General features: G+C 71.9%; 256 protein-coding genes, 2 tRNA genes, 3 pseudogenes and 3 riboswitches. Of the genes and pseudogenes, 117 read left to right on the forward strand and 144 right to left on the reverse strand.

Features of this window, described 5'->3' with window-relative positions; genetic code table 11:
• Positions 1-77: 77 nt before the first annotated feature.
• From ABD978_RS05920 to gcvT, 3 genes are read right to left on the reverse strand one after another with little or no spacing between them, the layout of a single operon-like run.
• Complete coding sequence (locus ABD978_RS05920) at positions 78-1337, reverse strand: serine hydroxymethyltransferase (protein ID WP_345349599.1); 1260 nt, start codon at positions 1335-1337, stop codon at positions 78-80.
• A complete protein-coding gene (gene gcvH / locus ABD978_RS05925; protein WP_345349602.1) occupies positions 1337-1720 on the reverse strand; it encodes a glycine cleavage system protein GcvH in 384 nt (127 codons plus the stop codon). The genes ABD978_RS05920 and gcvH overlap by 1 nt, the downstream gene beginning before the upstream one ends.
• Complete coding sequence (gene gcvT / locus ABD978_RS05930; RefSeq protein WP_345349605.1) at positions 1717-2823, reverse strand: glycine cleavage system aminomethyltransferase GcvT; 1107 nt, start codon at positions 2821-2823, stop codon at positions 1717-1719. The genes gcvH and gcvT overlap by 4 nt, the downstream gene beginning before the upstream one ends.
• Before the next feature lie 73 nt (positions 2824-2896).
• Positions 2897-2989: riboswitch (glycine riboswitch) on the reverse strand.
• Position 2990: 1 nt separating this feature from the next.
• Positions 2991-3088, reverse strand: a riboswitch (glycine riboswitch).
• 204 nt (positions 3089-3292) lie between these two features.
• Between gcvT and ABD978_RS05935 the strand changes: the two genes are divergently transcribed.
• The 3 genes from ABD978_RS05935 (at position 3293) to ABD978_RS05945 (ending at position 6802) form a co-directional block, all read left to right on the forward strand.
• Positions 3293-4321 (forward strand): glycoside hydrolase family 6 protein, encoded by a 1029-nt coding sequence (locus ABD978_RS05935; protein ID WP_345349608.1) that lies wholly within the window; start codon positions 3293-3295, stop codon positions 4319-4321.
• 264 nt (positions 4322-4585) lie between these two features.
• Complete coding sequence (locus ABD978_RS05940) at positions 4586-5884, forward strand: M50 family metallopeptidase (RefSeq protein WP_345349611.1); 1299 nt, start codon at positions 4586-4588, stop codon at positions 5882-5884.
• Between the two features lie 81 nt (positions 5885-5965).
• Positions 5966-6802, forward strand: coding sequence for a hypothetical protein (locus ABD978_RS05945; RefSeq protein WP_345349614.1), 837 nt, complete (start codon positions 5966-5968; stop codon positions 6800-6802).
• A gap of 529 nt (positions 6803-7331) precedes the next feature.
• On the opposite strand, the gene ABD978_RS05950 is transcribed toward ABD978_RS05945, so the two are convergent.
• The gene (locus tag ABD978_RS05950) at positions 7332-8861 is read right to left on the reverse strand and encodes an ATP-dependent DNA ligase (protein WP_345349617.1); all 1530 of its coding nucleotides are present in this window, start codon (positions 8859-8861) and stop codon (positions 7332-7334) included.
• Between the two features lie 210 nt (positions 8862-9071).
• Between ABD978_RS05950 and ABD978_RS05955 the strand changes: the two genes are divergently transcribed.
• Entirely contained in the window at positions 9072-9833 is a 762-nt protein-coding gene (locus ABD978_RS05955) for a hypothetical protein (RefSeq protein ID WP_345349620.1), read from the forward strand.
• Between the two features lie 593 nt (positions 9834-10426).
• On the opposite strand, the gene ABD978_RS05960 is transcribed toward ABD978_RS05955, so the two are convergent.
• Entirely contained in the window at positions 10427-10837 is a 411-nt protein-coding gene (locus ABD978_RS05960; RefSeq protein ID WP_345349623.1) for a hypothetical protein, read from the reverse strand.
• 217 nt (positions 10838-11054) lie between these two features.
• On the opposite strand from ABD978_RS05960, the gene ABD978_RS05965 reads away from it, so the two are divergent.
• The 10 genes from ABD978_RS05965 (at position 11055) to ABD978_RS06010 (ending at position 19007) form a co-directional block, all read left to right on the forward strand.
• On the forward strand, positions 11055-11720 hold the full coding sequence (locus ABD978_RS05965) for a class F sortase (RefSeq protein WP_345349626.1): 666 nt from the start codon (positions 11055-11057) through the stop codon (positions 11718-11720).
• 68 nt (positions 11721-11788) lie between these two features.
• Positions 11789-12217: a CBS domain-containing protein gene (locus ABD978_RS05970; RefSeq protein WP_345349628.1), complete on the forward strand. Its 429-nt coding sequence runs from the start codon at positions 11789-11791 to the stop codon at positions 12215-12217.
• A 175-nt stretch (positions 12218-12392) separates the two neighbouring features.
• Positions 12393-13142 carry an alpha/beta hydrolase gene (locus tag ABD978_RS05975; RefSeq protein ID WP_345349631.1) on the forward strand — a complete coding sequence of 250 codons (750 nt, stop codon included), beginning with the start codon at positions 12393-12395 and terminating at the stop codon, positions 13140-13142.
• Positions 13143-13151: 9 nt separating this feature from the next.
• Positions 13152-14108 (forward strand): NAD-dependent epimerase/dehydratase family protein, encoded by a 957-nt coding sequence (locus tag ABD978_RS05980; protein ID WP_345349634.1) that lies wholly within the window; start codon positions 13152-13154, stop codon positions 14106-14108.
• The gene (locus tag ABD978_RS05985; protein WP_345349637.1) at positions 14105-15295 is read left to right on the forward strand and encodes a glycosyltransferase family 4 protein; all 1191 of its coding nucleotides are present in this window, start codon (positions 14105-14107) and stop codon (positions 15293-15295) included. Before ABD978_RS05980 ends, ABD978_RS05985 begins: the two co-directional genes overlap by 4 nt.
• Positions 15296-15366: 71 nt before the next feature.
• The gene (locus ABD978_RS05990) at positions 15367-16095 is read left to right on the forward strand and encodes a hypothetical protein (RefSeq protein ID WP_345349640.1); all 729 of its coding nucleotides are present in this window, start codon (positions 15367-15369) and stop codon (positions 16093-16095) included.
• The gene (locus tag ABD978_RS05995; RefSeq protein WP_345349643.1) at positions 16092-16448 is read left to right on the forward strand and encodes a hypothetical protein; all 357 of its coding nucleotides are present in this window, start codon (positions 16092-16094) and stop codon (positions 16446-16448) included. The genes ABD978_RS05990 and ABD978_RS05995 overlap by 4 nt, the downstream gene beginning before the upstream one ends.
• Positions 16448-17548 carry a glycosyltransferase family 4 protein gene (locus tag ABD978_RS06000; RefSeq protein WP_345349646.1) on the forward strand — a complete coding sequence of 367 codons (1101 nt, stop codon included), beginning with the start codon at positions 16448-16450 and terminating at the stop codon, positions 17546-17548. Before ABD978_RS05995 ends, ABD978_RS06000 begins: the two co-directional genes overlap by 1 nt.
• Positions 17545-18171 carry a hypothetical protein gene (locus ABD978_RS06005; protein WP_345349649.1) on the forward strand — a complete coding sequence of 209 codons (627 nt, stop codon included), beginning with the start codon at positions 17545-17547 and terminating at the stop codon, positions 18169-18171. The genes ABD978_RS06000 and ABD978_RS06005 overlap by 4 nt, the downstream gene beginning before the upstream one ends.
• Entirely contained in the window at positions 18168-19007 is an 840-nt protein-coding gene (locus ABD978_RS06010; protein WP_345349652.1) for a hypothetical protein, read from the forward strand. Before ABD978_RS06005 ends, ABD978_RS06010 begins: the two co-directional genes overlap by 4 nt.
• A 7-nt stretch (positions 19008-19014) precedes the next feature.
• On the opposite strand, the gene ABD978_RS06015 is transcribed toward ABD978_RS06010, so the two are convergent.
• Complete coding sequence (locus ABD978_RS06015) at positions 19015-19731, reverse strand: LmeA family phospholipid-binding protein (protein WP_345349655.1); 717 nt, start codon at positions 19729-19731, stop codon at positions 19015-19017.
• Between the two features lie 127 nt (positions 19732-19858).
• Between ABD978_RS06015 and ABD978_RS06020 the strand changes: the two genes are divergently transcribed.
• Complete coding sequence (locus ABD978_RS06020; RefSeq protein ID WP_345349658.1) at positions 19859-22171, forward strand: FHA domain-containing protein; 2313 nt, start codon at positions 19859-19861, stop codon at positions 22169-22171.
• A gap of 86 nt (positions 22172-22257) precedes the next feature.
• Positions 22258-23379, forward strand: coding sequence for a PP2C family protein-serine/threonine phosphatase (locus ABD978_RS06025; protein ID WP_345349661.1), 1122 nt, complete (start codon positions 22258-22260; stop codon positions 23377-23379).
• 1 nt (position 23380) lies between these two features.
• On the opposite strand, the gene ABD978_RS06030 is transcribed toward ABD978_RS06025, so the two are convergent.
• Positions 23381-24076 (reverse strand): nucleotidyltransferase domain-containing protein, encoded by a 696-nt coding sequence (locus ABD978_RS06030; protein WP_345349668.1) that lies wholly within the window; start codon positions 24074-24076, stop codon positions 23381-23383.
• A gap of 123 nt (positions 24077-24199) precedes the next feature.
• Between ABD978_RS06030 and ABD978_RS06035 the strand changes: the two genes are divergently transcribed.
• On the forward strand, positions 24200-24799 hold the full coding sequence (locus tag ABD978_RS06035) for a bifunctional 4-hydroxy-2-oxoglutarate aldolase/2-dehydro-3-deoxy-phosphogluconate aldolase (RefSeq protein ID WP_345349671.1): 600 nt from the start codon (positions 24200-24202) through the stop codon (positions 24797-24799).
• Complete coding sequence (locus ABD978_RS06040) at positions 24796-25728, forward strand: sugar kinase (RefSeq protein ID WP_345349674.1); 933 nt, start codon at positions 24796-24798, stop codon at positions 25726-25728. Before ABD978_RS06035 ends, ABD978_RS06040 begins: the two co-directional genes overlap by 4 nt.
• A 232-nt stretch (positions 25729-25960) precedes the next feature.
• Here the strand turns inward: ABD978_RS06040 and ABD978_RS06045 are convergent, their stop codons facing one another.
• Positions 25961-26743: an IclR family transcriptional regulator gene (locus tag ABD978_RS06045; RefSeq protein ID WP_345349677.1), complete on the reverse strand. Its 783-nt coding sequence runs from the start codon at positions 26741-26743 to the stop codon at positions 25961-25963.
• Between the two features lie 134 nt (positions 26744-26877).
• On the reverse strand, positions 26878-28788 hold the full coding sequence (locus ABD978_RS06050; protein WP_345349680.1) for an ABC transporter ATP-binding protein: 1911 nt from the start codon (positions 28786-28788) through the stop codon (positions 26878-26880).
• Between the two features lie 389 nt (positions 28789-29177).
• Between ABD978_RS06050 and ABD978_RS06055 the strand changes: the two genes are divergently transcribed.
• The gene (locus tag ABD978_RS06055) at positions 29178-29348 is read left to right on the forward strand and encodes an SflA family class IV lanthipeptide (RefSeq protein WP_345349683.1); all 171 of its coding nucleotides are present in this window, start codon (positions 29178-29180) and stop codon (positions 29346-29348) included.
• A 173-nt stretch (positions 29349-29521) separates the two neighbouring features.
• A complete protein-coding gene (gene lanL / locus ABD978_RS06060) occupies positions 29522-32239 on the forward strand; it encodes a class IV lanthionine synthetase LanL (protein WP_345349686.1) in 2718 nt (905 codons plus the stop codon).
• Between the two features lie 175 nt (positions 32240-32414).
• Here the strand turns inward: lanL and ABD978_RS06065 are convergent, their stop codons facing one another.
• Positions 32415-32825 (reverse strand): RidA family protein, encoded by a 411-nt coding sequence (locus ABD978_RS06065; RefSeq protein ID WP_345349689.1) that lies wholly within the window; start codon positions 32823-32825, stop codon positions 32415-32417.
• A 155-nt stretch (positions 32826-32980) separates the two neighbouring features.
• Between ABD978_RS06065 and ABD978_RS06070 the strand changes: the two genes are divergently transcribed.
• On the forward strand, positions 32981-33805 hold the full coding sequence (locus tag ABD978_RS06070; protein WP_345349692.1) for an IclR family transcriptional regulator: 825 nt from the start codon (positions 32981-32983) through the stop codon (positions 33803-33805).
• Between the two features lie 17 nt (positions 33806-33822).
• Here ABD978_RS06070 and ABD978_RS06075 read toward each other — a convergent pair whose 3' ends face one another.
• On the reverse strand, positions 33823-34689 hold the full coding sequence (locus ABD978_RS06075; RefSeq protein ID WP_345349695.1) for an NAD(+)/NADH kinase: 867 nt from the start codon (positions 34687-34689) through the stop codon (positions 33823-33825).
• 322 nt (positions 34690-35011) lie between these two features.
• On the opposite strand from ABD978_RS06075, the gene ABD978_RS06080 reads away from it, so the two are divergent.
• Complete coding sequence (locus ABD978_RS06080; protein WP_345349697.1) at positions 35012-36655, forward strand: APC family permease; 1644 nt, start codon at positions 35012-35014, stop codon at positions 36653-36655.
• A 57-nt stretch (positions 36656-36712) separates the two neighbouring features.
• Here the strand turns inward: ABD978_RS06080 and serA are convergent, their stop codons facing one another.
• Positions 36713-37930 carry a phosphoglycerate dehydrogenase gene (gene serA, locus ABD978_RS06085; protein ID WP_345349699.1) on the reverse strand — a complete coding sequence of 406 codons (1218 nt, stop codon included), beginning with the start codon at positions 37928-37930 and terminating at the stop codon, positions 36713-36715.
• A gap of 144 nt (positions 37931-38074) precedes the next feature.
• Positions 38075-38887 carry a DUF6597 domain-containing transcriptional factor gene (locus tag ABD978_RS06090; RefSeq protein WP_345349701.1) on the reverse strand — a complete coding sequence of 271 codons (813 nt, stop codon included), beginning with the start codon at positions 38885-38887 and terminating at the stop codon, positions 38075-38077.
• A gap of 89 nt (positions 38888-38976) precedes the next feature.
• Here ABD978_RS06090 and ABD978_RS06095 point away from each other — a divergent pair, with 89 nt between their 5' ends.
• Together ABD978_RS06095 and ABD978_RS06100 are read left to right on the forward strand one after the other, a co-directional pair.
• Complete coding sequence (locus ABD978_RS06095) at positions 38977-39558, forward strand: TIGR03086 family metal-binding protein (protein WP_345349703.1); 582 nt, start codon at positions 38977-38979, stop codon at positions 39556-39558.
• A 123-nt stretch (positions 39559-39681) separates the two neighbouring features.
• Positions 39682-40854 (forward strand): cytochrome P450, encoded by a 1173-nt coding sequence (locus ABD978_RS06100; protein ID WP_345349705.1) that lies wholly within the window; start codon positions 39682-39684, stop codon positions 40852-40854.
• Between the two features lie 45 nt (positions 40855-40899).
• On the opposite strand, the gene ABD978_RS06105 is transcribed toward ABD978_RS06100, so the two are convergent.
• Positions 40900-41667 (reverse strand): DUF72 domain-containing protein, encoded by a 768-nt coding sequence (locus ABD978_RS06105; protein ID WP_345349708.1) that lies wholly within the window; start codon positions 41665-41667, stop codon positions 40900-40902.
• Between the two features lie 148 nt (positions 41668-41815).
• Between ABD978_RS06105 and ABD978_RS06110 the strand changes: the two genes are divergently transcribed.
• Entirely contained in the window at positions 41816-42301 is a 486-nt protein-coding gene (locus ABD978_RS06110; RefSeq protein ID WP_345349711.1) for a hypothetical protein, read from the forward strand.
• A 28-nt stretch (positions 42302-42329) separates the two neighbouring features.
• Here ABD978_RS06110 and ABD978_RS06115 read toward each other — a convergent pair whose 3' ends face one another.
• Entirely contained in the window at positions 42330-42710 is a 381-nt protein-coding gene (locus ABD978_RS06115; RefSeq protein ID WP_345349714.1) for a hypothetical protein, read from the reverse strand.
• Positions 42711-42869: 159 nt separating this feature from the next.
• Here ABD978_RS06115 and ABD978_RS06120 point away from each other — a divergent pair.
• Positions 42870-42942: transfer RNA gene (locus ABD978_RS06120), tRNA-Leu, on the forward strand.
• A gap of 12 nt (positions 42943-42954) precedes the next feature.
• Positions 42955-43033 (forward strand) — tRNA-Met (locus tag ABD978_RS06125).
• 59 nt (positions 43034-43092) lie between these two features.
• On the opposite strand, the gene ABD978_RS06130 is transcribed toward ABD978_RS06125, so the two are convergent.
• Entirely contained in the window at positions 43093-44988 is a 1896-nt protein-coding gene (locus ABD978_RS06130) for a bifunctional metallophosphatase/5'-nucleotidase (protein ID WP_345349717.1), read from the reverse strand.
• Positions 44989-45142: 154 nt separating this feature from the next.
• Positions 45143-46105 carry a helix-turn-helix domain-containing protein gene (locus ABD978_RS06135; RefSeq protein WP_345349720.1) on the reverse strand — a complete coding sequence of 321 codons (963 nt, stop codon included), beginning with the start codon at positions 46103-46105 and terminating at the stop codon, positions 45143-45145.
• A 109-nt stretch (positions 46106-46214) separates the two neighbouring features.
• Here ABD978_RS06135 and ABD978_RS06140 point away from each other — a divergent pair, with 109 nt between their 5' ends.
• Complete coding sequence (locus tag ABD978_RS06140; protein WP_345349723.1) at positions 46215-47246, forward strand: saccharopine dehydrogenase family protein; 1032 nt, start codon at positions 46215-46217, stop codon at positions 47244-47246.
• 72 nt (positions 47247-47318) lie between these two features.
• Here the strand turns inward: ABD978_RS06140 and ABD978_RS06145 are convergent, their stop codons facing one another.
• From ABD978_RS06145 to ABD978_RS06155, 3 genes are read right to left on the reverse strand one after another with little or no spacing between them, the layout of a single operon-like run.
• A complete protein-coding gene (locus ABD978_RS06145; RefSeq protein WP_345349726.1) occupies positions 47319-47654 on the reverse strand; it encodes a DUF3140 domain-containing protein in 336 nt (111 codons plus the stop codon).
• Between the two features lie 4 nt (positions 47655-47658).
• Positions 47659-47883, reverse strand: a complete 225-nt coding sequence (locus ABD978_RS06150; RefSeq protein WP_345349729.1) for a hypervirulence associated TUDOR domain-containing protein — start codon at positions 47881-47883, stop codon at positions 47659-47661.
• Positions 47884-47937: 54 nt separating this feature from the next.
• Positions 47938-48834, reverse strand: coding sequence for a LysR family transcriptional regulator (locus ABD978_RS06155; RefSeq protein WP_345349732.1), 897 nt, complete (start codon positions 48832-48834; stop codon positions 47938-47940).
• 178 nt (positions 48835-49012) lie between these two features.
• Here ABD978_RS06155 and ABD978_RS06160 point away from each other — a divergent pair, with 178 nt between their 5' ends.
• On the forward strand, positions 49013-49756 hold the full coding sequence (locus tag ABD978_RS06160) for an SDR family oxidoreductase (RefSeq protein ID WP_345349735.1): 744 nt from the start codon (positions 49013-49015) through the stop codon (positions 49754-49756).
• 93 nt (positions 49757-49849) lie between these two features.
• On the opposite strand, the gene ABD978_RS06165 is transcribed toward ABD978_RS06160, so the two are convergent.
• Positions 49850-50503: a response regulator transcription factor gene (locus tag ABD978_RS06165; protein WP_345349738.1), complete on the reverse strand. Its 654-nt coding sequence runs from the start codon at positions 50501-50503 to the stop codon at positions 49850-49852.
• Entirely contained in the window at positions 50500-51633 is a 1134-nt protein-coding gene (locus tag ABD978_RS06170) for a sensor histidine kinase (protein WP_345349741.1), read from the reverse strand. The genes ABD978_RS06165 and ABD978_RS06170 overlap by 4 nt, the downstream gene beginning before the upstream one ends.
• 150 nt (positions 51634-51783) lie before the next feature.
• Here ABD978_RS06170 and ABD978_RS06175 point away from each other — a divergent pair, with 150 nt between their 5' ends.
• On the forward strand, positions 51784-52293 hold the full coding sequence (locus tag ABD978_RS06175; protein WP_345349744.1) for a hypothetical protein: 510 nt from the start codon (positions 51784-51786) through the stop codon (positions 52291-52293).
• Between the two features lie 311 nt (positions 52294-52604).
• Here the strand turns inward: ABD978_RS06175 and ABD978_RS06180 are convergent, their stop codons facing one another.
• From ABD978_RS06180 to ABD978_RS06210, 7 genes are all read right to left on the reverse strand, one after another.
• Complete coding sequence (locus ABD978_RS06180; protein WP_345349747.1) at positions 52605-53234, reverse strand: nucleoside/nucleotide kinase family protein; 630 nt, start codon at positions 53232-53234, stop codon at positions 52605-52607.
• 34 nt (positions 53235-53268) lie between these two features.
• Positions 53269-54150: a class I SAM-dependent methyltransferase gene (locus ABD978_RS06185; RefSeq protein WP_345349750.1), complete on the reverse strand. Its 882-nt coding sequence runs from the start codon at positions 54148-54150 to the stop codon at positions 53269-53271.
• A 293-nt stretch (positions 54151-54443) separates the two neighbouring features.
• On the reverse strand, positions 54444-55169 hold the full coding sequence (locus ABD978_RS06190; protein ID WP_345349753.1) for an alpha/beta hydrolase: 726 nt from the start codon (positions 55167-55169) through the stop codon (positions 54444-54446).
• A 166-nt stretch (positions 55170-55335) separates the two neighbouring features.
• Entirely contained in the window at positions 55336-55971 is a 636-nt protein-coding gene (locus ABD978_RS06195; protein ID WP_345349756.1) for a TetR/AcrR family transcriptional regulator, read from the reverse strand.
• 64 nt (positions 55972-56035) lie between these two features.
• Positions 56036-56485, reverse strand: a complete 450-nt coding sequence (locus ABD978_RS06200; protein WP_345349759.1) for a hypothetical protein — start codon at positions 56483-56485, stop codon at positions 56036-56038.
• 98 nt (positions 56486-56583) lie between these two features.
• The gene (locus tag ABD978_RS06205) at positions 56584-57804 is read right to left on the reverse strand and encodes an NRAMP family divalent metal transporter (RefSeq protein ID WP_345349762.1); all 1221 of its coding nucleotides are present in this window, start codon (positions 57802-57804) and stop codon (positions 56584-56586) included.
• Positions 57805-57914: 110 nt separating this feature from the next.
• Positions 57915-59237 (reverse strand): magnesium transporter MgtE N-terminal domain-containing protein, encoded by a 1323-nt coding sequence (locus tag ABD978_RS06210; RefSeq protein WP_345349765.1) that lies wholly within the window; start codon positions 59235-59237, stop codon positions 57915-57917.
• Positions 59238-59622: 385 nt separating this feature from the next.
• Positions 59623-59795: riboswitch (M-box (ykoK) riboswitch) on the reverse strand.
• Between the two features lie 110 nt (positions 59796-59905).
• Between ABD978_RS06210 and ABD978_RS06215 the strand changes: the two genes are divergently transcribed.
• Positions 59906-60058: a hypothetical protein gene (locus ABD978_RS06215; protein WP_345349768.1), complete on the forward strand. Its 153-nt coding sequence runs from the start codon at positions 59906-59908 to the stop codon at positions 60056-60058.
• 22 nt (positions 60059-60080) lie between these two features.
• On the opposite strand, the gene ABD978_RS06220 is transcribed toward ABD978_RS06215, so the two are convergent.
• Positions 60081-60842, reverse strand: coding sequence for an MgtC/SapB family protein (locus ABD978_RS06220; protein WP_345349771.1), 762 nt, complete (start codon positions 60840-60842; stop codon positions 60081-60083).
• A 166-nt stretch (positions 60843-61008) separates the two neighbouring features.
• Here ABD978_RS06220 and ABD978_RS06225 point away from each other — a divergent pair, with 166 nt between their 5' ends.
• The 7 genes from ABD978_RS06225 to ABD978_RS43780 all read left to right on the forward strand — a co-directional run bounded on the left by ABD978_RS06225 (position 61009) and on the right by ABD978_RS43780 (position 72264).
• Complete coding sequence (locus ABD978_RS06225) at positions 61009-61587, forward strand: hypothetical protein (RefSeq protein ID WP_345349774.1); 579 nt, start codon at positions 61009-61011, stop codon at positions 61585-61587.
• A gap of 24 nt (positions 61588-61611) precedes the next feature.
• Positions 61612-63687, forward strand: a complete 2076-nt coding sequence (locus ABD978_RS06230; RefSeq protein WP_345349777.1) for a flotillin family protein — start codon at positions 61612-61614, stop codon at positions 63685-63687.
• A gap of 31 nt (positions 63688-63718) precedes the next feature.
• A complete protein-coding gene (locus tag ABD978_RS06235) occupies positions 63719-68659 on the forward strand; it encodes a DNA repair ATPase (protein ID WP_345349779.1) in 4941 nt (1646 codons plus the stop codon).
• A 116-nt stretch (positions 68660-68775) separates the two neighbouring features.
• Complete coding sequence (locus tag ABD978_RS06240; RefSeq protein WP_345349781.1) at positions 68776-70470, forward strand: GmrSD restriction endonuclease domain-containing protein; 1695 nt, start codon at positions 68776-68778, stop codon at positions 70468-70470.
• A gap of 53 nt (positions 70471-70523) precedes the next feature.
• Positions 70524-71177 carry a JAB domain-containing protein gene (locus ABD978_RS06245; RefSeq protein WP_345349784.1) on the forward strand — a complete coding sequence of 218 codons (654 nt, stop codon included), beginning with the start codon at positions 70524-70526 and terminating at the stop codon, positions 71175-71177.
• 128 nt (positions 71178-71305) lie between these two features.
• On the forward strand, positions 71306-72154 hold the full coding sequence (locus tag ABD978_RS06250) for a helix-turn-helix domain-containing protein (protein WP_345349787.1): 849 nt from the start codon (positions 71306-71308) through the stop codon (positions 72152-72154).
• A gap of 5 nt (positions 72155-72159) precedes the next feature.
• On the forward strand, positions 72160-72264 hold the full coding sequence (locus ABD978_RS43780) for a DUF397 domain-containing protein (RefSeq protein WP_425550681.1): 105 nt from the start codon (positions 72160-72162) through the stop codon (positions 72262-72264).
• Between the two features lie 270 nt (positions 72265-72534).
• On the opposite strand, the gene ABD978_RS06255 is transcribed toward ABD978_RS43780, so the two are convergent.
• From ABD978_RS06255 to ABD978_RS06280, 6 genes are all read right to left on the reverse strand, one after another.
• The gene (locus tag ABD978_RS06255) at positions 72535-73539 is read right to left on the reverse strand and encodes a restriction endonuclease subunit S (protein ID WP_345349791.1); all 1005 of its coding nucleotides are present in this window, start codon (positions 73537-73539) and stop codon (positions 72535-72537) included.
• 131 nt (positions 73540-73670) lie between these two features.
• A complete protein-coding gene (locus ABD978_RS06260; RefSeq protein WP_345349795.1) occupies positions 73671-75158 on the reverse strand; it encodes an HsdM family class I SAM-dependent methyltransferase in 1488 nt (495 codons plus the stop codon).
• A gap of 4 nt (positions 75159-75162) precedes the next feature.
• Positions 75163-75402 (reverse strand): hypothetical protein, encoded by a 240-nt coding sequence (locus ABD978_RS06265; protein ID WP_345349798.1) that lies wholly within the window; start codon positions 75400-75402, stop codon positions 75163-75165.
• Positions 75399-76001: a type IV toxin-antitoxin system AbiEi family antitoxin domain-containing protein gene (locus tag ABD978_RS06270; RefSeq protein ID WP_345349801.1), complete on the reverse strand. Its 603-nt coding sequence runs from the start codon at positions 75999-76001 to the stop codon at positions 75399-75401. Before ABD978_RS06270 ends, ABD978_RS06265 begins: the two co-directional genes overlap by 4 nt.
• A gap of 86 nt (positions 76002-76087) precedes the next feature.
• Complete coding sequence (gene hsdR, locus ABD978_RS06275; protein ID WP_345349804.1) at positions 76088-78532, reverse strand: EcoAI/FtnUII family type I restriction enzme subunit R; 2445 nt, start codon at positions 78530-78532, stop codon at positions 76088-76090.
• Positions 78533-78769: 237 nt separating this feature from the next.
• Positions 78770-80215, reverse strand: a complete 1446-nt coding sequence (locus ABD978_RS06280; RefSeq protein WP_345349807.1) for an NsdA family TPR-like regulatory protein — start codon at positions 80213-80215, stop codon at positions 78770-78772.
• A 170-nt stretch (positions 80216-80385) separates the two neighbouring features.
• On the opposite strand from ABD978_RS06280, the gene ABD978_RS06285 reads away from it, so the two are divergent.
• The 5 genes from ABD978_RS06285 to ABD978_RS06305 all read left to right on the forward strand — a co-directional run bounded on the left by ABD978_RS06285 (position 80386) and on the right by ABD978_RS06305 (position 84563).
• On the forward strand, positions 80386-81012 hold the full coding sequence (locus ABD978_RS06285; RefSeq protein WP_345349810.1) for a hypothetical protein: 627 nt from the start codon (positions 80386-80388) through the stop codon (positions 81010-81012).
• Between the two features lie 10 nt (positions 81013-81022).
• On the forward strand, positions 81023-81628 hold the full coding sequence (locus ABD978_RS06290) for a 2OG-Fe(II) oxygenase (RefSeq protein WP_345349813.1): 606 nt from the start codon (positions 81023-81025) through the stop codon (positions 81626-81628).
• 42 nt (positions 81629-81670) lie between these two features.
• Positions 81671-81910, forward strand: a complete 240-nt coding sequence (locus tag ABD978_RS06295) for a hypothetical protein (RefSeq protein WP_345349816.1) — start codon at positions 81671-81673, stop codon at positions 81908-81910.
• Between the two features lie 131 nt (positions 81911-82041).
• A complete protein-coding gene (locus ABD978_RS06300; RefSeq protein WP_345349819.1) occupies positions 82042-83202 on the forward strand; it encodes a YcaO-like family protein in 1161 nt (386 codons plus the stop codon).
• Positions 83199-84563: a TfuA-like protein gene (locus ABD978_RS06305; RefSeq protein WP_345349822.1), complete on the forward strand. Its 1365-nt coding sequence runs from the start codon at positions 83199-83201 to the stop codon at positions 84561-84563. The genes ABD978_RS06300 and ABD978_RS06305 overlap by 4 nt, the downstream gene beginning before the upstream one ends.
• Here ABD978_RS06305 and ABD978_RS06310 read toward each other — a convergent pair.
• On the reverse strand, positions 84535-85869 hold the full coding sequence (locus ABD978_RS06310; RefSeq protein WP_345349825.1) for an MFS transporter: 1335 nt from the start codon (positions 85867-85869) through the stop codon (positions 84535-84537). The genes ABD978_RS06305 and ABD978_RS06310 overlap by 29 nt on opposite strands.
• Before the next feature lie 301 nt (positions 85870-86170).
• Between ABD978_RS06310 and ABD978_RS06315 the strand changes: the two genes are divergently transcribed.
• On the forward strand, positions 86171-86872 hold the full coding sequence (locus tag ABD978_RS06315) for a class I SAM-dependent DNA methyltransferase (protein WP_345349828.1): 702 nt from the start codon (positions 86171-86173) through the stop codon (positions 86870-86872).
• 21 nt (positions 86873-86893) lie between these two features.
• Here the strand turns inward: ABD978_RS06315 and ABD978_RS06320 are convergent, their stop codons facing one another.
• From ABD978_RS06320 to ABD978_RS06350, 7 genes are all read right to left on the reverse strand, one after another.
• Positions 86894-87256, reverse strand: a complete 363-nt coding sequence (locus tag ABD978_RS06320; protein ID WP_345349831.1) for a hypothetical protein — start codon at positions 87254-87256, stop codon at positions 86894-86896.
• 54 nt (positions 87257-87310) lie between these two features.
• Positions 87311-87799 carry an SPW repeat protein gene (locus ABD978_RS06325; protein ID WP_345349834.1) on the reverse strand — a complete coding sequence of 163 codons (489 nt, stop codon included), beginning with the start codon at positions 87797-87799 and terminating at the stop codon, positions 87311-87313.
• Between the two features lie 497 nt (positions 87800-88296).
• The gene (locus ABD978_RS06330; protein WP_345349837.1) at positions 88297-92523 is read right to left on the reverse strand and encodes a glycoside hydrolase family 38 N-terminal domain-containing protein; all 4227 of its coding nucleotides are present in this window, start codon (positions 92521-92523) and stop codon (positions 88297-88299) included.
• A 17-nt stretch (positions 92524-92540) separates the two neighbouring features.
• Positions 92541-93383: a carbohydrate ABC transporter permease gene (locus ABD978_RS06335; protein WP_345349840.1), complete on the reverse strand. Its 843-nt coding sequence runs from the start codon at positions 93381-93383 to the stop codon at positions 92541-92543.
• A 1-nt stretch (position 93384) separates the two neighbouring features.
• Positions 93385-94305 (reverse strand): carbohydrate ABC transporter permease, encoded by a 921-nt coding sequence (locus ABD978_RS06340; RefSeq protein WP_345349843.1) that lies wholly within the window; start codon positions 94303-94305, stop codon positions 93385-93387.
• A 40-nt stretch (positions 94306-94345) separates the two neighbouring features.
• Positions 94346-95692 (reverse strand): extracellular solute-binding protein, encoded by a 1347-nt coding sequence (locus tag ABD978_RS06345; RefSeq protein WP_345349846.1) that lies wholly within the window; start codon positions 95690-95692, stop codon positions 94346-94348.
• 188 nt (positions 95693-95880) lie between these two features.
• Entirely contained in the window at positions 95881-97320 is a 1440-nt protein-coding gene (locus ABD978_RS06350; protein ID WP_345349849.1) for an extracellular solute-binding protein, read from the reverse strand.
• Between the two features lie 142 nt (positions 97321-97462).
• Between ABD978_RS06350 and ABD978_RS06355 the strand changes: the two genes are divergently transcribed.
• The 7 genes from ABD978_RS06355 to ABD978_RS06385 all read left to right on the forward strand — a co-directional run bounded on the left by ABD978_RS06355 (position 97463) and on the right by ABD978_RS06385 (position 104328).
• Positions 97463-98659, forward strand: coding sequence for a trans-sulfuration enzyme family protein (locus ABD978_RS06355; RefSeq protein ID WP_345349852.1), 1197 nt, complete (start codon positions 97463-97465; stop codon positions 98657-98659).
• A 138-nt stretch (positions 98660-98797) separates the two neighbouring features.
• Positions 98798-100342 carry a phytoene desaturase family protein gene (crtI, locus tag ABD978_RS06360; protein ID WP_345349855.1) on the forward strand — a complete coding sequence of 515 codons (1545 nt, stop codon included), beginning with the start codon at positions 98798-98800 and terminating at the stop codon, positions 100340-100342.
• Positions 100339-101334 (forward strand): phytoene/squalene synthase family protein, encoded by a 996-nt coding sequence (locus ABD978_RS06365; protein ID WP_345349858.1) that lies wholly within the window; start codon positions 100339-100341, stop codon positions 101332-101334. The genes crtI and ABD978_RS06365 overlap by 4 nt, the downstream gene beginning before the upstream one ends.
• Before the next feature lies 1 nt (position 101335).
• Positions 101336-101677, forward strand: a complete 342-nt coding sequence (locus ABD978_RS06370) for a lycopene cyclase domain-containing protein (RefSeq protein ID WP_345349861.1) — start codon at positions 101336-101338, stop codon at positions 101675-101677.
• 64 nt (positions 101678-101741) lie between these two features.
• Positions 101742-102065 carry a lycopene cyclase domain-containing protein gene (locus tag ABD978_RS06375; RefSeq protein ID WP_345349864.1) on the forward strand — a complete coding sequence of 108 codons (324 nt, stop codon included), beginning with the start codon at positions 101742-101744 and terminating at the stop codon, positions 102063-102065.
• Positions 102062-102778: a class I SAM-dependent methyltransferase gene (locus ABD978_RS06380; RefSeq protein ID WP_345349867.1), complete on the forward strand. Its 717-nt coding sequence runs from the start codon at positions 102062-102064 to the stop codon at positions 102776-102778. The genes ABD978_RS06375 and ABD978_RS06380 overlap by 4 nt, the downstream gene beginning before the upstream one ends.
• Positions 102775-104328, forward strand: coding sequence for an FAD-dependent oxidoreductase (locus ABD978_RS06385; RefSeq protein ID WP_345349870.1), 1554 nt, complete (start codon positions 102775-102777; stop codon positions 104326-104328). The genes ABD978_RS06380 and ABD978_RS06385 overlap by 4 nt, the downstream gene beginning before the upstream one ends.
• Here the strand turns inward: ABD978_RS06385 and ABD978_RS06390 are convergent.
• The gene (locus ABD978_RS06390) at positions 104308-105315 is read right to left on the reverse strand and encodes a Rieske (2Fe-2S) protein (protein WP_345349873.1); all 1008 of its coding nucleotides are present in this window, start codon (positions 105313-105315) and stop codon (positions 104308-104310) included. The genes ABD978_RS06385 and ABD978_RS06390 overlap by 21 nt on opposite strands.
• A gap of 241 nt (positions 105316-105556) precedes the next feature.
• Here ABD978_RS06390 and ABD978_RS06395 point away from each other — a divergent pair, with 241 nt between their 5' ends.
• A complete protein-coding gene (locus tag ABD978_RS06395) occupies positions 105557-105805 on the forward strand; it encodes a WhiB family transcriptional regulator (protein ID WP_345349875.1) in 249 nt (82 codons plus the stop codon).
• A 63-nt stretch (positions 105806-105868) separates the two neighbouring features.
• On the opposite strand, the gene ABD978_RS06400 is transcribed toward ABD978_RS06395, so the two are convergent.
• Positions 105869-106306, reverse strand: a complete 438-nt coding sequence (locus ABD978_RS06400; RefSeq protein ID WP_345349877.1) for a DoxX family protein — start codon at positions 106304-106306, stop codon at positions 105869-105871.
• A gap of 221 nt (positions 106307-106527) precedes the next feature.
• On the opposite strand from ABD978_RS06400, the gene ABD978_RS06405 reads away from it, so the two are divergent.
• Both ABD978_RS06405 and ABD978_RS06410 read left to right on the forward strand, forming a co-directional pair.
• The gene (locus ABD978_RS06405) at positions 106528-106863 is read left to right on the forward strand and encodes a YciI family protein (RefSeq protein WP_345349880.1); all 336 of its coding nucleotides are present in this window, start codon (positions 106528-106530) and stop codon (positions 106861-106863) included.
• A gap of 136 nt (positions 106864-106999) precedes the next feature.
• The gene (locus ABD978_RS06410; RefSeq protein WP_345349883.1) at positions 107000-108280 is read left to right on the forward strand and encodes an RNA polymerase sigma factor; all 1281 of its coding nucleotides are present in this window, start codon (positions 107000-107002) and stop codon (positions 108278-108280) included.
• A 141-nt stretch (positions 108281-108421) separates the two neighbouring features.
• Here the strand turns inward: ABD978_RS06410 and ABD978_RS06415 are convergent, their stop codons facing one another.
• From ABD978_RS06415 to ABD978_RS06445, 7 genes are all read right to left on the reverse strand, one after another.
• Positions 108422-110962, reverse strand: a complete 2541-nt coding sequence (locus ABD978_RS06415; RefSeq protein WP_345349886.1) for an ATP-dependent Clp protease ATP-binding subunit — start codon at positions 110960-110962, stop codon at positions 108422-108424.
• 99 nt (positions 110963-111061) lie between these two features.
• Positions 111062-111325 (reverse strand): hypothetical protein, encoded by a 264-nt coding sequence (locus tag ABD978_RS06420; RefSeq protein ID WP_345349889.1) that lies wholly within the window; start codon positions 111323-111325, stop codon positions 111062-111064.
• A complete protein-coding gene (locus ABD978_RS06425) occupies positions 111312-113351 on the reverse strand; it encodes a xanthine dehydrogenase family protein molybdopterin-binding subunit (protein WP_345349891.1) in 2040 nt (679 codons plus the stop codon). The genes ABD978_RS06420 and ABD978_RS06425 overlap by 14 nt, the downstream gene beginning before the upstream one ends.
• Positions 113348-114319, reverse strand: a complete 972-nt coding sequence (locus ABD978_RS06430) for an FAD binding domain-containing protein (RefSeq protein WP_345349894.1) — start codon at positions 114317-114319, stop codon at positions 113348-113350. The genes ABD978_RS06425 and ABD978_RS06430 overlap by 4 nt, the downstream gene beginning before the upstream one ends.
• Positions 114316-114807, reverse strand: a complete 492-nt coding sequence (locus ABD978_RS06435) for a 2Fe-2S iron-sulfur cluster-binding protein (protein WP_345349897.1) — start codon at positions 114805-114807, stop codon at positions 114316-114318. The genes ABD978_RS06430 and ABD978_RS06435 overlap by 4 nt, the downstream gene beginning before the upstream one ends.
• 29 nt (positions 114808-114836) lie before the next feature.
• The gene (locus ABD978_RS06440; RefSeq protein WP_345349900.1) at positions 114837-116339 is read right to left on the reverse strand and encodes an MFS transporter; all 1503 of its coding nucleotides are present in this window, start codon (positions 116337-116339) and stop codon (positions 114837-114839) included.
• A gap of 96 nt (positions 116340-116435) precedes the next feature.
• Entirely contained in the window at positions 116436-117125 is a 690-nt protein-coding gene (locus tag ABD978_RS06445; RefSeq protein WP_345349903.1) for a glycoside hydrolase family 12 protein, read from the reverse strand.
• 511 nt (positions 117126-117636) lie between these two features.
• Between ABD978_RS06445 and ABD978_RS06450 the strand changes: the two genes are divergently transcribed.
• Positions 117637-118329, forward strand: a complete 693-nt coding sequence (locus tag ABD978_RS06450) for a TetR/AcrR family transcriptional regulator (RefSeq protein WP_345349906.1) — start codon at positions 117637-117639, stop codon at positions 118327-118329.
• Here ABD978_RS06450 and ABD978_RS06455 read toward each other — a convergent pair.
• Positions 118278-118988, reverse strand: a complete 711-nt coding sequence (locus ABD978_RS06455; RefSeq protein WP_345349909.1) for a TetR/AcrR family transcriptional regulator — start codon at positions 118986-118988, stop codon at positions 118278-118280. The genes ABD978_RS06450 and ABD978_RS06455 overlap by 52 nt on opposite strands.
• A gap of 232 nt (positions 118989-119220) precedes the next feature.
• On the opposite strand from ABD978_RS06455, the gene ABD978_RS06460 reads away from it, so the two are divergent.
• The 3 genes from ABD978_RS06460 (at position 119221) to ABD978_RS06470 (ending at position 123757) form a co-directional block, all read left to right on the forward strand.
• A complete protein-coding gene (locus ABD978_RS06460; protein ID WP_345349912.1) occupies positions 119221-120969 on the forward strand; it encodes a Vgb family protein in 1749 nt (582 codons plus the stop codon).
• Between the two features lie 133 nt (positions 120970-121102).
• Positions 121103-121696: a hypothetical protein gene (locus tag ABD978_RS06465; RefSeq protein ID WP_345349915.1), complete on the forward strand. Its 594-nt coding sequence runs from the start codon at positions 121103-121105 to the stop codon at positions 121694-121696.
• Positions 121697-121861: 165 nt separating this feature from the next.
• Positions 121862-123757, forward strand: coding sequence for a Vgb family protein (locus ABD978_RS06470; RefSeq protein WP_345349918.1), 1896 nt, complete (start codon positions 121862-121864; stop codon positions 123755-123757).
• 220 nt (positions 123758-123977) lie between these two features.
• Here ABD978_RS06470 and ABD978_RS06475 read toward each other — a convergent pair whose 3' ends face one another.
• Positions 123978-125015 (reverse strand): zinc-binding dehydrogenase, encoded by a 1038-nt coding sequence (locus tag ABD978_RS06475; RefSeq protein WP_345349921.1) that lies wholly within the window; start codon positions 125013-125015, stop codon positions 123978-123980.
• Between the two features lie 143 nt (positions 125016-125158).
• Positions 125159-128368 (reverse strand): bifunctional cytochrome P450/NADPH--P450 reductase, encoded by a 3210-nt coding sequence (locus ABD978_RS06480; protein WP_345349924.1) that lies wholly within the window; start codon positions 128366-128368, stop codon positions 125159-125161.
• Between the two features lie 236 nt (positions 128369-128604).
• On the opposite strand from ABD978_RS06480, the gene ABD978_RS06485 reads away from it, so the two are divergent.
• Positions 128605-129225, forward strand: a complete 621-nt coding sequence (locus tag ABD978_RS06485) for a TetR/AcrR family transcriptional regulator (protein WP_345349927.1) — start codon at positions 128605-128607, stop codon at positions 129223-129225.
• 67 nt (positions 129226-129292) lie between these two features.
• Entirely contained in the window at positions 129293-129769 is a 477-nt protein-coding gene (locus ABD978_RS06490) for a Pycsar system effector family protein (protein WP_345349930.1), read from the forward strand.
• Positions 129770-130051: 282 nt separating this feature from the next.
• Here ABD978_RS06490 and ABD978_RS06495 read toward each other — a convergent pair whose 3' ends face one another.
• From ABD978_RS06495 to ABD978_RS06505, 3 genes are all read right to left on the reverse strand, one after another.
• Positions 130052-130594, reverse strand: coding sequence for an OmpA family protein (locus ABD978_RS06495; protein ID WP_345350344.1), 543 nt, complete (start codon positions 130592-130594; stop codon positions 130052-130054).
• A gap of 5 nt (positions 130595-130599) precedes the next feature.
• Entirely contained in the window at positions 130600-131163 is a 564-nt protein-coding gene (locus ABD978_RS06500) for a hypothetical protein (RefSeq protein WP_345349933.1), read from the reverse strand.
• 131 nt (positions 131164-131294) lie between these two features.
• A complete protein-coding gene (locus ABD978_RS06505; protein WP_345349936.1) occupies positions 131295-131795 on the reverse strand; it encodes a MarR family winged helix-turn-helix transcriptional regulator in 501 nt (166 codons plus the stop codon).
• Positions 131796-131903: 108 nt separating this feature from the next.
• On the opposite strand from ABD978_RS06505, the gene ABD978_RS06510 reads away from it, so the two are divergent.
• Positions 131904-132914 (forward strand): EamA family transporter, encoded by a 1011-nt coding sequence (locus ABD978_RS06510; RefSeq protein WP_345349939.1) that lies wholly within the window; start codon positions 131904-131906, stop codon positions 132912-132914.
• Between the two features lie 2 nt (positions 132915-132916).
• Positions 132917-133552 (forward strand): NAD(P)-dependent oxidoreductase, encoded by a 636-nt coding sequence (locus tag ABD978_RS06515; RefSeq protein ID WP_345349942.1) that lies wholly within the window; start codon positions 132917-132919, stop codon positions 133550-133552.
• A 53-nt stretch (positions 133553-133605) separates the two neighbouring features.
• Here the strand turns inward: ABD978_RS06515 and ABD978_RS06520 are convergent, their stop codons facing one another.
• From ABD978_RS06520 to ABD978_RS06595, 17 genes and pseudogenes are all read right to left on the reverse strand, one after another.
• Complete coding sequence (locus tag ABD978_RS06520; RefSeq protein ID WP_345349945.1) at positions 133606-134451, reverse strand: thiopeptide-type bacteriocin biosynthesis protein; 846 nt, start codon at positions 134449-134451, stop codon at positions 133606-133608.
• A 15-nt stretch (positions 134452-134466) separates the two neighbouring features.
• On the reverse strand, positions 134467-135543 hold the full coding sequence (locus ABD978_RS06525) for a lanthionine synthetase C family protein (RefSeq protein ID WP_345349948.1): 1077 nt from the start codon (positions 135541-135543) through the stop codon (positions 134467-134469).
• A complete protein-coding gene (locus tag ABD978_RS06530; RefSeq protein ID WP_345349951.1) occupies positions 135540-138281 on the reverse strand; it encodes a lantibiotic dehydratase in 2742 nt (913 codons plus the stop codon). Before ABD978_RS06530 ends, ABD978_RS06525 begins: the two co-directional genes overlap by 4 nt.
• A 78-nt stretch (positions 138282-138359) precedes the next feature.
• A complete protein-coding gene (locus ABD978_RS06535) occupies positions 138360-138479 on the reverse strand; it encodes an FxLD family lanthipeptide (RefSeq protein ID WP_345349954.1) in 120 nt (39 codons plus the stop codon).
• Positions 138479-139723 (reverse strand): methyltransferase, FxLD system, encoded by a 1245-nt coding sequence (gene fxlM, locus ABD978_RS06540; RefSeq protein WP_345349957.1) that lies wholly within the window; start codon positions 139721-139723, stop codon positions 138479-138481. Before fxlM ends, ABD978_RS06535 begins: the two co-directional genes overlap by 1 nt.
• 416 nt (positions 139724-140139) lie before the next feature.
• On the reverse strand, positions 140140-140349 hold the full coding sequence (locus ABD978_RS06545) for a hypothetical protein (RefSeq protein WP_345349960.1): 210 nt from the start codon (positions 140347-140349) through the stop codon (positions 140140-140142).
• Between the two features lie 276 nt (positions 140350-140625).
• Positions 140626-141870: a tetratricopeptide repeat protein gene (locus tag ABD978_RS06550; protein WP_345349963.1), complete on the reverse strand. Its 1245-nt coding sequence runs from the start codon at positions 141868-141870 to the stop codon at positions 140626-140628.
• Between the two features lie 146 nt (positions 141871-142016).
• Positions 142017-142259: a hypothetical protein gene (locus tag ABD978_RS06555; protein ID WP_345349966.1), complete on the reverse strand. Its 243-nt coding sequence runs from the start codon at positions 142257-142259 to the stop codon at positions 142017-142019.
• A gap of 33 nt (positions 142260-142292) precedes the next feature.
• Positions 142293-142505: pseudogene (locus ABD978_RS43785) on the reverse strand (helix-turn-helix domain-containing protein); the annotation flags it as partial.
• Positions 142498-142740, reverse strand: coding sequence for a hypothetical protein (locus ABD978_RS06560; protein ID WP_345349969.1), 243 nt, complete (start codon positions 142738-142740; stop codon positions 142498-142500). The pseudogene ABD978_RS43785 and the gene ABD978_RS06560, both read right to left, overlap by 8 nt.
• Positions 142733-143053 (reverse strand): hypothetical protein, encoded by a 321-nt coding sequence (locus tag ABD978_RS06565; protein WP_345349972.1) that lies wholly within the window; start codon positions 143051-143053, stop codon positions 142733-142735. Before ABD978_RS06565 ends, ABD978_RS06560 begins: the two co-directional genes overlap by 8 nt.
• Positions 143046-143891 (reverse strand): SAM-dependent methyltransferase, encoded by an 846-nt coding sequence (locus tag ABD978_RS06570; RefSeq protein WP_425550679.1) that lies wholly within the window; start codon positions 143889-143891, stop codon positions 143046-143048. The genes ABD978_RS06565 and ABD978_RS06570 overlap by 8 nt, the downstream gene beginning before the upstream one ends.
• A gap of 88 nt (positions 143892-143979) precedes the next feature.
• Positions 143980-144714 (reverse strand): hypothetical protein, encoded by a 735-nt coding sequence (locus tag ABD978_RS06575; RefSeq protein ID WP_345350353.1) that lies wholly within the window; start codon positions 144712-144714, stop codon positions 143980-143982.
• Positions 144715-145002: 288 nt separating this feature from the next.
• Positions 145003-145212, reverse strand: a pseudogene (locus ABD978_RS06580) (helix-turn-helix domain-containing protein); the annotation flags it as partial.
• A gap of 198 nt (positions 145213-145410) precedes the next feature.
• Positions 145411-146589: a cellulose-binding domain-containing protein gene (locus ABD978_RS06585; protein ID WP_345349978.1), complete on the reverse strand. Its 1179-nt coding sequence runs from the start codon at positions 146587-146589 to the stop codon at positions 145411-145413.
• Positions 146590-146708: 119 nt separating this feature from the next.
• On the reverse strand, positions 146709-147149 hold the full coding sequence (locus ABD978_RS06590) for a type II toxin-antitoxin system PemK/MazF family toxin (RefSeq protein ID WP_345349981.1): 441 nt from the start codon (positions 147147-147149) through the stop codon (positions 146709-146711).
• Positions 147150-147233: 84 nt separating this feature from the next.
• Positions 147234-147857, reverse strand: a complete 624-nt coding sequence (locus ABD978_RS06595) for a TetR/AcrR family transcriptional regulator C-terminal domain-containing protein (RefSeq protein WP_345349984.1) — start codon at positions 147855-147857, stop codon at positions 147234-147236.
• Between the two features lie 272 nt (positions 147858-148129).
• Between ABD978_RS06595 and ABD978_RS06600 the strand changes: the two genes are divergently transcribed.
• The 3 genes from ABD978_RS06600 to ABD978_RS06610 all read left to right on the forward strand — a co-directional run bounded on the left by ABD978_RS06600 (position 148130) and on the right by ABD978_RS06610 (position 152006).
• Complete coding sequence (locus ABD978_RS06600; protein ID WP_345349987.1) at positions 148130-149764, forward strand: APC family permease; 1635 nt, start codon at positions 148130-148132, stop codon at positions 149762-149764.
• Positions 149765-149896: 132 nt separating this feature from the next.
• The gene (locus tag ABD978_RS06605; RefSeq protein ID WP_425550680.1) at positions 149897-150628 is read left to right on the forward strand and encodes a response regulator transcription factor; all 732 of its coding nucleotides are present in this window, start codon (positions 149897-149899) and stop codon (positions 150626-150628) included.
• 7 nt (positions 150629-150635) lie between these two features.
• The gene (locus ABD978_RS06610) at positions 150636-152006 is read left to right on the forward strand and encodes a sensor histidine kinase (RefSeq protein ID WP_345349993.1); all 1371 of its coding nucleotides are present in this window, start codon (positions 150636-150638) and stop codon (positions 152004-152006) included.
• 35 nt (positions 152007-152041) lie between these two features.
• On the opposite strand, the gene ABD978_RS06615 is transcribed toward ABD978_RS06610, so the two are convergent.
• Positions 152042-153031 (reverse strand): TAXI family TRAP transporter solute-binding subunit, encoded by a 990-nt coding sequence (locus ABD978_RS06615; RefSeq protein WP_345349996.1) that lies wholly within the window; start codon positions 153029-153031, stop codon positions 152042-152044.
• Between the two features lie 132 nt (positions 153032-153163).
• Between ABD978_RS06615 and ABD978_RS06620 the strand changes: the two genes are divergently transcribed.
• The 3 genes from ABD978_RS06620 (at position 153164) to ABD978_RS06630 (ending at position 158839) form a co-directional block, all read left to right on the forward strand.
• On the forward strand, positions 153164-155887 hold the full coding sequence (locus ABD978_RS06620) for a right-handed parallel beta-helix repeat-containing protein (RefSeq protein WP_345350347.1): 2724 nt from the start codon (positions 153164-153166) through the stop codon (positions 155885-155887).
• A gap of 53 nt (positions 155888-155940) precedes the next feature.
• Positions 155941-156780, forward strand: coding sequence for an SAM-dependent methyltransferase (locus ABD978_RS06625; protein ID WP_345349999.1), 840 nt, complete (start codon positions 155941-155943; stop codon positions 156778-156780).
• 229 nt (positions 156781-157009) lie between these two features.
• The gene (locus ABD978_RS06630) at positions 157010-158839 is read left to right on the forward strand and encodes a DEAD/DEAH box helicase (protein ID WP_345350002.1); all 1830 of its coding nucleotides are present in this window, start codon (positions 157010-157012) and stop codon (positions 158837-158839) included.
• 8 nt (positions 158840-158847) lie between these two features.
• Here ABD978_RS06630 and ABD978_RS06635 read toward each other — a convergent pair whose 3' ends face one another.
• The gene (locus ABD978_RS06635; protein WP_345350005.1) at positions 158848-160089 is read right to left on the reverse strand and encodes a serine hydrolase domain-containing protein; all 1242 of its coding nucleotides are present in this window, start codon (positions 160087-160089) and stop codon (positions 158848-158850) included.
• Between the two features lie 129 nt (positions 160090-160218).
• Positions 160219-161160: a LysR family transcriptional regulator gene (locus ABD978_RS06640; RefSeq protein ID WP_345350008.1), complete on the reverse strand. Its 942-nt coding sequence runs from the start codon at positions 161158-161160 to the stop codon at positions 160219-160221.
• A gap of 112 nt (positions 161161-161272) precedes the next feature.
• Between ABD978_RS06640 and ABD978_RS06645 the strand changes: the two genes are divergently transcribed.
• Positions 161273-161476: a hypothetical protein gene (locus tag ABD978_RS06645; RefSeq protein ID WP_345350011.1), complete on the forward strand. Its 204-nt coding sequence runs from the start codon at positions 161273-161275 to the stop codon at positions 161474-161476.
• A gap of 93 nt (positions 161477-161569) precedes the next feature.
• Here ABD978_RS06645 and ABD978_RS06650 read toward each other — a convergent pair whose 3' ends face one another.
• The 5 genes from ABD978_RS06650 to ABD978_RS06670 all read right to left on the reverse strand — a co-directional run bounded on the left by ABD978_RS06650 (position 161570) and on the right by ABD978_RS06670 (position 169147).
• Positions 161570-162523 carry a hypothetical protein gene (locus tag ABD978_RS06650; protein WP_345350014.1) on the reverse strand — a complete coding sequence of 318 codons (954 nt, stop codon included), beginning with the start codon at positions 162521-162523 and terminating at the stop codon, positions 161570-161572.
• A gap of 4 nt (positions 162524-162527) precedes the next feature.
• Positions 162528-163187, reverse strand: a complete 660-nt coding sequence (locus tag ABD978_RS06655) for a hypothetical protein (RefSeq protein ID WP_345350017.1) — start codon at positions 163185-163187, stop codon at positions 162528-162530.
• A gap of 91 nt (positions 163188-163278) precedes the next feature.
• Complete coding sequence (locus tag ABD978_RS06660; protein ID WP_345350020.1) at positions 163279-163761, reverse strand: hypothetical protein; 483 nt, start codon at positions 163759-163761, stop codon at positions 163279-163281.
• A 122-nt stretch (positions 163762-163883) separates the two neighbouring features.
• Positions 163884-166493: a LuxR C-terminal-related transcriptional regulator gene (locus ABD978_RS06665; RefSeq protein WP_345350023.1), complete on the reverse strand. Its 2610-nt coding sequence runs from the start codon at positions 166491-166493 to the stop codon at positions 163884-163886.
• A 32-nt stretch (positions 166494-166525) separates the two neighbouring features.
• Positions 166526-169147 (reverse strand): LuxR C-terminal-related transcriptional regulator, encoded by a 2622-nt coding sequence (locus tag ABD978_RS06670; RefSeq protein WP_345350026.1) that lies wholly within the window; start codon positions 169145-169147, stop codon positions 166526-166528.
• Positions 169148-169343: 196 nt separating this feature from the next.
• Between ABD978_RS06670 and ABD978_RS06675 the strand changes: the two genes are divergently transcribed.
• The 5 genes from ABD978_RS06675 (at position 169344) to ABD978_RS06695 (ending at position 174548) form a co-directional block, all read left to right on the forward strand.
• Complete coding sequence (locus ABD978_RS06675; protein ID WP_345350029.1) at positions 169344-170627, forward strand: FAD-dependent oxidoreductase; 1284 nt, start codon at positions 169344-169346, stop codon at positions 170625-170627.
• 55 nt (positions 170628-170682) lie between these two features.
• Complete coding sequence (locus ABD978_RS06680) at positions 170683-171780, forward strand: PP2C family protein-serine/threonine phosphatase (protein WP_345350032.1); 1098 nt, start codon at positions 170683-170685, stop codon at positions 171778-171780.
• A gap of 227 nt (positions 171781-172007) precedes the next feature.
• Entirely contained in the window at positions 172008-173060 is a 1053-nt protein-coding gene (locus ABD978_RS06685) for a PP2C family protein-serine/threonine phosphatase (RefSeq protein ID WP_345350035.1), read from the forward strand.
• 40 nt (positions 173061-173100) lie between these two features.
• Positions 173101-173532 (forward strand): ArsR/SmtB family transcription factor, encoded by a 432-nt coding sequence (locus ABD978_RS06690; RefSeq protein ID WP_345350037.1) that lies wholly within the window; start codon positions 173101-173103, stop codon positions 173530-173532.
• Entirely contained in the window at positions 173529-174548 is a 1020-nt protein-coding gene (locus ABD978_RS06695; protein ID WP_345350039.1) for a cation diffusion facilitator family transporter, read from the forward strand. Before ABD978_RS06690 ends, ABD978_RS06695 begins: the two co-directional genes overlap by 4 nt.
• A 19-nt stretch (positions 174549-174567) precedes the next feature.
• Here ABD978_RS06695 and paaE read toward each other — a convergent pair whose 3' ends face one another.
• From paaE to paaZ, 6 genes are read right to left on the reverse strand one after another with little or no spacing between them, the layout of a single operon-like run.
• Positions 174568-175656, reverse strand: coding sequence for a 1,2-phenylacetyl-CoA epoxidase subunit PaaE (gene paaE, locus ABD978_RS06700; protein ID WP_345350042.1), 1089 nt, complete (start codon positions 175654-175656; stop codon positions 174568-174570).
• Complete coding sequence (gene paaD / locus ABD978_RS06705) at positions 175657-176160, reverse strand: 1,2-phenylacetyl-CoA epoxidase subunit PaaD (RefSeq protein WP_345350045.1); 504 nt, start codon at positions 176158-176160, stop codon at positions 175657-175659. It abuts the gene before it with no gap.
• Positions 176154-177020 (reverse strand): 1,2-phenylacetyl-CoA epoxidase subunit PaaC, encoded by an 867-nt coding sequence (gene paaC / locus ABD978_RS06710; RefSeq protein WP_345350048.1) that lies wholly within the window; start codon positions 177018-177020, stop codon positions 176154-176156. The genes paaD and paaC overlap by 7 nt, the downstream gene beginning before the upstream one ends.
• Positions 177021-177030: 10 nt before the next feature.
• Positions 177031-177306 (reverse strand): 1,2-phenylacetyl-CoA epoxidase subunit PaaB, encoded by a 276-nt coding sequence (gene paaB / locus ABD978_RS06715; protein WP_345350051.1) that lies wholly within the window; start codon positions 177304-177306, stop codon positions 177031-177033.
• A complete protein-coding gene (gene paaA, locus ABD978_RS06720; protein ID WP_345350054.1) occupies positions 177303-178241 on the reverse strand; it encodes a 1,2-phenylacetyl-CoA epoxidase subunit PaaA in 939 nt (312 codons plus the stop codon). Before paaA ends, paaB begins: the two co-directional genes overlap by 4 nt.
• Positions 178238-180289 (reverse strand): phenylacetic acid degradation bifunctional protein PaaZ, encoded by a 2052-nt coding sequence (gene paaZ, locus ABD978_RS06725; protein ID WP_345350057.1) that lies wholly within the window; start codon positions 180287-180289, stop codon positions 178238-178240. The genes paaA and paaZ overlap by 4 nt, the downstream gene beginning before the upstream one ends.
• A gap of 62 nt (positions 180290-180351) precedes the next feature.
• Between paaZ and ABD978_RS06730 the strand changes: the two genes are divergently transcribed.
• The gene (locus ABD978_RS06730; protein ID WP_345350060.1) at positions 180352-180999 is read left to right on the forward strand and encodes a TetR/AcrR family transcriptional regulator; all 648 of its coding nucleotides are present in this window, start codon (positions 180352-180354) and stop codon (positions 180997-180999) included.
• A 134-nt stretch (positions 181000-181133) separates the two neighbouring features.
• Here the strand turns inward: ABD978_RS06730 and ABD978_RS06735 are convergent, their stop codons facing one another.
• Positions 181134-181565, reverse strand: coding sequence for a MerR family transcriptional regulator (locus ABD978_RS06735; RefSeq protein ID WP_345350063.1), 432 nt, complete (start codon positions 181563-181565; stop codon positions 181134-181136).
• 117 nt (positions 181566-181682) lie between these two features.
• On the opposite strand from ABD978_RS06735, the gene ABD978_RS06740 reads away from it, so the two are divergent.
• Together ABD978_RS06740 and ABD978_RS06745 are read left to right on the forward strand one after the other, a co-directional pair.
• Positions 181683-182756 (forward strand): alkene reductase, encoded by a 1074-nt coding sequence (locus ABD978_RS06740; protein ID WP_345350066.1) that lies wholly within the window; start codon positions 181683-181685, stop codon positions 182754-182756.
• Positions 182757-182835: 79 nt separating this feature from the next.
• A complete protein-coding gene (locus tag ABD978_RS06745) occupies positions 182836-184788 on the forward strand; it encodes a potassium transporter Kup (protein WP_345350069.1) in 1953 nt (650 codons plus the stop codon).
• A gap of 1 nt (position 184789) precedes the next feature.
• On the opposite strand, the gene ABD978_RS06750 is transcribed toward ABD978_RS06745, so the two are convergent.
• From ABD978_RS06750 to ABD978_RS06760, 3 genes are all read right to left on the reverse strand, one after another.
• Positions 184790-185956 carry an ARPP-2 domain-containing protein gene (locus tag ABD978_RS06750; RefSeq protein ID WP_345350072.1) on the reverse strand — a complete coding sequence of 389 codons (1167 nt, stop codon included), beginning with the start codon at positions 185954-185956 and terminating at the stop codon, positions 184790-184792.
• Positions 185944-187410: a hypothetical protein gene (locus ABD978_RS06755; RefSeq protein WP_345350075.1), complete on the reverse strand. Its 1467-nt coding sequence runs from the start codon at positions 187408-187410 to the stop codon at positions 185944-185946. The genes ABD978_RS06750 and ABD978_RS06755 overlap by 13 nt, the downstream gene beginning before the upstream one ends.
• Positions 187411-187654: 244 nt before the next feature.
• The gene (locus ABD978_RS06760) at positions 187655-188362 is read right to left on the reverse strand and encodes an RraA family protein (RefSeq protein WP_345350078.1); all 708 of its coding nucleotides are present in this window, start codon (positions 188360-188362) and stop codon (positions 187655-187657) included.
• A gap of 288 nt (positions 188363-188650) precedes the next feature.
• Between ABD978_RS06760 and ABD978_RS06765 the strand changes: the two are divergent.
• Positions 188651-189070: pseudogene (locus tag ABD978_RS06765) on the forward strand (transposase); the annotation flags it as partial.
• A gap of 48 nt (positions 189071-189118) precedes the next feature.
• Here ABD978_RS06765 and ABD978_RS06770 read toward each other — a convergent pair.
• Both ABD978_RS06770 and ABD978_RS06775 read right to left on the reverse strand, forming a co-directional pair.
• Positions 189119-189757 carry a maleylpyruvate isomerase N-terminal domain-containing protein gene (locus ABD978_RS06770; RefSeq protein WP_345350081.1) on the reverse strand — a complete coding sequence of 213 codons (639 nt, stop codon included), beginning with the start codon at positions 189755-189757 and terminating at the stop codon, positions 189119-189121.
• 79 nt (positions 189758-189836) lie between these two features.
• Positions 189837-190445 (reverse strand): anthrone oxygenase family protein, encoded by a 609-nt coding sequence (locus ABD978_RS06775; protein WP_345350084.1) that lies wholly within the window; start codon positions 190443-190445, stop codon positions 189837-189839.
• An 81-nt stretch (positions 190446-190526) separates the two neighbouring features.
• Here ABD978_RS06775 and ABD978_RS06780 point away from each other — a divergent pair, with 81 nt between their 5' ends.
• Positions 190527-191513, forward strand: coding sequence for an AraC family transcriptional regulator (locus tag ABD978_RS06780; protein ID WP_345350087.1), 987 nt, complete (start codon positions 190527-190529; stop codon positions 191511-191513).
• A 117-nt stretch (positions 191514-191630) separates the two neighbouring features.
• Here ABD978_RS06780 and ABD978_RS06785 read toward each other — a convergent pair whose 3' ends face one another.
• On the reverse strand, positions 191631-192893 hold the full coding sequence (locus ABD978_RS06785; RefSeq protein WP_345350090.1) for a PucR family transcriptional regulator: 1263 nt from the start codon (positions 192891-192893) through the stop codon (positions 191631-191633).
• A gap of 165 nt (positions 192894-193058) precedes the next feature.
• On the opposite strand from ABD978_RS06785, the gene ABD978_RS06790 reads away from it, so the two are divergent.
• On the forward strand, positions 193059-194387 hold the full coding sequence (locus ABD978_RS06790) for a serine hydroxymethyltransferase (protein ID WP_345350093.1): 1329 nt from the start codon (positions 193059-193061) through the stop codon (positions 194385-194387).
• A gap of 145 nt (positions 194388-194532) precedes the next feature.
• The gene (locus ABD978_RS06795) at positions 194533-195255 is read left to right on the forward strand and encodes a CHAP domain-containing protein (RefSeq protein ID WP_345350096.1); all 723 of its coding nucleotides are present in this window, start codon (positions 194533-194535) and stop codon (positions 195253-195255) included.
• A gap of 48 nt (positions 195256-195303) precedes the next feature.
• On the opposite strand, the gene ABD978_RS06800 is transcribed toward ABD978_RS06795, so the two are convergent.
• Both ABD978_RS06800 and ABD978_RS06805 read right to left on the reverse strand, forming a co-directional pair.
• A complete protein-coding gene (locus tag ABD978_RS06800; RefSeq protein ID WP_345350099.1) occupies positions 195304-195660 on the reverse strand; it encodes an arsenate reductase family protein in 357 nt (118 codons plus the stop codon).
• 90 nt (positions 195661-195750) lie between these two features.
• Positions 195751-195921 carry a hypothetical protein gene (locus ABD978_RS06805; protein WP_345350102.1) on the reverse strand — a complete coding sequence of 57 codons (171 nt, stop codon included), beginning with the start codon at positions 195919-195921 and terminating at the stop codon, positions 195751-195753.
• 253 nt (positions 195922-196174) lie between these two features.
• Between ABD978_RS06805 and ABD978_RS06810 the strand changes: the two genes are divergently transcribed.
• Positions 196175-197308, forward strand: coding sequence for an FAD-dependent oxidoreductase (locus ABD978_RS06810; RefSeq protein WP_345350105.1), 1134 nt, complete (start codon positions 196175-196177; stop codon positions 197306-197308).
• Positions 197309-197345: 37 nt separating this feature from the next.
• On the opposite strand, the gene ABD978_RS06815 is transcribed toward ABD978_RS06810, so the two are convergent.
• The 5 genes from ABD978_RS06815 to ABD978_RS06835 all read right to left on the reverse strand — a co-directional run bounded on the left by ABD978_RS06815 (position 197346) and on the right by ABD978_RS06835 (position 201861).
• On the reverse strand, positions 197346-198038 hold the full coding sequence (locus ABD978_RS06815; RefSeq protein ID WP_345350108.1) for a TetR/AcrR family transcriptional regulator: 693 nt from the start codon (positions 198036-198038) through the stop codon (positions 197346-197348).
• A 30-nt stretch (positions 198039-198068) separates the two neighbouring features.
• A complete protein-coding gene (locus ABD978_RS06820) occupies positions 198069-198527 on the reverse strand; it encodes a response regulator (protein ID WP_345350111.1) in 459 nt (152 codons plus the stop codon).
• 440 nt (positions 198528-198967) lie between these two features.
• The gene (locus ABD978_RS06825; RefSeq protein WP_345350114.1) at positions 198968-199546 is read right to left on the reverse strand and encodes a snapalysin family zinc-dependent metalloprotease; all 579 of its coding nucleotides are present in this window, start codon (positions 199544-199546) and stop codon (positions 198968-198970) included.
• A gap of 144 nt (positions 199547-199690) precedes the next feature.
• On the reverse strand, positions 199691-200890 hold the full coding sequence (locus ABD978_RS06830; protein WP_345350117.1) for a S8 family serine peptidase: 1200 nt from the start codon (positions 200888-200890) through the stop codon (positions 199691-199693).
• Entirely contained in the window at positions 200884-201861 is a 978-nt protein-coding gene (locus ABD978_RS06835; protein WP_345350120.1) for a hypothetical protein, read from the reverse strand. Before ABD978_RS06835 ends, ABD978_RS06830 begins: the two co-directional genes overlap by 7 nt.
• 202 nt (positions 201862-202063) lie before the next feature.
• Here ABD978_RS06835 and ABD978_RS06840 point away from each other — a divergent pair, with 202 nt between their 5' ends.
• Positions 202064-203305, forward strand: coding sequence for a glycosyltransferase family 4 protein (locus tag ABD978_RS06840; protein WP_345350123.1), 1242 nt, complete (start codon positions 202064-202066; stop codon positions 203303-203305).
• A gap of 188 nt (positions 203306-203493) precedes the next feature.
• Here the strand turns inward: ABD978_RS06840 and ABD978_RS06845 are convergent, their stop codons facing one another.
• The 11 genes from ABD978_RS06845 to speB form a co-directional block, all read right to left on the reverse strand.
• Positions 203494-203727, reverse strand: coding sequence for a hypothetical protein (locus ABD978_RS06845; protein WP_345350126.1), 234 nt, complete (start codon positions 203725-203727; stop codon positions 203494-203496).
• Between the two features lie 100 nt (positions 203728-203827).
• The gene (locus ABD978_RS06850; RefSeq protein ID WP_345350129.1) at positions 203828-204622 is read right to left on the reverse strand and encodes an SDR family NAD(P)-dependent oxidoreductase; all 795 of its coding nucleotides are present in this window, start codon (positions 204620-204622) and stop codon (positions 203828-203830) included.
• A gap of 109 nt (positions 204623-204731) precedes the next feature.
• Positions 204732-206207 (reverse strand): tetratricopeptide repeat protein, encoded by a 1476-nt coding sequence (locus ABD978_RS06855; RefSeq protein ID WP_345350132.1) that lies wholly within the window; start codon positions 206205-206207, stop codon positions 204732-204734.
• Positions 206208-206310: 103 nt separating this feature from the next.
• Entirely contained in the window at positions 206311-208437 is a 2127-nt protein-coding gene (locus tag ABD978_RS06860) for a SpoIIE family protein phosphatase (RefSeq protein WP_345350135.1), read from the reverse strand.
• A 156-nt stretch (positions 208438-208593) separates the two neighbouring features.
• The gene (locus ABD978_RS06865) at positions 208594-210858 is read right to left on the reverse strand and encodes an Orn/Lys/Arg family decarboxylase (protein ID WP_345350137.1); all 2265 of its coding nucleotides are present in this window, start codon (positions 210856-210858) and stop codon (positions 208594-208596) included.
• Between the two features lie 151 nt (positions 210859-211009).
• Positions 211010-211912, reverse strand: coding sequence for a hypothetical protein (locus ABD978_RS06870; RefSeq protein ID WP_345350140.1), 903 nt, complete (start codon positions 211910-211912; stop codon positions 211010-211012).
• A 319-nt stretch (positions 211913-212231) separates the two neighbouring features.
• The gene (locus ABD978_RS06875; protein WP_345350143.1) at positions 212232-212798 is read right to left on the reverse strand and encodes a hypothetical protein; all 567 of its coding nucleotides are present in this window, start codon (positions 212796-212798) and stop codon (positions 212232-212234) included.
• A 591-nt stretch (positions 212799-213389) separates the two neighbouring features.
• Positions 213390-214823, reverse strand: a complete 1434-nt coding sequence (locus ABD978_RS06880; protein ID WP_345350146.1) for an aldehyde dehydrogenase family protein — start codon at positions 214821-214823, stop codon at positions 213390-213392.
• A 21-nt stretch (positions 214824-214844) separates the two neighbouring features.
• Positions 214845-216191 (reverse strand): 4-aminobutyrate--2-oxoglutarate transaminase, encoded by a 1347-nt coding sequence (gene gabT, locus ABD978_RS06885; protein ID WP_345350149.1) that lies wholly within the window; start codon positions 216189-216191, stop codon positions 214845-214847.
• 34 nt (positions 216192-216225) lie between these two features.
• Positions 216226-217662: a gamma-aminobutyraldehyde dehydrogenase gene (locus ABD978_RS06890; RefSeq protein WP_345350152.1), complete on the reverse strand. Its 1437-nt coding sequence runs from the start codon at positions 217660-217662 to the stop codon at positions 216226-216228.
• A gap of 2 nt (positions 217663-217664) precedes the next feature.
• Positions 217665-218639, reverse strand: a complete 975-nt coding sequence (gene speB, locus ABD978_RS06895; protein ID WP_345350155.1) for an agmatinase — start codon at positions 218637-218639, stop codon at positions 217665-217667.
• 150 nt (positions 218640-218789) lie between these two features.
• On the opposite strand from speB, the gene ABD978_RS06900 reads away from it, so the two are divergent.
• The 3 genes from ABD978_RS06900 to ABD978_RS06910 all read left to right on the forward strand — a co-directional run bounded on the left by ABD978_RS06900 (position 218790) and on the right by ABD978_RS06910 (position 221532).
• Positions 218790-220367, forward strand: a complete 1578-nt coding sequence (locus ABD978_RS06900; protein WP_345350158.1) for a purine-cytosine permease family protein — start codon at positions 218790-218792, stop codon at positions 220365-220367.
• Positions 220368-220431: 64 nt separating this feature from the next.
• Positions 220432-220860: a YybH family protein gene (locus ABD978_RS06905; RefSeq protein ID WP_345350161.1), complete on the forward strand. Its 429-nt coding sequence runs from the start codon at positions 220432-220434 to the stop codon at positions 220858-220860.
• A gap of 90 nt (positions 220861-220950) precedes the next feature.
• A complete protein-coding gene (locus ABD978_RS06910) occupies positions 220951-221532 on the forward strand; it encodes a helix-turn-helix domain-containing protein (protein ID WP_345350164.1) in 582 nt (193 codons plus the stop codon).
• A 308-nt stretch (positions 221533-221840) separates the two neighbouring features.
• Here the strand turns inward: ABD978_RS06910 and ABD978_RS06915 are convergent, their stop codons facing one another.
• On the reverse strand, positions 221841-222455 hold the full coding sequence (locus tag ABD978_RS06915) for a TetR/AcrR family transcriptional regulator (RefSeq protein ID WP_345350167.1): 615 nt from the start codon (positions 222453-222455) through the stop codon (positions 221841-221843).
• A 97-nt stretch (positions 222456-222552) separates the two neighbouring features.
• Between ABD978_RS06915 and ABD978_RS06920 the strand changes: the two genes are divergently transcribed.
• The 3 genes from ABD978_RS06920 to ABD978_RS06930 all read left to right on the forward strand — a co-directional run bounded on the left by ABD978_RS06920 (position 222553) and on the right by ABD978_RS06930 (position 224491).
• Entirely contained in the window at positions 222553-222948 is a 396-nt protein-coding gene (locus ABD978_RS06920) for a hypothetical protein (RefSeq protein WP_345350170.1), read from the forward strand.
• A gap of 163 nt (positions 222949-223111) precedes the next feature.
• Positions 223112-223438, forward strand: coding sequence for a hypothetical protein (locus ABD978_RS06925; RefSeq protein ID WP_345350173.1), 327 nt, complete (start codon positions 223112-223114; stop codon positions 223436-223438).
• Positions 223439-223495: 57 nt separating this feature from the next.
• A complete protein-coding gene (locus tag ABD978_RS06930; RefSeq protein WP_345350176.1) occupies positions 223496-224491 on the forward strand; it encodes a phosphotransferase family protein in 996 nt (331 codons plus the stop codon).
• A gap of 10 nt (positions 224492-224501) precedes the next feature.
• Here the strand turns inward: ABD978_RS06930 and ABD978_RS06935 are convergent, their stop codons facing one another.
• The 3 genes from ABD978_RS06935 to ABD978_RS06945 form a co-directional block, all read right to left on the reverse strand.
• On the reverse strand, positions 224502-224762 hold the full coding sequence (locus ABD978_RS06935) for a hypothetical protein (RefSeq protein ID WP_345350179.1): 261 nt from the start codon (positions 224760-224762) through the stop codon (positions 224502-224504).
• A gap of 215 nt (positions 224763-224977) precedes the next feature.
• Positions 224978-225475, reverse strand: coding sequence for a hypothetical protein (locus ABD978_RS06940; RefSeq protein ID WP_345350182.1), 498 nt, complete (start codon positions 225473-225475; stop codon positions 224978-224980).
• 58 nt (positions 225476-225533) lie between these two features.
• Positions 225534-226439: an aminoglycoside phosphotransferase family protein gene (locus tag ABD978_RS06945; protein ID WP_345350185.1), complete on the reverse strand. Its 906-nt coding sequence runs from the start codon at positions 226437-226439 to the stop codon at positions 225534-225536.
• Positions 226440-226588: 149 nt separating this feature from the next.
• On the opposite strand from ABD978_RS06945, the gene ABD978_RS06950 reads away from it, so the two are divergent.
• Entirely contained in the window at positions 226589-226834 is a 246-nt protein-coding gene (locus ABD978_RS06950; RefSeq protein ID WP_345350188.1) for a hypothetical protein, read from the forward strand.
• A gap of 24 nt (positions 226835-226858) precedes the next feature.
• Here the strand turns inward: ABD978_RS06950 and ABD978_RS06955 are convergent, their stop codons facing one another.
• Positions 226859-230902 carry a WD40 repeat domain-containing protein gene (locus tag ABD978_RS06955; protein WP_345350191.1) on the reverse strand — a complete coding sequence of 1348 codons (4044 nt, stop codon included), beginning with the start codon at positions 230900-230902 and terminating at the stop codon, positions 226859-226861.
• A 114-nt stretch (positions 230903-231016) separates the two neighbouring features.
• On the opposite strand from ABD978_RS06955, the gene ABD978_RS06960 reads away from it, so the two are divergent.
• From ABD978_RS06960 to ABD978_RS06975, 4 genes are all read left to right on the forward strand, one after another.
• A complete protein-coding gene (locus tag ABD978_RS06960; protein WP_345350194.1) occupies positions 231017-233767 on the forward strand; it encodes a CHAT domain-containing protein in 2751 nt (916 codons plus the stop codon).
• Complete coding sequence (locus ABD978_RS06965) at positions 233760-233963, forward strand: hypothetical protein (protein ID WP_345350197.1); 204 nt, start codon at positions 233760-233762, stop codon at positions 233961-233963. Before ABD978_RS06960 ends, ABD978_RS06965 begins: the two co-directional genes overlap by 8 nt.
• Positions 233956-234660: a hypothetical protein gene (locus tag ABD978_RS06970; RefSeq protein ID WP_345350200.1), complete on the forward strand. Its 705-nt coding sequence runs from the start codon at positions 233956-233958 to the stop codon at positions 234658-234660. The genes ABD978_RS06965 and ABD978_RS06970 overlap by 8 nt, the downstream gene beginning before the upstream one ends.
• Positions 234661-235047: 387 nt before the next feature.
• Complete coding sequence (locus ABD978_RS06975; protein ID WP_345350203.1) at positions 235048-235674, forward strand: DedA family protein; 627 nt, start codon at positions 235048-235050, stop codon at positions 235672-235674.
• Between the two features lie 4 nt (positions 235675-235678).
• Here ABD978_RS06975 and ABD978_RS06980 read toward each other — a convergent pair whose 3' ends face one another.
• The 3 genes from ABD978_RS06980 to ABD978_RS06990 all read right to left on the reverse strand — a co-directional run bounded on the left by ABD978_RS06980 (position 235679) and on the right by ABD978_RS06990 (position 238540).
• On the reverse strand, positions 235679-236866 hold the full coding sequence (locus ABD978_RS06980; RefSeq protein WP_345350206.1) for an MFS transporter: 1188 nt from the start codon (positions 236864-236866) through the stop codon (positions 235679-235681).
• Positions 236867-237038: 172 nt separating this feature from the next.
• Positions 237039-238226, reverse strand: a complete 1188-nt coding sequence (locus tag ABD978_RS06985) for an RNA polymerase sigma factor (RefSeq protein WP_345350209.1) — start codon at positions 238224-238226, stop codon at positions 237039-237041.
• A complete protein-coding gene (locus ABD978_RS06990; RefSeq protein ID WP_345350212.1) occupies positions 238223-238540 on the reverse strand; it encodes a YciI family protein in 318 nt (105 codons plus the stop codon). The genes ABD978_RS06985 and ABD978_RS06990 overlap by 4 nt, the downstream gene beginning before the upstream one ends.
• 123 nt (positions 238541-238663) lie before the next feature.
• Here ABD978_RS06990 and ABD978_RS06995 point away from each other — a divergent pair, with 123 nt between their 5' ends.
• Positions 238664-239575, forward strand: coding sequence for an NAD(P)-dependent oxidoreductase (locus tag ABD978_RS06995; RefSeq protein WP_345350215.1), 912 nt, complete (start codon positions 238664-238666; stop codon positions 239573-239575).
• Positions 239576-239644: 69 nt separating this feature from the next.
• On the opposite strand, the gene ABD978_RS07000 is transcribed toward ABD978_RS06995, so the two are convergent.
• Positions 239645-243244: a discoidin domain-containing protein gene (locus ABD978_RS07000; RefSeq protein ID WP_345350218.1), complete on the reverse strand. Its 3600-nt coding sequence runs from the start codon at positions 243242-243244 to the stop codon at positions 239645-239647.
• A 472-nt stretch (positions 243245-243716) separates the two neighbouring features.
• Here ABD978_RS07000 and ABD978_RS07005 point away from each other — a divergent pair, with 472 nt between their 5' ends.
• Positions 243717-245354, forward strand: a complete 1638-nt coding sequence (locus ABD978_RS07005; protein WP_345350221.1) for a beta-N-acetylhexosaminidase — start codon at positions 243717-243719, stop codon at positions 245352-245354.
• Positions 245355-245462: 108 nt separating this feature from the next.
• Here the strand turns inward: ABD978_RS07005 and ABD978_RS07010 are convergent, their stop codons facing one another.
• Positions 245463-246878: a dihydrolipoyl dehydrogenase family protein gene (locus ABD978_RS07010; protein ID WP_345350224.1), complete on the reverse strand. Its 1416-nt coding sequence runs from the start codon at positions 246876-246878 to the stop codon at positions 245463-245465.
• A 151-nt stretch (positions 246879-247029) separates the two neighbouring features.
• Here ABD978_RS07010 and ABD978_RS07015 point away from each other — a divergent pair, with 151 nt between their 5' ends.
• Positions 247030-247275, forward strand: coding sequence for a hypothetical protein (locus tag ABD978_RS07015; RefSeq protein WP_345350227.1), 246 nt, complete (start codon positions 247030-247032; stop codon positions 247273-247275).
• A 63-nt stretch (positions 247276-247338) separates the two neighbouring features.
• On the opposite strand, the gene ABD978_RS07020 is transcribed toward ABD978_RS07015, so the two are convergent.
• The 10 genes from ABD978_RS07020 to ABD978_RS07065 all read right to left on the reverse strand — a co-directional run bounded on the left by ABD978_RS07020 (position 247339) and on the right by ABD978_RS07065 (position 256094).
• Positions 247339-249126 (reverse strand): adenylyl cyclase, encoded by a 1788-nt coding sequence (locus tag ABD978_RS07020; protein WP_345350230.1) that lies wholly within the window; start codon positions 249124-249126, stop codon positions 247339-247341.
• A 225-nt stretch (positions 249127-249351) separates the two neighbouring features.
• Entirely contained in the window at positions 249352-249642 is a 291-nt protein-coding gene (locus ABD978_RS07025) for a DUF202 domain-containing protein (RefSeq protein ID WP_345350233.1), read from the reverse strand.
• On the reverse strand, positions 249639-250046 hold the full coding sequence (locus ABD978_RS07030) for a YidH family protein (protein ID WP_345350236.1): 408 nt from the start codon (positions 250044-250046) through the stop codon (positions 249639-249641). The genes ABD978_RS07025 and ABD978_RS07030 overlap by 4 nt, the downstream gene beginning before the upstream one ends.
• Positions 250047-250228: 182 nt before the next feature.
• Complete coding sequence (locus tag ABD978_RS07035) at positions 250229-250690, reverse strand: universal stress protein (RefSeq protein WP_345350239.1); 462 nt, start codon at positions 250688-250690, stop codon at positions 250229-250231.
• Positions 250691-250747: 57 nt separating this feature from the next.
• Positions 250748-252532: a SulP family inorganic anion transporter gene (locus ABD978_RS07040; protein WP_345350242.1), complete on the reverse strand. Its 1785-nt coding sequence runs from the start codon at positions 252530-252532 to the stop codon at positions 250748-250750.
• A gap of 233 nt (positions 252533-252765) precedes the next feature.
• Positions 252766-254058, reverse strand: coding sequence for an acyltransferase family protein (locus ABD978_RS07045; protein WP_345350245.1), 1293 nt, complete (start codon positions 254056-254058; stop codon positions 252766-252768).
• 5 nt (positions 254059-254063) lie between these two features.
• Positions 254064-254387: a GNAT family N-acetyltransferase gene (locus ABD978_RS07050; RefSeq protein WP_345350248.1), complete on the reverse strand. Its 324-nt coding sequence runs from the start codon at positions 254385-254387 to the stop codon at positions 254064-254066.
• Between the two features lie 163 nt (positions 254388-254550).
• Positions 254551-255015 (reverse strand): DoxX family protein, encoded by a 465-nt coding sequence (locus ABD978_RS07055; RefSeq protein WP_345350251.1) that lies wholly within the window; start codon positions 255013-255015, stop codon positions 254551-254553.
• 39 nt (positions 255016-255054) lie between these two features.
• Positions 255055-255483, reverse strand: coding sequence for a hypothetical protein (locus ABD978_RS07060; protein ID WP_345350254.1), 429 nt, complete (start codon positions 255481-255483; stop codon positions 255055-255057).
• Positions 255484-255548: 65 nt separating this feature from the next.
• Positions 255549-256094, reverse strand: coding sequence for a DUF2231 domain-containing protein (locus ABD978_RS07065; protein ID WP_345350257.1), 546 nt, complete (start codon positions 256092-256094; stop codon positions 255549-255551).
• Between the two features lie 170 nt (positions 256095-256264).
• Between ABD978_RS07065 and ABD978_RS07070 the strand changes: the two genes are divergently transcribed.
• Positions 256265-256960: a helix-turn-helix transcriptional regulator gene (locus ABD978_RS07070; protein WP_345350350.1), complete on the forward strand. Its 696-nt coding sequence runs from the start codon at positions 256265-256267 to the stop codon at positions 256958-256960.
• A 115-nt stretch (positions 256961-257075) separates the two neighbouring features.
• Here ABD978_RS07070 and ABD978_RS07075 read toward each other — a convergent pair whose 3' ends face one another.
• A complete protein-coding gene (locus ABD978_RS07075) occupies positions 257076-257579 on the reverse strand; it encodes a hypothetical protein (RefSeq protein ID WP_345350260.1) in 504 nt (167 codons plus the stop codon).
• 101 nt (positions 257580-257680) lie between these two features.
• Between ABD978_RS07075 and ABD978_RS07080 the strand changes: the two genes are divergently transcribed.
• The 3 genes from ABD978_RS07080 to ABD978_RS07090 all read left to right on the forward strand — a co-directional run bounded on the left by ABD978_RS07080 (position 257681) and on the right by ABD978_RS07090 (position 260201).
• Positions 257681-258367 (forward strand): response regulator transcription factor, encoded by a 687-nt coding sequence (locus tag ABD978_RS07080; RefSeq protein ID WP_345350263.1) that lies wholly within the window; start codon positions 257681-257683, stop codon positions 258365-258367.
• Positions 258364-259644: a HAMP domain-containing sensor histidine kinase gene (locus ABD978_RS07085; RefSeq protein ID WP_345350266.1), complete on the forward strand. Its 1281-nt coding sequence runs from the start codon at positions 258364-258366 to the stop codon at positions 259642-259644. The genes ABD978_RS07080 and ABD978_RS07085 overlap by 4 nt, the downstream gene beginning before the upstream one ends.
• Positions 259645-259736: 92 nt before the next feature.
• Entirely contained in the window at positions 259737-260201 is a 465-nt protein-coding gene (locus ABD978_RS07090; RefSeq protein WP_345350269.1) for a PepSY domain-containing protein, read from the forward strand.
• A 130-nt stretch (positions 260202-260331) separates the two neighbouring features.
• Here ABD978_RS07090 and ABD978_RS07095 read toward each other — a convergent pair whose 3' ends face one another.
• A complete protein-coding gene (locus tag ABD978_RS07095; protein WP_345350272.1) occupies positions 260332-263130 on the reverse strand; it encodes an ATP-binding protein in 2799 nt (932 codons plus the stop codon).
• A 220-nt stretch (positions 263131-263350) separates the two neighbouring features.
• Positions 263351-264172 (reverse strand): alpha/beta fold hydrolase, encoded by an 822-nt coding sequence (locus ABD978_RS07100; protein WP_345350275.1) that lies wholly within the window; start codon positions 264170-264172, stop codon positions 263351-263353.
• Between the two features lie 393 nt (positions 264173-264565).
• On the opposite strand from ABD978_RS07100, the gene ABD978_RS07105 reads away from it, so the two are divergent.
• The 3 genes from ABD978_RS07105 (at position 264566) to ABD978_RS07115 (ending at position 269132) form a co-directional block, all read left to right on the forward strand.
• The gene (locus tag ABD978_RS07105) at positions 264566-266131 is read left to right on the forward strand and encodes a PP2C family protein-serine/threonine phosphatase (protein ID WP_345350278.1); all 1566 of its coding nucleotides are present in this window, start codon (positions 264566-264568) and stop codon (positions 266129-266131) included.
• Positions 266128-267186, forward strand: a complete 1059-nt coding sequence (locus ABD978_RS07110) for a cobalamin B12-binding domain-containing protein (RefSeq protein ID WP_345350281.1) — start codon at positions 266128-266130, stop codon at positions 267184-267186. The genes ABD978_RS07105 and ABD978_RS07110 overlap by 4 nt, the downstream gene beginning before the upstream one ends.
• A gap of 110 nt (positions 267187-267296) precedes the next feature.
• On the forward strand, positions 267297-269132 hold the full coding sequence (locus tag ABD978_RS07115) for a glycoside hydrolase family 76 protein (RefSeq protein WP_345350284.1): 1836 nt from the start codon (positions 267297-267299) through the stop codon (positions 269130-269132).
• 70 nt (positions 269133-269202) lie between these two features.
• Here the strand turns inward: ABD978_RS07115 and ABD978_RS07120 are convergent, their stop codons facing one another.
• The 3 genes from ABD978_RS07120 to ABD978_RS07130 all read right to left on the reverse strand — a co-directional run bounded on the left by ABD978_RS07120 (position 269203) and on the right by ABD978_RS07130 (position 272556).
• Positions 269203-270741, reverse strand: a complete 1539-nt coding sequence (locus ABD978_RS07120; RefSeq protein ID WP_345350287.1) for a cellulase family glycosylhydrolase — start codon at positions 270739-270741, stop codon at positions 269203-269205.
• Between the two features lie 359 nt (positions 270742-271100).
• Positions 271101-271646 carry a DUF1990 domain-containing protein gene (locus ABD978_RS07125; RefSeq protein ID WP_345350290.1) on the reverse strand — a complete coding sequence of 182 codons (546 nt, stop codon included), beginning with the start codon at positions 271644-271646 and terminating at the stop codon, positions 271101-271103.
• Positions 271633-272556, reverse strand: a complete 924-nt coding sequence (locus ABD978_RS07130) for a YndJ family protein (RefSeq protein WP_345350293.1) — start codon at positions 272554-272556, stop codon at positions 271633-271635. Before ABD978_RS07130 ends, ABD978_RS07125 begins: the two co-directional genes overlap by 14 nt.
• A gap of 168 nt (positions 272557-272724) precedes the next feature.
• On the opposite strand from ABD978_RS07130, the gene ABD978_RS07135 reads away from it, so the two are divergent.
• Positions 272725-274785 (forward strand): ATP-binding cassette domain-containing protein, encoded by a 2061-nt coding sequence (locus tag ABD978_RS07135; protein ID WP_345350296.1) that lies wholly within the window; start codon positions 272725-272727, stop codon positions 274783-274785.
• A gap of 39 nt (positions 274786-274824) precedes the next feature.
• On the opposite strand, the gene ABD978_RS07140 is transcribed toward ABD978_RS07135, so the two are convergent.
• A complete protein-coding gene (locus tag ABD978_RS07140) occupies positions 274825-276276 on the reverse strand; it encodes an aminotransferase class V-fold PLP-dependent enzyme (RefSeq protein ID WP_345350299.1) in 1452 nt (483 codons plus the stop codon).
• A gap of 238 nt (positions 276277-276514) precedes the next feature.
• Between ABD978_RS07140 and ABD978_RS07145 the strand changes: the two genes are divergently transcribed.
• The gene (locus ABD978_RS07145) at positions 276515-277078 is read left to right on the forward strand and encodes a hemerythrin domain-containing protein (protein ID WP_345350302.1); all 564 of its coding nucleotides are present in this window, start codon (positions 276515-276517) and stop codon (positions 277076-277078) included.
• Positions 277079-277082: 4 nt separating this feature from the next.
• Here the strand turns inward: ABD978_RS07145 and ABD978_RS07150 are convergent, their stop codons facing one another.
• On the reverse strand, positions 277083-280397 hold the full coding sequence (locus ABD978_RS07150; RefSeq protein WP_345350305.1) for a right-handed parallel beta-helix repeat-containing protein: 3315 nt from the start codon (positions 280395-280397) through the stop codon (positions 277083-277085).
• A 156-nt stretch (positions 280398-280553) separates the two neighbouring features.
• Between ABD978_RS07150 and ABD978_RS07155 the strand changes: the two genes are divergently transcribed.
• Complete coding sequence (locus tag ABD978_RS07155) at positions 280554-281810, forward strand: S8 family serine peptidase (protein WP_345350308.1); 1257 nt, start codon at positions 280554-280556, stop codon at positions 281808-281810.
• A 291-nt stretch (positions 281811-282101) separates the two neighbouring features.
• Positions 282102-282659 (forward strand): sigma-70 family RNA polymerase sigma factor, encoded by a 558-nt coding sequence (locus tag ABD978_RS07160; protein WP_345350311.1) that lies wholly within the window; start codon positions 282102-282104, stop codon positions 282657-282659.
• Positions 282660-282748: 89 nt separating this feature from the next.
• Here the strand turns inward: ABD978_RS07160 and eccCa are convergent, their stop codons facing one another.
• On the reverse strand, positions 282749-286696 hold the full coding sequence (gene eccCa / locus ABD978_RS07165) for a type VII secretion protein EccCa (protein ID WP_345350314.1): 3948 nt from the start codon (positions 286694-286696) through the stop codon (positions 282749-282751).
• Positions 286697-287033: 337 nt separating this feature from the next.
• Here eccCa and eccD point away from each other — a divergent pair, with 337 nt between their 5' ends.
• From eccD to ABD978_RS07210, 9 genes are all read left to right on the forward strand, one after another.
• Positions 287034-288431 carry a type VII secretion integral membrane protein EccD gene (gene eccD / locus ABD978_RS07170; protein WP_345350317.1) on the forward strand — a complete coding sequence of 466 codons (1398 nt, stop codon included), beginning with the start codon at positions 287034-287036 and terminating at the stop codon, positions 288429-288431.
• 33 nt (positions 288432-288464) lie between these two features.
• Entirely contained in the window at positions 288465-289976 is a 1512-nt protein-coding gene (eccB, locus tag ABD978_RS07175; protein ID WP_345350320.1) for a type VII secretion protein EccB, read from the forward strand.
• Positions 289977-290135: 159 nt separating this feature from the next.
• Positions 290136-290462 carry a WXG100 family type VII secretion target gene (locus ABD978_RS07180; RefSeq protein WP_345350323.1) on the forward strand — a complete coding sequence of 109 codons (327 nt, stop codon included), beginning with the start codon at positions 290136-290138 and terminating at the stop codon, positions 290460-290462.
• Between the two features lie 49 nt (positions 290463-290511).
• The gene (locus tag ABD978_RS07185) at positions 290512-290835 is read left to right on the forward strand and encodes a WXG100 family type VII secretion target (RefSeq protein ID WP_345350326.1); all 324 of its coding nucleotides are present in this window, start codon (positions 290512-290514) and stop codon (positions 290833-290835) included.
• Positions 290836-290961: 126 nt separating this feature from the next.
• The gene (locus ABD978_RS07190) at positions 290962-291426 is read left to right on the forward strand and encodes a type VII secretion system-associated protein (protein WP_345350329.1); all 465 of its coding nucleotides are present in this window, start codon (positions 290962-290964) and stop codon (positions 291424-291426) included.
• 58 nt (positions 291427-291484) lie between these two features.
• Positions 291485-294799 (forward strand): AAWKG family protein, encoded by a 3315-nt coding sequence (locus ABD978_RS07195; protein ID WP_345350332.1) that lies wholly within the window; start codon positions 291485-291487, stop codon positions 294797-294799.
• A gap of 62 nt (positions 294800-294861) precedes the next feature.
• Positions 294862-295347 (forward strand): YbaB/EbfC family nucleoid-associated protein, encoded by a 486-nt coding sequence (locus ABD978_RS07200; RefSeq protein WP_345350335.1) that lies wholly within the window; start codon positions 294862-294864, stop codon positions 295345-295347.
• A complete protein-coding gene (locus ABD978_RS07205) occupies positions 295340-295699 on the forward strand; it encodes a hypothetical protein (protein WP_345350338.1) in 360 nt (119 codons plus the stop codon). The genes ABD978_RS07200 and ABD978_RS07205 overlap by 8 nt, the downstream gene beginning before the upstream one ends.
• Before the next feature lie 9 nt (positions 295700-295708).
• A partial coding sequence (locus ABD978_RS07210) for a protein-glutamine glutaminase family protein (protein ID WP_345350341.1) occupies positions 295709-347387 on the forward strand: 51679 nt, incomplete at its 3' end.

Genomic DNA, 347387 nt, shown 5'->3' on the forward strand with positions numbered 1-347387 from the left:
CGCTCGATCGGGGTCGCGGAGTTCCGCACCTCGACACGCAACAACTTCCGGCCCTCAGGAGCGATCGTCATCGTGCGTCATCCCAGGCTGGGGTAGAGAGGGTGCTTGTCCGCCAGGTCGCGGACCCGGGCGGACAGCGCCGCGGAGTCGAACGACGGCTGCAGCGCCAGCGCGATGATGTCGGCGACCTCGGCGAAGTCGTCGGCTCGGAACCCGCGGGTGGCGAGGGCGGGCGTGCCGATCCGCAGACCGGAGGTCACCATCGGCGGGCGCGGGTCGTTCGGCACGGCGTTGCGGTTGACCGTGATGCCGATGTCGTGCAGGCGGTCCTCGGCGTCCCGTCCCGTGATCTCCGAGTCGACCAGGTCGACCAGGACCAGGTGGACGTCGGTGCCGCCGGTCAGCACCTTGACCCCCGCCTTGGCGGCGTCCTCGCGCAGGAGCCGGGCCGCGAGGATGCGGGCGCCCTCGAGCGTCCGGGCCTGCCGCTCGGCGAACTCGTCGGTCGCGGCGATCTTCAGGGCGACGGCCTTCGCGGCGATGACGTGTTCGAGCGGGCCGCCCTGCGTGCCGGGGAACACCGCCGAGTTGATCTTCTTGGCGTACTCCTCGCGGCAGAGGATGAGACCGCCGCGCGGGCCGCACAGCGTCTTGTGTGTCGTGGTCGTCACGACGTCGGCGTACGGCACCGGCGAGGGGTGCAGGCCCGCGGCGACCAGGCCGGCGAAGTGGGCCATGTCCACCATCAGCAGCGCCCCGGTCTCGTCGGCGACCCGCCGGAACGCGGCGAAGTCGAGCTGCCGCGGGTACGCTGACCAGCCGGCGATGATCATCTTCGGCCGGTATTCCTGGGCGAGCCGGGCGACCTCCTCCATGTCCACGAGGCCGTCGGGACCCACGTGGTAGGCGGCGACGTTGAACATCTTGCCGGAGTAGTTGATCCGCATGCCGTGGGTGAGGTGCCCGCCATGCGCGAGGTCCAGGCCGAGGATCGTGTCCCCGGGCTCCAGCAGCGCGAAGTACACCGCGATGTTCGCCTGCGCGCCCGAGTGGGGCTGCACGTTGGCGTGGTCCGCGCCGAACAGCTCCTTGGCGCGGTCGATCGCCAGTTGCTCGGTGACGTCGACGTACTCACAACCGCCGTAGTAGCGCCGCCCCGGGTAGCCCTCGGCGTACTTGTTCGTCATCACCGAGCCCTGCGCCTCGAGGACGCCGACGGGCGCGAAGTTCTCCGAGGCGATCATCTCCAGGGTCGACTGCTGCCGCCGCAACTCGTCCGCGATCGCGGCCGCGACGTCCGGGTCGACCTCGGACAGGGGCAGGTTCAAGAGGTTCATCACGCCTCCTCGATCAGCTTCGAGTAGGCCTGCGCGTCGAGCAGGTCTGCGGGGTCGTCATCGGTCCGCACCCGGAACAGCCATCCCTCGCCGTACGGGTCGGAGTTGATGGCCGCCGGGTCCTCCTCAACGGCGGTGTTCACCGCGACGACCTCACCGGTGACGGGCGAATAGACGTCGCTCACCGACTTGGTCGACTCGGCCTCGCCACACGGCTCACCGGCCTCAACGGACGCGCCCTCCTGGGGCAGCGACACGTACACGATGTCACCCAGCGCGTCGGCCGCGTGGGCCGTGATCCCGATGGTCACCACGCTCTCCGACGGCTCGGTGACCCACTCGTGCTCCTGGGTGTAGTACAGCGTCTCGGGAACGGTGCTCACGAAGTCCTCCTGTAGAACGGCAGTGCGACCTTGTCGACCGGCTCATGCTTACCGCGGATGTCCACCGCGAGGTCGGTGTCCTCGGCATGGCCCGCGTCGATGTAGGCCATGGCGATGGGCTTGCCCAGCGTCGGGGACGGCGCGCCACTGGTCACGACCCCGCAGGGCGTACCGTCCGGCGTCACCACGGCGTACCCGTGGCGCGGGACGCGACGCCCTCGCCCGACGAGCCCCACGAGGGTGCGGCCCGGCGGCGTGTCGGCGCGGGCGGCCAGCGCGGCGCGGCCGACGAAGTCACCGGGCTTGTCGAGCTTGACGCTGCGGCCGAGGCCGGCGTCGTACGGGGTGGTCTCGGTGGTCAGCTCGTTGCCGTACAGCGGCATGCCGGCCTCCAACCGCAGCGTGTCCCGCGCGGACAGCCCGGCGGGCCGCAGGTCGTCGCCGCCGGCCTCCGTGACGGCGTTCCAGACGGCGACGGCGTCACCGGCCGCCACGAACAGCTCGAAACCGTCCTCGCCGGTGTAACCGGTGCGCGCGATCAGCGCGTCGATCCCGGCGACCTTGCCCGGCAGGATCGCGTAGTACTTGAGGTCGGCGAGCGCGGCGTCGGTGAGCGTCGCCAGGATGGCGTGGGCCTTCGGGCCCTGCACGGCGATGAGCGCGTACGCGCCGGACCGGTCGTCGACGGTGGCCTTCTCGAACCCGTCCGCCCGCGCGGTCAGCTCGGCCCGTACGGTCGCGACGTTGGCCGCGTTCGCGACGACCATGTAGGTCTCCGGGGCGAGCCGGTACACGATCAGGTCGTCGAGCACGCCCCCGGCCGGGTCGACGATCATGGTGTAGCGCGCCCGGCCGACGGCGAGCACGGACAGGTGTCCGATGAGCGCGTGGTCGAGGGCCGCCCCGGCCTGCGGGCCGGTCACGAAGATCTCTCCCATGTGGGACAGGTCGAACAGGCCCGCGCCGGTGCGGACGGCCTGGTGCTCGGCGGTCTCGCTGCCGTAACGCAGCGGCATGAGGTACCCGGCGAACTCGGTGATCATGGCGCCGAGCTCGACGTGGACCTCGTGGAGTGGTGTTCTCTTGGCGTCCGGCGTGGACATCGGGGCAGGCTCCTATCACGCGGGCGGCCGGGAATCCCATCCTCCCATTGGCACGCGAAATGCGGTGGCGGTGCCCTCCCCCTCTGTCATCGGTGCCTGAGAGCTTCACCCCCTCGTCGGGGGCTTGCACCTTCGGCGGGAGCGTGGCTCCACTTTCCAGAGGTCGCCTGGTCCGCGCGGTTCGTGTGGCCTGAGAGGTTCCGGGGAGGGGTTGCTCCTTCGGCGTACCTCGCTGGCGGCGAGGTCACTCTCCCGCACGGGATCAACGGCATGGTCAGGCTAGCAGGACCTTCCTGGAGACGGAATCGACGACCGGTGGCCGGGACTTCCGGCTCAATTCCCCGCGAACGGCCGACGGCGGTCGAAGATCGCCGACTACTTTGATCATCCGGCCCGCCGGAGGCGGGTCCGTACGCGGGGGCTCGACCTCCACGACCGCGTCGACGCGCATCGAGCGTGAGGAGACTCCATGGCCCACCCGAGGACATCCCGGCGGATCATCGGATCGGCGGCGCTCGGCGTCGCGGCGGTCATCGGCCTCACCGGTGCCTGCTCGCCCGGCCGCGCGGCGGGGACCACAGCGGCGCACGAGACCGTGGCGGGCACGGCGCACGCGGCCGCGGCCGGCGGCCCGATCGACCTGACCAGCGGCTTCTACGTCGACCCGGACTCCAACCCCGCCACCTGGGTGAAGAACAATTCCGGCGACGGCCGCGCGGCCCGGATCACGTCGGCGATCGCCGGCAAGCCGATGGCGCGCTGGTTCGGCGACTGGAGCGGCGACATCGCCGCCGCGGTCTCGGCGTATGTCGGCGCCGCCGACGCGGCCGACAAGCTGCCCGTCCTCGTGGCGTACAACGTGCCGGGCCGGGACTGTTCGGGTCACTCCGCGGGCGGCGCGGGGAGCCCCGAGGCGTACCGGACGTGGATCTCGAACTTCGCCGCCGGGATCGGGGCGCGGCCCGCGGTCGTCGTCATCGGGCCCGACGCCGTCGCCCAGATCGACTGCCTGCCGAACGACTCCGAACGGCAGATCCGGCTTGACCTGCTGAAGTACGCCACCGAGCAGTTCGCGGCGAAGGCGCCGAACACCTGGGCCTACCTCGACGGCGGCAACGCCAAGTGGATCGCCCCGGCCACCATGGCCCAGCGGCTGGAGTCCGCCGGGGTGCACAACGTGCGGGGCTTCGCGGTGAACGTCTCGAACTACTACACGACCGACGAGTCCGTCTCCTACGGGGCGGCGGTGAACGCCGCGCTGTCGAGCAGGGTGCCGTTCGTCGTCGACACCAGCCGCAACGGCAACGGATCGAACGGGGAGTGGTGCAACCCGGCCGGCCGCAGGCTGGGCGTTCCGTCGCAGACCGGCGGTGGGGCGGAGATGCTGCTGTGGGTCAAGGTCCCCGGTGACTCCGACGGGTCCTGCGGGATCGGCCAGGGCGTCCCGGCCGGGCAGTTCAGCCCCGACCTCGCCATCCACCTGATCGACGGGTCCTGACGCCGCACCCGGCCGAGACCGGCGGAGGGGAGGCGCCCGCGTACCCCATCGTCCGGTCCGTCGCCGGGGTCCGCGCGGACGATGGGCCGGGCAAGAGGGCGTACAGGTGCCGGGACGGCCCTCGTGCGCGGGTTTTCGGCATACGCTTGACCGGTCGAGATCTCGGAGGCCTTCGGTGAGCGTGCGCGACACGGTGCGCGAGGCGGCCTGCCGCGGTGCCCGGTGGGCGCCTGCGGTGCGACGGGTGAGGAGCGTGTGCGGGCAATGAGCGTGCTTTTCGTGGTGGGCATCGTCGTCTTCTTCCTCGGGCTGCTCGCCTCGATCGCCCTGCACGAACTGGGCCACATGTCCTTCGCCAAGCTCTTCGGCGTCCGCGTGCCGCAGTTCATGGTCGGGTTCGGGCCCACGATGTGGTCACGGCGCAAGGGCGAGACCGAGTACGGCGTCAAGTGGATCCCGCTCGGCGGCTACATCCGGATGATCGGGATGCTGCCGCCCCGCCGGGGCGACGCGCCCGGGACGGTCCGCCAGGGATCCACCGGTCCGTTCCAGGGGCTGATCGAGTCGGCGCGCGGCGCCGCCCTGGAGGAGGTCGGCCCCGGCGACGAGGACCGCGTCTTCTACCGCAAGAAGTGGTGGCAGAAGGTCATCATCATGTTCGCCGGGCCGTTCATGAACATCCTGCTGGCGTTCGTGTTCATCAGCGTCGTCGTCATGGGGATCGGTATCTCGACCCTGCAGCCGGTGATCGACTCCGTGTCCAAGTGCACGATCCCGGCCGCGCAGGCGGGCCGTGACTGCCAGGCCGGCGACCCGGTGACCCCGGCGGTACGCGCGGGGCTGCGGCCCGGCGACCGGATCGTGTCCTACGAAGGCCACCGGATCCACACGTACGCGCAGCTGCAGGGCCTGATCCGGGGGTCCGGCGGCCGTACGGTCCCGGTCGTCGTCCACCGCGGCGGCCAGGACATTCCGTTGAGCGTGCCGGTGACCACCAACCAGATGCAGTCGCTCACCGACCCGGACAAGACCGAGACCGTCGGGTTCCTCGGGATCAGCCCGACGAGCGCCCGCGAGCGGCAGGGACCGGGCGTGGTCGTGAGCACGATGACCGACCTGACCAAGCACACCTTCGGGTCGCTGATCGACATGCCGAAGAAGATGGTCGGGGTCTGGAACGCGGCGTTCAGCGACAAGAAGCGCGACCCGAACGGGCCGATCGGCGTCGTCGGCGCCAGCCGGATCGGCGGGGAGATCGCCGCCTCGAAGGAGCCGGGCCTGGACAAGCTCGCGTTCTTCCTGATGATGCTGGGTACGGTCAACTTCGCGGTCGGCATGTTCAACCTCGTGCCGCTGCTGCCGCTGGACGGCGGACACATCGCGGGCGCGCTGTGGGAGGCGGTGAAGAAGGGCATCGCCCGGGTGACCCGCAGGCCCGACCCCGGCCACGTCGACGTGGCGAAGGCGCTCCCGCTCACGTACGCGATGGCCGCGGTGATCATCACGATGGGCGCCTTGCTGATCTACGCGGATCTGGTGAATCCGGTACGCCTGAACGGCTGACGGTCTCGGCGGCTTCCGAGTCGGCAGTGACCACCGACGTCAAGCGTTATCACAGACCGGAATGGGTCATGATGAGGACGTATGACGTCGGGGGCCAATATGGAGGGACTGTTCACCGAGCGCGTCGTCCAGACCGGACGGCTGCCGCTGTTCTGCTTCTTCGTGGCGTTCATCGTCACGTTCGTCATCGTGCGCATCAACGTGCGGCTGATCCGCGCCAAGGTCCGCTGGTGGTTCAAGAACGTCGAGGTCGGTGACCTGCACATCCACCACGTGGTGTTCGGCGTCGTGCTGATGCTCATCGGCGGGGTGGCCGGGTTCTGCATCCCGGACGTCTACACGGGCTGGTATGCCCTCGCCGCCTCCGTCTTCGGGGTGGGGGCCGCCCTCGTCCTCGACGAGTTCGCGCTCATCCTGCACCTGCGCGACGTCTACTGGATGGAGGAGGGTCGCGCCTCCGTCGACGCGGTGTTCATCGCGGTCGCGGTGACGGGCCTGATCCTGGTGGGCGTCCGCCCGATCTGGCTCAGCGACGTCCATGATCTGCGGCCGGACGCGACCGTCTCCGTCGGCGTCTTCCTGGTCGTCTTCGCCAACATCCTCGTCAACCTCGGTCTGGCCATCGTGACCCTCTTCAAGGGCAAGATCTGGACCGGGCTGCTGGGCCTGTTCCTGCCGGTGGTGCTCATCTTCAGCGCGTTCCGGCTGGCCCGGCCGGGATCGCCGTGGGCCCGCTGGAGGTACCGGCCGGGCACGCGGAAGTTCCGGCGGGCGCTCCGCCGTGAGCAGCGCATCCGCCGCCCGATGATCCGGGCGAAGATCTGGGTCCAGGAGTTCATCGCGGGCCGCCACGACCTGATCGCCCACGAGCGGACCGTGGGCCCCCGGCGCCGCCTCGACCGCGGCGGCCGGCCTTAGGACCGGCGCGGGCCGTGCACGTCGCGGGTGTGAGCGCGGGTGTCCTTGCGTACGGTCACGCGTTACGTTGGTCCTGTGCTTGGGTCGCCTGCGAGTGGTCGGTGGCCACGCCCTCGGAGTGGCTGTGCGACACGGCAGGCTGGCCGGCCGACTCCTGGTGGGTCGTCTCGGACTGGTCACTGCCGGAGGTCTGCGACGGGGGCGCGGCAGGCTGACCGGCCGGGGCGACGGTCAGGGCGACCGGCGAAGATTTCGACGGTCCGCAGTGGGCATCACCGCTGTAGCCGGCGGTGATCTGGTGGCGACCCGGCGGCAGGCCGGCAGGGTCAGCGTGGCGGTCGCGTCGCGGAGCGTCGCGGTTCCCAGCGACGCTCCGGGTGAGGCACCGTCGAAGAACTCGACGGTGCCGGTCGGTGCGGAGCCGGCGTACGACCTTGTCCAGAGCGGCGATGAGCTTGCCCGTGGCTTCGGGCGAGACGCCGAGGCGGTCGGCGAGTGCCCTGGGAGTCAGCGGGGGCGGCCTCGGCGGTCAGACGGGGAAGGTGGCGATGGCGCGCACGCTGGCGAAGGTGTCGGCCTCGGCGGCGGTCTTGTCCGGGCGATGGCGGAGCACCCGCGCGAACCGCAGTGCCAGCCCACCGGGATAGCGCGGGCTGCGCTGCACGCCGTCGAAGGCGATCTCGACGACGAGCTCGGGCCGTACGTAGACCGTGTAGTCGTCGCGGTGCGTCTCCAGCGCGAGCAGCCGCTCGGTCTGCCAGGCCAGCATCTCGTCGGTCAGGCCCTTGAACGTCTTGCCCAGCATCACGAACCCGCCGGTCTCCGGGTCGCGGGCGCCGAGGTGCAGGTTGGACAACTTGCCCCGGCGGCGTCCGTTGCCCCACTCGACGGCCAGGACGACCAGGTCGAGCGTGTGGCGGGGTTTCACCTTGATCCACCCGGCGCCGCGCCGGCCGGCGGTGTACGGGGTGTCGAGGGACTTGACCAGCACGCCTTCGTGACCGTGCGCGAGGGCGTCGTCGAAGAACGCGCGGGCCTCGTCGACGGAGGCGGTGACCACCCGCGGCATGCGCAGCGCCTCGGGGACGACCCGGACCAGCGCCTCGTTGCGCTCGGCGCCCGGCAGGTCGATCAGGTCCTCGCCGTCGAGGTGCAGCACGTCGAACAGGAACACCGACAGTGGAACGTCCTGCCCACCGCCCGGTCGTACGCCGTGGCTGGCGACACGGGCCGAGGTGACCTGGAACGGGTGGGGCCGGCCGTCGTCGCGCAGCGCGATGAGCTCACCGTCGAGGACGGCCGTGTCGGCGGGCAGCGCGCCGAGCGCGGTGACGATCTCCGGCAGCCGGCCGGTGATGTCGTCGAGCGTGCGGGTGAACAGGCGCACCTCGCCCTTGGACACGTGCGCCTGGACCCGGATGCCGTCGAGCTTCCACTCCACGGCGGCGGGGCTCACCTTCTCCAGCGCCGCCTCGACGGACGGCGCGCTGGCGGCGAGCATCGGCTTGACCGGGCGCCCGACCTCCAGGCCGAACGCGCGCAGCCCCTCCCGGCCCTCGGACAGCGCCGCGTCGGCCACCGCGCCGAGCGAGCCGCGGAACATCACGGCGCGGCGAACGTCGGCCGCCGGCACGTCGGCCGCGGCGGCGATGGCGTCGGCCATCACGCCGTCGAGAGCGCCCTGGCGCAGCTCGCCGGAGAGCAGGCGGAGGAGGAAACTCTGCTCGGCGGCGGTCGCTCGGGAGAACAATTCCCCCACCAACTGTCGCCGGGCGGTGACGGAACCCTTACCCGAGACCGCGCCGATCGCGGTGAACGCGGCGTCGACCTCGTCCACGGTGAGGGCCGCCTCGGTCGCGGCGGGCGGCAGGTCGCGAAGTGTCGCCCAGCCGACGCCGATCTGGCGTTGTGGCAGCTCACCGGAGAGATATGCCACCGCGATCGCCGTCTCCTCCGGCTCGGCGTCCCGCAGGCAGGCGGCGAGCAGCTCGATCTTGGCACGTCGGCCGGACGTCGCGGCGACGGCCCGTGAGGTCTCGGTGATCTCGCTCAACAGCACATTCCATTCTGACGCCGGGGACCGACAATCGGGTGAGCCCGTCCCGGAGGACCGGCGGCCGGGCACCGGCGGCCGGAGGAGGAGGCGAAGAACGGCATGGCGTCACACTTGCCGGACGCGTATGAGTCTGGTTTGGGAGTGGAATCGCCGGTTACGGTCGCATCGAGCCGACATCCCGGGCCGTCCGGGGAACACGAGTGGGGAGAAGGATTGGGACTGCCGCGGCTGCCGGAACCGTTCCACCGGGTCTACTCGCCCCCGGAGGCGCCGAAGGCGAAGAGCCGCCGGCCGCGTACGGCCGGTGTCGTGGTCGCCGCGTTCGTCGTGGTGGCGATGGGCCTCGCCGCCGCGGCCGTCTTCGTGTTCGGCCGTGGGGGAGCCCGCCCGGCGGCGGCACCGGCCCGGTCCCGGCCGGCCACGGCCGGTTCCCGAGCGGCCGACACGCCCGCGAGAGCCGCGCAGCCGCCCGTGTTCGCGAGCCTGCCGCAGGCGTGCTCGGTCCTGCCCGCCGACACGGTACGGCGGCTGGTGCCGACGGCCGCACCGAAGATCGACAAGATGGGCGCGGAGACGGCGGGCGTCTGCAAGTACTCGATGACCGACGGGGGCCGCTACCGCGCCGTACAGGTCGACGCGCGGGCGTTCCTGCCCAAGTACATGCACGACCAGGCCACCGGTATGACCGTCTGGTCGTTCGAGGGGCAGTGGCGGCAGGCGGAGAAGGACCGGACGGCCGACACGAGCTCGCTGCGCCGGATCGGCGGCCTCGGCGACGCGGCGTTCGAGCGGTTCTGGATCGACCGGGACGTCCGGATCGCGGTCGGAGAGGCCACCGTGCGGTACCGCAACATCATCCTGCGGGTCCAGTACACCGAGGAGCAGCCGGCCGACAAGGACCGGCCCGCCGCCGAGCAGCGGTGCCTGGCCGACGCCATCGCGGCCGCCCGCGCGGGCCTGACCTCGTTGCACTGATCCCGGAGCGGTACCGGTACCAGTACCCGAGAATGTCCCGAAAAATGAGTGAAACGGCATCTTGTTGGCGTCCGACACTTAATTCCGCATGAGGTGATCGTCTCTCGTCGGAGTCGTAGCTTCTGCGACCCTCATGGCCGCCTGTCGGCCGATTCGTCATGACCGGCCACTCATCCGCGCATAATGCCCGATGTGGGGCGGAGAAGGGCGCTTGGATGCGGCCGCGTTCACGGGTGTGGACTGTCTTGCGCACGGTGACGTAGCAGGTCAGCGCGCATGTCCACGGTGCGGGGCGGGCGGTGGCGGTTGTGCGGCAAATCCGCTTAATGGAGCTGAGGTCGCCTGATTCCCTACTCGTTGATAATGGCGGTATGGCTGATCCGACTAAGTGCCCATCTCGCACCGTAATCATTTGATCAAGAGCATAGAGACTTAGGTCGCGGTGTCGGTGATGGGGGAATGAGGGGAGCGGTGGCGATGCCGGCAGCCAGGGAGCAGTCCGGGCTGCCGCTGACATCAAGGGGGTACTTATGAGGGTCGAACTCCTGACCCTGACAACCGCTTCAGCGGCCGCTCTGACGATCGGGCTTGCTTCACCCGCTCTTGGCGCGGCGCTCCAAAGCGACACTCAGGCCGGGCTGCACCACCGGGCGCAGCACCTTGCCGTCCAGACGGGAGCACACAAGGCGCTGAATGCCGAAGGTGCGCACGGCGCGGCCCTCCGCCGGGGCGGCGACGATGACGACGGTGACGGTGACGGTGACGGCGGCGGTGACGGCGGCGGTGACGTCGGCATCGCGCATCACCAGTTCCGTCACCGGCACCACGGCATCCTCCGTGGTCCCTTCGCCTTCGGCGACGAGGGGGGAGGCGGCTGTGACGACGAGAGCTGTGGTGGAGACGGCGACCACGCGGCCGGTGACGAAGAGGGCGAAGGCTGCTGCGCCGGTGGCGGTGGTGGCGGCAAGGAGGTCGTGAAGAAGATCCGCGGACGGGTCGTGCACGCGGTGCCCGGCCAGGTCAGCGCGGTTCCGCGTGGCGCCGTGCCGACCGGTTTCGGTGGCAGCCAGGGAGCGAGCGTGCCGATCGGCGTCGCCGGGCTCACCTTGATCCTGGGCGGCGCGGGGCTCATTGCTCGCCGGCGGATCCGGACCGGTGCCCGTTCCTAGCCGATCATCGCGATCACGTGGCGGCCGTCTCCGCGGCGGGGCGGCCGCCGGGTTGATCGCTACCGGGGCGGCGGTCCTGTGGTTCGACGCGTGTCACCACACAGGGCCGCCGCGACCGGACCCGCATGCCGCCCGGTCGGGCGCGGCGATCAGCCCGCCGGCCGGGCCGGTCCTCAAGGCGGCGGCGCCGCTGCGTGTGGACGTCCCGCGCGTCGGGATCCACTCGCGGCTGATCCGGGTCGGCCTCCAGCACGACGGCTCGCTCGGCGTGCCGCCGCTGTCGCGTGCCCAGTTGGCCGGCTGGTACGAGAAGGGCCCGTCGCCGGGTGAGCGCGGACCCGCCGTGCTCGTCGGCCACGTCGACACGAAAAAGGGGCCGGCCGTCTTCTTCCGGCTCTCGAGCCTGCACCCGGGCGACCGGATCGAGGTCACCCGCGCGGACGGGAAGGTGGCGACGTTCACCGTCGACTCGGTCGAGCGCGTCCCCAAGAAACACTTCCCGACGCAACGGGTCTACGGCGACCTGAACTTCGCCGGGCTCCGCCTGATCACGTGCGGTGGCGACTTCGACGGCCACAGCTACGAGGACAACACGATCGTCTACGCCCACCTGGCCATGAACCGCCGGCCCGGCGGGCCCTCCGCCACCGCGACACCCGCCACGGGCGGCTCACCGGAGGCTCCCCGAACCACCGGCCGGGTTTCGCATAAGCCGTGACGTTTCCTCGAAGAGGGAGGATGCTTGGCGTAATGCTGCCTGGTCACGACCGGTCGGGAGGTCGACAGATGCGAATTTCGGAGATCCTCCGCGTCAAGGGCGCGGATGTCGCGACGATCGCGCCGGAGGCGAGCGTACGGCGACTCCTCGCGCTGCTGGCGGAGCGCAATATCGGCGCCGTCGTCGTGTCGGCGGACGGTTCCACGATCGAGGGCATCGTCTCGGAGCGTGACATCGTCCGGCGGCTGAACGAGCGGGGCACGGACCTGCTCGACGCCCCGGTGTCGTCGATCATGACGAGCCCGGTGCGCACATGCGATCCCGGCGACGCCGTGGACGGGCTGCGCGGCACGATGACCGAGCACCGCATCCGTCACCTGCCGGTCGTCCGCGACGGCCGCCTGGTCGGGATCGTCAGCATCGGCGACGTCGTCAAGAGCGCCATCGCCGAGCTCGAGACCGAACGCGAACAGCTCGTCGACTACATCAAGCGCTGACCCCCGTTCCGGCGCCCGGTACGCCACCGGCCGCCCGGCCCACTCGGCCCGTCCGGTCCGCCACCGAGCCGTTCGGTCCGCCACCGAGCCGTTCGGTCCGCCACCGAGCCGTTCGGTCCGCCACCGGGGGATCCGGTCGCCGTCGGTTCGGGCGGGGGCGGGCACGATGGACCACATGAGCGTTGAGCCCCTCACCCTGCATGCGATGGACGGCGTCCGGATCGACGCCGGCCACCTCCCCGGACCGGACGGCCTGTGCCTGGTCCTCGCGCACGGGTTCACCGGCGCGTGGCGACAGCCGACGACGCGGCGGATCGCCGCGGTGCTCGGCGAGGTGGGCGGCGTCATCGCGATCGACTTCCGCGGCCACGGGCGGTCCGGCGGCCGGTCCACGGTCGGTGACCGGGAGATCCTCGACGTCGACGCGGCCGTCCGGCACGCCCGCCACCTCGGGTACCGGCACATCGGGCTCGTCGGCTTCTCGATGGGCGGGGCCGTCGTTGTCCGGCACGCGGCGCTGCACGGCGGCGTCGACGCGGTCGCCGCGGTCAGCGCGCCGGCCCGCTGGTACTACCGCGACACCAAGCCGATGCGCCGCGTGCACTGGGCGATCGAGCGCCGGTCGGGCCGCCTGGCCGCCCGCCTCGTCAAGCGGACGCGGATCGCCGGCGGCACCTGGGCGACGGTGCCCGCGGCGCCGCACGAGGTCGCGGGACGCATCGCGCCGACACCGCTGCTCGTCGTGCACGGCGACCAGGACCCCTTCCTGCCGGTCGAGCACGCCGAGCAGCTGTACGCCGCGGCCCGTGATCCCCGCGAGCTGTGGATCGAACCCGGCTACGGGCACGCCGAAAGCGCCGCGACCCCGGCGTTGATCCGCCGGATCGGACAATGGGCCGCATCTCAGGCGACGGCCGTGCACTAGGGTGCGCACGTGCGGGTGGTGGTGACGGGGGCCGCCGGGTTCATCGGCGGCCATGTGGCGGAGGCGTTCGCCGGGGCGGGCCATGAGGTGCTCGCCGTCGACGCGCTGCACCGGTCCGCCGCGCCGGAGGCCGCGCGGCTTACCTGGGCGGCGCTCGCCGACCGGGCCGGCGTCACGCTCGTCGAGGCCGACCTGGCGGCCGACGACCTGACCAAGCTCGCCGACGCGGACGTGGTCGTCCACCTGGCCGGCCGGCCCGGAGTGCGCAGTTCGTGGGGCGCCGGGGAGGCGGCCACCGAGCGCGACAACGTCACCGCCACGCAGCGGCTGCTCGCCGCCTGCCTGGACCCGGCGGCCGGTCGCCGTCCGCGCGTGGTCGTCGCGTCGAGCTCCTCGGTGTACGGCTCCGCGGGCGACCGCCCGCACCGCGAGGACGATCCGCCGCGTCCCGCCAGCCCGTACGCGCGGAGCAAGGTCGCCGTCGAGCACCTCGTCGCGCGGGCGGTGCGGGAGGGCCTGCCGGCGGTGACCCTGCGATACTTCTCGGTGTACGGCCCGCGCCAGCGCCCCGACATGGCCTTCCACCGGTTCGTCGAGGCGGCGCGGCACGGCCGTCCGCTGCCGGTCTTCGGGGACGGCCGGCAGTCCCGCGCCTTCACGCACGTCGCCGACGTCACGGCCGCGACGCTGGCCGCGGCCACCGCCGACCTGCCGCCGGGGACCGTGCTCAACGTCGGCCATTCCGAGCCCGTCACCGTCCGGGACGCGATCGACCTCCTCGCCGGTCTCCTGGGCGTACGTCCGCGGGTGCGCGAGTACGCGCCGGCGGCCGGCGACGCTACCCGTACGTGGGCGGACACGGCCAGGGCCGAGCGCCTGCTCGGCTGGTCCGCCCGGATCGGGCCGGCCGAGGGCCTGGCCGACCAGGTCCGGTGGCACCGCGAGCGTACGGAGCGGGCGGGATGAGTTCCGAGACACCGGCGGCCGTCCGGGCCGCCTACTTCGCCTTCGACCGCTTCCCGTCGAGCAAGGGGTCGGCGGTGCACATCGGGCACATGGCGGCCGAGCTGTTCGCCCGGTTCGACGGCGGCCTGCTCGGCGTGCTCGGCGGTGGGCCCCTGCCGCGCTACCAGCGGGAGGCGGGCGGCATCGAGATCGCGCGCTTCGGCGAGCAGATCCCCAACTTCCTCGACCGCGCCGAGGCGTTCTCCCGATGGGTCGCCGCGCACGTGGAGCCGCACCGCGAGACCCTGCGGATCTGCCACGTCCGCGATCCGTGGAGCGCGCTGCCCGTGCTCGCCCTTCCCGGACGGGGGTACCGCGTCGTGTACGAGGTCAACGGGCTGCCGTCCGTCGAGCTCGTGCACACCCACCCGTCGGTCACCCCCGCCACCCTGGCGAAGATCGCCGACCTGGAGCGGCTCTGCCTCGAGGGCGCCGACGCGGTCGTGGTGCCCTCGCGGGTCATCGCGGGGGCGCTGTCCCGCAGGGGCGTCCCCGAGACGAAGGTCCACCTGGTGCCGAACGGCGCCGACGTGGCCGCCGCCGCGCCCCGTCCGGACGGTGCGCCGGAGCGGTACCTGGTCTACGTCGGGGCGCTGCAGCCGTGGCAGGGCGTCGACGTGCTGCTGCGGGCGTTCGCCCGGCTGGCGGACCTGACCGATCTCCGGCTGGTCATCTGCTCGTCGGTGCCGGAGCGCCGGGCCCGTCCGCTGCGCCGCCTCGCGGAGCGCCTCGGCGTCGCGGACCGCCTGCTCTGGCGGTTCACGCTCCCGCACGCGGAGGTGGCGGGCTGGCTGGCGGGCGCCGCGATCTCCGTCGCGCCGCTGACCGCCTGCGCGCGCAACCTCGACCAGGGCTGCGCGCCGCTGAAGATCCTGGAGTCGATGGCCGCGGGGGTCCCGGTGGTCGCCTCCGACCTCCCCGCCGTACGAGAGATCATGGCCGACCGGGAGCACGGCCGGCTGGTCGCTCCGGACCGCCCCGCCGAGCTGGCCCGCGTGCTCCGCGTCCTGCTGGAGTATCCGGACGCCGCCCGCGCGATGGGCGAACGCGGCCGGCAGCGGATCCTGGCCGACCTCACCTGGCCGGCGTCCCGCGCCCGGCTGTCCGCGGTGTACGACTCCCTGACGTCTCCTGTCGTGCGCCGCTGACCCGGACCGTGGAGGCCGAACATGCCATATGAGGCTTATCCCGGGCGATATCCGGTTGGTATTGTCCGCCCATGTTCTGGCGGAAGACACGGGCGGCGATCGAGCGATTCCACCCGGTGCACCAGGGGCTGATTCTGCAGCGCACCGCGTCCGCCACGCTCCCGCCGGCGGAGTGGGACGCCGTCGTGGCCAGCCTCGCCCGGCACGCCGAGACGGTGAAGCGGCGGAAGTGGCGTATACCGGACCGGGCGGTGCACGTGGTGGTGCCGCTGATCAGGGTGCTGTGCGAGGACGTCGCGCCGAACGGCGCCATCGGCATCACCGCCGACCTGCGCGGTCCCAAGGTGCCCGAGAAGACCGGGCCGAGCCAACGGTTTCCCGGGCGCGGGCGGGTGCGCAGCATCACCGAGTGGTTCGCGCAGGACCCCTGGCTCACGGCGCGGGCCGAGCTGCGGGACGGCAGCGTCCTGGAGCTGGCCGTCACCGACCGGGTCCGCTACCGGAAGATCCACAAGGTCAATCCGCGCGGCAAGCACAAGCACAAGACGAAGACCAAGACCGTCCAGCGGATCACCGCCCGGCGCACCCTGCAGCCCGACCAGAACGTACGGCGGCCGGACACCCCGCCGCCGCCCTCGCTCGCGGTCCGCGTCAAGTCCGCCAAGCGCACGGTGGTCAGCGCGACGACGAAGCTCGGCCCGGCGCCCGCTCTGGACGACCAGGTGCAGTGGATCCTGGCGGTGGCGACCGAGCCGTTCCGGTGGACGCCGCCGACGGCGCCGGTGAGGAGGACCGCGTGAACCCCTGCGCCGTGACGACCGGCTTCTTCGTGCTCGGCCGGTGCGGCCGGCCGTCGGTCACCGTGTGCCGCTGCGGCCGTCCCGTCTGCGGTCATCACGTCGACCCCCAGGGGCTGTGCCCCGAGTGCGCCGCCACGCAGGCCTATGAGGACCCCTTCCACCCCGGATGGGCGCGTGGGTACCGCCGGCACTACTACCAGCAGAGCTCCGGGCAGTACAACGACCCGATCTGGTATTCGCGGTTCGACTCCTACGACCGCGGCCAGTTCGACGCGGGCGACGGCTTCGACACGGGCGGCTACGAGGGTGACGGCTTCGACGGCGACGACGGGAACGACTGGGTCGACAGTTGATGCGCGTCCTGTGGATCACCGAGCACTACCCGCCGAGCCGCGGCGGCATGGCGGAGTCGTGTGACCGCATCGTCCGCGGCCTGCGGGCGGCGGGCGTGGAGATCGACGTGGCGCACCTGACCCGGCGGTCGCGGCCGTGGCGGGTGGAGCGCGAGTCCGGCGGGCGGCTGCTCGTGGTCCCGCTGGAGGACAACCCCGAGCACGCGCTGCGCCGGCTCTGGACCGAGCTGCGCGGCGAGGAGTACACCCACGTCGTCGCGTTCGGCGGCACGTACGCCCTGGTCGGCGCGCCCGTGCTGGCCGCCTGGCTCGGCGCGCCGCTGATCACGCTGCTGCGCGGCAACGACTTCGACACCGGCGTCTTCTCGCTGCGCCGCCGCGAGGCGCTGCTGACGGCGCTGCGCGCGTCCGCCCGCGTCTGCGTGGTCGCCCGGTCGCATGGCCCGCTGGTGTCCGCGCTCGTCCCGGACACCGCCGTGACGTGGGTGGCCAACAGCATCGACACCGCCGACTGGGAGGTCCTGCCCTCCGAGCGGGCCCGCGCCCGGGAGTGGCGGGCGGCCCACGTGGAGCCGGGGCGGCGCGTGCTCGGCCTCGTCGGTCAGCTCAAGAACAAGAAGGGCGTCGGCTTCCTGCTCGACGCGCTCGCCGCCTCCGGGCACGTGCCGGCGTTCCATCTGCTCCTCGTCGGCGAGCTTGAGGACGGGATGGAGGAGCGGCTGGCCGCCGTGCCGCACACGCGGATGCCGTTCCTGGACCGGTACGAACTGCCGGGCGTGTACGCGTCCTGCGATCTGGTCGCGCTGCCGTCGTTCTACGACGGGCTGCCGAACGTCTCGCTGGAGGCCGCCGCGCTCGGCGTACCGCTGCTCGCCTCCGACGCCGGGGGCCTGGCCGACCTGGCCGACGAGGAGATCGGCTTCACGTTCCGCGCGGGCGACCCGCACGGCTGCCGTGCGGCCGTCGACCGGGCCGTACGGGCGACGGACGAGGAGCTCGCCAAGCTGGGCGCGGCGGCGCGCGAACGCGTGCGCCGGGACTTCGCCCCGGCGGCCGAGACCGCCGGATACCTGGCGGTCCTCACGGAGACCGAAGCGTGAAGCGTGCGGCGAGCGGTCTGGTGGTGGCGGCGGTGCTGCTGCTCGCCGGCTGTTCCGGTGGCGGGGGCGGCGACCGTACGACGACCGCACCACCACCGTCGCCGAGCACCGCCTCCGCCGCGCCGGCGTACCTGCGCGTCACGACCGCCGCCGGCGGCCCGCTCCTGCTCATCGACACGACCGGTGGGACGACGCGGATCACCAGCAGGCTCGGCGGCGCGTCGGTCACCATCACCGGCGCGGACGGCCGGTACACCGAGGGCGGCCGGGTGGTGGCCGTGGTGAAGCCGTCCGCCGACGGCGTCAAGATGAAGGACACCGCCGGACGTACGCTGTGGCGCGCCAAGCTCGCGGGCGGCAAGGTGCGGATCCGGCGCGGCGAGTCCGACACGCGGTACGAGTTCCGGCACGAGGCGGACGGCCGGATCAAGGTGAAGCAGGGGCAGACCGAGGTCGGCGACGTCCGGCCCCTGGAGCAGGGCGCCAAGGTCGAGACCGCGGCCGGCGCCACGGTCGCCCGCTCCGGCACCGCGCCGAGCACCGGCCTGGCGGTCCTGCTCTGCCTCGAGGTGCCGCCGGACCTGCGGGCCGTACTCGCCGCCGCGCTGGCGTCCCGGCTTTGATCGTCTGCTACGCGCAGGGCGGGGGCCTCGGGCACCTCACCCGCATCCGGGCCTACCTGCACACCCGTGAGGTGGGCGACGAGCCGGTGACGATCCTGACCGGTTCGCCGTTCGCCGGTGACTCGCGGGTCGTGGCCGGCCGCCCGGTGCTGTCCGCGCCCGCCGGGCTGGACCGGGACGCGCTCACGCGCTGGATCGGCGGGACCCTGGCCGGGCTGCGGCCGCGTGAGCTCGTCGTCGACGCCTTTCCCGCAGGGCTGTCCGGCGAACTGAGCGCCGCCATCGTCCCGGCGGGCACCCGCGTCGTGCACCTCGCCCGGCTGCTGCGCTGGGACGCGTACCGGCCGCTGCTGGCCGCCGATCCCCTCGAGTTCGCCGAGACCCGGCTGGTCGAGCCGGTGGGCGACGCGCACCGCGCGTACCTCGAGGCGGTGTCGTCCGTGGTCGCGCCGCTGACGCTGGTCGACCCGCCGGAGCCGGAACCCGCCGTCCCCACCGAGCCCGGCGGCTGGCTGATCGTGCACTCCGGGCCGGTCGCCGAAGTGTCGGAACTCGTCGCGTACGCGCTGGACGTCGCGGCGCTCGACGGCGCGCGTCCGAGGTTCACGCTGGTGTCGCCGAGCCGTCCGGACGGCCTGCCGCCGGGGATCGCGCACCATGACGTCTATCCGGCCTGGCCGTTGTTCGCCGGGGCGGACCGGATCGTCACCGCGGCGGGCTGCAACGTGGTCCGCCAGCTGGCCCGATGGCCGGAGCGGCACCGGATGCTGCCGTTCCCGCGCCGCTTCGACGACCAGTACGCCCGCGCCGCCCGCGCCCGCCGCCCGATCTCCTAGGGCCGGTTCAGCCGCTGAAGGTGATGTGCGCGCCGGAGACGTGCAACTCCACGCCCTTCGCGGTGACCGACAGGCTGTCGAACGTGAGGCCGAGCGGCAGGCCGCCGACCGGCACGGTGAAGTCGAGGTCCTCGTCCAGGTCGGAGAGGGAGAATCCCTCGGCCGACAGCGGGTGGACGCGGATCTGGTCCCGGCCGACCTTGGTGACCTGCCAGACCACCGTGCCGGAGCCGATTCCGAAGTCGACGTCGCCCTTGACCTTGTCGGGACCGGCCGCCGTGAACCGTACGCCGGGCTCGTCGGAGGTCTTGGCCAGCTCGCCGAACCCGATCGTCGCGGTGCCGTCCACTCTGCTGAGGGAGCCCTTGCGGAACCCCGAGTCGACGCGCACGTCCCGGACGTCCCCATCGATGCGGCTGATGGTGATCGGCCCCTCCCGCACGTTGCGGGCGGTCAGGTGGGCGTGCGGGAAGTGACGGTTCAGGACCTGGGTGACAAAGGGGAAGCCGCTGATCGTCACGTCGGGCCGGGCACCGAACCCCTGCTTCTGGATCTCACTGGAGATACGGCTCTCGGCGTACGCGGCGGCGATCCGGTCGAGGGCGACCAGAAGGCCCAGCAGCACCAGAAGGACGACCAGCACGACGACCCACGGCCGCCGCCGGCGGCGGCGTTTCGCCGGAAGGCCGTCCGGGCGGGTCATATCGCTGTCGTAGGCGCTCATTTGACGGTGATGGAGGTCGCCATGATGTTCAGCAAATTTCACCGCGGGGAAGTCGTCAATGGTTTAACCGCAGAGTCATGACAAAGTTGATGGGCGTTTCATGACTTCGGATCTACACTGCGGAGATATGGCGGCCGAGGGCTTTGTCTCGTCGATGGCCCCACCGGCGCTCGTCGTGCGGACCAAGGAGGCCGTCCGCAGACTGCAGCCCGGGGGCTCCTACTCCATCGGCCGTGATCCGGCGGCCGACATCTCGATCGCCGACCCCCGCGTGTCGTGGCGGCACGCCGTGCTGCGCACCGACGACAAGGGTTGGCTCCTGGAGGATCTGGACAGCACGAACGGTACGTTCGCCGGCTCGCGGCGCGTCCGGCGCGCCGGTATCGAGGGTGAGATCGTCTTCCGGCTGGGCAACGCCGAGAGCGGTCCGCCGGTGGCCTGTTCGGTTCCGCCGGTGCTCGACTCGCGCATCGGCGTGGACCGCCGGCCGACCTCCGTCATCCACGTCCCGTCCCGCCCGCTGCGGATCGGTCGGGCTCCGGACAATGACGTCGTGCTGTCCGATCTGATCGTTTCCCGCTATCACGCCGAGCTCCGGAAAAGGGCCGACGGGCGGCACGAGATCGTTGATCTCGGTGGCCACAATGGGACTTTCGTCAACGGGAAAAGGATCAACTCCGAGCCGCTCACCGAAAGTGACATCGTCAGCATCGGGCGGGCCACTTTTCGGCTCGTCGGCGACGAACTCAGGGAGTTCATCGACACCGGCGACGTGTCGTTGGTCGCCCAGGACCTCACCGTGCGGACCGCGAAGGGAAAGGTGCTGCTCGACCACGTCAGCTTCCCGATCCCCGAGCGCTGCCTGGTCGGGGTGATCGGCCCCAGCGGTGCCGGCAAGTCGACCCTGCTCGGCGCGGTGACCGGAACCCGGCCGGCGACCGAAGGCGGTGTCCGATACGACAATCGGGACCTCTACCGCCACTACGCGGAGCTGCGGCACCGGATCGGCCTGGTCCCGCAGGAGGACATCCTGCACACCCAGTTGCCCACCCGCCGGGCGCTGCGGTACGCGGCGGAGCTGCGCTTCCCCGGCGACACGGTCGCGGCGGAGCGGAACCGGCGCGTCGATGAGGTGATCGAGGAGCTCGGGCTCACCCCGCACGCGGATACGCGGATCGACGCGCTGTCCGGCGGCCAGCGCAAGCGGGTGAGCGTGGCGCTGGAACTGCTGACCAAGCCGTCGCTGCTGTTCCTGGACGAGCCCACGTCCGGTCTGGACCCGGGGCTGGACAAGTCCGTCATGGAGATGATGCGCGACCTCGCCCACGACGGCCGGACGATCGTCGTGGTCACGCACAGCGTCGCCAACCTCGACACGTGCGACCGCCTGCTCGTCCTCGTCCCGGGCGGCCGGGTGGCCTACTACGGGCCGCCGGCGGAGGGCCTGGGCTTCTTCGGCAAGGAGAGCTGGGCGGAGGTGTTCCAGGCGTTCGACCGGGAGCCCGACCGCGACTGGGCCGCCGAGTTCCGGATGGCACCGCTGTACACCCGCTACGTCCTGTCCGGCCTGGACGGCGACGCCGAGGTGCACCGTCCGGAGCCGGTGGCGGCGGACCCGCCGCCTCGGCGGCAGGGCCGGCTCTCCCAGCTCGGCACGCTCTGCCGCCGGTACACCGCGGTGATCGGCTCCGACCGCAGCTACCTGGCCGTGCTGGCGGTGCTGCCCCTGGTCGTCGGGCTGCTGATCCGGGCGATGCCGGCGCCGCACGGGCTGACCGACCTCGGCGAGAACGACGACGCGGCGTCGGTGCTCCTGACGCTCGTCATCGGCGCGTGCTTCGTCGGGGCCGCCAACTCCGTGCGCGAGCTCGTCAAGGAACGCCCGATCTACCGCCGGGAGCGGGCGGCGGGGCTGTCCGCCGGGATCTACCTGCTGTCGAAGATCCTCATTCTCGGTCTGATCACCGGGGTGCAGGCGGTGCTGCTCGTCCTCATCGGCCTGGTGTTCCGCCCGATGCCGGCGCACGGCGCGTTCACCTCGCCGTACCCGGAGCTCATGCTGGCCATGGCAGGCCTGGCGGTCGTGTCGATGGCGATGGGCCTGCTGGTGTCGGCGGCGGTCAGCACGTCGGAGAAGACGATGCCGTTGCTGGTCCTGCTGTCCCTGGCCCAGGTGATCCTCTGCGGCGCCCTCATGCCGCTCCAGGGCAAGGCGGGCCTGGAGCAGGTCGCCTGGATCACGCCGTCGCGCTGGGGCCTGGGCGCGGCCGCCTCGACCGTCGACCTCGCGCACCTGCCGCACAAACCGATCGTCGACCGGCTCTGGCACACCGACGCGACCACGTGGGGTACGGACATGGGGGTGCTGGCCGGTATCGGGCTGCTGTTCGTCATCGTCGCCTGGTGGCGTCTCGAGCGCCTGCGCCCGGGCCGCCGCTGACCAGGGCCCGGAGGGCCGATCGACCGGACCCGCGCGGGCCCGGACGGCACGCCTGCTGCCCGTTTTGTCGGGGTACGGTGTGAAGGGTGCGGCTCGGCGAGCATGTGCGCCAAGTCTTCGCGTCATGGCGGCCCGGTCAGGCCATGGTGGCGATCCCGGTCGCGCTCATCGTGCTGATCAGCGTGGCGGACATCCTGTCTCCGACCCACATTCACCTGGGGCCGCTCCTGGTCGTGGCGCCCGCGCTCACGGCGTCGTTCGGCGGGCCTCTGATGACCGGGGCGATCGGTGCCCTGGCGGTGGTGGCGCAAGTGGTGATCGCCTTCCTGCACGGCGGGATCGAGACCATGAACCATCAGGTACAGATCCTCACGCTGCTGGTGGTCTCGGCGTTCGTGGTGGCGTTCCGCTACCTGCGCGACCGCCACGAGCGGCAGCTCAGTGAGGTCCGGTCGGTGTCGGATGTCGCGCAACGCGTCATCCTGCGTCCGCTGCCGCACCGGATCGGCCCGTTGCGGATCGCGTCGATGTACCTCGCCGCCGCGGCCGAGGCCCGGATCGGCGGTGACCTGTACGCCGCCGCGCGTACGGCGGGCGGTACCCGCCTGCTCATCGGCGACGTGCGGGGGAAGGGCCTGGCCTCGGTCAGCGACGCGGCGCTGCTCCTGTGCGCCTTCCGCGAGGCGTCGCACCGCCACGCGAACCTCCCCGATCTCGCGAGGCACCTGGAGGCCAGCGTCTGCCGGAACCTGGCCGAACTCTCCGAGACGAACATCGATGTCGATGAGTGCTTCGTCACCGCGGTGATCGTCGACATCCCCGACGCGGAGCCGGTCGTGCACGTGGTCGACTGCGGCCACCCACCGCCGCTGCTGCTGCGCGGAGACCGGGTCCTGACCCTGGGCTCGGAGCGGCCGGGTGCGCCGCTGGGCCTGGGCGAACTCACGGCCGATGACCACCCGGCCGGGACGTTCTCCTTCGAGCCGGGCGACATCCTGCTGCTCTACACCGACGGCATCGTCGAGGGCCGCGACCGGACGGGAACCTTCTACGCCCTCGCCGAGCGTCTCCGCAGGTGGGCGGGCGAGGATCCCGCCATCATCGTCGCGCGGCTCGAGAAGGACCTCCTCGACCACGTCGGCGGTCATCTGGAGGACGACGCGGCCGCCATCGCGATCGAACGCCTGCCGGCCGCACCCCCCCGCTGACTCACGAGGCCGGCCGGGCCGTGTAGTAGGCCGCGCGGACCGCCCGCAGCCACGCCTCGACGGGAGCCTCGTCGGGGCGCTCCGGGAGCGGGGTGCGGATCCGGGCGAAGTCGGCCTCGGCCTCGGCGAGCAGCTGGCGGGCGACCTCCAGGTCGCCCGCCGCGACCCGGTCGCCGAAGCGGTGGTACCAGCCCGGGTCGTCGAGGCGGATGCGCAGCCGCCCGGTGGCGTAGAGCTCCCGGCCCTGGTGGACGAGCCGCGCCAAGTGCCGGGCGTGCTTGGCCGTGCGCCTGCGGGTGTCGGCGGAGAACGCGCCGTCCCCCCGGTTCTCCAGCTTCCGGAACTGCTGCGAGGCGTAACCGAGGTAGGCGTCCCGGACCCGCTTCGCCGACAGGAAGGCGGCGCGGATGCCGATCAGCTCGTCGCCGAACGCCGTCCGCGTCTCGTACAGGTCGTCGGGCAGCCAGACCAGCTCCATGACGGTCGGGTTGCCGCCCAGGGCGAGGCCGCACCACTTACGGGCCTCGTGCAGGGTCCGGTCGGGGGCGGTCGTCACGATCGACTCGCGCGGAGTGCGCAGCCCGAGCAGGGTGTCGGTCGGCGCGGCGAAGACGCCGAGCCGGTCGACGTCGGAGTCGGCGGTGGCCAGGCCGTACGCGGTGGACCCGACGACGCCCGCCAGCAGAATCTCGGTCATCGGCGTTCCCGGGGGTAGATCATCGGCGACGGCTACGCACCTTAACCGCAGCGCCCCGGTCCCGTCGCGTGAATTATCATCCATGAGACAGAACGCTGTCCCGTATGACAGAACGGACGCACCATGGATCAGGCGGAGATCGAACGGGCGATCGGCGCGGGCCGGGTGCTGCCCGTGCTCAGGACGCCGGACGCCGACGGCGCCGTACGGGCGGCCGAGACGCTGCTGGCCGCTGGCCTCACCGTCATCGAGCTGACCGCGACCACTCCCGGCTGGGCCGGCGCACTGGCCGGGCTGCGCCGGGGGAACCCGGCGGCGGTCCTCGGCGCCGGTACGGTCACGACGGCCGAGGACGCCCGCCGCGCCCTCGACGCGGGCGCGGACTTCCTCGTCAGCCCCTATCCGGCCGAGGCCGTCCGCGCGGTCGCCGCCGAGACCGGGACCGTGTTCCTCGAAGGCGGGTTCACGCCCGGCGAGGTCGCGGCCGCCGCCGGGCGCGGGATCGCCAAGCTGTTCCCTGCGCACGTGGGCGGCCCCGCCTACCTGCGCTCGGTGCTGGCCGTGCTGCCGGGCGCGCGGGTCGTGCCGACCGGCGGGATCGCGCTGACCGACGTCCCGGCCTACCTGGAGGCGGGCGCGTACGCCGTGGGCGTCGGCTCGGACCTGGTCAAGGCGCCCGACCCGGCCAAGGCGGTCCGGGAGCTGCTCGAGGCGGCGAAGTGACCGGCGGCGCCCCCGACGTCGTCATCATCGGCGAGCCGCTGGTGGAGTTCTCGGCGGCCGACCCGCTGACCCGCGCGGAGACCTTCCGGCTCTCCTTTTCCGGCGACGCGCTCAACACGGCGGTCGCCGCGGCGGCCGCCGGCGCCCACGTCGCCCTGGTCACGCGCGTCGGCGAGGACGAGTTCGGCGACCGGCTCGTGGACTTCGCCGCCCGGCGCGGCGTCGACACCCGCTGGATGGAGCGCGGACCGGGGCACACCGGGGCGTACGTCGTCGGCGCCGATCCGCTGGGCACGCGCGCCTTCGCCTACCTGCGCGCGGCCAGCGCCGCGTCCCGGCTGAGCCCGGCCGACGTGGACCGCGCACCGGTCGCGGAGGCCGGGGCGGTCCTGCTGAGCGGTATCACCGCGGCGCTGTCGGACTCCTGCGCCGCCGCCGTCGTGCACGCGGCCGAGAAGGCCCGCGGCACGGTGGTGTACGACCCCAACTTCCGGGGTCGCCTGACGACGCCGGGCGACGCCCGAGCGGTCCTGGCGGAGGTCGCGCCCCGGGCCGCGCTGGTCCTGCCGTCCTGCCCCGCCGACACCTCCGCCCTGCTGGACACCACCGACCCCGAAGAGGCCGCCGAGGCCTGCCTCGAACTGGGGGCGGCCGCCGCCGCGGTCACCTGCGGAGCCGACGGCGTCCACCTCGCGAGCGGAGCGGACCGCCGATGGCTGCCCGCCGTACCGGCCCCGGAGATCGTCGACGCCACCGGCGCGGGAGACGCGTTCGGCGGCGCGCTCACGGCGCGGCTCGCGCGCGGCGCGTCCCTCGTGGCGGCCGTACGCGGCGGCGCGGCGGCCGCCTCGATCTGCCTCGGCGGCCAGGGCGGTACCGGCCGGGTCGCCACGGCCGACGAGATCGAGCGCCTCCTCGCGGCCGGCTGACCCCGGGCCGCACCTCGCGCGCCGATGCGCGCCGGTCGGGCCCGGGCCCGCAGGCGGGGGCGGTCGGTGTGCCGGTCGAGCCGAGGGGCGGGTGAGGTCGGGGGCCGATCCGCATGAGCCGGGTCGGACCGGTATCTGGGCGCTCGGGCCGGGGCGGACCGGTATCTGGGCGCGCGGGCCGGATCGGACCGGTGTCCGAGTGCGCGGGCCGGTGGGACCGCCGGTGCGCCGGTCAGGTGGACGCGGGCGCGGGCACGCGTTCGGGCGGGGCGCCCATGGCCAGCGAGACGTCCCGTGCCGCGGCCACCACCTCGGCGGTCAGGGTCGCGTCCCGCACGTCGATCTCGAACGCGAGCCCGGACACCGAGATGCCGCCCAGCACCGCGCCGGTGTGGTCGAACACCGGTGCCCCCACGCAGCGGATGCCCCGCTCGTTCTCCTCGTCGTCGACGGCGTGGCCGCGACGACGCACCTCGGCCAGGTGTGCGACCAGTGCGTCGACGTCCGTGATCGTGTGCTGGGCGCGCGGCTCCAGCCCGGTCCGCGACGTGATCGCGGCGACCTCCTGGTCGGACAGTTGCGCGAGGATCGCCTTGCCGATCGAGGTGGAGTGCAGGCGCAGGCTCATGCCGACCCGCGAGCCCATCTGGTACGGCCGCAGGCCCTCGAGCTTGCGGACGTACACCGCCTCGTCGCCGCTGCGGATCGCGAAGTGCACGGTGCAGCCCGTACGGTCGCGCAGCGCCTGCAGGGCCGCGTCGGCGTGCTGCGCCGGGTCGAACCGGCTCATCACCTTGCCCGCCAGGGTGAGGATGCGCGGACCCGGGAGGTAGCCGCCGTTGCCGTCGGCGCGGGCGAACCCCCAGCCGACGAGGGACTGGAGGATGCGGTGCACGGTCGACTTGGGCAGCCCGGTACCGGCCGCGATGTCGGTCACCCGGCTGTGCTCGGCCAGTGCCTCCAGCACCGTGAGCGCCTTGTCGATCGAACCGCCGCCGGTCTGCGTCGCCACCACACGGCGAGGATATCCGCAGCGCAGCGGCGTACGGCGGGAGCGGCGCGGGCGGCGGCCCCCGGCCGCAGGTCGGTCCCGCCGCAGGGTCGGCCCGGACACAGACCGGCCCGCACGCAGGTCGGCTCGGGCGCAGGTCAGCCCGGTTGGAGGTCGGGTGCGGCCCGGTAGGCGGCCGCCTGCAGTTCGTAGAGTTGGGCGTACAGCCCTTCCTCGCGTATGAGCTCGGCGTGCGTGCCGTGCTCGGTGACCCGGCCGGCGTCGAGGACATAGATGTGGTCGGCGTAGCGGACGCTCGCGAGGCGGTGCGTGATCAGGACGACCGTGCGGTCCTGCGCGTGGTCACGGATGCGCTCGAACAGGGCGTGCTCGGCGCGCGCGTCGAGCGCGGAGGTGGGCTCGTCGAAGATCATCAAAGGCGCGTCACGGTAGAAGCCACGGGCCGTCGCGATCCGCTGCCACTGCCCGCCGGACAGCTCGTGACCGCCCTCGAACCTGCGGTCGAGCAGAGTGTCGTACCCCTGGGGCAACCGGGCGACGACCTGGTCGGCGCCCGCGGCCCGGGTGGCGTCGGCCAGCCGGTCCTCCTCGGGCGCACGGCCCATGAGGATGTTGTCCCGCACGGTGAGCGGCCATCGCGTGTGGTCCTGGGCGATCACCGCGATGCGCTCACGGAGGGTGTCGCCGTCGATCGCGGAGATGTCGGTGTCGTCCCACCGGACCGTGCCGGAGTCGGGTGCGTACAGACCGGCGAGGAGCTTGGCGAGGGTGGTCTTGCCGGAGCCGTTCTCCCCGACCAGCGCGATCACCTGGCCCCGGCGGATCGTCAGGTCGACGTCGCACAGGGCGGGGGTGCCGGCGCCCGGGTACGTGAAGCTCAGCCGCTCCGCGGTGATGCGGCCGAAGGACTCCGGGGCCGTCGGCGCGCGCCGGGCGGGGACGCGTTCGCGGGCCATCGCGCAGAAGTCGAGGTAGTCGCCGAAGTACAGGCCGGCCTCGTACAGCTTGTTGAGCGCCTGCATCAGGGCGGCGAGGGAGGACTGGCCGGCCCGGATGGCGAGCACGGCCGTTCCCGTGACGGCGAGCGGGATGATCCCCGCGGCGAGCAGGCCGCCGAGTGCCGCGTAGACCAGGCCGGTGGTGGTGCCGGTCAGGAGGTCGCCGGCGACCCTGGTGGCGGTCTGCTGCCGGGCGACGTCGAGTTCGACCCGCTGTTCCGCGTCGGCGATCCGGTCGTACTCCCCGAGGAGGAAGGAGCGCAGGCCGAACGCGCGTACCTCGGCGGCCGGCGGCCGCTCGGCCATGAGGTCCGAGAGCATGTACTTGCGGCGCCGGGCCCGGGACATCCTGCGGAAGGCCAGGTAGCGCATGCGGGCGGCGCGCAGGGCCGCCCACCCGTCCGGCAGGGCCGTGATCAGCAGCAGCGGCATCAGCACCGGGTGCAGCACGCCGAGGGTCGCGGCGGCCGCGACGACGCCCACCGCGCCGGTGAGGACGTTCACCGTCATCTCGACGACGGTCACCGAGTCGGGCACGCCACTGTCCCGTGCCCGCTGCATCGCGTTGTGGAACTCGTCGTCGTCGAACGCGCTGAGCTCGACCCGTGTCGTCAGCCGGAACAGACGCGTCTCGGCCAGCCGTTCCACGCGCGGCTTGAGCCGCAGTTGTGCCCAGCCGGCGGCCGCGAGCAGCCCGGCGCGGACCGCGGTCGCGGCGGCGACGAGGATCAGTGCCGGGAGCGCGGCGCGCACGCGGGCGGCGCTGGGGCCGCCGGCGAACAGCGACTGCAGGACGCCGGTCGTCGCGAGGAGTCCGAACGCGGTGAACACCCCGGCGATGAGGTTCAGGCCGAGCGCGGCGAGCGTGTCCAGCCGGTCGGCCTGCCAGGCCAGGCGCAGGGCGGCGCCGGTCAGGGTGGGCAGCCTGCGTGCCATCGTGACCAGGCCCGCGGACCTGAACCGATCGTCGTGGATCTCCCAGTAGCGCAGCGCGAGACCCGACTGGTCGGCGGCGGGAGCCGTGGTCCGGTTCCTCCGCCGGAATCTCACCGGACGCGACCCGTAGTGATCATGACTACCCAAGCTAGGTGACCGCCGAGGGGATGTAAATAATCTTCACAATCCCGACTTGGTTGGTAGAAGATTCACGCCAAGCCATTATGCCTTCTCCTCAGGAGAAGGCAATGGCGTCAACGACCGGAATTTCGGGTCGTTGACCGGAGCCCATATGGGACGCAAATAAAACCGTCATCGCAACCTGGACAGCGTCCAAGATCGTACTGATAATGCTGGAGGTTGATCATGGCGAGGACGTCGTTTCCCGCGCTCCCGTCCTCGTCATCGATGGGCCCGGGGCACATTCTCCACACCAGGACGGTCGTGTCCCGCGAATCGGTTGCGGCCCGCCCACAAGGCGCCGGCCGAGAAAGGAGTCCGTTATGCCCGCACTCACGCTCGAACCCCGCGACGCAGGTGTGCTCGAGGCCGAGGACCTCGTCATCGACTTCGAAGGCGAGCTGATGGAGCTGCTGCACGGCCCGCAGGCCTGCGTCAACACCTGCAAGCGCACCGTCTGCAGCACCTTCCCCTGCTGCCCGTCCATCAAGTGACCGTCTGAGCGGGCGCCGGTCCGGGCTTTCTCCCGGTCCGGCGCCGACCACGGACGCCGGGACGGAGCGCTTCCGGAGGAGTGGTGAGAGAAAGGCCGTCGGCGTGCCCCGATGGCCTTTCTCGCTGACATATCGCGGTGAATGCGTATCGAGTACTCGCGTGGAGGAACTCTATGGACGCCGCTGTCTCAGATCGCACCGAGGACATGGCGGAGAGGGTCGCTGAAATAGCGGAGAGTGAGGGCCGCGAGGTCTATGTGGACGACACGTGGGTCAGCGTGCACCGGCCCGGCCTGGACCTGCCCGCGCAGGGCTGGAAACTCCACGTGTCCGCGCGTCCCGGCACCCTGGTGGCGACGCTCGACCGGATCCTCCCGCTGCTGTTCCACCTCGACTGCGACTTCAAGGTGGCGCGATCCACCTCGGTGCTGCGCGAGCTGAACTCCGGTGACGTCGATCCGGGGGCGGTCGGCAAGGCCGTGACGGTCTACCCGCCGCAGGACCGCGTGGTGAAGGTCGGGCGGGTGCTCGCGGCGGCGCTCGCCGGGTACGCCGCGCCTCGGGTGCCCAGCGATCGCCGGGTGCACCGGAGTGCGCCCGTCTACTACCGGTACGGGCCGTTCGTCCCGCAGTACCGCGTGGACGAGAACGGCGACTGGGAGCTCGTGCTGATCGGTCCCGACGGCGAGTTCCTGCCCGGCGCGGCCGGTCCGGAGTTCCGCTGCCCGCCCTGGGCGTCCGACCCGTTCCGGCAGGTGACGCCGGGCTCGGCCGCCGAACCCGGCGGCTCCCGACGGCCCGACGGGAAGACCGATGATCCGGGACGGGCCGATGGCTCGGGACGGCCGGGTGGGGAGACCGCCGTCTCGCCGGAGAGCGGCGACGGTGTGCCGGGGGATGGGAACGGTCCGTCCGAGGGCGTGCCGACGCTCGGCGGCCGTTACCGGCTCACGTCCGGCGTGGTCCGCGGCGCACGCGGCAACGTCTACCGGGCCGAGGACACCACCTCGGGCCACCGCGTGGTGGTCAAGGAGGCCCGCGCGTACGTCGGGGAGAACGCCGACGGCATGGACCTGCGGCTGCAGATCCGCAACGAACGCCGCATCCTGCAGGCACTCGCCGGAGTCGACGGCGTCCCCGGCCTGATCGACCACTTCCGGCACGGCGAGGACGAGTTCCTCGTGATCACCGAGGAGGGGAGCCGCGACCTCAACCGCTTCGTCAACGAGCACGGGCTCTTCGCCGACGACCCGCGCGGCGCCGGCCGTGACCTGGCCGTCCTCGCCACGCAGCTCGTCGGTCTCCTCGACGCCGTGCACGCCCGGGGCGTCGTCGTACGCGACCTGTCCCCGAAGAACGTCGTGCTGGACGACGACCTCCGCTGCACGCTCGTCGACTTCGGCAACAGCAGGTACGACGGTTTCCAGATCCCCGGCTGGACTCCGGGCTACAGCGTGCCGGACCAGCACACCGGCCGCCCGTCCGAACCGGCGGACGACTACTTCGCCCTCGGCGGCGTGCTCTTCTTCGCGGCCACCGGCATGCACCCGATCGGCGTCGACTCCGACCCGGCGCGCAACCTCGAGCGCACCCTGATGAGCCTGGCGGCGCTGTTCCCGGGCGTCACGACCGGTGTCCGGGGACTGATCCCCCGGCTGCTCAGCCTCGACCCCGCCGAGCGCACCGCCGCGGCGGCCGACATCCGGCACGGACGCCACCGTACGGGACGGGTGACCGCCGGGGCGGCGCGGGTCGTACCGCCACGGTTCACCCCCGACCTGCTCGACGCGGTCATCGCGCACACGAGGGACGAGTGCGTCCGGTTCGCCGAGAAGACGATGGCGGGCCCGGCGGACCCGCGGCGGTCCGCGCCTCCGGTGACGCACGTGTACGGAGGGTCGGCCGGCCTCGGGATGGAGCTGCTGCACCACCCGGACACCGAGGCCGTGGCGGGCGACCTGGCCCGCTGGACCGCCGAGGTGATCCCGCCGACGCGGCTGCCCTCGGCGCTGTTCTTCGGCCGGACCGGCACCGAGCTGTTCCTGAGCACGGCGCGGCGGATGCTGGGGGCGGATGTCCCCGCCGCCGATCCGATCGAACTCGGTGACGGGGAGCGCGGCGACCACGTGCACGGCCTGGCCGGTGTCGGCGCCGGTCACCTGCTCCTGGCGGAGCTGGATCCCTGTCCGGACCACCGCGCGGTCGCCGCCGAATGCGCGCGGCGGCTGCTGGCCGGGGAGGTACGCGACACGCAGGACGCGGTGGCGCCCGCCCAGCCCGGTACGGGCGTGGCCACCGAGTCCGGCTTCGCCCACGGCGCGGCGGGCATCGCCGCGTTCCTGCTCGCCTACCACCGGGCCACCGGCGACCCTGGAGCCGGCGCGGCGGCCCGGCGGCGGCTGGACGCGCTCGCCGGCGAGGCCGCAGCCCTCGCCCGGGTGCTGCGGGAGCCCGCGGCCCGGCCCATGGGCGCCTCCTGGTGCCAGGGACTCTCCGGCATCGTCACGGCGCTGGTGCACGCCGCGCGGGCGTACGACGAAGAGTGGTACCTCGAGACCGCCAGGGCGGGCGCCCGCGCCTGCCTGGGGATCGCGCCCCAGGCGTGGGTGGTGTCGCAGTGCTGCGGGCTGGCCGGCATCGGCGAGATGCTCCTCGACGTCGCGCTGGCGACCGGGGAGGAGGAGTTCTGGCGGGGCGCCGAGCGCATCGTCGAGCTCATGCTGACCCGGAGCGGCGGAGATCCGGAACACCCCGTCTTCCCCGACAACACCCTCGAAGGGGCCAGCGGCAGCTGGGGGATGGGCACTCCCGGCGTGCTGTCCTTCCTGCGGCGGCTGCGCGACCGCGACGGGGCACGCCTCTGGACCCCGGGCTGGGCCCCGCCGCGCTGACCCCGGCGGCGCCGCGCGGGCCGTTCAGACGAACGGTCCGCGCGGCGCTCGGACCGGCGCCCTGCAGGGTGTTCAGGCCGGGGCCTACGGGACGCTCAGACCGGGCTCTACGGGGTGCTCCGGCCGGGGGTCCTGCGGGGCGCTCGGGCCGGGGCTCGCGGGTGCCGCGTCGTTCTCAGCGCCGGGGCGGCGCGACGACGGCCTCGATCTCGACCGTCAGGTCCGGCCGGGCGAGCGCGGCGACGACCATGAGCGAGTGGGCGGGCCAGTCGCCGTCGGGATACCAGGCGCTCAGGACCTCCTCCCGCGCGAGCCGGCTTCCCTCGAGGTGCTCGGTCCCGGCCACGAACGTCAGCAGCTTCACCAGGTGCTCGGGACCGGCGCCGAGGGAGTCGAGCAGCCGTCCGATGTTCGCGAACGCCTGCCGGGTCTGCGACCGGGCATCCGGACCGGCGAGAGTGCCGTCTTCGGCCACTCCCACCTGGCCGGAGACGAACACCAGCTCGTGGTCGGCCGGCACGGCGGCCAGGTGGCTGTACTGCCCGATCGGCGGCGCGAGGCCGTCTGGGCTCCAGCGACGGATCATCGACGCTCCTGTCATGCGGTTCGGAGATGCCGAGGCTAAAGGTCGCTGATCGGCGGGCTCCCGTCTCGGCGCCCCGGATTTCACATAGTCGAAATTCGGCCGCATGCTGGTCGGACGACGATCGGACGTCGACGGCCGGAACACGGGGGAGGGCCATGCCGGAACGGGAACAGGGCACGGACGGTAAGCCGGTCGCGGAGCCCGGTCGTACGACGCTGCGCACCCTCGAGCGGGGCCTCGTCCTGCTCGAGGCGGTGGCGACCGCCGACGGCACCGCCACCGCCAAGGTGCTGAGCCGCATGCTCGGACTGAAGCTCGGGACCTGCTACCACCTGCTGCGCACGCTGCTCGAGAGCGGGCACCTCGTCAGGCTGCCCGGAGGGCGCTACGACGTCGGCCCGCGCGCCGCGTCACTGGGCCGGCACCTGCGGCGGCGCTCAGCCCCGTCCCCCGAGCTCTCCGTGATCCTCACCCGCCTGCACACCAAGACCCGGGAGACCTCGTACGTCTCCGGGTGGTACCACGGCAGCCTCATCCTCCAGCACTATCTCTCCGACCCGGACGCCGTCCGGCCCGCCGCCCTGGACGTGGGCTACAGCGAGCTCATGCACGCGCGGGCGGGTTCGAAGGCGGTGCTGGCCTTCCTGCCGCGCGACCACGTGACGGCCCTGTTCGACGGGGTGGACCTGACGCCGGTCACGCCCCGGACGATCGTCGACCACGACGCGTTCCTCGCCGAGCTGGCGAAGATTCGGCGGCAGCGGTACGCCCTCGACCTGGAGGAGTTCAGCCCGGGGGTCTGCTGCGTGGCCGCGCCGTTCTTCGACGAGACCGGCCATCCGGCGGGGGCCTTCACCGTCTCGGTCCCGGCCTCCCGGTTCGAACGGCGGCGAGAGTGGCTGACCGCCCAGGTGCGGGAGGCGTCCGTGATGGCGACCGGGCTCCTGCGCACCGGTCGGCTCACCGTACCGACCGTCTGAGGCCGGGACGGCGGGGCTCAGTCGCCGTCCGCCTCGGCCGAGCCCATCAGCCGCAGGCGGCGTTGCGCGCGCTGGTAGAAGGTCGTCTGCCCGAGTCGTACGACGCCGGCCGCGCCGGGCAGCGCCGTCAGGTCCAGGACGTCGCCGGGCGCGAGCCGGCCGATGAGCCGGCCGTCGGCCTCGACGGCGACGGCGCCGCTGGTCGGCAGGATCCGCAGCGCGAGCTTCTCCTGCGGGGACAGGAACAGCGCGCGGTTGAAAGCGGAGTGCGGCGCGACCGGCGTGACGAGCAGTCCCTCGGCACTGGGCGAGACGATCGGGCCGCCGGCGGAGAAGTTGTAGGCCGTGGAGCCGGTCGGCGTCGCGACGACGACGGCGTCGGCGGCGTACCGGACGAAGGGGTTGCCCTCGACGCACAGCTCGACCACGGGGATCCCGTCCCCGGGGACGCGGGCCAGGTCGATGTCGTTGAACGCCAGCGCGTCGATGCCGTTCGCGGTCGCCCGGAGCCCGGTCCGCGGCTCCACGGTGAAGCGGTGCTCGTCGATCGCGCAGAGCGCCGCGCTCAGGTCCGGAATGTCGATCTCGGCGAGGAAGCCGAGGCGGCCGAGGTTGACGCCGAGGACCGGGGTCCGCTGCGGGTAGCTCAGCCGCATGGCGCGCAGCATCGTGCCGTCACCGCCGAGGCTGACGATCAGCTCGGCGCGGCCGGCCAGGGCGTCCGGCTCCACCGGCTCGACGTCGCCGTCGATGCGGGCGACCTCGCCGGGCACACCCAGGACCTGGGCCTTCCGGTCGCGCGCCCAGCCGGTGATGGTGTCGATGACCCCCCTGCAGTTGCGTTCGGGATGCAGGACGAGACCGACAGTCGTGATCAGACCCATAAGTCATTGTCTCAGGACCGGCCCGGCCGTCGTCCATGCCGGTCCGGTCGGCCGCCCGGCTCACGGGGAGGGCGTGGCTCCCGGATCGAGGAGCCGCCGCTTCCGTAACATCACTCTCAGAATCTCCTCACGCCACGTGAATGTACTGTCGCTCATTGCGATCGAGGCCGTATCGAATTAGCCTTCCTCCGGCGATGACCTGCATTACGGCCCATCCTTAATGTCGATTAGCGCCGCAAAGTCAACGGTTCGTCCGGCATGTGGGGAGAGGGGCCCTTCGCCGCCGTCGGGTGGCCGTAGTACTGCTCTCGAGGGGGGCTCCATGGCGCAGAGCACGACCGGATCCGCCGATTCGGGACGACGCCTACGGCGCGACGTCGGTTTCTGGGGACTGATGTTCGTGTCGCTCGGATCGATCATCGGCTCCGGCTGGCTGCTCGGCGCGCTGACGGCCGCGACGATCGCCGGACCGGCCTCGCTGGTGTCCTGGCTCCTCGCCGCCGTGATGCTGGCGATCCTCGCCCTGGTGCACGCCGAGCTCGGCGCGGCCTATCCCATCGCCGGTGGCACGGCCCGGTTCCCGAGCTTCGCGTTCGGCCCGCTGGTCGGCTTCGCGGCGGGCTGGATGGCCTGGATACAGGCGGTCACGATCGCCCCGATCGAGGTCGAGGCGACGCTGTCCTACTCCGACCACATCGGGTGGGTGCGGCACCACATCACGATGCTGCACACCGACGGGACGCTGACCGGCGTCGGCCTGCTGGTGGCGACGGTGTTCATGCTGCTGTTCACGGTCATCAACATCGTCGGCGTCAAGCTCCTCGCCGACTCCAACGGGATCACCGTGATCTGGAAGACGGCGATTCCGCTGCTCACCGTGGTCGTCCTCCTGCTGCTGACCTTCCACGCGTCCAACTTCACGGCGGGCGGCGGGTTCATGCCCTTCGGGGCGCACGGCGTGTTCGCCGCGCTGCCGGCCGGCGTCGTCTTCGCCCTCCAGGGGTTCGAGCAGGCGATCCAGCTCGCCGGAGAGGCCAGGAAGCCGCAGCAGGACGTCTCGCGCGCGGTGATCACGGCCACCGCGATCGGCACGGTCGTCTACATCCTGCTCGAGGTCGCGTTCATCGGCGCCCTCAACCCCGCCCACATCGCGCACGGCTGGGCGAACCCGGTGGGCAAGGGCGACTTCGGCCCGTACGCCACGCTCGCCATCGGGGCCGGTGCCGCCTGGCTGGCGGCGCTGCTCTACGCGGACGCGGTGATCTCACCGGCGGGGACCGGTCTGGTGTACGTCGCCGCGTCGTCCCGGCTCTCGTACGCGCTGGGCCGGGAGAGGTCGGTGCCGCGCGTGGTGGCCAAGGTCAGCCCGAAGGGCGTGCCGATCGTCTCGGTCGTCATCGCCTTCGTCGTCGGGGAGATCGCGTTCCTGCCGTTCCCGAGCTGGCACTCCCTGGTCGGCCTCGTCACCTCGGCGACCGCGATCATGTACGCGTTCGGGCCGATCGCCCTGCGCGCCCTGCGGCTGCGCGATCCGGAGCGGAACCGCCCGTACCGCCTCCCCGCGCACCGCGTGCTGGCGCCCCTCGCCTTCGTCTCCTCGAACCTGATCATCTACTGGTCGAGTTTCCAGGCGGAGTGGAAACTCGGGATCGCCATCCTGTTCGGCCTGGTGATCTTCGCGGCGACCCGGGCGAGGACCCCGAGGGACGAGCGTGCCTCGTTGAAGTGGGCCGCGGCCATGTGGGTCTGGCCGTGGCTGGGCGGCATGATCCTCATCGGGTTCCTGGGCCGCTACGGCGGCGTCAAGGTGCTGCCCGAGTGGGTGGACATCCTGACGGTCGCGGTGTTCTCCCTCGCCGTCTACCACCTCGCCGTGCGGATCGCCGTGTCCAGCCGCGAGGTCGGCGCGGCGGTCGCGGCGGAGGAGGCCGAGATCGAGTCCGAGCCGGAGCTCAACGTCGCGTGAGCACGCGCCGCTCGTACGCCCGCCCGGCGGGGGAGCGTACGAGCGGCGGGCGGGTGGTCAGGACAGCAGGCGCAGCCGGACGGTGTTCGGCAGCGCGCGAAGCTGCTCCAGCACGTCGGTCGTGTACTGGGTGCCGATGTCGGTGATCACATAGCCGATCTCACCGCGCGTGCCGAGCAGCTGGCCCTCGATGTTCACGTCGTGGTCGGCGAGGATGCCGTTGATCGTGGCCAGCACGCCCGGGGTGTTGCGGTGCAGGTGCGTCAGGCGGTGGCCGGCGGCCGGGGCGGGCAGCGACACGGCCGGGAGGTTCACGCTGAGCGCGGTGTTGCCCGTGGCCACGAAGTCCTGCAGCTTCCCGGCGACGAACTGGCCGATGTCCTGCTGCGCCTCTTCGGTCGAGCCGCCGATGTGCGGCGTGATGATGACGTTGGGCAGCCCCCGCAGCTCCGAGACGAACTCGTCGCCGCGGCCCTTGGGCTCCTGCGGGAAGACGTCGATCGCCGCGCCGGCCAGGTGGCCCGACTCGATGTGCTCACGGAGCGCGCCGTGGTCGACGACGAACCCGCGGGAGAGGTTCAGGAACAGGCTGCCGGGACGCATCCGGGCGAACTCCGCCTCACCGAACAGGCCGCTGTTGCCGGGCCGGCCGTCGACGTGCAGGGTCACGACGTCGGAGACGGCCAGCAGCTCCTCCATGCTCGCGCACCGGCGGGCGTTGCCCAGCGCGAGCTTGTCGGCCGTGTCGTAGAAGAACACGCTCATGCCCAGGCTCTCGGCCAGCACCGACAACTGGCTGCCGATGTTGCCGTAGCCGACGATGCCGAGCCGCCGGCCCCGGACCTCGTGGGCGCCCTCGGCCGACTTGTCCCAGACGCCGGCGTGCATCGAGGAGTTCTTCTCCATTAGCCGGCGGGTCAGCGCGATGAGCTCGGCGACCACCAGCTCGACGACGCTGCGCGTGTTGGAGAACGGCGCGTTGAACACCGCGACGCCGCGCTGCGCGGCGGCGGACAGGTCGATCTGGTTGGTCCCGATGCAGAACGCGCCGACCGCGAGCAGGTCCGTCGCGGCGGCGAGCACCGCGTCGGTGATCGTCGTCTTCGATCGGATGCCGAGAATGTGCACGCCCGCGACACGAGCGATCAGCTCGTCCTCGTCGAGGGCGCGATCCAGCAACTCGACGGCGTAGCCGTTCTTCTCGAGGGAGGCGACAGCGTCGGAGTGAATGCTCTCCAACAGCAGCGCGCGCAGGGGTTCAGTAGCGGAGCTCACCTGGGAACAGTCCTTCTGCCGGGCGTCGTCGTCCCTCAAATGCTACGTGAAACGGTTACAAGCCGGTCACGGCGTCCACAGGCTAAGACGATCATGCCTGCGTACGGCCGCCGGTCGGGCGGTTCGGCGGGGTGTGGCCGGGCGTCACCGCGCGTCCTGCCGCGCGTACCTCGCCGGAGGCATGCCGATCGTGGCGGAGAAGTCCCGGATGAAATGCGCCTGGTCGGCGTAGCCCAGATCCGCGGCCAGGGCCGCCCAGTCGACGTCCGCGCCGCCGGCCGCCCGGTCCGCGGCGTCCTGCATCCGGCATCGGCGGATCACCCACTTGGGGCCCACCCCCACGTAGTCGGCGAACAGCCGCTGGAGGCGGCGCGTCCCGACCCCGACCGCGGCCGCCAGCCTGTCCACCCTGCTCAGCGCCGGGTCGGCGGCGATCCGGTCCACGATGGCGGACACCTCGAGGACCCGCGGGTCCGGTCTCCCCGGCGCGCCGGAACGGAGGAGGTCCTCCACCAGAAGGATCGCGTCCCCGGGGTCCGGCGTGGCGATGATCGCGTCGGCGACGGTGCGGGCTCGCCGGCCGAAGATCTCCTCGACCGGAACCCGCCGGTCGGTGATCGTGGACATCTGCGCGTCGAGGAAGGGCCGGAGGCCACCGGGCCGGAAGCGTACGCCGATCACCCGGCCGCGACCTTCGATGGTCTCGGCGAACACCCCGCGCACGACGCCGACCACCCGGGCCTGCCCGTCGCTGAGGAAGGTCATGTGCACGGATGGATGGGTGAGGACCCGCTGCCGGTGGGATCCCCCTTCGCCGAGATCCCAGTGCAGGATCCAGTGGTAGTCGGCGAGCCAGGCGAGATCCGCCGCCGGTTCCCGGTGGGCGACCTGGAAGCGCTCCCGCGCCGCCGCGCGGTTCAGGATGGCCCGCAGGCTGTCGGGAGCGGCGTCGGCCATACGGCTCAGTGTCGCATTTCTTCAAGACCGGCGGCCCCGCCCGGCCTACGGTCTATAGCCCTGCCACCAGACGACTCACGGAGACATCAATGGAACTGCGTCCGCTCATGACGCGCGCCGCGGAAGTGCCGATCGCGGTCGTCCAGGGGATCGGTCCCGATCTGTTCAGCCTGCCGACCCCGTGCACCGAGTACGACGTCCGCACCCTGCTGAACCATCTGATCTCCTGGACGGGGTCCCGCTTCGAGGCGGCCGCGCACAAGACGCCGCTCCCCGAGTCCCCGGCGGAGGACCACGACTTCACCGCCGAACCCGACTGGGCCGCCCGGTACGCCGTGAGCGTGCGGGCGGCCGCCGCGGCCTGGTCCGAGCAGGCCGCCTGGGAGGGCGAGACCGGGCTCTCCGTCTCGGGGGCGATGCCCGCTTCGGTGATCGGCGGGATGATGTTCGCGGAGCTCCTGCTGCACGCCTGGGACCTCGCCGCGGCGACCGGCCAGAAGGTCCCGGTCGACGACGAACTGGCACGCGCGCTGTTCGGCCAGGCGTCTGCGATGGCCGAGATGGCCCGGCGGTACGGTGCGATCGGTCCGGAGGTGGCGGTGTCCGAGACGGCTCCGCTGCTCGACCGGGCACTCGGCCTCGCCGGCCGCGACCCCGCGTGGACGTCTTGACCAGCGAGGGCATCGGCCGTAGCCGGCAAGGCCGACTTCTCCCACTTCGTGCGCATTGACGAGTGATATGACGGGTGAAAGCGTGGAGGTTGACTGAACTCTCGGGGAGAGGACGTTCGCCTCATGGCCGACCTGCCGCGACTGCCGTTCGAGCGCACCGACGTGCTGGGGATCTCCACGACGTACGCCACGTTGCGCGCCGAGGAGCCGATCGCCCGGATCCGCACCCGGACCGGCGACGAGGCCTGGCTCGTCACCGGGTACGAACAGGCCAGAGCGATCTTCGCCGACGAGCGCTTCGGCCGCTCCCACCCCGACCCCGACAACGCCGCCCGGCTCTCCAACTCCGCCCTCACCGGCGGCCCGACGGGGGAGTTCGCCACCGAGAAGGACGTGCACGACCGCATGCGCCGGCTGCTCGCGCCGGCGTTCTCCGCGCGCCGGATGCAGGCGCTGTCCGGGCACGTCCAGGAGCTGGTCGACGGCCTGCTCGACCGGATGGAGGAGCAGGGCCCACCGGTCGACCTGCACGCGTCGCTGTCGGTGCCGCTGCCCATCCAGGTGATCTGCGAGCTCCTCGGCGTACCCCTCGCCGACCGTGACCACTTCCGGGCGATCGCCGAGGAGATGACCGACCTCACCGACCTGGACCGGTCCGCCGCCGCCCGTACGGCCATGGAGGAGTACTCCCACGGGATCGTCATGGCCAAGCGGGACCACCCGGGGGAGGACGTCTACTCCGACCTGGCCGGGGCCGACCTGCCCGCCGACGAGATCGCGACCATGGCGGGCGGGCTGCTGTTCGCCGGGCACGAGACGACGGTCAACCGCATCGACCACGGAGTCCTTCTCCTGCTGGCCGACCCCGCGCAGGCCGCGGCGCTGCGAGATGATCCGGCACGGGTCTCCGCGACGGTCGAGGAGATCATGCGCGTCGCCGTGCCGAACGACCACGGCCTCGCCCGGTACGCCCGCGAGGACGTCGAGGTCGACGGTGTGCGGATCAGGGCGGGCGAGCTCTGCGTCATCATGACCGCGGCCGCCAACCGGGACGAGACCGTCTTCGCCGACGCCGAACGCTTCGACATCGGCCGCGACCCGCAGCCTCACCTCGGATTCGGGTACGCCATCCGGTACTGCCTGGGCGCGAACCTGGCCCGCGTCGAACTGCGGGCCGTCTTCGGCTCGCTGTTCCAGCGGTTCCCGGACCTGCGCCTGGCGGTGCCGCGCGACCGGCTGCCGTGGCGTATGGACCGCCTCACCGGCGGCGTGTCCGCGCTGCCCGTCACCTGGTGAGGCGCGCCGTCGCCGCCGGGTGGGCGTGGCGGTGAGACGGGCTCGTCAGTGCGCGGCCAGCGCGGGCGTGCGGGTCACGCTGCGACCGGCCGCGCGGGCGAACTCGGCGAACCGTCCGGCGTCCCGTACGGCCGCGCCGCCGGGATCGTTGTTGAAGTAGACGTACACGTCCTGCCCGTCGTCCCAGGTCTCGGCGAGCCGCCGCGCCCAGGAGCGCAGCGCCTGGTCGCCGTACTCCGGCCAGGGCGTCGCCGCGCCCTCGTGGAACCGCAGGTAGCCCCAGCCGGCGGTCCGCCACAGCGGCGTCAACGGCCGGCCGAGCCGGTCGGCCCAGCACAGCGCGGCCCCGTACCGGATCAGCAGTTCGCGCACCTCGTCGGTCCACCAGGACGGGTGCCGGGGCTCGACCGCGACCCGTACGCCCGCCGGGAAACGGCGCAGGGTCCGCGTCAGGCGTTCGACGTCGACCTGGAGGGTGGGCGGTAGCTGAACGAGGACCGGGCCGAGCTTGTCGCCCAGGCCGCCCGCGGCGTTCATCAGCCGGTCCACCGGTTCTTCCGGGTCCTTGAGGCGCTTGATGTGAGTGAGGTAGCGGCTGGCCTTGACCGCCATCACGAACCCCGGCGGCGTCCGCTCCCGCCACCCGGCGAAGACCTCCCGGCTGGGCAGCCGGTAGAAGGCGTTGTTGTTCTCCACCGTGTCGAAGCACTCGGTGTACCGCTCCAGCCAGACGCGCTGTGGCATCCCGGTCGGATAGAGGACGTCGCGCCAGTGCTTGTACTGCCACCCGGACGTGCCGATCAACAGCGGCATCCCGGCCTCCCCCACGCCCGCACGCCGTCCCGCATACTCCCGTCCGGATCGTTCGGCATGACTCGGGTCGTACCCCCCTCCCACCCCCCAAACGGGACAGGCCGTGTTGCTGCCGGGACGATAAAAATAATGATGGGCCCTGAGTCCGTTGGTGCTGGGGCCCGATTCGATCCCTGCGGTAACGGATGCCGACGAAGCCGATAACCTGCCCGAATTGGCCGTATTGTCGGCAGTGGTGCACGGTTCAAAAAGGTTCGATGTCCTCGATGCCCTTTACAAGGGTGTCCTGTACGACGTCGACGGCGAACGCTCCCGGCTGTACGCTGACGTCGTACTCGCGGCGCTACAGACCGAGCATGCACGCAGTTACCTGGAGGCCCTGTTGATCGCTGAAAAGTACGAGTACCAGAGCAGCTTCGCCAAGAAATACTTCGCCGAGGGCGAGGCCCGTGGTGAGGCCCGTGGTGAGGCCCGTGGCGAGATCAAGGCGCTTTTTGCCGTCTTGGACGTACGGGGGATCACGCTCACCGACGAGCAGCGTCTTCGGATCGAGGAGTGCGCCGACCTCGCGCAGTTGCAGGAGTGGGTCCGGCTGGCCGCTGTGGCCGGTTCGGCCGACAGGCTCTTCGACTGATCCGCCGGCGAAGCCGCGCCAGGAGGGCTCATCCGATGAGCAGGGCCCTGGTGCCGCTTGCGGGGTGGTGCCACGGCTCGACGCGGTAGCCGGTGTCGCGGAGGCGGGCGGTGATGCGGTCCGGGGCGTCGGGGCCCGCCGGGATCTCGATGCGGGCGGTGGCGGCCGGGGTGTGGCGCCGGCGGATCGTGACTCCGTCGTACAGGTAGAGCCCCCACGCGGACCACGGGACGTCGGGGGTGGGATCCTCGTGCTGCATCCAGGCCATCCAGGTGTCGCCGTGGACGTACCAGCAGTGGATCGCCCCCTTGCGCCAGGCGCCCTTGTGGCGGATCCAGACCCAAGCGTCGCGGGCCTCGATCCGGTGGGAGCCGGACGGGTAGTGGTCGAGTGGCCGGGCGTCATGCATGAGACCATCTTCGAACTGGTGTTCGAAAGATCGCAAGTCGACGCAGGTCAAGCCTGCTTCAGGTTTCTCGCACGCCCTCCAGGGCGGGCCGGCCCCCGAAAATGCGTTGTAGCGGCGGCCGGGACTTCTTCACACTGAAGACGACGGAAAGATTTCCGCGCCGCTCTGGCCCAACGGCAGAGGCGTCCGGTTCAGGACCGGAAGGTTCGGGGTTCGAATCCCTGGAGCGGCACGTCACGCACGGAGCGCAGTAGGGGAGTTCGGTCGTCCCCGCCGGTCTCATAAGCCGGAGGTCGTGGGTTCGAATCCCACCTGCGCGACCATTTCAATGGCGGGATGACGCGGCCGCCGGCCGTGTCATCCCGCCATTCGCATATTCGCCTCAGCAGGGGATGTGGAATGAACCGTAGTTGAGGTTGTTGCCGGTGCGCGGTTCGTCGGACGGGGCCGGGACCTCGATGGCGCGCGGGGCGAAGGCCGCGTTCTTGGCCGTGACCCGCTCGAGCGGGGCCGGGGTGAGTACCTTCTGGGCGCGGACGTACTTCACGAAGTTCTCGAAGTCCCGGGGGTGCCGGACCGGCCGGTCGAACGTCGCGAGCGCCGGGTACCCGTCGCCCTGGACGAAGGTGTAGGCCATCGTCGCGAGCCGGTACTTCCGGGCGACGTCGAGGGGCTTCCCGTCGATGAGCACGTCGGCCGGGTCGACCCGGTCGCCGACGGGCCCGCTCGCGTCGTAGGTGTACCGGACGTTGCGGGAGACCGCGAACGGCGCGAACACGATCTTGCCGTCCGTGCCCGTGGTCCACTGCTGTTCCAGGGTGTCGTGGATCTGCTGCCCCGCCACGGTCGCGGTGACGACCGGGTCGCCGTACCCGACGGCCTTGAACGCCTGGGCCAGCGTGACGGCGCCGTCGGACGCGGTCGAGACCAAGTCGCCTCCGACGACGCCCTGGCCGACGCGTGGCGCGATGGCGATGAGGGCCAGGTCGGCGGGCACGTTCGGGTACGCGTTGCCGTTGTTGGTCGGGTCGATCGGCTGCCGCCCCGACCAGTACGCCCAGTCGGCGGCCAGGTCGCCCATCGTGCTCTCTCCGGCGGTGTTCCGGGTCCGCGTGAACGGCGCGGTCACCCGGCCGATCGCGGTCTGGCCCCGCTTGGTGGCGAAGTCGAGCCAGTAGTCCGCGACCTCCTGCAGCTCCGGGTTCGGCGTGACGTCCTGGGTGTTCGCGTGGTTCGTGGACACGGTCAGCTCGCGGACGACCTTGCCCGTACGGCGGTCGAGCCGCAGGTTGATCTCGTTGATGAGCTGGCCGTTGTAGCCGGCCTCGACGAACGGGCGCGGCACGCCGTTCGGGTCGGGGACCATCATGTTGAACCGGCAGTGCCAGTGCCCGGTGACGATCGCGTCGACGTCCGGGGAGACCTGGTGGGCCAGGTCGTACGCCGGGCCGGAGGGGTCGCTACCGCTGTTGAAGTCGCTGCCCGCGACCGCCCCGTCGTGCATGCTGAGGATGATCGCGTTGACGCCCCGCCTCTTCAGCAGGGCGGCGTACCGGTTGACGGTCTCGACCTCGTCGAGGGTCCGCAGCGCCGGCTGGAACGACGCCGGCATCGTCTCGGCCCCGAACGCCGTCAGGTGGATGAACCCGATGGGCAGGCGGCGCCCGCCGCCGGCGTCCACCCACTCGATGTTGTACGGCGGGACGACCGTCCGGCCGGTCGCGGACCACACGACGTTGGCGCTGTAGTAGCGGAACCTCGCGCCCCGGAACCGGCGGCCGGTCGAGTCGACGAACTCGTCGTCCCACCCGACCTCGGGGAACGGGATGCCGCGCTCCATGTGGGCGGTGAGGAACGCCGGTGACTTGTCGAACTCGTGGTTGCCCGCCGAGCTGAACCGGAAGTCCATGCGGTTGAGCGCCTCGACCGTGGACTCGTCGGCGACGCTCTCGGCGTCGAACTCCCAGCCGGAGAACATGTCGCCGGGGCCGAAGAAGATCGAGTTCTGGTGGCCGTCGCGGAGCCGGTTCAGGTGGGCGGCGAGGTGACCGACGCCGCCCACGGTGTAGCGGGTGCCGGCCGCGCCGGTGATGACGCTGCTGCCGTGCAGGTAACCGTGCAGGTCGGTGATGTTGAGCAGTTGCACGTCCACGTACTCGTCGGCGGTGGCCGCGTCGCGGGCGTCCTCCGTCGCGTACGCGGGGGTGCCGATCGCGGCCATCGTCGCCATCGCGCCGGTCGCCGTCAGGAAGGTCCGCCGTCCCAGGTCCTGCGTCATCGCCCATCTCCCGATCGTGAGGAAGCGCAGGCGAGTAAAACGGTCCAAGATCAAGTCCGTGTCACGTACGGTCGGCCGCGGCGTGAACGTCAGATGATCGCGCAGGCCCGGCCGTCGCACCGTGACCGCGACCGGCCGTCGCCGGGAGCGCTCGTCACGGGCCCGGGGCGGTGACCGACGTCCGCGAGCGGAACGTACGGCGGTAGGTGTCCGGAGGAACGCCGACCGTGCGGTTGAAGTGCCGGCGCAGTGTCGTGGCGGTGCCCATGCCGGTCGCCGCCGCGATGGTGTCGACGCTGTCGTCGGTGGTCTCCAACAGCTCCTGGGCGTGGCGGATCCGCTGAGTCAGCAGCCACTGCAGCGGGGTCGTACCGGTCACCGCCCTGAAGTGGCGGCCCAGGTTGCGCGAGCTCATCCGCGCCTGGCGGGCCAGGTCCTCCACGGTCAGCGGCTGGTCCAGCCGTTCGATCACCCAGGGGAACAGTTCGGCGAGCGGGTGGCTGTCCGGGGCGGGCACCGGGGTGGTGACGAACTGGGCCTGACCCCCGTCCCGGTGCGGCGGCACGACCAGGCGGCGGGCGACCACGTTGGCGATCGAGGAGCCGTGGTCGAGGCGGACGAGGTGCAGGCACAGGTCCATGGCCGCCGCCTTGCCGGCGGAGGTGAGCACGCTGCCGTTGTCCACGTACAGGACGTCCGGGTCCACCTCCACCCGGGGGTGGCGGGCGGCCAGGACCTGGGTGTGCGCCCAGTGCGTGGTCGCGCGCCTGCCGTCCAGCAGGCCGGCGGCGGCCAGCACGAACGCGCCCGTGCAGAGGGAGGCCACGCGTGCGCCGGCCTCATGGGCCGCGCGTATCGCGTCGACCAGGTCGGCGGGCGGGTCCACGTCGACGTCGGTCCAGCCCGGGACGATCACGGTGTCGGCATGCGGGAGCCGGTCGAGGCCGTGGTCGGGCTCCAGCCGGAACCGGCCGACCTCAATGGCGCCCGACCCGCAGACCTTGACGTCGTACCAGGGGACCGCCACGCCGTCCGGGGCGGCGCCGAAGACCTCGTACGCCAGGGACAGCTCGAACTGCAGCATCCCGTCGGTGACGGCGATCGCAACGGTGTTCATGTCCGAAATTGTACGGGTGATGGCGTTCCGGACACTCGCGGCTGGATGCCCGCTCTCGCCAAGATCTCCGTACGGTTCGCACTAGGTCGTTCGAGTGGGAGGAGACCCCATGGGATCGGGGCAGACGGTGGCGGTGTTCGGCGCGTACGGGCACACCGGGCGCTTCGTGGTGGCGCAGTTGCGGGAGCGCGGGTTCGTCCCGGTCCTCTCCGGCCGCGACCCCGGGAAGCTGAAGGAACTGGCGGTGTCCGAATCCGGGCTGGAGGCCCGCCCGGCGTCGGTCGATGATCCGGCCTCGCTCGACCGCGCCCTGGCCGGTACGGCGGCCGTGATCAACTGTGCCGGGCCCTTCGCCACGACGGCCGCTCCCGTGATCGAGGCGGCGCTGCGCGCCGGGATCCCGTACGTGGACGTGGCGGCCGAGATCGAGGCCAACGCCGACACGTTCGCCTACTTCACGGACCGCGCCCGCGCCGCGGGCGCGGTGATCGTCCCCGCGATGGCCTTCTACGGCGGCCTCGGCGACCTGCTGGCCACGGCGGCGATGGGCGACTGGACGGCGGCCGACGAGGCGCACGTCGCGTACGGGCTGAGCAGTTGGCACCCCACCGCCGGGACGCGTGCCGCGGGCGCGGTCTCCGGGCAGCGGCGGGGCGGCCGACGCGTCCGTTACGCGAACGGCCGGCTGGAGTACCACCATGACGACCTGCCGACCCTGGAGTGGCCCTTCCCCGACCCGATGGGACCGCGGGCCGTCATCGGGGAGTTCACGATGGCCGACGTCGTCACCATCCCCAGCCACCTGCCCATCCCCGAAGTGCGCACCTACATGGCGGTCGAGGCGGCCCGGGACCTCTCGTCCCCCGACACCCCGCCGCCGGCCCCGGCCGACGAGCGGGGACGGTCCGCGCAGACCTTCCTCGTCGACGTCGTCGTACGCTCCGGCGGCCGGGAACGGCGCGCCGTGGCGAAGGGCCAGGACATCTACGCCGTCACCGCGCCGCTCGCGGTCGAAGCGGTCGACCGCGTACTCACGGGACGGACCAGGACGGTCGGCGTCGCCTCCGCCGGCGAGATCTTCGACGCGCCCGACTTCCTCCGCGCGCTGTCCCCGCACATCACCCTGGAGCTGCGTCCGTAGCGGCTGGATCAGGCATGCGGCCGCCGGCCCGCCATGAAAGGCGCCGACGGTCGCTCGGTGCGGGCCGTCCGCTCAGGTCTTGAGCGGGTCGTGGCCCCAGTTCATGAGGGAGTGCCGCCAGCGGGTGTCGCGGATGTCGCCGTCCGGGCGCTGCGCCAGGTGCCGGCGGATGTAGCCGACGACCTTGCGCATGTGCGCGTAGTCGTCGGCGGACAGGTCGCCCTTCTTCGCGCTTAGCAGCGCGACGATCCGGCGGCCCGACTCGTGGCCGGTGGACTCGCCGCCGCCCGAATGCTGCCCCGCCGCCTTCGACTCCTCGGTGCCGAGCCAGCGTTCCAGCTCGGCGGGGCCGAGGTTGACCAGGTCCTGGAACAGGCTCCGGATCTCCTCGTCGTCCTCGCCCGCCACGGGTTCAGTCCTCTTTCTTCTTCAGGGCCTCGGGCTTGTGCACGGCCAGGCCCCCGGACTTGTCGCTGCGGACCTGGTACTGCGGCTCGTCCGGCGACGCGGCGACCGTCCGGCCGGCCGCCTCGGTCCGCTCGGTGATCTCGCGCTCGACCTCGCCGTGGGCCTCGCCGCCGTGGCTGCGCCAGGAGACCTGGTCGCCCTTGTGCAGCTTCTTCTTCTCTTTCGCCATGGTTCTCTCCTCCTTCGCCCGCCCGCCTTCCCATACCCGCAGGTCAGGGCGTATTCATTGAGGGCCCCGGAGGTGGGCCTCGGCGATCTTCCGGAAGGCCGCCACGAGGCGGTTGCGGTCGTCGGCGCGGGTGGCCAGCACGACCTGGCTGGGCTCGACGCCCTCCAGGGGGATCGTGGTCAGGTCGGGGCGCAGGCGGCCGATGTGCTCTCCGTCCGGGATGATCGCGACGGCCTGTCCGGCGGCGACCAGTTCGGCCTTGTCCTCGACGTCGTCGATGAGGGGACCGCCGGGCGCCGGGCCTCCGCCGGGTCGGGGATCGATGCGCCAGAAGGCGTTCCAGTCCGGGTCGGACACCCGGGGCAGGGGCTCGTCGGCGATGTCGTCGAGGGTGACGGACTCCTTGCCGGCCAGGCGGTGGTCGAGAGGCACGACGAGGACTCGGGGCTCGTCGTGGAGGACCGTGACCCGCAGCCCGCCGGTCCGGAACGGCAGCCGTGTCACGACCGCGTCCGCGCGGTGGTCGAGCAGCGCGTCACGCGGTTCGTTCCAGCCCAGATGCACGGTCCGGACCTCGGCGTCCGGGTGCCGATGGCGCAGCTCGCGCACGGCGGACGTGACGATGAGGCTCGTGGTGTAGCCGATGGTGATCCGGGTCGGCCGGGCGGCGGCCCGGGTGCGCGCCATCGCCTGGGCGGCGGAGCGCAGCAGCGTCCTCGCGAGCGGGAGGAAGATCTCCCCGGCCTCGGTGAGTTCGGTGCCGCGCGGTGTGCGGTCGAGCAGCCGGACGCCGAGTTGCTGTTCGAGGCGGTGGATCTGCCGGCTCAGGGACGGCTGGGTGGTGTGGAGGGCCGCGGCGGCGCGACCGAAGTGCCGATGCTCGGCCAGGACGGTGAAGCACTGCACCAGCCGCAGATCGAGGTTGACCGGAGGCGGTGGCGAGTCGGGCATACCGGGATCGTAGCCCTCGTATGCCGTGACGTGGGGTGATACGCAGATCGTATTGCCGGATGCGAAACATTCATTGGACCCGGCGCGCTCCGCGGCCCGAAGGTGGAACCCGCGGCCGGGCACCGGCACGGTGCCGTATCGGGCCGCTCCCTGACCGTTGTCCCGAATGGAGTGCACCATGTCCGCGCCCACGGCCCTGATCACCGGCGGAACCAGCGGAATCGGCAAGGCCACCGCCGAACTTCTGCATCGGCGCGGATATCAGGTGGTGGTCACCGGGCAGAACCCCGACACCCTCGCCGCGGCCGAGAGGTCACTGCCCGACCAGATCGTCGTGCTGCGTGCCGACGCCCGGTCGCTCGCCGACACCGACCGGGTCGTCGACGAGGTCCGGGAGCGCTTCGGCACCCTCGATGTGCTGTTCCTCAACGCCGGGATCGTCCGGGGCGGGCCGGTCGAGGCCTTCGACGAGGCGACGTACGACGACCTGTTCGACGTCAACGTCAAGGGCCAGTTCTTCACCCTGCAGAAGGCCCTTCCCCTGCTCAACGACGGCGGATCCATCATCTTCACCATCGGGATCGGAGCCACGAGAGGCGTCGTCGGCGGCTCCGTCTCCGCCGCTTCCAAGGGCGCCCTCCTGTCCCTCGTGCCGTCCCTCGCCCTTGAGCTGGCGCCCCGGCGGATCCGGGTCAACGCCGTCAGCCCCGGCCCGATCGAGACGCCGATCTGGGCCAAGGGCGGGCTCCCGCCGGAGGCGCTGGAAGAGGTCGCCAAGGTCACGACCGCCCAGATCCCCCTCGGCAGGTTCGGGACCGGCGAGGAGGTCGCCGAAGTCGTGGCCTTCCTCGCCTCCGACGCGGCCGGCTTCGTGACCGGCGAGAACATCGTCGTCGGCGGCGGTTCCGGAATCAGGGCATAGGCCCGGCCGCGACCGGCTCCAGCGCCGGTGTCCACCGACGACACCGGCCGGCGACGGGGCGTCGCGTCGGACGGAGCCGGCGACCAGGCGGGATCAGCGGATCAGGCCGTGCCGGGCGGCGTAGTCGGCGACCTGGCTCCGGTTCGTGATCCCCGCCTTGGCGAACGCCCGGTTGATGTGCGACTTCACCGTCACCATCTCGATGTGCAGCCGCGCGGCGATCTCCCCGTTCGACAGTCCCGCACCGATCAGCGTGAGCACCTCCGCCTCCCGGACGGTGAGGCCGTCCGGGAGGCGCGCGCGGTCGGGTACCCGGCCGAGTCGCGCGGCGGCCACCAGCCGTGCCTGTACGGCCGGATCCACCGAGGCCAGGCCCGCGGCGGCGGCCGTGACGGCCTGCCGGATCTCCTGGCGTCCCGCGTTCTTCGTCAGGAACCCGCGGGCCCCGGCGGCGAGCGCGGCGAGAACCGACTCGTCGTCGGCGTACGAGGTGAGGATGACGACGGCGACCTCCGGATGGTCCGCGACGATCCGCTCCGTGGCGCCTTCGCCGCCGAGGCCGGGCATCCGCAGATCCATCAGTACGACGTCGGGCCGGTGCGCGGCGACCGCCGCGATCGCCGCGTGGCCGTCCTCGGCCTCGGCGACCACCTCGATGTCCGGCAGCAGGTCGAGCAGGGCGACCAGCCCCTCCCGGACGGCGGTCTGGTCGTCGGCGACGACGACGCGGATGACGGACTCGTTCACAGGCCGATCCGGGCGCGTACCCGCCATCCCGCTTCGGTCGACCCGCTGGTCACCGTGCCGCCCGCCAGCCGGACCCGCTCGCGCATCGCGGTGAGGCCGTAGCCGCCGCCCGGCGCGGTGGCGGCCGGAACCCGCCCCGGACCGTTGGTCACCTCGACGGCCAGTTCGTCGCTCGTGTAGTCGACGCGGACCTCGACGTCGGCCCCGGGGGCGTGCTTGCCGGCATTGGTGAGGGCCTCCTGCACGGCGCGGTAGACGGCGAGGGCGGACTCCGCCGGAAGCGGGCGCGCGGTCCCCGTCAGGTCGCACCGCACCGACGCGCCCGTGTCCTGACGGAACGCCGCGACGAGACCGCTGATCATCTCCTGGAGCTCGACCTCGCCCTCCCGCAGCGTACGGACGGCGGCGACCGCCTCCTCCTGGCCGGACCGGGCCAGCGCCCGGGCGCGACCGACGTGCCGCCGGGCCTCCTCACGGTCGCCGGTGAGTTCCAGAACCGCGTCGGCGGCCTCCAGCCGGAGCGCCAGGGCGCTGAGCGAGTGGCCGAGGACGTCGTGCAGCTCCCGCGCGATGCGGCCGCGTTCGGCGAGGACGGCGGCCCGTGCCCGTTCCTCTCCGGCCTGCCGGGTCTGCTCGGCCAGGAGCCGGGCGTGCTCGGCCCGGTCGACGTGGAGCCGGCGGTTGCGGCCCACCAGGTAGGCGACGAAGGTGACGGCGGCGAACGTCGCCAGCGCGTCGCCGCGCCCCACGGCGTACCCGGTCACGAGCACGCCGCAGCAACCGCCGGCCAGCGCGACACCCTCGCGCCGGGGGAACACGGCGGCGGCATCGACGCAGGCCCAGAACGTGAACCAGTACACCGCGGGCTGCGGGTGCAGGACGAGCAGCACGCTTCCGGCCAGCCCCGTCGCGGCGATCGTCGCACGCAGCGCGGGCGAGTGCCCGCGCGGCCCGAGGACCGCCCAGCCGAGCCAGGCGGCGGACGACACGGCCAGGGCGACGGAGATCCGCAGATTCTCCCCGTGCAGCCCGGCCGCCCCCTTGTGCGCGGTCTCGCCCCAGATGACGAACGCGAGCCCGGCCAGCATCGCGGCACGCGCGGGCCACTGCCCGCCCCACCGGATCGACATCCGGCCACCCCCTTTTCACCAGCGGCGGAGCGAATTATCGCGCCAGAACCATCCGCTACTACAACCGGATCTCCACCCGCGAGATGGACGACCTCCACCCGGCCCTCTCCCTACCGTGGGCCTCCACGACCGGCAGAGTGGGAGTGTTCGTTGTCCGCCATCACGATCGTCAACCTAGTGATCTTCGCCGCAGTCCTGATCAAGGATTGGGGCCACAACAGGGTCACGGTGTTCGCCGTCCTGCGGCCGCTGCTGTTCACCGCGGTGATCGTGCCGTTCTTCCTGCCGAAGTTCGACACCGCCGGTGACGGCCTGGCACTGGAGGCCGCCTCCATCGGGGGCGGGATCGTGCTGGGAGCGCTGGCGTGCGCGATGCTGCGGGTGAGCGTGGACGAGTCAGGCCAGGGCTGGTACGACGCCGGCTGGGCGTACGTGGCCTTCTGGACCGCGATCACGGTGCTGCGTCAGCTCTTCATCTACGGATGTCAGCACTGGTTCGCCCGCGACCTGGGCCGATTCCTGATCGACAACCACATCAGCGTGGCGGCCTTCGCGGACTCGATCCTCTTCTTCACGCTGGCCCTGGTGGTCACCACCCGAGCGGGCATCCTGCTCCGCAGCCGCATGCCCTCGGCCCGCCCGGTCCCGTCCGCCGCCTGACCCCAGGCGGCGGACGGCTCCGCCGTCCCGGGACTACTTCGCCCGCTCCACGACACAGACCTCGACGCAGTTTCCGCCGTTGACGTTGCTGCGCCGCGTCGCGGTAACGCCGAACGAGACGTCCGAGGGTGATGAGCGTAGGACTCGGAGGGGTTCGCATGGTCTGCCTTCCTGACGTTTTAGCTGGTCATTGCAGGCAGAGTAAGCAGAACGAAGCGGGATTACGGCGAGGTCGTCAATTGACCGCCGAGCGCTGCGAAGAATTCTTCCCCGAGGTGTTCGGTATCTTCCCCGAGAGCCGGGGCTCGGTGTTAAGGGTGTTTTACGAGGGCCGGGTGCCGGGGGTCGTCGACGCGGACGACGACGTCGGCGGTCAGGGTCGGCTGGGCCTCGTCCTCGTATCGCGCGTAGGCGGGCAGGGTCCACTCCTCGTCCGGGTCGGTCCGGCGGGTCAGCGCCCCACGGGACATCGACAGGTGCACCGTGTGGTCGAAGGGGAGTCCCCGGCCGAGGAGGAGGGCGCCATCGAGCAGGAGCACGCCGCCCGGCGCCAGGGTCACGTACGAGGCGCGGGTGGCACGGTCGATCGTGCTGTCCCAGAGCGCGGGCAGGATCCGGCCGGAGCCGTCCGGATCCAGCGGCCCGAGCACCTCGCGGACCAGGCCGCCCTCGTCGAGCCAGTCCGTGTAGAACGCGTCCGGGTCCTCCCGGCCGTACTCGAAACGGAGCGACGCCGGCCGGAGGAAGTCCCCGGCCGATACCCGGAGGACGTCGCGGCCGCGCAGCCGGAGGGGATCGACGAGCGCGTCCGCGAGGTCCCCCGTCCGGGTGGGTGGCGCACCGTCGATCGCGACCCGCGTCCAGGACGTGCCGGGGAGGGCGGCGATCCGGTCGGCGAGCTGTTCCACCAGGAGGGCCGGGGAGATGGGCTGTGCGCGCACCTCACCATCCTCGCAGGCGGGTGATCAATCGGGCTCAGCGTGCCGGTTGCGGGCTTCGTACCAGCACGGTCGCGTGGGCCAGGCCGGACAGGTTCGACGGCAGCAGCGGGTCGGCCCGCTCCCACAGGGCGGCGTCGACGGCCTCGCGGTGCAGGGAGTGCTCGATCAGGCCGAACCCGCGCTTTTCGAGCAGCGCGGACATCTCCTCGGGGCGGAAGGCGCTGAGCCAGGGCTCGCCCTGCTCGGCGGACATCGACGACACGGCGTCGGCGTACATCTGGGCCGCGGCGTCGCGCAGCTCGGGGACGAGGGTGTAGTCGAGGACGATCTCGCTGCCCGGGGCGAGCCGGCCGACCGCGGCGAGGGTGTCCCCGATGGCCTCGGAGGTGAGGTACATGGTCACGCCGAGCCAGCTCACGAACGCCGGCCGGGAGGCGTCGAAGCCCTCCCGGAGCAGGACCTCGGACAGCGACTCGGTCTCGAAGTCGATCGGCGCGTACGTCACCGTGTCCGGGATCGCGACGCCCGCCTCCGCCAGGAGGTGGCGCTTCCACCGCTGGGTGGCGGGGTGGTCGACCTCGAACACCCGGACCCCGTCCTCCGGGTCGGCGCGGTAGGCGTAGGAGTCGAGGCCCGCGCCGAGGATGACGTACTGGGTGACGCCCCGTCGTACGGCCTCGGCGAGACGCTCTTCCGTGTAGCGGCTCCGCACGGTGGCCGTCGCCCGTACGGCGGCCAGGATGGGGTGCTCGCCCTGCGTGCGGTGGTAGCCGACGAGTTCCTTGGCCTGGTCGCCCAGGAGGGAGTACGCGACGGTGTCAGCGAAGATCACGGGAGGGGAGTCGACGATGAGGTGGGCCGCGCGCGCCGCCGCGGCCATGAGCGCTGTTCGGCTGGGTCGTCCGTTGTCAATCACGACGCCGAACTTACAATGCCATTCCCCAATCATAGCACAAAGACAAATCTTATAGAAGATCTCCGAGATAACGATACAGTGGCATTTTTGATGGCTTTTAGCCTATTCTTCCTCAGAGTGACACGCCATCGCCTTCGGCTCTACCCCCAAGGTCGCCCGATGCGCCCAGGCCATCGGCGGCCGGTCGACTGAGCGCCGCCGTCCGCCAGGAAAGCCGCTCCGCTGTCGAGTCCCGATTTTTCCATTCGCCCGTTTTCGGCGGAAGCTCGTAGGCCCTCACCAATGCAGCATGTTCACGGACTCGGCGAGGTGGTCCTCGGGGCACCGGCTTCGGGCCGGTTGTGGCGCGCGTAGGCGACCAGGCGATCGGCCAGTTCGGCGGGGCGGCTGAGCATGACCATGTGGCCGCCGTCGATCTCGTCGGGAACGATGCCGAGGCGCTCCCGTACGACCCGGCGCATGAATTCGGCCGGAAACAGGCGGTCGCCGCGGCACAGCAGGAATTTCGTCGGTACCCGCGGCCACGCGGGCAGCGGCCAGGGCTCTTTCATCGGGGTGCCCGACTGGCCGCGGGGGTGTTTCTCCACCTCGGCGACCAATTCCGCGGGGACGTCGTGGTAGAAGACCGGGTCGAAGCCGTGATCCTCCTCCGGGGGCCCGTGGCGTCCGGCAGCCTCGCGCATCGCCTGGTCGTGCCCGGTGGCGGTCCACCATTCGCCGGGAGCCTCGCCGGGGGAAGGGGGCATCGCCGTGAGCATCACGAGGAGATCGACCGGCACGCGTTCGCAGACGAGCGGCCCGGTGAAGCCGCCGAGCGAGTGCGCCACCACGATCAGGTCGGTGCGGTCGCCGATCTGCTCGACCGCGGCGTCGGCGTACTCGGCGAGCCCCGCCGCGTCGTCCTCGCAGGGCAGGTCCACGCGCACGGCCTCGTGGCCGCGCTCGCGCAACTCGGCCACGAGCGGCCGCCAGTACGACGAGTCGCACCCGCCGCCGGGAATCAGAACGAAGGTCGCCATGCCGACGGTCCTCTCGATGAGATGGAGGGAACGACCTGTGCTGACCGCACGGCCGCGCGAAACTCATCGGAACGTCGCGGCGGACATCGGCTCGGATTCGTGATTCCGGTTCGATGCGCGCGGAGGCGGTCGACCGGTTCGGTGCGCGCGGAGGCGGCCGAGCGGTTCAGTGCGCGCGGAGGCGGCCGACCGGTTCGGTCGGCGGGTCGCCGGCCGGCAGTCCGTACATCGTGAACAGCCGGTGGCGGACCGCGGCGAACGGGTACGTCCGCGGGTAGACCGCCATCTTGAAGATCACGCCTTCCAGGACGCTGCGGAACATGACCTCTTCGAGGGCCGGGTCCGCGGCCCCGCGGTCGGCGAAGATCTGCCGGAGGCGATCTTCGAACCGGTCGATGACGTCGGCCTTGGTCGACTCCACCTTGATGAAGATCTCGCGGGTCGCGGGCTGGAGCATCAGGCAGAGCACGAGCCGCTGGATCTCGAGCGTGTCCTGCGCCATCGTCAGGGTGCGGTCGATCACGCCGGCGAGGCGCTGGTCCGCGGTGATCTCCCCGTCGACCGGGTCGGTTCCCGCGAGGAGTCCCTCGAGGGCCTGGCCCAGCAGCTCGTGGAGCAGCTCCTCCTTGGCCGGGAAGTAGTACGACACGAGCCCCCGGGCGACCCCCGCGCGCTCGGCGATCTGGGAGATCGTGGCGCCTTCGTACCCGCGTTCGGCGAACGACGTCAGGGCCGCCTCCAGGATCCGGCGGCGGGACTGCTCGCGCAGCTCCTGGTTGGCGTGGGCCGAACGTGGCGACAAGCGGACCCCCGGACATCGATGACGGACACACCATTGTCCCGCCTGTCGCCGCACGGTGCGCCGGTCAGTGCCGTACCCGTCCGTTGATCGCGCCGACCAGGTTGGTGACGCCGCCCTTGTCCGCCGACTCGAGTGCGAGATCCGTGCCGCCGGCGAAGGTGATCACGAAGTTGTGGACCTTGACCGTCACCTGGGCCCGGCCGGACTCGGTGACCCGGGCGCCGGCGATCTGTGAGATGGGGATCTCGGCGACCAGGTCCTTCGCCCGGCCGAGCATCGACTGCTCGAACAGGAGGAGCCTCCGGTCGGTCACCGCGACGTTCATCTTCGGGGGCAGCCCGCCGTCGGCGGCGACGTCGACGAAACGGATGCCGACGACGTTCTGCAGGGCGGCGTAGTACCCCTCGCGCTTCAGGGTGCCCGGCAGGTTCGCCATGCAGCTGGCGACGAGCCTCTCGTCGGGGCCAAGGATCTTCGACGCGGCCTTCTTGACGGCCCAGTCACGCGCGGCCATGCGCGGCTCCTCTCGTAGGAAGGATGTTGACTGTACAGCCAGCCAGTTATCGCGACCGACCGAGCCGATCCTGTGTGTCCTACGTCACGCGCTCAGGATCATCCGATGCCGAACCAGCCGAGCACGGTGATGACCAGCGCGGCCGCCGCCATGAGCGCCACGACGGCGACGCAGATGGTGGCGATGAGGCGGTAGACGGGTCCGTTGGCGGCGTCTCCGAGCAGCCGCTTGCGGCCGGCGAGGATCAGGACGTAGGTGAGCAGGATCGGGGTGATGATGCCGTTCAGGAGCTGGGCGTTGATGAGCAGGTGGATGAGGTTTCCGGGGATGAGGGCGATGGCGGCGCCGATGAAAATCTGGGCGGTGAACAGGCCGAGGAACAGGGGTGCTTCGCGGAAGCGGCGGCCGACGCTGCGTTCGACCCCGGCGGCCTCGCTGATGGCGTAGGCGGTGGACAGCGGGACGACGGCGGCGGCCAGTGCGGAGGCGCCGAGCAGGCCGAGGGCGAAGAGCTGTTCGGCGAAGCGGCCGGCGACCGGTGCCAGTGCGTGTGCGGCCTGGGCGGCGGTGTCCAGCGGGGCGCGGGTGTGGATGGCGGCGGCGGTCGCGATGATGATGAACATGCTGATCAGGTCGGCGAAGATCGCGCCACCGACGGTGTCGATGCGTTCGGCCCGGTAGTCGGCGGGGCCGATCCCTTTGTCGGCGACGGCGCCGGCGACGTAGAACTGCATGTACGGGGTGATGGTGGTGCCGATCAGGGCGACCGTCAGCAGCAGGAAGGCCTTGGTGCCGAGCAGGTGCGGCCAGATCGTCTGGCTCGCGGCCTTCCCGATCTCGGGACGGGCCAGGACGGCGGCGATCGGGTAGGACAGGAACGCCAGCGACAGGATCAGGAACAGTCGTTCGGCGTAGCGGTAGGAGCCGAAGACCACCAGGGCCCAGATCACGACGGCCGCGATCGGGACGGAGACGTACCGGCTGACCCCGACCAGGTCCAGGGCGGCGGCGATGCCGGCGAACTCGGAGACGACCAGGCCGAGGTTGGCGGCCAGGAACGCCAGGAGCGCGAACGCGGTGACCCGGATGGAGAACTGCTCGCGGATCAGTGAGCCCAGTCCTTCGCCGGTGTGGGCGCCGAGCCGGGCGCACATCTCCTGCACGACCACGAGGCCGACCGTGACCAGCAACATGACGAACAGGGTCCGGTAGCCGAACTGGGCGCCGGCCGAGGCGTAGGTGGCGATTCCGCCGGCGTCATTGCCGGCGTTGGCGGCGATCAGCCCGGGCCCGGCGAACGCCAGCGCCGTGATCAGCATCCGCCGCGGACTCCTGCGGCGCGGATCCCCCCGCGCCGGGGTGGCCCGGCCGGCACCGGAAGGCGTCCGAAGACCGGATCCGGTCGCGGGGGGCGAGGTGTGCCGGGCGGTCATGAAAGCACCCGAGGGAAGTGGAACCGGCCCCGTTCGGGCAGCAGCATGTCGACCACGTCATCGGCCAGGATCCGCCCGAGGGGGCGTTCTTCGTCATCGACGACCAGCACCGACAGGCGGCGTGATTCGGCGAGCCGGGTCGCGACCTCGGCCGGGCTCGCCTCGGGCCGGACGGTGATCGGCCAGGGCGGGCCGACCAGCTCGCCCAGCGTGCTGCCCGGCTCGGCGAGCAGCAGCTCGCCGAGCGTGACATCGTCCAGCAGGCGCCCGTTCTCGTCGACCACCGCGACGGCGTCGATGTCGGCGATGTGCACGCCTTCGGCCGCCAGCACGTCCCGGACCTGTGCGACGGTCCGCTCGGGCCGCACCCGGATCATCGTGGTGGTCATCAACCCGCCCGCGCAGTCCTCCTGCCGGGCGAGCAACGCACGCACCGCCGACCTGGTCTGCTCAGGGAGCCGGTCGAGCAGGTGCGAGCGCCGCTCGGAATCCAGGTCACGGAGGGCTTCGGCGGCCTCGTCGGGTTCCATCCGGGCCACCAACCCGGCGGCCTGGCCGGGGTCGGCCTCGGTCAGCAGTTCCTCCAACTGGTCGGGGCGCATCTCCTCCAGGGCGTCGGCGGCGTGGTCCGGGCCGACCAGGTCGAGCAGTTCGCGGCGCTCGGTGCGGCCCAGGTCCTCCAGGAGGTCGGCCAGCTCGGCGGGGTGCAGGCGGCGCAGTTCCGTGCGGGGGGCCGCCAGCCGGGCTCCGCCCCGGCCCGCCGCGCTGCCGAACGCCTGCACGTCCGACCAGTCGATCACCTGTTCGGGGATGGCGCGGCTGCGCCAGAGCCCGGGGCACAGGCGGCGTGCCAGGGCGCCGAGCCCGGTGTCCATGCCCACCAGCCGCAATCGGTCCTCGACCGGTGTCAGGTAGAGGTCGGACGGGCGCACCACCCGTACGCCCTCGATATCGACGAGCTGGTGGTCCAGTACGTGGGTCGCCAAGGCGACCTCGCCGGGGCGTTCCTCGAACTCCCGCAGGTCAAGGCGTGCGCTGCGCAACGTGACGGCTTGCGGCTCCACCCGCTCCACGACCTCGTACGGCACCCAGGACCGGCGCCGGCCGACCTGGACGACCAGGCCGGTCACCACTGGGTACGTCTCACGGCCGTTCCAGCGGGCGACCAGATCGACCAGCCGGCCGATCTGCTGGCCGGCCTGGTTGACCACCGGCCGGCCCACCAGCCCGGCCAGCGAGATCAGCGCTTGGCGTACCGAACGCGTCCGGGTCAGGCGGCCGTTGCGCGGCCCGTAGCGCTGCCGTACCGCTCGCGGCACCGCCGCGAGTAGACCCTGGCGTCCCATCACCGGCCCCCGAACTCGACGGGCCGGCGACCGGCAACGGCCGATTCGTGCTTGGTCATGACGAACGACCCCCTCCATGGCCCCGTCCCGGGGCCACCAAGGGCGCGCGGCAGCCACTCTTCTCGCCCAGCGGCGATGACCGGTCGGCACCGTCTCGAGAGAGGGTGTCCGGGAGCCGGTGGCCAGGAGGGGAAGCGCTACCGCGCACCGGAACGAATGCGGGACACGCCACGATGGGGCTGATCTCGCCCCGGACTACTGCCCGACATGTCCTCACCTCCGCCCGGTCCAGGCCGCGCGCATCCACACGCCGCCGCATCCATGACGGGGTGCCGCCCGTAAGGCCGCCTTGCGCACCCCTTCGCGTCTCATAAGAGCTTTGGCACTGCCCGGCGTATCCCCATCACCGAGGGGAAGCCGCTTGGCCTGTCCCCTTAAGCCGGGGAGAGGTGTCCTGACCCTGGGCGTCTCTCGACGTCGTGGGGTCAGCGGCCTGTATCCGGACAGACGCCTCACCTAACGAGGTGCCTGCTTGAACACCCCAAAGAGTAAGTCGCCGCCCGCAAGCGCGACAACCTGCCCCATACATCGTTAGCCCAGCGATAACCCTCTCTATACACAGGCGGCGTGACGATGAGGTCATGACCATCCCGACGGCGGCGATCGCGCCCGCGGCCGTCGCGCCCTTTCCGCACTACAGCCACCAGGCCGCCACCATCGGCATCAGCATTCTGGCCATCGTGATCATCGTGGCCGTGATCGCCGCCATCCGCACCAACCGGCGGCGCCGCTGACAGCGGCGTCGTTCGGTGCCCTTTACGCCAACCCGGCCGCCGGATCATCGACGGTGTGCCAGTGCACCGCCTGGATGCCCGGCTCCAGCGACAGCCGGGCGATGAGCTGTTCGAGCCGGGCCGGCGCATCCCCGGGGGCGCGTACGTCGGCCGACAACTGCACCGTCGCGGTCGCGGCCTCGTCCGCGGGGGACTGGTCGGGTGCCGCCTCGACTCGTCTGGTGTGCAGGCCGCACAAGATGACCTGGTCGCCGGTGGTGTGCTGGACCAGCAACGCCCGGATATGGGCTTCGGTGGTGGCGTTGCAGGTCACGTGCAGCTGATAGGGGCGCAGGTCCTCCTCCTCTCCCGGCACGTCATGGTCGATCAACCGGCCGAGCGGCCGCCCGAGGGTGTGGACGGCCAAGATCGTGACGGTGGCGATCGCGGCGAACCCGAGGTGCCCGGCGGCGGCCAGCACCCCCACGGCGGCCGAGCACCACAACGTCGCCGCCGTGTTCAGGCCGCGGACGTTGAAGCCGTCCCGCAAGATCACACCGCCACCGAGGAAACCGATGCCGGACACGACATAGGAAGCGACCCGGGTCGGACCGCCGGTATCACCGGCGGCGACCGAGTACAGCACGAACAGGGTCGATCCCACGGCGACCAGCGCGTTGGTGCGCAAGCCGGCCATCCGCGCCCGCCACTGCCGCTCCGCGCCGATCAGGGCCCCACACCCCAGTCCCACGGCCAGACGCGCACCGAACTCCGCACCCGACAATGCGTGCACCACCCCGTCCACCCCCGATTCCTGTGTGCCCTATGTCACGTGGCTTCGGCGCGGGGATGCGGTACGGTTCTCTCCGCGGCGAACGTATTTCGCCGCATAAGCGGAGATTTCCGCTTATAGGTGCGCCGGGAAGCCTGGTCGGCAATGCTGATAGGGCTATGCCCACGGGGAGGCGCCAGTGACCGAATTCATCCACGCGGCGCTCGCCTTTCCGGCCGTCGTTCTCGGTGCCCTCCTGGCCGTCGTCCTCGCCTACTGGCTGCTGGTCGTCCTCGGCGCGCTGGACGCGGCCGCGACCATGGTCACGGCGGTGGCGCTGTCGCTGTTCACGGCGCTCGCGTGGTTCGCCGGCGTGGCCGGCACTGTGCTGTTGCGCCGCGACCACCTGACCGGGACGGTCCCGGCGGTCGGGGTGCTGGCCGCCGCGCTCGTCGCGTCGTTCCTGGTCACCCGGCTGCTGATGCGGCCCCTGCGGTACATGATCCCTGAAGAGGTCCTCCCTTCGCGGCGGGACTTCGTGGGCCGGATGTGCGTCATTCGCACCAGCCGGGTCGACCTGACGTTCGGCCAGGCGGAGGTGCGCGCCGCCGATGGCTCGGCCGCCGTAATTCAGGTTCGCCAGCAAGGGAACCAACCGGGCGAGGAGATCCTCAAAGCAGGCAGTACCGCACTGATCTTCGACTACGACGCCGACGGCGAGTTCTTCTGGGTGATGCCGTATGACGCCGAGCTCGATCCGCACCGTCGAATCAACTGAATTCCCCCGCGAGAAGGACCACTGATGGACTCCATCGGCATCGCGATCGCCGTGCTCGTCGCCGCGATTCTGATCGTCGCTCTGGGCACCTGGTACCTGTTCAGCCGCCTCTTCCGAAAGGTCGAGCAGGGCCGGGTCCTCATCATCTCCAAGATCAAGAAGGTGGACGTCACGTTCACCGGGGCGATCGTGCTGCCCGTGCTGCACAAGGCCGAGGTGATGGACATCTCGGTGAAGACGATCGAGATCGAGCGCAGCGGCCGCGACGGCCTGATCTGCCGCGACAACATCCGCGCCGACATCAAGATCACGTTCTTCGTCCGGGTCAACAAGACCATCGAGGACGTCATCCAGGTGGCGCAGGCGATCGGCACGCAGCGGGCCAGCCACGAGGAGACGCTGCAGACGCTGTTCAACGCGAAGTTCGCCGAGGCGCTGAAGACGGTCGGCAAGCAGCTCGACTTCGTGGACCTGTACACGCACCGGCACGAGTTCCGCGACCAGATCGTGGCGCTCATCGGCACCGACCTGAACGGCTACCACCTCGAGGACGCGGCCATCGACCACCTCGAGCAGACGCCGCTGGAGAGCCTCAACCCGACCAACATCCTCGACGCCCAGGGCATCCGGAAGATCACCGAGCTGACCGCCCTCGAGCACGTGCGCACCAACGAGTACCAGCGCAACGAGGAGAAGGAGATCACCCGCCAGAACGTCGACGCGCGGGAGGCCATCCTCGAGCTCGAACGCCGCCAGGCCGAGGCGGAGGTCAAGAAGAAGCGGGAGATCGAGACCGTACGGGCGCGGGAGGAGGCCGAGATCGCCAAGGTCCAGGCCGAGGAGCGGCTGACCTCGCAGACGGCGCACATCCGCACCGACGAGCAACTGGGCATCCAGCAGGAGAACCGCAACCGAGAGATCGCCGTCGCGGAGAAGAACAAGGAACGCGTCATCGCCGTCGAGAACGAGCGGATCGAGAAGGACCGCATGCTCGAGGTGATCGCCCGCGAACGGGAGACCGAGCTGACCCGCATCGCCAAGGACAAGGAGGTCGAGGCGGAGAAGCGGGAGATCGCCGAGGTCGTCCGTGAGCGGATCGCGGTGGAGAAGACCGTCGCCGAGCAGGAAGAGATCATCAAGAGGCTGCGGGTCGTCGAGGAGGCCGAGCGCACCCGCCAGGCCCTGGTCATCCAGGCCGAGGCCGAGGCCCAGGAGAACCTGGTCAAGGGCATCAAGGCCGCCGAGGCCGCCGAGGAGTCCGCCAAGTTCAAGGCCCGCGAGGAACTGCTGCTCGCCGAGGCCCGGCAGAAGACCTCCGAGCTCGACGCCCAGGCCAAGATCCGGCTCGCCGAGGGCATCCAGGCGGAGGCCGCCGCCGAGGGCCTGGCCGAGGTCCAGGTCCGCGAGCGCGACGCGGAGGCGATCGAGAAGGTCGGCCGCGCCGAGGCCGCCGTCAACCGGGAGAAGGCCCTGGCCGAGGCGGAGGCGATCGAGAAGGCCGGTCGTGCGGCGGCCGTCGCGAACCGCGAGAAGGCCCTCGCCGACGCGGACGGGATCCGCGAGAAGCTCAAGGCCGAGGCCGAGGGCCTGACCGACAAGGCCGCCGGCATGGCCGCGATGGACGACGCCACCCGCGGGCACGAGGAGTACCGCCTGCGGCTGGAGGCCGAGAAGGAGGTCCGGCTCGCCGGCCTCACCGTGCAGCGCGAGGTCGTCGAGGCCCAGGCGTCCATTCTGGCCGCCGGCCTGGAGAAGGCCGACATCGACATCGTCGGCGGCGACAGCGACTTCTTCGACCGGGTCGTGGGCGCGATCAGCGTCGGCAAGGGCGTCGACGGGTTCGTCGAGCACTCCGACGTGGCCCAGCGGCTCGCCGGCCCGTGGCTGAACGGCTCGCGCAGCCTGCCCGAGGACCTGGCCCGGATCGTCGGCTCGATCAAGACCGACGACGTCAAGAACCTCACCCTGTCCGCGCTGCTCCTGCAGCGGATCAAGGCCGGGGGCGCCGACGGCGACAAGGCGCGTGAGCTGCTCGACCAGGCCGAGCGCCTCGGTGTCGCGGACGCGGCGATCTCCAACATGGCAGTGGTCGAGAGCTGAGCCGGATCACCACGAGGACCAGAGGAATCGCGTGACCGAGGGCGGGGAGACGCCTGGCGGGCCGAGCCTGGACGCGGGCACCTACGAGGTGCTCCGCGCCCGGCTCGGCGAGCAGGCCAAGGAGCTGGTCCGGCGGGCCGAGGCGCTGAACGCCCGGCGGCTGGAGGTGTTCGGCGGCACGGAGCTGCGGCTGGTCGGCACCGAGCGGATCCGCACGGAGCACAACTGCGTGCCGCGCGACATCGTCGCGGTCGGCGGGCTGATGCTGTTCGGCTTCAACGTGTTCATCGGGTTGCGGCCGGAGACGACCGTCGGCGACGTGTTCGCCCTCTACCGGTTCGTCCGGGACGGGGACGAGTTCCGGTTCGAGGCCACCGACGGCGCCGAGGGCGCGCCGGGACTGCTGCGCGACCCGCGCTTCGAGCGCGACTTCGCGGAGCTGTACCGCTACTACCGCGACACGCGGCTGCTGCAGCTCCGGCGGGTCGACGCGAAGCTGCTGGCGGTCTTCCAGACGGGGCTGACCGTCGAGCACGACAACCGGGTGCTGCGCTGGACGGTCGGCACCGACGGAACAGCCACGTACCAGGACAACCTGGGCGAGCCGGACCACGTCTTCCCGCCCCCGTACGACTTCGAGTGGGTCGAGACCACCCGCGACGACCACGTCCTCGGCCGCCACCCGCACATCTCCATCGAGGACGAGGTCTTCGTCGAGACGGTCGGCGGCGACCTCACCGTCAAGGTCGAGAACAACACCGAGACCGGCGAGGGCATCTACCGCGAGCCGGTCGCCGAGCCGCTGCAGAGCCTGGCCGACGCGGAGGTCCAGTACGCCCGGGTCGGCGCGCTGATCCTCCTGCGGATCCGGCCGTACAAAGAGGAGGACTGGCGCTACCTCGTCTTCAACACCCACGCGAAGACGGTCGCGCGTCTCGACGGCATCGGGCAGGCCTGCCGGCGGCTGCCCGAGGAGCACGGCGTCATCTTTCCCGGCGGCTACTACCTGGTGACCGGGGCGGCGAAGACGTTCGACACGGACGTCGACCGGCTGGAGTACGAGCGGATGATCCGCTCCACCAACGGCGAGGACGTCCTGTACGTCTTCCACGCCCGCGAGGCCGGCCGGTACCTCCTGCTGCCGTACAACGTGATCCGCAAGGAGGTCGCCACCCCGATCTCCTGCCACGGCTACTCGCTGTTCGACGACGGCACGCTCGTCGTCTTCCGCGCCGACACCGACGAGCCGACCCGCGTGCACGCGATGCAGGTGTGGCAGACGCCGTACCTGTCGGACGCGTACGCCGCGGCGCAGCCCGCCGGCACCGGGCCGCTGGAGCGGGTCGGCAACGCCGACCTGGTCCGGGGCATCTCCGACTGCCTGTCGGTGGCCCGCATGGTCGAGGAGACGACCCCGTCGGCCGGAGTGTTCGAGGCGCTGATCGCCGGGTGCGAGCGCGCCTTCGACAAGTACCACTGGCTCCCCGACCCGGAGCTCGGCGACCTGCGCGTTCCGCTCGCCGACGTACGGGCGACGGCGGGGCAGGTCCTGGAGGAGTTCGAGACGGTCCAGCGGCTCACCGCCCAGGCCGCCGCCGCGCTCGCCGAGACCGATGAGAAGATCACCACGCTGATCCGGCTCACCCGGGGGGACTCCCCGGACAGCGCGGACGGCTGGGTCACCCGGCTGACGGAGCTGCGCCGCGCCCAGGGCCGCCTCGTCACGCTCCGCGACATGCGGTACGCCGACCTCGCCCGGATCGACGACCTGGCCGACCGGCTGAGCGACGAGCTGGCCTCGACCGGCCGGCGCGCCGTCGAGTTCCTGCGCGAGTCCCAGGCGTTCACCGCCTACCACGAGGAGATCGACCGGCTGCTCGCCGCCACCGAGGGGATCGGCGCCACCGCCGAGGCCGTCCCGCTCCGTGAGCGGCTCGCCGAGGTCTACGAGGGCCTGGAGGTCGTCACCGACGTCGTCGGGACCCTCGACATCGGCGACGCGACCGTGCGCACCTCGATCCTGGAGCGGGTCGGCGAGGTGCTGGCCGGGATCAACCGGGCGCAGGCGACCCTCGACGCCCGCCGCCGGGAGCTCCTCGACGCCGAGGGCCGGGCGGCGTTCGCCGCCGAGTTCGCGCTGCTCGGCCAGGCCGTCACCGGCGCACTGGCGATGGCCGACACGCCCGACGCCTGCGACGACCAGCTCGGCCGCGTCATGCTCCAGCTGGAGAACCTGGAGTCGCGGTTCGCCGAGTTCGACGACTTCGTCACCGAGCTGGGCGCCAAGCGCGAAGAGGTCTACGAGGCGTTCTCCGCGCGCAAGCAGACCCTGCTGGACGAGCGCGCCCGCCGCGCCGACCGCCTCGCCGAGTCCGCGACCCGGATCCTCACCGGCGTACGCCGCCGGGCCGCCGCTCTCGGCTCGCTCGACGAGATCAACGCCTACTTCGCCGCCGACCCGATGGTGGAGAAGGTCCGCGCCGTCGTCGAGCAGCTGCGCGCCGCCGGGGACGCCGTACGCGCCGAGGAGCTCGACGGCTCGCTCAAGACCGCCCGTCAGGAGGCGGGCCGGGCGCTGCGCGACCGCGCGGACCTGTACGAGGACGGCGGCGAGAGCATCCGGCTCGGCACGCACCGGTTCGCGGTCAACACCCAGCCGGTCGACCTGACCCTCGTTCCGCATGAGGGCGGCATGGCGTACGCCGTGACCGCGACCGACTACCGGTCGCCGGTCCGCGACCCGGCGTTCGCGGCGACCCGGCCGTACTGGGAGCAGACCCTCGTCTCCGAGACCCCCGAGATCTACCGCGGGGAGTACCTGGCGGCGGAGGTGCTGGCGGAGACGCCCATGGACGTGCTGCGCCGCGCGGCCGAGGACGGCGGGCTGCCCGCGCTGGTCCGCACCGCCGCCGATGCCCGCTACGACGAGGGCTACGAGCGCGGCGTGCACGACCACGACGCCGCGCTCATCCTGGCGGCCCTGCTGCGGCTGCACGCGGACGCCGGGCTGCTGCGCTACCCGCCGGCCGCCCGCGCCGCCGCCCAGCTCTTCTGGGCGCACGGCGCCGAGGAGGCGGCGCGCCGGTCGTGGCGGACCCGCGCCGCGTCGCTCGCCCGCGCCCGCGCGGCGTTCGGCGAGTCGCCGGCGGCCGGGGCGCTGCGCGCCGAGCTGACCGCCGCCGCCCTCGCCTTCCTCACCGGGAACGGCCTGCACGGACCCGGCGCGGCCGTCCGGATCCTCCCGCCCGAGGACACGGGCGAGCTGGTCGGGGAGTACCTCTTCGAGGAGCTCGCCGCCGAGCCGGCGGGCTTCGTCACCGGGGCCGGGGCCCGCTCGCTGCTCGGCGGGTTCCGTACCGCGCTCGGCGGTTCTCCGGGGTACCGCGACGACCTGGCCGCCCTGGAGGAGGGCGGACTGGCCGCCCGGCACCAGCTCATCGAGGCGTGGCTCGGCTCGTACCTCGCCACCACCGGCGGCCCGGCCGACGACCTCGCCGAGGCGGTCGCGATCGAGCTGTGCGGCCCGCTCGACCGTTACGACACGTCCGCGCCGCTGACCGCGACCGTCGAGGGACTGCTCGGCGCGCATCCCCGGATCGGCGGCCGACGTCTGGAGCTGCGTCTGGACGAGAGCGTCGCCCGGACCCGCCGGTTCCGCGCCGAACGCGTGCCCGCCTATCGCGCGTACCAGCGGCTCCGCGGCGAGCTGGTCACCGCCGAACGCGAGCGGCTGCGGCTGGAGGAGTACCGGCCGCGCGTGCTCAGCTCCTTCGTGCGCAACCGGCTGCTGGACGAGGTGTACCTGCCGCTCATCGGCGACAACCTCGCCAAGCAGCTCGGGGCCGCCGGCGACGCCAAGCGCACCGACCAGATGGGCCTGCTGCTGCTCATCTCCCCGCCCGGCTACGGCAAGACGACGCTCATGGAGTACGTCGCGGGCCGGCTCGGCCTGATGTTCGTCAAGGTCAACGGCCCGGCGCTCGGCCCGTCGGTCACCTCGCTCGACCCGGCGGACGCCCCGGACGCGACCGCCCGCCAGGAGGTCGAGAAGATCAACTTTGCCCTGGAGCTGGGCAACAACGTGCTGCTGTACCTCGACGACATCCAGCACACCTCACCGGAGCTGCTGCAGAAGTTCATCTCGCTGTGCGACGCGCAGCGCCGCATCGAGGGCGTCTGGGACGGCCGCACCCGCACGTACGACCTGCGAGGCAAGCGCTTCGCGGTCTGCATGGCGGGCAACCCCTACACCGAGTCCGGGCAGCGTTTCCGCATCCCCGACATGCTGGCCAACCGCGCCGACGTGTGGAACCTCGGCGACGTGCTGTCCGGCAGGGAGGACCTGTTCGCGCTCAGCTACCTGGAGAACTCCCTCACCTCCAACCCCGTGCTCGCGCCGCTGTCCACCCGGGACCGGGCCGACGTCGAGCTGTTCGTCCGGCTCGCGCAGGGCGACACGACCGTGTCCCCGGACCGGCTCGCGCACCCGTACTCCGGCCCGGAGGTCGAGCAGATCACCGCGGTGCTGCGCCGGCTGCTGCGGGTCCGGGAGGTCATCCTGGCCGCCAACCGCGCCTACATCGCCTCGGCGGCCCAGGCGGACGCCTCCCGGACCGAGCCGCCGTTCCAGCTCCAGGGTTCGTACCGGAACATGAACAAGCTCGCCGAGCGGATCGTGCCGGTGATGAACGAGGCCGAGCTCGAGGCGGTCATCGACGACCACTACCTCGGCGAGGCCCAGACGCTCGCCTCCGGGGCCGAGGCCAACCTGCTCAAGCTGGCCGAGCTGCGCGGCACGCTCACCGCCGGACGGTCCGAACGCTGGGCGGCGGTCAAGGCGGCCTACCAGCGCGCCCAGGCGCTCGGCGGCGCCGAGGACGACCCGATGACCCGGGCGGTCGGCGCCCTGGGCCTGCTCGCCGACCGCGTCGCCGCCGTGGAGTCCGCCATCAAGGAACACGGGAGCCGGTAGCGCCGAAGATGCTTGTTTCGCTCGTCCGCCAGATACGTGGAGGAAACGCCGGAAACCGTCTGACTCCCGTGTAAAGATCGGCATGGGACGGTGGACGATGACGAGACGGGGGTCCAGTGGCCAGGAGCTCGCAAGGACGGGAGCACAGGCCGGTACCAGAGCCGATCACGGGACTGGCGAACCGCGTACGTGAGGGACGGATCCGGCTGCCTAAGTTCCAGCGTGAATTCGTCTGGTCACGGATACAGGTCCTCGACCTACTGGACTCGATAGCACGGAGCTATCCGATCGGAAGTCTCTTGCTATGGCAGAGTCCGCTCGAACTCGCCAGCGAACGCAATATCGCGGACCTCGAGGTCGAGACCTTCGACCGTGGAGACGACACACTCTACCTACTGGACGGCTGCCAGCGCCTCTCAACGATCTGCGGCGCACTCTTCTGGGAGCCGAACGACGATCCGCGCAGCTACTGGAACTTGGTGTACGACCTGGCGGAAGAACGCTTCCTTCACCGTGAGGACCTCGATGACCCGCCGCCGCATCAGGTGCCCCTTCGTCTGCTCCCGGAACCGTCCGACTTCTTCGAACGGGTCCGCGACCTGCCGAAGGATCAGTACAACAAGGCGAAGGTACTGTTCGAGCGGTTCACCAAGTACGAGGTGGCCGTCGTCACGCTCGAAGCGATGTCCTTCACCGAGGTCGGGCGCATCTTCGAACGGATCAACACGCGAGGCACGCCGCTTACCACGGTGGAGTTCGTCCGCGCTGCCACATGGACCAGTGAGTTCGACCTGCTCGACGCGATCGACCGTGTTCGCGGCGCCCTCGCCCGTAAGCACTACGGTCAGATCGACCGCACACTGCTGCTCCGGTCGATATCGGCCGCCGCAGGCCTGGGGTTCGCCACCAAGGACATCGAGCGGCTGCCCACTCTCGCGCCTGAGACGTTGACGACGGCCATCGACCGGACGGAGGACGCCGCGCGGCGTGCGGTCGACTTCCTGACGACGGAGATCGGAACCCCTACGGCCGCGGCTCTGCCGTACGCCAATCAGCTGGCCGTGGTTATCGAGATCTTCGCGCAACTTCCGAAGCCGGACGCACGCCAGTTCGCCGAAGTCCGCAGATGGTTCTGGAAGGCCGCGCTGAGCGGCTACTACGAAGGCTGGAACGCCAAGAAGATGGAGGCCGATCTCTCGGCCGTCACCGCGTTCGCCCAGCGCGAGTCCAAGATCATCGAGGTTGAGACCGTGCCGCTTAGCACCCGGCAGTGGCTGGGGCAGCAGTACCGCCGGGACACCGCGAGGACGAAGGCCTTCGCGCTCATGCTGGCCGCAGCTGGCCCGCTGGACCTGCGCACGGGCCAGCGGATCGACACCGGACGCGCGCTTGCCTGGACCAATGACCTGCAGTATCACCACTTCTTCCCGAAGGCGTTCCTCATGCGGGAAGGGCTCAGCTACGAGCGGGCCAACACGCTGGGCAACATCGTCATGATGACGGCGATCAGCAACCAGGCCGTGGCAGACCAAGCGCCGGCCGTCTATCTCCAGGACGAGATCGACTTCAGCGGTGAGGCGGAGATACGGGCCCGCCTCGATACCCTCCTGGTCCCGCCACGGGCATTCGACGCTGCGATGGACGGCGATTACGAGGGCTTCTTGAAGGCACGCCTGGACACTCTCCTGGACTGGGCGAGTGACCTGGTGCATGGTGCCGCGATTGCCGAACCCATCACCGGGGAGCCCGACCCCGAGGTGACCCGGCACGCGATGAGCGTCGAGGTGGAGGACACCGCCACAGACGACTGAGGCCGCCGTTCTGTCGGCGCCGTCTGCTCTCCTATCCGCGGGGAGGTGCGGCGGTGCGGGTCAAGGATCTACCTGAGGAGGACAGGCCTCGCGAGCGCCTGTTGCGGCTGGGGCCGGAGGCGCTGTCCGATCGTGAACTGCTAGCGCTCGTCCTCGGCGCGGGCCGTCCGGGGTGCGACGCGATCGAACTGGCGGCCCGGCTGATCGACGAGCGTGGCGGCCTGTCGGCGCTGGCCATAGGCGACGCCCACGCATTGGAACGCCTGCCCGGAATGGGCCCTGCCCGGGCGGTCCGCGTCACCGCCGCCTTCGAGCTGGCGCGGCGTGCGATCCGGACGGCACCCCGACGCCGCATCCGCGGCTCGGCCGACCTGGCCGCCGTCGCCGGGCCGTTCTTACAAGGCCTGAGCCACGAACGGGTCATAGTGATCGCCTGTGACAGCGCCGGAGGCGTCCTGCGCGTCATCCCGCTGACCGAGGGCGCCGCCGACCGCAGCTTGATTCCGGTACGGGACGTAATGAGCGCCGTGCTCACGATCGGCGGCACCGGATTCGGTGTCGCGCACAACCACCCCGGCGGACGCGTCGAGCCCAGCCCCTCCGACATCCGGGTTACCGCCCGGCTCCGCGAGGCGTCCGAGACGGTCGGCCTGCGTTTCCTGGACCACGTCATTGTCACAGCAACGGCCTGGGCCCGGGTGCCGTGAGTAGGAGGTCGGTTGTCATCCGAATCCGGCGACAAATTGCGTTTACTCGGTTACTCTCTGCGATGAAGCGGAGTTCATTGGCCGTTCACCGCTTCATCCCAACATAGGCCGATGCAGGGAGACCGGCAGTGTCCATCCCTCAGCAGTACGACACCGACATCGATGCTCTACGCGTCCACTTCAGCCGGGAGCTCCGCCGCTTGCGGGAGCAGGCGAGCCTGTCCAGGAACCGGCTCGCTGCGGCTCTTGGCTGCAGCCCCCAGTGGATCTACAAGCTGGAGAAGACCGACAAGACGGTGTCCGAGCAGGTGGCCTTCGACCTGGACACCTACTTCAAGACCGAGGGCTGGGAGAAGGACGACGGCCTCTTCCACCGCATCTACGAGGACCTCCGCCGCGCTGGCCGCCGCCGCGTCCTGCGGCCATGCTTCGAGCAGTATGCCGCCTACGAATCGAGAGCTCGTAGCGTCCGCTGCTTCGCGGCTCAGGTTGTCCCTGGCCTCCTGCAGATCGAGGATTACGCCCGCAGCATCATGGACCCGAGCGAGCCGCCAGAAATCCGGGAGTCGCGGGTCGCGGCGCGCATGGAAAGACAGGCGCTCCTTGCACGTGAGAAGCCGCCGATGGCGATGTTCGTCCTCGACGAGTCCGTGTTGCGGCGGCCGGTCGGTGGCCCGAGAGTCATGGTGGAGCAGATCGATCACCTGATTGGGTTGGCTCGATCTCCCCATGTACAACTACTGATCATGCCCCTCGATCGCGTCACGCCAGCAGCACTCACAGGAGGCTTCATCCTGCTGAGTTTCGAGAGAGATGAAGACCTCATGTACGCAGAGTCTGGAACTATCAGTCTGCTCGAGGAAGACAAGGAGCAGATCTTTACTGCCGGGATACATTTCGACACAATCATGGGTGAAGCTCTGTCCCGGGCAGAATCCGTCGAACTGATGAGCCGAGTGCGCGAGGTGTACTTGTGAACGACATGCGCCCACTGATACTGCTGTGGCGAAAGAGTAGCCGGAGTGATGGGATGGGGGGCGAGTGCGTCGAGATCGCTGTGGCCTCGGCCGATAATCGTCGATTGTGAGAACGGGTGATGGGCTCTGGTGGGCGGGTCCGTGGTCGCCTGAGCGTGCACCAGGGCCTGGGCTATTGATCGCCGCTTTGACGATGTAGTTGCGGGCGACTGGCGATGGACGAATTGCGGCCGCTGATCGGACAGCGCCTCCGCCGAGATTGAGGAGCAGTCGCTAGCTGGTGGGTCGTCTGCTACCGGTCCGGCTCGGCAAGGAAGGCTTACTATCTCGTATGGCCAGTGGTCGCACTAGGGCAGCCGCCCAAGCTCTCGCGACACGGGTTAGAGTTGGCTGCCGAATGCTGCATTCAGCAGCGCCGAACTCAAAGATTCAATATTTGTGTCATTATAGATAGATAGCGCCTTGCTTTGGTTGAGTTTATCGAGTTGATCTGCAATCAGGCGCTGCTCGTCCAGTGCCGGCAATGGGACTTCCGTCGACAAAAGTCGATCGGCGCTGACTCTTACCTTGCGTGCTCCGATTCCCTTGGACTGCCCGCTGAGGCGTTCCCATAGACCCGGCCACATACAAATGTTCATTAGGTATCGTTCATCGGCGCGTGTTGTATCGATCTCAAACGTGGGAAACTCCGGCGAGAGATACCATCCATCGAATTCACGAGGGATGATCGCGAGAGCCCCTTCGAAAGCTTTCAGTCTGCTCATAACTAGCCTTCCGCTGGACAGGCGGTTGAGCTTTTGGTAGCTAGTCTCATTCCCCTGCATCGGGCCGCGTTCGAATAGACCTCGCCCAAAGCCGTATACGCCGGCGATATCGTAGGTCTTACTTGGGTCGACAGGTTCCTCGGAATTCGCGCGACGAATAACCTCGCCTAGCGGACGAAGCATGCCTGCTCTACTGAGTACCGAGTGCCGCAGCGCTTCGCGAAGCGTTTGAGCGTGTTCCCGGGCCGTCTGCACTGCAGCTATTCTGGAACTTGAAGAATCCAGGCGGGTGGCGATGCGGCGTTGTTCGTCCGAATCTGGGAGTGGGACGAGGAGATCCTCGAAGTCTTTAATGGACAGAGTTTGATTCCGGAGCACCGTACCTGTAGAAGTTTTGCGGATGGCGCGCTGTCCTTGACTGCTTTGGAAAAAGTAGTTCAGATATCTGATATCAATATTTTCTGAAGGAGTGTAGCTCAAAAAGCGACTTGACCCGATGCAGCCGAAATCCTCTTCAGCAGAAACGGCGATCGCGCCTTCCCATGCCATAATGTTACTCACTATGAGTCGCTCTGGTAGAATTTCGAAGTACCGGAGCTTGCTCAGCTCGGTACCGTACATCTCCTCCCGGTGGAATATTCCTCGGCCAAAGGATCGGATCCCTATTTGCGTGTATCGTTTATGCGGAGATATTTCAACTGGGATGCGTTCGAGTTGTAGCTCGTCACCTAGTCGGACGAGTCGAGTACCCATCAGTAAGACTCCAAATCGCGCTGAAGGTCGTTTAGTATGGAAAGTATTTTCTCCTCGGCGACTACTAGTTCCGTCAAAAGTTCGCTGGGAGTCCGATGGGCTAGTTCATCCGTGGTGTTCGGATTCTGGAGGTCGAGATTGTAGTCATCTGCGGCGATGTCGGCTATCGAGACACGCCATGCATGGCTATCCTCGCTGCGGCTGGCTCGTTCCCTTCCTCCCCACCATGCGGCGCACTCAGAAAACTCCTCGAAGCGTATAGGCTTGGTTTTCGCGTAGCCTCTGCGCTCGCCTGGGGGAGTGATCTGGTAAAACCAAACCTCCTTGGTGGGGTGGTTCTTTTCGAAGAACAATAGGTTAGCGGGAATTTGAGTATAAGGCGCGAATACGCCCTGCGGAAGGCGAACAATGGTGTGGAGGTTGCATTCCTCCAAGAGCAATTTTTTGATCTTCCTGCCGATGCCCTGGCCGAAAAGAGCGCCGTTCGGAAGGACAATCGCGCAGCGGCCATTGGGTTTGAGCTTTCGGATTACCTCGTAGAGGAAGAGCCAGGCCGTCTCGCGGGTTTGGTAGCCCTTGGGAAAGGCTTCTGCGATTGAGTTCTCTTCCTCGCCGCCGAACGGAGGGTTGGTGAGGATCACGTCTACGCGGCTGCTGTATCCCGACTCGTTGACCATGTGGCGGAGCGCGTTGGTGTGCAAGATGTTCGGGCTCGGTATGCCGTGCAGGATCATGTTCATCATGCACAGGAGGTACGGCAGTGGCTTCTTCTCGAAGCCGCGGAGGTTTTTCCAGAGCTCCTCCTGCTCGACGATGCCGAGCTTGCGGTCCTCGGTCAGCTCGGTGTAGGCCTCGACGAGGAATCCTCCGGTGCCGCAGGCCGGGTCCAGGATTGACTCGCCGAGTTCGGGGAACGTTTGCTGGACCATGAATTTGATGACGGGGCGCGGCGTATAGAACTCGCCGGAGTCGCCGGCGGAGTCGCGGACCTCTTTGAGCAGTGACTCGTAGAGAAACGCCATCGTGTGGATGTCGCTGCTCGAGGTGAAGTCGATCTTCTTGATCTGGTTGACCAGGTCGCGGAAGAGGTAGCCGGAGACCATGCGGTTCTGGACGCCGCGGAAGACCTGGCCCAGGACGTTGCGCGGATCGCCCGGCTTGTTGCTGCTGAGGCTGCTCAGGTAGGGCAGCAACCTATCGTTGATGAACTCCGTCAGAGCGGGGCCGGTGAGGTTCTCGTCCTCGGCCCATTTGTTCCACTGGAACTCAGGCTGGATCGCTGGCCGGAAGTCGGTGTCCCAGATCTTGCGTTCCTGTTCCAGGGCGTCGAAGGCTCGCAGGAACAGCAGCCACGACAGAAGCGGCAACCGGTCGAGGTCACCGTTGAGTCCGGCGTCCTTGCGCATGATGTCGCGGGCCGACTTGATGACCGCGCTCAGCCGTGTGCGAGCGTCGTTGTCCTGCTTCTTCGCCGGGGATGCGGCCATGTAGTCAGTGTTCCGTTTCCGTGGTGGAGGTTTGTGCCCGAAAGGAACGAACCAGTTCGAGCGCTGCGTCGAGGTCCGGTTTCGTGGCGGTGCGGTCTTCGGCGGTTGACAGGCGCGAGGCGACGCGGTCGAACACCGCGATGCGGCGCAGCCGGCTGAGGTCCGTACCGGTCTCATCCGCCTGTTGCCTGAGCCGCGCCTCAAGGGCACGGCGAAGATCGACAGAGGTGGCATAGCGTCTCATGCACGCTCCGCGTGGAAGGCGCGCTCGACGGCGAGCTCGGCTCGGGGACCCACGCGCTGCGCGGCTCGGAGGAGTTGCCCCTTCGTGGCGGCTCCACGGTCGAGCAGCTCGACGACGGCCGAGTCAATGGCGTCCTGGTCGGTGCCTTCCGCAGCGGATTCGGCGATGGCTCGTATCGGGGTGGTGACCCGGAACCCTTCGCGCTCTTCCATCTCCTCGGGTGCGAGATCCGCGCGGTGGACGACCACCGCCGGATCGCGCTGCCGGAAACCGGGCGGGACGGTGAGGTGGATCTCGGCCGGGTTGGCGATGCCCAGGTCGTGCACCTCTAGCGCCGTGCTGTGGGACATGACTGCCCGACCTTGGCTCCACAGGGTCCAGCGCACCAGGTGATCGTGCTTTTCGGCCGGCAGGTCGACGAACTCGCGGAAGCGGCAGATCCCGCGGTCGATGCGGATCCAGTTGCCGCGTCCGACGTGGTGGTGCTGTGCCTGGTAGGTGTAGCCGGCTTCGAGTGCCTGGGCGGCGGTGAAGTACCCGCGCTGTCGCGCTGCCAGGCTCCACAGCCGAGCGCGAGGTTCCTCATCCCGTAGCCGCACGCCCGGCAGTCTAGCGTTCGTACAACTCAAAGTCAGCTTTAGTTTTGTGACTCCCGTCGACGTCAAACTAAAGCTGGCTTTGAGGATTACGACACCTCGTAGATCAAGGTATTCAGATCATCCATGGCGCCGTTCAGCCGATCGGTTCCGCCGAACCGCTTGGCGAGCTCCATGATGGTGCCCATGTCCGTGTAAGCATCGGAGCGGAGGGCCCCGACCTCGAGTTCCTCCGGCCCGCGCGCGGCGTACTGGTGAAGAACTCTATCGAGGACCGTACGGGCTTCGGGCGCGAACGACTCCAGGAAGTCGCGATGCCGTGTCACGACCCGCCGCGCCCGCTCCGACCGTGACATCAGCGGCAGTTCCCATGCCAGGTAGAGCAGCAGGTCGATGGTGTCGGCATCCGGTCGGCCAGCCCACTCCGCCAGGTCCTCCGGGGTGATGTGGTTCAGCTCCTTCAGCCGCTCGCGCAGCTCCTTCCTGGTCTTCAGCTGCGCCCACTGGCCCAGCAGCTGATGTGGTTCGAGGTCGAGTTTGAGGACCTGGTCGCGGACGTACTGCTCGTACTCGATGAGCCGCAGTCCTCCACTCGATGGTTCGGACACGTACAGTGCGCTGCCCCATGGGGTAACCGAGACGCCGTCCACATAGAACGTGCGAGGGCTGGCGAGGATGTCGTCCACTTCGGCCGGGTCGGTGATGATCGGTGGCAGGGAGCCGCCGTCCTCCTGGGCGTACTCGCTCTCCGGTTCGGCGACGGTCTCGTCGTCCGTTCCGGGTTCGGACTCGTCGATGGTGTCGCTGATGTTGCCGTCGGCGTCCGTCTCGTCGCGTACGACCCGCATCGGGGGGCCGTCGAACTCGGGGTCGTTGAACAGGCGCGTCGCCTCCACGAAGTCGATGATGTCGAAGGAGAACTTCTCGTCTTCGGGGAACAGTCGGGTGCCACGCCCGATGATCTGCTTGAACTCGGGCATCGACTTGATCACTCGGAACAGCACGATGTTGCGGCAGGTGGGGACGTCGACCCCCGTCGACAGCATCCGTGAGGTCACCGCAATGACAGGGGCTTCGGTGTCGACCTGCCGGAACTCGTCCAGGCGCTCCCGGCCCGCGTCCAGGTCCTTGGCCGTGATCCGGCATACGTACTTCTGGTCGTACCGCCGGCTGAGATCGGAGTTGAGGTTGTGCAGTGCCTGCACCATCCGGAAAGCGTGATCGCTGCTCGCGCAGAACACGATCGTCTTGCCCATGCGGTTCGTGCGGTGCAGGTATTCCGTGAGATAGCGGGCGGCCTCTTCGGTCCGCTCGACGATGGCGAGGACCCGTTCGTACTCCTTGGGACCGTAGAGCCTGTCCGGGATCTCCCGGTCATAGAGGTCGCGCTGGCCCGGCGCCGGTCGCCAGCCGGTCATGTCGACGTTTAGCCGGACTCTGCGGACCCGATAGGGGGCGAGGAACCCGTCCTCGATGCCGTGGGCGAGCGAGTACTCGTAGATCGGATCGCCAAAGTATTGGTAGGTGTCGGCGTCCCGGGTGCTGATCGGAGTCGCGGTCAGCCCGATCTGGATGGCAGGGGAGAAGTGCTCCAGGATCGCGCGCCACTGTGAGCCCTCGGTGGCGCTACCCCGGTGGCACTCGTCGACGATCACCAGGTCGAAATAGTCGGGAGCGTACTGCCGGTAGAGGCTCGTCTCGTCGTGACCGCTGTCCAGCGACTGATAGAGCCCGAGATAGATGAACCGCCCGGTCTTGGCCTCCCCGCCGCTGAGCTTGTGGACGGCCTCGCCGAACATCGGTTTGAAATAGTCGTCCTTGGGCTGGTCGATCAGGATGTTGCGGTCGGCCAGGTAGAGGACACGGGGCCTGCGGCCACCAGGCCAGTTCGCGTTCCACAGCTTGGCGACGATCTGGGAGGCGACGAGGGTCTTACCGGTTCCGGTGGCCAGCACGAGCAGAGCCCTCTTGGTGCCGTGGGCGATGGCCTGGACTGTCCGGTTGATCGCCACCTGCTGGTAATAGCGTGGCTCCTTGGGCGTACCGTCCCAGTTCGGTACTGCTGAGCTGAGCGGCGCCGAGGCGAGAGCATCCTGCGTCGCATCGGTAAGGCCGCGATCCTCGCGGTACCGCGCCCAGAGCTCCTCGGGTGCCGGGAACCCGCGGATCTCGTTCACGCGGCCAGTGCGCGCGTCCAACTCCAGAATCCGCTCGCCATTGGTCGTATAGGCGAACGGCACGTCGAGCAGTTCGGCATACCGCTTGACCTGCTCGAACCCGTCAGCGGGATCTCTGCGGGACCGCTTGGCCTCGATGACGGCGATCGGCAGTCCGTCGGAGTACTCCAGAACGTAGTCGGCGATCAGCGCCCGTTCCTGGCGATGGCGGCGCGCAGTGGCCCTGATTCGGCCCCGGTTGATGCGGTACTGGCGACGAACCTGGTCCTCCCGCCAGCCGGCCTGTTCTGTCAGCGCGGGCAGCACGAACCGGCGGCAGGTCTCGTCCTCAAGAAGATCCTGGAATCTGGACGTCACAGCCTCATTTGTACTTGAAACAGCCGACAAAAACCGGACACTTCGGCTCAGTCGAGCGGCGATACGACTCCATCCGGCTCATTGCCTCGGCCGCGTTGGTCAACAGCCAGACTCCACGGTCAAGATGACGCGTTCGCTTACCGCCGCATCCCGGCGTGGTCGGCTGTTCCAACAGAGTCCATGGTGGCCTCCTTGACCGTCACCGGAGACGATCGGGGATGGCGCGTCAGACAGTTCCTACGCGGCCAGGCGCTCGCGAAGCTGTCGTGCGTGGCTGGGCGAGACCGCATCGAGGTCGACGGCGATCCTGCTGGCCTGCGTCATCAACAGCGGTACTCGCAGCTGCGTGGGGAGCATGGTGATCGCGTCACCAGCGACACGCGTGGCCTCGGCGGCTTCTCGACGTTCGACCAGCAGTCGTGCGCGGCTCAGCAGGATGAGTGGACGGTCCATCGGGTCGTTGGCGGGGTATTCGGCCAGCGCACGCTCCTGCGCCGCCCACGCGCCGGAATCTTTGACAGCGGTGAGCACCCAGGAGGCGTAGGCGGCGAGCTCGCGTTCGGGGAAGCCGAAGAACTGCTCACCGGTCTGGGCTGTGGTGAGTTGCCCGGTGAGGTGTTCGGCGCGGCGGAGTTCGGCACGGGCCTGCTCGGCGCGTGCGGGGCCGAGACTGGCGTGCGCGCGGGCTGCGAGTCCGGCGAGCTGGGCGGCTGGCGCGGACGGCGCGTCACCGAGCTCGGCGCGGGCGCGTGCGGCGATGGGAAGGACGGCGGCGGGTTGTGGGCCGTAGATGGCGATCATGGCTCGGGCCATCGCGATCCAGTACCGCTGTGTGGTGTCGCCGGCCTGGGCGGCGTACCGGTCGGCGGTGTGCAGCCATGCGCGGGCCTGGCGGTCATCTTCCAGGTCGGTCCACAGCGCGCCTGTTAATCCACCGAGCCGGGAGGCGATGAGCAGCAGGTCCTTCTCGCGGGGGTAGCGCTCGATGAGGCCGGCGATCTCCTCCAGGTCGGGGGCGAGCCGGTTGAGTAGGTCTCGGGGGCCGAACTGGCCGTAGGAGGCGATGTGGCCGGTGGCGACCTCCTGCCAGTGCTCGACATCGGCGGTCGGCAGGACGTGCCGCAGGCCAGAGTCCATCTGTGTCCGGATTCGTTCGAGGTGGACCAGGATCGGCGTGACCGCCGCGGCTTGGAAGAATTCGCGGCGTCTCACTGGATCCTCCTCGTCCGGGACGGCGTCCTTCATCAGAGTAACGATCGGATGGTCATCCGTCAGGCCCAGACGATTCAAGGTGGTGCGGTACCACAGCCCGAACAGCGGCCGGTAGATCGGGCCTGGGGTCTCGTGACCGTTTTCCCACCGGGAAAGCTGCTGCGTCGTCGGGCCACAATTGATCTCTTCGTCGGCGGCTAAGCCCCGCAGGCCGACGACGACCTCCGCTTGGGTCTGGCCCATCGCCAGGCGCCAGGCCATCAGCATGGTCGGCGTCTGGGCCTTCTCGTGAAGGGCCTGCGCCAGTTGCCACGGCGTCCAGTCCTGGGCGGCGGCCGTGGCGCGGAGTTCGGCCGCGATTTCCTCGCGGCGCGTGGAGTCCACGCGCGCAACGTAACACGGGCCTGCTGCGCGTACAGCGAATCGGCGGTTGCGGGCTTCCCGCAACGATGGGTTGAGGGCGACTGCCAATTGAGAGCCCCATCGTCGCAGCTGAGCATTGCGGTATGGGCATCGGACGGCACATCTCGGGTGGGCGCGTGTGAGACGTTCACCGCGTTTCGACACGGCGGCATCTTCTCCCAGATCGGGCCCTAGTTCTTTGCTGCACTCCGCGACGACAACGGAAAGGGACGGTGGCGATGGCCGAGACGAGGACACCACGCGCCCTATGGGAGGAGGAGGGACTGGTCCGCGTGGCGGGCTTCCTGCCTCCCGATCGGTTCGGGGCACTGGAGGCCGAAGCCGCGCAGCAGGTCGGGCAGACCGAGCCGTACGAGCGGACCGAGACCTCCGGCCACCGGGACGGATCGTTCGCGTCCCCCGCGCACTGCGGCATGGCCGCCGGCGGCCATGCCCTGTACGGGCTTCTGTCCGACAAGGAGGTGCTGCTGGTGCTGCGCGAGATGACCGGCATGAAGCGACTCACCCCGTTCGGGTGCGTCTACGTCACCTACAGCAAGGGCGACTTCCAGGGCCTGCACACCGACGACGTCAAGTCCACGCTCACGATCGGGATCGCCCTCACCGACAACCTTGCCCCGATGGGATGGGCGCCGAGCCTGCGCGCCGTGTATCCCGAGGTCCTCGGCAAGGTCGTCGCCGAGCACGGCATGTTCCCCGACGGGGAAGGGTTCGAGCTCCTGAAGCACCCGTACGGGCCCGGCCTGTTGCAGGGCTGGGCCGGATACGACATCCCGCACTGGCGTTCCCCGCACACCGACAGCCGTCCCGCGATCCTGGCGACGCTGTCCTACCTGGACCTGTAGGAGGACGGCGATGCTACGCGCGCAGTGGCTGGGCGACGGGCACGTCCAGGTCCCCGCCGATACGATCCCCGCCGGCCTGTGGGACGACCTTGCCGCCGAGGCCACCAAGCTTGAACACGACGCGATCCCGCGCGAACGCACCGTGCCGGGCCTGCAGACGCTGCGGGACGGGTCGATCACCTCGCCCCAGCGCTGCCACGTGCACCCGGGCGGCGAGGCCCTCAAGACCCTCGTTCGGCACCCGGCGCTGATGGAGGTGGCGTGCGAGGCCACCGGCAGCACGCGGATGGTCGCGATCCGCTGGGGATACAAGTGGTACCGGCCCGGTGACCACATGCAGGTGCACCGCGACGAGGGCAAATGCACCATCACCTACTCCGCCGGCCTGGTCGGTGACCTGGGCACGATGGGCTGGCTGCCGAACCTGCGGTGGCTACCCAGCCGCGAGATCGCCGACCGGTTCTCCGGCGAGGAGTTCCCCCACGACGACGGCACCTTCCCCGTCCTTCACCGGGTCATGACCGGGTTCGACGGGGTGCGTGTCCCGCACTGGCGGCCGCCATACGAGCAGGACCTGGGCGTCATGGTCACCTGCTGCTTCGCCTCACGTGCGTAACCGTTACGCGCGTCGTCCCCTTCCAAGGAAAGGAGCACCATCATGTCCACCATCACCACAAACGCCGCGCCGGCTGCGGCGGCCCCCGCCCCAGCGGTGCCGGTCGACTTCGACCCGGCCGACTTCATTGCCGAACTCCGCGACGAGGGCCAGTTCCCGATCACCGCCGGCGGTGACCCGGCCGTGCCCGACAGCCTCGGCAGCGACCCGGTCCGCTGGGCGGGCGAGTACATGGGCCACGCCAAGCGCAAGCTCGGCATTCCGGACTTCCCGGCCGAGTAGCCCGGGCAGCGCCGTCGGCGCAACATCTTGGGCCCAGAGGAACGCACACGCAGGGCAGGCCCGCACCGGGGCTTGCCCTGCCCCGCACAGGCAACCCCGCCGGACGGGACGAGGAGACGACGATGCAGAAGGTGTTCTTCGCCGGCACACACCGAACCCGGCACCCGGCCGACACGCTCGCCACGATCAGTCCGCTGCTCGCCTCCTACGGGATCACCCGTTTGGCCGATGTGACCGGCTTGGACACCATCGGCATCCCTGTCGTGATGGCGATCCGGCCGCTGGCAGCCACGCTGGCGGTCGCCCAAGGCAAAGGCGCAACCTTGGACGCGGCCCGCGTCTCGGCGGCAATGGAGGCGGTCGAGTTCTGGCATGCCGAACGCGCGATTCCGGCGCCGGCCATGACCGACACGGCGGCCGCCGACCTGACGCTCCCGTACCCGGTGACCGAACTGGAGCAGCACGCGGGCAGCCTCCTCACCGAGCAAACGCGCATGGACTGGATCACCGCGTCTTCGGCCGTCACCAGCGCGCCGGTACTGCTGCCGCGCCCGCTCGTGCGAATCGGCCGGCATGTCCGAGCCGGGTGGCGGATCTACATGCTCACCGCCTCCACCAACGGGCTCGCCTCGGGCAACACCCGTGCCGAGGCGATCATCCACGGGCTGTGCGAGGTGATCGAACGAGACACCACCAGCCGCCTGACCGGCCAGGCCGCCGATGCCCAGGAGTACATCGACCCGGCCACGGTCACCGACCCGTGCTGTGCCCGGCACCTGGAACTGCTCGCTGAGGCCGGTGCCTGGGTTGAGCTCGTCCACTTGCCCAACCGCTTCGGCGTCCCGGTGATGGTGTGCCATCTGTGGTGCGAGGATGCCGGAAGCGCGATCGTGTCCGGGTCCGGCGCGCACTGCGACCCTGGAGTGGCGCTGTCCCGAGCGATCACCGAAGCCGTGCAGTCACGCCTGACCCACATTTCTGGGGCCCGCGACGACATCACCTCCCTGGTCTACCGGCCCGGCCAGTACCGCCCGCCGATCACCCTTGGTACCGCGCGGCCGTGGGCGGACATCGCCGCCCGCTACACCACCACGCACGCTACCGACGACCTTGAGGCCATATGGCTGGCCGCGCGGATCACCCGAGTGACCGGTTGGGAACCCCTCGTCGTTGACCTGACCCGCGGCCCGGGCCGGTCGCCGTTCGCGGTGGTTCGGGTCGCAGCACCGGGCCTGATCTACTCCGCCCGGCACGTCATCCCCCGCCCCGAGCCCTCCGGAGCCGCTGTATGAGTACCCCGGCCCTGCACGTGTTCGTCGGCCCGACCCTCACCGCCGCCCGCATCCGGTCGCTTGCCCCTGCCGCGACCGTCCACCCGCCCGTCCAACACGGCGATCTCCTGCGCCTCCCGACCTCGTCCGGCGACACCGTCCTGATCGTCGATGGGCTGTGGCACCAGGTGCCGCCCGTCCGACACAAGGAAATCCTCGAGCTCCTCGCCGACGGCGTCGCGGTTGTCGGCGCGGCCAGCATGGGCGCGTTGCGCGCCGCCGAACTCGCTCCCTACGGCATGGTCGGCGTCGGCTGGGTGTACGAGCAGTACGCCAGCGGTGTGATCGACGCCGACGACGAGGTCGCCGTCACCCACACCCCCGAAGGTGAATCTTTGTCGACCGCGCTGGTGTGCATTCGCTTCGCCGTGGCGGCGGCCGCCGACGTCGGCGTCATCACCCGCCCGGACGCTGCCCGGATCTTCGACCGAGCGCGGGCGCTGCCGTTCCACCGGCGCACCTGGCACGCATTGAAGTACGTCACCACCGGCGACCTCGCCGGGCCCTACCAGCAGTTGATGGCATGGCTCGATAAGCAGGGACCGGCGACCACGAACATCAAGGCGCGCGACGCCGAACTCGCCGTCGTCCGGGCCGCCGCCGGGCAGTTGCCCGCAGCCGCCGCGTCCGGGTGGCAGGCCGAGCGGTGGCGGACCTCCTCCCTGCGACGCTGGATCGCGACCTACCGGCCCGCCGCCCACGCCGAGCAGGTGAGCGTCCCGTTCCTGGCCGTCCTGCACCACGCCCAGCTCTACGACTCGGCGTTCCCGGCGAGCTGGCGCCACCACGTCCTGGCCTGGATCGCCGCCCAGCCTCCCTGCGCTCGCAACGTCGAGAATCAGGCGCTCGCCGCCGCTAACGCCCGCGGCCTGGACACGAACGCGCTGACACCCGAGCAGATCGGATACTGGGCTACCCCTGACGAGGTCGTCGGCCTGTGCCGGCGGGAGCTGCTGCTGCGGATTCTCGTCCGATCGGCGCGCCTGGATCCCACCGCGAGCGTCTGGCCGGAGACTCCTGCAGAAGCCGCTGGGCTCCTCGACGTCGATGCCGCCGCTGCGGCGGCCGTGACCGCCTGGACCACGAACGAGCGGGTGGCCGCGACCGGGCCCGGCCGTACACCCGACCATCTCCGCCCCGAGCGCATCCGTGCGCACCTGGCCGACCAGTGGGGCGTTCACCCGTCCGACACGGCAGCGCTGACCGCCGCCGCCCGCGACCGGGGCATCCTGTCCCTGCCGGACGCCGTCGAGGCGGCCCGGCCGTTCTACCTCGCCGCCCGCGCCCCACGAGTCAGGATCGGGACGACGCCCCAGCCGTGACCGGCACCGCTCCGCTCCGGCCCTCCTCACCTGCGCGGGCAGGCAATCGCATGGCGCGGACCTGACGACTGAACAACGGAGCGAAAGCGAGCGTCACGATCACGACCGCGCAGCCCGCCAGCGCCGGGACGACGCCGACGGCTGCGGCCAGCGGGCCCGCCAGCAGGTATCCGAGCGGGATGGGCAACTGCTGACCGAGGAGGCTGTAGGAAGATGTGCGGGCCTGCATCTCCACCGGCACTTGACTCTGCTGGTAGCTCGCGAACGTGTTGATGGACACGTCAAGACCCACGCCAGTAACGAACGTCGCGGCGACCAGGACTGGCAGCGGCGCATGGACAGCCAACGCCGTCAGCGGCAACCCCATCGACGCCGTCGCCGTACAGGCCACCAGGCCGACCCGGCGCGGCCGTAGCAGCAGCACCACGACTGATCCGGTGATCAGCCCGGCCGCGAACCCGGCGACGATCAACCCCCATGCCGCCGGCCCGCCCAGGTGATCCCGCGCGTACAACGGCCCGAGGACCTGATAGCCGATCAGCCAGGGCGTGATGCACGCAGCGCCCTGAGCCACCATGATCCACAGCCACTGGCGAGACCAGAAGTCCGACCACCCCTCGCGCAGCGCCTGCACGAGCCGCGTGTTCTTGACCGGCGTTAGCGGCACCCGCAGACGTGACAGCATCCACGCAGCGGCGAAGAACGTCACCGCGTCATAGGCGATCGCGGATTCCGACCCGGCACTCGCGATCACGACGCCGGCCGCAGCCGGGGCGGAGATCTTCACGACGTTCTGGGTCAGACGCAGGAGCGCGTTCGCCTCCCGCAACAACTCCCGGTCGACCAGCTGCCGCACGATGCCTTGGGCGGCCGGGCCGAAAAACGCCCCTGCCGCGCCGCTGATGACTCCCGCCGCCAGCAATTGCCACAGCACCGCGTGCCTCGTAAACAGCAGGACCGCGACGACAGCTTGGACGGCCCCCGAGACCAGATGCGCGACGACCATGATCCGGCCACGCGGATGCCGGTCCGCTACGGCGCCCCCGAGCAGCATCAGCGTCATCTGCGGGACCATGCTTACCGCGAGGACGCTGCCCAGCGCGCCAGCGCCGCCTCCGATCTGCAGCACGGCGAACGCGAGGGCGACCGGCGCCATCGACGAGCCGGTCTGAGATACCAGCCGTGCGGCCAGAAAGCGGCGGTACGCAACGCTGGACCTCATGGGGAGGATGGCGTCTTTGATGCGCTCTGCCAGGCCGTTGACTTTTTTCGCCCTCACATGACCTTGCAGGCTGTCGTCTACCACCGGTACACCCTGCACCAACGGTCACAACAGGCCGCCCTGGATTACCGAATCTCGTATTGACCGCACCCGGTCATTGACCGTCGGCCTCAACGGCCCCGAGTGGCGCTGTGCGCTCACCGCCGAACGGGCCGCGCGCGCTGGGTGACGTCAAGACGGCCTACCAGCGCGCGGCGCCGAGGACGACCCGATGACCCGCGCGGTCGGCGCCCTCAGCCTCCTCGCCGACCGCGTCGCCGCCGTGGAGTCCGCCATCACTCACGCCATTGACGGATCAGCTTAATGATCATGAATACTGGGGCCCATGGTGTGGTTCGCTGACTTCGACACGCGCGGCTATCGGATGGTGGACGTACGGACCGGCTATGGGCAGTGGGTCAGCACGTACGAGGAGACGGTCGAGGACGTCATGGACCTCGCGCTGCTCGACCGGCTCACCGAGCCCTCCTGGGAGACGGCGCGGCGCGCCGTCGACCTGGGATGCGGCACCGGCCGGACGGCCGCCTGGCTGCGGCGGCACGGCGTGACCGCCATCGACGGGGTCGACCTCACCCCTGAGATGCTCGCGGTCGCGCGGTCGAAGGGCGGGCACGACCGGCTGTTCGAGGCCGACGTGACGGCGACCGGGCTCGACGGCGGCGCGTACGACCTGGTCATCGCGTCGCTCATCGACGAGCACCTGGCCGACCTGACGCCGTTCTACGCCGAGGCCTGGCGCCTGGCGGAGCCGGGCGCGCTGTGCGTGATCGTGGCCTTCCACCCGCACTTCATCATGGCGTCGGGGATGCCGACCCACTTCACGAGCGCGTCGGGCGAGCCGATCGCGATCACCACGCACGTCCACCTGCTGAGCGACCACGTCATGGCCGGCGTCACGTCCGGCTGGCGTCTCGTCGAGATGCGGGAGGGCGTCATCGACGACCGGTGGCTCGCGGTCAAGCCCAAGTGGGAGCGCTACCGCAACCACCCGATCTCCGCCGTCCTGGTCTGGCGCAAAGGCGCCTGACGGGGTCTCCCGCGCCCCGGCTCAGGACTCGTCGGGATTTTCCAGCCGGAAGAAGTTGCTCGGTGAGCCGTCCGCCTTGTGCTCCTGGTAGATGAAGTTGAGCTCGCGTTCGTCGAAGGTCCGGAACCAGTCGTCCCAGGAGATCTCCTGCAGGTCCTGTCCTCCGTAGCCGGGGAAGTCGAGCAGCAGACGCCCCGACCTGCCCTCGTACTCACTCCCGGGCGGCGACGCAGGGTGGGCGCCCCGTTCCTCGGCCCAGTGCCGGATCACGTCGTGGTCGGTGGTCACCAGGCTCTTCCCAGGGCGTTCCTCGTGCTGTTCGGGCGAGGTGATCTTCTGTTCGTATTTGTGCTCGCCCCTGATCGGGTGCCCTGACTCAGGCATCGTCGTGCCTCTCTTCCCCGTGGTCCCGGCGTTCGCACGGACGGACGGGTCCGCTCACATCATCCCGCGTCGCGGGGTCGGCCTGCCGGGCTGCATCGGCATCTCCTGGTGCCGCCGGTGCGACATCATCCCGATCGCGACCGCACCGAGCCCGAACAGGGTGATAAGGGCGCCAGTGAGAACGTTGTTGATGATGGTCGACGTGGTGGCCCTGGATCCGCTGATCACCCATGGGGCGACGATCGTCCACAGGCCGATGAGCGGCACCACCCAGGCGAGGCCGTGGGTGCGCCCGTACGCCGAGGCGAACAGGAGCGCCAGGAGCGTCACCGCTATGCCGGTGATCAGGTTGTTCACGGTCAGCGTTGAGGTACGGCCGTGGAAGTTCACCACCCACGGTGAGATTGCCAGGTACAGGCCGCTCAGGAAGGTCAGGCCATCGAGCATGTGGGCGGAGGTCGTCTCTGCTGCGCGGTCATACCTCGCGCGAAGCGCAGCTATGTCGGGATGTTCCTCGATGCCGGGCATGGGGCGCGCGGACACGTGACCCACCACCTTTCTTTTTGAGTGAATCAGTCGCTATTTCGGCTTTTTCCCGCTGGCACAACGGCAACTCCGTTCGAACGCAACGGTTTCGTCAAATCGGGTGATCTTTACCTGTTGACCGCAGGGCCTGCTGACCGGGGGGTTTATCGGCGCGTCAGCGGGGATGGCGTCGTGGCGACCGGCGGCCGCTGCCCCGCACGTTCAGCCGCGGCTACGACGGCGTGGAAGAGCCGTACGACGCGATCCGCGCCACCGGGCGTACTACGGGGCCGAGGCCCTGGCCGTCAACGCGGGCGTCGGCGTCTCCGGGCCGTAAGGAATCGCTCGCCATGGCGGCGCAGGGCCGGACCGTCAGTGGTTGAGGTAGCAGGCGAAGAGGGTCTCGCGCGGGTGGGTGCCGCACCGGTACAGACGCCGCGTGGCCGGCCGCACCCTGGCGGCGGGTGAGTGTGGGCGGGATGCGGGGCCGGGAGGCCGGCCCCGCATCCCGCGGATCAGAGCGTGATCTCGACGGGGAGCGTTTCGGTGTAGTGGAGGCGGCCGAAGTACGTCACGCGGACCAGGGCCCACCAGGAGCCCGGCCGGGCGGCGCGGGCCGCGTGGAGGCGGAACGGGACGACGGTCTCGGCGCCCGGCGCCACCTCGAAGCCCGCCGTCCACGGGGTGATCAGGACGTCGGCACCCGGGCCCCAGGTGCCGTACGGGCTGATCAGCTGCGCCTCGCCGCGGATCGGCGCGGCGGCGGAGTTGCGCAGCCGTACGGCGATCTCGCCGTCGTCGCCCGGCCGGAGCAGGGCAGCGGACGAGGTCGTCTCGACGCGCAGCGGTTCGCCCGCCGGGGCCGCGCCGACCTGGACGGTGACGACGTCCTCGATGAGCTGTCCCAGGTCGTCGCGGATGCGGGCGCCCACGAAGTAGGTGCCCGCCGTGTCCGGCGCGTCGACGGTCAGCTCGTACTCGGCGAACTCGCCGGGCGCGAGCCGGTAGTCCAGGGCCGGGCCGGTGACGGTGAGGCCGTCCGGCACGTCCAGTTCGACGCGTCCGGACGCCTCCCGGCCCGAGGCGGCGACGGTGAGGCGGACCCGTCCGGGACCGTCGAGCCGTTGCGGGGACAGGTGCACCGCGACCGGGAGGTTGCCGACGGGGGCGGGGCCCTTGTTGTGCAACCAGTAGCGGCCGAACACCGGCTGGGCCGGTTCCGCGTGCGGGCCCAGGACGGTGACTCCGGTGACCGTGTCGGCGGCTTCGGTCGCTGTGCCGGGGGCCGGGCGCAGGCGGACGGTGGCGACGTCGGCGGCGCCCAGGGGGATCTCGGCGGTCCCGTCCACCGGGGCCGCCTGGCCGCCGGACTCCAGCAGGTCGGTGCGGGACGCGTCCGTGACCCCGGTGAACAGGCCGATCCGCGCCGTCGCCGGGCGGCCGGCGGCCTCGTACACGCGGACGGTGACCCCGTCGGCGGGGTCGGCGTCGCCGGGCAACGCCGCGGCGAGGGGGTCGCCGGCCGGCTTGAGCGCGGACAGCAGCACGTTCGCCGGCTCGACCGTCACCAGGCCGTCGCGGGGAGCGGGCACGCCGGAATGGGCGGCCGTGGGCCTCGCCAGGACTTCATGGTTGTACTCCTGCCCGGCGCGGACGAAGCCGGCGGCCCGCCAGTCGCCCGCTCCGGCCGTCAGGGAGTAGCCGAAGGTGTGGTTCCAGTGCTGCCAGGACAGGCTCGACCCGTCGGGCGCCGTGCGCAGCGGGCCGTCGACCCATACTCCGCTGGGCCACGTGCTGCAGGAGCGCATCAGGTTGAGGTACACCCGGCCCTCCGGCGTCGTGACGGTGCCCGGCAGGCCGGCGTTGAGCAGCGCCACCGACCGGCCGGCGTACGGCGCGTCGGACCCGTCCAGTCCGGCCGGGCGCCGTACGTCGATCGTCGCGTCGCCGAGGTCGGCGCACAGGCCGGCGACGTCACCGGCGACGATCAGCACGGGCAGGTCCCGTACGCCGCGCACGTCCGCGTCCGGGACCCAGATCTCGGCGAGCGGGCGGGCGGCGGGCACGAACACCCGGCCGTGCTCGGCCAGCGCCGCGGCGTAGGCCGGATCGGCGGCGGCCAGGACCTCGGCGGCGAAGGCGTTCTCCTCTGGGCCGCCGAGGACGATCCGGGCGTCGGGGAGGTTGGAGTCGACGTCGAGCGCGCCGTAGCGGGGGCCGTCCGGGCGGCCGAACGTCGCGGTCACGCCCTGCGCGGCCAGCGCGGTCAGCACCGCACGGGCGGGCTCGCCCTCGTCGGTGCCGATCACCTCGGCCACCCCGACGGCGTGCTCCTCCCGGGAGCCGTCGTCGCCGGTCAGCGCGACGCGCACGGTCGCGCTCAGCGCCGTCCAGGTGTGCGCCGGGTTGTCCAGCGTCCACAGGCTCTCGGCGGCGTCCGCGTCGGGGAACCCGAAGGGCCGGCCGATCGCGGCGAAGCCCACCTCGGCGACGGGCCGGCCGCCGGGGACGTCCAGGTCGAAGCCCACGCGCAGCAGGTGGTCCTGGCCGATCGAGCCGCCGACGTGGGTGCGGAAGTCCACCCGGTCGACGCCGTCCCACAGCAGGACCTCACCGGTGATCGTCAGCCCGTCGAGGGTCGTCTCGGTGACGATCCGTCGGCCGACCGGGCACTCCTCGACCCGCACGGACGCGGGGCGGGCGCCGGTGCCGTGCCCGGGGCCGGCCGGCAGCAGGTGCCACGGGCCCTCGCCCCACGTGGGGTGCGTGGGGTGCTCCTCCTGGAGGTACAGCTCGCCGCCCAGCCCGCCCGGCCGGATCAGCTCGTCGCCGGTCCGCAGGTCGCGGATCGAGGTGAGGGCGCCGCCGCGGGCCGGATCGGCGGTCACCGCGAACGCCGCGTTGCCCGCCTCGGCGCCGTCGGCCGGCGTCCAGCCCGAAGGCAGGTCGTCGGCGTCGACGACGTGGTAGACGCGGTAGCCCAGCGAGGGCACCGCGCGGGCGAGGAAGGTCAGCGTGACCTCCTCGACGCCCCCGCCCGCCGCGGTCCGTACGCCCTCGGCGAGGCAGGGGACCGGCTCGCCCGCGTCGTCGACGAGGCGCAGACCGGGGCGCGGCTCCTCGAACGTGAGCCGGACGGTGGTGATGCCGTCGCGCGCCCAGGACAGGGTGTTCGCCACGATCACCGGCCGGCCCGGGCCCGTCGTGTCGGCCCGTGCCGCGAGGTGGTCGAGGGCGGCCGCGCGGACGGTGTCGCCCAGCTCGTACGCCTCCCGCCACCCGGCGAGCAGGTCGACGTACACCTGGTCGGACTCACTGCCGGTGATCGCGTCGTGGTGGGCGCCGTACGCGAGCAGCCGCCAGGCCTTGTCGACGGCCTCGGCCGGGTAGGTCGCGCCGGTCAGCGCGGCGAGCGTGGCGAGGCGTTCGGCGTCGAGCACCGCGACCTCGGCGACCCGCTGCGCCTGCTTCGTGTCGATGTAGGAGACGTCCTTGCCGGTGTAGACCGGGTTCATGTCGCGGGTCTGCGGCACCGGCACGGCGCGGCGTTCGCCCAGCTCCTCGCGTACGGCGGCGAAGAACTCCTTGGGCAGGCCGACGACGAAGCGCGGCCAGACGTAGCGCTTGTTCCAGTCCCGGTGCACCTCGGTGCTCCACCGGGACGGGATCACGTGGTCGCCGCCCACCGGCAGCAGGACGTTGCGGGTGGCCGCGACCGGGCGCAGCTCACTGAACTGGCCGTACGCCAGCTCCGTGGCCTCCTCGAGCGTGCGGGCCTGCTCCTCCATCACCCAGCCCGCGCTGTAGTGGTTGGCCATGTACGCGGTCAGCAGGCCCCGCCCGCTCGGGGAGATCCACTCGAACTCGGCGGGGAACTGCATCCGCTCGTTGTCGCCGACGTGGCGGTTCGGGCCCCACATGTGGAACGGGCCACGCGCCCAGGCCGAGGAGGTGAGCCCGGCGTCGGCCATCAGCCCCGGATAGGCCGGGTCGTGCCCGAACACGTCGAGCATCCACGCCGAGCGCGGGTCGCCGCCGACCACGTCGCGCTGGTACCCGATGCCGTAGACGGCGTTGCGGATGGTGGACTCGGGGTGGGTGAGGTTGGTGTTCGGCTCGTTGTAGTTGCCGCCGACGATCTCGATCCGGTCCTCGTCGAGGAACCGCCGCAGGTCCGCGCGGTCCTCCGGAAAGACGTCCCAGTACGGCTTGAGGTAGTCGACCTCGGCGAGCACGAACTTGTAGTCCTCGTCGCGCCGGGCCGCGTCCAGGTGGGCGCGGACCAGGTCCAGCGCCGTCCTGACGGTCGACGGCCGGCGCTCCTCGGCGGCGGGCAGGTCGTAGTAGGTCGCGGTGAACCCGGCCTGGCTGTTCCACCACACCGGGTCGTAGTGGAAGTGGGAGACCATCCACATGGTCCAGCCGGTGACCGCGGCGACGATCTCGCCGTCGAGGGTCGCGCGGTCCTCGCCCGGCGTCTCGGCGACGGCGGTGACGCGGCGGACGGCGCCCTCGGTGACGGGCTCGGCGAGGCGTACCCCGACCTCGGCGACCAGGGTCTCGCCGGGGTCCAGGCGGGTGACGACGGTGGGTTCGGGGGTGCTCACGGCCGGGCCGGTGAGCGAGACCCGGATCTCGGTCAGGGGGGAGTCGGCCCCGGTCAGCGTCACACGGACGATCTGTCGGGGATGCGACGTCGAGCCGGCGAACAGGTCGGTCGACTCGATGGCGGCGATGCGCATGAAGGCTTCCCTCCGGCTCAGCCCTTGACGGCGCCCTGCATCGCGAACGCGTTGCCCAGCGTGCGCTGGGCGACGGTGTAGAGCAGGACGACGGGCAGCGAGTACAGGATCGAGAACGCGGCCAGCAGGCCGTACGAGGCCATGCCGTTGAGACCGAAGTACTGGTAGATCGCGACCGAGGCGGGCTGCTTGCCCGGATCGATCAGCAGGATGAACGGGACGAAGAAGTTCCCCCAGGTCAGCGTGAAGGTGAACGTGAACACCACGGTCGTTCCCGGGACCATGAGCGGCAACACGATCCGCACCAGGGCCCGCAGACCGTTCGCGCCGTCCACCCAGGCCGCCTCCTCCAGGGAGATCGGCACCTCGTCCATGAAGTTCTTCATCATCCAGATCGCCATCGGCAGCCCGGTGGCGGTGAGGAACAGGATGGTGGCGGGGATCGAGTCGAGCAGGTCGAGCTGGACGAACAGCCCGTACACCGGAACCATGATCGCCGTGACCGGCAGCCCGGTGGCGAACAGCAGGCCCAGCAGGACCGGCCGGCCGAACCTGCGGCCGTAGCGCGACAACGGGTACGCGGCCGGCGCGGCGAGCACGAGCGTGAGCAGCGCCGAGCCCAGCGACAGCACGAGGCTGTTGGCCAGCGAGTGCAGGTTGTCCCCGGTGAGGACGTCGACGAAGTTGCGCAGCGTCGGCGCGTCGGGGATGGACGTGTCCGTCGTCGGGGTGGTGGAGACCGAGGCCAGGAACAGCCAGCCGAACGGCGCGAGGAAGGCCAGCGCCACGAGGGCCAGCACGACGTAGGCGGCGACCGCGGCGGTGCGCCGTCCGGGCGCGGTGGGGGAGGCGAGCGCCACCTCACACCTCCTTCCGCATGGCCCGCAGGTACACCAGCGAGAACACGGCGCCCACGGCCAGCAGCACGATCGCCAGCGCGGCGCCGTAGCCCAGGTGGTAGAACTTGAACGCCTGCTGGTACATGAAGATCGGCAGGGTCTGGCTCTTGGTCCCGGGGCCGCCGCCCGTCATGACGAAGATCAACGTGAACACCGCCAGCGTCTGCAGCGTGATCGTCATCAGGTTGGTGAGCATGGATCGCCGGATCAGCGGCAGGGTGATGTGCCGCAGCCGCGCCCAACCGGACGCGCCGTCCACCGCGGCGGCCTCGATCAGCTCGTCCGGCACGTTCGACAGCGCGGCCGAGTAGACGAGCATCGAGAACGCCGTGCCGCGCCACACGTTCGCGATCGTCACCGCCGCGAGGGGATTGCTGAACAGCCAGCTCCCGCCGTGCAGGCCGACCGCGCGCAGGATGGCGTTGAACGTGCCGTGGTCGGACAGGAACGCGTACCACATGAACCCCGCGACCAGCTCCGGCAGCACCCACGCGCCCACCACGATGCCGCCCACCACGGCGCGGACGATCCGGTGCCGGCCGTTCATGAGCAGGGCGAGCGCGAGGCCGCCGAGGTTCTGCCCGATGACGGCCGAGCCGAGGACGAAGACGACCGTCAGCCACAGGGACTTGGCGAACGCCGGGTCGGCGAACATCTCCCGGTAGTTGCGCAGCCCGACCAGGTGCGGGCTGCTGGCGCCCGCGCCGGTCAGCGCGATGTCGGTGAACGACGCGTAGACGCACCACAGGATCGGCCCGACGAAGAACAGCGCGAGCAGGCCGAAGGCGGGCACCAGCGGCAGCGCCCGGCCGACGGCCCGCCGCCCGCGCCGGGCGGGCGGGCGGCGGGTGACGGTGCGCTCGGGCAGGCCCACGGCCACCATCAGGGCGTCGTCCCTTCCACGAGGAAGCGCGTACGGGCCATCAGGACTTCGCCTCCACCTTGTCCGGCCCGGCGATCTGCTTGACCTGGCCGGCGAAGTCGTTCATCGCCGACTGGGGCGAGGACTGGCCGGTCACCACCGCCTCGCTGGCGGCCTGCAGCTGGTTGGAGATCTGCGGGTAGACGTTGTACGCGGGCCGGTACTGGGTGACGGACACCAGGTCGGTGAAGAACCGCTGGGTCGGGTTGCCCTCGAGGTACTTCGGGTCCGCCACGACGTCCTTGCGCACCGACACCTGCGTCGCCTTGATGTAGAAGAACAGCGAGTTCTCCTTGTTCAGGGCGAGCTGCACGAGCTTCCAGGCGGCCGACGGGTTCTTGGTGCGGGCGCCGACCGACAGCAGCCAGCCGCCGGACAGCGACACCTTGCCGGGCGCCTGGCCGTTCTGCGTGGGCATGGCCGCGGTGCCGAGCGTGCTGGACCACTGCGGCCAGGCGTTCGCCCCGCCGGGGATCCACGCCTGCGGCAGCCAGGAGCCGTCGAGGGCGATGGCGAGCTTGCCCTGCGGCAGCTCCTGCCCGCCGACGTTGTCGCTCCAGTGCGGGTCGAGCGCCTGCTGCTGCGTGGGGCCGAGCCCGGAGGAGTAGACCGTCTTGAGGAAGTCGAAGGCCGCGCCCATGCCCTTACTCGGCACGACCCACTTCTTGGCCTGGTCGTCGTACAGCTTGTCGTCGGTGCCGTACAGCAGCATCTCGAAGCCCTGCATGGAGGACGCCTCGCCGACGCCCTTGCCCGCGTAGACGTTGAGCGGGATCACGCCGGGGACCTTGGCCTTGATCTGCCGGGCGGCGGCGAGGATGTCGTTCCAGGTCTTCGGCTGCCAGTTCGCCGGGAGCCCGGCCTTGGCGAAGATCTGCTTGTTGAACCAGAGGCCGCGGGTGTCGGTGCCCATCGGAACGCCGTACGTGTGGCCGTCGGCCGCCTTGCCCGCGACCTTGGCCGCGTCGACGAACTGCGACCAGTCCGGCCAGGACTGGAGGTTGGCGTCGAGCGGCATGAGGAAGCGCGCCTCGGCGTCGGAGTTCACGAAGAAGGTGTCCTCGTAGGCGACGTCGGGGGCGGTCTTCGGGGACCGCCGCATGAGGTTGAGCTTCGTGTAGTAGGAGTTCTCGTCCGCCTCGATCGGGATGAGCTTGAGCTTGATACCGGGGTTCTGCTGCTCGAAGACGGGCTTGATCTTCTTGAACAGCTCGTCCGCGCCGATGAAGTTGCCGAACTTCTGGTACGCGACCTTGATCGTTTTGCTGTCCGAGGATCCTCCGCCGCAGGCGCTCGCCGACGCCGCGACCATGACCGCCGTCATCACCAGTGCCGATTTACGACGCATGTGCGCTCCCTCCGAAGGGATTTGCCACTGTGCTGTGGCAAATGTGGAAGCTGGAGCGTTCCACGTCAAGAGGTACGAGCGAATGGGTTACGAACGCGTTACGTGAACGGCGTCGGACTCGCGCCGGACGGCGGGCTCCGCGGCGAGGCGTCCGATTCGGGCCCGTACCGGGCGGCCAGGCGTCTGGTTCAGGCGCGGACGACGGGCAGGCCGGTGATCGCGCTGATCCGGTCGGCGGCCAGCGCGACGCCCGCCGCCGGGCTCCACCGCCGGGTCAGCACGCCCTCCAGCAGCGCCTGGAGCTGCGCGGAGACCAGGGCGTACACCGGAGCCGACGGCCGTACGACCGCGTGATCGAGCAGCGCCGCCGTCTGGGCGTGGAACGGCGACACCGGCGCCATGGCGTCCAGCACGCTGCGGCGCGGCGGGAGCTGGCCGGTCTCCGCGCACACCTCCGCCAGGCGGTCCGGCGCCGTGGCCGCGCGCAGCAGCCGCATCGCCAGGTGGGGGTTCCGCGCCTGGCGGGGGATGCAGTAGACCATCCCGCCGCACAGGATCGCCGGCGGCCCGTGCGGGCCCGCGGGCAGCGGGACGAACCCGAACCGCTCGCCGACCTCGGGCAGCGCGGTGCCGGTCTCTTCGGCGATCAGCTCGGCGTGGTAGCTCGCGCCCACGAACAGGTCCGCGCGCCCGGCCGCCAGCAGCCGGGCCGCCCTGTGCCGGTCGTAGGTCACCACCTCGGCGGGCAGTACGCCGTCGTCGACGAGTCGCCGCAGGAACCGCAGCGTCTCCACGGCGGCGGGGGAGTCGAGCGTCACCGCCTCGGCGGTGAAGATCGTCGCGCCGTTCGCGGCGAGCAGTCCGACCAGCGCGTACGTGGCGGTCTCCGTCGCGGCCGGGCCGCCGGGCATGACCAGGGCGTGCCGGTCGCGGGGCAGGCCGGCCGCGAGCGTGCGCCCCAGGGCGCGCAGCTCCCGCCAGGTGGTCGGCGGGGCGACCCCGGCGGCCGCCAGGGCCTCGCGGCGGTACCACAGGCCGGTGACGTCCGCCTGGGCCTGGACGGCGACGATGTCGTCGCCGTCCAGGCGGTACGCGTCGGCGAACGGCGGCAGGAAGTCGGCGTCGTGCTCGGCCGCGACCCACTCGGGGTCCAGCTCGCCGATCGGCGTGAGCATGTGCGACTCGGCGAACTCCGCCACCCACACGGAGTCGACGAGCGCCAGGTCCGGGCCCCGGCCCTCGGCGATCGCCCGGCGGAACATCGTCCGCAGCTCGCTCAGCGGCGCCGAGGTGATCGACAGCCGCAGGTCCTTGCCGGCCGCCTCCCGCAGTTGGCCGGCCCAGGCCTGGTCGCAGGTCATCACCGAGACCTCCGGAGCCGCGCGCAGCGCCCGCATCCACTCCGGGTTCACGAACGTGCCGCGCCGCCGGTGCCGTACCACGACCCCCTCGGCCGCCAGCTCCGACAGCGCCCGCGCGACCGGCGTACGGCTCAGGCCGTACGCCGCGCACAGGGCGTGCTCGGTGGGCAGCCTGCCGTCCATGCCGTAGTGACCGCTCTCGATGTCGGCGAGAAGGCGCCGCTTCAGGCGGTAGTAGGCGGGCAGTGGCTGCTGCGCGATGTCCATGGACGTCCTCGGTCGGTGATCAGGCCCAGCATATTTGTCGTCCACAGACGACAAATACCTGTGCGCGGCCGTTCTGACCATGGGCCACCGGCGGCCGAAGGGCGCGGTGACCGCTGGATCGTCTGTGGCCGAAGATGGGACCATGAACTCACCGCAGGACAAAACGCACGCCGAGACCAGGACCGTTCACCCGCCCGTCGTCGAGGTGGAGGGGAGTCGCCCGGTCGGCGTGCCGATCTACCAGGGTCACCTGTTCGCCTTCGACGACGCGGACGCGATGGCCGAGGCGTTCGGCGGTCCCGAGGGCGCGTTCTTCTACAGCCGGCTCGGCAACCCGACCGTACGGGTGCTGGAAGAGGCGGTCGCCGACCTCGAGGGCGGGGCCGCGGGACTCGCCGCGGCGTCCGGGATGGGCGCCATCAACGCGGTGCTGCTCGCGCTGCTCGGCTCGGGCGACCACGTCATCGCCCAGGGCTGCCTCTACGGCGCCACGATCGCGATGCTCGACGACCTCGCCGCGCGCTGGGGCGTCGAGGTGACGTACGTCGCCGGTTCCGACCCCGAGCAGGTCCGCGCGGCGCTGCGTCCGAACACGCGCGTGCTCTACCTGGAGACGATCGCGAACCCGACCACCCAGGTCGTCGACCTGCCCGCGCTGATCGCCGTGGCGAAGGACGCGGGCGTGCTCAGCGTGGTCGACAACACCTTCGCGAGCCCGATCCTGTGCCGTCCGATCTCCCACGGCGCGGACGTCGTGGTCCACTCGGCCACCAAGTACCTCGGCGGGCACTCGGACGTGCTCGGCGGCGTGGCGGTGTTCGCCACCGAGGAACTGCACCGGAAGGTCTGGCACTACGCCGCCGAACTCGGCGCCTCCGCCGACCCGTTCGTGTCGTGGCTGACCGTACGGGGGATGCAGACCCTGGCCCTGCGGATGCGGCGGCACTGCGACAACGCCCTCGACCTGGCCGGCCGGCTCGCGGGCCATCCCGCCGTGGCGTCCGTCCGGTATCCGGGCCTGCCGGACCACCCGGATCACGAGGTCGCGGTCCGCCTGATGCCCGAAGGCCAGGGCGGCGTGCTGGCCTTCGACCTGGCCGGCGGGCGCGAGGCGGGGCGGATCTTCGCGGGAGCGGTGCGGCTGGCGGCCCTCACCCCCTCGTTCGGCGGCGTGAAGACGTACGTCCTGCACCCGGCGAGCACCTCGCACCGGCAGCTCGGTGACGAGCAGCTCCGGACGGCGGGCATCGGCCCCGGCACGATCCGGGTCGCGGTCGGCATCGAGCACTCCGACGACCTGTGGGCGGATCTCGAACAGGCCCTCGCCAAGGCCGGTTAGGCACGGCCGTCACCGGCCGCGACCCGGGCGGCCCGGCATCGAGCGGATCTTCGGGTCAATCCCCGCGTCGCCGCCCTGAACTGCGGGAATGGCGGCCTGTCGGTGCTTCGGCGGCGGATACGCGGGTACCCGAGGGGCATGCGCACTGTCGGGGGGAGCACCGACCGGATCGTGGTGATCGGCGCGGGTCTGTCCGGGTTGTCCGCTGCGCTGCACCTGGCAGGGCAGGGCCGTGAGGTCATCGTCGTCGAGCGCTGCGACGGACCCGGCGGGCGGGTCGGCCGCCGCGATGTCGGCGGCTACCTGACGGACACCGGGCCCAGTTGGCTGACCATGCCCGGCATCATCGAGGACACCCTCGCGACGGTCGGCGCTTCGATGGACGACCGGCTGCCGATGGTGCGGCTCGACCCCGCCTACCGGGCCCACTTCGCCGACGGGACCGTACTCGACGTCCACGCAGACGAGGACGCGATGGCCGAGGAGATCCGCGGCTTCGCGGGGCCGAGGGAGGAGGCCGGCTTCCGGCGGCTCCGGCACTGGCTCGTCCAGTTGTACGAGGCGGAGTTCGAGCGGTTCATCGCCGCCAACGTCGACTCGCCGCTCCGGGTGCTGGGGCCGAGACTGGTGCACCTGACGCTGATGGGCGGCTTCATCCGGTGGGACCGCCTGGTCGCCCGGTACATCCGCGACGAACGGCTGCAGCGGATCTTCACGTATCCGACGCTCTTCGGCGGCCTGGCGCCCCACCGGGCCTTCGCGATCTACGCCGTGGCCGCCTACATGGACATCGTCGGCGGCGTCTTCTTCCCGTACGGCGGGATGCGCGCCCTGCCGGACGCGTTGGCGGGCGCGGCGGCGGACGCCGGGGTCTCCTTCCGCTACGCCACGACCGTCGTCTCGCTGGAGCGCCGGGGCGGCCGCGTCACCGCGGTCCGCACCGAGGAGGGCGAACGGATCGCCTGCGACGCGATCGTGATCAGTTGCGAGTTGCCGGCGGCCTACCGGTTGCTGGGCGGCCCCCCGCACCGCGTCCTGTCGCTGAGACCCGCGTCCTCGGTGATCACACTGCACATGGCCGCGCCCAGCACGTGGGCGGGGACCCTGCACCACAATCTGCTCTTCGGGCAGGCGTGGGAGAGCGGCTACGACGATCTGACCAGCGGCCGCCGGCTGATGCGCGACCCGTCACTCCTGCTGACCCGGCCGACCGCCACGGACCGCTCCCTCGCCCCGCCCGGGCGGCAGTTGCTGTCCCTCCTGGTCCCGGTACCGAATCTGGCCGACCTGCCCGTCGACTGGAACGACCTCGGGCCCGAGTACGCCCGTCGGATGCTCGACATCGTGGCGGGCCGGCTCGGCTTCGCGCCGAGCACCGTCGACCTGCTCCACCTGACCACGCCGGCCGACTGGCAAGGGCAGGGCCTGGTCGCCGGCACGCCCTTCAGCCTGGCGCACTCGCTGCCGCAGACGGGGCCGTTCCGGCCCACCAACCTCCCGCGCTCGGCGGACAACGCGGTGCTGGCCGGCTGCGGCACCGTGCCCGGCGTCGGCATCCCCGCGGCGCTGCTGTCCGGCCGGCTCGCGGCCGATCGCGTCACCGGCGTCCCCCGGGAGCGGCGCGGCCTGATCGCCGGCCCGGGAGGCCGCCTCGTCGCCCCCTCCGCGGGCGGACGGCGATGACGGGCCGGACCCGGCACCGGGAGGGGCCGGAGACGGCGGCCGCGCGCCGGGAACTGGACACCGCCGGGATCACCGATCCGCTGCTGCGCGCCTCGTACGGCCGGTGCCGGGCGCTCAACGCACGACACGGGCGGACGTACTTCCTGGCGACGCGGCTGCTCCCGCCGCCCCGGCGGCCGGCGGTGCACGCCCTGTACGGGTTCGCCCGGCACACGGACGACCTGGTCGACGAACCCGGGCCGGAGCACGGACCCGACCGGATCGCCGCGCTGCTGGACGACGTCGCCGCCGCGCTCACCGCGGGGCTGCGGACCGGCCGGAGCGACCATCCGGTGCTGGCCGCCGTCGTGGACACCGCGGGCCGGTACGCCATCGCCGGCGCGCTGTTCACGGCGTTCCTGCGCTCCATGCGGATGGACCTCACCGTCACCGGCTACCCGACCCGGGCGGCCCTGCGCGACTACATGTACGGGTCGGCCGAGGTCATCGGCCTGCAGATGCTGCCCGTGCTCGGCACCGTCTGCGATCCGGCCGAGGCCGTACCGCACGCCACGGCCCTCGGGCGGGCGTTCCAGCTGACCAACTTCCTGCGCGACGTCGGCGAGGATCTCGACCGGGGCCGGGTGTACCTGCCCGCCGACGAACTGGCGGCCTTCGGCGTCGACCGCGAGCTGCTCGCCTGGTGCCGGCGGACCGGCCGCGTCGATCCGCGCGTACGGCGCGCGCTGGCGGACCAGATCGGCCGCACCCGGGCGATCTACCGGCTGGCCCGCCCGGGGATCGCCCTGCTGGACCCGGCCGCGCGGCCCTGCGTCGCCACCGCCTGCGCGCTGTACTCCCACATCCTCGACCGGATCGAGGACCGCGGCCACGACGTCTTCGCGGGCCGGGCCACCGTCGGGGCCGGGCGGCGGCTGACCTACGCGGGGTCCGCGGTGGGTCGTGCCCTGTGGACCCGTGCGGTGCACGCGCCTCCCGCCCGGAGGCGGTGAGGTGGACCACCTGCGCTATCTGCTGCTGCTGGCCGGGTGCCTGGCGGTGACGCTGCCCCTGGAGCTGTCCGGCAGCCGGGTCTACCGGCGCCCGGCCCGGCTGGCGCGGGCCGTGCTGCCCGTCGCGGCCGTCTTCCTCGCCTGGGACGCGGTCGCGATCGCGGCCGGCGTCTGGTGGTACGACCCGCGCTACCTCGTCGGCGTCACGCTGCCGCTGTCGGTGCCGCTGGAGGAGGCGCTGTTCTTCGTCGTCGTGCCCGTCTGCGCGGTGCTCACCCTGGAGACCGTACGGCGGCTGCTCCTCCGGGGCCCGGTCCGGGCACGGACGGAGCGGCGGCGATGACCGATCGAAGCGAGGGAATCGGCAGCACAGTCCCTCTGGTCACTCCTCCGACGAAGGAGGCTCCATGACCGGGCTGGGGTACACGGTGCCGGCGCTCCTGTCGGTCCCCGCCGTCGTCGCCCTCGAACGCTGGTGGCTGCGGACCGGCCTCTTCCGCCGCCCGGCCTACTGGCTGACGATGCTGATCGTCTTCGGCTTCCAGGTCGTCGTCGACGGCAGTCTGACGCGGCTGCCGGCGCCCGTCGTCGGGTACGACCCGCGCGGGATCACCGGGCTGCGCTTCCCCTTCGACATCCCCGTCGAGGACTTCCTGTTCGGGTTCGCCCTCGTCACCGCCACCCTGCTCGCCTGGGAGCGCCGGCGGCCGGACGAGACGGCCGGCCGATGACCGGCGGGCGGCTGCCGCGGAGCGGCGTCCCTGCGGCCTTCGACCGCCACGCGGCGGCGTACGACCGGCTCGTCGGCGCGAACCCCGGGTACCACGCCGACCTGCGCCGCGCCGCCCGCGCGTTCGCCCTGCCGGCGGACGGGGCGGGGGCACGGCTCCTCGACCTCGGCTGCGGCACCGGCGCCTCCACCGCCGCACTCCTGGCGGCCGCTCCCCGGGCCGAGATCGTCGGTGTCGACGCCTCACCCGGGATGCTCGCCCGCGCCCGCGCCAAGCCGTGGCCCGCCACCGTACGGTTCGTCGAGAGCCCGGCCCAGGACCTGGCCGCCGAGGATCTCGGCGGGCCGTTCGACGGCGTCTTCGCCGCCTACCTTCTCCGCAACCTCCCCGCCCGCGACGCGGCGCCGGCGGCGCTGCGCTCCCTGCTGCGTCCCGGGGGAGTCCTCGTCGTCCACGACTACGCCCTGCGCGACGGGCCGCTCGCGCGGCTGGTGTGGCACGCCGTCTGCTGGGGCGTGATCATCCCGGCCGGCCGCCTGCTGGCGGGGGACGCGGGCCTGTACCGCTACCTGTGGCGCAGCGCGCTGGACTTCGACTCCCCGGAGGGGCTCGCCGACCGGCTCCGCCACGCCGGGTTCACCGGCGTCCGGATCCGTACGGCCGGCGGCTGGCAGCGCGGCATCGTGCACACCTTCCGCGCGGAGGCGCCGTGAGCGACCACGGGGATCGCAGGCGGGTGCACCACCCGCCGCCGCCTGGACGCCCGCACGCGGACGGGCTCGCGGAGCGGCCGCGCGTCGTCGTGGTCGGGGGCGGCATCGCGGGGCTGACCGCCGCGACCGCGCTCGCCGAGCGCGGCGTCACCGTCGAGCTGTACGAACGCGAGAACCACCTCGGCGGGCGGGCCGGCGGCTGGACCGAGACGCTGCCCGACGGCACCCGGGTCGGCATGAGCCGTGGCTTTCACGCGTTCTTCCGCCAGTACTACAACCTCCGCGCCCTGCTGCGCCGGACCGATCCGCACCTCGACCGGCTGACGGCGCTGCCGGACTACCCGCTCGTCGACGGGGCGGGGCGGACCGACACGTTTCGCGGCCTGCCCACCGCCCCGCCCTGGAACGCCCTCGCCTTCGCCCTCCGCAGTCCGACCTTCAGGGCCCGGGACCTGCTGCGCCTGAACGCCCGCGCCGCACTCCCGCTCATGAACGTCACCGTGCCCGGCACGTACCGGCGGCTCGATCACCTGGACGCCGCCGCGTTCCTGGCCCGGCTGCGCTTCCCGGCCGCCGCCCGGCACCTGGCGTTCGACGTGTTCTCGCGCAGCTTCTTCGCCCCGCCGGAGCGGCTGTCCGCCGCCGAGCTGGCGGTCATGTTCCACCTGTACTTCCTCGGCTCGGCCGAGGGCCTGCTGTTCGACGTCCCCCGCCGCCCGCTCGCGGACCTGTGGGCGGCGGCGGGCCGTCACCTGGCGCACCTGGGCGCGGAGATCCACACCGGCACCCCGGTCGACGCCGTCCACCCCAGCCCGCACGGTTTCGCCGTGGAGACCCGGCGCCGCGGCCGTCACGCGGACGCGGTCGTCCTGGCCCTCGACGTCCCCGGCCTGCGCGCTCTCGTCGCCGCGTCACCCGGGCTCGGCGACCCGGAATGGCGGGGCCGCGTCGCCGCCCAGGCCACCGCGCCGCCGTACCTCGTCCGCCGCCTGTGGCTCGACCGGCCCGTCGCGGCGGACCGGCCGGCGTTCCTGGCGACCGGCGGGCTCCCGCCGCTGGACAACATCAGCGTGCTGAACCACTACGACGAGGAGGCCGCGTCCTGGGCCCGCGCGACCGGTGGGTCGGTCGTCGAGCTGCACGCGTACGCGGTGACCGCGGCGCGCGAGGCGGCCGCCGCGCGCCTGCTGCGCCGGCTGCACCGGATCTATCCGGAGACCGAAGGCGCCCGGATCGTCGGCGACGTGACCGAGTGGCGGCAGGACTGCCCGCTCTTCGCGCCCGGCACGTTCTCCCGGCGGCCGACCGTGGACGGACCGGTGCCGGGGCTGGTCCTGGCCGGCGACGGCATCCGCGTCGACCTGCCCGTGGCGCTGATGGAACGCGCCGCCACCACCGGCTGGCACGCCGCGAACCGGCTGCTGTCCCGCTGGGGCCTGGCGGGACATCCGCTGACCACCGTCCCGCTGCGCGGCCGCGTGGCCGTGCTCCGACGCCTCGCCGACCTGGCCCCGCGAGCCGGGTGCGGGTCAGGATGTTCCGGTGCGTAGGGCGTAGCGGCGTTCGGCGTAGGCCAGGTCGTCGCGCCACAGTCGTGTCGCCGCGCGGCGCATCATCGGCCGTACCACCGGTGCCGCCAGCCGCGCGACCGCGAACCCGGGGCGCTCCGAGGTGGCGATCGTCGCCTCGATCACCGCGGTGCGCGGGCGGCCGTCCCGGCCGGGCCCGAGCGGAGTCGCGTGCGTCTCGACCACGCTGCCGACGCCTTCACCCTCGACGATGCGCATCACCACCGTACGAGGCTCCGGGCAGGTGAACTCCGCCAGCACCGGCACGCCCAGGCGCGGCCCCGCCCGGTAGGTGACCTCGACCAGGAAGCGGTCCTCCGCCTCCCCGGCGCCGGGCGGCGGGGCGTGCGTCACGCGCAGCCGGGTGAAGGAGTACGGGTGGAACCAGGCGCCGTGCCACGGGTCGAGCCGGTTGGCGACCACGTCCTCCGGCTCGCACACGCCGACCGCCCGGATCACCACGTGCAGGCTGCGCGCCGGCCGGGGCCGGGCGGGCAGCACCGGCAGGGGTGACGGCTCCTCACCCGCCTGGTCGAGCCGGACCCACGCCAGGACGCCGTCGTCGTGGCAGGGCAGCGGCCGCCATCCCGCCCCGCCGTCCGGTGGGAGCCGCAGCCCGTGCCACCGGCACACCAGGTCGCCGCAGACGATCCGGCCGCGGGCCAGCGGCGCGCCCAGGTGCGGACACGCGCCGGGCCCGGCCACCACCGCTCCGGCGCCGTCGCGCCAGGCGACCAGTTCCCTGCCGAGGACGCGGAATCCCCGTGGCCGGTCCGCTCGCACGTCACGGCTGGCCGCGACGGCGAACCAGTTTCCGGAGGATCGCGCCCGCGCCCGCTTCAGCGCCGCCTCGATCACCGCCGCATCGGCCTGGCCGACGGTCGGTTCCTGCTCGGCCCAGCGGGTCTTCGGTCGCGGCCGCACCGGCCACCGCGCCGGCCGTCGTCCCTGGTCATCGCGGCCTGCCACCCGTCCTCCTCCGGCCGAGTCGTCCCCGGCCGTACCTGCCCACGCGGTACCGGGTCCAACCTGGCACTTACTACTCAGTGATAGATGCCTTACTCTGGGTATCGGCGAGTGTGAGCCCGGATGGGGCGGGCAGTAGGGCGTTTCAACGAGGCGGCGGCCGCGACCGCCGGCGAATCCTCATGTACCGATACCGCCCAAACACACCGTTGGGACCCCTCAAATGCTTTTCGACGTCACGTGGATGAATCGCGCAGAGTGCCAGAAGGCCGACCCGGAGCTCTTCTTCCCGATCGGGAACGGGAGACTGACTCCGCACCAGGTCGCCGAGGCGCGGGCGGTCTGCGGACGGTGCCCGGTGAGCTCGGACTGCCTGCGCTACTCCCTGGAGACCGCCCAGGGCCACGGCGTCTGGGGCGGCGCCGACGAGGAGGAGCGCCGGACCATGCGCTCCCGCGCCCAGCGGCGAGGGCCGGTCGGCGCGGCCCGGTAGGGGCGCGGCCGACCGGTCCGGTGAGGGTGGCTCCTACCGAGTCGTCGTGCGGGGCCGTCGTCTTCAGCGCCTGAACAGGGCGGCCGGGGAGACGGCCTGCGCCATGCGCACCCGGGCGATCACCGCGAACAGCACGCCGAACACCGCCGGGAGCGCCGCGAAGGCGGGGACCAGGACGAGCACCTGCGTGATGACCGCGCCGATCATCAGGCCGATCAGACCGAGCGCGGCCCAGGCGGCGAGCCGGGGGATGAGCAGGCCGATCGCGCCGGCGGCCTCGACCACGCCGGTGACGTACCGGAACCACTGACCCCAGCCGATCTTCGCGAACGTCTCCACCGCGTCCCGCTGGCCCGCGAACTTGGGCGCGGCCGAGGCGATCAGCAGGAACGCGGCCAGCAGGATCTGGATCGTCCACAGCGTGATGCTCAGGGCGCGCCCGCCGGTCGTGCGCGAAGCGGCGATCGTACGGGTGGTGGCGGTGGTGTCGGTGGCGAGCATGGCGTCTTCCTTCCGGTGAACTGTGACGGCGTCTTCCCGGCCGCTGCTCACGCGTCGAACGGCGCCCCGCCGGATCGACACCTGACCCAAAGATTTTTCGGCGAACAATCTCTTCAGGATGTGTCGATCCGGCCAGGAGCCGTTCGACGCGTCGGCAGAGGCGCCCAAGAGGGCGGCCGGTTCGTCCGGCGCCACCTCCGGAGAAGAAGGAGATCACGACGATGCGGTTCCTCATGATGACCAAGGACCAGTCGGCGGGCGGGCCGCCGGACGAGAAGCTCATGGTCGAGATGGGCAAGTTCATCGACGAGATGACCCGGGCGGGCGTGCTGCTGGCGACCGGCGGGCTGAACCCCGAGGGCATCTACATCAAGTCCGAGGGCGGAAAGATCACCGTGACCGACGGGCCCTTCACCGAGGCGAAGGAGGCGGTCGTCGGCTTCGCGCTCATCGAGGTCCGCTCGAAGGAGGAGGCCATCGAGCTGTCCAAGCGGTTCTGGCAGATCGTCGGTGACGGCGAGGGCGAGATCCGCGAGATCTTCGGCCCGCCGCAGTAACCCCGGAAGCCTCTGGAAGAAGGAGACACGGCCCCGGCGACCGCGCGTCGCCGGGGCCGTGTCGGTTCGCGTCCGCGCGTCGTACGGCGTCGCGGCGGGTTGCGCGCGGCCGGACCCCGGTGCTCTGATCGGCTGCGTGACGACATCGGATGTGCACCGGACGATCGACGCGATCTGGCGGCTTGAGTCGGCGCGGATCATCGCCGGCCTCACCCGGATGATGCGTGACGTCGGCGTCGCCGAGGAGCTCGCGCAGGACGCGCTCGTCGCCGCCCTCGAACAGTGGCCGGAGGAGGGCGTCCCGGACAATCCGGGCGCCTGGCTCATGGCCACCGCCAAGCACCGGGCGATCGACCGCATCCGCAGGGAGAAGCGGTTCGAGCTGAAGCAGCAGGAGATCGGCCGCGATCTCGAGACGCGTCAGGACCCGACCGACGCCGAGCTGGAGGCCGCGCTCGAGGAGGACCTGGGCGACGACCTGCTGCGCCTCATGTTCATCTCGTGCCATCCGGTGCTGTCCACGGAGGCGCGGGTGGCGCTCACGCTCCGGCTGCTGGGCGGGCTGACCACCGATGAGATCGCGCGGGCGTTCCTCGTCCCCGAGGCGACCGTCGCCCAGCGGATCGTCCGGGCGAAACGGACGCTCGCCAAGAAGAAGGTCCCGTTCGAGGTGCCTCCGGAGGCCGAGCGCGCCGCTCGCCTGTCCTCCGTCCTGGAGGTCCTCTACCTCGTGTTCAACGAGGGGTACTCCGCCACGGCCGGAGACGACTGGACGCGTCCGGCGCTCTGCCAGGAGGCCCTGCGGCTCGGCCGGGTCCTCGCCGAGCTGACGCCCCAGGAGGCGGAGGTCCACGGCCTGGTCGCGCTGATGGAGATCCAGGCCTCCCGGCTGCGCGCGCGGGTGGGCCCGTCCGGGGAGCCGATCCACCTCCTCGACCAGGACCGCGCGCGGTGGGACCACCTGCTCATCCGCCGCGGGTTCGCGGCGTTGCTGCGGGCCGAGAAGGCCGGCGGGGGGGTCGGCCCGTACATGCTGCAGGCCGCGATCGCCGCCTGCCACGCCCAGGCGCCGACCGCGGAGGACACCGACTGGGCGCGCATCGCCACCCTCTACGAGGCGCTCGGGACGGTCACGCCGTCTCCCGTCGTCGAGCTGAACCGCGCGGTCGCGGTCGCCATGGCGTACGGCCCGGAGCAGGGGCTCGGCATCGTCGACGAGCTCGCCGAGGAGCCGGCCCTGCGCGACTACCACCTGCTGCCGAGCGTGCGCGGTGACCTCCTGGCCCGGCTCGGCCGGTCCGCGGAGGCCCGCGCGGAGTTCGAGCGCGCCGCGTCGCTGACCCGCAACGACCGGGAGCGCACGCTGCTCCTGGACCGGGCCGCCGCCTGCGACGAAGCGGCCACGGCGGCCGACTGACCGCCTCCAACGCCGGAGACGGCGGCCCCCGACCGGACGCGTGGGCTGACTCCCGGCGGCCGGCGTCCGAGACGGTGGTCCGCCGACCGGGCGCGACGGCCGGCACGCGGCCGACCGGGCCGGACGTCCGCAGGCCCCGGCTCAGGCCGGTCGGTGGGCCGGGGCGCTCGTCGGGTCGCCGCTCGCGTTCCGCACCGAGAACTCGAGCCGGTCGTCGTGGACGGTCACCCGGACGTCGTCGCCGGGGCCCAGCCGGCCGCCCAGCAGCATGCTGGACAGGCGGTTGTCGATCTCTCGCTGGATCGTGCGCCGCAGCGGCCGCGCGCCGAACTCCGGCTGGTGGCCCCGGCGCGCGAGCCAGTCCACCGCCTCCTTGGTGAACTCGATCGACAGGTTCTGCGCGCGCAGGCGGCGCCGGGTCTCGTCCAGCAGCAGGTCCGTGATCCGCCGCAGTTGCTCGGCGTCGAGACGGCGGAAGACGATGATCTCGTCGACGCGGTTCAGGAACTCCGGGCGGAACGCCTCGCGCAGCCGCCGCATGATCCGGTCGCGCAGCGACGTGTCCTCCGTGCCGCCCGCGTCGGAGAAGCCGGTGGCCAGCCCGCCGGTGCCGATCACGTCGGAGCCGAGGTTGCTGGTCATGATGATGACGGTGTTGCGGAAGTCGACCGTACGGCCCTGGGCGTCGGTGAGGCGCCCGTCGTCGAGGAGTTGCAGCAGGACGTTGAAGAGGTCCGGGTGCGCCTTTTCGATCTCGTCCAGCAGCACCACCGAGTACGGGCGGCGGCGTACGGCCTCGGTGAGCTGGCCGGCCTCCTCGTAGCCGACGTAGCCGGGCGGCGCGCCGGTGAGCCGGCTGACCATGTGGCGCTCCTGGAACTCGCTCATGTCGAAGCGCACCATCCGGTCCTGGCTGCCGAACAGGGCCTCGGCCAGCGCGCGGGCCAGCTCCGTCTTGCCGACGCCGGTCGGCCCCAGGAACAGGAAGCTGCCGATGGGCCGGTTCGGGTCGCCGAGACCCGCGCGGGAGCGGCGGACCGCCTCGGCCACCGCGGCGACCGCCTCGTCCTGGCCGACGACCCGCTGGTGCAGGTGCTCCTCGAGGCGGAGCAGGCGTTCGCGTTCCTCCACGGTGAGCTGGGCGACCGGGATGCCGGTGATCCGCGAGACGACCTCGGCGATGTCCTCGGCGGTGACCTCGGGCACCGTCGCGGCCTCGTCGTCCTCGCCGGTCGTGGCGGCGACGCGATCCTCGAGCTCGACGATCTGGTCGCGGAGGGCGGCGGCCTTCTCGTACTTCTCGTCCGCGACGGCCTGGTCCTTCTCCCGGCGGCGATGGTCCAGCTCCTCCTCGAGGCGCCGTACGTCGCGGCCGGGGGTCGTCGTGCGCAGCCGGACGCGGGCGCCGGCCTGGTCGATGAGGTCGATCGCCTTGTCCGGCAGGAACCGGTCGGTGAGGTACCGGCCGGCCAGGTCGACCGCCGCGGTCAGCGCCTCGTCGGTGAACCGCACCTGGTGGTGGGCCTCGTAGCGGTCCCGCAGCTCGCAGAGGATCTCGACGGAGTCCTCGGGGCTCGGCTCGGGCACGAGGATCGGCTGGAAGCGGCGTTCGAGCGCGGCGTCCTTCTCGATGTTCTTGCGGTACTCGTCCACGGTCGTCGCGCCGATGACGTGCAGCTCGCCGCGCGCCAGGGCGGGCTTGAGCATGTTCCCGGCGCTCATGCCGCCCTCGGCGCCACCGGCCGTCACCATCGTGTGGATCTCGTCGATGAACACGAGGATCTCGCCGGCGTGCGTGCTGATCTCCTCGACGACCTTCTTCAGCCGCTCCTCGAAGTCGCCGCGGAAGCGGGTCCCGGCGACCAGGCCGGCCAGGTCGAGCTGGATCAGGCGCTTGCCGCGCAGCGTCTCCGGCACCTCGCCCTCGACGACGCGCTCGGCGATGCCCTCGACGATCGCGGTCTTGCCCACTCCGGGATCGCCGATCAGGACCGGATTGTTCTTCGTGCGCCGGGACAGCACCTCGATGGTCTGCTCGATCTCCTCGTCGCGGCCCACGACGGGGTCGACCTTGCCCTCGGCGGCCATCGCGCTGAGGTCGCGCCCGTACTGGTCCAGGGTGGGCGTGTCGGACGGTGGATGCGCGGCGGGGCCGCCGGGCGCGCTCCCAATCGCCGACCGCAGGGACTCCGGCGTGATCCGCGCGGCCAGGAGCAGGCGGCCGGCCGCCGACTCGGGATTGGCCGCGAGCGCGAACAGGATGTGCTCCGGGCCGATGTAGGAGGACTCCAGGGCACGGGAGATCTGGTGGGCGTCCAGCAGCGCCCGCTTGGCGGAGGGCGTGAGCCGCGCGGAGATGTCCTCGCGGGCCGGGCCGCGCCGGACGTGCTCCGCGGCCTGCCGGGCGAGCGTCTCCGGGTCGGCGCCGGCACGGTCCAGCAGGTGCCGGGTCACGTCCTGACGGGTCGTCGCCCACAGCAGGTGGTCGGTGTCCAGGTCGGGGCCGCCCCACTCGGCCGCCTTGACGGCGGCGTCGCGGACGAGCTCCCGGGCGCCCTCCGTCATGAACCGCGCGATGTTGACGCGGTTCGTGGGCCGCCGGGGCGCACCCGCCCCGAAGAATCGGGCCAGGAACTCCTCGAACTGGTCTGACTCTCCGTTCTCGTTCCGTCCTTCGGACATCTCACCCTCCTCACCAGGCGTACCCCGGCGTGCGCTTTCCCCTGCTCGCGCGACCCCTACCCGAGGCGGGGATCCAAAACGTGCACCGGCGGCCGACGGTCAGCGGTAGTCCTCGTCGACGTCGGCGCGGGCGGTGGCCTGCTGTTCGAGGACGTCGGCCTCGTTGGCGTCGAGCGGAAGCTCCTCGCCGGGCGGCGGCTCCGTGGAGCCCTCCTCTTCTTCCCCGGCGGTATCGAGGCGCTGCTCGATGAAGTCGGCCTCGGGCTCCTCGATGCCCGGTGTCTCGTCCGGTATCGGATCGGCGTGGACGACCTCCTCCGGGTTCGCCGGCTGGCCCCGGTTCGGAAGATCACGTTCGGTCATGGAGGCTCCTCACGAGCTTGGCGGGAGTGATGGGCAGGTCGCGGACGCGCCGGCCCGTGGCGTGGAAGACGGCGTTGGCGATGGCCGCGGCGGTACCGACGATGCCGATCTCCCCGATGCCCTTCGCGCCCATCGGATTGAGGTACGGATCGTCCTCGTCGATCCAGGCGACGTCGATGTCGGGCACGTCAGCGCAGGCGGCGACGTGGTACTGCGCGAGGTCGTCGGTGAGGAAGTCGCCGAACCGCTCGTCGACGACGGTCTCCTCCAGCAGCGCCATACCGAGGCCCATGGTCATGCCGCCGATCAACTGCGAGCGGGCGAGGTCTGGGTCGATGATCCGCCCGGCGGCGAAGACGCCGAGCAGGCGCGGGACGCGTACCTCGCCGGTGTCCGTGTCGACCCGGACCTCGGCGAACTGCGCGCCGAACGCGTGCCGGGCCAGCTCCGAGTCGCTCTCGACGTCCTCGGTGGTGTCGGCGGTCCCGTGCTCGCCGTTCTTCAGCAGCGCCTCGCAGGCCTTGACGACGGCCGAGCCCCAGGAGGCGGTGCCCATCGACCCGCCCGCCACCGGGGCCTGCGGCAGGGCGCTGTCGCCGACCTCGACGCGCACCCGGTCCGGGGACACGCCGAGGGTGTTCGCCGCGATGCGGGTCAGGGCGGTACGGGCGCCGGTGCCGATGTCGGCGGCGGCGATCCGGACCGCGAACCCGCCGTTCTCGATCGTGACGCTCGCCTCGGCCGGGCGGCGCTTGGAGGGATAGGTGGAGGCGGCGACGCCGGTGCCGACGAGCCACCGGCCGTCCCTGCGGACGCCCGGTTCCCGGTCCCGGAGATCCCAGCCGAAGCGGCGGGCGCCCTCGCGCAGGCACGCGACCAGGTTCCGGGAGCTGAACGGCAGCCCGCTCTCGGGCTCGGTGTCCGGCTCGTTGACGACGCGCAGCTCGATGGGGTCCATCCCGGCGGCGTGCGCGAGCTCGTCCACGGCCGACTCGAGCGCGTACATGCCGGGGCACTCCCCGGGCGCGCGCATCCACGACGGCGTCGGCACGTCGAGCCGGACCAGCCGGTGCGTCGTACGCATGGCGGGCGTCGCGTACATGACCCTCGTCGGCGTCGCGGTCTGCTCGGCGAACTCGGTGACCGTGGAGGTCTGCTCGATCACGTCGTGCGCCACGGCGGTGAGCCGCCCTTTGTCGTCGGCGCCCAGCCGCAGCCGCTGGATCGTCGGCGTGCGGTACCCGGTGACGTCGAACATCTGCTGGCGCGTCACGGCGATCTTGACGGGCCGGCGTACGGCCCGAGAGGCGAGCGCGGCCAGGATCGCGGGCGGCCGGGTGGTGCCCTTGCTACCGAACCCGCCGCCGACGTGCGGGGCGACCACCCGGACCCGCTCGGCGGGCAGGCCGAGGACCGCCGCGATCGTGTCCCGGTCGGCGGACGCGCCCTGGGTGGAGTCGTACACCGTCAGCCCGCCGTCGTCGTCCCAGACGGCGAGGGCGGCGTGCGGCTCGATCGGGTTGTTGTGCAAGGCGGGCGTCGTGTAGGTCGCGTCGACCGTGACCGCCGCGTTCGCCAGCCCGGCGGCCAGGTCGCCGTACCCGGTGTCGGTCGGCAGGGCCGGGTTGACCTTCTCCGGGCGGTACCGGGCCGGGTGGTCCGGGCGCAGCCGCACGTCGTGCGGCTCGGCGTCGTACTCGATCCGCAGCGCCTCCCCGGCGGCGCGGGCGATCTCCAGCGTCTCGGCCACCACCAGGGCGACGATCTGCCCGTGGTAGGCGACCGTACGGTCCTGGAAGAACCGCAGCTGCGGCTCGGCGTCCTCGGCGAGATCCGGGGGATCGTCGCTGGACAGCACGGCCAGCACGCCGGGCGTCGCCAGCGCCGCCCCCGTGTCGATCGACCGGATCCGCCCCCGCGCGACGGTCGACTGAACCAGATGGGCGTACGCGATGTCCCGGGCGGTGTACTCGTACGCGTACGTCGCCCGTCCGGTCACCTTCTCCAGGCCCTCGACGCGATTCATGAGACGAGCTCCAAGAGTGTGCGGACGATGAGGTTGCGGGCCAGCGGCACCTTGTAGCCGTTGTGCGGCAACGGCCGGGCCTGGTCGAGCTCCGCGTCGGCGGCCCGTACGAACTCCTCCTCGCGGGCCGGCGCGCCGCGCAGCGCCTCCTCGGCGCGGCGGGCCCGCCAGGGCGCGTGGGCGACGCCGCCGAGCGCGATCCGGCAGTCGCGCACGGTTCCATCCTCGGCCATGTCGAGGACCGCGGCGATGGAGACCAGCGCGAAGGCGAACGACGCGCGCTCGCGCACCTTGTGGAAGCGCGAGGCCCCGGCCGGGGGCGGCGGCAGCTCCACCGCCGTGATCAGGTCGCCGGGCTCCAGCACGGTGTCGCGGTGCGGCTCGTCGCCCGGCAGCCGGTGCAGCCCCGGCATGGGGATCGTCCGGTCGCCGCCCGGCCCCGTCACGAGGACGCGCGCCTCGAGGGCCGTGAGGGCCACCGCCAGGTCCGACGGATGGGTGGCCACGCACTGGTCCGAGTACCCGAGGATGGCCAGGTTGCGGTGGTCGCCGTCGATCGCCGGGCAGCCCGAGCCCGGGTCGCGCTTGTTGCACGGCTTGGAAACGTCCTGGAAGTACGGGCACCGGGTCCGCTGCAGCAGGTTGCCGGCGACGGTGGCCATGTTGCGGACCTGACCGGACGCCCCGGCCAGCACGGACCGCGTCAGCATCGGGTAGCGCGCGCGGACGGCGGGGTGCAGCGCGAGGTCGGTGTTGCGCACCACGCCGCCCACGCGCAGGCCGCCGTCGGTCTCCTCGATCCGGTCGTACGGGAGGCGGCTGACGTCGACGAGCCGGTCCGGCCGGGCGACGCCGAGCCGCATGAGGTCGACGAGGTTGGTGCCACCGCCGAGGTACATGGTGCCCGGCCGGTAGGCGCCGACCGCCTCGGTCGCGTCATGGGCCAGTGCGTACTCGAACGGCTTCACCCGGCCACGTCCTGGATCGCGGCGACGATGTTGACGTAGGCGCCGCACCGGCACAGGTTGCCGCTCATGCGCTCGCGAATCTCCTCGGGGGTGAGCGGGGGATCGGCGGTGAGGTCCGCGGTGATCACGCTCGGCCCCGTCTCGGCGGGCAGCCCGGCGGCGGAGCAGAGCTGGCCGGGCGTGCAGTACCCGCACTGGAACGCGTCCCGGGCGAGGAACGCGGCCTGCAGCGGGTGCAGGCCGTCCCCGTCGGCCAGCCCCTCGACCGTCGTGATCTCGGCGCCGTCCTGCGCGACGGCCAGGGCGAGGCAGGCGTTGGCCCGCCGCCCGTCGATCAGTACCGTGCAGGCGCCGCACTGCCCGTGATCGCAGCCCTTCTTCGTGCCGGTCAGACCGAGGTGTTCGCGCAGCAGGTCCAGCAGTGAGACGCGGTTGTCGACGACCACGGAGCGCTGTTCGCCGTTCACTCGGAGGTAGATCTCCGTCATGCGCGCTGCCCTACCCGGGACTTTCCGCGCTAACCGCGCGTGACCGGGTGGCCGTGCGCATGGTCGTGGTCCGCGTGGTGACGTGCGTGGCGGCCCAGGCGGTGCACCGCACGCCGACCCATGAGCAGGTCGGCGAACGCGGCGAGCAGCGCGGCGACCACGAAGGTGAGGATGACGAACAGCCCGTGCTGGAACGCCACCGCCCAGCCCCCGCGCGTGCCGCGCACCGCCGCGAAGAACACCGCCCCGACCGCCGCGATGCCGACCGCCGTGCCGATCCGCTGGCCGGTCTGCAGCACGCCGGCGGCGCTGCCGCCGCCCTCGGGCGGCACCTCCGAGAGAGTGATCGTCTGGTTGGGGGCGATCACCAGGCCGCTGCCGAGCCCCGCCACGAGGAACGGCGCCGCGGTGGCCAGGGCCACCTGCCGGCCGGAGTCGAAGTGCACGGCGAGGAGCACGCCCGCGAGCCCGACCCCGACGAGCACGAGACCGACCGCCACGAGCGGCCGGCCGAACCGCGAGACGATCCGGCCGCCGACGGCGGCCGCCGCGCCCGACCCGACCGCGAACGGCGTGATCGCCAGCCCGGCCTCGAGCGCGCTGTAGCGCAGGCCGTTCTGCAGGTACAGCGTGAAGATGAAGAAGATGGCGGTGAACCCCGCGAAGTACAGCAGCGCGATCGTCGAACCCAGCGCGTACGAGCGGCGGCGGAACAGGCCGAGGTCGATCGTCGGCTCGCGGTGCCGCCGCTCCCACCAGAGGAAGGCCGCCAGCAGCACGGCGGCGGCGGGCACCAGCAGCCATTTGCCGCTGCCGTGCCACTGTTCCTCCTGGACGAACGGGAGCAGCAGGGCCACCACGCCGATGCCCAGGAGCAGGACGCCGACCGGGTCCAGGCTCTGCGGACGACTCGCCCGGCTCGGCGCCGGCAGCAGCCGCCAGGCCAGCGGCAGCGCGATCAGCCCGACCGGGACGTTGACGTAGAACACCCACCGCCAGCCCTCCTGCGCCCCGGCGAGCGCGATGATCGCGCCGCCGAGGATGGGGCCCGCCGCGGTGGCGATGCCGATCGTGGCCCCGAGGGCCCCGAACGCCCGGCCCCGCTCCGGCCCCCGGAACATCACCTGGATCAGGCCCGCGATCTGCGGGTTCAGCATGCCGCCCGCCACACCCTGGACGAGCCGGGCGGCGACCAGCCAGGTGATGTTCTGCGCGATGCCGGCGGCGGCGCTGGCCAGGGTGAACACGACCAGGCCGGCCATGAAGGCCGCCCGGCGGCTGCGCGCGTCGCCGAGCCGCCCGGAGGGGACCAGGACCAGGCCGAACGTCAGGGCGTACCCGCTGAGGATCCACTGCAGGCCGTCCGGCGACGCGTGCAGGCCGGCGCGGATGGACGGCAGCGCGACGTTGACGATGCTGACGTCGAGGAGGGTCATGAAGGCCGCGACGAGGCAGATCGACAGCGCCTGCCAGCGGTGCCGCACGAGACGCTCGGTGTCGTCAGGGCGCTCGGGGGAGGCTTCCGTCTGCATGAGGCTGCTGTGCTCCGGACAGATCCGTCCAAACTTCCCGCGTGGTCGCCGGGTGAGGGCCGGGCGGAGAACCGGCCCTCACTCATCCGCCTTTCGTCAGCCGAATGAGACCGAGTAACTGTTGGTCGTGAAATTCAGGCCGCCGCTCGAGGACGTTATCTCGAACCCGAACTGCACGTTTCCGACCGTGATGTCGCCGAACCATCCGGCGCTTCTGATCCAGTTGAGCACGGCGCGGACGTCGACGCTCCCGGACGAGGTATTGCCCGATCGGACGAACGAGAAGACCTGGTTGGAGCCGTTGCTGCCCTTGTAGACGCTCCATGTGTGCCCGCCGACGGACACGCTCGTCTGGTAGGAGCCGAGCGGCCCGACGGCGCCGGTCTTGTTCATCCACAGCATGATCTCGTAGGCGTTGTCGCTCGACCAGACGTCGTAGGCCGACTCGTACGCCCCGGACCCGGGCGCCGTGACGTTGAAGCTGCTCTTCAAGGAGCTCAACGAGCTCAGCAACCTGCCGACGTACTTCGTGACGTTGGGATAGGACTTCACGCCGCCGGTGTTCGGGTGGTTCGCCCAGACGCCCCAGTTGCCGTAGGAGTTGGCCCAGATCGTCTGCGGGCCGGCGCCGCTGCCCCAGACGTCGTTGTAGAGGGTGTACCCGCCGTTGGACCAGGTGGCCCACTGGTCGGAGGACGACCAGGTCGCGGCCCGGGCCGTGCCGGACCACAATGCGCACACCAGTGTCAGGACCAATGCGGGCACCGAGAATCGTGCCGCTTTCATTCGATGACCTCTCTGTCGAATAAGTGTCGAAGCGCTTCGACGTTAATTCGACGGGAACGGGGAAGAGGAAACCGCGGTGCCCCACACGATAGAAGCCGGATTGCGGCCGTGCAACGGCTGATTTACAAGCGTGTTATCGCGCTGTTTCGAATGGTGTGACGGCGGCTTCGTCCCGGAGGCCGATCGCGTCGGCGTGAGGGCCGTCGGTGACGTCCCGACCGCGACAGGGGCGTTCCGGCCGCGCGATGGTCTGCGGTCCGCCCGAGAATGGACGAAACCGCGTGTCCCGGCCGGGCCCGGCCGGGACCTCGTGCGTTCCCGTGGCGCGGAAGGTAGCCTTTCGGCTTCGAGGCCCCCAAGTAGTGTGAGCCGGACGGTAGGTGACGACCGGCTTCCCCGGTTCACGGAGAAACGCGCGGATTTCATGGCGAGGCAGTCCGAACGGCCGGCGGCGACCGGTCAAGCGCCACCCCTTTCGGCGGCGACCGGTCCGGCTCCGGCCCTCCCGGCGGTGACCGGCGCGGAGCCGGCCATCCCGGGATCACGCTCCGCCCGGGAGCCCGGCCGGGCCATCAAGCCGGGGCGGCACGGGCTGCCGCCGGAGACCGTCGCCGACATCCAGCGGGACCGGCTCATCGACGGTTTCGTCCAGGTGGTCGCCGACCACGGCTACCCGCGTACGACGATCAGCAAGATCACCGAAGCCGCCGGGGTGACGAAGAAGACGTTCTACGTCCACTTCACCGAGATGGACGACTGCTTCCTCGCGGCGTACCAGCGAGGCACCGGCATCCTCCTCGACCGGATGGCGCACGCGTACCACGCCGCGCCCTCCTGGCCGGAGGGCATCCGGGGCGGATTGCGGGCCATGCTGGAGCTGCTGGCCGCCGAGCCCCGGTTCGCCCGGTTCGCCCTGGTCGAGGTCAACGCGGCCGGCCCCCGGCTGCGCAAGGCGCGGATCGAGCACCTCGCGCGCTTCCGTAAGTTCTTCACCGACCCGGCGTACGACCTTCCGTCCCTGCCCACGGTCGTCATCGACGCCATCATCGGCGGGATCTACGGAGCGGTCTACGCGGCGGTGGAGGCGGGGGAGGGCGACCGCCTGCCGGAGATGCTGCCGTCGCTGGTCTACTTCGCGTCGCTGCCCCTCGGTCACGAGGAGGCGGCGGCCCAGCTGGACGCGGACGATCGACCCTCGCGGTAGAACGCCAGCAGGAAGTCGGTGAGCGGGTCCGCCAGGTCGGGGAGTTCGGCGGTCCGGTCGCTCTCCACGTGGTTGTAGACCATCGTGTAGACCCCGCCGATGATGGCGTTCCGGATCTCGTCCGGGATCCGTGGGATGCCGGGTCCGCCGAGGAACGACCGGAACCTCGCCAGGAACGCCAGCCGCGCCCGGCGCACCCGCGGGCCCGCCGTGCTCGCGTCGATGACGGACATCCGGGCGAACGCCGGGTCGGCGGCCGCCAGCTCGAGGGCCGCCCGTAACCCGGCGCGGACCGCCGCGGGCCATGACGACTCCGCCCGGTAGGCGGTCTCGGTCCGGGCCAGCAGGACGCGCGTGCCGCGCTCGTACGCCGCCAGAAAGCAGTCCTCGAGGTCGGCGAAGTGGGCGTGGAACGCACTGGCGGGCAGCCCGGCCGCGGCCGTCACCTCTCCGACCGTCGTCCGCGGGAATCCGCGCACGGCCACCACGGCGACGAGCGCGTCCATCAACCGCGCCCGCCGCGCCGCATCCGCTTCCGCGTCCGCCGACCGTGCCCGCTGCGTCGCGGCGTCCGCGTCCGTCGGCCGTGCCCGCTGCGTCGCGGCGGTGTCCGCATCCGGCCCGCCCGAGCGTTCGCGGTCCGAGGCTCCGTCGCGCATGGGTGACCTCCCGTCGGTGGCCCCGTCATCAGGCTGTCTACCGCCTGCCGGTGCACGCGTAAATGGCGGCCGGGCCCCCGATTCGGTGCGGCGGCGGCCGGATCCGGCCGTTGGCCCGGCCGTGGTTGACATGAGACACCGTACGGTTTCTATTTGCAGGAAGCTCGTTTGTTACCGACAAGTTTCGTACCGCAAATCGTCCTCGGGGGATGAGTCCCAAGGAGGCGGTGGCATGCGCCATCGTGGATCCAGAGCGGGAGCGGTCCTGCTGGCCGCACTCGCCGTGGCACTCCCGTACCTTCCCGCGGAGGCCGCCGCGGGAACGGTCACCGAGTTCTCGGCGAGCATCCCCGACAGCACCCCGCTGGGCCTGACGGCCGGGCCGGCCGGCAGCGTGTGGTTCACCGAGCACGCGCGGGGCCTCGGCCGCGTCGACGCCCTCGGCGCGGTGAAGGAGTTCCCCGTCCCGGCGAACTCGCAGCACCACGTGGCCGTTCCCGAAGGGGCCGCGACCGCGTCGGACGGCACGGTGTGGGTCACCGACGCGTCCACGGTCGTGCCGCGCGTCGGGAAGGTCAACCCCACGACCGGCGCGGTGACCGCGTACGAGGTGCCGACCACCGGCGACGTGAGCTTCGCGGGCGGCCAGCTCACCGACATCACGGCCGGTCCGGACGGCGCCATGTGGTTCGCCGGCGGTCCGTCCAGCGCGGTCGGCCGGATCACCTCCTCTGGCGCCGTCACCGCGTACGCCACCGTGGGCCTGTCGCCGTACGCGATCACCACGGGCCCCGACAAGGCGCTGTGGTTCACCGACACGAACGGCGGGTCGATCGGCCGGCTCGATCCGGCGACGGGGAACGTCACCACCTATTCGCCCGACTCGGCGGGGTCGGGCAACCCGGCGGCCGGCGGGATCACGGCCGGCCCGGACGGCGCGGTCTGGTTCACCGAGCCCGGTGTCGGCAAGATCGGCCGGATCGTCCCCGGCACGGGTGCCATCACCGAGTACGCGGTGCCGACCGCGAACTCCGCTCCTGAGGGAATCACCGCCGGCCCGGACGGCAACCTGTGGTTCACCGAGGCCGCGGCCGGCAACGTCGGCAAGATCGTGCCCGCCTCAAAGAAGATCTCCGAGTACCCGCTGCCGAACGCCCTGGCGGCGCCCATGCGCATCGTCAAGGGGCCCGGAAGCACGCTGTGGTTCACCGAGGCGGGCACGGGCGCCGTCGGCCGGCTGAACCCCTCCGCGCCGCCCTCCGGCTCGCCGCACGCCGCCGCCCCGCCGCTCGTCGACGGCATCAACCCCCGCGTCGCCGCGTCCTTCCAGGGGCGCTGCCCGACCTCGGCGATCATCTGCCAGACCCAGATCACGACGGGTGGCAGCGTGAAGATCGGCGGCTTCAGCCAGACGATGCCGCCCGGCGCGCTGCGCGTCACCGGCTACGTCACCTCGCTGGGCTCCGGCTCCGCGACCCTGCAGCCGCCGCTGACCGGATCGGAGTTGGAGTCCGTCCCGGTCGATGTGCCGGGAGGCATCATCGGCACCCTGCCGCTCATCGGCCCGGTCCTCGGCATGACCCCGGCGGCGATGCTGCCGTTCAACAAGCTCACGATCACCCAGTCGCTGGCCGGACCGGTGACCGTCGGATTCGGTCCCAGCGGCCTGCAGGCCACCGCGACGCTGAACATCCAGCTCAACAACCAGTTGCTCGGCACGAGCTGCGTCATCGGGCCGATCACCGCGAGCCTGGCGCCGGCCGACCAGTCCGGTGGCTCGACGCACGACCCGCAGCTCGGCTGGCAGCCCCTGAACGTCGAGATCAAGGACGACACCCTGTCCGTGCCCAAGGCCCACGGCTGCGGCCTCGGCGGAATCCTCGACGGGGTCATCAACTCGACCATGGGCCTGCCGTCGGCCTCCGGAAACAGCCTCGACCTGCCCGCGATTCTCAGCGTCGGCGCGGGGGCGCATTCCTGAGTCACTTCCTGAGTCACGGAAGGAGGTCGTCACCCCCCGCACCGCACCGTCCCGCTGTCCCGACAACCCGCCACCACCCGCAACACCCGAGACCGGTGACGCCGGTCCCGGCCCCCTCACGAGAGGTACGCACATGATCTCCAGAACGGCGAAGCTCGCCGCGACCGTCACCGGGGCGGGCGCCCTGGTCGCCATGATGGGCGGCGTCGCCTACGCGGCGGGCGTCAGCCCGACCAACACCGCGATCACCGCCACCAGCAGCAGCGTGAAGTTCGCCGGCACCCTGTCCGGTCTGTCCTTCTCGGTGACCTGCACCGGCTCGACCATCAAGTTCACGACCCCGGCGTCGGGCTACGGCCCGGTCAACATCAGCCCGGACCCGACCTTCACCGGCTGCACCGACAACTTCGGCGGCACGGCCACGATCACGGCGAACCACACGAACGGCAGCTGGACGCTGCTGGCCATCGCCAGCCCGACGTCGGTCAAGATCACGATCCCCAAGGCGGGCGTGACGGTCTCGACGACGACGCTGCCCGGCTGCGTCGTGACGGGCGCCCCGACCGCCGCGGCGCCGATCACGGCGAGCTACAACAACACGACCGGCAAGGCGACGTTCACCAACGCGAGCGTGCCGTTCTCCGGGAACGCCGCCTGCGGCACGATCAGCCCGACCGGCACCGCGACCGGCGTCTACACCACGAGCCCGACGGTCACGATCACCTGACGTACGCGACCGAGGGACCAGCACGAGCAGGGGCCGCCTCCGGGCGGCCTCTGTTACTCCCGTACCGCCCGGTGACCGGAACCGGACGGGCGGCACTGATCGGCTTGACGTGAAACACCCGTGGGTTTCTAGTGGCCCACTATGAAGATCCTAGGAGGCGATGGCATGCGCCATCGTGGTGTGCGCGCGGGGGTCCTCGCGTCGGCGGCCCTGCTCGGCGCGGTCGGCCTCAGCCCGGCCTCGCCCGCCGATGCCGCCGCCGGCGTGACCGAGATCGGACTGCCCGTGCCCGACGTCACCCCGGCGGGCCTGGCCGCGGGCCCGAACGGCAGCGTCTGGTTCGCCGAGAACGCCGGTGGCGTCGGGAAGATCGACTCGGCCGGCAAGGTCACGGAGTACGCCCTGCCCGCGAACTCGCAGAAGACGCAGGGCGCGGCCGACGGGATGACCGCCGGGCCGGGCGGCCGGCTGTGGTTCACCGACTCCTCCGTCGACGTCCCCCGGGTCGGCTACGTCGATCCGGCGACCGGGAAGACGACCCTGTTCGAGGTGCCCACCACCGGCGACGTCAACTTCGCGGGCGGCAGGCTGACCGACATCGTCGCCGGTCCCGGCGGCGCGATGTGGTTCGGCGGGGGCGCGGCACCGGCCATCGGCCGGATCACCTCCTCGGGCACCGTCACCGTGTACGCCACCGCCGGCGCGGCCGTGTACGGCCTCGCGGCGGGCCCGGACGGCGCGGTCTGGTACACCGGCACCGACGGATCCATCGGCCGGCTCGACCCGGCGACCGGCGCGGTCACCACCTATGACCCGCCGTCCGCGGGCAGCGGCTCGCCGTCCCTCGGCGGGATCGTCACGGGCCCCGACGGCGCCCTGTGGTTCACCGAGCCCGGCGTCGGGATGATCGGCCGGCTCGACCCGGCGACCGGCGGCATCGACGAGTACCCGGTGAACACCGCCGACTCGGCGCCCATCGGCATCACCGTGGGCCCGGACAAGCAGATCTGGTTCACCGAGGCCGCCGCCAGCAACATCGGCAGCGTCGACCCCGGCTCCGGTGCCGTCACCGAGTACCCGCTGCCCGCCACGCTGTCCGCGCCGATGCGGATCGCGTCCGGTCCGGGCAAGCGGCTCTGGTTCACCGAGTCCGGTAAGGGGGCCGTCGGCAGCCTCGACCCGGCCGCGCCGCCGACCGGATCGCCGCACCCCGCCGTCCCGGCGGTGGTGCACGGCAGCATGCCCCAGGTCGCCGCGAAGTTCCAGGCCCAGTGCCCGCAGAACCACGCCTGCCAGACCCAGGTCACCTCCGGCGGCAGCGTGAAGATCGGCAGCTTCGCCCTGACCCTGCCGCCGAATGCGATCCGCGTCACCGGCTACATCTCCTCCCTCGGCCCGGGCAGCGTCCTCAACCCACCGGTCATGGGGGACCAGCTCGTGTCGCAGCCGGTCGAGGTGCCCGGCGGCCTGATCGGACAGCTACCGCTGGTCGGTCCGGTGCTGGGCAAGACCCCGGCGGCGCTGCTGCCGGTCAACCGGCTGACCGTGACGCAGACGCTGGCCGCGCCGATCACCGTCCAGCTCGGTCCGGGCGGCATCGAGGCGACCGCGAAGCTGAACGTCCACCTCAACAACCAGTTGCTCGGCTCCACCTGCGTCATCGGCCCGATCACCGCGAGCCTGACCCCGACGATCCTCGTCCCGGGCGGGGCCGGCGACCCGGAGCTGGGCTGGACGCCCTACCCCGTGCAGATCAACAACAAGATCGCGGTGCCCGCCGCCAAGGGGTGCGGCCCCGCCTCGATCCTCGACGGCGTGATCAACCAGATGATGGGCCTGCCGTCGAGCTCGGCGAACAACTCCATGAACCTGACCGGCGTCATGAGCCTGGGCGTCGGCGTCAACCCGGCGGACACCCCGGCGGTGCGGTCCACCGCGTCCCCGTCGGTGCTGTCGAAGCTCGTCGCGGGACTGCGTCCGCAGCCGAAGGCCAAGAAGGCCGCCGCGAAGCGCGTCAAGGCGCCGAAGAAGGTGACGGTCAAGCTGAAGGCCCGGCACTGAGCGTTCGTGAGTGGGGCGCCGGCCGCAGGACCGGCGCCCCACCGGCTCCGGGGCGTCGGCCGAGCCGCTGCGGAGGCCGACGGTTCTCGCCGGCGGTCCCGGCCGAGGAGGAGAACGCCGACAGCGCCGCCTACCTGGCCACCGACTCCTGGTGGGGTCCGAGCTGACGCCCGCCGTGGACATGAGGCGGAGATGGCTTCGATGCCCCACTGGACAGGTGTCAGGGGACGAGGATGAGACGGATCGGGTCGCCGGTCTTGTTCTCCAGCCGGTGGACCGCGTCGGCGGCGTCGGCCAGCGGGATGTGGTCGGTGATGGAGGGGGCCAGGTCGAGGCGTCCGCTCGCGGTCAGCCGCACGAGTTCGGTGACGGACTCGGGGAAGCCGCCGTAGTGACCGCGCACCTGCTTGCACAGGTAGTTGAAGGTCAGGCCCTCGGTGATGGTGAGCGGCTTGGGCGTGATGCCGACCAGGATGAGGACGCCGCCCAGGCCGAGCACCGCGCCGGCCTGCTCGCGGACCGCCGGCACGCCGGCGCAGTCGAAGGCGAAGTCCAGGCCTCGCCCGGCGGTGGCCGCGCGGATCTGCTCGGCGAAGTCCGGGCCGGCCGGGTCCAGGGCCAGGTCGGCGCCGAAGGCCAGAGCGCGCTCCCGCGCGCTGGGTAGCGGGTCGATGGCGATGATCGGCGCGGCGCCGACCAGGCGGGCGAGGCGCACGTTGTGCGCGCCTACTCCGCCCACGCCCCAGACGCCCACGGACTGGGCGGGGCGGACGCCTGCGGTGGCGACGACGGCGGCGTAGGGGGTGGAGACCGCGTCAGGGATGATCGCGGCCTGGTCGAAGGGGAACTGGTCGGGGATGGGAACGAGGGTGTCCTCGCGGGCGATGGCGTACTGGGCCCAACCGCCGTCGTAGTCGATTCCCCGGGTACGGACCCGGCTGCACGGACGGCGGCGCGCGCAGTCCTCGCACTGGTCGCAGCTCTGCCCGGCCTCCAGGGTCACGCGGGCGCCGACGGTCAAGCCCCGCTTGAGGCCGGGGCCGAGCGTGTGGATCACGCCGGAGACCTCATGGCCCACGGTGATCACGTCAGAGGTGGCGAACAGCGGGAGAAGGGTGCCGTCGATGAGGTGGACGTCCGACAGGCACACGCCTGCGGCCTTGACCTGGATGAGTACCTCGCCCGGGCCGGGCACGGGAATGGGGACCTCCTCCACGGCGAATCTCTTGCCATCGAGGTGGAAACGTCCGGCGAGCATGGTGTCCATGGTGACGTGCTTTCTGTGAGTGGTGATCTTCGGTGGTTCGCCGGCGGGGAGGCCAGGTCATCCCTCGCCGGCGGGCTGGAGGGGTCGGGACCCGGGTGGTGGTGATGTGCGCCACGGGTCCCGGCGTGTGTGGATCAGGCGAAGACGTCCTGCTGGTAGCGGCCGTCGGCTTCGAGCCGCGCAAGCCACTGCCGGGCGTCCTCGTCGTCGCCGCCGGTGTGGCCGCGGTAGACGGAGGCGAGGGCTTCGCGGACGGCCGGGGCCATGTAACGGCCGTCCCCGCAGACGTAGACGCACGCGCCGTCTTCGACGGCCTGCCACACGGTGTCAGAGACAGCGGTGACGGCGTCCTGGACGAAACGGTGCGGGTGGCCCGCGACGGCGGAGAAGGCGGTGTGGATCTGGGCGATCCCCGCCTGTTCCCAATCCCGCATCTCCTGCCGGTAGAAGTAGTCGTGCTCGGGGTGGCGGCAGCCGACGAACACCTGCGAAAGGCCGACCGGTGTGCCGTTGGCGTGCTGCCAGGCGCGTTCTTCCAAGAAGCCGCGCAGCGGCGCGATCCCGGTGCCGGGGCCGATGAGGATCATCTGCGTGCTCGGGTCGGCGGGTGGGGCGAACGTCGGCGAGGGGACGCGCACGTAGCCGTAGACCACATCACCGGGCTCAAGTCCGGCGAGGTAGGAGGAGCACACGCCGCGGTACCGGCCGTCGCCGGACAAGGCCGGCCCTTCGAGGAGACCGACGGTCAGGCGTACGTGGCGCGGGTTGGCCAGCGGGCACGAGGAGATCGAGTAGAAGCGGGGACGGATGGGCCCCATCATCTCCAGGAAGACCGCCAGGGGCAGGTCGACCGCGGGGAAGCGCTCCAGGAGGCCCAGCACCGAGACGCGCTTGTTGAGGATCTCGGTCTGGTATCGCTGTTCGGCTTCCTCGGTGTCGGCGATGTAGGCCTGGAGCTGCGGGCGGGTCCAGGGGCAGTCGGTGTATTCGGCGAGCCTCTGTATCTGGCTTCGGGTGGCCACGTCCTGCAGTTCCAGGAACTCGGTGAACAGCAGGCCGGCGGTGGCGGGCGTGCCCACCGGCAGGTGCGTCCTGCCGCCGCCGGGTCGGTCGAGCCGGAGGACCTGGTCGTGGTCGATGCCGAAGCGGGCCAGCGCACGGTCGACCAGCCGCGACTCGTTCTTGGCGAAGACCGCCAGGTGGTTGCCGGTCTCGTAGGTGACGCCCTCGGGCAGTTCGATGGTGATCGACTTCGCGGACGGGCGCGGCGGCTCGACGCCGAAGTCCCACAGCCCGGTCGGGTCGGCCACGAGCTCTTCGTTGGCGATCACGGTCAGGGGGTAGGCCTGCTCGGAGACGATCGCGGGGCGCACATCGGCCTCGGTGAGCAGTTGCACCTGGTAGCGCGGTGCGCCGTCGTCGGAGGTGTCGGCGGCGTACTCCTCGGCCAGCGTCGCCCATAGGGTGTCCATCCAGCGGGTGGCCATGCCGTCGAAGTCGCCGGCGGCATCGGCGATGCCGCGTTCGACCACCGGGGTGGCGCCGGCGGCCAGCAGTGCGGCCTCGACCCGTTTGGGGAAGGCCTGGTAGGTCGCCACCCACTGAGTGTTGCCGGCGCCCAGCAGCGCGAACCGCACGTTCGACAGCGAGCCCCCCGGCAGCCCGGCGGCGATCAGGTCGTCGAAACGCTGGGCATTGTCGGGCGCCTCGCCGTTGTAGCTGGCGGTGACGACGACGAGCAGGCCCTCGGTGGGCAGGTCGTCGCCCAGCTCGTCCAGGCTCACCAACGTGGTGCCGAACCCGGAACGCTCACCGCGGTCGGCGATCGTGCGCGCCAGGTCCTCGCAACTGCCCAGGCTGGAGCCGTAAGCGACGGTCAGGCTCACCCCGACACCGCTGACCGTGGCCTCCTGACGCGTGTCGTCACTCTGCAGGTCCGCGGCGCCGAACACGGACCGCTCATGCTCTTTGCGGGTCCGCACGACCAGCTCAAAGTCGCCGGGCTTACGCGTCAGCGCCTCCCGCACGTCCATCTTGTAGTCGGTAGTGTCGGAGAACTTGAACTTCTGCAGCACCAGCGCGAGGGCCAGGCGGGCCTCGGTCAGCGCGAACTGCCGGCCGATGCAGGCGCGCCGGCCGTTGCCGAACGGCTTGTAGGCGTGCGGGTGGTGCTGGGCCCGGTTCTCCGGAAGCCACCGGTCGATGTCGAACTCGTCCGGACGGTCCCATGCCTTGGGGTGGGTGTGCAGCGGACCCATCAGCAGGTTCGTCTTCGTCCCCTGAGTCAGCTCGTACTGGCCGCCGATGACGGTGTCCGCCAGCGGCGCCTTCATGATCTGCGGAATGGGAGCCCACAGACGCAGGGTCTCCTCCAGGATCCGCGGGATGACGTCCAGCTTCATGATCGTGTCGTAGTCCGGGACCGTGTCGCCGGGCAGCATCCGGTCCACCTCGGCGTAGGCCTGGGCCAGCACGTGCGGGTTGCGCATCAGCGAGTACGTGGCGAACGACAGCAGACCACTGGTGGTCTCGTGACCCGCGATAAGGAAGGTCAGCACCTGGTCGCGGACGTTGTCGTCGTCCAGCAGCTTGCCGGTCTCCGGGTCGGTCGCCTGCAGCATCAGGCCCAGCAGGTCGTCCTCACCGCTGCCCCTGCCCTGACGGCGCTCTTTGATCACACTCTCGACCAGCTCCTGCATCAGCTGGATGTTCTGGTGGTACTGGTTCGCGTCGTCCTTGCGCTGGGTGGTCATCATCGGCAGCTCCTGGGAGCGCCGCATCGACTCGATCAGCGCCTCCAACAGCGCATAGAGGAAGGGGTGTAGCTCTTCCTTGCTGAATGAGTCGAACCGGTAGCCGAACCCCGACAGAGCGATCGTGTCCAAGGTGAGCCGGGTGTAGTCGTCGGTGATCCTGACCGGCTGACCTTGGCGGCGCTCCCACTTGCCCACCAGGTTCTGGGCGATCTCGAGCATCTGCCCGAAGTAGCCCTTCATGGCTCGCTGGCTGAAGGCCGGCATGAGGATCCGGTGCGCCATGCCCCAGACCTCCTCATCGTCGGCGGCCGTGAACAGGCCCGCGCCGGCGTAGTCCCGGACATGGCTCAGCGGCGGGAAGATCGGCTTGCCGAAACGGGTCTCGTCGCAGACCTCGGTGATCAGGTCCGGGTCGAAGACGAAGACGTTCTCCTGGCCGGCGATGTCCACGCTGAAGATGCCTTCGGGGAACTGCTTGGACAGCTCCCCGAAGTACGCGACCGGGTTGGTGTCGGGGATCTGCGGCGCGTGGCCGAGGATCGGGATCCCGCGCGGGGACCGGGCAGGTCGCAGGTCGTTCGCGGTCATGGCGTGCTCCTTTGTGCCGAAGAGGCATGGGCAAGGGCGCCCGTCGATGCTGTGGCGCAACACAGAAACATACGTCGTATGGAACTAACCATACGATGTATGGAAGTAGTGGGCAACCAGGATCGCGCCGTCGCCCCGTGGCGGCCCGGTGCTCGAGCCGTACGCTGTACGGAACTGATACCGTACGAGGTATGGAAAAGGTCAGGCGTCCCCCGCGGGGAACCAGGAAGAGAGACGTGCCTTTGACCGAGGCCGGGATCTACGCCGCCGCTCTACGGCTCATCGACGCGGACGGGGTCGAGGCGCTCACCATGCGCAAGCTCGCAAGCGAGCTGGATGCGAACCCGATGTCGCTGTACCACCACGTGCCGAACAAGGACGCCTTGCTGCGCGGCGTGGCGAGGACGGTCGGCGCCCGGTTCCGCACCGTGACGCTAGAGGACGCTCCCTGGGAGGAGCGCATCCGCCTGCTCGCCACAGATTTCCGGGCGCTGGCGCACCGCCACCCCAAACTCATGGCCTACTCGTTCGGCCAGCCGGACTTCCTCCAGCCCGAAGACCCGTTCTGGGCCGGGCTGACCGCGATCCTGGAGGCCGCAGGGATGCCGCGGTCCGAGATCCCGCGGATGGCCGCTCTCGTGTGCGCCGTCGTCATCGGCGTGCTCACCGCCGAACTCAACGGCGCGCTCCACCGGTGGTCGCATCTGGAGTCGACCGACCTCACTGTCGGCGAAGACGGGCACACGGACGCGGGCCCTGATGAGGACCGCATGTTCCGCCTATTGCTGGACACGATCATCACGGGCCTGGAAATCCAGCTCACCGCGGCTCGTGACGGCCAGGGCGCCGGCCATTGAGTCCGCTGCGCTGAGCGGCCGGCGTATTGCGACGATGAGGCACAGACCGACGAGAAGGGACCACGCCATGGCCGAAACACCGGCCAGCCTCGAAACGCCGGCCGGCGCCGAATCGCTGCTCGGCGCCGAACTGACGGCCGTGCGCGGCGAACTGGCGCGCGTCGACGCCAAGTGCGCGACCCTGACGACGCTCACCATGGCCGGCCTCGCGTTCATAGCGACCAAGGTGGGTCACGGCCCGGAACTGGCCCGTGCCCTGCTGAGCGTGGCCGGACTGATGCTCGCAGCCGCCACTCTCACATTGCTCACCGTCATCAGTCCGCACATCGGCTACATCCGGCTGTACGCCCGGCTCAGCCCGACGGGCGTACGGGAGCTGCTCGCCGACCAGGCCGCCGCCGCCAAGCACCACGAGAACAGCCTGATCAGCCTCTCTCGAGTCGTCAGTCGCAAATACCTGGGGCTGCTCATCGCGGTGACGGAGACCGGCACCGCAGTGGCTCTGATAGCGGTGGCCACTCTCCTCACCGGAGTGCTGTTCTGACGGAGGGCGACGACCCGGACCGCTCACGACTCAGTCCGACTTGGAGAAGAGTAGGCGTCTGATGCACCGTACGCGCTCGCCCAGACGTCTACCGGCGTAGACCGGTCCCGCGTAACTGTTGTAGTAGCCGGAGTCGTGGTGCGCGGGCGGCGCACTTTCACACTGCACTTTCCGCTACGGTCGCGAAGAAGTTACAAGAAGTGAACAAGTGGAATGCCTTCTTGTTCTGGCGAGGGCACCATTCGGGCGAGCCGGGGTCATTTATCGGAGCGCGGTTCCGGGTCACTTCTGGTACGAGATCTCGACGCGGCGGTTCTTGGCCCGGCCGACGGGGTCGTCCTTGCCGTCCGGCGTCCGGTTCGGCGCCACCGGCCGGGCCTCGCCGTATCCGGTCGCGGTGATCGTCACGTGCGCCTGCCGGGCGAGCTCGGCCTTGACCGCCTCCGCCCGCTGCCTCGACAGCGTGAGGTTGGCGGCGGGGGAGCCGACGGCGTCGGTGAACCCCGCGACCCGCGCCGGGCCGTGGATCCGCTCGGCGATCTCGGCGATCCGGCGCCGGGCGACGTCGGTGAGCGTGGCCTTGCCGAAGTCGAACAGGACATCCGCGGCGATGCTCACGGTGACCTCGTCGCCGACCGTCTTGTCCTCTTCGAGCGGGATCACCGCGTTGCCGAGGTCGATGTCGCGCACGCCGTCCGCCACGTCGATGGTGCGGACGGCCTCCTGGAGGTTCGCGTCCGGGACGTCGCCGGCGCTCGCCGCGCCGGGGAGGACCAGCAGGGCGGGCACGAGCGCCGCGCCCATCACGAGAGAGCCGCGCCGCATCCCGGTCACCGCGCGATCGGAACGTCGTGGAAGATCGGCCAGTTGCCGATCTGCACGTCGATCCGGTCGACGCCCTTCGGCGGCGCGGCGAACGTGAACGACAGCTGCCCGGGCTGGTCGTTCGCGATGTTCGTCGTGACGTAGTCGGTCTGCAGGTCGTGCCCGGAGCTGTCCTTGACCACCAGGTAGCGCTTGAGGTTCACGTTGTCGATCAGGAAGACGCCGAGCGGGGTTCCGCCGTTGAGGAGGTAGGGCGTGATCCGCTGGGTCGCGCCGTTCGGCACGTGCGGGGTCATGCTGATCGAGAGGTCGGCGAGCCGGCCACCGGCCTTGAGCCCGAGGACGGCGAGGTCCACGGTCGCGCCGGAGGCGATGGGGGAGGGGAACGTCGCCTTCGCGACAGGCTTGTCCGCGGACGCGACCGTCACGCCGCCCTGGACGGCACCGCCGCCGGTGGCCGCGCCGCCGCCCCTGCTCCCGGAGTCGTCCTTGCCCAGACAGCCCGACAGCCCGGCGACGATCAGCGCCGTCGCCGCGACGGCCGACGCGGTCCGCCGAACAGCTCTCACCGATCCCCCCTAGAAGACGGAGACGTCACCCGTCCGGCCCGCGGCACTCGATCGGCTCGCGGCGGCGGGAGGCTTTACTCTCGCTTGAACGTACCAGCTCGACCGGGAGCAAGATCGGCGAACGCGGGCGTTCACCGGATGGACGTGTCGCCGAGGGATTCGAGCAGGCCGCGCAGCAGGACCGCCAGCCCCTCCCGCTCATCCGGGCCCAGCGACGCGAGCAGCCGCGCCTCGTTCGCCACGTGCGGTCCCACGATCTCGTCGACCGTCGTCCGGCCTCGTTCGGTCAGGCGGACCCGGACGGACCGTCGGTCCTCCTCGTCGGGCACCCGTTCCACGAGGCCCTTCGCCGCCAGCCGGTCGATCCGGTTGGTGATCGCCCCGGAGGTCACCATCGCGGCGCGGTTGAGGGCGCCCGCGGTCAGCTCGTACGGCGGGCCGGACCGGCGCAGGGTGGCGAGCACGTCGAACTCCCAGTGCTCGAGGCCGTATCCGGCGAAGAAGTCCTTCAGCTCGCGGTCCAGGAGCCGTGACAGCCGGGTGATCCGGCCGACGATCCCCATCGGCCACGCGTCGACGTCCGGCCGCTCGCGGGCCCACTGGCCGAGGATCTGGTCCACCGCGTCGCTCACCTGGCACTCCTCTCAACGCAAACTATCTCAACGTTAATCTACTTGACGTTGAGAGGCTGCGTATGTTGTTATCTCAACGTTGAGATTATCAATCTGGAGGGATCCCTGATGACCGTCCTCACCGCCCGGCGGGACGTCTCCTCCGCACCGAACGTCCGCGATCTGGCCCTCACGGCGCTCACCCCTCTCGTATGGGGGTCGACCTACGCCGTGACCACCGAGTTCCTGCCGCCCGGCCGACCGCTGTTCACCGCGACGATGCGGGCGCTGCCGGCCGGCCTGGTCCTCCTCGCCGCCACCCGCGTCCTGCCGCGCGGCGTCTGGGTGTGGCGGGCGGCGATCCTCGGCCTGCTCAACATCGGAGCGTTCTTCCCCCTGCTGTTCCTGGCCGCCTACCGGCTGCCCGGAGGCGTCGCGGCGGTGCTCGGCGCGGTGGGCCCCTTGTTCGCCCTCGCGTTCGCGGCCCTGCTGCTGGCCGAACGGCCCACCGCCCGCAAGCTGCTGGCCGCCCTGACAGGGCTCGTCGGCGTCGGACTCGTCGTCCTGCGCGCCGACGCCCGGATGGACGCCCTCGGAGTGCTCGCCGGACTCGCCGGGGCCGCGTCGATGTCGGCGGGCACGGTGCTCACCAAGCGCTGGGGGCGCCCCGAGGGCGTCGGCCCGCTCGGCCTCACCGCCTGGCAGCTCACCGTGGGCGGGCTGCTGCTCGTGCCGGTCACCCTGCTGATCGAGGGCCCGCCGCCGGCCCTCGACGGGCGCGCCGTCGGCGGCTACCTCTACCTCGGGGCGGTCGGCACGGCCGTCGCGTACTGGGTGTGGTTCCGCGGCATCTCCCGCCTGCCCGCGACCTCGGTGGCCTTCCTCGCGCTGCTCAGCCCGCTGTCCGCGGCGATCACCGGCTGGGCCGCGCTCGGTCAGGCGCTGACCCCGCTGCAACTGCTCGGCATGGCGCTGGCCTTCGGCGGCACGCTGGCCGGCCAGTGGTCCGGCGGGCCACGCCGGACGTCCGCGCCGATGACCCCGGCGGCGCCGCCGAGCCCGGCGTCCGCGTCGGCAGGCCCGGCCGCGCCGACAAGTGTGGCGGCGCCGGCCGCCGCGACCGTGAGAAGGAGTTCATGATCATGCGTATCACCGTGTTCGGAGCGGCGGGCGGCGTCGGCCGCCGCGTCGTCGCCGAGGCGCTGTCCCGGGGCCATGAGGTCACCGCCGTCGTACGCGACCCGGGCCGGTTCGCGGAGCCGCCCGGCGCCCGCATTCGTACGGCGGACGCCCGGAACCCCGAGGACGTGGCCCGCCTCGCCGCCGGCCAGGACGTCGTGATCACGGCGACCCGTCCGGCGCCCGGCAGCGAGCATGAGCTCGTCACGGCCGTGAAGGCGCTGCTGGCCGGCCTCGCGGGGACGGGTGTCCGGCTGCTCGTCGTCGGCGGCGCCGCCACGCTGACCGTGCCCGGCACCGGAGGCCTGACCGTGGTGGAGGAGCCGGGGTTCCCCGCCGACTGGCGGGACATCGCGCTGGCCTGCGCCGACCAGCTCGCGGCCTGCCGGGCCGAGGCGAGCGTCGACTGGGCCTACCTCAGCCCGCCGGCGCTCCTAGAACCGGGCGAGCGCACCGGCGCGTACCGCCTGGGAACCGACGAACTGCTGGTCGATGCCCAAGGGGAGTCCCGGATCTCGATGGAGGACCTCGCCGTCGCCCTGCTGGACGAGGCCGAGCGCCCCCGGCACCACCGGACGCGCTTCACCGTCGGCTACTGACGCGGCACAGCACCGGAAGGCCTGCCTGGAGCCGGTACCGGAGACCAGACTGATCACCTCGAGGCACGCCGCCGCCTCGTCAACGCGGGTTTCGACTGAGCTCGGGTTTTACCGCGGACCCCACGACGGGTGCTGCCGAAGACAGCTTCCTTCGCGGCCTGAGCGAGGGTGGCCTGGGTGGTCGCGGGGAGACCGATGCGGTTCCAGTGGAAGATCACATGTAGTGCGATGACCGCGCGTAGACCGCGCGTGAGTTCGCCGCTTTCGCGCAGGGTTCGGAGTGCCGTTCCAGCGTCCTCGAACGCGGTGAGCCAGTCGTCCGCGATGGTGTCCGCGCGAGGGGTGCCGAGGAGGAGATGGCGGACGTCGCTGGTGAAGGAGGCCCACACCTGAGGGTCTGGGTCGGGTGGTTGGCTGGGTAGCCGGGCGCGTTGTTCGGCGACGCGTGCCCATACGTCGCCTTGCTCGTTGAAGTCCAGTCCGGCCGCTCGCATGAATGCGGCCAACAGGATGAGCGAGTGTTCCCGCCGGTCGGCGGGGTTGTCCCGGAGGAAGGTGAGCAGGTGGCGGCTGTCGTGGTGGAACAGGGTGTGCGCGGTGTCCATGCTGGCGGGGCCGCCGAAGGCGTGGACCTCGGGTTCGTAGATGTCGTCGGTCCAGGTGACTCCGGTGGTGAGGAGCGAGTGCAGGGGATCGCTCCGGTCGTGGCCGTGCTCTTCAGCGAGGAGGTAGCGGACGCGCCAGGGGCCCTTGCGGATGAACCACCAGGAGGTGATGAGGTCGTTGGCTTCGGCGGCGGGCAGGATCGGCCCGAGGTGGTCGATGGCCTGACGCTCACGCTGGTGAGGGTCTGAGCCGGGGTAGGTGATGTTGACCTGTTTCCAGGGAGTCTCGTCCACGGGTGGCCCTTTCGGTCAGCAGAGCAGGAGGCAGGCGTCCCACGACGTCGCTGTCGTTTCAGCGGCAGCCAGGGCAACACCGGCTGATCCGTCGAGGAATCCGGTGGGTTCGTCCGCTGCGGCGGTGGCCTGACCGTGCTGGCGCAGAACCGGGGCGAGGGGTATCGGGGTGACGGCGTCGGCGGCGATCCGGCGTCCGGTCGCCAGGAGCCCGGCGGTTCCGTGGCACAGGCTGCGGTCGATGAGACGGGCTGTCTGCGCGGGGTCGTTCACGCAGCCGGTGAACGCGGTTTCCGCCTTGCGCTGGCGGGCGGTGTCGTTGAGGGCGCGGGCGGCGAGTTGCTGGGCGCGGGCGATGCCGGGGGTGCCGTAACACCAAGATGGCCGCAGCGGGTATAGCTGGCTCGGCTTGCCACGGCGCAGGTCCTCGAGCGTGATGATCTGCGGCCACCACGCGCCGTAGCCGGTTCGCTGTTCCCAGACGTCCAGCCACTCGCATATGCGTACGATCGCGTCGGTGTGTCCGTCGACGGTGACGCCGTCGGTCAGCGCGCCGGCGAGGAGGGCGAGCGGGCCGGTGATGCCGTGGGCGATCCCGTGGTTGCTGTGGCCTCCGATCGGCGGCGGCTGCTCGTGGTTCGGGCCAGTCGGGCACCACCAGCCGGGGAGCCCGTCGATGGGCTCGGTGAGCCGGACGAGGTAGGCCAGTACGTCTCGGAGCAGATCCAGGTCGCCGATGCGGCCCAGAGCGACGCCGAGTCCGGTCAGCCCGCGGATCAGGTCGAATTCGGCGTAGTGCGGCTGGCGGCGTTCGTCGATGCGGCGGTGGGCGGCCTCCAGGCGGTGGCGTGTCACCGTGGCGGTCCCTTCGGCGGCGACGGCCCGCGCCTGGGCGAGGCGTGGGTGGCCGGATCCGGCGAGGACGTAGGCGAGGGCGGGGGCGCCGTAGTAGAGGCTGGCCCCGGCGGCGATGCTGACGCCGTTGGCGACGGCCTGTTCCAACGCCGTGTACGCCGCCTCCCATTGGCCGGTCTCCAGGTGGAGGAGGGCGATGCCGGCCGCTCCGTCGGCGAGGGATTGTCCCGTCGTCATGAGGTTTTCCGGGTGAGGTCGGTGTGGGCGATGGCGCGGGCCAGGCGCAGGCAGTGCCGTTCGGAGGCGGTGTCGACGCCGATCATGCGGGCGTGGTGTAGGTGTAGCAGGTCCGCGAGCACCTGATCGGTGTCGAGGCCGTCGCGGTCGGCCAGGGCCCGGTAGGTGACCAGCGCGGCGGACAGGCCGTCGTCGCCGTAGGGGACGCGGGCGAGGGCGAGTTGGGCGGTTTGAAGGCGTGGGCCGCTGCGGCGGGGGACGTGTTCGAGGAGCCAGTGCAGGCCGTCGTCGGTGAAGGCGTGGGCGATGGCGATCATCCCCGCGGCCGTGGCGGCGTGCCGGTCGCCGGACAGGTGGTGGAGGGCGGCGCGGGAGTCGGCGGCGAAGACCGCTTCGGCTGCGGCGAGGGTCAGCCCGGTCCCGTGGCGGGTCTCGGGCCGGTAGGTGTGCAGGGCGTAGTCGGCCAGCAGGCCGTCGTCGTCCAGGCGTTCCGCCCACCAGGCGAGGCAGCGGGCGGCGTCGCTGAATGTGGTGGTGCGCAGCGGTATCCGTAGCCGCAGGTGGGGAGCGGCGGTGGGATAGCGGAGGAACCACCATCCCGTCGGCAGGTCCTCGGGTCGCTCGGGGAGGCAGGCCAGGATGTCGTCGGGCCGGCCGAACAGGCGGGCGTCCAGCCAGAGTGAGCCTCCGGGTCGGTGCTGGAGGGTGCTGGCGGGGCGTGCGGCGCGCGGGGGCCGACGTGGCTGGGTGTTGGTGAGGGTGAGCAGGAGTTCGGCGGGTCTGTCGTCGATCCAGCCGGACGGGCCGGGGGCTTCGGTGAGGATGGCGTGTCCTTGCCGGTCGAGGTGGCTGCGCAGCACCGCCAGGTGGGCGGGCTCGTCGAGGTCGAGGCGTAGCTGCACGTCGTCGTCGCCGATGAGTACTTCGCGCGGTATCCGGTGGCGTTCGCGGTGTCGCTGCCAGGCGTCCCGCCACTGCGGCCACGTCGCGGTGCGGGAGGGGAGCACGGCTTGTTCGATGTTCCAGCGGGCCGGGTGCAGGATGGAGCGGCCCCGCCGAAGGCGCGGCAGGAATGGCAGGTCACGGGCGTGGCCCCAGTCGACTCGGCTGCACGGAGCCGTCCACGCCGTCCAGATCTCCGTCAGGAACCAGACGAGTGGCTGTTGAACGTGCGGTAGCACGCAGTTGAGCAGCAGCGGCTCGACCGGTCGGCCGGTGGTTCTGGACACCAGCCACAGCCGCTGGCCGTCGCCGGTGACCGCCAGGTCCTCCAGCGTCTGGTGCGGGTCGGGGCAGAAGTCGCCGACCGGCAGGACGGGCAGCAGTTCGGGCGTGCGAGCGACGGCGGCCAACCGGGTCTCCAACGGAGGGGCGGACAGCTGCACCGTTTCCGCGCCGGGCAGGGTGGTCGGCAGGTTCGTGTAGACGCGGCGGAAACGCTCCAGTTCGGCAGGGGTGAGCAGGTGAAGGAAGCGCGCGGCTGCGACGCCGGCGTGGCGGGCCCCGCTCACCACCGTCAGCGTGAACGTGCCCCGGTCCAGGTCACTCAGGGTTTCGGCGGCGAGGGTGAACCGCAGTTCGGTGTGTGGGATCGGCGGCCGGTCGTCGTCGCCGCGCAGGCGGCCGATCAGGTCATCATCGAGCACGACCTCGGCGCAGCCGTCCAGGGCGGAGCGCTGGGCGAGCTTGGCCAGCGCTCTGTCGCGGGCGGTGAACTCCGCCGGGCCGCGAGGGTGGGATGCGCCCCGGGAGCCGGCGGGGAACCCCAGGACGCGCAGGACCTTACGCAGCGGCACGGCTGCGCCCGGCCCCCACCGGTCGATGAACGCGCGATGGTAGGCGGCCCAGTTCGGCAGGTGTGGTGCGAGCGCGACGAGCGCGGACGCGGCTTGGCGAGCCTCATCGACCACGGCCGGGGGCAGTGTCACCGAGCAGTCGACGCGCAGGTCGACCGCGATTCGTTCGTCGGGGCCGGGCAGGGTGCGGTGGCGGGCGAGGTGTGCGGCCGGGTCGGGTACGGTCATCGGCGGCCGGACCGCCGATAGCAGCACTCCGGCTTCCACGAGCGCGGCCAGCAGCCGCTCGGCCGCCGCAGCGTCGATGGACAGTTCCTCTGCCATCCGCGCAGCCAGCTCACTGAACCTGATGGGGGAGCGGGCGGTCTCCACTGCTAACCGGACTGGATCGGTCAGGTCGATCTCGACGTCCCACATCCGGTCTTCCTCGGCGCGGGCGCAGGGCAGCACCCATGTACGGCAACGCCGATACCCCAGCGAGTTCGTCACCACCATGACCGCGCGGAGGGTGGCTAGATCCTGCTCGGCCAGGGTCGTGTGTTCGGCGATGAACTCTTCGTTGGGGCGGTCCACGGCGTGATGTGCCTCGCCCCAGCGGACGGCCGCGCGGGGACCAAGCTCAACCGGTGCGACTCCGGCGAAGTAGCCGAACGGGGTTGCGCGGGTCGTCCATCTCAGCAGGTATCGGACCGTCGTCTCGACCAGGCGCCGCAGCCGGCGCTCGGCCATCGACTCGCCGGCCACAGCGCGGGTGATCTGGCCGGCGAGCTGCGGTGCGGCGGAGGTGACGGCCGCTGCGAATGCGGGCAGGGCCCACGCCTGGTTCAGCCATTTCAGCCACTCCGTAGGCTGCCCGGTGGTCAGGTCGGGCCAGGCGGGCAGGGTCAGGTCGTGGGGGTAGGCGGCGGTTCTGATTAACGCGGCGTCGGTGACGTGGAACATGGTGCGCTCACCGTTCCTGGAGGGGTGGGAAGAGGGGCCCGGCCCCCGAAGTGGCCGGGCCCCAATGGGTGGCAGATGTCAGCCGGAGCAGGCGTCCGAGCCGGTGTTGCCCGAGCCGCAGCCGTCGTCGGTGCTGGTGGCGTAGGCGTTCGCGGACGGCCCGGCGTCGACCAGGCGCAGGTTCAGCTGGTACTCCATTACGGTGTTCCTCCCTGGGGAGTGAAGGTGAGGACGGTGCGGCTGTGCCGCTTGTCCAGGACTGCCCCGTCCGGCAGGTCGCCGTCCGGGGTCGCCGCGGGCAGGACGTGCAGCGCCGGTGAGGGGCTGCCCGCGTCTACCCACGTGCGCATGTGCTCGACCATCCGCCCGGCCGCCGCGGTGGCGGCTGATCCGTGGGCGTATGCGCCGAGATCGAACTTCCTGTCGGTCCAGCGCAGCGCGGACCGGTAGGAGAAGGTGCCGTGGTCGATGGTCGCGGGGGTGCCGAACCGCCAGGCCGGGGCGACGATGCCGGAGGTGACGGCTTCCTCCTGCGCCGTCAGCACCACGAACTCGCATACCTCGGGCCTGAGGCGGGTCGCCAGCCACAGGTCCAGGTCGGCCAGGACGGTGCGGGGCGGCAGGCTCAGCCCGGCCCACGCCTCCTGACGCGGCTGGTTGAGCAGGCTCGCGACAGCGGCGGGGTCGACCTGCTGGCCCTCATCGAGGCGCAGGTGGACGCCGTCGGCGATGTCGACGTACCGCATCTGGTGGGCTCCGGCGCCCTGTACGGGCACGAACCCGCACTGGCGGTCGCTCACACTGTCCAGCCGGTTCCCCGAGCGTCGCAGCGTCCACGATCGGGTCATCCCGAACGTCCGCAGCGGCACGACGAGGACGCCGTTGTCGGTGACCTGGTCGCGCCATGCGGGCGGGATGTCCCAGGTCCCGGCCGTGACGATGATCAGGTCGTAGCGGCGGCCCGGCTCGACCGGCTGCTCGGCGTCCGCGCACACCACGGTGACGTCGTTGTAGCCCGCTGCCGCCAGGCAGGTGGCCGCCCGATCGGTCACCTCAGGGTCGATGTCGACGGTCGTGACCGACCCGACCGGGCCGACGAGCTCCCGCAGGAGCGAGGCGTTGTAGCCGCCACTGCCGATCTCCAGCACGTGACGGCCTTCCAGCCCGTCGAGCGCGTCCGCCGCCTGACCGAGCATCTCCGCGATCAAGAACGGCGCCGACACCGAGCTGATGGTCTCCTCACCGCGCCGCTTGGTGATCACCGCGGCGTCCTTGTACGCCTCCTCCAGCGGGACGCCCGGCGTGTAGAGGTGGCGGGGAACGACCCGCATGGCCGCCTCGACGTCGGGGCGCAGCGTGAGGCCCTTCGCCGCGTGGTCGGCGGCCAGCCGGTCGACCATCTCGCGGCGGAGGCTTTCGCTGCCCAGGGTGCCGATGCTCATGAAGGTGTCCTCTCCCGATGGGTGTGGGGCGGCTGCGGTTCGAGCGATCTCTGGTCGTCGCGCGGGTGGCCCGGCGTCTCTCGTCTCCTGCTACGCCATGCTGCCCAACCAGCGGCTCGTCTCCAGGCCGAACGACCGGGCGCGTCCGCAACCGATCGGTGGCCGGTCCTCGGCGTCTCCGGAGGCGTGGCGGCCGGCGTGACGTCGGCACGCGGGTCGTCTTGGTGATCGATACGGGAGGGCATGGAGTGGGTGGCGAGCGCCGTGCTGTACCGGCCCATCCAGGCAGCGAGCTCCGGCGGGCAGAACACGGCGAGCCAACGCCAGGCTGTCATGCCGTCGATACCAGGGTCGTGCACGAAGTTCCTTTCGCGATGGGTTCTTTTCCGTCCGCCTTGGCCTGCCCGACGTCGCGTTCATGGGGGCTGCCGGGAGGCCTCGTGCTGCTTGAGGACCGTGGAGACGACCTCGGCCAGTGCGGCGTCATCCGCATCGAGGATCTGAGCCACGTCCACCTGCGTGGAGTGGCCGTCCAGCACCGCAGCGACGACCTTCCGCAGCGTCGTGGTTTCGGCATCTAGTACCGCCTGGAGGCGGTGAGCGACGGCGTCCGGAGGCTCGGCCATAGGCGGCTACCAGCGCCGCTGTGGAGCGCCATGGCCGCCCGCTGGCGAGCAGCGCGCGAGCTGCTGTCGGGCGAGCGTCCCTGGCTCGCCGGGGATGTTGGCCAACCGCTCGACGTCCGTACGACGGTATTCACGGCCGCCGGAAGCGGTTCTCCGGTGGTGGAGCAGTCCATTGGCCCAGTGAGTGAGCTGCCACCGGCTGGCGCCGAAGACTTCTCTGACCTCGTGTTCGGGGAGCCACTCCGGCCCGTCCAGCTGGAGAGACCATGAGCGCGTTCACGGGTTCTGCGGCACGAGCCGGTCAGCGACGCGTGCCGCCTCCGGAGCGCCCAACTGCTCGTAGATGACGTGCGCTTCGCGCAGGTGCCGCTGTTCGAGGTCGGTGTCGTCCATGTCGGCGGCCAGGTCGGCGAGTTCGACGAGGAGCCCGGCCTGCTGCTGGTGGGCGCTGGCGTCCCTGGCGAGTTCCAGGGCCGTCGTCAACGCCGTCCGCGCGTCGTCCAGGCGGCCGACGCGGCGGTAAGCGTGACCGAGCGGTCCCAGGCAGCGTGAGCGCAGGTAACCCTCCTTTGCCTGGAGGGCGAACCAGCCGTCCGCCTCGGTCAGGTGCTTGATGGCGCCGTGGTACAGCTCGGCGGCGATCGCGGCTTCGCCCAGATGGCGGGTCATGATCGCCGCGTCGCGCTCGTCTCCGAGGGCGTGATAGACGTCGCGGGCCGACTGGAAGTGCTCGGTGGCGACGACGTGCTGGTCGCGGCCGAGCAGGGCCAGGCCGAGCTGTTCCAGCGACGTGCCCTCGGCGTGGCGGTGACCCGTCGCCCGCGCGAGCTCCAGTGCCTGGTCGGCCAGCCCGGCAGCATGACCGAACTTGCGTTGCGTCAGGTAGGCGGACGCCTGACCTTGGAGCATCCGGGCTTCGGCTTGGGGGTCGCCGGCCGCTCGCGCAGCCTGGTGCCCGATCTCGTATATGAGGATCCACAGGTCGTAGTGGCGGTGACGGACGAACAGCGGCCAGGCCGCTTCGGCGATCTGCCAGGCGACGGCGTACTGGCCCCGTTTGCGTGCGGCTTCCGCGATGGCCGCCAGGTTGTACCGTTCGGTCTCCAGCCAATCGAGCGCGGTGGCTTCGGTGAACTGGGTGATGGGCGGTGCGGTGAAGACCGCGCCGAGGTACCAGCGGCCGCCGATGATCGCGCGGGCGGCGGCAGCGGCCATGCGCAGGTACCAGTAGGACTGCCGGGTCAGCGCGTTGGCGGCATCGTCGTGGCTGCCGTGTTTCAGGGAAGTGGCGCGGGCGTGGTCGGTCGTCACGTCGTGGAAGAAATAGCGGCCGTGCTGTTCGTCCATGAGCCGGGCCTCGACGAGCTGTTCCAGCCGGTCCGTGGCGGCCTCGACGGTGCGGCCGAGGAGGGCGGCGGCACCCTCAGGGCTGGTATCTGTCCCCGGGTTTCGGCTGAGCAGCCGGTACGCGCGGCGGGTCTCGTCGGGAAGGGCGTTGTAGGCGCTGTCGAATACGGTCATTGCTCCGTCATCAGGGTCGGGATCGGGTGGGATGGAACCTGGCGTGAGGCTGGTGATCTGCCAGTCGGGGTGGGTCGCGAGGGCTGCTGCACTGAGGCAGACGGCCAAGGGCAGGCGGCCGCAGGGGTGCAGCTGTGACACGAGGTTCACCAGACATCTCCGGTGTTGGGCTCACGCACTGCCACGCTGGTGCTGTTGCTGGACAGCGTGCTGCCGGTGATCTCGTCAAACAGGGTGCGATACCGCTCGACAGAACCAGCGTCCTCGACGAGAAGCTCCGTCTGCCGGGTCCACACTTGTACGAAGGAGGTGCCGCTGACGGGCTCGACGAGCGTGAAGATCCTGACGGCGGCAGCTCCTGCGCTGATGTCGTGAATGACTTCGTTCAACGCGTGCAGCTGAGGGTGTCTGCCTTCCGCGCGGGCGGCCCTAACCCAGGCCTTCAGCTCCTCAGCTGATATGAGAGCGTCGCCGTTCTCAATCCGGGATACGAACGGCTGGCTCAGTCCTGTCTCCGCCTGCATCTTCCGCTGGCTCAGGCCAGCGAGCGTCCTGAGCGCCTTCAGCTCTGAGCCGAGCTGACGACACAGAGGAAGGCGCTGCGCCGAAGACGAAAGGTTCCCCCGGCTAGTCATCGAACTGAACTCTGGGAACGATGCGGGCCGTATGGGCGCTGGATACGTCGGCGAGCTGGGCCATACGGCACAGGCTGATGAGGGTGTTTGTGTCGCCGGCGTCGATGATTGTGCTTGCTCGCGTGCAGGCCCCGAATGCGGTCAGACCACCGTGATACGGCGCTCGCACGATGACCCAGCCGGGGAGCCGGCGCTGCACCTGGGCGACGATCGCCGCCATCTGCTGGTCACGCATCGGCGGACTCCTCGACGCGTCCGGCGACGACGTTCGCTATTCGCCGCGCGGCATAGCCGATCTCGGCGGCAGGGGAGAACGGCTCAATGTCCGGCTCCGGTCTGGGCTCGCCGCGGATGACGGGACGCGGGCCGAGCCAGAGCCAGCACCACATCGGCTCGCCGTCGATGTCCTGGAGTCGCACGCTCTGAATGAGGCGGGCGTCGGCGTTGGTCGCCGTCACGCAGGCGCCGTCGACCCTGACCCGCAGGCCCCTTTCCTCCAGGGCCGCAGAGAGACGGTCGATGAGTATGCGCTCGCGCTGGTCAGCCATGGCGTTCGTCCTCCTGCTTCCGGCCGACCCCACCCAGGAACGGAACCGTTAAAGCCTGGGAACCAGGACGTCTCCACCTCGACACGGGAATCAGGCCAGGGCGGACGAGTTGAAAGCCCGAGAAGAAGCGCTCGATCTCTTCTCGAGTGCGGGGCACGGCGGGAGCACTTGCCTCGTTGTAGACCTCGGCCGCGTGCTGCGTGTGCTGGTTGAGCTCGGCGTGGCTGAGCACGAGGTAGCTGCCGGGGGCCATCGCTGCGCGGAGCTTCGCGACCGCTCCGTACGGAGCCTCGTCATCGCGGACGAAATGCAGAACCGCGACCGCGAGGACACCGACGGGCTCGTCCCAGTCGATCAGCTTCTTGAGTTCGGGATGCTCGATGATGCCGTCGGGGTTGCGAAGATCCGCCTGGACGATCGTCGTTCTGTCGTTGGTCGCCAGCAAGGCGTGGCCGTGGGCCAGGACGAGCGGGTCATTGTCCACGTACACGACGCGGGTCTCGCGCGCGCGTTGCTGGGCGACCTCGTGGGTGTTGGTCAGCGTGGGCAGTCCGGCGCCGATGTCGACGATCTGCCGGATCCCAACGGCGTGGAGGTATCTGACTGCTCGCTGGAGGAACACACGGTTCTCTTTGGCGATCAACGGCAGGTTCGGAACCCGCTTGATGGCCTCCTTAGCGGCTTCTCGATCAGCCGGACCGTTGTCTTTGCCGCCGAGGTAGTAGTCGTACATGCGAGCCGGGCTCGGCTGAAGCGGGTTATATGCGAGTTGGCCTAGGCCGTTTTGCGCTGTTTGCGCTGTGATCCGTCTTTGCCCCATAGGGTGTCCTGTCCGCATGCCGTGTTCGGTTCATTGCGATCCGTTGAGGCAGTGACGGTATGAGAGCCAGTCAGGGCCGAGGGGCACAGTTTGTGCCCCCATGTTCTTAGACCAGGAGACCCACTCGATCCGCAAGGTCGTTGGCATCGCGGCGGAGTTCTCGCGGCCCTTCGGTAGTCAATTCGAGCAAGATCCGGCGTGCGTGGCCGTTGTAACGAATGGTCTCCGGTGCGACAACGTAAGCCTCGCTCAGGCTCCCGAGTGCGCTCCGTTTGTCGTTGTTGAGGTGGTATGCCCGAGCGACCTCGATAAGGTGCCGGCCGCGTCTGGGCTGGGACGGGATAGTCAGTCGTGCGGCGCGGCGTGCCTGCTGGCTGCTCTCGCCGCCCTGGCGCAGTTCGACTGCGATCGTGACCGCGTGAGCGCCCATGACGGCTCGGCTAAAGGAGGTCATCGGGTCGTAGTAGTCCCGTGGCAGTCGCTGTGCGACGTCGTTTGCCTCGTCCCAGAGGCGCCACGCCATGCCGTTCTCGCCCGCCCGTGCGGCTGTGTAGGCGTACGCGAACAGCAGGGCTCCCCACCTGGCGCGCAGACGGTGACCAGCGTCGTCCATGTATGGGCGGAGCAGATCCAAGGCCTGCTGATTGACGCCTTCGGCGATCTCGAAGTCGCCGGAGTCGCGGTGGGCCTCTACGAGGAGCCATGTCGCGCCGCCGAGTGCTTCTGGGTCATCGGCTTCCTGGGCGGCCGTCATCGCTCGTTCCGCGACGCGCCACAGTAGATCCGCGGCGGGTTGGTAGGCGAGGAAGAACTGCGCGAGGTTGTAGACATCGGCGAGCATCGCCCGAGCGTGCCGTCGCTCATCACTTTCGTAGAGTTTCACGGCACGTTGTGCGTCTTTGATCAGGTCGGGAAGTAGTCGGCCGAGAACCGTTCGGTGATCGGGTGCTGCGTGGCGGGCTCGCCATGCAGCGTCAACACGAGCTTGCAGATGATCGAGCGGGGGAGGGGGAGCATCAGGGACGACCAGGGTGTTGATGGCATCCCGTACGGCAGGGAGAGCGGGGTGCCCCGGACCAGCGAATAGATGGACCGGGGTGGACTGATTGCCGGTCAACTCTGCGAGGTCTCGCACACGGAGTGCCTCCGCAAGACGCAGCAGGACAGGGAGCTTCGGTTGTTGCAGACGTCCAGTCTCGATGCCCTTGACCCAGCTCCCAGATTTACCGACGAGAGCTCCCAGAACCTCGCGGGTCATACCGCGACGGGTTCGCAGCATCTTGACCCGTTCCCCGAATGCGAGGTCTGCTCCGACTGAGTACGTGTTAGATTCGGGCATAGGCCCTGCACCTCCTGAAGCTTCGACAACCTCAGGCTACGGTGCAGGGCTTTACGTTTGGACCCCCTCGGCGCAGATCCGGCCATCCGGAGCGGTGACCGAGCGGTCACCGGCGCTTGAAATCCCTATATTTCGGAACTACGGCCGCCGGACGCTCGACGCCGCGGTGGTCCGTACGTCGGACGGATCATCCGGCGGTCAGCAGCCGATGCGTTGTGACCCGACGGCGACGTCGTCGAACCAGAGGGTGTCCCGCGCGCCGCCGTAGCTCTCCCAGCCGAGCCGCAGGTCGGTGGGGTGCGGTCGCCAGTTCGCCCGGCTCAGCCACTGGCGGTCGACGTCCGGCGTCGGGGTGCCGTCCAGGTGCAGGCCGGCCACCTCGGTCCCGTCCAGCCAGGTGCTCATGGTGCCGTCCGTCCCGTTGATCGCGAACTCCACGCAGGACCACCGGTTCACGGGGAGCGGAACGCTCATCGCGACGCCGGTCGGGCTCTGCTCGGGCAGGGTCGCGTCGTCCGACTCGCGGTTCCACTGCAGCGCCTGGTTCTGGCCGCCGAGCCGCAGGTGCCGGTTGCCGTCGGCCGCGTCGGTCAGCGTGGTGAAGGCGACGTGGCCGGCGGGCAGCGCCTGGGTGTGCCGGACGTAGTAGCGCACGTAGATCACCGAACCGGCCGCGGCCACTCCCGTCGTGTTGACCGCGAAGGCGTGGTCGCAGTAGGTCGCGCCGCCGTCCACCCGGAGCGAGGTCGTACCGCCGTGCGCCTGGGTGTGGTCGACGGCGACCGTTCCGGTGCCCTGGCAGTCGGGGTAGGACGGCTGCCAGGCGCCGGACGGCGTCGAGCCGGTCTGGTTCTCGAATCCGTCGCAGAAGGCCGCCTGGGCGCACGACGTCGGCGGCGTGGGAGTCGGCGTCGGAGTCGGGGTGCCGTCTCCCTCACAGCTCGCGCCGTTCACCGCGAAGTCGGCCGGGACCGCGTTCTGGCCGCTGAACGTCCCCTGGAACCCGAAGCTCGTCGACGCACCGGTCGCCAGCGCGCCGTTGTACCCGCTGTCCCGGGCGGTGACGGCCTGCCCGGACTGGGTGACCTGCGCGTTCCACACGGAGGTGACCTTCTGGTCGCCGGCGAACGTCCAGGTCAGCGTCCAACTCGTGACCGGGGCCGCGTTGTTGGTGACGGTGACCTGGGCAGTGAAGCCGCCGGTCCACTGGTTGACGGTGTACGTGACCGCGCAGGGCGGCGCGGCCGACGCCGGCCCGGCGCCGGGCAGCACGAGCGAGACCACCAGGATGATCGCTCCCACCACCGCCGAGGCGGCCCTGTACGGCCACGTGCGCGGCCGGGAGATCACGGGTCGGGTCTTCGCTGGGCCGGGCATGACTGCTCCTCACCGGGACGGTGCGTACGCGCCGGAGCGCGTACGCACCAGAGTGAGTCGGCCACACCCACCCGGCAAGGATCTTCCATTTTCCTTTCACGCCCGAGGGCGGTGGCCGGTCAGCGCGTGGGCGTCCAGCCGTGCAGGCGCATCAGGACGGCGGCGACGTGGGCGAACCGCTCGCCGTCGAGGATCGCGCCCTCCCGGCGGATGTCGTCCTCGTCGAGCGCGAACACGCGGTCCAGGCGCAGGTACGACGGGCGGCCGTCGCGGTCCCACGCGCCCGAGCCGAGCTCCAGCCAGTCCGGGTCGTCGCCGTGGTCACGGCTGGACAGCATCAGCGCGAGCAACCGGCGGCCGTGCCGGCCGACGACCAGCAGCGGCCGGTCCTTCCCGCGCGCCGGGTCCTCCTCGTAGGGCACCCACGCCCACACGATCTCGCCGGGATCCGCGAGGCCGTCGAGGTCCGGGGAGTACTCGAGGGTCGCCGCCCGCTCGGGGGTGTAGATCTCGCGCACCGCGCCGTGCGCGGGCCGCGGGTCTTCGCCTTGATCGAACATCCGGGCAGCCTATCCGGCCATCCAGCCGGTTCCGCGCCGCTCGGTCGGCGGGGGCTCGGTCTGCGGGGGCCGGTCGGGCGGCGCTCAGTCGGCGGTGGGGTTCGGATGGTGGCCGAGGCGGAGGCCGCCGATCATCTGGGAGACGAACTCGTCGTCTGCGGGGCCGTCGCCGAGGAGCATCTTCATGAACGCGTGGTTGAAGCAGGCGCCGATGAGGAGCCGGGCGGCCGCCGTGCAGTCCACGTCCGCGGCGATCCGCCCGAGGTCGCGTTCGCCGGCGAGGTAGCCCGTGACTTCGGCGTACGCCGCCTGCGGGCCCAGGTCATGGCTCTGGAACACCTGCCGGAGCCGCACGATCTGGTCGGAGCTGGCGAGGATCGACACCTTCGCCGCCAGGATCTCCCGGTAGAAGCCGATGGTCGCCTGCGCGGCGACGACCAGGTTGTCGGCGACCTCGCCCCGGCCCACCCGTGCGCCCAGGTCCTTCATGACGCGCGCGAAGACGGGAAGGCGGTCCTGCAGGAGGGCGAGGTAGAGCGTCACCGCGGACGGGTCGGATCCGTCCACGACCGGCCGGCCGCCGGTCCCGTCGGCCGGGGCGGGGGCCGGCCGCAGGATGTCGGCGGCCGCCCCGAGCACCTGATGCCGTACGGCGTCGCCGTGTCCGCTCGCCGACGAGGACCACGCCGACTGATCATCCGTTCCCATGGCGATCAAGGATCTTGCGGGAGACCGGCCCCGTCAACGCGAACGTTCGAAAGATCAGTAGCCGAAGTGCGTCCGATGGTGCCGGGTTCGCACGACCCCGGCGGGCGCGACGGCGGACCGCACCGAAGGATGTCCGGGATACCCGCCGATGCCTGGAACCTCAGGTTTCCCTCAAACGTCTTGGGCCGCGTCGCCGCGTGGGGGGATCCTCGACCAAATCTCGCGAGACAACCCCCCTCCCCGCGACCTCGCGCACTGAGATGGAGTGATCCATGGCGACCGCGTCACCCGTATCCGGGTCGGCGTCGACCGGTGACTACCGGCGGCGACTCGGAACGTTCTCGCTTCTCATGGTCGGGCTCAGCTCGATCATCGGTTCCGGCTGGCTGTTCGGCGCGTGGAAGGCGGCGAAGGTCGCCGGCCCCGCGGCCATCCTCGCGTGGGTCCTCGGCGCGGGCATCATGATCCTCATCGGGCTGTCGTACATGGAGCTCGGCTCGACCTTCCCCAAGTCCGGCGGCATGGTGCGCTACGCGCAGTACTCCCACGGCTCGATGGTCGGCTTCATGGGCGGCTGGTCGAACTGGGTGGCCATCGTCTCGGTCATCCCCATCGAGGCCGAGGCCTCGATCCAGTACATGAGCTCCTGGAAGTGGCACTGGGCCAAGGGCCTGTACGACGGCAAGGAACTCCATCCCCTGGGCCTGGCCCTCGCCGGGGTCCTCGTCGTCGTCTACTTCCTGCTGAATTACTGGACCGTCCGGCTGTACGCGATGGCGAACAACTTCATCATGATCGTCAAGTTCGCCGTCCCGGCGCTGACGATCATCGGCCTGATCGCCTCCGGCTTCCACGGCGGGAACTTCTCGCACCACGGCGGCTTCGCCCCGTACGGCTGGGCGGCGGTGCTCAGCGCGATCGCGACCTCGGGCGTGGTGTTCGCCTACAACGGCTTCCAGAGCCCGATCAACCTCGCCGGTGAGGCGCGCAACCCGGGCCGCGCGGTGCCGCTCGCGCTGATCGGCGCGCTGGTCGTCGCCGCGCTGGTGTACGTGGGGCTGCAGACGGCGTTCATCGGCGCGGTCCCCGGCCACCTGCTCGGCCACGGCTGGTCCGGCATCGACTTCAACTCGCCGTTCGCCGACCTGGCGATCGCCTGGAACCTCAACTGGCTCGCCATCACGCTGTACGCCGACGCGTTCGTCTCCCCGTCCGGCACGGGCATGACCTACACCGCGTCCACGGCGCGGATGATCCAGGGCATGAAGGAGAACGGCACCTTCCCGAAGATCTTCGGCCGCGTCCACCCGAAGTACGGCATCCCGCAGCCGGCGATGTGGCTGAACCTCGCCGTCTCGTTCGTCTTCCTGTTCACCTTCCGGGGCTGGGGCTCGCTGGCCGACGTCATCTCGGTCGCCACCGTGATCTCGTACGTGACCGGGCCGGTGTCGGCCACGGTCCTGCGGCGCACCTGCCCGGACCTGCCGAGGCCCGCCCCGGCGCCCGCGCTGAAGATCGTCGCCCCGGCCGGGTTCATGTTCGCCTCCCTGCTGCTGTTCTGGTCGAAGTGGCCGCTGACCGGCGAGGTGATCGGGATCATGGCGCTCGGCCTGCCGATCTACGTCTACTACGGCTGGCGGGCGCGCTTCGCCGGGTGGGCCCCGCACCTGCGGGCCGGGATCTGGCTCGTCGTCTACCTCGCGTGGATGGCGCTGCTGTCCGCGTTCGGCAGCGCGAAGTTCGGCGGCCACGGCGTCCTTCCGTACGGCGTGGACATGGCGATCGTCGCGGTCACCTCGCTGGTCTTCTACTACTGGGGCGTCCGCAGCGGCTGGGCCGGACCGTCGCGTGAGGTCGCCGGCGAGGCCTCGGTGGGCGAAGAACCCGACCTCGCCCCGGTGGGCTGACCCCACCGGGAGCACCAGCTCCGGGCCCTCCCCCTTCCGGCGCCGGGGAGGGCCCGGTCCCATTCGCGTGATCGGCCCGGTACGTTGTGCGATGGAACGAAAGATCATCTGTGTCGCCCGATGGAAGGAGCGGTGGTGCGGCTACTCGTCGTCGAGGATGATGTGCGCGTCGCCGCGGCGCTGTGCTCGGTGCTTCGGAGGCACGGCTTCGAGGTCGAACCGGCGCGCACCGCGGCCGAGGCGCTCGAACGCCTCGCGAGCGAGCCGGACGTCATCCTGCTGGACCTCGGCCTGCCCGACCGCGACGGGTTCGAGCTGTGCGGCCGCATCCGCGCGGTCCTAGACGTGCCGATCATCATGGTGACCGCGCGGGCGGACGTGCGGTCCCGGATCCACGGTCTCCACCTCGGCGCCGACGACTACGTGGTGAAGCCGTACGACGTCGGCGAGCTGATCGCGCGGATCCACGTCGTCAGCCGCCGCACCGCGCGGCACGACGGCGCCCGGCCCGCCGACCCGCCCGAGGACGACGCGCTGATCGCCGGGCGGATCGACCTCGACCGGCTGCGCCGGGTGGTCAGCGTCGACGGGGTGCCGGTGAGCCTGACCCGCAAGGAGTTCGACCTGCTGGCGGTCCTCGCCCGCCGGCCCGGCGTGGTCTGCCCGCGCGACCAGCTGATCAGCGAGGTGTGGCAGACGAACTGGCAGGGCAACCAGCGGACGCTGGAGGTCCACGTCGCCTCGCTGCGCGCCAAGCTGAAGGTGCCCGGCGCCATCCAGACCGTCCGCGGCGTGGGTTATCGCGTCACCGCGGACGTCCGCCCCCCGGCCGCGAGCCCCCGACCCGCGCCCCCGCACCCCTGACCCGACCGTGCGCGCCCGCCTGATCCTCGTCCTCAACACCCTGGTCATCTGCAGCCTGCTCGCGCTCGGCGTCCCGCTGGCCACGAGCATCGTCCGGCAGCACCAGGACGCCCTGTTCCAGGACCGGCTCGACGACACGACGCGGTTCGCGTCCATCGCGGCCGGGGCGCCGCTCGGCGCGTCCTCGGACATCGGCGCCGAGCTCACCCGCTACCACGACGTCTACGGGGTGGCCGCGGCGGTCGTCGACCGCCAGCACTCGACGCTGGTCACCACGGCCGGCTATCCCGGCACCGACGCGGCCGCCGTCCGCGCCGGGCTGCGCCAGGCGTTCGCCGGCCGGCACAGCGCCAACGGCGACACCATCTGGCCGTGGGAGCACGGCCCGCTCGTCGTGACGGCGCCGGTCACGCGGAACGGCGACGTCGTCGGCGCCGTGGTCACGGTCTCGCCGACGGGCCGGATGCGGGCCGCCGTCACCGGGGACTGGTCGGTGCTCGCCGCCGTGGAGGCCGTCGCGGTGCTGCTCTTCCTCGCGCTCGCCCACCTGCTGGCCACCTGGATCCTGCGTCCGGTCCGCGCGCTCGACACGGTGACCCACACGATCGCGACGGGACGCCTCGACGCGCGCGTGGCGGGCGCCAGCGGCCCGCCGGAGCTGCGCCGCCTCACGACGTCGTTCAACGAGATGGTGCAGAAGGTGGAGGCCACGATGGAACGCCAGCGCGCCTTCGTGGCCGACGCGTCGCACCAGCTGCGCAACCCGCTGTCGGCCGTCATGCTGCGGCTGGAGGGCCTGGCGCTGTCCCTGCCGCCCGGGTCGGAGGAGGAGATCAAGGACCTCCGGCACGAGGCCGAGCGTCTCACGCGGGTCCTGGACGACCTGCTGGAGCTCGCCCTCGCCGAGGAGGGCGGCGCCACGGTGGAGACCATCGATCTGGCCGTCCTGGTCGACGAACGCGTCACCGCCTGGCAGGTCGTCGCGGACGCGCGGGCCATCGAGGTGCGCCGGAAGTGGGCGGGGCCGGTGCTCGGCGCCGCGGACCCCACCGGTCTCGGCAGCGCCTTCGACGCGGTGATCGACAACGCGCTGAAGTTCTCCCCCGAGGGGTCGGCCGTCACCGTCGAGCTCGCCGAGGTCGGGGACGACGTCGAGATCCGCGTCACCGATGAGGGCTCCGGCCTGCCGCCCGAGGAGCTCGCCCGCATCGGCGACCGGTTCTGGCGCAGCCCGGGTCACCAGAACGTCGACGGCTCCGGGCTCGGCCTGTCGGTCGCCCGTACGCTCCTCGAGGCGAGCGGCGGCCGGCTGGAGATCGCCGCCGCGGACGGCGCCGGCCTGCGCGTGACGATGGCGGTGTCCGCCGTCGGCGCCTGACCGGCCGGTACCCCCCTCGATCGCGGTGCCCGCCGTCAGCGTTTGACCGACCGGTAGTACCGCAGGGCCCCCGGGTGCAGCGGCACCGGATCGGTCTGGACGGCGCTGCCCACGTCCAGCAGCTCCGCCGAGGGCACGGCCGCCGCGAGGGCGTCCCGGTTCCGGAACAGGATCTCGGTGACGCGGTAGGCGAGCCCGTCGTCCAATGAGGCGGGGCCGACCAGGAAGTTGGCGAGGGCGATCGTCTGGGTCTCGTCGACGTTCACGTACGTGCCGCTCGGGATCGTCGCCGTGCGGTAGTACGGCCCGTAGTGCCGGCGGACCTCCGGCGCCAGGCCGCCCAACGGGATCAGGCGGAGCGGCACCCGCCCGGCCAGCTCGGCGATCCCGGCGGTCGGCAGGCCACCGGACCAGAAGAACGCGTCGACCAGGCCCGACCGCAGTGCGGCGGCCGAGTAGTCCAGGCCGATCCGCATCGGGGTGACGAGCTCCGTCAGACCGGCGGCGGCCAGCACCCTCCGGGCCACGAGCTCCACGCCCGACCCTTTCGCGCCGACCCCGACGTGGTGACCGCGCAGGTCGTCGATCGTGCGGAAATTCGACGACTCCAGGACCACCAGGTGGAGGTAGTCGTCGTACAGGCGGGCCAGCGCCCGGATCGGCTCGCCGGGCGCGGTCACGGCCGTGCCGGCGGCGTCGGCCGCCGTGAACGCCAGCCGGTCGCCGCCCCATCGCAGCCACCGAAGGTTGTCCAAGGACCCGCTCGTGACGTCCGGCGAGGCGCGCACGCCCGGGAGACGGTCGCCGATGAGCCGGGCGAGCCGGCGTCCGTACTGGTAGTAGACCCCGTCCGCGAGCCCGGTCGCGATCGGCAGGGTCCCCTTCCGGTAGTCGTTCGCGGAGGCGGTCAGGGCGCAGCCGCCGACCGCCGTGGCGGCCAGTCCCAGGCCCGCCAGCAGGGCGGTCCTCCGGTCCGGCATGCTCGCCCGGCTCGGGTAGCCGAACGGTCGCGCACGGTAGGGCATGCGTCATGATCTCACTCACAGGTTCGACGTGGTAACGGTTGCCGCATCACGAATCGGACGATACGGCGGGGGAATGGTGGGGCCGGGCACTCGCGTGCGGCAGGTGAGCCTGGCAAGCTTGATCGCGTGGGTATGCCAGGGAACACGGATCGTGAGGAGTTCCGTGTCAAGGCGGGCTGGCAGCGCGTCGCGCCCGGCGCCTGGGGCGGGCATCGTACGATCGGCGCCGCCGTGCGGGCCGCGGCCGACGGCGCGGTGGTCTCCGTCCAGCCCGGCGTCTACAACGAGGCGCTGATCGTCGACCGGAACGTCACGATCGTCGCCGCCAAGGGAGCGGGCACGGTGCGCGTCGTCTCGCCGCACGGGCCCGCGCTGAGCCTGCACGGCTGCTCGGCGACCGTGCGCGACCTGACGCTGGAGGCGGCCGGGTCGGCGGACGTGGCCGTGCTCGGCCGCGACGGCGCGCCGGTCCTCGAACGCTGTGAGATCAGCGGTGGCGGCATCACCTTCACCGACGCCACCTTCACCCTGCGCGGCTGCGGCGTGCGCGACGCCGGTCAGGCGGGCGTGCGGGTGACGGGCACCAGCAAGGGGATCATCGCGGACTGCACCGTACGGTCCGTGGCCGGCGCGGGCGTGCGGCTCGACGGCTCCGTCCAGGTCGAGTGCGTCCGCACCGTCGTCGACCGGGCGCGCGGTCCCGGCCTGCAGCTCAGCGGTGCCGCCCACGGGATCTTCACCGACTGCCAGATCGGCGGGTCGGGGGACGCGGCGCTGGTCATCAGCGCGGCGGCGTACGCCTCCCTTCGCGGGTGCGAGCTGCACGACTCCGGGGCGCAGGGCGTGCGCCTGGAGGACTCCGCAGGGGCGGCGGAGCAGGCGCCGGCCGCGGCGCACCGGGGGGACGAGGCCGAGGGCGCCTCCGCCGGGCTGGAGGACCGCCGGGTCCGGCTCGAGGGTTGCGAGATCGTGCGTACCAAGGCGGAGGGCGTGCTCGTCCGCGGTGAGGCCGCCGCCCGGCTGAAGGACTGCCAGGTCCGCGAGACGGACGCCGTGGCGATCGTCGCGACCGGGACGTGCCGGCTGGACCTGGAGGACGTGCGCGCGGTCGACGTCTCCGGAACGGCGCTGGTCGTCACCGGCGCGGCCGCCGTGCGCGCCCGCCGTTCGGTGTTCGCCCGGTCGGGGGCCAACGGGGTGCACTGCAAGGGCGACGCGGTCGTCTCGCTGCGGGAGTGCGAGATCGCCAGGACGGCGTTCACCGCCGTCCACCTGGGCGGCGGCGCGCGGGCCACGCTTCAGGACTGCCACGTCCGCGAGACGCCCGAGCACGGCGTACGGGTCGACGAGCGCGCCGACCTGTTCGCCGAGCGGACCCGGATCGAACGCGCCCGGCTGGCCGGGGTGTCGATCGAGGGGGCCGATGCCGTGCTGCGCGAGTGCCGGATCAGCGACGTCGAGATGGGCGCCCAGATCACCACCCGGCACCGGCCTCTCCTGGACGACTGCGACGTCTCCGACGTGGCGCGCACCGGGATCGAGGTCGGGCCCGACACGGGCGTGCTGATCCGCGGCGGCAAGGTCTCGAGGACCGGTTCGGCCGGGATCTTCCTCGACGAGGGCAGCGACGCGTGGATCGAGGACGCCGAGATCTGCGACACCGAGGGCAGCGCGCTGGTGATCTGGACGGGCGCGCGCCCGCGGGTCCGGTCGGTGACGATCGCCCGGTGCGGGAAGAACGGCGTGTACCTCAACGAGGGCGCCGCCGGGGTGCTCGAGGACTGCGACATCTCCGAGACGGGCTTTCCCTCGCTGTACGTCGGCCCGCACGCCACGCCGACCGTGCGCCGCTGCCTGGTGCACGACACCAAGGAGGACCTCACCGTCGCGGACGGCGCCGAGCCGGTCTTCCAGGACTGCCGGACCGGCAACGTCGCGACCAGCGCCATTCCGGCCGCCGAGCGCAGCCGGCCCGCCGTGCTGCGGCCCGGGGCGTCGCCCGCCGGCGCCGCCCGTGGCGCCCTCGCCGAGGGCGACGGCAAGGAGGACCTGGCCGACCTGCTCGCCGAGCTCGACCGGCTGGTCGGCCTGAGCCGCGTCAAGCAGGAGGTCGCCTCGCTGGCCAAGCTGATGCAGATGGTCAAGCGCCGGGAGGAGGTGGGGCTCTCGCCGCCGCCGCTGTCGCGGCACCTGGTCTTCGCCGGCAACCCCGGTACCGGCAAGACCACGGTCGCCCGGCTCTACGGGCGGATCCTCGCCGCGCTCGGGCTGCTGTCCAGCGGTCACCTGGTCGAGACCGACCGCGGCGACCTGGTCGGCGAGTACGTCGGCCACACCGCGCCGAAGACGCAGGCGGTCTTCAAGCGGGCGCTGGGCGGCGTGCTGTTCGTCGACGAGGCGTACGCCCTGGTGCCGTACGGGCAGAGCAACGACTTCGGGCAGGAGGCCATCGCCACGCTGGTCAAGCTGATGGAGGATCACCGCGACGAGGTCGTGGTGATCGCCGCCGGCTATCCCGGCGACATGGAGCGGTTCATCGACTCGAACCCGGGACTGGCGTCGCGGTTCACCCGCACGCTGACCTTCGAGGACTACTCCTCCGACGAGCTCGTCCGGATCGTGCAGCACCAGGCCCGGCAGCACGACTACCACCTGCCGGACGAGACCCTCGCCCGGCTGCTGGAGTTCTTCGAGCGCTACCCGCGTGGGGCGCGGTTCGGCAACGGCCGCGCGGCCCGGCAGGTGTTCCAGCGGATCACCGAGCACCACGCGCAGCGGGTCGCCGAGTTGCGCACGCCGATGAAGGAGGACCTGACGATCGTACGGCCGGAGGATCTTCCGGATGCTCCGCTTTGAACCGTTGTCGCGTAGTTCAGCGGTAGGCGTCGGTTTCTGGGATCATTCGACCCGTGGTGGTCGGTGAGGGGGCGAAGGTGCAGTCTGGTGCGAGGTCATCCGGCTTCGACCCGACCATGCCCAACGAGGCCCGGATAATGGACTACATGCTCGGCGGCAAGGACAATTTCGCCGCCGACCGGGCGGCCGCCGAACGTGCCCTCACCCTGGCGCCCGAACTGCCGATGATGGCACGGGAGTCCCGGGGCTTCCTGAACCGCGCGGTGCGCTTCATGGCGGCCGCCGGGATCCGGCAGTTCGTCGACGTCGGCTGCGGGCTGCCGACCCAGGGAAGCGTGCACGAGGCCGCGCGCGCCACGGCTCCCGACGCGCGCGTCGTGTACGTCGACCACGACCCGCTCGTCGTCAACCACGCTCAGGCGCTGCTCCCCGACTCCTCCCGGACCGCCGTCATCCGCGCCGACATGCGCGACCCCGACGAACTGCTCGCCCATCCGCGGTTGACGGAGCTGGTCGACCTGACGCAGCCGGTCGGGATCCTGCTCGTCGGCGTGCTCACCGTCATTCCGGAGGACGACGTCGCGCTGCGCGTCGTCCAGGGGTTCCGCCGGGCGATCGCCTCCGGCAGTCACGTGGCCATCACCCACCCCATCTCCGACACCCGGCCCGAGGTCACCGAGAAGCTCGCCGAGCTCTACCAGGACGAACTGATCGTCCGCGGCAGCCGGCGGCGCAACGTCCGCACCCTGGCGGACGTCGAGCCCTACTTCGAGGGACTTCAGATCGCCGAGCCCGGTATCGTCAAGGTCCCGGCCTGGCGTCCGGACTCCGGCGTACCCGCCGTCGACCCTGAGAGCTTCTGGGCGATCGCGGGCGTGGGGCGCAAGCCCTGATCGGCGCGTCGTCCCGGCACCCACCCACCTTGAGCGTTCCGGCCCCCTCCGGCCGTGCCCTCCCGCGCGCCCGTCCCAGCGGTCCCGCCCATGGGGAACGCTCCAACTTGGGGTGCGGTCGCACGGCGCCGATCGGGACGGTGTAGGCGTAGAGGTGAGCTTTGGGAAGGACCAGTCGATGATGACCCCGAACGAGTCCGACGGCGTAACGGATGGCACGGACGCCGTTGTGACCGACGGTACGGACGCCGGCGCGGCCGAAGGCACGGACGCCGGCGCGGCCGACGGTACGGACGCCGGCGCGGCCGACGGTACGGACGCCGGCGCGGCCGAAGGCATGGGCGATGGCGTGGCCGAAGGCGCGGACGACGGCGCGACGAGCTTCGCGGACCTGCGGCTCCGGCCGGAGCTGCTGAACGCGCTGTCCGGGCTGGGCTACGAGGAGCCCACGCCCATCCAGCGTGAGGCGATCCCACCGCTGATCGATGGCAGCGACCTCGTCGGCCAGGCCGCGACGGGGACGGGCAAGACCGCGGCGTTCGCGCTGCCGATCCTGCAGCGGACGTCCGCCGAGGGCCGCCGGGGCGCCGGACCGGTCGCCCTCGTCCTCGTGCCGACCCGGGAGCTGGCCGTCCAGGTCTCCCAGGCGTTCCACCGGTACGGCCGGGAGATGGGCGTGCGGGCGCTGCCGATCTACGGCGGCCAGCCGATCGGATGGCAGATCAAGTCGATCGAGCGCGGGGTCGACGTCGTGGTGGCCACGCCGGGCCGGGCCCTCGACCACATCGGCCGCGGCACCCTGAAGCTGGACACCGTCCGCGCCGTCGTGCTCGACGAGGCCGACGAGATGCTCGACATGGGCTTCGCCGAGGACATCGAGGCGATCCTCCAGGAGACGCCGGAAGAACGGCAGACCGTGCTGTTCTCGGCGACGCTGCCGCCGCGCATCGAGAACATCACCGGGCGCTACCTGCGCGAGCCCGTCCGGATCCAGATGGGCCGCGAGGCGCCCGCCCCGGGCGAGGCGCCGAAGGTGCGGCAGGACGCGTACGTCGTCGGCCGGGCCCACAAGCCGGCGGCGCTCGGCCGGCTCCTCGACGTCGAGTCGCCCACCGCCGCGATCGTCTTCTGCCGTACGCGCGAGGAGGTCGACCAGCTCACCGAGAGCCTGAACGGTTCCGGCTACCGCGCCGAGGCGCTGCACGGCGGGATGAGCCAGGAGCAGCGGGACCGGGTCATGGGCCGGCTGCGCAACGGGACCGCCGAGCTGCTCATCGCCACCGACGTGGCCGCGCGCGGGCTCGACATCGAGTCGCTCACCCACGTCGTCAACTACAACGTGCCCTCCGCGCCCGAGACGTACGTGCATCGCATCGGCCGGGTCGGCCGCGCGGGCCGCGAGGGCGTCGCGATCACCCTCGCCGAGCCGCGCGAGCACCGGATGCTCAAGGCGATCGAACGCCAGACGAAGCAGCGGATCGCCGTGCAGAAGGTCCCCACGGTCGCCGACCTGCGGGCCCGGCGCATGGAGCTGACCCGCGCGGCGCTGCAGGAGAGCCTGCTCGAGGACGACCTGCAGCAGTTCCTCGCGGTCGTCGAGCCGCTCGCCGAGGAGTTCGACGTCATGGAGGTCGCCCTCGCCGCGGTCAAGCTCGCCTACGACTCCAGCGGGGCGACGGTCGACGAGGAGGAGATCCCGGAGGTCACCTACAAGCCCGGCCGTGACGGCCGCGACCGGCGGGACGGCCGCGACCGCAGGGACGGCGGCCGCCGCGATCGCCGCGACCGCGGCCCCGCGGAGGGCATGACCCGGCTGTTCGTCGGCGCCGGCCGCAGCGCGGGCATCCGGCCGCAGGACCTGGTCGGCGCGATCGCCGGCGAGTCCCGCCTGGCCGGACGCGACATCGGCACGATCGAGATCGCCGACCGGTTCTCCCTGGTCGAGATCCCCGAGGGCGCGGCCGACGACGTGATCAAGGCCCTCCGCAGGACCACCATCAAGGGGCGCAAGCCCACTGTCCGCCGCGAGCGCGACGCCGGCCCTCGCCGCCCTCGCTGAGGACGGCGTCAGCGCGGGCCGGGCACGGACTTCTGGGGAGCGCCGAGTGACGGGTCGAAGGCCGCAGCGGCGATCTTCATGACGTAGGGCTGCTCCGAGCCGTCCTTGTTGCCCGTCGGGTTGAGGGAGTAGACGAGGACGCGGCGGAGGCCGCGGGTGGCGAACATGCCGCTGGTGTAGCCGGGGCGGGAGCCGGTCTTGCCCCAGCCGGTCAGGCCGTTCGGCAGCGTCGTCCGCATCAGGCCCGCGCTGTAACAGGCGCGGCCGGCGCCCGGCCCGAGGTTGCAGTTGTTCCGGTCGGCGTACTCCACGTTCGGCACGGTGAACATCGCGCCGAGCACGGACCGGGGCACCACGCGGCCCTGGAAGATGGCGCGGATGAAACGGGTGAGGTCGTCCGCGCTGGAGATCATTCCGCCCTCGGCCCACGGGTAGGGGCTCTGCTCGGACACGTCGTGCAGCACGGTGGTGCCGTTCGTGGTCACCGCGACGTAGCCGTGGGAGTGCGGGCCGGGCAGGCGCGGGTCCCGCCGGTCCAGGATGTACGTGGCGTTCAGGTGCAGCGGCCGGAGGATCCGCCGCTGCACCTCGTGGGCGTAGGAGCGCCCGGTCACCTTCTCGATGAGCAGTCCGGCGACGAAGTAGTTGATCCCGTTGTAGCGCTGCCGGGTGCCGGGCGCGAAGTCCATCGGGTTCTTCATCGCGTCGGCGACGATCTCCTGGGGCGTCCAGCTGTCGAAACGGTGGTCCACGAACCACTGATTCGGGTCGCCCTGCGGCTCGCCGAGGCTGCCGCCGGTCGGCAGTCCGCTGGTGTGGTCGAGGAGCTGCCGGACGGTGACCTTCGGGTACGCGGCGGGCAGCAGGCCCGGCAGGTAGTGCTGGACGGACTGGTCGAGGTCGACCTTGTGCTCGGCGGCGAGCTGGAGGACGACCACGGCGGTGAACACCTTGGAGATGCTGCCGGCCCGGAACCGGCCGTTCGCGGGAACGGGCGTCCCGGTCCGGACGTTCCCGACGCCGGAGGTGCCGCTCCACTGGCCGGCGGGCCCGGTGATCTTCACCATCGCGCCCGTCACCGTGGCGTTCGGCAGCCCGCCGATCGCGGCGCGCAGCACCGTGGGGTCCAGCGGCGGCAGCGTGCCCGTGGCCGGGGAAGCGGCCGAGGCGGTCGCGGCGCCGCCCGCCATGGAGGCGGCCAGAACGGCCCCGACGAGCACCAGCGATCTTCGTGTGCGTGAGTTGTTCATGGGCTCGATTCAACCGACGGGCCGACGCGACGCCCAGGGTGTGGTCTTCCGTCTCCGGGGTAACGCTGAATACACCTCGCCCCTGGAGCGAGCAGCAGGACGAGCGCTCCGACCAGGCCCCATAGGGGATCACTCGCCGCGGGTCACGCCCGGGCGCACGGCGGCCAGCCCGTCGGCGGCGGCGCGCAGGGCGTCGAGCACCGCGCGCACCGAGGGCCGTACGTCACCGTCCCGGCGGGTCCACACGATCACGCGGCGCCGTACGTCGGTGTCGGCCAGGTCGCGCACCGCGATCCCGGACTGGTCGGTGAACCGGACCAGTTCGGGGAGCAGCACGACCGCCTGGCCGTGCGCGGCGAGCGCGAGGGTCACGAGCAGGTCGTTGGAGCGGTACCGGATCTCGGGCCGGAAATCGCCGTGCTCCACGCAGATCCGCTCGATGAGCTCCGCGTGCGCGGTCCCCGGATACCCGGACGCCCAGACCTCGCCCGCCAGGTCGGCCACCCGCACCGCCGACTCCGAGGCGGCCAGGCGGTGCCGGGCCGGCAGGATCAGCCGGATCGGCTCGGTGAGCAGCAGCTCGTCGGCCAGCCCGGCCGTACGCGGGCGCCGGACGGCGTCGTACTGGTTGCTGATGACCAGATCGACCTCTTGCAGGACGAGGGCCTGCAGGGCGCGCTCGAACTCGTCGTCGAGCACCTCGACGACGAGGTCCGGGTAGCGGCTGGACAGGGCGTCCAGCGCGGGCGCCACCACGTTGAGCAGCGCGGTCTGGAAGGCGACGACCCGGACGGTCCCGGCCACGACCCCGGACGCGGCCCGTGCGGCCTCCTCGGCCTGTCGCGCCTGGGAGAGCAGGCCGTCGGCGGCGCGGGCCAGGGTCTCCCCGGCCTCGGTCAGCCGCAGGCGGCGTCCCACCCGTTCGGTGAGCCGCACCCCGACGTCCTTCTGAAGCTGGGCGAGCTGCTGGGAGACCGCGGAGGGGCTGTAGCCGAGCGCGTCGGCGACCGCGCCGACCGTGCCGCGCAGCTGAAGCTCGCGAAGCACCCGCAACCGGGTCAGATCAATCATTCAGGAGAGCTTACAGATTTCATGCAGTAATGCTCGCTGGACCTTCATAGTTGCGGAGCCGACAATGTAAGTACCAACCGCGAAGAAGACTGATGACGGAGGAGAGTCCACCATGTGGATCGTGTTCGCGATGTTCATCGCCCTGGCCGTGCTCGGCCCCCTCGTGGGCGCGGACAGCCGCGACGGCCTCGACTGGGCCCGGAACAACTTCTGGATGCGGCGCCGCCCGGCCCTCAAGGCGGTCGCCGCCCGCACCCCGGAGCCCACGAGCCACCCGCGCGTCCGCGAGCACCGCACCGTCCCCGCCGCCCACTGACGCCGGCGGCCGGGGAATCCTGCGGCCCGCCCGCCGCGCCGAGGGTTTCCGTCGCTCGGACGACGAGAACCCTCGGCACTGACAGGATTCGGCTCACCGGTCGCGTACGAACTCCAGGCGTACGGGGTCGTCATCGGCGATCAGCATGACCACGCCGTGCCGGGGGGTCCAGCCGTCGGAGACCAGGACGTAGTGGCCGCCCGTGTGCAGGTTCAGCCGCAGGCCGGTGTACCGGTAGCGGTAGGCCGCCTTCTCGTCGGTGAGCGTCGTCTCCGTCACGCCCGGCGCGGTGAGGTACAGCCGCTTGGGACTGTAGACGACGACCTGGGTCAGGTTCCGGATGCCGGCGGCGAAGCGGTCCGCCATCGCGTACCCCTGGATGGTCGCGTAGTCGGACGCCCCCCAGAACAGCGAGACGCCGACGATGATCGCGGCGAACGCGCGCAACAGCGGCACCCTCCCCGGCGGGGGCTCGCTCGCCCCGGGAAGCATGCCCCGCAGCTGGATGGCGTAGACGAGGAGGAGGACGCCGGCGCCGATGCTGAAGGGGAAGGCGACGTACGCGGCGGCCCGCCACACGTAGCCGACGATCCACACGGCTCCCGGCAGGATGAGCCAGGCGAACGGCAGCACCCGAAGCGTCCACCGGACCACGCGGTCGTCCCGCCCACCGGCCCGGATCCGGCGCACGAGCCGGTCGTCCCACTGGAGCCACACCATCCCGCCGATCGCGATCGTCAGCAGGAGGACGAGCACCGGCCAGACGCTGCGGAGCACATAGTCCCGGGTCGACATCCCGAGGATGCTCTCGTCGAAACCGAGCTCCTGCGACTGCACGTCGTTGCGCTGCCAGCCGAAATACACCAGCAGGGCGGTCAGGACGGTGGCGTTGGCGACGGCGCCGATGAGCCAGCGGAGGATCTCGTTGCCCTTCCCGCCGTCGCCGCCGCTCTCGGCCGGGGAGGATGCGGATGTTCCCGGGGCCGTCTCCGAGGCGGTCGGCGGCGCCGGCGAGGCCGTTCCGCGCTCCGGGGGCTCTCCCGGCATCCGATCAGCCGCCGGTTCCGGACGAGGACTCCGCGGAGTCGGATGGTTCGGCGGAGACCGATGGCTCGGACGAGTCTCCTTCGTCCGACGGCGAGGGTTCGGTGGATCCGACGGGAGGTGCTGGACAGGTGCCGTACGCCGACCGTGGCCGCTGATAGACCACCGACCTTTCCGCGCGCCAGAGTTCGCAGAGGTACCAGGTGCCCGAGGAGAACGCCGGTACGGTGATCTCGGAGATCTCGTTCCGTGCGGTGTCCTCCTTCTTGCGGCAGAGGAGGATACCGACGCTCAGGAGTCCTTCGAATTCGCCGATTGGGGAGCTCTGGCGCAGGATCTCCTGCGCCCCGTCACAGTCGTGCGTCTGGATCGCTCCGTAGATCCTGCCGAGGGGTTGGCCGCTGGTCGGGCCGGAGGGAAGACCGAAGCCGTAATGCGCGCCGCCACCGCCGACGCCGCCGTTCCCTCCTCCGTTGCCGGCACCGCCGCCCCCGCCTCCGCCGGAACCGCCGTGGTCGCCGCCGCCCGAGCCGCCCCCCACGGCGCCGTTGTCGCAGCCGCCGAGCAGGGCGGCGGCGCACGCGATGGCCGCCAGTGTCGCTCGGCTTCTCCGGCCGGTGCCACGACGTGCCCCGGTCGGCTCCTGGATCGATGTTCTGGCGGCCATCGAGGCCTCCTCCCCGTCTGTCGATGGGCCCGGTCCCCGTACGGACCGGAGCGGCCTCGGCCGGCGCCCCCGCGACGGCCGAGGCGTGGGATCAGATGTTGTGGAAGAAGTCGCCGCCGGCGGAGGCGAAGTAGATCTCGCCACCTCCCGGGGCCGAGAACGCCATGGAGATCCCGACGCCCCACGCGATGCCGTCGTGGTTGACGTTCCAGGTGTTGACGGCGTCGAGGCCTGTGGAGTGGTTGCCGTCGACGCTCAGCCCCTCGCGGTGCAGGATCCGGTTGGGACCGTCCCACACGTCCACGGCCTCCAGGGCGGCGAACTGCTCGGTGACCGCGAAGAGCACCATGACCCGGCCGAGGGTCGCGCGGCGGTCCTCGACGATGACCGGTGTCGGGATCGCCACGTGGAACCAGTTGGCCTGCCCCTCTTTGAGGTAGTAGTGGGCCCCGAACCCCTCACGAAGACCGTTGACGTCGACGAACGGCTGATTCCTCGTGTCGAGCGTCGCCGGGCCCATGGCCTGGGGGACGAAGGAGTACCCCGGTACCCACGACGCGTACAACTTGGCCATCGCTGCCCCTTCCCCGTCCGGCCGCCGGTTCTCCGGCGGTCGACGACCACGCTAGGAACGGCGCGCGGCCGGGGCATGAGTAGGCCGTACTCAAATGCGGGGCGAGGCCGAGCCGGGCCCCGTCAGATGTGGGGGAGCAGGTCGGCGAGGGCGGCGCGATCGCCGACGCCGAGCCGACCGTACACACCGACGAGGTGGTTCGCGACCGTACGGGGTGACAGCACGAGACGATCGGCGATCTCCCGGTTGCTCAGCCCCGCCGCGGCGAGACCGGCGATCTCCCGCTGCCGCGCCGTGAGCCGCGGTGGCGTGAGCCCGCGCAGGGCCGGGCTCCGCGCGCCCTGGCAGCGCCCGGCGAGAGCCCAGGCTCGGGAGGTGGCGAACGCGCCGGCCCGATCGCCGGGAGCGTACGCGGCGGCGGCCTGCGCGGTGGCCTCGGCGGCGTGCAGCAGCATGCCCATCCGCTCGAAGGCGCGGGACACCGCGTCGAGTTCCGGGCCGTCTCCGGCGACGGCGGCGGACGCGTGCCGGGCGCAGAGCGTGGCGAGCGGGCCGTCCACGGACGCGCACAGATCGGCCAGCTCCGCGGCGACCAGGGGAGCGGCCCCGAGGCGTACGGCGTCGTGCAGGGCGAACATCCGGTAGCAGCGCAGCCCGTGGGTCTCGGCGTCGCCGGCGGCGGCCAGCGCGGCGGTCACGGCCGTGTCGAGGTCGCCGGCGGCGGCGTGCACCCACGCGCGGGCGAGCACGGCGGGGAAGTCGATCGGCACGAACGTCTTGAGCGACCGGTCCGCGGCGGCGGTGAGGGCCCCCTCGGCGGTCGCCAGGTCACCGAGCAGGGCCGAGGCATGGGCGAGTTCGCCGAAGCACAGTCCGGCGAACCCGGCCTTGTACCCACCGAGCTGCGAGATGCCGTCCCGGGAGAAGCGGACCGCGTCCGCGGGCCGCCCCAGGAGGAGGCGGATCTGGGCACGGTGGCCGTCGAACCCGGCCATGCCCAGCCGCCAGGGGGCCTCTTCCCGCATGAGCCGCCGGGTCAGGCCGGTGACCTCCTCGGCCGCGGTCAGGTCGCCCTCGAACAGCGACGAGAGCAGCCGGACGCACTGCAGACTCCAGTACGCGTCGGGCGCGTCGTCCCGCCAGCGCGTGACCTCCCGCAGGGCCGCGTCGGCGAGGGCCCGCGCGCGGACGGAGTGCCCGCCGTGCGCCAGCCGGAGGCCCTCGACGACCGCGGCCTCGGCCGCGCTCGCCGGGTTCACGACGGCGCCGAGCCGGCGCGCCGCCGCGAGCTGCCGGTCGGAGTCGAGGGGGCGCCCGGCGAAGAAGTGGACGAACGCGCTCGCGATCATCAGGTCCTGGCGGACCTCCGGGTCGGTGACGGTGGAGGCGGCCTCCTCGACGACCCGGTGCGCGTCGGCGTCCCCCACGCTCCACGTGAGCCCGAGCGTGCGGGTCCACGCGTAGCCGGACCGGTCGTGGTCGGCGGCCGGGGCGCCCATGACCTGGCGCAGGACCTGCTCGGCCTCCTCCGGCCGGTCGTCGAAGAACAGCGCGTAGGCCAGCGGAACGGCGGCGGCCGGACCACCGCCCGCGGCGACCGCGGCCCGGCCCAGCCGCTGTGCCAGTGTGATGTCGAAGACGGACATCGCCAGACGGCAGGCCGTGATCAGCGGACGAGGCCGCCGGGCCGTGCCGCTGTCGAGCCGCCACACGATGACCCGCAGCGCGTCCTCGCGCCGTCGTGGCCCGGTCGCCTCGACGGCGTCGGCGAGCCGGGCGAGGAGTTCCCGGGTGCGTTCGGGCGCCGCGCGGGCGCGGACGACCTCCCCGTACAGCGGATGCGCGGGCCGCACCTGGAGCCGGCGGCCGTCCCGGAAACCGGTGATGAGCTGGCGTGCCTCGCAGCGCTCGACGGCCGTGGCGCCGGTGAGGCGGACGAGGATGTCCGCGCCGAGCGGCTCGCCGAACGTGACGAACTCCAGCGTCCGGCGTTCGTCCTCGTCGAGGTCGCCGATGCGGGCCTCGACGAGGTCGCGGAGCCGGGACGTCAGGGACAGGTCGCCGTCCCAGCGCCACTGTCCGCCGATCTCGTCGAGGGCCCCGGACGTACGGCCGGCGATCACCATCTCCCGCAGGTAGAGGAGGTTTCCCTGCGTCACCCGCCAGAGCCGTCGCACGGTCGCCGTCTCCACCCGCCCGCCGAGCACCCGGGTGAGCAGGCGACCGGTCTCCTCGACCGGAAACGGCTCGAGTTCGAGGCGCCGGACCAGACCGTCCTTCCACAGGGCGACGATGGGATCGGGCGCGGGTTCGCCGCTGCGGACGGTCGCCAGCAGGCGGGCTCTGCGGTGCAGCACCATCTGGTGGACGAGCGCCGCCGAGGCGGCGTCCAGCAGGTGCGCGTCGTCGACGGTGAGCAGGAGCGCACCGCCGCCCGGGGGACATACGGCCTCCGCCGCCCGGCGGAGGGGGTTCGCGCCGCCCTCGGTCGGGAACCGCTCCGGGAGCAGGTGGGCGATCGCGCCGAAGGGAAGGTCGGCGGCGGCCGTCGTGCCGCGAACCGCCACGACCGTGCGTCCGGTCAGTCCCGAGACGGCCTCGGCGGCCAGCCTGCTCTTGCCCGCACCGGCGGGACCGGCCACCACCACACCGGCACGGGACCCGTCACCGAGGATCGCGCGCACCGCGTCGAGCTGTGCCGTACGGCCGACGAACGGCCAGAGGGGCGGCACGCCCGCATCGTAGGGAACCGACATGCTCGCCATCAGGTGACACCTCCATGGCCGGGCGGGCCGAACAGGTCCGCCAGCTCGGCGCGATCGCCGACACCGAGCCGCTCGTACGCTCTGAGCAGGTGGTTCTCGACCGTGCGGACCGAGAGCCCGAGCCGCTCGGCTATCTCGCGATTGCTCGATCCGGCGACGACGAGCTGGATGATCTGGCGCTGCCGTGCGGTGACCTCAGGGGTCGCCATCGCGGCCAGGGCCGGGGTGCGAGCGCCTTGGCACCTGCGGGCGGTCCGCCACGCCCGGGTGCTCGCCGCGCGTGCCGCCTGGGCACGGCCGGCGGACTCGTGGGCGGCCGCCGCCTGGGCCGCCGCCTCCGCGGCCCACAGGGTCAGGCCGAGCCGTTCGTACTCCGCCGACACGGCGTCCAGCCGGGCGCCATCGCCCGCCGCGGCGGCGTGCCGCGCGCACATCGGCGCGAGGACCCCGTCCACCTGCCGCGCCAGGACCGCGAGCCGGTCGGCGGCACGGCCGGCCGCGCCGAGGCGTACGACGTCGTGCAGCGCGAACATCTCGAACGCCGCCAGGCCGTTCGCCCGCGCGCGTGCGGCGCCCTCGACCGCGACCTCGACGGCCCGGTCGACGTCGCCCCGGGCCGCGTGCACCCAGGCCCGGGCCGACACGGCCGGGAAGTCCGGGGCGAGGTAGGTGGGCAGGGCACGCCGCTCCGCCTCCGCCAGGGCCTCCTCGGCGGCCGGGACGTCGCCGACGAGGGCCAGGGCGTGGGCGAGCTCGCCGAAGCAGAGCCCGGCGAATCCGGCCGGGGCGTCACCGAACCGCGCGACGGCGTCGCGGCACCAGCGGATCGCCGCGCCGACCTCGCCGCGCATGCGGCAGATCTGCCCGCGGACGGCGGCGAGGACCGTGACGCCGGTGTCCCACGTGCCGGACTCGCCGAGCGCGTGGTAGCCGGCGTCGGCCAGCTCCTCGGCCTCGCCGAGATCGCCGGCGACGACGCGGGCCGTCAGGCGCGCCAGGCCGAGCCAGGGAAGGGCGTCCGGAATCTCGTCGCGCCAGTCCCGAACCGTCGCGAGCGCCGCGTTCACCACGGCCGTCGCACGTTCGGTGCGCCCGCTCCACGCGAACGCGTTGCCCTCGACGGCGGACAGGCGGGCGGACACGCGCGGCACCGGTGGGCCCATCGCGCGTACGCGGGCCGTCAGCGCCAGCGACGGTTCGATACGCCCGGAGAGGACCTCGCAGGACGCCTTGACCGCGAGCAGCTCCTGGCGCCACTCCGGGGCGGTGATCGCCGCCTCCGCGGCGTCGAGGACGCGGTAGGCGTCGGCGGCGCGTCCGAGGCCACCGTGGAGCACGCGGGCGAGGGCCGCGGCGACGAGCGCGCGCTCGCGGTCGGTGACCGCCTCGTCGGCCGCCCGGCGTAACGCCGCCTCGGACTCCCCGGGCCGGTCGGCGAAGTGCAGGACGGCCCCCAGCGTGACCGCCGCGTCCACGCCACCACCGATATCCACGGCCGCCCGCCCCAGCCGGATGGCCAGGTCGACGTCGTGCGCGGCCCAGGCCAGCCGGCAGGCCGCGACCATGGGCGCGGCATCGGTCACGCTGTCGCTCTGCAGCCGCCAGACGGCGACGCGCAGCACGTCGTCGCGCCTGCGCAGCCCCGTGGCCTCGGTCGCCTCCGCCAGCGCCCGCAACCGGTTGCGGGCGCGCAGGCCACCGGTCCGCGCGCGGATCACCTCGCCGTACAGCGGATGCGCCAGCCGCGCGAGCCGTCGGCGTCGGTCGACGACCACCATGACGATCTCCCGGTCGACGACGCGCCGTACGGCCGCGGGCGACGTCAGGCCCATGACGATGTCGAGGCCCACCGGCTCGCTGAACGCCACGAGCTCGAGGGCCGCCCGCTCCTCCTCGTCGACCTCGCCGATCCGGCCGCCGATCAGCTCGTACAGCCGTGGCACGACGGGCAGGCCGCCCTTCTGCCGCCACACGCCACGGCTCTCGGTCAGGGCGCCCGCGAGGACGAGCTCGCGCAGGAACAGTGGGTTTCCCTCGGTGATCCGCCACAGGCGCCGCGCGGTCGCCGCCTCCACCTGGCCGCGGACCGAGTGCGCCAGCATCCGCGCCGTCTCGGTCTCCGAGAGCGGTCCGAGCTCCAGCGACGGCACGAGCCCGTTCCGCCACAGTCGCCGGACGTGGGCGGGGACCTCCTCCCCACCGCGGACCGTGGCGAGAAGCCGCGCTCCCCGGGCGACCACGTCGGCCACGAGGGCGGCCGACGCGGGGTCGAGCCGGTGCGCGTCGTCGACGGCCACCACCAGCGTGTTCCGCCCGCTCCGGGCGAGCAGCGCGTCGACCGCCCAGCCGTGGCCGTCGGCGCGACCACCCGCACCGGGACCAGGAGGCAGCAGGTGCGCGAACGCCCCGTAGGGCAGGGCGGACGCGGCCAGGGTCGCCTGTGCCCGGACCACCGTGAACCGGGCCGGGTCCAGCTCGGCGATCACTTCCGCCGCCAGGCGCGTCTTTCCCACGCCGGGCGCGCCCACGATCACGACTCCGCGAGCGGTCCCGTGCGTCAGCAGTGCCCGCACCTTGTCGAGCTGTGCCCCACGGCCGACGAACGGCGAGGGGGACCACATGCACTGATCGTACGTAGCCGAACTCGCTGAGTGACAGAGTGCTGGCCGCATCCGGCCACGGCAGCGGCTCCGGGGGGCACCGGCCGCATCATCGGCTCGGGCCGTCGGTGATCGCCGGGTTCCCGAGTCTTGGCCCGGGTATGAGCCAGACGCGTCTCCGTACGCGAACAGCCGCGATCGAGGGCGGGGATCGGTGATGCCGGAGGATCTGACCACGACGTGTGCGATCTCGGGCGGCGGCCCGGCCGGGATCACGCTCGGCCTGCTCCTGGCCCGCGCCGGGGTGCGGACCACGGTGCTGGAGAAGCACGGCGACTTCCTCCGCGACTTCCGCGGTGACACGGTGCACCCGTCCACGCTGCGGGTGATCGACGAGCTCGGACTGCTGGACGAGCTGGAGGGCCTTCCGCACCGGAAACTGACCACGCTGCGGATCGCGACGGACACCCGGCCGCTGATCGACGCGGACCTCACGCGGTTCACCCGGTGGCGGTACCGCCACATCGCGATGATCCCGCAGTGGGACTTCCTGACCCTGCTGGCCGAGCGCGCGCAGCGGTACCCGACGTTCCGGTTGCGGATGGAGGCCGAGGTCCTCGGCCCGCTCGAACAGGACGGCGCGGTGCGCGGACTGCGCTACCGGGACGCCTCCGGCGAGCACGGGCTACGGGCGGTGCTCACCGTGGCCGCGGACGGCCGCCGGTCCGATCTGCGCAGCGCCGCCGGTATGGTCCCCACCGAGCTCGGCGCGCCGATGGACGTCCTGTGGCTGCGGATCTCCCGGCGACCGGGTGACCCGACCGGCCTCGGCGGCTACATCGGCCGGGGCCAGATGGCCGCGACGATCGACCGCGGGGATTACTGGCAGATCGCCTTCCTCATCCCCAAAGGGTCGTACGAGCGGGTCCGCGGCCAAGGGCTCGAGGCACTGCGGAACCGGCTGGCGGCGCTGGTTCCGTTCCTGGCCGACCGGGTGGGGGAGGTCGACGACTGGGACAGGGTCGCCTTCCTCGAAGTCGGCCTGGACCGGCTCTCACGATGGGACCGGCCGGGTCTGCTCGCCATCGGTGACGCCGCCCACACGATGTCGCCGATCGGCGGCGTCGGCATCAACCTCGCCGTCCAGGACGCGGTCGCGACCGCCAACCTGCTGGCCGACCCGCTGTACCGCGCGCAGGCCGACCCGGCGCGGTTCGACCGCACGCTCAACCCCGGTCTGGTGCGCCGCGTCCAGCGCCGCCGGGCCGTTCCGACGATCGGCACGCAGAGCGTGCAGCGGATCATCCAGCGTTGCGTCGTCGACCAGGCTCTGGGCGACGGGGAACCACGCCTGCCCGCGATCCTCGAGACTCCGAACGGCAGGCGGCTGCTGTCCCAGGTGATGGCCCGGATCATGGTCTACGGTCTGCTGCCGGAGCACGTCCGCACCCCTGAGCGGCGGGCGGGGACACCCGTCGACGACACCGCTCTCCGGCATTAGGACAGAGTCTTGCGGTTCGCCTCTGACCAGGGGGTATGCAGGGAGGGTGCGACGGTTGAGGGCTGACAGTCCGGTCCGCTCGCGGTCGTGGTGGCGGGGCCGCGCACCGCTGGTGCCGGCATTCGCGCTGATCCTGGTGATCGGAGCGGCCGACTTCGTCAACGGACCCATGGTCCACCTGGGCCCGCTGTTCAGCGTGGCGACGGCGACGACGGCCTGCTTCGCCGGCCCGAGTGAGGTCGCGATCATCGGGATGGTGGCGATCACGTCGTACGTGGTCGTGGGCGTCTCGGAGACGTGGCGCGGGGTCGCGGAGTACGAGATGCAGTTGTCCTCGCTGATCATGATCATGGGCGTGATGATGTTCGTGTCCGCGCTGCGGCAGCGGAACCGGCGAGAGCTGACGATCGTGCGCTCGGTCGCCGAGACGGCTCAACGGGTGCTGATGCGCCCCCTGCCCGTACGGCTCGGTCCGCTGCGCATCGCGTCGCTGTACCTGACCGCCGAGCAGGAGGCGAGGATCGGCGGCGACCTCTTCGGGGCGGCGCGCATCGTCGGGGGCACCCGATTGATCATCGGGGACGTCCGGGGCAAGGGCCTGGCCGCCGTCGACACCGCCGCCCTGGTGGTCGGGGCGTTCTGGGCGGCCGCCCACCAGCGGTCGCCGCTCTGCGAACTGCTCACCTTCCTCGACGGCGCCGCCGCCGTCGAGCCGACCTCGTGCGACGACCCCGGCTGGGCGGAACGGTTCGTCACCGCCGCCGTTCTGGACATCCCCGACGAGGAGCCGCGCGTACACGTCGCGAACCGCGGGCATCCGCCGCCCCTGCTCCTGGCCCGGGGGAAGGTCACGGAACTGGCCGCCGGCCGGCCCGCGCCGCCGCTCGGCCTGGGGGACCTGGCCCCGGTCGAAGCCGAGGTCGACACCTTCCCCTTCGGCCACGGCGACGTCCTGTTCCTCTACACCGACGGCGTGATCGAGGCCCGCGACGTCGCCGGCGAGTTCTACCCCCTCCAGGAGCGGCTGCGGCGCTGGCGCGAGGACGATCCCGAACGGCTCGTCGAGCGCCTGCACGAGGACCTGTGCGCGTACACCGACGAACGCCTGGACGACGACGTCGCCATCATCGCGGTCAGACGGGCACCCGCATAGGCGACCGGTGCCCAGGCGGACACCCGAATAGCCGGCCGGCGCCGCGCCTCGCCCGTCGGATCACGGCCCACGTCCTGCGCCGGACCACCGGCGCCCGCCGGCAGCGCCGCCCGGACGGGGCGTCCGTCCCGGTGTCGGCGCGTACGAGGGGGTAGGCAGGGATGGTGCGAGGGTTCAGGAACGGCTGTTCGGTCCGTCCGTGGACATGGTGGCAGGGCCATGCGCTGGTGCTGCTGCCACTGTCGCTGGTCGTGCTGATCGTGGTGGCCGACATCGCGGCCGGGCCGCAGATCCACCTGGGCCCGCTGCTCATCGTGGCGCCGGCGCTCACGGCGTCCTTCGCCGGACCGGTGGAGGTCGCGCTGATCGGGTCGGTGGCCATCGGCGCCGAACTGATCATCGGCACGGCCGACCGCTGGCGCGGGGTCGCGGAGTACGAGAGCCACCTGTTCTCGCTCGTCTTCGTCTCGGTCCTGATCGTGTTCTTCTCCGCCGCCCGGCAGCGGCATCAGCGTGAGCTGGCGATCGTGCGCTCGGTCGCCGAGACGGCCCAGCGGGCACTGATGCGCCCCCTGCCCGAGCGGGTCGGACCGCTGCGCATCGCATCGCTGTACCTGACCGCCCAGCAGGAGGCCAGGATCGGGGGCGACCTGTACGGCGCGGCGCGCATCGTCGGGGGCACCCGATTGATCATCGGGGACGTCCGGGGCAAGGGCCTGACCGCCGTCGACAGCGCCGCCCTGGTCATCGGGGCGTTCTGCGCGGCCGCCCATCAGCGGGCGCCGCTCCGTGATCTGCTCACCTTCCTGGACGGCGCCGCGTCCGTCGAGCTCACCGCGTCGCGCGACGGCGAGCAGTGGTCGGGGGAAGAGAACTTCGTGACCGCCGCCGTGCTGGACATCCCCGACGAGGAGCCGTGCGTGCACGTCGTGAACCGCGGGCATCCGCCGCCCCTGCTGCTGGCGGGCGGTCAGGTCAGAGAGCTCGGGGCGACCAGGCCCGCGCCGCCGCTCGGCCTGGGGGAGCTGGCCGCGGCCGACGCCCACGTCGACACGTTTCCCTTCCGGCGCGGCGACCTGCTGCTCCTGTACACCGACGGCGTGATCGAGTGCCGCGACGCCGGTGGCGCGTTCTATCCCCTCCGGGAGCGCCTGCTCACGTGGGAGGAGGACGATCCGGCGCGGCTCGTCGAGCGCCTGCACGAGGACCTGTGCGCGTACGCGGGGGACAGCCTGGATGACGACGTCGCCGTGATCGCCGTCAAGCGGACGCTCGGGTAGGGGTTGGCGGTGGCGGAGCCCGTCATTAAGGTGACGACATATGAGCAATCGTTCAGATGATCGGGCGGTCGTCGGTCTCGAGTCGTGCGCGGTACGCGTGGTCGACCCCGGCCGCGTCGCGACCGTGTGCGCGTCGATGCCGCCGGCGAACGACGTCGCCGAGGTCGCCGACGTGTTCGGGCTGCTCGCCGATCCCGGCCGGCTGAAGGTCCTGGTCGCGTTGCTGGAGGGCGAGATGTGCGTCTGCGACCTGGCCGCGGTCGCCGGCACCAGCGAGTCGGCCGTCTCCCACCACCTGCGGTTGCTCCGCGCCCACCGGGTCGTCCAGGCGCGCCGGTCCGGGCGGATGGCGTACTACCGGCTCGCCGACGCGCACGTGCGCATGCTGCTGGACGTGGCGCTCACCCACATCGGCCACGCCCCGGCCGCCGCCCACCCCGAACGCCAGGAGAGCGAGGGAGACGTGACATGAGGGCCCACGACGCGCACCCCGACGGTCACGACCAGTCCCGGCCCGCCCACGGCCACGCGGGCCACACCCACGGCGTCAGCGAGAACGCCGACTCGCGCCTGCTGAGCGGGGCGCTCGGCCTGATCGTCGCGTTCATGGCCGGGGAGGTCGCCGTCGGTGTGGTGGCGCGCTCCCTGGCGCTGATCTCCGACGCGGCGCACATGCTGACCGACGCCGCGTCCATCGTCCTGGCGCTGGTGGCGATGCGGCTGGCCGCCAAGCCGCCGCGGGGCGGTTACACGTACGGCTTGAAGCGTGCCGAGATCCTGTCCGCGCAGGCCAACGGGCTCTCCCTGCTGCTGTTGTCGGCGTGGCTCACCTATGAGGCGATCCGGCGGCTGGTCAGCCCGCCGCAGGTGACCGGCGGCCTCGTGCTGGCCACCGCGCTGGTCGGCATCGTCGTCAACGTCGGCGCCACCTGGCTGATCTCCCGGGCCGACCGCACCAGCCTCAACGTCGAGGGCGCCTTCCGGCACATCCTCACCGACGCGTACGCCTTCATCGCCACGGCCGTCGCCGGCCTGGTCATGATGGTGACCGGATTCGCCCGCGCGGACGCGATCGCCTCGCTCGTTGTGGTGGTGCTGATGGTCAAGGCGGGGCTGGGGCTGGTGCGCGAGTCGGGACGGATCTTCCTCGAGGCGGCCCCCGCCGGCGTCTCCCCGGAGCAGGTCGGCAGGGCCCTCGCCGGGCGTCCCTACGTCACCGAGGTGCACGACCTGCACATCTGGCAGATCACGGCGGGGATGACCGCGGCGTCCGCGCACGTCCTCGTCGCCCCGGGGGAGGACTGCCACGCGGTACGCGCCGATCTCGAGGCGGTGCTGGCGGAGTCGTACGAGATCACCCACACGACGCTTCAGGTCGACCACAACCCCGATCCGCTGCTGTCGATCGGTCCGCGTCCGGAGGATCACTGCGGAGACTCCCACGGACCCGTGCACCGGCCCGGACCCGAGCGCGCCCCCGGCGCGTGAGCCGCGGGCCGGACGGCCCTCAGGCGTCGTAGTCCAGGCCGACGCGCTCGGACAGCGGCGTCGACTGGCAGGTGAGCACGAAGCCGGCGTCGACCTCCGCCTCCTCGAGGGCGAAGTTGCGCCGCATGTGGACCTTGCCGTCGGTGACCCTGGCCCGGCAGGTGCCGCAGACGCCGCCCTTACAGGCGAACGGCAGGTCGGGCCGGACCCGCTGCATCGCGTCCAGCAGCGGCGTGTCACGCGGCACGGCGGCCGTCGTCGTGCGGCCGTCCAGGAGGATCGTCACCTCGCTGGTGGCCCCGTCGGGAGCGGCGTCCTCGTGGCGGACCGGCGCGGGCGGCACGTCGTCGACGAAGAACAGCTCCCGGTGCACCCGGCCCGCCGGGACGCCCGCCCGGTCGAGTACGGCCCGCAGGTCCTCGACCATCGCGTACGGCCCGCACAGCCACCAGTGCGCCACGTCCCGGACGGGGGGCAGCAGCGCGCCCAGCGCGGTGAACTTCGCCGCGTCCAGCCGTCCGGTGAACAGCTCGGTCTCCAGCGGCTCGCGGGACAGGACGTGGACGAGCTCCAGGCGCTCGAGGTGGCGGTCCTTCAGGTCGGCCAGCTCGTCGGCGAACATCACGGTGTCCGCGCGCCGGTTCGCGTACAGCAGGGTCGCGGTGGCCGCGGGGTCGCGCAGGACGGTGGCGGCGATCGACAGGACGGGCGTGATGCCGGACCCCGCCGCGACGAAGACGTGGTGGCCCGCCGTGTCGTCGCCGGGGGTGAACCCGCCGGTGGGCGGCCCGACCTCGAGCTCGTCACCGGGGCGGACCTCCCGTACGAGCCAGGAGGAGAACAGCCCGTCCGGGACCTCCCGGACCCCGATGCGAAGGGCGGCGCCCTCGGCCGCGCAGATGGAGTACGACCGTCGCTCCTGCCGGCCGTCGACCTCGCGGCGCAACGTCAGCGACTGGCCGGCGCGGAAGGCGTACGCGTCGCCGAGCTCCGGCGGAACGTCGAACGTCACCGCCACCGCGTCGGCGCACAGCCGCTCCACCGAGGCGACCCGAAGGCGGTGGAACCCTCCGCGCGCCCGCGCGGGCGCCGGTGTGCTGACGGTCACCTAGATCTCCTTGACGTGCTCGAACGGTTCGAGACAGGCACGGCACCGGCGCAGCGCCCGGCAGGCGGTCGCGCCGAACGCCGAGGTCTCCTCGGTGTCCGCGGACCCGCAGCGCGGGCACCGGACGGCGCGCACGGTCGGACCGAGGCGGAGCGGGATCGGCCCCTCCCCACGGCGCGGGGCGGCGCCGGGCGGCGCGATGCCGGCCTCGGCGAGCCTGCGGCGGCCCGCCGCGCTGATCCAGTCGGTGCTCCACGGCGGGTGCAGGACGGTGCGCACCTCGACCTCCTCGTGGCCCGCCGCCCGCAGCGCGCGGACCAGGTCGGCGCGCATGGCGTCCATCGCGGGACAGCCGGAGTAGGTCGGGGTGATGGTCACGACGACCCGGCCGTCCTCCGCGGTCACGTCGCGCAGCACGCCGAGGTCGGCGAGCGTGAGCATGGGCAGCTCCGGGTCGGTGACCGTCTCGGCCACCGCCCGCGCGTCCGCCGTCGCGGTCACCACGTCGCCTCCGGGTGCGCGCGGGCCACGCTCTGCAGCTCGGCGAGCAGCGGCGCGAGGGCCTCGGTGTGCGAGCCCCGCCGCCCGCCCGGGGCCGGCGGCACGTCGGGGCGGCGCAGGGTCGCCGCCTTGAGGACCTGGTCGAGGACGGCGTCGAACTCCGCGCGCAGGGCGGCCGGGTCCACCCCGACGCCCGAGCGGGCCAGGCGCTCCTCGACCTCGTGCGGCGCGAAGAGCTCCTCGACCAGCGGCCAGACCCGGTCGAGCCCGGCCTGCGTCCGCCGGTGCGACTCGTCGGTGCCGTCGCCGAGCCGCACCGCCCACTGGGCGGCGTGGTCGCGGTGGTAGGCGACCTCCTTGACACCCTTGGCGGCGATCGCGGCGAGGACCGGGTCGCGGGAGGGGATCAGGCGCTGCAGCAGGGCGAGCCGCCAGGTGGCGAACACCAGCAGCCGGGCGACCAGGTCTCCGAAGTCGCCGCGCGGAGGCTCGACGAGCCGTACGTTGCCGAACTCCTCCGGCGCGCGGAAGTAGGCGTAGTCGTCCTCGCCACGGCCGGTGCCGTCGGCGTGGCCCGCGCGGGCGTAGAGCATGCGCGTCTGGCCGAGCAGGTCGAGCCCGATGTTGGCCAGCGCGACCTCCTCCTCGAGGTCCGGCGCGTTCGTGCACCACTCCTGCAGCCGGTGCGACATGATCAGGGCGTCGTCGCCGAGCATCAGGCAGTAGGCGGCCAGGTCGGCGCGGTCGACGTCCGGCGGGACGGTGGTGTCGACTCCGGCCAGGGGGTCGGCGAAGCCGGTGCCGAACGCCCACCGGGCGTCGCCGTCCCCGGTCAGGGCCTCGTAGACGTTGTCGAAGGACATGGCGCTCCGATCACATGTGCGGCACGTCGTCGGGGATGTCGTAGAAGGTCGGGTGCCGATAGACCTTGTCCGCCGACGGCGCGAAGAACGGGTCCTTCTCGTCCGGGCTGGAGGCCGCGATGTGCGACGCCTTCACCACCCAGATGCTCACGCCCTCGTTGCGACGGGTGTACAGGTCCCGCGCGTTGCGCAGCGCCATCTCGTCATCGGGCGCGTGCAGCGAGCCGACGTGCACGTGGTTCAGCCCGCGCTTCCCCCGCACGAACACCTCGTACAGATCGTTCATGAGCTCCTCCGTTTCGCGGCGTGGGCGGCGGCGGCCTCGCGCACCCACGCGCCGTCCTCGTGGGCGCGGCGCCGCCGGGCGACGCGCTCGGCGTTGCACGGGCCGTCGCCGCGCAGCACCCGCTTGAACTCGTCCCAGTCGATCGGGCCGAAGTCGTGGTGGCCGCGCTCGGCGTTCCACGTGAGGTCGGGGTCGGGGAGCGTGACGCCCAGCGCGTCGGCCTGCGGCACCGTCATGTCGACGAACCGCTGGCGCAGTTCGTCGTTGGTGTGCCGCTTGACCTTCCAGGCCATCGACTGCGCGGTGTTCGGCGAGTCCTGGTCGGGCGGGCCGAACATCATCAGGCTCGGCCACCACCAGCGGTCCACCGCGTCCTGCACCATGGCCCGCTGCGCGTCGGTGCCGCGCATCATCGTCATCAGCAGCTCATAGCCCTGCCGCTGGTGGAACGACTCCTCCTTGCAGATGCGGATCATCGCCCGGGCGTACGGGCCGTACGAGCTGCGGCACAGCGGCACCTGGTTGCAGATCGCGGCCCCGTCGACGAGCCAGCCGATCACCCCGACATCGGCGTACGTCAGCGTCGGGTAGTTGAAGATCGAGGAGTACTTCTGCCGCCGCTCGATCAACCGGATCGTCAGGTCGGCCCGGTCGACGCCCAGCGTCTCGGCGGCGGAGTAGAGGTACAGGCCGTGACCCGCCTCGTCCTGCACCTTGGCGAGGAGGATCGCCTTGCGCCGCAGCGAGGGCGCGCGGGTGATCCAGTCGCCCTCCGGCTGCATGCCGATGATCTCCGAGTGCGCGTGCTGCGCGATCTGGCGGATCATCGTGGCGCGGTAGGCGTCCGGCATCCAGTCGCGCGGCTCGATCCGCTGGTCGCGCTCGATCGTGTGCTCGAAGTGCCGGCCCAGGCTCTCCTCGGCGACGGCCGTCATGAGATCTCCTTCGCGACCAGGGTGAGCACGTCGTACTTGGCCACCGACTCCCCGGTCTGGTTGGTCACGTCGGCGTCCCAGCGCACCTCGCCGTAGTCGGCGTTCGCGCGCGGGGTGATCTGCTTGGCGGTCAGCGTCACGGTCAGCTCGTCGCCGGGCTTCACCGGGGTGAGGAACCGGAGGTTCTCCAGGCCGTAGTTGGCCAGGACGGGCCCGGGCTCCGGGGAGACGAACAGCCCGGCGGCCAGCGACACGACCAGGTAGCCGTGGGCGACGATTCCGCCGAACAGCGGGTTCGCCCGGGCCGCCTCCTCGTCGGTGTGCGCGTAGAACGTGTCGCCGGTGAACTCGGCGAAGTGGTCGATGTCCTCGAGCGTGACCGCGCGGGGCCCGGCGGTCACCGCGTCGCCGACCCGCAGCTCCGCGAGGGACTTGCGGAACGGGTGCACGCCCTCGCCCGTGCCGGACACGTGCGTACGCCTCGGGGCGCCCGCGACCCAGCGGCCGGTCACCGCGCTCAGCGTCTTCGGGTCGCCCTGGACGGCGGTGCGCTGCATGTGGTGCAGCACGCCGCGCAGGCCGCCCATCTCCTCGCCGCCGCCCGCGCGGCCCGGCCCGCCGTGCACGAGGCCGGGCAGCGGCGAGCCGTGCCCGGTGGACTCCTTCGCGTCGTCCCGGTCGAGGACGAGCAGCCGGCCGTGCCACGGCGCGAGGCCGAGCACGATCTGCCGGGCGAAGCCGGTGTCGGCGGTGACGACGGACCCGGCGAGGCTGCCCCGGCCGCGCGCGGCCAGCTCGATCGCCTGCTCGGCCGAGTCGTACGGCAGCAGCGTCGCCACCGGCCCGAACGCCTCCACCTCGTGCGGCTCGGCGCGGTCGGGGTCGTCGCAGCGCAGCAGCATGGGGGAGACGAAGGCGCCCCGGTCGGCGTCGGCGCCGACCACGTCGACGTGGTCGGGGTCGCCGAAGATCAGGTGAGCGGCGCCGCGCAGCGCCTTGACCGCCCGGCGGACCTCCTCCCGCTGGTCGAGGCTGGCGAGGGCCCCCATCCGTACGTCCTCGCGGGACGGGTCGCCGACGGTGACCTTGGCCAGCCGCTCGGACACCGCCGCCGCGACGTCGTCCATCAGCTCGGCCGGGACGAGGGCACGCCGGATCGCGGTGCACTTCTGCCCCGCCTTCACCGTCATCTCGGTGACGAGCTGCTTGACGTACAGGTCGAACTCCGGCGTGCCGGGCCGGGCGTCCGGCCCGAGGATCGAGCAGTTGAGCGAGTCGGCCTCGGCGGTGAACCGCGCGGCCTCGGCGACGATCGCCGGGTGTGCGCGGAGCTTGCGCGCGGTGGCGGCCGAGCCGGTGAACGCGACCAGGTCCTGGCCGGTCACGTGGTCGAGCAGGTCACCGGGCGGGCCGCAGACGAGCTGTACGGCGCCGTCCGGCAGCAGCCCGGAGTCGACGATCAGCCGGACCAGCCGCTCGGTGAGGTACGCGGTCTGCTCCGCCGGCTTGATCAGGCTCGGCATCCCGGCCAGGAACGCCGGGGCGAGCTTCTCCAGCGGCCCCCACACGGGGAAGTTGAACGCGTTGATCTGGACGGCGACGCCGCGCAGCGGGGTGCAGACGTGCTGTCCGACGAACGTGCCGCCCTTGCCCAGCGGCTCGACGGGCCCATCGACGTAGACCGTGTCGTTCGGCAGCTCGCGGCGGCCCCGGCTCGCGTACGCGAACAGCACGCCGATGCCGCCGTCCACGTCGAAGCGCGAGTCGTTCAGCGTGGCGCCGGTCCGGGCCGACAGCGCGTAGAGCTCCTCGCGGTGCTCGCGCAGGTGTGAGGCGAGCGCCTTCAGCAGGGCCGCGCGCTGGTGGAAGGTGAGCTCGCGCAGCGCCGGCCCGCCGACGCGGCGGCCGTAGTCCAGGGCGGCGGCCATGTCTATCCCCGCCGTGGAGACGCGGGCGATCTCCTCGCCGGTCGCCGCGTCGTGCAGCGGGATGCCCTCGCCCGTCGGCGCCTGCCACCGGCCGCCGACGTAACTGTGCAGTGCGGTCATGGAGCCGGCCTCCAGATCGATTTACTGACCGAACGGTAGGTAATTCATGCTACCGTTCTCCCATGGCAGAGGGAAGGGGGCGGCCGGGTGGCCGCTCGGCCGCGTCGTCCGGAGCGCGGCAGACCCGGCGCGGTCGGCCCGGCTACGACCGGGAGTCCCTGCTGCGGGTCGCGGTCGGCCTGTTCAACGAGCGCGGCTTCGACGGCACGAGCATGGACGACCTCGCCCGCGAGCTCGGCGTCACCAAGGCCGCGATCTACCACCACGTGTCGAGCAAGCAGGAGCTGCTGCGGCTGGCCACAGGCCGTGCCCTCGACGGGCTGTTCGCGCTGGTCGACGAGCTCGACTCCGTGCCCGGGCGCGCCGTCGACCGCCTCGAGCACCTCGTCCGGGGCAGTGTGACGGTCCTGGTCGACCGGCTGCCCTTCGTCACGCTGCTGCTGCGGGTGCGCGGCAACACCCAGGTCGAGCGGGACGCGCTCGAGCGGCGTCGGGAGTTCGACCGCATCGTGGCCGGGCTCGTCGCCGACGCCGTCGCCGACGGCGACCTGCGGAGCGACGTCGACCCGGCCACCACCGCCCGCCTGCTCTTCGGCCTGGTCAACTCGCTGATCGAGTGGTACCGCCCGCACGGCCACATCGGCGGCCCCGACCTCGCGGACGCCGTCGCGACGGTCGCCTTCGACGGCCTCCGCACCCGTAAACCCTGACCCGCTCGCCCAGGCACACCGGCGCGTACCGAAATCTCGGTGAACGCGGTCGCGAACCGTAGCAAACCGCCTCGGATTGTCGGCTGGAAGCGGCTTTCACCGAGCCTTTCGTCCGGTGCGACGGGCGGACGCCTTCACCCCGTAGGCGTTCGGCACGCATCCGAGCCCGGGACGCCCGAGGGCGGGGTGACCGGTCGGCCGCCATCGTCCAGGCGCTCGCGGTGGGCTCGGGCCGTGGCCATCAGCCCGTCCAGGGACTCCCGGGTGCGTTCAAGGTCGGCGATGTGCTGGGAGAGCCGGTCACGCTCCTGCGCCATCCGCTCCAGCGCGAGGTCGGCGTGCTTCTCGCTGGGCGCGTCGACGCACGGCATCAGTTCCAGGATGGTGCGGCTGGACAGGCCCGCGGCGTACAGCCGCTGGAGGAACCTCACCCGGTCGACGTCGTCCTCCCTGTAATGCCGCTGTCCGCTGGCGCTGCGGGTGCTGACGAGCAGGCCCTGCTCCTCGTAGTAGCGCAGCGACCGGACGCTGACCCCGGCCCGCGCGGCGAGATCCCCGATGCGCATGTCGTCGTCCTTCCGGTTGTGACGCTCGGCACAACTCTTGCCTCTGACGTCAATGTCAGGTTTTAGCGTAGCCCCGGTGCTCGAGGTTCGGGCACCGCACAGCGAAGGAGACCTGAGATGACGACCCTTTTCGACCCTTACCGGCTCGGCGACCTGGCGCTGCCCAACCGGGTGGTGATGGCGCCGATGACGCGGGTGCGGGCCGCCGCCGGCGGTCTGGCGACACCGTCGATGGCGACGTACTACGCCCAGCGGGCGACGGCCGGGCTGATCATCAGTGAGGGCGTGCAGCCGAGCCTGATCGGGCAGTCCAATCCCGGCACGCCGGGGCTGCACACCGATGAGCAGGTGGCGTCCTGGCGTCCCGTGACCGGGGCCGTGCACGCCAACGGCGGGCGGATCTTCGCTCAGATCATGCACGGCGGGCGGGTCTCGCATCCCGACACCACCGGCCTGCATCCGGTGGGGCCCTCGGCCGTCCCCGCCGCCGGCGACGTGTTCACCCCGACCGGACCGCAGCCCGCACCGGTCCCGCGCGCCCTGGAGACCGCCGAGGTGCCCGAGCACGCCCGGTCGTACGCCGAGGCGGCCCGCCGGGCCGTCGACGCCGGCTTCGACGGCGTCGAACTGCACGGCGCCAACGGGTACCTGATCTCCCAGTTCCTCTCGTCCAACGCCAACCTGCGCACGGACCGCTACGGCGGCTCGGTGGCCGATCGGATCCGGTTCGCCGTCGAGGCGGTGGCCGCGACCGTCGAGGCCGTCGGCGCGGCGAGGACCGGCATCCGTCTCTCCCCGGGCGGGACGTTCTGGGGAGTCGCGGAGGCGGACGTGCCCGAGCTCTACAGCGCGCTGCTGACCGAGTTGGCCCGCTTCGAAATCGCCTACGTCCACCTCGAGGCCACCGCCGACGAGGACGTGCTGGTCGGCCTGCGCCGTGCGTGGCCGGGCACCCTGATCATGAACCCGGTGCTCCCGCTGGGACCGAAGCAGACCGGCCGGGCGGACGCCGACCACTGGCTCGGGCTCGGCGCCGAGCTGATCAGCTTCGGCCGCGCCTTCATCGCCAACCCCGACCTGGTCGAGCGGCTGCGCCTCGGAGTGCCGATCGCCCCCGTCGACGAGGCCACGGCCTATCAGGGCGGCGACGCCGGCTACCTGACCTACCCGGCCTACCAGCACACGGCCTGACGCCCTCCGCGGTCAGGGGCCCGGTCTATCGCCGACCCGGTCGTGTGTGGCCGGACCGCCGTCAGGTAGGTATGGGCTCATGACCGATTCAGTGGTGCGGGACACCGCATCGAAGTCCGGGCCGGGCGCATCCGAGCACCGGTCCGGGCTGTTGGCCTTGATGTTGGGTGCCCTCGGGGTCGTCTATGGCGACATCGGCACGAGCCCGCTTTACTCCCTTCAGACGGTGTTCCGCATCGACAACGGGGCGGTCCGCCCGACGAGCGGCGACGTCTATGGCGTGATCTCCATGGTGTTCTGGTCGGTCACGCTGATCGTGTCGGTGAAGTACGTGATCTTCATCCTGCGCGCCGACAACGAGGGCGAAGGCGGAGTGATGGCGCTGGCCGCCCTGGTGCGCCGGGTGCTGGGCGGCGTGCGCGGCAAGGCCGTGGTCGCGATGGCCCTCGGCGTGTTCGGCGCCTCGCTGTTCTACGGCGACAGCGTGATCACGCCGGCGGTCTCGGTGCTGTCGGCGGTGGAGGGCCTCAAGGTCTCCACGCCCGCCGTCTCCCATCTCGTCCTGCCGATCGCGGCGGCGATCCTCACCCTGCTCTTCCTCGCGCAACGCTGGGGTACGCACCGCGTCGGCAAGCTGTTCGGGCCGGTCATGGTGGTCTGGTTCGCGGCGATCGCCCTCGCGGGTCTCGGGGAGGTGCTGCGGAAGCCGCGCATCGTGCTCGGCCTGTCGCCGACGTACGCCGGCGCCTTCGTGCTGGACCACCCCTACATCGCGTTCATCGCGATGGGCGCGGTCGTCCTGGCGATCACCGGCGCCGAGGCGCTGTACGCCGACATGGGGCACTTCGGCCGCCGGCCCATCCGGCGCGCCTGGTTCGGCGTGGTGTTCCCGGCCCTCACGCTCAACTACCTGGGCCAGGGCGCGCTGATCCTGCGCGACCCCAAGAGCGTCGCCAACCCGTTCTTCCTGCTGCTGCCGGGCTGGGCGCGGCTGCCCATGGTGATCCTCGCGACCGCGGCCACGGTGATCGCCTCCCAGGCGGTGATCACCGGGGCCTTCTCGGTCTCCCGGCAGGCCGTACGGCTCGGTTTCCTGCCGTACCTGCGGATCCGGCACACCTCGCCACGGGAGATCGGGCAGGTGTACGTCCCCGCGGTCAACTGGATCCTGTTCATCGGCGTGCTGGCGCTGATGTTCGGCTTCAAGTCCTCCGAGCACCTGGCGACGGCGTACGGCGTGGCGGTCACCGGGACCCTCATCATCACGACGATCCTGTTCCTGGTCATCGCGCGGGCGCAGTGGCGGTGGCCGGTGTGGCGGCTCGTGCTGATCGGCGTCGTGATCGGCGGCGCCGAGATCACCTACTTCGCGGCCAACCTGACGAAGGTCACGCACGGCGGCTGGCTGCCGCTGCTGATCGCGGTCTCCGTGTTCACCGTGATGAAGACGTGGGAGCGGGGCCGCGAGATCGTCACGGTTCGCCGGAACGAGAAGGAGGGCGCGCTGGCCGACCTCGTGCGGAAGCTGCGGACGATGAAGGTACCGCGCGTGCCGGGCACCGCGGTGTTCCCCCACCCGGGGAAGGAGACCACCCCGCTGGCGCTGCGGGCCAACCTGGACCACAACCACGTCCTGCACGAGCACGTCGTGATCGTCTCGGTGACGTACGACAACATCCCGCACGTTCCCCAGGACAAGCGGATCGCCGTCGACGACCTGGGCTACCGGGACGACGGGATCGTGCACGTCACGATCAAGTACGGGTTCCAGGACGACCAGGACCTCCCGGCGGCCCTGCGGCTCGCCGCGTCGCAGGCGAAGGGCGAGGACGGCGAGCTGCTCGACATCGACCCCGACCACGCCTCGTACTTCCTGTCGCGTGGCACCCTGCGCCTCACCCGGGAGCCCGGCATGAGCCGGTGGCGCAAGCGGCTGTTCCTCACCCTGGCCAACAACGCCGCGAGCCCCGCCGAGTACTTCCGCCTGCCGGAGGGCCGCACCGTCGTCATGGGCACCCAGGTGGACGTCTGATCTACCGTTCTCGCCCGGGCGCGCCGCGGCGGGCCCGGGCGCGGTAGTGGTCGCGGACGTCCTGGCGGAGCAGGTACCCGAAGCCGGCCGCCTCGATCCGCCGGACCAGTTCGGGCTCGGTGACGCCCATGGCGGCCGCCGTGGTGGACAGCCGCCAGTCGCCGGCGGCGAGCCGGGTGAGCAGGTGACCGCGCCGGACCTGGTTCTCCGACAGCCGGAAGGTCTTGAGGTACGCCAGCCGCCCGGCGTCGTCGGCGATGAGCTCACCGAGGTGGTTCTCCCGCTGCCGTTCGAAGGACGGCAGCAGCCGGGACAGGCGGTACGGTCCCACCTGCTGGACGTAGTCGTAGGTGTAGTCGCCGCCCAGCAGCCCGCCCGCCATGACGCCGTCGTGGAAGGCCGCCCACTCGTCCCGCTGCGTCCGGGCGGCGGCCCGCAGGTCGGCGAGCGAACGCACCGCCGTGTCGTCGACGCGGGCGCCGAAGGCGGGCACCGGCCCGCCCAGCATCGCGTAGTGGTAGATCAGCTCGCCGTACAGGTCGTGGACCAGCGTCGAGTGCAGAGCGCGGTAGTCGGCGGGATGCGGCACCACGAACGCGGCGGCGAGCGCGTCCGCGACATGGACGAGGACGCCGCACTGCCCCGGATGGATCTCGAACACCCGCAGGGCGTCGGCCAGGCCACGGACCGCGCCGCCCGTGTACGCCTCCTCGGCCCGCGGGGAGAGCCCGCGGCGGATCGCCTGCTGCGACCACTCCTCCCACGCGAGCTCGGGCCCGCCGAAGTGCAGCGCCAGGTAGCCCTCCAGCGCCAGGTGCAGGGGGAGGAAGCGCAGCCGGTTCTTGTCGAGCCGCCGGGCCATCCGGCGGTGGAACCGCAGCCGCATCCGGTCGGGCGCGCGGTCGCGCTCGGCGGAGTCCCGGAGCTGGGTGCCGTACGCGGCGGCCGGCGCGCCGTCGTCCGCCCAGGTCGCCACGTAACCGTGCGGGATGTAGGAGCAGTAGACGGTCCGCGGGTCGACCGCGACGACTCCGGCGTCGGCGTCGTAGAGCCGGGCGTCGAGCCGCAGGTCCTCGATCGGCTCCTCCCGGACGAGCGGTACGAGCCGCACCCCGCCCCACACCTGTGACGGCCGGGTGGCGAGACCGTTCAGCGTCAGCTCGGCCATGAAGCCTCCTCCGTCGGACTCATGGCCCGCTCCTCAGACAGGAATTCCGCGACGCGCCGGCTCAGGTGGGCGCGCAGCTCCGGGAGCCCGGTACGCCCCTCCGCGAACCGCGCCAGCTCGACCAGCGCGACGAGGTTCTCGGCGTCCCGGATGCCGGCGGTCGGGACGGTCGGCGCGAGGCGTCGTACGTCGAAGTCGGCGGCGTCGTACACCGGGTTGAGATGGACGACGGCACAGGTGTGGGACGGGTCGAGCCGGGTGCGCCAGATCCGCAGCACCTCACCGGCCAGCCCCGGCGGCGCGTTGTCCCATCCGTCGGACACGGTGACGAGGCGATCCGCGTTGAGCTCCAGCGCGTCGAGGATCCGCTCGCCGAGCGGCGTCGGCCCGTACGGCCGGACCGACAGCGCGTCGGTGCGGCCCGACAGCCACAGCGGGGTGTACTCCGCCGCCAGCGCCTCCAGCAGGAAGTGGCAGGCCAGCGCCACGGCGAGCGGCCGGCGGCGCTTCTGGCCCGAGCCGTACGCCGAGAAGCTGTCGTCGAGCACCGCGGCCACCGTTCCCCAGCGCCCCGCCTGCTCGCCCGCCGCGCGGCGGGCCGCCGCGCGCAGCGCCGCCGTCAGCTCGGCACGGCGGTCCTGCCGGTCCGCCAGGGGAAGGCCGAGCACGTACGACGCCAGCCGGGTCAGCGGCATCGTGCTCAGGTCGGTCGCCACCGCGCCGGCCTTCAGGCGGCGCGCGGACTCCTGCAGGCGCAGCCGCTCGAGCCGGGTGAGCCGGGGCGCGACCCGCTCCAGGAACGCCGCGCGCGGGACGCCGTGCCGGGCCGCGAACCCCTCCGCCACCGTGTACGGCAGGTCGTAGATCGCCGCCTGCTCGTAGTGGGCGCGCCGCCAGGTCTCCAGGATCGGCGTCCGGTACGCGGCGGGCCGGTGGGGAGTGAACAGGAAAGGGCCCAGCTCCCCGGCGGGCGCCAGGTGCGCGTGCCGGACCGCGTCCTTGACCGCCGCCCGGTACTTCACCGCGTCGAACGCCGGGTCGGGGCGGGCGGCCAGCCAGTCCCGCATGATCGCCCGGGTCCGCCGGTTGTTGACCCGGGCCCGGCGCAGCTGCCGGAACAGCCCGTACACCCGCTGCGGCGGCAGCAGGGCGAGCCGCCGGGCGATCAGCCCGCCCTCGGCGCGGCGCTGGGCGGGACTCGCCTCCGCCGCGGCGACCAGGAGGTTCCGCGCGATGAGCACCGCGTTGTGGTCGTTGACGTCCAGGGCCAGCGTCGCGGCGTACAGGTCGCGGTAGTTGCCGAGCAGGTACTGGTGCAGGAAGTCCAGGGACAGGCGCTGCTCGTCGGCGCCGGAGTGGAACTCGCGCTGGCCCGTGGACGTGATCGCCGCGTTGACGAACAGCAGGACGTCCTCCGCGGCGATCAGGTCCGCGCTGGTCTGGGCACGCGTCACGGTCCGCACCTTCCGGGGAGGGGAGGCCGGCCGGGGAATGAGGGCACGAGCTGCGAATCTTCGCTTTACAGGCGGGTTCCGGAAGTCGCACCGGAGTCCCGCGGCCGGCTCCGGAACCGTAGCACCGGCCTCGCGCCCGCTTCACCTGGGTTTCCGGTGAGGCGCCGGGTTCTCACTCCTCGACCGCCGCACCCATCGGCCTCGGATGCCCCCTCGTCGATCGGCACCGTTCGGCCTCACCCGCTCACTCCTCGATCGCGCCGCCCACCGACCGCAGGTGCTCGCGGAACGTCAGCGACGGCGCCTCACGGCGCGCGGCGAGGTAGGCGGCGAAGCCGACCTGCTCGCGGAGCGAGACGCCCGCGCGGATCCGCTCGGCCTGCGCCCGCTCGGTGTCGCGGATCCGTTCCGCGATCGTCAGGAGGCGCTCGGCCTCGGCGGCCGGGACGAACAGCACGCCGTCGTCGTCGCCGAGCACCAGGTCGTCGCCGGTCACGACGTGGTCGCCCACGGTGGCCGATGTGAGCGCGTCCGCGGGCCGGTCACGGAGGCTGAGCGGGCCGGTCGAGATCGCCCCCAGGCTGAAGACCGGCAGCCCGATCGCCCGGATGTCGGCGGTGTCGCGGTGCAGTCCCCAGATCGCGATGCCCGTCAGCCCGGCCGCCGCGGCCTCCAGGACGACCAGGTCGCCGACGCACGCCTCGTCGAGCCGCCCGTCGTTGTCGACCACCAGGACCTCGCCGGGCGTCGCCTCCTCGAACGCCTCCAGGAAGATGTCGACGCTGCCGAGGTGCCGGGCGGGACGCGCGCGGCCCAGCAGACGGGTCCCGGGCTCCACGGCGCTCATCGCGGCGGGCGCGCAGCGCACGGGCAGGCCGGCGCGGATGCACGCGTCCGCCACATGGGCGGTGGTCAGCGTCTCGAAGCGCCGCCCGAGATCCTTCTCGTCCATCCGTGGTTCCTAATCAGTTCTGGGAGTTGCCATCCGGCAGACTCCTGGTCGGTAGCCACCGGCAGGTGAGCACTCTGGGTTCCTGGACGTTTGAGTCCTGGAGAGAGAGACCGTGCCCCTTGCCGGTTGGCCGGGAGAGTTGATCGCTGATGGGATGTCGTGCCCGCCGGTCGGCCGGTGTGAGCACTGCTTGATCAGGTCGCTGATGGTTCTCCCGCCGGCTGCTGCAGGTGATCGGCGTCGAGAACGGGAGGGCCGTTGCGGCTGTTCGTCGGGGATGACTGGGCTGAGGACCATCACGATGTGGAGGTGTCCCAGCCAGGACTGGGACCCATCCTCGGCGCCCGGGTGCTCGCAGAGTTCGGCGACGACCCGAACCGCTACGCCACCGCCAAGGCCCGCAAGAATTACGCCGGTACCTCTCCGATCACCCGAGCGTCCGGGAAGAAGAAGGTCGCCCTGGCCCGGTTCGTTCACAACGATCGGCTCATCGACGCCCTGATGACTCAGGCGTTCAGCTCCCTCAGACTCTCGCCCGGCGCCCGCGCCTACCACGACCGGCAACGCGCCCGCGGGTCCGGCCACAACGCCGCCCTGCGTCAGCTCGCCAACCGCCTCGTCGGCATCCTCCACGGATGCCGGAAAACCGGCACCCTCTACAACGAGATGACCGCCTGGTCGCATCACGCGGAGTCGCTTGCAGCTTGACATCTACGCTCCTGGGATGTCTCTCTGCTCTCGTTCGGCGTCCGGTCGTCAGAACGCCGCGATCGTGGCCGGGGCCCGTTCGGCGCGGCTCAGGGCGCGCAACACGCCGGTCGGGCCGTGCCGGCGTACGGCGAGGCGGGTCAGCAGGTCGACCACCGTCTCGACGGCGCTCCGGGGGAGCGCCGGAGTCGGGATCCCCACGCTGACGGCGAGGTCGTCCGAGTGGACCGCCAGCTCCATCATGCGGGAGATCAGCAGGTCGTCCAGGGTCAGCGACCACGGTCCCCAGAACGGGAGGCGCACCGGCCGGTCCGGCTCGGCGGCGAGGTCGGCCGCCGACCGCTCGATGACGGCGTCCACCTCAGCCGCCAACGCCTCCGGTCCGCCCACCGCCCGCTCCTCGCCGCCCCGCCGGATGCGGACGTTGATGTCGGCGTCGGGACCGGCGTCGATCCAGTCCACCCGGGCGTAGTGCTCCAGCAAAGGGACGCACGGCTCCCGCGGAACCGGCTGGGCCAGGATCTGCGGGATGGCGAGGACCTGGTAGGCGAGGTGACCGGCGAGGCCGCTCACCCCGAACTCGGGAAGCGCGCTCGGTTCGCTCCATCGCGCGGCCACCGCCGGGTCGCGCAGCAGGGCCGCCGCCGAGCGGGCCACGGCCAGGAAGTCGTCCGTCGTACCGGTCACGGCTCTCACCCCTCGCAGCGGCGTACGAGGCCGCGGAACGCCCGCCGGCCCGGCAGCCCGCGGGCCGCGACACAGCGTCTCACAGCCTGCGGCCCTCGGCGCCCATGTGATGCGTCACGAGCCCCCCTTTCCACGCCTCGCCCGGCGTCGCCGCCGAGTGCCGGCCGGGAGCGGCACCCGGGTCGTCGCGGTGCGCGCCGTACACGACCAGGGCCCAGGCGAGGCAGGCGAACGCGGCGAGGTTCGCGACCGCCCGGACGACGTTCCAGGTGACCCACCGGGCCTCGAACTGATGGCGTACGGCGGCCAGCTCGGCGAGGTGCCGCGGATGGCCGGCCTTGGCGAGCTGGTTGTTGAGGGGGACGTTCACCCCGCTCGTGACGAAGAACATCACCAGGTAGAGGACCAGGGCGGCGACGATCCAGGGCAGGGCCGGCCGCCCGTGGCCGCGCCACGCCAGCACGGCAGCGCCGATGAGGAACACCAGCGCGCCCATGAAACAGAGCATGAACCAGCCGTTGATGATCGCCTTGTTGATGTTCTGCATCACCTCGACGAACGCGCGGTCGTCGCTGCGGCGCAGGCCGGGCATCACCGAGTACGCGAAGGCGGCGAACAAGCCGGCCATGAGCCCGGTCGTGACGGTCGCCGCGAGCAGCAGAACGGTCTGCAGGTTCTTCAGTGCCATGGCTCAATTCAACGGCGCGCAGGTGAGACTGCCCATGGCTGAAGCTATTCAATACATGTTCATTCGTCTACAGTCTCGGTCATGGACGTCGTGGCCGGTCTCCTCAAGGGCCCCCGGGCCGAAGGGGCCTTCCTGCTCCGGTCCTCCCTCCTGCCGCCCTGGGCGCTGCGCGTGCAGGACGAGGCGCCGCTCACGCTCGTCGCGGTGGTGCGCGGCACGGCCTGGGTGATCCCCGAGCACGGCGGGACGACCGAGCTGGGGCCGGGCGACGTCGCGATCCTGCGCGGCCCCGACGCGTACGTCTTCGCCGACGACCCGGCCACGGCGCCGCAGGCGGTCATCCACCCCGGCCAGCGCTGCACCACCCCCGACGGCGGCGAGCTGTCGGACCTGGGGGAGCTCGGCGTCCGCACCTGGGGCAACGCCCCCGAGGGCGCCACCGTCATGGTCACCGGCACCTATCAGGTGCTCAGCGAGATCTGCCGTCCGCTGCTGGACGCGCTGCCCCCGCTCGTCGTCATCCGGGGCGACGCCTGGGAGGGCCCGCTCGTCCCGCTGCTCGCGGGGGAGGTCGTCAAGGACGAGCCCGGCCAGGACGCCGTCCTGGACCGGCTCCTCGACCTGCTGCTGGTCGCCGCCCTGCGCACCTGGTTCTCCCGGCCCGAGGCCGACCCGCCGCCCTGGTACCGCGCCCAGGGCGACCCGGTCATCGGCCCGGCCCTGCGGCTCCTGCACGACGCCCCCGAGCGGCCGTGGACGGTGGCGAGGCTGGCCGCCGAGACCAACGTCTCGCGGGCGGCCCTGGCCCGCCGGTTCACGGCGCTGGTGGGCGAGCCCCCGATGGGCTACCTCACCGCCTGGCGGATCGCGCTCGCCGCCGACCTGCTGCGCGATCCCGAGCTCACCATCGGACAGGTCGCCGAGCGGGTCGGTTACGGCAGCTCGTTCGCGCTCAGCACCGCGTTCAAGCGCATCCGCGGCGTCAGCCCACGCGAGCACCGCGCCGCCGTGGCCCGCGTCCGCGAACCGATCGCGCCGACCACTCCCTGGCGCCGCCGCCCCGCCTGACCCTGTCCCGCCTGACCCCGTCCCGTCTGGCCTTGTCCCGCTTGACCCCGTTCCGCCTGACCCGTACCGTCCGGCCTGCGCCGTCTGATCCCGCGCGCGGGTGAGCGGGCCTCGACGTCAGGCGAACGCGTCGCGGGCGGACCGCCGGTCGGGTGACAGCTCTCCGGAGAGGCCGGACCCGGTGAGCGAGCGCCGGGCGAGGCGGCGGCTCTTCAGCGCGAGGTGCAGCTCGAGCCGTACGAGCCCGTCCCCGAGGTCGGCGCCGAGGAGGTCGGCGATCCGGCCCAGCCGGTAGTACAGGCTCGTCCGGTGCAGCCGCAGCCGGGCCGCCGTGCGCTGCGCGTCGCCGCCCAGGTCGAGGTAGGTCTCCAGGGTCCGCGTCAGCGTGTCGCCCGAGGTCGCGGCCCGGTCGAGCGGCGCCAGCACGTCCTCGGTGTCCGCCGGTGGCATCCGCAGCAGGGCGCGGTAGGGCCCCAGGTCGGACCACGACAGCGGCTCGGGCAGCGCGGGGTCGAGGACGGTCAGCTCGGCCGCGGCGAGCGCCTGGGCGTGCGCGGCGCGGGCCGTACCGGCGGCGAACGGCACCGGCTCACTGGCGCCCACGGCGAACCGCGTCCCGGCCGGCGCGGTCCGGCCGCCCACGGCCTCGGCGACCCGGTGGAGCGCGTCCGCGAACGGAGGGCGGTCCGCCGGATGCCGGAGCAGCACGACCGCGTGCGTCGCGCCGACGAACGAGCCGACATAGGCGGGATGCGGGCGCAGCGCGGGGGCCGTCCCCGCGGTCAGACGCTGGAAGTCCGCCGAGGTGAGCGCGGCGACCCGCTCGTCGCCCGGCCGGTACGGCACGGCGGCGCACACCTGGACGCGGGCGCCGACCAGCGCGGGGACGGCCGCGGCCAGCCGGTCCCGTACGTCGGCGCCGGACTCCTCGCCGACCAGCCGCCGGACCAGGCCGTCCACCCCGCCGTCGACGACGGGGCCGGGTCGCCGCGCGAGGGCGTCCGCGAGGTCGTGGGCGCAGCGCAGCGCCTCGGTGATCGCGGTGTCGGCCAGCGGCCCGTCCGACTCCAGTACCCACAGGTATCCGAGGCAGCGGCCGTCCGCGCGGATCGGTACGCAGACGCGCGGGGCCATCCCCAGCGCGGGGTTGGCGGGGACGTGGACCGGACCGTTCGCCTCGGCGATGCCGTGCCGGTTCTGCCAGTCCTGGATCGCCGGGGCGACCTGCCGGGTCAGGATGGCGGCGATCCGCGCGGCGTCGGCACCGGCCTCGTGCGCGCTGTAGGCGACGAGCCCGCCGTCCGGGTCGTCGACCGACACGCCGTGCCCGATGCGGGCGGCCAGCGCGTCCAGCCTCGCCTGGACTCCGCCGCTCTCCACCGGCCCTCCCGTCCTTCGACACTCGCGTTCCGACAAGTGTAGGAACGGCGACGCGCAGGTCACGCCGTCCATCCGATGCGCCGGCCGGCAGCCGCGATCTAGGTTCGCCGGGTACGGGCCGCCCGCGCGCGGCCGCCGTCCCGCAGTCACCAGGAGATCCGCCCGATGGGACGTTCCCTCGCCGCCCGCCCCTGGGTTCCGGCACCGAGCGAGAAGCGCGTGCGGGAGGTGTCGGAGTCGGTCGCCGGCCGGTCCGCCCCCGCCGTGCTGACCGAGCTCGACCGGCTCGTCACCGAGAACCACCGCATCCACGACGTCGAGTCGATCAATCTCAACCCCGCGACCAACGTCATGAACCCGCGGGCCGAGGCGATGCTGGCGGCCGGGCTCGGCTCGCGGGCCTCGCTGGGCCACCCGGCGGACAAGTACGAGACGGGCCTGGAGGCGATCGAGCAGATCGAGATCATCGCCGCCGAGCTGGCGGCGGAGGTCTTCGGCGCCCGGTACGCGGAGGTCCGGGTGGGCTCGGGCGCGCTGGCCAACCTCTACGCCTTCATGGCGACCTGCCGGCCCGGCGACACGATCATCGCGCCGCCGGCCGACATCGGCGGCCACGTCACGCACCACGGCCCGGGCGCGGCGGGGCTGTACGGGCTCACCACCGTGCCGGCGCCGGTCGCCGCGGACGGCTACACCGTGGACGTCGACGCCCTGCGCGGGCTGGCGGAGGAGACGCGGCCGGCGTTGATCACGATCGGGGGCAGCCTCAACCTGTTCCCGCACCCGGTCGCCGCCATCCGGGAGATCGCGGACTCGGTCGGCGCGCGCGTGCTCTTCGACGCCGCCCACCTCTGCGGCATGGTGGCCGGGCGGGTGTGGCCGCAGCCGCTCGCCGAAGGGGCCCACCTGATCACGATGAGCACGTACAAGAGCCTGGGCGGCCCCGCGGGCGGGCTGATCGTCACCGACGACGCCGAGCTCGCCGAACGCCTCGACGCGATCGCCTACCCCGGGCTGACCGCGAACTTCGACGCCGGGCGGACCGCCGCGCTGGCCGTGACGATGCTCGACTGGAAGGTCGCCGGGCGGGCGTACGCGGAGACCATGGCGGCGACCGCCGCCCGCCTCGCCGCGGAGCTCGGGGCGCTGGGCGTGCCGGTCTTCGCCACCGATCGTGGCGCGACCCGGTCGCACCAGTTCGCCATCCTCGCCCACCGGTACGGCGGCGGGCAGCGGGCCGCGCGCCGGCTGCGCCGGGCGAACCTCCTGGCCTGCGGCATCGGCCTGCCGGTGGCGCCGGTCGACGGCGATACGAACGGTCTTCGCGTCGGCACCCCCGAGATCGTCCGGCTCGGCATGACGGAGGCGGACATGCCGGCGCTGGCCTCGTTCATCGCCCGAGGACTCGACCCGGACACCGAGCCGGAGACGGTCGCCGCCGAGGTGACCACGTGGCGCGCGGGGTTCTCCGGAGTTCACTTCACCGTCCGCTGAGCGGGACCGGGCCGCGGTCTCCCGACCCTCGGCGGCAGTGTCAGGTTGCCAGCCGAGGGTCGTTAATTTGTCACATCTGCCGATTCCAGGTTGTTAGAAGATCACTTACCGTCTGATCGGATCCTCCGCCAGAAAGGGGTCAGAAATGGCCTGGATCAGACGAAGTGGGCTGACGGTCCTGGCGACCGCGGCCGGGATCATGCTGAGCGTCTCGACCGCCAGTGCGGCGACCGGCACGGTGAACACCAGCGGTGTGGCCCTGACCGTGCGCTCCGGGGCCGGCACCGGCTACACGGCGGTCGGGAGCGTGGCGGACGGGGCGAGCGTCACCATCTCGTGCCAGACGCGCGGGACGACGGTCACCGGCACCTACGGCACCAGCAGTATCTGGGACAAGATCACGAGTCCGGCCGGCTACGTCGCGGACAGTTACATCTACACCGGTTCGGACGGCACCGTCGCGCCTCCGTGCGTCCAGACGGTCACCGACGACTACCCGTACAAGTCCGACTCGTCGAGCGAGGCGGACCCGTGGCTCTTCTACAAGCGGGAGTGCGTGTCCTTCGCGGCCTGGCGGGTCCGGCAGCGGCTCGGCGTCGACTTCACCAACTCCTACCGGGGCGTGCACTGGGGCAACGCCAACAACTGGGACGACGCCGCGCTGTCCGCCGGGGTCAGGGTCGACCACACCGCCAAGGTCGGAGCCGTCGCGCAGTGGAACACCGGCTCGTACGGCCACGTCGCCTACGTCGCCCGGGTGAACAGCGACGGCACCATCCTGGTCGAGGAGTACAACTACCTCAGCGCCCACAACTACGACACGCGGACGATCAGCGCGAGCAGCGTCGGTAACTACATCCACTTCTGAGCCGGATGCGCCGTGGGCCCGTGCCGATGGTTCGGGCCCCGGTCCGGTTCAGTCCAGGACCGACCTGACCGACTCTTCAGAGCGGCCGATCACCGCGGTGCCGTCGTCGGCGGTGATGATCGGTCGCTGGATCAGGATCGGGTGTGCGACCAGGGCGTCGAGCCACCGGTCGCGGGCGGCGGGCTCCCGTTCCCAGGACGCCAGGCCCAGCTCCCGCGCGATGGCCTCCCCGGTACGGGTGATGTCCCACGGCTCGAGGCCGAGACGGCCCAGGACCCTCTCCAGCTCCTCCCGCGTGGGCGGCTCGTCCAGGTAGCGCCGCACCGTGTAGTCGGCGCCCTCGGCGTCCAGCAGTGAGATCGCCGACCGGCACTTGGAACAGCGGGGGTTGATCCAGATCTCCATGGCGGGCCGGTCCTCCGGTGGCGTTGGGTCGTTCTGACGGCTCGACGGCACCAGCGACCATAGCCGGGACGGCCGCGGTGCGCCGCGCGCTCAGGCCGACGCCGCGTCGGCGCTCTCGGTCCGCGTCTTCGCCTCGTCGGCCGCCGGTACGGGCCGGTCGCCCTCGTCGACGAGCACCCGCTCCAGCTTGGCCAGGGCCAGGACCAGGAGCAGGGCCGCGATCGGGATGATCACAGGTGCCACCAGTGCCGTGATCAGCATCCGGCACGCCTCCTCCGTGCCACGACATATTCGCACCAAATGCCCTGCCCGCAGAGCAGAAGAGGTTCGTCTGATCTGCGTAGATATCCGGTCAGGTGCGCAAAGCTTGCGGCCGCGCGCGCCGATGTACCGCGTGTCGCCACCCGGGAGGCGTATCCGTGGCGATGGTCGAACGTGTTCGCGACGAACTTGTTCGTTACGAACATGTTCGTTATCTTGGCTCGGACATGACCCGTCTCCCGAGGAGTCCCCTATGACCACCCAGCATTCGATCGCGATCGTCGGCGCCGGCCTGGGCGGCCTCGCCCTCGCCCGCGTGCTCCACGTCCACGGCATCCCCGCGACCATCTACGAAGCAGAGGCGTCCCCGGCCGTCCGCACGCAGGGCGGCATGCTCGACATCCACGAGGAGTCCGGGCAGGCCGCGCTGCGGGCCGCCGGCCTGTACGAGGAGTTCCAGGCGATCATCCATCCCGGCGGTGAGGCCCTGCGCATCCTCGACAAGGACGCCGTCGTCCACCTGAGCGAGGACGACGACGGCGAGGGCGGCCGCCCCGAGGTCGAGCGCGGCGGCCTGCGCGACCTCCTGCTCGACTCGCTGCCCCCGGACACGGTCCGCTGGGGCGCCAAGGTCACCGGAGCCCGCCCGCTGGGCGGCGGCCGGCACGAGGTGACCCTCGCCGACGGCTCCACCTTCACCACCGACCTGCTGGTGGGCGCGGACGGCGCCTGGTCACGGATCCGCCCGCTCGTCTCCGACGCCGCTCCGGCGTACACGGGGGTGTCCCTGGTCGAGGCCGATCTGCTGGACGCCGACGTCCGCCACCCCGGGCACGTCGCCCTTCTCGGCCGGGGCTTCGCCCAGGCGCTCGGCCCGGGCAAGGGCTTCCTGGCGCACCGTGAGCCCGACGGGAGTCTGCACGTCTACATCGCGCTGCGGACACCGCCCGACACCCTCGCGGGGATCGACTTCTCCGACACCGGGGCCGCCAAGGCCGCGCTGCTGGGCCACTTCGCCGACTGGGACGAGAGGCTGCGGGCACTGATCGCCGACGCCGACGGCGCGCTGGTCCCGCGACCGCTCCACGCCCTGCCGGTCGGCCACCGCTGGGACCGCGTTCCCGGCGTGACCCTGCTCGGCGACGCCGCCCACCTGATGTCGCCGTTCGCCGGGGAGGGCGCCAACATCGCCCTGCTCGACGGCGCCGAACTGGGCGAGGCCGTCGCCGCGCACCCCGGTGACACCGAGGCCGCACTCGCCGCCTACGAGCGGGCGATGTTCCCACGCGGTGAGAGCGCGGCCGCCGGGTCGGTGCTGAGCCTCGACCTCTCCTTCCGCGAGGACGCCCCGCACGGCGTGCTCGAGATGTTCGCCGGGGCGCGCTGACCGACCGCCGCGGACTCCCTGCCGGGCGGCCCGCTGATCAGGGGCGGGGGGTGTTCGCGATGCCGTTGATCAAAACGTGGAAGCCCCAGGCGATGCGGGACTCCGGCGAGCCGGTGAGCAGGTCGTCGGTGACGGCCGTGAGATGGGGGCGGGTGCCGGGCGGGACACCGTGTACGGCGGCGCGCAGGGCGTTCCACTGCTCCTCGGAGTCGGCGCCCTCGCCCTCGGCGCCCGGCGCGTGCTCCGCCGCGGTCGCCGTCGCGTACTGCAGGAGCGCGTCCACGCCCCAGGCCGCCTGGCCGGACGGGACACCGCCCTCGTCGAGCAGGGCGAGCAGCGCCTCGATGAGGTTCAGGTAGTGCTCTCCGTGCGGTCGGGTCACCAGCGCGGACTGGGCCAGGCCGGGGTAGGTGAACAGCACGTTCAGGTAGGAGGTGAGCACCGCCTCCAGCCGCTCACGCCAGTCGCCCGCGGCGTGGACCGGGCCGAGGTCGACGGCTCCGAGCAGCCGGTCGAGGATCGCGGCGTGCAGCTCCGCGGCGTCGCGCACGTAGACGTACAGCGAGGCCGGCCCGGTGTCCAGCTCCTGCGCCAGGCGTCGCATGGTGACGCGCCGCAGGCCCTCGGCTCGCAGGAGTTCCACCGCGGTGGTGACGATGCCGTCCCGCGTGAGGGCGGGCTTGGCCGGACGTTCCCGGCGGCTGCGCGGGGCCGCCGAATGACCTGTCATGCGCCAACGGTAGCGAACATGTTCGTTCGCTCAGACGACCGCCGACGGGCGCGGCAGGCGCGCGGTCCGGGTGAAGAAGGTGTTGATCCGCTGCACCGCGCTGGTGAAGTCGTCGAAGTCCACGGGCTTGGTGACGTACGCGTTCGCGTGCCGGAGGTACGTCCCGGTGACGTCGTCGGTGTTGGCGGACGTGGTGAAGACGACCACCGGGATCGACCGGAGGTCCGCGTCGCTCTTGATCTGCTCCAGCACCGCGCGTCCGTTGCACTTGGGGAGGTTCAGATCGAGCAGCACCAGGTCCGGCCGGCACGCGTCGGTGTGCGCGCCTCGCCGATGCAGGAAGTCGAGCGCCTCCTGCCCGTCCTCGACGATGAAGAGCCGCGGTGCGGGGTCGCCGTCCGGGTCGGCGAAGGCCTCCTGGATCAGCATCTGGTCACCCGGGTCGTCCTCGACGACGAGGACGCTCAGAGGCTCCGAGGGTGTCGTCATCGGGTGGCTCTCCCGCGCTTCGTGGCCCGGGGCGGCCGGGGACCGGTCATCGTCATGGCGAGTGAACACAGGGAGAGGTCTCTCGATTCGGCGATCGGCGTGCGGGGCGGCGGAACGGGCGGCTCGGGTCGGTGCCGTGGTGGCCAGAGCCGCACTCCTCGCAGGCGGGCGCGGTTCAGCCGACGACCTCGGACGTCGCTTTACGGAATCCTATTTCATGAAGCGTGATGACGCTAACAGAGCGTATGCGCGCCGGGGAAGCGCGGGAGCCGGTCTCCGCGCCGCTCCCGTGGACGCGCCCCGCCGTGCCACGGGGAAGGGGCCGCGGTGCCGCGTGGCATGGCGGCCCCTTCCCGACCGGCGGATCCTCCGGCCGGCGTCCGGGCCTGGACGGCCGACGGTTCCGGCCGACGTGATCGCCTGGGCGGGCGGTCAGCGGGTCACGGCGTGTCCGTCACGATTCCGCCGACGAGGGGGTGCGCCGCGATGGCCGCCGAGCCGCCGTAGTTCGCCTCGACGGCGGCGCGCTCGGAGGCGTTCGGCGTGGCGTTGGTGCACGAGACGCCGCCGGTCGAGCCGGACATGAGGGACGAACACGGGCCCGGCTTGGCGTCCGGAAGTCCGAGGATGTGGCCGAGCTCGTGGGCGGCGATGCGCGTGGTGTTGTACCCCTCGTCGACCGCCTCGCGGCCGAACCACACCGTGCCGCGCCCACCAGGGCGTATCGGGCCGAGCGTCGACTGCGGCCACCCGTCGAACGCGACGATCCGGACCTGGGCGGTCGTGCCGGGGGCGGCCTCGACCAGTCGGACGTTCTGTACGTTCGCGTTCCAGACCTGCGCGCCGGCGATCACGGCGCTCTTGAACTCCGCGGCCTGGCTGTCGTCGTAGTAGAGGGTGGTCGTGGCGAGCGCGGCGCGCTGGGGAGCGGCCGCGGCCGCCGCGCCGGCGGCGGGGATGACGGCGGCGGAGAGAGTGAGTGCGCTCGCGCCGATGAGAGTGAGGGTGCGGAACGGCATGGCGGGGGCCTTCCTCTGGCGGGACGACTGTGTCCCGGGTCAGGTCGGCCTGATCCTAGATCCGGAAACTCGTCTCAACAAGCCGTGTCAGGATCAGAAAACAAAACAGTAGTAACCGCTCGAATCCGTCAAAATACACCCGTATCAGGCCGTGGTGCTCCAGGGGCGAGACGTCGTGGCCCTGGTGCCACGACGGCCCGCGCGCAGCCGGAACACCGCGGCGACGAGCGCGCCGACGCTCACCAGGATGAGACCGCCGAGACCGGCCAGCAGCGCTGGATCGTGTCGTGCGGCACCGATCGTTCCCGGCCGGCCGCCGAAGTGGACGCCGTCGGCGACGCCGGGCGCGGTGGGGGAGACCCACTGCCGCCGGATCTTCTCCGCCGCGATGAGCGCCCGCACCGGACTCACGACTCCGAACCCGAGGTCGGCGTTGTACCCGCCCTTCGGATGGTGGGCGGAGTCGGCGATCGCCTGGGCCACCTGCGCCGGCGACAGTTGCGGGAACTTCGACCTGACCAGCGCGACGGTGCCCGCGACCCAGGCCGCGGCGGGTTCCGGACCCCAGAACTCCCACGGCCTTCCGTCCGGCCCTGTCGTGGGAGTGCGGGTGCCGGGCGCGGAGACCAGGGTGACACTGGTCTTGAGGGCGTACCTCGACCACCGGCTGCCGTCCTTGGCGAGCGTGCCGACGCCGATGACGCCCGGTACGGCCGCCGGCAACGGCGGCGGATCGCCGTAGACGGTCGGCCGATTCGGAGCCACCACCACGACGTTCCTGCTCCGGGCGCGGTCCAGGGCCGCATCCATCTGCCGGGTGTCGTAGGCGTAGCAGGCGGTGGCGACGAGTACCACACCGGCACCATGGTCGACGGCGTACCGAATGCCCCGCGTGATGACGTCACACAGGTTGTTGAGGCCCCACCAGTCCTTCGCTCCGTGATCATCCCTGTCCGGCTCCACCCGGACGGGCAGGATGTCGGCGGCGGGGGCGACCCCGGGCACACCCGACGACGAGCGGCTGCCACCGAGGAACGAGGCGATCAGCGTGCCCTCGACCGGTTTCGGATGCGGTAGACCGACGAGATCGGTTCCCGGCCGGAGGGCGCCCGACCTCGGGCGCACGTGCGGATCGACGCCCGAACTCAGGACGGCCACGGTGACGCCCTTCCCCTTGGTGACGTCCTGGGCCAGCAGCGTCTCGGCCATGAGCCGTTCCTGCAGGGTGTCCGCTGCTGCCGCGTGCGCCGGCCGCGGCGCGCCGGCGGCCGCGAACACCAGGCCCGCCAGCGCGACCGCGGCGCGCCGGCGGCCACGCCCGCTCATCCGGTGGCCGGTCAGCATCGAACCCCCCGCGCCTTGCACGGGTCGTCCGCCTTGACGAAGAGGCCCGCCAGGTGATCGAGAAGGGTGTCTGCGGGTTTGAAGCGCTCCTTGTCGGCGGTCTCGGATGTGGTCCTGCCGTCGACCCATCCGCTGACCTGCAGGATGACGTAGGGCATAGGGCCGGACCGGTAGGCCGTCTCCTGCCGTCGGGTGTCGTCCCAGTCGGCCGCCGGGGTGTCCGGGAACGGTACGACGCGCAACCCGTACCGGTTGTGGCCGTCCTCGGACAGCGACCTCAGCGCGGTCTCGACCTTGTCCTCGTCCGAGTCCGACATGACCACCACCCCGACCGTGGTGAGGAGCGTGCGGGACGCGTCGGTGTACGTCGCCCGCAGGACGGCCCGGCAGCCCTGGGCGATGAACGTGCGGGCGACCTGCGCGTCGAGTGCGTCCGCGCAGCCGGTGGGCTGGGCGATCCCGATCCGGTACGCCGGCTGCAGACCGGACGCGTTGCGCACGGTCGGAGGGAAGATCTCACCCGCCGACCGGATCCGCCAGCGGGCGGCCAGTTCCTTCGACCCGGCGGCGGCCCGCTCGGCCCGGGTCGAAGGACGGTTGAGCTCGAGCACCACGCCGGTCACGCCCGCGACGAGGCCGACCACGCCGGCCACGCCGAGGACGACGGCCGCCCGGCGCCGACGCCGGCGCGGAGGGGCCTCGACCGGCGTCCCGCCCGCGTCGGCCCCGGGAACCGGCGGCGCCGACTCCGGTCGTACGGAGTCCCCGGAGCGGAACTCCGGACGCGCGGGATCGGATGACCCGGCCTCCGGCCGTCCGGCGTCCGGTGGCCAGACCTCCGGGCCTACCGGGTCCGGTGGTGCGAATCTCGGGTGCGCGGGGTCCGGGGAGGCCCACTGCGATGAGGATGGCGGCGTGCCGTCTGCGGCGGGGTCCTCGGTCGCGTCCGCGGCCTCGGGGTCATCTGACACCCGCGCGAGTTTAATGATCTTTTAATCGATCGGCGTGCCGATTTCGCCGACCCCCGGTGACGAGATGCCCGCCGAGGCGGGCGCCGGCTCCGTCTCCGGCGGGCACCGATCGATGGGGGATTCCTCCGGACCTGCCGGGAGTGCCGGAGCAGTACCGTTTCGGCTGGTCAGCCCTGGGAAGGGCTATGCCGGGAGGTCGGCCGTGACGCGCCCGTTCTGTTCGGCGGAACCGCGGGAGACCGGCCGCGACGCCGGTCCGGACTCGTTCGGGGTGCTCCGGTTCACCTCCGTGTTCGAGCCGTTGTGCCTGTCGCCGGACTGGGCCGCGTACGACCCGATCGGCGGGATGCAGACGCACACCGCGGAGCTGACCAGGTGCCTGGACCGGATGGGCATCCGGCAGACCGTGTTCACCTCGCGGCTGGCCGGCCCGGCCGGGCGGAGGCCGTACGGCTCCGGCGCCGTCGTCGTGCGCACCGGGCTGCGGGTGCCGGTCCTGCGCCAGGTGTGGGCACCGCCCGCCCTGGCCAGGGCGCTCGGTCCGCAGGGCGCGGCGGACGTCGTGCACGCGCACAGCGGCGAGGACCTGGCCGTGCTGCCGGCGGCCTGGCTCGCGGCGGTCCGGCACCGCTGTCCCCTGGTGGTCACCCTGCACAGCAGCCTGCGGCACACGGTCCGTGGCACGTCCCCGCGCGCCGCGGTGCTGCGGCTGCTGGGCGGCCCGGTGGAACGGCGGGTGCTGGCCGCCGCGGACGCGGTCATCGCGCTGACGCCCTCCGCCGCCCGCCGGCTGTGCGCGGACGGGATGCCGCTCGACCGCGTGCACGTCATCCCCTCCGGGTTCGACCCCGAGCTGTTCGCGGCGGCCCGGCCCGATCCGTTCCCCGACGTGCCGCACCCGCGCGTCGCGTACGTCGGCCGGCTGGCGGCGCAGAAGGGCGTGGCGGTGCTCCTCGAGGCGTTCGCCCGGTGCCGGGTGCCGGCCACCCTGTTGATCGTCGGCGACGGTCCGCAGCGTGCCGCGCTGGAACGGCGGGCGCGGGGGCTGGGAGGCGAGGTCCGGTTCACCGGGTTCATTCCGCACGTCGAGGTACCCGCGGTCCTGCGGCACGCGGACGTGCTCGTCCTGCCGAGCGTGTACGAGGAGCTCGGCTCGGTGCTCGTCGAGGCGATGGCCGTGGGACTGCCGGTGGTCGCCGGCCGGGTGGGCGGCGTTCCCGACCTCGTCCGCGACGGCGTCAACGGGCTCCTGGTCGCGCCGAAGGACCCCGCGGCCTTCGCCGACGCCATCGACCGGGTCCTGACCGATCCGGGTCTGGCCGGTCGCCTGGGCGCCGGCGCCCGCGAGACCGTACGGGACTATGCCTGGCCGGCGCTGGCCGAACGCGTCGCCGCCGTCTACCGGCAGGTCCTGTCCGGCCGGTCGGCCTCCGCCCGTCCGTGAGCACCGGATCGTCCGGGTGCACGGCATGGCGGGGCGTACGAGACGCGGTCGACCTCGCGACCGCCCTGGACACCGAGCCCTAGACGGAGAGCGGCCCCTCTGGAATCAGAAGGGCCGCCGGGGTCGCGTGCCGAGGTCGGTGGGCCTCGGCACGCCGTCAGTCAGCGGACAGGCGAGTCAGCTCAGGACTAGCTGATGCAGGACCCGTCGCCGGGGTGTCCGTCGCACAGGCTGCAGAACTGCCCGCTGCAGTAGGTGCAGGTGTAGTTGACGTGGCCGGGCTCCTGGCACATCACCAGCGCCAGCACCGGCAGGGCGACCGCGACCGCGGCGACCATGAAGCCGCCGAGGAGGTCGCGGAGGGTGCCGCCGGCCGGGCGCGTCTTCGCCTTGTCGGCGCCCGTGTTCTCGTGGAGGGTCATGTTGAATCTCCTTTGTCCCTGGTTGGGTTGCGCCCCTCGCTTATCGGGGGACGCCAGGAGAGACAGTCCGGACCACGACGGCTTCCGCTACCCCAGAGGGTCAGGGGAGGATCGAGTCGACGTATCCGCCGTCGGCGCGGACGGCGCCGCCGGTCGTCGCCGAGGCGAGGTCCGAGCTCAGGTAGGCGATGAGGCGGCCGATCTCCGAGGGCTCGATGAGCCGCTGGATGAGGGAGTTCGGCCGGTGCTCGCGCATGAAGCGGCGCTCCGCCTCGTCCCAGGGCAGGTCGTCGCCGACGAGCTCGCCGACGAACGTCTCGACGCCGGGCGTGTGGGTGGGGCCGACGATGACGGAGTTGACGGTGACGCCGCTGCCCGCCGCGGCCTTGGCGAAGCCCCGCGTGACCGCCAGCAGGGCCGTCTTGGTCATGCCGTAGTGCACCATCTCGGCGGGGATGGCGACCGCCGAGTCGCTCGCGATGTTGAGCACCCGGCCCCAGCCGCGCTCCATCATGCCGGGCAGGTAGGTACGCGTGAGGCGGACCGCCGACAGGACGTTGACCTCGAAGTACCGGCGCCACTCGTCGTCGTCGATCTCGAGGGCCGGCCGGACGCCGAAGATGCCGAGGTTGTTCACGAGGATGTCCAGGTCGGGCACCCGCTCCCGGAGCTCGGCCGCTCCCTCCGCCGTCGCCAGGTCGGCGGCGACGGCGGTCACCTCCGCGTCCGGCACCTGGTCGGTGACGGCGGCGGCGGCCCGCTCGGTCTTCTCCTCTCCGCGCCCGTTCACGACGACGGCCGCGCCCGCACGGGCGAGTTCCGTGGCGATGGCCAGGCCGATGCCCTGACTGGATCCGGAGACGAGGGCGCGGCGGCCCGACAGATCGATGTTCATCGATCCATCTTCACTCCGGAGCGCTCGCGGAGCGTCACCGACGCGCCCGTTGACGCGTCGGCCGCCCTATGACGGGAGACCGGCGCGTACGTGACGGCCCCGCGGCGCGCTACTCGGTGTGCGCCAGCCGCCGGCGGAACTCGACGTTCGCGCTCTCGATCACCCGGTTCAGGTGCGCGATCTCGTCCTCGGTCGGCTCGCGGCGCAGCTCGACGCCGATGGCGAACTCGCCGTCCTTCACGGTGACGTCGAGACGCTCCAGGAGGTCCTGCGGCAGCCGGCCCATGACGAACTCGCGGAACGCCTCCGCGATCGTCCCCTCGATGTCGCCGCATCCGCACGAACGACCATCCATGATCGCCTTGAGGTGGCTGCGCCCCACGATGGCGTCCGGGTGTGCCACGTCCAGGGTGGCCAGCCCCGCCTCGACCACTTGCTGCGCCTCGGCCAGGCGCTCCCGGTGCTGCAGGAACAGACCCAGCGCGATCCGCGCGCGGCCGAGCATCTCGTAGTCATGCCCGAGCTCGGCGGCCGCCAGGGCCTCGCGGAGGCATTTCTCCGCCTCGGCCGGCCGGTCGGCCTCCGACAGCGCGAGCCCCCAGTTGCGCAGCACCTGGCTGCTGAGCTCCGGACGGCCGATGGCGTCCGCGCGGGTACGCGCCTGCGCGTACGTCTCCAGCGTCCCGGCCAGGTCACCCGCGTCGCTCTGCGCCATCGCCAGGCCGAGCGTCGCCATCAGTGCCTCCTCCGCCCTGCCCTGGCGGTCGTACGAGGCGAGGACCGACCGGATCGCCGCGATGCGCCCGGCCCCGTCTCCGAGGTGGCGGCCCAGGTTCGCCGACAGGGACAGCGCGTTGAGCGTGGCCTGGTGGTCGGGACCCAACCGGGCCTCCAGCGCGGTGACCAGGCCGGTCAGGACCATCTGGCCCGCCGCGCCGGCCGTCGTCGCGTCGGTGCGGTTCAGCACCGTCATCGCCACCTGCTCGACGAGCTCGTCGGGCAACTGGTCCAGCCCGGGGAAGAGGGGATCGGTCCCGCCCTCGGCCGTCACGATCTCCGCCCGGAGCGCCAGCGCGGTGGCGACCCGCTCGTGGCCGTTGCGCCAGAAGTTGGCGATCACCTCCTCGATCGCCTCCCGCGCCTCCTGGACCGCGCCGCGCTTGAGGAGGACGTCGGCCAGCGGTTCGAGGCCGAAGGCGTAGCCGGGATGCGAGCGGCCGTAGAAGGCCAGCCGCTCCTGGAGGTTGCGCCGCAGCTCGGCGTCGGCCTCCTCCAGCCGGCCGGTCATCATCAGCGCGGCGCCCAGGTTGAGCCGGTAGGTCAGATGCTCTTTCTGCGCCTCGGGGTCCTCGGGCAGCGGACCCGCGCACGCGCCGCGGAAGCACTCGACCGCCCGGTCCGGCAGGCCGCAGCCGAACAGGAGGTTGCCGAGGTCGCACTGCGCGGACGCCCACTCCGGACTGCCGCGCCCGTGCCTTCGCTCGACGGCCTGGAGCTCTCTCACCATGAGTTGTTCGGCGTCGACCGGCCGGCCCTCCTGCAGGAGGGCGTACGCCATGTCGAGCGACGTCGGGGGTGCTGACATGGCCGGGGAGTCTATAGATCACGTACGACGGTCGCCGGTGGGGCCGGCGGCTCGCGTGTGCTCGTGGTCGCGTCTCCGCTCGCTTCCGGCCCGAGTCGACGGGTCACCGAGTCCTCTTCAGGGCGAGCACGGCGATGTCATCGGTGTGCCGGCTCGTCGGCTTGCTCTCGAGGAGCCTGTCGATGAGATCGTCCAGCGGGAGGCCCACGGCATAGGCGAGTTGCCCCGCCAGCGCGTCGATGGCCTCGGTGAGGTCGACACCGGGGGCCTCCACGAGACCGTCCGTGTAGAGAACGAGGGTCGCGCCCGGACGCAGGGGCGCAATGGTCACCGGGAACCAGGTCGACTCTCCGATGCCCAGCAACGGGCCGGGCTCGATCTCCAGCGGGTGGGCGTCCGGGGGCGGTCCGGGGCTGCAGCACAGGAGCGGTTGCGGGTGTCCCGCGCTGGCCAGGGCGATCTCGTCGCCGGCGAGATCCAGTTGGGCGTAGAGGCAGGAGACGAACAGGTCGGTTCCGAGATCGGAGAGGACCTGGTCGGCGTTCCCCAGGACCTCGTCCGGTGACGCCCCGGCGGTGGCGTAGGCGTGGATCGCCGTGCGGACCTGACCCATCAGGGCCGCCGCGTTGACGTTGTGGCCTTGCACGTCGCCGATGACGGCGGCCGCGGTGGTGTCGTCGAGGCGTACCAGGTCGTAGAAGTCCCCGCCGATGTCCATCCCGTGGGTCGCGGGCAGGTAGCGGGCGGCGAGCTCGAGCCCGGGGAACGTGGGCAGCGTGCGCGGCAGGAGCGCCTGCTGCAGGCCATGGGCGAGGTCGTTCTTGGCGTCGAAGAGGCGGGCCCGGTCGAGGGCCTGGGCGATCAGGCCGGCGAGCGAGGTGAGGACCGCGCGTTCGTCGGCGGTGAACCTGCGCGGCTGGTCGTAAGAGATGACGCAGCAGCCGACGGGCCGCCCCGAGACGATCAGGGGCAGGAACGCCCATGCCTTCTTGCCGCCGATCTTGGGACCCTGCGGGAAGATGACGGCCATCTCCGCGGGATCGGCGAAGAAGGCGGGGACGCCACTGATGATGGTGAGGGCCTCGGGGTTGTTCGTGGTCTCCAGCGGGACGCCGTCCAACTGCTCGATGGCCTGCGGCGGATAGCCGCGGTGGCCGATGATCCTCAGACGTCCGGCATCGACGGCGTAGATCACCAGACCTTGGGCGCCGAACGCGGGCAGGACCTGGTCGGCGACCAGATCCACGACGTCGCGTACGCCGACGGCCTCGGTCAGCGCGGCCGCCAGATGCACCAACTGGTAGAGCCGGCCGATACGGTCGGTGTCGCACCAGGGAGCGGCCGCGTCGGTGGCCGCTGTTCGGCCGGCTGCCCGCCGTCCGCCCCCGGGATCGCTCCGGATCAGGCGGACGCTGATCCCGTCGGCGTCCGGGTAGAGCTGGAGATCCAGCCACACACCCGGTGGTCGCAGCACGGTGTATCGGACCGGCTCCCCGCTGATCACCGCGGTGCGGTACCGGTCCTCGTAGATCGGGTTGTCCAACCAGGGCATCGACTGTCGTGGCCGGGTGCCCAGCAGGTGTTCCGCGTCCTGGCCGAGCAGCTCGGCGGCGCCGGTGGTGACGAAGGTGATGCGGCCGTCTCGGTCGAGCGCGAGACCGCCTTCAGGCAGGCGCTCGGCCCAGTCGACGGCCGCGAGGGGCACGGAGCGCGGTCCGGCGGGCCGCAGCGGGACGACGCGTGGCCGGCCAGGGTTGTCGGGCGGGCGGCCCGCCCCATCCAATGACCGGGCGATACGCCGGGCACCGGCGTCGAGGTGGCCTCGCTCGCGAGCGCCCGCGGTCGGCGGATGACTCGCAGGCCACATCATCAGCAGCACGCCCCAGGGGCCGCGCGGACCGGACAGCGGCAGGGCGGCGAGGGCGTACCGGTAGGGCAACAGCGCCGCGACGTGCGGGTACATGCGCGCCATGTCGCCCTGGGAGCCCACCCAGACGGCACGATCCCCCCGCACGGCGTCCAGCAGCGGACTGCACCGGAGCACCGGTAGGCGTTGCCAGGGCGCGATGAGCTCTTCCGGCACGCCGCATATGGCGATCAGCCGTAGCTCCCGCTGCTCACCGGCGCCCAGGAAGACGGCGCCGGCCGAGGCGCCCGAACCGCGCACCGTCGCGGCGAGCTCCTCGTCCAGCGGCTCGGCCCCGCCATTGCGGTCACGTTGCTCGGCCATCGCATCCGCCTCACAGGTCCACGGCACCCACCGCGCACGAACCCCCTATATAGGGACAATACGTCTGACGGTGGCGGTTGCGCATGGCGGCCCGGCCCCCAGAGACGCGTGGCGGGGGCCGGCGCCGTGCTCCCTGAGCCGCTGCGGTGCGCAGGCTCAGTCGTCCTCGGCGACGCACTCGATCCAGTACCGGCCGGTGTCGTCGCGGTGCGCCCCGTGGATGTCGGTGTCGATGTAGGGGAAGGCCCGGTCGAAGTCCTCCAGGGCGCGAAGGTAGCTCATCACCGGCCCGTCGTCCGGACCGGTGGACTCACCCGGCATCAGCATCGGGATGCCCGGCGGCGTCACGACAACGGTCGTGGCGGAGACGCGGCCGGCCAGCTCGCTCAGCGGGACCCGCTCGGTACGCGACCGGATGAGCGCCTGGTAGCAGTCGGCCGGCGTCAGGACGGGGGCGGGCAGATCGGTGAAGACCTCGTCGAGGAGGACGTCGAGCTTTGAATCACGCAGCTTGCCGTGGACCTGCGCGCAGAGCGCGCGCAGCGTCACCCCGGACGGGCCGAACCCCGGCAGCACCTCCGCCAGGGGCAGGTCGCCGTCGTAGGCGTTCTTGAAGTCGATGAGCGCGTCGATCAAGGTGCCCCACTTGCCCTTCGTGATGCCGAGCGAGAAGAGCACCAGCAGCGTGTGATCGCCGGTCTTCTCCACCACGATGCCGCGCCGCTCGAGGTAGGCCGACACGATCTTGGCGGGGATCCCCCACTCCGTGGTGCCGCCGGCGGCGTCCGCGCCGGGACAGGTGATCGTCACCTTGATCGGGTCCAGCATGCAGTGGCCGTCGTCCAGGCCGTCGAACCCGTGCCAGGCGGCGCCGGGCGACAGCGTCCAGCAGCCGGGCTCGGTGGACAGCAGGTCCAGGTCGGCGTCCTCGAACGCCACCGCCTCGCCCGTCCGGGGATCGGTCACCCGCGGGGGCTGCCACACGCCGAAGAACCAGTCCGGGCGGGCGCCGTCCTCACGGATCCGGGCGGCCAGCCGCACCATCGCCTGCCGGAAGCGGATCGCCTCGATGATCGCCTCCCCGGTGAGGAAGGGCCCGGACGGCCCGTCCATCATCGCGGCGGCCACGTCCAGTGAGGCGATCATCGGGTAGAGCGGCGAGGTGCTGGCGTGCATCAGGTAGGTCTCGTTGAACCGGTCGTGGTCCACGGGCGCGCGCGGCGACGGGCGTACGTGCAGCATCGACGACTGCGACAGCGCCGCCAGCAGCTTGTGCGTGGACTGGGTGGCGAAGACCGTCGGCCGGTCCGCCCCGGGCAGGGACCGCTCGTCGACGGCCATGCCGTAACGGCGGGCGTAGAGCGGGTTGAACCGGGCGTAGGCGAACCACGCCTCGTCGAAGTGCACCCGTGGCACCGACGCGCCGAGCAGCTCCGCGACGCGCACCGCGTCGTAGCACAGGCCGTCATAGGTCGAGTTGGTGACCACCGCGTACGTGGGCTCCGGCGCCGCCGCGCCCGCCGTGAACGGGTGGCCGCCCAGCCGGTCGCGCACGGCGGCCCCCGCCAGCGCCCCGACGGGGATCGGGCCGGCCAGGCCGAGGCCGTTGCGCTCGGGGACCAGGTAGACCGGCCGGGCGCCGTTGATGGCGAGGGCGTGCTGGATCGACTTGTGGCAGTTGCGGTCGATCAGCGCCAGCTCGCCGCGGGCGACCGCGTGGTGGCCGACGATGCGGTTGGCGGTCGAGTTGCCGTTCATCACGAAGTACGTCCGCTCGGCGCCGAAGATCCGGGCGGCGTTGCGCTCGGCGTCGCCGATCGGGCCGGTGTGCTCCAGCGGCGAACCCAGCTCGGGGACCGAGATCGACAGGTCGGTGCGCAGCAGCCGCTCGCCGTAGTAGTCGAAGAACGCCCGGCCCACCGGGGACTTGAGGAACGCCACGCCGCCGGCGTGGGCGGGGGTGTGCCAGGAGTAGCGGTGGTGGTCCTCCAGGTGGCGCAGCGCCTCGAAGAACGGCGGGAGCGTCTGCTCGGTGTACTCCTCGGCGGCGTGCGCGATGCGCCCGGCGATGAAGTCGGGAGTGTCCTCCAGCGGGAAGACATAGCCCTGGATCACCTCGTAGACCCACAGCGGGACGTCGCGCGGCTCCTGCTCGGCGGTGAGCAGGAAGACCGGCAGCCGGTGGAACCGTTTGATCACCGCCGCCATGATCTCCTCGGCGCCGGGAGCGTCCCACCCGGCCAGCAGCCCCGTCAGCGTCGCGTCCGAGCGGATCACCGCGAGCGCGTCGGCGGTGCGATGGGTCCAGCGCACCCGCAGGTCGTGCTCCTCCATCGCCGCGGAGAGGCGGCGGAGCTGTTCGGCGACCGCCGAGTCGGCGTCGGGCCGCTCGTCGACGGCGAGGAGAATCGCGCGTTCCATGCCAGGACCTCCACGGCGCTCGGGGGGATGTGCCGACGGGGCGCCGTCACCGGCCGACACTCCGCGTGCTGGAATCACTGCGAACTGTAACACCGGCCATGATCAACGGAAAGTGTCGATAAAGCCGCGGAGGGTCACATCTCCCGATGCGTCAGTCCCACTCCCAGCCGATCCCGAGGTATCCGCCGGCCTGCAGCCCGAACTCGATCACGTGGACGGTGTGGGCGCTGGACAGCCGCAGGTCGGTCTCCTCCGCCGGCCGGGCGGCGCCGTCCGGACGCCACGTCCGGTAGCAGCGGGCCGGGACGGTCGACGGGTGGAACTCGATCTCGAGGAGGTACTCGTGCTGGGGGAACCGGAAGCCCCGGCCCTCCTCGGTGTCGGGCGGCCCCGGCGGGGAGAAGCCGAAACCGTACTCGATCAGGTAGGTCTCGCCGCGTGCCAGCGGCCGGTCGAACAGCAGCTCCGAGGCGACCATCGCCTTCGCCTCGTCGGTACGGATCCGGCCGAACCTGCAGCGGCTCGCCTCCTTGTGCGTGGGCAGCACGCCGTGTTCGTTGTGGTAGACGCAGAGCCAGCGGTCCACCCCGGGCTGCTGCGCCTGGAGGACCGCGCGGGTCTGCGCCGACCGAAGGTCCCGGTCCGGGCCGAGGACGTAGCGGTCGTGCAGGCTCAGGCAGGTGATCCGGCCGTCCGTCCGGTCGCCGATCTCGGCGAGCAGGTCGAGGGCGCCGCGGTTCGGGAAGATCCCGGCCGGCGGCGACCAGGTCCCGGCCGGGCGGTTGTCGGGCGGTTTGAGCAGCGTGATGAGGGAGTTGCGCGGCAGTTCGAGGATGCTCTCCAGACCGCGTACCGCCCGGAGCGAGTCGGCGCGCTCGGGGCGGGTCCGCCCGCGCTGCCAGTAGCTGAGGCTGGAGAGACTGACATGGACGCGTCGCTCCCGCAGCCGCCGTTGGAGGGTCTCCAGCGTGAGGCCGCGAGCCTGGATGGCGGCCTGCAGCGCCACGTCGAAGGGACCGCTCCGAACCACCTGGAGGAGATCATCCTCCACCATGCTCCGCACTGTTCGAGTGCCTCCGGTTGCGGAAGGCCACCCCCGACCTGGCCTGACTGGGTACGGACAGGGCTGTGTACGCCATGAAAGATCTCAGTCGGATCGCCCGGTTGGCAAGGCCCCGACGAAGGCGATCACCCCGGACCTCGGCAGGCGGGGGCACCGAGGTCCGGGTGATCCGGTCGGGAATTACGGTCGGCGAGCCCCGCACGCTCCTTCTCGGGGGGCTGAAGGGATGATGATCGTCGCCACGAGACGCCGTCAACGTTTTCCATGGCGTCTAGAATTCACTGTTAATATCAGTTAACGCGGTTTGTGATCATTCCCATTCCCACTCCAGTCCGATGATGCCGCCCGTCATGCCGCTGCGCATGATGTGGACGCCGCCCGACGACCCGACCCAGAGTTCGGCGGTGCGGTGCCGTGGAACATCGACGCCGGCGCGGTCGTAGCGGTAGCAACGCGCCGGCAGCGTCCGCCGGTCGAACCGGACGACGGCCAGGTAATCCCTTACCGGATGGCGAAAGCGGCGATCATAGAATTGCGCGATCGGCCGGTCTCCCGGAAACTCGATCTCGTATTCGACGACCGCGGTGTCGCCGCGCGAGAGCACCCGGTCGAAGAAGATCTCGAAGGCGACGAAGCCCGCCTCATGGCGGGCGCGCCCCCGGCGGCAGTACCGGAGCTCGCCGAGCGCCGGCGGCGGATCCGTCGCGGCCTCGGCGCGGTGCACGGCGACGACCCGGTCGACGTCGTCGCCCGACGCCCGCACCACCTGCCGCACCGACAGTGAGCGAGGCCGCCGGTGCGCGTCGACCTCGTAGACGTCGTGCACGCTGAGCCATTCGAGCCGGTGGTCGGACGAGCGGTCGAGCTGGCCGAGCATCGTGACGACGGGGTCCGGGTCGGGCCAGAGGCGGGCCGGGGACAGCGGCCCGCCCCCCGTCTGGCCGCGGCGCCGGCGCGGTCCCAGCAGATCGGCCAGGGCGCCGGACGGCAGCTCGAGAATCCGCTCGAGCGCGCCGACGGCGGCGATTGAGCCGGGGCGCTGCGGTCTGCTCCGCCCGCCCTGCCAGTAACTCAATGTGGCGGTGCTGACCGAAACTCCCCGCTGGCGGAGCCGGTTCCGCAGGCTTTCCAGGGTGAGGCCGCTCTCGTGGATCGCCGTCCGTAGTGCGACGGAGAACTCTGTGGCACCGGAGGAATGGTCTCGGGAGGCGTTTCCCGGCATCGAGATTTCGGGGACTCCGTCCTCGCCGTCCGCGACGTCCATGAGTCGAGGTTAGGGCGGCCCCACACGCGCCGCAGGCGGGTGCCGCGCGACCTTGATGTATCCGGAAAGCGATATGCCGAAATCCGTTGCGCGCTGCACTTGCCGTTTCCGTCACGCCCGGTAAGGCCGCCGGTCGGTGTCGTTATGCGCCCCGCGGCCGGGGCCGCCGCCGATGACGGCGGCCTCGGCCGCGGGGATACGGCCTCAGAGGTCGAGACCGGTGAGGACCAGGACGCGCTCCTCGGTGAGGTCGTTCATCGCGGATCGGACGCCCTCCCGGCCGACACCGGACTCCTTCCACCCGCCGTACGGCATCTGGTCCGCCCGGAAGCTGGGGACGTCGCCGATGATCACACCGCCGACCTCCAGGTCGCGGTGCGCCCGGAAGGCGGCCTGCACGTCGGTGGTGAAGATCCCCGCCTGCAGCCCGTACTTCGAGGCGTTCACGATCTCGAACGCCTCGTCCAGGTCGCCGAACGGGGCGACCGTGAGGACCGGACCGAAGGCCTCCTCCTCCGCCAGCGCGCTTCCGGCGGGGACGTCGGAGAGAACGGCCGGCGCCACCGTACGGCCGTCGCGGCCTCCGCCGGTCAGGACCGACGCGCCGCCCCGGCGGGCCTCGTCGATCCAGTCCGTGATCCGCTCGGCCGCCGCGTCGTTGATCACCGGGCCGACCTGGACCCCGTCGGCCGTCGGGTCGCCGGTCGGGAGCCGCTCGACCTCGGCGACGAGGTCGGCGACGAACGCGTCGTAGACGCTCGCGTGCACGAGCACCCGCTGGACGGAGATGCAGGACTGGCCCGCCTGGTAGTTGGCGAACAGCGCGATCCGGCGGGCCGCGCCGGGCAGGTCCGGCCAGTCGTCGTTCACGACCACCGCGGCGTTCCCGCCGAGTTCCAGGGTGACGTGCTTGCGCGGCGCCTGTCGCTGGATCGCCCAGCCGACCGGGCCGGACCCGGTGAACGAGATCACCGGGAGCCGGGGGTCGTCGACCAGGGCGGCCATCCGGTCGTTCGGCACCGGGAGCACCGAGACCATCCGCGGCGGCAGGTCCGTCTCCGCGATGATCTCTCCGAGCAGCAGCGCGGACAGCGGCGTGGCGGGCGCCGGCTTCACGAGGATCGGGGCGCCGGCCGCGATGGCGGGCGCGACCTTGTGCGCGACCAGGTTCAGCGGGAAGTTGAACGGCGCGATGCCGAGCACCGGGCCGCGCGGGAAGCGCCGGACGACGGCGAGCCGTCCGGTCGCCGCCGCGTCGGTGTCCAGCCGCTGCAGGTCACCGGAGAAGCGGCGGGCCTCCTCGGCGGCCCAGCGGAAGGTCGAGACGGCCCGGGAGACCTCACCGCGCGACCAGACCAGCGGCTTGCCGTTCTCCGCGGTGATCAGCCGGGCGATCTCCTCGGCGCGCTCCGCCAGCCGCCGCGAGATGTGGTCGAGGGCGGCGGCCCGTACGTGCGCGGGGGTGGCCTGGGCCTCGCGTCGTACGGCGTCCAGGTCGGCGACGGCCTGCTCGACCTGGGCGTCGGTCGGCACGGAGACGACGCCGACGACGGAGCCGTCCCAGGGGGAGGTCACCTCGAGGGTGTCCGCGCCGGTCGTGGGCGCGCCGGACAGGTGGAAGGGGATGACGTCTGACAAGACTGCGACCTCGTTCCGGACTCAGACGGACGCCGCGAAGGCCTGCTCGAGGATGTCGAGGCCCTCGGTGAGCAGGTCGTCGGTGATGGACAGCGGAGGCAGGAACCGCAGGACGTTGCCGTATGTTCCCGCCGTCAGGGTGACCAGGCCGGCGGCGTGGCAGGCCCGGCTCACCGCGGCGGTCAGCCCGGCGTCCGGGGTCTTCGCCGCGGGGTCGGACACCAGCTCGATCGCGAGCATGGCGCCACGGCCGCGGACGTCGCCGATCTGCGGGTACTTGTCGGCCAGCTCCCGCAGCCGCGGTACGAACAGCGCCTCGATCGCGCGGGCCCGTGCCGGCAGGTCCTCGGCCTTCATCGTCTCGATCGCGCCGAGGGCGCCCGCGCACGCGACCGGGTTGCCGCCGTACGTGCCGCCGAGACCGCCGCCGTGGACGGCGTCCATGACCTGGGCGCGCCCGGTCACCGCGGCGAGCGGCAGACCGCCGGCGATGCCCTTGGCCGTGGTGATCAGGTCCGGGACTACGCCCTCGTGGTCGCAGGCGAACCAGTCGCCGGTGCGGCAGAAGCCGGTCTGGATCTCGTCGGCGATGAGCAGGATGCCGTTGTCGTGGCACCACTCCGCGATCCGCGCGAGGTACCCGGCGGGCGGCACGACGAACCCGCCCTCACCCTGGATCGGCTCGATGATCACCGCGGCGGTGTTCTCCTCGCCGACCTGGGCGTGCAGCTGGGAGACGAACGCGTCGAACGCCTCGTCGGCGCAGTTCTCCGGGCCGGTCGGCCAGCGGTACGGGTACGCCATCGGCACCCGGTAGATCTCATTGGCGAACGGCCCGAAGCGGTGCTTGTACGGCATGTTCTTCGCGGTGAGCGCCATGGTCAGGTTCGTACGCCCGTGGTAGGCGTGGTCGAAGGCCACGATGGCCGACCGGCCGGTGTACGAGCGGGCGATCTTGACGGCGTTCTCCACCGCCTCGGCGCCGGAGTTGAACAGCGCGGAGCGCTTCTCGTGCTCGCCCGGCGTCAGTTCGTTCAGGGCCTCGGCGACCTCGACGTACTCCGCGTACGGGGTGATCATGAAGCATGTGTGGGTGAAGTCGGCGACCTGCGCCTGCACCCGCTCGACCACGCGCGGCGCCGAGTTGCCGACCGTGGTGACGGCGATGCCCGAGCCGAAGTCGATGAGCTGGTTGCCGTCGATGTCGACCAGGATGCCGCCGCCGGCGCGTTCGACGTAGACGGGGAGGCCGGTGGAGACGCCCGCGGAGACCGCGGCGTTCTTGCGTGCGTGCAGTTCGGCCGAGCGGGGACCGGGGATGGCGGTCTTGAGGACGCGGCGCTGTTCGATGCCGGGGGGCGGGGTCATGCTGTGGTTCTCCAGGTGGTGCGGTGTGTGCCGCTCAGTATGCGATGTGGTGCATGACGTGTTTGATCCGGGTGTAGTCCTCGAACCCGTACATCGACAGGTCCTTGCCATATCCGGAGTGCTTGAAGCCGCCGTGCGGCATCTCGGCGACGAGGACGCCGTGGGTGTTCACCCAGACGCAGCCGAAGTCCAGGCGGCGCGTCATGCGCATGGCGCGGCCGTGGTCGCGGGTCCATACGCTGGACGCCAGGCCGAAGTCGACGCCGTTGGCCCACCGTACGGCCTCGTCTTCGTCGGTGAACCGCTGCACGGTGATGACCGGGCCGAACACCTCGTTCTGCACGATCTCGTCGTCCTGCCGCAGCCCGGAGACGACGGTCGGCTCGTGGAAGTAGCCGGACGCCAGGTCACCGCCGACGCGGTCGCCGCCGGCCTCGACCGAGGCGTGGTCGGGCAACCGGGCCAGGAAGCCCCGCACGCGGTCGAGCTGCCCGGCGTTGTTGAGCGGGCCGAACGCCACGTCCGCGTCGTCGGGCCGCCCGGTGCGGGTCGCGCGGGCCCGCTCGGAGAGCGCGGCGACGAGATCGTCGTGGATCCCCCGGGCGGCGAGCACGCGGGTGGCCGCGGTGCAGTCCTGCCCGGCGTTGAAGTACCCCGCCGCCGCGATGCCCTCGGCCGCGGCCGCGACGTCGGCGTCGTCGAACACGACGACCGGCGCCTTGCCGCCGAGCTCCAGGTGCACGCGCTTCAGGTCACGGGACGCCGCCGAGGCGACCTCCATGCCGGCCCGGACCGAACCGGTGATCGACACCATCTGCGGGACCGGTGAGTCGACGACGAGCCGGCCGGTCTCGCGGTCGCCGCATACGACGTTGACGACGCCGGGCGGCAGCACCTCGTTCATCAGCTCGGCCATCAGGACCGTGCTGGCCGGGGTCGTGTCCGACGGCTTGAGCACGACGGTGTTCCCGGCGGCGACGGCCGGGGCCCACTTCCACACCGCCATCATCAGCGGGTAGTTCCACGGGGTGATCTGGCCGCACACGCCGATCGGCTCGCGCCGGATCACCGAGGTCAGGCCGGGCGCGTACTCGCCGGCCGAGCGTCCCTCCAGCACGCGGGCGGCGCCCGCGAAGAACCGGATCTGGTCGACGATCGGCGGCAGCTCCTCCGTCGCCGTCAGCGCGACGGGCTTGCCGGTGTCGCGCACCTCGACGCGGACGAACTCCTCGGCCCGCGCCTCCATGGCGTCGGCGATCGCCAGCAGCGCGCGCTGCCGTTCCGCCGGCGTCGTGTCCCGCCACGTCTCGAACGCCCGCCCGGCCGCGGCGAACGCCGCGTCGACGTCCTCGCTCCCGGAGACCGGCGCGGTCGCGTAGACCTCGCCCGTCGACGGGTCGATCACCTCGCTCGTACGGCCGGAGGCCGCGCCGACACTCCTGCCGCCGATGACGTTCCGGATGCGCTCCATGGTCACTTCCCGTCGCTCAGGGCCATCGCGGACAGCAGCTCGTACGCCGCGTGGGAGGCCGCGATGCCGGTGATCTCGGCGTGGTCGTAGGCCGGCGCGACCTCGACGATGTCGGCGCCGACGAGGTTCAGTCCGGCGAACGCGCGGAGGATGGCGAGCAGCTCGCGGCTGAGCAGGCCGCCGGACTCGGGGGTGCCGGTGCCGGGCGCGAAGGCCGGGTCGAGCACGTCGATGTCGACCGAGACGTACACCGGCCGGTCCTGCACCCGCTCGTGGATCCGCTCGACGACGCCGTGCGTGCCGAGGTCCTCCATCTCCCGCGCGTGCACCGTCTGGAAGCCGAGCGCGGCGTCGTCGGTCAGGTCGGCCGCGTCGTACAGCGGGCCCCGGATGCCGACGTGCAGGCAGCCGGACAGGTCGAGCAGGCCCTCCTCGGACGCCCGGCGGAACGGGGTGCCGTGCGTGGTGGCCGCGCCGAAGTAGGTGTCCCAGGTGTCCAGGTGCGCGTCGAAGTGGACGACGGCGACCGGGCCGTGGCGGCGCGTCAGCGACCGCAGCAGCGGGAGGGCGATCGTGTGGTCGCCGCCGATGGTCAGCAGCCGGCCCGCCCGGTCGAGCAGCGCGTCCGAACCCGCCTCGATCGCCCGTACGGCCTCGTCGATCGAGAAGGGGTTGACCGCGATGTCGCCCGCGTCGGCGACCTGCTGCCGGCCGAACGGGCTGACGTCCAGCGCCGGGTTGTACGGGCGCAGCAGCCGGGACGACTCCCGTACGTGCGCGGGGCCGAACCGGGCGCCCGGCCGGTAGCTCACACCGGCGTCGAAGGGCACGCCGACCACGGCGACGTCGACGTCGGAGACCTCGTCGAGTCGGGGGAGCCGGGCGAAGGTCGCGGGCCCGGCGAAGCGGGGCACGACGCTGGCCACCACCGGGCCGACGTGGCCGTTCTCAGTGCTGCGAGGCAGGTCGTCAGACATGCGGGGTTCCTCTCGTCTACCTGGCGAGGTAACCATAGGGCAACGAGGGTTGTCTGTGAAGAAACCATCTGCAACCATTACGCACCACTCGGCAGGCGTATTACTCCGCAAACCCCCACTAACCTGCACAAATAGCGGGAAAGGAGCCAGATGACCCCCGAGCCCGTCGACGAACCCGCCGCCCGGCCGAAGGCCACCGAGGTCGAGCCCTACGGGATCGAGACGATCCCGGCCGACCACCGGCACTCACGGCCGCTCGACCTGTTCCGCATCACGTTCGGCGGCGCCAACACGTTCGCGACCATCATCCTCGGCACGATCCCGATCGCCTCGGGCCTGTCGTTCTGGAACGCCGTGCTCGCCACGGTCACCGGCGTGTTCCTCGGCGCGCTCATCCTGTCGCCGATGGCCCTGTTCGGCCCGCGCAACGGCACCAACAACGCGGTGTCGTCCGGGGCGCACTTCGGCGTGGTCGGCCGGATCGTCGGCTCGTACCTGTCGCTGCTGACCGCGATCGCCTTCTACGCGATCTCCGTCTGGGTCAGCGGCGACGCGTTCGTCGGAGGGGCGAACCGGCTGTTCCACGTGCCCGACAACGACCTGGTGCGCGGTCTCGTCTACGCCGCGTTCGGCCTGCTGGTCATCGTGATCTGCGTGTACGGCTACGCGTTCATGCTGCTGGTGAACAAGGTCGTGGTCGTCCTCGGCACGGCGCTGATCCTGCTGGCGATCGTCGCGTACTCGGGGAGCTTCCACGCCTCGTACGCCGGCGACCCGCACCTCTACCTCGGCGGGTCGTTCACCGCGACGTTCGTCGCCTCCGTCCTCATCACGATGGCCAACCCGATCTCCTTCGGCGCCTTCCTGGGGGACTGGTCGCGCTACATCCCCGACACGTACCGGCCGCGCACACTGATGGCGGCGCCGTTCTTCGCCCAGCTCTGCAGCCTGATCCCGTTCCTGTTCGGCGTCGCCACCGCGACGCTCGTCACGAACGCGGCCGACTACACCGCCGGCCTGATCAAGGTCTCTCCGCTCTGGTACGCGCTGCTGCTGCTCGTGGTGGCCTTCCTGGGCGGCATGTCCACCGGCGTCACCTCGCTGTACGGCACCGGTCTGGACTTCTCCTCAGTGTTCCCCCGGCTGAACCGGGTCCAGTCGACCCTGCTCATCGGCACGCTGGCGTTCGTCTTCATCCTCGTCGGCCGGTTCGTGTTCAACCTGGTCGACAGCATCAACGCGTTCGCCACGCTGATCATCCTCTGCACGTCGCCGTGGATGGTGATCATGTCGATCGGCTACTTCGTGCGCCGGGGACACTATGTGTCGGCGGACCTGCAGGTCTTCAACCGCGGCCAGCGCGGCGGAGCGTACTGGTTCAACCGCGGCGTCAACTGGCGTTCGATGGGCACGTGGATCGTCGCCACGGTGGCGGGCCTGCTGTTCGCGAACGTCCCGCCGCTGCTGCGGGGGCCGTTCCGCGACGTCGCGGGCGGGATCGACATCAGCCTCGTCGTCACCCTGGTCAGCGCCGTGGTGCTGTACGTCGCCGCCCTGTACCTGTTCCCCGAACCCTCCTACGTCTTCTCCGACGAGGGACCGCGGGCCGTGCCCGCCCGGTCCGCCGCCAGGCCCGCGGTCGTCGACGATCCCAAGGCGTCCGTCCACCGCGTACGGCACCGGACCAAGGTCCTCGCCGGCGGTCCCGAAGAAAGGCCCAGCCCATGACCGAGCGAAGCGAGGGAGTCAATCGACACAGCATCTTGGTCATGGGGCCGATGAAGGAGGTCCCATGATCGACCGAGCCGAGGAGACGGCCGTCATGTCCGACGCCGAGGACGTGCTCGCCGCGGCCCGCGACCTCGTGGCCGCGTTCGCCCGCCACGACACCGCCGCCTACTTCGACGCCTTCACCGTCGACGCGACCTTCGTCTTCCACACCACCGACGTACGGCTCGGCTCGCGCGCCGAGTACGAGCGGCTGTGGGAGCGGTGGGAGACCGAGGACGGCTTCCGCGTCCTGTCCTGCCGCTCGCGCGACGGCGAGGTACGGATGGTCGGCCGCGACGGCGCCGTGTTCAGTCACGACGTCGAGACGACCGTCGCGGCGCAGGGCGAGACCAGCACCGTGTTCGAGCGCGAGACCATCGTCTTCGAGCGGGTCGGCCCGCGCTGGCTGGCCGTCCACGAGCACCTGTCACCCGCCCCCGGCCACCGGTGACGATCGGCGAATCGACGGGCCCAGTAGAGTGCGGACGGTGGCGGCCCCGACCGGCCGCCGCCGCGCCGCCACGACAGGATTAGGGGTCGGATGAGGTCAGTGCCGATCGCCGCCGGCCAGCAGGAGCTTCGCATCGGGGCCCGGCTGCGCGACGCGCGGCAGCGCCAGGGCCTGACGATCGACCAGGTCGCGCAGAGCACTGGGCTGACCAAGGGCTTCATCAGCCGGATCGAGCGGGACGTCACCTCGCCGAGCGTGTCGACGCTGGTGACGGTGTGCGCCGCGCTGTCGCTGCCCGTCGGCGAGCTGTTCACCGCGCCGAAGACCGACGTCGTTCGCAGGGACGACGCGCCGGCGATCCAGCTCACCGGCCACGGCGCGGCAGAACGCCTCCTGACCCCACGCGGCCAGGGGCGGGTCCAGCTCGTGCGCTCCGTCATCGAGCCCGGCGGCACCGGCGGTGCGGAGCTGTACACCCTGAACTGTGAGGTCGAGGTCGTGCACGTCCTGCGCGGCACCCTCCGGGTGCAGTTCAGCGAGTCGGCGACGCTCCTGGCCGAAGGCGACACGCTGACGTTCTCCGGCCGCGAGCCGCACAGCTGGCTCAACCCCGACGACAGCGTCAGCACCGAGGCGCTGTGGGTCATCGTCCCCGCCCCCTGGGAGTCCTGACCGGCCGCATACGGACGGAGCGGCTCGTCAGATGCGGAGCCTGCCCGCAGAGGCGGCCGAACCGCGTTCGTCGGCTCACCGGAACACGGCGCGGCGAACGAAATGCTCGGTGCAGCCGAACGGAAACGGATCTCTTATCGGGACAGAACCGCCTGACGGCGCGGTCATCGCCGAGCCTTGTGCCCGGCGCGGGCGAAACGGTTAGCACGGTGCTCATCGGCCATTGATCACTGGCGGATGCTGCCGTAAGAGCGCAGCAGACGCCAGGGATCACTTCTCGGACTGCCGATGAACGGCCAGGCGGAGCGTCAGGGGAGTTCGGCGCCGTGCGCCGCGGGGCGGGTGAAGACGCCGGCGCGGGCGGCGGCGGCCACGGCGGCCGCGGACTGGTCGGCGGCCGCGCTGTCGAGAGGCTCGGCGGTGACGAGCAGGCGCATGTACAGGGGAGCGCCGATGGCGCGGGACACGTCGGCGGGGTCGGTGTCGGCGGGGAGTTCGCCACGGTCGGCGGCCCGTTCGACGATGCGGGCGACCATCGTGTTGTGCCGGGTCCAGAAGGCGCGGATGATCTCGGCGACCCGGTCGTCATGGCCGGCCGACACCACCGCGCGGATCAGCGCCTGCCCGGCGCGGTCGGTGAGGATCGCGAGGGCCGAGCGGGCGATGTCGCGCAGGTCGCCGTCGAGGGTGCCGGTGTCCGGCGTGGTCACGGACCGGTCGGCGAAGAGCGTCAGGGCGTCGAGCAGGAGGCCGTCGACGGTGCCCCAGCGGCGGTAGAGCGTCGCCTTGTGGACGCCCGCGCGACGGGCGACGGCGTCGACGCTGAGCCCCGCGTATCCGGTCTCGGTCAGTTGGTCGATGACCGCCTCGAGCACGGCCGTGCGGGTGCGTGCGGTGCGGCCTCCGGGCCGGGGCTGGGACATGGCTCCTCGGATCTAATGCGACAACTCGTTGCATCAAGCGTCTCGTCATGCCATGCTAGCCGCTAACGCGACACGCTGTCGCATAGGGGAGCTGACCATGAATTCTTCGATGTCCGCCGTCGCCGCTGTTCCGTCCCGATGGCGGGCCGCCGGCCGCGTGCTCACCTGGCTCGCGGCCGTGTCGGCGCTGGCCGCCGCGGTCTCGGCCATCTCCGACGTCACCCAGGCCGACGACACGGCGCTGGTCGTCCAGACCTGGCGGATGTACGGCCTGTTCCTGTGTACCGGGCTGTTCGTCCTGCTGGCGCTGCGCCCCCGTGTGCACGGTGCGGTATGGGCACTGCTGATCGCCGACAAAGCGGCACTGGCCCTGACCGCCGCCGTCTACCTGACGCGCGGCGGCGCCGCGGAGGCCGCCTCGACCATCGGTTGGGACGGCGGCCTGGCCGTCATCCTGACCGCGGCATACCTGATGACCCGTGTAAGTCCCTGAATTACGCGGAATGAGCGATCTGGTCGGATGGCTCACCCGCCTTGACGTCGGTAGTGACGTACTAGACGCAGCAAACCGGGCATCGATCCGTCAACGCCGACGGCAACGTGGCAATCGCGACGGCAAAGTCCTGAGGTGGGGCCGGTGGAGGTGGTCCGCCACAGTGCTCGTCGACCCGGTCGGCCGGGTGCGGCGAAGGCCCCAAGGCACCTGGGAGGACCCCACCGACGCGGTCGCCTGGCTGGCGCAGCAGTACAACAGCGTCGCCGACCAGCGGATGCACCTCGAACAGCAACAGCACGCCCCATCCGTGGAGACGATGACCACCCACGCCCTGGACGCCCTGCGCCGGGGCAATGACGTCGTGTGGGCCTGGTGGTTACGAGGCGGCGGCTTCATCGACCTGACCGTGGTCTGCTGTCCGAACCGGGATGGGGACCAGCGGTGTCCGGAAGGCCGGATCGACCGGCGGCCGGAGCGTACGGCCTGACGTGGCAGGCGACGAATCCCAGTGGACGGGCGACGGGTCTGATCGCACAATCGGGCCGTGGAGAGCAGGACCAAGCGACGCCTGAGCGGTGCGGAACTGGACGCGTTGACGCGGCGGGCGCTCGGTGCGGGCGTGGTCGCGTCGGTCGAGTTGACGGATGGGTTCGCCAACGCGGTCTGGAGACTGACCCTCGATGACGGCCGCGAGGTGGTGCTCAAGCTGTCGCCGCCGCCGGAGCTCGAACAGCTCAGCTACGAGCGCTTCCTGCTGCGAACGGAGGCCGAGGCGTACGGGCTGGCCGCGGCGGCGGGGGTGCCGGTGCCGACGCTGCTGGGCGCGGTGTTCGACGATCCGGTGCTCGGTGGTGACTGTCTGCTGCTCGACGCGCTCGACGGCGTCTCCTGGAACGACGTCGAGCCGGACGGGGCGGACGCGCTCCGGCGGGAGCTGGGCCGCCACCTCGCGCGGCTGCACACGGTCACCGGCGCGGTCTTCGGCTACCCGTACGCGGGGATCACCGGGCCCACCTGGCGTGCGGCGTACCTCGCGATGGCCGGAGCCCTGCTGGCCGACGTCGAGCGTTACCCGACGCCGTTGCCGCTGCCGGTCGAGGAGATCGGCGCGGTGCTCACCGCGGCCTCGCCCGTCCTCGACGAGGTGGTGACGCCGCGCCTCGTGCACTTCGACGTGTGGCCGGGGAACGTCTTCCTCGACCTGACCACCACGCCGCGGATCCAGGCGATCATCGACCACGAGCGGGCGTTCTGGGGCGACCCGCTCGCGGAGTTCGTGACGCCGACCATCTTCGGCGAACTGCGTGAGGACGACCCGCTGCTGGCCGGCTACCGGGAGGTGACCCCGCTCGAGCTGACCCCGGCGGCCCGCGTCCGCCTCGACCTCTACCGGGCCTACCTGTACCTGATCATGCTGGTGGAGAACGGGCCCCGGCAGTATCCGGAGCAGGAGTACGCGCGGGTCCGCGACCTCACCACCGCCGCGCTGACGCGGGTCCTCGACCGCCTCGCGCGCTGCCCGGCGGTCTCTCCTAAGTGATCCCCGGCCGTCATCGGGTGTTCAGCCCGGCCCTGCGGAGCTTGCCGATGACGTTCTGGACGGAACGGTGATCCGACGGTGTCGACGGGCAGAAGACGGTGCGCCCTGACGGCGGCTTCCAGGCGAGATGGTTGTTGCTGGTCAGGGTGATGGTCCAGCCGGCGGCTTCGGCACGGCGGGCAAGCTGTCGTAGATCGCGGGGGATTTTCAATGAGCTCTTCCTGTGGATCAGCCGGTAACGGAAGCGCGCCGACCTCCACGTGACGGCCACCGCCCCGGCTCGCCATTGAGTCCGAGGCAAGGCCGCCGACCCGGAGTCGTCCGTGGTCTCGTGTGCGACCTTCTCGCCCGCGACGTCCTCTGCGGCCGTGTCCGCACGGCCCCGGACGGTCGTGCCGTCCGTCGAAGACGGGGTAGGTCAGGACATCGTTACCGGTCCTTGCCGCCCTCGGTCATCGAGGACGACACGGACAATGATCTCACATTCTATTTCTCGGTGCAGGGTGGCGGGTCGACAGGTGGCTGCGCACCGTCCGGGACCGCGGGCAGTTCGGCGTGCCGGACCCGGTATCCCCTGCCGGACGCGTACGTCGTGAAGGGCGCGGGGGCCAGGCCCATGCGGAGGCACCGGCCGTCGACGGCGCCCCAGGAGAAACCGATCCGGTCGTACCGGTGGCCGCGGGGATCGGCGTAGACGCTGAACGCCATGCGGGTACCGTCCGGTTCGCCGATCACGCCCTCGCTGGTCCCCGAGACGACGGCGACGGGACCGGCGGTCATCAGGTAGTCGACCCGCACGGTGCCCCAGTAGTGCCGCACGGTGCCGTCCGGCTGGGGAACGGGGTGATCGAACCGTACGGTGCCGTGGGCGGCCCCCATGACCATCTGCTTGCCGTCGAACCGGAACGCGTTGCCGTGCGCGTCGAAGACGAAGCGCCGCAGGGGATTCCGCGGGTCGAGGGAGTACCTCACCCAGGCGTCCACGGTGACATGCCCTCCCCCCGAAAGACCGGACCGGCCGACTCGCCGGGGGATCCCGTGGTCACCCGACAGGGGGAACGAACGCGTGGTCGGCCAGGACCTCGTCGACCACATGGTGGTGATCGGCGGCGTCGGGGCCGTTCTCGGTGAGGCAGAGGAGCGACTTCCAGAGGGCCCAGCCGCGGGCTCGCGCCCACGTGCCGGGGTCCTGGTCGACGGCGGCCCGGAAGGTCTCCCGGCTCTCGCCGGCGAAGAACGTCCACGCGATGACCAGGTCGCAGGCGGGATCGCCGACCCCGGAGGTGCCGAAGTCGATGACGGCGGCCAGCTTCCCCTCGCAGACCAGCAGGTTGTTGACGGCGATGTCACCGTGGAACCACACCGGCGAGCCGTCCCACTCGGCCTCCAGGGCGGCGTCCCACACGGCCGCCGCCCGGCGGGTGTCGACGCGGCCGTCGAGTGCGGCGAGACAGCGCCGGGTCTCGTCGTCGTAATGGGTCAGGGAGGCGCCCCGGTAGAAGCTGTGCGCGCCCGCCGCGGGCCCGCCGGTGGCGTCGACGCGCTGCAGGGCGCGGATGAACCCGGCCACGTCGGCGGCGAACGCGGACGGGTCGGCGATGGGGTGCGACCTGGCGAGTTGTCCGTCCAGCCAGCGGCGGATCGACCAGTGGAACGGATATCCCTCGCCCGGCGCCCCCTTCGCGAGCGGCGTGGGGATCGGGACCGGCAGCGACGGGGCGAGGACCGGCAGCCAGCGGTGCTCCTTGTCGATCGCCGGGGCGTAGCCCGCCGCGGTCGGCAGGCGTACCGTCATCTCGTCGCCGAGCCGGTAGGTGCGGTTGTCCCACCCGTCGACCTGCACCGGCCTGACCGGCAGGTCGCTCCACTGGGGGAACTGGGCCGCGAGCAGCCGCCTCACCAGCCCCGCGTCGATCCCCGCCCGCCCGTCCTCGTACGTGTCGACCACCGGAGGAGTGTGACGGCCACCACGCCGCGCGGGCAAGCGGTTTTGCCGCCGTGCGAGGGGACGGGCGGATCTGACCGGCTCCTGGCATGAGGGCAGGTCAGAGGGGGTATGTCGTGGTGACGGCGATGCCGAGCCGAAGGTGCCGCGCGATGTCCGAGTTGGCGATTCAGAAGATCGAACATCATCTGGGACGGCATGTGGAGCTGCCGGTCCTGGGGCAGGTGGTGCTGCCGCCGCCCGAGAAACTGGTCTACTACGCCGGCCTCGGGCTCCTCGCGGCCTTCGAAGTGGTGGAGTGGCCGGTCGCGCTGGTGGTCGGCGCGGGGCACTGGCTCGCCGACCAGCAGCACCGGAGGGTGCTGCACGCCCTGGGCGAGGCGATGGAGGAGGCCTGAGCCGCCGGTGGCGGCGCGTCCCGGTCATCCGGTGATCTGCGGGGGACCGGGGGTCAGCCTCCCGTTGGCGTAGGTCCAGTCGGTGACCGCCTTGCCGGTGGCGCAGCAACTGGCGTCCGGCCGGCGGTACCAGATCTCGTACGCCTTGATCCGTCCCAGGGTGATCTTGACCTTGTCGATGTTCGTTGTGATCTCCGCACTGGGCTGCTGCGGGGTGACAACGCCGACAAGGGACAGCCGTCCGCTCGATCCGTCGAAGATGACGTCGGCCGCCGCCAGTTCGGAGTCGCCGGTTCCGCCGCCGTTGTCACAGGTGAGCGGTAGCGCCGCGACGGGATGCCCGTTCCCGAGCAGATCGCCGTACGCGACGTCGCCCAGTTGTACGAGGTGCACGTTGCCCCACTTCGTCGATGGCGCTGTCGCCTCCTTCTTCGTGAACCGCACGGTTCCGGTGACCGAGCAGAACGGCACCGGGATCGTGGCGTTCCCCCAGTCGTAGTGCCGCAGGTTCAGCGGTGCGGTGCCCGTGGTCGCGGTCGTGGTCTGACTCGGTGCGATCGTCCGCACGGGCGTGCCGGCGGGGCTCGGCGAAGGCGAGACGATCGGCGGTACGGTGCCGGCCCGGTGGTCGGTCGCGGGATCGCAGGGCCGCCCGGGGGAGTAGTGCGGTACGTACTGCCGCCACTGCTCGGTCGTGATCGGGTCGCCGCTCTCGGTGCACAGGCGCCGCATGAGGTCGGCGGGGTCGGCATCCCAGAGGGTGACGGTTTCGCCGCCCGTCGCCAGCGTTCGGCCGTCCGGTCCGAACGCCAGCGCGGTCTGCGGATTGAGCAGCTCCGGGAGGCCGGTCAACGCGGCGACGGCGGTGGGGTGCGCGGTGTCACGGACGTTCCAGATCCGTGCCTGCGGGCCGGAGCCCATGGTGGCGAGGAGATGTCCGTCGGCGCTGAAGGCGGCCGCGTTGACGGTGCCGACGCCGGTCATGGTCGCCCGCTTCCCGGGATGCGCGGGATCGCCGAGGTTCCAGAGAATCGCCGTGTCACCCGGTCCTCCGGCCACGAGTGTCCGGCCGTCCGGGCTGAAGGCGGCCGTGCGCGACCGGATCGTCCCCATCGTCGGGCCGGGTCTCGGCCGGTCCGGGTCCTCGACGTTCCACAGGCGTGCCGGATGCTTGTCGTCTCCCACGACCAGGACGGTGCGCCCGGCCGGACGGAAGAACGCGAAGCCGGTCGCGGGGATCGAACCACGTGCCCTCGGGTGCGCCGGATCGGTGACGTCCCAGAGCCGCAGTCCCTTGTCCTCGACGCGGGTCAGCAGCAGGTGGCCGTCCGGGCTGAACGCCGCGCCGCCGACGGCCTCCGACGGGCCGCCGAGCGTGGCGAGGATCCTCGGGTGCGCGGGATCCCGGACGTCCCAGAGCCGGGTCGTGCTGTCGAGGCTGCTCGTGGCGACCGTCCGGCCGTCGGGGTTGTAGACGGCGCTCTCGATGAGGTACGTGTGGCCGGTCAACGTGCCGAGGGCCGTGGGCGAATCGGGGTCGCGCACGTCCCAGAGCCGGCCCGTGTAGTCCCGGCCGGCCGCGAGCAGTACGTTGCCGTCCGGGCTGTACGCGATCGACGAGTAGGCGTCGTTCAGGACGGTCAACGGCACGGAGGCGCCGGGCTTCGCGACGTCCCAGAGTCGCAGGAGGTCGCCGTCGGTGGTCGACGCGAGGGTCCGGCCGTCGGCGCTGAAGCTCAGGGCCGGGGTGATCGCGGCCTTCCCGGCCAGGGTGGTGATCGCACTCGTACGCAGGGAGTCGGCCACGTTCCACAGCCGAACGTCACCGCCGCCGGCGGCGCTCGCCAGGGTGCGCCCGTCCGGGCTGAAGGCCAGGGCGTCGACGCTCAACGTGTGGCCGGACTGCGGCGACAGCGCCTGGGGATGGACGCGATCGGTGACGTCCCATAGACGTACGACGTCGTCACCGCCTCCGCTCGCGAGGAGATGCCCGTCGGGGCTGAACCGGATCGATGAGATTCCGTTCGTGGGGCCGTGCAGCGCCGCCAGCGGCCGGGGATGGGCTCGGTCCGTCGTGTCCCACAGCCGGACGCTGTCGTCCTGGCCCGCCAGGGCGACCGTGTCGCCGTCGGGGCTGACGGCCAGCGGGGCGGACAGGATGGTCTCGTTCCCGGGGATCGTCGCCAGCGGTGCGGCCAGGAGAGGGTCGGCGACGTTCCAGATGAGAACCTTCTCGCTCGCGTAGCTGACGACCAGGGCCCGCTGATCCTTAGTGAACGTCAGCTCCTCGGGGTTGCCCCCGTCGTCGGCGGTCAGCTCGCGCAGGACACGAGGGTGGACCGGGTCGCCGAGGTCCCACAACCGCACGACGTTCCGTCCCGCCGCCGCCAGAGTGCGGCCGTCCGGGCTGAAGGCGACCGCTCCGGTGTAACCGTCGTCTCGGTTCAGCGTGGCGATGGTCCGCCCGGTGCCGGCGTCGAGGAGCCGGGTCCCGGTGTCAGTGCCAACGGCCAGCATCGCCCGGTCCGGCGCGAACATCGCGCTGTTCAGGCCCGGTATGTGGAGCACACGCGGAATGGACGCCCCGTTCAACAGGGCGCCCAGTGCCTCGTCGGTCGGTTCGATCCGGTACGCCGCGACCAGCAGTTGCCGCGCGAGCCCCGGCTGTGTGCCGGCGATCCCGTTCGCCTCGGCGACGATCTGGCGGGACGCGGCGACCGCCTGGGCGTGCTCCCGGTCCCTGATCTGGGTCACGTACAGCCCGAAACCGGAGGCCGCGAGAACGCCGGCCATTCCCGTGGCGAGGACCGTGCTCCTCAGGCGGTCGATCCGGTAGAGCTCCCGACGGGCGGTACGGACGTCGGGCACCCAGCGAACCCGTACGCCGTCGGCGTACCGCCCGTCGGTGCCCTCATTGGCCTCCGGCGCGACGACGGACAGTTTCAGGGCCTTCGCCCGTTCGAACTTGGCCTTGAGACCTCCGACCGCGCCGAGTTCGCCGGTCGCCCGCGCACGTCCGGTGACGGCCATCCGGTCACGCCGGACCCGCAGCCACCGGCCGGCCGCGCGGAGGACACCGAGCGGCCCGGCGGTGGTGAGGCGGCTTCCCGGCGGCCCGATGACCTCGCTGAGCAGCACGGCGAAGGCCGCGCCGAGGGAGCCGTGCTGGATGCGCAGGCCCCAGGTCCCGTCGATGGTCAGCCGCCACAGCACGCAGGTCCGTGCCTCATGGCCGCGGGTCACGTACGTCCAGGCGTCCGTGATCGCGTCCTCGAACGTCGGGTCGGCGGTCACCATGCACATCGCGCGGGGATCGGGGAACAGGCCGTGCGGTCCGCCCGGCAGGATCTCCATCTCCAGCGTGCCAGAGATCCCGTCCTGGCGATGTTCGAAGAGGACACGGACGGCTTTCCGGCGGCGCCTCCGCCGCTTCTTCGCGGTGAGCAGGTGGGCCTGAAGACAGACCATGGTCCGGGCGGATCCACCGGGCAGCGGAGCGACCAGTTCGGCCACCCGGTGCACGGCGGGGGTGGTCTTGTCGGGGAGCAGTCGTCCCGTCGCCTGGCCCCGCGGCAGAAGGTGGGACACGCGCCAGTGTTCGACGATGGACGTCAGGGCCCGTGCCCTCGATGAGCCGGACGGCGGCGACCCGATGCCCGGCCGGTCGGTCTCCCCAGGCTCTGCCGCCCGAGCCTGGGCGGTCACCGGCCCGATGTCCTCCCCGCCCAGAAGATCCCCGAGTCGCACCAGGTCGGCGGCGCGCGTGGCCGCCCGCCCGAACTCGTCGTCCGGTGCGTCGTCATCGGTGGTGTCCTCGATGAATCGGACCGGCCAGCAGTCCGTCTCCGGGTCCGCCGACCAGGATCGAAGGCGGTCGGGCTCGGACGCGATGGACTCCGCGCAGGCGTCCCACAGCAGGCCGCCGGTCAGCGCGGTTTGACAGTCTTGGCGGCTGAACGTGGGATCGCCCGCGCGAATGCGCGCCTCGGCCGCCGACAGTCGTGAAATGGCCGATTCTGGACGTTTAATCGTAATGACGCGGGAAGATCGAAGATCAACTTTTTTCACGGCTCCTCCTAGGTGCAGAGATAATCCCTGACACCGCGGAACGCCTTCGTTACGGCAAGCTCACATTCGTGCATCACTGGGCGCTCTTAGCCGTGGCGGTCACATTGGCGTGGCATGCTGCTCTTCATGACCAACGGGGCGTCTGCGCCTTTCGGGATGCTGGCTGGGCAGTTGACGGCGCATAGGGCATGGATCGTCGATGTCGCGAATTCTCAGTCGCCGGGTACGGGAATCACCGGGCCGGAGGTGTTCGACGCGTTGCTCGAGGATTTCCGGGCGTCCGGCCGGCTCGTGTCTCAAGCGTCGCGCGTCGGCGGGTGGATCCCGCATGTCGGAGCGGCATTGGCCAGGGCCGTTCAGTTGGTCATTCACGATCGATCGCTGAAGACGGAGAATGACCTTCTCGATGAGGTCGTGAGATCGGGCGTGCGGCGTAGATTCGCCACGGCTGTCGGCCGACTGAGCGCCGAGGAGTTCTCGCCGGGCAGGCCCGTGGTCGACCTGCGCGTCGACGATGTTCGCCTGCTCATCACAGCGGTGCCGGAGGACTCCGAGCATTTCGAAATAGCGTTACTCGTCAATCCGTACCCGGTGCCGGTCGACGCCCTCGCGCGTTGCGGCCTGGCGCTGAGCTCCGCGGCGGGTCTCCTGCACGCCGCCCTGATCGACGCCGGTGGGCTCGCGATCTTCCGCGGGGTGCCCGCGGGCACCTGGCGCGTGGAGGTCGTTCCTCCGGCGGCCGGCGCCGGCGAGGTCCCGGCGGCCGGCACCACCCCCCTGCCGGCGGTACGGCGCGGCATTGGCGCGATCAGCGCCGCCGAGGACCGCTACGCCGTCCGCACGCCGTCCGGGGTCACCATCGTCGTGACCGAACCGGTGCCCGGCGCGTTCGAAGCGGAGGTCACCTCGACGGGTGACGGTCTCGACCTGGTCGGTCTGCACTACCAGACCGACGAGGCCGAGCCGCGCACGCTGTACGTACCGGTCGTCGGCTCCGCCACCGGGCCACCGGCCGCCCGGGTACGTCTGCCCGACCTCGCCCCGGCCGCTCCCTGGGAGGCGGACGACGCGGTGGCGCCCGACGCGCCCGGTCTGTGGGACACCGAGATCCTCGGCCGGTCGGTGCGGGCGGCGGCGGACCGGGGAACGCGCCGCGCATGGCGCTCGGTGGCGGTGCGGGCACCCGAGGATGTGGCCCACGCCGTACTCACGGCGCTCGCTTCGGACCGCGTGGGCGATTCCGCGGATCGTGGGAGGCCGCCCGACCCCATAGTCACCAGCAGACCCAGAACCATCCCCACGAGCGCGACCGGCGGGTGGGATCTGTACGTGCCCGACGAGTCCGCCGGCCCGCGGTTCGAACCGCCCCCGCCGGCGCAGGAGACACCGCCACGGCGGTTCGTCGCCGCGGATCTTCCAATGCGGGCTCCCGTCGGTGAGGCGGTGAGCCTGCTCGTCCGTGTCACGACCGACGACGACCGCGACCGATACCGGGCGCATCGACCGGTCAAGCCGTTCGCCGTGCCGGCGGAAGGGACACAGGTGCTGGTCGTGGTCGAGGCACCGGTGGGACTGCTGCCACAGGAGGGGCTGGAACGCCGGCTCACCGTCCCGGCCGCGGGTGTCTCCGAGCCGATCCGGTTCCCCTTCGTGGTGCGGGCCGCGGGGTTGCTGCCCGTGCGGGTCACGGCATGGCTCGGCCCGCGATGTGTCGGGGAACTGGCCCTGGAGCTGTCCGCGCAGCCGGGCGGCCCAACCGTCCCCGGCCCGTCCCGTCGTGCCGGGCTGGACGACGCCCGGCCCACCGACGGGGAGGCGACCCTGCAGGTCCGGCGCGGGGCCGGCGGAGGCTACAGCTTCCAGCTCCTGTCGAACTCGGTCTGGTACGACCCGGTGCCCGGCAGCGAGGGCGGCGTGCTCAGCGAGTCGATCGAGAGAACGCTCGCCATGCTGGAGGAATTCGCCGCGGGCTCCGCGGGCTACACGGACGCCGCGGCCAGGATGTCGCTGCGGGAGATAGGCGTCGGCCTGTGGCAGGAGCTGGTGCCGGAGGCCATCAAAGAGCAGTTCTGGGAGCTCAGGGGCCGGCTCAGGTCCTTCAGCATCGCGACGGACCATGACATCGTCCCCTGGGAGCTGCTGTATCCGCTGGCCGGGCGGAACGATCACGGATTCCTCGTCGAGCAGTTCCCGGTCGTCCGGCGGGTGTACGGCCAGCCCCGTACACCGCGCATAGCCCTGCGCGGCCCCGCCTTCGTCGTTCCGCCGGACGCGCCGCCCCTCGCCCATGAGGAGATAACCGCCATCAACCGCCTGCTGCGGGAGACGTTCGCCGCGGACCGGGCCGAGATAATCTCTCGGCTGGAGCCCTTGAAGTCCTGGATCGACTCCGGGCACGCCGGGCTGCTGCACTTCGCCTCGCACAACCAGTTCGCCCTCACGGCGGGCGGTTCGTCGATAGCGATGGCCGACGGCGACTTCCTTCCCATGATGCTCAACAGCTCGGTGACGCGAGCCGTCCTGTCGCGGCATCCCCTGGTGTTCATCAACGCCTGCCGGAGCGCCGGAGCCGCCTATGGATACACCCGGCCGATGAGCTGGGCGAGCAAGTTCATGGCGGCTGGAGCCGGCGCCTTCGTCGGGACGCTGTGGGCGATCCCGAGCGACGTGGCACGGCATTTCTCCGAGGCGTTCTATGACGCGTTCATCCGGCAGCGCCTGCCGTTCGGCACGGCGATGACCGCGGCGCGCCGGGCGGTCAGGAGCGACCGTGACCCGAGCTGGCTCGCGTACACGGCTTACAGCGATCCGGAGGCGCGGTGGGACGAACCGGCTTCGACGACGGAGGTGGGACACGGTGAGTGACGAGACGACGCCCCGACCCGGGGACATGCGCTTCGACGACGCGGGGGAGATCCTGGTCTTCGACGGCGTCGGCTGGATCCAGTACCGCCGGATCCCGGTGCCGGGGGCAGAGTCGGCGTTCCGCCGGGGCGAACCACGGCGGAGCGGCGACGATGCCGAGCCCGCCGACGCGCCGGCGGCCGACGCCGATGAGTGACGGCGCGCCTCTCGATCCGGCGGACCTCCCGCCGGCCCCGGGCGACGCCGTCGCCGACATCCGCGCGACCGCCAAGTGGACGATCGGCGCCGCCGCGGCCGTCGGCGCTCTCCTGCTCGGCGGTGCGCCGCTCGCCGCGATCAACAAGATCCATGGCACCGGGCACATCGCGCTCGCCGTCTCCGGGCTCGCGCTCGCGCTGGCCGCCGTGGCCTGGATCATCCGGCAGGCCGGCGAGACGCTGATGCCCCGAGTGGTGTCCTTGTCCGCACTGGACGATCCGGACCTCGCCGACCTCCGCCGCCTGATCGAGGCGGAGCCCGTCACCTTCTACGGCCCCTTCGGCACCAGTGCCGCGGAACTCGCCGAGGCGGCCGCATGGCACGACACGGTCGCGGCGAACACCGCGTACCTTCTCGCGAGAGAGACGGACTCCGCCCGGATCCGCATCCTCGAGCAGACGCTCGCCGACGCGCGGGCCAACGCCCGGGCGGCTCGCCTGCTGCAGTACCGCCTGGTGCAGTTCGTGCACGCGTGGAAGGTCCGCGGCGCGGTCCGCGCGGCCCGTCGCCAGACGCTGGGGGGAGCGTTCGTCGTCCTGATCGGCGCCTCCCTCTTCTTCGCCGCGTCCGCCCCGGAGACACCGGCGAAATCGAACATCGGACCGACGCCGGTCCGCAGCAGCCCGGCGCCCTGACCGGCGACGACGCGGACCGTCCTGACCGGATGTCGGAAGAGGCCCCCATGATTCGACGTACGCTCGCACCCGTGCGCGATCCTGGCCGCCATCGTGCTCGCCGGCTGCGCCCACGGCGGCCGGCCCGCCGCACGTCCCTCCACCGGGCACACCACTCCTGCGGAGACCCCCTCTCCGGAAGACGGCTGCCCGGCCGGGACCGCGTCACCGCTGCCGGCGGTCGTCCCGTCGCCTCCTGTAGCTCTGGCACCGGCCCGGCGTGCTGCCGACGCTCAGGGCGATCCTTCACACCCATGGCGCTGATCTCGGCGGCGGACGGGGTCGGCGGGTTGCGCCCGTTTCCTCATTCCGGTCTCGGCCGGATCCGGGAAGGGGTAGGGGAGGGGCATGGCGCCGCCGTTGCCCGGTCCGCTGGCCCATCTCGCCCCGGTGCTCGACCGGTACGGCTATGCCGCGGTCGGGGTGCTGATCTTCGTTGAGGACTTCGGTGTGCCCGCTCCCGGCGAGACCATCCTGATCGCCTCGTCCGTCTACGCGGGGGCCGGGCGGCTGAACATCGTCCTCATCGGCGTCATCGCCGTCGCGGCCGCGGTGGCGGGGGACAACGTCGGCTACCTGATCGGCCGTACCGGCGGCTCCGCCCTCGTCCACCGGTGGGGCAAATACGTGCTGCTCACGCCCGAGCGCCTGCGCCGCGCGGAACACTTCTTCGTCCACCACGGCGGCAAGGTGGTGACCATCGCCCGCTTCGTCGAGGGGCTCCGCCAGGCGAACGGGATCCTCGCCGGCATCACCGGCATGCCCTGGCCGCGGTTCCTGGCCTTCAACCTCCTGGGCGCGGTGCTGTGGGTCGGCATGTGGACGGGGCTGGGGTACGCGGCGGGCACCCACATCGCGTCGATCTCCCAGCAGCTCTTCCGCTACCAGATCTACCTGTTCGCCGGTCTGGCCGCGGTCCTCCTGGCCCGCCTCCTGTACCACTGGTACCGCCGTCGCCGTCGCCGTACCGGCTGATCGTTCAGTCGCGGTGAATCGGGCCGATCAGCGCGACGGTGAGGAGCAGCGGGACCAGGGCGGCCAGCGTTCCGGCCAGGCCGACTACCTCCGCGGCGGAGCCGATGAGGGCGGGGCCGAGCAGGACGCCCGCGTACGTGAAGGTGGTGAGCCGCGAGACGAGGGTCGCCGGGTCGTGGCCGGTGTCGTCCTGCCGCGCGACCGCGCTGAAGACGAGCGGAACCAGCACGGACCCGCCGAAGCCCGCGACGGCGAACCCGGCGACGGCGACGGGCGGGGACGGCACGAACACGGCCGCCGCCAGGCCGCACGCCGCGACCAGCCCGCCCGCGCGGAACACCGGCGCGGCTCCGTGGCGGGCGGTCAGGCGGTCGCCGATCAGCCGCCCACCGGTCTGTCCCGCCGTGTAGGCGGTGACCGCGGCCGTGGCCAGGCCGAGCGCGACGCCTCTGCCGTCGTGCAGGAAGATCGCACCCCAGCCGAGCGCCGCGCCCTCGCAGATCATCAGCACGGTGCCGGTCAGGCCCAGCGCGACGACCCTCCCGGTCCACGCGCCGGGCAGGCCGGTGCGACCGTCCCTCCGTGATGGACGCGTACGGCGATCCGCCGCGGCGGGCAGCAGGACGGGGCCGACCAGCAGCCCGCCCACCAGGAGCACCGCTGCGGCGACGCCGAGATGCGTCGTGGACCCGACCCCGGAGTGCGCGGAGAGGGTCGCGGCCAGGGACGCGGCGACCGCGCTGACGCTCCAGGCGGCGTGGCAGCCGTTCAGCACGGGCCGACCGGCGAGTCGCCCGACCGTCACGGCGTGCGCGTTCATGGCGGCGTCCGTCGCTCCGTGCACCGCGCCGAGCGCGGCGACGAGCAGCGCGAAACCGACGAACCCTCCGGCCAGACCGACGGCGGCCAGCAGCAGGGGCATGACGACGAGGGACACGCGCAGCACGGCCCGGCTCCCGAACCGCGCCGCGATCGGCCCGACGAACTGCATCGACGCCAGCGCCGCCACGGCGAACAGCGCTCCGATCGCCCCGACCTGGCCGTCGGCCAGGTGATGCTCGTCCTTGAGCGCGGGCAGCCGCACGATGTACGTCGAGAGCGTCAGCCCGTTGAGGAAGAAGACGGCGGTCGCGGGCCACCGGCCGGTGCGCGCGGCCGGCGGTGCCGAGGTGGTCGGGTCCTGAACGGTCATCGCGCCCTCCTGATCGATCGCACGTCGCGGGGACACCGGGTCCGCCGAAACGACGATCGGGACGGAGCGCTTCTCGACAGGACCTCCCGATTCGACGGGATCCCCCGATTCGACGGGATCCCCCGATTCGACGGGATCCCCCGATTCGACGGGATCTCCCGATCCGGCGGGCTCAGCCGATCCGGCCGCGGACCTCGTCGAGGCGGCGGCGCAGGTAGTGCCGCTCGGGTTCGCCGGGTGCGAGGGCGAGCGCCCGGCGGTAGGCGGTGTCGGCCTCCGCCCACCGGCCGAGGCGGCGCAGCAGGTCCGCGCGGGTCGCCGGGAGCAGGTGGTAGCCCTCCAGCGCGCCGGAGTCGGACAGCGCGTCGACGAGCACGATCCCGGCCGCCGGCCCTTCGGCCATCGCGACCGCGACCGCCCGGTTCAGTTCGACGAAGGGGGAGGCCGCGAGGCCCGCCAGCCGCTCGTACAGGGCGGCGATCCGTGCCCAGTCCGTCTCCTCGGGCGTGGCCGCGGTGGCGTGGCACGCGGCGATGGCGGCCTGGAGCTGGTACGGCGTCGCCGTCCCGGTGAGCAGCCGCACCCCCTCGCCGATCAGCCCGTGGTGCCATCGGGTCCGGTCCTGCTCCTCCAGGGGGATCAGGACACCGGCGTGGTCCGTCCGCGCGTCCACGCGGGAGTGCTGCAACAGCATCAACGCGAGGAGGCCGCGCACCTCGGTCTCGGTCGGCATGAGGCGTTCCAGCAGCCGGCCGAGCCTGATCGCCTCCTCGGCGAGCTCACGACGCCCGGAGTAGCCCTCGTTGAACAGCAGGTAGAGCACGCCCAGCACGCCGGCGAGCCGCTCCGGCAGCAGGTCCGGCGGGGGCACCCGGTACGGGATGCCCGCCTCCTTGATCTTCCGCTTGGCGCGGAAGAGCCGCTGCCCCATCGTCGTCACCGGCGTCAGGAACGCCCGGGCGATCTCCTCGGTGGTCAGGCCGGCGACCGTCCGCAGGGTGAGCGCGACCCGGGCGTCCAGCGCGAGCGCGGGATGGCAGCAGGTGAAGATCAGCCGCAGTCGGTCGTCGTCCCACGCGCCGTCTCCGGAACCCGGCACCTCGGCCACCTCCTTGAGCTTCGCCGCCTCGACCGTGCCGCGGCGCAGCCGGTCCAGGGCGCGGTTGCGCGCGGTCGTGGTCAGCCACGCCCCGGGGCGGCGGGGGACGCCCTCGCCGGGCCAGTGGATCAGGGCCGCCTCGAAGGCGTCCTGGACGCACTCCTCGGCCAGCTCCCAGTCGCCGGTGAGGCGGATGAGGGTCGCCAGCACCTTGGCCCGTTCGTCGCGGTAGGCGGCGGCGACGGCGTCCCGGGTGTTCACTCGGTCCAGAACGGCCGGAGTTCGATGGTGCCGAACTCCGCCGCCGGGTGTTTCGACGCCACCTCGATCGCCTCGTCGAGGTCGGCGCACTCGAGGATGTCGAATCCGCCGATCTGCTCCTTGGTCTCGGCGAACGGCCCGTCGGCGATGAGCAGCTCGTCGTCCCTCCGGCGTACCGTCGTCGAGTCCCGGACCGGACGGAGCCGGTTGCCCGTCAGCCGTACGCCCCGCCCTTCCATCTCCTCGATCCAGGGGGTGGGATCGGCGTTTCGCTCCACGTCCTCGTCGACGCAGACGAGCAGCAGGTATTTCATGTCTCCTCCTTGAAGGGGTCGTCCCTCAGGAACGACGAACGGCGAAGGACGGTTCTCGACACGTGCGTCAACCTTGGCGAGCGAGGCGGGTTCGCCTCGTGGTCCTCGGGGGAGTAGTCGGTCATGGGCGGTGTGGACGGTACGAGAGTCGGGTTCGTCGGCGTGGGCCGCATGGGGACGCCGATGTGCCGGAACCTCGCACGGGCCGACGGTTACCGAGTGCTGGCGAGCGACATCGATCCGGCGCGTGCGGACGTGGTGGAGGCGTGCGGCGCCGCGTGGACTCCGGTGACCGCGGAGGCCGCGCGGTCCGCGGACGTGCTGATCACGATGCTGCCCGGCGCCAAGGCGGTCGCCGCGGCGATGGTCGACGGCGGGCTGGTCGACGCGCTGCCGTCCGGCGCCGTGTGGATCGACATGTCCAGCAACTCCCCGGCCGCCGCGGAGCCGATCCGGCGGCTGGCCGACGCGCGGGGGATCGACGTCCTGGACGCGCCCGTCGGAGGAGGCGTGCCCGCCGCCGAGGCGGGGACGCTGCAGTTCTTCGTCGGCGGGGACGGCGCGGTGCTGAAGCGTCACCGGCCGCTCCTGGAGGTGCTGGGCGACCCCGCCCGGATCACGCACGTCGGGGGACACGGCAGCGGGTACACCGTGAAGCTGATCGTCAATCTGCTCTGGTTCGGGCAGGCGGTGGCCACGGCCGAGTCCTTGCTGCTGGGCCTGCGGATGGGAGTCGACCTGGCCACGCTCCGCCGGGCGCTGGCCGACAGCGCCGCCGAGAGCCGGTTCATCCGCCGAAACCTCGACGCGCTCTTCGCCGGGGACTACATGACGACCTTCGGTGTGGACCGCTGCTACGAGGAGCTGGCGGCCGTGACCGAGCTCGCCCGCGCGCACCAGGTGCCCTTCGAGGTGTCCGAGGCGGTCAGGCGGATCTACGAGCGGGCCGCCGCGCGGTACGGGAGCGCGGACGGGGAGCTGCTGGCCGTCAGACTGCTCGAAGAGGAGTCCGGCCGGTGGCTGCGCGCCGAGTGACCCGGATGACGCCGCGCGGACGAAGAAGACGCCCGGCCGGGAGCTCCCGGCCGGGCGTCTCGCCGTCTCCTACGGCTGGACGTTGATCGTGAAGGTGGACGTCGTGTTCCTGATGTCGACCGCGTTGTCGCTCATCTTGAGGTTGTGGAAGGTGACCGAGCCGACCGCCGGGCCCTGACCGGGCTCGGGCAGCTCATTCGCCCAGAGGCCGAACCCCGACTTGGCGTCGTAGGCGTCGCCGCTCTTGTGCGCGCCCGTGATCGTGATGTTGGTGAGCACGGTGTCGGTGACCGGGTTCAGGGGCTGGCCGCCCACGTAGTCGGTCTGGAACATGATCCCGGAGTACGTCGGGTCGATGATGTCGACGTCACTGACCCGGATCGCCCGGAACTGCTTCGAGGCGGAGAACATCCAGATCGCGGGGAAGGTCTGCGCGCCCCAGAAGTGGCCGCCGGCCCGCACGATCGAGATGTTGTCGAACGTCGTCTGATCCGGTCCGAAGTCCTCCATCGGGTAGCCGAAGTCCAGCGAGCTGATCGTGATGCCGGAGTAGGTCAGCGTGTCGGCGATGTAGACGTTCTTGACGGTGTTGTCCTGCCCGCCGTACACCGCGACGCCCGCCGCACGCCACGGCAGGATCGCCGTGAGGTTCTGGAGGACGTTGTTCTTCTCGCCGGTGCCGCCGGAGTCGGTCGCGGCGAACAGCGCGAAGCTGTCGTCGCCGGTGCTGCGGGCCTCGTCGTTGGACACCAGGTTGTCCGAGCTGCCGTTGGTCATGTTGACGCCGTCGGCGAACGTGTCCCGGATCCGCGCGTTGGTGATCGTCATGTGGTCGGTGTTGTTGCCCCAGTACATGCAGACCATGTGCTCGACCCAGATGTTGTCGATCGTGTCGTTCGCGACGTTCTGGAGGTCGAACACCTTGCCCGGCCCGTCGATCCGCGAGGTGTAGTTGCCGAAGTAGGCGAAGCCGGAGAAGGTCGAGCCGTTCGCCGTCGCGTCCGCGCGGATCCCGATGTCGGTGTTCTCCTGGCCGGTGGGCGCCTGGAACTGGGTGTACCAGGGGCCGGCGCCGACCAGCTTGATCGCCTTGCCGTAGACCTGGAGCTTGCCGGACGTCTGGTACGTGCCCGCGGGCAGGTACACGCCGACCAGGGTGGAGTCCTGCCGCACCTTGTCCAGGGCGTTCTGCACGTCCTGCTGGGTGAAGCCGGCCGGCACCGCGTACTTGGCCGGGTCGGGGTTGGCGATGGGGGAGACCTGCTCGGTGTCGACGAAGTCGATCGAGTAGTAGGCCGCCGTGTTGGCCGCGTCCTTCTGCAGCCTGATCTTGTGCCCGGCCGGGACGGTCGTGCCGAGCATGACGTGCGCCTCGTCGTAGATGTGCCGCGGCGAGGAGTCCGGCGAGTTGCCCGGACCCGTCTCGTTGCCGTAGAGCCACGCGAAGTGCGAGGTCAGGTCGATGGTCTTGAGGAACGTCCCGTCGACGTAGATGTCCAGCGTCGAGTTGATCCCGCCGCCGCCCGAGGCGTCCGGCATGGCGAAGCGGGTGACGAGCGTGTTGGTGCTCGCCTTGGTGGTGAACTCCACGCTGCTGCCGGTGGTGGCGAGCTTCACCGCCCGGCGGCCGGACGCCTCACCGGCCAGGTCGCCGATCGTACGGTTCGGGCCGACGACGGTCGCCCCACCGGCCAGGACGCCGTCCTCGGCCTCGTAGGTGTCGTACGGCATGTTCGCGCCGCGTCCGACGAAGAACGGCGTCGTGCTGGTGTTGTTCGCCTGCTTGACCGGAAGCTCGTTCGCGTCGTTGTCCAGCACGACCTTGACGGTGTACCTGCCGTTCACCGCCGTCCAGGAGCCGAGGCTCACCGTGCCGGCGGTGGCGCCCGGGGCGATCGTCCCGCTGACCGAGCCGGTGAACGTCTTGACGGTGTTGCCGTTCGCGTCGAGCAGCGTCAGCGTGACGCCGTGCGAGCCCGCGCCCGAGGCGACGGTGCCCTGGTTCTTCACCGTCACGCCGAACGTCACGGTGTTGCCGGCCGCGGGGTTGCCGGGCGTCCAGGTCACCGACGAGGCGATCAGGTCGGAGCTGGCGACCGGCGCGACGACCAGCGAGGACGGGCTCGTGTAGGAGTTGTTGTCCTCGTTCAGCTCCAGCACGTTGTCGGCCTCGTCGACCTTGGCCGTCAGCGGGTAGGTGCCCGCGGCGCGGGTCCCGATGGACGCGGTGACCGTGGTGGAGGCCCCTGCGGCCAGGGCGCCGACCGCCGCGGTGCCGGCCTTCTGTCCGGCGAGGTAGAAGTTGACGTCCGTCGCGTCGGACGCGGCCGTCCCGGTGTTCTTCACCGTCGCCTTGAGCGAGACGGAGTCGGTCTCGGTCGGCGACGCCGGGGTCCACGACGCGTCGGTGATCGACAGGTCGGGGGCCGGCGCCGGGGTGCCGATGACCTGCAGTTCGGCGACCTGGCCGCCGGTGGCACCGGAGTTGGCGGTGAACTTCAGCTGCACGTCGACGGCCGTGGCCGTCACCGGGATCGTCACCGTGTTCCCCGAGGTGGGGTCGAAGGTGTACGCCTTGGCGGCGACGAGGCTGGTGAAGGACCCGGAGTGGCTCGCCCGGCCGAGCACCTCGATCGTCTGGGTGCGCCTGCCCCAGGAGGCGTCCGGGTTGAGCTTGACGACGACGGAGCCGAGGTCGGCCTTGACCCGCAGGTTCACCGTCAGCGTGTCCGGATAGGCGTTGGCCGCGGCCTCCCAGTAGGTGCCCAGGTTGCCGTCGTTCGCGTTCGTCTCCACGAAGTCGTAGATGTGGGACGAGGCCGTGATCGGCTTGCCTGCGGCGAGGTCGGTGCCGGTCCCGCCGCTGCCCGTACGGGTCACCGTGCCGCTGTTCGGCGACTGGTTCCCCGCGGCGTCCTTCGCCCGGACGTAGTAGGTGACCGTCGCGGTGGCCGGCTGGGTGTCGGTGTAGGTCAGGACGTTGCCCGCCACGCTCCCGCGCAGCGCGCCGTTGGCGTACACGTCGTACCCGGTCACGCCGACGTTGTCCGTGGCGGCGTTCCACGTCAGCTTGATCTGGCCGGAGGAGGGCTCGGTGTAGGCCAGGTTCGTCGGCGCGGTCGGCGGCTGCTGGTCACCGGTGGCCGGCCCGTACACCTCGAACTCCGAGATCTGCCCGGCCGGCCAGCCCGTGTTGGCGGTGATGTCGAGCCGTAGGTACCGGGTGACGACCGCGTTGAATCCGACGGTCACCGTGTTGCCGCTCGCGGGGTCGAACGTGTGTCCCGCCGAGCCGACGATGTCGGTGAAGTTCGTACCGTCGGTGCTGCCCCGGACGGTGAACGTCTCGGTCCGCGCGCTCCAGTTCGCGGTCGGCAGTTTGAGCACGACCTTGTCGGTGCTGACGGCCGCGCCGAGGTCGACCTGGATCCACTGGGGGAAGGCGTTGTTGGCGCTCTCCCAGTAGGTCGACTGGTTCCCGTCATTGGCGTTGGCCGGGGGGTAGACGTCGGTGTAGCTGCTGGCCGAGACGGTCTTGCCCGCCGCCAGGTTGGGGCCGTCGGCGGCGGACGCCGGCGACGCCACCCCCAGGACGGCGGCCACGGATGTGATGAGGCTGATGACTGCGCCTCCTGCGAGCAACCGCAGCCGTGCGTGCTTCGGTCTCATTGCGCCTCTCGTTTCGAACAGCGCCGACCGCACGCGGGCGGGGGCGCGTTGGGCGGGGCCACCTGCCGGGCGGGGCATGTGGGGGGACGCACCATTGAGGCTAAATTCACCGACAGTTCATTGCAATATACGAACAGAACAACGCAAGAACGGTATGCAGCTCCGGGAAGTCGACCGTGGTCAAGGACTCCGGCTCGGTCCGGCGCGGCCGGATCAGGCCACCGCGGCGCACCGGGATCCCGTACGCCTGCCGCCCCGTGCCCGCGTCATCGGCGGGGGGGTGGAACGCTCGGTGAACGCCGACCGCACCGGCTCATGAGGGAAACAAAAGGGGCGATCTGTGCGGTTGCGGCGCTCATTTCCGAGGCTTCCGCGCGGGGCCGCCGCCGGGCGCCACCTTTTGGGCCTCTTGACGACGTTTCGAAAGTTATGTTCGATCTTATTTATGGTGAGGAAACTAATTGGCGCACTGATGCCCCAGCGGCGCGCCGACCGGACAGCCGGCCATCCCGGTACGAGGCTCACCGCCGCCGCGGTCGTGGCCACGGCGAGCCCGCTGGTCGTGGCCCTGACCGGGCCGGTGCAGGCGGAGGCGGCGACGGCGGTGCCCCAGGTCATCCCGGCTCCGGCGTCCATGCGGACCGTCCCCGGGAAGTCCTTCACTCTGACCCGTGCAACCAAGATCGTGGTGGCGTCACGCTCCCGCGACGCGGCCGGCGTGGCGACGTTCCTGGCCGGGCTGGTCCGCCCGTCGACCGGGTACCGCCTGCCGGTCGTGTCCGGACCCGCCGGCTCGCCGCACGCCATCTCCCTGCGCCTGACCTCGGCGGCGGGCCTCGGAACGGAGGGGTACCGGCTCGACGTCACGGGCGGCGGCGTGCAGATCCAGGCCGCCACCGCCGCCGGCCTGTTCTACGGCGTCCAGACGCTCCGGCAGCTGCTGCCCGCCAAGGTGGAGGCGCGCAGCGTACGGCCCGGCCCCTGGACCGTCCCGTCGGTGCACATCGCCGATCAGCCGCGCTTCACCTGGCGCGGCGCGATGCTCGACGTGTCCCGGCACTTCTTCACCGTCGACGAGACGAAGCGGTACATCGACGAGGTCTCGCTGTACAAGATCAACGTCCTGCACCTGCACCTCAGCGACGACCAGGGCTGGCGCATCGCCATCAACGGCTGGCCGAGGCTGGCCACCTACGGCGGCAGCACCGAGGTCGGCGGCGGCCAGGGCGGCTACTACACGCAGGCGCAGTACAAGGACATCGTCGCCTACGCCAAGAAGCACTTCATCACCGTCGTCCCGGAGATCGACACGCCGAGTCACACGAACGCCGCGCTCGCGTCGTACGCGGACCTGAACTGCGACGGCAAGGCGCCGCCGCTCTACACCGGCACGAACGTCGGCTTCAGCTCGCTGTGCGTCGACAAGGACATCACGTACCGGTTCCTCAATGACGTGATCGGCGAACTGGCGAAGCTGACCCCCGGCTCGTACGTCCACATCGGCGGGGACGAGGCGCACAGCACACCGCTCGCCGACTACGTCAAGTTCATCGACCGCCTGCAGCCGATCGTCCACGCGCACGGCAAGAACGTGATCGGCTGGAACGAGATCGCACAGGCGGACGTCAAGCCGGGCCCGGCCACCCTCGCCCAGAACTGGAGCATCGCCGACGGGACGAAGCCGGTCAGCAACGCGCTGGCCACCGCGGCGGTGCAGAAGGGCGTCCAACTGGTCCTGGCACCCGCCAACCACGCCTACCTGGACATGCAGTACGACAAGGACTCGCCGTACGGCCTGCACTGGGCGGGCTACGTCAGCGTCCAGAAGTCGTACCAGTGGGATCCCACCACGATCTTCACCGGCGTGACGGAGAAGGACGTGCGCGGCGTGGAGGCGCCGATCTGGAGTGAGACGCTCACCAAGATCCACGAGGTCGAGTACATGGCCTTCCCGCGGCTCCCCGGGATCGCCGAGATCGGCTGGTCACGGCAGCAGGGCCGGTCGTGGGACGAGTACCGGACGCGACTGGCCGCGCAGGGCCCGCGCTGGACGGCGCTCGGCGTGAACTTCTACCACTCGCCGGAGATCCCCTGGGACCAGGCCGGCTGACCCCGTCGCTCTGATCGCCCCGGCCGGCCCGCGCCGGCCGGGACGATCAGGCCGGCGTCCGCGCGGCCCGAACGGCCGCGGTCGCGACGCCGGTGCCCGCGCTCACCGTCAGCCGCGATAGGTCTCCAGGAGGCGCAGCCAGATCTCGCTGATGGTCGGGTAGGAGGGCACCGCGTGCCACAGCCGCGCGATCGGGACCTCGCCGGCCACCGCGATGGTCGCCGAGTGGAGCAGCTCCGCGACACCGGAGCCGACGAAGGTCACCCCCAGCAGTGTCTCCCGGTCCAGATCCACCACGGCACGGGCACGGCCGCGGTAGCCGTCGGCGTAGAGGGAGGCCCCGGCGACGCCGCCCAGGTCGTAGTCGACCGCCCGCACCCGGTGCCCCCGGCGTTCGGCCTGCTCGAGGCTGAGGCCGACGGCCGCGACCTCGGGGTCGGTGAAGACCACCTGCGGCAGCGCCCGCTCGTCGGCGGTCGCCACGCTGCGGCCCCAGGGGGCCTGGTCCAGCTCACGGCCCGCGGCGCGGTCGGCGATCACCGTGCCGAAGATCCGGCCCTGGTACTTGCCCTGGTGCGTCAGTAGCGCGCGGCCGTTGACGTCCCCGGCCGCGTAGAGCCAGCCGCCCGTGACACCGACCGCCAGGCCGGTGTCATCGACCTCGATCGGCTTGCCCGCCTCGAGGCCGACGCTCTCCAGGCCCAGATCGGCGGTCGCCGGGACCCTGCCGGTCGCGAACAGCACCTCGTCCGCCGTCAGCGCCCTCCCGTCGCTCAGCGTCAGGACCACGGGGCCGTCGCGGCGCACCGCCGTCACCGTCGTGCCGAACCGCACCTCGACGCCGGCCGCCCGCAGGCTCTCGGCCACCAGCTCTCCCGCGAAGGGCTCGAGCTTCGGCAGCAGCCGATCACCGCGCACCAGCAGGACCACGTCACTGCCCAGCGCCCGCCAGGCCGTGGCCATCTCGACGGCCACCACGCCCCCGCCGACCACCGCCAACCGCGCCGGCACCCGCGGCGAGCTGGTGGCCTCGCGGCTGGTCCACGGGCGCGCCTCGGCCAGGCCGGGGAGCTCCGGCAGCGCCGCCCGGGTCCCCGTGCACACCGCGACGGCATGCCGTGCCGACAGCTCGCGCCGCCCGCCGTCGGGTGTGTCCACGACCACCCGGCGCTCCCCGTCCAGCCGGCCGTGGCCGCGCACCAGGGTGATCCCGGTCGAGTCCAGCCAGCCGACCTGACCGTCGTCCTTCCAGTGCGACGCGAACTCGTCACGGCGCTTCAGCACGGCCGCCGCGTCCAACGCCCCGGTCACGGCCTCACGCGCGCCCGCGACCCTGCCTGTCTCGGCCAGCGCGGCCGCCGGGCGCAGCAGCGCCTTGCTGGGCATGCAGGCCCAGTACGAGCACTCCCCGCCCACCAGCTCGCTCTCCACGATCGCCACGGTCAACCCGCCCGCGTGGGCGCGCTCCGCGAGGTTCTCCCCGGTCGGGCCGGCGCCCAGCACCACGACATCGAACTCGTCCACCGCTCGTCCTTCCTGATCCACCCGCTCATGCTCGCGCTCGGGCGCGCCTCCGCGCCGCACCGGCCGAGGCCTTGAGCTTCTCACGCAAGGGTCGCGCGGTGACGCGCCCCGTCGAGCGCGGGGGTACGCCGTCCGGTTCCACCTGGAGAGGGTGACCGCGGAGGAGACGCTCGGCCAGGCCCGGATGTGGCAGGAACTCGACGAGAACGGCAAGGCCGAGGCGCTGCTACGGCGTGGTGCCGAGGCGGGGAGCGCCGCGGCCGCCTTCGAACTCGCCGATCTCCTCGCCGGCCGCGGCGAGATCGACGCCGCGCGCGACCACTACGGCCAGGCCGCCGCGCGCGGTGACGCCGACCTGGCCGCCGAAGCCCGGCGCCGTCTGCACTCCCTGCCCTGACCGGGCGGCACCGAGCCCGCGAAGCCGCCGGTGGTGCATTCCCAGCCGACGATCGGCTGCGGTTCAGGGGTAGGCGACCACGTTGGTGGGGCCCTGGTAGGTCGGTGTCACCGGATCGCCGATCCCGTTGATCACGTGGTCGATCGTCCCGGCCTTGTTGAGCGAGACGGTGAGCAGGTCGTGCATCCGCACCCCCGGCGTCACCGGAACCTCGAAGGCGTTCGTGGCGTGCAGGCTCGGGTCGACGTTGGTGTAGATGTAGCTGCCCAGGCCCCATGCCTCGTGGGTCCGCACGCCGTCGGCGACCTTGTAGGCCGCCCAGCCGTCCACGCCGCCGTGCCGCCAGGCCGCCTGGTCGGGCGCGTCGTACGGCAGCTCGTTCTGGAAGAACACGGTCCGGCCGCGCTCGCCGTTCCAGACGACGTTGTACTTCTGGTAGTGCTCGACGAACAGGCCGGTCGCGGTCACGTCGTCGCCGTTCACCACGACGCCGGTGTCGGCCGTGTTCCGCGTCCATCCGACGCCGGTGCCGTGGTCGGCGCGCCACGCCCAGATGTCGTCGAGGATCGTGTGGTCGCTGTCGACCACGAGGCTGGTCGCGGCCTTGCCCGCGTGCGGTCCGCCGATGCGGAAGAAGACGTCCTGCAGGGCGGTGGGCCGGCTCGCGTCGGACCCGTGCGACCTGCCCTTGGCGTGCGGCGTGCCGACCCGGAGCAGCGCCGGGGACTCGACCGGCCCGGCGTCGACGGTCAGGCCGGCGATGTCGACGCCCGGCACGTCGGCGACGGTCAGGGGGACGGCGCCGTGCTGCGCCGTCAGGGTGGCCAGGCCCAGACCGAGCACGACGGTGCCGGCGCGTTTGACCGCGATGCTGTGCGCCACGTCGTAGACGCCCGGAGTGAGCAGCAGGTTGCGTCCCCGCGCGAGCGCCGAGTTGATCTTTGAGACGCGGTCCGACGGGTGTGCGACGAAGAAGGAGCTCAGCGGCAGCGAGTGGCCCGGGGTCGGACCGGCCTGCCACGTGGTGCCCTGGGAGTTCCGCGCGGCGTCCGGCACGAAGACCTTGTACGCGCCGGACCCGTCGACGTAGAGGTAGGGCCTCTCCTTCGACGCAGGGGTCGTCGCCAGCGTGGTGTACGGCGGTTTGGGGAAGGACTGTGCCGGCGCGCCGGCCACGCCGGAGAACACCTGGTTCCAGACGCCGTTGCTCCAGCCGCCGACGCTGCCGCCCCGCACGTAGAACTGCTGCTGGGATCCGCTGGTGACCGACGTGGAGATCGCGGAGTCGGCGATGAAGCCGCCGCTGGCGTACTGCGGCCCGGCGGTGCAGTAGTCCATCAGCGTGGTGTTACCGGTGATCTTCACCCGGCGCAGCGGCGCGGCCTGTGACACGGCCCAGAACTCGGTGTTCGTGCGGCACCCGGATCCCCCGGCCGGATTGATCGTCAGATTCGACATCGAGCGCCAGAAGTTGTCCAGCGCGATGCAGTTGTCCGGCGCGAGGCAACGGTTGAAGACGTCGACCGAGCCGTTGATCGTCACGTCGGACGGCGACCGGCCGAGCCCCGCGACCTCCGTGTAGTAGCCGACCTGGAACTTGAGGGGATCGGCGGCGGACCCGTACACGCCCGGCTTGAACAGCAGGGCGTAGCGCCGGGTGCCCATCTCGTCGTCGACCTGCTGCCTGGCGACCGCGTCCACGGCGGCCTGAATGTCCGACTGCGGCATGCTCGGGTCGAAGACGAGAACGCCCGGACCGAGGTCCGGGCCCGTCGTGGGCGGTGCCGCGGCGGCGACCCCGCCCGGGATCGCGACGGTCAGGAGAGCACCGGTCAGGGCGACGGCGCCCATCGCCCGGCGGGACGGAGGCCAGGGGCGACGACGCCCCGGGCCGGTCGTGCGGCCTCGCGCCGCGCGGATGTGCATCGGGATTCGGGCCTGCCTCTGCTGTCGGCGAAGCTCCGCCCGCGCGGTGCGGACGGGCGGGCGGCTGGTGTGTCCGGCGGACAATTTAAGGCATGAAATAAGTCGTTGAACAGACACAAGGCCACAAAGGGCCGGGGCCGCGTCGATCGCTCAGTGGGAGACGTGGCCGCCGAACAGCACCGCGACGAGCGCCGCCGCGCAGACCCCGACGATGGCCCCGGTCGCGAGCATGAACCGCCACGGGGCGCCGTACGGTCCCCTGCGCCGGCAGACCACCCAGAACACGGAGGTCACCGCCAGAACGGGCAGGCCGATGACCGGGTCGGCCTTGGTGATCGCGATGTCGAGCGCGGTGACGGCGACGGCGGTCCGGGTCCAGGCCAGGCGCGTTCGTTCCGTCGCCAGGCCGGGGTCGCGGTCCGGCCGCGACGCCGGGGTCATCGGCTGCGGACCGTGGAGACGAGGACGAACACCACGGAGGTGAGCGCGGTCACGGTGACGGCCACCGCCAGGATCGTCGGCAGCCATGATCGTGGCAGCGGCCTCCGCTGGTGCAGAGCGCGATGATTGCGCCGGAACTCGAGGTAGCCGACCGTCGCGATGACGGCGCCCAGCACCATGAGGGGGACGCCGAGCAGGTCGCGGCTCCAGGGGATCCCGGGGAAGGGCCGCAGGACCTGAACGCCGGCGAGTCCGGCGGCCACCAGGGCGAGCGCCGTCCGGCTCCAGGCCAGGAACGTCCGCTCGTTCGCGAACAGGAACCGTACGTCCGGTGCCGCGGCTTCGCCCGGGTCGGTCGCGGCCGGCCGGCGATCGGAGATCTGGGGCTGACGCGGCGTGTTCATACGCGGATGGCCTCCAGGATCGGCGTCGACAGGCGTCCGATGGTGCTTTTCACGCAGAATAATCAGAATCTAACGTTACGTGACATCGCCGATCGGTGTGCTGAATGTGCACCGAAGGGAAGCACTCACTGTCCCTGGAGTCGACCTCGCAGGCCGGGACGGCTCCGGTGAACGGCGCGGGCTCACGGCGTCAGCGGACCCCGGTCCGCGAAGTTGATCACTCGTACCGGGCAGGGGCAGTCCCGCGCCAGGTCCATGGCCGTGCACCGATGCAGGCGCGCCGCCCACCGGGAACGAACCCGCGCGCCGACGTACACCGCGCACGCGGTGTCGAGCAGGGCCCGCTCGCGCAGTGCCTCGGCCGGCCTGCCCTCGGTGACGACGAACTCCCACTCGAGGCTCCGCCCGCCGAGCAGGAGCGTGCAGCACAACCAGGCGTCGAGTTCGAGGGCGTCGCGCCAGGACGTGTCGTACAGGTCCATCGCCGGCCAGCCGAAACACTCGCCGGGCAGCGGGCCGGGCCGTACGTGGACGGCCCGCAGCCGGACGCCGCCTTCCGCCGCGTGCGCCGCGGCCGCCCGCAGCGCCGCCCGACCCGAGTCGCCACCGTCCACCCCCACCAGTACGGTCTCACCGCCGTCCATGTCGGACTCCGGGTGCTGAGGCCGCGGTCGGCGTGCGCCGATCGACGCGAACGGATGTCATGAGGTGCGGCGGTCGGCGCCGGCCAGCAGCGATCTCGCGTGGGAGAGCGCGGCGTCCGGATCGGAATGGATGAGATCGACCAGGGACGCCCGCGCGTCGGCCGCGTTGACGAGCAGCCGGTGGTGGTCGGGCCGCACCCCGGCGAGCAGGACCGTGACGCCGCGGGCGCGAAGGAAGGTGATCACTTCGCCGATGACGCGGGCCGCGGTGAGGTCCAGGGCCGAGACGCCGGCCATGTTGAGGATGACCACGCCGGGCCCGGTGAGGTGCGCGAAGCTCGCGAGCAGCCGGTGCGTGGTGGCGAAGAACCAGGGCCCGTCGAGGCGGTACAGACTGATCCCGCCGGTAGCCGTCCCGCCGCCGGCCGTTTCGCCGGTCACCCCGTCGGCGATGTCCGGTCGCGGGGTGCCGGCACCGTCCGCCGTACAGGGGACGGCCTCGATGCGGCTGCCGCGAGCGAGGGTGGCGATCGTCACCAACGTCGCGATCACGACCCCGGCGGCGACCGCGGCGATGAGGTTGACCGCGACGGTCACCGTGCACGTGAACGCCACGATCAGGGTGTCGATGCGGCTGGTCCGCAGGATGGACGCCAGCGACGCCACTTTGATCATCCGGACGGCGGCGCCGAACATCAGCCCGGCGAGCGCCGCGCGTGGGATGTCGGCGACCAGGCCTCCGGCGGCGAACGCGATCACCGCGAGCACGATGGCGTGGGTGAGCGCGGCCAGCCGGGACGTGGCGCCGCACCGTACGTTGACCGCCGTCCGGGCGAGCGTGGCGGTGGCCGGCACCCCGCCGAACAGCGGCACCGCCAGGTTGGACAGGCCCTGCCCGAACAGTTCCCGGTCGGGGTCGCTGGGCCGGTCCCCGCCCATCGCGTCGACCACGGCCGCCGACAGCAACCCCTCCAACGCTGCCAGTACGGCGATGGCCAGCGCCGACGGCAGCAGGGCCGCCAGCAGGTCAGGGTGCATGAAGTTCAGTGACGGCGCGGGCAGCCCGGCGGGCACCGCGCCGATGCGGTGCAGGCCGAGCGGGAAGGCTTCGGCGATCACCGTGGCCATGACGATCGCCACGAGAGGGAACGGCACCCTGGGCAGCCACCGGTTGCCCGTCATCACGACCGCCGCCACCGCCACGGCCATCAGCAGCGGCGCCGGCCGGAGTTCGTGGATGTGGTCCGTGACCGCCCGGACGGCCTCGCGCCACACCTTGTCGTGGCGGCGGGTGGCCTGGCCGAGCGCCGCCGGGACCTGCTGCAGGGCGATCACCACCGCGACTCCGACGGCGAACCCCTCCACCACCGCGGCGGGCACGCAGCGCGCGAACCGGCCCAGCCGGACCAGGGCCGCGGCGATCAGTACGACACCGGCCATCGCCCCGGCCAGCATGACGCCGCCGGGACCGAAACGATGCACGACGGGGATGAGCACGACGGTCATCGCGCCGGTGGGGCCGGACACCTGCAGCGCGCCGCCACCGAAGATCGCCGCCAGCGCGCCGGCCACCACCGCGGTCGCCAGCCCGGCTCGCGCCCCCAGACCCGAAGCGGCGCCGTACGCCAGCGCCAGCGGCAGGGCCACCACCGCGACGGACAGCCCGGCGAGCACGTCCCGCCGGGGATGGCGACGCATCGCCGCCAGGTCCGCCCGTCCGGGCAGCAACTCGCCGAGCCGGGAGAGACGACCGCCGAGACGCCGCCCGACGGCGATGCCGGTCTGCGGCGCTCCGTACGCCGGACCCTCGAACGACGACCCGGCTGGCGTGCGTCCCGGCATCTCACGCTCCTCGGCAGGTGCGGAAGTCCCGTCGCCGCCGGTTCTGGACTTTCTGACCAGCGGCAACTACCGACGGTAACGGTGTCGGCGGCAATGGGTGGCGAGGACGTCGATGGACTATCCCGGGGGACAACACGCTCGGTCCCTCCGGTCACATCCCCACCGGCCGCATCAAGGCCGGCAGGTCCGGGAACGCGGGTGGACGAGCCCGGACGAACCGGTCCCGCCACGCCCTACGGAGAGACGTTGTCCGCTGCCGGCGCGGCGAGCGGGGCGGCCGCGACGCCGTCGGCGGGCCGCCGGGCGGCCGGAGCCGCGCGGCGGCCGATGCGGCGGCCGAGGCGCTGGAACGGGACTTCGACGTACCGGTAGGTCAGGGCGCTGACCGCGATCAGGACGGCGACGAAGACGGCGAGGCGGAACGCGTCGTCATGGTCGGGAGTGCCGCCGAACTGGTCGGACAGCATGAGCAGGACCGGGTGCAGCAGGTAGAGGGAGAAGCTGATGGCGCCCAGGCCGGTCAGCCACCGGGGGATCCGGCGGCGGCGCAGTGCCCAGCCCGCCGCGAACGTGACAGCGGCCAGGAGCAGCGAACCGGCCCAGTAGACCGCGAAGGCGTCCGCCTGCGCCGGTGGCATGCCGACCTGTGCGTGCCAGGCGCCGGCGAGTACCGCGCAGGCCAGCACGACGGCCGCCGAGAGCACCGCCGTACGGCGGCAGATCTGCCGGTGTTCGGCGCGGTACAGCGCGGTGCCGGTGAACATCACGGCGAGGATGATCAGGCTCTGCCAGGGGGCGATGCGGCCGTTCACGCAGACCAGGGTGAGCGCCAGGACACCGCCGAGGACCCCGCCCGCGACGCGGACCGACGGCCGGGCCGAGACGGCCGCGACGATCGCGGTCACCATGACCACCGCGGTCAGCGCGACGACCGGTCCGATTCCGACGGTCCTGGACAGCGCCGCCATCGGCAGCAGCCCGCCGACCAGCACGGCGGCGGTCGCGAGCGTCACGGCGATCGGCGCGGACAACCGGTGCGTCCTGGTGACGAACAGGGCCACCACGAGCAGGTAGAAGAGCATCTCGTACGAGAGCGTCCACAGCACGTTGATCACGTTCGGCACCGCGAGGACGTCCTGGAGCATGGTCAGGTGCGCCAGGACGGCGGTCGCCGGGCGGTAGGCCTCCAGCCCGGCGCGCAGGCCGCGGACGCCGAGCAGGTAGGGCAGCAGGGTGATCGCGCAGGCGGTCGTCAGCAGGGGATGGATGCGCAGCACCCGGCTGATCCAGAAGCGGCGGACCTGTCCGTGGCGTTCCAGCGAGGCGGGGATGATGTAGCCGCTGACCAGGAAGAAGACCAGGACGCCGTACAGCCCCGGGTCGAACCAGTCGACCAGCCCGGCACGCCATCGCGGGGTGTAGTAGTACGTGGCGTGGTGCAGCGCGACGACCATGGCCGCGATCCCGCGCAGCAGGTCGAGCCAGGCCAGCCGGGCGCCGGGCGAGGCGGAGCGGTCCGTGTCCACAGGCGTCAGCCGGTGGCCTCGGCGAGCCCGAACCGGCTCCGCCTGTCCTGGGGGACCAGGTCGAGATAGGACTCCGGGTCCGCGGCGATGACCTTGCGGACGTACGGGCAGAACGGCAGGACGGCGAGTCCGCGCCGGCGGGCGTCGTCGAGCGCGGTCGTGACGAGTCGCCGGGCCAGGCCGCGGCCGGCGAACGCCGAGTCGACCTCGGTGTGGGTGAAGGCGATCGTGTCGCCGTTGAGCTTGTAGTCGGCGAACCCGACCCGTTGCCCGTCTTCGAAGATCTCGAAGCGGTTCTCGGCCGGGTTGTCGCGGACGGTGGCCGTCATGAGGGTCCTCCCTGCTGCAGGTGGTCCGTATTGTGCCAGTCACCGGTGTGATGCCGGATGCTGGAGCTACGGCTGCTTCTCAGGATGACCTGCGAGAACACCCTCACGACGGAGCCTCACGACGGAGTCGCCTCCCGAGCGTCCCCAGGCGCCGTGGGCGGCATCACCGGCGTGGTCGTGACCGTCGATGCGCGATCGCACCCGCGTGACCGTGACCGGTGACGGCGCTCGACCGGAGCACCACACTGTCGAGGGCCCACGCGCCGGGGCCGAACACCGCCAGCAGCAGGAAGGCCCAGCAGAACAGGATGGCGGGCTCGCCGGCGTTCTGGATCGGGAACAGGGAGCGAGGCTGGTGCACGACGAAGTAGGCGTACGCCATCGTGCCCGAGCAGAGCAGGGCCGTTCCCCTGCTGCCGAGACCGACGAGCAGCAGGATCCCGCCGCCGAACTCGATCAGGGCCGCCCACCAGAAGGGCCAGACGCCGACCGGGACCGCGGTGCCACGGCCGGGCGCCCCGCCGAGCACGCCGAACAGGGAGGCGGCGCCGTGGCAGCCGAACAGGACGGCGACGACGATCCGATAGAGCGACAGCACGTACGGCCGCGCCCGGTCGAGTGCGTCCACGAGTCCCCCGATCTCTCGCGGTGAGGAGTGCGCTGCGGATCAGCCGACGCCGAGCGCGCCGAGCAGGACGAGGACCACCGTGACCACGGCGAACAGTCCGTGCGCCGCGACGACCGGCGCGGCGATGTGCCGCTCGGCCGGCTCCGCCGCCGCGCCCGGTCCGGACGCCAGGGCGACGGCACGGGCCCGGTAGACCGGGACCCAGCGGGCGAGCATCACGAAGCCCAGAAGCGCGACCGGGACCAACAGGCCGAACGCGGTCCAGGCCAGGGCCCTGGAGTCGGCGACGAGGTAGACGATCCACACGACGAGGCCTGCCGCCGCGAGGGCGAAGTGGCCGAACACGACCGGGGCGGGCAGGCGGCTTCCACCCGTCCCGCGCAGGCCGCCGCGTGAGATCCAGATGCCCATCATGTAGAAGCCGCCGAGCGCGGTGACCAGCCAGGTGACCAGTGCGGCGATGTCCATGAGATCCTCCTCGGGGTTCGGTGATCGATGCGATCAAATGGAGAGTGCCCGGTCGGGCGGAGGCGCTATCGCGCCGTGCCTGCACGCTGTGGCCGCCCGGCGGAGGCGTAGCCCTCGGCCTGGGTGGTCTCGTCGGCGACCCGGACCCCGTAGCGGTAGGCGAGCCTGCCGCCGAGGAAGCCGGAGACGCCCAGCACCGCCAGGCTCACCGCGGAGAGGGCCAGCATCCCCGTCCCGACGCGCGGGGCGGGCCCGGCCGCGTGCCGCCACGCGAAGTCGGCCGCGTAGGCGCCGGTCACCAGCAGGTTCAGCGTCATGTGGACCAGGGCCGTGCGGAAGGCCCGGGTGCCGGCCGGGATGGCGAACAGGTCCAGGAAACCGACCATCGCCGCCGCCAGCGCGCCGACCACCCCGATGGCGAGCAGCCACATCGCCCCACGCGTCAGGAACGCCGGATCGGCGGAGACACGGGAGCCGATGTCGAAGACCAGGCTCGCCACCCAGGCGCCGATGGGCACCGTGACCAGGATCGGATGGAAGGGATGTCCGTACGGGCCGGCGAGCGCGGCGCTGACCGGCTGCTTGGCTTGTGACTGGTGTTCGCTGACCACAGGGCCTCCTCCTGTTTCGCCAACGAGTATTGGTCTTATTGCGCTGAGTGGTCAAGGACGCCAGGTGAAATCGGCATGGGGATTCTTGCGCCCACGGGTGCGGGAGTTAATCTTGGCGGGTGGCATCCGATCCAAATCCGCCCACACCGGTGGATAGCGCCTTGGAGTCCGTGAACGTGCTGGGCGAGGAGACCCGGCGACGCATGTACGTGTTCGTCCGCCGGGCCGGCCGGCCCGTGACGAGGGACGAGGCGGCCGCCGGTGTCGGGATCTCCCGGAAGCTGGCCGCGTTCCACCTCGACAAGCTGGTCGACGCCGGACTACTGCGGGCGCACTACGAACACCCGGGCGGCCTGCGCAAGGTCGGCCGTCAGCCCAAGCTCTACGAGCCGTCCGGCGTCACGGTCCAGGTCTCGATTCCCGAACGCCGCCACGATTTCCTCGCCGACCTGCTGATGGAGGCCGTCCAGACCGGGACGCGGGACGAGGACGGCCGGCAGGCGGCGGTCCGAGTGGCCCGGGAGCGCGGTCATGGTCTCGGAACGGCCGAGCGGGAGGCGACCCGTCCAGGACGGCTGGGCGCCGAGCGGGGCCTCACGATCTGTGAGCACATGCTCGAGCGGTACGGCTTCGAACCGGCCCGCCTCGCCCCCACGCGGCTCCGGCTGCGCAACTGCCCCTTCCACCCGCTCGCCGCCCGGTCGCCCGACCTGGTCTGCGCGATGAACCACGCCTTCCTCGGCGGTTACCTCGACGGTCTGCGGGTCACCGGCCTCCGAGCCGACCTCGACCCCCGGCCCGGCGAGTGCTGCGTCGCGCTCTCGCCCGCGGACACCCGCGCCGAGGCCGCGGACGAGTCCCCCTGACCGCCGTGTGACCGCCCCGGCCCCCGTACGCTCAGGGCCGCCCGGCCCGCACCCCGGCACGTCGCACCCCGAACGTCCGCACCCCGGCACGGCCGATCGCCGGTGCGGCGGTCGCTCAGTCGTGTCCGCCGCCGTCCGTGGTGGTCGTCGCCGTCGGGACACCGGAGCGGCAGGTCACCTGGATGACGAGCTTGCGGCCGTGGTCGGCCTCCAGCTTCACCGACGCGCGTGGTGCGGGCCCGCGGTTCACATCGTCGACCCCGTAGCCCTGGGCCGGTGTCCAGGAGAGCAGGTACGCGGCGTCGGCGGGTCCGCAGCGGGCCAGCACGCTCCCGCCCGATGTGGACAGCGCACGGGTGGTTCCGGCCACGGGGGTGCCGCGCGGGGTCGGCCTCGTGGTGGGAGAAGCAGGCGTCGCCGTCGCCGTCGCCGTCGCCGTCGCGGGGGCCGGTGCCGTGGCGGCGGCCAGTGCCCGTTCGACCTGGTCGGGCGTCATCGGGCGGACACCGCGGTCGGTGATGCCGGCGCCCAGCACGGAGATCGCGGCGATGCCGATGCCGGTCGAGACGGCCGCGGCGGCCGCCCAGGCGGTGATCCCGATCAGGACGCGTCTGGTCATTGGGCCAGGCTGCCACGAACGCGGCTAAGGGACCGATAAGACGCCGATAAGGCGGTGCCATCACCTGATCCGCGGGGCCATCGGCTGGCTACGGTTGGCCTGTGCCGCAACTACTGCTGATCGAGGACGACGCGTCGGTGCGGACGGCGCTGGTGCGGGCCCTGTCCGAACGCGGTCACGCGGTCACCACCGCGACCACCGCCATGACCGGCCTGCAGCAGGCCGTCGACGCCCGCCCCGACCTCGTCGTGCTGGATTTGGGCCTGCCGGACCTGGACGGAACGCAGGTGCTGCGGATGTTGCGCGGTGTCAGCCGGGTGCCGGTCATCGTGGCCACCGCGCGCGACGATGAGAGCGAGATCGTCCGGGCACTCGACGCCGGGGCCGACGACTATCTCGTCAAACCCTTCGGCGCCGGCCAACTGGACGCGCGGATCCGCGCGGTGCTGCGCCGGGCCGAGGACCGTCAGGGCGAGCAGGGGCCGGTGCTCGTCGGTGCGCTGCGCATCGACCCGAGGGCTCGGGAGGCGAGCCTGGACGGGCGACCGCTGCAACTGGCGCCCAAGGAGTTCGACCTGCTGCACTACCTGGCCGCCCGCGCCGGACAGGTGGTCTCCAAACGGGAGTTGCTGACGCAGGTCTGGCGGACGCCGTACGGGGGAGCGGACAAGACCGTCGACGTGCATGTGGCGTGGCTGCGCCGCAAACTCGGGGAGACCGCCAAACAGCCCCGCTACCTGCACTCGGTGCGAGGAGCCGGCGTCAAGATCGTTGATCCGGGCGCATGAGGAGCCGCCTGTTCCGGCTGGTGGCCGCGACCGCCTCCCTGGTCCTGATCGCGTTCCTGGTGCCACTGGCCCTCCTCGTACGCCAGGTGGCCGCCGACCGCGCGACCACCGCCGCCACCGCCGCGGCCCAGTCGCTGGTACCGGTCGTCGCGACGGCCGATCGCGGCACCGTCGAGCTGACCGTGTCCCAGGTCCGGGCGACGAGCCGGTACCCGATCACGGTGCTCTGGCCCGCCGACGGCAGCCTCATCGGCGCGTCGGCGCCCCGCAGCCGGGCGCTGCAACTGGCCGCGCGCGGGCGCAGCGTCACCGCCCGGGCTCCGGGCGGCCGCGAGATCCTGATCGCGGTGCAGGGCGCCCCGGCCGGCACCATCGTCATCCGCACCTTCGTCACCACCGCCGAACTGCGCGCCGGGGTCCTGCGCGCCTGGCTGATCCTCGGCCTGCTCGGGATCGGGCTGCTGGGCGTCGGGCTGGTCGTGGCCGACGCGATCGCCCGCTCCATGCTCGGTCCCGTCACCGCCCTGGCCGCCCTGTCGCAGCGGCTGTCCGGTGGCGACCTGGACGCCCGGATCGAACCCGCCGGGCCCGCGGAGATCCGTGACGTCGGCGCCGCGCTCAACCACCTGGCCGGCCGCATCGGCGATCTGCTCACCGGAGAACGCGAGGCCGCCGCGGACCTGTCACACCGGCTGCGCACCCCGCTGACCGCGCTGCGGCTGGAGACCGAATCGCTCCGGGACCCGGCCGAGGCCGAACGCGTGACCGCCGTCGTCGACGCGCTGGAACGGACGGTCACTCAGATCATCAGCGACACGCGCCACCCGCGTCGGTCCGGTGGGCGGTGCGACGCCCGTCAGATCCTCACCGAACGCGTCGACTACTGGTCCGCGCTCGCCGACGAACAGGACCGCCCCGTGAGCACCGTCCTACCCGACCACCCGGTCCCGGTCGCGGTCGACGGCGACGAACTGGCCGCCGCCGTGGACGCCCTGCTCGAGAACGTCTTCGCGCACACCCCGGAGGCCACGGCCTTCACCGTGCGGCTGGAGGCGACGACGAGCGGCGCTCGTGTCGTCATCGGGGACGACGGCTCCGGCCTGCCCGGCGGCGACCTGCCCGGCCGGGGCCGGAGCGGCCGCGCCTCCACCGGGCTCGGCCTCGACATCGCCCGGCGCACGGCCCACGCCGCGGGCGGCGCCCTCACCCTCGGCCGTTCCCCGAACGGCGGCGCGGAGATCACCCTGACTCTGCCCGCGCCCTCCGCGATCTCTTAGCCGGCCCTTAGCCACGCCGCAGCACGGGCTTATCGCCCCCGGCGGCAACCTGACTCCCGTAACCGAACCCCACATCCGGGAGGGCATACGCCATGGGCCGTCTCACCATCATCGGCGTCGGACTCGTCGCCGCCACCGCCATCGCTGCCGCCGGCGGAATCGCACTCGCCGACGACCACCACACCCGACCGGTCACCGCCGTCGCCGCCGCGCGCGACGACTCGACCACCGGCGGACGCCACCACGACGACACGGCCGTCGCGGCGGCCACCAAGATCAGCGCCGCGCAGGCCGGGGGGATCGCGCGCAAGGCGGTCCCCGGCGCGCGGATCCTCTCGACCGAACTCCACGGCGACCGGCGGGCTCCCTTCTGGGAGGTGAAGCTGACCGCGAAGGGCGTCCAGCGGGAACTCGTCATCGACGCCCGGACCGGAAAGATCACCAAGAACGAGGTCCGGCACGCGTCCCGGAGCCGCCGGGACGATCACTCGGGTCGGGACGACCGCGCGGGTCGGGACGACCACTCGGGTCGGGACGACCACCGGGGCGGCCGCTGAGTCACCGGCCGGTCGACCGCGTCCGGTCGGCGATCGTCGCTCACTGCTCGGCGATCGCCGGCCGGCGCGGCGCGGCGGACCGCACGCCCCGGCATGGTCCCGATCACCACGGACGCCGCCCGGCCGGGGATCAGTGGAGTTCCGCGTCGCCCAGGGCATCGCGCAACTGGGCCCGCGTGGTGACGCCGAGTTTCGGGAACGCCTGGTACAGGTGGAATCCGACGGTGCGGGGCGACAGGAGCAGGCGTTCGCCGATCTCCCGGTTGGTCAGCCCGGTGGCCGCGAGCCGCACGATCTGCAACTGCTGCGCGGTGAGCTGCTCCACGTTCCGCGCCCGCTTCTTCTCGGCGGGCAGGGCGACCCCGCAGGCGCGCAGTTCGGCGGTGGTGCGCGCGACCCAGGGCCGCGCACCGAGCCGTTCGAACACCGCCAGGGCCTGGGCCAGCGCCGTACGGGCCTCGCCGGTGCGGCGGCGGCGACGCAACCACTCGGCGTACTCCAGGCGGGTCTGCGCGCGCTCGAAGGGCCACTGTTCGCACGCCGGGTCGGTCAGCGCCGCCTGGAAGTGTTCCTCGGCGTCGTCGGCCGGGGCCAGCAGCGCCCGCGCCCGGTGCACCATCAGGGTCAGCCGTGTCGACATCCCGCCCGCCAGCCGGCGTTCGACGGAGTCCACCACATTCGCGGCGTCCTTCTCCTGACGCGCGCGTACGGCCGCCGCCGCCAGGTCGCCGACGCCGTAGTAGGAGGCGTGGTAGTGCAGCGGCATCGGGTCGGGATCCACCGTGAACAGCCCTCGCAGCAGCCCGTACGCCAGCGCGTGGTTGCCGTCGCCGGCCGCGATGGCGCCCCGTACGACCAGCGCCCGGGCCTGCAGCGCACGGCTCTCGGCGGGATCGATGCCGGCCACCGCCCGGTCGATCAGCTCGCGCGCCCGGCCGGTGTTCCCGCGCAGTGTCAGCAGCGCCGCCTCGACGTACATCGCGGCCCGCCCGGCCATGTCCAGGCCGTTCTCGGCGGCCACCCGGCGGGCGTCGTCGGCGGTCACCTCCGCGGCGTCCCACGCTCCGCTCTCGAACTGCGCGATCGCCAGTGCCTGGCTTAGGACGGCGTTGGCCCCCGCGGTGGTCACGCGCCGCAGGTGCTCCATGCCCTCGCTCATCAGCCGGACCGCGGTGGCGGTCTCGTCCAGCACCCAGGCGCACCCGCCCAGCACGGTCAGTTCCGTGGCGCCCGGGTCCGGCACATCGAGGGCCCGGTGCAGCGACCGCAGGTGGCCCTCCCGGTCCCCGAAGGGGTCACAGGCCGCCCGCGGCCACGCCTGCTTGAAAGGCTCCCCGACGTCCGCCGGTATCCGGGCCAGCAACTCCAGTGCCTCGCGGCGATAGCCCTCGTCGCCCATGTTGTAGATGACGATGGCTCCGTGGCGGACCGCGTCCAGGGCCACGACCGGCGCGGTGTCCACGGTCGACGCGGCGAGCGGCAGCAGGCGGGACAGCGCGGCCTTCTGGCGGGTGGTGGCCGCCAGCGCCCAACCGGTCCACAGCGCCGCCTCGGTCAGCAGGTCCGGGTCGTCGGTGGCGGCGACGACTCCGGCGGTGAGCCGCTCCACCCACAGCGGCCGGCCCGCGTGCATCGCCAGGTCGCAGGCGTCCAGCAGGCGCCGCGCCTGCCGGTGGGGGTCGGGGCTGAGCCGTGCGGCGCGTTCGAGTGCCGCCGCGGCGACGCGGTAGCCGCCGCGCCTGCGCGCCCGGTCCGCGGTCTCCTCCAGCGCGGCGGCGATCGTCTCGTCCGGGGCGAGGGTCGCGGCCGCGAGGTGCCAGGCGCGGCGGTCGGGGTTGCCCGCGAGCGCGTCCGCCAGGGCGAGGTGGACCTCCCGGCGGGCCGCGAAGGGCGCGGCCTGGTACACCGCGGAGCGCATCAGCGGATGCCGGAAGGCGACGTGGCCGCTGTCCAGGGTGACCAGGCCGGCCTTCTCCGCGAGCAGCCACGCCTCGAGCCCGCCGTCCGGGCCGACGGCCGTTGACGCGAGCAGCGCGGCGGGCAGGTCCGGGTCGTCCGCGGCGGCGGCGAACAGCAGCGCGCGCCGGGTCTCCTCCGGCAGTCCCGCCAGGCGGTCGGCGAAGACGCGCTCCAGCCGCGCGGTGAGCGGGAGCCTCTCGACGGCGTCGTCCGTGAGGGAGGCCGGTGAGTCGGCCGTCGCCCTGGCCAGCTCGACCAGGGCCAGGGGGTTGCCGGCCGCCTGCCGCAGGATCTGCCGTCGCAGCGGCCCCGCCGGGGGTACCGGCTGGACGTCCAGCAGCCGGCCGGCGGCCGCCGCGGCGAGCGGCGGTACGACCAGCCGGGGGAACTCGGGCCCGAACTGCTCGGGCACGGACTCGCCGCGCGTGGCCGCCAGGACGGAGACCGGTTCGTCGGCCAGCCGCCGTGCGACGAAGGCCAGCACGTCCAGCGAGCAGGCGTCGAGCCACTGCGCGTCGTCGACGATGATCAAGAGCGGCTGCCGGTACGCCGTGTCGGACAGCAGCGTCAGCACGGCGAGGTTGATCAGCAGCCGCTCGGGCTCCCCCGCCGTTCCGGCGGGACCGGCCTCGTCCAGGCCGAACGCCCCCAGCAGGGCGTCGCGCTGGGGGCCGGGCAGCTCCCGGACGTCGGCCGCCATCGGGGCCAGCAACTGGTGCAGCCCGGCGAAGACGAGTCCGGTCTCGCCCTCGTGGCCCTGACACCGCAGGACTCGCAGGCCCCGGTGCCCGGCTTCGCGGGCGGCGGCGTCCAGCAGGGTGCTCTTGCCGGAGCCGGGCTCGCCGACGACCAGCAGCAGGGGGGAGCGGTCCGCGCCTGTGGTGTCCAGCAGCCGCCGGATGCGGGCGAGCTCCGGTTCTCGCCCGATCACCTCGCTCTCGGGCAGGTCCGCATCGCCCCCGCGACTCATCGCCGTTCCTCCGCCGTTCCACCGATCAACCGCATGATTGCGGCCTTCAAGACTAAAAGACCGTTTCACCTGGTCGAGCGGGTGCTCGGCGGGGACGAGGAGACGCGTGGCCGACGCCACCGGGGCCAGTGGCGTCGGCGATTCGTGGGCGCGGGGGGCGCCGTGCGGTGGTTCTGGGCGGTGCGGGGGCGCCCCGGACCGCCCAGAACGCGCGATCGGTTCAGCCGCGGATGAAGTCCAGCAGGTCCTTCTCGAACGCGGTCCGGAACGTGCCGTAGAGGCCGTGCGGCGCGCCGGGGTAGACCTTGAGCGTGGCGTCCTTGACCAGTTCCGCGGTCTTGAGGGCGGCGGCCTGGATCGGGACGATCTGGTCGTCGTCGCCGTGGGCGATCAGGACGGGGACGTCGATGCCCTTCAGGTCCTCGGTGAAGTCGGTCTCGGAGAACTGCTTGACGCAGTCGTAGGCGGCCTTGACGCCGACCTGCATGCTCCAGAGCCAGAAGGCGCGGCGGGCGCCCTCGGATACGGCCGCGTCCGGGCGGTTGAAGCCGTAGAAGCTCTCGCTGAGATCCCAGTAGAACTGGGAGCGGTCGGCGTCCACGCCGGCGCGGATGGCGTCGAACGCCTCGAGGGGCGTGCCCTCGGGGTTGTCCGCGCTCCGCAGCATCACCGGCGGCACGGCGCCGAGCAGGACGGCCTTGGCGACGCGGGCGCTGCCGTGGCGGCCCAGGTAGCGGGTGACCTCGCCGCCGCCGGTGGAGTGGCCGACCAGGATCGCGTCGCGCAGGTCGAGGTGCTCGATGAGGGCGGCCAGGTCGTCGGCGTAGGTGTCCATGTCGTTGCCGGACCAGGACTGGTCGGAACGGCCGTGCCCGCGGCGGTCGTGGGCGATGGCGCGGTAGCCGTTCTCGGCCAGCAGGCGCAGCTGCTCGTCCCAGGCGTCGGCGTTCAGCGGCCAGCCGTGGCTGAAGACGACGGGCTGTCCGCTGCCCCAGTCCTTGTAGAAGATGCGCGTGCCATCGGCGGTCGTGATGGTGGGCATGGATCGTCCTTTCAGCGGTGAGTGCGGACGGCCGAGAGACCACCGCCGTCCCAATGTCCCGCGGCGGCGCGGCACGCACATAAGTCGAATGACTTGCGATTTCGTACGGCCCGGACACCCGAGGAGGCGGCGGCGGGGCGGCGCACGGGGGCCGTGACCCTGTGACAGGGCATCTGTGGTCAGCGGCTAGCGTGGCGGGGGTTGCCGGAACTTGCCGTTATACCGTCCATAAGAGACGGTTGTCGTTAGGCAAGCTTTTTCAATCGGAAAGGTGGTGGGGGCTCGCGCGTCCGTGGGCCCCGACGCGTGGATGTCTCCAGCACTGCTTCCGCGGACCGGCCCGGCCCCGGGCGGGTGACCGGCACCCCGGGGAGCGCGGCCCCGTACCCCCTCGTGACGGCCGATGCCGACGGCCGGGTGGTCGAGCTCAACGAGGCCGCCGTCCGGCTTTTCCCGCGAGCGGCGCCGGGCGCGAACCTCGCCGCGACGACGGCCGGGTGGCTGGCGGAGGCGCACCGCACTCTGGGAGGAGACGGGACCGGGCCCGTACGGGGTGAGGTGGGGGAGCTCGGTCTCGCGGCGTACCCGACCCGCTCGCCGGACGGGAACGTGGTCTGGTGGCTGGCCGACGACACCGAGCGGCGGCGCGCCGAGACGGCGCTGGAGAAGGAGCGGAAGCGCACGGCGCTCCTGGCGGAGGCGTCCAACGCCCTGCTGTCGACCCTGAACTTCGAGCGGTGCATGGAGGTCGCGGTACGGCTGGCGGCCGAGCACCTGGCCGACGCCGCGGTCCTCGTCGCGCCCGCGGTCGGAAAACGGCTGCCGGTGGCGTACGCGATGCGCGGGGGCGCGGTCCACCGCCGCACGGTGCAGGCCGACCCCGCCGAGGTGCCCGGATTGAACGAGGCGCTGCAGGGCTTCCCGCCGATCCCCTCTCGCTGGATCGACCCGCGCGACCTGTCGCCGTGGGTGATTCCGGAGGGCTTCGACGGGCCGGTCGGCGCGGTGGCGATCACCCCGCTGCCCGGACACGGCATCCCGGCCGGCGCGTTCGTCCTGCTGCGGCGCAACGACCGGTCGGCGTTCAGCGACGACGAGGAGCACTTCGCCCGGCTGTTCGCCGCGCGGGCGGGCGCGGCGCTGTCGGCGGCCCGTGTGTACGCCGACCAGGCCGCGATCACCGAGATCCTCATGCGTGAGCTGCTGCCGCCGCAGTTGCACCACGTGCACGGTGTGGACTTCGCCGGCGGGTACCGCGCGTCGGTGCGCAGTGAGCTCGTCGGCGGTGACTTCTACGACGTCCACCCCGGCGCGGATGAGGGCGAGGAGTCTCTCGTCGTGCTGGGCGACGTGTGCGGCAAGGGACTGGAGGCGGCGGTCACCACCGGCCGAATCCGTACCACGCTGCAGGCGCTGCTGCCCATGGCCGATGACCACCTGCGGACGCTGTCCCTGCTCAACGGCGCGTTGCTGAACACGGGATCGAGCCGGTTCGCCACTCTCGTCCTCGCGTCGGCGGTGCGCGCCGGGGACCGGGTGCGGCTGCGCCTGACCGCCGCGGGCCATCCGCCGCCGTTGATCGTCCGTTCTGGCGGTGCGGTCGAGGAGGCCGCCACCCGGGGCTGCCTGATCGGGGCGTTCCCGGACATCTTCGCGTCCACCGCCGAGGTGGAACTCGCGCCCGGTGAGACGTGTGTGCTCTACACCGACGGCATCACCGAGGCCCGCGGCGGCCCCCTCGGCGACGCCATGTTCGGTGATGAGCGGTTGAAGGACGCGCTGTCCGAATGCGGGGGAATGCCGGCCGGAGCGGTGGTGGAGCGCGTGCAGATGCTCGCGGCGCAGTGGGCCGGGAGCCGCGACCATGACGACATGGCCGTCGTGGCGATCACCGCCCCGCACCCCGGGGGACCGGAGCCGGCGGAGCGACGCTCACGACACGAGGAGACCCGGCGATGACCGTCACGGACCGCATGGACACCGAGACCGTCTCCGCCCGCCTGTGGGACGCCGTGCGGGAGGGCGACGAGTACACCGCCGTCGACGTCGTGCTGTCGGCGGTGGACGCCGGGCTGGACGCCGAGTCGGCGCTGCTCGACGTGATCGCGCCCGTGCAGGCGAGGGTCGGCGCGGAGTGGGCCGCGAACCGGATCAGCGTGGCCCGGGAGCACACCGCGACGGCCATCAACGACCGTGTCGTCGCCGCCCTGGCCCACCGCGCGTCCGCGCCCCGGCGGCCGGGGCGGGGCCGGGTCGCGGTGGCGTGCGTCGACGGCGAGTGGCACGCGCTGCCCGCCCGCCTGCTGGCCGAGACCCTGCGACTGCGGGGCTGGCACGTCGACTTCCTCGGCGCGCAGGTACCCGTCCCGCACCTGATCGAACACCTGCACCGTACGGGACCCGACGCGCTGGCGTTGTCCTCCTCCATCCCCACGCGCCTGCCCACCGCGCACGCCACGATCACCGCCTGCCAGGCCGCCGGTGTCCCGGTCATGGCCGGCGGCGCGGCCTTCGGCCCCGACGGTGGCTACGCCGACCGGCTGGGCGCCGATGCCTGGGCGCCCGACGCCCGCACCGCGGCCGGCCGCCTCGAGGAGATCCTCGCCCGGCCGTACGTCCCGCCGCCGGTGCACGAGCCGGTGGACGACCTGCCGCACCTGGCCGACCAGGAGTACACCCTGGTCACCCGCAGCGCGCCCCGCCTCGTCGCGGCGGTCCTGGCCGCGCTGGAGGAACGCTTCCCGGCCATGGCGACCTACAGCGAACGGCAGCGCCAGCACACCGCCGAGGACATCGCCCATATCACCGAATTCCTCGGTGTGGCCCTCTACCTCGACGACTCCGCGCTGTTCACCCGTTTCATCTCCTGGACCGGCGACATCCTCGCCGCACGCGGCGTCCCCGCGCATTCGGTCGGCCTGGGCCTGGACCTGCTGGCCGAACAGCTCAAGGACTTCCCGCGCGCCGTCCGCCTGCTCCGCGAGGGTCGCGCCGCCGTCCCCACTCCCCGCTGACGAGGCGCGGGACGCGGGAATCCCACGGATTCGAACACGGCGATTCGGTCGATTCCCACAAGGTCGCCAGCTTATTGACGGAATTGACCATCCTGGTTTACCAACGTCAAATGCGACGTAATCCGCTCGGCCGTCTCGCCGCCGCCCTCGCCGGACTGGTCCTGCTCTGTGTCGTTCCCGGCGTACGCGCGGCACCGGCGGCCGCCGCGTCCCAGGTGTGCTTCCTGTCCTGCGACACCCTCGACCCGTCGCGGGCCGCGCAGGAGACGTTCCCGGTGCCGCAGAAGAACCTCAACGGCCGCGAACTGGTGCTGCACGTGTCGGACGCCGACGGCATGGCCTGGGGAAGCATCGACGACGGCACCACCGGCGACGCCGTGTGGCTCGACCGGTCCTGGGACGGCGGACAGACGTGGGAGGGCCTGCTCGGAAAGGCGAGCATCCCCAGCACGTGGACCGGCACGCGGACGCTCATGTACAACATCTCCGACCCGCGCGGCCACCGCCGTGGCCTCATCCGGGCCTGCGGTGACGCCGGCGCGGTCGCGTGCACGGACTGGGTCTACCCGACGGTCTGCGACGTCCGCTGCGACCGCACCGACGCGGGGCAGGCGAACGGCGACAGCCGGCCCGTCCCGGCGACCACCCTCTCCGGCCGGGTGATCCGGCTGCACGTCGATCAGAACGGGATGGCCTGGGCGAGCACCGAGGCGGGCGCCCCGGGCGACGAGGTGTGGCTCGACCGTTCATGGGACGGCGGCGCCACCTGGCCCGACGGATCCTCGCTCGGCCGCCTCTCGGTCGCGAGCGGCGCGACCGGCGCCCGTACCACGATGTTCGCCACCCGAGACCCGCGCGGCCGGCTCTACGGCGGCGCCGTCCGGGCCTGCGGCCGGGCGGTGTCCGGGCAGAACGGCAGCTGCACGGCATGGGCCCGGCCCGCGCCGTCCCGCGCCCCGGCGGCCGCGGACGCCCTGATGTACTCCTACGACCCCTACGCCGGCTGGTGGCCGAGCAGCTGGTGGAACTCCGCGGCGACGCTCACCACGCTCATCGACCACGGCGACCACCAGTACGACTGGGTCATCGCCCGCACGTTCGACCAGAACAAGGGGGCGTTCGCGGCCGGGCAGCGCGGCACCGATCCGATCGAGGGGAACTTCGTCAGCCGCGCCATCGACGACAGCGCGTGGTGGGGCCTCGCGTGGGTGGCGGCGTACGACCACACGGGCGACCAGCGGTACCTCGCCATGGCCACGACGATCGCGAACTACGTGAACCAGTACTGGGATCCGGGCACGTGCGGCGGCGGGGTGTGGTGGGACCGGGAACGCACGTACAAGAACGCGGTGACGAGCGGCCTCTACCTGCGGCTCGCCGCGTCGATCCACCGCCGCACGCCCGGCGACACCGTCTGGCTGCAGCGGACCCGTACGGCGGCGACCTGGTACCTGAACAGCGGGCTGATCAACTCCGCGAACCTCGTCAACGACGGCCTCACCCAGGACTGCCGCAACAACGGCCAGACGGTCTGGACCTACAACCAGGGCCTCGCCATCGGCGGCCTGGTCGAGGCCTGGCGCGCCACCGGCGACGCCAGCCTGCTCGCGGCCGCGCGGCGACTCGCGGACGCGGCGATGACGGGTCTCACGCAGAACGGGATCCTGGCCGAGTCGTGCGACGTCGGCCAGAGCACCTGCGACGACAACCAGAAGCAGTTCAAGGGCATCTTCAGCCGTTACTTCGCCGACCTCGCGGCGGCGACCGGAGGCTCCGCCTACCAGTCGTTCGCCCAGCGGCAGGCGGACTCGATCTGGGCCGCCGACCGCGACCCGCTCAACCGGATCGGCCAGCGCTGGGCGGGCGGCAGCCCCAACCCGTCCGACTGGCGTACCCAGGCCAGCGGCCTGGGCGCCCTCACCGGGCCGCCCCGAACCGGTCCCTGAGCCGGTTCACCGGCGGTGTGGCGTGGCTGCCGGTGGCCGCCGCGCCGCACGCGCGGTGTCCTCTCCGGAATCAGGTGGCGGTGCAGGCCGGGGTCGGGGCGGAGTTGGAACCGGAGTAGGTCGCCTGGAATCCGAACGACGTCGAGGCGCTGGGATTCAGGGCGCCGTTGAAGGAGGCGTTGGTCGCCGTGACGGCGGCGCCGGACTGGGTGACCGTGGCGCTCCAGCCGTTGCTGACGGACTGGTTGCCGCCGAAGGACCAGGTGACCTTCCAGCCTCGTGTGGCCGCGGTGCCGGAGTTCTTCACGGTCACGGTGGCGGTGAAGCCGTTGCCCCAGTCGTTGTCCACGTGGTACGTCGCGGTGCAGGCCGAGGTGCCGCCGCCACCACCACCTCCGCCGCCGCCACCGCCGCCACCCGAGCCCCCGCCGACCGGGTCGAAGGCGGTCGACTTGACCGAGGACAGGTAGGCGTCCTTCGTGGTGTTGACGGTCGTCCAGTCGTCGTTCAGGATCCCGCCGGTGTCCCCGGAGTTCGGGTTCAGGCACCAGAAGGTCCACTGGAACGAGTCCGTACCGGTGCCCATGTACTTCACCAGGGCGGCGAGCCACTGCTGGTCGATGGTCGACTGCAGCGTGGTGCCGAACTCACCGACCCAGACCGGTGCGACGTTCTGCTTGAACAGGTAGCCCCAGAACCTGTCCCACACGCCGGGCAGGTTGTTGGGGAAGTCGGAGGCGTGGAACCAGGTCTGGTCGGACACGCTCGTGGCGTAGTCGTGCGCGGAGTAGACCAGGCGGTTCGCCACCGAGAGACGGACCGGGTAGGTGCCGGCGCCTTCCAGATTGCCGCCCCACCAGCCGGAGTCGCCGTTGTAGGTCTGCACGCCCTCGACGAAGATGAGGAGGTTCGGGTTGACCGAGAGCACCGCGTTGCCACCGCGCTCGGCGGCCAGCCGCCAGTCGGTCGAGGTGTCTCCGCAGCCCCAGCAGGCCGGATCGTGCGGCTCGTTGTGCAGGTCGATGCCGACGACGGCGGGGTTGTTCGCGTAACGGCTCGCGATGGCCTTCAGGTTCGCGATCCAGGTCGACTCGGGGACGCTGGAGGTGTACCAGAGCGCGGACTGGCCGGAGGAGTCGGGGCGGTGCCGGTCCAGGATGACCCGCAGGCCGATGGACCCGGCGTAGTCGACGATGTGGTCCATGACCTGAAGCGAGTTCAGTCCCTGCAGATCGGCGTTCTTGCCGCTCGAGAAGTCGATGCTGTTGGGCACCGTGCCCGGCTTGAAGATGTCGTCGGAGTACGGCAGGCGCAGCGTGTTGTAGCGCAGCGACTTGATCTGGTCGAGCAGGTTCTTGTAGTCCCTGCTCCACAGCCCGTGCACCACGTAGTTCGCCGTCTCGAAGCCGAACCAGTTGATGCCCGCGATGCGTACCGGAGCGCCGTTCGAGTCGAGGATCTGCCGGCCGCTGGTGTGCCAGTAACCGGTGCCCGCGGCGCGTGCCTTCGGAGCGAGGGAGACGCCGCCGGTGAACGCGGCGAGGAGGGCGAGGAGTAGGACGACCAGCGGGATGGATCTAACTTTCAGGCGTGCTCCATGGGCGAGCATGACACCACCTAACGTCAGTCACTTCGTGCGGTTCAGGCCCCGACGTCCCCCCGATGTCCCGGATTATGGGAGCGCTCCCACGGCCGCGTCGAGGCGACCGCCCAGGATGGTGGAGCGGAGATCCACGCCGCGGCGTCCGCGCCGATGCCCCTACGGCGCGAACCGCCGGGGGTGACCTGCGGTCCGACGCGAGCGCGCGCCGGGTCGCCGCCCGCCTCCGGCCGAGCCGCGGTGCGGGCGGCGCACGCCCGTGAGCATGAAAGTTTCGCCACGTGCCGTCGGTCACGCGCCGTCGGTCACGCGCCGTCGGCCGCGCGCCGTCGGCGCCGCGGTCGGCGCGGATCAGCTCGGGCGGTCGGTCACCGCCCGAGGCGCGGCCGGCCCCGCTTCGCGGCGAGACGGCGCAGCGCGCTCCCGTACGCCCGTGCGAACGCGCGCTGCAGCACCGGGGCGGCGGGCCCCGCCAGGCGCGTCATCCAGCGGGCGGGTCTGCTGAAGGCGGTGACCGTGAACCATACGGCGTCATCGTCGTCGCGTTCGAGGACGAAGCTCTCCTCGCCGCATTCCGGGTGCCCGGGCAGGGTCCCGTACCCGAAACCGGCGCGGCGCTCGCCGTCCTCCGCCCAGACGACGAGGCACGGCGCGACCAGCCGCAGCGGCCCGATCCCGAGGGAGATCCGGACCCGGACGCCGGACCGGGCGCGGGGAGCGGCACCACCGACGCGCGCGCCCGTCGCCCGGTGCATCCGCCACTCCAGCAGGTCGTCCGTTGCCGCCCGCATGACGTCCGGTCCGTGGCCGATGAGGACCCGATGACGCAGGTGGTGGTAGCCGGGCGGCAGCGGACCGTCCCGCGTGGCGCCCACCTCGGCGTAGGTGGGTTCGGCGCGGTCATCCTGTGGCATGGGAGCCTCCGATCGCCGGGTCCGGTCCGGTCGGCCGCACGCGCCGCCAGGCGAGGACGCCGCAGAACGCGAATCCGAACGCGTTGAGGACGCCGTGGGTCGCGGCCATCCAGGCGATCGGCAGGTGCGGCAGGCCGGTCGCCTCGCCCAGGGCCCAGTCCAGCGCGAGCAGCATCGTCACGGCCAGCACGGACGCCGACAGCGCCAGCAGCCCGCGCGCGACCGGATCCGTCTCCACGCCGCGTACGTCCCGCCAGGTGAGCCAGCCGACCAGCCACATCCCGGCGGTCAGGATCGCGGCCCCGGCCAACTGGACCCAGTCACCCACGAAGAATCCGACGAACACCACCGCGGTCCCGCCCGGGACGGTGAGCGCCGCCGCGCGTGCGGGTGCGCTGTCGCCTTCAGCCCGGCAGACCAGCCCGGCGATCAACGCCGCCGCGAAGCCCGCGAAGTGGAAGTGCGCCTCGGTGAGCCGGAGCGTCTCCAGCCGGAATCCGAACAGCCGGAACCCGGAGCGCTCCGCGGCCATGGCCGTGCCCGCGACCGCGGGCGTGACGAGGGCGGTCAGGAAGGCCAGTTCACGCGGGAGCGGCGAGCGGCCTGGCGGCGGACCGGTGTGGGCCGCCGGCGGGTCGGACCGAGCGGCCGTTCGGCGACGGACGATCCGCCAGGGTGCCTGCAGGGCCAGCGCCACGGTGAGCAGGGCGTACGCGCCGGCGAGGACGCCGGCGGTCGCGCCGCGCGGCAGCCATAAGGCGATCGCGCCCGGTGCGGCGCCCGCCGGCCAGAGGGTGCGGAGCCGGGTCAAGCCCGGCCCGTCCATCAGGGTCAGCCCCATCGGAACGACGACGAGCATCCCCACCGTGATCACGATGTCGACGAGCACGATCATGTCGATCGACCCCACATTTGAACGTGTTCAACGTCGCGGCCACCCTACACCCCGAACCGGGCGTCTTCCCACCGTCGCCGGCGTGTGTGAGAGTGACCGCGGCAGACCACCTCGAACACGAGCGCATCAGCCGGGCGACGGAGCGATCGCCGGATCGTCCCGGCGGGCGGGGATGGGGGAGACGTGCGGGACGACGTGGACGCGTGCACCACAGGCCCGGTCGCGGTGGACGGCGGGTGGCGTGAGGTGGGCGAACGCCTGCGCGTCCTGCGGCGGATGCCCGAACTGGGCGGTCTGCCCCGGCGGCGGCTCCGCGAGCTCGAGCCGGAGTTGCGGCTCGTGGAGGTCGGCGCCGGAGACGTCGTATGCGAGGAGGCCGACCCGGCCGACCGGCTCGTGGCGGTGGCCTCCGGCGAGCTCGACGGGCCGGTGACGACGGTCGACGGCCGTTACGGGCGTACGGTCCGCGCGCTCACCCCGGCGCGGTTGTGGACGCTTCCCGCCGACACCGCGCGAGGCGCGCTGTGGGCCACGGCGGAGACCGGCACGGCAGGGCTGCGCATCGACGTGCGCGGGGTCGGCCGGCACATCGGCGGCCGGCGGACGCTGCAGGACATCTCGCTGACCATCGAGCCGGGCGAGCTCGTCGCGATCGTCGGCGCCAGCGGCAGCGGGAAGACCACCCTGCTGGACGCCGTCTCGGGCGTACGCCCGCCGACGACCGGCGAGGTTCGCGTCGACGGCGACCCGGACTCCTTCGGGTACGTCCCGCAGGACGACATCATCCACCGCGAGCTGCCGATCGCCCGCACCCTCGGGTACGCCGCGCGGCTGCGCCTTCCGGCGGGCACCTCCACCGACCGCGTCGACGAGGCGGTCGGCCGGGTACTGCGGGCCCTCGACCTCACCGACCGCGCGGACACGCGGGTCGGCTCGCTGAGCGGCGGTGAGCGCAAGCGGGCGAGCATCGCCGTCGACCTGCTCACCCGGCCCAGGGTGCTGTTCCTGGACGAGCCGACCTCGGGGCTGGACCCGGCGACGGCGGCCGACTTCATGCGCCTGCTGCGCCGCCTAGCCGGCGCCGGCTCGACCGTCGTGGTGACCACGCACGATCCGCCGGACGTGGCCCTGTGCGACAAGGTGGTGTTCCTGACGACCGACGGCCGGCTCGCGTTCTTCGGCACGCCGGACGCCGCGCGCACGTACTTCCAGACCGATCACATCGAGGAGGTCTACGAGCGTCTGGCCGACGAGGACACCCCGGAGGAGTGGGCGCGGCGGTTCACGGCCGCCCGCGGTGTTCTGGATGACCCGCCCGCGCCATCGGGCGTGCCCGCCGCGGGCGGCGGCCGTCCGGCGCCGGACCCCCGTTCCCCGGCGGGCGCCCCTTCCCCGGCGGGCCGCCGTTCCGTGCGCGCGCTCCGGCAGTGGCGGGTGCTGACCCGGCGGGACCTCGACATCCTGCTCCGCAACCGGCTGACGGCGGCGATCCTCGCGGGCTCGCCGGTGATGGTCCTGCTGATGTTCGCGGTGCTGTTCCGGCCCCACGCGTTCTCGTACGCGCGCCCCAGCCCGGCCGCCACGGTGATGATCCTGTTCTGGATCGCGTTCGGTGGGTTCTTCTTCGGCCTGACGTACGGGCTGCTGCGGATCTGCACCGAGCGGGCGATCCTCCGCCGCGAATGCCTCGCCGGCCTGGGCATCGCCCCGTACGTCGCGGCGAAGGTGGCGGTCCTGCTGCCGCTGCTCGCGGTGGCGGACGCGGTGATGCTCCTCGTGCTGCGCGCCCTGGACCGGCTGCCCGCGGCGGGCTGGTCCACCTACGGCGAGCTGCTCGTGACCCTGCTGCTGACGTCGGCGGCGGGGCTCGGCCTCGGCCTGCTCATCTCGGCGGTCGTCGGCGATCCGGCACAGGCGACGATGGCGCTGCCGATGCTCTGCTTCCCGCAGGTGCTGTTCGTCGGCGCGATCCTTCCCGTGCCGGTCATGGCGGTGGCCGGCCGGGTGCTCAGCTATGGGATGTCGAACCGGTGGGCGTTCGAGGCGTTGGGCCACAGCCTGGGCGTGGCGCGGCTGTGGGCCCACGGGCGGTCGCCGCTCGGGCCGCCGCTCCTGGCGTCGTACGGAGCGACCTTCTCCCGCCCGGTCGCCGTGGACTGGGTGATCCTCACCGGGTTCACCGCCCTCTTCCTGGCGCTGACCTGCGTCGTGCTGGCGCGCGGGACCGCGTACGGCCGGCGGTAGCGGCGTCCGGCCTGGAACCCCTATCGCCGCCGTAGGCGGTCAGCAGCGCTCCCGTGCCGTCAGCCCCTGATGCGACGGGTGACGGTCGCGGTAGGTCTGCTCCGCGAACCGTACGAACCGCTCGACGTCGGCGAGGTTGGACGCCAGCCCGATCGACACGCGGACGGCCCCGCCGCTCGGCAGGCCCAGCATCCGGAGGTGGTCGTCCAGCGTGTCGACCCTTCGACCGGCGGACCTCATGAGGGCGTCCCGGTCGATGACGAACGCGGCCTCGCCCGCACCGGGGTTGCAGAAGCAGCCGGTCCGCAGGGAGATGCCGAGCGCGGCGCTGTCGCGTTCGACGACGCGTTCGTCGACGATCCGGCCGTCCGGATCGCGGAAGTTGAAGGTGACCGTCCCGCCGCGCCGGACGGTGTCGTGGGGGCCGTAGACCTCGACCATCGGCCGGCCGTTCGTGTGCCGCAGTCCGTGGAGGCGGTCGAGCAGCCGGCCGGTGAGGCACCTGACGCGCCGGTGGATCGTGTCGACGCCGATGCCCGCCACCCAGTCGATGCCGACCGCCACGTCCGGGATCGCGAGGAAGTTGAGCGTGCCGTCCTCGAACGCCGTCTCGTCGTCGGCGAGGACGTGCCAGTCGCCCTGGGCGCTGACCGCCTGGATCGTGCCGCCGGCGAACCAGGGGCGCCGCAGCCTTGCGAGCGCCTCGCGACGGGCGACCAGGCACCCGACGCCGGTCGGGTAGCCGAACACCTTGTACCAGCTCACCGGGACGAAGTCGGGATGCGTGACGCCGAGGTCGAGCCGGTTGGTGGGCACGTACGCGGCCGCGTCGAGCAGCACGTCGTAGCCGTTCTCATGCGCGAGGTCGATCCACTCCAGGGGATGCTGCACGCCCGTGAAGTTGCTCTGTGCCGGAAACGCGAAGAGTCCGCCGCGGCCTTTCCCGAGTGCCGCGCGGACGTCGCCCGCTTCGGTCCGCAGGTCGGGGCCCCGCATCGGCACGTATTCGGTTCCAGCACCACGTTCGCGGGCGAACTCCCGAATTCCGTTCACCGAATTGTGGTTATCAAGGGTGAGGACGTAACGAGTTTCCCGGTCGAATCGGTAGGATTCACCTATCAGCCGGCACGCACCGCTCGCATTCGGTGTGAAGATCACGGCGTACTCGTCGGCGGACGCGTTGAAGTGGGCGAGGATCCGCGCTCGGGTGCGCTCGACCAGCTCGGTGGCGCTCGCCGAGGTCGGATTCGCCGAATGCGGATTGCCGAAGCAGTTCCCGCGCATCCGGGCCGCGTGTGCGGAGATCTGGCCGTCCGCCGGCAGGCCCGCCCCGCCGTAGTCCAGGTAGAGGTGACCGCCCGCGTCGAGGTACGCGTAGTCCGTCGCGCGTAGCTCGTCCAGTCGCCGCGTCAGCGGATAATCCGGATAACGTGCGAGGAAATCGCCATCGATATTGTCGTCGCTGATCTGCTCGGCCTTGAGCTCGGTCACGGCCGCACGCTCCAATAGATCATGACAGTCCATATCGCCGGATCTGTCGCATATCGCCGCATTCAACCGCGATTACCGGTATGCGACAAGTGCTTTGCAAGCCGTATTGCCGCCGGTCAGTCGCGGACCGGCCCGTGCGACCTCCCGCCGTCGCTCGGCGGGGAGGCGTTTCGGCGCCCGCATCCGGGGCAGGGGGCTCGGGGTAAGCGGTCGCGAGCGGCTCTCGAGGGGCCGGGCCATGAACCAGTCCGAAACTTTGATCAGCGTCCTCCAAGAGGACCACAACGACCTGCGGCAACTGCTGACCGAGCTCGACTATCTGGTCGAGTTCGAACGCCTGCGGCGTTCGGTGACCCAGTTGCTGATCGCCGAGATGGTCCGGCACACGGTCGCCGAAGAGACCTACATGTACCCGGTGGCCCGCGCCCATCTGCCCCAGGGGACGCGGATCGTCCAGCGCGAGATCGCCGGGCACGCGGAGCTCGAGCGCGTCCTGAGGAGGATGGATCTACCCGACCTGACCAGTGCCGAGTTCTCCACCCTCCTCGCGGAGCTGAACGCCGAGGCCGGTCCGCACGCGCGCGCCGAGGAGAACCAGCTGTTCCCGCTGCTGGCCCGGTACCTGAAGCCGGAGGAACTCGCCGCGGTCGGGGAGAAGGCGGCGGCGGCCAAGGAGAAGGCGTCGCTCCGGCAGTACCTCGCGCAGCCGGACTCCTCCCTGCGGGACAGGTTCGTCACCTCCGGGACGACCATGGTCGAACGGGTCCGCGCGTATCTGCACCGCGGCGCCTACCCGCTCTGACCGGTCAGCGCGCGCTGGGGGTGTTCGCGGAGGGCAGGTCCGCGGGCAGCAGGAGGCGCAGGTCCGCCACGCCGGGCGACCGCATCCCGCCGAGCCGCCTCGCCTGATAGGTGATCATCGTCTCCAGCATCTGCCGGACGAGGCGCGCGTTGCCGAAGGTCCGGTCCCGCGGCAGGGCGTCGAGGTACTCGCGCACCGCGGCGAGGGTCTCGGGAGCGCACTCGTAGCCCGCGGCCACGGCCTGGTTCCGCGTGATGGCGACGAGCTCGTCGGTGCTGTAGTCCTCGAACTCCACCTGCCGCGAGAACCGGGAGGCGAGGCCGGGGTTGGAGTTCAAGAAGCGCCGCATCTCGTCGGTGTAGCCGGCGACGATGACCACGACCTCGTCGCGGTGGTCCTCCATCAGCTTCAGCAGGGTCTCGACCGCCTCCCGGCCGAAGTCGTTGGACGCCCCCTCGGGGGTCAGGGTGTACGCCTCGTCGATGAACAGCACACCGCCCAGCGCGCGCTGGAACACCTCCTTGGTGAGCTGCGCCGTGTGGCCCACGTAGCGGCCCACGAGGTCGGCGCGCGCCACCTCCACGAGCTGGCCGCGCGGCAGCACGCCCAGGCTGTGCAGCAGTTCGGCGTAGAGCCGGGCAACGGTGGTCTTGCCGGTGCCGGGGGACCCGGTGAAGACGAGATGCCGGCTGAGCCGGGGTACGGGCAGTCCGGCGGCCTCCCGCTGCCGGGCCGTCGCGAGGAGGTCCACGATGTCCTTGACCTCGCGTTTCACGCCGGCCAGGCCGATCATGTCCGACAGCCGGGCCAGCAGCGTCTCGCGCTCCGCGCCCACCGCGCCGTCCGTTGCCGCGGCGTCGCTGACGTCCTCCGGCAGCAACAGGCTGAGGTCGCCCTCGGCCGGGTCGGTCATGGAGGCGAGCCGGAACGCCTGCCGCTCGATCATCTCCTCGAAGACCAGGCGTGCCGTACGGCCGTTGCCGAAGGTGGCGTCCCGCGGCATCCGCTCATAGTGCGCGGCGAGCGCCTGACGGGTGGTCGGGTCCAGTTCGTAGCGGTGGCTCTCGCAGATCTTCTCGGTGATCGTGACGAGTTCGTCGACCGAGTAGTTGGTGAACTCCACGGTCCGGCTGAACCGCGAGGCCATGCCCGGGTTGGCGGACAGGAAGGTCTGCATCTCGGCGGTGTACCCGGCCGCCACCACGACGACCTCGTCGCGGTGGTCCTCCATCAGCTTCACGAGGGTGTCGATGGCCTCGCGGCCGAAGTCGTGCGAGCCGCCCCGGCCCTCGGTGACCAGCGTGTACGCCTCGTCGATGAACAGGACGCCGCCGAGCGCCTCGTTGAACGCGTCCGTCGTCTTGATGGCGGTGGCGCCGACGTACTGCGCGACCAGGTCGGCGCGGGAGACCTCCACCAGGTGCCCGGAGGGCAGCAGGCCGAGGGAGGCGAGGATCCCGCCGTACAGCCGGGCGACCGTGGTCTTGCCGGTGCCGGGCGGGCCCGCGAAGATCAGGTGCCGGCTCATCGGCGGGGCCGGCATGCCGAGCCGGGCCCTGCGCTGCGAGAGCTGGTTCAGGTTGACGAGCGCGCGCACCTGGCGTTTCACGCCCTCGAGGCCGATGAGGGACTCCAGCTCCTCCAGCGGCCCGGCGGACGCGGGCGCGCGGGTGTCCTTGCCGCCCGGCGCGCCGCCGGCCGCCGCGGCGACCTCGTCGCCCCAGGAGTCGGGGACGGCGTTCCCGGAACTGTCCAGGTCGCGCACTGTCAGCCGGCCGGGGCGGGACTGCCGCAGCCCGGCGCCGCGGTTGTCGCGGACAGCGCAGCCGGTGACGGTGACGGCCTCGGCGGTGTCGACCCGGACGCCGTCACCGACGCTCCCGGTGATCTCGCAGTCGCCGAACGTCGCCCGCGCGCCGGCCATGAGGAGCACGCCGTGGGCGCCGGAGTCGCTGATCCGCGCCCGGGTGAGGCTCAGGTCGCCGCCCTCGCGTACGACCACGCCGGAGGCGTCGCTCCCGGAGACCGCGCAGTCCTGGATCGTGCCCATCCCGCCGGAGTCGACGGCGACCCCCGCGTCGCCGGGGGAACGGAGGTCGCAGTCGCGGATGGAGACGTTGGCCCCGCTCGCGATGCGCACGGCGGCGCCGCCGGCCCGCTCGACGACGCAGTGCTCCAGCCGTCCGCGCCCGTCCTCGGTGACCTCGACGCCGGTCCCGCCGGCCGCGGTGATCGTCGCGTTGCGCACGAGCGGGTTGGCGCCGGACCGGATGGCGATCGCGGTGCCGGCGGCGTCCACGACCTCCAGCCGGTCGAACTCCGCGACGGAGTCGTCCGCCAGCAGCACGGACGCGGACGCGTCGGCGCACTCGCGCACCGTCGCGTCGATCAGCGTCGGCGAGCTGGACCCCACGACGCTGATCGCGGGCGCGGCCGACCCGGTGAACTCGCAGGCCTCGAACGTGCCGCGCGAGCGTTCGGTGACGGACAGCCCGCTGTCCTTCGTACGGGCCGTCCGGCAGCGGCGCAGCAGCGGATCCGCGCCCCCGGCCAGCACGATGCCGGAACCGGCGGTGATGTCGGTGACCGAGACCTCCTCCAGCGCCGGGCGCGACCCGCTGGTCACGTACACGCCGGTCGCGCAGTCGCGAACGCTCGTCCGCACGATCCGGGTGGCGCTGTCGCCCTCGAGGGCGATGGCCGGCTTCGAGGTCGTGGAGATCTCGCAGTCCTCGATCACACCCTGGGCCTCGCCGTTGGCGAGCACGCCGTTGCCGCGGGCGTCCCGCAGCCGGCAGCCCCGGATCGTCGACCGGGACTTCTCTCCCAGCACGACGGCGGAGGTGCCGAGGTTCTCGATGAGGCAGTCCTCGATGACGCTGGCCGCGTCCGCGGTGTCGACGATGCCCGCGCCCTCGGCGTTGGTGATCCGGCAGCCGCGCATCGCGAGCGAACCGGACCCACGGGCCAGCACGGCCGTCCAGCCGGAACCGGCCACGGTGCAGCCCTCCATCGCGACCTGCCCGCGCGCGGCGTCGACGACCGGCACGTCGTCGCCGCCACCGCGCAGCGTGAGGTCGGTGAGCATCACGGCGTCCGCCACGAGCATCACCGCGGTGCCGCTTCGCGGGCAGATCTCGACGCTGCCCCGGTCCCCGTCGGCCACGATCGTGACCCGGGTGCGGATGAAGAGGCTCTCGGGGTACCGGCCGGGCCGGATACGGATCACCGACCCGGTACGTGCCGCCGCCAGCGCCTCCTCGATTGTCCGGAAAGCGCCTGGCTCATCCGGGGAGACCGTGAGCAACTGCCGAGACACGCTGAACCCTCCTCGGGTCGGTGGGGTGCCGACGAGACAACCATCATGCCGTTCGCGCGGGCCGCTTGACACCCTCGCCCGCAAGGCCTCTGACCAGCGGGGATACTTGTCCCAGGCGACAAGAGAACGACAAGATCGGATCTCTACGCTGAGCGCATGCGACGTGTCCCCCGGCGCCTGCGCGCCGTGGCGTCGGTGGCCGCCGCCACGGCCTCGCTTCTCGTCTCCGCCTTTCCCGGAGCCGCGGCGGCCACGGCGTACGAACGGCCCCCCGGCGCCGCGCCCGGCCCTGTCGGCCTGCCCGTCATCCCGTCGGCGCTCGCGTCCGGACGGTCGTGCACCGGCGCGTCCCCCACCCCGGCCCACGCGCAGCCGTGGACGATGAGCGCGCTCGGAGTGGCCCGGGTCCGCGAGCTCAGCGACGGAACCGGAGTCACCGTCGGCGTCGTGGACACCGGCGTGGCCGCGAACGTCCCCGCGCTGGCCGGCCGGGTCACCGCGGTGGCGGACGCCGGGCAGGACTGTGTCGGGCACGGCTCCTTCGCGGCCGGCCTGATCGCGGGGCGTGCCGAGGACGCGACCGGCGGCGGGATCGCGCCCCAGGCGCGGATCCTCGCGGTCCGCGGCACCGGCAAGAACGGCACCGCCTCGCCGGGCACGGTCGCGGCGGGCATCCGCGCCGCCGTCGACCGCGGTGCCCGCGTCGTGTACGTCGGCGCGGCCCTGACCGAGGGCAGAGCGGAGCTGACGGCCGCGGTCGCCTACGCCACCCGCAAGGACGCCGTCGTGGTCGCGCCCGCCGCGCCGGACGCCGTGCCCACCACCGCCGGCGGAACGCCGTCGGCGCCGCCCGCGCGGCCCTACTTCCCCGCCTTCATCCCGCAGGTCGTCGCGGTCGAGGACTTCGGGCCGGACGGCTCGCGCCCGCAGGAGGCGCCGGACGTCTTCGCCGCCGACCTGGCCGCACCCGGCGACGCCGTCGTGAGCATCGGCCCCAAGGGCGCCGGGAACTACATCGGGTCCGGCTCCTCGCTGGCCGCCGCGTTCGTCGCCGGTACGGCCGCCCTCGTGCGCGCGTACCAGCCCCGGCTGACGGCGGCCGAGGTGGCGAACCGGCTCGTCGCGTCCGCCTACCCCGCGACCAAGCCGGTCCTGGACCCGTACGCCGCCGTGGCGGCGGTGTCGTCCCCGGCGGCCGCACGGCCGACGCCCGCGGCCGCCATGCGGTTGCCGGCCCGGACCGCCTCACACGCCGCCCGCACCCGTGCGCTGGTCGTCGCCTCGGTCGGAGGCGGGCTCGTGGCCCTCGTCGCGGGCGCGGCGGTGATCGTCCCGCTCGGCCGGGCCCGGGGCTGGCGGCCGGCCGGCGGTGCCCCCTCGGGAGAGCGACCGAAGGCGTCCACTTCGGCGTGACGACCCCCGTTCGGGGCGGTCCCCGGCGTCCTCCCCGGCGGTCCGGCATCCGGGCCGGAGCCCCGCACCAGGAGGGCGTCGGAGGGGTCACCTGACTCCGGCCGGTCAATAGCGGCAAGTCGGCGGCAAGGAGTCGCCAAGACCACGGCTGAATCGTTGAAGCTTCATTAACGGCCGAGGTCAAGTAGCGCCGTGGCCGGTCCGCAATGACGAATCGTGAGAATGGGGTCGCCTTCCATGACGCGCAGCCGAGTGCTGGACCGGCCGTCCGCGGCCGCCCAGAGAGTAGCCGTGCCGCGACGGCATGACGCCCCGCGTGTTCCGGCCCGGCCGCACGATCCGGCGCACGACGACGCCTTCTCCCGCGCGCTGTACGAGCGGCACGGCGCCGTGCTGCTCAACTTCGCCCTCCGGCTCTGCAACGGCGACCGGCACCGGGCCGAGGACATCGTCCAGGAGACCGCGGTACGGGCCTGGCAGCACCGCGAGATCCTCGACCCCACGACGGACCGGGTCCGCACCTGGCTGTTCACCGTCGCGCACCGGCTCGTGATCGACCACTACCGCGCCCGGCAGGCCCGGCCGAACGAGGTCGGCGACGGCGAGTCCGAAGAGCGCGCCGTGCCCGATCCGGCCGAGCGCGTCGTCACGCTCCGGGCGGTGCTCGAGGTCATGAACGAGCTCACCGAGCAGCAGCGCGAGATCCTGATCTACACGTACTACCTCGGCCACAGCGTGGAGCAGACGGCGGCCGCGCTCGGCCTCGCGCCGGGAACGGTGAAGTCCCGCGCGCACTACGCCATGCGTGCGCTGCGGGCATCCCTGCGCGACCGCGCCGTGATGGACTGAGCGGCGCCGCTCCGGTACCCGAGCCTCCCGGGGGCCACCGGTAGTCGGCCCCCGGGAGCCGGCCCCGGAACGAGCGCCGCTCGTGCCCCTCAGTCGAGCATGGCCGTCTGGACCTGCACGGCCTTGCGCCGGGCGATCCGGATCGCCCGGCCGGGCGGCAGGATGCGGCCCTTGACGTTGCCGAAGAGGTATCCCTCGTCCGGCGGGCAGGACATCAGCAGGGACGGCGTGTTGACCTCCTGCAGCCGGCGCATCATCATCTCGCCCATGCCGCGGCCGGCGCCCGCGGCGGAGCGGGCGACGACCATGTGCAGCCCGACCTCCCACCCGAGCGCGAGGTGGTCGACGATCGGGTCGAACGGGTGCTGCATCGGCCCGGCGCCGACCATGTCGTAGTCGTCGACCAGGATGAACAGCCGGGGCCCGTTCCACCAGTCGCACAGTTTCATCCGGGCCGGGGTGATGTCCGGTCCCGGCACCCGGGCCTTGATCGCCTGGCCCGCGCCGACGACGAGGTCGCGCAGCGCGTCGATGCTGACCGCGTGCCCGAGGCGGTACTCCTCGGGAACCACCTCGACCAGCTCACGGCGGTAGTCCACCACCATGATGCGCGCCTCCGCGGGCGTGTACCGCTCGGTCACGGCCCGCGCGACCAGGCGCAGCAGGTTCGTCTTGCCGCACTCGGTGTCGCCGACGACCACCATGTGGGGGGTCTCGGCGAAGTCGTGCACCACGGGGGAGAGCCGCTCCTCCTCCAGGCCGATCGCCACCCGGAAGTCGCCCTCGGGCGCCGGCAGCTCCCGCACGCTGAGCTGAGCCGGCAGCATCCGCACCGGCGGCGCGGCCGGGCCGGACCAGCTCTCGCGCACCGCGGCGACCAGGCCCGCGACGCCGTCCGCGAGGTCGTCGGCGCTCTCCACCGAGTCGATGCGCGGCAGCGCCGTGAGGTAGTGCAGCTTGCTGTCGCGGGTGATGCCGCGTCCGGGGGCGCGCGGCACGCTCGCCGCGCGGCGGGTGTCGACCTCCGAGTCCATCGGGTCGCCCATCCGCAACTCCAGGTGGGTGGCCGCCTGGTCGCGCACGGCCGCCGTGAGCTCCACCCACCGCGCGGTGGTGACGATCAGGTGGATGCCGAAGCTGAGGCCGCGCGCCGCGATCGCGCTGAACGTCTGGATGTACCGGTCGAAGTCCTGGCGCACCGTCGACCAGCCGTCCACGACGAGGAAGACGTCCCCGTGCGGCTGGTCGGCGAACTCCCCGGCCGCCCGGCGGCGCCGGTAGGTCGCCATCGAGTCGATGCCGTTGAGGAGGAAGAACTGCTCGCGGTCGGCGAGCAGCGCGGTGACCTCCGCGACGGTGCGGCCGACGCGCTCGTGGTCCAAACGGCTGGCGACCCCGGCGACGTGCGGCAGGCCGGTGAGGCCGGCGAGCGTGCCACCACCGAAGTCGAGGCAGTAGAACTGCACCTCGCGCGGCGTGTGGGTGAGCGCCAGGGCGCTGATCAGCGTGCGGACGAGCGTGCTCTTGCCGCTCTGCGGGCCGCCGGCGATGGCGACGTGCCCACCGGCCCCGGACAGGTCGACGACCAGCAGGTCGCGGATCTGCTCGAAGGGCCGGTCGACGATGCCGACCGGCACCGTGAGCCCGCCGCGCCGCTCCCAGTCGACGGTCGACAGGCCGAACGTCTCGTCGGGCGCGAGCGGCGGGAGGATCTGGTCGAGGGTGGGCGGCAGGTCGAGCGGCGGCAGCCACACCTGGTGGGCCGGCGGCCCGGCGTCGCGGAGCCGTTCCACGGCCACCGACAGGAGGGTCTCGGCGGTCTCGTCCGGTTCTTCCGGCGTCACCTCCACCGGGGCGGGCTGGACCTGGGCGACCCGGGACGCGGACCAGGGGACCACCTGGCTCGCCACCCGCGCCTGGTCGGCCTTGCCGCGCCGCCGGTAGGGACCGGAGGAGTAGGCGGCGCGGAACCGGGTCAGCGCCTCCACGCCCGTCTTGAGGAAACCGGCGCCGGGCTGCGGCGGCAGTTGGTGGGCGTCGGGCACGCCCAGGACGCCGCGGCTTTCCATGGCCGAGAACGTGCGCAGGCCGATGCGGTAGGACAGGTGGCTCTCGAGCTGGTGCATCCGGCCCTCGTCGAGCCGCTGGGACGCGAGCAGCAGGTGGACGCCCAGGCTGCGGCCCAGCCGGCCGATCATGACGAACAGCTCCATGAAGTCGCGGTGCGCGGCGAGCAGCTCGCTGAACTCGTCGACGACGACGAAGAGGCTGGGCAGCGGTTCCAGCGCCGCCCCGGCCGCGCGCGCCTTCTCGTACTCGAGGGCGGAGACGTAGTTGCCGGCCGCGCGCAGCAGCTCCTGGCGGCGCATGAGCTCACCGTGCAGCGCGTCGCGCATGCGGGCGACGAGGGCGGCCTCGTCGGCCAGGTTCGTGATGACCGCGGAGACGTGCGGCAGCTCGTCCAGGCCGAGGAAGGTCGCGCCGCCCTTGAAATCCACCAGGACGAAGTTGAGCGTCTCGGAGGAGTTGGTCAGCGCCATCGCCAGCACCAGGGTGCGCAGCAGCTCGCTCTTGCCCGAGCCGGTGGCGCCGATCAGCATGCCGTGCGGGCCGGTGCCGCCCTGGGCGGACTCCTTGATGTCCAGCTCCACCGGCTTCCCGTCGGCGCCGACCGCGATCGGCACCTTCAGCCGTTCCGCGGGGGTGTGCTTGCGCCAGAGGGTGTGGGGCTCGTGCCGGTACAGGTCCGGGATGCCCAGGAGGGTGCCCAGGTCCGTGGTGGCCGACAGCGGCTCGGTGTTCTCGGGCCCGACGCCGAGGCGGTACGGCGCGAGCCGCCGGGCGAGCGCGGTCGCGGTCCGCACGCCCAGGCGGTCGGGGCGTCCGAGCACGGTGAGCTGCTCCTTGCGCTCCCGGTCGGTGCGGACGAGCCGGGTCTCGCCGTCCTGCACGTCGAGGCGGAGGGTGGTACGGCCGGGCCGCCACGTCAGTGCTCCGGACAGGTCGAGCACGACGACGTTGCGCATGCCGGGGCCGTCCAGCGCGTGCCCGGCGGGCACGGTGCCCCCGTCGACGATGAGCACCGTGTAGGGCTCCTCCCGGGCGGGCATGGCCTCCGGGTCGTACGCGGGCCGCTCCCAGAACTCCGCGCCGAGCATGCCCTCCAGCTCCGGGAAGTCCGAGGCGACCATGCGGACCTGGCCGGCGGCGTCAGTGTCGTGCGGGTTCAGGTTGTGCGGCAGCCACTTGACCCATTCCCACTCCGCCAGCCGGTCCGGGGCGACGCACAGCGCGATCCACAGGTCGTCCGGAGAGTGAAAGAGGGCGAGCTGGGCGACCAGGGCGCGGACGGCGCCGCGGATCTGCGCCTCGTCCCCCCGGAAGAGCACGCGCGCCCAGGACTGCAGGTAGACGGCGGTGGGCTGGTCGGGCACGGTGGAGTAGGCCCGGACGAAGCCGCGCAGCGCGTGCGCGGTGAGCGGCTCGAGGTCCTGGACCGGTTTGGTCGTCGTCGGCGCCAGCCGCAGGCCCAGTTTCTGGTCACCGACCGCCAGCCGCGCCTCGGCGAAGTCGGGGTCCGAGGGGCGGCGCTCCCACATCCGGGTGGTGCCGACCATGGACCACAGCGTCTGCGGCGCCGGATGCCGCCAGGCCAGGGCGCGCTGCTGTTCCCGTACGGCCGCGCGCACCTTGCGCCGGGTCTGGGAGAGATAGCGCAGGTAGTCCCGGCGGGCGCCCTTGAGCTTCTCCTTGCGCTCGCTGCTCTTGCGCATTCCCTGCCCGACCAGCATGGCCCCGGCGGCGAGGACCATCAGGCCGAGGGAGAGCGGCAGGAAGCTGTTCTTCGCCCCGCTGCCGCGCGTCATGTACATCATCACCATGGCCACCGACATCAGCGCCATCGGCAGGTACGTCCAGACGGCGGAGTTGTCGGGCACGGTCTCGGGCAGCGTGGGAGGCTCCTGAAGGCTGAGCTCCCCTTCGGGCATCTCGGGCGGACGCCGGCGCATCGGCCTGCGGAACAGCACGAAACTCAACGAACGGCCTCCTGGCGTGGTACGACGAAGCGCCGCGCCGGCGGACGGTGGTCGCCGGGCGCGCTCGGCGGAGTGGAGAGCCGCGGAGGGGACCTGCGGAGCAGGCCGGTTGCGTCACCGCGAATCGTACAGCGCGGCGTGCGCCCCGGTGTCGCCGATCGGCGCGTGCCGCACTTTCGCGCGGTGATTCGCGAATCGGGGTGAACCGCTCGGCCGTCACGTGCGTATGCCCGAGTGGAGAGCACTGCGCAGACGGACCGACGTGGAGTAATGACCCATTCACGCGCCCCCGCTCGGCGACGGCGGCGGGTGTTCGTGGAAAGAACGAGTGAGCCCAATGAGCAAGAGCTCGGCGGCGGACCTGTGCCGGCTGACGGTACGCGCCCCCGCCAAGACCATCGACCTGGCCGTGCCGGCCGACGTCCCGGTCGCGGACCTGCTCCCCGCCGTTCTCGGCTACGGCGGGGACGACCTCGGCGAGACCGGGATCGAGCACGAGGGCTGGGTGCTGCAGCGCTTGGGCGGACCGCCGCTCGACGAGGACGCCACCCTCGAGTCGCTCGACCTGCACGACGGCGACACCCTCTACCTGCGGCCCCGCACCGAAACGCTGCCCGAGGTGCGGCTGGACGACCTGGTGGACGGCATCTCCACCACGATGAAGGACAGCCCGTACGGGTGGAGCCCGCAGGCGAGCCGGCGACTGCTGCGCGGCCTGGCGGTGTGCGTGATGGTCGCCGTCCTGGCGGTGCTCGCGCTGCCGAGCGGACCGGCCGAGCAGCGGATCGTGACCGCGGGCGCAGCCGCGCTCCTGCTGCTCGCCGGGGCCGCGGCGGCGAGCCGCGCGGTGGGCGACGCCGCGTCGGCCGCGCTCCTGGGCGTCATGGCCGGTCCGTTCCTGATCCTGGCCGGATGGCTGCTGCCCGGCGGCCGGCTGTCCGGGCCGGACGGCTTCGAGGTGGCGGGCGCCCGGCTGCTCGCCGCGTCCGCGGCCGAGGCGGGCGGGGCCGTGCTCGCGCTGGCCCTGGTGGCGGCGTACACGGCGCTGTTCGTCGGCGTGACGGTGCTGGCGGTCGCCGGAGCCCTCGCCGGGGCCCTCATGATGGTGGCGGGCTTCCCACCGGAGGAGGCGGCCGCGGTGGTCGCCCTGCTCGCGGTCGTGTTCGGCGCGTTCGTACCGACCTTGTCGTTCCGGCTGTCCGGGTTGCGCATGCCGCCGCTGCCGACCAACCCGGACCAGCTCCAGGAGGGCATCGAACCGCGCTCGCCGAAGGCCGTCGCCGCCCGCGCGGTCCTGGCGGACGGCTGGATGACGGGGCTGTACGGCACGGTCGGGCTGGCCTGCACCGCCTGCCTGGCGGCACTGGCCCACCAGGAGGACCTGGCGCAGCTCGTGTTCGCGGCCGCGCTGTCGCTGCTGCTCGTGCTGCACAGCCGCGGCCTGGGCAACGTCTGGCAGCGCCTGTTCATGGCCCTGCCGGGCGTGTGGGGGGCGGCCACGATCGTCGCCGTCGAGGTCGCCCGGACGGGATCGACCGGCCGGGTGATCATCGCCGTGGCGCTGATGGGGGTGACCGCGGCGCTCATGATCGCCGGTTGGACGGTGCCCGGCCGCCGGATGGTGCCGTACTGGGGCCGCGCCGCCGAACTCCTGCAGAGCCTGGTCGCGATCGGCATGCTGCCGCTGACCCTGTGGGTCCTCGGCGTGTACGGCGAACTGCGCGCCATCGGCTGACCAGGACACGAGAGCACGACGGAAGAGGCGACGATGCAGTCCCGCCGCGACCAGGTCCACGCCCACATGTTCGTCATGGGCCGTATCACGTCCGGGATGCTCCGGGCGGATCCCGACGCGCCGGAGAGCCCCCAGGGCCGTACGAACCGGGGGGTGATCATTGGCATCGTCATCTCCGTGCTGCTGTGCGGCGGGGCGTTCGTCTGGGGGCTGATCTCCCCGGGCCGGTCCGCCTCCTGGCAGAGCGCGGACAGCCTGATCGTCGACCAGGAGACCGGCGCGTCCTACCTCTACGTGGACGGGCGGCTGCGTCCGGTGCAGAACTACGCGTCGGCGCGGCTGATCGGCGGCACCAAGCTGACCGCGCACCACGTCCGGACCAAGTCGCTGGACGGGACGCCGCACGGCCAGCCGGTGGGCATCGTCGGGGCGCCCGACGCGCTGCCGTCGGCCGGCGGTCTGGTCGGTGGGGCGTGGGCGGTCTGCTCCGGCACCGGGGTGGGGGGCTCCGCGGCGCCGGTCACGACCCTCGCCGTCGGGGTGGGGGACGCCGGCGGCGACGGCGCGCTGACGGCCGGTCAGGGACTGCTGGTCACCACGCCCGACGCGCACGTGTACCTGGTGTGGCAGGGCAGCAGGCTGCGGCTGGACCCGAAGGGCGGAGCGGCGACGGCCCTCGGCTACGGGGGCCGGACACCGACCCCGGTGTCGGCGGCGTTCGTCGACGCGCTGCCGGCCGGACCGGACCTGGCCGCTCCCACCGTGCCCGGCCTGGGGCGTTCCGGGCCGTCGCTCGACGGGCACGCGACCCGCATCGGGCAGGTCTTCAAGGTCGGAGTGCTCGGTTCGAAGCCGCGGTACTACCAGCTGCGCCAGGACGGCCTGGCGGAGGTCACCACGACCGTCGCGGTCCTGATCCTGGCCGATCCCGCCGTACGCGCCAAGGCGTACGGCGGCCGGACGCCCGACGCGATCGGCCTGGCGCCCGACGCCATGAACGGCCGGCTGGCGCCGGGCACGGTCGCCGCCGGCGCGCTGCCCGAGACGCCGCCGCGCCTGGTCGGCCCTCAGCCGGACCAGCACGCCTGCGTCCGGGTCCAGCCGACCGCCGTGGGGCCCCGGGTCAGCGTCGCGCTGCAGGACCCGGCCTCGCTCGGCGTCGTCGCCCAGGCGGCGACCACGTCCGCGTGCGTGCCCGTCGACCGGATCACCGTGCCGCCCGGCGGCGGCGCGCTGGTGCGCGTCCTGCCGGCGGCGGGCGGCACGGTCGGCGGCACGACCTACCTGGTGACCGACACGGGCACCAAGTACCGCGTCGCATCCGCCTCCGACCTGGCGGCGCTCGGGTACTCGACCGGCCAGGTGGTGGCCCTGCCATCGCCGCTGCTGAACATGCTGCCGACCGGACCGGACCTGAGCGCGGCGGCCGCGCAGGCGGGGATCTCCTCGAGCACCGCGCCGCCGTGCGCCGGTCCGGCCGCGGCCCCGACGCCGGGGCCGGGCAGGGCGACGACAACAGGTCCGGGCAAGGCGACGACAAGTTGACGGCAAGTCGGGGTCATTACCACGGAGTACGGAAGGAGACGCGAACCGGTCGGCGGCGGCGCGCCGATGGCGGTGCCGGCCGGGCGGACCTCGACGCACGATCTCGCTCCCGGTTTCCCGTGAGCACCGAACCAGAGAGGCAGGCGCAGCGTGGCAGGCATGCAGCAGTCAGAGGTCAGGGCGACCAAGAACGGCATCCAGGCCCTGGAGATGGCCTACACCGGGATCACCAAGATCAAGCAGGACGTCGAGTCCACCCGCTTCAATCTGGCCTCCGGGTACAAGGGCTCGGACGGTCAGGCGTTCCAGGACCTCGTCAACTCCTGGGAGCAGCAGGCGGACGTCATCCTGAAGAACCTGCAGGACATGGTCGACAAGCTCAACCAGACCCTCGTCTCGCAGCACCAGCAGCAGGGCTCCAGCAACGACTCGATCAACCAGGGCTACCAGCAGGCTCAGGCCGTCTTCAACGCCCTGCACGGTTGACCCCGGAACGACCCCGGCTCTTTCCTTCTGACGCGAAACGAGGACATCGATGAGCGAGGACTTCACCGACGGTTTCATCTACGTCGACTACAACCACATGGGCAACGCCGCCGACGACCTGGTCTCCCAGACCAAGGCCATCGCGCAGACGATCTCCAACATGGAGATGGAGCTCGCCGAGCTCAAGAAGCAGTGGATCGGTGACGACGCCCAGACCTACAACCAGAAGCAGCAGGCCTGGGACAACGCGATCAAGTCGATGGAGCAGATCCTCACCAGTCACTCGCAGCTGCTCGACGAGATCTCCGGCAGCTACAAGTACAACGAGAACAGCCTCAGCCAGATGTGGTCCGAGGTACGGATCGGCGGCTGACCGCCCTCCTTCGGCCGCCCGTGAGCGGGCGGCCGAAGGAGGACGGCATGCGGACGCCGGAACACCCGGCGGCGACGGACCGGACCGGCCGGCCCTGGAACTGACAGACCTCAGGAGAGCGGAGCCATGGCGGACAAGACAAAGCTGGCGCTGGACAAGACCTCGCTGCAGAACTTCGTCAACCACGACATCGCAAACTTCAAAGACTCCATCGACAAGGTCGCGCACAAGACCGACACGAACAATGTGCCGCCGATCGACGTCCTCCTGGGCAAGGGCCAGACAGCCCCGGGCGAGGAGTTCTACCAGAACCACGCACCCCTCGCGATCGGCGCGCTGGGCAAGGACTCGGGGACCGGCGGCAAGGCGATCGTCGATGCGATCACGACGTCGGCGCAGTCCATCTCCGACATCTACAAGAAGCAGCTCAAGCTCTTCACCGATCTGGACAAGTACCTGAACACCACGATCACGAAGCTCATGGACGGCCAGCACGACTCACTTACGAAGATCGACGGCAAGATCTTCCTGGACACCCTGGGCACGGTGCCCAGCGACTTCCAGACCACCGGCGGCGACACCACCACCTGACCGCACCGACCTCCCTCCCTTCTTCCGACGTCGAGCCTTCGATGGAGAGCAGCAGATCATGGCGGACCCCGCAGGAGACAAGGCTCCAGCCTCTTCGGCGAACGACCATTGGTTCGACGCCATAAAACTGCTCACCGGCTACAAGCCGTCCCTCCCGCGCGGCGAGATCTTCAAGAGCCTCTACGGCAACGACGACATCCCGCTGATGAAGGTGGAGATCGACACCTCGGGCGCCACGCCGACGAACGCGGAGGCCGAGGCCATCAACAACATGAACTGGCGCACGCGGAACTCCGGCTGGCGTATCGAGGACACCGACTTCGTCGTCCCCTTCTACGGCCCGACCGACGACTCGTCGGTCAGCACCCTGTCCACGGGTACAGAGGTGCACATGCGCAGGGCGCGCATCACGCTGCTCGGCACCGATTCCCAACACACCATGCCGCACGGCGGTGTGTCCCCCGGCGGGAAGTTCGGCAAGGGATCGCACCTCATGCCGGACGGTTTCGAAGGGTGGGATTCCGCGCCGCTCGCCCAGTACAGCTACGGCGGTGGCCTCGCGCTCGAGAAACTGATGTACTCGCCGTACTCCACGCAGGGTTTCGCCTTCAACAACGTGTCCGTCCTCGATGACGACGCCGTCGACCTCAAGACCTTCGACCGGGCCGCGAAGGCTTTCAACCGGGCGGCGCTCTTCTTCTTCACCTCCAGGGCCACGATCCAGCAGTGGGAGGACGCGCTGGGATCGGAGGACGCGGCCTGGCGTGGACAGGCGGCCGGCGTCTTCTGGGACATCATTCACCAGCTCGGCATCAACTATCAGAACTACACGGATGCTCTCTCGGTCGGTGGTCTGGGCATTTCCAAGGTGGCCGAGAATCTGCTGACCGCGAAGTCGGGTTTCCAGAAGGCGATCGATGACCTCTATTGGGTCTGGAGCGACTGGGCGCTCCGGTTGGGCAATCCACTTCGCTGGCTGTGCGACATCCTGTTCGACATCACCGACCAGATCTGGCTGAACAACATCACCAAGGTCCGGTGGCACGAGAGTTACGGCTACAACTCCTACGACAGTTGGAACCAGGTCGATGAGGACGGGTGGAGCGGCGACGCGACGACGAAAATCGGTGCGAAGAATTACGGTCCCCTGAACTCCCTCACCACGTGGAAGGCGATCGGTGAGGAGGCGATCGGCCGCTGGCAGAACTCGGTGAACGACTACTTGGGGAAGGCCGCCGAAGAGGCGCTGCGCGTCATTCATAACGCCTGGGTCGACGTGCCCGACAGCATCCCCAAGCTCACGACCGTCGAGATCAACCTCGCCGCCGACCTCCAGGCCGACAAGGCGCAGGCCGCGCAGGACAAGGCCGACAAGGCCGCCGCGGACGCCAAGAAGCACCAGGACGACTTGGAGAAGAAGCAAGATGATTGGCGCAAGCAGGATCTGGATCACCAGAAGCAGATCGAGGACGAGCAGCGCAAGCAGCACGATGAGGATCTGAAGCACCAGAAGGAGCTCGAGGACGAGCAGCGCAAGCAGCGCGAAGAGGATCTGAAGCACCAGAAGGAGCTCGAGGACGAGCAGCGCAAGGAACGTGAGGAGGACAAGAAGCACCAGGAGGAGATCGAGAAGGAACAGCGCCTGCAGTACCAGCAGCAGCAGGACGAAGCCAGGAAGCAGTACCAGGACCAGCAGCAACAACAGAAGGAGCAGCAGGAGGAGCAGAGGAAGCAGTACGAGGAGCAGCAGAGACATCAGGACGAGCAGGAGAAGCATCAGGAGGACCTGCAGAAGCAGCAACAGGACGAGGCCAGAAGGCAGAACGAGCAGCAGATGCAGCTGCAGCTCCAGATGCGGAAGGAGGACCAGAAGAAGCAGGAGGAGCAGGAGCGGAAACAGGAGGAGCTGCAGAAGCAGCAGCAGGACGAGGCCAGGAAGCAGTACCAGGAGCAGCAGCAACAACAGAAGGAGCAGCAGGAGGAGCAGAAGAAGCAGTACGAGCAGCAGCGCCAGGATCAGAAGGAACAGGAGAAGAAGCAGGAGCGGCTGCAGAACCAGCAGCAGGAGGAGCAGAAGAAGCAGTACGAGCAACAGCGCGAGGACCAGCAGGCGCAGGAGCGGAAGCAGGAGGAGCTGCAGAGGCAGCAGCAGGACGAGGCGAGGAAGCAGTACGAGCAGCAGCGCCAGGATCAGCAGGCGCAGGAGCGGAAACAGGAGCAGCTGCAGAAGGAGCAGCAGGACGAGGCGAGGAAGCAGTACGAGCAGCAGCGCCAGGATCAGCAGCAGCAGCAGAAGGACATCGCCAAGCAGTACCTGCAGCCGGGGTCTCATCAGGTCGTGCAGCAGCCGGACACGTACCAGCTCCAGCCCAGCCAGCTGAACAGCCACGTGGTGCAGAATCCCGACGGCAGCCTCACCACCGTCTATGACCACAACCCGGCCGGCTTCGACTCACAGACCGGACATCTCCAGCCCGGCCAGGTCCAGAGCCACTCGTCCCTGAACCCCGACGGCAGCATCACCACCGACTACAGCGACGGCAGCTCGACGACCATCAACCCGCACACGGGCCTGGAGACGACGATCCACCCGGACGGGTCGACCACCACCGACCACCTGACCCACGGCCACACGCTGACCAACCCGGACGGCAGCCGGACGACGGTCAACCCCGACGGGACCGTGACGACCCGCTACCCGGACGGCAGCTACACCACGATCAACCCGCAGGCGGGCAGCGCGGTCACCCACGAGCCGAACGGCCAGACCATCACGACCCCGCTCGGCCGCGACGGCGTGTCGCTTCCGGACACGGCGTACCTGAGCACCGGCAACGGGACGGCGGGCTACTACGAGTCGGCCCTGCACGACCTGCCGAGTTCCGGGAATCCGCTGGGAGCCCCCTCGGCGTCGCTCGGCGGCCAGACCGCGACCCCCACCACGTTCCCCGTCGGCCAGTCCGGCGGAGTGCTGCCGCCCGCCACGCGCCTCGACGGGACCACCACCGGCGGTGCGCCCGCCGGGCAGACGGGCGGGTACCCGCCGCCGATGGGCGGCATGGGTGGCATGGGCGGCATGGGCGGCGGTGACAAGAACGGCACCAGCGAACGGGTGCGCCAGGTCTACGAGGACGAGGACATCCTCCCCGCGGACGGCGGGTCCCTCGGCCGGCGCGCGCGCCGGAACCGGGGCTACGAGGAGGCGGTGCCCGGGGCGAGCCGCACTCCCACGAGTTCCGCGTACAACCCGTACTCGGGCGGCGAGGACCACCGCCAGACGGAGAGCGGCGACCGCGAGCGCGATGCGTGGGCGCCGGAGGAAGAGGACGTCTGGGGCACGGACGAAGGCGGCGCGCCGGCCGTCATCGGCTGAGAACGGCGGAGCCGGCCGGACAGTACCCAGTGGGGACCCGGAACAGGGGAGGAGAACAGGCGATGGAGACCGAAGAGTCGATGGAGAAGCTGCTCGCGGAGGCGAGGGAGCGGCTCGAGGCGACCAGGGCCGCGGTGGCCCGGGCACGGGCCGACCTCAGCAGCTCGTCATCGACCGCGCGGTCCAAGGACCGCTCGGTGGAGGTGACCGTCGGCCCGCAGGGCGAGCTGCAGCGGGTCAAGTTCCTGGACGAGCAGTTCCGGACGATGGAGGCGTCGAAGCTGGCCGCCTCGATCGTCGAGGCCGCGAACAAGGGCCGGGCGACCATGGCGCGGCGGGTGATCGACACCTTCTCCGCGCTGACCCCTCCCCAGGACGACGCCGACGGCCTTCCCGGATTCAAGATCGACTTTGAGGAGATCTTCAAGTCGGCCCTGGCCGGCGGACGGCGCGGACGGGGCACCGGCACGCCCGGGCGCACCTCGCGCGGTGCCCGGCCGGCCGCGAACCTGCACGACGAGATAGTGGAGGACGGCAACGGTGAGTGAGACGAGCAAGTACACGGCGGACCCGGCGAAGGCCGAAGCGGCCGTCGAGGCCATGGAGAACCTCGGGACCCACGTCTTCAACCTGGCCACGCGGTTCCGCAACGGCACCAACCTCGAGGTCCTCGGCGACGACGCGCACTTCGGCGCCCCGGCGAAACGGGCGGCGATCGAACTGGTCGACGACCTCGCCACGGGCGTCGAGGCGGCGAGCCGGCTGCTGCTGGCCGTCCCGATGGCGCTGCGGGCGAACCAGACGAGTGTCCTGAACCAGCAGCGGAGGGTGCTCACGGCCGTCCACGACGCCGGGGCCCGGGGCGGCTGGAAGACGCCGGGATCCGGCGGCAGGAAGTAGCAGACGCCCGTGTCCGATGAGCCCTGGGGCGGTTTCGTCTTCAACGAGGACGAACGGCGGCTGTTCCTGTTCCTGATGGGGATGGAACCGCCGCAGGCCGTTCCCGGGCAGGTCTTCGGTCTCGCGCACGCGCCGAACGACCTGGCGGCCGAGCTGGACGCCCTGGCGCAGCTCATCGAGGAGACCCTCGACAAGGTCGACGGCGCGTTGCCGGACGAGGTCATCGCCCAGTACAAGGCGATGCTCCGGGAGCTCACGGGCACGAACGGCTACGGCAGCCACATCGACGAGATCAGGAACGGCGCCCTGGCCGCGGCGACGCAGTTCGGCAACTGGGCGCGCAGCCTGGGCCAGGCGCAGATCCAGATCATCTCGACGCTGATCGCGATGCAGATCCAGCTCGCGATCATGGCGGCGATGGCGTTCTTCACGGGCGGGGCCTCCCTGGGGGAGGAGGCGATCGCCTACAACTCCGCGCGCCTGACCCTGACGATGATCCTGCAGCGGCTGACGTCGCTGATCGAGTTCATCATGCCGACCGCGATCCAGGCGGCGATCGGCGCGCTGATCATGATGGCGGCGAGCCTGGTCTCCACCGCGCTCGGCTACGGCGACCCGAACAAGCCGATCAACTGGACCTGGGTGGCCGAGGGCGCGGTCGGCGGCGCCCTCGCCGACCTGGGGATCCGCGGCATGGGCGCCGGGCTCAGCGGCCTGGGCAAGTGGTTCGACGGGCTGGCCACCGGCAATTTCAAGAAGTTCCTGGACAACAACATCGTCACCGAGCTGAAGAACATCGGCGGCGACTTCATCAAGATGGGGGTGGGCTCGGGCATCGCCGGGACGATGGCGCCCGGCCTCGTGGAGGGCTACTGGCAGTTCGATCCGATGATGATCGTCGGCGGCGGCATCGGCGGCGCCCTGTTCGGCTCGATCACCCGGGGCGTCCACCTGGGCCCCGGCGGGTACCAGACGAAGAAGATCGGCGGGCCCGGCGGCATCTCCGACCTGCTCGCGCACGACCGCCTCGGGGACCCTCCCCCCGAACGCGGACCCGGCGATGAATCCGGCCCCGGCGGACCGGGCGGCGGACGCCCGACGCCCGTGCCCGAGTCCACCCTGGAGGTGCCGCCGCCGCAGAGCACGCGTCCCTCGCCGCCGTCGCGTCCGATGACCGTCGAGCCTCCCGAGCGGATCGGGACGGTCGGGGAGAACGACCCGATCCTGCGGACCGGTCTGGAAGACCCGCTGACCGTGAACGGTTCCCACGGCCCGGAGACCTTCAACGAGGTCCCGCCGCCCACGCCGACCTCCCCGGTCCGTTCCACACCGGTCACCCCGTCGCCGGAGAACCTGTCCCGCTCGAACCCGGTGTCCCCGGTGGAGGGCCGCACACCGGACCTGAGTCCCGTGTCGCCCGTGGAGAGCCTCGCGCCCCGGACGAACCTGACGCCGCCCGCCGCACCGCCCGCCTCGCGGAACCTCACGACGCCGAACGGCGAGGTCCCGGTGGCCCCGCACGAGGAGATCTCCGACCCGGCCCTCGCGGGCGGGCGCGCCGTACCGGGCACCACCGGTGCGGTCCCGTCCCGGTCCACGAACACCGAGACCCCGGTACAGCCGCCCTCGGCGGCGCCGCGCGGATCGCAGCACCCGCCGACCGTCGAGGAGACCGTGACGCCGCCGTCCCGGCCGCAGACGACATCGACGACACCACCCGGGACGCCACCGCGGTCGGAAGCGAACACCGACGCCACCGAGCCGCCCGTCACCTCCCCGTCCACCTCGGTACGGAACGCGGCCCCCGGCGGCCGCCCGGCACCCGAGACCGTACGGCCGAACGAGACGACGACGCGTACGAACGGCTCCTCCACGCCCGCGGAACCGCCCGCCGAGTCGCCCGCCGTTCCGGTCCGGACGGAGTCCGGCCGGCCGCCCGCCCCCGGCGGCCGGGAGTCCGGACCGCAGCTCGGCAGAGGGCCGGGCGCGGCCACGGGCACCGGCCCCCGGTCCGACGCGGAGACGCCTCCGGAGCCCGTACGGACCGAGACCGGCTCCACCACGAATCCGGTGCGTCCCGACGAGCGTCCGCAGGACCCGCCACCTCCCGGCGAGGAGGAGACGCCCACGACGCACCGGGAGGCGAACACTTCCACTGACGAGCGGCCCGCGACGCCCGTACGAACCGAGTCCACCACGGAGCCGGCGGGTCACGACGAGTCTCCGCAGGACCCGCCCGCGCCGCACGAGCATGACGGGCTCCAGACGGACGACGTCACGCCCGGCGGCCACCGGCCGGACGACGTGCTGGTGGACCCCATGGCCCTCGACCACGGGGACGTCACGCCGAACTTCCGGTTCGACGCCGCCGACCCGGTGGCGCAGGGCCGGCTCAACCTGGACCAGGCGGCGCTGACGGAGCGGCACGAAGGGCTGCTCGGCGACGAGGACCGCCGGTTCTGGCAGCAGCGGGAGGCCGACCGGCAGGTCGACGCGGCGATCGCCGCGTACCACGAAGGACCGAACACCTTCGGCGTGCCCGACCGGGGGGCGAACTCCGACCCGAGGATCCGCCTCCGCGAGGCGGGCATGCCCGACCGTCTCACCCGGCCGATCACCGAGGCCTACCGCGCCGCTCTGGCCGAGGACGACAGGGCGCGGGCGAACCCACCCCGGATCATGCTCGGCGGAGGACAGGAGCTGGTCGACCGGCCCCCGACGCTGCACCAGCGGCTCACCGCCAAGCTGGAGACGGTGCTCGAGGACAACGAGTACTCCGCGTCGCCGTCCGAGGTGGCCGAGCTGCTGCTGCGGCGGGACCAGGCGGCCGAGCCGGAGGGCTGGGCGCGGAAGGCGGGTGTGCCGGACGATCTCGTCTCCACGGTCGCCGAGACGTACCGCACGGCCCGTGCCGAGCAGAACCACGCCGCGCCGGACGAGGCGGTGCCCTTCGAGCAGCGCCTGACCGACGCGCTGGAGTCCCGGCTGTACGGCCTGGACCACGACCTGGCCCTCTCCACGGTGGCCGACCGGATGATCCGCGAACAGGCGAGGCTCGACGCCGACCGGACACGGCCGTGGACCTTCGAGGTACGGGACCGGTTCGACGCGCGGTGGAAGCCGGAGTTCGACCGCTACCTGCGCGGCGAGCTGACGCGGCCGCAGTTCGAGCGGTCGTTCCAGGAACTGGTCGACGGGCTGCACGATGAGCTCGAGCTGGAGGCGGCGGCGCGCTCGGCGCGGGCGAGCGCCAAGGAGGCCTTCGACGCGGTCGTGAACCGGGATCGGTTCTCACCGGCCGAAGAGGCGCGCGCGCTGACGCGGTTCGTCGAGGCGAACGACGCCGAGGTACACCGCATCGCCGAGAAGGTGGGCCTGCGTGGCGGGGCACACCGCGAGAACGCCCTGTACGACTTCGCGGACGAGGCCAGCCCCCGCATCGCGGAGCTGACGCGGGGACTGCGGACGCGGCTGGAGCTCGAACACGAGGCGGATCTCCACTTCCGGCGCCTGGCGGAGGAATCGGGCCTGGACGCGGCCTCCGACCGCGGCCGGAGCCTGCGGGCGGACTACGGCGCGCACTTCGAGGCCTACACGCGGACCCTGCCCGACGGCCGGGAGACGCGCACGCTCACCCCCGAGGAGTTCGAGCGGCACGCGGCGGAGCTGGGACCCGCGCTGCGGGAACTGGACGCCCTCTTCACCGCCCGGATGCGCGCCGAGATGGCCGAGGACGTCCTGCTGGTCGACGCCGAGGACGCGCTCGGCGACCACGACCTTCCCTGGCGGGAGATGTCGGACCGCCCGCGCGCCGAGCGCGAGGCCGTGGACTACGACGCGGTCCTGGCCGAGTTCCGGACCGACCTGCGCGCCGAGAGCACCCGGCTCCTCGGCGGCCGTTCGCCCGCGGAGCTGACCGCCCGCGACTGGGAGGAGCACACCCGGGAGCTGACCGCGGCGTACGAGCGGCTGGTCGCCGAGCTGCCCGGGCGGCTCGACGAGCACGCGGGCCGGGCGGCGATGCTGCGCCGGGTGGACCGGGCGCTGGAGGGCACCGGCAGGCCCGACCCGCACGTCGAGCGGGTCGGCGCGGACTTCCGCGCGGCGATGACCGACGCGTACAAGTCGGTGGTCGGCCGCCCTGGGGAGGGCGTCTGGTCGTACGACGAGCTGATCAGCCGGGAGGAGACGTTCTACCGCGACCACTTCCTGCCCTACCTGCATTCGGTCAACGAGCGCCTGCGGTTCGAGGCGCGTCTCGAGGACGTGCTCGGCGAGGGGGGCGACCGGTTCAACGAGCTGACCTCCGAGGTGAACGAGCTCACCGGCCGGGCGCAGCGGCGCTACGCGATGAGCGAGGAGAGGTTCGAGGAGCTCGCGAACGACTTCCGGGCCGACTGGGCGAGGCTCTACCACGAGCACTTCGGCCCGAGCGACCGGAACCTGGCGAACTGGCTGGAGCTGGAACGGTCGCAGAACGACGTCTTCGGCACCACGCTCCGGGAGAGCTGGGAGGCGTTCCAGGCCGAGGTCGACGCGCCACGGCTGGCCCGGCTGCGCGAGCAGGCCGCGGCGGAGAACGCCCGGACCCGGGAGCGGCTGGCGGCCATCTTCGCCGGCATGGCCCGCCGGGCCCACGCGCTGGAGAACCTGGAGCGCGTCTTCCAGGAGGGACGTCCGGACCTGCGGTCGCCGAACGCGCTCGCGGACTACCGGGCCGGCCAGGAGGCGCTTCGGACCCGCCTCCGCATCGAGATGGGCGCGGCCGCGAGCGAGGAAGATCGCACCACGGTGCTGACCGAGGCGAGCGAGGGCCTCGCGGCCCTCCGTGAGCAGGTCCAGGCCAAGGAGGCGGCCTACCGGGACTGGAGCGAGAACCCGGAGTGGACGCTGGACCTCCGGCGGCTGGAGCTGACCCGTACCCCGCTCGCGGAGTACGAACGGCGCGCCGGGCTCGCGCCGGAACCGGAGCCCGTGCCCGCCGTCGTGGAATCCCCGGTGAACCGGCGGCCGTACGTCGAGGACGTACCGGACGAGGCGAACGCGCCCGCCGAGCACCTGGAGCAGGCCCAGATCCTGCTCGAGGAGACGCCGCTCGAGGTTCGGGAGACGCCGCCGGAGGTCCGGGAGGCGCCGCCTGCGCTGCGTCCGGAGACGCTCGCGGCGATCGATGCCCGGGCCGCCGAAAGACTGGCCCGCCTGCGCACCGAACTCGAGCAGCGCGACGAGGCGCACCTGGCGTTCGACGCGGTGCTCGCCGAACAGCCGGACCGCGGCTTCATGTTCGGGGTGCTCGAGCAGGTCGCGAGCGCGCGCGAGTGGTTCGTCCAGCAGTGGACCACCACGGAGGCGGGCAGCCGCGGCGGGCTGGAGGCCGAGCTCACCCGGCGGCTGGACGAGGCGCGGGCGGTCGCCGACGCACGCGACGCGTTCGCGCGGGAGGTCGTCTTCTGGCCGATCGTGCGCAACGTGGACCCGGCCTTCCACCACAGCCCCCAGGCCACCGCGCTGCGGGACGAGTTCGTCCAGGCGCTGACCGACGGCCCCGCCCCGACGGGGGACGTACGGACCCGGTTGGTGCAGGACTTCCGGGGGAGGTACGACAGCGCGGTGCGCGCGTGGCGGCGGCAGCTCTTCGCCGACCGGGCGGCCGAGACCGCGCCGCCGACCCAGGACCCGCAGCACGCCGCGGACCTGGACGGTGCCGAGGGCCGGCAAGCCGACGCGGCACCGGAGCCCCCGGTCCGGACGGTGACGACCGACCGTTCGCCCGATCCGGAGTGGACGCCGGAGACGGCGTCCTGGTACCGCCAGGAGCAGGCCGCGCTCGCCAAGCGGATCACCGACTTCGTGGACGGCCGGACGCTCGACCCGTCGACGCAGGCCCGGCTGGCGTCCGACCACGAGCGGCAGCTCGACGCGCTGCATGAGATCGCCGAGCGCCGCGACGTCGCGCGGCGGGAGTTCACCCGCTTCCTGGCCGAGCAGAGCGACGGCCAGGTGACGCTGCGGTCCGGGACCACGGCGAGCTGGGTCCGCAGCCACCTCGAGGACCTGCGCCGCCAGGTCGACGACCTGCGCACCCCCTACATCGACGAGCACCTGGCCGCCGTGGCCGCGCAGGAGGCGGAGGAGCGCGGGTGGACGCCCGTCGCCGAACCGTCCTACGCGAAGCCCGGCGACTGGCGCACCCACGGGTGGCACGCCGCGGAGGCGCGCCTGTACGAGACCCTCGAGGCCACGTTCGCCCGGCACGACGCCGAGGCCGTCGTGGAGACCGCCACCACCGCCGACCGGGCGGCGTTCGACGAGGTCTTCGAGTCGTGGGCCCCGGAGGGCGCCCGCGAGACGGCCGGCGGGTACCTCGACGCGGTCCGCGACCGGGCGTGGAAGGAGTTCGACCGCCGGATCCTCACCGGCGAGCAGGAGCGGCAGGAGATCCTCGACGGCCTGCCGGATGAGCTGGACCGGCAGGCCGCCCGGCAGGTCGCCCTTCAGGCCGGCCGGGACGCGTACGAGCGCGCCTTCCAGAGCTGGTACCAGGACCGGGGCCGGCGCCTGGGCGACGCCGACGAGGCCCTGCCCGTCGTGCTGACGGAGACCGTGGCGGAATCCGTACGCGCGGGACAGCGCCCGAACTTCGAGCGCGAGTGGGAGACCGTCGTCGACGAGTTCCTCGCCGGCGTCTCCGATTTCCGCGCCGCCCTGCCGCGGATCCTGCCGGACATCCAGCACGCGGCCGATCACCGCCTGCGGGACCTGACCGGCGACGACCTGTGGCAGGCCTTCGACCGGCGCGCCGGCCACGCGTCGGAGCAGGAGCGTTTCACCGAGCTCGTCTCCTCCACCGCCAAGTCCTTCCGGGGGAACCTGCCCGAGCCCGACCGGGATCTGCTCGCCGCGCTCGCCGCCGACAACGCCGTGCCGTCGGAGCCCGGGCGCGCACAGGTCCTGTCCGATGGGTGGCGCGAGCTCGACGCCGCGTACGAGGAGATCTTCCCGCCAGGGGCCGAGGTCACCGCCGAGATGCGGCAGCAGTGGACGACGAGGTTCGACGCGGTGGCCGCGTCGCTGCCGTCGCGGCTGGCCCGGCAGACCGCCCGTGAGGGCGCGCTGACCCGCACCCTCGCCGACGTGGACACTGCGATCAATGCCTGGCGGACAGCCCGTGAGGGCGGGCTGACCCGCACCCTCGCCGACGTGGACACCGCGACCAAGGCCGGGCGGACCGCGCCGCCGGAGACGCTCAAGGAGTTCCGGCAGCGGTTCGGCGTCGAGTTCGGCGGCGCGCTGCCCGGCGGCGTACGGCGGTCGCTGGAGCAGTCCATCGCCCGGTCGGTGAACGACCGGTTCGGCGAGCTGTTCACCGGCGAGCGGACCGAGCCTCCGGCGGAGCGGCTCGAACAGTGGCGATCCTGGTACGGCGAGACCACCGGCACGTCCCGGCTGCACACGTTGTTCGCGCGTGAGACGGCCCGGCAGGGCGTGGCCGCGAAGTCCGGGGAGGTCTTCGCGGCGGCGTACGAGCGGTGGCGGCAGAACCATCCGGAGCCGGTGCTGTCCGGAGACGACCTCGCCCGCGCGCGTACCGGCCTGACCGAGCGAATGATGGCGGCCTACGACGAGGTCTTCGGTGGCCCCATCGACAAGCCGGAGGACCTGGCCGAGCGGGTCGGGCTCTGGGACCAGCGGGTCGAGCGCCTCACGTCCGAGCTTCCGGCCCATTTCGCCTTCGAGGCCACCGTCCCGGCCGCACTCCGGACCGCGGGCCGCTCGTTCCAGACCCTCGGCGAGGGCCACGACCTGGACGACGCCGAGTGGGTGGACGAGACCGCCGAGTCCTTCCGCGAAGAGTTCTTCGACGAGTGGCGCCTGTGGTGGGCGCCGCTGGACCGCGCCACGACGTCCTCGGAGGACGAGACCACCGCGGACCTGTTCGAGGCCGGCCGCGCCGAGGCCATCGCCGAAGCGCAGTCGACCATCGGCACCGACACCGAGTCGATCTTCAGTAACGAGTCGACCGTCAGCACCGAGACGGCCGTCAGCACCGACACGGCCATCACGCCGTTCGTCCCCAAGGACGCCGCGGGACCCGTCACCCGTCTCACGTCGTCCGACCACGAGGATTCCTCGTGGTCGCCGGTCCGTCTCGGGCCCGAGGGAACCCGGCAGGAGTTCCCGTGGTTGAGCAAGATCAACCCCATGGTGGTCGAGGGCGCCGACTTCCTGACGAACTGCCTGCTCGTCGCGATCGCCATTCATCTCACGCTGGAAGAGGCGCGGCTGAACCCGGAGGAGGATCCGGAGCTGCTGGCCTGGTTCCAGGTTCCGCCGGACGTCCGATCGCCGTACGAGTACCTGGCGAATCTCGAGAAGGGCGACCCGATCGACGTGCCCGGGTTCCGGGCGATCGAGGACGCGGCGCTGGCGGCGGGGTACGGCGCGCACGGGATCGTCGTGATCGGCGCGCACGGCACGGACGTGGACCACCTCGTCACCGCGGTCAACCGGAAGGGACTGGTCGTCTTCCTCGACGGCCAGCGGCGGGACGAGGCCGACCTGCCGGACGACTTCCGCAGCCTGCAGTTCCTGCCGACCAGCGAGGGCTTCCCGCGCGAACTGGTGGCGGCGCGGCCGGAGCCGTGGCCGCACGGACGGCTGCTCGGCGCGGACCCCGGCGTGGGCCCGTCCGATCTCCAGGCCCGGATCCAGGACCCGGCGGCCGCGACGAACCCGGCCGGGTTCACGAGCCTGGAGACGCCGGCGGGAGAGCCGGACATCGTCGACCGCTGGCTCGAAGCGTCCGCGCTCGACAACAAACCGCGTTCCTCGGCGTTGCAGGATCTCGACGCCGCGGTGGCGAGGCTGCGCGACGCTCGCGACGACGTCCGGGCCATGCGCGCGGTGCTCCACGCGATCGACGAGTGGAGGACGCCGAAGAACGGGCCCAGCGGGCGGGATGCGGCGGTCGCCCGGCTGCAGGCCACGGTCGAAGCGGATCTGACCCGCCTGCAGGACCTGACCGAGGCCGGTGGCCCGGAGCCCGTCGAGCCCGGCCTCGGCGATGTCTTCGGCGATCGGGATCCGGAGGAGACACAGGTCGCGCTGCGCGACCTGGAGGCCAGGTTCTTCCCGCCGGAGCTGAGCCTCGGCGTCGAGCATCGAGCCGACACGGTCGTCACCCCCCACGTGGACGGGAGCACGTACTTCGGGGCGATCGCCGAGGTCCTCGACACCTTGCACGGCCCGGGTGACCGGCTCTACATCAACTCCTGGTACCTCAACCTCGCGACCCGGCTGCGGACCGGGGCCGGTGAGCCGAACCTGGGCGAGCGGCTGGTGGCCCTGGCCGAGGCCGGGGTCGACGTGCGGGTGGTCGTCGCGATCCCGCGGCACTCACTCGGCTCGTCCGGAGCGCCGCTGCTCCAGCAGGATTTCCTGCACCTGCCGTACGGGACGATGGTCGGGGGCTTCGCGCGGACGAACCTCTACTCGGTGGAGTCGCTGCGGAGCGCGGGCGCCGAGGGCCGGCACCCGCTCGCCGACCGGGTGCTCATCGACTGGGGCGGCGGGTTCGACTCCCGGCACGAGAAGACGACGGTGGCCTACAGCGCGACGACAGGCCAGTTGCACGCGTTCGTCGGCGGGATGGACTACGCGCCGAACCGGTTCACCGATGCACGGCACGACGGGGCCCCGCGGTACAACTACACGCACGACGCGGGCCTGCAACTGCAGGGGCGTGCCGCGGAGGAGGTGTTGCGGAACTTCTGGACCCGCTGGGACGAGGCCGCGACGCTGCCGGCGCGCAGCTACTGGTCGAACGGGCAGCGGGAGCCGTACAACGCCGCGGTCAGTCCCAAGCCCGAGTCGCTGACCCCGGAGTACTCGCCCACGTTGGTGCGGACGTCGAGCCGGTCGTACCCCGATGCCGGAGTACGGATCTGGCGGAGCTACGCGCCTCACCGGGTCACTCCTCTGGGCGACACCCTGCGGCTCGACTGGCACACCCTGCCGAAGGGCGGCGTGAGCGAGGTCTCCGACGGCCTGACCGCGGCGATCAACGCCGCCAGGACGTACATCTACGTCGAGGACCAGACGCTCAACCCCTCACACGTCGGGAACGTCTACAACAAGCACGAGGTCCTGTTCCCGGCGGTCTCCCGGGCGCTGGCCCGCGGCGTCAAGGTGATCTTCGTGACGCAGGGCTTCCCCGGCCGGGGCGCCAAGTCCTCGGCCGACGCGACGCCCAAGGTGTCCGGTGAGATCGACGCCTTCGTGCTGCGCGGGCTGACGCCGGAGCAGCGCGCGAACTTCGCCCTGTTCACCTTGAAGGACACCAAGGTGCACTCGAAGATCGTGCTGGTCGACGACGAGTTCGCCTCCATCGGTTCGGCCAACTTCTGGGACCGCTCGATGGTCGGCGACGAGTCCGAGGTCACCGCGGCGATGGTGCACCCGGGCGGCCCGAACTCCCTCGTCGCCGATCTGCGGGTGCGGCTCTGGAGTGAGCACCTCCGGCTGCCGGAGACGGAGTCGGCGGACGCCGATCTTCGTGACCTGAGCGTCGGGCTCGGGTACTTCCGCCGTGCGTGGGGCACCGGGACGACGTCCGACATCTCGGAGAGTGTGCTCGAGGAGGTGCGCGACCACGGCCTCGTGAGCCGCCTCATGGGCCGGGCGGGCCCCGCCGACCGGGGCGAGGGCATCGCGCCGATCCTGCGGCCGGGGGAGTCCGGCGTCATGACGGCGCACGATCTGGACGACCCGGTGCGGAGCCTGCCCGATCGGCTGGAGCAGGGGCTCACGGAGATGGGCGTCGACCGGCGCGTGCACGCTCTGAGCACCGGCAACCTGATCCGGCTCGTGCAGACGCCCGACATGTGGGGCGCGCCCATGACGAAGGACGACGTCTCGGCGTTCGGCGACCGGGCCGTCGACGAACTGGCCGGCACCGTGCGCGGGATCATCGGCAGCGGTACGCGGCTGATCGACGTCGTCAGCCTCCTGCCGCCGACCGGCCGGATCCACGAGGCGGTGAAGGACGCCCTTCTCGACGTCGCGTCACGAGAGGACTCCGGGCCTGTCCTCGTGCGGTTCCTGTTCGGGAACGTCCCGCTGCGTGACACGTTCTCCGAGTTCGTCAAGGACCTGAGGACGTTCCTCAAGGACAACGGCGTGCCGATGAACCGGATGACCGTCCTCGCCGGGCAGTTGTCCAACGTCCTCAAGGGCTTCTGGAACCATTCGAAGATCGTCGCGGCCGACGGCGCGGTGGCTCTGGTCGGCGGTCACAACCTCTGGGCGGAGACGTACGGCGGTTATCCTCCGGTCCATGACGTCTCCGTCGAGATGATCGGCGAAGGCGCCCGGCACGCGCAGGACTTCGCCGACTATCTGTGGGCGAGCGGTGGCGGCGATCTGAAGGTCGAGCAGATCACCGCGGATTACCGAGCCAGGACGCTGTCTCCCGGCCCGGCCCGGAACAAGATCGCCCTCGTCGACCCGGCGGAGCTGCCGCACACCGAGCCGGACCTGAGCCGTGGCGCTCCGGAGCAGTGGCACAGCGGCCGGGCTCTGTCGCTCGGCCGGGCGGCGTTCCTCGGCGACCAGGCCAGTGACACCGCCAAGGAAGCGGTGATCAAGAACGCGCGTCACAGCCTGAAGATCAGCCAGCAGGACCTGGCGTTCACCGGTTTCACCACGGAGAAGGACCACCAGGTCGCCCGGTGGATCGCCGAGGCGCTCGTGGACAAGCCGGAGCTCACGGTCGACATCGTCGTGTCATCGGCCAAGGCGGGCGCGGTGAACGGCGCGTACAGCTGGGGGTTCGGCGCGCCCGGCACGTACGCGATGATCAAGCGTTTCGTCCGGACGGTGGCCGATCCCGAGGCGCGGGGAGACCGCGCCGAAGTCATCGAGAGCGCCCTGCGGAGGCTGAAGGTCGCGCCCTTCGTCTTCACCGATCACGACGGAAGCGAGCGGGGATTCGCGTGGCCGGACCCGCCCGCGGGTACCATCGCACGACGGTACGAGCCGGGCTCGAAGTTCGCCATGTCGAAGAAGACCGTTCCGGAGCCGGCGAACCACGCGAAGGTCTACATCGCCGACGACGCCGTCTACTACGTCGGATCGGACAACCTGTATCCGCACAAGCTCGCGGAGTTCGGCTACCTCATCGAGGGTGAGGCCGTCCGGGACCTCGTCACCAACTACTGGGACAAGCTGTGGCACTACGCGGAGCCGCACGCCACGGACTTCCACCGGGACATCGTCGAGGACTGGAAGGCCGAATCGAGCCTGGGGACGCTGCACCCGCGTTCGGCGGCCCTGGCGGAGATCGACCGGGCACTCGACCGCTGGCAGCAGGACGGGCGCCTGGACCCGTCCCGGCTGGAGCACAACGAACGGCAGCTCAGGGACGTCCTGCGCGCGATCGACCGGTGGCGGAACGTCAAGCAGGGACAGCCCAGCGCACGGAGCGAGGCCGTGGACCGGCTGGAGGCGAGCATCCAGCGAGAGCTCGACTCCGTGCTGGCCCGGTCCCTCTCGCGGACCGACCCGGCCGAGCACGCACTGGGGCTGCTCGACCAGCCCGTGGGCGCGGAGACCGCCCTGGCCCGTACGGGTCCGCCGACTCACGCCGATCCGTCCGCGCCCATGGACCTGCGGCCCGCCGAGAGCGTCGCGGAGGAGGACGTCTACCCGCTCATTCCGGCCACGGACCTGGACTGGAAGCAGCGGGTCCTGGAGGCCGCGCGGCAATCGGACGGCCTCTACAAGTGGTCGCCGTCGGGGCCCGATGCCGAGGACGGCTTCAGGCTGTTCATGGAGTGGCAGGGCGACACGAACGACTTCGCCCGGTGGCTCCGCGGCGAGGGGCCGGCGCTGTCGTCCGAGAGCAGGATGAACTGCTGGGAGGCGCTCCTCTACACGGCCTACTGGACCGGCGCGGTCGATCGGACGTGGCTGGAGGGGATCCATCAGCAGGCCGCCCGGGCGGCGATCGGGGCGGTCTACCGGGCGCGCCAGGCCGGGGAGCCGGATGAGGAGGCGCTGGCGGACGCGCTGGACAATGCGTACTTCGGCACGCTGAGAGACCTCATCACGGCCGGCGACTTCACGCGTCATCCCGTCGACCCTCGGACCGGACTGACGACGCGGGACATCCAGGCCGGGCATCTCGTGGTGTTCGGTGACATGAACCACGTCGCGCTGGCGCTGGGAACCCGGGACGCCCTGGGACGTCAGGAGGTTCTCAACAACTGGAACTTCCCCGAGAGGGAGCCGGGGCGGCCGACGACTCTTCCGTCCGGTCCGGGGTTCCTGCAGCGGACCACGGTGGAGGAGATCCAGGAGGCGCTGTCCCTCCTGGACATGGCCACGACCGTGACCTCCGCGGCACCGGCGTGGCCGGCGGCGCGTTCCACCGCCGACCTCCGAGACGGGACGCCGGTTCCGGTGGAGGAGCCGGGCGCGAAGGTCGAGCGGCCGGCGAGTCCCGATGAGTGGCTGGACCGGCGGTTCGACGCGCCGGTGGTCAAGGTCGCGACCGAGCGGTACGACCCGAAGGTGAACTTCCTCGCGGGCGAGTCGGAGAAGAACTCCGCGTGGGAGACGCTGATCCGGATCAACGTGCAGCGCGTGCAGGCGGAGAACGGGACCTGGGTTCGCGTGCACGTCGTCACGTTGCCGGTCAGGCCCATGTTCGGCGTGACCGAGGCCGACGTCAGGGCGCTCCAGTCGTCGCTGAACCGCATCTATGACAAGCATGTGAACCGGGGATACAAGCTTCCGCGGTCGGGTGATCAGCTGTTCATGGCGGTGAAGCTGGTCGTCGACCCCGGTCACGGGGAGGCCGTCGAGATCCGCCCCGGGCGCACCGCGGAGGCCCCGGACCTGAAGCTGACGCGTCCGGACGCCCGGCACTGGGGTCTGCGCGACTTCCTGGTCGTGCTCGCGCATGAGTCGTCGCACGCCGGTGGGCTGCCGGACGAGAACCTGGACTCGGAGTCGTTGTTCCGGCGGCTGGCGACGTTCACCGTCGTCGGAAGCGACGGGATCCGGCGGCCGGAGCCGCGTTCGGCGGTGAAGTTCGACGGGCTCATGGCGGGCGGGCCGTTCGACCCGGCCCAGGAGATGCCGGCGCGGTACCTGGAGCGGATCGAGTCGGTGGTGGACGCCACCGGCGTGCTGCGGGACCACCCGCTGGAGTCGTCCGGCGCGCCGGCCTTCGCCATGGTGGTGACCACCGAGCAGAGCGGCGCCGCGGACACCGTCGCGGCCTCGTCGATCTACGAGGTCGTCGGCCGGCCGGACGACCGCCCGTCTCATCCCGCCGCGTCCGCCCCGGGCGGCTCGGGCCTGAAGCGGCCCGCCGAGGACGAGGCCGACTCGGAGCCATCGGCCAAACGCACGCCGGGAACCGAGCAGGGCCTGACCGCAGGGGAGGGATGGTCGGCGCCGGTCCGGACCGGACGGATCACGGCCGCAGCGACGGAGGAGGAGCGGGGCCGGGCCTCGAGTGGTCCGGCGGCGAATGCCTACGCGTTCGATCCGGCGATCGTGCGGGTCTGGACGCACCGCGTCCTGCAGACCGGGCTGGCCTCTGTCGGCTTCTACAAGTGGGTGCCCTCGTCGTTCGACGCGAAGGACGGCTTCCAGCTCGCCACGACGACGCCGCGCGGCACGAACGACTTCGCCAAATGGATCCGCGGTGAGGGCCCCGTGCCGTCGGAGCGGAGCGCGATGAACTGCTGGGAGGCGTTGCTGTTCACGGCCCATCTGTCCGGGGCCGTCGACAAGGCCTGGCTGGAAGGGATCCACCAGGACGCCACCCGCGTGACGGCCGAGGCCTTCCGCACGCAGTTGGCCGTGGTGTCGCCGTCCCGCGCGAGGTGGGAGGCGGACTACGCGTACGCCGAGGCGTTCGCGCGATCGATGCTCGCCGGCGAGCTCACGTCTCATCAGGTCGATCCCCGGACCGGCCTGATCACGCCGGCGATCCCCGAGGGGCATCTCGTGGTGTTCGGCGCCCTGGCCCATGTCGCGCTGGCGCTCGGAACCCGTGACGCCCAGGGCCGCCAGGAGATCCTGAGCCACTGGGTGTACCCCGAAGGAGAGCCCGGGCGGCCGAACCTCCGGCAGGGCACCGTCCCGGGATTCATGCAGAAGACCACGGTGGAGGAGCTGAACCGCGTCTTTCCCCCGCTCGGCTTCCGCATCGTGTCCGCGCTGCCGGCGTGGACGGTCGCCCAGACCCACGCCGCTCCTGGACATGAGGCGGCCGGGCCGGCGGCGTCGCAGCAGCCGCGCCCGCCCGTGGACCCGCTGACCTCCCCACCACCCGTCCTCTTCAGCCCGGTCTATCGCCACGCGGCCTGGCCCGTCCTGCGCGAGGGTCACGAGAAGGTTTTGGCCTCGATTCTGGCCGGACGCCAGGGCGCGCACGCCGCCGCCCGGTTCGCCGTACGGACGCTGAGCGCAGACCTGTCGGCCACACGGGGGGCGGGCGCCGCGTCGTGGTTCGCGACGGAACAACGACCGGTCGGCTCGCGGGCGGAGCTCGAAGCCCTGCTGGCCCGCCCGGACTGGGCGGTGCCCGAGACGATGGCCGCCTTCGCCGCCGCGGTGCGACGGCAGGCGCCGCCGAACCCCGCCGAGGAGGCCCTGAGCCGTACCGCGGCGTGGCACACGGACATGCGGCAGGCGCGCGGCTACCGCCTGGCCGACGCGCCGCTCGACCACGTTGAGCGGCTGTTCTCCGCGTACCGGAACCTGACGGCGAACCACCCGGATCCGCTGCCGGAGACCGATCAGGGCCGGGGGATCCTCGCGGCGATGATCGCCTGGCGGGTGCCGCTGGGGGACCCGCTGCACGGCATCGTGCTCGCCTGGCAGCGTGCCGGGTTCGGCACCGTGAAGACCCGGTGGGCGCTGAACAGCGAGGCGGCGGACTTCTACGAGTGGATCCAGACGGCGTTCACCCCCCTCACCGGCATCACGGACGCGCGGGCGAAGATGGCGTTGCGAGCGCCCCACCTGCTCCTCCACGAGAAGTTGGGCAGCCCGCGCCTCCTCTCCAGGACGGGGTTCGCGTCCGATGGCCGGTTCGGCGGGCCGGGGGGCGGTCTTCGCGGGGGGTCGCGGGACACCGGGGTCGATCCGATCGCGGCGGGTTGGCCGATCGGGCGGGAGTTCACGGTCGGCGGGCCTCGCGAGGGCGGCCTCACCGAGGTACCCGCTCCGGTGCCGGCGAGGACGGGGAAGTCCGCGGAGCGGTGGTTCAGGTACGAGCGCGCGTCCGAGTTCCGGTCCGTGCCGCTCCGTTATGACGTCAGTGACGCGGGCCGGGTGCGGCTTCCGGACGGGCGGACGCTGTCCTCGGACGGCTGGCTGCGGTTCGGCGACGACTTCTTCCACGCTCCGACGGGCGTGTTGCTGCGGGGTGACAACGGCTGGGTCGGCCAGGTCGCCAACGCGGACGAGTTGCGCGAGGTCCTTGGCCTGCCCGGGTTCGAGGTCACGCCCTACACGCTCGTCGGCGGGCCCTCGGGCATCCACCTCACGCCGGTGGAGGCGCAGGACGGCCCGGACGTCCTCGTCGCGTTCTCGGACCACGGCGCGGTGATGACGCCGGCCGAGGAGGCCTCGGCGCTGAAGCGGCTTGCCGGGGACGACGGGAGCCTGGAGCCGCCGGCCAAGCGCGCGCGGTTGACCGAGACGGTGGACACGCCGTCGCCGCGGTCGAGCTCGCCCGAGGACTCCGGCACTCTCGACGCGCCCGTACGGCTGGGCCTCGTCTACGACTACGAGACCTGGCCCGGCGTTCGTGATGGCTACGAGACGGCCCTCGCCTCATCACTGGCGGAGGATCCGCGCGCGCTCGAAGCCGCGACCGCCGGCGTCCGCACGCTGCACCGGGACCTGTCCGCGAGAATCGGGCAGGACGCCGCGTCCTGGTTCGCGACGGAGCGGTGGCCGGTCGGTTCGGCGGCGGAGCTGGAGCGTCTGCTGAGCGGCCCCGAGTGGGGCGTGCAGGAGACGATGGACGCCCTCGCCACCGCGGTCGGATACGTACGGAGCAGCGCCGGACTTCAACCCCCCGGAGAGCGTGACGAGGCCTGGCGCGCGGAGATGCGGGAGTCGCGCGGATACCGCCTGGCCGACGAGCCGCTCGACCGCCTTACGGCGCTGTTCTCGGTCTACGAGGAACTGCTGCCGGACTCCGACGGCCGGGGGATCCTCGGGGCGGCGATCGCCTGGCGGGTGCTCCGGCCGCACCAGGACCCGGTGTACGACGTCGTGTCCGCCTGGGAACAGGCCGGGTACGGTGCCGGACCCGGCGCCCAACCCGTGCGCTCGGTGCTCAGCAGTGAGGCGGCCGACCTGTACGAATGGGTCGACCGGACCTTCATCTCCGGCGCCGGCCTCACGGGTCCGCGGGAGGCGGCGGCGCTGACGCCGCCGCATCTGCAGGTGCACGACCACCTGGTGGCGCCGTCCATCCCCAGGAGTCTCCAGGAGGCGGCCGGTCCGGGACGGATCGAGCGAACGGCCGGCGAGCAGGGCCTGACGCTGCGCGAGGTCGCCGCCTTGCTGAACGTCGACGACCTGGAGCACGAGGGCGTCGACCCGATCGCGGACCTGGAGTGGCAGCTCGCTCGGCGGGCGGCCGTGCGCCTCGACCAGGAGCAGCGGGTCGTGTACTGGGCGCGGTGGCGGTCGGGGGAGTCGTTCTCCGCCGCCGAGCCGGGCGAGCCGGTGCCGGTGCCGCCGGTCCGGCCGGCGTGGGGGTCGGCCGCGGAGGCACTCGCGCGGGTCGAGCGGGATGCCGGGCCGGGCTGGGTGGAGCTCTTCCAGGTGGAGGAGACCGTTCAGGTCGCGGGCCGGTTCGCCGAGGCGGCGGGCCTCGGCGCGGTCTATTACATCCTGGACAGCGAGCCGTTCTCCGTCGTCGGCGTTCGCCTGCACACCGACCCGTCAACGGGCGAGCCGGTGGCCGTGGTGGAACTCGACTCCCCGGCCTATGACGAAGCCTCCGAGATGTCCATCGACCCGTCGGAGGAGGTGACGGACTTCCAGCGGCCGGAGGGCGACGTCTCATCCCCGTCCGTCGCCGAGGCGGCGCTCGATCCGGTCGACCGCGGGTTCCTGTACGACGGATACCGAGCGCAACTGCGGCGGTCCAACTGGCCGGGCGAGGTCTGGGACGAGCATCGGGTCGAGCGGGAGTACGCGGAGCTTCCCTCGTCTTCGAAGCGGAACCAGTCCCGGTCGGTGGGTGAGCTGATCGCTCAGCGGCAGATGGGGGCGAGGCTGCCGGGCGGGGCACCCGGCGGGCGGCCGGTGCACTCGGCGCCGGCCACGGAGACCGCCGGGACGTCGCCGGCGGAGACGGCCGTCGTACGGGCCGGGAAGGTTCCGGAGACGCCGGCCGACGCCGGAAGGCAGGTCCGTTTCCTCGACGAGGACGGCCGCGTCTTCGACGTTCAGGACACCCCGACCCCGACCCCCACGCCGCGCGCGTCCGAGCCGGTGTCCGCCAGGGAGGCGGCGTCCGGTGCGGACACGGCCGCTCCGGTCGAGCAGAGGGAGACGCCGGTCGTCTCGGGAACCTACGATCCCGATGCCTTCACGGTCTTCTTCGAAGGAGGCGCCAAGAGCCCGGAGGAGACCGCGCTCTGGGTGATGGAGCACCTTGAGTACGAGCCGGGCGATCCGCTCCTGCTCCTCGTGCACCCGGCCGGGACGCCGCGCGCCGACGGTCACTCGTTCGCCCAGGAGCTCGCCGACCGCCTGAGGGGTCCGGTCCTCACCCCCTCCTCCGCGGACGTGCGGGCCGACCGTTGGATCACGCACTGGCCGGAGGGCGAGGCTCCGCCGCAGGAGGATCCGGGCCACGAGGTCTCCGGGCAGGAGGTCCTCGAGCAGGAGGGCCTCGGGCAGGACGGTCTCGAGCAGAAGGGTCTCGAAGAGGTCGGTTTCGAGCAGGACGACGGTGGCGAGCGGGCGCCGGCCGAGCAGCAGGCCCCGTGGTACCTCGAGACCGACGCGCTCGGAGAGGCGACGTTCACCGGCGTCGACGCGTGGTCGGCCGACCAGGTCCAGTTCTGGGCGCACCACGTTGGCAGCGGCTCCAGGCACGCCGACGACGGCCCGGAGCTCGGCAAGGGGATCCAGCAGGGGCTGCGGGACCTGCTCCGGACCAAGGATCCCGAGGAGTGGCGCGTCCTGTTCCAGCGGGGCCACATGGTCGTCGCCGACGGCCGCCTCGTCTGGCTCCGGCCCGTCCTGCGCGACGTGACCCTGGGGACGCGGCCGAGCGGCGGCATCCGTGAGTTCGGCGTGTCCTTCGCCTCGATGTCCTCGGGAGGGAAGCGGGCGTACGAGGTCTCGACCGGGCTCGACGGGATGCTGCTGACGTTCCTCGGCCTCGCCTCGGCGGTGGCATCGGTGATCATCCCTGGCATGCCGATCATCGGCGCGGGGTCGTCGCACGGGCGGGAGGTGGATCGGGAGCGGCAGCTCATCGCCGGCCGCAAGCTCTTCGTCGCGGACACCACCCGCTTCCGCGCCGGCATGGCGGTCCGGGTGTTCGTCGACGGCGAGGAGCGCCCGAACGACACGGTGCTGCCCGCACGCTTCGACGTCGACTTCCCCGAGCCCTTCACCGAGGTCAACGCGCCGCGTCCGGACCGTACGGTCCCCAGGACCGGCGGGCAGCGGACCGGCCGGCGCCCGTCCCAGGCGACCGAGGTGATCAACGCGGTCGACACGATCCCTGCGGTGGCGGCGTTGCAGCGCCGGCTGATCGGGGCGAAGATGCCGGCCGGTTCCGTTCATCAGGTGATGACCGAGGTCCTGGAGCACCTCAACGAGTCGTCGGCCCGCAACCGCAGCCGACTGCTGCTCAGCAGCGGTATTCCAACGAAGCGGGTCCGCGTCAAGATGGCGAAGGGCACCTTCACGGGCCACTTCTCGATCGGCGCGCGGATCGACGGCGTCCAGTACGTCGGAGACAGCGACGTCTCCGTACGATTCGACACCGGCGCGAGCCTGTCGAGCAAGCCGGGACGGCTCGCCGAGAGCAAGGCGCTCATCGGCTACGACCTCAGCACCGCCGGACTGACCGCCGCGGGACACGATCCGACCGGAACGGGCTTCGTGCACGGGCCCACGGTCACCGTCGAGTTCTCCCGCGGTACCGGGTACGGCACCACCGAGCAGGCCCTCGGTCACACCGTCCTGAACACGACGGGCCCGCAGTCCAGGTACCGGACCGGCCTCGAGCTGACGGTGGAGATCCGGTCGACCACTCATGACATCGATCCGGTCGACACCGTGGTCGAGTCGGAGATCGGCGTCGCGCAGCGGGACGCCGCCGACTTCGAGGAGAGGCTGACCGGTTCCACACGGACGCCGGAACTGCGTCCGCAACCCCCGCAGGACGAAACCCACACCCCGCCGGTGACGCACGACGGCGCCGGCCGGGACGCGACCGCGACGAGCCGGCCGAACGTCAGCGTGCTGCGGCCACCGGAGAGCGGCCTGCCACCTCAGTCCGCGTACGTGCGCCCCCAGCGGCTCGGCCGCCGGATGAAGGTCGATCCCCGTCACCTCGAGCCGCTGGCGCTCGCGGCGCGCAAGGGCGTCGGTCTCGGGATGGGCGTCACCCTGCCCGGCTCCGAACTGGTCCACGACCAGTTGCGCGCGGTCCTCGCCCAGCGGCACCACGACGCACTGTCGGAACGGCAACGAAGGCGGAGGCCGGACTGGTCGAACGTCGACCTGGAGATGGCCACCTGGTTCAGCCGGCCGGCGCTGGAGTCCGACCTGGGCGCCCTGATGGCCGGCATCGAGCACACGGTGACGCTCGGCGGGCGGGAGTACGTGCTCAGCGCCAAGGCGTACCTGATGGAACGGCTGAACCGGGACGGCGTCTACAAGATGACCGTCAACGGCCGGGCGCTGATGGCGGCCTCGGCGGCCGGGCATCGCAAGACCGAGATCGCGCTGAAGATCGCGGCCGGTGCGGGCGCGCGGATCAAGGTGTCCGAGTGGTTGCGACTCGTGCTCGGAGCCGGCGGTCTGCGCGGCGGATACGCCTACACCCTGAAGAGGGACTTCTCCGGAGGCGCCAAGTCCTATCGCCGTACCGAGACCACCAAGAACGTCGACGAGCACAACTACAACGTCATCTACGAGCTGTCGGTGCGGCCGGTCGGGCACCGTGCCGAGCCCTGGTGGATCGACCAGCGGAACGATGTCACCGCGCGCGTCGTGGTGCCGCACGAGCATCGGCCCGCCATACCGCTGACGCTGGAGCAGATCCGGACGGCCGGGCGAACGATCCCGGTCCGGTTCTGGCCACGGGAGCCGAAGGCCGAATTCTGGTCCGGCGGGACGTCCGGGCTGTACCCGTCCTTCTTCGCCATGCCGCAGCTGCCCCTTGTCGCGGCCAGGATGTACGCGAAGGCGAACGGCCTGTCCGACGCCTGGCTCACCGTCGAGCCCGACTGGCTGATCGACATCGGGACCGCGTTCAGGCCGGACCAGCTCGCCGCCTTCTTCCCCGCTCTCGCCGGGGAGTCGGGCCGCATCGTCGGCCTGCCGCGAGGCGAGGACGGGATGAAGCAGGCGTTGCGCATCCGCCTGCGCGGCTACCGGCCACGCCACGTGAACGCCGACGACGGCACGGAGATCGAGCAGTACGAGCAGGGAGCCGCCCTCCACAAGACCGCCGGCGAGCACAAGTGGAGCGGCGGCCTGATGTTCAGCGCCGGACCGCAGTTCCGGCTGGGCGCGGAGGCCGAACCCCCGCACTCCCTGAGTCCCGAAGAGGGCGACTTCGGTGATGTGCCGGGCATGAACGGCTCGTCCGCGGAGCATGACCATCCGCTCGGCGGCCGAATCCAGGCCACCGGCCACGGCGCGGTGGAGTGGGAGCGCAAGTACGAGAAGGGCGAGGCACGCGGCCCGATCGACATCAGCCGGGCCACGTACGGCGGTAGGGCGCACACCTACCGCATGGACCCGGTGTTCGAGGTCACCCTCTTCCGCTGGAGGGGCAGGTCGCACCGGACGATGGCGACCCGCTACCTCCGGGTGAAGGACGCGATGGACCTGGTGGTCCCCGAGCGCCGGATCTTCGACCTCGGGCTGACCGCGCCGGGAGTGACACCGCCGGTTCCGCGGCCGCCGACGAGCTTCGTGCCGCCGGCGCTGCTGAAGGGGATGTCCTACCCGGAGACGCTGAACGCCGAGGACGTACTCGACCGGATCCGGGAGCTGCTGCGGGACCGCGGCCTCCTACGCGAGTTCTTCGACGACGAGGAACGGCCGAACCTGCTGTGGCGCGTCCTCGAAACGGCGTACTCATCGGACGGGTTGCGCACCCAGTACAACGGCGAGCTGACCGGGTCGGGCGTGATCCGCTGGGTTCCCCTCCCGCTGGCGTTCGGCGCCACCCGCTACCTTTGGGTGCGCGTCACCGCCCGGCCCGGCGTCGCCACGGAACAGCTGGATCGGCCGGAGGTCAAGCTCACCCTCCGCAACGAGGGGCAGACGGAGTTCACGGACGCCGAGGGTTCCTCCTTCGGGTGGGAGACCGGCTTCGACGTGCGCGCCCGGGTCGGCCGGGAAGGCCATGGCCAGGGCCACGCCGGGCCGGAGTTCGGCGGCGCCTACGGGAGTACGTCCGGGCACGGCTCCGAGGAGACCCGCAAGAGGCTCGACATCTACCGCGCCGGCACCCGCGAGGGATCGCAGGAGTACCGGCATCCGCTGTCGTTCCGGCTCGAGATGGGCCTCAACTCCGAGCCGCCGGAGATCCTGAACGTTCCGGTACGCGGCGCCCGCGCGGCGGTCACCGGCCTCGGCCGCCTGACGCACACGCGTGAGCTGGGCGACCTCTGGTACGGCCACCGGCCGTTCATCTGGCACCACGTGGACGAACCAGGGCCGAACGGTCTCAAGGGCGACGTACGGCTGCTCGTCCCGAACCACATCGCCGTGCTGGAGGCGCCGGCGGAGGCTCTCGCCCCCGTCCTGGGAACCGACCCGCAGTGGGTCGAGCAGGGGCCCTGGCACGGACTGGACGCCGACGCGGTGAACGCCCTCATCGAGAACCTGCATCCGTGGGGAGTCCCGTTCGCCGCCGCCGTCGAGCGGTGGGCCGCGCCCGCCGCCTCACCGTACGGGCGGCCGAAGGACCTGCGGGCTCCCGGCGCCTGGGAGGTTCCCGGTCTCGACTTCACGACGCTCGCGGGCCTGCGCTACCAGCGCTTCACCGGGCAGGGCATGATCCGACCCTCCAGCAAGGAGGTCCTGCGGAACGCCTACGAGGTGCCGGTCTTCGGGCGGCACACCATCGTCGGGGCGGAGATCACCCGGGCGAGGGTCATCGGGCCCGTCGACGGGACGCCGTTCAAGGGGCGGATCTACACCCAGGAGAGCGAGGCGGGCAAGGAGAAGCACGAGGAGTCCAGCGGCTGGCGGCTGAAGTTCGGTGTCGAGAGCGGCGGCGAGGTCGGGTCGGCGAAGATGCTCGGCCTCGGCGGTGGCGAGTACGGCCGGGAGCACTCGGCGGAACAGTCGGGCGAACTCGGCACGACCGAGGAGCGGAACAAGGAGGCCACCCGCAGGTACCGCCATTACGAGTTCGACGTCGACGTCTTCCTGTCCGGTCCCCGCGGCGTCATCCGGGTGCACGCGCCCAGCGGCCTGCACGGCATGCTCCCGCTCGAGGAGGACCCGGCCGGCGGCCACCGGCTGGTCGACGGCCTGGAGACCAGGCTGCCCCACCTCTTCGGCCCGAACCCGGGGGCGACCGATCGGCGGATGGCGGGCACGCCCCTGACGCGCCGCTGGTACCAGGGCAACGTGATCCGCGCGTTCTTCCACCGGAGGATCGCGCCGGCTCTGGACGTGCTGCGCCTCGGCGGCGGGCCGGGTCTTCGCGGTGGGGCGCCGGACACCGGACCCGGCCCGGGTTCGCCGCTCGGCCGGGAGGTGCTCGTCTCGGGGCCGCGCGCGGGTGAGCTGACGGTCGTATCCGCCGATGAGGTGCCGGCTCCCCTGACGGGGGCGGGTAAGGCGGTTGATCGCTGGTCGTTCCATTCGCGGGGGCTGGAGTCCAGTTCCGGGTCGTTCGGCTATGAGGTCAGCAGTACGGGGTCGATCAGGCTCTCCGACGAGATGGTGCTGTCCCCGGAAGGATGGGTGCGGCTCGGCGCGGAGGGCGCCGACTTCTTCCACGTTCCGACGGGCGCGTTGCTGCGGGGGGACAGTGGCTGGATCGGCCGGGTGCAGAACGTCGCCGAGCTGCGTGGCGTCCTGGGCGAGGACGGGTTCGAGGCGGAGCCGTACACGCTCGTCAGAGGAGCGGCGGGCCTGTACCTGAGGCCGGTCGGGGGCGAGGACGGCGAGGCGGTGCACATCCCGTTGCCGGAGCGCGGTTCCGGTGACCTGCCGAGGCCGGCCGACGAGTCGCTCGCGCCCCCGCAGGACGCGTCCGCTCCGGCGCACGGCGCGTACCAGCGCGCGGTGGGACGGGTGTTCGCGACGGACCCGGAGGTGATTCGCGCGGTTCGCGGGGTCGCCCGCCGCCTGTTCGAGGTCCTCGACCTCCTGCCGAGACCGGAGGACGCGGCGACCGGATCCCCGGCGGAGAGGCTCAACGAGCTGCTCGACGGCGACCCGCAGGCGAGTCTCGGTGAGGTGATGACCGCGATCAATGAAGCGGTGCACCGACACCATGAGGCGCTGGCCGAGTTGTGGGGCGAGGGTCCTCGGGCCCGGGGCCCGCGTGATCAGGCCTGGCTCGACGAGGTGCGCGACCGCGGGCACGAGGTCCGCTTCCTGTCGCCCGACCAGACCGAGTGGATGCTGCGGATCTACGGGAGGCTCGGGTTCGGGGCGGATGAGGGTCGGTTGTTCCTTCAGGCGGTGATGTCCTGGGGGATCGAGATGTCGCAGCCGTTCTTCGACACGCTGGAGGCCTGGCGGTCGGCGGGGCCGGCCGCTGACCTGGGGTACGCCGTGCCGGATGAGGTCCTGGCCGGTGGGGCGTCGGAGCTGCGCGCCTGGATCGAGACGGAGTTCACCCCGCGTGCCCGCACCCGGGATGCGGAGCTGCTCGCGGACCTGACCGACGAACCCGCTCTCCCACCCGCCGGAGACGCCCTGTCCCAGGAGACCCCGTCCAGGGACATCGACCGGGCCGAGAGTCCGGCGGTGGAGACGCCCGGCGTCGCCAAGCGCGTCCGCTGGGCCGACGAGGAGGGCGTCGGCCTGGAGACGGCCACGGCCGTGCGGCACCGGGTCACCCCTCCGGCCGAGACCGTCCGGAGCATGGCGCCGGGCCTTCGGCCGGCTTCCAGCGTCGCGGCGGCCGACGTCTACGCGTTCGATCCGGCCACGGTGCTGCAGTGGACGCACCGGGTGGCGCGGGCCGCGCTGGGATCCATCGGCTTCCACGAATGGACGCACTCCGATGTGGACGGCCTCTTCAAGCTCAACACGGCGACGCCATACGGCACCAACGAGTTCAATCAGTGGCTTCGCGGTGAGGCTCCCACGCCCTCGTCGCAGAGCAGGCTGAACTGCTGGCAGGCGTTCCTGTTCACCGCCTACTGGTCCGGTGCGGTCGACCGGAACTGGCTGACCGGGATCCACCGGGACGCCGCCCGAGCGGCGACGGAGATGGTCCGGGCATGGCTGCGGCAGGCCGAGGCGCCGCCCGCGAGGGCGTGGTGGGAGGGGAGGATGACCTACCTCGCCACGCTGAAGCGCTCAATGCTCGCCGGGAACCCCACGCGGCACGAGGTCGATCCTCGGACCGGGTTGTCGACGTCCACGATCCCCGCCGGGCATCTCGTGTTCTTCGACGACCTGAGTCACGTGGCGCTCGCGCTCGGAACGCGTGACGCCGCGGGGCGCCTGGAGGTCCTGAGTCACTGGACCCATCCCGAAGGGGCGCCCGGTCGTGGGACGGCCGGCTCCCCGGGGTACCTGCAGAAGACCACGGTCGAGGAGCTCTGGGGCCTCATGAGCCCCCGCCCGACCATCGAATCCGCGCCACCGGCGTGGTCGGTGGCGCGGTTCGACGACGATCCTCGTGACGGTGTGCCGGTCCCGGTGAAGGAGCCGGGGGCGAAGGTCGAAAGAACGGCGAGTCCCGAAGACTGGCTCGACCGGCGGCTCGACGCGCCGGTCGTGAAGGTCGCGACGCGGCGGTTCGACCCGGGGATCCACTTCTCCCCGACCAGAGCGGCGAACGATCCGGGGCGGGAGAACCTGGTCCGGCTGAACGTGCAGCGCATCCAGGCGGCGAACGGCACGTGGGTTCGCAACCACGTCGTGGTGCTGCCGGTGAAGCCGATGCCGGGGGTGGTCGCGCACGACGTCGACGCCCTTCAGCAGTCGCTGAATCGCGTGTTCGACGCCTACGTGAACCGGGGCTATGAGCTTCCAGGATCGAAGGACCAGCTGTTCATGGCGGTGAAGCTGGTCGTCGATCCGGATCATCCGGAGGCCGTCCAGGTGCGGCCGGGGCGCACGAAGGACGCTCCGGACCTGGGCCTGGACCGTCCCGATGCCCGGCATTGGGGTCTGCGGGACTCTCTGGTCGAGTTGGCGGCCGAGGCGTGGCGTCCGGCGGGGTTGCCGGATGAGCACGTCGATCCGACGTCGGTGTTCCGGCGTGCCTCGACCTTCACGGTGGTCGGTCCCGACGGAACCCGGCGGGTGGAGACGCGTTCGGCGGTCAAGAGCGACGGGCTCATGGCGGGAGGGCCGTTCGACCCGTCCCAGGAGATGCCGGCGCGGTACCTGGAGATCATCGAGTCGGTGGTCGACGCGACGGCGGTGCTGCGCGACCACCCGCTGGACGCGACGGCGGTGCTGGGCGACCACCCGCTGGACGCGTCCGGTGCGCCGCACTTCGCCATGGTGGTGACCACTGAGGACAGCGGCGCCGCGGCCACCGTCGCGGGCACGGAGACGTACGAGGTGGTGGTCCGGCCGGACGACACGGCGTCCACCCCGCCCGCGACCGGCCCGTCCGAGGAGTACTACGCCGGCCGCCTCGCCTCGCTGCTGGCCGGCGACCCGGTCGACCGCTCCGCGGTCCTGGAGCAACTTCGCCTGCGCCGCTCGCTCGGGGACGACCGGACGGCCGACTCCCTGGACGTCGCGTTCCAGGAGCGGACCGGCGGGACCTCACTGGCCGAGGCGATGGACGACGCGGTGGCGGAGGGACGCGCGCCGGAGGAACTGGTCGAGGACGTCCTCCGAATGCTCGGCCTGGTCTCGGAGTTCACTCTCGGGGCTCCGCCGCCCGGCCCGATCGCGGTCGCTCCGAAGACGTCGCCGGCCGCGCTGCCGCAGGTCCAGGCCTTCGCCGAGAACCTGCACACGGTGCTGGTGGAGCACGAGGACGCGGAGGGTGCGTTCGCCCTGCTGCGCCTCCTCGGCGAGGACCTGCCGCAGGCATGGGCGGTGCAGGAGGCCTACCAGGCCCGCTACGGCGCGTCCATCGACCGGCACCTGAACGATCTTTGGGAGCGGGAGCACGGCGACGCCCCCTGGCACCGCTGGAACGAGGTCTGGCCGCTGGCCGCCGCCGACAACCTGTTCGCCGAGACCCGGCCGGACCCGGTGGCGTACGAGCAGGTCGCGCGATGGTACGACCTGCTGACCGAGCTGACCTTCCAGCACTCCGAACTCGGCGCCGTCCGAGTGCCGAACGACCACGTCGCCGACGGCTGCTACCTGCGTGCTCATCTGGCCGCGCTGCGACTCCTCCAGTGGGGCGCGCCCGTCGGCAAGATCATGGTCACCCAGGCGGAGGCCGGGTACGGGGCACTGGGGCTGCGCTCCGGCGACCGGCCGGGTCACCTCGGCCCGGTGCGGATCCCCTGGGCGTATCACATCGCCGTGGTGGTGTGGGCGCACGACGTGGCGGGCCGTCCGGAGTGGATGGTCCTCGACACGGCGCTCGATCGCGGGCCGCTGACCGCCGGCGAGTGGCTCACCGCCATCGGCGTCGATCCCGATAACCCGCGCAACCTCTTCCTGACCGGTGGCCTGGACGACGTTCAGGCGGCACTGGGGGAGGAGTTCGACAAGGCCCCGGCGTCCTGGTGGTTCTCCGACGGGGTGCCGAACCCGACGGGCCGGGCCATCGCGACGGTCACGGAGGTGCACGCCGAGGCGCATCCCCTGTACTCCGGCGGGGGGAATCTGGCACATGCCGACGTGAGCCTGCGAGAGCAGGCCGGGACTCTGGTCCAGCACGCCGTGGCGATGCGGGAACTCCGGTACGCCCGGCACGCGGGGCGCGTCCTGGAGGAGCTGCGGAGCGCGGGTACACCGGCAGAGGAGGCGGCACTCCGGCTGGAGACCGAGCTCGGGGGCGCCAGCCCGCGTCGCGGTACGCTCGCGCGCTACGCCGACCTCGACCGATCGCTCCGCGGCGTGCTCGGCGAGCGGTACGACGACCTGACGCGCAGGCTCTTCCCGCCGGAGGAGGACGGCCGGGAGCCGTCGGTGGACGAACTCGCCGACGCGCTCGCCCGTACTTCCCTGTCCGCGAACGCCGGCGAGCTGACCGTGCCGTCCGAGACGGCGGTGGAAGAGCCCGCGCCGGTGCCGTCTCCGCCGCCGGACTGGCCGCGGTGGATGAGCGCGCCGCAGGCCCGGCCCGCGACCGCCGAGGACATCCCGGCGGATCTGACGCGCCCGGAGGACACCGACAACCTCCCCGAATCGCCGGTCAGGTTCGGGCATGTCTACGACTCTCCCTCCTGGGCCTCGGCGCGCACCGTGTACGAGCGCGCCCTCGGGCGGGTCCTGGGGGCGGACCTGGAGGTGCTCAACGCCGTCCGCGACGCCGGCCGCCGCCTGTACGTCACGCTCGCCCGCCGCATGGGAGCCGACGCTGCCGCCCGCGGCTTCCGCGTGGCCAAGGGGGCCGAGCTGGAGCGGCTGCTCGGCGAGGACTCGGAGTGGACGCTCCAGGACGTCATGACCGGGATCTACGAGGCGGTCCACTACCACCACGCGGCCCTGACCGAACTGTGGAAGGACGTCCCGCACGCCCGGGAGCAGCGCAGCGACGAGTGGCGCACCGAGATGCGCGACGTCCGCGGCTACCAGGTGCATCTCCTGCCGCCCGACCAGACCGAGTGGCTGCTCCGCGTCTACCGGCGGCTCGGCTTCGAGCCGGATCACCAGCGGTTGTTCCTCCAGGCGGTGATCTCCTGGGGCACGGCCACGTCGCAGCCGCTGTTCGACGTGCTGCGGGCCTGGCGCTGGGCGGGCCTCGGCGGTGACTCCCGCTCCGCGGTGCCCAGGAAGGTGCTGTCCGGTGAGGCGGCGGACCAGTACGCCTGGACCGACGAGGAGTTCGGCCCGCGCGAGCGCACCGACGACCGGGAGCTGCTCGCCGACCTGACACCGCCGCACCTGCTGACGTACGACGCACCGGCTCCCGCCCCGGCCGAAGGCGCCGACGAGCGGGACCTCACGACGCGGGCGTCCTGGACGCCGACCTCGCGCAGGCGGATCTTCACCGCCGCAACGGGCGAGGAACCGTGGCAGCGCATCACGGACTCCGACGGGGAACTCGTCGGGTTGCACCTCTTCCCGTCGTTCGACTGGTCCCTCCGCGCGTCGTTCTATGGCGGGCTGCGCGACATGACCGGCATCGTCTGGCGCTGGTCGGAGGGACGGCTGCAGGGAGCGCGGTTCACCCCGCCGCTCACGAACCCGGCACGGACGGCGTTCACCGCGGGCCACGGCGTCGACCTGGCGTGGCGCGGGGACCTCATCAAGGGGGCGGCGCGGCGGCTCGCGAGCCTGGGGTACACCGACAACGTGGTCCTGGTCTGCACTCCCGTGCGGACGGGCCGGGACGACCTCGACTCGACGGCCCACGAGACCGGCATGGTCATGCACCGGGTGACCCACGGCGTCGCGGTGACGGCGTCGGGGCACTTCCACCTCGCGCCGCAGGCCGACGGCCGGCCCAGCGCGTGGCGGGTCGTCCATCCCGACGGCCGTACGGAGGAGTTCCCCGCGCAGGAGACGCTGACCTGGGACGTGCCGGCGTCGGAGTATCCGGACGCGCCCTACTTCAACACGGCCGGCGGTGCACCCGGCGGCGTAGGGACGTACGGGCCGCCGTCCGGGATTCCCTCGGGCTCCGAGGGATCGGTCGACGGTCATCTCACACCACCCCACATCCCCTTCGACGAGGATGGTCTCGCGTCGCTTCCCATCCCCGCCGAGACCGGCCGGGGGACGCTGCTGAGCTGGACCGACCCGACCGGCCGGTACCGGTTCTTCCGCGGTGAGCTGGGCACCGGCGACGGCACGGGGATTCGCGGGTTCGAAAGGGGCGCCCGTGCGGCGTGGGCGGCCGCGCACAGGGACACGCTCACCGCCCCCCACGAGGCCCCGCCGCCGGACCGACCGGGCAACCCGCTGGCGGCCCCGGGATACCGGCTGCGCACCGGCGAGGTCGTGCCGGCCCGCGACGGCGTCCCGGCCCGCGAGGAGGAGCCGTCCGGCGAGGTCGTGTCGGTCCACGAGAGCGAGTCGTCCGGCAGGACCATACGCCCGGTGTCCGCCGGCAGGACCACGCGTCCGGTGTCCGCGACCCGGAGGGGTTACGGGGCGGGCAACGCGATGACGTTCGCCGACCTGTACTCGCGCGAGCAGGCACCTGAGACCGGCTCGTTCTCCTCGCCCGGCCGGAGACTCGGCGGGAACGACGCGGACGCTCACCTCGCAGGCCTGAGCAGGACCTTCACCGACCCGGTGATCGCCGAGCCGCCCCGGCCGTCGAGGGATCCGTTCGCGGGCCCCGGCCACGTGCTCGGCGAGGGGGACGGCAGGGGCGCGGGCATTCCGGGCCTGGACAACGACATCCGCGCCGAGTCCCAGCGGCTGCGGGCGGAACGCGGGCCCGCGAAGGTCCAGCCCTCCGCGCTGTTCTCCAAGGCCAGAATCGTCACTCTGGGACAGGTCACCGACACGCGGACCGAGGGCGGCGGCCGCGCGCCGTCGGCAGGCGGCACCGGCGGGCTGCTGGAGGCGCGCTCCGGCGACGGCACCGTCACGATGCTCGAAGAGCCGACGCGGCCGACGTCCGTGCCGGAGACGAGCACGGAGGCGGACGCCGCCGAGCGCCCACCCGCGCCTCACGAGACCATCGACGAGCCCGAGACCTCGGTCACCGTTCCGGCGACCGAGCAGACCGGGGGCGAGGTCGAACCGCCGGCCACCGTCCCGCCGGCCGAGAGGACCGCGCTCGAGGAGACGCTCACGCCTCCCACGCCCGAGGAGACGCTCACGCCTCCCGCGCCCGAGGAGACGCTCACGCCTCCCACGCCCGAGGAGACGGTCGCCCCTCCCGCGTCCACCCCGGACTCGGGCCGGGAAACCGAGACCACCCCGGCGCCTCCCGAGTCCGTCGCCCCGCCCGTGCCCACCACCGCGCTCGGCCGGGCGCGGGAGGTGCTGGCCGGGCTGCCGGAGGAACGGCGTGCCGAGGTCATGGGCCAGGCGTCGATGCTCGTGGGCGACCTGAGCGGCCGGGTCCCCTCGCTCCAGGACCCCGGGGGCCGGGTGCGGTGGGAGCACTGGGCCGGGCTGCGCGTCGCGGCCGAGATCGCCCGGTCGGGCCCGGATGCCGGGGAGCGACTCGCCCGCGACCTCACCGCCTCGCATCGCGAGCGCGTCCGGAGGGCGGTCAACGCGGGAGAGACCGTGCCCTCGACTCCGCTCGGCCGCGCGCGGCAGGTCCTGGCCGGGCTGCCGGAGCGGCGCCGTGCCGAGGTCATGGGGCAGGCCGCGACGTTCGTGGGCGACCTGAGCGGCCGGATCCCCTCGGTGCGGGACCCCGGTGGCGAGGCCTCGCGGGTCGACCAGGCGGGCCTGCTGGTGGCGGCCGAGATCGCCCGGTCGGGCGCGGCGGCCGGTGAGGCCCTCGCGCGCAGCCTGATGCACGACCTCGACGAGCCCCTCGTGCCGCGGGTCCTCATCGACGGGGCCCGGGAGAACGTCGCCCGGACCACGATCGACCTGCTGCGGGACAACGAGGAGGCGGACTACCCGCGGATTCGCCACGAGGCCCGCCTCATCATCCGGCAGCTCACCGGCATCACCCTGGACGACGAGAGCGCGGCGGCGCGGGGCCTTCAGCGGGTCCTGCTGGTGACGGAGGCGGAGATCGCCTGGGCCGGTCACCGGGCCGCCGCCGACCTGGCGGCCGACATCCTCGGCCTGCCGCGCCTCCCGGACACCCGCGTCCTCGACGAGCTGACCGGTACCGCCCGGTTCGACCTGGGCCGGGCCCGAGCGACGCTCGGCCTGCTGTCCGACGTCCGGCGCGCGCAGCTCCGGCAGGAGACCGCCGCCATCGTCCGGGCGGCGCTCAGCGGGTCGGCCCTCGAACGGGCGCCGCGGGACTGGCGGGAGCTGATCGCCGCCGAGATCGCCCGGTCCGGCCGCACGGCGGCGGAGGACCTCGCACGCGACCTCGTGCTGCGCGAGGAGACGGCGGCCGAGACGGTCGCGAAGACCCAGTGGGGCAGGGCCGGCGACCGAACGGTGGCGCTGTGGCTGCCCGGCCAGGGCAGGTCCGCCCTGCCACGGGACGTCGAGACGCTCTCCCGGCTGAGCGAGGTCGTGCCTGAGGGGATGGTGCTGGTCGTCGGCGAAGCGCAGGACGGCCTGGCCACGGCCCGCGAGCAGGAGCTCAAGGCCTACGCGATGGCGAAGGCCGTCGAGCGGCTGGCACCCGGCCTGCACCCGCTCCTGGTCATGGACAACGGCGCGAGCCTCGCCGAGCCCGTGTCGCGGGCGCTGAACGGGCCGGTGGTCGCCACTCCGCACGAGGCGGTGTTCGACCGGCGGACCGGCGACCTGGTCTCGCGTCCCTCCGGAGACACCGGGACGGAGGAGCCCCGCCGGGAGGCGTGGTTCCGGATGTTCATCCCGGGAGACCGGGAGGGCCTGCCGGTCACCCCGGGGCTGCTCACCTCGGTCGAAGGTGAGCATGAGATCACCCCAGAGCCGCTCACCTCGGTCGGAAGCGGGCACGAGACGGAGTCCGTCGTCGAACCGGATCCGCTGCCGTTCCCCCCGGACGCCGAGGGCGAGGCGCCGCCCGCGCCTCCGGGACCGCCCGCGTCGACGGAGCCGCCGGAGCCGCCGGCACCGGCGCAGTCGGCGGCGATGACCCCGGTCACCGTGGACCCGATGGTCGTCCGGGCCGGTATTCCGCGCGAGGACCTCCCGCAGATCCTGGAGGTCGTCGCCCGCATCCGGCGGGAGCTGGACCGGGCCGGAGCGCGTTACACGCAAGAGGACGTCGACCTGCTCCCACAGCGGCTGCTGGCCAACTTCCCGCACCTGCTCGGGGGCCTGCAGGTGCCGATGGGCGACGCCGAGGTGCTGGTCAGGCTCGACGCGACCGACCCGCAGAAGGTGGAGAACCCGGCCGGCTCGACGCGGAAGGTGTCGAACCTGCCGCCGGTCGAGGGCGAGCATACGGCCGGTGGCACGGTGAACTCGGTCTTCGCGACCGGCGCGCACACCCAGAGCGTGTCCGGGCAGACCGGCGCGACCCGTGGGGCGATCTCGCTGTCCTTCGGCATCGGCGCGACCCCCTTCGCGCTCCAGGTCGTCAGGGTCGGCGTCTCACTGTCCGGCACCGCCAACCAGTCCAACCGGTCGACCACCCACATCGCCGACGCCGAGGGCGGTCACGTCGAGGTCGCCGACGGCGGCCACACGCTCCTCGCCTACACCGGGCAGTGGTCGTTCCAGGTCCGCGTCGGGAAGGCCCGGGGCTGGGACACCGTTCCGGTGCACCGGATCGACGACCCGACCGACGAGAAGCTGCTCGTTTGGGTTCCCGACAGCTACCTCGCGACCGCGCCGGCCCAGGTCACCGCGACCGGCGCCGCGGTGAAGACCGGGAGGCTGCCGGCCTTCTTCTTCGCCTCCGGCGTGTCGCACCTCCCCGAGGTGTTCGACGCGACGGTGGCGGAGCTGCGGCAGCGCGGGCTGGACCTGCCGGTGGGCGGCCAACTGCGCAAGGAACTGCTCCAGAAGCTGTGGAACCTCAACATGCATCTGGACGCGGCCGTCAACAACGCCGACGGCGGGTACCAGTTCGACCTGCACAACGAGCACGGCCGGCCGGTGGCCACGGTGTCGGTCCGCTCCGAGCTGCTGGCCGGCGCCGCTCGGGTCGGCGCCACCAGCAAAGAGTCCGCCGTCGAGAACGTGCGGACCCTCATCTCCGGCTCCAGCGGCGGTCACGGCCTCACGAACAGCAGCACCCTGACGCTCCCGAGCGTCGACTTCGGCCTGCAGCCGTTCCACAACACCGACGTCGGCATGGGCGTGTCCGTCAACCTGTCCTACACGTCGTCGAACACGGACTCGATCTCGGCGGGCAAGGTCGGCCTCTACGTCGTGGTGCCGCGCTACGTCGGCCACACCAGCGCGTACCGGATGTCGTTCCGGCACCGGGTCACCGTCAGCGTCCGCGGCAGCGCACAGCCGGGGACGACCCGCCCGATCGACGGGAACGCGCTGGTCCGGGTGCCGGAGCCGATGGCGTACGAGCACGGTCTGCCGGTGGACGCGGAGGCGCTGAAGGGGGCGCAGACGGGCGGCACCCGGCCGTACGCCGAGGACGACATCCGCCGTCGCGGCAAGCGTGCGATGCCGGCGGACCCCGCCGATCACCCGGCGCCGCCGCCGTGGCTCGCACAGGCCAAGGGCATCGGGACGGGCCTGCCCTTCTGGTCCGAGGGCACCGTCCAGCGGGTGCGGAACGCGATCAAGACGGTGGCCCGCGCGCACGGGTTCCTGCCCGCCCGGGACGACCACCCGTTCGCGGACTACTCCCTGTTCGGGCACGGCAACAAGCTCGACAGCCTGGCCGACATCCGCCGGCAGATCGAGAAGTTCGCCTCCGACCGCGGCCTGAGCACCCACTTCGACCAGGTCCACCAGGACGGCATGACCTTCACGCTGAAGAAGCGGCGTGGCGGCATGGGAGTCGACTGGGACGTCGACTCCATGAAGATCACCATCAAGGCGCGGGGGACCGGCTCGGCGCCGCGGTACCTCGGCACCTCGGAGGACTACCGCATCGTCAACCTGGTGATGGGCATGAGCAGCGCCGGCATGTCCGTCTCCCATTCGCGCAGGATCGCGCTGGGTTTCAAGGTGCGGGGCCTCTACCAGGTGCTCAAGGGCGCCGTCATGGGCCTGGAGTACCAGCGGAGCGCCGGCGCGAGCGACGCGATGAGCGTCCTCACCAACCTTCCTCAGCTCATGGAGTTCGACGGGCCCACCCACGAGTTCGAGGTGACGCGGGACCTGGAGATCGGCTTCGAGCTCCAGCACTCGGGTAAGCAGGGCCGGGTCCTCGCGGGCCGGCGCAACCCGCCGCCGATCACGCTTCCGGGGGAGACCGCCCGGGTGTTCACGCTGCCGGTGACCGAGGAGGGCGGCCCCACGTCGAGCGGTCCGACGCCGGCGCGCGTGCTGGAGCAGGGCGTCGTGACCTTCCTCGACACCACGGGCGTCCGCGACGCCGTCCAGGGGCTCGGCCACCTGACCGACCCGGCGGGAACGGCGTCCTCGCTGCGGGACACCTTCGCCGGCACGGACTCCATGCGGTCGTACTTCAAGGAGATCCTGGGCGGTCAGTACACCACCGAGAACGCCTTCGAGTCCCGCCTGACCCGCGACCGGCTCGGCGCGATCGACATCCGCGGCCGGCTGGGACCCACCAGCTTCGCGGGCGCCAGCGCGCACAAGGCGGTCACCGGCATCATCAAGCTGCAGCTGATGGAGGGCAAGGCCACCGGCACGAGCTCCCACGGCTGGACGTTGGAGCAAGTCGACCTCGCGGCCGGCGGAGACGCGGGGCCCGCCCACCTGACCGGGGAGACGGACCTCAACCGGCACTGGCAGTTCAACCGCTCGCGCGCCAGCGGCCGCACTGGCGGCAAGGAGCTCCTGCAGCTCGATTTCAACCGGGTGTACTTCTTCCGGAGCACGGTGGACTTCGACGTGCGGAGCCGCCTGGAGAAGCACTCCAAACTGCTGCCCAGCGGCAGCAAGCACCACAGCGAGACCGTGGGGCCCCGCCTGGTGGAGTTCGCGCTGCCCGAGCCGGAGGCCCTGACGCAGTACGCCGACGGTCACCTGCCGATCTCCGACCGCCAGCTCAGGGACGCCATGCTCCGCTGGCACATCGGCAGGCTGAAGCTCAGCGGGGACCTCGCGGCGAAGATCCTGATGCGCTGGCACCGCGAGGCGCCCACCCTCCCGAAGGACGCGAGGGTACGGCGCGACAAGCTGGTCCGCACGCTCGTCCGGCTGCATGAGATCGGCGCGGCCCCGATCCTGGACGAGCGGGTCCGGGACCGGTTCAACACCGCCTTCGAGCGGTCGCTCGGCGCCCCGCACGACCCGTTCACCGCGCCCGACATGCCGGAGGACGTCGTCGCGTACGCCGAGGACCGCGCGCCGCTCACCGACCAGCGGCTCGGCGAGGTGCTGAGGGGCTGGCTCGACGGCGATCTGCGGCTCAGCGGCGACGTGGTGGCGCGCCTCCTGATGCGCTGGCACGCCGAGGTCCCCGAGCCGCCCACCGGCCTGCCGGTGAACCGCGCGCCGCTCGTCGGCATCCTGGCCGGCCTGCACACGGTCGGCGCGGTGCCGATCACCTCCCTGGAGATCCGCGACCGGTTCAACGCGACGTTCCGCCAGAAGCTGTCGCACCCGCGCCTTCCGTTCGACCGGATGACGCTGCCGGAATACCTCACCAGGACGGATCCGGGCGGCTTCTTCCTCGGCCACCACGGTGTCCACCGCTGGACCCACGACGACGGCCGGACGACGGAGCAGATCGTCCGGCAGCAGATCGACCGGACGGCGCCGGGCCTGCTGGGGGCCGACCCGATCCTCTGGGACGGGAAGGGCCGCCGGATCGGTCGCATGCAGGGCGGCGTGGACCTGCTGCAGGCGATCCTGGCGGAGGGACGCGACCAGATGCTCTGGGAGGAGCTGCCCTCCCAGAACGGCTTCACCTTCTACCTGGTCAACCCCGTCGGCCCGGTGCTGACCGACGTCGTCCGGGTGCGGCTGAGGGCCGAGCGCATCTCCGAGCCGGAGGTGTACGACTACCGGTGGAACACCGGCCTCGCGGTCTACTCGCACGGCTACGTCGGCACCGCCCAGTCCAGGTCCAGGGACGGGTCGCAGGCCCTCGTCCTGCCCAAGTTCAGCGCCGGCGGCACCAACGCCAGCGGCTCGGCCGACATCAAGATGGCCGAAGGGCACCACCGCGGCACGACCCGCGCGGAGAACGCGGTCAGCGAGATGACCGACTACGACTGGGCGAACCACTACGGCGTACGGCTCCGTCAGCGGCTGATCGTGGAGGTCGACCGGCTCGACATGGCCGGCCGTCCCCTGGACAACCTTCTCCTCGGTGGACTGGACCGCTGGACGCACCACAGCGCGACCGCCCGGACCACCGTGGACGGCACGCTGGACTTCCAGTTGCCGCACGCCCTCGCCGAGGCGGGCACGCTGCACGGCCCGGAGCAGGTGCGCAACCTCCTCCCGCTGCCGAAGCTGAACCGCAACCTGGCCGTCGTCGGCATGACGGCGGACGGCCTGCTGCCCGCCGCCCGGAAGCTGCTGGACGGCCTGCTGGGGCCGCGCTGGTACGAGAAGGCGCTCGGCGCCGAGGCCGGCGATCCCGGCGTACGGTCGTTCCAGTCGCTGCCGTTCCTGCTGTCGCGGTCGCACCTGGTCAACCACGTGCTCGAGGCCACCGGTGGCGGCAAGTACCGGCTGCCGCCCGACCTGTTCCGGGCGGGCGACTCCGACCTGCGCGCGGCGATGTCGCTGCAGGGGGAGCTGTTCGACGCGCAGGTCGTCATGCGGATGGTCGACGGCAGCGGCGTCGGCCGTTACATCAAGCACCAGAGCGGGACCACCGCGAACAACAGCAGCGACCTGACGCGCGGCACCGGCGACTACGGCCTCGGCGGCACCGACACGATCAACCCGCAGCCCGCTCCGCCGCCCGGCACCGAGGCGCCGCCGCACCGTCCGGACGACTCGTGGGCGCTGAACCACGGCGGCAGCCGCGTCACGTCCGCCAACCAGAACAGCGCCGGCAGCGAGAACTACCGGCGCGAGCAGGACGCCAAGGAGTACGGCTCGAAGCTGCTGGTGCGCCTGCGCGGCCAGTTCTGGCTGGAGGCGCAGAAGATGCGCCACCACCTCCTCACGCCGAACAAGCCCAAGCCGGTCGGCGCGCCGGTCCGCAGCGACCCGGTCACCGGCGACGTGTACGTGGAGATGTTCGAGGCGCAGTACGAGGAGCTGCGCGCGGAGCTGGCCGCGAACGAGCGGCAGGCCCGGCAGGCGCTGCGCGACCGGGTCGACCCGAACGCCTGGGCCCGCCTGAACACCGCGCCCCGCTTCGACCTGGCCCCGCTGCTCGCCGACGCGGCCGTGCACCGCCCGGACCCGACCCACCCGCAGCCCGGGCCGCGGCCGAAGTACACCGCCTCCCAGGCCCACCAGGCCCTGGTGGGCCACCTCCGGGAACAGGGCGGTGCCCGCGGCCCGGTCGTGCTGATCCACGGCGCGAACACGCGGGTCCTGCACTACCGCGCGATCCTCGACTGGGCCGCGCGGACGATCCGCGACGACCTGACCGCCGCGCGCGCGGCGGACCCGTACACGCCGGCGCCGGCCGTCCCCGAGGTCTACGAGCAGCGGAGCGCCAGGACGGACGCCCGCCTGTTCGACGGCCTGACCGGCTCCCTCGACGACGAGATCACCGCGATCATCAACGAGGTCAACCGGGCCCACGCCCTCCGCCCGGACAACCCCTCCGGCGCGCCCGCCGCGCTGCCGCCGGAGGCCGCGCTGCTCTCGCTCGACCCGGTCCACCTGGCCCGCGATGTCGCGCGGGAGCTGGCCACGCACGTCCGGCTGGACGTCACGCAGCCGGACGGCACCGTGCGCAGCCACTGGGCCGACCCCAGCGGCCGGCTGTACGCCTTCGACCCCACCACGTTCGACGACCTCAGACTGACCGCCGACGACGCGTCGAACGCCGGGCTCTGGACCGACGAGACCCGGCAGGCCGCCGCCGACCACGGGCTCGACCCGATCGACCTCGCCCGGCTGTACCGCACCTCCTGGGCGCACCAGCGGACCTTCGAGCAGGCGGTGCTGGCCGAGATCGCCGAGCGCCTCGATCGAATGGGCGCGGCCCACCCGGAGCTGCCCGGTCTGTTCGGCCGGACCGTGCGGGCCGCCGCCGCGTGGCGGGGGATCGTCGCCCGGACCGAGGCGGAGCACGCCGCGGCGGCCGGGGAGACGGCCCGGGCCCAGCGGGTGTTCGACGACCTCGAGCGTGCCCTGGACGACCTCTACACGCAGCAGACGCGGCTGATCCTGGACCTGTCCCCGGACCGGTCCGCGCTGGACGGGCTGCGGACCCGGATCTCGGATCTGGAGGCACGGCAGGCCGAGCAGCGGGAGCTGCTGGAGCGGCACGAGGAGTCGACGGCCTACCTGACGCCGCTCCTGGAGGACGCGCGTCACGGGCTCCAAGAGACGGAGGAGGTCCTCGCCGCCCTCCGCGTCGCCGGGCGGGACGCCGGGGCCGGCGACGCGGCGCGCTGGACGGCGGACGCCGTACAGGAGGCCATGGACCGCCTCACCGCGTCGGAGTCCGCCCTGGACGGGCGACGGGTGAACCTGGCGTACCGGCGGTGGCAGGCGCCGTCGATCGAGCAGGCGATCCAGGGGCTGCACGACACGCTGTCGGCGGCCGGGGACGGCGCGGTCTCCCTGGCCGTCACCACCCACGCGGACGGCACCGCCGGGCGGTTCACCGTGGTCGCCGACCAGGGCGAGATCCGGTGGTTCGAGGCCGTGTCCGGACTCCCGGTGCGGCCCCCGGAGAACGCCGGGCGGCTGTACTCCCTCGACCTCGACCGGAACGGCCTGCTGCTCGGCCCGCCCGCCGGGCTGGACGGGCCACGGTCACAGGTCAGGTCGTTCACCTCGGTGCGCGACCTCGCGCTCGCCTCCGTCACGGACCACCTGAGCTCCGGCCTGGCCGGGCAGGTCGCGCGGCGGACGGAGGCTCATTCACGGCCCACGCTCGACCGGGCACTGCTGGCGTTCGAGAACCGGCTCGTCGACCGGAGCGCGAGCATCGCCGCGCTGACGGACACTCCCCGGCCGCCCATCGTCAGCCTGGACACCGCGCGGCGCGGGGACGTGCCGGACGACGCGTACCTCTACCGGAACGAGCAGGGCCACCACGGGATCGGACCGTCCGACGCGGAGGTGGAGGGCTGGACGCCGCTGGGCCCGCTGGCGGATTTCATCCCGGTCTTCTGGCTCAACCACGGCACGCCGGCCCGGCCCGTGACCGTTCAGGACGTCGCCCGCACCGGGCTGGGCGCGGCGGTCCGGTTCCTGGCGGAGGCCGGCGACCGGACGTGGGAGGAAGACGTCGTACGGGCGATCGAGGAACGCCCCGACCGGCTGGCCGAGGAGGTCGACCGGATCCCGGACGACCTGCCGCCCGGGACGTGGGTCTGGTTCGTCGGCCCGTCCCGCATGGGGGCCGTGGCGGTGGTCACGGACCCGGCGGGCGCCACCAGGTACCGCGTCCTCCTGGCCGGCTCGGCCGCCCCGCGCGAGACGCGTTCCCGGGTGGGACTGGCGCCGCTCGACAACGGCCGGCACACGCTCGTCGTCTCCCGGCCCCGCACCGCCGACGACGTTCAGCCGCCTTCGCCCTACCGGAGCCTGCGGCAGCGGACCGAGGTGTCGGACTTCCACATCATCGAGGTCAACGCCATCCTCCGCACCCTCGGGTACACCGGCGGCCCGGTGGATCGCGCCCGGGTCGAGCAGGCGCTGCGCGACCCCGAGCTGCCGCCCGGCCCCACGGACCCCCGGGGCCTGGCGAACGACCTCGCGCATTGGATCGCCTTCGATGGGGACCTGGCGAAGATGCCCAGGCTGCGGGGCGGCTCGGACGCCGCGGGAGGCATCCCGGCCGTGACCGGGCTCTCGGGGTCGTCGTCGAGCGGCAACCCCATGCCGGTGACGGTGGTGCGGGGGCCGGTCGAGGAGATCTCCGAGGAGGAGCCGACGGAGGACCTCTCCTCCGTGTCCTCCGAGGACGAGGTCGAGAGCGTGACCGGCGACCATCGCCAGGTCGCGCCGCCCGCTCCCGTCCGGCATGTTCGGTGGGCCGACCAGCAGGGCGACACCACCGCCTCGGAGGAGAGCGGCTCGGAGTTCGAATCGGAGGAGTCCGAGGGCGACGAACCGGAGCCGCTGTCCCTGGACGAGCTGCTCGGACAGGCGCGCGTGGGCGTCGTGAACGACCGCCCGGTGGCGCTCTGGCTGCCCGGAGCGCCCAGGGACGTGGCCTTCGACGAGGCGACGGTCGCGCTGCTGGGTGACCTGGTGCCGCCGCAGACGGTGTTCGTCCTGGGCCGGGTGGAGAACGGCGCGCTGATGGCCGGCGACCGGCCGATCGAGCCGACCACGCTGATGGGGCTGCTGGCCGCCCGCGCCCCAGGGCACCAGCCGTTCCTGCTGATGCCCGGATCCGGGGAGATCGCCACGTCGCTGGCGGACCTGAGCGGCGGGCCGGTGCTGGCCGCGCCGCGCGGCGTGCGCTTCGACCCGGCCAGGGGCACGCTGACGGCCGTCGGCAGCGGCAAGGAGGCGATGCGGGGGTCGGAGCCCAAGCCCTCCTCGCCTGACGGGGCCTACGTCGGGCGGTTCCGGATGTACCTGCCGGGCGAGTCCGCGAGCACGCCGATCCACTCCGAGCTGACCGGCACGGCAGTCGGGGAGCACGGTACGCCGCCGGCCCCACCGGAGCGGGCGGTGATGCGGCCGGTGATGGTGGATCCGGCGGCCCGGTCCATCGGGGTGCCACGGGTGGGCCTGCCGTACATGGCGCAGGTGCTCACGGCGGTCCGGCGCGCGCTCACCGCGTACGGGTTCCCCCCGTCCGAGAAGGACATGGTGGGCCTGGTGCAGCGGCTGGTGAGCAACTTCACGTACACGCTCGGCGACAGCGGCGACGACGCCAACACCAGCGGCCTGATGGTGCCGTTCGGGGACGTCGAGCTGCTGGTGACGTTCGACCCCACGGATCCGTACACCGTCGACAACATGGCGGGCTCCACGACCCGGCCGGCCACCCTGCCCGCCCCGGAGGGCGAGAACGTCGGCTACGAGACGATCAACGCGGCGTACACGACCGGCGCGCACGTCGAGACCCACGCCGGCCAGACGGGGGCGACGCGGGGCGCGCTGTCGCTGACGTTCGGGATCGGCGCGGCGCCGTACCTCGTGCTGCAGGTCGTCAAGGTCGGCGTCGGGGTGTCGGGCGTCGCGAACCAGTCGAACCGCAGCACGAGCCATATCGCCGACGCCGAGGGCGGCCACGTGGAGGACGCCCGGATCGATTCGAATCTGGTGGCCTACACGCCGAACATCGCGCTCAAGATCCGGGTCGACCCGAAGAAGGGGCAGGCTCAGGACTGGGAGCACATCAAGCCGTTCCGGATCCAGGACCCGGGCACCGAGAAGCTGCTGCTGTGGATGCCCGAGCCGTACCTGAAGGCGCCGGCGGCCGACCAGGTGACCGCGACCGGTGCGGGCGTGAAGTCGACCAAGCTGCCGCCGCACTTCTACGCGTCGGGCCTGACGAACCTGCCGAAGCTGTTCGACGAGGTCATCGGCGTCCTGGCGTCGCAGGGGCTGCAGCTGAGGATCGGCAGTGTGCCCCGCGCGGAACTGCTGCAGAAGCTGTGGAACCTGAACACTCACCTCGACAAGGCGATCAACGACCGCAAGCAGGGCTACTCGTTCACGCTGCACGACAAGCGCGGATCGGTCCTCGCGGTCGTACGGCTCCACGGCGACCGGCTGCCCCAGGCGCGCCGGGTCGGCGCGACGAGCGACAAGGTCCACATCGAGAACGTCCGCACCGGCATCCGCGGCGTGAGCAGCGGCCACAGCCTCTCCAACTCGACCAGGTGGACGGTGCCGAGCGTCGAGTTCGACCTGGCGCCGCTGCCGCTGCAGGCCGACGAGTTCGGTCTGGGGATCAGCGTGGCGGCGCCGTACACCGACGCGAACTCCGAGTCGCTCTCGGGCGGCCGCGTGGGTTTGAACGTCGTGGTGCCGAGGGCCACGGGGCACACCACCGGAAACGACATGCGGCTCGGCCTCTACGGCGTGGCCCACGTCCGCGGCGCCAAGACGTCGTCCTCGAGCCTGACGAGGACGCCGGTGGTCCTCAGCCGCGCGCTCATCCGGGCCACCGAGACGGAGGCGCTCGAGCACGGGCTGCCGGTCGACAAGGAGGCGTTCAAGGAGGCGCCCGAGGGCAGGACGGTGCCCTACCGCGCCGACGCGCTCCGCGACACCGGCCGGCGGACGGAGGACCCCGAGACCAAGCAGCCCCCGTCGTACCTGCTGAAGCACAGGGGCATCGGCACCGGCTGGGCGCAGCCCGAAGAGTCGACCGTCGAGGCCCTGTACGACGCGCTCGCGACGCGGCTCAAGGCCCACGGCTTCCTGCCGGAGAACGACGACGACCCGTTCGCCGGGGAGCACTTCTACACGCACGGCAACAAGGTGCTCAGCCGCCTGGACGGCCAGGACCAGCTCCGCAAGTGGATCTCGCTCTGGGGGCTGAGCTCCTACTGGGACGTGGCGCACCAGGACAAGTACACGTTCACCCTGCGCCTGCGCCGCGGCGGCGCGGGCATGGACCTCGACGTCGACTCGGCCAAGGTGACGATCGGGATCACGGAGCGCGTGGAGGCGCCGCCGAAGTACCTCCGGTCCACGGACGCCTACACGACGGCGAACCTGCCGATGGCGATGGACAGCGCCGGGCAGTCGGCGACCCACACGCGCAAGATCGCGATCGGTATCAAGTTCAAGACGCTGTTCCGGTTCATGAAGACGGCCCTCCTGGGGGTGGAGTACCAGCGCACCGTCGGGGCCACCGACGCCGTGAGCTTCCTGAGCAACGTTCCCCAACTCCTCGAGATCCCCGGGCTGCTGGACGTGTGGGAGGTGACCTACGACCTCCACGCGAAGATCGAGTTCCAGCACTCCGGCCGGATCGGGAACATCGCCAAGGGGCGGCGCGACGTCACCCTGCCGCCCCTGCGCGATCAGAAGGCCACGGCGTACCTGATGCCGTTCACGGAGGCCGAACAGCCCTCGCCCACCGACCTGTCGCCCCGGGAGGTGATGCTCCGCGAGAAGTGGACGCCGGCCGAGGCCCTGGAGCAGGCCGTGGTCTTCCATCTGGACGCGACCGGCCTGACGCCGGCGGCGGCCGCGATGCTGAAGGGCTTCACCGGCCCGGCGGGAGTCGCGGACCGCGAGGTGAGCGCGTTCGCCGGTCTGTTCATGGTCAAGGCGCACCTCAAGGAGATCCTGAACGGCGAGTACACCACCGACGGGCCGTTCGATCCGGGGTGGTTCCGCGACCTCTTCGGCGCCTTGGACCTGTCCGGCGACCTCGGCCCGTCCCGGTTCATGGGCGCCACCTCCGATCCGTTCGTGCTCGGCCTCATCTACCTGTTCCTGCTGGAGAACAGGCTCAGCACCAAGGACTCCCACGGTTTCGGCTGGGAACAGTTCGACCTGGCGTTCGGGAACGTGGCGGGGGAGGCGAGCCTCACCGGCGAGTGGGACTTCAGCCGGAGCTGGCAGTGGAACACCTCGCGAGGGTTCGGGCGCGGAGCCGCCAAGGAGCTCATCCAGATCAAGGTCGGGCGTGCGTTCCTCTACCAGGCGCCCGCGAACTTCACAGTGCGGGCGCGGCAGGAGGCGCACGCCAAGCTCCTGCCCTCCAGTCTTCACCGGCCGGCCCCGCGCCAGGTGAACGGCCGCGACGCCATCTACATCCTGGTCGAGCCGGACGGGCTGGCCCAGTACGCAGACACGGTCCTGCCCGTGTCCGACGCCCAGCTCACCGACTCGCTCACCCGGTGGAGCAGGGGTGAGCTGCGGCTGCCCGGCGACGTCGCCGCCGGCGTGCTGACCCGCTGGAAGAACGATCTGGCCGAGCGGCCGAACCCTCCGAAGGACCTTCTGCGCTTCGTCGCCGCGCGGGCCGCCGAGCTGGCCGACGTGCACGACTTCGGCGGCGCCCGGGTGACGGACCCGGGCGTCAGACGCGCCTTCACCGACGCGTTCGAGCTGCCGCTGGCCGAGCCCCGGGCCGCCGACCCGTACATCGAGATGCCCGATGACCTGGTCGCCTACGCCGAGGGCGGCCCGGCGCTGCCCGGGGAGCGCCTGGCCGAGGCGCTGAACGCCTGGCAGGCCGGCGACCTCGCGCTCAGCGGCGACGTGGCGGCGGGGATCCTGCACCGCTGGACGACCGACGGGTCGTACACCCCGGAGACGCTGCCGGGGGTGGACGGCGGCGAACTGGTCCGGACGGTGGCCTTCCTGCACACCCAGGGGGCGGCGCCCGTACGGGACGGCGACGTGCGGACACGGTTCAAGGAGGCCTTCGGGCAGGAGCTGGGGGAGCCGCCGATCCCGTTCGAGGAGATCGAGCTGCCGGAGTACCTGGAGCGGGAGGACCCCGGCCTCGGCTTCCACGGCGTCGAGAGCTTCCGCTTCGCGAACGGCAAGTCGACCTACCAGATCGTTCGGGAACAGGTCGACAAGGTCGCCCCCGGCCTGCTGACGGCCGGCGCCGCGCTGTGGGACGCCAAGCACCGGGTCATCGGGCGGATGCAGGGCGGAGTCGACGCCCTGCAGGGGATGCTGGGCAAGGGCCGGGACCTCGCGCTGCTGGCGAACCTGCTCGCCAAGGGCCGGGACCAGGCCCTCCTGGGACCCTCGCCGGCCGAGGACGGGTACTCCTTCTACCTGGTGAACCCGATCGGCTGGCTGCTGTCGGACATCGTCGAGATCAACCTTGACCTCCGCATCGCGTCGCCGAAGGTGCGGGACTTCGTGCCGAACACCGCGACCGAGGTGTACGAGCACCAGTACCGCACCACGGCCGAGTCCCACTCCCGGGACGGATCGCAGTCCTTCACCTTCGCCAAGCTCGGCACCGGCGGGCAGCAGCAGACCACCGGTGGGGACGCCGTCGACGCGAAGACCTCCGAGGGCCATCACCGCGGAACGACCCGGACGGACCAGGGAGTCGTCGAGCAGACGGTCTACGGTGGCGCGCACTATCTGGTCGGGATGGAACACGAGCTGACCGTGACGGTCCGGCGGCTGGACCCGACCGGCCGCCCGCTGGTCAAGACGCTGAACGCGGAGTTCGACCACTGGACCCACCACAGCGCGACCAGCACCGTCACCGAGTCGGGCACGCTGGTGATCCAGATGCCGCGCTCCCTCGCCGAGGGCCGCCGCCTGCGGGGCCCGCATCCGCTGCCCGACCTGACGCGGCTTCCGGAACTGCCGGTCAACGCCTACATCACCGAGGCGATGATCGACGACGCCCTGCCGATCGGCATGAAGCTCCTCAACGAGATCTTCCAGCCGAGCCGGATCGAGGTGCTCCTGGGCGCCACCGCCGACGACCCCCGGACCCGCAAGAGCCTGTCCCTGCCCGTGCTGCTGTCCCGTCTGCACATCGTCAACAACGTCCGCGAGGCGTCCGGTGCGGCACCGCTGAAGCTGGCCGAGAACCTTTTCGTTCCCGGCCATTCCGAGGAGCGGGCCGAGATGTGGCTGCACGGCGACCTGAGCGGGCTCGAGGTGATCGGGCGGATGAAGGAGGGGACCGGCACCGGCCGCTACAACAAGCACCAGAGCGGCACCACCGTCAGCGCGAGCAGCGACCACACGCGGGTCGTGGGGGACGCCTCGCTGAGCGCGCACGGCCCGATGGGGGATCACACCCCGGCCCACTCCTGGGAGACGGGGACCTCGAACAACCGTGTCACCTCGTTCAACGACGCGATGGCGGGCACCGAGAACTACCGCCGCGAGCAGCACGGCAAGGAACGCAGTCCGCTCTTCCTCGTTCGGATGCGCTTCCGCGGGCGCCTGTTCGCCGACCGTGCGGATCACCACCTGTTCCGCAGGCCGACGCCGACGGGGCGGTTCGTCAGCGATCCGTTCTTCGGCGACGTCTACGCGGAGATCTCCCAGGCGCAGATCGAGGGCCTGCTCGCCCGGCGCGAGGAGGCACGGATCCGCCTCCAGGCCCGGCCGGAGTCGCTGAACTGGCCCTCGATGGACCAGGCGCCGCGGTTCGACCTCGCCCCGCTGCTGACCGACGCGGCGAGCCGGCACACCGACCCGATCCGGGCGTACCAGACCGTCGCCCGCCACATCCGCTGGCAGGCCGGCCCCGGCCGGCCGATCGTCCTCACCGCGGACGCGCTGGACCTGGCCGCACAGACTCACGAGGCGGTGTTGCGCTGGGCGGTGCGGACGATGACCGCCGACCTGGCCGCGATCCGGCAGATCGACCCGATCGCGAAACCCGCCGCCCTCGTCCGCTACGAGCGGCAGGTCGACGGGGCGCGGCCGGTCACCGGTTCGGTCGACTCCATTCAGCAGGCCACGACCGACGTCATCAGGACCGTCAACGCGCTGCACGCCCAGCGGCCGGACAATCCCGAGGGCCGGCCCGCCGGACTCCCGCCCGCCGTCGCGGACCTGGGACTGCACCCCGTCTACGTCGGACGGGACACCGCCTACGCGCTCGCCGCGCACGTACGCGTGGACATCACCCGGGGCGACGGCTCGGTGCACCAGACCTGGATCGACCCGAACGGCGGCATGTACGCCTTCGACCCGGTCCTCACACGACCGGACTGGGGAACCCGCGCGACGCGCGTCTTCTCGCCGATCACCTCGCGGACCCACTTCTTCAGCGCCGCCGTCGCCGAGACCCACGGGCTGCTGTCGTCCGCGCAGCGGGCCGAGGCGGACGTGTACGGGCTGGACCGCAGCGAGATGGGCCGGATCTACCTGACCGCCCCGGTCCGCCAGCAGACGTTCGAGCAGGCGTTCAACGCCGAGATCACCGCTCGCCGGGATCGCCTGGCCGACCTGAACCTCGAGCTGCCGGCACTGCTGTACGACGCGGCGGCCGTCCACGCGTTCTGGCGGCAGGAGACGGAGGCGCGCCGGCGGCGGCAGAACGCGGACGATCCGCTCGGCGGCCTCCTGGAGCTGTCCGAGCAGATTCACGAGGCCGAGTGGAACGAGGAGGACGCCGCCCGGATCGTCGAGTCGCTGCGCACCGCGGCCCGCGGCGGGCACGGTGGCCACGCCTGGACGCCGGAGGAGGTGTCGGAGCTCGGCGGCCGGCTCGCCGCGCTGGCCGCCGCCCAGGAAGCCGCGACCTCCGCTGCGGAGACGCGGACACCGGCCCCCGGAAGCGGCACGACGAACCCGTTCGCGGGCACCGGCCGGACGAGCACGGTCATCGGCGCCCGCCGGACGGGTACGGACACCGGCATCGGCCGGACGGGTACGGACGCCGGGACCGGCCACACCGAACCGGCTCCTGGATTCCGTACGGCCGACCCGCTGCTGCGCACGAGCCGGACGGCTCCGGTCGCCGGCCGGTCGGGCACGCGCACCGCCGGCGAGCGGGAGATCGAGCGAGCGGCCGCGCGGGCACTACGGACGGAGACGGAGGCGTTCGACCAGGCGCGGCTGAACGCGGAGCTCAGCGCCCGGAGCCTTCGGCCGGTCGAGGTCCCCGCGGATGACAACTGCTTCTACCACAGCCTCATCGCCCTGGCCGCTCCGTACCTCGCCCGGGAGATCCCCGGCCTGCGGAGCACCCGGCCCGGCAGCCGCGAGTCCGTGCAGGTGGTGCGGAACTGGCTGGCGGACCGGCTGGAGGCGGATCTCGCGGTGGCGGGCGATGGCCTGCTCTCGCGGTACGCCGGCTTCTTCCACGAGTCGGGGGACGGAACCTCCTTCGCGGACTGGGGACGTGCGCTGGTGGACCAGATCCGCCGGATGGACAGCTGGCGCAACGAGACGGGCGACCTCATCGCGCACCTGGCGGCGAACGAACTCGGCCTGCCCGTCACGGTGATCCAGGATCGGTACGTCACCCGGCTCGGGCCGGCCGGCGCCGCGCGGGTCAACTTCATCCGAACCCCGGGCCACTTCAGAGGCGCCGAGAGCACCGACGAGGACGCGCCGGAGATCCCGTGGGACCTGCTCCGCCCGGCGCCGCCGACGCCCGCCGACCGGTCCGCCCGCCAGTTCGAGGTTATCCGCGGGTCCGTGGAACGACGCGTCGAGCGTGCGGGCACCGACTACCGGGACCTGCGGGAGCGTCTCGATCCGGACGTCAGGCCCGCGATCGACGCGCAGGCGCAGGAGATGGTCGACCGCTTCTGGACCGCCCACGCGGCGGGCGGCCACGTCGACGTGCCGGCGCACCGCCGCGCACAGCACCGGCTCGACGGCATGCGGCGCGCGGCGGCCGACCTCGAAGGCCTGATCCGGAACCTCCGCGGGCAGCTCGGTGACCCGCCGGCTCCGGAATCGTCGAACCAGGGCGTACGGGCCGGCAACACCGTGTCGGACCACCTCGTGAGCGAGGTCAACTCCCAGCTGGCCCGGCTCGGCGGCGCCTGGCTCGGCGGCCGGGTCGACCGCGGGGAGGTCGAACAGGCGCTGCGCGACGTCCCGCGCCACGGCCCCACGGACCACCGAGGACTGGCCACCGACCTCGCCTATCAGATCGCCCTCGATGAGGCACCGCGGGTGCTCGGGGGCGGGCAGGGCACCGAGCACGAGCGGCCCTACCTCGTCCACGTTCACAACGGCGCGCGGTTCGGCGGCAGCAGGGAGGTCCTCGTCTACAACCGGAGGACCGGCGTCAAGGTGGAGACCGACACCGGCGGCATCTACACGGCCGGCGGTCGTTACTTCGAGTCGAAGAGATCGGCGCGGGCGTCGAGGCGGGGACGGGTCAGGGACCAGAACGTCACGATCACCGAAGTGGTCACCGCGATCGAACGGGTGCTGCCCGGCGAGGAGAATCGTCACGACCCCGAGGTCGTGGAGGCCGGGGCCCGCGACGTGGAGCGGCGGCTGAACAACGCGGTGCGCCTCCGGGACGGCGAAGGCGGGCGCGATGCGCGCGGCAGCACCCTGAAGGAGCTGTTCGGCGACGACCCGGACTACCAGTACGGGCCCCGGGCGGACGACGTGACCATCCTCCGGCCACCCGGATACGTGAAGACGGCCGGCCTGCACCTCACCGAGGGAGTACCGGTCGCGTTCACCCCCGCCTTCCTGGTCGAGGCCCAGAGGTTCACGGACCACAGGGACATGACCAGCGCGCTGCGGGCGGGCCTGCGGTTCGGCGCCGAGGTGACGCGGGCCTACCTGAACGAGGATCTGGGGCAGCGCGTGGGCCGGTTCGCCGTGCCGGCGATGGAACACGTGCCGGGCGTCGCGGAGGTGCGGACGGCGGCGCTGCTGCTGAACACGCACGCGTACGCCGTGGCCCACGTGTTCCTTTATCACGACGGACTGGCGAAGAACCGCGTGTACGGGGTCCTGCGCACGTCCTTCGCCGGCATCCGCGAATCATTCTGGGACGATGTTCAGGAGTTCTTCGAGGCCGGCCGCGACCAGATCCGTGCCAGGCTGAAGACGGATCTCAGTCACCGGCTCGCCTCGGCCATCAGCCGCTACGAGCAGCGCCGACGCGCGTCGAACGAGCGGCCGCTCGATCTGTTCGAATACACGCTGAACGACAAGACGATGACCGTCGGCGACTACGCCGACAACATGCTGCTGCCGCTGAACCGCGCCCGCGTCCTCGTCGAGCAGTACGACGCGATGAACGTCCGGACGGACTTCCGCAGCACGGACGACAACAGCGGCGCCCTCGCGATCGACTTGGCCGTGCTGGAGATGCGCGAGGTCGGCCCGCAGGAGGCGACCCTTCGGGAGGAGATGCGCACCGCCCGTGCGTTCGCCGCGCTCGCACGGCGGTTCTACGCGTGGGCCGAGCGGGTGGAGCACAACATCCGGACCGCCGAGGGCCAGGCCTTCAACCAAACCCTGGCCGCGGCGGTGCGGGCGGTCAGCGCTCACAGTCCCTCCGGCGGGGACCTGGTGACGACCGTTCGCGACCTCCTCGACTCGATCGCGCGCAGGACCCCCGAGGTGGTCGTCGATCCGATCTTCCGCGAGAACGTCACCAGCAACCTGCAGGCCGATGCGGTCGTGGCGCTGCACACCCTCATCCACTACCCCGGCGCCGACGCCGCCCGCGGCGTACGGTCCGCGCTCGCCGCGATCCGGACCGCCCTCGTCGACGAGCGGCACGCCGGCTCGGTGCGCGCCGGCCGTCGTGACCTGGACCACGTGCGCCGGCGCGTCGACGAGGTGATCGACGACCTGCGCGCGTACGAACGCCGGCACCGGGTCCCGCGCGGGGAGTACGTGAACGACGCGGCGCTCACCGTCACCGAGCCCGTCGCTCCCGAGACATCGGCGGAGACGACCGAGCCCGTCGCTCCCGAGGTGTCGGCGGAGATGGCCGGGGCCCTTGTGCCTGTTCATGCCGGTGGTC

This window comes from Actinoallomurus liliacearum (assembly GCF_039542035.1).
Lineage (GTDB): Bacteria > Actinomycetota > Actinomycetes > Streptosporangiales > Streptosporangiaceae > Actinoallomurus > Actinoallomurus liliacearum.

Coding starts and splice junctions, on each gene's coding strand:
- ABD978_RS05920 (WP_345349599.1), bottom strand. CDS start 1,337: ATGAACCTCTTGAACCTGCCCCTGTCCGAGGTCGACCCGGACGTCGCG.
- gcvT (WP_345349605.1), bottom strand. CDS start 2,823: ATGTCCACGCCGGACGCCAAGAGAACACCACTCCACGAGGTCCACGTC.
- ABD978_RS05935 (WP_345349608.1), top strand. CDS start 3,293: ATGGCCCACCCGAGGACATCCCGGCGGATCATCGGATCGGCGGCGCTC.
- ABD978_RS05940 (WP_345349611.1), top strand. CDS start 4,586: ATGAGCGTGCTTTTCGTGGTGGGCATCGTCGTCTTCTTCCTCGGGCTG.
- ABD978_RS05945 (WP_345349614.1), top strand. CDS start 5,966: ATGACGTCGGGGGCCAATATGGAGGGACTGTTCACCGAGCGCGTCGTC.
- ABD978_RS05970 (WP_345349628.1), top strand. CDS start 11,789: ATGCGAATTTCGGAGATCCTCCGCGTCAAGGGCGCGGATGTCGCGACG.
- ABD978_RS05975 (WP_345349631.1), top strand. CDS start 12,393: ATGAGCGTTGAGCCCCTCACCCTGCATGCGATGGACGGCGTCCGGATC.
- ABD978_RS05985 (WP_345349637.1), top strand. CDS start 14,105: ATGAGTTCCGAGACACCGGCGGCCGTCCGGGCCGCCTACTTCGCCTTC.
- ABD978_RS05990 (WP_345349640.1), top strand. CDS start 15,367: ATGTTCTGGCGGAAGACACGGGCGGCGATCGAGCGATTCCACCCGGTG.
- ABD978_RS06000 (WP_345349646.1), top strand. CDS start 16,448: ATGCGCGTCCTGTGGATCACCGAGCACTACCCGCCGAGCCGCGGCGGC.
- ABD978_RS06015 (WP_345349655.1), bottom strand. CDS start 19,731: ATGAGCGCCTACGACAGCGATATGACCCGCCCGGACGGCCTTCCGGCG.
- ABD978_RS06020 (WP_345349658.1), top strand. CDS start 19,859: ATGGCGGCCGAGGGCTTTGTCTCGTCGATGGCCCCACCGGCGCTCGTC.
- ABD978_RS06030 (WP_345349668.1), bottom strand. CDS start 24,076: ATGACCGAGATTCTGCTGGCGGGCGTCGTCGGGTCCACCGCGTACGGC.
- ABD978_RS06035 (WP_345349671.1), top strand. CDS start 24,200: ATGGATCAGGCGGAGATCGAACGGGCGATCGGCGCGGGCCGGGTGCTG.
- ABD978_RS06055 (WP_345349683.1), top strand. CDS start 29,178: ATGCCCGCACTCACGCTCGAACCCCGCGACGCAGGTGTGCTCGAGGCC.
- lanL (WP_345349686.1), top strand. CDS start 29,522: ATGGACGCCGCTGTCTCAGATCGCACCGAGGACATGGCGGAGAGGGTC.
- ABD978_RS06065 (WP_345349689.1), bottom strand. CDS start 32,825: ATGATCCGTCGCTGGAGCCCAGACGGCCTCGCGCCGCCGATCGGGCAG.
- ABD978_RS06070 (WP_345349692.1), top strand. CDS start 32,981: ATGCCGGAACGGGAACAGGGCACGGACGGTAAGCCGGTCGCGGAGCCC.
- ABD978_RS06075 (WP_345349695.1), bottom strand. CDS start 34,689: ATGGGTCTGATCACGACTGTCGGTCTCGTCCTGCATCCCGAACGCAAC.
- ABD978_RS06080 (WP_345349697.1), top strand. CDS start 35,012: ATGGCGCAGAGCACGACCGGATCCGCCGATTCGGGACGACGCCTACGG.
- ABD978_RS06090 (WP_345349701.1), bottom strand. CDS start 38,887: ATGGCCGACGCCGCTCCCGACAGCCTGCGGGCCATCCTGAACCGCGCG.
- ABD978_RS06095 (WP_345349703.1), top strand. CDS start 38,977: ATGGAACTGCGTCCGCTCATGACGCGCGCCGCGGAAGTGCCGATCGCG.
- ABD978_RS06100 (WP_345349705.1), top strand. CDS start 39,682: ATGGCCGACCTGCCGCGACTGCCGTTCGAGCGCACCGACGTGCTGGGG.
- ABD978_RS06105 (WP_345349708.1), bottom strand. CDS start 41,667: ATGCCGCTGTTGATCGGCACGTCCGGGTGGCAGTACAAGCACTGGCGC.
- ABD978_RS06115 (WP_345349714.1), bottom strand. CDS start 42,710: ATGCATGACGCCCGGCCACTCGACCACTACCCGTCCGGCTCCCACCGG.
- ABD978_RS06130 (WP_345349717.1), bottom strand. CDS start 44,988: ATGACGCAGGACCTGGGACGGCGGACCTTCCTGACGGCGACCGGCGCG.
- ABD978_RS06135 (WP_345349720.1), bottom strand. CDS start 46,105: ATGAACACCGTTGCGATCGCCGTCACCGACGGGATGCTGCAGTTCGAG.
- ABD978_RS06140 (WP_345349723.1), top strand. CDS start 46,215: ATGGGATCGGGGCAGACGGTGGCGGTGTTCGGCGCGTACGGGCACACC.
- ABD978_RS06150 (WP_345349729.1), bottom strand. CDS start 47,883: ATGGCGAAAGAGAAGAAGAAGCTGCACAAGGGCGACCAGGTCTCCTGG.
- ABD978_RS06155 (WP_345349732.1), bottom strand. CDS start 48,834: ATGCCCGACTCGCCACCGCCTCCGGTCAACCTCGATCTGCGGCTGGTG.
- ABD978_RS06160 (WP_345349735.1), top strand. CDS start 49,013: ATGTCCGCGCCCACGGCCCTGATCACCGGCGGAACCAGCGGAATCGGC.
- ABD978_RS06170 (WP_345349741.1), bottom strand. CDS start 51,633: ATGTCGATCCGGTGGGGCGGGCAGTGGCCCGCGCGTGCCGCGATGCTG.
- ABD978_RS06190 (WP_345349753.1), bottom strand. CDS start 55,169: ATGGCGACCTTCGTTCTGATTCCCGGCGGCGGGTGCGACTCGTCGTAC.
- ABD978_RS06200 (WP_345349759.1), bottom strand. CDS start 56,485: ATGGCCGCGCGTGACTGGGCCGTCAAGAAGGCCGCGTCGAAGATCCTT.
- ABD978_RS06205 (WP_345349762.1), bottom strand. CDS start 57,804: ATGCTGATCACGGCGCTGGCGTTCGCCGGGCCCGGGCTGATCGCCGCC.
- ABD978_RS06215 (WP_345349768.1), top strand. CDS start 59,906: ATGACCATCCCGACGGCGGCGATCGCGCCCGCGGCCGTCGCGCCCTTT.
- ABD978_RS06230 (WP_345349777.1), top strand. CDS start 61,612: ATGGACTCCATCGGCATCGCGATCGCCGTGCTCGTCGCCGCGATTCTG.
- ABD978_RS43780 (WP_425550681.1), top strand. CDS start 72,160: ATGCGCCCACTGATACTGCTGTGGCGAAAGAGTAGCCGGAGTGATGGG.
- ABD978_RS06255 (WP_345349791.1), bottom strand. CDS start 73,539: ATGTACGGTACCGAGCTGAGCAAGCTCCGGTACTTCGAAATTCTACCA.
- ABD978_RS06260 (WP_345349795.1), bottom strand. CDS start 75,158: ATGGCCGCATCCCCGGCGAAGAAGCAGGACAACGACGCTCGCACACGG.
- ABD978_RS06265 (WP_345349798.1), bottom strand. CDS start 75,402: ATGAGACGCTATGCCACCTCTGTCGATCTTCGCCGTGCCCTTGAGGCG.
- ABD978_RS06285 (WP_345349810.1), top strand. CDS start 80,386: ATGGCCGAGACGAGGACACCACGCGCCCTATGGGAGGAGGAGGGACTG.
- ABD978_RS06290 (WP_345349813.1), top strand. CDS start 81,023: ATGCTACGCGCGCAGTGGCTGGGCGACGGGCACGTCCAGGTCCCCGCC.
- ABD978_RS06295 (WP_345349816.1), top strand. CDS start 81,671: ATGTCCACCATCACCACAAACGCCGCGCCGGCTGCGGCGGCCCCCGCC.
- ABD978_RS06305 (WP_345349822.1), top strand. CDS start 83,199: ATGAGTACCCCGGCCCTGCACGTGTTCGTCGGCCCGACCCTCACCGCC.
- ABD978_RS06315 (WP_345349828.1), top strand. CDS start 86,171: ATGGTGTGGTTCGCTGACTTCGACACGCGCGGCTATCGGATGGTGGAC.
- ABD978_RS06320 (WP_345349831.1), bottom strand. CDS start 87,256: ATGCCTGAGTCAGGGCACCCGATCAGGGGCGAGCACAAATACGAACAG.
- ABD978_RS06330 (WP_345349837.1), bottom strand. CDS start 92,523: ATGCGCATCGCCGCCATCGAGTCGACCGACCTGTTCGCCGGCTCGACG.
- ABD978_RS06340 (WP_345349843.1), bottom strand. CDS start 94,305: ATGGTGGCCGTGGGCCTGCCCGAGCGCACCGTCACCCGCCGCCCGCCC.
- ABD978_RS06345 (WP_345349846.1), bottom strand. CDS start 95,692: ATGCGTCGTAAATCGGCACTGGTGATGACGGCGGTCATGGTCGCGGCG.
- ABD978_RS06350 (WP_345349849.1), bottom strand. CDS start 97,320: ATGGACATCGCGCAGCAGCCACTGCCCGCCTACTACCGCCTGAAGCGG.
- ABD978_RS06355 (WP_345349852.1), top strand. CDS start 97,463: ATGAACTCACCGCAGGACAAAACGCACGCCGAGACCAGGACCGTTCAC.
- crtI (WP_345349855.1), top strand. CDS start 98,798: ATGCGCACTGTCGGGGGGAGCACCGACCGGATCGTGGTGATCGGCGCG.
- ABD978_RS06365 (WP_345349858.1), top strand. CDS start 100,339: ATGACGGGCCGGACCCGGCACCGGGAGGGGCCGGAGACGGCGGCCGCG.
- ABD978_RS06375 (WP_345349864.1), top strand. CDS start 101,742: ATGACCGGGCTGGGGTACACGGTGCCGGCGCTCCTGTCGGTCCCCGCC.
- ABD978_RS06380 (WP_345349867.1), top strand. CDS start 102,062: ATGACCGGCGGGCGGCTGCCGCGGAGCGGCGTCCCTGCGGCCTTCGAC.
- ABD978_RS06395 (WP_345349875.1), top strand. CDS start 105,557: ATGAATCGCGCAGAGTGCCAGAAGGCCGACCCGGAGCTCTTCTTCCCG.
- ABD978_RS06400 (WP_345349877.1), bottom strand. CDS start 106,306: ATGCTCGCCACCGACACCACCGCCACCACCCGTACGATCGCCGCTTCG.
- ABD978_RS06405 (WP_345349880.1), top strand. CDS start 106,528: ATGCGGTTCCTCATGATGACCAAGGACCAGTCGGCGGGCGGGCCGCCG.
- ABD978_RS06415 (WP_345349886.1), bottom strand. CDS start 110,962: ATGTCCGAAGGACGGAACGAGAACGGAGAGTCAGACCAGTTCGAGGAG.
- ABD978_RS06420 (WP_345349889.1), bottom strand. CDS start 111,325: ATGACCGAACGTGATCTTCCGAACCGGGGCCAGCCGGCGAACCCGGAG.
- ABD978_RS06425 (WP_345349891.1), bottom strand. CDS start 113,351: ATGAATCGCGTCGAGGGCCTGGAGAAGGTGACCGGACGGGCGACGTAC.
- ABD978_RS06435 (WP_345349897.1), bottom strand. CDS start 114,807: ATGACGGAGATCTACCTCCGAGTGAACGGCGAACAGCGCTCCGTGGTC.
- ABD978_RS06440 (WP_345349900.1), bottom strand. CDS start 116,339: ATGCAGACGGAAGCCTCCCCCGAGCGCCCTGACGACACCGAGCGTCTC.
- ABD978_RS06445 (WP_345349903.1), bottom strand. CDS start 117,125: ATGAAAGCGGCACGATTCTCGGTGCCCGCATTGGTCCTGACACTGGTG.
- ABD978_RS06455 (WP_345349909.1), bottom strand. CDS start 118,988: ATGCGCGACGGAGCCTCGGACCGCGAACGCTCGGGCGGGCCGGATGCG.
- ABD978_RS06460 (WP_345349912.1), top strand. CDS start 119,221: ATGCGCCATCGTGGATCCAGAGCGGGAGCGGTCCTGCTGGCCGCACTC.
- ABD978_RS06465 (WP_345349915.1), top strand. CDS start 121,103: ATGATCTCCAGAACGGCGAAGCTCGCCGCGACCGTCACCGGGGCGGGC.
- ABD978_RS06470 (WP_345349918.1), top strand. CDS start 121,862: ATGCGCCATCGTGGTGTGCGCGCGGGGGTCCTCGCGTCGGCGGCCCTG.
- ABD978_RS06475 (WP_345349921.1), bottom strand. CDS start 125,015: ATGCTCGCCGGACGTTTCCACCTCGATGGCAAGAGATTCGCCGTGGAG.
- ABD978_RS06480 (WP_345349924.1), bottom strand. CDS start 128,368: ATGACCGCGAACGACCTGCGACCTGCCCGGTCCCCGCGCGGGATCCCG.
- ABD978_RS06490 (WP_345349930.1), top strand. CDS start 129,293: ATGGCCGAAACACCGGCCAGCCTCGAAACGCCGGCCGGCGCCGAATCG.
- ABD978_RS06495 (WP_345350344.1), bottom strand. CDS start 130,594: ATGCGGCGCGGCTCTCTCGTGATGGGCGCGGCGCTCGTGCCCGCCCTG.
- ABD978_RS06510 (WP_345349939.1), top strand. CDS start 131,904: ATGACCGTCCTCACCGCCCGGCGGGACGTCTCCTCCGCACCGAACGTC.
- ABD978_RS06515 (WP_345349942.1), top strand. CDS start 132,917: ATGCGTATCACCGTGTTCGGAGCGGCGGGCGGCGTCGGCCGCCGCGTC.
- ABD978_RS06525 (WP_345349948.1), bottom strand. CDS start 135,543: ATGACGACGGGACAATCCCTCGCCGACGGAGCGGCCGGCATCGCCCTC.
- ABD978_RS06530 (WP_345349951.1), bottom strand. CDS start 138,281: ATGTTCCACGTCACCGACGCCGCGTTAATCAGAACCGCCGCCTACCCC.
- ABD978_RS06535 (WP_345349954.1), bottom strand. CDS start 138,479: ATGGAGTACCAGCTGAACCTGCGCCTGGTCGACGCCGGGCCGTCCGCG.
- fxlM (WP_345349957.1), bottom strand. CDS start 139,723: ATGAGCATCGGCACCCTGGGCAGCGAAAGCCTCCGCCGCGAGATGGTC.
- ABD978_RS06545 (WP_345349960.1), bottom strand. CDS start 140,349: ATGGCCGAGCCTCCGGACGCCGTCGCTCACCGCCTCCAGGCGGTACTA.
- ABD978_RS06550 (WP_345349963.1), bottom strand. CDS start 141,870: ATGACCGTATTCGACAGCGCCTACAACGCCCTTCCCGACGAGACCCGC.
- ABD978_RS06560 (WP_345349969.1), bottom strand. CDS start 142,740: ATGCGTGACCAGCAGATGGCGGCGATCGTCGCCCAGGTGCAGCGCCGG.
- ABD978_RS06565 (WP_345349972.1), bottom strand. CDS start 143,053: ATGGCTGACCAGCGCGAGCGCATACTCATCGACCGTCTCTCTGCGGCC.
- ABD978_RS06570 (WP_425550679.1), bottom strand. CDS start 143,891: ATGCGGACAGGACACCCTATGGGGCAAAGACGGATCACAGCGCAAACA.
- ABD978_RS06575 (WP_345350353.1), bottom strand. CDS start 144,714: ATGCTCGCCGATGTCTACAACCTCGCGCAGTTCTTCCTCGCCTACCAA.
- ABD978_RS06585 (WP_345349978.1), bottom strand. CDS start 146,589: ATGCCCGGCCCAGCGAAGACCCGACCCGTGATCTCCCGGCCGCGCACG.
- ABD978_RS06590 (WP_345349981.1), bottom strand. CDS start 147,149: ATGTTCGATCAAGGCGAAGACCCGCGGCCCGCGCACGGCGCGGTGCGC.
- ABD978_RS06595 (WP_345349984.1), bottom strand. CDS start 147,857: ATGGGAACGGATGATCAGTCGGCGTGGTCCTCGTCGGCGAGCGGACAC.
- ABD978_RS06600 (WP_345349987.1), top strand. CDS start 148,130: ATGGCGACCGCGTCACCCGTATCCGGGTCGGCGTCGACCGGTGACTAC.
- ABD978_RS06615 (WP_345349996.1), bottom strand. CDS start 153,031: ATGCCCTACCGTGCGCGACCGTTCGGCTACCCGAGCCGGGCGAGCATG.
- ABD978_RS06620 (WP_345350347.1), top strand. CDS start 153,164: ATGCCAGGGAACACGGATCGTGAGGAGTTCCGTGTCAAGGCGGGCTGG.
- ABD978_RS06635 (WP_345350005.1), bottom strand. CDS start 160,089: ATGAACAACTCACGCACACGAAGATCGCTGGTGCTCGTCGGGGCCGTT.
- ABD978_RS06640 (WP_345350008.1), bottom strand. CDS start 161,160: ATGATTGATCTGACCCGGTTGCGGGTGCTTCGCGAGCTTCAGCTGCGC.
- ABD978_RS06645 (WP_345350011.1), top strand. CDS start 161,273: ATGTGGATCGTGTTCGCGATGTTCATCGCCCTGGCCGTGCTCGGCCCC.
- ABD978_RS06650 (WP_345350014.1), bottom strand. CDS start 162,523: ATGCCGGGAGAGCCCCCGGAGCGCGGAACGGCCTCGCCGGCGCCGCCG.
- ABD978_RS06655 (WP_345350017.1), bottom strand. CDS start 163,187: ATGGCCGCCAGAACATCGATCCAGGAGCCGACCGGGGCACGTCGTGGC.
- ABD978_RS06660 (WP_345350020.1), bottom strand. CDS start 163,761: ATGGCCAAGTTGTACGCGTCGTGGGTACCGGGGTACTCCTTCGTCCCC.
- ABD978_RS06670 (WP_345350026.1), bottom strand. CDS start 169,147: ATGTGGTCCCCCTCGCCGTTCGTCGGCCGTGGGGCACAGCTCGACAAG.
- ABD978_RS06675 (WP_345350029.1), top strand. CDS start 169,344: ATGCCGGAGGATCTGACCACGACGTGTGCGATCTCGGGCGGCGGCCCG.
- ABD978_RS06690 (WP_345350037.1), top strand. CDS start 173,101: ATGAGCAATCGTTCAGATGATCGGGCGGTCGTCGGTCTCGAGTCGTGC.
- ABD978_RS06695 (WP_345350039.1), top strand. CDS start 173,529: ATGAGGGCCCACGACGCGCACCCCGACGGTCACGACCAGTCCCGGCCC.
- paaC (WP_345350048.1), bottom strand. CDS start 177,020: ATGTCCTTCGACAACGTCTACGAGGCCCTGACCGGGGACGGCGACGCC.
- paaB (WP_345350051.1), bottom strand. CDS start 177,306: ATGAACGATCTGTACGAGGTGTTCGTGCGGGGGAAGCGCGGGCTGAAC.
- paaA (WP_345350054.1), bottom strand. CDS start 178,241: ATGACGGCCGTCGCCGAGGAGAGCCTGGGCCGGCACTTCGAGCACACG.
- paaZ (WP_345350057.1), bottom strand. CDS start 180,289: ATGACCGCACTGCACAGTTACGTCGGCGGCCGGTGGCAGGCGCCGACG.
- ABD978_RS06730 (WP_345350060.1), top strand. CDS start 180,352: ATGGCAGAGGGAAGGGGGCGGCCGGGTGGCCGCTCGGCCGCGTCGTCC.
- ABD978_RS06735 (WP_345350063.1), bottom strand. CDS start 181,565: ATGCGCATCGGGGATCTCGCCGCGCGGGCCGGGGTCAGCGTCCGGTCG.
- ABD978_RS06740 (WP_345350066.1), top strand. CDS start 181,683: ATGACGACCCTTTTCGACCCTTACCGGCTCGGCGACCTGGCGCTGCCC.
- ABD978_RS06745 (WP_345350069.1), top strand. CDS start 182,836: ATGACCGATTCAGTGGTGCGGGACACCGCATCGAAGTCCGGGCCGGGC.
- ABD978_RS06750 (WP_345350072.1), bottom strand. CDS start 185,956: ATGGCCGAGCTGACGCTGAACGGTCTCGCCACCCGGCCGTCACAGGTG.
- ABD978_RS06760 (WP_345350078.1), bottom strand. CDS start 188,362: ATGGACGAGAAGGATCTCGGGCGGCGCTTCGAGACGCTGACCACCGCC.
- ABD978_RS06775 (WP_345350084.1), bottom strand. CDS start 190,445: ATGGCACTGAAGAACCTGCAGACCGTTCTGCTGCTCGCGGCGACCGTC.
- ABD978_RS06780 (WP_345350087.1), top strand. CDS start 190,527: ATGGACGTCGTGGCCGGTCTCCTCAAGGGCCCCCGGGCCGAAGGGGCC.
- ABD978_RS06790 (WP_345350093.1), top strand. CDS start 193,059: ATGGGACGTTCCCTCGCCGCCCGCCCCTGGGTTCCGGCACCGAGCGAG.
- ABD978_RS06795 (WP_345350096.1), top strand. CDS start 194,533: ATGGCCTGGATCAGACGAAGTGGGCTGACGGTCCTGGCGACCGCGGCC.
- ABD978_RS06800 (WP_345350099.1), bottom strand. CDS start 195,660: ATGGAGATCTGGATCAACCCCCGCTGTTCCAAGTGCCGGTCGGCGATC.
- ABD978_RS06805 (WP_345350102.1), bottom strand. CDS start 195,921: ATGCTGATCACGGCACTGGTGGCACCTGTGATCATCCCGATCGCGGCC.
- ABD978_RS06810 (WP_345350105.1), top strand. CDS start 196,175: ATGACCACCCAGCATTCGATCGCGATCGTCGGCGCCGGCCTGGGCGGC.
- ABD978_RS06815 (WP_345350108.1), bottom strand. CDS start 198,038: ATGACAGGTCATTCGGCGGCCCCGCGCAGCCGCCGGGAACGTCCGGCC.
- ABD978_RS06820 (WP_345350111.1), bottom strand. CDS start 198,527: ATGACGACACCCTCGGAGCCTCTGAGCGTCCTCGTCGTCGAGGACGAC.
- ABD978_RS06825 (WP_345350114.1), bottom strand. CDS start 199,546: ATGCCGTTCCGCACCCTCACTCTCATCGGCGCGAGCGCACTCACTCTC.
- ABD978_RS06830 (WP_345350117.1), bottom strand. CDS start 200,890: ATGCTGACCGGCCACCGGATGAGCGGGCGTGGCCGCCGGCGCGCCGCG.
- ABD978_RS06845 (WP_345350126.1), bottom strand. CDS start 203,727: ATGACCCTCCACGAGAACACGGGCGCCGACAAGGCGAAGACGCGCCCG.
- ABD978_RS06850 (WP_345350129.1), bottom strand. CDS start 204,622: ATGAACATCGATCTGTCGGGCCGCCGCGCCCTCGTCTCCGGATCCAGT.
- ABD978_RS06855 (WP_345350132.1), bottom strand. CDS start 206,207: ATGTCAGCACCCCCGACGTCGCTCGACATGGCGTACGCCCTCCTGCAG.
- ABD978_RS06860 (WP_345350135.1), bottom strand. CDS start 208,437: ATGGCCGAGCAACGTGACCGCAATGGCGGGGCCGAGCCGCTGGACGAG.
- ABD978_RS06865 (WP_345350137.1), bottom strand. CDS start 210,858: ATGGAACGCGCGATTCTCCTCGCCGTCGACGAGCGGCCCGACGCCGAC.
- ABD978_RS06870 (WP_345350140.1), bottom strand. CDS start 211,912: ATGGTGGAGGATGATCTCCTCCAGGTGGTTCGGAGCGGTCCCTTCGAC.
- ABD978_RS06875 (WP_345350143.1), bottom strand. CDS start 212,798: ATGCTCGGCCAGCTCGACCGCTCGTCCGACCACCGGCTCGAATGGCTC.
- gabT (WP_345350149.1), bottom strand. CDS start 216,191: ATGACCCCGCCCCCCGGCATCGAACAGCGCCGCGTCCTCAAGACCGCC.
- ABD978_RS06890 (WP_345350152.1), bottom strand. CDS start 217,662: ATGGAGCGCATCCGGAACGTCATCGGCGGCAGGAGTGTCGGCGCGGCC.
- speB (WP_345350155.1), bottom strand. CDS start 218,639: ATGTCTGACGACCTGCCTCGCAGCACTGAGAACGGCCACGTCGGCCCG.
- ABD978_RS06900 (WP_345350158.1), top strand. CDS start 218,790: ATGACCCCCGAGCCCGTCGACGAACCCGCCGCCCGGCCGAAGGCCACC.
- ABD978_RS06905 (WP_345350161.1), top strand. CDS start 220,432: ATGATCGACCGAGCCGAGGAGACGGCCGTCATGTCCGACGCCGAGGAC.
- ABD978_RS06910 (WP_345350164.1), top strand. CDS start 220,951: ATGAGGTCAGTGCCGATCGCCGCCGGCCAGCAGGAGCTTCGCATCGGG.
- ABD978_RS06915 (WP_345350167.1), bottom strand. CDS start 222,455: ATGTCCCAGCCCCGGCCCGGAGGCCGCACCGCACGCACCCGCACGGCC.
- ABD978_RS06920 (WP_345350170.1), top strand. CDS start 222,553: ATGAATTCTTCGATGTCCGCCGTCGCCGCTGTTCCGTCCCGATGGCGG.
- ABD978_RS06950 (WP_345350188.1), top strand. CDS start 226,589: ATGTCCGAGTTGGCGATTCAGAAGATCGAACATCATCTGGGACGGCAT.
- ABD978_RS06960 (WP_345350194.1), top strand. CDS start 231,017: ATGCTGCTCTTCATGACCAACGGGGCGTCTGCGCCTTTCGGGATGCTG.
- ABD978_RS06970 (WP_345350200.1), top strand. CDS start 233,956: ATGAGTGACGGCGCGCCTCTCGATCCGGCGGACCTCCCGCCGGCCCCG.
- ABD978_RS06975 (WP_345350203.1), top strand. CDS start 235,048: ATGGCGCCGCCGTTGCCCGGTCCGCTGGCCCATCTCGCCCCGGTGCTC.
- ABD978_RS06980 (WP_345350206.1), bottom strand. CDS start 236,866: ATGACCGTTCAGGACCCGACCACCTCGGCACCGCCGGCCGCGCGCACC.
- ABD978_RS06990 (WP_345350212.1), bottom strand. CDS start 238,540: ATGAAATACCTGCTGCTCGTCTGCGTCGACGAGGACGTGGAGCGAAAC.
- ABD978_RS06995 (WP_345350215.1), top strand. CDS start 238,664: ATGGGCGGTGTGGACGGTACGAGAGTCGGGTTCGTCGGCGTGGGCCGC.
- ABD978_RS07000 (WP_345350218.1), bottom strand. CDS start 243,244: ATGAGACCGAAGCACGCACGGCTGCGGTTGCTCGCAGGAGGCGCAGTC.
- ABD978_RS07005 (WP_345350221.1), top strand. CDS start 243,717: ATGCCCCAGCGGCGCGCCGACCGGACAGCCGGCCATCCCGGTACGAGG.
- ABD978_RS07020 (WP_345350230.1), bottom strand. CDS start 249,126: ATGGGCGCCGTCGCCCTGACCGGTGCTCTCCTGACCGTCGCGATCCCG.
- ABD978_RS07025 (WP_345350233.1), bottom strand. CDS start 249,642: ATGACCCCGGCGTCGCGGCCGGACCGCGACCCCGGCCTGGCGACGGAA.
- ABD978_RS07030 (WP_345350236.1), bottom strand. CDS start 250,046: ATGAACACGCCGCGTCAGCCCCAGATCTCCGATCGCCGGCCGGCCGCG.
- ABD978_RS07035 (WP_345350239.1), bottom strand. CDS start 250,690: ATGGACGGCGGTGAGACCGTACTGGTGGGGGTGGACGGTGGCGACTCG.
- ABD978_RS07040 (WP_345350242.1), bottom strand. CDS start 252,532: ATGCCGGGACGCACGCCAGCCGGGTCGTCGTTCGAGGGTCCGGCGTAC.
- ABD978_RS07050 (WP_345350248.1), bottom strand. CDS start 254,387: ATGACGGCCACCGTCCGCGACAACCCGGCCGAGAACCGCTTCGAGATC.
- ABD978_RS07060 (WP_345350254.1), bottom strand. CDS start 255,483: ATGGACATCGCCGCACTGGTCACCTGGCTGGTCACCGCGCTCGGCGGC.
- ABD978_RS07075 (WP_345350260.1), bottom strand. CDS start 257,579: ATGACCAGACGCGTCCTGATCGGGATCACCGCCTGGGCGGCCGCCGCG.
- ABD978_RS07085 (WP_345350266.1), top strand. CDS start 258,364: ATGAGGAGCCGCCTGTTCCGGCTGGTGGCCGCGACCGCCTCCCTGGTC.
- ABD978_RS07090 (WP_345350269.1), top strand. CDS start 259,737: ATGGGCCGTCTCACCATCATCGGCGTCGGACTCGTCGCCGCCACCGCC.
- ABD978_RS07095 (WP_345350272.1), bottom strand. CDS start 263,130: ATGAGTCGCGGGGGCGATGCGGACCTGCCCGAGAGCGAGGTGATCGGG.
- ABD978_RS07100 (WP_345350275.1), bottom strand. CDS start 264,172: ATGCCCACCATCACGACCGCCGATGGCACGCGCATCTTCTACAAGGAC.
- ABD978_RS07110 (WP_345350281.1), top strand. CDS start 266,128: ATGACCGTCACGGACCGCATGGACACCGAGACCGTCTCCGCCCGCCTG.
- ABD978_RS07115 (WP_345350284.1), top strand. CDS start 267,297: ATGCGACGTAATCCGCTCGGCCGTCTCGCCGCCGCCCTCGCCGGACTG.
- ABD978_RS07120 (WP_345350287.1), bottom strand. CDS start 270,741: ATGCTCGCCCATGGAGCACGCCTGAAAGTTAGATCCATCCCGCTGGTC.
- ABD978_RS07125 (WP_345350290.1), bottom strand. CDS start 271,646: ATGCCACAGGATGACCGCGCCGAACCCACCTACGCCGAGGTGGGCGCC.
- ABD978_RS07145 (WP_345350302.1), top strand. CDS start 276,515: ATGAACCAGTCCGAAACTTTGATCAGCGTCCTCCAAGAGGACCACAAC.
- ABD978_RS07155 (WP_345350308.1), top strand. CDS start 280,554: ATGCGACGTGTCCCCCGGCGCCTGCGCGCCGTGGCGTCGGTGGCCGCC.
- eccD (WP_345350317.1), top strand. CDS start 287,034: ATGAGCAAGAGCTCGGCGGCGGACCTGTGCCGGCTGACGGTACGCGCC.
- eccB (WP_345350320.1), top strand. CDS start 288,465: ATGCAGTCCCGCCGCGACCAGGTCCACGCCCACATGTTCGTCATGGGC.
- ABD978_RS07180 (WP_345350323.1), top strand. CDS start 290,136: ATGCAGCAGTCAGAGGTCAGGGCGACCAAGAACGGCATCCAGGCCCTG.
- ABD978_RS07185 (WP_345350326.1), top strand. CDS start 290,512: ATGAGCGAGGACTTCACCGACGGTTTCATCTACGTCGACTACAACCAC.
- ABD978_RS07190 (WP_345350329.1), top strand. CDS start 290,962: ATGGCGGACAAGACAAAGCTGGCGCTGGACAAGACCTCGCTGCAGAAC.
- ABD978_RS07195 (WP_345350332.1), top strand. CDS start 291,485: ATGGCGGACCCCGCAGGAGACAAGGCTCCAGCCTCTTCGGCGAACGAC.
- ABD978_RS07200 (WP_345350335.1), top strand. CDS start 294,862: ATGGAGACCGAAGAGTCGATGGAGAAGCTGCTCGCGGAGGCGAGGGAG.